General features: G+C 66.0%; 442 protein-coding genes, 3 tRNA genes, 1 other RNA gene and 5 pseudogenes (2 of these 451 running past the window's edge). 249 read left to right on the forward strand and 202 right to left on the reverse strand.

Annotated features, from left to right (window positions below; translation table 11 throughout):
- The 14 genes from KF730_RS13300 to KF730_RS13365 form a co-directional block, all read left to right on the forward strand.
- A protein-coding gene (locus KF730_RS13300) for an MFS transporter (protein ID WP_294097939.1) crosses the window boundary here: on the forward strand, positions 1-937 show its 3' portion. It extends 350 nt beyond the left edge of the window; only the last 937 of its 1,287 coding nucleotides appear in the window; the start codon falls outside the window, past its left edge; it ends in the stop codon at positions 935-937.
- Positions 934-2,562: a carboxylesterase family protein gene (locus KF730_RS13305; RefSeq protein ID WP_294097940.1), complete on the forward strand. Its 1,629-nt coding sequence runs from the start codon at positions 934-936 to the stop codon at positions 2,560-2,562. The genes KF730_RS13300 and KF730_RS13305 overlap by 4 nt, the downstream gene beginning before the upstream one ends.
- Positions 2,559-4,148 (forward strand): AMP-binding protein, encoded by a 1,590-nt coding sequence (locus tag KF730_RS13310; RefSeq protein ID WP_294097942.1) that lies wholly within the window; start codon positions 2,559-2,561, stop codon positions 4,146-4,148. Before KF730_RS13305 ends, KF730_RS13310 begins: the two co-directional genes overlap by 4 nt.
- Positions 4,149-4,200: 52 nt before the next feature.
- Positions 4,201-4,881, forward strand: coding sequence for a TetR/AcrR family transcriptional regulator (locus KF730_RS13315; protein ID WP_294097943.1), 681 nt, complete (start codon positions 4,201-4,203; stop codon positions 4,879-4,881).
- A gap of 87 nt (positions 4,882-4,968) precedes the next feature.
- Positions 4,969-5,862, forward strand: a complete 894-nt coding sequence (locus tag KF730_RS13320) for an SDR family NAD(P)-dependent oxidoreductase (protein ID WP_294097944.1) — start codon at positions 4,969-4,971, stop codon at positions 5,860-5,862.
- A gap of 61 nt (positions 5,863-5,923) precedes the next feature.
- On the forward strand, positions 5,924-6,760 hold the full coding sequence (locus KF730_RS13325) for a transketolase (RefSeq protein WP_294097945.1): 837 nt from the start codon (positions 5,924-5,926) through the stop codon (positions 6,758-6,760).
- On the forward strand, positions 6,753-7,625 hold the full coding sequence (locus tag KF730_RS13330; protein ID WP_294097946.1) for a hypothetical protein: 873 nt from the start codon (positions 6,753-6,755) through the stop codon (positions 7,623-7,625). The genes KF730_RS13325 and KF730_RS13330 overlap by 8 nt, the downstream gene beginning before the upstream one ends.
- A 52-nt stretch (positions 7,626-7,677) precedes the next feature.
- Positions 7,678-8,454 (forward strand): glucose-1-phosphate cytidylyltransferase, encoded by a 777-nt coding sequence (gene rfbF, locus KF730_RS13335; protein WP_294097948.1) that lies wholly within the window; start codon positions 7,678-7,680, stop codon positions 8,452-8,454.
- Between the two features lie 3 nt (positions 8,455-8,457).
- Positions 8,458-9,510, forward strand: coding sequence for a CDP-glucose 4,6-dehydratase (gene rfbG / locus KF730_RS13340; protein WP_294097951.1), 1,053 nt, complete (start codon positions 8,458-8,460; stop codon positions 9,508-9,510).
- A 6-nt stretch (positions 9,511-9,516) separates the two neighbouring features.
- Positions 9,517-10,458: an NAD(P)-dependent oxidoreductase gene (locus KF730_RS13345; RefSeq protein ID WP_294097953.1), complete on the forward strand. Its 942-nt coding sequence runs from the start codon at positions 9,517-9,519 to the stop codon at positions 10,456-10,458.
- Positions 10,455-11,483, forward strand: a complete 1,029-nt coding sequence (locus KF730_RS13350; protein ID WP_294097955.1) for a glycosyltransferase family 2 protein — start codon at positions 10,455-10,457, stop codon at positions 11,481-11,483. The genes KF730_RS13345 and KF730_RS13350 overlap by 4 nt, the downstream gene beginning before the upstream one ends.
- The gene (gene rfbH, locus KF730_RS13355) at positions 11,480-12,835 is read left to right on the forward strand and encodes a lipopolysaccharide biosynthesis protein RfbH (RefSeq protein WP_294097957.1); all 1,356 of its coding nucleotides are present in this window, start codon (positions 11,480-11,482) and stop codon (positions 12,833-12,835) included. The genes KF730_RS13350 and rfbH overlap by 4 nt, the downstream gene beginning before the upstream one ends.
- Before the next feature lie 35 nt (positions 12,836-12,870).
- On the forward strand, positions 12,871-14,313 hold the full coding sequence (locus KF730_RS13360) for a hypothetical protein (protein ID WP_294097959.1): 1,443 nt from the start codon (positions 12,871-12,873) through the stop codon (positions 14,311-14,313).
- Entirely contained in the window at positions 14,295-15,758 is a 1,464-nt protein-coding gene (locus tag KF730_RS13365) for a glycosyltransferase family 39 protein (RefSeq protein ID WP_294097961.1), read from the forward strand. Before KF730_RS13360 ends, KF730_RS13365 begins: the two co-directional genes overlap by 19 nt.
- A gap of 96 nt (positions 15,759-15,854) precedes the next feature.
- Here KF730_RS13365 and KF730_RS13370 read toward each other — a convergent pair whose 3' ends face one another.
- From KF730_RS13370 to KF730_RS13390, 5 genes are read right to left on the reverse strand one after another with little or no spacing between them, the layout of a single operon-like run.
- Positions 15,855-17,177, reverse strand: a complete 1,323-nt coding sequence (locus KF730_RS13370) for an MFS transporter (RefSeq protein WP_294097963.1) — start codon at positions 17,175-17,177, stop codon at positions 15,855-15,857.
- On the reverse strand, positions 17,174-18,427 hold the full coding sequence (locus KF730_RS13375) for an acetyl-CoA hydrolase/transferase C-terminal domain-containing protein (protein WP_294097965.1): 1,254 nt from the start codon (positions 18,425-18,427) through the stop codon (positions 17,174-17,176). Before KF730_RS13375 ends, KF730_RS13370 begins: the two co-directional genes overlap by 4 nt.
- A complete protein-coding gene (locus tag KF730_RS13380; protein ID WP_294097967.1) occupies positions 18,424-19,254 on the reverse strand; it encodes an aldolase/citrate lyase family protein in 831 nt (276 codons plus the stop codon). Before KF730_RS13380 ends, KF730_RS13375 begins: the two co-directional genes overlap by 4 nt.
- A complete protein-coding gene (locus tag KF730_RS13385; RefSeq protein ID WP_294097970.1) occupies positions 19,251-19,706 on the reverse strand; it encodes a MaoC family dehydratase in 456 nt (151 codons plus the stop codon). Before KF730_RS13385 ends, KF730_RS13380 begins: the two co-directional genes overlap by 4 nt.
- Positions 19,703-21,208 carry an acyl-CoA dehydrogenase family protein gene (locus KF730_RS13390; RefSeq protein WP_294097972.1) on the reverse strand — a complete coding sequence of 502 codons (1,506 nt, stop codon included), beginning with the start codon at positions 21,206-21,208 and terminating at the stop codon, positions 19,703-19,705. The genes KF730_RS13385 and KF730_RS13390 overlap by 4 nt, the downstream gene beginning before the upstream one ends.
- A gap of 178 nt (positions 21,209-21,386) precedes the next feature.
- Here KF730_RS13390 and KF730_RS13395 point away from each other — a divergent pair, with 178 nt between their 5' ends.
- Genes KF730_RS13395 through KF730_RS13425 form a run of 7 tightly spaced genes read left to right on the forward strand, consistent with a single transcriptional unit; the run spans position 21,387 to position 27,875 of the window.
- Positions 21,387-22,355: a thiamine pyrophosphate-dependent dehydrogenase E1 component subunit alpha gene (locus KF730_RS13395; protein WP_294099878.1), complete on the forward strand. Its 969-nt coding sequence runs from the start codon at positions 21,387-21,389 to the stop codon at positions 22,353-22,355.
- Positions 22,352-23,344, forward strand: coding sequence for a transketolase C-terminal domain-containing protein (locus KF730_RS13400; protein WP_294097974.1), 993 nt, complete (start codon positions 22,352-22,354; stop codon positions 23,342-23,344). The genes KF730_RS13395 and KF730_RS13400 overlap by 4 nt, the downstream gene beginning before the upstream one ends.
- A gap of 11 nt (positions 23,345-23,355) precedes the next feature.
- On the forward strand, positions 23,356-23,595 hold the full coding sequence (locus tag KF730_RS13405; RefSeq protein WP_294097976.1) for a biotin/lipoyl-containing protein: 240 nt from the start codon (positions 23,356-23,358) through the stop codon (positions 23,593-23,595).
- Positions 23,592-24,254: a 2-oxo acid dehydrogenase subunit E2 gene (locus KF730_RS13410; RefSeq protein ID WP_294097978.1), complete on the forward strand. Its 663-nt coding sequence runs from the start codon at positions 23,592-23,594 to the stop codon at positions 24,252-24,254. The genes KF730_RS13405 and KF730_RS13410 overlap by 4 nt, the downstream gene beginning before the upstream one ends.
- Positions 24,251-25,141: an SDR family NAD(P)-dependent oxidoreductase gene (locus KF730_RS13415; protein ID WP_294097980.1), complete on the forward strand. Its 891-nt coding sequence runs from the start codon at positions 24,251-24,253 to the stop codon at positions 25,139-25,141. Before KF730_RS13410 ends, KF730_RS13415 begins: the two co-directional genes overlap by 4 nt.
- A 41-nt stretch (positions 25,142-25,182) precedes the next feature.
- On the forward strand, positions 25,183-26,349 hold the full coding sequence (locus KF730_RS13420) for an acyl-CoA dehydrogenase family protein (protein WP_294097983.1): 1,167 nt from the start codon (positions 25,183-25,185) through the stop codon (positions 26,347-26,349).
- A gap of 2 nt (positions 26,350-26,351) precedes the next feature.
- Positions 26,352-27,875 carry an AMP-binding protein gene (locus KF730_RS13425; protein WP_294099880.1) on the forward strand — a complete coding sequence of 508 codons (1,524 nt, stop codon included), beginning with the start codon at positions 26,352-26,354 and terminating at the stop codon, positions 27,873-27,875.
- On the opposite strand, the gene KF730_RS13430 is transcribed toward KF730_RS13425, so the two are convergent.
- Both KF730_RS13430 and KF730_RS13435 read right to left on the reverse strand, forming a co-directional pair.
- Complete coding sequence (locus KF730_RS13430; RefSeq protein WP_294097985.1) at positions 27,848-28,492, reverse strand: TetR/AcrR family transcriptional regulator; 645 nt, start codon at positions 28,490-28,492, stop codon at positions 27,848-27,850. The two genes, KF730_RS13425 and KF730_RS13430, sit on opposite strands and share 28 nt — an antisense overlap.
- 95 nt (positions 28,493-28,587) lie before the next feature.
- Positions 28,588-30,909, reverse strand: a complete 2,322-nt coding sequence (locus tag KF730_RS13435) for a TonB-dependent receptor (protein ID WP_294097987.1) — start codon at positions 30,907-30,909, stop codon at positions 28,588-28,590.
- A 161-nt stretch (positions 30,910-31,070) separates the two neighbouring features.
- Here KF730_RS13435 and KF730_RS13440 point away from each other — a divergent pair, with 161 nt between their 5' ends.
- Genes KF730_RS13440 through KF730_RS13465 form a run of 6 tightly spaced genes read left to right on the forward strand, consistent with a single transcriptional unit; the run spans position 31,071 to position 38,660 of the window.
- Positions 31,071-32,195, forward strand: a complete 1,125-nt coding sequence (locus tag KF730_RS13440; RefSeq protein WP_294097989.1) for a CoA transferase — start codon at positions 31,071-31,073, stop codon at positions 32,193-32,195.
- Entirely contained in the window at positions 32,192-33,736 is a 1,545-nt protein-coding gene (locus KF730_RS13445; RefSeq protein WP_294097991.1) for a long-chain-fatty-acid--CoA ligase, read from the forward strand. Before KF730_RS13440 ends, KF730_RS13445 begins: the two co-directional genes overlap by 4 nt.
- Positions 33,717-34,529: an SDR family oxidoreductase gene (locus KF730_RS13450; RefSeq protein ID WP_294097993.1), complete on the forward strand. Its 813-nt coding sequence runs from the start codon at positions 33,717-33,719 to the stop codon at positions 34,527-34,529. Before KF730_RS13445 ends, KF730_RS13450 begins: the two co-directional genes overlap by 20 nt.
- Entirely contained in the window at positions 34,526-35,353 is an 828-nt protein-coding gene (locus KF730_RS13455; protein WP_294097994.1) for a mycofactocin-coupled SDR family oxidoreductase, read from the forward strand. Before KF730_RS13450 ends, KF730_RS13455 begins: the two co-directional genes overlap by 4 nt.
- Positions 35,350-37,437 carry a 3-hydroxyacyl-CoA dehydrogenase NAD-binding domain-containing protein gene (locus KF730_RS13460; protein WP_294097998.1) on the forward strand — a complete coding sequence of 696 codons (2,088 nt, stop codon included), beginning with the start codon at positions 35,350-35,352 and terminating at the stop codon, positions 37,435-37,437. The genes KF730_RS13455 and KF730_RS13460 overlap by 4 nt, the downstream gene beginning before the upstream one ends.
- Before the next feature lie 26 nt (positions 37,438-37,463).
- On the forward strand, positions 37,464-38,660 hold the full coding sequence (locus tag KF730_RS13465; protein ID WP_294098000.1) for an acetyl-CoA C-acyltransferase: 1,197 nt from the start codon (positions 37,464-37,466) through the stop codon (positions 38,658-38,660).
- 234 nt (positions 38,661-38,894) lie between these two features.
- Here the strand turns inward: KF730_RS13465 and KF730_RS13470 are convergent, their stop codons facing one another.
- The 4 genes from KF730_RS13470 to KF730_RS13485 all read right to left on the reverse strand — a co-directional run bounded on the left by KF730_RS13470 (position 38,895) and on the right by KF730_RS13485 (position 44,349).
- Complete coding sequence (locus tag KF730_RS13470; protein ID WP_294098002.1) at positions 38,895-39,200, reverse strand: DDE-type integrase/transposase/recombinase; 306 nt, start codon at positions 39,198-39,200, stop codon at positions 38,895-38,897.
- 307 nt (positions 39,201-39,507) lie between these two features.
- Positions 39,508-41,307 (reverse strand): hypothetical protein, encoded by a 1,800-nt coding sequence (locus tag KF730_RS13475; protein WP_294098004.1) that lies wholly within the window; start codon positions 41,305-41,307, stop codon positions 39,508-39,510.
- Positions 41,308-41,389: 82 nt separating this feature from the next.
- Positions 41,390-42,709, reverse strand: a complete 1,320-nt coding sequence (locus KF730_RS13480; protein ID WP_294098006.1) for a hypothetical protein — start codon at positions 42,707-42,709, stop codon at positions 41,390-41,392.
- A complete protein-coding gene (locus KF730_RS13485; RefSeq protein WP_294098008.1) occupies positions 42,706-44,349 on the reverse strand; it encodes a hypothetical protein in 1,644 nt (547 codons plus the stop codon). The genes KF730_RS13480 and KF730_RS13485 overlap by 4 nt, the downstream gene beginning before the upstream one ends.
- A 171-nt stretch (positions 44,350-44,520) precedes the next feature.
- On the opposite strand from KF730_RS13485, the gene KF730_RS13490 reads away from it, so the two are divergent.
- The gene (locus tag KF730_RS13490) at positions 44,521-45,573 is read left to right on the forward strand and encodes a hypothetical protein (RefSeq protein WP_294098009.1); all 1,053 of its coding nucleotides are present in this window, start codon (positions 44,521-44,523) and stop codon (positions 45,571-45,573) included.
- Between the two features lie 652 nt (positions 45,574-46,225).
- Here KF730_RS13490 and KF730_RS13495 read toward each other — a convergent pair.
- From KF730_RS13495 to KF730_RS13510, 4 genes are all read right to left on the reverse strand, one after another.
- The gene (locus KF730_RS13495; RefSeq protein ID WP_294098010.1) at positions 46,226-47,854 is read right to left on the reverse strand and encodes a tannase/feruloyl esterase family alpha/beta hydrolase; all 1,629 of its coding nucleotides are present in this window, start codon (positions 47,852-47,854) and stop codon (positions 46,226-46,228) included.
- A gap of 26 nt (positions 47,855-47,880) precedes the next feature.
- A complete protein-coding gene (locus tag KF730_RS13500) occupies positions 47,881-49,152 on the reverse strand; it encodes an MFS transporter (protein WP_294098012.1) in 1,272 nt (423 codons plus the stop codon).
- A 5-nt stretch (positions 49,153-49,157) separates the two neighbouring features.
- A complete protein-coding gene (locus KF730_RS13505) occupies positions 49,158-51,191 on the reverse strand; it encodes an acetoacetate--CoA ligase (RefSeq protein WP_294098014.1) in 2,034 nt (677 codons plus the stop codon).
- 71 nt (positions 51,192-51,262) lie between these two features.
- Positions 51,263-53,842: a TonB-dependent receptor gene (locus KF730_RS13510; RefSeq protein WP_294098015.1), complete on the reverse strand. Its 2,580-nt coding sequence runs from the start codon at positions 53,840-53,842 to the stop codon at positions 51,263-51,265.
- A 220-nt stretch (positions 53,843-54,062) separates the two neighbouring features.
- On the opposite strand from KF730_RS13510, the gene KF730_RS13515 reads away from it, so the two are divergent.
- From KF730_RS13515 to KF730_RS13535, 5 genes are all read left to right on the forward strand, one after another.
- On the forward strand, positions 54,063-55,139 hold the full coding sequence (locus KF730_RS13515; RefSeq protein WP_294098018.1) for an AraC family transcriptional regulator: 1,077 nt from the start codon (positions 54,063-54,065) through the stop codon (positions 55,137-55,139).
- Between the two features lie 228 nt (positions 55,140-55,367).
- Complete coding sequence (locus tag KF730_RS13520) at positions 55,368-55,937, forward strand: RNA polymerase sigma factor (RefSeq protein WP_294098020.1); 570 nt, start codon at positions 55,368-55,370, stop codon at positions 55,935-55,937.
- Entirely contained in the window at positions 55,934-56,929 is a 996-nt protein-coding gene (locus KF730_RS13525; RefSeq protein ID WP_294098021.1) for a FecR domain-containing protein, read from the forward strand. Before KF730_RS13520 ends, KF730_RS13525 begins: the two co-directional genes overlap by 4 nt.
- 80 nt (positions 56,930-57,009) lie before the next feature.
- A complete protein-coding gene (locus KF730_RS13530) occupies positions 57,010-59,622 on the forward strand; it encodes a TonB-dependent receptor (protein WP_294098023.1) in 2,613 nt (870 codons plus the stop codon).
- Positions 59,623-59,651: 29 nt separating this feature from the next.
- Positions 59,652-61,745, forward strand: coding sequence for an Atxe2 family lasso peptide isopeptidase (locus tag KF730_RS13535; RefSeq protein ID WP_294098026.1), 2,094 nt, complete (start codon positions 59,652-59,654; stop codon positions 61,743-61,745).
- Positions 61,746-62,527: 782 nt separating this feature from the next.
- On the opposite strand, the gene KF730_RS13540 is transcribed toward KF730_RS13535, so the two are convergent.
- The 3 genes from KF730_RS13540 to KF730_RS13550 are packed head-to-tail and all read right to left on the reverse strand — an operon-like array spanning position 62,528 to position 64,676.
- Positions 62,528-63,076, reverse strand: coding sequence for a GNAT family N-acetyltransferase (locus KF730_RS13540; protein ID WP_294098028.1), 549 nt, complete (start codon positions 63,074-63,076; stop codon positions 62,528-62,530).
- Positions 63,073-63,381: a DUF1778 domain-containing protein gene (locus KF730_RS13545; protein WP_294098029.1), complete on the reverse strand. Its 309-nt coding sequence runs from the start codon at positions 63,379-63,381 to the stop codon at positions 63,073-63,075. Before KF730_RS13545 ends, KF730_RS13540 begins: the two co-directional genes overlap by 4 nt.
- Positions 63,382-63,428: 47 nt before the next feature.
- Positions 63,429-64,676, reverse strand: a complete 1,248-nt coding sequence (locus KF730_RS13550) for a site-specific integrase (RefSeq protein ID WP_294098030.1) — start codon at positions 64,674-64,676, stop codon at positions 63,429-63,431.
- A gap of 617 nt (positions 64,677-65,293) precedes the next feature.
- Between KF730_RS13550 and KF730_RS13555 the strand changes: the two genes are divergently transcribed.
- The 11 genes from KF730_RS13555 to KF730_RS13605 all read left to right on the forward strand — a co-directional run bounded on the left by KF730_RS13555 (position 65,294) and on the right by KF730_RS13605 (position 72,809).
- Positions 65,294-65,758 (forward strand): helix-turn-helix transcriptional regulator, encoded by a 465-nt coding sequence (locus tag KF730_RS13555; RefSeq protein ID WP_294098031.1) that lies wholly within the window; start codon positions 65,294-65,296, stop codon positions 65,756-65,758.
- A gap of 3 nt (positions 65,759-65,761) precedes the next feature.
- The gene (locus KF730_RS13560) at positions 65,762-66,451 is read left to right on the forward strand and encodes an RES family NAD+ phosphorylase (RefSeq protein WP_294098032.1); all 690 of its coding nucleotides are present in this window, start codon (positions 65,762-65,764) and stop codon (positions 66,449-66,451) included.
- Positions 66,451-67,380, forward strand: coding sequence for a hypothetical protein (locus KF730_RS13565; RefSeq protein WP_294098034.1), 930 nt, complete (start codon positions 66,451-66,453; stop codon positions 67,378-67,380). The genes KF730_RS13560 and KF730_RS13565 overlap by 1 nt, the downstream gene beginning before the upstream one ends.
- A 73-nt stretch (positions 67,381-67,453) precedes the next feature.
- Entirely contained in the window at positions 67,454-67,969 is a 516-nt protein-coding gene (locus KF730_RS13570; RefSeq protein WP_294098035.1) for a hypothetical protein, read from the forward strand.
- 56 nt (positions 67,970-68,025) lie between these two features.
- Complete coding sequence (locus KF730_RS13575; protein ID WP_294098036.1) at positions 68,026-68,574, forward strand: hypothetical protein; 549 nt, start codon at positions 68,026-68,028, stop codon at positions 68,572-68,574.
- The gene (locus tag KF730_RS13580) at positions 68,567-69,040 is read left to right on the forward strand and encodes a hypothetical protein (protein WP_294098037.1); all 474 of its coding nucleotides are present in this window, start codon (positions 68,567-68,569) and stop codon (positions 69,038-69,040) included. The genes KF730_RS13575 and KF730_RS13580 overlap by 8 nt, the downstream gene beginning before the upstream one ends.
- On the forward strand, positions 68,988-69,506 hold the full coding sequence (locus KF730_RS13585; RefSeq protein ID WP_294098038.1) for a hypothetical protein: 519 nt from the start codon (positions 68,988-68,990) through the stop codon (positions 69,504-69,506). The genes KF730_RS13580 and KF730_RS13585 overlap by 53 nt, the downstream gene beginning before the upstream one ends.
- Complete coding sequence (locus tag KF730_RS13590; protein ID WP_294098039.1) at positions 69,503-70,849, forward strand: hypothetical protein; 1,347 nt, start codon at positions 69,503-69,505, stop codon at positions 70,847-70,849. The genes KF730_RS13585 and KF730_RS13590 overlap by 4 nt, the downstream gene beginning before the upstream one ends.
- A 115-nt stretch (positions 70,850-70,964) precedes the next feature.
- Positions 70,965-71,303, forward strand: a complete 339-nt coding sequence (locus tag KF730_RS13595; protein ID WP_294098040.1) for a hypothetical protein — start codon at positions 70,965-70,967, stop codon at positions 71,301-71,303.
- 76 nt (positions 71,304-71,379) lie between these two features.
- Entirely contained in the window at positions 71,380-71,709 is a 330-nt protein-coding gene (locus tag KF730_RS13600) for a hypothetical protein (protein ID WP_294098041.1), read from the forward strand.
- Positions 71,710-71,798: 89 nt separating this feature from the next.
- On the forward strand, positions 71,799-72,809 hold the full coding sequence (locus KF730_RS13605; protein ID WP_294098043.1) for an ImmA/IrrE family metallo-endopeptidase: 1,011 nt from the start codon (positions 71,799-71,801) through the stop codon (positions 72,807-72,809).
- A 35-nt stretch (positions 72,810-72,844) separates the two neighbouring features.
- On the opposite strand, the gene KF730_RS13610 is transcribed toward KF730_RS13605, so the two are convergent.
- The 3 genes from KF730_RS13610 to KF730_RS13620 all read right to left on the reverse strand — a co-directional run bounded on the left by KF730_RS13610 (position 72,845) and on the right by KF730_RS13620 (position 75,437).
- On the reverse strand, positions 72,845-73,756 hold the full coding sequence (locus KF730_RS13610; RefSeq protein WP_294098047.1) for a hypothetical protein: 912 nt from the start codon (positions 73,754-73,756) through the stop codon (positions 72,845-72,847).
- Positions 73,743-74,762 carry a thymidylate synthase gene (locus KF730_RS13615; RefSeq protein ID WP_294098048.1) on the reverse strand — a complete coding sequence of 340 codons (1,020 nt, stop codon included), beginning with the start codon at positions 74,760-74,762 and terminating at the stop codon, positions 73,743-73,745. Before KF730_RS13615 ends, KF730_RS13610 begins: the two co-directional genes overlap by 14 nt.
- 584 nt (positions 74,763-75,346) lie before the next feature.
- A tRNA-Ser gene (locus KF730_RS13620) sits at positions 75,347-75,437 on the reverse strand.
- A gap of 77 nt (positions 75,438-75,514) precedes the next feature.
- Here KF730_RS13620 and KF730_RS13625 point away from each other — a divergent pair.
- Positions 75,515-76,369, forward strand: a complete 855-nt coding sequence (locus tag KF730_RS13625; protein WP_294098049.1) for a peptidylprolyl isomerase — start codon at positions 75,515-75,517, stop codon at positions 76,367-76,369.
- A gap of 11 nt (positions 76,370-76,380) precedes the next feature.
- Here the strand turns inward: KF730_RS13625 and KF730_RS13630 are convergent, their stop codons facing one another.
- From KF730_RS13630 to KF730_RS13645, 4 genes are read right to left on the reverse strand one after another with little or no spacing between them, the layout of a single operon-like run.
- On the reverse strand, positions 76,381-76,965 hold the full coding sequence (locus KF730_RS13630; protein ID WP_294098051.1) for an ABC-type transport auxiliary lipoprotein family protein: 585 nt from the start codon (positions 76,963-76,965) through the stop codon (positions 76,381-76,383).
- A 5-nt stretch (positions 76,966-76,970) separates the two neighbouring features.
- Positions 76,971-77,942, reverse strand: a complete 972-nt coding sequence (locus tag KF730_RS13635) for an MlaD family protein (protein ID WP_294098052.1) — start codon at positions 77,940-77,942, stop codon at positions 76,971-76,973.
- On the reverse strand, positions 77,942-78,778 hold the full coding sequence (locus KF730_RS13640; RefSeq protein WP_294098056.1) for an ABC transporter ATP-binding protein: 837 nt from the start codon (positions 78,776-78,778) through the stop codon (positions 77,942-77,944). The genes KF730_RS13635 and KF730_RS13640 overlap by 1 nt, the downstream gene beginning before the upstream one ends.
- Positions 78,775-79,884 carry an ABC transporter permease gene (locus KF730_RS13645; RefSeq protein ID WP_294098058.1) on the reverse strand — a complete coding sequence of 370 codons (1,110 nt, stop codon included), beginning with the start codon at positions 79,882-79,884 and terminating at the stop codon, positions 78,775-78,777. The genes KF730_RS13640 and KF730_RS13645 overlap by 4 nt, the downstream gene beginning before the upstream one ends.
- Positions 79,885-79,966: 82 nt before the next feature.
- Between KF730_RS13645 and KF730_RS13650 the strand changes: the two genes are divergently transcribed.
- The gene (locus tag KF730_RS13650; protein ID WP_294098059.1) at positions 79,967-80,638 is read left to right on the forward strand and encodes an HAD-IB family phosphatase; all 672 of its coding nucleotides are present in this window, start codon (positions 79,967-79,969) and stop codon (positions 80,636-80,638) included.
- A gap of 96 nt (positions 80,639-80,734) precedes the next feature.
- Here the strand turns inward: KF730_RS13650 and KF730_RS13655 are convergent, their stop codons facing one another.
- The 3 genes from KF730_RS13655 to KF730_RS13665 all read right to left on the reverse strand — a co-directional run bounded on the left by KF730_RS13655 (position 80,735) and on the right by KF730_RS13665 (position 86,381).
- Positions 80,735-81,940: a DUF445 domain-containing protein gene (locus KF730_RS13655; RefSeq protein WP_294099881.1), complete on the reverse strand. Its 1,206-nt coding sequence runs from the start codon at positions 81,938-81,940 to the stop codon at positions 80,735-80,737.
- A gap of 82 nt (positions 81,941-82,022) precedes the next feature.
- Entirely contained in the window at positions 82,023-85,175 is a 3,153-nt protein-coding gene (locus KF730_RS13660) for an efflux RND transporter permease subunit (protein WP_294098061.1), read from the reverse strand.
- Between the two features lie 12 nt (positions 85,176-85,187).
- A complete protein-coding gene (locus KF730_RS13665) occupies positions 85,188-86,381 on the reverse strand; it encodes an efflux RND transporter periplasmic adaptor subunit (RefSeq protein ID WP_294098063.1) in 1,194 nt (397 codons plus the stop codon).
- Positions 86,382-86,611: 230 nt separating this feature from the next.
- On the opposite strand from KF730_RS13665, the gene KF730_RS13670 reads away from it, so the two are divergent.
- On the forward strand, positions 86,612-86,872 hold the full coding sequence (locus KF730_RS13670) for a GlsB/YeaQ/YmgE family stress response membrane protein (RefSeq protein ID WP_294098065.1): 261 nt from the start codon (positions 86,612-86,614) through the stop codon (positions 86,870-86,872).
- 114 nt (positions 86,873-86,986) lie between these two features.
- Positions 86,987-87,703, forward strand: a complete 717-nt coding sequence (locus KF730_RS13675; protein ID WP_294098067.1) for an SIMPL domain-containing protein — start codon at positions 86,987-86,989, stop codon at positions 87,701-87,703.
- A gap of 73 nt (positions 87,704-87,776) precedes the next feature.
- Here the strand turns inward: KF730_RS13675 and KF730_RS13680 are convergent, their stop codons facing one another.
- The 3 genes from KF730_RS13680 to KF730_RS13690 all read right to left on the reverse strand — a co-directional run bounded on the left by KF730_RS13680 (position 87,777) and on the right by KF730_RS13690 (position 88,808).
- Positions 87,777-88,031, reverse strand: coding sequence for a GlsB/YeaQ/YmgE family stress response membrane protein (locus KF730_RS13680; RefSeq protein WP_294098069.1), 255 nt, complete (start codon positions 88,029-88,031; stop codon positions 87,777-87,779).
- Positions 88,032-88,214: 183 nt separating this feature from the next.
- Positions 88,215-88,514 (reverse strand): DUF1153 domain-containing protein, encoded by a 300-nt coding sequence (locus KF730_RS13685; RefSeq protein WP_294098072.1) that lies wholly within the window; start codon positions 88,512-88,514, stop codon positions 88,215-88,217.
- 99 nt (positions 88,515-88,613) lie between these two features.
- A complete protein-coding gene (locus tag KF730_RS13690) occupies positions 88,614-88,808 on the reverse strand; it encodes a hypothetical protein (protein ID WP_365973669.1) in 195 nt (64 codons plus the stop codon).
- A 148-nt stretch (positions 88,809-88,956) separates the two neighbouring features.
- Here KF730_RS13690 and mnmA point away from each other — a divergent pair, with 148 nt between their 5' ends.
- The gene (mnmA, locus tag KF730_RS13695; protein WP_294098075.1) at positions 88,957-90,066 is read left to right on the forward strand and encodes a tRNA 2-thiouridine(34) synthase MnmA; all 1,110 of its coding nucleotides are present in this window, start codon (positions 88,957-88,959) and stop codon (positions 90,064-90,066) included.
- Here mnmA and KF730_RS13700 read toward each other — a convergent pair.
- From KF730_RS13700 to pdxH, 3 genes are read right to left on the reverse strand one after another with little or no spacing between them, the layout of a single operon-like run.
- The gene (locus KF730_RS13700; RefSeq protein WP_294098077.1) at positions 90,056-90,844 is read right to left on the reverse strand and encodes a PhzF family phenazine biosynthesis protein; all 789 of its coding nucleotides are present in this window, start codon (positions 90,842-90,844) and stop codon (positions 90,056-90,058) included. The two genes, mnmA and KF730_RS13700, sit on opposite strands and share 11 nt — an antisense overlap.
- Positions 90,841-91,755, reverse strand: a complete 915-nt coding sequence (locus KF730_RS13705; RefSeq protein ID WP_294098081.1) for a cation diffusion facilitator family transporter — start codon at positions 91,753-91,755, stop codon at positions 90,841-90,843. Before KF730_RS13705 ends, KF730_RS13700 begins: the two co-directional genes overlap by 4 nt.
- Complete coding sequence (gene pdxH / locus KF730_RS13710) at positions 91,752-92,327, reverse strand: pyridoxamine 5'-phosphate oxidase (RefSeq protein WP_294098087.1); 576 nt, start codon at positions 92,325-92,327, stop codon at positions 91,752-91,754. The genes KF730_RS13705 and pdxH overlap by 4 nt, the downstream gene beginning before the upstream one ends.
- A gap of 75 nt (positions 92,328-92,402) precedes the next feature.
- Between pdxH and KF730_RS13715 the strand changes: the two genes are divergently transcribed.
- The 9 genes from KF730_RS13715 to aroC all read left to right on the forward strand — a co-directional run bounded on the left by KF730_RS13715 (position 92,403) and on the right by aroC (position 103,507).
- On the forward strand, positions 92,403-93,278 hold the full coding sequence (locus KF730_RS13715; RefSeq protein ID WP_294098090.1) for a Ku protein: 876 nt from the start codon (positions 92,403-92,405) through the stop codon (positions 93,276-93,278).
- Complete coding sequence (gene ligD, locus KF730_RS13720) at positions 93,271-95,745, forward strand: DNA ligase D (protein ID WP_294098096.1); 2,475 nt, start codon at positions 93,271-93,273, stop codon at positions 95,743-95,745. Before KF730_RS13715 ends, ligD begins: the two co-directional genes overlap by 8 nt.
- Positions 95,746-95,844: 99 nt before the next feature.
- Complete coding sequence (locus KF730_RS13725) at positions 95,845-98,328, forward strand: circularly permuted type 2 ATP-grasp protein (RefSeq protein WP_294098099.1); 2,484 nt, start codon at positions 95,845-95,847, stop codon at positions 98,326-98,328.
- Positions 98,328-99,215: a transglutaminase family protein gene (locus KF730_RS13730; protein WP_294099883.1), complete on the forward strand. Its 888-nt coding sequence runs from the start codon at positions 98,328-98,330 to the stop codon at positions 99,213-99,215. Before KF730_RS13725 ends, KF730_RS13730 begins: the two co-directional genes overlap by 1 nt.
- 54 nt (positions 99,216-99,269) lie before the next feature.
- Positions 99,270-100,184 (forward strand): DnaJ C-terminal domain-containing protein, encoded by a 915-nt coding sequence (locus tag KF730_RS13735; RefSeq protein ID WP_294098103.1) that lies wholly within the window; start codon positions 99,270-99,272, stop codon positions 100,182-100,184.
- Between the two features lie 6 nt (positions 100,185-100,190).
- On the forward strand, positions 100,191-101,165 hold the full coding sequence (locus tag KF730_RS13740) for a YihY/virulence factor BrkB family protein (protein WP_294098105.1): 975 nt from the start codon (positions 100,191-100,193) through the stop codon (positions 101,163-101,165).
- Positions 101,162-101,965, forward strand: coding sequence for an enoyl-ACP reductase FabI (fabI, locus tag KF730_RS13745; protein ID WP_294098107.1), 804 nt, complete (start codon positions 101,162-101,164; stop codon positions 101,963-101,965). The genes KF730_RS13740 and fabI overlap by 4 nt, the downstream gene beginning before the upstream one ends.
- Before the next feature lie 67 nt (positions 101,966-102,032).
- Positions 102,033-102,440, forward strand: coding sequence for a DUF559 domain-containing protein (locus KF730_RS13750; RefSeq protein ID WP_294098109.1), 408 nt, complete (start codon positions 102,033-102,035; stop codon positions 102,438-102,440).
- A complete protein-coding gene (gene aroC / locus KF730_RS13755; protein ID WP_294098112.1) occupies positions 102,437-103,507 on the forward strand; it encodes a chorismate synthase in 1,071 nt (356 codons plus the stop codon). Before KF730_RS13750 ends, aroC begins: the two co-directional genes overlap by 4 nt.
- A gap of 24 nt (positions 103,508-103,531) precedes the next feature.
- On the opposite strand, the gene KF730_RS13760 is transcribed toward aroC, so the two are convergent.
- Positions 103,532-104,821, reverse strand: a complete 1,290-nt coding sequence (locus KF730_RS13760; RefSeq protein WP_294098115.1) for an adenylosuccinate synthase — start codon at positions 104,819-104,821, stop codon at positions 103,532-103,534.
- A gap of 148 nt (positions 104,822-104,969) precedes the next feature.
- Here KF730_RS13760 and KF730_RS13765 point away from each other — a divergent pair, with 148 nt between their 5' ends.
- From KF730_RS13765 to KF730_RS13775, 3 genes are read left to right on the forward strand one after another with little or no spacing between them, the layout of a single operon-like run.
- On the forward strand, positions 104,970-105,974 hold the full coding sequence (locus tag KF730_RS13765; protein WP_294098117.1) for a fumarylacetoacetate hydrolase family protein: 1,005 nt from the start codon (positions 104,970-104,972) through the stop codon (positions 105,972-105,974).
- A gap of 1 nt (position 105,975) precedes the next feature.
- Positions 105,976-106,320, forward strand: coding sequence for a hypothetical protein (locus KF730_RS13770; RefSeq protein ID WP_294098119.1), 345 nt, complete (start codon positions 105,976-105,978; stop codon positions 106,318-106,320).
- 43 nt (positions 106,321-106,363) lie between these two features.
- Positions 106,364-106,936 (forward strand): methylated-DNA--[protein]-cysteine S-methyltransferase, encoded by a 573-nt coding sequence (locus KF730_RS13775; RefSeq protein ID WP_294098121.1) that lies wholly within the window; start codon positions 106,364-106,366, stop codon positions 106,934-106,936.
- Here the strand turns inward: KF730_RS13775 and KF730_RS13780 are convergent.
- The 4 genes from KF730_RS13780 to KF730_RS13795 are packed head-to-tail and all read right to left on the reverse strand — an operon-like array spanning position 106,933 to position 113,361.
- Positions 106,933-107,454: a 2'-5' RNA ligase family protein gene (locus tag KF730_RS13780; RefSeq protein WP_294098123.1), complete on the reverse strand. Its 522-nt coding sequence runs from the start codon at positions 107,452-107,454 to the stop codon at positions 106,933-106,935. The genes KF730_RS13775 and KF730_RS13780 overlap by 4 nt on opposite strands.
- 3 nt (positions 107,455-107,457) lie before the next feature.
- The gene (locus KF730_RS13785; protein WP_294098126.1) at positions 107,458-110,820 is read right to left on the reverse strand and encodes an error-prone DNA polymerase; all 3,363 of its coding nucleotides are present in this window, start codon (positions 110,818-110,820) and stop codon (positions 107,458-107,460) included.
- Positions 110,817-112,697 carry a DNA polymerase Y family protein gene (locus tag KF730_RS13790; protein ID WP_294098128.1) on the reverse strand — a complete coding sequence of 627 codons (1,881 nt, stop codon included), beginning with the start codon at positions 112,695-112,697 and terminating at the stop codon, positions 110,817-110,819. Before KF730_RS13790 ends, KF730_RS13785 begins: the two co-directional genes overlap by 4 nt.
- Positions 112,615-113,361, reverse strand: coding sequence for a protein ImuA (locus tag KF730_RS13795; RefSeq protein WP_294098130.1), 747 nt, complete (start codon positions 113,359-113,361; stop codon positions 112,615-112,617). The genes KF730_RS13790 and KF730_RS13795 overlap by 83 nt, the downstream gene beginning before the upstream one ends.
- 262 nt (positions 113,362-113,623) lie before the next feature.
- Here KF730_RS13795 and KF730_RS13800 point away from each other — a divergent pair, with 262 nt between their 5' ends.
- The 6 genes from KF730_RS13800 to KF730_RS13825 are packed head-to-tail and all read left to right on the forward strand — an operon-like array spanning position 113,624 to position 118,653.
- Complete coding sequence (locus KF730_RS13800; protein WP_294098132.1) at positions 113,624-114,910, forward strand: 3-methyl-2-oxobutanoate dehydrogenase (2-methylpropanoyl-transferring) subunit alpha; 1,287 nt, start codon at positions 113,624-113,626, stop codon at positions 114,908-114,910.
- Positions 114,911-114,960: 50 nt separating this feature from the next.
- Complete coding sequence (locus KF730_RS13805; RefSeq protein ID WP_294099885.1) at positions 114,961-115,965, forward strand: alpha-ketoacid dehydrogenase subunit beta; 1,005 nt, start codon at positions 114,961-114,963, stop codon at positions 115,963-115,965.
- A 2-nt stretch (positions 115,966-115,967) separates the two neighbouring features.
- The gene (locus tag KF730_RS13810; RefSeq protein WP_294098135.1) at positions 115,968-117,299 is read left to right on the forward strand and encodes a dihydrolipoamide acetyltransferase family protein; all 1,332 of its coding nucleotides are present in this window, start codon (positions 115,968-115,970) and stop codon (positions 117,297-117,299) included.
- 11 nt (positions 117,300-117,310) lie between these two features.
- Positions 117,311-117,487 carry a DUF4169 family protein gene (locus KF730_RS13815; protein ID WP_294098137.1) on the forward strand — a complete coding sequence of 59 codons (177 nt, stop codon included), beginning with the start codon at positions 117,311-117,313 and terminating at the stop codon, positions 117,485-117,487.
- A 31-nt stretch (positions 117,488-117,518) separates the two neighbouring features.
- Positions 117,519-118,337: a protein phosphatase 2C domain-containing protein gene (locus KF730_RS13820; RefSeq protein WP_294098139.1), complete on the forward strand. Its 819-nt coding sequence runs from the start codon at positions 117,519-117,521 to the stop codon at positions 118,335-118,337.
- A 1-nt stretch (position 118,338) separates the two neighbouring features.
- Positions 118,339-118,653 carry a YciI-like protein gene (locus KF730_RS13825; protein ID WP_294098140.1) on the forward strand — a complete coding sequence of 105 codons (315 nt, stop codon included), beginning with the start codon at positions 118,339-118,341 and terminating at the stop codon, positions 118,651-118,653.
- Here KF730_RS13825 and KF730_RS13830 read toward each other — a convergent pair.
- Positions 118,650-119,573, reverse strand: a complete 924-nt coding sequence (locus tag KF730_RS13830; RefSeq protein ID WP_294098142.1) for a hypothetical protein — start codon at positions 119,571-119,573, stop codon at positions 118,650-118,652. The genes KF730_RS13825 and KF730_RS13830 overlap by 4 nt on opposite strands.
- A gap of 118 nt (positions 119,574-119,691) precedes the next feature.
- Here KF730_RS13830 and rarD point away from each other — a divergent pair, with 118 nt between their 5' ends.
- The 5 genes from rarD to KF730_RS13855 are packed head-to-tail and all read left to right on the forward strand — an operon-like array spanning position 119,692 to position 122,300.
- Positions 119,692-120,600, forward strand: a complete 909-nt coding sequence (rarD, locus tag KF730_RS13835; protein WP_294098143.1) for an EamA family transporter RarD — start codon at positions 119,692-119,694, stop codon at positions 120,598-120,600.
- Between the two features lie 32 nt (positions 120,601-120,632).
- A complete protein-coding gene (locus KF730_RS13840) occupies positions 120,633-120,956 on the forward strand; it encodes a metalloregulator ArsR/SmtB family transcription factor (RefSeq protein WP_294098145.1) in 324 nt (107 codons plus the stop codon).
- Positions 120,953-121,348, forward strand: a complete 396-nt coding sequence (locus tag KF730_RS13845; RefSeq protein ID WP_294098146.1) for a VOC family protein — start codon at positions 120,953-120,955, stop codon at positions 121,346-121,348. The genes KF730_RS13840 and KF730_RS13845 overlap by 4 nt, the downstream gene beginning before the upstream one ends.
- Entirely contained in the window at positions 121,345-121,788 is a 444-nt protein-coding gene (locus tag KF730_RS13850; protein ID WP_294098148.1) for an SRPBCC domain-containing protein, read from the forward strand. The genes KF730_RS13845 and KF730_RS13850 overlap by 4 nt, the downstream gene beginning before the upstream one ends.
- On the forward strand, positions 121,785-122,300 hold the full coding sequence (locus tag KF730_RS13855; protein WP_294098150.1) for an SRPBCC family protein: 516 nt from the start codon (positions 121,785-121,787) through the stop codon (positions 122,298-122,300). The genes KF730_RS13850 and KF730_RS13855 overlap by 4 nt, the downstream gene beginning before the upstream one ends.
- A gap of 502 nt (positions 122,301-122,802) precedes the next feature.
- Here the strand turns inward: KF730_RS13855 and KF730_RS13860 are convergent.
- Positions 122,803-123,582, reverse strand: a complete 780-nt coding sequence (locus tag KF730_RS13860) for a crotonase/enoyl-CoA hydratase family protein (protein WP_294098153.1) — start codon at positions 123,580-123,582, stop codon at positions 122,803-122,805.
- 77 nt (positions 123,583-123,659) lie between these two features.
- On the opposite strand from KF730_RS13860, the gene KF730_RS13865 reads away from it, so the two are divergent.
- Genes KF730_RS13865 through KF730_RS13875 form a run of 3 tightly spaced genes read left to right on the forward strand, consistent with a single transcriptional unit; the run spans position 123,660 to position 125,044 of the window.
- On the forward strand, positions 123,660-124,205 hold the full coding sequence (locus KF730_RS13865) for a hypothetical protein (RefSeq protein ID WP_294098154.1): 546 nt from the start codon (positions 123,660-123,662) through the stop codon (positions 124,203-124,205).
- Positions 124,206-124,244: 39 nt separating this feature from the next.
- The gene (locus KF730_RS13870; protein WP_294098155.1) at positions 124,245-124,673 is read left to right on the forward strand and encodes a PaaI family thioesterase; all 429 of its coding nucleotides are present in this window, start codon (positions 124,245-124,247) and stop codon (positions 124,671-124,673) included.
- A complete protein-coding gene (locus KF730_RS13875) occupies positions 124,670-125,044 on the forward strand; it encodes a PaaI family thioesterase (protein WP_294098158.1) in 375 nt (124 codons plus the stop codon). Before KF730_RS13870 ends, KF730_RS13875 begins: the two co-directional genes overlap by 4 nt.
- 13 nt (positions 125,045-125,057) lie before the next feature.
- Here the strand turns inward: KF730_RS13875 and KF730_RS13880 are convergent, their stop codons facing one another.
- The 8 genes from KF730_RS13880 to KF730_RS13915 all read right to left on the reverse strand — a co-directional run bounded on the left by KF730_RS13880 (position 125,058) and on the right by KF730_RS13915 (position 134,139).
- On the reverse strand, positions 125,058-125,438 hold the full coding sequence (locus KF730_RS13880) for a DUF6491 family protein (RefSeq protein ID WP_294098159.1): 381 nt from the start codon (positions 125,436-125,438) through the stop codon (positions 125,058-125,060).
- A gap of 26 nt (positions 125,439-125,464) precedes the next feature.
- Positions 125,465-126,049 (reverse strand): thymidine kinase, encoded by a 585-nt coding sequence (locus KF730_RS13885; RefSeq protein WP_294099886.1) that lies wholly within the window; start codon positions 126,047-126,049, stop codon positions 125,465-125,467.
- A gap of 59 nt (positions 126,050-126,108) precedes the next feature.
- Positions 126,109-126,501, reverse strand: a complete 393-nt coding sequence (rbfA, locus tag KF730_RS13890) for a 30S ribosome-binding factor RbfA (protein ID WP_294098161.1) — start codon at positions 126,499-126,501, stop codon at positions 126,109-126,111.
- A gap of 151 nt (positions 126,502-126,652) precedes the next feature.
- The gene (infB, locus tag KF730_RS13895; protein WP_294098163.1) at positions 126,653-129,301 is read right to left on the reverse strand and encodes a translation initiation factor IF-2; all 2,649 of its coding nucleotides are present in this window, start codon (positions 129,299-129,301) and stop codon (positions 126,653-126,655) included.
- A gap of 18 nt (positions 129,302-129,319) precedes the next feature.
- Entirely contained in the window at positions 129,320-130,009 is a 690-nt protein-coding gene (locus tag KF730_RS13900) for a DUF448 domain-containing protein (RefSeq protein ID WP_294099887.1), read from the reverse strand.
- 28 nt (positions 130,010-130,037) lie between these two features.
- Positions 130,038-131,663, reverse strand: coding sequence for a transcription termination factor NusA (gene nusA, locus KF730_RS13905; RefSeq protein WP_294098165.1), 1,626 nt, complete (start codon positions 131,661-131,663; stop codon positions 130,038-130,040).
- Complete coding sequence (gene rimP / locus KF730_RS13910; RefSeq protein ID WP_294098166.1) at positions 131,663-132,220, reverse strand: ribosome maturation protein RimP; 558 nt, start codon at positions 132,218-132,220, stop codon at positions 131,663-131,665. The genes nusA and rimP overlap by 1 nt, the downstream gene beginning before the upstream one ends.
- A gap of 128 nt (positions 132,221-132,348) precedes the next feature.
- On the reverse strand, positions 132,349-134,139 hold the full coding sequence (locus tag KF730_RS13915) for a S9 family peptidase (protein WP_294098167.1): 1,791 nt from the start codon (positions 134,137-134,139) through the stop codon (positions 132,349-132,351).
- Between the two features lie 264 nt (positions 134,140-134,403).
- Between KF730_RS13915 and KF730_RS13920 the strand changes: the two genes are divergently transcribed.
- The 6 genes from KF730_RS13920 to KF730_RS13945 all read left to right on the forward strand — a co-directional run bounded on the left by KF730_RS13920 (position 134,404) and on the right by KF730_RS13945 (position 142,049).
- Positions 134,404-135,618: a PQQ-dependent sugar dehydrogenase gene (locus KF730_RS13920; protein ID WP_294098168.1), complete on the forward strand. Its 1,215-nt coding sequence runs from the start codon at positions 134,404-134,406 to the stop codon at positions 135,616-135,618.
- Between the two features lie 38 nt (positions 135,619-135,656).
- On the forward strand, positions 135,657-136,574 hold the full coding sequence (truB, locus tag KF730_RS13925; RefSeq protein WP_294098170.1) for a tRNA pseudouridine(55) synthase TruB: 918 nt from the start codon (positions 135,657-135,659) through the stop codon (positions 136,572-136,574).
- 20 nt (positions 136,575-136,594) lie between these two features.
- Complete coding sequence (rpsO, locus tag KF730_RS13930) at positions 136,595-136,864, forward strand: 30S ribosomal protein S15 (RefSeq protein WP_294098172.1); 270 nt, start codon at positions 136,595-136,597, stop codon at positions 136,862-136,864.
- A 213-nt stretch (positions 136,865-137,077) separates the two neighbouring features.
- Positions 137,078-139,414: a polyribonucleotide nucleotidyltransferase gene (pnp, locus tag KF730_RS13935; RefSeq protein ID WP_294098173.1), complete on the forward strand. Its 2,337-nt coding sequence runs from the start codon at positions 137,078-137,080 to the stop codon at positions 139,412-139,414.
- Between the two features lie 150 nt (positions 139,415-139,564).
- A complete protein-coding gene (locus KF730_RS13940; RefSeq protein ID WP_294098175.1) occupies positions 139,565-140,932 on the forward strand; it encodes an L-serine ammonia-lyase in 1,368 nt (455 codons plus the stop codon).
- Between the two features lie 13 nt (positions 140,933-140,945).
- Positions 140,946-142,049, forward strand: coding sequence for a membrane dipeptidase (locus tag KF730_RS13945; protein WP_294098177.1), 1,104 nt, complete (start codon positions 140,946-140,948; stop codon positions 142,047-142,049).
- A gap of 12 nt (positions 142,050-142,061) precedes the next feature.
- Here KF730_RS13945 and ssrA read toward each other — a convergent pair.
- Positions 142,062-142,446, reverse strand: a transfer-messenger RNA (tmRNA) gene (gene ssrA, locus KF730_RS13950).
- Between the two features lie 53 nt (positions 142,447-142,499).
- Here ssrA and KF730_RS13955 point away from each other — a divergent pair.
- The gene (locus tag KF730_RS13955) at positions 142,500-142,931 is read left to right on the forward strand and encodes an Rrf2 family transcriptional regulator (protein WP_294099888.1); all 432 of its coding nucleotides are present in this window, start codon (positions 142,500-142,502) and stop codon (positions 142,929-142,931) included.
- Positions 142,932-142,941: 10 nt separating this feature from the next.
- On the opposite strand, the gene KF730_RS13960 is transcribed toward KF730_RS13955, so the two are convergent.
- Positions 142,942-143,994: a hypothetical protein gene (locus KF730_RS13960; protein ID WP_294098178.1), complete on the reverse strand. Its 1,053-nt coding sequence runs from the start codon at positions 143,992-143,994 to the stop codon at positions 142,942-142,944.
- A gap of 71 nt (positions 143,995-144,065) precedes the next feature.
- Positions 144,066-144,500 carry a large conductance mechanosensitive channel protein MscL gene (gene mscL / locus KF730_RS13965; protein WP_294098179.1) on the reverse strand — a complete coding sequence of 145 codons (435 nt, stop codon included), beginning with the start codon at positions 144,498-144,500 and terminating at the stop codon, positions 144,066-144,068.
- A gap of 89 nt (positions 144,501-144,589) precedes the next feature.
- Between mscL and KF730_RS13970 the strand changes: the two genes are divergently transcribed.
- Genes KF730_RS13970 through KF730_RS13985 form a run of 4 tightly spaced genes read left to right on the forward strand, consistent with a single transcriptional unit; the run spans position 144,590 to position 147,219 of the window.
- Positions 144,590-145,171: a LemA family protein gene (locus tag KF730_RS13970; RefSeq protein WP_294098181.1), complete on the forward strand. Its 582-nt coding sequence runs from the start codon at positions 144,590-144,592 to the stop codon at positions 145,169-145,171.
- A 25-nt stretch (positions 145,172-145,196) separates the two neighbouring features.
- Positions 145,197-146,033, forward strand: a complete 837-nt coding sequence (locus tag KF730_RS13975) for a TPM domain-containing protein (protein ID WP_294098183.1) — start codon at positions 145,197-145,199, stop codon at positions 146,031-146,033.
- 2 nt (positions 146,034-146,035) lie between these two features.
- The gene (locus tag KF730_RS13980; protein WP_294098185.1) at positions 146,036-146,707 is read left to right on the forward strand and encodes a TPM domain-containing protein; all 672 of its coding nucleotides are present in this window, start codon (positions 146,036-146,038) and stop codon (positions 146,705-146,707) included.
- The gene (locus KF730_RS13985; RefSeq protein WP_294098187.1) at positions 146,704-147,219 is read left to right on the forward strand and encodes an NUDIX hydrolase; all 516 of its coding nucleotides are present in this window, start codon (positions 146,704-146,706) and stop codon (positions 147,217-147,219) included. The genes KF730_RS13980 and KF730_RS13985 overlap by 4 nt, the downstream gene beginning before the upstream one ends.
- Positions 147,220-147,247: 28 nt before the next feature.
- On the opposite strand, the gene KF730_RS13990 is transcribed toward KF730_RS13985, so the two are convergent.
- Both KF730_RS13990 and hrpB read right to left on the reverse strand, forming a co-directional pair.
- Positions 147,248-147,529: an ETC complex I subunit gene (locus KF730_RS13990; protein WP_294098188.1), complete on the reverse strand. Its 282-nt coding sequence runs from the start codon at positions 147,527-147,529 to the stop codon at positions 147,248-147,250.
- 9 nt (positions 147,530-147,538) lie between these two features.
- Positions 147,539-149,971 carry an ATP-dependent helicase HrpB gene (gene hrpB / locus KF730_RS13995; protein ID WP_294098189.1) on the reverse strand — a complete coding sequence of 811 codons (2,433 nt, stop codon included), beginning with the start codon at positions 149,969-149,971 and terminating at the stop codon, positions 147,539-147,541.
- 53 nt (positions 149,972-150,024) lie between these two features.
- Here hrpB and KF730_RS14000 point away from each other — a divergent pair, with 53 nt between their 5' ends.
- On the forward strand, positions 150,025-150,237 hold the full coding sequence (locus KF730_RS14000; protein WP_294098190.1) for a hypothetical protein: 213 nt from the start codon (positions 150,025-150,027) through the stop codon (positions 150,235-150,237).
- Here the strand turns inward: KF730_RS14000 and KF730_RS14005 are convergent.
- A complete protein-coding gene (locus KF730_RS14005; protein ID WP_294098191.1) occupies positions 150,234-151,262 on the reverse strand; it encodes a polyprenyl synthetase family protein in 1,029 nt (342 codons plus the stop codon). The genes KF730_RS14000 and KF730_RS14005 overlap by 4 nt on opposite strands.
- Before the next feature lie 72 nt (positions 151,263-151,334).
- Here KF730_RS14005 and KF730_RS14010 point away from each other — a divergent pair, with 72 nt between their 5' ends.
- From KF730_RS14010 to KF730_RS14025, 4 genes are read left to right on the forward strand one after another with little or no spacing between them, the layout of a single operon-like run.
- The gene (locus KF730_RS14010) at positions 151,335-151,643 is read left to right on the forward strand and encodes a chorismate mutase (RefSeq protein ID WP_294098193.1); all 309 of its coding nucleotides are present in this window, start codon (positions 151,335-151,337) and stop codon (positions 151,641-151,643) included.
- A 28-nt stretch (positions 151,644-151,671) separates the two neighbouring features.
- On the forward strand, positions 151,672-152,787 hold the full coding sequence (locus KF730_RS14015) for a glycosidase (protein WP_294098195.1): 1,116 nt from the start codon (positions 151,672-151,674) through the stop codon (positions 152,785-152,787).
- Positions 152,784-154,355, forward strand: a complete 1,572-nt coding sequence (locus KF730_RS14020) for an alpha-amylase family glycosyl hydrolase (RefSeq protein WP_294098200.1) — start codon at positions 152,784-152,786, stop codon at positions 154,353-154,355. Before KF730_RS14015 ends, KF730_RS14020 begins: the two co-directional genes overlap by 4 nt.
- Positions 154,352-155,359 (forward strand): glycosyltransferase family 4 protein, encoded by a 1,008-nt coding sequence (locus KF730_RS14025; protein WP_294098203.1) that lies wholly within the window; start codon positions 154,352-154,354, stop codon positions 155,357-155,359. Before KF730_RS14020 ends, KF730_RS14025 begins: the two co-directional genes overlap by 4 nt.
- Here the strand turns inward: KF730_RS14025 and KF730_RS14030 are convergent.
- The 4 genes from KF730_RS14030 to KF730_RS14045 form a co-directional block, all read right to left on the reverse strand.
- Complete coding sequence (locus KF730_RS14030; protein WP_294098205.1) at positions 155,356-156,357, reverse strand: D-cysteine desulfhydrase family protein; 1,002 nt, start codon at positions 156,355-156,357, stop codon at positions 155,356-155,358. The genes KF730_RS14025 and KF730_RS14030 overlap by 4 nt on opposite strands.
- 151 nt (positions 156,358-156,508) lie before the next feature.
- A complete protein-coding gene (locus KF730_RS14035) occupies positions 156,509-159,916 on the reverse strand; it encodes an AAA family ATPase (protein WP_294098207.1) in 3,408 nt (1,135 codons plus the stop codon).
- Positions 159,917-159,938: 22 nt separating this feature from the next.
- On the reverse strand, positions 159,939-160,688 hold the full coding sequence (locus KF730_RS14040; protein ID WP_294098209.1) for a thioredoxin domain-containing protein: 750 nt from the start codon (positions 160,686-160,688) through the stop codon (positions 159,939-159,941).
- Positions 160,689-160,718: 30 nt separating this feature from the next.
- Entirely contained in the window at positions 160,719-161,258 is a 540-nt protein-coding gene (locus KF730_RS14045) for a DciA family protein (RefSeq protein ID WP_294098212.1), read from the reverse strand.
- A gap of 28 nt (positions 161,259-161,286) precedes the next feature.
- Here KF730_RS14045 and KF730_RS14050 point away from each other — a divergent pair, with 28 nt between their 5' ends.
- From KF730_RS14050 to nudC, 3 genes are read left to right on the forward strand one after another with little or no spacing between them, the layout of a single operon-like run.
- A complete protein-coding gene (locus tag KF730_RS14050) occupies positions 161,287-162,324 on the forward strand; it encodes an A/G-specific adenine glycosylase (protein ID WP_294098219.1) in 1,038 nt (345 codons plus the stop codon).
- Entirely contained in the window at positions 162,324-163,571 is a 1,248-nt protein-coding gene (locus tag KF730_RS14055; RefSeq protein ID WP_294098221.1) for a serine hydrolase domain-containing protein, read from the forward strand. Before KF730_RS14050 ends, KF730_RS14055 begins: the two co-directional genes overlap by 1 nt.
- A complete protein-coding gene (nudC, locus tag KF730_RS14060) occupies positions 163,568-164,437 on the forward strand; it encodes an NAD(+) diphosphatase (RefSeq protein WP_294098223.1) in 870 nt (289 codons plus the stop codon). The genes KF730_RS14055 and nudC overlap by 4 nt, the downstream gene beginning before the upstream one ends.
- A 1-nt stretch (position 164,438) precedes the next feature.
- Here the strand turns inward: nudC and KF730_RS14065 are convergent, their stop codons facing one another.
- The 3 genes from KF730_RS14065 to KF730_RS14075 all read right to left on the reverse strand — a co-directional run bounded on the left by KF730_RS14065 (position 164,439) and on the right by KF730_RS14075 (position 166,269).
- On the reverse strand, positions 164,439-164,909 hold the full coding sequence (locus tag KF730_RS14065; protein ID WP_294098224.1) for a hypothetical protein: 471 nt from the start codon (positions 164,907-164,909) through the stop codon (positions 164,439-164,441).
- A 17-nt stretch (positions 164,910-164,926) separates the two neighbouring features.
- Positions 164,927-165,175 (reverse strand): helix-turn-helix transcriptional regulator, encoded by a 249-nt coding sequence (locus KF730_RS14070; protein WP_294098226.1) that lies wholly within the window; start codon positions 165,173-165,175, stop codon positions 164,927-164,929.
- Between the two features lie 203 nt (positions 165,176-165,378).
- Positions 165,379-166,269, reverse strand: coding sequence for a prephenate dehydratase (locus tag KF730_RS14075; RefSeq protein WP_294098230.1), 891 nt, complete (start codon positions 166,267-166,269; stop codon positions 165,379-165,381).
- A 113-nt stretch (positions 166,270-166,382) separates the two neighbouring features.
- Here KF730_RS14075 and KF730_RS14080 point away from each other — a divergent pair, with 113 nt between their 5' ends.
- Positions 166,383-167,054, forward strand: coding sequence for a c-type cytochrome (locus KF730_RS14080; protein ID WP_294098234.1), 672 nt, complete (start codon positions 166,383-166,385; stop codon positions 167,052-167,054).
- Between the two features lie 74 nt (positions 167,055-167,128).
- Here KF730_RS14080 and KF730_RS14085 read toward each other — a convergent pair whose 3' ends face one another.
- Complete coding sequence (locus tag KF730_RS14085; protein WP_294098236.1) at positions 167,129-168,028, reverse strand: LOG family protein; 900 nt, start codon at positions 168,026-168,028, stop codon at positions 167,129-167,131.
- A gap of 37 nt (positions 168,029-168,065) precedes the next feature.
- Positions 168,066-168,755, reverse strand: a complete 690-nt coding sequence (locus KF730_RS14090; RefSeq protein WP_294098238.1) for an extensin family protein — start codon at positions 168,753-168,755, stop codon at positions 168,066-168,068.
- A gap of 171 nt (positions 168,756-168,926) precedes the next feature.
- On the opposite strand from KF730_RS14090, the gene KF730_RS14095 reads away from it, so the two are divergent.
- From KF730_RS14095 to KF730_RS14105, 3 genes are all read left to right on the forward strand, one after another.
- Complete coding sequence (locus KF730_RS14095) at positions 168,927-170,057, forward strand: phosphoserine transaminase (protein WP_294098240.1); 1,131 nt, start codon at positions 168,927-168,929, stop codon at positions 170,055-170,057.
- A 108-nt stretch (positions 170,058-170,165) separates the two neighbouring features.
- Entirely contained in the window at positions 170,166-171,743 is a 1,578-nt protein-coding gene (serA, locus tag KF730_RS14100; protein ID WP_294098242.1) for a phosphoglycerate dehydrogenase, read from the forward strand.
- A gap of 59 nt (positions 171,744-171,802) precedes the next feature.
- The gene (locus KF730_RS14105) at positions 171,803-172,888 is read left to right on the forward strand and encodes an ATP phosphoribosyltransferase regulatory subunit (protein ID WP_294098244.1); all 1,086 of its coding nucleotides are present in this window, start codon (positions 171,803-171,805) and stop codon (positions 172,886-172,888) included.
- Here the strand turns inward: KF730_RS14105 and KF730_RS14110 are convergent.
- The 4 genes from KF730_RS14110 to KF730_RS14125 all read right to left on the reverse strand — a co-directional run bounded on the left by KF730_RS14110 (position 172,885) and on the right by KF730_RS14125 (position 178,184).
- The gene (locus KF730_RS14110) at positions 172,885-173,190 is read right to left on the reverse strand and encodes a hypothetical protein (RefSeq protein ID WP_294098246.1); all 306 of its coding nucleotides are present in this window, start codon (positions 173,188-173,190) and stop codon (positions 172,885-172,887) included. The genes KF730_RS14105 and KF730_RS14110 overlap by 4 nt on opposite strands.
- Before the next feature lies 1 nt (position 173,191).
- The gene (locus tag KF730_RS14115; RefSeq protein WP_294098248.1) at positions 173,192-174,625 is read right to left on the reverse strand and encodes a mannitol dehydrogenase family protein; all 1,434 of its coding nucleotides are present in this window, start codon (positions 174,623-174,625) and stop codon (positions 173,192-173,194) included.
- A 56-nt stretch (positions 174,626-174,681) separates the two neighbouring features.
- On the reverse strand, positions 174,682-175,701 hold the full coding sequence (locus tag KF730_RS14120) for an aspartyl protease family protein (protein ID WP_294098250.1): 1,020 nt from the start codon (positions 175,699-175,701) through the stop codon (positions 174,682-174,684).
- Between the two features lie 65 nt (positions 175,702-175,766).
- Positions 175,767-178,184 (reverse strand): ligase-associated DNA damage response DEXH box helicase, encoded by a 2,418-nt coding sequence (locus tag KF730_RS14125; protein WP_294098253.1) that lies wholly within the window; start codon positions 178,182-178,184, stop codon positions 175,767-175,769.
- Between the two features lie 18 nt (positions 178,185-178,202).
- On the opposite strand from KF730_RS14125, the gene KF730_RS14130 reads away from it, so the two are divergent.
- Both KF730_RS14130 and KF730_RS14135 read left to right on the forward strand, forming a co-directional pair.
- Positions 178,203-179,201 (forward strand): ligase-associated DNA damage response exonuclease, encoded by a 999-nt coding sequence (locus tag KF730_RS14130; protein ID WP_294099889.1) that lies wholly within the window; start codon positions 178,203-178,205, stop codon positions 179,199-179,201.
- Positions 179,202-179,273: 72 nt separating this feature from the next.
- Complete coding sequence (locus KF730_RS14135) at positions 179,274-179,699, forward strand: hypothetical protein (RefSeq protein WP_294098255.1); 426 nt, start codon at positions 179,274-179,276, stop codon at positions 179,697-179,699.
- Between the two features lie 5 nt (positions 179,700-179,704).
- Here the strand turns inward: KF730_RS14135 and KF730_RS14140 are convergent, their stop codons facing one another.
- Positions 179,705-180,088, reverse strand: a complete 384-nt coding sequence (locus KF730_RS14140) for an STAS/SEC14 domain-containing protein (RefSeq protein WP_294098257.1) — start codon at positions 180,086-180,088, stop codon at positions 179,705-179,707.
- Between the two features lie 108 nt (positions 180,089-180,196).
- Between KF730_RS14140 and KF730_RS14145 the strand changes: the two genes are divergently transcribed.
- Positions 180,197-180,676, forward strand: coding sequence for a hypothetical protein (locus KF730_RS14145; RefSeq protein WP_294098260.1), 480 nt, complete (start codon positions 180,197-180,199; stop codon positions 180,674-180,676).
- Positions 180,677-180,678: 2 nt separating this feature from the next.
- Here KF730_RS14145 and rpoN read toward each other — a convergent pair whose 3' ends face one another.
- From rpoN to KF730_RS14175, 6 genes are all read right to left on the reverse strand, one after another.
- Positions 180,679-182,190: an RNA polymerase factor sigma-54 gene (gene rpoN, locus KF730_RS14150; protein WP_294098263.1), complete on the reverse strand. Its 1,512-nt coding sequence runs from the start codon at positions 182,188-182,190 to the stop codon at positions 180,679-180,681.
- A 122-nt stretch (positions 182,191-182,312) separates the two neighbouring features.
- Positions 182,313-183,089 (reverse strand): LPS export ABC transporter ATP-binding protein, encoded by a 777-nt coding sequence (gene lptB / locus KF730_RS14155; RefSeq protein WP_294098267.1) that lies wholly within the window; start codon positions 183,087-183,089, stop codon positions 182,313-182,315.
- 114 nt (positions 183,090-183,203) lie between these two features.
- The gene (locus KF730_RS14160; RefSeq protein WP_294098269.1) at positions 183,204-183,773 is read right to left on the reverse strand and encodes an LptA/OstA family protein; all 570 of its coding nucleotides are present in this window, start codon (positions 183,771-183,773) and stop codon (positions 183,204-183,206) included.
- Positions 183,773-184,417 (reverse strand): LPS export ABC transporter periplasmic protein LptC, encoded by a 645-nt coding sequence (lptC, locus tag KF730_RS14165; RefSeq protein WP_294098271.1) that lies wholly within the window; start codon positions 184,415-184,417, stop codon positions 183,773-183,775. Before lptC ends, KF730_RS14160 begins: the two co-directional genes overlap by 1 nt.
- A gap of 35 nt (positions 184,418-184,452) precedes the next feature.
- Positions 184,453-185,073: a ribonuclease D gene (locus KF730_RS14170; protein WP_294098272.1), complete on the reverse strand. Its 621-nt coding sequence runs from the start codon at positions 185,071-185,073 to the stop codon at positions 184,453-184,455.
- Positions 185,074-185,104: 31 nt separating this feature from the next.
- Positions 185,105-185,908, reverse strand: coding sequence for a TerC family protein (locus tag KF730_RS14175; RefSeq protein ID WP_294098274.1), 804 nt, complete (start codon positions 185,906-185,908; stop codon positions 185,105-185,107).
- Between the two features lie 211 nt (positions 185,909-186,119).
- Between KF730_RS14175 and KF730_RS14180 the strand changes: the two genes are divergently transcribed.
- Entirely contained in the window at positions 186,120-186,920 is an 801-nt protein-coding gene (locus KF730_RS14180; RefSeq protein WP_294098276.1) for a cold-shock protein, read from the forward strand.
- 166 nt (positions 186,921-187,086) lie between these two features.
- Here the strand turns inward: KF730_RS14180 and KF730_RS14185 are convergent, their stop codons facing one another.
- The 3 genes from KF730_RS14185 to KF730_RS14195 form a co-directional block, all read right to left on the reverse strand.
- Complete coding sequence (locus KF730_RS14185; protein ID WP_294098279.1) at positions 187,087-187,920, reverse strand: DMT family transporter; 834 nt, start codon at positions 187,918-187,920, stop codon at positions 187,087-187,089.
- A gap of 18 nt (positions 187,921-187,938) precedes the next feature.
- Positions 187,939-189,033: a M28 family metallopeptidase gene (locus KF730_RS14190; protein ID WP_294098281.1), complete on the reverse strand. Its 1,095-nt coding sequence runs from the start codon at positions 189,031-189,033 to the stop codon at positions 187,939-187,941.
- An 88-nt stretch (positions 189,034-189,121) separates the two neighbouring features.
- The gene (locus KF730_RS14195) at positions 189,122-190,699 is read right to left on the reverse strand and encodes a cisplatin damage response ATP-dependent DNA ligase (protein WP_294098283.1); all 1,578 of its coding nucleotides are present in this window, start codon (positions 190,697-190,699) and stop codon (positions 189,122-189,124) included.
- A gap of 65 nt (positions 190,700-190,764) precedes the next feature.
- Between KF730_RS14195 and KF730_RS14200 the strand changes: the two genes are divergently transcribed.
- Both KF730_RS14200 and KF730_RS14205 read left to right on the forward strand, forming a co-directional pair.
- On the forward strand, positions 190,765-191,592 hold the full coding sequence (locus tag KF730_RS14200; protein ID WP_294098286.1) for a metallophosphoesterase: 828 nt from the start codon (positions 190,765-190,767) through the stop codon (positions 191,590-191,592).
- Between the two features lie 64 nt (positions 191,593-191,656).
- Positions 191,657-191,965 carry a hypothetical protein gene (locus KF730_RS14205; RefSeq protein ID WP_294098289.1) on the forward strand — a complete coding sequence of 103 codons (309 nt, stop codon included), beginning with the start codon at positions 191,657-191,659 and terminating at the stop codon, positions 191,963-191,965.
- A gap of 39 nt (positions 191,966-192,004) precedes the next feature.
- Here the strand turns inward: KF730_RS14205 and KF730_RS14210 are convergent, their stop codons facing one another.
- The gene (locus KF730_RS14210; RefSeq protein ID WP_294098290.1) at positions 192,005-192,499 is read right to left on the reverse strand and encodes a DNA starvation/stationary phase protection protein; all 495 of its coding nucleotides are present in this window, start codon (positions 192,497-192,499) and stop codon (positions 192,005-192,007) included.
- A 72-nt stretch (positions 192,500-192,571) separates the two neighbouring features.
- Positions 192,572-193,135: a TMEM165/GDT1 family protein gene (locus KF730_RS14215; protein ID WP_294098292.1), complete on the reverse strand. Its 564-nt coding sequence runs from the start codon at positions 193,133-193,135 to the stop codon at positions 192,572-192,574.
- A 187-nt stretch (positions 193,136-193,322) separates the two neighbouring features.
- Here KF730_RS14215 and rpmG point away from each other — a divergent pair, with 187 nt between their 5' ends.
- On the forward strand, positions 193,323-193,490 hold the full coding sequence (gene rpmG, locus KF730_RS14220) for a 50S ribosomal protein L33 (RefSeq protein WP_066799250.1): 168 nt from the start codon (positions 193,323-193,325) through the stop codon (positions 193,488-193,490).
- Between the two features lie 49 nt (positions 193,491-193,539).
- Here rpmG and KF730_RS14225 read toward each other — a convergent pair whose 3' ends face one another.
- Positions 193,540-193,932 carry a response regulator gene (locus KF730_RS14225; RefSeq protein ID WP_294098299.1) on the reverse strand — a complete coding sequence of 131 codons (393 nt, stop codon included), beginning with the start codon at positions 193,930-193,932 and terminating at the stop codon, positions 193,540-193,542.
- A gap of 36 nt (positions 193,933-193,968) precedes the next feature.
- Here KF730_RS14225 and KF730_RS14230 point away from each other — a divergent pair, with 36 nt between their 5' ends.
- From KF730_RS14230 to KF730_RS14245, 4 genes are all read left to right on the forward strand, one after another.
- Positions 193,969-194,235, forward strand: a complete 267-nt coding sequence (locus tag KF730_RS14230; protein ID WP_294098301.1) for a DUF3572 domain-containing protein — start codon at positions 193,969-193,971, stop codon at positions 194,233-194,235.
- Positions 194,232-194,879, forward strand: a complete 648-nt coding sequence (locus KF730_RS14235) for an HAD family hydrolase (protein ID WP_294098303.1) — start codon at positions 194,232-194,234, stop codon at positions 194,877-194,879. The genes KF730_RS14230 and KF730_RS14235 overlap by 4 nt, the downstream gene beginning before the upstream one ends.
- Positions 194,876-195,340, forward strand: coding sequence for a RidA family protein (locus tag KF730_RS14240; protein ID WP_294098305.1), 465 nt, complete (start codon positions 194,876-194,878; stop codon positions 195,338-195,340). Before KF730_RS14235 ends, KF730_RS14240 begins: the two co-directional genes overlap by 4 nt.
- A 195-nt stretch (positions 195,341-195,535) precedes the next feature.
- Positions 195,536-196,264 carry a TorF family putative porin gene (locus KF730_RS14245; RefSeq protein ID WP_294098308.1) on the forward strand — a complete coding sequence of 243 codons (729 nt, stop codon included), beginning with the start codon at positions 195,536-195,538 and terminating at the stop codon, positions 196,262-196,264.
- Between the two features lie 75 nt (positions 196,265-196,339).
- Here KF730_RS14245 and KF730_RS14250 read toward each other — a convergent pair whose 3' ends face one another.
- From KF730_RS14250 to KF730_RS14295, 10 genes are all read right to left on the reverse strand, one after another.
- Positions 196,340-196,753, reverse strand: a complete 414-nt coding sequence (locus KF730_RS14250; protein WP_294098311.1) for a DUF3035 domain-containing protein — start codon at positions 196,751-196,753, stop codon at positions 196,340-196,342.
- Positions 196,746-197,288 carry a signal peptidase II gene (lspA, locus tag KF730_RS14255; RefSeq protein WP_294098314.1) on the reverse strand — a complete coding sequence of 181 codons (543 nt, stop codon included), beginning with the start codon at positions 197,286-197,288 and terminating at the stop codon, positions 196,746-196,748. Before lspA ends, KF730_RS14250 begins: the two co-directional genes overlap by 8 nt.
- Entirely contained in the window at positions 197,285-200,170 is a 2,886-nt protein-coding gene (ileS, locus tag KF730_RS14260) for an isoleucine--tRNA ligase (RefSeq protein ID WP_294098317.1), read from the reverse strand. The genes lspA and ileS overlap by 4 nt, the downstream gene beginning before the upstream one ends.
- A 230-nt stretch (positions 200,171-200,400) precedes the next feature.
- Positions 200,401-201,327 carry a bifunctional riboflavin kinase/FAD synthetase gene (locus KF730_RS14265; RefSeq protein ID WP_294098320.1) on the reverse strand — a complete coding sequence of 309 codons (927 nt, stop codon included), beginning with the start codon at positions 201,325-201,327 and terminating at the stop codon, positions 200,401-200,403.
- 49 nt (positions 201,328-201,376) lie between these two features.
- A complete protein-coding gene (locus KF730_RS14270) occupies positions 201,377-202,258 on the reverse strand; it encodes a hypothetical protein (RefSeq protein ID WP_294098323.1) in 882 nt (293 codons plus the stop codon).
- Positions 202,259-202,319: 61 nt separating this feature from the next.
- Positions 202,320-203,489 carry a dipeptidase gene (locus KF730_RS14275; protein WP_294098326.1) on the reverse strand — a complete coding sequence of 390 codons (1,170 nt, stop codon included), beginning with the start codon at positions 203,487-203,489 and terminating at the stop codon, positions 202,320-202,322.
- Complete coding sequence (locus tag KF730_RS14280) at positions 203,486-203,962, reverse strand: dihydrofolate reductase (protein WP_294098331.1); 477 nt, start codon at positions 203,960-203,962, stop codon at positions 203,486-203,488. Before KF730_RS14280 ends, KF730_RS14275 begins: the two co-directional genes overlap by 4 nt.
- Before the next feature lie 22 nt (positions 203,963-203,984).
- The gene (locus KF730_RS14285; RefSeq protein ID WP_294098334.1) at positions 203,985-204,875 is read right to left on the reverse strand and encodes an aspartyl protease family protein; all 891 of its coding nucleotides are present in this window, start codon (positions 204,873-204,875) and stop codon (positions 203,985-203,987) included.
- Between the two features lie 375 nt (positions 204,876-205,250).
- Positions 205,251-206,060 (reverse strand): glutaminyl-peptide cyclotransferase, encoded by an 810-nt coding sequence (locus KF730_RS14290; protein ID WP_294098336.1) that lies wholly within the window; start codon positions 206,058-206,060, stop codon positions 205,251-205,253.
- Positions 206,057-206,851 (reverse strand): thymidylate synthase, encoded by a 795-nt coding sequence (locus tag KF730_RS14295; RefSeq protein ID WP_294098337.1) that lies wholly within the window; start codon positions 206,849-206,851, stop codon positions 206,057-206,059. The genes KF730_RS14290 and KF730_RS14295 overlap by 4 nt, the downstream gene beginning before the upstream one ends.
- Before the next feature lie 120 nt (positions 206,852-206,971).
- Between KF730_RS14295 and KF730_RS14300 the strand changes: the two genes are divergently transcribed.
- Entirely contained in the window at positions 206,972-207,370 is a 399-nt protein-coding gene (locus KF730_RS14300; protein ID WP_294098338.1) for a JAB domain-containing protein, read from the forward strand.
- 24 nt (positions 207,371-207,394) lie between these two features.
- Here the strand turns inward: KF730_RS14300 and KF730_RS14305 are convergent, their stop codons facing one another.
- From KF730_RS14305 to KF730_RS14320, 4 genes are all read right to left on the reverse strand, one after another.
- Complete coding sequence (locus KF730_RS14305; RefSeq protein WP_294098340.1) at positions 207,395-208,177, reverse strand: methyltransferase domain-containing protein; 783 nt, start codon at positions 208,175-208,177, stop codon at positions 207,395-207,397.
- On the reverse strand, positions 208,174-209,301 hold the full coding sequence (gene prfB / locus KF730_RS14310; RefSeq protein WP_294098344.1) for a peptide chain release factor 2: 1,128 nt from the start codon (positions 209,299-209,301) through the stop codon (positions 208,174-208,176). Before prfB ends, KF730_RS14305 begins: the two co-directional genes overlap by 4 nt.
- 121 nt (positions 209,302-209,422) lie before the next feature.
- Positions 209,423-211,951, reverse strand: a complete 2,529-nt coding sequence (locus tag KF730_RS14315; protein WP_294098346.1) for a transglycosylase domain-containing protein — start codon at positions 211,949-211,951, stop codon at positions 209,423-209,425.
- A 247-nt stretch (positions 211,952-212,198) separates the two neighbouring features.
- The gene (locus KF730_RS14320) at positions 212,199-213,398 is read right to left on the reverse strand and encodes an N-acetylmuramoyl-L-alanine amidase (RefSeq protein ID WP_294098348.1); all 1,200 of its coding nucleotides are present in this window, start codon (positions 213,396-213,398) and stop codon (positions 212,199-212,201) included.
- Between the two features lie 560 nt (positions 213,399-213,958).
- Here KF730_RS14320 and KF730_RS14325 point away from each other — a divergent pair.
- The 5 genes from KF730_RS14325 (at position 213,959) to KF730_RS14345 (ending at position 220,701) form a co-directional block, all read left to right on the forward strand.
- Positions 213,959-216,553, forward strand: coding sequence for a ribonuclease E/G (locus KF730_RS14325; RefSeq protein WP_294098350.1), 2,595 nt, complete (start codon positions 213,959-213,961; stop codon positions 216,551-216,553).
- Between the two features lie 99 nt (positions 216,554-216,652).
- Positions 216,653-218,029 carry a M48 family metalloprotease gene (locus tag KF730_RS14330; protein WP_294099890.1) on the forward strand — a complete coding sequence of 459 codons (1,377 nt, stop codon included), beginning with the start codon at positions 216,653-216,655 and terminating at the stop codon, positions 218,027-218,029.
- Positions 218,030-218,031: 2 nt separating this feature from the next.
- Positions 218,032-218,784 (forward strand): DsbA family protein, encoded by a 753-nt coding sequence (locus KF730_RS14335; RefSeq protein WP_294098353.1) that lies wholly within the window; start codon positions 218,032-218,034, stop codon positions 218,782-218,784.
- Positions 218,785-218,983: 199 nt separating this feature from the next.
- Positions 218,984-219,934 (forward strand): ABC transporter ATP-binding protein, encoded by a 951-nt coding sequence (locus KF730_RS14340; protein WP_294098355.1) that lies wholly within the window; start codon positions 218,984-218,986, stop codon positions 219,932-219,934.
- Complete coding sequence (locus KF730_RS14345; protein ID WP_294098357.1) at positions 219,931-220,701, forward strand: ABC transporter permease; 771 nt, start codon at positions 219,931-219,933, stop codon at positions 220,699-220,701. The genes KF730_RS14340 and KF730_RS14345 overlap by 4 nt, the downstream gene beginning before the upstream one ends.
- Positions 220,702-221,191: 490 nt before the next feature.
- On the opposite strand, the gene KF730_RS14350 is transcribed toward KF730_RS14345, so the two are convergent.
- Positions 221,192-221,584, reverse strand: a complete 393-nt coding sequence (locus KF730_RS14350) for an acyl-CoA thioesterase (protein WP_294098359.1) — start codon at positions 221,582-221,584, stop codon at positions 221,192-221,194.
- A 121-nt stretch (positions 221,585-221,705) separates the two neighbouring features.
- Here KF730_RS14350 and KF730_RS14355 point away from each other — a divergent pair, with 121 nt between their 5' ends.
- A complete protein-coding gene (locus tag KF730_RS14355) occupies positions 221,706-221,849 on the forward strand; it encodes a hypothetical protein (protein WP_294098360.1) in 144 nt (47 codons plus the stop codon).
- Here KF730_RS14355 and KF730_RS14360 read toward each other — a convergent pair.
- Positions 221,836-222,675, reverse strand: coding sequence for an MliC family protein (locus tag KF730_RS14360; protein ID WP_294098363.1), 840 nt, complete (start codon positions 222,673-222,675; stop codon positions 221,836-221,838). The genes KF730_RS14355 and KF730_RS14360 overlap by 14 nt on opposite strands.
- Before the next feature lie 44 nt (positions 222,676-222,719).
- Positions 222,720-223,493, reverse strand: coding sequence for an ATP-binding cassette domain-containing protein (locus tag KF730_RS14365; RefSeq protein WP_294098366.1), 774 nt, complete (start codon positions 223,491-223,493; stop codon positions 222,720-222,722).
- Positions 223,494-223,547: 54 nt separating this feature from the next.
- Between KF730_RS14365 and KF730_RS14370 the strand changes: the two genes are divergently transcribed.
- Complete coding sequence (locus KF730_RS14370) at positions 223,548-224,336, forward strand: SDR family oxidoreductase (protein ID WP_294098368.1); 789 nt, start codon at positions 223,548-223,550, stop codon at positions 224,334-224,336.
- On the opposite strand, the gene KF730_RS14375 is transcribed toward KF730_RS14370, so the two are convergent.
- The gene (locus KF730_RS14375; protein ID WP_294098370.1) at positions 224,329-224,616 is read right to left on the reverse strand and encodes a 4a-hydroxytetrahydrobiopterin dehydratase; all 288 of its coding nucleotides are present in this window, start codon (positions 224,614-224,616) and stop codon (positions 224,329-224,331) included. The two genes, KF730_RS14370 and KF730_RS14375, sit on opposite strands and share 8 nt — an antisense overlap.
- Positions 224,617-224,665: 49 nt before the next feature.
- On the opposite strand from KF730_RS14375, the gene KF730_RS14380 reads away from it, so the two are divergent.
- Genes KF730_RS14380 through KF730_RS14390 form a run of 3 tightly spaced genes read left to right on the forward strand, consistent with a single transcriptional unit; the run spans position 224,666 to position 226,256 of the window.
- Positions 224,666-225,058 (forward strand): metallopeptidase family protein, encoded by a 393-nt coding sequence (locus KF730_RS14380; RefSeq protein ID WP_294098372.1) that lies wholly within the window; start codon positions 224,666-224,668, stop codon positions 225,056-225,058.
- Positions 225,055-225,621: a heme ABC exporter ATP-binding protein CcmA gene (ccmA, locus tag KF730_RS14385; RefSeq protein ID WP_294098374.1), complete on the forward strand. Its 567-nt coding sequence runs from the start codon at positions 225,055-225,057 to the stop codon at positions 225,619-225,621. The genes KF730_RS14380 and ccmA overlap by 4 nt, the downstream gene beginning before the upstream one ends.
- Complete coding sequence (locus KF730_RS14390) at positions 225,618-226,256, forward strand: heme exporter protein CcmB (protein ID WP_294098376.1); 639 nt, start codon at positions 225,618-225,620, stop codon at positions 226,254-226,256. The genes ccmA and KF730_RS14390 overlap by 4 nt, the downstream gene beginning before the upstream one ends.
- On the opposite strand, the gene KF730_RS14395 is transcribed toward KF730_RS14390, so the two are convergent.
- The 10 genes from KF730_RS14395 to coxB all read right to left on the reverse strand — a co-directional run bounded on the left by KF730_RS14395 (position 226,253) and on the right by coxB (position 235,699).
- Positions 226,253-227,122, reverse strand: a complete 870-nt coding sequence (locus KF730_RS14395; protein ID WP_294098378.1) for a class I SAM-dependent methyltransferase — start codon at positions 227,120-227,122, stop codon at positions 226,253-226,255. The genes KF730_RS14390 and KF730_RS14395 overlap by 4 nt on opposite strands.
- Positions 227,119-228,519 carry a threonine synthase gene (gene thrC, locus KF730_RS14400; RefSeq protein ID WP_294099891.1) on the reverse strand — a complete coding sequence of 467 codons (1,401 nt, stop codon included), beginning with the start codon at positions 228,517-228,519 and terminating at the stop codon, positions 227,119-227,121. The genes KF730_RS14395 and thrC overlap by 4 nt, the downstream gene beginning before the upstream one ends.
- A gap of 345 nt (positions 228,520-228,864) precedes the next feature.
- Complete coding sequence (locus KF730_RS14405) at positions 228,865-229,482, reverse strand: SURF1 family cytochrome oxidase biogenesis protein (protein ID WP_294098380.1); 618 nt, start codon at positions 229,480-229,482, stop codon at positions 228,865-228,867.
- Complete coding sequence (locus KF730_RS14410) at positions 229,482-229,841, reverse strand: DUF983 domain-containing protein (protein ID WP_294098381.1); 360 nt, start codon at positions 229,839-229,841, stop codon at positions 229,482-229,484. The genes KF730_RS14405 and KF730_RS14410 overlap by 1 nt, the downstream gene beginning before the upstream one ends.
- Positions 229,842-229,886: 45 nt before the next feature.
- Positions 229,887-230,771 carry a cytochrome c oxidase subunit 3 gene (locus KF730_RS14415; protein WP_294098383.1) on the reverse strand — a complete coding sequence of 295 codons (885 nt, stop codon included), beginning with the start codon at positions 230,769-230,771 and terminating at the stop codon, positions 229,887-229,889.
- Between the two features lie 196 nt (positions 230,772-230,967).
- Complete coding sequence (locus tag KF730_RS14420) at positions 230,968-231,504, reverse strand: cytochrome c oxidase assembly protein (protein ID WP_294098385.1); 537 nt, start codon at positions 231,502-231,504, stop codon at positions 230,968-230,970.
- Entirely contained in the window at positions 231,501-231,668 is a 168-nt protein-coding gene (locus KF730_RS14425; RefSeq protein ID WP_294098387.1) for a hypothetical protein, read from the reverse strand. Before KF730_RS14425 ends, KF730_RS14420 begins: the two co-directional genes overlap by 4 nt.
- Positions 231,665-232,570 (reverse strand): heme o synthase, encoded by a 906-nt coding sequence (locus KF730_RS14430; RefSeq protein WP_294098389.1) that lies wholly within the window; start codon positions 232,568-232,570, stop codon positions 231,665-231,667. The genes KF730_RS14425 and KF730_RS14430 overlap by 4 nt, the downstream gene beginning before the upstream one ends.
- 299 nt (positions 232,571-232,869) lie before the next feature.
- Positions 232,870-234,537 (reverse strand): cytochrome c oxidase subunit I, encoded by a 1,668-nt coding sequence (gene ctaD / locus KF730_RS14435; RefSeq protein WP_294098392.1) that lies wholly within the window; start codon positions 234,535-234,537, stop codon positions 232,870-232,872.
- A 1-nt stretch (position 234,538) separates the two neighbouring features.
- Positions 234,539-235,699 carry a cytochrome c oxidase subunit II gene (coxB, locus tag KF730_RS14440; protein ID WP_294098394.1) on the reverse strand — a complete coding sequence of 387 codons (1,161 nt, stop codon included), beginning with the start codon at positions 235,697-235,699 and terminating at the stop codon, positions 234,539-234,541.
- A 173-nt stretch (positions 235,700-235,872) separates the two neighbouring features.
- On the opposite strand from coxB, the gene pyrE reads away from it, so the two are divergent.
- From pyrE to KF730_RS14475, 7 genes are all read left to right on the forward strand, one after another.
- Positions 235,873-236,454, forward strand: a complete 582-nt coding sequence (gene pyrE / locus KF730_RS14445) for an orotate phosphoribosyltransferase (protein WP_294098395.1) — start codon at positions 235,873-235,875, stop codon at positions 236,452-236,454.
- A complete protein-coding gene (locus tag KF730_RS14450; RefSeq protein ID WP_294098396.1) occupies positions 236,451-237,179 on the forward strand; it encodes a pyridoxine 5'-phosphate synthase in 729 nt (242 codons plus the stop codon). The genes pyrE and KF730_RS14450 overlap by 4 nt, the downstream gene beginning before the upstream one ends.
- Before the next feature lie 145 nt (positions 237,180-237,324).
- The gene (gene acpS, locus KF730_RS14455; protein WP_294098397.1) at positions 237,325-237,729 is read left to right on the forward strand and encodes a holo-ACP synthase; all 405 of its coding nucleotides are present in this window, start codon (positions 237,325-237,327) and stop codon (positions 237,727-237,729) included.
- A 17-nt stretch (positions 237,730-237,746) separates the two neighbouring features.
- Positions 237,747-238,628 carry a signal peptidase I gene (gene lepB, locus KF730_RS14460; RefSeq protein WP_294099892.1) on the forward strand — a complete coding sequence of 294 codons (882 nt, stop codon included), beginning with the start codon at positions 237,747-237,749 and terminating at the stop codon, positions 238,626-238,628.
- Positions 238,625-239,749, forward strand: coding sequence for an AI-2E family transporter (locus KF730_RS14465; protein WP_294098398.1), 1,125 nt, complete (start codon positions 238,625-238,627; stop codon positions 239,747-239,749). The genes lepB and KF730_RS14465 overlap by 4 nt, the downstream gene beginning before the upstream one ends.
- Positions 239,749-240,369, forward strand: coding sequence for a maleylacetoacetate isomerase (maiA, locus tag KF730_RS14470; protein WP_294098400.1), 621 nt, complete (start codon positions 239,749-239,751; stop codon positions 240,367-240,369). Before KF730_RS14465 ends, maiA begins: the two co-directional genes overlap by 1 nt.
- Entirely contained in the window at positions 240,366-242,375 is a 2,010-nt protein-coding gene (locus tag KF730_RS14475) for a TonB-dependent receptor (protein ID WP_294098401.1), read from the forward strand. Before maiA ends, KF730_RS14475 begins: the two co-directional genes overlap by 4 nt.
- Here KF730_RS14475 and KF730_RS14480 read toward each other — a convergent pair.
- Both KF730_RS14480 and KF730_RS14485 read right to left on the reverse strand, forming a co-directional pair.
- Positions 242,372-242,773 (reverse strand): hypothetical protein, encoded by a 402-nt coding sequence (locus KF730_RS14480; protein WP_294098403.1) that lies wholly within the window; start codon positions 242,771-242,773, stop codon positions 242,372-242,374. The genes KF730_RS14475 and KF730_RS14480 overlap by 4 nt on opposite strands.
- A gap of 5 nt (positions 242,774-242,778) precedes the next feature.
- Complete coding sequence (locus tag KF730_RS14485; protein WP_294098405.1) at positions 242,779-243,837, reverse strand: glycosyltransferase; 1,059 nt, start codon at positions 243,835-243,837, stop codon at positions 242,779-242,781.
- A gap of 222 nt (positions 243,838-244,059) precedes the next feature.
- Here KF730_RS14485 and KF730_RS14490 point away from each other — a divergent pair, with 222 nt between their 5' ends.
- The 3 genes from KF730_RS14490 to KF730_RS14500 are packed head-to-tail and all read left to right on the forward strand — an operon-like array spanning position 244,060 to position 246,711.
- The gene (locus KF730_RS14490; protein WP_294098407.1) at positions 244,060-244,986 is read left to right on the forward strand and encodes a hypothetical protein; all 927 of its coding nucleotides are present in this window, start codon (positions 244,060-244,062) and stop codon (positions 244,984-244,986) included.
- Positions 244,983-245,498 (forward strand): DUF2141 domain-containing protein, encoded by a 516-nt coding sequence (locus KF730_RS14495; protein ID WP_294098409.1) that lies wholly within the window; start codon positions 244,983-244,985, stop codon positions 245,496-245,498. The genes KF730_RS14490 and KF730_RS14495 overlap by 4 nt, the downstream gene beginning before the upstream one ends.
- Before the next feature lie 4 nt (positions 245,499-245,502).
- Complete coding sequence (locus KF730_RS14500; protein WP_294098410.1) at positions 245,503-246,711, forward strand: glycosyltransferase; 1,209 nt, start codon at positions 245,503-245,505, stop codon at positions 246,709-246,711.
- On the opposite strand, the gene KF730_RS14505 is transcribed toward KF730_RS14500, so the two are convergent.
- Positions 246,639-248,189: a hypothetical protein gene (locus KF730_RS14505; RefSeq protein ID WP_294098411.1), complete on the reverse strand. Its 1,551-nt coding sequence runs from the start codon at positions 248,187-248,189 to the stop codon at positions 246,639-246,641. The two genes, KF730_RS14500 and KF730_RS14505, sit on opposite strands and share 73 nt — an antisense overlap.
- Before the next feature lie 135 nt (positions 248,190-248,324).
- Between KF730_RS14505 and KF730_RS14510 the strand changes: the two genes are divergently transcribed.
- Together KF730_RS14510 and KF730_RS14515 are read left to right on the forward strand one after the other, a co-directional pair.
- A complete protein-coding gene (locus tag KF730_RS14510; RefSeq protein WP_294098413.1) occupies positions 248,325-249,947 on the forward strand; it encodes an alkaline phosphatase D family protein in 1,623 nt (540 codons plus the stop codon).
- 384 nt (positions 249,948-250,331) lie between these two features.
- A complete protein-coding gene (locus tag KF730_RS14515; protein ID WP_294098415.1) occupies positions 250,332-250,526 on the forward strand; it encodes a hypothetical protein in 195 nt (64 codons plus the stop codon).
- On the opposite strand, the gene pepN is transcribed toward KF730_RS14515, so the two are convergent.
- The gene (gene pepN / locus KF730_RS14520; protein ID WP_294098417.1) at positions 250,523-253,108 is read right to left on the reverse strand and encodes an aminopeptidase N; all 2,586 of its coding nucleotides are present in this window, start codon (positions 253,106-253,108) and stop codon (positions 250,523-250,525) included. The genes KF730_RS14515 and pepN overlap by 4 nt on opposite strands.
- Before the next feature lie 125 nt (positions 253,109-253,233).
- On the opposite strand from pepN, the gene KF730_RS14525 reads away from it, so the two are divergent.
- The 4 genes from KF730_RS14525 to KF730_RS14540 all read left to right on the forward strand — a co-directional run bounded on the left by KF730_RS14525 (position 253,234) and on the right by KF730_RS14540 (position 259,127).
- Entirely contained in the window at positions 253,234-254,931 is a 1,698-nt protein-coding gene (locus KF730_RS14525) for a M28 family metallopeptidase (protein WP_294098419.1), read from the forward strand.
- The gene (locus KF730_RS14530) at positions 254,928-256,517 is read left to right on the forward strand and encodes a M28 family peptidase (protein WP_294098421.1); all 1,590 of its coding nucleotides are present in this window, start codon (positions 254,928-254,930) and stop codon (positions 256,515-256,517) included. Before KF730_RS14525 ends, KF730_RS14530 begins: the two co-directional genes overlap by 4 nt.
- The gene (locus tag KF730_RS14535) at positions 256,514-258,124 is read left to right on the forward strand and encodes a M28 family peptidase (protein WP_294098423.1); all 1,611 of its coding nucleotides are present in this window, start codon (positions 256,514-256,516) and stop codon (positions 258,122-258,124) included. Before KF730_RS14530 ends, KF730_RS14535 begins: the two co-directional genes overlap by 4 nt.
- Positions 258,125-258,320: 196 nt before the next feature.
- On the forward strand, positions 258,321-259,127 hold the full coding sequence (locus KF730_RS14540) for an NAD(P)-dependent oxidoreductase (RefSeq protein ID WP_294098426.1): 807 nt from the start codon (positions 258,321-258,323) through the stop codon (positions 259,125-259,127).
- Here KF730_RS14540 and KF730_RS14545 read toward each other — a convergent pair.
- The 4 genes from KF730_RS14545 to KF730_RS14560 all read right to left on the reverse strand — a co-directional run bounded on the left by KF730_RS14545 (position 259,037) and on the right by KF730_RS14560 (position 263,960).
- Positions 259,037-259,945 (reverse strand): EamA family transporter, encoded by a 909-nt coding sequence (locus KF730_RS14545; protein ID WP_294098428.1) that lies wholly within the window; start codon positions 259,943-259,945, stop codon positions 259,037-259,039. The genes KF730_RS14540 and KF730_RS14545 overlap by 91 nt on opposite strands.
- A gap of 37 nt (positions 259,946-259,982) precedes the next feature.
- Complete coding sequence (locus tag KF730_RS14550; RefSeq protein WP_294098430.1) at positions 259,983-260,984, reverse strand: beta-eliminating lyase-related protein; 1,002 nt, start codon at positions 260,982-260,984, stop codon at positions 259,983-259,985.
- Positions 260,985-261,015: 31 nt separating this feature from the next.
- Entirely contained in the window at positions 261,016-263,313 is a 2,298-nt protein-coding gene (locus KF730_RS14555; RefSeq protein WP_294098433.1) for a PBP1A family penicillin-binding protein, read from the reverse strand.
- Positions 263,314-263,393: 80 nt separating this feature from the next.
- Complete coding sequence (locus tag KF730_RS14560) at positions 263,394-263,960, reverse strand: HNH endonuclease (RefSeq protein WP_294098434.1); 567 nt, start codon at positions 263,958-263,960, stop codon at positions 263,394-263,396.
- A gap of 118 nt (positions 263,961-264,078) precedes the next feature.
- On the opposite strand from KF730_RS14560, the gene gluQRS reads away from it, so the two are divergent.
- Positions 264,079-265,005 carry a tRNA glutamyl-Q(34) synthetase GluQRS gene (gene gluQRS, locus KF730_RS14565; protein ID WP_294098435.1) on the forward strand — a complete coding sequence of 309 codons (927 nt, stop codon included), beginning with the start codon at positions 264,079-264,081 and terminating at the stop codon, positions 265,003-265,005.
- 9 nt (positions 265,006-265,014) lie between these two features.
- Complete coding sequence (locus KF730_RS14570; RefSeq protein WP_294098436.1) at positions 265,015-265,236, forward strand: HIG1 domain-containing protein; 222 nt, start codon at positions 265,015-265,017, stop codon at positions 265,234-265,236.
- 7 nt (positions 265,237-265,243) lie between these two features.
- On the opposite strand, the gene KF730_RS14575 is transcribed toward KF730_RS14570, so the two are convergent.
- A complete protein-coding gene (locus KF730_RS14575; RefSeq protein WP_294098437.1) occupies positions 265,244-265,897 on the reverse strand; it encodes a glutathione S-transferase family protein in 654 nt (217 codons plus the stop codon).
- 48 nt (positions 265,898-265,945) lie between these two features.
- Between KF730_RS14575 and KF730_RS14580 the strand changes: the two genes are divergently transcribed.
- The 3 genes from KF730_RS14580 to egtD all read left to right on the forward strand — a co-directional run bounded on the left by KF730_RS14580 (position 265,946) and on the right by egtD (position 268,899).
- Entirely contained in the window at positions 265,946-266,491 is a 546-nt protein-coding gene (locus KF730_RS14580; protein ID WP_294098438.1) for a cob(I)yrinic acid a,c-diamide adenosyltransferase, read from the forward strand.
- A 52-nt stretch (positions 266,492-266,543) separates the two neighbouring features.
- The gene (gene egtB / locus KF730_RS14585) at positions 266,544-267,812 is read left to right on the forward strand and encodes an ergothioneine biosynthesis protein EgtB (protein ID WP_294098441.1); all 1,269 of its coding nucleotides are present in this window, start codon (positions 266,544-266,546) and stop codon (positions 267,810-267,812) included.
- A 109-nt stretch (positions 267,813-267,921) separates the two neighbouring features.
- A complete protein-coding gene (gene egtD, locus KF730_RS14590) occupies positions 267,922-268,899 on the forward strand; it encodes an L-histidine N(alpha)-methyltransferase (RefSeq protein WP_294098444.1) in 978 nt (325 codons plus the stop codon).
- A gap of 143 nt (positions 268,900-269,042) precedes the next feature.
- Here egtD and KF730_RS14595 read toward each other — a convergent pair whose 3' ends face one another.
- A complete protein-coding gene (locus KF730_RS14595) occupies positions 269,043-269,975 on the reverse strand; it encodes a DUF1176 domain-containing protein (protein ID WP_294098446.1) in 933 nt (310 codons plus the stop codon).
- A gap of 65 nt (positions 269,976-270,040) precedes the next feature.
- On the opposite strand from KF730_RS14595, the gene KF730_RS14600 reads away from it, so the two are divergent.
- Genes KF730_RS14600 through KF730_RS14610 form a run of 3 tightly spaced genes read left to right on the forward strand, consistent with a single transcriptional unit; the run spans position 270,041 to position 271,913 of the window.
- A complete protein-coding gene (locus KF730_RS14600; protein ID WP_294098448.1) occupies positions 270,041-270,910 on the forward strand; it encodes a 3-hydroxyacyl-CoA dehydrogenase NAD-binding domain-containing protein in 870 nt (289 codons plus the stop codon).
- Between the two features lie 9 nt (positions 270,911-270,919).
- Positions 270,920-271,408 (forward strand): hypothetical protein, encoded by a 489-nt coding sequence (locus tag KF730_RS14605; RefSeq protein WP_294098449.1) that lies wholly within the window; start codon positions 270,920-270,922, stop codon positions 271,406-271,408.
- 13 nt (positions 271,409-271,421) lie between these two features.
- Positions 271,422-271,913, forward strand: coding sequence for a heme-binding protein (locus KF730_RS14610; RefSeq protein WP_294098451.1), 492 nt, complete (start codon positions 271,422-271,424; stop codon positions 271,911-271,913).
- Here the strand turns inward: KF730_RS14610 and KF730_RS14615 are convergent.
- The 3 genes from KF730_RS14615 to KF730_RS14625 all read right to left on the reverse strand — a co-directional run bounded on the left by KF730_RS14615 (position 271,906) and on the right by KF730_RS14625 (position 274,555).
- The gene (locus KF730_RS14615) at positions 271,906-272,649 is read right to left on the reverse strand and encodes a PilZ domain-containing protein (RefSeq protein ID WP_294098453.1); all 744 of its coding nucleotides are present in this window, start codon (positions 272,647-272,649) and stop codon (positions 271,906-271,908) included. The two genes, KF730_RS14610 and KF730_RS14615, sit on opposite strands and share 8 nt — an antisense overlap.
- A 116-nt stretch (positions 272,650-272,765) precedes the next feature.
- Positions 272,766-274,085 carry a nucleoside transporter C-terminal domain-containing protein gene (locus tag KF730_RS14620; RefSeq protein WP_294098455.1) on the reverse strand — a complete coding sequence of 440 codons (1,320 nt, stop codon included), beginning with the start codon at positions 274,083-274,085 and terminating at the stop codon, positions 272,766-272,768.
- Positions 274,085-274,555, reverse strand: a complete 471-nt coding sequence (locus tag KF730_RS14625) for a surface-adhesin E family protein (RefSeq protein WP_294098460.1) — start codon at positions 274,553-274,555, stop codon at positions 274,085-274,087. The genes KF730_RS14620 and KF730_RS14625 overlap by 1 nt, the downstream gene beginning before the upstream one ends.
- A gap of 120 nt (positions 274,556-274,675) precedes the next feature.
- Between KF730_RS14625 and KF730_RS14630 the strand changes: the two genes are divergently transcribed.
- The 7 genes from KF730_RS14630 to KF730_RS14660 all read left to right on the forward strand — a co-directional run bounded on the left by KF730_RS14630 (position 274,676) and on the right by KF730_RS14660 (position 279,036).
- Entirely contained in the window at positions 274,676-275,362 is a 687-nt protein-coding gene (locus KF730_RS14630; protein ID WP_294099894.1) for a queuosine precursor transporter, read from the forward strand.
- Positions 275,363-275,372: 10 nt separating this feature from the next.
- On the forward strand, positions 275,373-276,269 hold the full coding sequence (argB, locus tag KF730_RS14635; RefSeq protein ID WP_294098465.1) for an acetylglutamate kinase: 897 nt from the start codon (positions 275,373-275,375) through the stop codon (positions 276,267-276,269).
- Positions 276,270-276,339: 70 nt separating this feature from the next.
- Positions 276,340-276,645, forward strand: coding sequence for a YggT family protein (locus KF730_RS14640; protein WP_294099895.1), 306 nt, complete (start codon positions 276,340-276,342; stop codon positions 276,643-276,645).
- Positions 276,632-276,949, forward strand: a complete 318-nt coding sequence (locus tag KF730_RS14645; protein WP_294098468.1) for a DUF167 family protein — start codon at positions 276,632-276,634, stop codon at positions 276,947-276,949. Before KF730_RS14640 ends, KF730_RS14645 begins: the two co-directional genes overlap by 14 nt.
- Positions 276,939-277,814 (forward strand): bifunctional methylenetetrahydrofolate dehydrogenase/methenyltetrahydrofolate cyclohydrolase FolD, encoded by an 876-nt coding sequence (gene folD / locus KF730_RS14650; protein WP_294098470.1) that lies wholly within the window; start codon positions 276,939-276,941, stop codon positions 277,812-277,814. Before KF730_RS14645 ends, folD begins: the two co-directional genes overlap by 11 nt.
- Positions 277,814-278,398 (forward strand): hypothetical protein, encoded by a 585-nt coding sequence (locus tag KF730_RS14655; RefSeq protein WP_294098472.1) that lies wholly within the window; start codon positions 277,814-277,816, stop codon positions 278,396-278,398. Before folD ends, KF730_RS14655 begins: the two co-directional genes overlap by 1 nt.
- On the forward strand, positions 278,395-279,036 hold the full coding sequence (locus KF730_RS14660; protein WP_294098475.1) for a MarC family protein: 642 nt from the start codon (positions 278,395-278,397) through the stop codon (positions 279,034-279,036). The genes KF730_RS14655 and KF730_RS14660 overlap by 4 nt, the downstream gene beginning before the upstream one ends.
- Here the strand turns inward: KF730_RS14660 and KF730_RS14665 are convergent.
- On the reverse strand, positions 279,033-280,817 hold the full coding sequence (locus KF730_RS14665; protein ID WP_294099897.1) for an AcrB/AcrD/AcrF family protein: 1,785 nt from the start codon (positions 280,815-280,817) through the stop codon (positions 279,033-279,035). The two genes, KF730_RS14660 and KF730_RS14665, sit on opposite strands and share 4 nt — an antisense overlap.
- 128 nt (positions 280,818-280,945) lie before the next feature.
- Between KF730_RS14665 and KF730_RS14670 the strand changes: the two genes are divergently transcribed.
- On the forward strand, positions 280,946-281,368 hold the full coding sequence (locus KF730_RS14670; protein ID WP_294098477.1) for a GtrA family protein: 423 nt from the start codon (positions 280,946-280,948) through the stop codon (positions 281,366-281,368).
- 1 nt (position 281,369) lies between these two features.
- A complete protein-coding gene (locus KF730_RS14675; RefSeq protein WP_294098479.1) occupies positions 281,370-282,098 on the forward strand; it encodes a class I SAM-dependent methyltransferase in 729 nt (242 codons plus the stop codon).
- A gap of 192 nt (positions 282,099-282,290) precedes the next feature.
- Here the strand turns inward: KF730_RS14675 and KF730_RS14680 are convergent, their stop codons facing one another.
- The gene (locus tag KF730_RS14680) at positions 282,291-283,340 is read right to left on the reverse strand and encodes a glycosyltransferase family 2 protein (RefSeq protein WP_294098483.1); all 1,050 of its coding nucleotides are present in this window, start codon (positions 283,338-283,340) and stop codon (positions 282,291-282,293) included.
- A gap of 249 nt (positions 283,341-283,589) precedes the next feature.
- Here KF730_RS14680 and KF730_RS14685 point away from each other — a divergent pair, with 249 nt between their 5' ends.
- Both KF730_RS14685 and KF730_RS14690 read left to right on the forward strand, forming a co-directional pair.
- Positions 283,590-285,794: a TonB-dependent hemoglobin/transferrin/lactoferrin family receptor gene (locus KF730_RS14685; protein ID WP_294098486.1), complete on the forward strand. Its 2,205-nt coding sequence runs from the start codon at positions 283,590-283,592 to the stop codon at positions 285,792-285,794.
- 23 nt (positions 285,795-285,817) lie between these two features.
- Positions 285,818-286,807 carry a DUF6607 family protein gene (locus tag KF730_RS14690; RefSeq protein WP_294098490.1) on the forward strand — a complete coding sequence of 330 codons (990 nt, stop codon included), beginning with the start codon at positions 285,818-285,820 and terminating at the stop codon, positions 286,805-286,807.
- 45 nt (positions 286,808-286,852) lie between these two features.
- Here KF730_RS14690 and KF730_RS14695 read toward each other — a convergent pair whose 3' ends face one another.
- The 5 genes from KF730_RS14695 to folK all read right to left on the reverse strand — a co-directional run bounded on the left by KF730_RS14695 (position 286,853) and on the right by folK (position 290,619).
- A complete protein-coding gene (locus KF730_RS14695) occupies positions 286,853-288,964 on the reverse strand; it encodes a TonB-dependent receptor (RefSeq protein WP_294098493.1) in 2,112 nt (703 codons plus the stop codon).
- Positions 288,965-289,056: 92 nt separating this feature from the next.
- Positions 289,057-289,500, reverse strand: a complete 444-nt coding sequence (locus KF730_RS14700) for a hypothetical protein (protein WP_294098500.1) — start codon at positions 289,498-289,500, stop codon at positions 289,057-289,059.
- Positions 289,501-289,621: 121 nt separating this feature from the next.
- A tRNA-Lys gene (locus KF730_RS14705) sits at positions 289,622-289,697 on the reverse strand.
- A gap of 38 nt (positions 289,698-289,735) precedes the next feature.
- Positions 289,736-290,155 carry a nuclear transport factor 2 family protein gene (locus tag KF730_RS14710; RefSeq protein ID WP_294098502.1) on the reverse strand — a complete coding sequence of 140 codons (420 nt, stop codon included), beginning with the start codon at positions 290,153-290,155 and terminating at the stop codon, positions 289,736-289,738.
- Positions 290,152-290,619 carry a 2-amino-4-hydroxy-6-hydroxymethyldihydropteridine diphosphokinase gene (folK, locus tag KF730_RS14715; protein WP_294098505.1) on the reverse strand — a complete coding sequence of 156 codons (468 nt, stop codon included), beginning with the start codon at positions 290,617-290,619 and terminating at the stop codon, positions 290,152-290,154. The genes KF730_RS14710 and folK overlap by 4 nt, the downstream gene beginning before the upstream one ends.
- Positions 290,620-290,642: 23 nt before the next feature.
- Here folK and KF730_RS14720 point away from each other — a divergent pair, with 23 nt between their 5' ends.
- The gene (locus KF730_RS14720; protein ID WP_294098508.1) at positions 290,643-291,266 is read left to right on the forward strand and encodes a uracil-DNA glycosylase; all 624 of its coding nucleotides are present in this window, start codon (positions 290,643-290,645) and stop codon (positions 291,264-291,266) included.
- Positions 291,267-291,276: 10 nt separating this feature from the next.
- On the forward strand, positions 291,277-291,522 hold the full coding sequence (locus KF730_RS14725) for a hypothetical protein (RefSeq protein ID WP_294098510.1): 246 nt from the start codon (positions 291,277-291,279) through the stop codon (positions 291,520-291,522).
- 3 nt (positions 291,523-291,525) lie between these two features.
- Here the strand turns inward: KF730_RS14725 and aguB are convergent, their stop codons facing one another.
- Positions 291,526-292,377 carry an N-carbamoylputrescine amidase gene (gene aguB, locus KF730_RS14730; protein ID WP_294098513.1) on the reverse strand — a complete coding sequence of 284 codons (852 nt, stop codon included), beginning with the start codon at positions 292,375-292,377 and terminating at the stop codon, positions 291,526-291,528.
- 57 nt (positions 292,378-292,434) lie between these two features.
- On the opposite strand from aguB, the gene KF730_RS14735 reads away from it, so the two are divergent.
- Positions 292,435-292,983: a hypothetical protein gene (locus KF730_RS14735; protein ID WP_294098517.1), complete on the forward strand. Its 549-nt coding sequence runs from the start codon at positions 292,435-292,437 to the stop codon at positions 292,981-292,983.
- Here KF730_RS14735 and KF730_RS14740 read toward each other — a convergent pair.
- Together KF730_RS14740 and KF730_RS14745 are read right to left on the reverse strand one after the other, a co-directional pair.
- Positions 292,975-293,946, reverse strand: a complete 972-nt coding sequence (locus KF730_RS14740) for an agmatine deiminase family protein (RefSeq protein ID WP_294098519.1) — start codon at positions 293,944-293,946, stop codon at positions 292,975-292,977. The two genes, KF730_RS14735 and KF730_RS14740, sit on opposite strands and share 9 nt — an antisense overlap.
- Before the next feature lie 5 nt (positions 293,947-293,951).
- On the reverse strand, positions 293,952-295,574 hold the full coding sequence (locus tag KF730_RS14745) for a M28 family metallopeptidase (protein WP_294098521.1): 1,623 nt from the start codon (positions 295,572-295,574) through the stop codon (positions 293,952-293,954).
- Positions 295,575-295,832: 258 nt separating this feature from the next.
- Here KF730_RS14745 and KF730_RS14750 point away from each other — a divergent pair, with 258 nt between their 5' ends.
- Positions 295,833-297,821 (forward strand): S9 family peptidase, encoded by a 1,989-nt coding sequence (locus KF730_RS14750; RefSeq protein WP_294098524.1) that lies wholly within the window; start codon positions 295,833-295,835, stop codon positions 297,819-297,821.
- 179 nt (positions 297,822-298,000) lie between these two features.
- On the opposite strand, the gene rpsD is transcribed toward KF730_RS14750, so the two are convergent.
- From rpsD to rpiB, 6 genes are all read right to left on the reverse strand, one after another.
- On the reverse strand, positions 298,001-298,615 hold the full coding sequence (gene rpsD, locus KF730_RS14755; RefSeq protein WP_294098530.1) for a 30S ribosomal protein S4: 615 nt from the start codon (positions 298,613-298,615) through the stop codon (positions 298,001-298,003).
- Positions 298,616-298,810: 195 nt separating this feature from the next.
- Positions 298,811-299,071, reverse strand: coding sequence for a hypothetical protein (locus KF730_RS14760; RefSeq protein WP_294098531.1), 261 nt, complete (start codon positions 299,069-299,071; stop codon positions 298,811-298,813).
- An 80-nt stretch (positions 299,072-299,151) separates the two neighbouring features.
- A complete protein-coding gene (locus KF730_RS14765; RefSeq protein ID WP_294098534.1) occupies positions 299,152-299,880 on the reverse strand; it encodes an RNA methyltransferase in 729 nt (242 codons plus the stop codon).
- The gene (nrdR, locus tag KF730_RS14770) at positions 299,877-300,338 is read right to left on the reverse strand and encodes a transcriptional regulator NrdR (RefSeq protein ID WP_294098537.1); all 462 of its coding nucleotides are present in this window, start codon (positions 300,336-300,338) and stop codon (positions 299,877-299,879) included. The genes KF730_RS14765 and nrdR overlap by 4 nt, the downstream gene beginning before the upstream one ends.
- A 107-nt stretch (positions 300,339-300,445) precedes the next feature.
- A complete protein-coding gene (gene glyA / locus KF730_RS14775) occupies positions 300,446-301,756 on the reverse strand; it encodes a serine hydroxymethyltransferase (protein ID WP_294098539.1) in 1,311 nt (436 codons plus the stop codon).
- A 2-nt stretch (positions 301,757-301,758) separates the two neighbouring features.
- Positions 301,759-302,199, reverse strand: coding sequence for a ribose 5-phosphate isomerase B (rpiB, locus tag KF730_RS14780; RefSeq protein WP_294098543.1), 441 nt, complete (start codon positions 302,197-302,199; stop codon positions 301,759-301,761).
- Positions 302,200-302,262: 63 nt separating this feature from the next.
- On the opposite strand from rpiB, the gene KF730_RS14785 reads away from it, so the two are divergent.
- Both KF730_RS14785 and KF730_RS14790 read left to right on the forward strand, forming a co-directional pair.
- Positions 302,263-302,739, forward strand: coding sequence for a hypothetical protein (locus KF730_RS14785; RefSeq protein ID WP_294098545.1), 477 nt, complete (start codon positions 302,263-302,265; stop codon positions 302,737-302,739).
- A gap of 31 nt (positions 302,740-302,770) precedes the next feature.
- Complete coding sequence (locus KF730_RS14790) at positions 302,771-303,019, forward strand: hypothetical protein (protein ID WP_294098548.1); 249 nt, start codon at positions 302,771-302,773, stop codon at positions 303,017-303,019.
- Positions 303,020-303,071: 52 nt separating this feature from the next.
- On the opposite strand, the gene KF730_RS14795 is transcribed toward KF730_RS14790, so the two are convergent.
- Positions 303,072-303,914 (reverse strand): LytTR family DNA-binding domain-containing protein, encoded by an 843-nt coding sequence (locus tag KF730_RS14795; protein ID WP_294098553.1) that lies wholly within the window; start codon positions 303,912-303,914, stop codon positions 303,072-303,074.
- A 49-nt stretch (positions 303,915-303,963) separates the two neighbouring features.
- Here KF730_RS14795 and KF730_RS14800 point away from each other — a divergent pair, with 49 nt between their 5' ends.
- Complete coding sequence (locus KF730_RS14800) at positions 303,964-304,536, forward strand: DUF1579 domain-containing protein (RefSeq protein WP_294098557.1); 573 nt, start codon at positions 303,964-303,966, stop codon at positions 304,534-304,536.
- Between the two features lie 190 nt (positions 304,537-304,726).
- On the opposite strand, the gene KF730_RS14805 is transcribed toward KF730_RS14800, so the two are convergent.
- Together KF730_RS14805 and hemA are read right to left on the reverse strand one after the other, a co-directional pair.
- A complete protein-coding gene (locus KF730_RS14805) occupies positions 304,727-305,068 on the reverse strand; it encodes a hypothetical protein (RefSeq protein WP_294098560.1) in 342 nt (113 codons plus the stop codon).
- Positions 305,065-306,309, reverse strand: a complete 1,245-nt coding sequence (gene hemA / locus KF730_RS14810) for a 5-aminolevulinate synthase (protein WP_294098562.1) — start codon at positions 306,307-306,309, stop codon at positions 305,065-305,067. The genes KF730_RS14805 and hemA overlap by 4 nt, the downstream gene beginning before the upstream one ends.
- A 256-nt stretch (positions 306,310-306,565) precedes the next feature.
- On the opposite strand from hemA, the gene KF730_RS14815 reads away from it, so the two are divergent.
- On the forward strand, positions 306,566-306,736 hold the full coding sequence (locus tag KF730_RS14815; protein ID WP_294098564.1) for a hypothetical protein: 171 nt from the start codon (positions 306,566-306,568) through the stop codon (positions 306,734-306,736).
- Here the strand turns inward: KF730_RS14815 and murI are convergent.
- Entirely contained in the window at positions 306,733-307,530 is a 798-nt protein-coding gene (gene murI, locus KF730_RS14820) for a glutamate racemase (protein ID WP_294098566.1), read from the reverse strand. The two genes, KF730_RS14815 and murI, sit on opposite strands and share 4 nt — an antisense overlap.
- A 46-nt stretch (positions 307,531-307,576) precedes the next feature.
- Entirely contained in the window at positions 307,577-308,239 is a 663-nt protein-coding gene (locus KF730_RS14825) for an EF-hand domain-containing protein (protein ID WP_294098568.1), read from the reverse strand.
- 122 nt (positions 308,240-308,361) lie between these two features.
- Here KF730_RS14825 and plsY point away from each other — a divergent pair, with 122 nt between their 5' ends.
- Positions 308,362-308,973 (forward strand): glycerol-3-phosphate 1-O-acyltransferase PlsY, encoded by a 612-nt coding sequence (gene plsY, locus KF730_RS14830; protein WP_294098571.1) that lies wholly within the window; start codon positions 308,362-308,364, stop codon positions 308,971-308,973.
- A pseudogene (gene dprA, locus KF730_RS14835) lies at positions 308,966-310,044 on the forward strand (DNA-processing protein DprA). The gene plsY and the pseudogene dprA overlap by 8 nt, the downstream one beginning before the upstream one ends.
- On the opposite strand, the gene KF730_RS14840 reads toward dprA, so the two are convergent.
- Positions 310,041-311,552, reverse strand: a complete 1,512-nt coding sequence (locus KF730_RS14840; RefSeq protein WP_294098576.1) for a DUF4403 family protein — start codon at positions 311,550-311,552, stop codon at positions 310,041-310,043. The pseudogene dprA and the gene KF730_RS14840 overlap by 4 nt on opposite strands.
- Positions 311,553-311,703: 151 nt before the next feature.
- Here KF730_RS14840 and topA point away from each other — a divergent pair, with 151 nt between their 5' ends.
- Together topA and KF730_RS14850 are read left to right on the forward strand one after the other, a co-directional pair.
- The gene (topA, locus tag KF730_RS14845; protein ID WP_294098578.1) at positions 311,704-314,238 is read left to right on the forward strand and encodes a type I DNA topoisomerase; all 2,535 of its coding nucleotides are present in this window, start codon (positions 311,704-311,706) and stop codon (positions 314,236-314,238) included.
- Positions 314,235-314,639, forward strand: coding sequence for a hypothetical protein (locus KF730_RS14850; RefSeq protein ID WP_294098579.1), 405 nt, complete (start codon positions 314,235-314,237; stop codon positions 314,637-314,639). The genes topA and KF730_RS14850 overlap by 4 nt, the downstream gene beginning before the upstream one ends.
- Before the next feature lie 39 nt (positions 314,640-314,678).
- On the opposite strand, the gene KF730_RS14855 is transcribed toward KF730_RS14850, so the two are convergent.
- The 3 genes from KF730_RS14855 to panC all read right to left on the reverse strand — a co-directional run bounded on the left by KF730_RS14855 (position 314,679) and on the right by panC (position 316,646).
- Complete coding sequence (locus tag KF730_RS14855; protein ID WP_294098581.1) at positions 314,679-315,071, reverse strand: MAPEG family protein; 393 nt, start codon at positions 315,069-315,071, stop codon at positions 314,679-314,681.
- 83 nt (positions 315,072-315,154) lie between these two features.
- Positions 315,155-315,451, reverse strand: a complete 297-nt coding sequence (locus tag KF730_RS14860; protein ID WP_294098583.1) for an SEL1-like repeat protein — start codon at positions 315,449-315,451, stop codon at positions 315,155-315,157.
- Positions 315,452-315,806: 355 nt separating this feature from the next.
- Positions 315,807-316,646, reverse strand: a complete 840-nt coding sequence (gene panC / locus KF730_RS14865) for a pantoate--beta-alanine ligase (protein ID WP_294098586.1) — start codon at positions 316,644-316,646, stop codon at positions 315,807-315,809.
- 81 nt (positions 316,647-316,727) lie between these two features.
- Here panC and KF730_RS14870 point away from each other — a divergent pair, with 81 nt between their 5' ends.
- The 3 genes from KF730_RS14870 (at position 316,728) to pgmG (ending at position 319,271) form a co-directional block, all read left to right on the forward strand.
- The gene (locus KF730_RS14870; protein ID WP_294098587.1) at positions 316,728-317,522 is read left to right on the forward strand and encodes a division plane positioning ATPase MipZ; all 795 of its coding nucleotides are present in this window, start codon (positions 316,728-316,730) and stop codon (positions 317,520-317,522) included.
- A gap of 13 nt (positions 317,523-317,535) precedes the next feature.
- A complete protein-coding gene (locus KF730_RS14875; protein ID WP_294098589.1) occupies positions 317,536-317,799 on the forward strand; it encodes a J domain-containing protein in 264 nt (87 codons plus the stop codon).
- A gap of 83 nt (positions 317,800-317,882) precedes the next feature.
- A complete protein-coding gene (gene pgmG / locus KF730_RS14880; RefSeq protein WP_294098591.1) occupies positions 317,883-319,271 on the forward strand; it encodes a phosphoglucomutase/phosphomannomutase PgmG in 1,389 nt (462 codons plus the stop codon).
- On the opposite strand, the gene KF730_RS14885 is transcribed toward pgmG, so the two are convergent.
- Together KF730_RS14885 and KF730_RS14890 are read right to left on the reverse strand one after the other, a co-directional pair.
- On the reverse strand, positions 319,268-319,927 hold the full coding sequence (locus tag KF730_RS14885; protein WP_294098592.1) for a UTRA domain-containing protein: 660 nt from the start codon (positions 319,925-319,927) through the stop codon (positions 319,268-319,270). The genes pgmG and KF730_RS14885 overlap by 4 nt on opposite strands.
- Positions 319,924-321,261 (reverse strand): formimidoylglutamate deiminase, encoded by a 1,338-nt coding sequence (locus KF730_RS14890; protein WP_294098594.1) that lies wholly within the window; start codon positions 321,259-321,261, stop codon positions 319,924-319,926. Before KF730_RS14890 ends, KF730_RS14885 begins: the two co-directional genes overlap by 4 nt.
- Positions 321,262-321,321: 60 nt before the next feature.
- On the opposite strand from KF730_RS14890, the gene hutI reads away from it, so the two are divergent.
- The 4 genes from hutI to hutU are packed head-to-tail and all read left to right on the forward strand — an operon-like array spanning position 321,322 to position 326,451.
- Positions 321,322-322,509, forward strand: a complete 1,188-nt coding sequence (hutI, locus tag KF730_RS14895; protein ID WP_294099900.1) for an imidazolonepropionase — start codon at positions 321,322-321,324, stop codon at positions 322,507-322,509.
- Entirely contained in the window at positions 322,500-324,008 is a 1,509-nt protein-coding gene (gene hutH / locus KF730_RS14900) for a histidine ammonia-lyase (protein ID WP_294098596.1), read from the forward strand. Before hutI ends, hutH begins: the two co-directional genes overlap by 10 nt.
- On the forward strand, positions 324,008-324,799 hold the full coding sequence (gene hutG, locus KF730_RS14905; protein ID WP_294098598.1) for an N-formylglutamate deformylase: 792 nt from the start codon (positions 324,008-324,010) through the stop codon (positions 324,797-324,799). Before hutH ends, hutG begins: the two co-directional genes overlap by 1 nt.
- Complete coding sequence (hutU, locus tag KF730_RS14910; RefSeq protein ID WP_294098600.1) at positions 324,796-326,451, forward strand: urocanate hydratase; 1,656 nt, start codon at positions 324,796-324,798, stop codon at positions 326,449-326,451. The genes hutG and hutU overlap by 4 nt, the downstream gene beginning before the upstream one ends.
- Here the strand turns inward: hutU and KF730_RS14915 are convergent.
- Positions 326,448-327,203, reverse strand: coding sequence for a winged helix-turn-helix domain-containing protein (locus KF730_RS14915; RefSeq protein ID WP_294098603.1), 756 nt, complete (start codon positions 327,201-327,203; stop codon positions 326,448-326,450). The genes hutU and KF730_RS14915 overlap by 4 nt on opposite strands.
- 162 nt (positions 327,204-327,365) lie before the next feature.
- Between KF730_RS14915 and KF730_RS14920 the strand changes: the two genes are divergently transcribed.
- From KF730_RS14920 to KF730_RS14950, 7 genes are all read left to right on the forward strand, one after another.
- Entirely contained in the window at positions 327,366-328,151 is a 786-nt protein-coding gene (locus tag KF730_RS14920) for a methyltransferase (RefSeq protein WP_294098605.1), read from the forward strand.
- Between the two features lie 66 nt (positions 328,152-328,217).
- Positions 328,218-329,330: an S-(hydroxymethyl)glutathione dehydrogenase/class III alcohol dehydrogenase gene (locus KF730_RS14925; protein ID WP_294098607.1), complete on the forward strand. Its 1,113-nt coding sequence runs from the start codon at positions 328,218-328,220 to the stop codon at positions 329,328-329,330.
- Between the two features lie 13 nt (positions 329,331-329,343).
- Positions 329,344-329,721: a VOC family protein gene (locus KF730_RS14930; protein WP_294098610.1), complete on the forward strand. Its 378-nt coding sequence runs from the start codon at positions 329,344-329,346 to the stop codon at positions 329,719-329,721.
- On the forward strand, positions 329,718-330,554 hold the full coding sequence (fghA, locus tag KF730_RS14935) for an S-formylglutathione hydrolase (RefSeq protein ID WP_294099901.1): 837 nt from the start codon (positions 329,718-329,720) through the stop codon (positions 330,552-330,554). The genes KF730_RS14930 and fghA overlap by 4 nt, the downstream gene beginning before the upstream one ends.
- Entirely contained in the window at positions 330,551-331,774 is a 1,224-nt protein-coding gene (locus tag KF730_RS14940; RefSeq protein ID WP_294098611.1) for an FAD-dependent oxidoreductase, read from the forward strand. The genes fghA and KF730_RS14940 overlap by 4 nt, the downstream gene beginning before the upstream one ends.
- Before the next feature lie 90 nt (positions 331,775-331,864).
- The gene (locus KF730_RS14945) at positions 331,865-332,749 is read left to right on the forward strand and encodes a TraB/GumN family protein (RefSeq protein WP_294098613.1); all 885 of its coding nucleotides are present in this window, start codon (positions 331,865-331,867) and stop codon (positions 332,747-332,749) included.
- Positions 332,749-333,234, forward strand: coding sequence for a DUF1440 domain-containing protein (locus tag KF730_RS14950; RefSeq protein WP_294098615.1), 486 nt, complete (start codon positions 332,749-332,751; stop codon positions 333,232-333,234). Before KF730_RS14945 ends, KF730_RS14950 begins: the two co-directional genes overlap by 1 nt.
- A gap of 274 nt (positions 333,235-333,508) precedes the next feature.
- On the opposite strand, the gene KF730_RS14955 is transcribed toward KF730_RS14950, so the two are convergent.
- Positions 333,509-334,276, reverse strand: a complete 768-nt coding sequence (locus KF730_RS14955) for an exonuclease domain-containing protein (RefSeq protein ID WP_294098617.1) — start codon at positions 334,274-334,276, stop codon at positions 333,509-333,511.
- Between the two features lie 304 nt (positions 334,277-334,580).
- Here KF730_RS14955 and KF730_RS14960 point away from each other — a divergent pair, with 304 nt between their 5' ends.
- The 7 genes and pseudogenes from KF730_RS14960 (at position 334,581) to arsH (ending at position 339,937) form a co-directional block, all read left to right on the forward strand.
- On the forward strand, positions 334,581-336,095 hold the full coding sequence (locus KF730_RS14960) for a tyrosine-type recombinase/integrase (RefSeq protein WP_294098619.1): 1,515 nt from the start codon (positions 334,581-334,583) through the stop codon (positions 336,093-336,095).
- 163 nt (positions 336,096-336,258) lie between these two features.
- Positions 336,259-336,573 carry a hypothetical protein gene (locus tag KF730_RS14965; RefSeq protein WP_294098621.1) on the forward strand — a complete coding sequence of 105 codons (315 nt, stop codon included), beginning with the start codon at positions 336,259-336,261 and terminating at the stop codon, positions 336,571-336,573.
- Between the two features lie 145 nt (positions 336,574-336,718).
- A pseudogene (locus KF730_RS14970) lies at positions 336,719-337,207 on the forward strand (arsenate reductase ArsC); the annotation flags it as partial.
- A gap of 30 nt (positions 337,208-337,237) precedes the next feature.
- Positions 337,238-337,669, forward strand: a complete 432-nt coding sequence (arsC, locus tag KF730_RS14975) for an arsenate reductase (glutaredoxin) (protein WP_294099903.1) — start codon at positions 337,238-337,240, stop codon at positions 337,667-337,669.
- On the forward strand, positions 337,666-338,751 hold the full coding sequence (gene arsB / locus KF730_RS14980; protein WP_294098623.1) for an ACR3 family arsenite efflux transporter: 1,086 nt from the start codon (positions 337,666-337,668) through the stop codon (positions 338,749-338,751). Before arsC ends, arsB begins: the two co-directional genes overlap by 4 nt.
- Entirely contained in the window at positions 338,748-339,194 is a 447-nt protein-coding gene (arsN2, locus tag KF730_RS14985; protein WP_294098626.1) for an arsenic resistance N-acetyltransferase ArsN2, read from the forward strand. The genes arsB and arsN2 overlap by 4 nt, the downstream gene beginning before the upstream one ends.
- Entirely contained in the window at positions 339,194-339,937 is a 744-nt protein-coding gene (gene arsH / locus KF730_RS14990) for an arsenical resistance protein ArsH (protein ID WP_294098628.1), read from the forward strand. Before arsN2 ends, arsH begins: the two co-directional genes overlap by 1 nt.
- A gap of 3 nt (positions 339,938-339,940) precedes the next feature.
- On the opposite strand, the gene KF730_RS14995 is transcribed toward arsH, so the two are convergent.
- Positions 339,941-340,570 (reverse strand): hypothetical protein, encoded by a 630-nt coding sequence (locus tag KF730_RS14995; protein WP_294098629.1) that lies wholly within the window; start codon positions 340,568-340,570, stop codon positions 339,941-339,943.
- Between the two features lie 137 nt (positions 340,571-340,707).
- Here KF730_RS14995 and KF730_RS15000 point away from each other — a divergent pair, with 137 nt between their 5' ends.
- Positions 340,708-341,061, forward strand: coding sequence for a helix-turn-helix transcriptional regulator (locus KF730_RS15000; protein ID WP_294098632.1), 354 nt, complete (start codon positions 340,708-340,710; stop codon positions 341,059-341,061).
- Between the two features lie 139 nt (positions 341,062-341,200).
- Here the strand turns inward: KF730_RS15000 and KF730_RS15005 are convergent, their stop codons facing one another.
- The 8 genes from KF730_RS15005 to KF730_RS15040 all read right to left on the reverse strand — a co-directional run bounded on the left by KF730_RS15005 (position 341,201) and on the right by KF730_RS15040 (position 347,642).
- Positions 341,201-341,935 (reverse strand): PepSY domain-containing protein, encoded by a 735-nt coding sequence (locus KF730_RS15005; RefSeq protein ID WP_294098634.1) that lies wholly within the window; start codon positions 341,933-341,935, stop codon positions 341,201-341,203.
- A 40-nt stretch (positions 341,936-341,975) separates the two neighbouring features.
- Positions 341,976-342,422: a DUF305 domain-containing protein gene (locus KF730_RS15010; protein WP_294099905.1), complete on the reverse strand. Its 447-nt coding sequence runs from the start codon at positions 342,420-342,422 to the stop codon at positions 341,976-341,978.
- A gap of 43 nt (positions 342,423-342,465) precedes the next feature.
- Positions 342,466-343,059: a cytochrome c gene (locus tag KF730_RS15015; RefSeq protein ID WP_294098636.1), complete on the reverse strand. Its 594-nt coding sequence runs from the start codon at positions 343,057-343,059 to the stop codon at positions 342,466-342,468.
- Positions 343,060-343,117: 58 nt separating this feature from the next.
- Positions 343,118-344,311 carry a copper resistance protein B gene (locus tag KF730_RS15020; RefSeq protein WP_294098640.1) on the reverse strand — a complete coding sequence of 398 codons (1,194 nt, stop codon included), beginning with the start codon at positions 344,309-344,311 and terminating at the stop codon, positions 343,118-343,120.
- On the reverse strand, positions 344,308-346,233 hold the full coding sequence (locus KF730_RS15025) for a copper resistance system multicopper oxidase (RefSeq protein ID WP_294098642.1): 1,926 nt from the start codon (positions 346,231-346,233) through the stop codon (positions 344,308-344,310). The genes KF730_RS15020 and KF730_RS15025 overlap by 4 nt, the downstream gene beginning before the upstream one ends.
- Positions 346,234-346,360: 127 nt before the next feature.
- The gene (locus KF730_RS15030) at positions 346,361-346,930 is read right to left on the reverse strand and encodes an RNA polymerase sigma factor (RefSeq protein ID WP_294098647.1); all 570 of its coding nucleotides are present in this window, start codon (positions 346,928-346,930) and stop codon (positions 346,361-346,363) included.
- Positions 346,927-347,367 carry a periplasmic heavy metal sensor gene (locus KF730_RS15035; RefSeq protein ID WP_294098650.1) on the reverse strand — a complete coding sequence of 147 codons (441 nt, stop codon included), beginning with the start codon at positions 347,365-347,367 and terminating at the stop codon, positions 346,927-346,929. Before KF730_RS15035 ends, KF730_RS15030 begins: the two co-directional genes overlap by 4 nt.
- Positions 347,364-347,642, reverse strand: coding sequence for a hypothetical protein (locus KF730_RS15040; RefSeq protein ID WP_294098652.1), 279 nt, complete (start codon positions 347,640-347,642; stop codon positions 347,364-347,366). The genes KF730_RS15035 and KF730_RS15040 overlap by 4 nt, the downstream gene beginning before the upstream one ends.
- A gap of 171 nt (positions 347,643-347,813) precedes the next feature.
- Here KF730_RS15040 and copC point away from each other — a divergent pair, with 171 nt between their 5' ends.
- The 12 genes and pseudogenes from copC to KF730_RS15100 all read left to right on the forward strand — a co-directional run bounded on the left by copC (position 347,814) and on the right by KF730_RS15100 (position 359,990).
- Complete coding sequence (gene copC / locus KF730_RS15045) at positions 347,814-348,185, forward strand: copper homeostasis periplasmic binding protein CopC (RefSeq protein WP_294098654.1); 372 nt, start codon at positions 347,814-347,816, stop codon at positions 348,183-348,185.
- Complete coding sequence (copD, locus tag KF730_RS15050) at positions 348,185-349,120, forward strand: copper homeostasis membrane protein CopD (protein ID WP_294098656.1); 936 nt, start codon at positions 348,185-348,187, stop codon at positions 349,118-349,120. Before copC ends, copD begins: the two co-directional genes overlap by 1 nt.
- 25 nt (positions 349,121-349,145) lie before the next feature.
- A complete protein-coding gene (locus KF730_RS15055) occupies positions 349,146-349,817 on the forward strand; it encodes a class I SAM-dependent methyltransferase (RefSeq protein WP_294098658.1) in 672 nt (223 codons plus the stop codon).
- 181 nt (positions 349,818-349,998) lie between these two features.
- Complete coding sequence (locus tag KF730_RS15060) at positions 349,999-352,257, forward strand: heavy metal translocating P-type ATPase (RefSeq protein ID WP_294099907.1); 2,259 nt, start codon at positions 349,999-350,001, stop codon at positions 352,255-352,257.
- Positions 352,254-352,646 (forward strand): Cu(I)-responsive transcriptional regulator, encoded by a 393-nt coding sequence (gene cueR / locus KF730_RS15065; protein ID WP_294098660.1) that lies wholly within the window; start codon positions 352,254-352,256, stop codon positions 352,644-352,646. Before KF730_RS15060 ends, cueR begins: the two co-directional genes overlap by 4 nt.
- Positions 352,647-352,718: 72 nt before the next feature.
- On the forward strand, positions 352,719-353,096 hold the full coding sequence (locus KF730_RS15070) for a hypothetical protein (RefSeq protein WP_294098662.1): 378 nt from the start codon (positions 352,719-352,721) through the stop codon (positions 353,094-353,096).
- Between the two features lie 96 nt (positions 353,097-353,192).
- The gene (locus KF730_RS15075) at positions 353,193-353,471 is read left to right on the forward strand and encodes a hypothetical protein (RefSeq protein ID WP_294098664.1); all 279 of its coding nucleotides are present in this window, start codon (positions 353,193-353,195) and stop codon (positions 353,469-353,471) included.
- Positions 353,472-353,581: 110 nt separating this feature from the next.
- The gene (locus KF730_RS15080; protein ID WP_294098666.1) at positions 353,582-354,847 is read left to right on the forward strand and encodes a TolC family protein; all 1,266 of its coding nucleotides are present in this window, start codon (positions 353,582-353,584) and stop codon (positions 354,845-354,847) included.
- A pseudogene (locus KF730_RS15085) lies at positions 354,844-356,073 on the forward strand (efflux RND transporter periplasmic adaptor subunit); the annotation flags it as partial. The gene KF730_RS15080 and the pseudogene KF730_RS15085, both read left to right, overlap by 4 nt.
- The gene (locus KF730_RS15090) at positions 356,073-359,216 is read left to right on the forward strand and encodes an efflux RND transporter permease subunit (protein WP_294098670.1); all 3,144 of its coding nucleotides are present in this window, start codon (positions 356,073-356,075) and stop codon (positions 359,214-359,216) included. The pseudogene KF730_RS15085 and the gene KF730_RS15090, both read left to right, overlap by 1 nt.
- A gap of 14 nt (positions 359,217-359,230) precedes the next feature.
- Positions 359,231-359,617: a copper-binding protein gene (locus KF730_RS15095; protein ID WP_294098672.1), complete on the forward strand. Its 387-nt coding sequence runs from the start codon at positions 359,231-359,233 to the stop codon at positions 359,615-359,617.
- A 136-nt stretch (positions 359,618-359,753) separates the two neighbouring features.
- Positions 359,754-359,990 carry a hypothetical protein gene (locus KF730_RS15100; protein ID WP_294098674.1) on the forward strand — a complete coding sequence of 79 codons (237 nt, stop codon included), beginning with the start codon at positions 359,754-359,756 and terminating at the stop codon, positions 359,988-359,990.
- Between the two features lie 28 nt (positions 359,991-360,018).
- On the opposite strand, the gene KF730_RS15105 is transcribed toward KF730_RS15100, so the two are convergent.
- Both KF730_RS15105 and KF730_RS15110 read right to left on the reverse strand, forming a co-directional pair.
- Positions 360,019-360,603: a hypothetical protein gene (locus KF730_RS15105; protein WP_294098675.1), complete on the reverse strand. Its 585-nt coding sequence runs from the start codon at positions 360,601-360,603 to the stop codon at positions 360,019-360,021.
- Positions 360,600-361,367, reverse strand: coding sequence for a hypothetical protein (locus tag KF730_RS15110; protein ID WP_294098676.1), 768 nt, complete (start codon positions 361,365-361,367; stop codon positions 360,600-360,602). Before KF730_RS15110 ends, KF730_RS15105 begins: the two co-directional genes overlap by 4 nt.
- Positions 361,368-361,416: 49 nt before the next feature.
- On the opposite strand from KF730_RS15110, the gene KF730_RS15115 reads away from it, so the two are divergent.
- Positions 361,417-362,097 carry a hypothetical protein gene (locus tag KF730_RS15115; protein ID WP_294098677.1) on the forward strand — a complete coding sequence of 227 codons (681 nt, stop codon included), beginning with the start codon at positions 361,417-361,419 and terminating at the stop codon, positions 362,095-362,097.
- A gap of 7 nt (positions 362,098-362,104) precedes the next feature.
- Positions 362,105-362,917 carry a hypothetical protein gene (locus tag KF730_RS15120; protein WP_294098678.1) on the forward strand — a complete coding sequence of 271 codons (813 nt, stop codon included), beginning with the start codon at positions 362,105-362,107 and terminating at the stop codon, positions 362,915-362,917.
- Positions 362,918-363,107: 190 nt separating this feature from the next.
- Here KF730_RS15120 and KF730_RS15125 read toward each other — a convergent pair whose 3' ends face one another.
- From KF730_RS15125 to KF730_RS15135, 3 genes are all read right to left on the reverse strand, one after another.
- Complete coding sequence (locus tag KF730_RS15125; RefSeq protein WP_066661381.1) at positions 363,108-363,917, reverse strand: hypothetical protein; 810 nt, start codon at positions 363,915-363,917, stop codon at positions 363,108-363,110.
- 176 nt (positions 363,918-364,093) lie between these two features.
- Positions 364,094-364,456 carry a hypothetical protein gene (locus tag KF730_RS15130; protein ID WP_294098680.1) on the reverse strand — a complete coding sequence of 121 codons (363 nt, stop codon included), beginning with the start codon at positions 364,454-364,456 and terminating at the stop codon, positions 364,094-364,096.
- Positions 364,457-364,509: 53 nt separating this feature from the next.
- Positions 364,510-365,037, reverse strand: coding sequence for an SOS response-associated peptidase family protein (locus tag KF730_RS15135; RefSeq protein WP_294098682.1), 528 nt, complete (start codon positions 365,035-365,037; stop codon positions 364,510-364,512).
- Positions 365,038-365,086: 49 nt separating this feature from the next.
- On the opposite strand from KF730_RS15135, the gene KF730_RS15140 reads away from it, so the two are divergent.
- The 11 genes from KF730_RS15140 to KF730_RS15190 all read left to right on the forward strand — a co-directional run bounded on the left by KF730_RS15140 (position 365,087) and on the right by KF730_RS15190 (position 378,182).
- Positions 365,087-365,704: an SOS response-associated peptidase gene (locus KF730_RS15140; protein ID WP_066661405.1), complete on the forward strand. Its 618-nt coding sequence runs from the start codon at positions 365,087-365,089 to the stop codon at positions 365,702-365,704.
- The gene (locus tag KF730_RS15145; protein WP_082738008.1) at positions 365,701-366,186 is read left to right on the forward strand and encodes a DUF1810 domain-containing protein; all 486 of its coding nucleotides are present in this window, start codon (positions 365,701-365,703) and stop codon (positions 366,184-366,186) included. The genes KF730_RS15140 and KF730_RS15145 overlap by 4 nt, the downstream gene beginning before the upstream one ends.
- Before the next feature lie 80 nt (positions 366,187-366,266).
- Positions 366,267-367,277: a hypothetical protein gene (locus tag KF730_RS15150; RefSeq protein WP_294098685.1), complete on the forward strand. Its 1,011-nt coding sequence runs from the start codon at positions 366,267-366,269 to the stop codon at positions 367,275-367,277.
- A gap of 156 nt (positions 367,278-367,433) precedes the next feature.
- Complete coding sequence (locus KF730_RS15155; protein WP_294098687.1) at positions 367,434-368,099, forward strand: hypothetical protein; 666 nt, start codon at positions 367,434-367,436, stop codon at positions 368,097-368,099.
- Positions 368,100-368,244: 145 nt separating this feature from the next.
- Positions 368,245-370,113, forward strand: coding sequence for an SIR2 family protein (locus KF730_RS15160; protein WP_294098689.1), 1,869 nt, complete (start codon positions 368,245-368,247; stop codon positions 370,111-370,113).
- 134 nt (positions 370,114-370,247) lie between these two features.
- On the forward strand, positions 370,248-371,561 hold the full coding sequence (locus KF730_RS15165) for a hypothetical protein (RefSeq protein WP_294098691.1): 1,314 nt from the start codon (positions 370,248-370,250) through the stop codon (positions 371,559-371,561).
- Positions 371,562-371,682: 121 nt separating this feature from the next.
- Positions 371,683-372,459 carry a protein ImuA gene (locus tag KF730_RS15170; RefSeq protein WP_294098692.1) on the forward strand — a complete coding sequence of 259 codons (777 nt, stop codon included), beginning with the start codon at positions 371,683-371,685 and terminating at the stop codon, positions 372,457-372,459.
- Entirely contained in the window at positions 372,377-373,438 is a 1,062-nt protein-coding gene (locus KF730_RS15175; protein ID WP_294098695.1) for a hypothetical protein, read from the forward strand. Before KF730_RS15170 ends, KF730_RS15175 begins: the two co-directional genes overlap by 83 nt.
- Positions 373,435-373,782: a DUF6504 family protein gene (locus KF730_RS15180; protein ID WP_294098697.1), complete on the forward strand. Its 348-nt coding sequence runs from the start codon at positions 373,435-373,437 to the stop codon at positions 373,780-373,782. Before KF730_RS15175 ends, KF730_RS15180 begins: the two co-directional genes overlap by 4 nt.
- Positions 373,782-377,045 (forward strand): error-prone DNA polymerase, encoded by a 3,264-nt coding sequence (locus KF730_RS15185; RefSeq protein WP_294098699.1) that lies wholly within the window; start codon positions 373,782-373,784, stop codon positions 377,043-377,045. Before KF730_RS15180 ends, KF730_RS15185 begins: the two co-directional genes overlap by 1 nt.
- A 414-nt stretch (positions 377,046-377,459) precedes the next feature.
- The gene (locus tag KF730_RS15190) at positions 377,460-378,182 is read left to right on the forward strand and encodes a hypothetical protein (RefSeq protein ID WP_294098701.1); all 723 of its coding nucleotides are present in this window, start codon (positions 377,460-377,462) and stop codon (positions 378,180-378,182) included.
- Between the two features lie 275 nt (positions 378,183-378,457).
- Here KF730_RS15190 and KF730_RS15195 read toward each other — a convergent pair whose 3' ends face one another.
- Positions 378,458-379,312, reverse strand: a complete 855-nt coding sequence (locus KF730_RS15195; protein ID WP_294098704.1) for a hypothetical protein — start codon at positions 379,310-379,312, stop codon at positions 378,458-378,460.
- An 84-nt stretch (positions 379,313-379,396) separates the two neighbouring features.
- Between KF730_RS15195 and KF730_RS15200 the strand changes: the two genes are divergently transcribed.
- The 7 genes from KF730_RS15200 to KF730_RS15230 all read left to right on the forward strand — a co-directional run bounded on the left by KF730_RS15200 (position 379,397) and on the right by KF730_RS15230 (position 386,671).
- Positions 379,397-380,686, forward strand: a complete 1,290-nt coding sequence (locus tag KF730_RS15200) for a hypothetical protein (protein WP_294098706.1) — start codon at positions 379,397-379,399, stop codon at positions 380,684-380,686.
- 189 nt (positions 380,687-380,875) lie between these two features.
- A complete protein-coding gene (locus tag KF730_RS15205) occupies positions 380,876-382,075 on the forward strand; it encodes a DUF932 domain-containing protein (RefSeq protein WP_294098709.1) in 1,200 nt (399 codons plus the stop codon).
- A gap of 119 nt (positions 382,076-382,194) precedes the next feature.
- On the forward strand, positions 382,195-383,127 hold the full coding sequence (locus KF730_RS17800; protein ID WP_365973764.1) for a ParB/Srx family N-terminal domain-containing protein: 933 nt from the start codon (positions 382,195-382,197) through the stop codon (positions 383,125-383,127).
- Positions 383,120-384,043 (forward strand): DUF2493 domain-containing protein, encoded by a 924-nt coding sequence (locus KF730_RS15215; protein ID WP_294098711.1) that lies wholly within the window; start codon positions 383,120-383,122, stop codon positions 384,041-384,043. Before KF730_RS17800 ends, KF730_RS15215 begins: the two co-directional genes overlap by 8 nt.
- 180 nt (positions 384,044-384,223) lie before the next feature.
- A complete protein-coding gene (locus KF730_RS15220) occupies positions 384,224-384,415 on the forward strand; it encodes a sigma factor-like helix-turn-helix DNA-binding protein (RefSeq protein ID WP_294098719.1) in 192 nt (63 codons plus the stop codon).
- Between the two features lie 46 nt (positions 384,416-384,461).
- Positions 384,462-385,367: a HEPN domain-containing protein gene (locus KF730_RS15225; RefSeq protein WP_294098722.1), complete on the forward strand. Its 906-nt coding sequence runs from the start codon at positions 384,462-384,464 to the stop codon at positions 385,365-385,367.
- Positions 385,368-385,369: 2 nt separating this feature from the next.
- Complete coding sequence (locus tag KF730_RS15230; RefSeq protein WP_294098724.1) at positions 385,370-386,671, forward strand: DUF4238 domain-containing protein; 1,302 nt, start codon at positions 385,370-385,372, stop codon at positions 386,669-386,671.
- A 30-nt stretch (positions 386,672-386,701) separates the two neighbouring features.
- Here the strand turns inward: KF730_RS15230 and KF730_RS15235 are convergent, their stop codons facing one another.
- On the reverse strand, positions 386,702-387,220 hold the full coding sequence (locus KF730_RS15235; protein WP_294098730.1) for a hypothetical protein: 519 nt from the start codon (positions 387,218-387,220) through the stop codon (positions 386,702-386,704).
- 161 nt (positions 387,221-387,381) lie between these two features.
- Here KF730_RS15235 and KF730_RS15240 point away from each other — a divergent pair, with 161 nt between their 5' ends.
- The 3 genes from KF730_RS15240 to KF730_RS15250 all read left to right on the forward strand — a co-directional run bounded on the left by KF730_RS15240 (position 387,382) and on the right by KF730_RS15250 (position 389,143).
- The gene (locus tag KF730_RS15240) at positions 387,382-387,876 is read left to right on the forward strand and encodes a MucR family transcriptional regulator (protein WP_294098732.1); all 495 of its coding nucleotides are present in this window, start codon (positions 387,382-387,384) and stop codon (positions 387,874-387,876) included.
- A gap of 61 nt (positions 387,877-387,937) precedes the next feature.
- Positions 387,938-388,687 carry an HAD-IIB family hydrolase gene (locus KF730_RS15245; RefSeq protein WP_294098734.1) on the forward strand — a complete coding sequence of 250 codons (750 nt, stop codon included), beginning with the start codon at positions 387,938-387,940 and terminating at the stop codon, positions 388,685-388,687.
- A gap of 288 nt (positions 388,688-388,975) precedes the next feature.
- Positions 388,976-389,143 (forward strand): hypothetical protein, encoded by a 168-nt coding sequence (locus KF730_RS15250; RefSeq protein WP_294098737.1) that lies wholly within the window; start codon positions 388,976-388,978, stop codon positions 389,141-389,143.
- A 19-nt stretch (positions 389,144-389,162) separates the two neighbouring features.
- On the opposite strand, the gene KF730_RS15255 is transcribed toward KF730_RS15250, so the two are convergent.
- A complete protein-coding gene (locus tag KF730_RS15255; RefSeq protein ID WP_294098739.1) occupies positions 389,163-389,510 on the reverse strand; it encodes a hypothetical protein in 348 nt (115 codons plus the stop codon).
- Between the two features lie 666 nt (positions 389,511-390,176).
- Here KF730_RS15255 and KF730_RS15260 point away from each other — a divergent pair.
- From KF730_RS15260 to KF730_RS15305, 10 genes are all read left to right on the forward strand, one after another.
- Positions 390,177-390,500 (forward strand): DUF736 domain-containing protein, encoded by a 324-nt coding sequence (locus KF730_RS15260; protein WP_294098742.1) that lies wholly within the window; start codon positions 390,177-390,179, stop codon positions 390,498-390,500.
- Positions 390,501-390,695: 195 nt separating this feature from the next.
- Complete coding sequence (locus KF730_RS15265) at positions 390,696-391,427, forward strand: DUF2285 domain-containing protein (protein WP_286713366.1); 732 nt, start codon at positions 390,696-390,698, stop codon at positions 391,425-391,427.
- A 121-nt stretch (positions 391,428-391,548) separates the two neighbouring features.
- Positions 391,549-391,824, forward strand: a complete 276-nt coding sequence (locus tag KF730_RS15270; protein ID WP_286713367.1) for a helix-turn-helix domain-containing protein — start codon at positions 391,549-391,551, stop codon at positions 391,822-391,824.
- Between the two features lie 86 nt (positions 391,825-391,910).
- Positions 391,911-392,351, forward strand: coding sequence for a DUF2840 domain-containing protein (locus KF730_RS15275; RefSeq protein WP_294098760.1), 441 nt, complete (start codon positions 391,911-391,913; stop codon positions 392,349-392,351).
- Entirely contained in the window at positions 392,348-392,944 is a 597-nt protein-coding gene (locus tag KF730_RS15280; protein WP_286713371.1) for a S26 family signal peptidase, read from the forward strand. Before KF730_RS15275 ends, KF730_RS15280 begins: the two co-directional genes overlap by 4 nt.
- Positions 392,928-393,272, forward strand: a complete 345-nt coding sequence (locus tag KF730_RS15285) for a DUF736 domain-containing protein (protein ID WP_286713372.1) — start codon at positions 392,928-392,930, stop codon at positions 393,270-393,272. Before KF730_RS15280 ends, KF730_RS15285 begins: the two co-directional genes overlap by 17 nt.
- On the forward strand, positions 393,272-393,979 hold the full coding sequence (locus KF730_RS15290; RefSeq protein ID WP_286713374.1) for a lytic transglycosylase domain-containing protein: 708 nt from the start codon (positions 393,272-393,274) through the stop codon (positions 393,977-393,979). Before KF730_RS15285 ends, KF730_RS15290 begins: the two co-directional genes overlap by 1 nt.
- 247 nt (positions 393,980-394,226) lie before the next feature.
- On the forward strand, positions 394,227-395,969 hold the full coding sequence (locus KF730_RS15295) for a VirD2 family relaxase/mobilization nuclease (protein WP_294098767.1): 1,743 nt from the start codon (positions 394,227-394,229) through the stop codon (positions 395,967-395,969).
- Between the two features lie 12 nt (positions 395,970-395,981).
- Entirely contained in the window at positions 395,982-397,955 is a 1,974-nt protein-coding gene (locus tag KF730_RS15300; protein WP_294098770.1) for a conjugal transfer protein TraG, read from the forward strand.
- Complete coding sequence (locus KF730_RS15305) at positions 397,952-398,407, forward strand: CopG family transcriptional regulator (RefSeq protein WP_294098771.1); 456 nt, start codon at positions 397,952-397,954, stop codon at positions 398,405-398,407. The genes KF730_RS15300 and KF730_RS15305 overlap by 4 nt, the downstream gene beginning before the upstream one ends.
- 372 nt (positions 398,408-398,779) lie before the next feature.
- On the opposite strand, the gene KF730_RS15310 is transcribed toward KF730_RS15305, so the two are convergent.
- From KF730_RS15310 to KF730_RS15350, 9 genes are all read right to left on the reverse strand, one after another.
- Positions 398,780-399,259, reverse strand: a complete 480-nt coding sequence (locus tag KF730_RS15310; protein ID WP_286713380.1) for an SRPBCC family protein — start codon at positions 399,257-399,259, stop codon at positions 398,780-398,782.
- The gene (locus tag KF730_RS15315; RefSeq protein ID WP_294098772.1) at positions 399,256-401,790 is read right to left on the reverse strand and encodes a heavy metal translocating P-type ATPase; all 2,535 of its coding nucleotides are present in this window, start codon (positions 401,788-401,790) and stop codon (positions 399,256-399,258) included. The genes KF730_RS15310 and KF730_RS15315 overlap by 4 nt, the downstream gene beginning before the upstream one ends.
- Positions 401,791-401,833: 43 nt before the next feature.
- The gene (locus KF730_RS15320; RefSeq protein WP_294098773.1) at positions 401,834-402,520 is read right to left on the reverse strand and encodes a transporter; all 687 of its coding nucleotides are present in this window, start codon (positions 402,518-402,520) and stop codon (positions 401,834-401,836) included.
- A 103-nt stretch (positions 402,521-402,623) separates the two neighbouring features.
- The gene (locus KF730_RS15325; RefSeq protein ID WP_294098774.1) at positions 402,624-402,971 is read right to left on the reverse strand and encodes a DUF190 domain-containing protein; all 348 of its coding nucleotides are present in this window, start codon (positions 402,969-402,971) and stop codon (positions 402,624-402,626) included.
- Positions 402,968-406,228, reverse strand: coding sequence for a CusA/CzcA family heavy metal efflux RND transporter (locus KF730_RS15330; RefSeq protein ID WP_294098776.1), 3,261 nt, complete (start codon positions 406,226-406,228; stop codon positions 402,968-402,970). Before KF730_RS15330 ends, KF730_RS15325 begins: the two co-directional genes overlap by 4 nt.
- Before the next feature lie 139 nt (positions 406,229-406,367).
- A complete protein-coding gene (locus KF730_RS15335) occupies positions 406,368-407,534 on the reverse strand; it encodes an efflux RND transporter periplasmic adaptor subunit (protein ID WP_286713386.1) in 1,167 nt (388 codons plus the stop codon).
- Positions 407,531-408,793: a TolC family protein gene (locus KF730_RS15340; RefSeq protein WP_294098780.1), complete on the reverse strand. Its 1,263-nt coding sequence runs from the start codon at positions 408,791-408,793 to the stop codon at positions 407,531-407,533. Before KF730_RS15340 ends, KF730_RS15335 begins: the two co-directional genes overlap by 4 nt.
- Positions 408,794-408,858: 65 nt before the next feature.
- The gene (locus KF730_RS15345) at positions 408,859-409,203 is read right to left on the reverse strand and encodes a hypothetical protein (RefSeq protein ID WP_286713398.1); all 345 of its coding nucleotides are present in this window, start codon (positions 409,201-409,203) and stop codon (positions 408,859-408,861) included.
- Between the two features lie 134 nt (positions 409,204-409,337).
- A complete protein-coding gene (locus tag KF730_RS15350; protein WP_286713434.1) occupies positions 409,338-409,988 on the reverse strand; it encodes a cation transporter in 651 nt (216 codons plus the stop codon).
- A gap of 76 nt (positions 409,989-410,064) precedes the next feature.
- Between KF730_RS15350 and KF730_RS15355 the strand changes: the two genes are divergently transcribed.
- Positions 410,065-410,466, forward strand: coding sequence for a helix-turn-helix domain-containing protein (locus KF730_RS15355; protein WP_286713399.1), 402 nt, complete (start codon positions 410,065-410,067; stop codon positions 410,464-410,466).
- 17 nt (positions 410,467-410,483) lie between these two features.
- Here KF730_RS15355 and KF730_RS15360 read toward each other — a convergent pair whose 3' ends face one another.
- Positions 410,484-412,397 carry a cytochrome c/FTR1 family iron permease gene (locus tag KF730_RS15360; protein WP_294099909.1) on the reverse strand — a complete coding sequence of 638 codons (1,914 nt, stop codon included), beginning with the start codon at positions 412,395-412,397 and terminating at the stop codon, positions 410,484-410,486.
- A 463-nt stretch (positions 412,398-412,860) separates the two neighbouring features.
- Between KF730_RS15360 and trbB the strand changes: the two genes are divergently transcribed.
- The 4 genes and pseudogenes from trbB to KF730_RS15380 form a co-directional block, all read left to right on the forward strand.
- The gene (gene trbB, locus KF730_RS15365) at positions 412,861-413,787 is read left to right on the forward strand and encodes a P-type conjugative transfer ATPase TrbB (protein WP_294099911.1); all 927 of its coding nucleotides are present in this window, start codon (positions 412,861-412,863) and stop codon (positions 413,785-413,787) included.
- On the forward strand, positions 413,784-414,113 hold the full coding sequence (locus KF730_RS15370; protein ID WP_294098786.1) for a TrbC/VirB2 family protein: 330 nt from the start codon (positions 413,784-413,786) through the stop codon (positions 414,111-414,113). Before trbB ends, KF730_RS15370 begins: the two co-directional genes overlap by 4 nt.
- Entirely contained in the window at positions 414,113-414,391 is a 279-nt protein-coding gene (locus KF730_RS15375; RefSeq protein ID WP_066798538.1) for a VirB3 family type IV secretion system protein, read from the forward strand. The genes KF730_RS15370 and KF730_RS15375 overlap by 1 nt, the downstream gene beginning before the upstream one ends.
- Before the next feature lie 7 nt (positions 414,392-414,398).
- Positions 414,399-415,373 (forward strand): annotated as a pseudogene (locus KF730_RS15380) (conjugal transfer protein TrbE); the annotation flags it as partial.
- Positions 415,374-415,387: 14 nt separating this feature from the next.
- Here KF730_RS15380 and KF730_RS15385 read toward each other — a convergent pair.
- The 6 genes and pseudogenes from KF730_RS15385 to KF730_RS15410 all read right to left on the reverse strand — a co-directional run.
- A pseudogene (locus KF730_RS15385) lies at positions 415,388-416,092 on the reverse strand (phytanoyl-CoA dioxygenase family protein); the annotation flags it as partial.
- A gap of 66 nt (positions 416,093-416,158) precedes the next feature.
- Positions 416,159-416,785: an acyl-homoserine-lactone synthase gene (locus KF730_RS15390; protein ID WP_066656243.1), complete on the reverse strand. Its 627-nt coding sequence runs from the start codon at positions 416,783-416,785 to the stop codon at positions 416,159-416,161.
- Between the two features lie 82 nt (positions 416,786-416,867).
- Positions 416,868-417,617: a LuxR family transcriptional regulator gene (locus tag KF730_RS15395; RefSeq protein WP_082737795.1), complete on the reverse strand. Its 750-nt coding sequence runs from the start codon at positions 417,615-417,617 to the stop codon at positions 416,868-416,870.
- A 681-nt stretch (positions 417,618-418,298) separates the two neighbouring features.
- Positions 418,299-418,373: transfer RNA gene (locus KF730_RS15400), tRNA-Thr, on the reverse strand.
- Positions 418,374-418,563: 190 nt separating this feature from the next.
- Complete coding sequence (locus tag KF730_RS15405; RefSeq protein WP_294098798.1) at positions 418,564-418,713, reverse strand: hypothetical protein; 150 nt, start codon at positions 418,711-418,713, stop codon at positions 418,564-418,566.
- Positions 418,680-420,476: an aminopeptidase P family protein gene (locus tag KF730_RS15410; RefSeq protein ID WP_294098802.1), complete on the reverse strand. Its 1,797-nt coding sequence runs from the start codon at positions 420,474-420,476 to the stop codon at positions 418,680-418,682. Before KF730_RS15410 ends, KF730_RS15405 begins: the two co-directional genes overlap by 34 nt.
- A gap of 132 nt (positions 420,477-420,608) precedes the next feature.
- Here KF730_RS15410 and KF730_RS15415 point away from each other — a divergent pair, with 132 nt between their 5' ends.
- Positions 420,609-421,682, forward strand: coding sequence for a DSD1 family PLP-dependent enzyme (locus tag KF730_RS15415; protein ID WP_294098804.1), 1,074 nt, complete (start codon positions 420,609-420,611; stop codon positions 421,680-421,682).
- On the opposite strand, the gene KF730_RS15420 is transcribed toward KF730_RS15415, so the two are convergent.
- Positions 421,679-422,014: a hypothetical protein gene (locus KF730_RS15420; RefSeq protein ID WP_294098807.1), complete on the reverse strand. Its 336-nt coding sequence runs from the start codon at positions 422,012-422,014 to the stop codon at positions 421,679-421,681. The genes KF730_RS15415 and KF730_RS15420 overlap by 4 nt on opposite strands.
- Before the next feature lie 123 nt (positions 422,015-422,137).
- Here KF730_RS15420 and KF730_RS15425 point away from each other — a divergent pair, with 123 nt between their 5' ends.
- The 3 genes from KF730_RS15425 to KF730_RS15435 all read left to right on the forward strand — a co-directional run bounded on the left by KF730_RS15425 (position 422,138) and on the right by KF730_RS15435 (position 425,520).
- A complete protein-coding gene (locus KF730_RS15425; protein ID WP_294098809.1) occupies positions 422,138-422,893 on the forward strand; it encodes an energy transducer TonB in 756 nt (251 codons plus the stop codon).
- Between the two features lie 126 nt (positions 422,894-423,019).
- Positions 423,020-425,083, forward strand: a complete 2,064-nt coding sequence (locus KF730_RS15430; RefSeq protein ID WP_294098810.1) for a S9 family peptidase — start codon at positions 423,020-423,022, stop codon at positions 425,081-425,083.
- Positions 425,080-425,520 carry a DUF2059 domain-containing protein gene (locus KF730_RS15435; RefSeq protein ID WP_294098811.1) on the forward strand — a complete coding sequence of 147 codons (441 nt, stop codon included), beginning with the start codon at positions 425,080-425,082 and terminating at the stop codon, positions 425,518-425,520. Before KF730_RS15430 ends, KF730_RS15435 begins: the two co-directional genes overlap by 4 nt.
- A 27-nt stretch (positions 425,521-425,547) precedes the next feature.
- Here KF730_RS15435 and KF730_RS15440 read toward each other — a convergent pair whose 3' ends face one another.
- A complete protein-coding gene (locus tag KF730_RS15440; protein WP_294098814.1) occupies positions 425,548-425,736 on the reverse strand; it encodes a hypothetical protein in 189 nt (62 codons plus the stop codon).
- Between the two features lie 125 nt (positions 425,737-425,861).
- Between KF730_RS15440 and KF730_RS15445 the strand changes: the two genes are divergently transcribed.
- Both KF730_RS15445 and KF730_RS15450 read left to right on the forward strand, forming a co-directional pair.
- On the forward strand, positions 425,862-426,350 hold the full coding sequence (locus KF730_RS15445) for a cytochrome c (protein ID WP_294098816.1): 489 nt from the start codon (positions 425,862-425,864) through the stop codon (positions 426,348-426,350).
- A 91-nt stretch (positions 426,351-426,441) separates the two neighbouring features.
- The gene (locus KF730_RS15450) at positions 426,442-426,906 is read left to right on the forward strand and encodes a thermonuclease family protein (RefSeq protein WP_294098818.1); all 465 of its coding nucleotides are present in this window, start codon (positions 426,442-426,444) and stop codon (positions 426,904-426,906) included.
- Positions 426,907-426,910: 4 nt separating this feature from the next.
- Here KF730_RS15450 and KF730_RS15455 read toward each other — a convergent pair whose 3' ends face one another.
- Positions 426,911-427,591, reverse strand: coding sequence for a tRNA (guanine(46)-N(7))-methyltransferase TrmB (locus tag KF730_RS15455; protein WP_294098820.1), 681 nt, complete (start codon positions 427,589-427,591; stop codon positions 426,911-426,913).
- Positions 427,592-427,763: 172 nt separating this feature from the next.
- Between KF730_RS15455 and gdhA the strand changes: the two genes are divergently transcribed.
- Positions 427,764-429,107, forward strand: coding sequence for an NADP-specific glutamate dehydrogenase (gene gdhA / locus KF730_RS15460; RefSeq protein ID WP_294098823.1), 1,344 nt, complete (start codon positions 427,764-427,766; stop codon positions 429,105-429,107).
- Positions 429,108-429,283: 176 nt separating this feature from the next.
- On the opposite strand, the gene metK is transcribed toward gdhA, so the two are convergent.
- From metK to KF730_RS15475, 3 genes are all read right to left on the reverse strand, one after another.
- Positions 429,284-430,495 (reverse strand): methionine adenosyltransferase, encoded by a 1,212-nt coding sequence (gene metK / locus KF730_RS15465; protein WP_294098825.1) that lies wholly within the window; start codon positions 430,493-430,495, stop codon positions 429,284-429,286.
- A gap of 72 nt (positions 430,496-430,567) precedes the next feature.
- Positions 430,568-432,115 (reverse strand): apolipoprotein N-acyltransferase, encoded by a 1,548-nt coding sequence (lnt, locus tag KF730_RS15470; RefSeq protein ID WP_294098827.1) that lies wholly within the window; start codon positions 432,113-432,115, stop codon positions 430,568-430,570.
- On the reverse strand, positions 432,112-432,573 hold the full coding sequence (locus KF730_RS15475; RefSeq protein WP_294098829.1) for a hypothetical protein: 462 nt from the start codon (positions 432,571-432,573) through the stop codon (positions 432,112-432,114). The genes lnt and KF730_RS15475 overlap by 4 nt, the downstream gene beginning before the upstream one ends.
- Before the next feature lie 80 nt (positions 432,574-432,653).
- Here KF730_RS15475 and KF730_RS15480 point away from each other — a divergent pair, with 80 nt between their 5' ends.
- Positions 432,654-433,073 (forward strand): VOC family protein, encoded by a 420-nt coding sequence (locus tag KF730_RS15480; RefSeq protein WP_294098831.1) that lies wholly within the window; start codon positions 432,654-432,656, stop codon positions 433,071-433,073.
- Positions 433,073-433,375: a polyhydroxyalkanoic acid system family protein gene (locus tag KF730_RS15485; RefSeq protein WP_294098832.1), complete on the forward strand. Its 303-nt coding sequence runs from the start codon at positions 433,073-433,075 to the stop codon at positions 433,373-433,375. Before KF730_RS15480 ends, KF730_RS15485 begins: the two co-directional genes overlap by 1 nt.
- 3 nt (positions 433,376-433,378) lie before the next feature.
- Here KF730_RS15485 and KF730_RS15490 read toward each other — a convergent pair whose 3' ends face one another.
- The 7 genes from KF730_RS15490 to miaB all read right to left on the reverse strand — a co-directional run bounded on the left by KF730_RS15490 (position 433,379) and on the right by miaB (position 440,016).
- The gene (locus tag KF730_RS15490) at positions 433,379-433,879 is read right to left on the reverse strand and encodes a hypothetical protein (RefSeq protein ID WP_294098834.1); all 501 of its coding nucleotides are present in this window, start codon (positions 433,877-433,879) and stop codon (positions 433,379-433,381) included.
- A gap of 23 nt (positions 433,880-433,902) precedes the next feature.
- Positions 433,903-435,318, reverse strand: a complete 1,416-nt coding sequence (locus KF730_RS15495; protein WP_294098836.1) for a sorbosone dehydrogenase family protein — start codon at positions 435,316-435,318, stop codon at positions 433,903-433,905.
- A complete protein-coding gene (locus tag KF730_RS15500) occupies positions 435,315-436,238 on the reverse strand; it encodes a hemolysin family protein (protein WP_294098838.1) in 924 nt (307 codons plus the stop codon). The genes KF730_RS15495 and KF730_RS15500 overlap by 4 nt, the downstream gene beginning before the upstream one ends.
- 8 nt (positions 436,239-436,246) lie before the next feature.
- Positions 436,247-436,756: an rRNA maturation RNase YbeY gene (gene ybeY / locus KF730_RS15505; RefSeq protein WP_294098841.1), complete on the reverse strand. Its 510-nt coding sequence runs from the start codon at positions 436,754-436,756 to the stop codon at positions 436,247-436,249.
- 133 nt (positions 436,757-436,889) lie between these two features.
- Complete coding sequence (locus KF730_RS15510; RefSeq protein ID WP_294098843.1) at positions 436,890-437,897, reverse strand: PhoH family protein; 1,008 nt, start codon at positions 437,895-437,897, stop codon at positions 436,890-436,892.
- 203 nt (positions 437,898-438,100) lie between these two features.
- Entirely contained in the window at positions 438,101-438,640 is a 540-nt protein-coding gene (locus tag KF730_RS15515; RefSeq protein ID WP_294098844.1) for a hypothetical protein, read from the reverse strand.
- Positions 438,641-438,690: 50 nt separating this feature from the next.
- A complete protein-coding gene (miaB, locus tag KF730_RS15520) occupies positions 438,691-440,016 on the reverse strand; it encodes a tRNA (N6-isopentenyl adenosine(37)-C2)-methylthiotransferase MiaB (RefSeq protein ID WP_294098845.1) in 1,326 nt (441 codons plus the stop codon).
- A 53-nt stretch (positions 440,017-440,069) separates the two neighbouring features.
- On the opposite strand from miaB, the gene KF730_RS15525 reads away from it, so the two are divergent.
- A complete protein-coding gene (locus KF730_RS15525; protein ID WP_294098847.1) occupies positions 440,070-440,486 on the forward strand; it encodes a hypothetical protein in 417 nt (138 codons plus the stop codon).
- Here KF730_RS15525 and KF730_RS15530 read toward each other — a convergent pair.
- From KF730_RS15530 to tsaB, 5 genes are all read right to left on the reverse strand, one after another.
- Entirely contained in the window at positions 440,459-441,307 is an 849-nt protein-coding gene (locus tag KF730_RS15530) for a lysophospholipid acyltransferase family protein (protein ID WP_294098848.1), read from the reverse strand. The genes KF730_RS15525 and KF730_RS15530 overlap by 28 nt on opposite strands.
- Before the next feature lie 23 nt (positions 441,308-441,330).
- Positions 441,331-441,753, reverse strand: coding sequence for a Fur family transcriptional regulator (locus tag KF730_RS15535; RefSeq protein WP_294098850.1), 423 nt, complete (start codon positions 441,751-441,753; stop codon positions 441,331-441,333).
- A 116-nt stretch (positions 441,754-441,869) separates the two neighbouring features.
- A complete protein-coding gene (locus tag KF730_RS15540) occupies positions 441,870-442,283 on the reverse strand; it encodes a MucR family transcriptional regulator (RefSeq protein WP_294098854.1) in 414 nt (137 codons plus the stop codon).
- A gap of 125 nt (positions 442,284-442,408) precedes the next feature.
- Positions 442,409-442,885: a GNAT family N-acetyltransferase gene (locus tag KF730_RS15545; protein WP_294098856.1), complete on the reverse strand. Its 477-nt coding sequence runs from the start codon at positions 442,883-442,885 to the stop codon at positions 442,409-442,411.
- A protein-coding gene (tsaB, locus tag KF730_RS15550; protein ID WP_294099912.1) for a tRNA (adenosine(37)-N6)-threonylcarbamoyltransferase complex dimerization subunit type 1 TsaB crosses the window boundary here: on the reverse strand, positions 442,882-443,496 show its 3' portion. It continues 21 nt past the right edge of the window; the window shows 615 of its 636 coding nt (coding positions 22-636); its start codon lies off the right edge, out of view; it ends in the stop codon at positions 442,882-442,884. Before tsaB ends, KF730_RS15545 begins: the two co-directional genes overlap by 4 nt.

A 443,496-nucleotide genomic window follows, 5' to 3' on the forward strand; every position in this document is an offset into this window, starting at 1 on the left:
AGCCGGGGGTGTGCCCCCCAGCTATGCGATCATCACCGACACCTTCCCGCCGGGCAAGCGCGGCTTCGCCTTCGGCATCTATAATTTCGGCCCGCCTCTGGGTGCGGCGCTCGGCATCGCCTTTGGCGGCTGGATCGCGATCGCCTATGGCTGGCGCGAGGCGTTCATCACCATCGGCGTGATCGGCATCATCGCCGCGATCCTGGTCCGCGTGGTGCTGCGCGATCCGCCGCGCGGCGCGCTCGATCTCGACGCCGCGGGGGCCGCGACGGTCTACGAGAAGGCGCCGTTCTGGGCGACGACCAGAACCTTCTTCACCAATCCGGTGCTGCTGCTCGCCTCGCTCGGCAGCGGCGCCACCCAGTTCGTCACCTATGGCCTCGGCAATTTCGCGGTGCTGTTCCTGATGGAAAGCAAGGGCATGAAGCTCGCCGAGGTTTCGGTGTGGTACGCGCTGGCGGTGCTGATCGGCATGGGCGGCAGCATGATCATCTCGGGCCGCATCCTCGATCTGCTCACCAGGCGCTCGCGCACCGGCTATGCGCTGGCGCCGGCGATCTCACTGGTGATCGCGATGCCCTTCTACGTCGCGTTCGTATGGGCGCCGGGCTGGCCGGTGGCACTGGCGCTGCTCACCGTCGTGATGCTGTTCAACTATGTCTATCTCTCGGCGTCGGTGGCGCTGGTCCAGGACGAGGTCGCGCCCAACAAGCGCGTGCTCTCCGGCGCTTTGCTGCTGCTGGTGATGAACTTCATCGGGCTCGGGCTGGGCCCCACCTATGTGGGTGCCGCCAGCGACTGGCTGAAGGCGCATGACTATCAGAACACGCTGCAGCTCGCGCTCTATTCGATCACGCCCTTCTATCTGATCGCGATCGGGCTGTTCCTCTGGCTCGCCCGCATCCTCCGCCGCGAGACGCGCAAGGCACAGGCATGAAATCTTTCCTCGCAGCCGCGCTGGCGGCCAGTCTTTTCGCCGGTCCGGCACTTGCTCAGGTGCCGGTCGTGCAGGCGCCGGCCGGAACCGTGCAGGGCACAGGGCAGGGCGATATCCGCATCTTCAAGGGCATTCCCTTCGCCCAGCCGCCGGTCGGCGCGATGCGCTGGAAGCCGCCGGTCGAGCTGCCGGCTTGGGAAGGCGTGCGCAATGCCGCCAGCTTCGGGCCGGCCTGCGTCCAGCCGCACGCCAGAGCCGCCGGCATCTACACCAACCCGCCCGAAAGGATGAGCGAGGATTGCCTGACGCTCAACATCTGGGCGCCGAAGAATGCCGCCAAGCTGCCGGTGTTCGTGTGGATCCACGGCGGCGCCCTGGTCGGTGGATACAGCCATGAGCGGATGTACGACGGCGCGCGGATGGCGCAGCGCGGCGGGGCGATCGTGGTTTCGATCAACTACCGGCTCGGCATCCTCGGCTATCTCGCCCATCCCGAGCTGAGCAGGGAATCGGCGGAGGGCATATCGGGCAATTACGGCCTGCTCGATCAGATCGCGGCGCTGCGCTGGGTCCAGCGCAACATCGCGGCGTTCGGCGGCGATCCCGGCAACGTCACCATCGCGGGAGAATCGGCAGGCGCGCTCAGCGTCATGTACCTGCTGGCGAGCCCGCAGGCGCGGGGCCTGTTTCACAAGGCGATCGCGCAGAGCGCCTATATGATCACCACCCCGGAGCTCAAGCAGGGCCGCTTCGGCCTGCCCGCGGCCGAGGCTTCGGGAACGCTCGCAATGGCTGCGCTCGGCGCGCCGGATCTGGCCGGGTTGCGCGCGATGGACGCCGAGAAGCTCACCGACATGGCGGCGGCCAAGGGCTTCGGCCCCTGGGCGGCGATCGACGGCAAGACGCTGACCCGCCAATTGGTCGAGACCTGGGACCGCGGCGAGCAGGCGAAGGTGCCGGTGCTGGCCGGATTCAATTCGGGCGAGATCCGCTCGCTGCGCGTGCTGCTGCCGCCGGCTCCGGCGAATGCCTCGGCGTATGAGGAACTGATCCGCGCCCGCTATGGCGATCTCGCCGATCACTTCCTGCGCCTGTACCCTTCCAGCAATGTCGGCGAGTCGATGCTGGCCACGACGCGCGACGCATTATATGGCTGGACCTCGGAACGGCTCGCGATCGGCCAGACGGCGATCGGCCAGCCCGGCTACCTCTATTTGTTCGATCATGGCTATCCGGCGGCGGACGATAACGGGCTGCACGCCTTTCACGCCTCCGAAATCCCCTATGTCTTCGGCACCGCCAGCGATACGCCGCCTTATTGGCCGAAGATGCCGGCGACCGCGAACGACCGGCAGCTTTCCACGGCAATGATGGATTACTGGACCTCCTTCGCCCGCACCGGAACCCCGGTCGCGAAGGGGCAGCCGGCATGGCCGGCCTATGGCAAGGCATCCAACTACATGGCGTTCGGGCGGGTGCCCAAGCCCGGGAAGGATCTGTTCCCCGGCATGTTCGCGCTGCACGAGGCAGCGGTCTGCCGCCGCCGCGCGGCGGGCGATCAACCCTGGAACTGGAACACCGGGGTGATTTCTCCCGTGCTAAAAAAGGCGGCGAACTGCAGATGATCGACGGAAGCATTCAGGATTTTCCGCTGACTCTCGACAAGTTCCTCGATCACGCGGCCAAATGGCATCCCGAGGCGCAGGTGGTGAGCGCGCGCGAGGGCGGCGCGACCGAGCGGATCGGCTATGCGGGCCTGCGCGAGCGGAGCCTGAAGGCATCGCGGGTGCTGGCGGACATGGGGGTGGTCAAGGGTGACCGCGTCGCGACGTTGGCATGGAACAGCCAGGCGCATGTCGAGGCCTGGTATGCGGTGATGGGGATGGGCGCGGTGTGCCACACGCTCAATCCGCGACTGACCCGCGCCCAGCTCGCGTCGATGGTAAAGCAGTCGGAGGCGCGCATCGTGATCGCGAGCGGCGATCTGGCGCCGCTCGCGCTCGATATCGCGCGCGAGGCCGCGGGCGTCGAACGCGTGCTGCTGATCGATGTGGCGGCGGATCTGGTAAGCGGAGAGCCCGGCGCGGACGTCGCCGCGCTCGCGCCGCTGATCGATGCTGCGGAGGCCGATTTCGTCTGGGGCGATTTCGAGGAAACCGCGCCTTCTGGACTATGCTTTACATCGGGCACCACCGGCGCCCCCAAGGGCGTCACCTACACCCACCGTTCGAGCTTTCTCCACACGCTGCGCGCGCTTCAGGCTGACGTGATGGCGTTCACCGCGCGCGACAGCGTGCTTGCCGCAGTCCCGATGTTCCATGCCAATGCCTGGGGGCTGCCATTCGCGCTGCCCGCCGTGGGCGGCAAACTGGTGCTGCCCGGCCGGGTCACCGATGGCGCGAGCCTGGCGCGGCTGATCAATGCTGAGGGCGTCACCGTCGGCGTCGGTGTGCCGACGGTTTGGCTCGGGCTGGTCGAGCATCTCGATGCGGCGGGCGGCGAAGTGCCGACGCTCGAGCGCGTGATCATGGGCGGTGCGCCGCTGCCACCGGCGCTGATGAAGCGCGTCGAGAAACGGCTGGGCGTGACGGTCCAGACCAGCTGGGGCATGACCGAGCTGTCGCCTTCGGGGACGGTCTCGCGGCCCAACGATCCGGCGCGGAAGGCGGCGCTATCGGGGCGGCCGGCGGTGGGCGTCGACCTTCTGCTGACCGATGCCGACGGGCGCGCCCTCCCCGAGCAGCGTGGCGTCGAAGGCCATTTGCGGGTGCGCGGCGCGGCGGTGGTCGATCGCTATTTCGGGCATTCCGAAAAGGCGACCGATGCGGATGGCTGGTTCACCACCGGCGATCTCGCCCGGATCGAGCCCGACGGCAGCCTGATGATCACCGGGCGCGCCAAGGATCTGATCAAGTCGGGCGGCGAATGGATCAATCCCGCCGAGATCGAGGCGGTGGTCGGCAGCATCCCGCAAGTCAGTCTGGCCGCGGTCATCGGCCGCAGCGACCCTAAATGGGGCGAGCGACCGATCCTGCTGGTCGAGATGCGCGAGCGCGAGGATCTGAGCGACGAGGCCTTGCTGGCGCCCCTCAAGGATCGGGTCGCGCCATGGTGGATTCCCGACGCGGTGGTGCGCGTCGATACGATGCCGCTCGCGCCGACCGGCAAGATCGACAAGATGCGGCTGCGGGGCGAATATGGCGACGCTTGAGACCGCCCGCCGCGTCTTGACGCCAACCCCGGCAGGACCGAAGGACGGTGGCGTGCCTGAGACCGTAAAAGCCCCGCGCCGCACGAAGAAGGCCGAGCAACGCGCCGAGACGATGGAGCAGATTCTCGACGCGGCCGAATATCTCTTTTCCAAGCATGGCCTGTACGGAGTCACGCTCAAGGATGTCGCCAAGCGCGTTGGCGTCCATCACACGCTGCTCAATTATTATTTCGCCGACAAGAACCGCCTGTTCGACGCGGTGTTTGCCCGCCGCGCGGTGGTTACCAGTGAGCGACGGATCAAGGCACTCGACGAATATGCCGCCGAGTGCGCTGGCAAGCCGACCGTGGAGGGAGCACTGCGCGCCTTCCTCGATACCGATCTCGATCTCTATATCGAGGGCGGCGAAGGCTGGAAGAATTACGCGGCGCTCGGCGCGCAGGTGGCGAACACCCCCGAATGGGGCGCCGAACTGATGGACGAGCATTTCGATCCCGTCGTGCTGCGGCTGATCGCCCTGCTCAAGCAGGCGCTGCCCGATTGCGCCGAGGAAGACATCTTCTGGGGCTATCACTTCGTCACCGGCGCGCTGATGCTGACGCTGGCGCGCACCGGCCGCATCGACAAGCTGTCGGGCGGGCGCTGCAAATCCGAGGATTTCGTAGCGGTCAAGGAACGGATGGCGTCGTTCATGGCCGCGGGCTTTCTCGAAATCTGTCACAAAAAGCGCTGAATCACGCTGTCGGAAGTCACTCGCTATCTTGTGAGTGAATAAACCGTGCGCTACCCCTCTCGGGCAAGCAAGCGAGGGAGTTTGGCGATGGAATTGTCGGGTCGGGTTGCTATCGTCACGGGTGCCGGCGGAGGACTTGGCCGGGCACATGCGCTGTATCTCGCGCGCCATGGCGCGCGGCTGGTCATCAACGATGTCGCGCAGGAAAGTGCCGATCGCGTTGCCGCCGAGATCGCGGCGGCGGGCGGTGAGGCGATCGCGATCGCCGCGTCGGTGACCGACGAAGCCGCTGTTGCCGCGATGGTCGAGGCGGTGCTGGCCAAATGGGGCCGGATCGACGTGCTGATCAACAATGCCGGTATCCTGCGCGACAAGAGCTTCGCCAAGATGAGCATGGACGATTTCCGGCTGGTGATGGACGTCCATGTGATGGGCGCGGCGATCTGCACCAAGGCGGTGTGGGAGACGATGCGCGCGCAGAATTACGGCCGCGTCGTCATGACCACTTCGTCCTCGGGCCTGTACGGCAATTTCGGCCAGGCCAATTACGGCGCCGCCAAGATGGCGCTGGTCGGTCTGATGCAGACCCTGGCGATCGAAGGCGAGAAATACGGCATCCGCGTCAACGCGCTGGCCCCGACCGCGGCGACGCAGATGACCAATGGTGTGCTGTCGGACGACAGCATGAAGAATCTCGATCCCGCATTGGTCAGCCCGGCGCTGCTGCCTCTGGTCGGCGAGAATGCGCCGACCCGGGCGATCGTCTGCGCCGGCGCGGGGCATTTCGCCCGGGCCAATGTCACGCTCACCCAGGGCAGCCTCATCGGCGGCGCGGCGGATGCCGGCGAGCAACTCATGGCGGCATGGGACGCGGTGTCGGATCGCGCCGGCGAGCTGGTGCCCGACTATGGCTTCACCCAGGCCGAGCGCGAACTGGCCAGCGCGGGCGCCGGCGGCGACGTGATGGCGGTGCAGCACTGAGCGCGATCTTAGGCGAAGGTTAACCATGCGCGGGCGATGACCGTCCGCGATGAACATGCCCGTGCCCGTGCGACAGGATCCGGCTTTGGGCTGCCCGCTCAAGGCGCGTGCCGTTCGTATCCGGCGGCTGGCGCTGGAGATGGTGACGCGGGCCAGGGCCTCGCATATCGGCAGCGCGCTCTCGATCGCCGATATCGTCGCGGCGCTCTACGGCGAAGTGCTGCGCGTCGATCCCGCCGATCCGCAATGGCAAGAGCGCGACCGGCTGTTGCTGAGCAAGGGCCATGCCTGCGTCATCCTCTACGCGGCGCTCGCCGATGCCGGGTTCTTTCCGCTCAATCGGCTGGAAACCTATGCGCAGGACGGCTCCGAGCTGATGAGCCATATCAGTCACAAGGTACCCGGCGTGGAGTTCTCGACCGGCTCGCTGGGGCACGGCCTGCCCTTTGGCACCGGCAAGGCGCTGGCGGCGAAGAAGCGGGACAAGGACTGGCGGACTTTCGTCATTCTCGGCGACGGCGAGATCGCCGAAGGCAGCAACTGGGAAGCGATGCTGTTTGCCGCCCATAACCGCCTCGACAACCTGGTCGGCATCATCGACTATAACAAGCTGCAGAGCCTGACGACGGTCGAGCAGACGCTGCGCATCGAGCCGCTGGCGGACAAGATCGCCGCGTTCGGCTGGGCAGTGCGCGAAGTGGACGGGCACGATATTCGCGCCGTCGCCGATGCGCTGTCGTGCGCGCCGTGGCAGGCGGGCAAGCCTTCGATGCTGATCGCGCATACCGTGAAGGGCAGAGGCGTCAGCTTCATGGAAGACCAGGTCGCCTGGCACTATCGCAACCCCAGCGAAGAACAGCTGGCGCAGGCGATCGCGGAGCTCGAAGGCGATGCGTAACGCCTTTATCGAGGAGCTGGTGTCGCTGGCCGAAACACACGACCATATCGCGCTGATCGTCGGCGATCTCGGCTATGGCGTGATCGAGCCCTTCGCCGATCGCTTCCCGGACCGCTTCGTCAATGCCGGCATCGCCGAGCAGAATATGGCGGGGCTGGCGGCCGGCATGGCCTCCGAAGGCTATCATGTCTTCACCTATTCGATCGCCAATTTCCCGACCTTCCGCTGCGCCGAGCAGATCCGCAACGATATCGGCTATCACGGCATGGCAGTAACCACCGTCGCGGTCGGCGGCGGGCTCGCTTATGGCGCGCTCGGCTACTCGCACCATGCGGTGCAGGATTATGCGCTGATGCGCTGCATGCCCGGCATGATCATCGCCGCGCCGGGCGACGCGATGGAGGTCCGCGCCTGCATGCGCTGGCTGGTGGCCAATCCGGGGCCGTCCTATCTTCGCATCGGCAAGGCCGGCGAGCCGGTCTATCACCATGCCGTGCCTGAGATTTCGCCCGGCCGCTGGGTGCCGGTCCGCAAGGGCGAGCATTGGGACGAGCGGGCGTTGCTCGCGACCGGCGCGGCGCTCGGCGCCGCGCTGGAGCGGGCCGATGGCGCGCCGGTCTATTCGATGCCGCTGTGGGGCATGGCGAGCAAGGCCGTGCAGCCCGAAATGGTCGCGCGCCACGCTCGTGTGGAGACGCTCGAGGATCATCTGATCGACGGCGGCTTTGGCGCGTGGATGATGGAGGCGATGATCGGCCATGGCGATCTTGCCGGGCGGATCGCGCCGATCGCGCTCGATCCTTCTGTCTGCGGCATGGTCGCGAGCCAGGCGGTTCTTAACAAGGCTGGCGGGTTAACTCTCTAAAACGCCCGCGCTTTCACCGCTTGTTTACCATCTTCGTTGAAACCCGCTTTCCATGAAAGCCATCATCCTCGCCGGCGGCCTCGGCACGCGCCTCTCCGAGGAAACCTCGCTCCGGCCCAAGCCGATGGTCGAGATCGGCGGCATGCCGATCCTGTGGCACATCATGAAGATCTATTCGCATTACGGCGTGAACGACTTCATCATCTGCCTCGGCTACAAGGGCTATATGGTGAAGGAGTATTTCGCCAATTACGCGCTGCACATGTCCGACGTCACCTTCGACATGCGCAAGGGTTCGATGGAGGTCCATCGCAACGACGCCGAAGAATGGAAGATCAGCCTGATCAACACCGGCGAGACGACGATGACCGGCGGTCGGCTGCGCAAGGCGTTGCCGCATATCGGCAATGACGACAGTTTCTGCCTGACCTATGGCGACGGCGTAAGCGACGTAGATATCGCCGCGACGCTGGCGTTCCACAAATCGCACGGCAAGCGGGCGACGGTGACCGCGGTGCGGCCGAGCAGCCGCTTCGGCCAGCTCGATCTCGACGGCGACGATGTCCGTGCCTTCGCCGAAAAGCCGGTCGATGAGGGCGGCTGGATCAATGGCGGCTTCTTCGTGCTGTCGCGCGACATCGGCGACTATCTCGGCCCGGACGATGAATGCGTCTGGGAGCGCGAGCCCCTCGAAGCGCTGGCGCGTGAAGGCGAGCTTAAATCCTATTTCCACGATGGCTTCTGGCAGCCGATGGATACGCTGCGCGACCGGCAGATGCTCGAAGGCATGTGGGAGTGTAAGCAGGCGCCCTGGAAAGTCTGGCACTAGGCCGTGATCGACCGCGCATTCTGGCGTGACCGGCGGGTCTTCCTGACCGGGCATACCGGGTTCAAGGGCAGCTGGCTGACGCTGATGCTGGAGATGCTCGGCGCGCGGACCAATGGCTATAGCCTCGCGCCGCCGACCGATCCTTCGATGTTCGATCTGCTTGGCCTGGCGTCGGCGCTGGATCAAAGGATCGGTGACATCCGCGACCTGGCCGCGATGGAAGCGGCGATGCGGGCGGCGCAACCGGAAATGGTGTTCCACCTCGCCGCGCAGCCGCTGGTGCGGGCGTCCTATGACAGCCCGGTCGAGACCTACGCCACCAATGTGATGGGTACGGTGAACCTGCTCGACGCCTGCCGCAGGGTGGGTTCGGTCAAGACCATCGTCGTGATCACCACCGACAAATGCTATGAAAATACCGGCACCGCGCGCGGCTATGTCGAGGGCGATGCGATGGGCGGGCACGATCCCTATTCGAGCAGCAAGGGCTGCGCCGAGCTGGCAGTGTCGGCGTATCGCGACAGTTTCCTGCGTGCGGTAGGGATTGGTGTGGCATCGGCGCGAGCGGGCAACGTCATCGGCGGCGGCGATTTCGCCGCGGACCGGCTGGTGCCCGATGCGGTGTGCGCCTTTGCCGCGGGCGTGCCGCTGGAAATCCGCAACCCGCTGGCGATCCGCCCCTGGCAGCACGTGCTGGAACCGCTCGCTGGCTATCTGATGCTCGCCGAGCGGCTCCATGCCGATACCAGGTTTGCCGAGGGCTGGAATTTCGGCCCGGCGGTGGGCGATGCCGCGCCGGTCTCGCAGGTTGCCGATATCTTCGTTCGCCATTGGGGCGAGGGCGCGCGCTGGACCCAGGACGCGGGTTCGCATCCGCACGAAGCCGCTACCCTGATGCTCGATTGCGCCAAGGCTAACAACCGTCTTGGCTGGCATCCGAAGCTATCGCTGGACGATGCGCTGGCGCTGAGCGCCAAATGGTATCGCCGCTGGCTTGGTAAAGGCGATTTGCGCGCCATTTCTAAAGACCAAATTAACCAATATCTTTCACTTTGATCCCCGATGAGCGGGGATAATTCCTTAAAGCCGACCGTCTTGGTCACCGGCGCTGGCGGTTTCGTGGGTGCGGAAGTCGTGCGCGCGGCGCGGGCTGCTGGCCTGGCCGTCCATGCCACCGGCCGCTGCGCTGCGCTGGACCGCCTGAGCGGCTGCGACGTGCGCTACACCCGGATCGATCTGTTCGACCCGCATGCCGTCCATGCGCTGTTCGCGGTCGTCCGCCCCGATATCGTCATTCACACCGCCTGGGCCGGTGTCTCCGGTGACGCGCGTGCCAGCGACATACAGTTCGCCAATATCGCCGCCACCTGCAACCTCGCCGATTCCGCCGCCCGCTATGGCGCGCGCAAGTTCGTCGGGGTCGGCAGTCAGGCCGAATATGGCCCGATCCATGGCTCGGTCGCCGAAACCCGTCTGCCGGCGCCGTCGACGCTCTATGGCGCGGCCAAGCTGTCCGCTTCGCATCTCGCCCGCCAGTGCTGCGAAGCCGCTGGCGTGGAGTTCGCCTGGCTCCGCCTGTTCGCCACCTATGGCCCCGGCGATAACAGCAATTGGCTGATCCCAAGCCTGATCGCCAAGATGATCAAAGGCAAAAGCCCGAAGATGACGCCGGGCACCCAGAAATGGGATTATCTCTACAACGAAGACACTGCCGCTGGCGTCCTCGCCGCGGCGCTGAGCGATGCGCGCGGCACCTTCAACCTCTCCTCGGGCAGCGCCGTGCCGGTGCGCGACATCGCGACGATGATCCGCGATCGCGTCGCCCCGGGTCTCGAACTACGCTTCGGCGAAGTCGAGTTCGGCCCCATGCAGATCATGCACATGGAGGGCGACATCGCCGCGCTCCGCACCGCGACCGGCTGGTCGCCCCAGGTCAGCCTCGCCGAAGGCCTCGACCGCACCATCGCCGCGATGCGGCCGCTTGCTCACAAGGCCGCCGCATGACCCGCAAGACCATCTCGATCGTCTCGCCCTGCTTCAACGAGGCCGATAATGTCGAGCGCTGCCACGCCACCGTACGCGCATTGTTCGACGGGCCGCTCGCTGACTACGATCTCGAGCATATCTTCGCCGACAACGCTTCGACCGACGGCACGCCGGATATCCTCCGCGAGATCGCCGCCGCCGATCCTTCGGTGAAGGTCATCCTCAACGCCCGCAATTTCGGGCCCTTCCGCTCGATGTTCAACGCGCTGCGCGCCGCGACCGGCGATGCGGTGGTGGTGTTTCTAGCGGTCGATCTGCAGGACCCGCCCGAGAAGATCGTCGAGTTCGTGCGGCTGTGGGAAACCGGCGTCGAGGTCGTCGCCGGTGCCCGCGTCAACCGCCAGGAAAGCCTGATGCTGCGCATCTGCCGCGGCATTTTCTACCGGATCGTCAACGGACTGTCGGACATCGACATTCCCGTGAACGTCGGCGAATTCCAGCTGATCGACCGCAAGGTTTGGGCTGCGGTGGTCGAGCATGACGACCATTATCCCTATGTCCGCGGCATCATCGCCTCGGTCGGGTTCCGCCGCGTGATCGTCCCCTACACCTGGGAAGCGCGCAAGAGCGGCCTCTCCAAGAACAATATCCCGCGTCTCGTCGATCAGGCGCTCAACGGCATCTTCTCGTTCACCAATGCCCCCATGCGCGTCTGCACCTTTGCCGGTTTCGGGCTGGCGGCGCTGTGCATTCTCTACGCGCTCGGCTCGGTGATCGCCTATCTGTTCGATCCCGGCATGGCCCCGCGCGGCACGATGACGATGATCGTGTCGCTGTTCTTCCTCTCGGGCATCCAGCTGACCTTCATCGGCATCCTCGGCGAGTACGTCACCTCGATCCACTCGCAGGTCCGTCGCGGGCCGATGGTGGTCGAGCGCGAGCGGATCAATTTCGAGACCCAGACTCTTTCAAAGAATCTGGCGCTGCCGAGAAACAGCGAGAACCCGGTGCACAAGCTTCAGAAGAAAGTCGCCAAGCTGTGAGTCACGATCCCGAACGCGACGCCATCGTCGCCGCCGCCCGCGCTTATTTCGAATCGCGGCCCAAGCCGGCGTTCGTGCCCGGCGAGACCTATATCCCGCCCTCGGGCAAGGTCATGGACGGCGATGATTGCGCCTCGCTGGTCGATGCTTCGCTCGATATGTGGCTGACCGCCGGACGCTATGCCGAGCAGTTCGAGCGCGAGCTCGCCAAGCGCTGCGGGCGCCGCTATTCGAAGCTTACCGTCTCCGGCTCCGCCGCCAATCTGCTGGCCTTCGCGACCCTGACCAGCTGGAAGCGCGGGCCGAAAGCGATCAAACCCGGCGACGAGGTCATCACCGTCGCCGCCGGCTTCCCAACCACGATCACCCCGATCGTGCAATATGGCTGCATCCCCGTCTTCGTCGATGTCGATATCGAGACGCATAATGTCGATTGCGATCTGATCGAAGCCGCGATCACCGAAAAGACCCGCGCGGTGATGATCGCGCATTCGCTGGGCAACCCGTTCGACGTGGTTCGCGTCCGCGAGATCTGCCGCAAGCACGATCTGCTGCTTGTCGAGGATTGCTGCGACGCGTTCGGTGCCACCGCCAACGGCCAGCTCGTCGGCACGTTCGGCGATGTCGCCACGCTGAGCTTCTACCCCGCGCACCACATCACCATGGGCGAGGGCGGGGCGGTGCTGATGGACAGTCCGCTGCTCGCCAAGGTCTGCGAGAGTTTCCGTGACTGGGGCCGTGACTGCTATTGCGCGCCGGGCAAGGACAATAGCTGCAACAAGCGCTTCGGCTGGCGGCTGGGCGATCTGCCCAAGGGCTATGATCACAAATATACCTACAGCCATATCGGCTACAACATGAAGGTCAGCGACATGCAGGCGGCGCTCGGCGTCAGCCAGCTGACCAAGCTCGATCATTTCATCGCGCGACGCCGCGAGAATTTCGCCGAGCTGGAACAGCGCCTGCGCGCCGCCGGGCTCGACCGCTATTATCATCTGCCCGAGGCGACCCCGGGCACCGATCCGAGCTGGTTCGGCTATCTGATGACGGTGCGCGACGGCGCCGGCTTCGCGCGCAACGACGTGACTCAGGCGCTGGAAGCCCGCAAGGTCGGCACGCGCTTGTTGTTCGCCGGCAACATCATCCGCCAGCCGGCGTTCAAGGATGTGGCCTACCGCGTCCATGGCGGCCTCACCAACACCGACAAATTGATGGAAGACGCCTTCTGGATGGGCATCTGGCCGGGCATCGATGCGCCGCGGATGGACTATATGGTCGAGACGCTTTCGGACATCACCCATGCCCTGCTCGCCGGGCGCGATCCGCTGGCGCTGGTGCGCTCGGCGGCGTGACGGCAAGCCCGCCCTCGGGCGGCGTTTCCAGCCGCATGCTCCTGCTGGCATTGTTCGGGCTGTTCGCGCTCGACAATGTGCTGGTGCCGGTGTTTCTCGGGAAGGTCGCGGTAGCCGCCGCTTCGGCGGTGATCGCGTGCGGATTTCTGGCATTGTCGTGGCGGCACGAGCGGGCTGCCGAGACGCGCGTCGCGTGGCGCACGCTTGGCATCTGCCTCGCCATCGCCTGCACCCTGTTGCTGCTCGGCGGCGAGGGGCGGCTGTTCTACGCCAATGAGGATTGGCAGGTCCGCGATGCTGTGCTTGCCGACATGGCGCGCAATCCGTGGCCATTTGCGTATCTGACCGATCGCGGCGAACAGGTGCTGCGCGCGCCGCTTGGCATGTATCTGTTGCCGGCTCTGTTCGGCCGTGCGGCGGAGTTCGCGCTGCTCGCCTGCAACACGCTGGTGCTTGGCGTGATGCTCAGCCTGGCCTCGATGTTGTTCCGGGGTGCGCGCGCGCGGCGGATCGCGCTGGCGGTGTTGCTGGCGTTCAGTGGCCTCGACATTGTCGGCACCTTGCTCGCCAATGCGAGTGGCATCGCGTCGTTCGACCATCTCGAACGCTGGGCGCCGCCGCTGCAATATTCCTCGGTGATCACCCTGATCTTCTGGGTGCCGCAGCACGCATTCGCCGGCTGGTTCTGCGCGTTGCTGTACCTGCTCCACCGTCGCGGCTTGGTCTCGCTTGGCACGCTCGCCGCGTCGATCCCCATCGCCGCGATCTGGTCGCCGCTCGCCGTGATCGGTGCGCTGCCGCTAGCCGGCTGGGCAGGGGTGGGTGCTTTGCGGAGCCGCGCCTTGCGCTGGAGCGACATCGGCGTCGCGCTGGCCGCGCTTGCGGCGACTTTACCCGCGCTTGCCTATATCGCTTCCGACGCGCAAAAATTGCCCTCGGGGCTGCAAGCCGTCGCGCCGGTGTCGCTGATCCTGTTCCTGCTGCTCGAAGTCGCGCCGTTCGTGTGGATCGCGTGCCGCCTGCGCGCGACGGGCCGTTTCGGCGTGGATAGCCTCATACTGGTCGCGGTAACTCTGGCGCTGATCCCCTTCTTCCATATCGGCGAAGGCGGCGACTTCGTGATGCGCGCATCGATCGCACCGCTCGCGGTGCTGGCCGCGATCGTCGCCGCGAGCCTGATCGATACCGACTGGCGGGGCAACCGCCGCACCGCTGCGGTGATCGTGATCCTGTTATCGCTGGGGGCGGTGACGGGCGTCGCCGAAATCGCCCGCGCGTTGCGCTATGCGCCCGCGCCATCCCCGGATTGTACCTTGCCCGAAGTCTGGACGCGTCAGACCGGCTGGGTCGCCCACATCTCCACCTATCTCGCCCGCAGCGAGGCGATACCGGCCTTCCTGCATCCGCAATCGCCGGTCGTGATCGTGCCGCGCATCGACCCAATCTGCTGGTCGCGCCCGTGGAAGACGACGCGCTGATGGCGCCGAGGACCGTCACCCGCATCGAATATGCGGCGGTCGCGCTGGCGCTGGTCGCGGGTATCGCGCACCGCGCCATTTTCGGCTGGTATTCGCCCTTCTGGCTCGACGAAGCCTATACCGGCGTCATCGCCTCGCAACCGGATATCGCCAGCCTGATCGACTGGTGCCGCCATGAACTGAGCGGGCCGTTCTTCTACGCGACGATATGGCTGTGGGAGAAGATCGCGGGCGATGGGGATCTGGCGTTGCGCCTGCCGAGCCTCGTCGCCTCATTGGGTGCGGTCGCGCTGATCGCGATCTGGGGCGGTGCGGACCGCCGCGAGCGCCGGGTGTGGGCGGCGCTGACCATGGTGTGGTTGCCGGGCCTCGTCTTCGTGGCGCAGGCGCGCCCGCAGGCGTTGCTGTTCCTGCTGGCGACCGCGCAGACCATCGCCTTTCTGCGCTGTGTCGAGGCGCGGTCGTCGCGCTGGCTGACGCTCTGGTCGGCGATCGGCGCGCTGATGCTGCTGACGCATATCTACGCCGCGGCGATCATCGGGCTACAGGGGCTGTGCCTGCTCTGGACCTTCGGGGATCGCCCGCGCGCGCTCTGGCCTTCGATCGTGATCTTCGCGGTCGTCGCGGCGTGGCTGCCGTTCCAGCTCGCCTTCCTGCTCGATTTCCTCAAGCCCGGAATGGCTTGGTATCCCGTCTCCGGCCCGGCCGAAGCGTTCAAGCTGCCTTACCATCTGTTCGGAGTGAATGTGATGGCATTCGCCGTGGTGGCGATCGTGGCGGTGGTCCTCGCCAGGCAAATTGCCGATCGCCGATCCGCCGGCACCCGGCTGCCCTATTCGCGCGGCGAAGCGATGGTGATGCTGTCCGGGCTGATCGCGGCGGTGGCGGTGTTCGGCTTCGGGTTCCTCCGCCCCTCATTCACCCCGCGCTACCTGATCCCGTACATGCCCGCCTTGCTGTTCGGGCTGACACTCATCCTCTGCCGGACGCGGTTTCTCGCCGGGTTGCTGCCCAGCATCCTGCTCGTCGCCTGGGCGGGTGCGGCAGCGCAGAACGCGATCAGCTATGCCGGCGTCGAGGAACAGCAGACCCTCTATCCGCTTGAGTTCCAGCGCGGCTCCGACTGGCTGATGGCGCATGATGCCCGGCGCGTGATGTTCGTGTGGGACAATCCCGCCAGCGCGCTCAGCGGCGAGCGCTACCAGACGCAGGTTGGCGCCTTTTTCTTTCGCCGCGCCGGCTATGCGGCGGAGGTCCGGGCCGTGCATCTCGATCATGCCGGGCAGAGCCCTGCCCGGCTCGCGCAACTGGCGCGGGCGCGGCGCGCGGCGATCCTGTGGGTCGGCGGCAGCGATTATCCCGCCGGGCTGCGCGGCATCGCCGATCTCGTCTGCCGCGATTTCGGCGCCGGGCCGAGCAAATCGATCGCCTGCGTTCGCCGGTAAACGCCCGCGCCAATTTGCCGGCAAGGTGGCGGAGCGATGCCAGACGTAGAGCACCCTCGCCTCTTCCATCGGGCCTCGTCCATCCAGGGGGGCAATTCAGGGGGTTCCACTATGGATGCGCTCGGCGAGCATCTCATGTGGCCGCGCGGCTCGGTAAAAGAGCAAGGCTGCAATGGGAGCGCAGGTCATTGCCACTGCCGCCAGCGACCAACGAAGGCCGACCGCGCCGAACACATGGTCTGTTAGCAATGCCACCGAGAGCGGACCCAGCGTCATGCCGAGCAGGCCGATGAGCAGATAGTAAAGCGCCGCGGCCATGCCGCGATGCTGCGTCGGTACCGCCGACTGCATGGCCGCGATCGCAAGGCCGCTCGGCACGGTATAAGTCAACAGCCCCGGCGCGAACCATGCAAGGGCCAGGCCCTGCGTAGGCGCAGCAAAAGCGAGCGCCATCAGCGGTCCGGTCAACGCCGCGGCACCGGCGCAGACGACCAGTTCCGCGGATCCCAGGCGGCGGCCGATGCGCGCCGCCACCGCGGCGCCGGCTAGGCCACCACCGCCGCCAAAAACCAGTAGCACGGCCCCATATTGGAATCCGACTTCGGACGCGCTCATGCCATAGGTGCGGATGAAGAATGCGGGCACCCAGCCAAGCAGGCCATAAGCCAGGATCGCGTAGAGAACCATCGCAGTGACCAGCGGGGCGAACACCGCGCTGTGCACTTGCAGATGCCGCCACAGACTGGTGCCCTGATCATCCCGCGCTGCCGCTGCCCGCCACTCGCGGCGCGGTTCGGCGATGGTCAACGCGAGTGCCGTCACCGTCAGCCCCCCCACGCCGACGATCAGGAATACCGCCTGCCACGACGCCACCTGCCCGACGACCGGCAGGGCGTAATGCGGAGATTGCGCCACGATCGCGATCACCGTGCCGCCGAGCAGCAGCGCCGCCCCGGCCCCGATGCTCGAAGCCGCGGTATAGACGCTCATCGCCAGCGTCCTGCGGTGCGGTGGGAAACTGTCCGAGATCAACGACACCGCCGAGGGCGGCAGCGCCGCCTCTCCCGCGCCGACGCCCAGGCGCGCCAGCAGCAGATGGGTGAACGAGTTCGCCAACCCGCATGCCGCGGTGGCGACACACCATACCGCGCTGCCGATCGTCACCAGCCAGCGCCGCGGATAGCGATCGGCCATCCAGCCAAAGGGTAGCCCCAATACCGTGTAGAGGATTGCGAAGGCCATGCCCTGAAGCAGCGCGAATTCGGTATCTGTAAGGCTCAGGTCGGCCTTGATCGGCTCGACCAGCAAGCCGATGACGACGCGATCGACGAATGAAACCATATAGGCCGCGAACAGCACGGCGACCGTCCACCATGCCGCGAGCGGACTGGGCAACGCGTCACTCGATCGTGTCGTCATGGCTGCCTGCTTTCTTCCTCGAGCGTTTCACGAAACTGCGGAGCGGCAATCGCGATCAGGCGGCGGCGGCGCTCGGTATCACCGATGCCGGTCAGCTCGGCCGCGCCGAACTCGGTCACCACCACATCGACGTCCACCCGCGGCGTCGTGACATGGCTGACCGGCCTCGCGGTGATATTGCTGGCCTTGCCGTCCGGTGTCACGGCAGACACGGCGATGATGCTGCGCCCGTGCGGCGCGCGGGCGGCGGCGCGCGAGAATTCGGCCTGCCCGCCGATCGCGCCGATCTGGCGTCGGCCGATGCGCTCGGAATTGACTTGGCCCGACAAATCGACTTGCAACGCTCCGTTGACCGAGACGAGATTGCCGATCTCCGCGGCACGGCCATGCGTCGTCTCGATCTCTGTCAGATGCAGCGCCGGATCGTCGCGCACCAGGCGATAGAGCGCGGCATCGCCCATCACAGATCCGATCACTGCCTTGCCCGGAAACAAGGGATGATATGCGCCGGTCGCCACGCCGTCGCGGATCAGCCGCATCAGGCCGGGGCCAAGCAACCCGCTATGGATGCCGAGGTCGCGGCGATCGGCGAGCTCCGCGCACAGTGCCTCCGGCACGCCACCGACTCCCAATTGCAGCGTCGCGCCGTCGCCGACATAATCGGCAATCGTCCGGGCGATGGTCCGCGTGGTGTTGCTGACCGGAGCGGAAGCAAGCGCGGGCGGCGGCGAATTGGTTTCGACCAGCACGTCAATTTCGTCAGCGCCAATAGTGATCCCGGGGATGGGGGGCAAAGCGTGATTGACCTCGGCCACAACCAGCCGTGCCGATCGGATCGCCGCGGGCAGATGCATCGCCGTCAGGCCGAGCGAATAGCGCCCATCCGCGCCGGGCGGCGGCACCGCGATGACGACGATGTCGAAGCGCAACGCACGACGCGCGATCAATCCCGGAAACTGGCCCAGCGCGACCGGCAACACCTCCAGCACGCCCGCATCGGCCAGCGCGCGGGTCGTGCCCAGCGCCCCATAGCTGGCGAAACTTAAGGCATCGGCATGTTCGGGGCGGAAGCGCGTGGAGAGCATCATGCCGAGAAATATGCGGACCCGCTCCAGCCGGTGACGTTGCGCAATCAGCACGTCCGCGAGCGCGCCCGCCTCACCCGCGCCCTCGCCGAACAAGACCGTTTCACCGGACCGGACCAATGCCGAAAAGTCGATCGCGTCGATCCCGGCTAGGCGCTGAGTCATCTCGCTGACCGCACGGTCGCTTCGGCCTGACGGGCGAGTGGCTCGTCGATCATCCTGCCCTCGAAGGCGATGGCGCCAAGGCCGCGCGCTTTCGCTTCGGCATAAGCCTGAATCAGGCGCTGCGCGGCAGCAACCGCATCAGGGTGCGGCCGGAACACCGCATTCGCCCGCGCAACCTGCGCCGGGGTCACGCACATCTTGCCGGTATAGCCGAGCGCCCGGCCCAGTTGCGCATCGGCATCGAAACGTACCTCGTCGCGAATATCGACAGTGACCAGGTCCAGCGCCGGCACCCGGGCACGGCGCGCCGCGATCGCCACCCGCGAACGCGGATAGAGTACTTCCTCACCGCCCGGGGTTCGCGCCCCGCCCAGATCGGCGACATAGTCCTCGGCACCGAAGAACACGCCAAGCTCCGCCGCGCCGGCAATGGCATCGGCGGCATGGACGCCCTCGACAGACTCGATCCCTCCCAATACCGGCAGGCCGGTGGCATGAGCGGTGTGCATCACCTCGTCAGCGGATTCGGCCTTGGACAAAATCGCACCGTCGCATCCGCAGCCGGCTATCGCCGCGCAATCAGCGGCGTAGTCTTCGGTGCCTGCGGCGTTGAGCCGCACCCATATCCGCGCGTTCGGGTTAGCCGCTTCGCGTGCCGCCCGGACGATCTCCGCCAAGGCAGCCCGCGCCGCCGGACGCGCCGCCGGCGCCAGCCCATCTTCGAGATCGATGGCAAAGGCATCCGCCGCCACTCGCCCGAACTTGGCAACGAAGTCCGCCCGGTTCGCGGGCGCAAAAAGCAGCGAGCGGACCGGGCCGGCGATCATGCCGCGGGACGCCCCTTCATCAGCGCCGCGCGCTCGCAAATCGCGACGAGTTCATCGGCCTGATTATAGGCATTGTGCACGAAGGTCACGATGCCCTGCCCCGGCCGCGAACTGCTCGTCCGCTTGTCCTTGACGAGGGTGGTGACGCGGATCGTGTCGCCGTGAAATACCGGCTTGGGAAAGCGCACATCCGACATGCCGAGATTGGCGACCGTGGTGCCAAAAGTGGTGTCGTTGACCGTCATGCCGATCATCAATCCCAGCGTGAACAGCGAATTGACCAGCGGCTTGCCGAACTCGGTCGTCTTGGCGAACTCGAAATCGATGTGCAGCGGCTGGACGTTCATCGTCAGGTTGGAGAAGAGCATATTGTCATATTCGGTGACGGTGCGCCGCCACGCATGCTCGAAAACCTGACCGACCTCGAACTCCTCGAACCACAAGCCGCTCATCGGGCGAACAGCCCGTCGGCGATCGCCATGGCGAGCGCATCTTCGGAAGCGCCGCTGGCCCGAACCGCCGCTGCGAGCGCGTCGAGATCAGCGCCGCCGCCGGTGCGCTGGACGTCGCCGATGATCGTCCGCGCAGCCGCGAGCGCGAGGAACCGCCCCGCGTCGCTGCCCTGGCCGACGGTCTCGGCGGCTTCGAGCGCCATCGCGCTTTCGGCGAGGCGGACATGGAAGGCGGCATTCTGTGCCCGTTCATCCGCATGCGCAGCCGCAAGCCATGCTTCATAGGTGCGGCGTGCAGCCGTCAGCAAATCGCCGCTGCCGACACCGCGCGCTTCGCCGGTTGCGGCGCGCTTGGCTTCGGCCCTGCCGATAATCGAGCGCTGCACTTCGGAGGCGCCCTCATAAATCGTTGTCGGGCGGACGGCGCGTGAGAGCATCTCGATTTCCTGCCCGACGATCACGCCGCGGCCGCCATGGATCTGCTGCGCTTCATAGATGATCTCGACCGCCGCCTCGGTCGAGAAGGCCTTGGCCATCGCGCCTTCAAGCACTGTGCGCTGGCCACTGTCGCGCAAGGTTGCAGCGCGCTCGATCAGCGCAGTGCCACCGGCGATCAATGCCGCCATGCGCCCGGCTTTCAGACGAATGCCGGGAAGCGTTGCGAGATTGCTGCCAAAGGCCTCGCGCCCATTGGCAAAGTCGACCGCCAGATCGAGCGCGCGCCGCGCCATGCCGATGGTCGCCGCGCCCACCGAGGGCCGGAAAATCTCGAGCGTGCCGAGGCAGGCGCGCAGCCCATCGCCCGGATCGCCCAACCGCTGCGCATCGGACAGGCGGCAATTGTCGAAATCGAGATAGCCGATGGCGTGCGGCGCCTGAAGATGGATGCCGCCCCGCGCGGTAAAGCCGGGCGTGCCCGCCTCGACCAGAAACGCCGTCACCGCGCGCTTGTCTTCCTCGCCGCCGGTGCGGGCGAAGGTGATATAGACATCGGCATCGGGCGCGCCGGAGATGAACATCTTCGATCCGTTGAGCACCCAATCGTCGCCGTCGCGGTGCGCGCGGGTCTTCATCCCGAGCACGTCCGAACCGCTGTGCGGCTCGGTCAGCGCGAAGGAGAAGAGCGTCTTGCCCGCGATCAGGCCGGGCAGATAGCGCTGATGCTGGTCCTCGGTCCCCATCCGCACAATCGCGCTGGTGCCCAGCCCCTGGATCGCGAAGTGCGTGTCGATCAGCGCGTCGTGATATCCGAACCGCTCGCGCAGCAGGCACAGGATCGCCGAATAGCGGTCCACCTGCCCCTGTCCGCCCACTTCGGTCGGCAGGGTCAGCCCGAACAGATGCTCGCCCGCAATCGCCTCGATCAGCGGGCGGCACGTCGCGCCGTGATCGGCCCAGCCATGGACGATGGGCAGCAGCACATTGGTACACAGCCGGTCGACTCGCGCGGTCAGCTCGGCGTCGGTTTCGGCGGTCTGCACCGGATTGAGTATGGTCTGCATGGCGGTCTTCTCCCCAAGTTACCGGCACTGGCCGCAAGCGGCGCCGGGCCTTCTTGACAGCCATCTTAGGTACATACTACTCGGTAGGTCAACTACGCCAACGGGTGTTGTTGCAATATTCCGGCGGTATCCGCATCCCCGCCGGAGACGAGATGAGGAGTCGCCCGCCTTGCCAGTGATGACCGACGCGCAATTGCTGCACGCGTATCGAATCATGGAGCGTTCGATCCTGCTGGATCAGGCCGTGCTGCGGCTGATCGAGGAGGGCAGCGCGCGGCTATTGCTCCATTCGGGACGCGGCCAGGAGGCGATCGGCACCGGCGTGTGTGCCGCGCTGCGTGACGACGACATGCTGTTCTACAGCCATCGCGGGCTGATCCAGTTGCTTGCCAAGGGGATGCAGGCCGGGCCGTTGCTCGGCGATTTCCTCGGTCGCGTCGATGGCGCGACCAAGGGGCTGGGCGCGGGTATCGTCCATGCGGTCGATCCGGCGCTGGGACTGATGGGATCGAGCGGCACGCTGGGCGGCGGTTTCGTGCTGTCGGCGGGCGCGGCGCTCGGCGCGCGCAAGCTCGGCGACGACCGCGTCTCGGTCCATATCTTCGGCGAAGGCTCGGCCAATCGCGGCACCTTTCATGAGGCGGCCAATGCCGCGGCTTTGTGGAAACTGCCGATGGTGTGGTTGTGCGAGAATAACGGTCTGTCGGTCTCGGTCGCGCACCGCGAGGCGACCTCCATTGAAGACGTCGCCGACCGCGCCGCGGCCTATGGCATGCCCTCGCGCATCGTCGATGGGCAGGATGTCGAAGCGGTCTATGACGCGATGGCCGACGCCGTGGCGCGCGCCCGCGCGGGCGATGGCCCGACCCTGATCGAAGCCAAGACCTTGCGCTTCCGCGGCCATTATGAGGGTGACCCCCAGACCTATCGCAGCAAGGAGGATATCGCCGCCGCGCACCAGCGCGATCCGCTGCGCATCACTGCCGAGAAGCTGGCGGCGCGCGGGATCGGGGAAGCGCAGCTGGCCGCGCTCCGCGACGAAGAGGCGAGGGCGATGGAGGTGGCGGTCCAGGCGGCGCTGGCCAGTGCCAAGCCGGGGCCCGACCGCATCTATCAGGGTCTTCTGGCCGAGAGTGCGGCGGCATGAGCGGCTTCAAGACCCTCAGCTATCGCGCCGCGCTGCGCGAGGCCCTGATCGAAGAGCTGGAGCGCGATCCGTCGGTGTTCGTGATGGGGCAGGATGCGGGGCCGTTCGGCGGCGTGTTCGGGGTGACCAAGGGGCTGACCGAGATGTTCGGGGTGGAGCGCGTGTTCGACACGCCGATCTCCGAGGCGCTGATCGTCGGTGGTGGCGTCGGCGCGGCGCTTGCCGGGGCGCGGCCGGTGGTCGAGCTTCAGTACGCCGACTTCGCGCTGATCGCGATGGACGAGATCGTCAATAAAGCGGCGAAGTGGCGCTTCATGCACGGCGGCGGGCAATCGGTGCCGCTGGTGATCCGCGCGCCGGAGGGCGTGGTCGGCGGGCTCGGGCCCGAGCACTCGCAGTCGCTCGCGCAGTATTTCTGGAGCAGCTTCGGCTTGAAGGTCGCGATGCCCGCGACTCCGGCTGATGCAAAGGGGATGCTGAAGTCGGCGATCCGCGATGACGATCCCGTGCTCTTTCTCGAGAACAAATCGCTCTATAACCGGCGGGGGCCGGTGCCCGAGGGTGAGCATCTGGTGCCGCTCGGCGTCGCCTCGACCTGGCGCGCGGGCAGCGACGTCACCGTGGTCGCCTGGTCGCGCATGGCGACCGTCGCGGCCAAGGCGGCGGAAGTGCTGGCCGGGCAGGGCGTTGAGTGCGAGATCATCGATCCGCGCGGTATATCGCCCTTCGATCTCGACGCTATTCTCGCCTCGGTCGAGCGCACCGGGCGACTGGCGGTGGTGCATGAAGGGCCGGTAACGGGCGGGCTGGGTGGTGAGCTTATCACGCAAGTGGTCGAGCGGCGCTTCTCGGCACTCAAGGCCGCGCCGATCCGCATCGCGGGCGCCGACACCTATGTGCCGCAGAATCAGGATCTGGAAGGGCTGCTGACCCCCGATGCCGATGCCGTCACTGCGGCGCTCGCCACTCTCGTCCAGTCGAGCCGATAACAGGAGTTCCCATGTTCGATATCAAGCTCACCAAACTCGGCCAGACGATGGAAGAAGGCACCGTCACCGGCTGGCTGAAGCAGATCGGCGAGCGGTTCGAGGTCGGCGATCCGCTCTATGAGTGCGAGACCGAGAAGGCCACCGCCGAGGTCGAGGCGACTCGCGCGGGAATCCTGCGCGAGATCCTCGTCGGCGAGGACGATGTCGTCGAGGTCGGTACCGTGATCGCCCGCGCCGACGACGTCGAATGAAGCTCGAAAAGCTCGCCGGCGTCCGCAAGGCGATGGCCGGAGCGATGGCGAAGAGCTGGGCGGAAATCCCCCACTTCGCCGAGATCGTCCAGATCGACGCCAAGCCCCTGCTCGACCGGCTCGCGGCGCTGCGCGCGGAGGGCCAGCGGGTGTCGGTCAACGATTTGATCGTCCATGCCGCGATCCGGACTCTCGCCATCGTGCCGGCGTTCAACGGCGTATTCGTCGATGGCGCAATCGAGCGGCCCGAGGGCGCGACGGTCGCTTTCGCGGTCGCGACCGATCATGGGCTGATGACTCCAGTGATCCGCGAGGCCGACACACTGTCGCTCGCCGACCTGAGCACCCGCATCCGGGATCTTAGCGAACGCGCCCGCACCCGTCGCCTCGCGCCGGACGAGTTCGAGGGCGCGGTGATGACCGTGTCGAACCTCGGCACGCTTGGCATCGACACCGGCTTCCCGGTCATCAACCAGCGTCAGACCGCCTTGCTCTTTGCAGGCGCCATCGCCGAGCGGCCCTGGGTGATCGACAGCCAGGTCGTCGCGCGGCTGACCCTATACCTCACCCTCGCCGCCGACCATCGCATCATCGATGGCGTCACTTCGGCGCGCTACCTTGGCGCTCTGCGCGCCATTCTCGAAGAGGGCGAAGCATGAGCGTTCAGGGCCGCGTCGCGATCGTCACCGGCGCAGGGCAGGGGTTGGGCCGTAGCTACGCGTTGGCCCTGGCGGCAGCGGGCGCAAAGGTCGTGGTCAACGACATCGGCACCGCCGATGGCGTCCCGACCGCCGAGCGGGTCGCCGGTGAGATTCGCGACGCCGGCGGCGAGGCCGTCGCCAATACCGATAGCGTCGCAACGGCCGCGGGCGGCCAGGCGATGGTCGAGGCCGCGCTCACCAGGTTTGGCGGCATCGATATCCTCGTCAGCAATGCCGGGATCGAGAGAAACCAATCCTATGCGAAATCGAGCGCGACGCAGTGGAGTGAGGTCATCGACGTGCACCTCAACGGCACGCATCACCTTTGCCACGCCGCATGGCCGCAAATGCTCGCGCAACGCCGCGGGCGCTTGATCCTCGTCACTTCGCCATCGGGACTGTGGGGCAATTTCTCGCAGGCGTCCTATGCCGCCGCCAAGCTCGGCATCATCGGCCTAGCCAATGTTCTCGCAATCGAGGGCAAGGCCAAGAACGTGCTGGTCAATTGCCTGGCGCCGATCGCGACCACGCCGATGTCGCAACATCTGCTGTCTCCGGCGCTGGCGGAGAAGCTCGATCCCGATCTGGTTGCGCCAGCCGTGCTCCAGCTGGCATCGGACGCGCTTGATACCACGGGCGCGATCCTGATCGCCGGCGGCGGCTGGTTCACCACCGCCCATATCGCCATCGCGCCAGGTGTGCATCTCGCCCCCGGGGAGCCGCTCGCGCCGCATTGGCCGGCGATCCTTAGCGGCGACACGATCCGCCCGGGCGCGCCGCTCGATCCCGATACGCTTGATAAAATCTTCGTCGAGAGCGATCCGGGATTGCAACCTACCGCGTAGTATGTTTTCTGCTGATGCGAAATAGCTCGGCAGGAATCGTCATGGATTTTGAACTCAACGAAACCCAACTCGAGGTGCAGCGCACCGTCCGCGCGCTCGCCGGAACCTTCGACGACGCCTATTGGCGCGAGCGCGATACGAAGCATGAATTCCCCTGGGACTTCTACAATGCTTTTGCCGAAGCCGGCTGGCTCGGCATCGCCATCCCCGAGCAATACGGCGGCAGCGGTCTGGGCATCAGCGAAGCCGCGATCCTGCTTCAGGAAGTGGCGGCTTCCGGCGCGGCGATGAACGGGTGCAGCCCGATGCACCTAAGCATCTTCGGCGTGAACGTCGTCGCCAAACATGGTTCCGAAGAACTGCGCAGCACCCTGCTGCCCAAGGTGGCGTCGGGCGAATGCCATGTCTGCTTCGCGGTGACCGAGGCCGATTCCGGCACCGACACCACCCGCATCCGCACTTTCGCGAAGCGGACCGCAGGCGGTTATGTTATCAACGGCCGCAAGATCTGGATCACCAAGGCGCTCGATTCGCAAAAGATGATCCTAGTCACGCGCACCACCCCGCGTGAGGAATGCGACAAGCCCACCGACGGTATCACGCTGTTCCTGATCGATATCGACCGTTCGAAAATCTCGATCCGCCCAATCGACAAGATGGGCCGCAATGCCGTCGCCTCCACCGAAGTCTTCATCGACGATCTCCACGTCCCAGAAAGCGCGCGGATCGGCGAGGAGGGCAAGGGCTTCCGTTATCTGCTCGACGGGCTCAATCCCGAGCGCATCCTGCTGGCCCATGAATCGCTCGGCATTGGCCAGGCGGCGCTGCGCAAGGCGGTCCGCTATGCCAATGAGCGCGTCGTGTTCGGCCGCCCGATCGGCGCCAACCAGGCGATCCAGCACCCGCTGGCGCAGGCGCATGCCAATATCCAGGCCGCCGAACTTCTGGCGCGCAAGGCGGCGTGGCTGTACGATCGCGGCGAGCCGTGTGGCGCAGAATCCAATATGGCGAAACTGCTCTGCGCCGATGCCGCCTTCTTCGCAGCGGACCGCGCGGTGCAAACGCTGGGCGGATTGGGCTATGCGAGCGAATATGACGTCGAACGCTATTTCCGCGAAGCGCGCCTGATGCGCATCGCGCCGATCAGCCAGGAAATGGCGCTCAACTATATCGCCCAGCAGGTGGTCGGCCTGCCCCGCTCCTATTGACGGTGACCGCGCCGCTGCGCCTCGCTGCGCGGATCGGCGCGCATCCGCCTGACGCAATCGCGCTGATCGTCGCCCATGCCGATGGCGACGAACGGATCGACTACCGGACGCTGCTCGAAGGTGCGGACGGCTGGGCGGCCCGGCTGGCTGGACATGGCTTGGTACCCGGCGACACGATCGCGCTATGGCTTCCCAACATCGCCGCCTGGCCGATGCTCGAGCTCGCCGCCGCGCGGCTCGGCCTGATCGTGGTGCCGATCAATACGCGTTGGAAAGCTACCGAATTACGTCACGCGCTGGCTATTTCCGGGGCCAGGCTGATCGTGATGCCAGAGGCGTTTTGCGACATTCCTTTCGAGACCATGCTCGCAGAAGCGCTGGCGGGTCTGACGCCGATAACCGCAATCCGCATCCCGTTGCGTGCGGTCCGGCACGATAGCGTTTCGATGCCACCCGCCGCGAAGGGCGACCTGCCGCTCAACCTGCTGGCCACCAGCGGATCGACGGGCGCGCCGAAATTCGCGGTCCATCGCCAATCGGCGCTGGTCATTCGCTTCGCGGCGGCAGCCGAGCGCTTCACGGTGCGGGCGGGGGACTCACTGCTGTGCGTCCTGCCGCTATGCGGGGTGTGGGGACTGGGCATTACGCTTGCCGGGCTGTTGCGTGGCGCGACCTGCGTCCTGATGCCGGTGTTCGCGCCCGATCAAGCCGCGGCGGTAATGGGCCGCCTGGCGATCACCCATCTCCATGGTGGCGACAATCTCATCCTGTCGCTGCTCGCTTCTCCCGAACTGGCCAGCGAGCTGCCGGCATGGCGCACCTGTTATTTCGGCGCCTTTACCGGCCGGACAGGCGCCGAGACCATTGCCATGATCGAAAGCAAGGGCAGCGCAAACCTCCGTGCCGCACAGGCCTATGGTTCATCGGAAGGCCTGGCTTTCGTGACCGGCAGCGCGCCGTCCGCGCCGCTCGCCGAACGGGCGATGGCGGGCGGCCCGCTGGTGGATGACGCCACCGCATTGCGCATCGTCGATGGCGAGTTGCAATTGCGCGGCCCCACCGTCACGCTCGGCTATTTCCGCGACGATGCGGCAAGCGATCGCGCTTTCACCTCCGATGGCTGGTATCGCACCGGCGACCTCGGCCATGCGGTGCCCGGCGGCGGTGTGTTCCTGTCGCGCATGGGCGATGCGCTGCGACTACGCGGCAACCTCGTCGATGCCAGCGAGATCGAGCACCATCTCTGCGCCCATCCCGACATCGTCGAAGCCCATGTCGTCGGCGCCAGTGCCGATAGCCGCGGTGATGTCGCCTTTGCCTTCGTGAAACTGTGCGCCGGCAGCCGCGTGACCGAGCCAGAACTGCTCGCCTTCGCCCGCTTGCGCATGGCGAACTACAAGCTGCCGGAGCGGATACTCACCGATGTCGAGATCCCGGTCACCATCGGCGCCAACGGCGCGAAGGTGAAGAAAAGCGAACTGCGCGCGATCGCCCAGGGCTATTTACGAACGCCGCTCACTACGTAATCGACAACGATCTCGGCGATCTGCTCGCGTGTCTGTTGGTTGCTGCCTTCACGATCGACATACCACATCGTCGTCCAGTTGAGCGAGCCCAACAGCGGCTTTGCCAGCAATCTGGCGTTGGTCTCACGAAACTCACCGGACTTCATCCCGCGCTCCAGCACGCCCACGAACATCGCTTCATAGGCTCCGCGCACTTCGCCGATTTCGTTGATGAAGCCGTGCTGCTTCTCGTTGACGAACAAGTCGGTCGTGCTGAGCAGCGCGACCCGCGTGAACGCCAGATTCTCCATGACGATCATTACATGGCGAAACGCCATGTCGTGAAGCGCCTGTGCCGCGGTTCGCGCTTCGGACATCGGCGCGACCTGATCGTACATCATGTCGAGCACGTGGCGATGAATATCCATCAGGATATCCGCCTTGCTGCGATAATAATGGTAGACGCGCCCCTTGGTCGCGCCAAGCAGATCGGCGATCTCGTCGATCGAGGCCCGGGCATAGCCCAATTGCATGAATGCAGTGGTCGCCGCGGTCAGTATCTCGAGCCGCCCCTCTTCGTTGCGTCCGGGACGAACGCGGGTAGCGGGTGCGTTGGCGGCTGCTTGCGACTTGTTCATGCTACTTGGTAGTCTCCCCCAGCCTACCTTATCCGCATAAGTCGCGCCGGGCAAAGCGGGATTAAGGGCAGGGCAATCGCCCCGCCCTCCCCGTTTTAGAATTTGAACGAGAGTTCACCGCCATAGGTGCGCGGTGCGGCGAAGCGCGAGACTTCGTCATTGAGCGCGTAATTGACGTTCACGCGATACGCGGTGTCGGTCAGATTGCGGCCCCAGACCGCGAACGACCATTTGCCGTCACCCGGTGTGATCGCGATGCGTGCATCGAGCAGTCCATACGGCTTTTCGAACTGCGCGTTGGTCGGGAACCAATAGGAGCGCCCCTTCCGCGTATAGTTGACGCGCAGGCTCAGACCGTCCTGCCAATCGCCCAGCGCCGTGTCGTACTGGAAGCCGACATTGAACTGCGACTTCGGTGTCCGCTGGAGGAACTTGCCCGAATTATTGTTGCCGAGCTGGTCGCGGAAATCGAGATATTTGGTGTCGAGGAGCGACAGGCTGCCGAACAGCTGGAGCCCGCGCACCGGGAGCAGCTGCGCTTCGATCTCGACGCCCCGAATGCGGGCGTTGGCGGCATTATCGGTGACACTGCACAGGCAGTTGCTGTCGGTCTGGGTGACTTGCAGATCGCGATAATCCATCTGGAACGCCGCGATATTCAGCCGGGCACGGCGATCGAGGAACTGCAGCTTGGCGCCCGCCTCATAGTTTTTCACCGTCTCGGGATCGTAGCTTATCCGCGCCGCGATGGCATTGGCGGGCGTATCCTCGAAACCACCGCCCTTATACCCGGTCGAGTAAGTCGCGTAGAACAGCATCGACCGGTTTGGCGTGAACTCGATCGTCGCCTGCGGCGTCACCTTCGACCAGCTGTCGGAATAAGCTGTCGAGAATGACTGGCCAGTAGCGAGTCCGGCGCCGAGTGGCGCCAGCGGAACGGTCCCGCCCGGATTGAAGCGATCGCCGTTCGCGATCGCCGTAGCGGTGACGAAGCCCTTCTTGCTGTCATGCGAATAGCGCACGCCGCCAACGACGCGGAACTGGTCGCTGAACCGATAGCCGATTTGGCCGAATACCGCATAGGATTCGTTGACCGCACGATTGTGCCAACGCGCCTCGCCCGAAAGCTGGTCGAGGGCGACGAGCGGCACTTCACCCCAGAAGTGATCGATCTTGGTCGCCACGTCGCGCTGGTGATAGGCGCCGGCGATCCAGTCGAACCCGCTATCGCTCGGCGTCGAAACGACGCGAAGCTCCTGCGAGAATTGCGCCGCGTTTTCGTTTTCGCCGACGGGCGTGGTGAACAGCGTTGGCGTAAGCACCCCATAGCCGTTGATCGGACCCAGGCCGGTCTGATCATATTGGCTGTTGGCCTTGCCATGGCGATAGCCGATCACGGCCTCGACCGTGGCAAGATCGCCAAGACCCTTGCTTGCCTGGAAGTTGATGCTGACCGCATCACGGGTCAGGCCCTGCGGCGTTTCGAAAGGGTCGCCGGCGAAGTGCGGGAATTGCGGCAGGGCTTCGCGGATGGTCAGGGGCTTGCCGCGCAGCACACCGATCGCCGCGCGCGCCGCGCTCCACGGACCGTTGCCGGGATTGGGACCATCGATGGCGATCTGCGAGATGCCGTTCGACTCGTCATGCGTGTAGTCGACGATCAATCGCGCCTGGAAATCCGAATCCTTGGGCGCGTAGAGCAACTGCGCGCGCCCCTGATAGGAGCGGATATCATCGATGCCGATATTGTGGAGGATGTCGCGCGCATAGCCGTCGTTGCGGCGCGTCTGGAACGAGAAGCGGCCGGCCAGCGAGTCGGTAAGTCCACCGGTCACATAGCCGCGCGCCAGCACGTCATTGTAATTGCCATACGAAAAGGTCGCGGCCGCCGAAGGCGTGAAGCTCGGCTTTGCCGTCACGATATTGATCGCACCGCCGACCACGTTACGGCCAAGCAGCACGCCCTGCGGCCCGCGCACCACTTCGACGCGCTCGACATCGTACATATCGAAATTGAACAGGCCCGGACGGCCAGCGTAGAGATCGTCGGAGAAGATGCCGATCGATTGATCGGCCGAAGGCGAATCGAGGCGGGTGTTGGTGATCCCGCGGATGTTGAATTCCTGGTCGAGGCCGGAAATGGCCGTGAACGACAGCGAGGTAATGCGCTTGGCGATATCCTCGAAGCTGAGGATGCGGTCTTGCGCGAGTTCCTCGCCGCCGATCGCGCTCACCGCAATCGCAGCGCGCTGAAGACCGACTTCGCGGCGCTGCGCGGTAACGACGATCTCTTCCAGCTGGTCATGGTTCGACGCCGCCTCGGATTCTGTCGGAGCGGAAGCATCCTGCGCCATCGCCGGCGAGGCCGCTGCGCACAGGACGAGCGCCAAGATCGAGCTGGTTGTATAAAATCGCATCATATCCTCCCCATAGTTCCAAGGAATCCGCGACACGGTCCTTTCTTAGACTCTATGCCGTTAGAACCTACTGGGTAGTATGTTACCTGAATGCCGTCAAGTCGCTTGATTTACGCTACTGGTCTTGACGCTGTCCGCATCAACATACTACTCAGTAGGTTATGAATCCACGCGCTGCCTCGCACCTCCCCCTGGAGGGAATTCGTGTCATCGATCTGGGCATGTTGCTGCCCGGTCCGGTCTGCGGGCTGCACCTCGCCTGGCTCGGCGCCGATGTCATCAAGATCGAGCCGCCGCGCGGCGATCCCGGACGAACATTGTATGACGGTGCGTTTTTCGACACCTACAACCGCGGCAAGCGCTCGGCGGCGCTCGACCTCAAGAGCGACGCGGGACGCACTACCTTCCTGGCGCTCGCCGACGACGCGGACATTGTCATCGAGAATTTCCGGCCCGGCGTCGCTGAGCGGCTCGGCATCGGGCCCGACATATTGCGCGCTCGCAATCCGCGCCTGATTCACTGCGCGATCACCGGTTTCGGGCCTGGCAGTCGCGCTGCCGCACCGGCGCACGATCTGAACTTTCTGGCGCGCTCCGGTGCGCTCGGCCTGCCGACGACCTGGTCGGGGCAGGGGCGGATCTCCACGCGTCCGGCCATGCCCGTTGCCGATTTGGGCGGGGCGGCAATGGCGGTCCAGGCGATCCTCGCCGCATTGTTCCAGCGCACGCGCACTGGCATTGGTTCGCGGATAGAAATCGCGATGCAGGAGGTAATGCTGCACTGGCTGGCATGGCGAACCTCTGCCGCCGAGCGGGGCGACGAAGCCGCCTGGACGATGCATCTCGAACCCGCGAACGACCTCTACGCCGCGGCCGACGGACTCAGCATCGCCATCGGCGCGATCGAAAGTCATTTGTGGCAGGGGTTGGTCAGGGCCCTTCGCGATGCGGGCGCAACGCTTCCCGCCGGCGCCATCGACTGGGACTGGACCGACCGGCGGGCCAATGCCCCCGAACTGGCCGCAGCCCTGACGCGGGCATTTGCGATGCGGCCGCGCGACGAGTGGATGTCGTTGCTCGAGGCGGCGGGCATACCCGCTGATCCCGTCAACACGCCACCAGAGGCATTCGAGGATCCATGGCTCGCCGAGCGCAAGCTGGTACAAGCGGATGGCTGGGTCCGTCCGCCGCTGCCCGGCGCCGGAACCCTTGCTCCCGCCCCGGCGCTCGATGCGGACGGGGCGGGAGTACGCGATGGCACGGCATGGGGCACAGGCGCGGCATGAACACGATCGACGACATTCTGCGTCACTATGCGGCCACGACTCCTGATGCTCCGGCACTGAGCTTCAATGGCGTCACGCGAAACTATGCCGCGCTCGATCGCGTTACCAACGCGCTTGCCGACAGCCTCGCTTGCGCCGGGATTCGTCCCGGCGATCGCATCGCCTTTGTCGGCCGCAACCGCATCGAGCATTTCGAGCTGATTTTCGCCGCGGCCAAACTCGGCACCATCTCGGTAGGCATGAACTGGCGCCTCAGCGCACGCGAGCTCGCCGCACAGCTTGAGGATTGTGCCCCGGCCCTCGTCTTCGCGGCGCGCGAGAATAGGAAGCTGGTCGAGGGCGCATTTGCCTTTCTCGCTACACGGCCGATGCTCGCCATGTTCGATGGCACCAGCTCGAGCGACTATGCGACGCTGGTCAGGAACGGAGACACCGCGGCGCGGAGCAAGGTCGCCAAGGCCGAAGACCTATGCATGATCTGCTACACCTCGGGCACCACCGGCGCCGCCAAGGGCGTGACCTTCACGCATGGCAGCCTGTGGTCGATCTTCCCGGGGGCCGCCAAGGCCTGGGGTTTCGATGCCTCCAGCGTCAGCCTTGTGTGCATGCCGACCTTTCACACCGCAGGCGCATGCTGGGGACTGCTGGCGCTGTCGCAGGGCGGCCATGACATCATCGTCGCCGATTTCGACCCCGATGCGCTGGTCACGCTGATGGCCGATCAGGGCGTGACCAACAGCATGTTCGCCCCGATCATGCTCGAGCAGATCATTACCGCGATCGAGAATCGTCCGGGCACCGAGCTGCCTGCGCTCCGCAAGATCCTGTATGGCGCCGCACCGATCACCGAACCGGTCCTTGCCCGCGCTCTCGCCACGCTCGGCTGCGGGCTGGTGCAGGGCTATGGGCTGACCGAGATCAACGGCACCATCACGATCCTTGGCCCGGAGGATCATGTTCCCGGCGGCCCCCGCCTGCGATCGGCCGGTACCGCCGTGCCGTGGGGCAAGGTCCGTGTCGTGGATCCAGAAACCGGGCGGGACCGTCCACCGGGCGAGGTCGGCGAGGTCTGGGGCCGCAGTCCCGGGATGATGCAGGGCTATTGGCATCGTCCGGAGGAGACCCGCGCGGCGATCACGCCCGATGGCTGGCTGCGCACCGGCGACGCGGGCTATCTCGACAATGCCGGCTATCTGTTCCTCACCGACCGCATCAAGGACATGATCGTCACCGGCGGCGAGAATGTCTATCCGATCGAGGTCGAGCATGTCCTCGCCGCCCATCCTGCGGTTGATGCCGTCGCGGTGATCGGCGTGCCCGATCCGAAATGGGGCGAGACCGTCAAGGCCATCGTCCAGCCGCGCGGCGATGCACCCCCGCCCGAAGAATTGCTCGGCTGGGCGCGCGAGCGCCTCGCCCGTTACAAATGCCCGACCTCGATCGATTTCGTCGCCGCGATGCCGCGCAATGCGTCGGGCAAGATCCTCAAGCGCGTCCTGCGCGATCAATATTGGAGCGGCCATGACCGACGCATCGGCTGATACGGTATTTCGCGCCGGCCTGCTTGCCGGCAAGGTCGCGGTGGTCACCGGCGCGGGCAGCGGCATCGGCCGCGCCATCGCGCTTCGGCTCACCGGACTCGGCGCGCATGTCACCGGCATCGGCCGCCGTGCCGAGCCGCTGGCAGAGACCGCGGAACTGGCCGCGCCGCTTGCCGGCAGCTTCGAGGCGGCACCCTGTGACATTCGCGATATCGAAACCACCGCCGCGACCATCGACCGCGTCGGCGCGAAGGCTGGTATCGACCTCCTCGTCAACAATGCCGGCGGGCAATTCTATGCCCCCGCCACCGCGATCTCGCGGCGCGGCTGGGATGCGGTGATCGATCTCAATCTCTCGGCGGCGTTCAGCATCACCCTTGCTGCCCGCCCTTATCTCGCCCGCGTCAAAGGGAGCGTCGTCAGCATTTCGCTGACCGGCATCGATCGCGGGATCATGGGCGCGGCGCATTCGGTCGCGGCCCGCGCCGGCATGCTTGGCCTCACCCGCACCTTGGCGCTGGAATGGGCGCAGGATGGCATCCGCCTCAACTGCCTGGGCCCCGGCATGGTGTTCACCGAGAATCTCGATCCCGCCGCCCGCGCCCGCGCCGAGGCGCGGATGGACGCGATCCCCCTGGGGCGCCCAACCCTGCCGGACGAAGTCGCCGGCATGGTCGCCTTCCTCGCCAGCCCGGCGGCGCAGATGATTACCGGCCAGATGCTCCAGATCGACGGCGGCGCGCATATCGGTGCCGGCATCCACGGTTGGGAACCCGAGGGCCAGGCGGCATGAGCGGGCGCTTTGCAAACAAGGTGGCTTTCGTCACCGGCGCGGCGCGCGGCCAGGGCCGCGCCATTGCCCAGGCCTTCGCCCGCGAACGCGCCGATATCATCGCCGTCGATATCTGTGGTGGCATTGCCCAGGATTCGCCGGCGTCGACACCGGGCGATTTCAACGAGACCGTCGCGGCTATCGAGGCGATGGGTGGCCGCATCCTCGCCCGCCACGCCGATATCCGCGATCTGCCGGCTCTCGAAGCGGTGCTCGCCGAAGGAGTCGAGACCTTTGGCCATCTCGACTTTGTCTGCGCCAATGCCGGGATCGCCGGAATGGGCGCGGCCGACGCGCTGAGCGAAGGTCAGTGGGACACGATGATCGACGTCAACCTGTCGGGCGCGTGGCGCACCTGCCGGGCCGCGATCCCGCATCTCAAGCGCCAGGGAGCCGGCGCGATCGTCTTCACCGCGTCTGCCACCGGCCTCAAGGCGCTGCCGGGCGTCGCCCATTATTCGGCCGCCAAGCATGGTGTGATCGGACTGATGCACGCGCTCGCCGCCGAACTGGGCCCGCACTGGATCCGCGTCAACGCGGTTTGTTCGACCACGGTGCGTACCCCGTTGATCGCGCATGAGGAGCATTACAAGCTGTTCCGCCCCGATCTCGAACACCCTACCGAAGCCGATATCGCCAAGGCGGCCTCGCGCATCAACGCCCTGCCGATCCCGTGGATCGAAGCCGAGGACGTCGCCAACGCGATCCTATGGCTATGCTCCGACGAAGCTCGCTATGTTACCGGCGCGGCGCTTCCCGTGGATGCGGGCTTCTGTATCAAATGAAGGACATCACGATGGACGCGGTTTCGGTCGCCAACCGCGACGGCGTCGCTACGCTGTGCGTCGCATATCCGCCGGTAAACGCCCTGAGCGTCGCGGTGCGCAGGGGTCTCGCCGCCGGTATCGAGGCGGCCAATGCCGATCCCGACATTCACGGCATCGTCATCCGCGCATCGGGCAGCACCTTCATTGCCGGCGCCGACATCAAGGAACTTGCCGAGAAGCGCCATCTCGAAAGCCCGACACTGCGCGACATCCAGCGGATGCTGGAGGCCGGCAAGCCCAGCGTCGCCGCGATCCACGGCACGGCGCTCGGCGGCGGACTGGAAACGGCACTGACCTGCACCTATCGCGTCGCGCTTGCCGATACGCGGGTGGGATTGCCCGAGGTCAAGCTCGGCCTGCTGCCCGGCGCCGGCGGCACCCAGCGGCTAACCCGCCTGTGCGGCCCCGCCGTCGCGCTCGACATCTGCCTGAGCGGCCGTCAGCTTGGCGCGCGCGAAGCCCTGGCGCTCGGCATCATCGACGCGATCGTTCCCGAACTCGACTCCGCGCCCATCGATTTCCTGCGCGCCACCGGGCCGGCTCCGCCGATCATCGACCGCACCGACAAGACCGCAAACATCGATCCCGCGTTGTTCGCGGACGCCCGAAAAAGCTGGGCTCGCAAAGCGCGCGGCCGCGACGCCCCCGGCGAAATCATCGGCTGCATCGAAGCGGCATGCCGCCTGTCGGGTGAAGACGGCCTTGTCCACGAGCGCGCGGCATTCGATCGCTTGTTTGCCGGCGAGCAATATCCGGCCCTGACCCACGCTTTCTTTGCCGAACGCCAAGCCGCCAAGCTTCCCGGCGAAACGCCGGGCGACATTGCCGATATCGCCAATGCCGCGGTGATCGGCGCCGGCCTGATGGGCGCAGGCATCGCCACGGTGCTCGCCAATGCCGGCATTCAGGTCACGATCCTCGATGTCGATTCCGTGGCGCTCGACAAGGGGCGCGAGCGTGTTGCCGCGATCCATGCCAGCGCGGTCACCCGCGGTGTCGCCACGGCCGATGCCGCTGCGGCCGCGCAGGCACGCACAGCCTATTCCACCGATTACGCCGTCCTCGCCAATATCGATCTCGCGATCGAGGCGGCGCCCGAAGTGATGGCGCTCAAACAGGAAATTTTCCGCGCGCTCGATGCCGCAACCCCGCCGCATGCGATTCTCGCCACCAACACCAGCTCGCTCGATGTCGATCAGATCGCCGGTGCGACCGCCCGGCCCGGCCAGGTGATCGGCCTGCACTTCTTTTCCCCCGCCAACATCATGAAACTGGTCGAAGTGATTCGCGGCAGCGCCAGCGATGCGCGTTCGCTCGCCACCGGCATGAAGCTGGTCAAGCGGCTCGGCAAGGTCGGTGTGCTCGTCGGCAATTATGATGGCTTCCTCGCCAATCGCACGCTGCAATTCTATACGGGTCAGGCCGAGTTCCTGATGGAACAGGGTGCAGCGCCTGAACAGATCGACCGCGTCGCCGAAGCGTTCGGCATGCCGATGGGTCCGGTGGCGATGCGCGACATGGCCGGGCTCGACGTCTCCGCGCTGGTCCGCAAGGTCCGCGCGCTCAGCCTGCCGCCCGAAGAACGCCTGTCGCCGCTGATCGAGAAAATGGTCGAGGCCGGACGCTTGGGGCAAAAGACCAATGCCGGCTTCTATCGCTATGAGGGCCGCACCCGCCTGCCCGATCCCGAGGCGCAGGCGATCATCGACGCCGCCGCCCGCGAACTCGGCGTCGAGCGCCGCAGCTTCACCGACGACGAGATTCGCGACCGCCTGTTCCTGCCGATCGTCAACGAAGGTGTCCGGGCGCTGGAGGATAGCACGGCGCTGCGGGCAAGCGACGTCGATGTCGCATGGATCAACGGCTATGGCTTCCCCGCCCATCGCGGCGGCCCGATGTATTGGGCAATGCGCCACGGGCTGTCGCGTGTCGTCGCCATGGCCACCGCTTTGGGCGCGGAACTGGGACCGCGCTGGCAGCCGACGCCTCTGCTCCGTCGCATGGCCGAAACCGGCGACAGCTGGCGCGACGTCGGATATTGATCCCCAAAAGCCTGCAAGGAACCATCATGCGCGAAGCCGTCATCGTCTCGACCGCCCGCACCGGCATCGGCAAGGCCGCGCGCGGCTATTTCAACGCCACCGAAGCGCCGGTGCTCGGCGGCCATGTGATGAACGCCGCGATCGAACGCGCCGGCATCGATCCCTCACGGATCGAAGATGTCTTCTTCGGCGCTGGCAACCAGTTCGGTACCCAGGGATCGAATCTGGCGCGGATGTGCGTCTTCGCCGCCGGGCTGCCGGTCAGTGTCCCCGCCTTCAGCCTCGATCGCAAATGCGGCTCGGGCCTGACGGCAGTGGCGCTCGCGGCACGGAGCATCATCGCCGGCGATATGGATGTGGCGCTTGCCGGTGGCATGGAATCGATCTCGATGACCAGCCAGCAGGCGCCGAAGCCGTATCAGAACGCCTCGGTGCTGGGGCGGCAGCCGCTCGCCTATATGAGCATGATCGAGACCGCCGAGGTCGTCGCCGAACGCTATGGCATCTCGCGCGAGGCGCAGGATGCGTTCTCGGCGATGAGCCAGCAACGCGCCGCCGCCGGTCTTGCCGCAGGCGCCTTTGACGAGGAAATCGTGCCGATCACGGTCGAGAAGGCGCTGTTCGACAAGGAAGGCAATCGCACGGGCAGCGAGACCGTCACCATAACCCGCGACGAGGGTATCCGCGCCGGCACCACCACCGAAGTGCTCGGCGGGCTGCGCACTGTGTTCAAGGATGGGCTGGTCATCGGGGAGGGCCGCAATATCACCGCGGGCAATGCCAGCCAGCTTTCCGATGGTGCGTCCGCGCAGATCCTGATGGACCGCGCTACCGCCGAGGCAGAGGGCAAGCAAATCCTCGGCATCTATCGTGGCTTTCAGGTGGCGGGCTGCGATCCCGACGAGATGGGCATCGGCCCGGTTTTCGCGATCCCCAAGCTGCTCCAGCGTGCGGGCCTAACGATCGCCGATATCGGCTTGTGGGAAATCAACGAGGCCTTTGCCTCGCAATGCCTGTATTGCCGCGACACGCTCGGCATCGATCCCGAAAAGCTCAACGTCAACGGCGGCGGCATCGCGATCGGACACCCGTTCGGAATGACCGGCAGCCGCCAGATCGGACACGCCCTGATCGAGGGCCGCAAGCGCGGCGTCCGCTATGTCGTCGTCTCGATGTGCACTGCCGGTGGCATGGGCGCGGCCGGACTGTTCGAGATCGGTTGAACGCTTGATCCTGCCCGTGAACGCAGATCATGGGTTCACGGGCAACTCCGCCAGGCGCTCTGCCGGCGCGTTGCTCCGATTGGCCGGCGGTCACAGACCTGTCGTTCGCATAATCTGGCCGAGCGGCCGAGGCGCCGCGCAAGGTCGAACCGCGGTTCCCCGCGCAAGCGAGGCGTGGCATCCGCCATATCGGCCTCGCCTTGGCGTGCACACTGGCGAACTGCTGCAGGGACTTCATCCTTCGAAATCGAAGCATGGCGCGCTCCTGTCGTCGGAACGAGAGGTGGCGGTTTTCAACCCGATTGTTGGCCCAGCGTCCAACCTCCTGCTTCTCGACATTCTAAGTTCGGTCATCGCAGCGCGGTACGATCGTAGACCATCGGTGGTGATATTTTCAGGTGCGCCGTGACGCTTCAGCGCCTTGCGCATGAAGCGCATCGCAGCGTCCTTGTCCCGGGTCCTGGTAGCGAAACGCTCGAGGATCCCGCCCTCATGATCGGCCGCCCGCAAGATATAAACCATCTCGCCATTGAGCTTCACGTGCCTCTCGTCGAGGTGCCAGCGCCAATGCCGGAATCCCGCAAGTGCTGCTTTCCGCGCGTGACCCGTCCAAAGCCTTGCGCTATCCCGTCCACACAGGGGCCGCTCCAATCCGCCCTCGATGGGCTCGTCCACGCGTTCGGGCCTCCCGGCTTCGACTTCAGCTCCGGAACCTCGTGGCATTTGAGGCCAGCAGGTGCGGGCGCCGCGCCGGTCTGGGCATGCGCCGGTGCAGCCACGAGGATCGTCAGGCCGATCACGCCGCCGGCGAGCCTGGCTCGGATCATCGGCATTTGCGCGCGCCCCTTTACTGCTTCGGCTGCGTTGCAGGATCGGCGGGAGCGGGGGCGGGCGGGTTCAGCTGCGCCCGAACCTTAGCCGCCTGCGCCGCCGCCTGGGGGTGGCCCAGCGCCTGCGCCGCTTCGAATAATTTCAAAGCCTCGGGCAGATCAATCGGCCCACCCCAGCCATAGGCCTTGGCCAGGCCCATATTATACGTCGTGTGTTCGGTCTTCCGCGCGGCATAGGCCATCGCGATATATTTGCCTGCCGCCGCATAGTCGCGCGTGACCCCCTCGGCACCGCTCGAATAAAGGTAGGAGAGCTGGAGCATCGATTCGAAATCGCCCAGCCTCGCGGCCTCTTCATAGCCCATGGTGATCGACAGCGAGTAGTCGGCGCCCGAGGCAGCAATCTTGCGCGTAGCGTCGGCAGACATGCGATACGCCTCAGGCTGCTTCTGCTGCATCGCTTCATTAAGAAGCTGCTGGGCCCGGTTATAGTCCTTCTTGCCGATTGGGCCACTCAGGCCGCTCCTGATAATCGGTTCCAGCTTGGCCCAGGGCAGGCGGCCACCCAGCTGGTTGGCGATCATCTTTATGTTCGTATAGTCACCGCTCCCCCAGAGTTGCGCGACAACGCCGCGCATGGTAAAATCATACAGCACATCCTTGCTGTAACGCTTGACTTCGCCGACATCCGAAGTGACGAGTGCCGCTATCCGGATTTTGGGATCGACCACCAGCGCCACCCAATGATCCTTGAACATCGGCACGCAAAGATCCACATTCTTGGCCGTGTCGCAAAACGGCATTTTCTCGAACTGGCTCGGGCTGAGCAGCCCGCCATCGAAGCTCCAGTCGATCACGATCGCATAGTCCGCCTGGCCGCTGGTCAGCACGCCCAGATCATCGGCCGCGACGATCTTGGCATCCGCGCCTAGCGTCGGTTGCAGCGCCGCGATCACGCCGGGGATGAAGCCCGCCGGATCGGTCGAGGCGATGATCCCGGTCAATGTGTTGTCGTAACGCTGGCCGTTCATATCATAGCCCGCGCTGCCGAACGTCTTGCCATAGCCCCTCGATTTGACGAACGCGTCGCGCTGCTTTCCCCATCGTGCCAGTTCGGTGACGGTGCGGCTGGACAGCACCAGTGCGATCCGCTTGCCGGTCAGGTCGATCGGCTTGCTCATATCGCTCAGGCTGGTGGCTGCCCCTCCTGGCAGAAGCCCGTCCAGCAAGCTGGTCGCAAAGGGGAAATCGGGAAAGGTGTTGCGATCCTTCGCGAGCTTCGTAACCACCATGTCCATCGTGCCTGCAGACACGTTCAGCGGCGCATTCAGCCCGGCCTGGCCGATCTGGATCGCGCTCCAGCTGCCGTCCGGATTGTGCCGCCAGCCGAATTGATGCGCATAGCCGGCGGAATAAGCGAGGGTGCAGGGCCGTGGCTTATCCGAATGGATCTTCATATATTTGCCGGCGATGGTGGATTCATCGTCGCTGACACTCGAGATATTGCACCACATTCCCGTCATCTGGCCGCGGGCCATCATGCCCTCATCCACGTTGGTCATGTGATTGGTGCTATATTGCGTGGTCATCTCCGACAGCATGGTGAACCGCCCGAATCCATCCGCCATCCCATCGAGGCATGCGCCATTCCAGTCGATCACCGTCTTGCTCCGGTACCAGGCCGCCACGCCCGGCTTTGACTGGTTTTCGGTGATGTCGTGGCATTTGCGCCCTGGAGTTTCGGGCGGGTTCTGCGTCGGCGTCTCTGTGCTCGCCGGCGCGCTCGTCTGGGCGTGAAGCGGTACAGCAGCCAACATGGCAAGCATCCCGCCGGCAATCTTGAACGCAGCTCGGGTCATCAATGTCGCTCGCTTTCCACAGATTTGGCTTCAACCCGGCTCATTGCAGGCGGCCGCCCAGCTGACTGACGATCCGGGCCATGTTTGAATCGCCGGTCTGGCGCCACAGGTGCCAGGAGATGTCGCGCACGAAGGAACTGTACGCCGTGTCCTGGGCATACTTTTTGACGCCGCCGATATTCGCGGTGACGAATGCGGCGACCCTGATCTTCGGATCGACCACCAGCGCCACCCAATGATCCTCGAACAGCGGTGTGCACGCAGCCGGACCCCTCACAAGATCACAAACCGGCGTCTTCTCGATCTGGGTTGGGCTCGGCAGCCCGCCCTCGAAGCTCCAATCGACCACGATCGCATAATCCGCCTGGCCGCCGGTCAGCACGCCCAGGTCATCGGCCGCGACGATACTCGTCTTGTCGCCAAGCTCCTTTCGCAGCACCGCGATCACGCTGGGCACGAACCCGGCCGGATCGGTCGCCGCGATATGGCCGGCGAGCGATTCGTCATAGCGCTGGCCGACCATGTCGAAGCCCGCGCTTCCGAACTTCTTGCCATAGCCCTTTGACTTGACGAACGCGTCACGCTGCTGGCCCCAGCGCGCCAGCTCGGTCACGGTGCGGCTCGACAGAACCAGTGCGATGCGCTTGCCGGCCAGATCGATCGGCTTGCTCATATCGCCGAGACTGGTCGCCGCGCCTCCCGGCAGGAGCCCGTCCAGCAGGCCGGTCGTGAAGCCGAAATCGGGAAAGGCCTTGGGATCCTGCACGACCCGCGCCACCATTTTATCCATCGTGTCCGCGGACACGGTCAGCGGCGTGCGCAATCCGACACTGGCGATCTCGATCACGCTCCAGCTTCCGTCCGGATTGTGCCGCCAGCCGAATTTGTGCTGGCGGCCGGCGGGATAGATGATGGTGCAGGGCCGCGGCATGTCGAGGCGGGACTTCACACTCTTGCCGTCGATCACGTTTTCATTGTCGCTGATCAGGGTGAGATTGCACCACATTCCCACCGGCGCGCCGCTCGCGATCGTGCCTTCCATTACAGCCGTAGTGTGACTGGTACCGATTGCGCCGCTGCTATCGACCGCCCGGCTAAGCCGCCCGAACCCCCGCGCCATCCCATCGACACAGGCGCCGCTCCAATCCTCCTTTGTCGTCGTCTTGAACCAGTTGGCGTCACCCGTTGGCGATTGGTTCACCGAGACGCTGTGGCATTTGATTCCGGCGGGTTTGGCCGACGCCCGGGTGCCAGCGGGCGCGCTGGTCTGGGCGTGAAGCGGTGTCGCCACCAGCGCGGCGAGCACGGCAGCGGCCGCAAGCGGCAGGCGTGCACAACGCTTCTTCGAACTGCGGATCATTCGTCGGACCATTTGAGGCAGGCCACGCGCGGCCCGTCTGTGGCGTTCTCGTCCATGCCGCCCCTGCCGGGAATCACCTTGCAAGCGGCATAGGAGGCCGGCGGCACATCCGTTTTGGGATTGTAGAATGAGCCCTTGGTGCCGCCGACAATGAAACTTGTCCGATCGCCGGCAGCAATGAAAGTCATATGCGTGAAGCGTGTGCAGGGATTGTAGCAATACCAGAGTTTGATTTCGAAGGCGCACCCATTGGTAAAATACTTCCTATAATAGACACCTTCCTGCCCGTCCGAGATGCGGATGCAATTTGTCGCGACATTTTCCGGAGCGAGGATTTTGCGACGCTGTCCGGGCGCGGCCCCCAGCGAAGAAGGCGCAGCGGGCGCCTGATACGTGGGTGCCCGATATGCCGGCGGCGTATAGGCCGGCGGACGATATGCGTCCCGCGCCTGCTGCTCTGCCTGCTTCACCCCGACATAGGCTTGCGCCACGCCGAGCAGCAGCCCGCCCCAATCGAAGCCGCCTCCATTCTGTGCGCGCTGGCGGTTACGTTCTTCCTTCGCCGCACGCTTCGCTTCCCATTCGGCATATTGCCGGTTCGCCTCGTTGAGCTTGCGCTGCATCTCGGCGCGTTCAACCCTCTCGCGTGCCTCGCGCGGGCCGCGATCGGCTTCCCAGGCAGCCTGCCGCTGGATGCCGCTCTCGATCAGAGCCTTGCCGCTGGCCGGCCCGCTACGGGTCAACACCATGGGCATCGGCGCGGTTTCCGTCACCCCTTGCGGGGGCGGATCGGCGGGTGCGGTGCCGGCGGGCGCCGGGTTGCCGCGATAGGCGATGTGCTGGCGCTCCCACAGATCGCGGCGGCTGCTGCCATCCTCCAGGGTAACTGTCGTGATTCCGTCGGGCGCGTCCGCCACATAGGTTCCGGTCGTGAGCTGCAGCCGGCCATCGACGCGGTCCATCTCGAACCCCTCGCCGTCCAGCTTCCCGGCCTTATAATCGCCGCCGCGATAACCGCCCTCGCCGCTGATTTCCTGGCCTGCGCCCGTCAGTCGGCCCTGCTCGAAATGCCCCCGCGCCAAGCCCTCCTCGTCAATCAGATAGCCGTCGCCAGTGCCCCGCTGCGCGTTGGCGGTCTCGTTCTTGAAGACCATGATGAAGCCGCCCTGCGGCGCCGGCGCGACATCCAGAGGCACGCCCTTGATCCGTGCCTCCTCGATCCGCCGGTTCAATTCGGTGGCCGCTTCGTTCGCCGGGTTGGCCCTCAGATATTCGTCGCGCGCTCTCTCTTCGCGATCCTTGAGATGTTGCTCCGCCTTCTTCTCGATCCGCTTCAGTTCCAGGCTGGTCAGTGCCGGAGGCCCACTCGGCTTGGCTTCCTCGAAGACGTCATCGATCTCCAGCTTGTTGGCATTGGGCGATACCAATTTGCGGACGAGCTCGACCTTGGGACAGGCCCAGCGCGCCATCGTCTGCCCGGCCCGGCAAAACACATTCCATGGCTGGCAGGCCTCCTTGAAGACCTCGTCATCGGCGGCGATGCGCTTGCAATTCGGGTCATAGGCCGGCGCGGTCTGCGCCATTGCCGGCGCGGACGATAGCGCCGCCACCATCAGCGCAAACCCATAGCGCAACGCCATATTCGTCCCTCCCCGCGGCGCGTCATTTATAGTGCCCGCCCGCGCGGGAAACATTCCCCCAAAGGGGAGGCAAATGCCTTGCCTGCACGTTCCTGAATGCTAGCCTTTGCGCGGGGGGAATGTGTGGAGCGTCAATCAGCGCGGGCTTCGGCCATCCGGAAACGGCGTATCATGGAACGGATCCGCCTGCTCTGCCATTGCGGCGCGGGTGTGGAGGCGATCGCTTCGTCGCTGACCGGGGCGGTGCGCGACCTGATCGGCGCCGACTCAGCCGCCCTTTTCTGGCTCGACGAAAGCGGCAATCCGCTCGGCTTCTTCCATGATTGCGCCCCGGCGGAGGTGAAGGACCTTTTCATAACGCGCTTCGAGGAGCTGTTCAGTGGACCCGGTGAGGTCAATATGGTGACGCTCGCCGAGATCGAGGGACCAGCGATCGGGCGAATGTTCGATGCGGACTTCGCGGCAAGGTTCTGGAGCGGCGAAGTCTATCGCCGGCTGTGCACACCGCTCGGCCATCATTTCATGCTCGACATGCGGATCGAATGGCAGGGGCGCGGGCGCGTGGTGTTCTGCGCCTGGAACGGTCCCGACCGGCCCTTCACCCTTACCGATGCCGCGGCGCTGGAGCCGGTGCGCACGCTGATAAGCCATGCGGTGGCGACCCAGCGCGCCGAAGCCGGGTGGCGCTCCTCAGCTTCGGACAATGCGCATCTGATCACCGATGCCGGGGGGACGCGACTCGTCGCGATCAATCCCGAGGCAGAAGCGATATTGATGGCGAGCCATTTGCTCCGGCAACATGTGTCGATGACACACCAGCCCGAGACCGCACCCGGCTTCGCCATCTTGCTCGCCCGCGCGATGACCAAGGGCGATCCGGGGCCCAGCGCATACGTTCCCGTTGCCGATGGTCGGATCGTCGCGCGCGCCTCGCGCACCAGAGCGGTCAATAGCGGGCTCGGTGCGCTGATGTATGTCGCGCTCGATCTCCAGACGCCCATCGACGTGCTGATGATCGATACGGTAATGCAGCTGCCGCTGACCCCGCTGCAGCGAGAGATCGCATTGTTTGGTATGCGCGGCGGTGCGCGTGGTGATTGCTCGGCACTATTCGGTGTGAGCCCCGAAGCGTTGAAGAAGCATCTGCGCGCGATTTATGACGCGACCAATACAGCGCGCTGGTCGGAGCTCGCAGGCAGGTTCGCGGATCGGTCTAACGCTTAGTTCGACTAAGCGACCGGTCGAGACTGCGTTTTCGGCATGCGTTGCCAGCGGGAAAACAGCGCATGATCGCTGCGCTCAAAAGGTGAATGTCCGAGCTTGGGCCAAGCGATGGCTGCATTCTTGTCAAGCGGCCCATTAGTTGCCAGTCAGCTACCGACCCATAATCAACCGTTCCCCAGCGCGTTCCTATCGCAAGAAGCGTTGGCAAATTGTTCGCGAACCAACCGTTGGCTTTCGCACCCCACGCTCCCAACCGGAGAACGGACCTTCGTCGATCTCCAGTAGCGCCACCGCCCGCTTGATAGATGCGCCTCTTCGTGGGCGTTCGGCTCGTAACCGCTCACTTAGCGTTGTCGCTTCCCGCAATGGCTCGTACCCAAGAAACGCAATTACCACGCTCTATCCGGCACCGCCGAAGCTTCGCTCCCAGTGTATTGCCTTCGAGCCCCTTAGCGTCAGGACGAGTGCCACATGCCCGCAGTGGTACGCCCGGCATCAAGAAGGCAACACGAGCACATCGTTGAAGCTGGGCGACAAACTGGACGTTTATCCGACCTTGGCGTCCGCTTTGCGCCCCAATTTCGGTCGTTCCGCCCTCTAGCCTGTGACCCCAAAAGTCGCCGACACGCAGCGACGATCCGATCGCTTCGCCTCAACGATTGCCAGGCGCTTCGCAGCGGAAATTTGCAGCTGAGGCAGTCGATCCGAACCCGCGATAGACCGCGCGTTGCGGATAGGGGCAGAGCGGCCGCTGCATATCGATTTTGCCCAGATCGTCGCTCGCGAATTTCGTGGCGATGATGCGATCGGGTGCCGCGCCTTTTTCGCTCCAGGCGATCAGCGAGGAGAACAGGTCATGGCTGGCATCGTCCGACGGCGGGCGAGGCGGTATGCCCAGCGTGGCGTTGAACGAATCCGGGCCGGTGCCGCCGCCGCAATGCATCATGCCCGGTGCCAGGAACAGGCGCGCGCTGTCCGCCAGCTTGCCGGCGCCACCCATCTGCGCCGAGTGACGGTCGAAGAATGCGACCGACTGGCCCGGGGCGACCAGCGTGTCGGCAAGGCCGTGAAAGACAATCAGCTTGCCGCCACGCGCGGCGAAATCCGCCAGGCTGCCGCGCGTCGCATCGTTGACGACCGGATCGAGCTGCGCATCGACGACCGGCATGTCGCGGTCGAAATCGAACCCCTTCCAGTCCCAGCCGGTGCCGAATACCCATTTGAACAGCGCGCCGAACGGCGGCTGATCGTTGATCGGCTTTTGCAGGAAGGACCAGCCGAAGGTGTCGGGCATCTCGCTGCCCGGCAGCCAGCCGAAATAGGTTTGCTTGCCATCGCGGTCGGTCGGGCCGGAATAGAAAGCGCGGGCGGTGGCGATCTCGGGATCGGTCAGGCAGCTGTCCGACGCGGCGCCCTTGCACTGGAGGATTGCGGGGTCGAACTTGCAGCGCATCGGATCGGAAATGAAGCGGTCGCCGGCGAACGCGTGGCCCTGGCGCCAGCAGCTGGCGATCGCCGTCTTGTTGAGCAGCTTCAGCTTGGCATCGGACAACAGGCTGGCGGGGGTGCGATGGGCCGCGGCGTAATCCCATAGCACCGCGGCATGGCCCCAGGTCCGGTTCATCACCGGTGCGCCGACAAGGATGCCGTCATAGTCGGCGGGATAATGGAGCGCCTCGATCAGTCCCTGTTGCCCGCCGGTCGAGCAGCCGGTGTAATAGGATCGCTTGGCGCCCTGGCCGTAAAAGGCCTTGGTGATGGCCTTGCCGGCCTGCGTCATGACATGCGTCGCCAGCCGGCCCCAGTCGCGCCATTTGCGCGGCTGGCCGATCAGCGCATCGCCTTCGAGCGGCGTGGCGGGAGCGGTGCCGGCATCGGTGGTCGCGGTGGCAAAGCCGCGCCGCAGCCCATCGGCCATGCCGGCATAGCCGAGCGCGAAGACGCCAGCGAAGCCGCCGCTGCCATTGCCATGGAACACGCCGGTCCAGCCCTCGACCGGCAACCAGATTTCGACGCCGATGTCCGAATCGGGTGCGGCGCGGACACGGGCGACGACGCGGCAGAAGCTGCGATAGCCCGGCACCTCGCCCGCGATCGTTGACTCGGCGGGCTTGGCCGGCACCACGGCGGCGCTGGAGATTGTCGTGTCGGGCAGCTTCAGGGCGGCAAGGGTGGCGCATTTCGCTTCCGCCGGCGTCTGGCCGGATGCCATCGCTTCGCTCGGAACCACGCACCCGATCGCGAGCGCGGCAAGGATGGCGGCGTTCTGACTGCGCTTCATTGTCTTCTCCAGCAGGCCGGGTTGGGTCATTGGGCGCTTCGCTTGATCGACTTGGCGAGCCACAGGAACAGCAGCGCGGCGATCAGATACATCGGCGCCAGTGCGTAAAAGGCCATCCTGAGCGAATGTGCGCCATATTCCGGGCGGAAGAAATCGCTCGCCATGCCGACAAAGGTCGGTCCAAGCCCGAGCCCGACCAGGTTCATCACCAGCAGCAGCAGGGCGCCTGATATCACGCGGGCGCCGGGATCGACCTCGCATTGGACGAAGGTGACGGTGGCGGGGAGGAAGAAGGAATTGAGGAACAGCGGCACGAACAGCAAAGCGAGCGCGACCTCCCAGCGGTCTGCCGCCGCGAAGCCGAGGAAGAACGGCAAGGCGAGTACCAACGATGCTGCCGGGATCGTCGCATATGCCGCCTTGTTGCGGGTGGCGAAGCGATCGATGAGCTTGCCCGAGACGAAGATTCCGGTCCCCATTCCCAGCCCGACCGCCAGAGCATACCAGATCGCGACCTGATCGAGCGTCATGCCCTTTTCGCGCATCAGTAACAGCGTGGCGAAGTTGCTGAGCCCATAGGTGATGAAATTGGCGGCGCCGCTGGCCAGCGCGGCGAGGGCGAGCAGGCGATTGCCGAAGAAGCCGGCGATCGCCTGGCCGAAGCTCGGTCCGGGCGCTGCTGTGGAGACCGGCGCGGGATCGAAACGGCCGCGCACGGGCTCGGGGACGAGGAAATAGACGAGGATGGCGGTGACGATCCCGACCGCGCCGACAAGGTAGAAGGGCACGCGCCAGTCATAGGCGGCTGCGAGCGACGCCCCGAAGGCGACGCCGAGCGCCGAGCCGAACGGCGGCCCGAGGTTGAAGATGCCCATCGCGGTGCCGCGCTTCTCGCGGGGGAAGGTATCGGAAATGATCGCGTAGGAAGGCGGAACGCCGCCCGCCTCACCGATGCCGACTGCCATGCGAGCGGCGATGAGCTGGCCGTAACTCCCGGCCAATCCGCAGGCGACGGTCGCGCCGCTCCACAGGCCGCAGGCGAACGACAGGATCTTCACCCGGTTGCTGCGATCGGCGAGCCAGCCGACGGGGATGGCGATGAAGCAATAGAAGAGAGCGAAATAGAATCCGGTGACGTAGCCGAGCTGGCTGTCGGTGATCTTCAGCCCGTCCTGGATCGGCTTGGCCAGGATCGACACCAGCTGGCGATCGAGGAAATTCAGGACGTAGACGAAGCACAGCATGCCGAGCACGAACCCGCGCTTGCCGCCGCTGGCGTTCCCTTGATGTGTCGCCATCGGCCTCATCCCTTCCTGTGCGTTCCGCTCTGCCAGCGCTGGGCCTGCTCGATATACCAGGGCAGGAGTTCGGGCGTGGCGGTGGCATCGGCGCTGACGACCTTGGCGACGGGCCAGCCGGCGAACAGCCGCTTGACCGGCAGTTCCTGCTTCTTGCCCGACAGCGTGCGTGGAATGCCAGGCGCGGCGATCAGCACATCGGGCACGAAGCGCGGCGACAGGCTGGTGCGGATCGCCGTCGCCACCGCTGTCTCCATCGCCGCGTCGACGGGCACACCCTCGGCGGGCACGACGAACAGGATCAGCCTGCTGTCGCCCGCTTCGCCTTCCAGATCGATGAGCATGGTGTCGGCGACTTGTTCCAGATGCTCGACGGCGGCGTAGATTTCGGCGGTGCCCATGCGGACGCCATGCCGGTTGATCGTCGCGTCGCTGCGGCCCGAAATAGTGCAGCTGCCATCGCTGCCGATCGTCAGCCAATCGCCATGCCGCCAGACGCCGGGCCAGCTCTCGAAATAGGATTGCCGATAACGGCTGTCATCGTCATCGCCCCAGAAATAGAGCGGCATGCTGGGGAAGGGGCGAGTGCAGACCAATTCGCCCACCTCGCCGATCACCGGCGTGCGCTGCTCGTCCCACGCCTCGATCGCGGCGCCGAGATGTCGGCATTGCAGCCGGCCGGGCGTGTCGGGCAATTCGGGATTGCCGGCCATGAAGGCGGCGGCGATCTCGGTGCCGCCACTGACGTTGCACCACCAGATATCCGGTCGGCCAAGCGTGGCGAATTGCGCCGATCCCCAGCGCTGGACGTCCGGCGGGAGTGGCGATCCGGTGCTGCCAAGGGCGCGAATGCGATCGATCCCGTCGATTGCGGCAATGTCGATGCCGGCCTTGCGGCAGCTGGCGAAAAAGGCGGCGCCGGCGCCGAACCAGGTGACGCCGCTGCGCGCTGCGAAGGTCCAGAGCCGGGTCCAGTCGGGTTTTGCCTTGGTGCCGCTGGGCGAGCCTTCGAACAGGCAGATGGTGGTGCCGCTGAGCAGACCGCCGACCTGTATGTTCCACATCACCCAGCCGCTGGCGCTGAACCAGTGGAAGCGATCACCGAGATTGTTAGCCGAATAGCTGGGACCAAGGTCGAAATGCAGCCGTCCGCCCGCGGTTGCGAGCAATACGCCGCCATGGCCATGGACGATCGGCTTGGGCAGGCCGGTGGTGCCGCTCGAATAGAGGATCCATAGCGGGTGGTCGAAGGGCAGCCATTCGGGCTCGAAGACCGCGACGGTATCGTCGTCGCGCGCAATCGCTTGTTCGAAAGCGATCGCGCCGGGCACCGCGCTCTCGCCAAAGCCGCTGGCGACGATGACGATCGTCTCGATGCTGGGGAGTTGCCTGGCGAGTTCGGCGACGGTGGCGCTGCGGTCCATCGCCTTGCCGGCATAGAAGACGCCATCGATTGCGATCAGCGCCTTGGGCTGGGTCTGGCGCCACCGGTCGAGCACCGCGTTGATGCCCATGTCGGGCGAGCACAGGGTCCAGATCGCTCCGAGGCTCGCACAGGCCAGAAGGCCGATCACGGCGGCGGGGATATTGGGCAGATATGCGGCGACACGGTCTCCCCGGCCAATGCCACGCGACCGGAGTTCGAGCGCCAGCGATGCCGATTGACGACGCAGTTCGGCCCAGCTCAGCGTGATGGTATTGCCGCGTTCGTCCATGGCGACGATCGCGGGCTGGCCCGCTTCGTCCGCCGCCGCGACATGGCGGAACACATGGCGGGCATAGTTGACCTGGGCACCGTCAAACCAGCGCGCGCCCGGCATGGCGTCGTCGCTCAGTACCGCCGTGAACGCGGTCGGCGATTCGATCCGGTCATAGTCCCAGATGCTGCGCCAGAAGCCATCGAGATCCTCCACCGACCAGCGATGCAGGTCCTCGTAGGTCGCAAAATCGCGTTGATGCGTATGCTTCAGCCAGTCGCGATACAGGCGGATCTGCGCGACGGGCGCCGCTGCTTGTACGCTGGCACTGGCAAGGGTCATTACAGGGTAAAACCTCGGTTCAATTCGGTGTTTGCGGGCGGCGCCGGTCCGAGGCGCCGCCCGCCAATCGCTTAGAAGGCCGTCCGCAGGCTGACCGCGGCGTAGCGGCCGATCGGGTTATAGGCGCCGCCGATGCCGTCGGTGCCCGGGAAGAAGGGCGGCTTGGCGTCGAACAGGTCGTTCACCTGCAGTCCCAGATCGATGCCCTTGGCAAAGCCGATATCGGGCAGGCGCACCGACAGGCGCAGATCCACCGTCGTGTAGCCCTTGGACGCGTACAGGCTCGATCCGGTCGGCGTCGCATAGGACGCCTTCACGCCGCTGCGATGATTGACGAAGTTGACGAAGGTGACCGGCCCTGCGGTGAAGCCGAGCGTGGTGCGCAGGGTCGTACGCGGAATGCCGGCTTCCAGCGAATTGCTCTCCGCCGATGTCGGCGACAGGCGGTTGCTATAGTTCAGGATATAGTTGCCGGCGATCCCGCCGAAGATCGACCCGAAGCCGACGGCCTTATGGTAGCGCACATCGAAATCGATCCCGTTGGTCTTCCGTACCCCGAAATTGCCCTGGCGCAGATCAAGGATGTTGCCGATCGCCGGCACTGCGGCGAAGGTAAAGAAGAACGGGACGGTGTTGGCGATCGCGCCGCTCACCTGCGACGCCGATGGATTGCGGATTACCCGCGAGGCGAAGGTCGGATCGCTGAACAGCAATGCGCCGAGCCCTGACGGTGTGCCGATCACATCGTCATATTTGATGTCGTAGAAGGTGACGCTCGCGGTCAGGTTCGGCGCGAATGCCGGCCGCAGATCGACACCGGCCGACCAGGTGCGCGCCGTCTCGGGCTTGAGCGACTGGTTGCCCCCGTACAGCAGGATCGTGTTGACCTGTGCCGCCCCGCGCGAAGGGTCGCGCGCGCCGAACGCATCGACCAGCGCGGCCGCGGAATAATAGGAGCCGACGGTCGAGCCGAGGTCGCGCAGACCCGGTGCCCGGAACGAGCGGCCATAGCTGCCCCGCAAGTTCACGCCCGCGACCGGCTCCCAGGTGAGGCCGATCTTCGGATTGGTCGTGGAGCCGAAGTCGCTATAATGATCGTAGCGGCCCGATAGCGACAGAGTGAGGCTCCGCGCCATCGGTCCGGCATTGCCTTCGCCGACCAGCGGCACGAACAGTTCGCCATAGAGCGACTGGACATCGCGATCGAGATTTTCGGGGAAGCCGACCCCGCCGCTCTGGCCGCGCTGCATATAGGTTTCGCGGCGATATTCGGCGCCAATCGCCACCTTCACATCGCCGCCCGGGAGGCTTGCCAGCGGTCCGTCGATCTTCAGCGCGCCGATGCGGGTGCGCTGGCGGTTGGTGAACGTGGTGGGATTATCGAGGATGGCGGCGACCACGGCGGGGCTGGTGCGGGTGCCGAACGGGTCTAGCGCCGTCGCTGCCGTGGTGCCGGCGGCGGCGGCGGTCAGCGCCGTAGTATTGATGCCCGGCTGGAACGTGTCGTTGCGCGACCAATTATAGGAGCCGTAGATGCTTGCCTTGAAATCGCCCGGCAGCGCGATGTCGACGCCGCCGGTGGCATTGCCGCTGCGTACCGCGAAGGTCTGGTCGAAATGATCGGCGCCGGCCAGCCGGTCGGGGCGGAAGTCGAAATAGCCGAACAGCGACCCGGTGCCTGGCGGTGCGCGGAAGAACGGGTTGGCGGCGGTGATCAGGACGAAGGTCTGGCCAGGCAACGCTGCCTGGACCGTATCCTTGCGGTCCGAATAGAGGACGTCGGCCCATAGGGTGACCGCGCTGGAGAGCTGCTGCCGCAGCGAACCGAAGACGCTGTGGGTGCGATTCTCCGGCAGCAGATCGACCGGGCCGCGCGGATCGCAGGTGTTGGTGCCGGGCGCCAGGCCGGGCGCGGCGTAGATCGTCCCGGCAAACAGATTGACATTGGCATCGGGGCAGACGGTGGCGCGGGTATCGACGCCGCCGACCCCGCGGAAATCGAGCGAACGATAGCTGCGATCCGCGCCGGTGATGTTGCTGTTCTCAAGATATTGATAGGCGACCACGAGCGAGCCGCCGTTCCAGTTCTGGCCGAAGATCGCACCGGCGTTGAAGGCGTGATAATCGTCCGCCATGCCGTAGCGGACATTGGCTTCCAGCCCGGAGACGCGCTTGCGGGTGATGAAGTTGACCACGCCGGCAACAGCGTCCGATCCATAGATTGCCGAGGCGCCATCGGCGACGATTTCGATCCGCTCGATCGCGAGTTCGGGCAGGAACGGATAGTCGGGGTTGGTCTGCTGGGTGCTGCCGGAGATGAGGCGATGCCCGTTCATCAGCGGTAGAGTGGCGGCGGCCGGCAGGCCGCGCAGGCCCGGCGCGAACGAGCCGAGACCGGCATTACTGGTGCGGGGAGCGGTGTTGAAGCTGTTGAGCTGGGGCACGGTCGCCAGCAATTCGGGGGTGCTGGCGGCGCCGATCAGTTTGGCGTCTTCGCGCGATACGCTGATCAGGCCGGAACCCGTTGGCGGAATGCCGCGGATGCTGGTGCCGGTGACGACGATTTCGGTATCGGCTTCGGCGGTGCTCTCTTTGGCTTGATCGCCTGCGTCGGCTGTCTGCGCCTGAACCACGGCCGGTGCGGCCAGCATCGCCAGGGCAATCGCGGACCGGCACAACAGACGTGCCCGGTTGCGCGTGAGAATGACTCCGATCGGCATGATGCTCCTCTCCCCTTTTTTGATATTCTCGTTCGCGGCGTTCGCCGCGTCGGACTTTGCCGGCTTGATGTCTTGCTTATGGTCTGACAGACCCGCGTGTAAGCGCATCAGCGGACATCGACAGGTCTTTAGCGGACAGTGAGCGGAAATCATGACGGCGACCGGTGACGAGCAGATCGGAGCGGCGATCCGTAATGGTCGAGTCGGTTTCCCGTCGCTCAACCAGCGGATCTTCGCGCCGTTCAAGCTGGCGACGGTGATCGATGCGGTCGCCGGCCGCGGCATTTCCCCGGAAACGGCGCTCGACCGCACGGGGCTGACGCTCGCCGAGGTTCGCGATCCGCACACGCTGACCTCGATCGGCCAATATCTGATCGCCTGCGAGAACATCGTCGCGGCCGGTGCTGAGTTCGCCGACGCCTTCGCGATCGGCTCGCGCCTGCATCTGTCCGCCTATGGGATGTACGGCTATGCGCTGATGTGCTCACCGACCATGCGGGATTTCTTCGATTTCGCCGTGCGCTACCAGCCGCTGGCCACGCCCACCGTGCGGCTGGCATGGCGCGCGGAAGGCGATGTCGCGATTTGGCATTTCCAGGAAATCTACCGCGACGTGATGAGCCGCGACGTCCGCACCTTTCTCGTCCGGCAGCAGATGAAGATGACCTACACGCATATTCGCGACACCGCCGGAACCGATAATCTCCCGGTCCGCGCCCTGTTCGCGCTGGACGAAGATGCGCACAGCGCAGCGGACGAGCGCGAACTTTCCTGTCCATGTCTGTACGGGCAGGAGGCGAATGAACTCCATTTTCCGATCGGCATCCTCGACCAGACCCCTGAGCTGGGCAACCGGCTGACCCGGGCGATGCTGGAGGAAACATGCGAGCGGCTCATCGGCCAGTCGAGGATATCGTCAGGCCTGTCGGGTGAAGTTTACCAGTTGCTGCTGAATGCCCCCAGCCATTTCCCGTCGATGACCGCGATCGCCGAGCAACTGGGGTTGCAGGAGCGGACCTTGCGCCGCCGCCTGGCGGCTGAGGATTCGAGCTATGGCGAGATCGTCGACGATGTCCGCCGCAAGCTGGCGATCGAATATCTGCAGACGACCCGGATGAGCGTGGACGACGTCGCCTGGAAGGTGGGATTCAGCGACAGCGCGAACCTACGCCGGGCGATGCGGCGGTGGACCGGGCAAACGATCAGCGAGGTCCGCGCAGGCAAATAATGGCGCGGGCATGGACCGGGCGAGATAATCGCAATCGTGGCGATCGATACCGGCTATGATGATCGAGCAGGCGCCGGCGGACGACTATGCGCGCGTCAGCTACCGCGCGCAGGAGCTTGCACGACTGCGCTGCTGCCGGAACGACGGCCCGTTGAGTTACACCAATTCGTCGCTTGCTTGTCTAAAGAGAGATAGGATTGAGCGCGCGAGGAATGTCCGTTCCGAAATATGATCGAACAGGACAAGCTGGATGAGTGGTTTCGGCGAGAGGTGTTGCCTCTCGAACGGTCGCTCACGCACTTCGTCCGGCGGAACTGGAGGGTGGATGACGACGTGATGGATCTCACGCACGACATCTATGAACTCGCATATTCCGGAGCGAGGACCGGCCTGCCCGCGAACACGCGCAACTATGTGTTCACCGTTGCGCGCAACCACCTGATCAACCGCGCCAAGCGCGCGCGGATCGTCTCGTTTGAACTGGTTGCCGACCTCGAGACCCTGGACCGTGGCGCGGACCTGTTCGACACCGAGCGGCACCTGATGGCGCGCGACGCGATCCGCCACGTCCAAGCTGGTTTCGAGAAGCTGACGCCACGCGTGCGCGAGATTCTCTGGCTGCGCAAGGTCGAAGGCCTCAACGTGCGAGAGACCGCAGACCGCCTCGGAATCGGTAGGGACGCGGTCAACCACCAGGTCATGATGGGAATGAAGGCGCTGGCCGATCACATGCTGGGCGGCGCCGGTCAAATCGTTCGCCGCCGATACGCTGCGCGGCGCAATCGGAGCGAGTCATGAGCCGGGCAAGCGAGGCGCGGGATCGAGCGGCGCAATGGATCGTCGCACGGGAGGAAGCGGGCTGGAGCGATGCGGACCAAGCCGGGCTCGACGCGTGGCTCGCCGAAGCGGACATGAACCGTGTCGCGTTCCTCCGGCTCGAGCATAGCTGGCGCGAAGCCGATCGCATCCGCTCGATCGGACCGGTCATGATGCCGGCGACGCTACGCCAGGATCGCGACGAACCTTCGCGCTACCGCGGGCGTCCCCGGTGGCTTCCTCTCGCCGTTGCCGCTTCGCTGGTCTGCGCGATCGGCATCGGGTGGTCCGTGTCTCCCTGGTCGACCAATGGCAATGCCGTCCGAACCGCGAGCACCCGATATGACACGGATATCGGCGGCCACAGGATCGTCGCATTGTCCGACGGCAGTCGGGTCGAGCTCAATACAGCTTCGGTCGTTCGAACCGCGTTCCGTGATGCCGAGCGGGAGGTCTGGCTGGACCGGGGTGAGGCCTATTTCGAAGTCGCGCACGATCGGAACCGGCCGTTTGTCGTTCACGCCGGCAATCGCCAGGTAACCGTGCTCGGTACCAAATTCTCGGTGAGACGGGATGGCGACAAGGTCACCGTGTTTGTTCGGGAAGGCAGGGTCCGGGTCGACGACGTCGAGGGCGCGCGCGCGCTTCGTTCGACTACAATCACCGCCGGCGACATTGCGCTGGCGCGGGGACCGGCCACGCTGGTGACCGCCAAGTCCGAAGAACGGGTCGAAGACGCGCTGGCGTGGCGCGGAGGAATGCTCAGCTTCGAGCAGGAACGGCTGTCCGATATTGCGGCGGAGTTCAACCGCTACAATCGCCAGAAATTGATCGTCGCCGACCAGGCGGCGGGCGGCATCCGCATCGGCGGGATGTTTCCAGCCTCCAAGCCGGGCGACTTCGTGCGGCTGCTGCGCGACGCCTATGGTCTCAGGATCGAGGAAACCCCGGAGGCCATTCGAATTTCGAGCTGAGTTACAGTGCCGGCCACGCCGATTGTCTACTCCCCCAACGGACGGCTGTGGGAGCGTCCGAAGGGAGTGAAGGGGCCATCATGGGGAAATTTAGCCTTGGCGCGATGCTCGCGGCCGGCACATGCATCGTTGCAGTCGCCGCACCAGCTCAAGCGCAAGTCGTGTCGTTCAACATTCCGGCGGGAAGCCTCAAGGCCGCGCTCGACGCCTATGGCCGCCAGTCGGGCCGCCCGCTCGTCTACAAGGCCGACGAGATCCGAGGCGTCCGTTCTTCGGGGTTTCGCGGCAGCGCGTCGCCCGAGCAGGCACTCGCGGCGATCCTCTCCAACACCGGCTTTGCAGCCCGCTCCGGCGCGTCGGGGTCCGTTGCCATCGTTCGCTCGGGAAACGCTGGAGGCACAAGCGATGAGTCGGCGTCCGTGGAAGGCGTTCCAGGCGAATTCGCCGGGTCTCCGCCCTCCGATTCCGAAGTGGAGATCCTGGTCACCGGCAGCCGTATCGGGGGCGAGGCGTCCACGTCGCCGGTCATTGTGGTCAACCAGTCCGACATGCGCCGGGCAGGGCAGAGCGATGTCGGCGAGATGCTGCGCCTCTTGCCGCAGGGCTTTGGCGGCGGACAGAATCCCACCGTCTCGCCGGGCGCTTCCGGGAACGCGAATCAGAATCTCACGGGCGGCTCGAGCGCAAATCTGCGCGGCCTGGGCGGCGACGCCACGCTGTCGCTGCTGAACGGCCATCGCCTGGCCTATGGCTCCGTCTTCCAGGCCGTAGACCTTGCCTCGATTCCATTGGCCGCGGTCGACCGCGTCGAAATCCTGACCGACGGATCCTCGGCGATCTACGGCTCCGACGCGGTTGCGGGTGTGGTGAACGTCATCCTCAAGCCGGACTATTCGGGGCTATCGACCGGCGTCCGGTTCGGCTCCTCGACCGGCGGCGGCGGCGGCGAGCAGCAATACACGGGCCTCGGCGGGGTTCGCTGGAGCAGCGGCGGCTTCCTTGTCTCGTATGACTATCTCAAGGCAGACGCGATCTATGCTGCCGACCGTGACTACACGGCGGGCATGCCGCGCAACGCCACGATCCGTGCGCCGAGGGAACAGCACGGAGCCGTCTTCGCCGGACACCAGACGATTGCCGAAGGGCTGGAGTTCACTGTCGACGGCCTGTTCAGCCGACGTCACCTGAAGTCCAACCTGTCGACCACCTCGACGCAGACGGGATATTTCACGACCACGGTCGACAAGGCGTTCGCCGTATCTCCGTCACTGGCTCTTTCCGCGTTGCCCGGCTGGCGGATCGAGCTCGGCGGCACCTATGGCCGGGACGAAGGCGTATATGACCAGCGAACGCTCACCAACGGTGCCCAGACCGCGCGAGCCTATGGCTGCTATTGCAACAGCGTCAGGTCCGTCGAGCTGTCGGGAGCCGGCGGCATTTTTCGCCTCAACGGGGAGGATGTGAAGCTTGCGGTGGGGGGCGGGTATCGATCCACGAGCTTCGACTACGCATCCTATTCAACCGGCAAGTCCTCGGCGAAAGGCTCGACCGACAGCAGCTATCTCTTCGGCGAGCTGGGCGTGCCTCTGATTTCCCCGAAGCAGGGCCTTTCGTGGGCCCATCGCATGACGTTCAACGCGGCCGTCCGGTATGAGCGCTACTCTGCCGCGATCGACGTCGTGACGCCCAAGTTCGGCATCCTCTACTCGCCGGTGGCCGGACTCGACCTGAAGGGGAGCTGGGGCAAATCATTCAAGATGCCGACCCAGTATCAGCTGTTCCAGGGGCGGAACCTGTTTCTGCGAAACGCCAGCACCTATGGCGGCAGCCGCTTCCCCGCCGGATCGACCGTGCTGTACAGGTCCGGCGGCAACCCCAATCTCCAGCCCGAGCGCGCAACCACATGGACCGTGTCGGTCGCCGCGAAGCCCCGCTTCATCCCCGGCCTCTCGCTGGAGCTGAGCTATTTCGACGTCAACTACGACGAGCGGATCGTGCAGGCGCTGTCCGGTGCGAATTCGCTGATCGCGCTGTCCAATCCGATGTTCTCCGACTATGTCAGCTACGCCCCGACCGCGCAGGAGCAGGCGGCGCTGATCGCCATGCCGGGCGTCCCGTTCAGCAACTCCACCGGCTCGCCCTACGACCCCGCCAAGGTCGTCGCAGTTCTCGACAATCAATGGATCAACGCGTCGGTCCAGAAGATTCACGGCATTGATCTGACCGCCCGCTACCGCCTCGAACTCGGCAGCGCAGGCAACCTTCTTATCCACGGCAACGCCTCCTTCCTGCGCTCGCGGCAACAGCTGAACCCTGCCGCGCCCCTCTTCGATTTGTCGGGCACGATCTTCAATCCTCCCCGATTCAAGGGGCAGACGGGTGCGTCCTGGTCGGTGGACGGCTTCGCCCTGTCCGGGTTCGTCAACATCACGGGGACTCTGCGAGACATTCGCCCGACCACCCCCATCCGGGTTCCAGGGCAAGCTACTGTCGACTTGACGGCTAGCTACGAGCTTCCGCCAACGTCGCTTGTCGGCGCGCTCGAGATTCGGGCCAGCGTCAGAAACGCATTCGACGTGCGGCCTCCTTATGTGCAGTCGAGCGGCGGACTCGCCTACTACGTCAGCTATGACTCGACGAACTACTCACCCATGGGGCGCTTCGTCTCGCTGAGCCTGACAAAGACATGGTGAAGTCGGACAGGCGCCTCGCCAACCTGTCGATGGCCAATATCCTCAAGACCGTATCGTTCGGCGCCGCCCTTCTCGCGGCGCCGAACGCAGCGGCTACCCCGTCAATCGATAGGATGGGAGAGGCCGACACGCCGGTCCGGTGTTCGCTGCCGTCCGCGCAGGAGACGGCGGGTCCGAAGCGCGCCATACGCTCGCTCGATCTCGTCAGGCTTCGCGACTTCGGCTCGACTCTGCTGTCGGGGCAGCCCGCCATCCTATCCCCGGACAAGCGGACGGTCGCCCTTCAGCTGCGCCAGGCCTCGCCGGAGACCAACAGTTATTGCACCGCGATTGTCCTGGTTTCCTCCAGTGGAAATACGCCACCGGTCGTCCTTGACGATGCCGGCGTCATCGAAGGCACGACATTCTACAAGTACGGAATTTCGGGACTTCCGCTCGGGAGCCCCAAGATCTCCCTGATCCGCTGGAACGAAGAGAGCAGCGCCCTTGCATATACGAAATCCCGTGGAGGAATGACCGAGGTCTGGATTGCTCATCTTTCCGGGGGCAAGCCGCGCCGCGTCTTCACTTCGGATACCGACGTGACGGCATTGTCGTGGGTGAATGGTGGACGATCCCTTGCTCTTTCCCGTGAAGCCGGCAGGTCGCAGGCCCGGGAGGAACTGAAGCAAGAGGGACTCGCGGGCTTCCATTACGACGAGCGTATCTGGCCGCTGGTCAGCGCCATCCCCTATCCCCGCCATGACGGCGAGAAGGAGGCCCTCTCGATAGATCTCGAGACGGGAGAAAACCGTCCATCAAGTTCGGCGGAAGCTCTGCAACTCGACGCCCCTGCCAGGAACGGCATCCGTGGCGCCCGAGCCTTCGCGCGGTCGAGCGACGGACGGCTGGCATGGGCCATTGCGGCCCAGCCCAAGGCAAGGCGACAGCCGAGCTTGCTCCACGCCGAAACAAGCAAGGGTGAGACTACCTGCCCGCTCAGCTTATGCGGAAATGTCACGGACCTCTGGTGGTTCGGAACGTCGATTGTCTTCGCGAGGCGCGAGGGGCCGGCAGATGCGCGAACGGCCTTTTATATATGGAAACCCGGCGATGCCCGGTTGAGACTGATCCTGACCACCGACGACGCGATGTTCGGGTGCCAGCAGCTGGAAGCGGACCTCCTTTGCGCTCGCGAGACCGCGACGCGTCCCCGCCACCTGGTGCGGCTCGCCATTCCCTCTGGCAAGCTGGGCGTCGTCTTCGACCCAAATCCCGAAGTCGCCGGCATTCGCCTTGGCGCAGTCCGGCGCGTCACCGTCAAGAACGCGTTTGGCCTCGATGCTTATGCCGATGTGGTTCTTCCACCCGGACATGTGACGGGCGAGCGGCTTCCCCTGGTGATCGTGCAATATGAATCCCGCGGGTTTCTGCGAGGCGGGACCGCGGATGAATATCCCATCCAGATGCTGGCCGCGCAGGGCATGGCTGTGCTCAGCTTCAACCGGCCCCCGCGTGTGGCCGAGGCTGATCCCACCACCGATGAGTTCGAATATCTTCGCCTCAATTTCGGTGACTGGATCGACTATAAGAACATGCTGTCTTCGCTCGACGGTCTGATCGACAGGCTCATCGCCGAAGGCATCGTCGATCCAAAGCGTATCGGAATTACGGGCCAGAGCGACGGTGCCACGCTCGCCAGCTACGCCTTGATCAATTCCCGGCACCGATTTGCAGCCGCGGCGCTCAGCACCTGCTGCCGGGATCCCAGCATCATGACCAACCTGGGTCCGGCGTTCCAGGCCTGGTATCGCAAGATCGGCTTTCCGTCTCCGGCTGGCCCAGAAGACGATTTCTGGAAGCAGGGATCGCTCGGCCTCAATCCCGGTCTCCCGTCGACGCCGATGCTCATTCAGAGCGCGGAGTTCGAGTTCCGAATGGCACTTCCCACGATCGAAACGTTGCGCAGTCGGGGATGGCCGGTCGAGATGTACATCTTCCCGAACGAGGGTCATGTTAAGATCCAACCTGCCCATCGGCTCGCCGTTTATGAGCGTTCGGTCGATTGGTTCGTCAAATGGTTCGATCATGCGAGCAGCCGCCCAGCCTCGCGTCTGGCCCAGCAGCCGGCAAGCGAACCCTAGCTGAGTAGGGGCTCTGTCAGACTAACGTGGCATCGCTCGCTATAGGTCGTTAGCGGCGGCGGATGAGCCGCAAATCTCGAGCGCTTCCACTCAGTCCGTTTCGCCGTTTCGGCAGTCCGAATCGGGTCGGTGGTGATGTTGGGTGGTCCGACACACCAAGTGGATCGTGATATCGACGGCGCTGCATATGGGCCTCCTGTGGGCACCATATTTTCACCGCGGCCCCTCGCATCGGAATTGCACTGCTTTCTGTGGAAAAATTCGTGCATGAATCACGCAGTTCGGCGCCGCTCTCCCCGACAGCGACAAGGCGAATACCCTAGGAATGTGCCATGCGGACCGAACAAATTCCCTGCAGGATCCCTGCCAAGCACGGAATAATCAACTAAAGACGGTCGAAAGCCGCCTCTAGTCCGAAACCGTACTTGGCGGGAGGTGAGGAGAGAAACGTCGGCCGAACGCGACGTCAAATTCGGCTACGCCGCTCTCTGCAGTACGGATCGAAGCTGAAACAGCGCGAATTTGCGTCAAAAAGCGCCTAATCTCACGAGTGGGAAATTAGCTAGACTGCGTGGCGGAGCGGGAGTCCGAATTTTAAAGTTGATAACACTACATTTCCTCTCCAAAAAATTTATATTCTAAAATATGTTCCCAATTTAAGCGGCGGTTTACAGCGAACTTAAATGAACCATCACGGACAGATATCATGCGTGTATAATTTTATGAGATATTGATCTATGATATCAAGATCTCAATTATAATTCTCTTGAAATGACCATCGCTCATTCACCAGCGATCAGCGTGCGAACCGTCGCCATGGGGATAAACAGGCGCAACGGGTTGGAAGGCAGAGGCGTGAACCCGTAGTTTTGATAGAGCCGCTTCCGTCGCTCAACCTTTTGGGCATCTCCGCAGTCGAGAACGTCGAGCATAACCACCGCGATGCCGAGCGCCTCTGCTGCCTGCGCGATGCGGGTCAGGCCATCGACCAGCAGATCAGCGCCATAGCCGTGGCCCTGGTGGCGCTCATCGACTCCGATCATCGAAATATAGGCTGCGGGGATCTGCCCATGACCGGGACGGTTGCGCGCATATCGAGGCGGGAGCTCGCCATAAGCGACCGAATGGGCATTGAGCGCGTGAAAGCCGAGCACGTTGCCTTCGGGATCGCTCAGAACGAACACCCGCAGGTTGTCGGCCTTGGTCAGCTTGTTCGCTGTCTTCCTGAAGAAATTGTCGACCTGCTCGACCCCGCACGAAAATCCCGCCCGATCATGCCGGGCGGGATCAAGTGGCTCGATGGTGAGACGCCGAGCGCCAATGTCGCTCACTTGCTGGCGATCGTCTCGGCATGCCGGGCAAAGGCGGCGCGCAGCTTGGCCGTCGGCGCAGGCGGATTGTCGAGCGCCGCAAAGAAGGTTTCATGATCCACCGGCTGGAGCAACGTGCGCTCGTGCGCAGCGATCGTTTCAATGGCCGACCGATAGGCGGCATTGATCGTGAACGCGGAATCGTCGACGCCCGACAGTGCCGCGGCGCGCTGAATCGCCTGCTTGATGCGCGGCTTCGTCCGGAAGTTCATCCGTTCGCTGTTGCGCTCCTCGATGTCATCGATCTTGTCCTGGAAACCCAGCATCAGATTGCTCCTTGCGGGCAAATGTGTACGTCAGATGGACGTACATGTCAACCAGCATTGGCCTGTGCCTGGCTGCCCACGGCATTATGCGCAGGGTGGGCATGCGACCTCCCAAGCCATCCGCAATAGTCAGCCCACGCTGCCATGAGCTCGACGCGTTTGCGCAAAGCCCGTCCGCGGCGATAGGCGCGCTCCGCCTTCGAGCGGACGCTGTGTGCCAGCGCCATCTCAACCGTCTCGTGCTCGAAATCGGTTTCCTCGCCGGCCCAGTCGCGGAAAGCCGAGCGGAATCCATGCACGGTGATGTCGTCATAGCCCATCCGCCGCAACAGCATGGCCATCGCCATGTTTGACATTTCCCCGCCCCTGGCGCCGGGGAACACGAGGGCTTTCGGATCATGTCGCTCCGGGCGCAGCGCCTCCAGGATTTCGCAGGCCCAGTCACTCAGCGGTACCTTGTGCTCCGCGCCTGCCTTCATTCTTGAGGTCGGCACGATCCAGAGCCGTTGCTCCAAATCCACCTCGCGCCATGTCATCCCGATTGTCTCGCCTGATCTCGCTGCGGTCAGGATCGTGAACTCGAGCGCCCTCGCCGCCGTGGCCGGCCTCTCACCCAGATCGCGCATGAAGTCGGCGATCAAATTGAAGGGAAGTGCTGCGAGATGCTGGGGCATGGATTTGCGCCGCCGTGGCAGAATGAGTTCCAAATGCCCCTTCCATCGCGCCGGGTTTTCTCCAGATCGGTGTCCTGCCACCCTGGCAGCGTCCAGCACCCGTTCGATCCGGCCGCGCACGCGCGAGGCGGTTTCAGGTATCTTGGTCCAGATCGGCCTCAGCACGGCAACCACGTCATTAGTATCGATCCGATCCAGCGGCTTTTCTCTGAGCGCCTTCGCATGGGTGGCAAGCGTGGAGCGCCATTGAATGCGATGCTTCTCGTTTCGAAATCCCACCTCGATTTCGTCGATCAGTTTATCCGCATATTTGCCGAACGAGGGCTTGGGCGGTTTGGGGCGGCGCGCTTCACGCTCTGCCTTGCGTTCGGCGATGGGATCGCGCCCCTCGGCAAAGGCGCGACGCGCGATCGAAGCGCGTTCACGTGCTTCCGCGAGCGAAACATCGTCCACACAGCCCAGCCCCATCTCCCTGCGATGTCCGCAGGTGATGTTGATCAGCACCCATGAACGTGTGCCAGTGGGTTTGACCATCACATAAAGGCCGGCCCCATCGGAATGTCGCCCTGGTGGCAGGCTGTTGATCTGCTTGACGCTCAGTTTGTTACGATACCGACGCATGAGTCACCTCCGGTCCCGGAGTTGGGGCCGGAAACGGGGATGGTCGAGACGCGCATTGATGAACGGAAACGAACGACGGCAATCGGCGGCATAAGGGACAGGTTCTTGGAACTTGTCCGGTGAAATTCACACTGACTGGAGATCACTTGCCGATTGTCGTTATAGCTCTGGTTGATCGGTAGTGGATTGCCTTCAGAGGACTTTCCTCTCCTCCGGACCCATCGTCATGGGTGAAATGTACCCGAAATTTCAGCCATAGTTAGCGGCGATCCTCGTTAACGCAGTACCGCATGGCTCTTTTGCGCCCCATCTCGGCCATCCACGCCCCGGTCGGGTGATCCCAATTCCTGCCGTTCGTTCACCTGGCTGACTCAGATCGGCGCAACCACCAACCTAGGGACGATCCAGTTATTCTCCTTTGACAGCCAAATCCGTCCAAGCTGTCCTTTGTTCACGGCCGAAATCTTGGACGATGCGTGCTCGAAGTGCAGGACACTTGCTCTGTCAGGAATCCGTTGCCGCATCGCGATTAGCGGTGTGACTGGATGGAGAATCCACGCCTTGCGCCAACCCATACGCACCAAATGACGGTTGAAATATCGTCAAATGGTGCGTATATGGCGATCGATCAGGAGGCGACCATGGCGGACATCATCAAGCTGGGAGCGCAGGCTCCACTTACTCCAATAGACGTCCAGACCTTCTCGAAGAGCGAGGATCGCAGCCGGCTATCCGGGGTTGCGCTCAAGGCGTTTCGGGCGTTGATCGAGCAATGGGGGCTCTCCAACGCGGAAGCCGCGGCGCTGCTCGGCGTGAGTGACAGCACTTGGGATCGGATCAAGCGCGGCACTTGGGATCAGCCCTTGTCGCAGGATCAACTGACCCGGGCGTCAGCGGCGATCGGCGTCTACAAGGGGCTTCATCTGCTGTTCGCGGATGAGATGGCGGATCGTTGGCCCAAGCTTCCCAACCGCGGGTCGATCTTCCAGCGCGCGACGCCCGTCCGGGCGATGATCGAGGGCGGCATCCCGGTGATGCTCGAGACCCGGCGCTACATCGACGCCGTACGAGGTGGGCTCTAAGAGATGCTGGAAGGGCTGACCATAACGCGCGATGCCCTTCCGAGGACCACGCGGCTCGTCACGACCGCGCGACTGCGGGCACCCGTGTTGAGCCGCCTGGTCGATGCCGACGACCTTGCCGCGCTTGCCGAGATCGAAGGCGCGACCAGCAACCGGCTGCTGGCGCAAAACCGCGGAACGGCTGACGTCCAGGCCTATGAGCTGGTTTACGGCGTCCCGCACGCCGCGTTCATCAATGCCTCGTTCGCTTATGCCAAGCCGCGCGAGGTGAACCGCTTCAACGGGGCCGAGCGCGGCGCTTGGTACGCCGCCCTCGACTTGGAGACTTGCCTCGCCGAGGTGCGTCATCACCTGACGGAGGCGCTGGCGCAGACGGGCGTCTTCGAGGCGACGGTCGATTATGCCGAGTTGCACGCGAGCTTCGCGGGCGAGTTCGTCGACCTGCGTGGCCATGCCGATCACGTCTGCCTGCACCCGGACAAAAATGTCGGCTATCCCGCCGGCAATGCGCTGGCCGACGCGGCGCGCGCACGTGGCCTCAACGGGATCATCTATCCTTCGGTCCGGCACGTCGGAGGAGTTTGCATCGCCGCGCTCTTCCCGCACGCGGTACAATCGGTGGCGCAGGGTGACGTATATCGTATGACCTGGCGAGGCACGCCCGAGCCTGTCGTCGAAAAGGTCACCGGTTGATGGCGACCTCTCCTTATCTCGACACTTGCACGCTTGAACTGCCCGACGGCTGGGTCAATGCGTGGAAATTCGAAAACGCGCTCATGAACTGCGGCGATGCGCTCGGCGCCTCTTACATCACGATCGTCATCAAGGTGCCCGCCGGCTGCAAGCTGATGATCGACGTGATTGTAAGGCTCTTGAGCTTCTGCAATCAGGCGGTCGCCTGCACCAAGCGCGTCCGGCTTGAGTTCGAAACGGCCGCGGGCGCGGCGAGCTATCTGAACCGCGTCGGCTTCTTCGATCATCTTGCAGCGCCCGTCGAGGTAACACCGGCGCGTCCCACCTATTCGGGTGCGGCGATTCACCGCGGCGGCAATCGCGGACTCGTTGAAATTGAACGATTCAGCCGTGCTAGCTCGGTCGACCAAAATCTCGTGCCACGTCTCGTCGCAGCGGTCGAACGCGGTTGTGCAGCGCGGCCTGAGGTCAAACAGATCGGCGACGCAATGTTCAGCATCTTCGGGGAGCTGATCAAGAATGTGTTCGATCACAGCCAAACCAGCCTCGATGCCTATGCCGCGCTCCAGACCTATCCGCAGGGAAACAAGCTCACGGTCGCAGTGTCGGATAGCGGCATCGGCATCATGAAAAGCCTGCGCCCGGCGCTAACCGGGAGCAAATGGCACAATCTCAGCGATGTCGATTTGGTCGTCGAGATTTTCCGCGAGGGTATCTCCAGCAAGCCCGAGGACAAACGTGGCCTAGGGCTGAAGTCGAGCGCCCGGCATGCAATCGGCTTCAGGGCCGATCTCGACGTGCGGCTGCTCAACCAGCGCGTGCTGCTCAAACCGTCGAACAACGAATATCAGCCCAACATGGCATACTCGCAGGAGCGGCTGCCGCTGCTGTGGGGAACGCATATCGCCTTCTCATTCAAGCTCGATTGACAAGTTGGGACTCATCTGCTTAAATACGTCTAGTTAACGAGAATCGGAGCGATGTATTCGGCTGCTCGACCTCATGAACGGGGCGACATCGGGATGGGGCCGCGAGCAGGCGGTTCCTGTCGCGGCGCAACTTGTCTCGCGTCTGGAGTCGCTGCCGGATCAGCGCGCGGTCAAGATTTCGATGATGGGCGTGGAGCGGATGGACGCATCCTTCGCTTCGGAAGCGATCGTCGAGGTGCTGAACCGATATCGCAAGTCGAAGGGCATTTGTCTGATCGACCTGAGCAACAGCGCGATACGGCTTAATATCGATCTGGCCGCCGAGCGCATCGGTGTGCCGATCACGGTGTGGAACGGGACGCAGGTTGAGGTGATCGGTCTGAAGCCCAGTGCAGGCAATCGGGAGGCGCTCGACTATGCCTTATCGCGGGCGGAAGTGCGCACCGCCGCTTTTGCGGAGGCGACCGGCATATCGATCGCGAATGCGAGTACCAAGTTCAAGCAATTGTGGGAGCAAGGATTTCTGATGAGGACTGAAGGAGCAGCCGACAGCGGCGGCGTCGAATTTTTGTACCGACGCATCGGCTGATATTTTTTTGATTGCCGTTCAACAGTTTCAATGAACGAGATTATGGAGCGATTAAAATGACTGATCTGACGTTGCAGGACGACACCGACGGGCTGAAGATGGAGCGCAGCGCCGAACCTCCGGGCGGCCTCCGGATTCCGGCTCGCTTCGAGGCGCGTGACTTCTACATCGAAGTGACCCCGGATCAGACGATCGAGCACATGCTGACGATCATCGCGACCGAGCACGGTCTGCGGATCGAAGACATCTACATCGTGCGCGAGAACGAGGACGCGCCGCTCATCTGCGAGGAGCCGGTCCATCATGGGCATCAGCGCCGGCACCATGTGCATCACCGCCAGCCGGTGGCTGTGACGGTGCACTATCAGACCGGGTCGCACCACCGCGAGTTCCGTCGTCATGCCTCGCTCGAGCAGGTGCTCGACTGGGCCATCCGCGCCTTCGGCATCGATGCGTCGATGGCGGGCGAATTCGAGCTGACCCGGACGGGCAGCACGGACGAGCTCTCCTTGAGCGACCATGTCGGCCACCTCGCCGGCAAGCACAACGCGCTCGCGCTCGATCTGGTTCGTGGCGACATCGCTAATGGAGCGGACCATGCTTGACCCCGCCGAAGCCCGGGTCCGGACAAACCTCGACGACCCCGGCTTCATTGCCGGGGTCATGGCCGGTCGCTGGCGCATTCACGCGTTTGCCTTCCCGCGCCTCGATTTCTACGTCGCGGCGACCGAACCCGACGGCAAGGCCGCCGCTTATGGTTTTCGTGGCGACCTCACCAACTTCCCGGCGACGAACCCGATGGTTCGGATCTGGGATCTCGCGCGCGATACGCGGCTGCCGGCCAATCTCAGGCCCAAAGGCAACCAGCGCATCGCGATCACCTTCCAACAATGGGGTGACGACACCGTCTACCGGCCTTGGGATCGCATGACTGGCCCGCACAACAACAATGCAGCCAACATGCCGCACCTCGCCTGGCGACCCGATCGCCGCCTCCTGTTCATCTTCGAGGACCTTCATGGCATCCTTAATCTCAACGCTCGCGCGTATCGCCTTCGGGCGGCCGCCTGAGCTCGTCTGCCGACGCGACGTCTGGCAGGCGGGTGTCGCTGAGCTGCACCGCCGCACCCACGGCCGGCGCGAGGCCGGCGCCTTCCTGCTCGGCCGACACGGCAAGCGGCGTGTCATCGAGGAATTCGTCTTCTATGACGACGTCGATCCAGCGTCGCTGTCGACTGGCATCGTCGTCATCGACGGCCGTCGCCTCGGTGCCTTGTGGGCGCATTGCCGGGCGACGGGCTTGAAGGTCGTCGCCGACGTCCATGTGCATCCCGGCGGCTATGGACAGAGCGAATCGGACCAGGCGAACCCGGTCATCGCCGAGATCGGCCATATCGCGGTGATCCTGCCGAACTTTGCTGGCGGCGCCACAGACCCCGGCGCGATCGGGGTTCATCAATACCTGGGCAACAAGCAGTGGCGCAACCGCAGCCGCGAGCGGCCCAACCCCTTTCACGTTGGATGGTGGCCCCGATGACTCTGACCCGCCAGCTCAGTCGCATCGCCAAGCTGCTGGTCGATGCCGAGGGCATTGGCTTTCCGGAGGCCGAAGCGCGCCTCCGGGCCATGACGCTCGACATCGTGGTCGGCCCTGATGCAGCCAATCCGGCCGGGCACGCCGCCGCGCTCACCGCGCTCGCGGTCAGCCGGCGGACCTTTCTTGGCGGCGTGCGCGTCATTGGCGGGCTCGGCCAGCCGCTGCAATCCTCGCTTTCGACGCGCGCTACCCTTGACGAAGCATTGGCAGAGATCGGCGTGAACGGCTTCCCCGGACCGGCGGCTGCGACCATCGGCATCGGCAAGGCCGCTGCGCGCGACCATATCTGTGCCTGTTGGGACGGTTGGCGGGCCGGTGTCCGATCCGGTGCGCGGGTCGCCCTCGGCACCTCAAACAACCCGCTCGCCGGGATCGCGGCGGGCGCTCACGCGGTCGGCGCCGCATTTCAGGGGCTGCGTGGCCGCACCGATCTTCCTGCCGATATCGATCTCTGGCCAGGGGACGGCGACATCCCCGATTTCGGGCAAGTCTTCCTGCCGTCGGCGGTGTGGCTGTTCGGCCTCGGCAATCTTGGCCAAGCCTTTTTGTGGAGCCTCGCCGCGCTCCCCTATGCCGATGGCGTCGACCGTGCGCTCGTGCTGCAGGATTATGATCGGGTGAGGGAAGAGAATTGGGGTACATCGATCCTGGTACCCGATGATCGCTTCGGCGACCTTAAGACCAAGATGGCGGAGGCCTGGGCCGAGGCGCGAGGTTTCCGGGTAGCTCGGATCGATCGCGCCCTGCGCACCGATCTTCGCCGCGCTAATGATGAGCCCCACCTCGTTTTGTCTGGCCTCGACAAGATCGCGCCGCGGCGATTGCTTGCCGATGTCGGCTTCGATACCATCATCGACGTCGGGCTCGGTCGAACCGCTCGTGACTTCGACCGCTACCGGGTCAACGTGTTCGATAAGACCCGCACGATCGATGCGCATTTCGACGGCGTCGTCGACCCGGCGCCCCGGCCGGCCGCGCCCGATCTGCCCGCTTATGCCAAGCTCGAAGCCGAGATCGGGCGGTGTGGAGCTGCGGAGATCGGTAATGCCAGTGTCGCCGTACCCTATGTGAGCGCGATCGCCGCGGCGGTGGCGACCGCCCGCGCTATCGCGATCTGCTCGGGCCAGCCCTGTAGCCCTGGCGAGGTGCAGAAGGTGTCGGCGAGCGAACGGCGAGCGGCGGCGGCATCCTGCCCTATTGAGGCGCCAGGCGTCGGACATGCCGGTCGAGCTGGGGTACCGCACATTGCGACCGCGCCAGCGTTACCAGCAGCTGTACGCTGAGCAAGGCTGCTTTCGGTCCGCCGTTGGGCGCTGTATGCTAGCCGGCCCGGAAGAGGCTTGCCGGGATCGTGGCGGGGCTTTCGTGACATCCGAATTAAATTCTTATCAGCGCCGCGTGGAGGAATGGCTGGAGGCCTGCTTTCCGCCGGAGGTTCGGTCGAACCGCGCAGAGCGTAACCACCGCTTCCTCGAGGAGGCGCTGGAACTCGCGCAGGCGAATGGTTGCTCGCGCGCGGATGCGCTCACATTGGTCGATTACGTTTTCGGCCGGCCGCAGGGCGATCCCGCGCAGGAGGTCGGAGGCGTGATGGTGACGCTGGCAAGCCTCTGCAGCGCAATCGATCTAAACGTGGACGAGGCGGGCGACGCCGAGCTCGCGCGCAATTGGGACCGGATCGAAGCCATCCGGGCCAAGCAGCGTTCGAAACCGCACGGCTCGCCGCTGCCCCAATGATCGCAAGCCGGGCCAGACGGGGTTTTTCTACTCGCGCGGTGCCCGTGCCTTCCGCTTTTCGGCGGAGCGTCGCTTCTTGATAAACATCACGTTCGAGGGGCAGCCTCTACACGACATATGCGCGGATCTCGGTCTGGCGGAGCAGGCGTATGGGAGCGTTGCCGCAGCAGCCCTCGTGACCTTCCTCTCTGACGCGCGCTCGCTGGAGACCGTGGACGAGTTGCTCGACCTCTTCGGCGACGACATAAAAATTGCCGGGGACGATTCACTTTCGGTTGCGATTGGTGCAGACTATAGCGCGGACTTGGTCGTGGTCGGGACACGTCATTCGCGGGACGCCGGGGGGCGAATCGTCTGGGCGAGCGTTACTAGGTTGAAGATTATGGCGATATCGAGGGTGCCTTGACGGACGGACAGGAGTTCACGCCTGACTGGTTCTCAAAGCCTGGTGATTCTCTCCGCGCGCTCATGGTACGCAAGGGAGTGCCGGCGCAGATGGTTGCCGACCGCCTCGACGGCGGAATGGAGACGCTTCGGGGTCTTCTTGATGGCTCGCTTGATCTCGACGAACACCATGCTTCCACGCTTTCGGCTTCGCTGGGCGGCACGACCGCGTTCTGGCTAAAGCGGCAGGCGGACTATCGCGAGATGCTCGAGCGCGCGCTGTACCGCGCGATGGCGGATCATGACGAGAGCGCCGCTTGGCTGACGCTGCACGTGCCGGGGCCAAAGCCCAGGGGTCGGCTAAACGAAGAGCGGCGGCGCGACGAGGTTCGTCGGCGCCTCGCTTTCTACAATGTCGGCACGATGTCGGCCTGGCAGGCGCGCTATGGCCGCATCTGCTCGGAGACGCTCTTCCGCACGACGGATGCGTTCACCTCCGACGACGGTGCTGTGCTCATGTGGCTTCGAAATGGCGAACTCGGGGCCGATGTCGTGGACACGCGACCTTGGAGTCCCGGAAATCTGCACGACCGGTTGAAGGCCATTCGCGCCTTGTCGAAGATCAGGCATCCGGAATTGTTCCTGCCCAAGCTGCGTGCGCTGTGCGCCGAGGCGGGCGTGGCCGTCGTGACGAAGCGGGCGCCGGACGGCTGTCGAGCTTCTGGCGCGAGCCGGATGGTTGCGCCGGACAAGGCGATGGTACTACTGAGTTTCCGCGGCCTGTCCGATGACAAGTTCTGGTTCACGCTATTCCATGAGCTTGCGCACCTTATCCTCCACGGCGCGAGAACTTTCCTCGACGTCGACATGGGGGACGACAACGACAGCGAGCGCGAAGCCAACGAATTTGCAGCGCGCCTCATCGTTCCGGAGCACCGTGAGGGCGATTTCGCCCGCCTTTCGCCTACGAAGGACGACGTGATCCGCTTCAGCGTTGCCGGCGACGTGGCGCCGGGCCTGACCGTCGGGCAGATGCAGCACCGCCGAATGATCCACCACAAGCAGCTCGACTTTCTGAAGCGGCGCTGGAAATGGGAACAGCTCCGGCCATTCGTGGAATAGGCCATCCCGCCGCTGAACAGCGGGTAGGATAAGGCTTATCCGACGTAGTGGACGAAGCGCCGAGGCGACTTCTGCCAGTTGCAGAGCGCGTCCTCCATGACGGCCATGCCAACGGCGAGGCCCGCGTCGACTTCGTCAAGGCGGGCTTGGATGGCGGCATTCCCGGTCCCGCTCGTAGGGTTGCCGTCGATCAGGAGGCGCGCGCCGCGGCCCGGTCCGGTGGCGCCGTCCAGATATGCCGAGCCCGCCTCGATCGGGGCGAGACGGTAGCGGGAGACGAGCGAGAGATAGTCGAATTTCGCTAGCCTGCCGAAGGAGCGGACCTTCAAGCTGCGATAGAGGTGGTCGAAGATAATATGGGGATCGTTGCCGGCGGCGTGGACCGCGTTCGCGAAGAACGCGGCGTGTCCTGCCGGTCCGATCCATGCGAGATAGTCGGCCACCGCCCGCCTCATTGGTCGGTTCTTGGCCGGGTCTAGGCTTTCATACTTGCGGTGGTTGCCGAAGCTGCCCCCCACGTCCTGCCAATTGGCCGCGACCCAGTCATAGAAGGCGTTGGGATCGGCGACGACCGTCGCCCAATCCCATGTGCCCGCGCCGAGGCGGCCATAGACATCCTTCAAACGCCGCCAGCCGCCGACAGGGCGCGCGAAGTGGGTCATCAGGAAAATTAGCCAACCAGCTTCGTCGACACGCCCCTGTTGCATGTGGTGTGCAACCGCGCGTTCAGGGTCGAATGACAGACTGTTCGGATTTGCGCGATCCGCGCCGACGGGCTTCGCCTGGACAAGGCGGTAATACTCCTCGCGCCGAAGGCTCGCGATGAACTGCATCGATAGCGCCTCGACCGTGGCGTTGTCGGGAAGGCCCTGCAGACCGAGTGCGCCCCTTGCGGCGACGAGCGCCGTGACAATGCGCCTCCGTTCACCCTCCTTAGATGACCACATTGGTGCCTCCCTCATTGGCATTCGCAGCTCTCGCCTTTTCGGCGGCGCGGCGCGCGAGAAAGAGGCGCCCATCGACGTAGGGCTTGTAGAAGGATGTCGCCAGCTCCGCCCGAAGCACCTCCAACCGTCCGGGTTGGCGCTCGACCTGTTCCTTCGCCCAGAAGACTTGGAGGAGCCGCACGAGGTCGGCCCAATACGAATCGTTCATCACCGCCGAGGCGTCCAGCTCCTCGCCGGCGCGCAGTCTCGTTTCGATCGCGATGAGCTGTTCGACCAGAAGAAAGGGATCGCCCGACGGCATTGGCGGCATCTCGCTGGTCTGCTGGAAGCCTTCCGCGATGTAGGCGTCGACCCCACCAAGATAATCTTTGTACACGTGCATGCTGCCGACATACTGATGGTATTCGCCGAGAAGGACACTGAGCCGCTGCGCCATCATCTCCTGCAGCATCGTGAAGCAAAACACGTCATGAGGCAGGCCCCAGTACGCATCGTTGGATCGCATTGTCACAGACATGTGCAGTACCCCTTCCCGAAGGTGGAACTGCAGCGTTGTTGTGCAGGGGATCTCCGCGTGGTCGGTAGCGATGTCCTCGGCATTGAAAAGCTGAATAACGGCCCGGCGCGACCCCGGCTTCTTCGTCAACAACGCATGGATGCTGTCCAGTTGATTGATCTGCCCACGCATCGCCATCAGACGCGGACCGTAGGCGCCCTCGAGGATGCCGTTGACGGCGTCTTCTTCATAGGCGGGCACATAGTCCCGTATGAAGGCCAGGCTCTCCGAACCGGAAAGATACCACAGCAGTTCGCCCAGGGCGCTGAAAGGCTTGCCCCTGTTCTCCGAAAGACTCAGCCGCGCCCGTGGTTTCTTGATTTTGAGCGAGACGCCCAGCAGTTCCTTGGACTCCCCACGCGTCCCGCCGCCGTGCCAGTGGCCGTCGGCCTTGATTGCCGAATAGAGCTGATAAAGCACTCCATCCAGACTATCGCACTCAATCAACATGCCCCCGCTCACCGCCGCTGGCGGCGCCCCCAGTCCTTGTTTTCCCCGTAATCACGATCAATCTGAAAAGTCTGCGGGTCAACAAGGCCGTGCTAGCTTTCCTTCCGAAGCGGGAGATATCAGGCGGTTGCCATGGCCCAACGCTAAGCGCGAGGTCGACAATCCGCTGACGAGGCCAGCCTCTCGTTCTGTTTTTCCAACGCCGCAGGCTGTAGCCGGCCCGATCCAGTCTTAGCGGGCACATAACAAGCGGCTGGCTTCGTGGAACAAGACGGCAGCCCGAATGTCGCTTGTGAGTTTTGTTTGGGAATTATGAGCTGAATGAACGTCCCCTTTGGCGCACCTGTTTGCCAAAAGCTGCCTGTCCGCAAGCGGCCAAATTAGGACCTTGCTTAGCGGGCACAGGCTAAACGGCGTCAAAGTATATCAATGTCCTACTTTCAGTCCTAATTTCATCTGATACGGTAAAGCGATCAGTATCGTCGGATTTCCAGTTATATCATTGAATCCATATGATATTTTCCGGCGGCTGGGCGGAGACGAGAGATTCTATAACCCATTGATTTTACTTGATTTTTTAGAAGTGGCGGAGCGGGAGGGATTCGAACCCTCGATACGGTTTTGCCGTATACTCACTTTCCAGGCGAGCGCCTTCGACCACTCGGCCACCGCTCCGCATGCACTGGAAGGCGCTGCCGATAGAGCGTGCGAGGGAGCTAGGCAAGCGCGGCGCGGCGTGTCAGTTTCGGCGCATGCTCAAACCCCTCCTCGCGCTGCTCGCGCTCTCCGCCGCCTATCCCGCCACCGCCCAGACCGCGGCGCCGCTGCCGAGCGACGCGATTCCCGAGGATTGGCACGACATTCCCGACGACGAGATCATGGTGATCACCTTCAAGGACGGGCGCCAGGTGTTCATCCGGCTCGCCGCGAAGCTGGCGCCGGGCCATGTCTCGAATATCCGCAAGATCGCGATGGCGCGTTGGTGGGACAATACCAGCGTCTATCGCGTCCAGGAGAATTGGGTGACCCAGTGGGGCGGCAACGAGAAGACCGCGCCGCCCGAGATCATCGCCCGTCCGCCCGCCGAGTTCGAGATCGGACCGGTGGCGTTCGCGCAGAAGCTGTCCAAGGCCGATGGCTATTCTGCCGCTTCGGGGGTTACCGCCGATGGCTGGCCGATCGCGAGCGATGGAAAGACCGCATGGCTCACGCATTGCTACGGCATGGTCGGCGTCGCCCGCGACCAGTTGCCAGACACAGGTGCCGGCACCGAGCTGTTCACGCCGATCGGCCAGTCGGCGCGCCGGCTCGACCGCAACTACACCGTGGTCGGGCGGATCGTCGAAGGCATGCAGTTCATGTCGGCGATGCCGCGTAGCAGCGCCGCGATGGGCGTCTACGCGACCGAGGCCGAGCGCACGGCAATCGCGTCGGTGCGGCTGGCGAGCCAGTTGCCCGGCGACGAGCGCCCGGTCTTCCAGTACCGCGCGACCGACAATGAACGCTATGCGGCGCTGATCGCCTCGCGCGAAAAGCCTGCCGCGCCGACGGTGGCGACGGGGCTCGAAGTCTGTGACCTCGCCCCTGGAGTCCGCCGCAAGCAATAAACGTTGGGACTTTAGCGCCCGATCCAGTCGGCGATCTCGCCCGCTACCTGGTTCGCTGCCTGGTTGAGCGCCGCGCCCACCGCAGCCGTTTCGATCTTGGCAACCGGCACGCGCGCTTCGAAACGGCGCTTCTCGAACACCGAGGCGGTGCCGCGCATCAACGAGGCGTCGAAAGTGACGACGGCCTCGCTGCCGGCCTCGTCGATCCCGAAGCGGCGCAGCTCGCCGGTCAGCTGCGCGCCCGGATCGAGCTGCGACTGGCGGCTGCTGAGCACGACGCGGCCGGTGCGTGAGGTTATCGTATCGGCGAGCAGGCGGGCGAACAGCCGCGACGGCTGCTCGACCCACATCGCGTCCTTCACATAGGCGACCGCCTGACCGCCGGCATGGACCGGCACGCGCTGCGTTGCCAGCTCCTGCGGCACGGCGGGCACGGCGATGGTGATCGTCGGCGCATTGGCCGAGCTCTGCGCCTCGCCGACCGCGACCGGCGCCGCCGGATCGAGCGTCAGGTACGAAGCCGGCGGCTTGGCTCCGAACGAGATGCATCCCGCCAGCGGAAGTAGAACGAGGAGGAAAACGGGTTTCTTCGGCATGACGCTCACTTCCTGTTGCCGGGTTTGTAGTCGGGCAGCTTGGGCGCGCCGAGGATGTTGCCGGCGCCGCCCTGATCGATCTTCTCGGCGACCGAGGACAGCGATTGCGACATCACGCGCAGATCCTGGACGAGCTGGCCGACCTCGGGGATCGTCTTCTTCGAAAAGGCCTGGATGCCCGGACGGGCGTCGCCGATCGTCGCGTCGAGCGTCTCCATGCTCTTCTGCGCCGCCGCGATGGTCTTGTTGAGATTGGCGATCGTCGGCTTGATATTGTCCGCGAGCACACCGTTGGTGGTGTCGGCAAGGTTGCCGATCTGCTCGGCGGCGATTCCCGCTTTCTGGATCGCGATCCGCGTCTCGGCGAGCGTCGCCGCGATCTCGGGCCCGCGATCGGCGAGGGCGTCGGTCAGGCGGTTGGTGTTGGCGAGAATGCCGGCGATCGAATTCTGGTTCTTGTCGCCGAGCAGCTCGGTCAGCCGCTCGGTCAGCGTCGAGAGCCGCTCGAGCAGCTTCGGCGCCGAACTGAGCAACGCACCGAGACCACCGGCCTTGGTCGGGATCACCGGCACGCCGAGCGGGCACGCCGCTTGCGGATTCTGTGCCGGGCAGACGATCGGGGGGGCACCTTTTACCGCGCCGTCGAGCTGGATCGACGACGGGCCGGTGAAGCTGCCCTGGATCGTCGCGGTGGTCCCTTCGAGGATCGGCACACCGGGCTTCACCGCGATGCGCACGCGCACCAGGCTGGGGTCGGGGCGCCAGAACGAGATTTCCTTCACCTGCCCCGAAGGGACGCCGGAGAAGGTCACCTGCGAGCCCGCGCTGAGCCCATCGACCGCCTGCTTGAAGAAGATGTCATATTCGCGGTCGTCGCCGCCGCTCAGCCGGGCGAGCCAGACGGCGAAAAGCGCCAGCACGGCGAGCAGGATCAGCACGACGCTGCCGACGAGCACATGGTTCGATCGCGTTTCCATCAGGCTTTATCCTCATGCGCGGGCCGGGCATCGGGCGTCTGCGCCTCATGCCTGGCCTTGCCGGCGACCGCGGCTCTCCCGCGCGGCCCATTGAAATATTCCTGGATCCAGGGGTGGTCCAGCGCGAGCAGTTCCGGGATCGTGCCGACCGCGATCACCTTCTTGTCGGCGAGCACGGCGACACGGTCGCAAATCGCATAGAGCGTGTCGAGATCGTGGGTGATCAGGAACACGGTGAGCCCCAGCGTCTTCTGGAGCGATGCGGTCAGCGCGTCGAAGGCGGCAGCACCGATCGGATCGAGGCCGGCGGTCGGCTCGTCGAGGAACAGCAGCTCGGGATCCAGCGCCAGCGCCCGGGCGAGACCGGCGCGCTTCTTCATCCCACCCGAAAGCTCGGACGGATATTTGGGCCCGGCCTCGGCGGGCAGGCCGCTCATCAGCACCTTGTAGCCGGCGATCTCGTCCAGCAGCGCCTGACCGAGGCCGGGGTAGAATTCCTTGAGCGGCACCTGGACGTTCTCGGCGACGGTCAGCGTCGAAAACAGGGCGCCGCCCTGAAAGAGGATGCCCCAGCGCTTGCGGACCTCGGTCGCCTCGGTCTCGTCGCGGCCGACGGTGGACTCGCCGAACACCTCGACTTCGCCCGACAGTGGCGTCTGCAAGCCGATGATCGAACGCATCAGCACCGATTTGCCGGTGCCCGATCCTCCGACCACGCCAAGTATCTCGCCGCGGCGCACGTCGAGGTCGAGCCCGTCATGTACCAGTTGGTCGCCAAAGCCATTGGTGAGGCCTCGGACCCGAATGACGGTCTCGGAGCGCGGCGGGCGTTTCATATCCACTTTATCTGGCTGAAGAAGACCGCGAAGAACGCGTCGAGCACGATCACCAGGAAGATTGCCTGGACGACGGCGGTCGTCGTGCGGTGGCCGACCTGCTCGGCATCGCCCTCCACCTGCATGCCCTGGAAACAGCCGGCGATGGCGATGATCGCGCCAAACACCGGCGCCTTGATCAGCCCGACCCACAGATCGGTCATCGGCACGACTTCGCGAATCTTCATGATGAAGGTGACCGGCGGGATGCCGAGCTGGGCCCAGCACAGCAGTCCGCCGCCGATGATCCCGATCAGCGCCGAATAGAAAGCGAGCAGCGGCATCATCAGCACGACCGCGAAGAAGCGCGGCAGGACCAGCGCCTCCATCGGCGAGACGCCGATCGTGCGCATCGCATCGATTTCCTCAGTCAGCTTCATCGTGCCGATCTGCGCGGCGAAGGCCGAGCCCGAACGGCCGGCGACCATGATCGCGGTCATCAGCACGCCGAGCTCGCGCAGGGTGATGCGGCCGACCAGGTTGATCGTGTAGATCTCGGCGCCGAACTGGCGCAGCTGGACCGCGCCCTGCTGGGCGATGACGATGCCGATCAGGAAGCTCATCAGCCCGATGATGCCGAGCGCCGAGACGCCGACGACCTCGAAGCGCTGGACCGTGGCGTTGACGCGGAAGCGGCTCGGGTGCCGCGCCACGTTCCAGAACGCGATGAGCGTCGCGCCGAGGAAGCCGAGCAGGCCGTAAAGCGTCTTGCCCGAAGTCACGACGGCATCGCCGATCTCGCCCAGCACGCGCGGGATCAGCCCGGGCTCCCTGCGCGCGGGCTCCATCGGGCATTCCGAAGCTGCGACCTGTTCGAGCAGATATTTCTCGTCGGGTTGCATGCCGACGATCTCGGAGCGGTGCTCGCGCGCGAAACGGTGGATCAGCCAGGCGCCGACTGTGTCGAGCCGCTCGATATTGTTGAGGTCGAGCGTCGCGACCGGCCCTTGCACCGTGCTCAGCCGTTCGGGGAGGTCGCCAATGCACGCCAGCGACAGATTGCCGGTGAAGCGAAGCGCGACGCTTCCTCCCGAATCCACACGCTCGAAGTCGGCAGGCCCCTTCATGACCGCCACCTTTCGGCGATTCGCCCTTCTGCGGCAAGGATTTGCTCTGGTCTGCGCACAATGCGTCGTTTTACATGTCCCAATGCGGCACCTGGCGATTTACGACATGGACAAGACGATCACGCGCGAAGCGACGTGGACGCGGTTCCTGATCGCCTCGGCCAGGCGGCGCGCGCCATGGCGGCTGGCGCTCTATCCGATCGCCGGCGTCGCGGCCCTGGGCTATCTGCTCAAGCTCACCGATCGTGCCGGGCTCAAGCGGTTCACGCAGCGGCTGATGCTCGGGCGCGCGCTGACGCCCGCCGAGATGGAGGCGATCGCGGAGGGCTTCGCCGATGCCGAGCTCGAGCATGGCGTGCTCCACGGCGCGCGCGAGCGGATCGCGGCGGACCGCGCGGCGGGGTATACGCTGGTGATGGCGACCGCCTCGCACGGCTATTACGCCGCCGCGATCGCGCGCCGTCTGGGGTTCGATGCTGTCGTCGCCACACAGGCGAAGCGCGATGGCCAAGGGCGTATTCTCTCCGATCTTGAAGGGGATAACTGTTACGGCCCCGCAAAGCTCCGCATGACCCTCGACTGGATGCGCGGGGCGGGGATCGCGCGCGGAGACACGCATATCCGCGCCTATTCGGACCATGTCTCCGACGCGCCGTTGCTCGACTGGGCGGATGAGGGCTTCGCAGTCAACGCGCACGGGCCGCTCAAGGCGCTGGCGGGCGAGAAGGGCTGGCCGGAACTGGACTGGCGGTAGCGGATGCAGTTGCGCTCCTGCGAAGGAGGAGCGCAGGATCACAAGCGGTGCGGCTCGAACTCCCGACCCCGCTTTCGCAGGAGAACGGGAAATCGATCAAAGCAAAGCGTCCACGGCGTGAATCGCCACCCCGACCAGGCCGCCGACCAGCGTGCCGTTGATGCGGATATATTGCAGATCCCGGCCGACCGCGTTTTCCAGCCGACCGGTCACCGTCTCGGCGTCCCAGCCGCGAATCGTGTCCGAGACCAGCCGGACGATGCCGTCGCCATAATCGGATGCCGCGCCCACTGCGGCGCGGCGCACGAAGCGGTTTATGGTATCGGCGAGCCGGGCATCGCTCTGCAGCGTCTCGCCCAGTTGCCGCAGCGCGTCACCGAGCTCGCCGGACAGCATCCGGTCGGGATCGCGCGCGGCCCGCAGCAGCGCGGCGCGCCCTGATTCCCATACGCCAAGCCACCAGTCCGCCAAGGCGGGATTGTCGAGCAGTTCGTTCTTGAAGCCCTCGACCTGCGCACGCCTGGCGGGGTCGTGCTGAAGGTCGTGCGCCAGCTGCGCCAGCCCTTCCTCGGCCTTGGCGCGCAGCGGATGGTTGGGATCCTCGGCCATGTCGCCGAGCAGCTTGGCGAGCCCGGCGATGATCTTGTTGGCGAGCGTTTCGTCGAGCCCGGTCCAGCGCAGCACCGATCCGGCGCGCTCATGGACCATCGTCCGGATCATATGTTCATTGGCGTCGAGCACCCGTGCCGCCCAATGGACGATGCCGTCGAGAAGCGGCCGGTGGCGATTCTCGGCCATCGCGGTGGCGAGGGCGCGGCCAAGCAACGGCGCGATCTCCAGCGCGCGGAGCCGGTCGGCCAGCGCGCGCTTGGCCATGCCGCCCAGCCGCTCCTGATCGAGCGCTTCGAGCATGTCGGCGGCGAGCCGCCCGACCCCGGCGCGCAGCCGCCCGCGGCTGGCGCCGGGGTCGGCCAGCCAGCGGCCGGCGGCGCGCGCCATATCGACGCGCTGCATCCGCCGCGCCACCACCGCCGGCGTCAGGAAATTATCGCGCAGGAACTGGGCAAGCGTGCTGGCGATCCGGTCCTTGTTGCGCGGGATGATCGCGGTGTGCGGGATCGGCAGTCCGAGCGGGTGACGGAACAGAGCGGTGACCGCGAACCAGTCGGCCAGCCCGCCGACCATCGCCGCCTCGGCAAAGGCCCGGACATAGCCGATCGCCGGGTGGGCATGATCAAAGGCGCGCGTCGCGAGGAACAGCCCGGCCATCGCCACCAGCAGCCCGGTCGCGACCAACCGCATCCGCCGCAGCTCGGGCGGAGATACGAGAAGGGGAGCGCGCGACCTCGTCACACGCTCCCCAATCCCTGAGACGGCAGGAGGTTCACTCCGCCGGCTGCGGCGCATCGTCCCCGGGCTGGTGGTCGATCAGGCCGCCCTTGCCGTCGCTGCCGATCACCCGGCTGCCATCGTCGCCGGGACGATAGGTCAGCAGCCGCTTCGAAAGCCGCGGCCCGAGCCACTGTTCGACGCCCACCGCGAGGCTGAAGCTCGCCGGCACGATCACCAGAGTCAGGATCGTCGACAGGATCAGCCCGCCGATCACGACGATGCCCATCGGCGCGCGCCACGAGCTGTCGCCCGAAAGCGACATCGCCGTCGGCACCATGCCTGCGACCATCGCCACCGTGGTCATCACGATCGGCTGGGCGCGCTTGTGCCCGGCGTCGAGGATCGCGGTGAACTTGTCGACGCCCTTGTTCATCTCCTCGATCGCGAAGTCGATCAGCAGGATCGAGTTCTTGGCGACGATGCCGAACAGCATCAGGATGCCGATGAACACCGGCAGCGACAGCGGGTTGCCCGTCGCCAGCAGCGCCAGCAGCCCGCCCAAAGGCGCCAGCAATAGCGAGCCCATGTTGACCAGCGGCGACATGAAGCGGCGATAGAGCAGCACCAGCACCGCGAAGACCAGGAAGATGCCCGCGGCCAGCGCGATGAAGAAGTTCTTGAGCATCTCCGCCTGCCATTTGGCCTGGCCGACCGACATCTCGCCCACGCCCACCGGCAGATTCTTCATCGACGGCAGCGCGTGGATCGCCTTCATCACGTCGCTGGAGACATAGTTCTTGCCGGTCTTCGGATCGATCGCGAGATCGGCGCCGACGACGATGCGGCGCTGCTGGTTGAGGCGCTGGATGCGGGTCGGGCCGGCACCGAAGCTGATATCGGCGATGACGCTGAGCGGCACCGATCCGCCCGATTGGGTCTGCACCGGCATGTTCTGGATCGTCGAAAGCCGCTCGCGCGCATTCTCGTCGATCGCGACGCGGATCGGAATCTGGCGGTCGCTGAGCGAGAATTTCGCGGCGTTCTGGTCGATCTCGCCGAGCGTCGCGATACGGATCGCCTGGCTCAGCGCGGCGGTGGTGACGCCGAGGTTCGCGGCCAGATCGAGGCGCGGCTTGACGATGATTTCGGGGCGCTGCAGGTCGCCGGCGACGCGCGGGGCGACCAGCGAGGGCAGCCCGGCCATTTCGGTGACGAGTCGGTTGGCGACGTCGTTGAGCACGATCGGATCCTCGCCGCCCAGCGTGACCGAGATGTCGCGACCGCTGCCGCCCCATCCGAACTGGGAACGGAACGAGACGCGCGCATCGGGTATGGCGGTCAGCTTTGGCGCGAGACGCTTCTCGAACTCGTTGCTGGTTTCCTTGCGGTGTTCCTGCAAATCGGCGCCGACCCGGCCGCTGCCGACGAAGCTGCGCTCGTAGACGTCGGTGACCAGCGGGTCGGCCTTGAGGATCGCGGCGACCTGCTTGACGATGGCATCGGTCTTATCGAGCGGCGTTCCCGGGACCATTTCGACCGTCGCCTGGACGCTGTCGCGATCCTGGGTCGGCTGGAAGGTCATCGGCAGCATCGCGAAGCACAGCACCGTCAGCGCGAACGATACGAACCCGGCCAGCACCGCGCTCCAGCGGTGCCGCAGCGTCCAGCGCAGCAGGTTGACGTACCAGTTCATCACCCGGCTCTCGCCGTGCGACTCCTCGCCATGGGCCTTGAGGAAATAGGCCGCGATCATCGGCGTCAGCAGCCGCGCGACCGCCAGCGACATCAGCACCGCGGCAACCACGGTCAGGCCGAAATTCTTGAAGAACTGGCCCGATACGCCCGGCATCAGGCCGACCGGCAGGAACACCGCGACGATCGACATGGTCGTGGCGAGCACCGCCACCCCGATCTCGTCGGCGGCGTCGATCGATGCCTGATAGGCGGATTTGCCCATGCGCATATGCCTGACGATATTCTCGATCTCGACGATCGCGTCGTCGACGAGCACGCCGGCGACCAGCGACAGCGCCAGCAACGTCATCTGGTTGAGTGTGAAGCCCAGCATGTCCATGAAGAAGAAGGCCGGGATCGCCGAGAGCGGGATCGCCAGCGCCGAGATGAAGGTCGCGCGCCAGTCCCGCAGGAACAGGAACACGACGACAACCGCGAGCACCGCGCCTTCGACCATCGCCTCCATCGCCGAATGATATTGCTGCTTGGCGTATTTGGAGCTGTTGTCGAGCAGCTCGAACTTGACCTTGGGATTGGTCTCTTCAAGCTTCTCGAGCTTCTTCTCGGTCTCCTCGAACACGGTGACGTCGGATGCGCCCTTGGCGCGCTGGATGTCGAACGAGACGACCTGGCGGCCATTATATCTGGCAAGGCTGCGCTGTTCGGCAAAGCTGTCCTCGACGCGGGCGATGTCGGCGAGACGGACCGTCCGTCCGCCGCCGGTCGAGATCAGGCTCTGGCCGAGCGTATAGGCGTCCTTGGCGTTGCCGATCACGCGAACCGATTGCTCGAACCCCGAGATTTCGGCGCGCCCGCCCGCGGCGTTCATGTTGACCGCGCGGAGCTGCTGGTTGACCTGGCTGGCGGTCAGCCCGACGCCCTGGAGCTTGGCGGGATCGAGAATCACCCGGATCTCGCGATCGACGCCGCCGTTGCGGTTGACCGCCGACATGCCGGGAACCGAGAGCAGCTCCTTCGACACGGTATTATCGATATACCAGCTCAGCTGCTCGACGGTCATGTCGGTGGCGACCGCGGTGAAGCTGGCGATGTCCTTGTCGGTGGTGTTGGCGCGGCCCACCTGGGGTTCGAGGATGCCGTCGGGCAGCGAGCCGCGGATCTGCTGGATCGCGCTGCGCACATCCTCCACCGCACGATCGATCGGCGTGCCGATGTTGAGCTGGACGATGGTCTGCGAATTGCCTTCGGAGACAGTGGAATCGATCTGGTCGATGCCTTGCAGCGAGCGCACCGCCGATTCGACCTTCTGGGTGATCTGGGTCTCAAGCTCGCTCGGCGCCGCGCCGGGCTGGCTGACCGAGACCCACACCACCGGGAAGTCGATGTCCGGATCGTTGTTCACATCCATGTTCGCGAAGCTGAACAGCCCCGCGACGGTCAGGAACACGAAGAGGACGATCGGCGGGACCGGGTTGCGGATCGCCCAGGCCGAGATGTTCCGGAAGCTCATCGCGTGTCGCCCTTACTTCTTCTGCACCGCAGGAATGACCTTCTGGCCCGGATTGAGGAACGCGCCTGCGGTGAGCACGATCCGTTCGCTGCCGGTCAGGCCCGAGGTGATCGCGACGCCCGCTTCGGTCACTTCGCCGGTGGTGACCGGGGTGCGGACCGCTTCGTTCTTGTCGTTGATCGTATAGACATAGTTGCTCGTCGCGTCGCTCTGCACCGCCGATTGCGGCAGCATCACCGCGGTGATGCCGCCGGCGACGATGCGCGCGCTGGCGAAGCCGCCGGGGCGCAGCGCCGGATCGTAGCTGAGCGCGATACGGGCGATACCCTGGCGCGACTGCGGATCGATCACCGGCGAAACCTGCCAGACTTCGCCCTTGAAGACCTTGGTCGAGCCGGTCGGCGTTACTTCGGCCTGCACGCCGGCGCGAAGCTTCTGGAGATCGGTTTCGGCGAGCTGCGCGCGCAGCTCCATCTGCCCGCCCATCGCGAGGCGGAACAGCACGCCCGAGCCCGAGCTGACGATCTGGCCGGGCTCGACACCGCGGGTCAGCACCAGCCCGGCGGCGGGCGCACGAATGTCGAGGCGGCGATTGCGCGCCGAGGTTTCGGCAAGCTGCGCGCGTGCCACGCGGACACGGGCATTGGCCTGGTCGCGGGTCGCGGTCTTGCGGTCGATATCGGCCTTGGAGATGAAGCCGCCGCCGACCAGCTTCTGGGCGCGATCGAGTTCGGACTGGGCAAGGCGGGCATCGGCCTCCGCGACGCGAACCTGCGCGGCGAGCGATTCGGCGGTCTGCGACTGGACCGAGCGATCGACGGTGGCGAGCACCTGGCCGGCGCCGACCCAGCTGCCCGGCTCGACGAGGACACGCGTGACCATGCCGCCTTCGCCGGCGACCCCGACCGGCATCTCGCGGCGCGCCGCCAGCGTGCCGGTGCCCGAGACGATGGTCTCGACGGTGGCGCGGCCGGGGCTGGCGACGGTGACGGTCGGCAGCTGCGACTGGTTCTGCTTCGCGGCGGCGCCCTTGTCCGCCGCGCCCTTGTCGGCGCCCGAATGGCGGCCCATCAGGAAGAAGGCGGCCACGCCCGCGATCACGATCACGGCCAGCGTGATCCAGATCCAGCGGCGGCTGCGCCGCGGCTCTTCTCCGGTGAATTCCAGCCGCTCTTGCCGTCCGAACATCTTGGCCTCGTAATTCATGTGCGTGTCCCGTTCCGGCGCGATTGCCGATCCCCCGATATCCGCACTGTATTATATGAATAAGGCACCAGCGGCAAGAGCCGTTGGTACCCGGGGCGGCGGAATGCGCTTTTCAGCGCTTTTTCGCAAGTGTCCGGATCGTTTCCTGCAAGAAACCGGTTGCAATGGACCAATCATCTGGCAACCCTTCGCCCAGGCTCGCCGCGACGGGCCGCAAACAGGAGGAAAATATGCCTGAGGGTATCATCCAATGGCTGCTGATCGGTCTGGTCGCAGGCGCGCTCGGCAAGCTGATCATGCCGGGTAAGGATCCCGGCGGGATTATCGTCACCATCCTGATCGGCATCGCCGGCGCATTGCTCGCATTCTATCTGACACCGATGCTGGGCATCAATGTCAGCGACGCCAGCTGGAAAGCCTATGCCGCCGCTACGGCCGGCTCGGTCGTTCTTCTGGCGCTCTATCGTCTGGTGATGGTCCGCCGCGTCTGATGTTTCGGCCACGATGCCGTAACCTGACAAAAAGCCGACGGTTTCGTTCAGCTTTTATTTGTCCCGCGTCCGGCAGTGCCGGGCGCGGGATAAATATTTTGGGAAATTGATCGCATGATTCGTACCGCGCTTGCCGCCACCGCGGCGCTGTTCACCGTTTCGGCACTGCCGGCAGCCGCGCAGGAAATGCGCCCGGTGCCCGCCGACGGCACGCTGCTCGAAGTCTCGGCCGAGGGTGTCAGCACCCGCGTTCCCGATGTCGCCCTGATCCAGGCCGGCGTGATCACCCAGGCGCCGACCGCGGCGGTCGCGATGGCGCAGAACAGCAAGCGCATGGCGGCGGTGCTCGCGGCGTTGCGCGGCGCCGGCATCGCCGAGCGCGATCTGCAGACCGCCTCGATCTCGCTCAGCCCGCAATATCGCTACGAGAATAATCAGCCGCCGATCCTCACCGGCTATCAGGCATCGAACCAGGTCACGGTGCGCTTCCGCGACGTGGCCCAGAGCGGCACGATCCTCGACACGCTGGTCAAGCAGGGCGCCAACAATATTTCGGGCCCGAACCTGACCGTCGACAAGCCCGAGGCCGCGCTCGACGAAGCCCGTACCAATGCCATCGCCAAGGCGCGGGCGCGTGCCACGCTCTATGCCAACGCCGCCGGGCTCAAGGTCGATCGCATCCTGACGATTTCGGAAAGCGGCGCGATGCCGGCGCCGGTGCCGGTGATGGCGTTCCGCGCCGACAAGGCGATGGCACAGGCCAGTACCGAGGTGGTGGCCGGCGAGCAGCAACTGAGTGTCACCGTCTCGGTCCGCTTCCTGCTTAAATAAGCGATCTTCCGTGGACAAATAAAATGGCCGCCCCGGGAACATCCCGGAGCGGCCTCTTTTCTGTGTCGCGTCGTTAGCGGACCGCGCCGCGGCGGACGAGGTTCACGATCGCGAGCAGGATGATCGCACCCACCAGCGACACCAGGAACGTCGTCGGCGTGATCACGCCGCTATTGATGTTCGCGCCGAACAACAGGCCGCCGATGAAGGCGCCGACGATGCCGACGACGATGTTCAGGAAGATGCCCTGCTGACCATCCGTGCGCATCACGATACTTGCGAGCCAGCCGACCACGCCGCCGACCACGAGCCAAACGATAAGTCCCATACGTCCCTCCGTTAACAGAAGCCCGGCGGGCCGGGCGGACGGAGCAACTACTCGCAAGCGCTCATATTGGTTCCGTATCGAAATTTGGCGGATCGGCGGGAACCTTGCCGCCGCGATACGAAACGGCCCGCCTTCCGAAGTGGAAGACGGGCCGTTTTGCTCCTTGGGAGAAGCGGATCCGGATCAATATTTCTGCTGGCGCTCGTAGAGCGAGCGGTAATGCTGGATGCGCGTCACGCGCAGCCCCGGCATCCCCGAGCGGTCGATCGCGCGCTGCCAGCCGGCGAATTCCTCGACCGTGAGGCCATAGCGCTCGCAGACTTCGTCCACGCTCAACAGGCCGCCATTGACCGCGGCCACGACCTCGGCCTTGCGGCGCACCACCCAGCGCGTCGTCTCCGGCGGCGGCAGCGTGTCGATCGTCAGCGGTTCGCCGAGCGGGCCGATGACTTTCGCGGGACGGATCTTCTGGTTCTCAATCATTGGACCTCATTTGGGGCGGGGGCCCCTTACTCAAACTATCTAACGACCAATATCCCGCGGGCTTGAACATCGATTGAAGCGGCAGGGTAAACATCGCCTTCATTTGCGTTGCCAACGGGTTAGCGCGAGCGCGGCGGCACGGTGGAATGCGCCATGGACCGGGGCGAGCAACGCATCGACCGGCAGCGCCACCGCGATCCGCGCCTGGGCGCGGGCGGTGGGGCTCGCCGCCTGACGGGCGGCGACACCAACCAGCAGGATGGCAAGCTCGATCGGCATGGCGGTCACCGCCACATCCCGATCCGCCCGTGCAAAACTCAAATCCACAAATACGCATCCGCTACTTCTTGTCGGATGGCCGGTTGTAGCGCCGAGCAGTGAAGGGGCCGTAAAGGCGGGGAAAACTAGCGCTTAACCTCCAGTCCCGTTATGGGGCGCGGCGATGACCCCAGCCGATTTCCAGCTCGAAGCGCCGCTCAAGGCGCGGCGGATCGTCGTCGCCATGTCGGGCGGCGTCGATTCGTCGGTGGTGGCGGCGCTCGCCGCGCAGACGGGCGCCGAGACGATCGGGGTGACGCTCCAGCTCTACGATCATGGCGAAGCGGTCGGCCGCGCCGGCTCGTGCTGCGCCGGCCGCGACATCCACGACGCCCGCGCGGTTTGCGACAAGCTCGGCATCGCTCATTATGTCTTCGATCACGAAAGCAGCTTCCGCGAGACCGTGATCGATGATTTCGCCGACGAATATCTCGCCGGGCGCACGCCGATCCCGTGCGTGAAGTGCAATATGGGGCCGAAATTCACCGATCTGTTCAAGCTCGCCCGCGATCTCGGCGCCGATTGTCTTGCCACCGGCCATTATGTGCGGCGGGTGATGGGCGCGCAGGGCGCCGAGCTGCACCGCGCCGTCGATCCGGCCCGCGATCAGAGCTATTTCCTGTTCGCCACCACCCGCGCCCAGCTCGATTTCCTGCGTTTCCCGTTGGGCGGCATGCCCAAGGCGCAGGTCCGCGAACTGGCCGCGCAGTTCGGCCTCGGCGTCTCTAACAAGCCCGACAGCCAGGATATCTGCTTCGTACCCGACGGCGACTATGCGTCGCTGGTCAAGAAGCTGCGCCCCGAAGCCGATGCCGGCGGCGACATCGTCGACGAGAGCGGCCGGGTGCTGGGACGGCACAAGGGGTTGATCCACTTCACCGTCGGCCAGCGCCGCGGCATCGAGATCGGCGGCACCCCCGAGCCGCTCTATGTGCTGCGCCTCGAGCCGTCGACGCGCGCGCTGGTCGTCGGGCCGAAATCGGCGCTCGCGGTCCGCACCGCGCGGATCGACGGCGTCAACTGGATCGGCGAGGGATTCGCAGGCGACGTCACTGCCAAGGTCCGCAGCCTCGCCAGGCCGGTGCCGGTGCGGCTGGAGGGCGACCGCGTCGTCTTCGAGGCGCCCGAATATGGTGTCGCTCCCGGCCAGGCGGCGGTGCTCTACGCCGGCGACCGCGTCCTCGGCGGCGGCTGGATCGCCGAGACCGAGCGCGCCGAGCTGGCTACAGCGTAAAGCTGCCTTCGATCACCGTCACGCAGCCGCCGCCGAGGATCACCCGGTCGCCATCATGCTCGCATTCGATGCGGCCGCCACGCTTGCTGGCCTGGAACGCGGTGAAGCGGTCGCGCCCGAGCCGCTTCGCCCAATAGGGCGTCAGCACCGAATGCGCCGAGCCGGTCACCGAATCCTCGTCGATCCCCGCCGCGGGCGCGAAGACCCGGCTGATCACGTCGGTCTCCCTGCCGGGCGCGGTGACGATGTTGAGCGTGTCGCCGATCCTCGCGAGCGCGCGGAAATCGGGTGCCACCGCCAGTACCGCGTCGGCACTGTCGAGCACGGTCAGATCATAGCCGCCGGGATGACGGAGCACATCGCCCTGCACGCCGAGCGCTTCGAGCAGCCCCGGCACTTCGGCGGGTTCGGGCGCATAGGCGGGCAGCGCCATGCGGTAACCGGCGCCGTCGCGCGCGACGCTCAGCACGCCGGCCTTGCGCGTCCGGAACGAAACCCGGTCGCGCGCGGGCTCGGCGGTCAGCACGATATGCCCGCTCGCCAGCGTCGCATGCCCGCACAGCGCGACCTCGACCGCCGGGGTGAACCAGCGCAGCTCATAATCGGCCTCGCCGCTGGCATCGGGGATGATGAACGCGGTCTCGGCGACGTTGTTCTCCTCGGCGATCGCCTGCAGCACCTCGTCGGCAAGCCAGGCATCGAGCGGCATCACCGCCGCCTGGTTGCCCTGAAAGGCGCGGGCGGCGAAGGCGTCGACCTGGGCGAACGGGATCTTCATTTGAGCTCCTTGAGCAAGTCGGCTTCGGTCAGCCGGTTGCCGGGATCGTCGATCTGGCCCTCGGGATCGATATGGATCAGGATCTCGGTGCCGGGGAATTCCGCGCCCAGTGCCGCCTCGAGCCGCTCGGTCACGTCGTGCGCGGCCTGAACGGTCATCATCGCGTCCATCGTGACATGGAACTGGACGAAATCGCGCGCGCCGCTGGTCCGGGTGCGCAGGTCGTGCAGGCTCTTGAGCTCGGGATGGCGCGCCGCGACCTCGACAAAGGCGCGGCGCTTGGCCTCGGGCCACTCCTTGTCCATCAGCTGGTCGATCGCCGCTTCGCTCGCCCGCCATGCGCCGAGCAGCAGCCACAAGGCGATGCCGACGCCGAACACCGCGTCCGTGCCGCGCAGCCCCAGATAGGCATCGAGCGCCAGCGCCACGATCACCGCGCCATTGAGGAACAGGTCGGACTGGTAGTGGAGCCGGTCGGTGCCGATCGCGATCGATCCGGTCGCGGCGATCACGCGCTGCTGATAGGCGGTCAGCAGCAGCGTCACCGCCATCGCCACCAGCGACACCGCGATGCCGGCCTCGGGCGCGGCGGGCGGCCCGGCATGGGTGAAGCTCTGGATCGCGCGGACCAGGATCGCCAGCGCCGAGATGGTGATGACGACGACCTGAAACAGCGCCGCCAGCGCTTCGGCCTTGCCGTGCCCGAAGCGGTGGCCCTCATCGGCCGGCTGCGCCGCCCAATGCACCCCGCCCAAAGTCACCAGCGACGCGACCAGATCGAGCACGGAATCGGCGAGGCTCGCAAGCACCGCCACCGAACCCGTCCGCCATGCCGCATAGGCCTTGAGGCTGCCGAGCAGGATCGCCGCGGTGACGCTCGCCAGCGCGGCGCGGCGCGCGAGATTGGTCACGGGTAGAGCAGCCCCTCGGACCAGCCTTCGCCGGTACGGGTGAACACGCGGCGTTCGTGCAGCCGGTGCGCGCGGTCCTGCCAGAACTCGATCCGGCGCGGCGTCACCCGATATCCGCCCCAGTGCGGCGGCCGCGGCACCGCGCCGCCCTCGAACTGCGCCTGCATTTCCGCGAACCGCGCCTCGAACACCTCGCGGGCGTCGAGCGAGCGCGACTGGTGTGAGGCCCATGCCCCAAGTTGCGAATCGCGGCCGCGGCTGGCGAAATAGGCATCGCTCTCGGCATCGGAAGCTAGGCTGACCTCACCCTCGATCCGGATCTGCCGCCGCAGCGATTTCCAGTGGAACAGCAAGGCCGCCTTCGATCCCGCCCCCAGCTCGCCAGCCTTGCGGCTCTCGCGGTTGGTGTAGAACACGAAGCCGTCACGGCCATGCCCCTTGAGTAGCACCATCCGCGCCGAAGGCTGTCCATCCGCACCGACCGTCGCCAGCGCCATCGCGTTGGAGTCGTTGATTTCGGTCTCGCGCGCCTCGGCGAACCAGGCATCGAACAGGTCGAACGGATCGGTCATTCGTGCCCCTTAGCCGAGGATCGGAACGACTCCCAGCCTCAGGATTTGAATCGGCTTCGCAACGAAGGAACTCGCATGGCCGCGCGCGCATATTGGCAGGGACAGATACGGCTGGCGCTCGTCTCGATCCCGGTCGAAATCTACACCGCGACCAAATCAGGCGCAACGATCAGCTTCCACCAGATCCACGAGCCCTCGGGCAAGCGCATCAAATATGAGAAGGTCGCCCCCGGCGTCGGCCCGGTCGATGTCGACGAGATCGTCAAGGGATTCGAAGTCGAAAAGGGCGAATATGTCCTGCTCGAACAGGACGAGATCGACGCGGTGAAGCTCGAATCGAAAAGGACGCTCGAACTCACCCAGTTCGTCGATGCCGACGAGATCGACGTGCTCTATTACGAGAAGCCCTATTTCGTCGTCCCCGCCGACGATCTCGCCGAGGAAGCCTTCATCGTCCTGCGCGAAGCGCTCCGCCGCACCCGAAAGGTCGGGCTCGGACAGCTGGCGATGCGCGGCCGCGAATATGTGGTGAGCCTCAAGCCGTGCGGGCGCGGCATGGTGCTCGAGACGCTGCGCTACGCCGACGAGGTCAACAAGGCGCAGGGCTATTTCCGCGACATTCCCGACAGCGCCCCCGACGCCGAGCTGCTCGGGCTGGCCGAGAGCCTGATCGAGAAAAAGGTCGCCAAATTCGATCCCAGGGAATTCCACGACCGCTATGTCGATGCGCTCAAGGACCTGATCGAGCGCAAGAAGAAGGCCAAGGGCCGCAAGATCATCGAGGACAAGGAAGCGGGCACGGACAGCCGTGGCTCGAACGTCGTCGATCTGATGGCGGCGCTCAAGAAATCGCTGGAGAAGCCGAGTGCGAAAACCAGTGCGGGCGTGAAGACCAAGCCGGCCGCCAAGGCCGCGCCCGCGAGGAAAGCCCCGGCGAAGAAGCGTGCCTAAGGCCGATCCTCTCGCCAAGTACAACGCCAAGCGCGACTTCGCGCAAACCGCGGAGCCGGCGGGCAAGCTGGCCAGGACCGGCGGAAACCGCTTCATGGTCCAGAAGCACGACGCGACGCGGCTGCACTGGGATTTCCGCCTCGAAGTCGACGGCGTGCTCAAAAGCTGGGCGGTGACGCGCGGGCCGAGCATCGATCCGAATGAAAAGCGCCTTGCGGTGCGCACCGAGGATCATCCGCTAAGCTATGCCGATTTCGAAGGCATCATTCCCAAGGGCCAATATGGCGGCGGCACGGTGATGCTGTGGGACGACGGCGTCTGGGAGCCTGTCGAGGGCAAGAGCGCCAGGGATCTGGAGAAGGGCCATCTCCATTTCCGCCTCGATGGCGTGCGGATGAAGGGCGAATGGTTGCTGATTCGCTTGAAGCCGCGCGGCAAGGAAAAGGCCGAGAACTGGCTGCTGCGCAAGATCGACGATGCCGAAGCCGGCGCGACCGATTTTCTGGTCGAGACCGGGCTGACCAGCGTCAAGACCGGGCGGACGATGCTGGAGATCGAGGAGGGGAAACCTGCGCATTCGTCATCCCGGCACACACCGGGATCCAGAGCCAAGGGCGTTACGGGCGTAACCCCGGGCCCCGGCGTGCGCCGGAGTGACGAAAAGGGCAAAGCCCCCGCTTTCCACCGGCCTCAGCTCGCCACCCTTGTCGACAGCGTCCCCACCGGCAACGCCTGGCTCCACGAAGTCAAATATGACGGCTATCGCGCGCTGATCGCGATCGGCGCGGACGTCAAAATCTACACCCGCTCCGGCCTCGACTGGACCGATAAATTCCCCGGAATCGCCGAAGCCGCGAAGTCCATCCCAGGCCCGGCGCTGCTCGATGGCGAGATCGTCGCCTACAAGAACGGCAAGCCCGATTTCTCGACGCTGCAGGACGCGATCTCGGCCGGCGGCGAGGGCCTCACCTATTTCGCTTTCGACCTGCTTGGCGAGGGCGACGAGGATCTGACCAAACAGCAGCAGCTCGCCCGCAAGGAGCGGCTGCGCATCCTTCTCGAAGCCGCCGACACGCGCATCCAGTTCTCCGAACATATCGTCGGCGCCGGCGAGAAGCTGTTCGCGGCGATGTGCCGCGAAGGCTATGAGGGCATCGTCTCGAAGCGCGCCGACGCGCCTTATCGCGGCGCCCGCACCAAGGCTTGGCTCAAGATCAAATGCACGCGGCGGCAGGAATTCGTGATCATCGGCTGGACACCGTCGAGCGCCAGGGGCCGCGGCTTCCGCTCGCTGCTCCTCGCCGTCAATGAGGGCGGCACGCTGCGCTACGCCGGCAAGGTCGGCACCGGATTCAACATGGATGCGCTCCACGATCTGCGCGCGCGCTTCGCGAAGATCGAAGCCGCCAAGCCCGCCGCCGAAGTGCCGAGGCCCGAGGCGCGCGGCGCGCATTGGGTCAAGCCGAGCCTCGTCGCCGAGATCGCCTTCGCCGAATTCACTGCCGAGAATGTTGTCCGCCATGCCAGTTTCCTCGGCCTGCGCGGCGACAAGAAGGCGAGCGAAGTGGTCGCCGAAAAGCCCGCGCCTTTGCCTGAAGCTCCCGAGACCAGCATCAGGATCAGCAATCCCGATCGCGTGATCTATCCGGAAAGCGGCCTCACCAAGGGCGATCTCGCCGATTATTACGCCGCGGTCGCGCCCAATATCCTGCGCTGGCTGGCGAACCGTCCGATCAGCCTGGTCCGCTGCCCGCAGGGCCGCGCCAAATATTGCTTCTTCCAGAAGCATGATGCTGGCTCGTTCGGCGACCATGTCCACCATGTCGATGTCCGCGAGAAGGACGGTTCGGTCGAACCCTATCTCTATATCGACGATGCCGACGGGATGCTTGCATGTGTCCAGATGGGCACGATCGAATTCCATGGGTGGGGCTCGGGCGTGGCCGATATCGAAAAGCCCGATCGGCTGGTCTTCGATCTCGATCCCGACGAGGGGCTGGGGTTCGAAGCGGTCAAGAAGGCCGCCTTCGATATCAAGGGCCACCTCGCCGATATCGGGCTGACCAGCTGGCCGTTGCTGTCGGGCGGCAAGGGCGTCCATGTCGTCGTCCCGCTGATTCCGCGCGCGGAATGGCCTGAAGTGAAGAGCTTCGCCGAGCGTTTCGCCCGCGCGCTGGCGCAGGCCGAGCCCGAGCGTTTCACCGCCAACCTCAAGAAAGCTAACCGCAAGGGCAGGACCTTCCTCGATTATCTCCGCAACCAGCGTGGCAGCACCGCGGTTCTTCCCTATGTCGCCCGCGCCCGCGAGGATGCACCGGTCGCCGCACCGGTCACCTGGACCGAGCTGCGCGACCTCGACAGCCCCAAGCGCTGGACGATCCGCGACGCCGCCGAACTCAATGAACGCGCCGCCAGCCGCGCGCTGCGGGGGTGGGGCGAAGCGGGGCAGGAATTGCCCGACCTATAGCTTTCCAAGCCGTCATCCCCGCGAATGACGAAGTGAGAACCTAATCTGTGTTGCGAAGCAGCATCGATTCGCCCAGAGTCTTGCGAAAGGGAGCTCGGGGTGGCCAGCAGCGCCGCAAATCTGTTCGACGCAGGCGTGGTCGCCGATCGCTGGATCGCCGACTATTGCGCCGCGTCGAAGAGCGGCGACGCCTTGTGCGCCGATGGCGGCGACCGAGCGGCATGGGCGGCCTTGTTTGAAGAGCTGGCCGGCCTTGGCGACGATCTCGAACATGCCCGCGAACGCGCCCAGCGCCACGCCGCCGATATCGGCACCGGCTTCCGCATCGCCGGCCAGGGCGAGGATGATGAGCGCCCCTGGCCGCTTTCGCCGGTGCCGCTTCTCATCCCCGAGGCCGAATGGCGGGGGATCGAAGCCGGGGTCGTCCAGCGCGCCGAGCTGATCGAGCGGCTGCTCGCCGATCTCTATGGCGAGCAGGGTCTGGTCGCCGATGGCCATGTCCCCGCCGCGCTGGTTACCGGCAGCCCCTATTTCCTCCGCCCGCTGAGCCGGCTCGATCCGCCCGGCGGCCATCATCTCCACTTCGCCGCCTTCGATCTGTGCCGCGGGCCCGAGGGCGGCTGGCGGGTGCTGGCCGATCATCTCCGCGCGCCCGCCGGCGCGGGCTATGCGCTCGAAAACCGGCTGGCGATGGCGCGTACGCTCGGCGGCCTGCAGAACCGCCTCAACATCGCCCGCCACGCGCCGTTCTTCGCCGCCTTTCGCGAGGGGCTGGCGGCGTCCTGCCGGCGCGTCGATCCGCGCATGGCGCTGCTCACCCCGGGCCGGCTCAATCCCAGCTATGCCGAACAGGCGCATCTCGCCCGCTATCTCGGCTTCCTGCTGGTCGAGGGCCCCGATCTCGCGGTGCTCGACGACAAGCTCTATGTCCGCACCATCGCCGGGCTCAAGCGTATCGATGCGTTGTGGCACCGGCTCGATCCGCGCCTGCTCGATCCGCTCGCGCTCGATTCGCATTCGTCGATCGGCGTGCCCGGGGTGATCGATGCGATGGCGGCGGGCAATGTCGTCATCGCCAACGCGCCAGGCGCCGGCCTGCTCGAAGCGCCCGCCTTCGCCGCCTTCCTGCCCAGGCTCGGCAAGATCCTCGGCGAGCCGCTGAAGCTGCCCAACATCGCCACCTGGTGGTGCGGCCAGGATGCGGCACGCGCGCATGTCGAAGCCCATCTCGACACGCTCGTCATCGCCCCGGCCTTCGGCGCCACGCCGCTTGGCCTGCCCAATGGCAAGCCGGTGCTGGGCGCCAGCCTCACTGGCGATGCCCGCGCCGCCCTGCTCGCCGATCTCGCCCGCCGTCCGCAGGATTATGTCGGGCAGGAAGTCGTCCGCCTCTCGACGATGCCGGTGGTCGCCGAAGGCGCGCTCGCCCCGCGCCCCTTCACCCTGCGCGTCTTCGTGGCACGCGGCGGCGACGGCAATTGGAGCGTGATGCCCGGCGGCTTCGCCCGCATCGGCGAGCATGCCGATGCCCGCGCCGCGGTGATGGGCGAGGGCCTGTGGTCCGCCGATGTCGCGATCCATGGCGATGAGGAAGTGGCGCCCGTCTCGCTGCTGCCTTCGGGGGATTCGACGGCGCTGCGCCGCAATCCCGGCACGCTTCCCAGCCGGGTCGCCGACAATCTCTTCTGGCTCGGCCGCTATCTGGAGCGTGGCGAGGCGCTGCTCGGCGTGCTGCGCGTTCTGCTCGGCCACTCGATCAGCGCCGACACCGGCGCGGCGCTCTCCGCCGACACGGTCCGCCGCCTCGTCGGGCTGGTCGTCGCCGCCGGCGCCGCGCCCGAGCCCAAGGCCTATAAGCGCGCCGATTTGACCGCGCTGATCCGCATCGCCCTGGAGGGCGAGGACGGCTGGTACAGCGTCCGCTACACCAACGCCCAGGCCAGGCGCATCGCCGAAGTCTCGCGCGAGCGGCTCTCGGCCGATATGGTCCGGCTGCTCGACGCGCCGTTCCCGACCCGGGGCAGCGTCCTCGACCGCACCGGCAGCCTTCAGCGCCGCTATTCCGCGCTCGCCGGCCTCGCCGCCGAGCATATGGGCCGCACCGACGCGTGGCGCTTCCACGATATCGGCCGCCGTATCGAGCGCGCCAGTAACGCGGTCCGCGCGATCCGCGCGTTCGGCAGCGTACAGGCGACCAGCGACGATCTTTCGACCCTGCTCGATCTCGCCGACAGCCAGATCAGCTATCGCCAACGCTATCTGACCGGGATGGCGCGCGTCCCTGTCCTCGATCTCGTCACGCTCGATCCGGGCAATCCGCGCGGCATCGCCTTCCAGGTCGCGGCGATCTCGGGGCATCTCAACAAATTGCCCGTGCTGTCCGATTCCGGTCTTGCCGAAGCGCAGCAGGAACAGGCGCGCGAGCTCGCCGCGATCCTCGTCACCGCCAATGCCACCCGCATCGATGACTGGATGCTCGGCGATATCGGCGTGCGCCTCACCAACCTCTCCGACGCGATCGCTCGCCGCTATTTCCTGCAGGGCGCCGAGCCCTTGCGTGCCGCAGGGATGGTGCTGGCGTGATGCTCTACGATATCCGTCACGTGACGCGCTTCGATTATGCGCGCGCGGTCGGCTTCGCGCGCAACAATCTGCGGCTCAAGCCGATCCTGTGGTCGGGCCAGGAAATGCTCGACTACAGCCTGACCGTCGAGCCGCATGGCCGCATCCAGCCGGCGCGCGCCGAGGCGGGGCTGGCCAATGTCATGCGGCTGGTGGTCGAGGCGCCGGCCAGGACGCTGACCATCACCAGCACCGCGCGGGTGCGGGTCAATCGCCCGATCCCGTTCCCCCGGCCGGATGACCCGACGATCGCCGAGATCGCCGCGCTCGCCCGGACCAGCCGCGACGCCTCGCCCGCCAGTCCCGCCAGCTATATCTTTCCCTCGCCGCTGATCCCGGTCGATGCCGATATCGCCGCCTGGTGCGCCGGGGACCTCGATCCCGCGCGCGGGATTCTCGACGCCGCTTATGCGCTCGCCTGCCGCATCCAGCGCGAATTCGATTTCGATACCGGGGCGACGATGGTCGATACCCCGCCACACGAGGCGTTCCGCAAGCGCGGGGGCGTTTGTCAGGATTTCGCGCAGATCATGATTTCCGGGCTGCGCGCCGCCGGTCTGCCCGCCGCCTATGTCTCGGGCTATCTGCGCACCTTGCCGCCACCCGGCCAGCCGCGCCTGGTCGGCGCCGATGCGACGCATGCCTGGGTATTGGTCTGGGCCGGAGCGGAGCTGGGCTGGGTCGGGGTCGATCCCACCAACGGCATCTGGATGGCCGAGGATCATATCGTTGTCGCCATCGGCCGCGATTATTCGGATATCGCGCCGGTCGACGGCGTCGTTCTTGGGTCGGGCGCACAGCAGATGCACGTTTCGGTCGATGTCGAGCCGCTGGAGACCGGCGCCTAGCTCTTGCGTTGATGCCCGGTCGCGCCGAAATAGCGCGCGAACAAAGGGACAAGAATGGCCGATCCGTACGCAACTTTGGGAGTAGCCCGTGGCGCCGACGAGGCGACGATCAAGAAAGCCTATCGCAAGCTCGCCAAGGAGCTGCACCCCGATCGCAACAAGGACGATCCGAAGAAGGCCGAGCGCTTCGCCAAGGTGACGCAGGCCTATGACCTGCTCACCGACAAGGACAAGCGCGCGCGCTTCGATCGCGGCGAGATCGACGGTGACGGCAATCCCACCGCGCCGTTCGGCTTCGGCGGCGGGCCCGGCGGACCGCAGGGCGGCTTCAGCGCGCGCGATTTCGGCGGCGGCGATGCCGGCGGGTTCAGCGATATCTTCGAGGGCCTGTTTGGCGGGCGCGGCGGCGGTGGCGGTTTCTCCAGCGGCTTCGGGCGGCGCCCGGCCGCCAAGGGCGCCAACGTCGCCTATCGCCTCGCCGTGTCGTTCGAGGATGCCGCCCGGCTCAGCCCGCAGCGCATCACGCTGCGCGACGGCAAGACCATCGACCTGAAACTGCCGGCGGGTGTCGAGACCGGCACCCAGATGCGGCTGACCGGCAAGGGCGACGAGGGGCCGGGCGGGATGGGCGACGCGATCGTCACCATCGAGATCGGCAAGCACGCTTTCTATTCGCGCAGCGGCGACGATATCCGTCTCGACCTGCCGGTGACGCTCCGGGAAGCGGTGCTCGGCGGCCCGGTCCGCGTGCCGACCCCCGATGGCCCGGTGATGCTCACGGTCCCCAAGGGTTCGACCTCGGGCAAGGTGCTGCGCCTCGGCGGCCGCGGCTTTCACAAGAAGGGCGGGACGCGCGGCAATCTGCTCGTCACCCTGATCGTCGATCTCCCAAGCGACGATGCCGCGCTGACCAGCTTCGCCGAGGGCTGGCAGGATATGCGGAACCCGCGCGCGAAGATGGGCGTCTAGGTCTTAGTGACCGAGACCCCGCCCGTAGCCGAACCCCGCCCGGCACCGCCCGGCATCTCCCCCGAATCGCCCGAGGCGCGGCGGCGGGGTTTCGGCAAGCGGCTCGAGGATCTCGGCTTCAGCCAGCGCGCGCTCGAAATCCTCAAGCGCGTTGGCGTCGGCACCTATACCGATGGCTTCACCCATGCCGGCAACCTCGCCTATCTGTCGCTGGTCACGCTGTTTCCGTTCTTCATCGTCACCGCCGCGATCGCCCGGGTGTTCGGCCGCCGCGAAGATACCATCGCGGCGTTGAATGCCTTCCTCAACACCGTGCCCCCCGACGTCGCCAACCTCCTTGCCCAGCCGATCCGCGATGTGCTGGAGGCGCGCTCGGGCAACCTTCTCTGGTTCGGCGCCATCGTCGGCCTGTGGACCACCGCCGGCTTCATCGAGACGCTCCGCGCGATCCTCCGCCAGGCATATGGCACGCAAAGCTCGACCCCCTTCTGGCGCTACCGGTTGGGCGCGATCGGGATGATCGTCGGCGCGGTGATCCTCGCCATGGCGGCGTTCAGCTTCCAGGTGATCCTGACCGGCGTCGAGCAATTGCTCTACCGGGTTTTCCCTTTCGCGGTGGAGGCGCAGCAGGCGGTGTCGATCGGCCGCCTCGCCCCCGGCCTCGCGCTGTTCGGCGCGCTCTACATCCTGTTCTATTCGCTGACCCCGGCGAAGTATCGCAAGACCACATGTCTCAAATGGCCCGGCGCGGCACTGGTCACGGGCTGGTGGCTGGGGACGACGGCATTGCTCCCCAGGGTGCTGTCGCTGCTCGGCGGCTATGACCTGACCTATGGCAGTCTCGCCGGCGTGATGATCGCCTTGATCTTCTTCTTCATCATTGGCTTGGGCGTGGTGATCGGCGCGGAATTGAACGCGGCTCTGGCGGAAGTCCCTCAGGAAGGTCTAGAGAGCGCCGAAAGCAAGGAGGTTGCTGCATGACCGGATTGATGCAGGGGAAGCGCGGGCTGATCATGGGCCTCGCCAACGATCGTTCGCTCGCATGGGGCATCGCCCAGAAATTGCGCGAGCAGGGCGCCGAGCTGGCGTTCAGCTATCAGGGCGAAGCGCTGGAAAAGCGGGTCCGCCCGCTCGCCGAGCAGCTCGGCAGCGATTTCCTGATCGATTGCGATGTTTCCGACATGGCCGCGCTCGATGTCGCGTTCGATGCCTTGCGGGCACGCTGGGCGACGATCGACTTCGTCGTCCACGCCATCGGTTTCTCCGACAAGAACGAGCTGCGCGGCGGCTATGTCGATACCAGCCTCGATAATTTCCTGATGACGATGAACATCAGCGTCTATTCGTTCGTCGCGGTGGCGCAGCGCGCCTCGAAGATGATGCCGAACGGCGGCAGCCTGCTGACGCTCAGCTATTACGGCGCCGAAAAGGTGATCCCGCATTACAACGTCATGGGCGTCGCCAAGGCCGCGCTCGAGACCAGCGTCCAATACCTCGCCGTCGATCTCGGCCGCGACAATATCCGCGTCAACGCGATCTCGGCCGGCCCGATCAAGACGCTCGCCGCCTCGGGTATCGGCGATTTCCGCCTGATCCTGAAGTGGAACGAGCTCAACAGCCCGCTCAAGCGCAATGTCACGATCGAGGATGTCGGCGGCGCCGGGCTATATTTCTGCAGCGATCTCTCGGCCGGCGTCACCGGCGAGACCCACCATGTCGATGCCGGCTATCACGTCATCGGCATGAAGGCGGAGGACGCCCCGGATATCGCTTTGGCATAGCTTAAACCCCTCTCCCTGAAGGGGAGAGGGAAGGGGCCCGCGCCGAAGGCGTGGGAAGGGTGAGGGCATGAAGCGACCAAAGGGCGACGATGCGCTGAGCTTTCAACGCCAGGCACGTCGTAACCGCACCGAACCCGAGAACCACTTGTGGCAAGCGATCCGCAATCGCCAGCTATCGGGAGCGAAATTTCGCCATCAAGTCTGGCTTGGCCCGTACCTCGCCGATTTTTATTGTTCCGAGGCGAAGCTCGTGGTCGAGATTGATGGCGACACGCACGCATTCCAGCAGAGCTATGATGCGCAGCGTACCGCACAGCTCGAACAAGAAGGCTTCCGATTGATCCGCTTTTCGAACGATGAGGTGATGCGGAACCTGGACGGCGTCGCGGAAACGATCCGCGAGGCGCTCATGCCCTCACCCTCCCATGCTTCGCATGGGCCCCTCCCTCTCCCCTTCAGGGAGAGGGGATTATGAGCTACAACACCTTCGGACGCGTCTTTCGCTTCACCACCTGGGGGGAATCGCACGGGCCCGCGCTCGGCGCGGTGGTCGATGGCTGCCCGCCGGGACTGGCTTTGTCCGAAGCCGATATCCAGCCGTTCCTCGACAAGCGCCGCCCGGGCACCTCGCGTTTCACCACCCAGCGGCAGGAACCCGATCAGGTCCGCATCCTCTCGGGCGTGTTCGAGGGCAGGACCACCGGCACGCCGATCGCGCTGCATATCGACAATGTCGATCAACGTTCGAAGGATTATTCGGAAGTCGCCCAGGCCTATCGCCCCGGGCACGCCGATTACGCTTATGACGCCAAATATGGTTTTCGCGACTATCGCGGCGGCGGGCGCAGCTCGGCGCGCGAGACCGCGGCGCGGGTGGCGGCGGGCGCGGTCGCGCGGCTGGTGATTCCCGAGGTCAAGATCGCCGCCTGGGTAGAGGCGATCGGCGGCGACGCCATATTCTATTCGCGTTTCGACGAGGAGGAGATCGCCCGCAATCCCTTCTTCTGCCCCGATGCCCAGGCCGCGTCGCGCTGGGAGCGGAAGGTCGATGAAGCGCGCAAGGCGGGGTCGTCGCTCGGGGCGACGGTCACCTGCCAAGCAAGCGGGGTGCCGGCTGGCTGGGGCGCGCCGCTCTACGCCAAGCTCGACAGCGAACTGGCCGCGGCGATGATGTCGATCAACGCCGTGAAGGGAGTCGAGATCGGCGATGGCTTCGCGGCCGCGCTGGCGACCGGCGAGGGCAATGCCGATCCGATGCGCCCCGGCGCAGACGGTCCGCAATTCCTCGCCAATCATGCCGGCGGGATCGCGGGCGGCATCTCGACCGGTCAGCCCATCTGGGTGCGCACCGCCTTCAAGCCGACCAGCTCGATCCTCACGCCCGTGGAGACGATCACGCGGGAAGGCGAGGCGACCGAGATCCGCACCAAGGGCCGCCATGATCCTTGCGTCGGCATCCGCGGCGCGCCGGTGGTCGAAGCGATGATGGCGCTGGTGCTGGCCGACCAGAAGCTGCTCCACCGGGCGCAGACGGGGCGCTAGCCCGCAAGCGCGCCCGACGGCGCCTCAATCGGCGAACGGATCGCGCACCAGGATCGTGTCGTCGCGCTGCGGACTGGTCGAAACCAGCGCGACCGGGCACTGGATCAGCTCCTCGATGCGGCGGATATATTTGATCGCCTGCGCCGGCAGATCGGCCCAGCTGCGCGCGCCCGCGGTCGATTCCGCCCAGCCCGGCATCGTTTCATAGACCGCCTCGACCGCCGCCTGGTCCGCGGCATTGGCCGGATAATAATCCAGCGTCTCACCGCGCAGCTTGTAGCCGGCGCAGATCGATACTTCCTCCAGCCCGTCGAGCACGTCGATCTTGGTCAGCGCGATGCCGGTGATTCCCGATACCGCCGCCGACTGGCGCAGCAGCACCGCATCGAGCCAGCCGCAGCGCCGCTTGCGCCCGGTGACCGTGCCGAACTCATGCCCGCGCGTGCCCAGCCGCTCGCCGATGTCATTGTCCTGCTCGGTCGGGAACGGCCCCGAGCCGACCCGCGTGGTATAGGCTTTGGCGATTCCCAGCACGAAGCCGACCGCGCTTGGCCCCATGCCGCTGCCCGCCGCCGCGGTGCCCGCCACCGTGTTCGACGAGGTCACGAACGGATAGGTGCCGTGATCGATATCGAGCAGCACGCCCTGCGCGCCCTCGAACAGGATCCGCCGCCCGCGCGACCGCGCCTCGGCGAGCGTCCGCCACACCGGCTCGGCGAAGGGCAGCACGAAGCCGGCGATGTCCTTGAGCTCGGCGACCAGAGCCGCGCGATCGACCGGCGCTTCGCCGAATCCGGCCCGCAATGCGTCATGATGCGCGCACAGCCGGTCGAGCTGCGGGCCGAGATCGTCGAGATGCGCGAGATCGCATACCCGGATCGCGCGCCGGCCGACCTTGTCCTCATAGGCCGGGCCGATCCCGCGCCGGGTCGTGCCGATCTTGCCGGCGCCGCTGGCATCTTCGCGCAGCGCGTCGAGATCGCGGTGGAACGGCAGGATCAGCGGGCAGGTATCGGCGACCTTGAGCGTCGCCGGGGTGACGTTGACACCCTGCCCGCGCAATTTCTCGACCTCGGATTTGAGGTGCCACGGATCGAGCACCACGCCATTGCCGATCACGCTCGGCGTGCCACGCACGATCCCCGAGGGCAGCAGCGACAATTTGTAGACATTCTCGCCGACCACCAAAGTGTGTCCGGCATTGTGCCCGCCCTGGAAACGCACGACCATGTCGGCGCGTTCGGCGAGCCAGTCGACGATCTTTCCCTTGCCCTCATCGCCCCATTGGGCGCCGATCACTGCGACATTGGCCATGGATACAGGTCTCCGCCTGCCGGCGAGGCCCGACGCCGCCCTTCGACAGGGCTCGGCGGCGCGGGTGTTCCTGAAATGCGTGGCGCGAATGGCCTTGGCCGGGCCCCGCGTCAAGGTCTAAGACAATGGCGACAACAAAGGAGAGATCATGAAACTGGCGAGCCTCAAGCACGGTCGCGACGGTAAACTCGTCGTCGTCTCGAACGACCTCGCCTGGTATGCGAGCGCCAGCATGATCGCGCCGACGCTGCAGGCGGCGCTCGACGATTGGGACCGGGTCGAGGCCGATCTGCGCAACCTCCAGACCGACCTCGATCACGAAGTCATCCCGCGCGAGCGTTTCCATGAGCGCCTCGCCGCCGCACCGCTGCCGCGCGCCTATCAATGGGCCGATGGCTCGGCCTATGTGAACCATGTCGCGCTGGTGCGGCAGGCGCGCGCGGCGGAGATGCCCGACAGTTTCTGGCACGATCCCTTGATGTATCAGGGCGGATCGGACGGTTTCCTGGGCCCGCGCGATCCGATTCCGCTCGCGGATGAAGCTTGGGGTTGCGATCTCGAAGCCGAAGTGGTGGTCGTCACCGGTGACGTTCCGCTCGGCGCCTCGCGCGAGGAGGCGCTGGCGGCGGTGCGGCTGGTCGGCCTCACCAACGATGTATCGCTGCGCAACCTCATCCCCGGTGAGCTCGCCAAGGGTTTCGGCTTCTTCCAGTCCAAGCCGGCCAGCGCCTTCTCGCCGGTGTTCGTGACGCCCGACGCGCTTGGCGACTGGTGGCAGGACGGCAAGCTTCATCGCAAGCTGATGGTCGATCTCAACGGCAAGCCGTTCGGCCGCGCCGAAGCCGGCGAGGATATGACCTTCGATTTCGGCACGCTGATCGCCCATGCCGCCAAGACGCGGAAATTGGGCGCCGGCACGATCATCGGCTCGGGCACCGTCTCGAATCGCGGCGAGGATGGCGGCCCTGGCAAGCCGATCGCCGAGGGCGGCGTCGGCTATTCGTGCCTCGCCGAAGTCCGCACCGTCGAGACGATCCTGCGTGGGAGCGCGGAAACGCCGTTCCTGAAAGCCGGCGATACCGTCCGTATCTGGGCCGAGGACGACAGGCATCACCCGATCTTCGGGGTGATCGAGCAGACCGTCGGCGGCTGAGTTGGTCGAGACGGTCACGCTCTGGCGCCCGGTCGGCCCGGCGGAGCTGGCGCTGGTCGAGGCCAGCGGCATGCGCGGCTTTCCGCCGCGCCTTCCCGATCAGCCGATCTTCTATCCGGTCACGACCGAGGACTATGCGATCAAGATCGCGCGCGATTGGAATGTGCGGGATAGCGGCAGCGGTTTCGTTACCCGCTTTGCGGTGCGTCGTGACTATCTCGATGGCTATGCGATCCAGGATGCCGGCGGGCAGGCACACCGCGAATATTGGATTCCAGCCGGAGACCTGCCGGCGTTCAACGCGGCGATCGTCGGCCCGATCGAAGTGACGCACCGCTTCGAATGAATGGGTTGTTGCGCATGTCGGGTCGCGTCCCGATCTCAGCGTCATGACGGACGCGTGCTTCTATGGCTTGTTCGAAACCGAAGGCGGCTTCGCCGCGATCGGTTGGAACGTGAACGGCGTCACCGCCCTGCGCCTGCCGGCAAGCAATCCGCACGAAGCCGAATGGGCGCTGCTCCGCCGCCTGCCCGATGCGCAGCTGGTGTCGCCACCGCCACAGGTGCGGGCAGTGATCGAGGACGCCCGGCGCTATTTCGCCGGCGAACGCGTCGATTTCGGACAGGTGCCGGTCGATCTCGGCACGCAGCGGCCCTTCTTCGAGCGCGTCTACGCCGCCGTCCGCCAGCTCGGCTGGGGCGAGACCGCCACCTATGGCGCCATCGCCAGGCTGCTCGATGCCGGCCCCGAATCCGCTCGCGCCGTTGGCCAGGCGATGGCTAGCAACCCGGTGCCGCTGATCATCCCCTGCCACCGCGTCACCGCCGCCAACGGCCAGATCGGCGGCTTCTCCGCCCCCGGTGGTTCCTCGTCCAAGGCGCATATGCTCGGCCTCGAAGGCGTCGAGGTCCGCGATGGGATCGTCACCCGCAATGTCGCGCAACTGGCTATGGGCTTCTAGAAAGCGAAAGACGTCTGCCGGCCGATCAGCGGCCAGCGCCCAAGCTCCTCATGGCGGCCCTGCCCGTAAATGCTGCGGACCAGCTGGAACTCCTCGGCGATCCAGCTGATCGGCGCGATCGCCTTTCGCCGCTCCGGCGCATTGCCATAGGCGACGGAGAGGTGCGGTTCGGCATCATAGCCGGGCACCGGCATGCCCACATTCGCCAGCCCCTGCTTGAACAGCGTGCGAAGCGTGCGCACGCCGCGCGCCTTGCCGATCAGCGCGTTGCGGCGGAGCGTGTGCAGCGAGATGCGGAAGGGGTCGAGCGACAGCGCGGCGGCGATGGCGATCAGCCGGTCGAGCCGCGCGGCCGAGATATCCCGGGCATCGCCCAGGGGCAGTACCGTGCAATGAAACCGCGCCGGCCCATAGCTGCTGGCGATATCGAGCAGCCGCCGGCAGCAATCGATCTCCCGCGCCACGGCCGGCGGCGGTTTGATCATCACATAGAGGGGCTGGGCACCGGTCATCGGCATGGCTCAGTGGAAATCGTGCGACTTGATCGGGATGCCGCCATCGTCGCGGCCGCTGCGCCGCGGCGCCCAGGCATCGAGCGCGCGTTGCCGGGCGAGGTGCAGCGCCTCGGGCTTGCGGTCGCGCGGATCGATCGTCCCGCCATGCGTCGCGCCGTCGCCGGGCACGGACATGCGCGGAAGATCGAGATCGCCGACGTCGCGCAGCCAGAGGGTGAGGTCGATCAGGCTCTCGGCGACGAGATGGATGACGATGCCCTCCTTCTGAACCTTGCCGCGGATCGCCAGCATCGTCGCCGACATCACCGTGCGGCGATTGGCCTCGAAGCGGTCGGCCCACAGCACCGCATTGGCGATGCCGGTCTCGTCCTCCAGCGTCACGAACACCACGCCCTTGGCGCTGCCCGGCCGCTGGCGGACCAGGATCAGCCCCGCCACTTCGACGCGCGCGCCATCCTTCAGATCCGCGAGACGCGCGCATGGCGCGATCCGCCGCGCCGCCAGCCGCTCGCGCAGGAACGAGACCGGATGCGCGCGCAGCGACATCTGCGTGGCGCGATAATCCTCGACGACTTCTCGCCCTGCGGTAAGCGGCGTCAATGCCACCGGCACTTCGCTGGTCTCGGGCAATATCCGGCCCGCGCGGGCATCGGCCAAGGCCAATAGTGGCAGCGGTGCCTGCGCCAGTCCCTTGATCGTCCATAGCGCCTGCCGCCGGTTCAGTCCCAGCGACTGGAACGCGTCGGCCCGCGCCAGCCGCTCGAGCGCGGCCGGCTTCACCCCCGAGCGGCGCCATGCGTCCTCGATCGAGGTAAAGGGGCTGGCGCCACGCGCCGTGACAAGGCGCTCCGCATCCTTGCTGTCGAGCCCCTGCACGACATGCATCCCCAACCGCAGCGGCCGCAGTGCGCGCCAGTCCGCCTCGCTTCCACGGAACCGCGCGTCGACCGGACGGTCATTGCCCGCGCCCGCCACCATCTGCGTGTCCCACACGCTGGCGTTGATGCACACCGGCAGCGCCTCGACGCCATGCTCGCGCGCATCGCGGACCAGCTGCGCCGGCGCGTAAAATCCCATCGGCTGCGAATTGAGCAACGCCGCGCAGAAGATGTCGGGATGGCGGCACTTCATCCACGACGAGGCGACGGCGATCTTGGCGAAGCTGGCGGCATGGCTTTCCGGGAAGCCGTAATTGCTGAACCCCTCGATCTGCGCGATCAGCCGTTCGGCGAATTCCTCGCTGATCCCGTTGGCGCGCATGCCGGAAAGCAGCTTGGGCCGGAACTCGCCGATCGTGCCGTCGGCCTTGAAGCTCGCCATCGCCCGGCGCAGCCGGTCGGCCTCGCTGGGGGCGAAGCCGGCGCCGAGGATCGCCACCTGCATCGCCTGTTCCTGGAACAGCGGCACACCCAATGTCTTCTTGAGCACCTCCTTCAGTTTGGGCGATGGATAATCGACCAGTTTCGGGTTCTCGCGCCGCTTGAGATAGGGATGGACCATATTGCCCTGGATCGGGCCGGGCCGGACGATCGCGACCTGGATCGCGACATCGTAGAAATTGACCGGCTTCATCCGCGGCAGCATCGACATCTGCGCCCGGCTCTCGATCTGGAATACGCCCAGCGTATCGGCCTGACGGATCATCTTGAAGGTCAGATCGTCATCGTCCTGAAGAACAGGCGAGGCGAGGTTGAGCGCGATCCCTTTATGCTCGGCCAGCAGATCGAACGAGCGCCGCATGCACCCCAGCATGCCGAGCCCGAGGATATCGACCTTCATGAAGCCGAGCTCCTCGATATCGAGCTTCTCCCATTCGACGACGCGGCGATCCACCATCGCCGCCGGCTCGACCGGGATCAGATCGTGGAGCTTGTCGCGGGTCAGCACGAAGCCGCCGGGATGCTGCGACAGATGTCGTGGCGTGCCGATCAGCTGCCTCGACAACTCCAGCGTCAGCGCCAGCCGCGGATCGCCGCGGTCTAGGTTGAGCGCCTCGACATGCTTGTCGGGCACGCCGTCGTTCGACCATCCCCAGATTTGGCTCGCCAGCGCGGCGGTGACATCCTCGGGCAGGCCCAGCGCCTTGCCGACCTCGCGCACGGCGCCACGCGAACGGAAGCGGCTGACCACCGCGGTCAGCGCGGCATGGTCATGGCCATAGGTCTCGTAGATCCACTGGATCACTTCCTCGCGCCGCTCATGCTCGAAATCGACATCGATATCGGGCGGCTCGTGGCGCTCGGTCGAGATGAAGCGCTCGAACAGCAATTGGTGCTTGATCGGGTCGATCGACGTGATCCCCAGCACATAGCAGATCACCGAATTCGCCGCGGAGCCCCGCCCCTGGCACAGGATCTTCTGGCTGAGCGCGAACTGGACGATCGAATTGACGGTCAGGAAATAGGGCGCATAGCCCATCTGCTCGACGAGATTGAGCTCATAGGTCAGCAGGTCGCAATAAGCTTGCTCCGGCTTGCCGGCGAATTTGTATTTCAGTCCGCTCCACGCCAGCTTGTGCAGCGCCTCCTGCGCCGATCGGCCGTGCAGGACATGCTCGTCGGGATATTGGTGCTTCAGCTCGCGAAGCGAGAAGGTGCAGCGCTCGGCGATTGCCTGCGATGCCGCCAGCGCCTCTGGATATCGCCGGAACCGTCGCGCCATCTCCTCGGGTGATTTGAGGTGACGATCGGCATTGCGCTCGCGGCGGAAGCCGAGTTCGTCGAGCGTGCATTTCTCGCGGATCGCCGTGACCACATCCTGGAGCATCTGCTGCTCGGGCAAGTCATACAGCACATCCCCGGTCGCCAGCGGCGTCAGCCCGAAATGCCGGGCGGCTTGATCAAGGTGATGCAGCCGCATCGCCTCGCCGGGCCGGCGGTGCTGGGTCAGGCAGACATGGCCGCGGTCGCGCCCGAAAATGTCCGCCATCCATTGCAGCGACAGCGGATCGCCGGGATCGGCGAGCCCCGGCACCAGCGCGCCGACCAGCCCTTCGCCATGCCCCGCCACATCCTCCCAATGCAGGAAGCATCGGCCCTTCTCGCCATGCTGGGCATCGGCGCGCGACTTGCCGAGCGTCAGCAGCCGGGTGAGCCGCGACCAGGCGGCGATATCCTCGGGCCAGACCAGCAGCGAACTGCCATCGACCAGATCGAGCCGGCACCCGGCGATCATCCGGATCGGCAATCCGAGCTCGGATATCTTCTCGGCCGCGACCAGCGCGCGCACCACGCCGCCCAGCGAATTGCGGTCGACGATTCCCAGCGCCGGCAATCCCAGCAAAGCGGCCTGCCTGAACAACTCCTCGGGCGCCGAAGCGCCCCGCAGGAACGAATAATGCGTCGTCACCTGGAGTTCGGCATAACTCACCCGAACACCCCGTGCAGATACCAGCTGAGATCGCCCGTCGCGGGGCGCTCGCCATCGCCCTTGCGGAACAGCCAGTAGCGGCAGCCCATATCGTCCTCGACGCGGAAATAATCGCGCACGCTGTCCCGCTCGCCGGCGCGCTTCCACCACTCGCCATGGACGCGCTCGGGTCCGTCGGCGCGGACCACGCGGTGCGACGTGCCGCGCCAGGTGAAGCGGCGCGGGGCATGATCGGGCAATTCGGCCATGACGTGATCGATCCGCTCGGGGCGCCGCAGCAGCCGCGCCGGCTTGGGCCATTCGGGATGCCAGGGGTGGAGCGCGGGATTTCGATCGAGCTGACGGATGTCTCCGGCCTTGAGGGATTGGCCGCTGCGCCCGGGCGAATCGAGCACGCCCATCGGCGCCACCGATCGCTCGGGGACATCGCTCTCCACCGGAGTGCTGCGCCACATCGCCGCCATGCCGATCCGCGTCGCCAGCGTGTCGATCAGGATGGCGAGATCGGGCGCGGCTTCCTCGTCGAGCCGCTCGACCACCGGCTGCGGCCCTTGGCGGTCGGCGCGGCGGACATGCAGCGCCATCGCGTCGATGCCATAGCCCGGCTCCACTTCCTCGATCCGCCGTGTCAGCAGCCGCAGGATATGCGCGGCGTCGCGGCTCGGGCGGGCCAGCCCCATGCGGATGCGTTGCGGCACGCCGTCGATGCGGTCGGCGATCAGCTCGATCCGGGTTGCGCCAAGACCCTCGGCTTCGAGAGCGGCCGCCAGCCGCGTGACGATTTGCCCGAGCCAATGCGCGATCGCCTCGGGTGTCGCGATCGGTTCGGCGAAACGCTGTGACGCGACGATCGCCTCACGCGGGATCACCGGATCCAGCGGCTCGGGCAGGCGGCCCAGCGCGCGTTCGAGATTGCGCACCAGCGCCTTGCCGAATCGCTTGGCCAGCGGCCCGCGCGGCATCGCCGCCAGCTGCTCGACGCGGGTGACGCCCAGCCGGTGAAGCAATTCGATAGCCTTGCCTTCTATCCGCAAGGCATCGACCGGAAGCGAAGCCATAGCCTCGGCCTGCATGCAGGGTTTGCACAGGATGCCGTCATCCCGGCGAAAGCCGGGACCCAGGGTCGCAAACGACACCGCCTTTGATTCTGGATCCCGGCTTTCGCCGGGATGACGGTAATGATGCGCCAGCCCCCATGCCGCGCCCGGCGTATCGGCAATCGCGATCCGCGCCGCGAAGCCCAGCCGCGTCAGCAGACGCACCAGCCGCGCCGCCATCCGCGCCTCGCCGCCATGCAGATGCGCCACCCCGGTCAGGTCGAGGAACAGCGTGTCCTCGCCTTCGATCGCCACCGTTGGTGTCCAGCGCCGCGCCAGCGCCAGCGCCAGCCGCCTCAGCTCGGCGCGGTCGCCCTCCGGATCGGCGGGGCGGATATCGAGTCCGCGCACCTGCGCCCGCGCCTGGGTGACCGCCATGCCGGGGCGCAGTCCCAGCGCGAGGGCGTGCGGGCAGGCGGCGGCGATCTCGATCCGGCTGCCCTCGCGGATCGCGGTGATCAGCGGGATGATTAGATCCTCCCCGGCACGGGGAGGGGGACCATGCGCAGCATGGTGGAGGGGGGGCGCCGCGAGCGAACCGTTTGCGGCAGCCCCCCCTCCACCACGCCCTTCGGGCGCGGTCCCCCTCCCCGTGCCGGGGAGGATCATCAGCCGGGGCGCATCCTCGCGGGCCCAGCGCGCGCCGGGGCGCCAGCCGCCGTTGCGCGGTGCCGGCGTGAGGGTGGGGGCGACGGGCTCAGGCGGCCCGGCGCGCCGCTCCGCCCGCCGCAGCCGGTCGATCGGCCAGCTTGGCAGGAAGAGCGCAGCGACCCGTTGCATCGCATGCCTCCAATATCTGGGTGAATCCCTCGCCGCCCTTTTGCCGCGCCAGCTCGACTCGCCAGCGGTGCCGGCCGACGCCCTCCACCGGCAGCGGCGTCGAGGGCGCGCAGCCGATCCGCCAGCGCGTCACGGCGGCGGAGGGCATGCCGATCGGATCCTGGCCCTCGCGGACGTTGCGTTTCATCAGCAAGGCGATCGTCCGTCCGCCCTCGGCCGCCAGCTGCAGGCGCCGCGTCGCGGTCATGTCCGCACGCTTCACTTCGCCGATCACCGCGCCGAGACCGCGATGCCGCAGCGCTTCCTCCATCACCGCCAGCAGCTCGGCATCGTCGCGCGCCTCGGCATAGATCAGGCGCTTGTGATCGAGGCCGACCTGGCTCAGCCCCGGCGCGAACAGGTCGCGGCGCTGGACGGCCCACAAGACCGGTCCCCAGGCCCGCGCCGCGATCCCGCCCATGAACAGGCTCGCCGCGCAATCCTCGGCCATGTCCGGTCCCGCCGGCGCCACTTCGTGCAGCGCGTCGAGCCTGAGACCGGCCCCTACCAGCCGCGAATCGACCGCCTCCACCCCGAACGGCAAAACCGGCCGGCGGCGGAAACCCCGGTCCTCCAGACCGTTCAGCGTCTCGCGCAATTGTTTCAGGACAGCGGGGTCAGCCACTTGGATTACTCGGTGCTCACGACTCGGTCATGCGGAATGTTCTTATTCTGTTCCACAAGAACAAAGAGTCAACCCCGAGGCCGGGCGAGGCGCCGTTTTGCCATTCGCGGCGTCGCGCCAAAGATTGCGTTGCCTGGCGTGCCGCCCGGCATTTCAGGTCAGTAGCACTGACCTTGTTGCGCCGGCCTTTGAAATTTTATAACAAGGCTCCAAACACGAGTCCCGCGCGTTCATCCATGCGGGGACAATGTCCGGAGAGCCCATGGGAACCGAGCGCGACCGCTCCAATCTGCCGCCCCCCAATCTGCCAGGATTGTCGCTGCACGTGCCGGAGCCCAAATTCCGTCCGGGCGACGAGGTCGATTTCAGCGATATCGATGTGCCCGCCGCCGGCTCGGCGCGGCGGCCCGACACCGCCGATCCCGCGAACAGCTTTCATGAACTGGCGTTCGGCCTCGTCCGCGTTCTCGACGACGAGGGCAATGCCGTCGGCCCGTGGAACCCGAAGCTCGACGCCGACACGCTGCGCAAGATGTTGCGCTCGATGGCGCTGGTCCGTGCTTTCGACGAGCGCATGTTCCGCGCCCAGCGCCAGGGCAAGACCAGCTTCTACATGAAATGCACCGGCGAGGAGGCGACTTCGGTCGGCGCCGCGGCGGCGCTCGCGACCGACGACATGTGCTTTCCCTCCTATCGCCAGCAAGGCGTGCTGATCACGCGCGGCTGCCCGCTGGTCGATATGATGAACCAGATCTATTCGAACAGCGGCGACAAGTTGCAGGGCCGCCAGCTGCCGATCATGTATTCGGAGAAGCGTTTCAGCTTCTTCTCGATCTCCGGCAATCTGACGACGCAATATCCGCAGGCGGTTGGCTGGGCGATGGCATCGGCTGCCAAGGGCGACACCCGCATCGCCGCGACATGGTGTGGCGACGGCTCGACGGCGGAGGGCGACTTCCACTCGGCGCTGACCTTCGCGACGGTCTACCGCGCTCCGGTGATCTTCAACGTCGTCAACAATCAATGGGCGATTTCGAGCTTTTCGGGCTTCGCCGGCGCCGAGGCGACCACCTTCGCGGCGCGCGCCATCGGCTATGGCATTGCCGGGCTCCGCGTCGACGGCAACGATATCCTCGCCGTCTATGCCGCGACGCTGTGGGCCGCCGAGCGGGCGCGGACCAATCAGGGCCCGACCCTGATCGAGCATTTCACCTATCGCGCCGAAGGCCATTCGACCTCCGACGATCCCACCCAATATCGCTCGGCGGGCGAGCCGACGAGCTGGCCGCTCGGCGACCCGATCCAGCGCCTCAAGCAGCATCTGATCGCGATCGGCGAATGGGACGAGGAGCGCCATGCCGCGCAGGATCTGGAGCTCGCCGAGGAAGTGAAGGCCGCGCAGAAGCAGGCCGAAAAGAACGGCGTGCTCGGCCACGGCATGCATCAGAAATTCGACACGATGTTCGAAGGGGTGTTCGAGGAAATGCCCTGGCACCTGAGGGAGCAATGCCAGCAGATGCTCGACGAGCAGAAGGCGGCGGGCCTGTGAACGCCGATACGATGCACAACGCCATGGAAGCGCAGGGCGCGGCGACGCGCATGAACATGATCCAGGCGATCAATTCCGCCATGGACGTGATGATGGCGCGCGATCCCGATGTCGTCGTGATGGGCGAGGATGTCGGCTATTTCGGCGGCGTCTTCCGTGCCACCGCCGGGCTTCAGTCGAAATATGGCAAGACCCGGGTGTTCGACACGCCGATCAGCGAATGCGGCATCATCGGCGTCGCGGTCGGCATGGGCGCCTATGGCCTCCGGCCGGTGCCCGAGATCCAGTTCGCCGATTATATCTATCCCGGGCTCGATCAGCTCGTCTCCGAAGCGGCGCGGCTGCGCTATCGCTCGGCGGGCGAATTCATCTCGCCGATCACGGTGCGCTCGCCGTTCGGCGGCGGCATCTTCGGCGGCCAGACCCACAGCCAGTCGCCGGAGGCGATCTTCGCGCACATCTCGGGCGTGAAGACGGTGATCCCCTCGACGCCCTATGACGCCAAGGGGCTGCTGATCGCCGCGATCGAGGACAACGACCCGGTCGTCTTCTTCGAGCCGAAGCGCATCTATAACGGCCCGTTCCACGGTCATTATGACCGCCCGGCCAAGACCTGGGCCGCCCATCCCGGCGGCGAAGTGCCCGAAGGCTATTACCGGATTCCGCTCGGCAAGGCGGCGATCCCGCGCGCCGGCAACGACGTGACGATCATCACCTATGGCACGATGGTCCATGTCGCCCAGACCACGATCGAGGAAATGGGCATCGACGCCGAGATCATCGATATCCGCTCGATCGTGCCGCTCGACATCGAGACGATCGAAGCCTCGGTCAAAAAGACCGGGCGCTGCCTGATCGTCCATGAAGCGACGCGCACCGCCGGCTTTGGCGCCGAGCTTATGGCGCTGGTGCAGGAGCGCTGCTTCTACCATCTCGAAGCCCCGATCGAGCGCGTCACCGGCTTCGACACCCCCTATCCGCACAGCCTCGAATGGGCCTATTTCCCCGGCCCCGTCCGCATCGGCACCGCGCTCAAGAAACTCCTGAAGGACTGACCATGGCACGCTTCACGTTTCGCTTGCCCGATATCGGCGAAGGCATTTCCGAGGCCGAGATCGTCGCGTGGCACGTCAAGGTCGGCGACCGTGTCGAGGAGGACCAGCAGGTCGCCGACATGATGACCGACAAGGCGACCGTCGAGATGGAATCGCCCGTCGCGGGAATCGTCGTCGAAGTCGCCGGCGAAGTCGGCGACCAGATCGCGATCGGATCGGCGCTGATCATCGTCGAGACCGATGGCGACGCGCCCGCCGAAGCGGAGACCGCGCCGCCGAGCGAGGACGTGCTCGAAGCGGAGAATCCCGGCGTCGAGGAAGTGGCGGCTCCTGCGCCCGCACCCACGCCCGCTCCGGCACCGGCCAGTGCTCAAGCGGAAGCGGGAGCCCAGGGTTCCAGGGACGGCGCTGGCGACTCTGGACCCCTGCTTTCGCAGGGGAACAAGGAAGAAGAGCGCCACCAAATCCTCGCCTCGCCCGCGGTCCGCGCCCGCGCCCGGGATCTCGGCGTCGATCTCGCTTCGGTGAAGGCCGACGGCAACCATATCCGCCACGCCGATCTCGACGCGTTCCTGCGCTACGGCAGCGGCCAGGGCTATCAGGCCCCGCACGCCAGCCGTGCCCGCGACGACGAACCGGTCAAGGTCATCGGCATGCGCCGCCGCATCGCCGAGAATATGCAGGCGGCTAAGCGCCACATCCCGCACTTCACCTATGTCGATGAAGTGGACGTGACCGCGCTCGAGGAGATGCGCGCCGATCTCAACGCCAATCGCGGCAATCGCCCCAAGCTGACGATGCTGCCCTTCCTGATCGTCGCGATCTGCCGTACCATCCCTGCCTTCCCGATGATCAACGCCCGCTATGACGACGAGGCCGGCGTGGTCACCCGCCATGGCCGCGTCCATCTCGGCATGGCCGCGCAGACCGATGCCGGGCTGATGGTACCGGTGATCCGCGACGCGCAGGACATGAACGTCTGGCAGCTCGCCGCCGAGGTCAGCCGCCTCGCCGAGGCCGCGCGCACCGGCAAGGCCAAGTCGGACGAACTCAGCGGCTCGACCCTGACGATCACCTCGCTCGGACCGCTCGGCGGCATCGTCACCACGCCCGTCATCAACCGCCCCGAAGTGGCGATCATCGGCCCCAACAAGATCGTCGAGCGCCCGGTCTTCGCAAAAAACAGTCATGGGACCGACGAGATCGTCCGCGCCAAGCTGATGAACGTCTCGATCAGCTGCGATCACCGCGTCGTCGATGGCCATGATGCGGCGAGCTTCGTCGCAGCCCTCAAGAAGCTGCTCGAAACCCCGGTTCTCCTGTTCGCGGATTGATTGGCCCAAAAATGGGAGAGCTCGTCAATCTGCGGCAGGCGCGAAAGGCGCGCGACCGCAAGGTCCGCGCCGCCACGGCTGACGCCAATCGCGTGGCGTTCGGTCGCACCAAGGCCGAGCGTGCCGCCGACGCAGCGGCCAAAACGCGCCTCGACAAAACCCTCGACGGCGCCCGCCGCGAGGACTGACAAGCGCCGCGCCGGGGATTAGGCTGGCGGCATGCATTTCGATGTCCTGCAATCGATCAGCCTGTCGGGCGATCCGCTCGTCGCCAATGACGACCGCGCCGGCAGCGGCGCCCGCCTCGCCTGGATGATCGATGGCGGCACCGATCTCGGCCCGCCCGGGCTGCTCGGGTCTCAGGGCGGCGCGGCGTGGCTGGCCAGCGAAGCCCAGGCCGGTTTCTCCGCCGCCGCCGACGCCCCGATCGCGACGATCTTCGGGGAAGTCGGCGAGCGCCTGATCGCCGCTTTCGCCAAGGCAAGCACCTGCGTGCCCGAAGGCCGCTGGGAGCTCCCTGTCGCCTCGGCCATTGCCGTCCGGCTCACGGGCGACGCGCTCGAATGCGGCTGGCTCGGCGATTGCGCCGCGCTCCACGTCAGCAACGGCAAGGTCGCCCGGCTCGGCCCCGCCGCCGACCGCGACGGCGAGACCGAGCGCGCCCGCTCGCTCGCCCATCACGGTCTCGGTACGGTCAAGAAAACCGCCCCGATCCTCGCGGAATTGCGCAGGTCCCGCGGCCGTCCGGAGATGCGCGTGCTCAGCGTCAATCCCGAGCATATGCGAGTCGCGACCAGCGTGGCGGCCTGCGCCCCCGGCGACGAATTGCTGCTGATGACCGACGGCTTCGCGGCCCTGGTCGATTCATACGGCGCCTATGACGCCGCATCGCTGATGGAGGCGGTGTGGGCGCACGGGCTCGCCGCGCTCGCCGCCGAATTGCGCGGCATCGAACAGGCCGACAGCGCCTGTACGCGATATCCCCGCTTCAAGGTTTCGGACGACGCCACGGCATTGTGGCTGCGCATCGGAGGATAAGGTGGCCCATTTCCTGCTCCGCTACGAGCTCGCGTCCGACTATCTCGCCCGCCGCGGCGACTATCGCGACGCGCATCTGGCGCTGGCCTGGCGGGCCGCGAATGCCGGCACCTTGCTGCTCGGTGGCGCGGTCGGCGACCCTGTCGAAAGCGCGCTGCTGCTCTTCAACGATTCCGGCGCCGCCCGCGCCTTTGCCGAGGCCGATCCGTATGTCACCGCCGGTCTCGTCACCGCCTGGCGGGTGCTGCCCTGGGCCACCGTGACCGGCGAAACCTGCGCGACGCCGGTGCGCCCGGCCCAGGGGCCCGGACCCTAGCTCAGCGCCGCGCGCACCTGTTCCTGCGCGGCCTTGATCCGCGCCATCGCGTCCTTGTCGATCTTTTCGCTGGCCCCGGCCGCTTCGGCGCGTTTGGCCTGCAGCGCCTTGTAGCGCGCGGCATCGCCGCCCGAATTGAAGCCGAAATAGGCATTGGCGTTATACCAGCTGCGCTTGGCCAGCAGCGCGCAAAGCTCGGCGGTGCCGTCGAGGAACGCCAGCTGACTGGCCAGCCGCCCGTCCGCCCCGCCCGGCGCCGCGATCGTCCGGATCGCTTCCTTCATCGGCGCATCGAACGCCGCCGCGTCGATCGCCTTGCCGATCGCCTCCGCCCGCTCGGCGCGCTTGCCGGCCTGCTCCTGCGCCAGCGTCCTGATCCCCGCCAGATCGCCGCATCTGGCGATCGTCTGCGGGTTCTGCGCCAGCAGATAGGGGCTGCTCAGATTGCCGACCCCGAACTTCGCCAGCGCCGCGTCATAATCGCGCCGCTCGCTCGCGTCCGCCGCCACCGCTTCCGCATACAGCCGCGACACCGCGCCGCGCCCCGCCGCATCGCGCGGCAGGATCGGATTGCCCTGCGGCCCGAACGCGATCTCTGCAAAGCTGCTCGGGTCCTCGCGCCCGCCGGCCTCATATTGGCGGTGGGTCAGATAGCCGGCCAGCGCTCCCACCGCGAGCAGGAACGCGAGCGATCCCGCCTTCCAGCCCAGGCTCGACAGCCGCGTCGTCACCACGAAGCCGATCAGCCATAACGCGAACCCCGCCGCCACGCCGGTGCCGACCAGCGTCATCTGCGGTTGCGCCGGCAGGAAATGCGGTACCAGCACGGTCGCCGCGACCAGTACCACGCATCCCGCCAAGGCCGCGATCACCGGATGGTCGTGCGGGCCGCCAAGCTCCGCGTCATACTCGTCGGACATCATCTCTCCCCCATTCTGGTGCGATCTTAGCGGCCGCGCCCGCCCGCGCAATTCGGCTTTCGCGGCGCAAACGCGGCTTTGCTTGCCCTTTGCCGCTTGCCAAGCGATGGCGCCTGCGATGACTGCCCCATCCACTCTCGATCGCCGCGGCCTCGCATTCTCGATTGGCGCCTATGCGATCTGGGGCGTGCTGCCGCTCTATTTCCATATCCTCACCGGCGTGCCGGCGCTGCAGGTACTCGCGCACCGCGTCGTCTGGTCGGTGCTGCTGCTCATCCTGTTGGTGCTGGCACTGAAACGGGGCGGGGCGGTGCTCGCCGCGGCGCGCGGCAAGACGTTGCTGCTGCTCGTCGCCAGCGCCGGGCTGATCGCGGTCAACTGGCTGGTCTATATCTGGGCCGTTCAGCACGGCCACGTCCTCGAAGCGAGTCTGGGCTATTTCATCAATCCGCTGGTCAATGTCGCCTTGGGCATGGCCGTGCTCGGCGAACGTCTGCGCAAATGGCAGGGCGTGGCGATCGCCATCGCCGGGCTCGGCGTCGCGGCGATGGCGCTCAGCGGCGGCGGCTCGGTGTGGATATCGCTGGTGCTCGCGATCAGCTTCGGGCTCTATGGCCTGCTCCGCAAGATCGCCGCGATCGATGCATTGGGCGGTCTGACGGTCGAGACGGTCCTGCTTGCCCCGATCTGCATCTCCTGGTTGCTCTATTGCGCCCAAAGCGACGCCACCGGCTTCGGCCAGTCGCTCGCCCTCGATCTGCTGATCCTCTCGGCCGGCGTGCTCACTTCGGTGCCGCTGCTGATGTTCGCCGCCGCCGCCCGCCGCCTCCCGCTCTCGACGCTGGGGCTGATGCAATATCTCTCGCCCAGCATGCAGTTCGGCATCGCCCTGCTGCTCGGCGAGCCGCTGCGGCCGGTGCACTTCATTGCCTTCCCGCTGATCTGGGCCGGCTGCGCGCTGTATGCGTGGGACAGCGTTCGCGCCACCCGCGCGACGCTGCCCGAGGATATTAAACCAATCGGTTGACAATAAAGTCGGCGAGGTCAATATTCAACCACATGGTTGAACAACGACTCGATGCCACCTTCCGCGCGCTCGCCGACCCCACCCGTCGTGGCATGCTCGCCCATCTCGCGCGCGGCGAGCAAAGCATCGGCGCGCTCGCCGAGCCGTTCGCGATGAGCTTTGCCGGCGCCTCCAAGCATCTCAAGGTGCTCGAAGACGCCGGGCTGGTCACCCGCCGCAAGGCCGGACGCGCCTATATGTGCAGCCTCCGGGCTGGCCCGCTGGGCGAGGCCGACAAATGGCTGCGCCAATGGGAGCGGTTCTGGAATGTCCGGCTCGACGCGCTGGAGGCGCTGCTCAGGGAGAAGCCCGAATGACCGGCATGACGCCCTTTCTGATGTTCCAGGGTGGCAAGGGCAAAGCCGCGCTCGATTTCTATGTCGAGCATGTTCCCGGCAGCCGCATCGTCTCGATGGAATTGTTCGGCGCCGATGGCCCCGGCCCCGAAGGCACTATTCTCCGCGCCTATGCCGAGATCGCCGGCCAGACGGTGATGGCGCATGACAGCCATATCGCCCACGGCTTCGATTTCACGCCCAGCTTCTCCTTCTTCGTCACCTGCGCCGACGAGCCCGAGTTCGACCGGCTGTTCGCGATCCTGTCATGGGAGGGCGCGGTGCTGATGCCGCCCGGCAATTATGGCTGGAGCCGCAAGTTCGGCTGGCTGAGCGACCATTTCGGCGTGTCGTGGCAGTTGAATCTGGAATGAACGCGCCGATCATCCTCACCGTCACGCGCGATTTCCATGCCTCGCCGGAGCGCGTGTTCGATGCCTGGCTGAGCCCCGAACAGGCCCGCCGCTTCCTTTTCGCCACCCCCGATGGCGAGATGATGCGCTGCGAGATCGATGCCCGTGTCGGCGGCCGCGCCCTGATCGTCGAGCGCCGCCCATCGGGCGACGCGCATCACCGCCTGCAATTCGAAGTCATCGATCGCCCGCATCGTCTGGTGTTCCTGTTCGCTGCCGATCCCGCCGGGGAAGGTGAATGGACGCGCGTCTCGATCGACATCGCCCAAACCGCCGCCGGCTGCACGCTCCGCCTCACCCACGAGATGGCCCCCGAATGGGCCGCTTATGAAGAACAGACGCGCAAGGGCTGGGGCATGATCCTCGCCGGCCTCGATCGCGTCATGGAGACTGGAAAATGACCGATACGCTGACCGCCGGGACCCTCGTCTTCAAGCGCGAGCTCGACGCCCCGCGCGAGACCGTCTGGCAATATCTGATCGACCCCGATCTGCGCGCCCGATGGTTCATGGGCGGCCCGACCGAACCACGCGTCGGCGGCGCGCTCGGCATGACCATGGCGCACGGCAATCTCTCCGACGAGGACGTGCCTTTCCCCGACGAATACGCTCCCTATCGGGGCAAGGCGTGGCACGAGACGATCACGCAGATCGATCCCCCGCGCCTGCTCGCCTTCACCTGGGACGAGGGCAAGAACGGCAATGTGGTGATCGAACTGGAAGAGCTTGGCGAGCGCACCCGCCTGACCCTCACCCATTCCGGCATTCCCACCCGCGACGGCGCGATCAATTTCGGCGGTGGCTGGGGCGCGCATCTCGATGTTTTCGAAAGGCGCCTGCGCGGCGAGCGCATCGCCAATTTCTGGGACCTGCATGCGGCGGCGGAGAAGCGGGCCAAGGCGGCGATCGGTTGACCAAAACTATATTGTCACTCCTGACCTGTTCGGTGCTTATCCCGCTCGAACATGTGCGGTTCCCCGGCGAAGGCCGGGGCCCAGTTGGCGGACAGATATTGACGGGCGCAGCGCTTCGTTACGGCGACCTCTCCATCTGGGCCCCGACCTTCGCCGGGGAACCACAGGAGACACAAGCTCGAATGGGATAGGCACCGAACAAGTCCGGGGTGACAAAGGGTGGAGGGAATCCTTGCAATGTAGGATTTCGCCTGCTTGGCTCGACCGGTCGGAACTCCCGGCCGCTCTTTGAACCCTTGAATACCCTCGCGTTCCTGACCGTCAGTGTCGTGCACCTGTCGCGCCAGCGTCGCGCGCGCGTCGCCCCGGTGTCGCGTAGCTGTCGGAAAGTGTCGCGCAGCTGTCCTGTAGGTGTCGCCTGCCTGTAGCTTCTCGGGTCCCGCCTCAGAGAGCGAATGTTGAATCCCCCGAAAACACTAAACTTCCTCAACATTCGCGCCACTCAATCGGCGAAATTCGGTGCGCGCTTCTGCATATTGGCCATCACCGCCTCGATCTGGTTCGGCGTGCGCAGCAGCGCGACCTGCTCGGTGGTTTCCGCCAGCAACGTCGCCGCCGCATCGCCTTCGAGTCCCGCCAGCCGCTTGGCGGCACGGACCGCGTGCGGATTGCGCCCGGCGATCGCCCGGGCCAGCGCCATCGCCTCGACATGCGGGTCGTCGGCGATGCGGCTGACAAAGCCCATCGCCAGCCCCTCCTCGGCATCGAATTCGCGCGCGGTATAGCTCAGTTCGCGCAGATGATCGTCGCGGACATTGCCCTTCCACAGCGCGTAGCCGGCCATGTCGGGCACGATCCCCCATTTGATCTCCATCACCGACAGCCGCGTTCCCGGCGCCGCGATGCGGACATCGGCGCCGCTGGCGATCTGCAGTCCGCCGCCAAACGCCACCCCGTGGATCGCCGCGATCACCGGCGCGCCCAGCGTCCGCCAGCCCCAGGCGACCTGCTGGAAATCATTGGCCAGGCCATGGTCGCGCGATTTCTCGTCGAGTCCCGATCCCACGCTCATCATGCTCGCCATGTCGAGCCCGGCGCAAAAGGCGCGGCCCTCGCCCGACAGCACCACCGCGCGCAGTCCCGCCATCGCCTCCAGCTTGCGGATCGCGTCGATGATCGCGGCGAACATCGCCGGATCGAGCGCGTTCATCTTGTCGCCCCGGGTCAGCCGCACATCGGCGATATGGTCCTGAAAATCGATTGCGACCCGCTCTTCGCTCATTCGCTTTCGCCTCTTGCTAGCGCTAACATTTAGGAAGAGGATAGGGCAAATCCCGGGACAGGGACAGGAGAGGTCGAATGAAGTTTCTGATTGCCGCCATCGCATTGCTCGCCGCCCCGGCCGCCTATGCGCAACAGGATGCCGGTGATGTCGCCGCCAAGCCCAAGCCGGCCGCCACCGTCGCGGCGCCGGCCGCCGATCCGGCGATCACCACTATCTATGACAAGAAACTGGGCGAAGGCTGGCAGAATTGGAGCTTCGCCACCGTCGAGCTTTCTACCGACATCAGTGCGCGCATGCCGATCAAGGTCAGCGCCGAGGGCTACAAGGCGCTCTATCTCCACCATGCCGCCTTCAGCACCGCGCCCTATCGCGGCCTCACCTTCCTGATCCAGGGCACCGGCGCCGGCGGCAAGGTCCGCGTCATCGCCACTTCGGGCGGCAAGCCGATCGAGGGCAAGATGAAGCTGGTCGAGGTCAAGGCCGGCGGCTGGACCAAAGTCACCGCCTCGCTCGCCGAGCTGGGCGCCGAGAATGTCGAGATCGACGGCTTCTGGATCCAGAACGACAGTGGCGAGCCGATGCCCAATTTCTACGTCGCCGATATCGCGCTGACGGTGTGAGGTTTACGTGGCGCGCCCGTGCAGGCTAGGGCGCGGGCGATGAGTGGTACTTTCGATCCCCGGCGCTTCTTCGAGCATCGTTTCGGCGGGCATGGCGACACCCTCGGTATCGATTATCGGGCACACGGCGCCGATTGGGCCGAGCTGATGCTGCCCTATGATGCCCGCCTGATCGGTGATCCCGCTTCGGGCGTGCTCGCCTCCGGGCCGATCCTGGCCCTGATGGATATGGCGACCAGCGTTGGCGTCTGGCTCAGGCTGGGTGCATTCAAGCCGCACGCCACGCTCGATCTGCGCATCGATTATCTCCGCCCCGCTACCCCGGGCAAAACCGTGATCGGCCGCGGCGAATGCTACCGGATCACCCGCTCGATCGCCTTTGTGCGCGGCCAGGCGCATGACGGCGATCCCAGCGATCCGCTCGCCAATGTCGCGGGCACCTTCATGGCTGTGGAGGGCTATTTTTGACCGCTCCCTATTCCGAGCTGCTCGGTCTCAGCGAAGAGCCCGGCGAAACCGCGCCGACGCTGGTGATGGAATTCGGCAGCCATGTCCTCGGCCGTCCCGGCTTCCTCCATGGCGGCGCGATCGGCGGGCTGCTGGAGATGGCGGCGGTCGCCGCGCTCAAGCAGGCGCTGGCGGGTGAGGGCGACGCCCGGATCAAGCCGATCAACCTGACCGTCGATTATATGCGCGGCGGCCGCGACAAGCCGACCCGGGCGCGCGGTGTCGTCACCCGCCTCGGCAACCGCGTCGCCAATGTCGAGGCGACCGCATGGCAGGACGATCCCGAGCGCCCGATCGCCGCAGCGCGGATGAACTATCTGATCGCGCGCTGAGCCTGGCCGCGCCTCAATGGCGGCGGCGCGGCTTCTTCGCCTTCTTGGGCGGCGGGCCGCTGCGGACGATGCTGGAAATCCGGCACCGCTCATGCTCGGCGATGACGGTGTCGCCGCGCTCCAATGTACCGCCGCCGCCGAAGCTCTTGAAGCCGACCCGGATCGCGAAGGGCAGCGCGTTGCAGCGCGAATAGAAGCGCGCGAAATACCAGTCGTGCCGTTGGTTCTGGATGTAGACGCCGTCGCCGCTCCGCGTCGATTCGAAGGTGCGGACATTGCCGTGGCTGATGAACGGGATCGAGACTTCCTTGCCGCCCGGCGGCGGCGCGTCCTGGGCCATGGCGGCACCTGCGCCAAGCAACAGGACGGCGGGCAGAAGCATGTGCCTGATCATGATCGGGTCCCTCGCAAAAGCCCCTGCTAGGCCCCAACGCCTGTACGCTGCATGAAGTGCCGACGGCACATCGCGACATAGCGCTCGTTGCCGCCGATCTCGCGCTGTTCCCCCTCGCGCACGGCATTGCCTTCGGCATCGACGCGCATGTTCATCGTCGCCTTGCGCCCGCATTCGCACACCGATTTGATCTCGATGAGCGCGTCGGCCAGCGCCAGCAGCTCGGCCGATCCCGGAAAGAGCTTGGCCTGGAAATCGCTGCGCAGGCCGTAGCAGAGCACCGGAATACCCACCTCGTCGGCCAGATGCGCGAGCTGGCGGACCTGGGCCGGCTGCAGGAACTGCGACTCGTCGACCAGGATACAGGAGAGCGGCGCCTTGAAATGCTCTTCCTCGGCGATCAACCGCAGGTCGGTTTCCTCGTCGAAGGGATAGGCGTTTGCCTTCAGCCCGATCCGCGAATCGATCACGCCCTTGCCGCCGCGATCATGGATTCCGGCGGTGAACAGCAGGGTGCGCATCCCGCGCTCGCGATAGTTGAAATCCGCTTGCAGCAGCGTGGTCGATTTGCCGGCGTTCATGCTGGCATAGTAGAAATAGAGCTTGGCCATCCGCACATAGTCCGCAACTGCGCGGACGAATCCAGTCATCGCCGCGGATTAGCTGTGGATCAATCCTCGCCAAGATCCTGCGCCACCTTGGGGTCGCGCAGCAGCTTGTCGATATGCGTGCCCTCGTCGAAGCTCTCATCGGCGATGAACTTCAGCTTCGCGGCATATTTCATCTTCACCCGATGCGCGACCTCGCGCTGGAGATAGGCGGTGTTGGTGCGCAGCGCCTTGAGCACCTTGTCCTCATCCTTGCCGAGCAGCGGCTTCACGAACACGGTGGCGTGGCGCAGATCGGGCGACATCCGCACTTCGGTGACCGACACCAGATGCGTCGCCAGCACCTCGTCATGAACATCGCCGCGGGCGAGTATCTCGCTCAGCACATGGCGCACCTGCTCGCCCACCTTGAGCAGGCGGACGGAGCGGTTCTCGGAGGTTTCGGCGTGCTTCATGTCATCAACAACCAGAACGGCGGGAGGAGCAGGACGAGGAACGCCGGGAGTGCGAAGATGCAGCCCTCAAGCAGGCAGCACCCGCCATGGCTGACAACGACATCGAGCTTGTTCTCGAGCCGCCGCTGTTGTTCGTCCTGCTCCTCCGGTGTCAGAGCGTCCGCTCGCGCAGTTCGACTTCGAAGGTTTCGAGGAAGTCGCCCGGCTTGATGTCGGTGAAGTTCTGGCTGAACGTTACGCCGCACTCAAGACCCGCACGCACTTCGGCGACATCGTCCTTGAAGCGGCGCAGCGACGCGATTTCACCCTGATAGATGATGACATCATCACGGGTGATGCGCGCCTTGAGCGCCTTGCGGATCGCGCCTTCGGTGACCAGCAGACCGGCGGCCTTGCCGGTCTTGCCCGCCGAGAAGACTTCGCGGATCTCGGCGCGGCCGACGACGGTTTCGAACGCTTCCGGCCCGAGCTGCCCGGCCATGCCGGCGCGGATCTCGTCGGTCAGGTCGTAGATCACGTCATAATATTTGAGCGCGACCTTGTTGCGCTCGGCGATCTCGCGCGCCTTGGCGTTGGGACGAACGTTGAAGCCGATGATCGGCGCGCCCGAAGCCGCGGCGACGTTGACGTCGCTCTCGGTGATGCCGCCGACGCCGGAATGCAGGATACGCACGCGGATATCGTCGGTCGAGATCTTGTTGAGCGATCCGATGATCGCCTCGACGGTGCCCTGGGTATCGGCCTTGACGACGAGCGGATACTCCATCGCCTGCTTTTCCTTGAGCGCCGAGAACATGCTCTCGAGGCTGGCGGGCGCATTGGTCGTGCGCTTGTTCTGGATGACGCCGGCGCGATACGCCGCGACTTCGCGGGCGCGCGCTTCGTTCTCGACGACCTGCAGCGAATCGCCCGCCATCGGCACGCCCGACAGGCCGAGCACCTCCACGGGCATCGATGGGCCGGCTTCCTTGAGCTGCGCGCCCTTGTCGTTGACCAGCGCGCGAACCTTGCCGCTCTCGGCGCCGATGACGAAGACGTCGCCGACCTTGAGCGTGCCGCGGGTGACGAGCACGGTCGCTACGGGGCCGCGACCCTTGTCGAGCTTGGCTTCGATCACGGTGCCTTCGGCGGTGCGGTCGGGATTGGCCTTGAGCTCGAGCAGTTCGGCCTGGAGCTGGATCTTCTCGATCAGCTCGTTGAGACCAGTCTTCTTGAGCGCCGAGACCTCGACGTCCTGGGTGTCGCCGCCCATCGCCTCGACCTGCACGTCATGCTCGAGCAGACGCTCGCGCACGCGCTGAGCATTGGCTTCGTGTTTGTCGACCTTGTTGATCGCCACGATCATCGGCACGCCGGCCGCCTTGGTGTGGTTGATCGCCTCGATCGTCTGCGGCATCAGCCCGTCATCGGCCGCCACCACCAGAATGACGATGTCGGTGACGTTGGCGCCGCGGGCGCGCATTTCGCTGAACGCTTCGTGGCCCGGCGTGTCGAGGAAGGTGATCTTCGACTTGTCCTTCAGCGTGACCTGATAGGCGCCGATATGCTGGGTGATGCCGCCGGCTTCGCCCTTGACCACGTCGGTACCGCGCAGCGCGTCAAGCAGCGAGGTCTTGCCGTGATCGACATGGCCCATGATCGTAACCACCGGCGGACGCGCCTTGAGCGTCTCGGGAGCATCCTCGACCGTATCGGTGGCGAGATCGACGTCCGAGTCGGACACCCGGACGATGTTGTGACCGAATTCGGTAACGAGCAGCTCCGCCGTGTCCTGATCGATGGTCTGCGTCATCGTGACGGGCATGCCCATCTTGAACAGCGTCTTGACCAGGTCGGCACCCTTCTCGGCCATGCGGTTGGCGAGTTCCTGTACGGTGATCGCCTCGGGTACCTGCACGTCGCGAATCTGCTTGGCCTGGGGCTCGCGTGGGCCGCCCAGACGGCGATGTTCCTTCTCGCGGGCACGCTTCAGTGCCGCCAGCGAACGGGCGCGCGCGCCGTCATTGTCGCCGAGCGCACGATTGACGGTGAGCTTGCCCGATTGGCGGCGGTCGTCGCCGGGGCGGCCGGCGCCACGGCTCGGCCGCGCGGGTGGCTCGGGGCGCTTGGGCACACCGGTGCCCGAAGGCAGCGGCCGCGCCGATTGCGGCTGTGATGCGGCCGGCGCTTCCTCGCGGTCCTGCACGGGCGCGGGCTTGGGCTGCGGCTTGGGGATTTCGGGACGCGCGACCGGCGTGAAACGGCGCGGCGCGGGCCGGTTCGGATCGAGCGCGATGCCGACCGGCTCAGGAGCCGGTTCGGGCGCGGGCGCGGGCGCAGGGGCGGGTTCGGGCGCCGGAGCGGGTTCCGCAGCCTTGGCCTTCGCCTTGGCAGGGTTCGCCGCTGCTTCGGCTTCGGCCTGCGCGCGCTCCTCGGCGCGGCGTGCTTCGGCCTCGATCGCTTCAGCGCGCTCACGTTCCTCGCGGCGGCGCGCTTCCTCAAGCGCCTGCATGCGTTGCTCTTCGGCTTCGCGCAGCATACGGGTTTGGCGCTCCTGCGCGGTCTCGCCAGCGGCGGCGGAAGGACGCGGAGCAGGCGCGGGCGCGGGAGCAGGCGCGGCAACGGGCTCGGGAGCCGGCGTCGCCTCTTCCGGAGGAGTGCCCTGCGGACCCAGCACACGGCGGCGCTTCACTTCCACGACCACGGTGTTCGAACGGCCATGGCTGAAGCTCTGCTTCACCTTGCCCGTCTCGACGGTGCGCTTGAGGCCCAGCGGCGCGCGCATGCCCAGTTTCGGCTTTTCGTTCTCGGTGTCGCTCATGCGGCTGCCTAAAGTCCTTCAGTCTGTCTTGTCGTCGTCGTGCGACGCTTCCAACGGAAGCGCCGATGCGCCCTGCGAGACGTTTTCGCAAGGCACGGGCAAGGGATCGGGTCCGATAAAGTGCAGCCAGCGGTCGAGCGCTTCGCTCGCCCGCTTCGCTGCGCGCGGGTCGGTAAGGCCTGCATGTACCACGTTTTCGCGGCCCAGTGCCATTGACAATATGGTGCGCGGCAGGGGCAATGTAACCCCTTTGAGCCCGCTTCCTTCGCGATCGCTGCCAACGCGCCAGGCTTGCGCGAGCTTGGCCATGCCATCGGCACCGGCGTCGCTGGCGTGGAGCAGCAGGTACAGCTTGCCCGACCGGGCCGCCTTGTCGAGCTTCTCGCCGCCGGTGACGACGAAGCCGGCCTTGGCCTCCAGCCCGAGCCGATCGAGAAAAGCGCGCTGCAGTTGCGCCGCGATCCGCTCGCCGAGATCGTCGGGAATGATGAGCTTCTGCGTCTTGAACGCGCGCGCCAGCGCACCGTGCAATTTCTTGTCCGATTTCGCCAGCTCGGCCTTGGTCACGCCGATCCACGCTCCGCGGCCCGGCGCCTTGGCGCGGACATCGGGGAGCACGTCGCCGTCCGGCGAGACCGCGAGGCGCACGAGATGGTCGCGCGCCTGCTTGTCACCGGAGAGTATGCACTTCCGGATCGGGCCTTCGATGGCGTCGGCGGGGGTTAGCCCAGGCGTATCATTGTTCGGATTCCGCAACTGCGTCCTCCGAACCTGCGGCCGCAGCGGACTCCTCATCGGCGAACCAGTGCGCGCGGGCGGCCATGATGATCTCGTTGCCCTGCTCGTCGCTCAGGCCGTATTCGGCGAGCACGCCGCCCTTGTCCTCGGCGCGCTTGGGCGCGTCCTCGTTGCGGCGGCGCGGTTCGACGCGCTTCTTCTGGACCAGCTCGTCGGTGGCGAGATCCGCGAGATCGTCGAGCGTCTTGATCCCGGCCTTGCCGAGCGTGACCAGCATCGCCTCGGTCATGTACGGCATGGTCGCGAGATCGTCCTCGACGCCGAGTTCGCGGCGCAGGTTGCGGTTGGCTTCCTCGCGACGTTCCAGCGCCTCGGCTGCACGGCTCTGCAGCTCGGCACCGAGATCCTCGTCGAACCCTTCGATCTCGGCGATTTCCGCCAGCTCGACATAGGCGACCTCTTCGAGGCTCGAGAAGCCTTCGGCGACCAGCAGCTGTGCCAGCGTCTCATCGACGTCGAGCTCGTTCTGGAACATCTCGGAATTGGCGACGAATTCCTGCTGACGCTTCTCGCTGGCGTCGGTCTCGGTGAGAATGTCGATCGCCTTGGCGGTCAGCTGCGAGGCGAGGCGGACATTCTGGCCGCGGCGGCCGATGGCGAGGCTGAGCTGATCGTCGGGCACCACCACTTCAATACGGTCATCCTCCTCGTCGATGACGACGCGGCTGACATTGGCGGGCTGGAGCGCGTTGACGACGAAGGTCGCGGTGTCTTCGCTCCACGGGATGATGTCGATCTTCTCGCCCTGCATTTCCTGCACGACCGCCTGGACGCGCGAGCCCTTCATGCCGACGCAGGCGCCGACCGGGTCGATGCTGCTGTCGTGGCTGATCACGCCGATCTTGGCGCGCGAGCCCGGGTCGCGGGCGGCCGCCTTGATCTCGATGATGCCATCGTAAATCTCGGGCACTTCCTGTGCGAACAGCTTCTTCATGAAGTCGGGATGCGCGCGGCTAAGGAAAATCTGCGGCCCGCGATTCTCGCGGCGGACGTTGAGGATGATCGAGCGGACGCGGTCGCCGACGCGAACCACCTCGCGCGGAATCTGCTGGTCGCGGCGGATCACGCCCTCGGCGCGGCCGAGATCGACGACGACATGACCGAACTCGACGCGCTTGACGACGCCGGTGATGATCTCACCCATCCGGTCCTTGAACTCTTCATGCTGGCGCTCGCGCTCGGCGTCGCGGACCTTCTGGAAGATGGTCTGCTTAGAAGCCTGGGCCTGGATGCGGCCGAACTCGATCGGGGGCAGCGGATCGACGATGAAGTCGCCGATCGCGGCGTCCTTCTGGAGCTTCTGCGCGCCCTTCAGATCGACCTGCTTGAAATAGTCGTCGACCGCCTCGACCACTTCGACGACGCGCCACAGGCGCAGGTCGCCGGTCTGCGGGTCGAGCTTGGCGCGGATGTCGTTCTCGCTGCCATAGCGGTTCTTGGCGGCGCGCTGGATCGCGTCCTCCATCGCCTCGATGACGATGGCGCGGTCGATCAGCTTTTCCTTCGCCACCGAATCGGCGATTGCGATCAGCTCGGCCTTGTTTGCGGAAATGGCAGTGGCCATCAGTATTCTTCCTCTGCTTCGATTTCGTCGAATTCTTCTGCGCCTTCGCTCGAAAGCGGCGCGGTTGCGTCGATCAGGCGGTCGGTCATCAGCAGCTTGGCGTCCGCGACCTGCGCCCAAAGAATGGAAACTTCTCGGTGCTTGCGCACATCGATGGTGATCGTCTCGCCTTCAATGCCGACCAGATCCCCGGTCAATTGCTTGCGATTGTCGGCGGTCGGCTCGGTCAGGTTGATCCGTGCCTCGTGCCCGGCCCAATCGGCAAAGTCCTGAAGTCGGGTCAGCGGGCGGTCGATCCCCGGCGAGCTGACTTCGAGGCGATAGGCGTGATCGATCGGATCCTTGCCCTCGGCCTCAAGCCGGTCGAGCACATCCGAGATGCGGCGCGACAGATCGGCGCAATCGTCGATCGTCAGCTGGCGCGTATCGGGGCGCTCGGCCATCACCTGCAGCGTCGGATCGCTGACCCCGCCGAACATCTTGACGCGCACCAGGTCGAGCCCGAGCGCCTTGGCTTCGGGTTCGATCAGGCTGGTCAGTGCGGCGATGTCCGCCAAGTGCGTGCTCCGGCAATCAGATGTGCGCCTTCTGCGACCGCACCCGGTGGGCGCGGCCTCAACATGTTTGACGATGTCGAGAAAGCACGGGCGATATACGCGCATGCTCGGCCGGGAGCAAGGGCCTGTCAGCTCGGATTGTAGCGATCGAGAAACTGGCCGACGCGCCGCAGGAAATCGGCGCTGTTTGCCGGATCGTCCATATTATGCCCCTCGCCGGGATAGACCGCATATTCGTGGGTCCGTCCCAGCCGCGACAGCGCCTGATGCAGCATCACCGATTGCTCGGGCGGGACAATATCGTCCTCCGATCCATGCGCGATCAGCATCGGCGTGACAATGCGATCGGCGTAGCTGAGTGGCGACAGCGACTCGAGCGACGGCGCCGAACCCTGGATGCGCCGCCGCCACGCGCGGAAATCGACCGCAGCGAAGGTCTGACGGTCGTAATCGAGCTGGGCGCGAACGTCGGAGATGCCGGCGAAGCTGATCGCGCAGCGATATTTGTCGGGATCGCGCGCCGCTGCCCACATCGCCGCGTAACCGCCATAGGAGGCGCCCATCACGCAGACGCGGCGCGCGTCGATCGTTCCTGCCTTGGCCAGCCAGGCGACGCCGTCGTCCATATCGTCCTGCATGCCGCGGCCCCATTCGCCATCGCCCTTCGCCATATAGGCGATGCCGTAACCGACCGAACCGCGGAAATTGGGCTGGAACACCGCATAGCCCTTGGCCGCGAGATACTGGACCCAGGGATCGTACCCCCAATCGTCGCGCGCGAACGGACCGCCATGCGGTATCACCACCAGCGGCAGCCCGGCGCTGCCGCGTCCGGCGGGAAGCGTCAGGAAGCCATGCAGCGTCATCCCGTCGCGGGCGCGGTAGGAGACCGCGCGCATCTCGGTGGCGGGGCGGGCGGTAAGCTCAGGATTGACCGCGCCGAACAGGGCAGCGCGGCCGCCGGAATAGACATAATAGATGCCACGGTCCGATGCCGAACTGCTCAGCACCAGCAGGCGCTGCTTGTCGTCGCTGGCGGAGACCACGCGGTTGACCCGCCCAGGCAGCGCCGCATCGATCGCCTCTTGCTCGCCAGCGGCGGCGGCATCGAACCACAGGGTCTCGTCACGGTCGCCGCTGAAGCGCACGCCGAGCAATCGGCCGTCGGGCCCGGTCTCGAAACCGTCGAGATCGACCTGGTCATTTTCGTAGATCAGCCGGCCCAGCTTTCCGCGGCGGAAGTCATAGGCATAGAGCCCGGTACGTCCGCTGGGTGCCTCGGCCATCGCATAGCCAGTGTCGCTGCCGCGCACCGCCGCCAGCTGTTCGACCGCGTCGCCGTCCGATGCGCGGCTGAAGCGGTCACCTTCCTGCCGCCGATAGAGCATCCAGGCGCGTTGGCCCTTTGCGGCGATGCCGGCGCGGATGACGCCGTCGGCATCGACCATCCAGTCGCGGACATGCGGCTGCGGCGCAACCGCGAGCGCCGCGGCGCCGGTGCGCAAGTCGATGCGGTAGACCGAAGGCGGGGTGCGCTCATCGGCCTGCGACTTGAGCAGCATGAAGGTGCCGGCGCGGTCGATATGGAGGATCGCGTCATTGGCGCCGGCCGGGCGGGGGGCGCCGAGTTGTCGGAGCGCGCCGCTGGTCAGATCGACCGCGACCAACCGCGATGTTGGTGCCGAACCCTGAAGGAGCAGGCTGACCAGCAAGCTATGGCCATCGATCCAGCGATACCATTGCAACTGCTCGGTGCGCGGGAGCGCGACCGGCTGTGGATCGGCCATGCCCTTGTCGGCCTGAAATACCGCGAGGCGAGCCTCGCCGCCGACCATGGCGCGCGCCGCGATGCGGCCACCGTCAGGAGACAGCAATGGCTCCGAAAGCACCGGCTCGGAGAAATAAAGTGCAGGATCCACGGTCACGGGATCAGCCGAGGCGGCAGTCGCAAACGCAAATACGCAGGCGCACGCGGCGCAGCGCAGAATCGACCAGAACATCGCTTGCCCCCAAGCCCGGTATGCGAGGCAGGATGTCTCGACTTGGAAAGTTGCGCAATAGCGGAAATGTACGCAATTTCGTTACGTTAGCGAGATTATTGCGTGTGTGCACCGGCAAATGACGGGAGCGTAGCGATGCGCTAGAGCGTTGCGCATCCGAAACCCGATCGGAGTGCCCTGAATATGCCCCATGCCCGGATATTCCTTCCTGCGTTCGCCCTGCTCGCGGCGTGCAATCCACAATCCTCCGCAGTCGCGCAGGATGCTGCGGACAGGCCGTTCACGCTGACCGAGGTCGCCAGTTTCGACACGCCCTGGGCGATGACCTTTCTCCCAGACGGGCGGATGCTGGTGACACAAAAGGCCGGGCAGATCGTGCTGGTTTCCGCCGATGGCAAGACGCGCAGCAAAGTGGCGGATGTCGAAGTCGCGTTCCAGGGGCAGGGTGGCCTGCTAGACGTCGCGCTCGATCCGCAATTCGCCGCCAACAAGCGTGTCTGGTACAGCTATGCCGAGCCGCGCTCGGGCGGCTCCAGCCTGGCGCTGGCGCACGGCATATTGCGCGACGGCGCCACCCCGGTGCTGGCCAACCCCCAGATTGTCTGGCGCGCGGGATCGGACGGCAAGGGGGGGCAGTTCGGCGCGATCATCGCCTTTGCGCCCGATGGTCAGTCGCTGTTCCTGAGTTTGGGCGAGCGCCAGCGCTTCACCCCTGCGCAGGATCCCGATCAGGCGCTCGGCAAGATCATCCATCTGACGCTCGACGGTCAGCCGGCACCCGACAATCCCTGGGCGGGCAAGACCGGAGCGGCCAGCGTCAAGGTCACCGATCCGCCCAAGAATACCGAGATCGCCAAGACCGCGACCGCGCGCACCCTGGCGGTCGATGGGACTAATATGGTTCCGGCTGAGATCTGGAGCCTCGGTCATCGCAATCCCTATGGCCTGACCTTCGACGACAAGGGTCGGCTCTGGGAAAGCGAGATGGGGCCGAAGGGCGGCGACGAGATCAACCTGATCCAGCGCGGCAGGAATTACGGTTGGCCCAATGTCTCGAACGGCGACAATTACGATGGCACGCCGATCCCCGATCACGCGGCCGGTGATAGCTATGAGCCGCCCAAGATCTTCTGGAATCCGTCGATCTCGCCAGGAGGCTTGCTCTTCTACAACGGCGACAAATTCCCGGCCTGGAAGGGCTCGCTGCTGCAGGGGGCTTTGTCGGGCCAGGCGCTGATCCGCATCAAGATCGACGGCGACAAGGCCAGCAAGGCCGAACAATGGAATCTCGGCATGCGCGTCCGCGATGTGGCGCAAGGCCCCGACGGCAGTGTCTGGCTGCTCGAAGATGGCGAAAAGGGTGCGGGCGGCCGATTGTTCAGGCTCAGCCCGCGCTGAGGCTGGCCGCGCCGCCGCGCCTCGGCTAGGGCGCGGGCGTGCATGGCTGGATCATCCTCGACAAGCCCCTGGGGCTCGGCTCGACGCAGGGCGTGAGCGCGGTCAAGCGCGCGCTGCGCGAGGGTGGCTATGGCAAGTACAAGGTCGGCCATGGCGGTACCCTCGATCCACTGGCGACCGGCGTGCTGCCGATCGCGGTGGGCGAGGCGACCAAGCTGGCGGGGCGGATGCTCGACAGCGACAAGGTGTACGAGTTCACGATCACCTTCGGCGCGGAAACTGACACGCTCGACGCCGAGGGCAAGGTGGTTCGCGAGGCTCTGTTGCCAAGCCGAGGCCACGTCTGGGACGCCATCCGACATTTCACCGGGCCCATCACCCAGGTGCCGCCGGCCTATTCCGCTCTCAAGGTTGACGGCCAACGCGCATATGATCTGGCGCGCGCGGGTGAGGTCCCTACGCTCGCCACCCGCGATGTGGTGATCCATAATCTCCAATCGACCAATCGGCTGATCAACGGGATCGGCAAGACTGGGACGGACATGAGCGAAGTGCTGACCCATGCGGATCTGCGCGCCCATGTGTCGAAAGGTACCTATATCCGCAGCTTGGCGCGCGACATCGCGAACCATGCTGGCAGCGCCGGCTATGTCACCACGCTGCGCCGGATCAAGGCCGGTCCGTTCGACACGCTCTCCGCGATTTCGCTGGACAAACTGGCCGAACTGGCTAAGGCGCGCACGCTTGAACAACACCTCCTGCCATTGAGGGCGGGGCTGGACGACATCCCGGCTCTATCTCTCACCCCCGACCAGGCAGGGCTGCTCCGACAGGGGCGGGTTCTGGCCGGGACGCACGCAGATGGCCAATATTTCGCGCTGCTCGGGGAAGTGCCCGTAGCGCTGGTGGAGGCTCAATCCGGGGAAATCCGGGTCGTCCGCGGGTTCAATCTGTAGAAGATGCCGAAGGAAAAGACATGACGATCACTGCGGAGCGCAAGAACGCGCTCGTCAAGGAACATGCCCGCGCCGAAGGCGACACCGGCAGCCCGGAAGTCCAGATTGCGATCCTCACCGAGCGCATCGTCAACCTGACCGAGCACTTCAAGGGGCACGCCAAGGACAATCATTCGCGCCGCGGTCTTCTGATGATGGTCAACAAGCGCCGTTCGCTGCTCGACTATCTGAAGAAGAAGGACGCAACCCGCTACACCGACCTGATCGGCAAGCTGGGTCTCCGCAAGTGACGCAATCGTTCGGCCCGCTTCGGCGGGCCGTTTACGTATTGCGTCATCCCCGCGAAAGCGGGGATCCAGGGTCTCGGGCGTAACGCCATTGGCCCTAGGCTCCTGCTTCCGCAGGAGCACACAAGGGAAGGCAATCAGGCCATCCCCTGAGCCAAGAACGGCTCAATCAATAGGCCCCCCGCGTGATCGGCACCGGGGAGTGAAGGAAACCAAATGTTCGATACCAAGAAAGTAGCAATCCAGTGGGGCGGTCAGACCCTCACGCTGGAAACGGGCAAGGTCGCCCGCCAGGCCGACGGCGCCGTGATGGCGACCCTCGGCGAAACCGTAGTGCTCTGCGCCGTCACGGCTGCGAAGAGCGTCAAGGAAGGCCAGGACTTCTTCCCGCTGACCGTGCACTATCAGGAGAAATATTCGGCCGCCGGGCGCATCCCGGGCGGCTTCTTCAAGCGCGAACGCGGCGCCACCGAGAAGGAGACCCTGGTCTCGCGCCTCATTGACCGCCCGATCCGCCCGCTGTTCCCCGAGGGCTTCTACAACGAGATCAACGCGATCGCGCAGGTCCTGTCGTATGACGGCCATAACGAGCCCGACATCCTCGCGATGGTCGCCGCTTCAGCCGCGCTGACCATCTCGGGCGTGCCCTTCATGGGTCCGATCGGCGCCGCGCGCGTCGGTTACGTCAACGGCGAATATATCCTCAACCCGACCGACAAGCAGGTCGCCGAGGGCGATCTCGACCTCGTCGTCGCTGCCACTCGCGACGCGGTGATGATGGTCGAATCCGAAGCCAATGAGCTTTCGGAAGAAGTCATGCTCGGCGCCGTCCTGTTCGCGCACGACGCTTGCCGCACCGTGGTCGACGCGATCATCGATCTCGCCGAACAGGCCGCCAAGGATCCGTGGGAAATCGCCTCGGGCGACGACAATGCCGCGCTCAAGGACCGCCTCAAGAAGCTGATCGGCAAGGACATCGCCGCCGCCTACAAGCTGACCGACAAGTCGGCCCGCTCGAACGCGCTGAACGAGGCCCGGGCCAAGGCCAAGGCGCAGTTCGTCGAGGACGGTCTGACCCCGCAGCAGGTGATGGCCGGCATCAAGCTGATCAAGAAGCTCGAAGCCGAGATCGTCCGCACCGCCATCCTCAAGGACGGCAAGCGCATCGACGGCCGCACCACCACGCAGATCCGCCCGATCGTCGCCGAGACGCACTTCCTGCCGCGCGCGCACGGCTCGGCGCTGTTCACCCGCGGCGAGACCCAGACCATCGCCACCTGCACCCTCGGCACCAAGGACGCCGAGCAGATGATCGATGGGCTGAACGGGCTCAGCTACCAGCACTTCATGCTGCACTATAACTTCCCGCCCTATTCGGTCGGCGAAGTCGGCCGCTTCGGCGCGCCGGGGCGTCGTGAAGTCGGTCATGGCAAGCTGGCCTGGCGTGCGCTGCATCCGGTGCTGCCGACCAAGGACGAGTTCCCCTATACCGTGCGTCTGACCAGCGACATCACCGAGTCGAACGGCTCGTCGTCGATGGCATCGGTGTGCGGCGGCAGCCTCGCGATGATGGATGCCGGCGTGCCGATCAAGCGCCCGGTCTCGGGCATCGCGATGGGCCTGATCCTTGAGGGCAAGGATTTTGCAATCCTGTCGGACATCCTCGGTGACGAGGATCATCTTGGCGACATGGACTTCAAGGTTGCCGGCACGTCCGAAGGCATCACCACGATGCAGATGGACATCAAGATCGCCGGCATCACCCGCGAAATCTTCGAGAAGGCGCTCAACCAGGCCAAGGAAGGTCGCGCGCATATCCTTGGCGAAATGAACAAGGCGTTGGGCGAGACCCGCTCGGAGCTGTCGGCGCACGCGCCGCGCATCGAGACGCTGACCATCGACAAGTCGAAGATCCGTGACGTCATCGGCACTGGCGGCAAGGTCATCCGCGAGATCGTCGCCACCACCGGCGCCAAGGTCGACATCGACGACGAGGGCGTGATCAAGGTCTCGTCGAGCGATCACGCGCAGATCGAAGCCGCGATCAACTGGATCAAGGGCATCGTCGAAGAGGCCGAAGTCGGCAAGATCTACACCGGCAAGGTCGTCAACCTCGTCGATTTCGGCGCGTTCGTGAATTTCATGGGCGGCAAGGACGGCCTCGTCCACGTCTCGGAAATCCGCAACGAGCGCACCGAGAAGGTCTCGGACGTCCTCAGCGAAGGCCAGGAAGTCAAGGTCAAGGTCCTCGAGATCGACCAGCGCGGTAAGGTCCGCCTGTCGATGCGCGTCGTTGACCAGGAAACCGGCGCCGAGCTCGAAGACACCCGTCCGCCCCGCGAGGAGCGTCCGCGTGGTGACCGTCCGCAGCGCGACGGTGACCGCCGTCGTGACGGCGGCCGCGGCGGCGACCGTGACCGTGGCCCGCGCCGTGACGACCGTGGTCCGCGCGGTGACCGTGGTGATCGCGGCCCGCGCCGTGAACGTTCGGACGAGGGCGACAAGGGCGGCGAGGATATCGGCCTGCCCGCGTTCCTGACCGGCGACGACTAGGGTCGGGCGAGCCTGAAATGAATGAGGGGTCCGGCGGCAACGCCGGGCCCCTTTTCTTTGGCAAAGCGCCTGTCCGGACTATCGTAACAATGGTTACCAGCGTACCGGTCGCATCCTATGCGGGCCGCCGCCGGGCGGGCGGGAGAGGTTATGGTCGCCAGCACCTTTGAATTGTTCAAGATCGGCGTCGGGCCGTCGAGTTCGCACACGATGGGGCCGATGACTGCCGCCGCACGCTTCGCCGCCGATGCTCCGGCGGAGACTGCGCGCGTTGAGGTATTGCTCTATGGCTCGCTGGCGCTGACCGGGAAGGGTCATGCCACCGATAGCGCGACGTTGCTCGGGCTTGCCGGGCATCTGCCCGCCGCGATCGATCCCGACGCGGCGGAGGCCGAAGTCGCGGCGATCCGCGCCTCGGGCCGCCTCAAGCTCGCCGGTACCCGCGACATCGCTTTCGACGAGACCGAAGACCTGCGCTTCCTCCAGCGCGAACGCCTGTCTTTCCATTCCAACGCGATGACGCTGGTGGCGTTCAACGCCGATGGCGTCGCACTTTTGCGCCAGACCTATTATTCGGTCGGCGGCGGCGCGGTGTTGCGCGACGACGAGACCGGGCGCAACTCGCTCGACGCCAGCGGCTGGGATGTGCCGCACAATTTCAGCTCGGGCGACACGCTGGTCGCGCTCGCAGAACGCGAAGGCAAGTCGATCGCGCAATTGATGCGCGAGAATGAGGAAACCGCGCGCACCCCCGAACAGGTCTCGGCCGGGCTCGCCGCGATTCGCCAGGCGATGTCGGCCTGTGTCGAGCGCGGCATCGCTTCGCGCCATACCGAGCTTCCTGGCGGCCTTCGCGTCAAGCGCCGCGCCCCCGAGATTCACGGCAAATTGCTACAGCGCCAGGAGCGGGCGCTTTCCGATCCCCTGTCGGTGATCGACTGGATCAATCTCTGGGCGCTGGCGGTGAACGAGGAGAATGCCGCCGGCGGCAAGGTCGTCACCGCGCCGACCAATGGCGCGGCGGGAATCGTGCCGGCGGTGCTGCGCTATTACGAGCGTTTCGCGCCGATGGCGTGCGAGAAGGGCATCGAGGATTTTCTGCTGACCGCGGCGGCGATCGGCTCGTTGTTCAAGGAGAATGCCTCGATCTCGGGCGCGGAGGTCGGCTGCCAGGGCGAGGTCGGCGTCGCCTGCTCGATGGCCGCGGCGGGGTTGGCGGCGGCGCTCGGCGGAACCCCGGCGCAGATCGAGAACGCGGCCGAGATCGGCATGGAGCATAATCTTGGCCTGACCTGCGATCCGGTCGGCGGGTTGGTCCAGGTGCCGTGCATCGAGCGCAACGCCGTCGGCGCGGTCAAGGCGATCGAGGCGGCGCGGCTCGCCCTGCTTGGCGACGGCACCCACCGCGTCTCGCTCGATCAGGTGATCGAGACGATGCGCAAGACCGGGATCGACATGAGCGAACGTTACAAGGAAACTTCGCTGGGCGGATTGGCGGTCAACGTCGTCGAGTGTTGAGGGAGAGATAGGGATGCGCGGGAAGCGAATCGATCGGCGCGGATTGCTGGCCGGAGCGGGCGCGATGCTGGTGGCCGGGCAGGCTATGGCCCGGCCCGCGCGCAAGCTCTGGATCGACGGCATGAGCTTCCTGCCCGAGGATATGGACGAGATCCGCGCGTCCGGGCTCGACGCGATGATCTGCGACGTCTCGGCGATCCAGACAGTCAAGGCGGCGGACGGTTCGCCCAAATATCTGCGCGGGTTCGAGGCCAATGATCCGGCGATCGACGCCGCCGTCGCGCGGCTGGCGGCGAGCCAGACCGCCTATCTCGCATTGAGGGGTAGCGATATCGGCAGGAAGCCGGGCTGCGCGGCCTTCCTGCAGATGCAGTCGACCGAGATGATGGGCGACGATCCCGGCCGCCTCGCCTATTTCCATGGCAAGGGCCTGCGGATCGTCCAGTTCACGCATCACAATGATACGCCCTATGCCGGCGGCGCGATCGAGCCGGTGCAGCACGGGCTAACCCCGCTGGGGATTGCGGGTCTTGCCGAGATGAACCGGCTGCGGCTTGTGCCCGATGTCTCGCACGGCGCCGAGGCAACGATGCTCGATGCGGCGCGGCTCAGCAAAACCCCGATCATCCTGTCGCACGGCGCCGCCAGGGCGCTGGTCGATCATCCCCGCTGCGCCTCCGACGCGGTGATCCGCGCCATCGCCGCCAAGGGCGGGATGATGGGGCTGTTCATGATGAGCTTCTGGCTGACCCGCGACCGGGTGCCGACGCCTGACCACTATGTCGCCCAGCTCCGCCACATCATCAGGATCGGCGGAATCGACGCGGTCGGCATCTCCAACGATTTCCCGATGACTGGCGAGGCCAATCTGGTGAAGCTCGGCAATAACAACGCCGAAGGGGTGAAGGGCTATCTCGACTGGTGGCATGCGATGGACAAGCGCGGTGTGCCGGGTTTCGCCTGGGTGCCCGAACATGTCGTCATCCCCGAATTCAACAATATCCACCGCATGGAGCGTATCGCCGCCACGCTCGAGCGAGCGCGTTTCAAGGGACGTGAGATCGACAAGGTCATGGGCGGCAACTGGCGCCGCGTGCTCACCGAGGTGCTGGGATAGTCTGTGAGGTAGAGTGGGGGACTTCTGTTGCCCGGTGTCCCCCGTACCGCTGGAATCCGCTTCTGTTGCCCGGTGCGGTCCAACCGCGCATTTTAGAATAACCTTAGGCCGTTAAGCCTTGGGGTTACGCCGCAATAGCGAGTGCTTCGTTATCGTTGGCACTTGTGTAATGGACCGTCACAGTGGCCCACGCTGAGAGATAGTCGGCGCTTTTCAACACACGTCGATCCTGGTTCGGCCCCGTCAGAAACGGTGTCCAGATACACCACCATTTATGGTGGAGCCGCCGGGTACTGCCCCCGGGTCCGCTGCGTCTATTGCACGCCGTCGTTTATCCCCATAGCCGCCCGAAAGACGGCAGTGCCAATATAGGCACATCGCGCGCAAATAAAAGAGCCATGGGATTCCAGCCTCTTCACAATCGCGCAGGGGATTGGCATGGGCGTGGCCATGTTGACCCAGCGGTCCCGTTATGCGTTGCGCGCGATGCTCTTCCTTGCCGGGGAACCTGTGGCCGGCAATCCGATTCCGATGCACCGTATCGCCACGCAAGCGAATGTGCCGCGCAAATTCCTCGAGCTGATCCTCGCCGATCTGCGTGAGGCCGGCTTCCTCGTCTCGACCCGCGGCAAGATGGGCGGATACCGGCTGGCCCGCGCGTCGCGGCTTATCTCGCTGGGCGAGATCATCCGCGTCATCGAAGGGCCGTTGGCGCTGGTGTCGTGCGTCAGCCGTACCGCCTACAAGCCCTGCCACGATTGCAAGGACGAAGCCGCCTGCGCGATCCGGCAGGCGATGGCCCGGGTCCGCGACGAGACCGCGCGCATCCTCGACGGCACCAGCCTTGCCGATGCCACCGCCGAGAACCTTGCCGCCGCCTGACGATCGCGCGTCAGCGCGGACGCAGCACGAACTGCTCGTTGATGTTGCTGCCGCAATAGCCCCAGCTGAGCTGATTGTCGTCGAGGCGCCACGGCATCAGGCATAATTCCTGCCGGATACGATACGCGCCGCCGTCGGCCGGGGCGATCTCGAACCAGTATGCGGCGTCCGATCCGCAGAATGTCGCCCTGGCCCGCGCGCCTTCGCCTTCGCCGGCAGGGCGCATCAGGCACAGCGAGGTGCCCTCCAGCCCGATCTCGAACCGGTCCTTGCCCGCGTCGGTCTTGCCGCGCCAGCGCACATTGAACTGGGTGCCGGTCGCGCAATCTGCGGTGAAGCGGAGCGGGGCGTTGCCGCGATCGTCCTGCAACCCCGTGGAGAGGCACACGTCGCTGCGGAAGCGCCCGGCGATGCGATAGACGCCGTCGGAGGGCTGGCGCGCGGCGGCCGGCGGAAGGATGACCAGCGGCAGTGGACCGATCGTCTTCGGCACGGCCGGCGTGACCGGCATCGGGCCGACCGGTCGCGCCACGGATAGCATGCGATTAAGGTCGTACAGACGGAACGTGCCGCGCAACCCCTGGCAGCGCTCGAGAACCATGTCGCTGGACGGCAGGTCCTGGCTGGCGCGCAAATACCAGCAGGTCCCTTCGCTGGTGCGGATATGATAGCGGTCGCCATCCGGCGCCAAGCGGAACTCCTGGTCGAGCGCCGAGCGGTCGCACGGCAGGATGTCGACCCGGGCGGGGCCGGCCACCACGCCGCGCGCGACCGTGGCGCAGTTGTTGGTATTGCCGATCCGCAATCGCGCGCGAGACTGGCCCAGCCATTCGGCGTTGATCGGGATCGCGTCGCGACAGGGGCCACCGCGCAGATACGGAGTAACCAGCGCGCGCGTCGTGATCTGGGCGACCACGCAGACGCCGGAGAAAATCTCGACCCGGAGCGTCGCCGTACCGCCCTCCGGGATTTGCGTGACCGGTGCCGGCTCGGTCTGGGCGAGCGCCGGCGGCGCGGCGATCAGCGCCAGACCGAGCGCGGCGCGGCGGATAAGCGTGAGCATGGCGTTCCCCCCGAACTTGCTTTCGGAGGGAACCTAACACCTGCACCGAAGTGCAACAACAAGCGGGTTTCTCAGCCCTTCTTGCGCAATTCGTCGCGGATCTCGCGGAGCAGCGCGATGTCGGCCGGCTCGACCGGTGCTGCCGCGGGCGCTTCCTCGGGCTTGGGCATCACTCTGTTCACCGAGCGGATGATCAGGAAGATGATGAAGGCGACGATCAGGAAATTGACCGCGACGGTGATGAACTCGCCATAGCCGAGCAGCGGCACGCCGGCCTTTTTGAGCGCCTGATAATCGGTCGACCCGACGAGCGCTGCCGGGACATCGCCGAGCACGATGAAATAGCTCGAAAAATCGAGCCCGCCGAAGACCTTGCCGATCAGCGGCATCAATATGTCGTCGGTCAGCGAGGTGACGATCTTGCCGAACGCCGCGCCGATGATCACCGCCACGGCGAGATCGAGCACGTTCCCACGGGCGATGAAGGTCCGGAATTCCTTTAGCATCGGGACACACCCCTCTTGTTTGCCGATTTCCTTTCTCCATCTTGCGCCTGTGCCGTATGATAGCAAGGCACTTTGGTGGAGGGATTGCGATGAAGATGCGTGCTGTTCTGGTGCTGGCGATGGCCACACTGCTTTCGGCCTGCGGGCTCAATAGCGTTCCAACCGCGCAGGAAGCGGCCAAGGCGAAATGGGCCGACGTCCAGACCAACTATCAGCGTCGCGCCGATCTGATCCCCAATCTCGTCGCGACCGCCAAGGGCGCCGCCGGTTCGGAAGCCAAGATCCTCACCGACATCACCAATGCCCGCGCCAGCGCCAGCCAGATCAAGCTGAGCGGCGACGATCTCACCGATCCGGCCAAGGTTTCAGCGTTCAATCAGGCGCAGAACGGGGTGAGCCTGACGCTGCAGCGTCTGCAGGAGGCGTATCCGGACCTCAAGAGCCAGGCCAATTTCGCCACGCTGATGAGCCAGCTCGAAGGCACGGAAAACCGCATCGCGATCTCGATCCGCGACTATAACGCCGCCGTGCAGGACTATAACACGCTGATCCGCACCTTCCCCTCGGCGATCGGCGCCAAGATCTTCCACGGCGCCAAGCCGATGGTGCCGTTCGAGGCCAAGGCGGGCGCGGACGTCGCGCCGACTGTGAATTTCGGGAACGGCAGCTAGTCACCTCGCAAAGCGGAGCAACGGCATGAAAACCCTCCGCCTGTTGCTATGCGTGATGGCGGCGCTGTTCGGCGCCGCCATCGCACAGGCGCAGAATTTTCCGGAGCGCGGCAGGGAGCCGGTGGTCGATGCCGCCAAGCTGCTGTCGCCCGAGCAGGTCGCGGAGCTCACCCGGCTTTCAGAAGGGATCAACAAGGATACGACGCGCCAGTTCGTCGTCGCCACCATTCCCGATCTCGAAGGCTATGACATCGCCGATTATGGCTATCAGCTCGGCCGCAAATGGGGGTTGGGCGAGAAGGACGCCAATAACGGCATCATCCTGATCGTCGCGCCCAATGATCGCAAGGTGCGGATCGAGGTCGGCTATGGGCTCGAGCCGATCATGACCGATGCGCTGTCGAGCCAGATCATCAACCAGATAATAATCCCCAAATTCAAGGCGGGCGACATGCCCGGCGGCATCGTCGCGGGCGCGCAGGCGATCGGCGAGCAGATGACGCTCCCGCTCGAGGCCGCCGAGGCCAAGGCCAAGGAGGCCGTGGACAAGGCCGGCGCCACGCGCAGCCGCAACGGCGGCGACAGCTTCCCGTTCGGCTTGCTGTTCATCGGCATAGTAGTGGCGTTCGTGGTGCTGCCGATGATGTTCGGCGGGCGGCGCGGGCGGCGCTATCGTGGCGGCGGTGATAACTGGCCGATCATCCTGTGGAGCATCGCCAACGAGATTGGCCGTAACTCGGGCGGCAGCGGCGGCTCAGGCTGGGGAGGCGGAGGCGGTAGCGACTGGGGCGGCGGCGGTGGTGGCGGCTTCTCGGGCGGCGGCGGATCGTTCGGCGGCGGCGGCGCTTCGGGGAGTTGGTGACGATGTTGCTCAGCGAAGCCGATCATGCGGCCGTGACCGCGGCGGTCGCACAGGCCGAACTGACGACCGATGGCGAGATCGTCACGGTCGTGGCGAAGCAGTCGGACGCCTATCATGACGTCGCGCTGCATTGGGCGGTGCTGGCGATGTTTCTCGCGCTGGCGTTTCTCGCCTGGCAGCCCGGGCTGCTCGCCTGGATGCACGCTCGCTTGGTCGATAATTGGGCCGAGAGCGTGCCGCCGAGCTGGTATCTGACAGCGGCGATGATCATCGCCGCGCTCAAGTTCTTGGGCGTCCGCCTGCTGCTCGCGATCGACGGCCTCAGGATGCTGCTCACCCCCGGCAGCACCAAAGCGCGCCGCGTCCGGCGCAAGGCGGTGCAATTGTTCCGCACCGGCGCCGAGAAGCGCACCAAGGCCGCGACCGGCGTATTGCTCTATCTCAGCCTCGACGAACGTCGCGCCGAGATCATCGCCGACGAGGCGATCCATTCGAAGGTCACCCCCGATGTATGGGGGGCGGCGATGGCGGCGCTGCTGCCCAAGGTGAAGAGCGGCAAGCCCGGCGAAGGCATGGCCGATGCCGTCGCTCAGATCGGGCTGGTCCTTGCCGAGCATTTTCCGCGCAGCGAAGGCGACACCAACGAACTACCCGATCGCCTGATCGAGCTGTGAGCACGCGCGAAATCGCCTGGGCGGGCAAGTGGATCACCGCGATCCGCGACGGCAAATGGGAATATGTCGCGCGGGCGCGCGGGATCGGCGCCGTCGTCATCATCGCGATTGATGACGGCCATGTCCTGCTCGTCGAGCAATATCGCGTGCCGATCGGGATGCGCTGCATCGAATTGCCCGCCGGGCTGGTCGGCGACGACCATGAAGGCGAGGACGCGCTAACCTCAGCGAAGCGCGAGCTTGAGGAAGAGACCGGCTACACCTGTGAGCGGGTCGAGCATCTCGGCGTCTTCCACGCCTCGCCCGGTCTGGTCAGCGAAGGCTTCACCTTGGTTCGCGCATATGGCTTGAAGCGCATCGGCGAAGGCGGCGGACTGCCCGGCGAGGACATCGTCGTCCACCGCGTGGCGCTCGACAGCCTCGCCGATTTCGTCGCGGCCAAACGCGCCGAGGGCGTCGCGGTCGATGTCAAATTGCTGACGCTGTTGGGGCCGACCCTATTGGCGGTTTAGTTCTCCTGCGAAAGCAGGAGTGCAACGATCAGCGGAAATTGTCCGCGTACGCCTGCAACTTCAGCTTCCGCTCCGGTGCGGGCACGACATGATAGGCCAGCCCCTCGCGCTCGGCATAGGCCGTGGCTTCCTCCAGCGAGGCGAAGCCCAGCCGCAACTGGCTGGTGGTGTCACCGCCGCCAGCCCAGCCGGTCAGCGGATCAGGCGTCTGCGCACTCACCGGTTCGATCTCGAGCTGCCAGCGGTCGGTGCGGGCGCGGCCGGACTGCATGGCGTTCTTGGGCTTCTGATAGATGCGAGCGGTCTTCATGAGGTTCCTTTAGCGCTCCGCGTTCCTTCTTGCATCCGCATTTTTGGTGCGCAGCGTCGCATTGGCCGATGCCGGATCGTCGGGCCAGGGATGGCGCGGATAACGGCCGCGCATCTCCTTGGCGACCGCTGCCCAACTGCCTTTCCAGAACCCCGGCAGATCGCGCGTCGTCTGGATCGGACGGCCGGCGGGCGACGTCAGGCTGAGGACGAGCGGCGTGTTGCCGATCATCGGATGGACCGCCAGCCCGAACAGCGCCTGCGGGCGCAACTCCACGGTCGGCCCGGCCTCGGCGGCGTAATCGATCGCGTGGCTGGATCCCGCGGGCGATTCGAAGCGCGCGGGCGCGGCCTTGTCGATCGTGCGCATCGCATCCCAGCCAGCCAGGTTCTGCAAAGCCTCGGTCAGCGCGCCCGGCTCCATCGCGTCAAGCCGGCGTTTGCCCGCCAGCACTGCGGGCAGCCAGTCTTCGATCGTCGCGAGCAACGCTTCGTCGCTCAGCACCTCGACTCCCGCATAAGCCGCGCGTGTCCGCAGCGTATCCGCGCCGCCGGACCAGGGCAGCAGGCCCAGCCCATGCGTCCGCACGCCTTCGAGCAAGGCTTTCTCGATCTCGTCGCTGCTCGCACTCGAATCAGGGCCGGAGGAAAGCCGGATCGCGCCCAGCAGCCGCTCGCGCAGCGTCTCGATACGCCCGCTCGCGGGATCGAAACGGACACTGCGCCTGGTCTCGATCCGGTCGGCGAACAGCGCCTCCACCGTCGCAGGATCGATCTGCGCCGCCGAAAGGATGCGTGCGCCCGATGCCATGCCTTGCGTCTCCGCCACCGCCAGCCATTCGGCCCGCGCCAGCGGCGACGTTGGATCGAGCTTGAACCCGCGTCCGCCCGCTGATGCCCAGGTCTCGCCAGATGCGTCGCGCCGCCTGGCGATGCGATCCGGGAATGCAAGCGCGACGCAGGTGGCGACATCGCCATCTCCGGCACCGGAAACCAGTTTTGACCAGCGCTCGGCCAAGCGCCGCGACCCCTCGGCGCGCGGCCCGCGCTCATTCCGCCACCGCCGCAGCCGCAGCTCCAGATCCTGATCGTTCCCGCCCAGCCCGCGCTCGCCGAGCAAAACCGCGATCTGCGCGGCGGTGTGGCCCAGCCCCATTTCGCCCGCGCGCACCAGCATATGCCCCAGCCGCGGCGGCAGCGGCAGGCGCGCGATCGCCTTGCCGTGCGCGGTCGGGCGGCCATCCGCATCGATTGCCTCCAGCGCCGTCAACCGCGCCCGCGCTTCCGAAATCGCCGCATCAGGCGGCGGATCGAGCCAGGCTAGCTGGCGCGGATCGCTGACACCCCACAGGGCACAATCGAGCGTCAGCGCCGAGAGATCGGCTTCCAGAATCTCGGGTGGATCGAAGCGCGGCAGTCCCGCCGTCGCCGCTTCCTCCCACAGCCGATACGCCACGCCTGGCCCCTGTCGTGCCGCGCGGCCCGCGCGCTGGGTCGCCGAAGCCTGGCTCGCCCGCTCGGTGACCAGCCGCGTCATCCCCGCCGCCCGGTCGTAGCGCGGGCGCCGCGCCAGCCCCGAATCGACCACCACCCGGATGCCGTCGAGCGTCAGCGAGGTTTCGGCGATCGATGTCGCCAGCACCAGCTTGCGCCGCCCTTGGGGGTCGGGCGCGATCGCCGCGCGCTGGGCGGCGGGGTCCATGCTGCCGTGCAGCCGGTGCAGCATCACGCCGGGCATGCCCTCCAGCCGTTCCGCCGTCCGCTCGATCTCCGCCACCCCGGGCAGAAACGCCAGAACGCCGCCTTCGGCCTCGCGCAGCGCGACCCGCACCGCCGCCGCCATGGAGTCCTCAAGTCTGCTTTCCGCCGCGCGCCCGATATGTCGCAATTTCAGCGGGTAGCTCCGCCCCTCACTCTCGATCACCGGGGCATCCCCCATCAGCCCCGAGAAGCGCGATCCGTCCAAGGTCGCCGACATCGCCACCAGCCGCAGATCGGGCCGCAGCGCGCCTTGCGCATCGAGCGCCAGCGCCAGCCCGAAATCCGAATCCAGGCTGCGCTCATGCACTTCGTCGAACAGCACCGCCGAAACGCCGGCCAGCTCGGGGTCAGCCTGAATGCGATTGACGAAAATTCCCTCGGTAACCACCGTCACCCGCGTCGCCGCCGAGCGCTTCGAATCGAGACGTGTCGCATAGCCAAAGGTCTTGCCGACGCTCTCACCCGCCAGCGCCGCCATCCGCTCGCCCGCCGCACGCGCCGCCAGCCGGCGAGGCGACAGCAGCAATATCTCCCCCGTGCACCAGGTCTCTCCGAGGAGCGCCGGTGCCACCGCCGTGGTCTTGCCCGCCCCCGGCGGCGCGACCAGCACGGCGTTGCTCCCCGCCCGCAAGGCAGCGAGCAATTCGGGTAACACGGCGTGGATCGGCAGCTTCTCTAGCATCGGCTGCAACCAATTCAGGAAAGCCGGGTTTGGCGCAAGCGAAGGAGAGAGACATGGCGCGCACGCTTTCCCAATTCACGATCACGCCCGATGGGCAGGGCGACTATATCCTGAGCCTTGAGGATGATGACGGCGAGACCCTCGACTTCACCGCCAGCTATGAGCAGCTCGACCTGATCACCGAGGCGATCGAGGAGATTCTCGACACCGACGAGGAAGACGCGCTCGGTGTCGATGCGGATGAGGATAGCGAGGAGGAAGTCTAAAAGGCGCGGGCCACCGCGAACTCGACCGCCTCGACCATCGCGTCCTTGGCCGCGCCGCTCGCAAAGCCGCCCAGGGCGTCGATCGCGCGCTGGCCGTAATGGCGCGCGCGGGCGAGCGTGTCATCGACTGCGCGGCTTGACTGGACCAGCCGGATCGCTTCGGCGAAATCCTCGTCCGTCACGCGCCGGCCCGCGATCGCGTCCTTCCAGAACGCCCGCGCCGCTTCGTCGCCGCGCGCATAGGCGAGGATCACCGGCAGGGTCATCTTGCCCTCGCGGAAATCGTCGCCGGCGTCCTTGCCCATCGTGTTCGCGTCGGAGACATAATCGATCGCGTCGTCGACGAGCTGAAAGGCGATGCCGAGATTGCGGCCATAGGCGTCGAGCGCGGCTTCATCCCCTTCGCCGCGTTCTGCGACCACTGCGGCGATCCGGCACGCGGCGGCGAACAGCGCCGCGGTCTTGGCGCCGATAATGTCGAGATAGCGCTCTTCGGAGATGTCGAGCCGGCGCACGGCGGTCAGCTGGTTGACCTCGCCCTCCGCGATCACCGCCGATGCGTTCGACAGGATCTTGAGCACCTTCAGACTGCCATCCTCGACCATCAGCTCAAAGCTGCGCGAGAACAGGAAGTCGCCGACCAGCACGCTCGCCGGATTGCCCCAGATGATGTTGGCGGTGCGGCGGCCGCGGCGCAGATCGGAGGAATCGACGACGTCGTCGTGGAGCAGCGTCGCGGTATGGATGAACTCGACGCATGCCGCGAGCCGGTGATGCCGCGTGCCTGAATAGCCGAGCAGTTGCGCGCTCGCGAGTGTCAGCATCGGCCGCATGCGCTTGCCGCCGCCAGCGATCAGATGGCCAGCCAGCTCGGGGATCAGCGGGATATCCGACTGCATCCGATCGAGGATGACCGCGTTGACCAGATTGAGATCGTGCGCGACCAGCGCCAGCATCGGATCGAGCGAAGGCTGGGTCTTGCCGCCCGGGCGGTGGCCCCCAAGCTGATGGACAGTCGCGCTCATGGGGGCGCTCTGGCCCCAGACGGCGGCAAAGGCAAGGCTTGCGTGCCCCGATTGGCTGCGCAAAGAGAGCATATGTCTGACGACACGCTCACTCGCTTCCGCCAGAGCATCGACAATATCGATGCGGCGCTGATCCATATGCTGGCCGAGCGCTTCAAGGTCACCCAGGCGGTCGGCGCCTATAAGGCCACGCACGGCCTGCCGCCCGCCGATCCGGGGCGCGAGGAAGCGCAGATCGCGCGGCTGCGCGCGCTGGCCAAACAGGCCGATCTCGATCCCGAATTCTCCGAAAAATTCCTGCGCTTCATTATCGATGAAGTGATCCGCCATCACGAGCAGGCCCGGAGGTCGGACAAGGCGCGCGGAACCGCCGCCGCCTGATCCCGTTCGGACGAGCGAGGGGAATAGCTTGGCCGACGACTATCTGATTTTCCGTCCCGATGACGTCGATCTGACGCGCTCGCCGCTGCGGCGCGGGATAGCGGCGCCGACCTTTGTGCTGGGTGCGTTCAATCCTGGGCTCACCCGCCTGTCCAACGGCAATCTGCTGCTGATGGTTCGCGTCGCCGAGGCATTGCGCGAGCCGGTCGATGGCGATTGCGTGCGTGCGATCCGTTGGACGGCGCAAGGCTATGTCCTCGACCGGCATCCGCTGCCTGGGGTGGAGATGGGCGATCCGCGCCAGTTCGCGCTGCGTGACCGCAATCCGCGTCTGCTCGGGTTGACCTCGCTGTCATGGTTGCTGCCGGTCGAGATCAGCGCCGATGCGCGGGCGATCGTGAAGATCCATTACGACAAGGCGATCGAGCCCTCGGCCAGCTATATGGACTACGGCGTCGAGGACGCCCGCATCAGCCTGGTCGGCGGCAGCTGGTGGATGACCGTCTGCGGCGTCTCGGCCGAGCGCCACTGCACCGCCATGTACCATTCGGTGAACGGCATGGATTACAATCTGCTCGGTATCGTCCTCGATCACCAGAACAAGGACATGCTGCTGTTCGAAGGCAAGGTGGCCGGCAAGTTCATGGCGCTGACCCGCCCGCTGGGTAAAGTCTATTTCGCCTACCCGCAAGACAGCGAGTGGTTCGGCGGTCCCGCGATCAACATGGCGCAGTCGCCCGACGGGTTGCACTGGAAGCCGCTCGATACCCCCGGCATCCGCGCGCGCAAGGGCACGACGAGTACCCAGCGCATCGGCGGCGGCAGCCAGCCGGTGCTGACGCCAGAGGGCTGGCTGATGATCTATCACGGCGTCGAGAAACAGGGCGCGGTCGGCGTCTATCGCAGCTTCTGGGCGCTGCTCGACAAGGACGATCCGTCGAAGATCCTGCGGCTGGAGGATGGCGAGCCTTTGCTCGAAGCCAATCCGGTGCTGACAGCCGATATCGCCCACCAGATGTATCTGCCCACTCCCGTGGTCTTTACCACCGGCCTGGCCGACGGCGGAGATCATTATATCGTCGCCAGCGGCGAGGCCGACTTGGCCTGCCGCATCACCCATATCCCCAAGGAGCGGTTCGCGTGACCCACGCCGAATGGTGGAAATCCGCCACGATCTACCAGATCTATCCGCGCTCGTTCCAGGATTCCAACGGCGATGGGATCGGTGACCTCCCCGGCATCGAACGTCGCCTCGACGATCTCAAATCGCTCGGCGTCGACGCGATCTGGATTTCGCCGATCTTCCCTTCGCCGATGGCCGATTTCGGCTACGACGTCGCCGATTACACCGACATCGATCCGCGTTTCGGCACGCTCGACGATTTCGATTCGCTGCTCAAGGCCGCGCACGATCGCGGCCTCAAGCTGCTCCTCGATCTCGTCCCCAATCACACCTCCAGCGAACATCCCTGGTTCCAGAAAAGCCGCTCGTCCCGCGACAATCCCAAGCGCGACTGGTATCTCTGGCGCGACGCCAAGCCGGACGGTTCGCCCCCGAACAACTGGATCAGCGATTTCGGCGGCCCGGCCTGGGAATGGGACGAGCACACCGGCCAATATTATTATCACGCGTTTCTGAAGGAACAGCCCGACCTCAACTGGCGCAACCCCCAGGTGCGCGCCGCGATGATAGATGTGCTGCGCTTCTGGTTCGAGCGCGGCGTCGATGGCTTCCGCATCGATGTGCTGTGGCACATGATCAAGCACCAGGATTTCCCCGATAATCCGAAGAACGAGGAATGGCGCGAGGGCTGGCCCGAATTCGCCACCGTCCATCAGGAGCATTCGACCGACCAGCCCGAAGTCCATGACATCGCCGCAGGAATGCGGAAGGTCGCCGACGAATATGGCGCCCGCGTCCTGATCGGCGAGATCTATCTGCCGGTGCCCAAATTGGTCACTTATTACGGCACGCCCGAAGCCCCCGGGGTCCATCTCCCCTTCAATTTCCAGCTGATCGCCGCCGATTGGCACGCCCGCAAGATCGCCCACCGCATCGCCAAATATGAAGCCGCGCTGCCCGCAGGCGGCTGGCCCAATTGGGTGCTCGGCAACCATGATCGCCCCCGCATCGCCACCAAGGCCGGCCCCGAACAGGCGCGTGTGGCGATGATGCTTCTCCTCACGCTCCGCGGCACCCCGACGCTTTATTATGGCGACGAGCTCGGCATGGAGGATGTGCCGATCCCGGCGCATCTTGTGCAGGATCCGCGCGAGCTGAACGAGCCCGGCATCGGCATGGGCCGCGATCCGGTGCGCACCCCGATGGCATGGGATGCGAGCGCCAATGCCGGCTTTTCCCCCGCCGATCCCTGGCTGCCGCTCCATAAGGATTGGGCCCGGCGCAACATGGCCGCCCAGCGCGAGGATCCCGCCTCGATGTGGCGATTCACCCAGAAACTGCTCGCGCTGCGCCACCAGCATCCCGCGCTCGCCATCGGCGATTATGCGGGCGTGGACGCGACCGGCGATGTCCTCGCCTACGAACGCCGCCATGGCGGCGAACGGCTGCTGATCGTCCTCAATCTCGGCGGCACCGCGCAGAGCTTCGCCATTCCCGAATGGGCCGAAGGGCTGTCGGTGATCGCCAGCGCGCGGGGTGGCAGCGATCCGGCGATCCTCGGGCCAAACGAAGGCTATGTTCTCGCATGAAGATCGCGATGATCGCCCCGATCGCGTGGCGCACGCCGCCACGCCATTACGGCCCATGGGAGCTGGTGACGAGCCTGCTGACCGAGGCTCTCGTCGCGCGGGGCATCGACGTCACGCTGTTCGCGACGCAGGATTCGCTTACCGCCGCGACTCTCGCCGGCGTGGTTCCCGCGCCCTATGAGGAAGACCCGCGCGTGGATGCCAAGGTCTGGGAATATGCCCATCTCGCCCATGTCTTCGAGCGCGCTGGCGAATTCGACCTGATCCATAATCAGGCCGATTTCCCTGCGCACGCCTTTGCCGGCCTGGTCGAAACGCCGATGGTCACCACCATCCACGGCTTCGGCTCCGAGCGCATCCTGCCGATGTACAAGCCCTATGAGGACCGCGTCCATTTTGTCGCGATCAGCGATGCGGACCGCCATCGGAGCCTCAAATACGCCGCGACCATCCACCACGGCATCCGCCCGAACGAATTTCCCTTCGTTTCAGACGGCGGCGAGGATCTGCTCTTCTTCGGCCGCATGCACCCGGACAAGGGGGCGGCGGAAGCGATCCAGGTCGCCCACGCCACCGGCCGCCGTCTCAATCTCTACGGCATCGTCCAGGATCAGGGCTATTTCGACCGCGAAGTGGCCCCGCATCTCAGCGATCGCATCGTCTATCACGGCGCCGTCGGCGGCGAGCTGCGGTTGAAGGCGCTCGGCAACGCGCAGGCGCTGCTCCACCTCATCAATTTCGACGAGCCCTTTGGCCTGTCGGTAATCGAAGCCATGGCCTGTGGAACTCCGGCCATCGCTATTAACCGCGGCAGCATGCCCGAACTGATCGACGATGGCGTAACCGGCGTACTGGTCGATTCGGTCGGGGAAGCGATCACCGCGCTGGGCACGATCCACACCATCGATCGCGCCGCCGCGCGCCGTGCGGTCGTCGAGCGCTTCTCGGTCGAGGCGATGGCCGATAAATATATCGCGCTCTACCGCCGAATCCTCGGACCCTAGGTGGCGAAAGCGGGCTGGTACGCGTACAGCCCCGGCGTCCCCCCGGTCATCACGAACAGCACATCGCCCGTGAACCGTCCGCCGGCGAGCCCTGCCAGCACCCCCGCAAACGCCTTGCCGCTATAGACCGGATCGATCAGCAGGCCCTCCTGCCGCGCCATCAGCCGCACCGCCGCGAGCATCGCCTCGGTCGGGATGCCGTACTCCGCGCCGCGCTGGCTTGCGTCGATCCGGATCGACGCCGCGTCCAGCACACCGCCGCCCAGCAGCGCCAGTGTTTCATTGGCCAGCGCGAGGGTACCGCGCTCCGCCTCGTCCAAAGCCGCGAGCACCGTGAACGACGACACCCGGCGCGGATCGTCTCCCGCCGCCGCCATCCCCGCCGCCAGCCCGGCATGCGTGCCATGGCTGCCATTGGCGACGATGACGTTCGCGAACTTCAGGCCCATTTCGGCCTCCTGCGCCCGTATCTCGTTGGCGCAATCCACATAGCCGAGCGCACCGACCGGCGAGGACCCGCCGGCGCCGACCATATAGGGCTTGCGCCCTTCCGCCCGCAGCGCCTCGGCTCGTATGCGCGCCGCCGCCAGCGCATCCGCTCCGCGCGGCAAATGGTGCACCGTCGCGCCGAACAGTCCGTCGAGCAGCTGGTTGCCGTTGTCGCGATAGGCCGGATCGTCACGCGGCACCGTGTCGGTCAGCATCAGCTCGGCCGCCAGGCCCATCCGCGCCGCCGCCGCCGCGCTCAGCCGCGCATGGTTCGATTGCCGCGCGCCCGTCGTGATGAACGTGTCGCAGCCTTGTGCGAGCGCTTCGCCGAGCAGGAATTCGAGCTTGCGCAATTTATTGCCGCCGCCGCCCAGCCCCATCAGGTCGTCGCGCTTCACGAACAGCCGCGCGCCTTCGAGCGCCAGTGCGGCCTCGATCCGCGTCAGTTGCTGGATCGGTGTCGGCGCGTCGAACAGGCGCACGCGAGGGAAGCGGTTCAGACGGCTCATCGAATGCAAATGTCCCTCTCCCGGCGGTAGAGGGAAGGGGCCCGCCGCGAAGCGGTGGGAAGGGTGGGGATCGAAATCAGCAACTCCGGTCTACCCTCACCCTTCCGCCGGCTTCGCCAGCTCCCTCCCTCTCCCAAAGGGGAGAGGGAATTTATTCCGCCGCCAGCAGCGTCTCGGCCCCGCCCAGATCGACCGACACCAGCCGGCTCACGCCCTGCTCGACCATCGTCACCCCGAACAGCCGGTGCATCCGGCTCATCGTCGCGGCATTGTGGGTGACGATCAGATAGCGGGTCGCGGTCTCGCGGGTCATCGCCTCCAGCAGGTCGCAGAAGCGCTCGATATTGGCGTCGTCCAGCGGCGCATCGACTTCGTCGAGCACGCAGATCGGCGCGGGATTGGTGAGGAACAGCGCGAAGATCAGCGCCACCGCCGTCAGTGCCTGCTCGCCGCCCGAAAGCAACGTCAGCGATTGCAGTTTCTTGCCCGGCGGCTGCGCCATGATCTCGAGGCCCGCCTCCAGTGGGTCGTCCGAATCGACCAACTCGAGATGCGCCGCGCCGCCGTTGAACAAGGTCGTGAACAGCCGCCGGAAATGCATATCGACCGCTTCGAATGCCGCCAGTAGCCGTTGCCGTCCCTCGCGGTTGAGCGTGCCGATCGAACCGCGCAGCCGGTTGACCGCCTGCGCCAGTTCGTCGCGCTCCTGCGCGTTGGTGGTGAAGGCGGCTTCGAGCTCGGCGAGCTCGCTCTCGGCGACGAGATTGACCGGCCCGATCCGCTCGCGCTCGGCGCTCAGTTTTTCATGGGACGCGGATTCGTCCTGCGGGCCGCGCACCGTATCCGCCTCGAACCCGGCCTTGCCTGGCAGCAACGGCGGCGGGCATTCGAAGCGCTCGCCCGAAAGCCGCCCCATCTCGATCCGCCGCGCTTCCTGATTCTCCGCGCGCGCCAATGCTCCGGCGCGCTCCTCGCGGGCCTGGGCCAGCGTCTCGTTGGCGGCGCGCACTGCGCCTTCGGTTTCGCGCAGCGCCTCCTCGGCGGCCTGTTCGGCGGCTTGCGCGGCGGAGGATTGGCTGCGCGCCGCTTCGCTCTCGGCTTCGGCGGCGCTCACCTTGGCGTCGAGTTCGGCGGGCCGCGACGACAGCAGCTCGCTTTCTTCGGCCAGTTCCAGCGCGCGTTTATCCATTTCGGCGGAGCGCCGCGCCGCTTCGCCCGCGCGCGACTTCCAGCTCTTCGCCTCCGCGCCCGCCGCCGCGAACCGCTCCCGCGCCGCCGCGATTTCGCGCTCCAGCGTCCCGCGTTCGGCGCGTGCGCCGGCCGATGCGGCGCGCTTGGTCTCGGCATCGGCGGAAAGCGCCGCCACCTTGTCGCGGGTCGCGCTGCCATCGGGAAGCGCGCTTTTGGCGGCCTCGGCGCGGGCCAGTTCACTGGCCGCCTCGTCCTGTTCGGCGGAGACTCGCGCGCGGCGCGCGTCGAGATCGGCGCGCTGCGAATCGAGCCGTTCGAGCTGCGCGGTGGCGCGATCCTCGGCGCGTCCCGCCTCACGTCCCGCATTCTCGGCATGATCGAGCACGCGGCGGCAATCGCTGGCTGCGCGCCGCGCCTCGGCGATGGTCTCTTCGATCCGGCCCAGTTCGGCATCCGCCGATTCGACAGCGCGCACCGCGGCCGGCCGCGCTTTCTCGATCGCCGCCAGCCGGTTGATGTTCTGTAAGCGTTGCGCTGCGGCAGCACCGCCCGATTTGGCGACATAGCCGTCCCAGCGCCTGAGCGTGCCCGCCAGCGTCACCAGCCTTTGCCCAACCGCGAGCGGCTGACCGCTATCGCTTTCGGCGACCAGCACCTGCGCCAGCCGCCGCGCGAGGCCTGCAGGCGCAGCCACATGTCGCCCCAATGGCGTCGCCCCCTGCGGCGCGCCGGGATCGCCCGGCTGTGGCTCGGCGCCGGCCCAATAGCGTTCGGAACTCTGGTCCAGGCCGGCTTCCAGATCGTCGCCCAGCGCCCCCGCCAGCGCGCGCTCATAGCCGGCATCGACCTTCAATTTGTCGAGCAGCCGGTCCTTGTCCGAAGGCCGCGTCGCCTTGGCCAGCGCCTGGGCTTCGCTGTCGAGCTGCGCCAGCTCGGCATGGGCGGAGGCCCGCGCCGATTGCGCCCGGTTACGCGCCTCCACGCCCGAGCGTTCCTCGGCATCCGCCCGCGCCAGCCCGGTCCGCGCGCTCTCGGCCTGGCGCAGCGCCTGCGCCCGCGCATCGGCTGCCCGCGCCTTCTCCGCCTTTAGCGGCTCGGCATCGGGCAGCGACCGCGCTTCGGCATCGATCCGCTCGCGGTCCCGCGTCGATCGCTCGACCCGCGTCCGCGCCGCCGCCAGCGCCGCCTCCGCCACCCGCTGCTCGGCGGCTTCGCTGGCCTGCGCCGCCAGCGCTTGCGCCAGCGCCACCTCGGCATCGCGCGCCGCCCGCTCGGCCTCGGCCAGTGCCGCATCCAGGGTCGGCATTTTGGTGGTGGCGAAGGTGATGCGCGCGTCGAGCGCTTTCTCTTCCTTGGCCAGCCGCGCCAGCGCTTCGGCCGCGTCGCGGGCCAGCGCGCCTTCGCGGCTCCGGTCGTCGGCCAGCCGGATCCCGGTGTCCTTCAGGTCATTGATCCGTCGCTCGACCGTCGCGCGCTCGCTGCGCAGGGCCGCCAGCGCGTGCATCGCTTCAGTCGCCCGGTCCCGTACCGCCAGGGCATCCGCGCGCGCCGTCGCCAGCGCGGTCGCGGCTGCCTGCTGCACACCGACGGCGTCTTCATGCGCCTGCGTCCGCGCCGCGACCAAGGCCTGCGCGCCCTCGGCCTCCTTCTTGGCCGCATCCGCCGCCGCCGCCGCATCGCGCCAGCGCGCGAAGATCATCCGCGCCTCGGCCACCCGGATCCGGTCGGAAAGCTCGCGATACCGCTCCGCCTGCCGCGCCTGGCGCTTCAAGGCCGCCGCGCGCGATTCCTGATCGCCGATCACTTCATCGAGGCGCGTCAGATTGGCCTCGGTCGCGCGCAATTTCTGCTCGGCATCCCTGCGGCGCACATGCAGCCCGGCGATCCCCGCCGCTTCTTCCAGCATCGCCCGCCGCTCGGCCGGCTTGGCCGAGATGATTGATCCGATCCGCCCCTGGCTCACCAAAGCCGGCGAATGCGCGCCGGTTGCGGCATCGGCGAACGCCAGTCCGACATCTTTGGCCCGCACGTCGCGGCCATTGATCCGGTATGCCGATCCCGCGCCGCGCTCGATCCGGCGGACGACTTCGAACTCATCCTCGCCGCCCACTTGCTCGGCCAGGATCGATACTTCGGCGAAATCGCGCGCCGGCCGCGTCGCGGTGCCGGCGAAGATCACGTCCTCCATCCCCGCGCCGCGCATCGATTTGGCGCTGTTCTCGCCCATCGCCCAGCGCAGCGCTTCGAGGAGGTTGGATTTGCCGCAGCCATTGGGGCCGACGATTCCCGTCAGCCCCGGCTCGATTCGCAGATCGGCCGGGTCGACGAAGCTCTTGAAGCCTGTCAGCCGCAGCCGCTTGATCTGCATGGTCGGGCTCTAGGGTTCCGGCTTAGCGCGCGCCGGCGGCCTGCAGCGCCGGCTCCAGCGCACCCCAGGAAGCGGTGTTGGGCACGACCTTGCCGTTGATCAGGAAGGTCGGGGTGCCTGGCAGGTTCTGATTGACGGCATCGGCATTGACCTTGGCGATGCTCTCGATCGCCTTCTGGTCGGCAAGGCAGGTGCGCGCCTTCGCCTCCGGCACGCCGCGCTGTTTCATGAACTCGACATAGCCCATCAGATCGGCAAAGCCCGCCGCCTGCTGCGCCGGGGCCAACTGCTGGAGCTGCGTCAGCACCTGCGGATTGGTGCGCTGGGTGTTCATCAGCCGCTCTTCGAACTCGGCCTGGCCGGCGAAGAGCTGGTCGAGCACATTGAAGAAGCTCTCGGCCGGCACGCACTGGTTGAGAAGCGCCGCCGCGAGATCAGGCGCGCCATGGACCATGAAGTCGCGGAATTCGTAGCTGACCTTGCCGGTCGAGATATATTTGGAGCGCAGCGGCTCGATCCCTTCGGCGGCGAAGCGGCCGCAGACCGGGCAGTTGCGCGAGCCATATTCGACCAGCTTGATCGCGGCGTTGGGATTGCCCTGCACGTATCCGCCCTCGGGCGTCTTGGCGACGACATCGGTCCAGGCCTGGCCGGTCGGCGCGGGCGCCGGGGCGACGGCAGTGCTTGAGACCGTCGGGGCTGAATTATTGGCATTGTCGCCGCCGCATGCGGCAAGCGCGAGCAGCGAGGTCAGGGCAAGGGCGAAACGCATATTCTCTCTCCAGGCGAATTCTTGGGGCATTTAGTCGATTTTGGCGATCTTGGGCTTGTCGTCGCTCGCCAGCACGCCGGCGGCAAGGGCTTCGAGCACGGTCTTGAGCTCGGGGTCGACGATTCCGCGCAGGCTGTCGCTCATTTCCTCGCTCAGCGGCTTGAGGTTCGGGGGCGGCACCGGCTTGTCGAGCTTCTTGACCTCACCATGGCGAATCGAGAGTCGCGCGACGGCGGTGTAGCCGAAGAAGCGGTTGACCCGCTCGACGATCTCGGGGGCGATATGCTGCATCATCGGCGCATGCGCCCCGCCGACGACGAGGCTCAGCACCCCCTCGGCCCGCTTGCCCTGCGGAAAGCGGATCGATTCGGGGGTCGAGACGCGCGCATAACGCTCGCCGACGATCTCCGCCCAGCGGCTGACGATCGAATGCTGGACGAAGCCGAACTTGCGGAAGGCGGCGCGGCCGACATCGGGCAGCAGCTCGGATACCGCGCGTGCGCGCATCGCCCGCTGCGGCGCGGCCGCGGGCCTGGGTTGCCGGATCGTGGTGCGCGGGGGCTTCGTCATTCGGGTCCGTCCATGCCATAGGCGGGGCGTGCCCGACAACAAGCCTCGCGAAATCGCTGTGGACCTTCTCGCCTGGTACGATTCGCACGCCCGCGCGCTGCCATGGCGCGCCCCGCCCGGCGCCAACGCCGCCGATCCCTATCGCGTCTGGCTGAGCGAGATCATGCTCCAGCAGACGCAGGTCGCCAGCGCCAAACCCTATTTCGACAAATTCACCACGCGCTGGCCGAGTTTCGAGGCGCTCGCGGCGGCCGACGATGCCGAGCTGATGGCCGCCTGGGCCGGGCTCGGTTACTATGCCCGCGCCCGCAACTTGCTGGCCTGCGCCCGCGAAGTCGCCGCGCGTGGCGAATTGCCGGACACCGAGGCCGAACTTCGCAAACTCCCCGGCATCGGTGGCTACACCGCCGCCGCCATCGCCGCGATCGCTTTCGGCCGGCGCGCGGTGGTGGTCGATGCGAATGTCGAGCGTGTCGTCTCGCGGCTGTTCGCGGTCGAAGAGCCGCTGCCCGGCGCGAAGAAGCGTATTCACGCGCTCACCGATACGATCACTCCGGAGACGCGCGCCGGCGACTTCGCGCAGGCGATGATGGATCTCGGCAGCGGCATCTGCACCGCGCGGAGCCCGCGCTGCCTGCTTTGCCCCTTGCGTGAAGGTTGTGACGGCTTCGCCAGCGGTGCCCCCGAGCGTTTCCCGGTCAAGGCCGCCAAGGCCGCCAAGCCCCAGCGCCATGGCACGATCTTCTGGCTGACGCGCGGTGACACGGTGCTGCTGGTCCGCCGCCCGGACAAGGGGCTGCTGGGCGGCATGCGCGCGCTGCCCACCGGCCCATGGGCCGATACCGCGCCCGGCCTCGCCGGTGCGCCCGCCGCCGCCGGTTGGCACCTGCTGGACGAGACCGCCGCGCACGGATTTACGCATTTCAATCTGCAACTCGCTCTTGCGACGGCCGAAGCCGGGGCGCATGAAACGGCGGCAGGCGAATGGTGGCCGATCGCCGATATCGGATCGGCGGGGCTGCCGACGGTGTTCGCCAAGGCGGCACGGATTTTCGGGAGGGAATGATGCGGGCATTCGGGTTTGGAATTATCGCGGTGCTGGCGCTCGCCGCGCCCGTATCGGCGCAGGAGACCAAGACGGTCGCCGAGCGCTACGTGTCGCAGGGAACCGTGCCCGGTATCGTCATCGCGGTGGGTGAGGGCGACAAGGCGCCCGTCATCACCGCCGCCGGCCGCATCGGCCTGGCGGCCGATTCCGCCAAGGCCGATGCCGACAGCCTGTGGCGCGTCTATTCGATGACCAAGCCGATCGCCGGCATTGCCGCGATGATCCTGATCGAGGAGGGCAAGCTCGGCCTCGACGATCCGATCAGCAAGTACATTCCGGCCTTCAAGGACATGAAGGTCCTGGTCGATCCGGCCAAGGGGCTGGATAGCCGCCCCGCCAAATCGCCGATCACCGTCCGCAACCTGCTCACCCACACCGCCGGCCTCGGCTATATCCTGCCCGGTCAGACCGGCCCCCTGATCGACGAATATACCCGGCTCGGCATCAATCCCGCGCAGATCAACAACGCGTTCGAGGCGCAAACCCGTCCGGGGCGCCCCGCCAGCCTCGAAGCGTTCGCCAACAAGGTCGCGTCCCTGCCCCTTCTCTTCGATCCCGGCAGCAAATGGAGCTATTCGATCGGGCTCGATGTTCTCGGCCGCGTCATCGAAGTCGCCAGCGGCATGCCGTTCGACAGCTTCATCAACACCCGCATCTTCGCACCGCTCAAGATGCGGTCCAGCTACTGGACCGTGCCGGCTGGCGAAATCGGCCGCTTTGCCGATAATTTCGCTTCGGTCGGCGGCACGCTCGTGGCGATGGATCCGGCCAGGACCTCGGTCTACCTCAATCCGCCCAGCTTTCCCTATGGCGGCGCCAGCCTGGTGATGTCGGCGCGCGATTATGATCGCTTCCTCCATATGCTGCTAGACGAAGGCACGCTCGACGGCGTTCGCGTCCTCAAGCCCGAGACGGTGCGTTTGGCGATGTCGAACCTGCTGCCCGCCGGTGCCGACACTTCGCTGCTCAACGCGAACCGCGCCGGTGCCGCGCCGCTCGGCTTCGGCGCAGCCGGTTCGGTCACGCTCGCGGATACGCCGGGCGGGACCGGCAAGGGTACCTATGGCTGGGGCGGCGCCGCCGGTACGATCGCCTGGGTCGATCCGGTCCACAAGTTGCGCGTGACGGTGATGATCAATCTGTTCGGCGACACCACGCTCCGCGCCGACACCACCAAGGCGGTCTTCGACGATCTGAAGCAGTGAACCCGCCCGGCTTCACCGGCGGCACGCTCGACCGCGCCGATCGCGTCCGCCACGAACCCGCCTTGCTGGCGGCGGCGGTGGCGGACTCCAAGGCGCGGCTGCTGGTGCTGAACGGGCTCGATCCGGCTCTGGATGACCATGACCGGCTGGTCTGGACCAATCTCGCCGCCGCCGAGGGCGACCTGTTGTTTCTCGGCGTCGACGAAGGCGCGCCGCGGTTCGCCTCGGCCTTGCCCGAAGGGGTGCGCCCGCCCGCGACCCGGTCGCTGGCCTTGTTCGGGATGCTCGACCGCTTCACCCGCGAGGATGCCGCGCTCTATGCCGCCGCGCGCAGCCTCGTCGATTGGCACGCCCGTCACGGCTTTTGCGCGGTCTGCGCGACGCCCAGCGATATCTTCCGCGCCGGCTGGGGCCGCAAATGCCCCAATTGCCGCGCGGAGCATTTCCCCCGCGTCGATCCGGTGGTGATCATGCTCGCCGAACTGGGCGACCGCGTCCTGCTCGGCCGCCAGCCGCCTTGGCCGGCGGGCCGCTATTCGGCGCTGGCCGGGTTCCTGGAGGTCGGCGAATCAGTGGAAGACGCCGTCGCCCGCGAGATCGAGGAGGAAGCCGGCGTGAAGGTCCGCGACGTCCGTTACGTCGCCAGCCAGCCCTGGCCCTTCCCGTCCTCGCTGATGATCGCATGCATCGGCGTCGCCGACAGCGACGCGATCACCATCGATGTCCATGAACTGGAGGACGCGCGCTGGTTCACCCGCGACCAGGTTCGGCGGGCGCTGGCCGGGGATCCGGACGCCGGCTTCCTCCCGCCCCCGCCCTACGCCATCGCCCATACGCTGCTGACGGCGTGGGTGGAGGGCAGCTGAACTATTCGTCGTCGAGCGGCGCGGCCGACCAGCTCGCATGGAGTGTCGGCATCGCCAGCCACAACAGCGGCAGCAACATGGCCAGCCCGATGAGTACGGTGATCAGCAATTCGCGCGGCCAATGATAAAGCAGCGCCAGCGCCGCCACCAGCATGATCCCGATTTGCGCCGTGAAGGCGATGCTGGCGAAAGCGGCGAGATAGGCGCGCGCGTGAAGCGCGCGGGCGAATTCGTCGATGATGGCGCCATCGATCCCCATTCGGAGCGGGCCGGCCGACTGCAGCCAGACACCGCAGGCCCCGCTGACCGTCATGATGACGAAGCCCATGGATGCGTGGCCGGGCGACAGCATCACCTGCGCGAAGCCGGCCACGCCCATCGCCACCGCCACGATCGGCATCCATCGGAACAGCGGGCGGTGCAGCCGCGCGCTGTCCGAACCATGGCTGGGGTTGCGGCGGGTTCGATTCATGGCGGGGTCCGATGCGGTCATTCGGCGGGGCCCGCGCGCATCATCGTGCGCGAGACCGGCTCGAAACGGGTGAAGGAGAAGAGCAATTCGACCGGCACGTCGAAATAGCCGGCGATCTTCAACGCCAGCTCCAGGCTGGGGCTGTAGTCGCCCCGCTCGAGATAGCCGATCGTCTGCGGATTGACGCCAACCGCTTCCGCCAGCGCGCGGCGGCTGATGCCACGTTCGGCGCGAAACAGCGGAATGCGATTGTGTATAGCGGGCATGTGGCGACTCAGGGAAACGACTTGTTGTGCTTACACAACAGGTCGTCGCGAGAGTCAATAAGGCCCCGCCTTGCCCGCCTGGCATAGGTCGGTCGGATCTCGCCGCCCCTTGAAACCGCCGCTTCGGAAATCCCCTTGGTCAGCGCGAACATTCGCGCTGCGCGAACGTGCACTGGCCTAAAACCTCGCCTAGCCTTCAGCCGTCACGGCCGCGCGCGTGCCTGCGGATAGGTCCCCAGCACCCGCATCCATTTGGTGTGGAAGCGCAGTTCCTCCAGCGCCCGGCCCACCGTCGCATCCGCCGGGCTGCCGACGACGTCGGCATAGAATTCGGTCGCCGCGAACGTGCCGCCGCGCTGGTAGCTCTCCAGCTTGGTCATGTTGACGCCGTTGGTCGCGAAGCCGCCCAGCGCCTTATAGAGCGCGGCGGGGACGTTCTTCACCTCGAAGATGAAGGTGGTCATGAACGGCCCCGGTCCCGCCTGCGCCGGCGCGGCGCGGGCGAGGACGACGAAGCGCGTCATGTTGTGCTCGGCATCGGCGATATCGCCTTCGAGCGTGTTGAGCCCGTAGAGTTCGGCGGCGCGCGGCGGCGCCAGCGCGGCGACTTCCACGTCCGCCATCTCGGCGACCACCGCCGCGGCCCCCGCAGTATCGGGATAGGAAAGCGGCGCGATGCCCCTGGCCTTCAGCCATTGGCGGCACTGGCCGAGCGCCTGCGGGTGGCTCATCGCCTGGCGGACCTGATCGAGGCTGCCCGTGCCCATCAATGCGTAGCGGATTGGCAGGAAATGCTCGCCGGTGATCACCAGTCCCGATTCGGGGAGCAGGAAATGGATGTCGGCGACGCGCCCGTGGAGCGAGTTCTCGATCGGGATCATCGCGCAATCGGCGCGGCCTTCCTTCACCGCGTCGATCGCATCCTCGAACGAGAAGCAGGGCAGCGGCAGCCCGTCGGGAAAGGCTTCGAGGACGGCGATGTGCGAATTGGCGCCTGGCGCGCCCTGAAACGCGACGGCGCGTTCGGGCGCGTGAGCGGCTGCTTCGATCATCGCCGCGACGATCGGGCGTGCGGGCGCGGCGAAATTCTCCATGACGCCGCGCGATTAACCGGCGTTGCGCGGCCCGGCAAGCAGCTTGCGATGCGGAAAGTCGCGGACTAGAGGGGTCTCGAATTTCGAGACTATATTTTCCGCAGGGGCCGCAGATGGAAGACCGCACGAACACGATCGCAGGATGGGCACTGGCCGGCGGCATTGTCGCGCTCGGCCTCTCGATCGTCAGCGGGATGATCTTCCACAGCGAGCGTCCGGAAAAGATGGGCTATCCGATCGAGGGCGTCGAGGAAGCCGGCGCGGGTGGCGGCGCCGCCGCCGTCGAACCGATCGCGGTGCGCCTCGCCAAGGCCGATCTCGCCAAGGGCGAAGCGTCGTTCAAGAAGTGCATGGCATGCCACACCATCGCTCAGGGCGGCGCGACCGGCATCGGCCCGAACCTCTATGCGACGATGGGTGAACCGATCGGCCAGGGCAAGGGCGGCTTCGCTTTCTCCGACGCGCTCAAGGCGGTTGGCGGCACCTGGGACTTCGAAAAGATGGATGCGTGGCTCGCCTCCCCGCGCAAGTTCGCCGCCGGCACCAAGATGACCTTTGCCGGTCTTGCCGACGGGCAGGAGCGCGCGAACGTGATCGCCTATCTCAACGCGCAGGGCTCGAACCTGCCGCTCCCGGCGGCGCCCGCCGCCGGCGCGGCGCCAGTTGAGAGCAACGTCACCGCCGCCGACGACACCGGCAACCTCTCGAACCAGGCGACGCCCGCCAGCGGCGCGCCGTCGGTCGATCCGCAGGCAGCGGTGCAGGCGGAGCGCAAGGGCCACTAAGGCTCACGGGCACCGGCCAACAAAAAAGGCCCGCTCTCTGGTCTGGAGAGCGGGCCTTTTTTGTTCGATCGGGCTCAGGCTTCTGCCTTGGTCGTCTTGACCTGCTCCTGTTCGCGATCCTGCCAGAATTGCTGGACGATCTCCCAGCCTTCCTCGGCCGTCTCGCAATAGTTGAACAGCTTGAGGTCCCTGGCGGCGATCACGCCCTCTTCTACCAGCGCCTCGAAATTGACGACGCGGTCCCAGAAGGCGCGGCCATAGAGCAGAACCGGGATCGGTTTGATCTTGCCGGTCTGGATCAGCGTCAGCAGCTCGAACAGTTCGTCGAACGTGCCGAACCCGCCCGGGAACGCCGCGAGCGCGCGGGCATGGAGCAGGAAGTGCATCTTGCGCAGCGCGAAATAGTGGAACTGCATCGACAATGCCGGCGTCACATAGGGATTGGGCGCCTGCTCATGCGGCAGCACGATATTGAGCGCGACCGACTCGGCGCCGACATCGAAGGCACCGCGATTGGCGGCTTCCATGATCGAGGGTCCGCCGCCCGAGCACACCACGAAGTGCCGCTTACCGGCAGCGTCGCGCGGGAAGGTGCTGACCTTGGCGGCGAGTTCGCGCGCCACGTCATAATATTTGCTCTTCTCGATCAGCCGCTCGGCGACGATTTTCTCTTCGTCGGTCTTGGCGTTGTCGCGCAGCAGCAGCGCCTTTTCGGGTTCGGGTATGCGCGCCGATCCGTAAAAGACGAAGGTCGAAGCGATATTGGCCTCGTCGAGAATCAACTGCGGCTTCAGCAGCTCAAGCTGGAAGCGCACCGGGCGGAGATCCTCGCGTAGCAGGAAGTCCATGTCCTGAAAGGCGAGGCGATAGGCCGGATGCTCGGTCTGGGGTGTGCCGCTATTGGTGTTGGCGCTGGCGGCTTCTTCGCGAGCGGGCTGGAAAACCCGGCTCGGCACTCTTGTTTCGTTGCTCATTTGGACCCGCTTAAGGCCAATATGTGACCGCTGCAAATCAGGCGCAGAACGGACCCCGCCCCATGTCGAGGTGAAGATGGTTGTAATGCGCCGCGTTATAGTCGGGGCTGAGCACCGTCTTGAAGCGCCGGCACGCCGATTTGTGAAGCGTCAGGAGGAATTCGCGAGTGTCGGGATCGTCCGAACGCCAGCCGCGCTCGATCGTGATCCGCCGCCCGTCCTTGAGCACAAATCCGGAAACATCGACGGCGTTGGCGAGGCCATGCTCGGACATCTTGCCGACCGTCGCGGGCCCGCCGCCGATGATCGCGCGGCACGAATAGGTGCCATACGTCTCGACCCGGACCAGCTCGCTGCCGAGGATCTGCATCGCCGCCGGCGCCACCGCGTAGCGCACCCAGGCGGCGAAAGTCCGCGCCAGTTCGCATTTCATCGATTTCAGCCCGGTCACCGGCACGCCGATATCGAGCAATTGCACCGCGCCGGTCACCACGCAGCCGCCGCCGAAATCGCGGTCGGGCAATCCCGAATAGCGGATATCGGCGCGTGCCAGATCGGTGAAGCATTGCTGGGTCGATCGCGGCGTCGGCCCGTTGAGCGTGACCGGTCCGGCGGGCCGTTCGCGGATCGGTGCCGGCACCGGGCGCGGTGCGGGAGCATAACCGTCATCGCCGCCGAACACGCAGGCGCCAAGCAGAAGGGGCAGCAGGAACAGGGCGGAACGCATGGGGCCAACCCTAGCCGCGATAGGGTTAACGACCGCTAACCAAAGCGGTCACGCACATAAATTGCGCGTCGCTGCGCCGCAGCGCAATTGACTTTCGCCGGCGCGGCTGTAGGGCCATCGACGGGCCACGCGGTCCCAACGCCGCGCGTGCTCTCTGCAAGGAGAGATACATTGACTGACTTGATTGCCCGCCCGGCGCATAAGCCGGCGCGTCCTTACTTTTCCTCCGGTCCCTGCGCCAAGCCGCCGGGATGGAGCCCCGAAAAGCTCGATACCCAGGTTCTCGGCCGTTCGCATCGCTCGAAGATCGGCAAGACGCGTCTGCAATATGCGATCGATCTGATGCGCGAGATGCTGAAGCTTCCCGATACGCACCGAATCGGCATCGTGCCGGGCTCGGACACCGGCGCCTTCGAAATGGCGATGTGGACGATGCTGGGCGCGCGTCCGGTCACCGCGCTCGCCTGGGAGAGCTTCGGCGAGGGCTGGGTTACTGACGCGGTCAAGCAATTGAAGATCGATCCCACCATTCTGCGCGCCGATTATGGCCAGTTGCCCGATCTCGGCGCGGTCGATTGGTCGAACGATGTGCTGTTCACCTGGAACGGCACCACCTCGGGCGTGCGCGTGCCGAACGGCGACTGGATCGCCGACGACCGAGAGGGCCTGAGCTTCGCCGATGCCACCAGCGCGGTGTTCGCCTATGATCTGCCATGGGACAAGATCGATGTCGCCACCTTCTCGTGGCAGAAGGTGCTCGGCGGCGAAGGCGGCCATGGCGTGCTGATCCTCGGCCCGCGCGCCGTCGAGCGGCTGGAGAATTACACCCCCGCTTGGCCGTTGCCCAAGGTCTTCCGACTCGTTTCGAAGGGCAAGCTCGCCGAGGGTGTGTTCAGGGGCGAGACGATCAACACGCCGTCGATGCTCGCGGTCGAGGATGCGATTTTTGCGCTCGAATGGGCCAAATCAGTGGGCGGTGCCGACGGACTGGTCGCCCGCTCGAACGCCAATGCGGCGGCGCTGGAGAAGATCGTCGCGGCGCGCGACTGGCTCGGCAATCTCGCGGCGGACGAAACGATTCGTTCGAAGACCAGCGTCTGCCTGACCGTCGAAGGCGCCGACGAAGCGTTCATCAAGAAGATGGCGTCGCTTCTTGAGGCTGAAGGCGCCGCGCTCGACGTCGCCGGCTATCGCGACGCTCCGCCGGGGCTGCGCATCTGGTGCGGCGCGACCGTCGATACCGCTGATGTGGAAGCGCTCGGCCCCTGGCTCGACTGGGCCTATTCGTCCGCCCGAGCCTGAACCCTGCCGCGCTCCTGCGAAAGCAGGAGCCCAGGATCACAAGCGATGCCTTTTAAAACTCTGGGTTCCTGCTTCCGCAGGAGCACTGCTTCCGAACTGGAAACCAAAATGCCAAAAGTACTCATCAGCGACAAAATGGACCCCAAGGCCGCCGAGATTTTCCGCGAGCGCGGAGTCGAGGTCGACGAGATCACCGGCAAGACGCCCGAAGAGCTCGCCGCGATCATCGGCGAATATGACGGTCTCGCCATCCGCAGCTCGACCAAGGCGACCAAGGCGATCCTCGACGCCGCGACCAACCTCAAGGTCATCGGCCGTGCCGGGATCGGCGTCGACAATGTCGATATCCCCTATGCCTCGTCCAAGGGGGTGGTCGTCATGAACACCCCGTTCGGCAACAGCATCACTACCGCCGAACACGCCATCGCATTGATGTTCGCGCTCGCCCGTCAGCTGCCCGAGGCCGATGCCTCGACCCAGGCCGGCAAGTGGGAGAAGAACCGTTTCATGGGGGTCGAGCTGACCGCCAAGACGCTCGGCCTGATCGGCGCCGGCAATATCGGCTCGATCGTCGCGGACCGCGCGCTCGGTCTGCGGATGAAGGTGATCGCCTATGATCCGTTCCTCACGCCCGAGCGCGCGGTGGAGATGGGTGTTGAGAAGGTCGATCTCGACGGGCTGCTGGCGCGCGCCGATTTCATCACCCTGCATACGCCGCTGACCGATCAGACCCGCAACATCCTCTCGGCGGAAAATCTCGCCAAGACCAGGAAGGGCGTGCGGATCATCAATTGCGCGCGCGGCGGGCTGATCGACGAAGCCGCGCTCAAGGCGGGCCTCGAAAGCGGCCATATCGGCGGCGCCGCGCTCGATGTGTTCGTGACCGAGCCGGCCAGGGAATCGCCGCTGTTCGGCACCCCCAACTTCATCTCGACGCCGCATCTCGGCGCCTCGACCAACGAAGCGCAGGTCAATGTCGCCATCCAGGTCGCCGAGCAGATGGCCGATTTCCTCGTCTCGGGCGGCGTCACCAACGCGCTCAACATGCCGAGCCTGTCGGCCGAGGAGGCGCCGCGCCTGAAGCCCTATATGGCGCTGGCCGAGCGGCTCGGCTCGCTGATCGGCCAGCTCGCGCATGGCGACCTGTCGAACATCGCCATCGAAGTCGAAGGCGCCGCCGCCGAATTGAACCAGAAGCCGATCACCGGCGCGGTGCTCGCGGGCCTGATGCGCGTCCATTCGGACACGGTGAACATGGTCAACGCGCCCTACCTCGCCAAGGAGCGCGGGCTCGACGTTCGCGAGATCCGCCACGAGCGTGAAGGCGATTACCACACGCTGCTGCGCGTCACGGTCGGCACCCAGGCGGGCGACCGCTCGGTGGCGGGCACGCTGTTCGGCAATCAGGCGCCGCGCCTCGTCGAGCTGTTCGGCATCAAGGTCGAGGCTGACCTAGCCGGTGACATGCTCTATATCGTCAACGAGGACGCGCCCGGTTTCATCGGGCGGCTCGGCTCGACGCTGGGCGAAGCGGGCGTCAACATCGGCACCTTCCACCTCGGCCGCCGCGATGCCGGCGGCGAGGCGGTGCTGCTGCTTTCCGTCGACGAGCCGGTGACGGCGGACCTGATCGCCAAGGTCCGCGCGCTCCCGGGTGTGAAGACCGCGATGGCGCTCAAGTTCTGATGCGCGCAGCGCGTCATCCCGGCTTTCGCCGGGATGACGGATTGCTCTAAAGGATCGCCATGACCGGTCTCCTTCCCGAAGGCTTTCACGATCGCCTCCCCCCCGCCGCCGACGCCGCGTCGCGGCTGGAGGGGCGCGTGCTTGGGGTGGCGCGCGGCTATGGCTATGAGCAGGTCGATCCCCCACTCGCCGAATTCGCCGATGCGCTCGGCGCCCGGCTGAAGGCGGGGGGGCTGCGGGACGCGGTCCGCTTCGTCGATCCGGTGTCGCAGCGCACGCTGGCGATTCGCCCCGACATCACCGCGCAGGTCGGGCGGATCGCGGCGACGCGGATGGGGCATCATCCGCGTCCGGTGCGGCTCAGCTATGCGGGGCAGGTGATCAAGCTCTCGGCTTCCGAACTCGATCCGTTGCGCTCTGCCCGCCAGATCGGCTGCGAGCTGATCGGGCTCGATACGGTCGCCGCGGCGACCGAAATTGTGCAGGTCGCGATCGAAGCGTTGCGGGCGGCGGGGGTGAAGGGCATCAGCCTCGATTTCACGCTGCCCGATCTCCTCGATACGCTTGCGGCCGACACGCCCGATCTCGAGCAGCTCCGCGAACGTCTCGACGCCAAGGACGCCGGTGGCGTCGCGGCGATCGATTCGCGCTATCTGCCGCTGATCGAGGCGGCCGGTCCGTTCGATGCGGCGATGGCGCGGTTGCGCGCGACCGATTCGGGCAAGCTCGGCTCGCGGCTCGACGGGCTCGCGCGGATCGCCGCGGCGATCGAAGGACAGGCGGCGCTGACCCTCGACCCGACCGAGCGCCACGGCTTCGAATATCAGAGCTGGCTGGGTTTCTCTCTATTCGCCAAGGGCGTGCGCGGCGAGATCGGGCGCGGCGGCAGCTACACGATCATCCATGGTGACGGGCGCGAGGAAGCGGCGGTCGGCTTCTCGCTGTTCACCGATCCGATCCTTGGGGCCGGGCTGGGCGATGGCGAGCGGCGGCGGCTGTTCCTGCCCTTCGGTACGCCGCCGGGGCTTGGCGCCAAGCTGCGTGCCGAAGGCTGGGTGACGGTCGCGGCGCTCGAAGGCGGTGATACGCCCGAAGCCCAGCTGTGCAGCCATGTGCTTCGTGATGGAGCGCCGCAGCCGGTTTAATTTCCCGCCCGTGTCAGCGTGCTGCGATTGCGCAGCAGGCCGGCATCGCGGCGGGTGGTTTCGGTGAATCTCCTCCACTCGCTCGGCGTCATGCGGAAGCGCTTCCCCATCGGCGTGCCGACGGTGCGGACGCCCTTACGGACCTTTTTCCCGGACTGTGGTGCGGTCCTGGACGGCTGCGCGTCCTGACACGGCGGCGCGCCTGCGGCGAGCAACAGGATAGCGGCGCTGCCGGCAGCAACCCAACGCTGTGCACCGAAACTCCCGCGCCGAGGATGCTGCGCGGTGTCGGCCTTAGTCAAGTCAGCGGCTCAGCAGCGATTCGGGATCCCCGTCCAGGAAAGGCAACAGCGCCTCGGTCAACGCGTGGCGGAAGCGCGGGTCGGTCGCGAGCCGTTCGGGGAAGACCTGGCGCAGGGCCAGCATCGCGGTCGCGACATCGCTGCCCGTTGCCGCCTTGGCCAGCACCTCGGCGAGCGGATCGGTGATCGTCTCGCCCGCCTCCGCCTTGCGGCGCACGAACCCGATCCACGCCGCCACCGGCACTGCGAGGCGATCGATACCGCGCCCGGTATCGAGCTGGTCCTGGATCGTGTCGAGCAGGCGGTAGGGTAGCTTCTGCGACCCGTCCCATGCGATCTGGCTGAGCAGGTGACGGATCTCGGGATTGCGAAAACGGTCGAGCACCGCATCGGCATAGGCGGAGATATCGAGCCCCTCGACCGGCTTTAGGCTCAGCGCGATATCCGAATGGACCAGGCGGCTGATGAACCCTTCCAGCGCGGGATCGGACATCGCCTCGAACACCGTTTCCAGCCCCAGCGCGAGGCCGATATAGGCGAGCGCGGAATGCGCGCCGTTGAGGATGCGCAGCTTGGCCTGCTCATAGCCGCGGACATCGCTGGTCAGCGTCACGCCCACCAAGGCGAGATCAGGACCGTCGGCGACGTCGAAGCGCTCGACCACCCATTGCGCGAAGCCTTCGCGCTGGACTGCGGCGGCATCGGTGACGCCGATATCGTGCGCGACATGCCCGAGGAACGCCGCATCACTCGCAGGGGTGATCGAATCGACCATCGAATCGGGGAAGGCGACCGCCGCTTCGATCCAGTCGGCGAGGCCCGCATCATATTCGCGCGCCAAAGCGACGCACGCGGCGCGAAGCTTGCCGCCATTGCCGGTCATATTGTCGCAGCACAGCACCGCGAACGACGCCACGCCCGCGTCGCGGCGGTCCGAAAGCCCGGAGACGATCCAGCCGATCACGCTCGCCGGTTCCACCGGGCGGACGAGATCGTGGACGATGTCGGGATGCGCCAGATCGAGGCTGCCATCGCCCCCCAGGCAATAGCCCTTCTCGGTCACCGTGCTGGTCACGATCCTCACTTGCGGATCGGCCAGCAACGCCCGCAGCTTCGCGCCTTCGCCGGGGCCGATCGCGTCGGAATGCGCGGCGATCACCCGCTTGCTCCTGGCGCGGTCGATCACCGCCAGCGTATAGAGCCCGTCCTGCGCCTTGAGCGCATCGACGGTGCCGGCGCTGCGCAGGGAGACCGCGGCGATGCCCCAGCGCGGGTCGCGATCGAGCAGCCGGTCGATATAGGCGGCCTGGTGCGCGCGGTGGAACGCGCCGGGGCCGAAATGGACGATCCCGGTGGAAACCGCGTTCAGGTCATGGCCGGGTCGGGCGATCGCTTGCGGAAGCGAGGCCAGGGTTGCGCGCGACAGGCTGGTCATGCCCCAGCCCCAAGCGCACCTGCCCGCGCAAAGTCAATCCGCGGTTGCCATTCCGCTCAATATCCCCGCCCGGGCGATGCGCCTTCTACGCCGGGGATCAGCGATCCCGTCGTGCGTTCGTGCCGCACATCCTTGGGCATGGTGAAGCGTACCTGGCGATTGGGGAAATCGATATCGACCTTGGCGAAGCTGCGCAGCGCGTCCATGCCGAGCAGCAGGGCCGGGCGCTTGGTGAGGCCAAAACGCTCGAACGGCGCGACGTCGGCGAAGGCGACCGGCATGATCCCGAAGGCGAGGCGGCCGACGCGGATATCGGGCACCACCGTATAATCGGCCTGTGCCTTTTCGCCGGTCACGCTGGTCAGCGAGATCGGCACGGCTTCCTTCATCCGGTTGCGACTGATCAGCTTGCGCAGCGGCGAATTGCCCATCGTCACCTGCGAACCGGTATCTAGCACCACCTGGATGCGCGAGTTGCCATAATAGGCATCGGTGACGATCAACTGACCGAACAGGCTCTTGGCGGTGACCACGATCTCGTCGCGCTTATAGGGACGGTTGCGGTCGCGCTTGCTGCTCGGGCGCACCGTCATGTGGCCGGTGGTGAAATCGATCGAGACCTGGTGCTTGCTCAGCGTGTCGATCCCGAGCAATCCCACCGCACCAAGGTCGCGCGCGCCCAGCGCCGGGGCGATGACGGTGTGGAGCTGTCCGATCGACTCGATTGAGAGATCGGGGACGATCACGGTGTTGACCGTGCTGACTCCGGTCATCGAGGTCAGCAGCACCGGGTTGCCCGCGTTCAGCCGCAGCGATCCGGCCAGCTCGCGCGAAACGACGGTGCGCTCGGCGCCGGTGTCGATGATGAAATTATACGGGCCCTTCTTGCCCACCACGACCGGCACCGTCAGGCGCTTGTCGAGCTGGCCGAGGGCAAGCAGCGTACCCTCCACCATATTCTCGGTCTCGATCATGTCGGGGTCCTGGGACGGATGACGGCCCAGGTCATGGCCACCGGCGGCCGCGCCGAGAGGCAGCAGCAGCGGGAGGAGGAGGAGCGCGCGGAGCTTGGTCATGGGACGAAGCTATACCCGTGTTTGCTGCGCAGCAATCGCAATGTTTCGGGAAGATGTCCCGTACTTCAATCGAGCCGCATCGCCTCCGCCGCAATGTCCTCGGCCTCCATCAGCAGCACGTCCTCGGCGGCGCCCTGGGGTACCGATTCGCGGCCGATCATGATCAGTACCGGCACCGCCATCGGGCTGACGCGCGGCAGGTCGATGTGCAGCATGCGGGCAGCTGCGGTGTCGAGCAGATTGGCAAGGCGGCCGACATCGGTCATCCGCGCACGGGCATCGGCCCAGGCGGCACGCAGCAGCAGGTGATCCGGCTCATATTTGCGCAGCACGTCGTAGATCAGATCGGTCGAGAAAGTGACCTGCCGCCCGCTCTTTTTCTTGCCCGGAATCTGCCGCTCGACCAGCCCGCCGATGATCGCGACTTCGCGAAAGGCGCGCTTGAGCAGGGCCGATTGCTGCACCCAATCGACGAACTCATGCTCGAGGATATCGGGCGAGAACAATGCGGCGGGATCGGTGATCTTCTCCAGCCCATAGACCGCGAGCGCATAATCGTTGGCGACGAAGCCCAGCGGCTTCAGGCCCATCGCCTCCATCCGCCGCGTGATCAGCATGCCGAGAGACTGATGCGCGTTCCACCCTTCGAAGCTGTAGGCGACCATATGGTGCCGCCCTTCGTGCGGAAAGGTCTCGACCAGCAATTGCCCGGGCTGCGGCAGCGCCGAGCGATGGGCCTGCACCTCCAGCCACTCGCGGACATCGTCGGGAAAGCGCGCCCATTGGCTGCGATCGGCGAGGAACTCGCGGACCCGCGCCGCCAGCGTCGCGGTGATCGCCAGCCGCGCGCCCATATATGAGACGATCCGCGCCGGCTTGGTCGTCGCGCGCACGACGATGTCGGTCAGTTCGACCCGCTCGACCTCGACTGCGATGCCGGCGAAGAAGAAGCTGTCGCCCGGCGACAGCGACGCGCCGAACGCTTCCTCGATCTTGCCCAGCCGCCGCCCGTTCCGGAAGCGTACCTCCAGCATCGGCGCCTCGACGATGATCCCTGCATTCAGCCGATGCTGCGCAACAAAGGCCGGCTTGGTGACCCGCCAGAGCCCGTCCTTGCCGCGCGTCAGCCGCTTGAACTTGTCGTAGGCGCGCAGCGAATAGCCGCCGTCGGCGATGAACTGCAGCACGCGCTCGAAAGTCTCTTCCTCCAGCGCCGAATAGGGCAATGCTGCACGAATTTCCCGCAGCATTTCGCCCGCTTCGAACGGCACGGCGCAGGCGACGCCCATGATGTGCTGCGCCAGCACGTCGAGCGCGCCGGGACGGAAGATGTCGGGATCGAGCTCGCCTTGCTCGACCGCGTCGAGCGCCGCCCGCGCCTCCAGATATTCGAAGCGGTTGCCGGGGACGAGCACCGCTTCGGAGGATTCGTCGAGCCGGTGATTGGCGCGGCCGATCCGCTGCAGCATCCGCGACGAACCCTTGGGTGCGCCCATCTGGATCACGCAATCGACATCGCCCCAATCGACGCCGAGGTCGAGGCTGGCGGTCGCGACCAGCGCCCGCAATTTGCCATCGGCCATCGCCTGCTCGGCCCGGCGCCGCGCCTCCAGCGACAGGCTGCCGTGATGCACCGCGATCGGCAGCTGCAGCTCGTTGACCTTCCACAGATTCTGGAAAATCAGCTCGCACAGCCCGCGGGTGTTGCAGAAGATAATCGTCGTCCGGTGCGTCTCGATCTCGGCCATCACTTGCGGAATTGCATAGAGGCCCGAATGCCCCGCCCAAGGCACGCGTCCTTCGGGAAGCAGGATCGCGATATCGGGATCGGCGCCCCTCTCGCCCCGCACCAGGGACACCGAATCGATATCGCCATAGGGCGCGAGCCAGGCGCGATAGCCATCGGGATCGGCGACGGTCGCCGACAGGGCCACCCGCCGCAGGTCCGGCGCGAGCGTGCCCAGCCGCGCCAGCGCCAGCGCCAGTAAATCGCCGCGCTTGCCGGTGGCGAAGGCATGGACCTCGTCGATGACGATGGTCTTGAGTCCCGCGAACATCGTCAGACTGTCTTCGTAGGACAGCAACAGACTGAGCGACTCCGGCGTGGTCAGCAATATTTGCGGCGGCCGCGCGCGCTGGCGGACCTTCTTCTCGTGCGGCGTGTCGCCGGTACGCGTCTCGACCCGGATCGGCAGTCCCATCTCTTCGATGGGGGTGATCAGATTGCGCTGCACATCGACCGCCAGCGCCTTGAGCGGCGAGATGTAGAGCGTGTGCAGCCCGTCGCTTGGGTTCTCGATCAGCTCGGTCAGCGTCGGCAGGAAACCGGCCAGCGTCTTGCCCGCGCCCGTCGCGGCGACGAGCAGCGCATGGTCTCCGCGGCGCGCGGCGGCGAGCATATCGAGCTGATGCCGCCGGGGCGTCCAGCCGCGCGACGCGAACCAGTCGGTCAATATGGCGGGAAGCTGGGAACCGGCGAGCATCCCAACCATATAGGCATGATGGCGAAGCTCGGCGACTGGATCGATCCGCGACCCACGGGAATCTATATCCCGTCCGCCGACGCATGGGTCGATCCCGCCCAGCCGGTGCCGCGCGCCCTGGTGACCCATGGCCATGCCGATCACGCGCGCGGCGGCCATGGCGAGGTCTGGGCGACGCCCGAGACGCTGGCGATCATGGAAACCCGTTACGGCCCGCAGACCGGACACCCGATGGCCTATGGCGAGACGATCGGGCTCGGCGATGTCGAGATCAGCTTCGTGCCCGCCGGCCATGTTCTTGGCTCGGCCCAGATCATCCTCGATCACCGCGGCGAGCGCATCGTCGTCTCGGGCGATTACAAACGCCGCACCGACCCGACCTGCGCGCCGTTCGAAATAACGCCCTGTGATATCTTCATCACCGAGGCGACTTTCGGACTGCCGGTCTTCCGCCACCCCGAGACGCGGGACGAGATCGACAAGCTGCTTTCGGCCCTGCGCGCCAACCCCACCCGCTGCGTGCTGGTCGGTGCCTATGCGCTGGGCAAGGCGCAGCGGGTGATTGCCGAACTTCGCCAGATGGGCTTTGACGATCCCATCTATCTCCACGGCGCGATGCAGCGGCTATGCGACCTCTATGTCGATCTCGGCATCGATCTGGGAGAGCTGCGCATGGCGACCGGCATCGCCAAGGCCGAGTTGCAGGGGCGGATCATCCTGTGCCCGCCCGGCGCGCTCAACGATCGCTGGTCGCGGCGCCTGCCCGATCCGATCACCGCGATGGCCTCGGGCTGGATGCGCGTCCGCCAGCGCGCGGTGCAACGCAATGTCGAACTGCCGCTGATCATGTCCGATCATGCCGATTGGGACGAGCTGACCCGCACCATCCGCGAAGTCGCGCCCAAAGAGGTCTGGGTGACCCATGGCCGCGAGGACGCGCTGGTCCATTGGTGCGCGCTCCATCAGATCAAAGCACGCGCGCTCGATCTGGTCGGCTTCGAGGATGAGGACGATTGATGACGGTCCTTCGCCGAGTTGCAACTGCGATGTGGTAGCGTTACCAAGGGCCAAATCCATCAGGAGAGACCCATGCGCATAGTCAAGCTGGCAGCGGTTGCGTTCACCCTCGCGCTCGGGGTGGGAAGCGCACACGCGCAGATCCTGGTCGGCGAGGAATCGCGCGATTTCAGCGGCGCCGACAAGACCAAGATCGCCGAACGCGAGCGCGACGCGGCGATGGCCGAAGCGAAGAAGCCCAAGCCGCTTAAGAGCAACCGTGCCGTTCCCGCGACACCCGACGACGTCACCGTCGGCAGCGACATTCGTGACAATAAGGGCGTCGTGCTCGGCAGGGTCGATGCGGTGAGCATGTCCGCGGCGGTAGTTGTGGCGGAGGGCGGCAAGGTCGAAGTGCCGCTCGAATCGTTCGGCAAGAACAGCAAGGGCCTGTTGCTGTCGCTCACCAAGGCCGAGTTCGACGCGGCGGTCGCCGCGGCCAACAAGCCCGCGAACTAGGCGGGTTAGGCGGCTTCCGCCGCGTCAAGCCGCAGCCAGGCTTCGGCGGCCCAGACATCCTCGAAGCAGCGGGCGTTGCGCGCATCGAGCGCGCGCTGCAATTGCGTGCGCGCCAGCGTCGGGCCGATCACGAAGGCGAGCCGCCGCGAGCGGTAAAGCGGATCGGCGAGTACCGCGCGAAACGCGTCGACCATTTCCTGCGACTGGATTTTCATGTCGCGCACGTCGTTGAGCGTGAGATGCTGGTTGGCGCCGCAGTGCAACCTGGCATGCGCGTCGCGGCGGGCGGCGAGGAACGCCAATATGTCGGCCTGCGTGAAAAACCCCGCCATCCTGATGCGGATCAGGTCACGCGAAGGGTCTGCCTCTACTGAAAATTCGGCGCTCATTTGTCCGGGTTTATATGACACCGGTTGCTGAATCCTGAATCGCGGGCACTTTCGTGGATTGCGGCGTTCTGTCCCCGGTTCTACCGTGCCCGCAACGGGGAGATATGCATGCTGAAGCATTTGCTCACGGCCATCCTGGCATCGGCTGTAGTTGCACCAGCGGCTTCGGCCAGCGTCTATACCGACGAACTTGCCAAGTGCCTGGTCGAAAAGACGACCAAGGAAGATCACGCGCTGCTGGTGAAATGGATATTCGCCGCCGTCTCGGTCGGGCCGGAGGTCAAGCCGCTCTCCAGGGTCACGCCGGAGCAACGCGCGGATTACACCCATGCCGCGGGCAATCTGATGATGCGCCTGCTCACGGTCGATTGCCGCGAGCAGACGGTCAAGGCGGTCAAATATGACGGGCCGAACTCGATCGAGGTGGCGTTCGAACTGCTCGGCAAGGTGGCGATGCAGGCGCTGATGGCCGATCCCGCCGTTGAAGCGGAGTTCGCCGGCTTGACCGAAGGCCTGGATGTCAGCGCGCTCGCATCGGTGTTCGTGGAGGCGGGGCTCAAGCCGGCGGGCCGTCCGCCGATAAAATAAGGCTAGCCGACGCCCTCCAGCGCCTTTTGCCGGCGCCGCTGGACCGAGCTGCCGATTCCCATCGCCTCGCGATATTTCGCCACCGTCCGCCGGGCGATGTCGAAGCCCTTTTCGCGCAGCATATCGACCAGCGTGTCGTCGGAGAGGATCGCCTTGGCGTCCTCGGCCTGGATCAGGGCGCGGATCGCCGATTTGACCGCCTCTGCCGAGACCGCGTCGCCGCCATCCGCCGACTGGATCGCCGAGGTGAAGAAATATTTGAGCTCGAACAGCCCGCGCGCGCAGCTCAGATATTTGTTGCTGGTGACGCGGCTGACGGTCGATTCGTGCATCTCGATCGCCTCGGCGACCTGGCGCAGCGTCATCGGCCGCAGATGGGCGACGCCCTTCAGGAAAAACGCTTCCTGCTGCTTCACGATTTCGCTGGCGACCTTGATGATCGTCCGCTGGCGCTGATCGAGCGCCTTGACCAGCCAGTTGGCGCTGGCCAGCATGTCCGACATCCATGCCTTGCTGGTCTTGTCCTGCGGGCCCGAGGAAATCTCGGCATAGTAGGCGCGGTTGACCAGCAGCTTGGGCAGGGTCGCGGCGTTGATCTCGACTGCCCAGCCCATGCCGCGCTTGGCCACGAAGATGTCGGGAGTCACCGCCAGCGTCGGCTCGCCGCCATAGCGCGCGCCGGGCTTGGGATCATAGTTGCGCAACTCGCGGATCATGTCCGCCAGATCCTCGTCATCGACGTCGCAGATGCGCTTGAGGCGGGCCATGTCGCCGCGCGCGACCAGTTCGAGATTGTCGATCAGCCGCGCCATGCACGGATCGTAGCGATCGGCTTCCTTGGCCTGCAGTGCGAGGCATTCGGAAAGATTGCGCGCGCCGACGCCAGTGGGGTCGAACGTCTGTACCGTCGCGAGAACGGCCTCGACCCGCGCCAGCGCGACGTTCAGCCGGTTGGCGATGTCGAGCAATGGCACGGTCAGATATCCGGCCTCGTCGATCTGGTCGATCAGATGCGCGGCGATGAACAGGTCGGCACCCGCGACGCTCGCCCCGGCCTGCGCCATCAGATGGTCGCAGAGGCTGAGATCGGCATTCGTCATATTGTCGAAGTCGGGCCCGTCTTCGCCCATGCCGCCACCGCTGCCGGCTCCGGTCATTCCCAGCCCGCCGTCGAGGCCGCCGATGCTGTCCGAAGGGCTGTCGTGATGGAAGGTCTCGGCCGAGAAATCGACGTCGAGCGCCGCCTCGCCATTGGCGTCGCCACCGCTGTTCAGCAGTTCGGCGGCATCCGCCGGCCCGTCGCGCTCCTCATATTCCGGCGTCGGCTCGGGCTCGCGCGCCTCGCCATCGTCACCGGGCTGCGCTTCGAGCAGCGGATTCTTCTCCAGCTCCTCGGCGATGAAGGTCTCGATCTCCAGGTTCGACAGCGCCAGCAGCTTGATCGCCTGCTGCAGCTGCGGCGTCATCACCAGCGATTGCGACTGCCGCAGATCGAGGCGCGGGGCGAGTGACATCAGTGCACCCCTTCGTCACCCCGGCGAAAGCCGGGCCCCAGGGTTACAGGCGATACGCTCCCGGCTCTGGATCCCGGCGTTCGCCGGGAAGACGGTGGAAGGAGCAAGGGCCTCATGACGCTTTACAGCTCGAAGCTCTCGCCCAAATACAGCCGCCGCACATTCTCGTCCTTGACGAGATCCCCGGGCGAGCCCGCGAACAGCACGCGGCCGTCATAGATGATGTAGCCGCGATCGACGATGTCGAGCGTCTCGCGGACGTTGTGATCGGTGATCAGCACGCCGATGCCGCGCGACTTCAGTTCGACGATCAGGTCGCGAATGTCGCTGATCGACAAGGGATCGATGCCCGCGAACGGTTCGTCGAGCAGCATGATAGTCGGATTTGCGGCCAGCGCCCGCGCGATCTCGGCGCGGCGCCGCTCGCCGCCCGACAGCGCCATCGACGGCGCATCGCGCAGCCGGGTCAGGCCGAATTCCTCAAGCAGCTGATCGAGCCGGCGCTGGCGCGCGGCCTTGTCGGGCTCGGAGAGTTCGAGCACGGCGAGGATGTTCTTTTCGACGGTCAGCCCGCGAAAGATCGAGGTTTCCTGCGGCAGATAGCCGAGCCCCAGGATCGCGCGGCGGTACATCGGCAGCTTGGTGATGTCCTCGCCGTCCAGCATGATCCGGCCGCTGTCGGGTTTCACCAGCCCCATCACCGAATAGAAGCTGGTGGTCTTGCCGGCGCCATTGGGACCGAGCAGGCCGACCACTTCGCCGCGCGCCACCGACATCGAAACATCGGTCAGCACCACGCGCTTGTCGTACGACTTGGCGATCGACACCACCGCCAGCCCCTTGTCGGGCACCGGCGCCGGGTCGGCGACATGCACTTCGCTGGTGTCTAGATCACTCATATCGGTCCCTGCATGGACGGTCCTGATTACCCGATCCTTACCGGACGGGCGGTTGGCAAGATTCCTGCATGAACTTCGCGGCCAAGGGAAGGCTCGCTGCGGCGTGCGGTGAAATTACTGCTTCGGAGCGGGCGTGCCGGCAGGCGCTGTATCGCGCTTGGGCACCGAGAATCGTCCGGTGACGCGTCCGCCCGAGCTTTGCATGCCGCCGGGGCCGCTGGTGCCGCCGCCGCTCACGCCCGAGCCGTCGATCGTCGCGCGGCCGGTGTCGAGGTTGATCGACAGCCGCCCGCCCGAGACATTGTTGGCGCCCTGGCGCAGCGTCACGCCACCAACCATCGTGATCACCCGGCGGTTGAGGTCGTAGACCGCATAGTTGGAGCGCGCGGTCTGGTCGGGCCGCGAAACGGTGACCCCGCCGGCGGCGTCGAGCCGCGATACCTGTGGCGAGCCTTTTTCGATCTGGCCGGTATAGGTGACCGTCATCCGCGCCGCGGTCAGCGTCATTTCGGCCTGGGTGATCCGGACGCTGCCGGTCAGCAGCACGCGATTGGCGCGGTCCTGCAGCTCGATATGGTCCGAGGAGAAATCGATCGGGGCCGAGCTGTCATGGCGCGTCTGCGCCGCCGCCGGAGCGGCGACAAGGACGAGCGCCGTCGAGGCGAGGAAGAAACCGCGAGTCATCAGCGCCTATTTGCTCTTCTCGGGAATATCCGCAAGCGCGCATTGCCGTCGAGCGAGACAGTCCGCTTGTCGAGATCGGCGGTCAGCTTGTTGCCGCTGAAAACCCCCATCGGAGTCGCGCCCGATACCGCGCCGCCGCTCTGCATCCGCCGCGTCTTCAGGTCGACGGTCGCGTCATGGGTGTCGAGCGTATAGCCGTCGCTGGTCTGGAACTTGATCGGCCCCTGCACCGATACCTGCTCCTTCTCCATATTGTAACGGCCCTGATCGGCCTTCAGCGAGGCCGGGCCCTCGGGCAATTTGATCTCGGCGGAAAGGTTGTGGAGCTGCACCACCGGTTCCGCCGAGCTTTGCTGCACGGCTTCGCCGGCATGGAGGCGGAACGGCTGGCCTTTGGCGTCCTGGCCGCGATATTCGGCGGCGTCGATGCGCAGCCGCTCATTGGCCATCGCCACCTTGTTCTTGTCGAGGACGAAGCTCATCTCACCGCCGGCGAACAGCGGCGCGAGGACCAGGAACGCGCCGAGCACGATGATCCCGGCGGGGAGAATCCACAAGGCGGTGCGCACCAGCCGGTCATGGCTGCTGCCCGGATGCGCCCAGGCGCGTTTGGCTGAGAGGACTCGAACGGCCACTTCAGACATGATGCGCCACCGGCGGTTGCGGGACCGTAAAGGCGCTACGCATGGGCAAAGATATCGACCTCCGGCCAGCCGGCGAGATCGAGCTCCGCGCGCCACGGCAGGAAATCGAAGCAGGATTGGGCGAGTTGCATGCGTCCTTCACGCGCGAGACGCTTGTCTAGTTCCACTTTCATCGCGTGGAGAAAGCGAACATCGGAGGCCGCATAGTCCTTTTGCGCGTCCGAAAGGTCCGGCCCGCCCCAATCGGACGATTGCTGCTGCTTGGAGACTTCCTGCCCGCACAGCTCGCGGACCAGGTCCTTCAGGCCATGGCGGTCGGTATAGGTGCGCACCAGCCGGCTGGCGATCTTGGTGCAATAGACCGGCGCGGCGGTGACGCCGAGATACTGCTTGATCGCGGCAAGATCGAAGCGCGCGAAATGATAGAGCTTGAGCCGCGCCGGATCGGCGAGCACCGCGCGCAAATTCGGCGCGGCATAATCGCTGCCCGGGCCGAAGCGCACCAGATGCTCGTCGCCCGATCCGTCGGACAATTGCACGACGCACAATCGGTCGCGCGGCGTGATCAGCCCCATCGTCTCGGTATCGACGGCGATCGAGGCGCCGGGGGCGAACACGCCCTCGGGCAGATCTTCTTCATGGAAATAGACGGTCATCGCGCCCGCCTAGACCCGTTGCGCGCGCGCCTCAATGGCTGTCGCCGCCCGCCGCCTTCTTCGCCTTTGCCTGGCGCGACCAGATGTTGAGGCATTCGACCGCCGCCGAGAAGCCCATCGCGGTGTAGATATAGCCCTTGGGAACATGCGCGCCGAACGCTTCGGCGATCAGCACCATGCCGATCATCAGCAGGAAGCCGAGCGCGAGCATCACCACCGTCGGGTTGCGGTTGATGAAGTTGGCGAGCGGGTCGGCGGCGAGCAGCATCACGCCGACCGCGACCACCACCGCGACGTACATGATCTCGACATGCTCGGTCATGCCGACCGCGGTCAGGATCGAATCGATCGAGAAGACGATGTCGAGCAGCAGGATCTGGACGATCGCCGAGGTGAAGGTGAGCTGGAGCACCTTTTTCTTGTCGAGCATGTCGTCGGTGTCGTGCGCGTCGGTATCGACCGAATGGTGGATCTCGGTCGTCGCCTTCCACATCAGGAACAGGCCACCCGCCAGCAGAATCAGGTCGCGCCACGAGAATGCGGTCTCGAACGCCGGTTGCCCATGCGAATCGAGCGGGCCAACGATCCCCAGGTCGAATACCGGGTGCACTAGCCCGACGATCCAGGCGATCATCGTCAGCAACGCGAGGCGCATGACCAGCGCCAGCGAAATGCCGATACGGCGCGCCTTTTGCCGGGTCTCTTCGGGCAATTTGTTTGAGAGAATCGAGATGAAGATCAGATTGTCGATGCCCAGCACCACCTCCATCACGATCAGCGTGACGAGCGCGGCCCAGGCGGCCGGGCTGGCGAGTAATTCCATGATCGAATCCATGGGATGAAGCTCTGCCGTGCGACGAGACGTGGCGCAAGCGCCGCGGTTAACGCTAGTTCGGCGAATCAAGGCGAATTTCGTTCGCGCGCTGTCCGGTTTTGGGCTATGGCCGATTCTCGGCATGGTCTGTGTGCCTGAATATCTGTGCGCTTTTTCGTCCGGCGTACGGGTTTGATTATGAATTTGGGCGAACCGGGAAGACGAACAGGGCATGAGTTTCGATAAAGGGCGTCGCGGGGATCGCGGCGGGCGCGGCCGCGACAAGCGCGATGGTTTTGGCGGCGACGATTTCGGTGGCGGCAGCAGCTATGGCGGCGGTGATCGCTTCGGCGGTGGCGGCGGCTTTGGCGGTGGTGACCGCTTCGGCGGCGGCGGCGGCGGCGGCTATGGCGGCGGTGGCGGTGGTTATCGCGGCGGCGGCGGTGGTGGCGGCTTCGGCGGCGGTGGCGGCGGTGGTCGCGGCATGCCCCCCCAGGTCGTTGGCGAAGCGACCGGCGTCGTAAAGTTCTTCAACGCGCAAAAGGGCTTCGGCTTCGTCGTTCGCGATGATGGCGGCGAAGACGTGTTCGTGCACATCTCGGCAGTCGAGCAGGCGGGTCTTTCCGGCCTGGCCGAAGGTCAGCCGATGGGCTTCACCCTTGTCGATCGCGGCGGCCGCATCTCGGCTACCGAGCTGAAGATCGACGGCGAGCCGATGCCGGTCGAAGAGCGCGCTCCGCGCGAAGACCGTGGCGGTGATCGCGGCGGCTTTGGCGGTGATCGTGGCGGCGCCGGCGGCCCGCAGCGTCAGCTGACGGGCGAAAAGGCCAGCGGCACGGTCAAGTTCTTCAACGCGATGAAGGGCTTCGGCTTCATCCAGCGCGACGACGGACAGCCCGATGCGTTCGTGCACATCTCGGCGGTCGAGCGCGCGGGCATGCCCACGCTCAACGAAGGCGACCGGCTCGAATTCGAGCTCGAAGTCGATCGTCGTGGCAAATACGCCGCGGTGAACCTGCAGCCGGGCAGCTAAGCTTTTAGCGGTTACGATAAACGAAAGGGCCGGGGGAAACCTCCGGCCCTTTTTGGTTTAGCCAGCTATCCGTCGTCCTCGCGAAAGCCGGGATACAGAGTCACGCAGGGCACGGTCGAATAGCGTCAGGGTTCCCGCCTTCGCGGAAGAGGGAAACCGTGTGGCGCTACCGCGTCAGGATCAGCGCCGCGCCCGCCAATATCCCCGCCACGCTCGCCCCGCGCTGCCAGGTCACCCGTTCGCGCAGGAACAGCACCGAAATCGCCAGTGCGGTGATCATCCCCGTCTCGCGCAGTGCCGCCAGCGGCGCGGTCGGTCCCATCGCCAAGGCGCTGAGCGCTAGCCCATAGGTGACGATCGACAGTGCGCCGGCGATCAGCCCCGGCTTCCATTGCGCGCGGGCGCCCGCCAGCAACCGACCACGCGACAGGAGCCCGAACATCGTCACGATCGCCACGCCCGAGAACATGAACGACCAGACGATATAGCTGGCCGGCTGCGGCACGGCGCGCACCCCTTGCGCGTCGGTGACGGTGTAGCAGCCGATCATCGCCGCAGTGAGCAACGCCCAGCCGAGCCCGGCGCGGCCGATATGCCGACCCATCACCAGCACGCACACCGCGCCGCCGAGCAGCGCGATCCCTGCCAGCTCGCGAACGCTCGCATCTTCGCCGGTCAGCCCGATCGCCAGCGCCGCGGTGATCAGTGGCGCAGTGCCGCGCATGATCGGATAGGCGGCGGAAAAGTCGCTGCTCTCGAACGCGCGCACCACCGCGTAGAGATAGACGCAGTGGATCGCGGCGCTGATCGTCAGCCATATCCACGCGCCGTCGGGCAGCGGCACCAGCAAGGTCGCGGGGAGCAGAAGGACCGCGCTCGATCCGTCGATCATCGCGCGGCCGGCCATCTTGTCCTTGCCGCCCTTGAGAATCGCGTTGACGATCGCGTGGATCGAGCCGGACGCGATCATCATCGCGGGCGGCAGCCAGGCTGCGGTCATGCGCCCGCCGCCCCGCGCTTAGGGCTTGGGCGCCCTAGGCGCGTTCTTGGCGTAGCGGTCGCCGTAGACATTGCCCTCGTACCACATCGGCGCCTTGTCGGCGTCGGCGATTTCGCGCGCGATCAGGTAATTGATCTTGGCGAAGCGGGCGGCCGCGCGCCAATCGAACGGCAGGTCGATCTGGTCCGACGGCTGGTGGTAATGCTTCTTGAGGAAGTCCTTGAACGCCTTTTCGCCGCCATTCTGGAAGCCGGTGACGAGGAAGATCGAGGGAATGCCCTGCTTGACGAAGCTGTAATGGTCGGAGCGGACGAACAGGTTCTCGGCCGGCACCGGATCGGGCGACAATGCAACTTTCATCTTCGCCGCTGCCGCTGCGACGATCAGCCCCAGCGTCGAATGCTCGGCGCCGAACGCTACCACGTCCTGGAAATCATAGAGCAGGATCGGCATGTCGAGATTGACGTTGGCGACGAACTTGCCGTCGCCGATTAGCGGGTGCCGCGCCAGGAAGTTCGAGCCGACCAGCCCCTGCTCTTCCGCTGCCAGCGCCACGAACAGGATTGAGCGGCGCGGCGGCTTGCCGCTGGTGGTGAATGCGCGCGCGGCCTCCAGCATCGTCGCCACGCCCGAGGCATTGTCCATCGCGCCGTTGAAGATCATGTCGCCGCCGCCCGGGCGGCCCATGCCGAGATGGTCGAGATGCGCGCTGATCACGACATATTCGTTCTTCAGCGCCGGATCCGAGCCCGGGATGATGCCGAGCACATTGGGGGGGCGGAAGGTGCGCTCGGACTTGCCGTCCTTCAGCCGGATCGGAACCAGCTGGAACCATTTTTCGAAGTCTCCGCCCGGCTGCATGCCGAGCTGGGCGAAGCGATCGGCGACGAATGCTGCTGCCTGGAAATAGCCGGTGGCGACGGTGTAGCGCCCTTCCAGCTTGTCGGAGGCGAGATAGGTGATGTCCTCACGGATGCGGTCGCCATTGAATTCGATCTTGCCGGTCGGGACAATGGCCGCGGGGGCGGCACCGGCGGGAGCGGTCTGGGCAAGTGACGCGGTGGAAAGGCTGAGCGCAATCGGAAGCAGCGCGAAAAGAGCGGATAAGCGCATGATAAGTCCCTGAACGGATAGGAAAGGAGTCACGCTATAATAATGCGCCGCCCGCGCAAGGGCCGTGTGACATGCCCCGCGTCTCCGCTCAGCTCACCAGCCGTCGCAGCGCCGCGATCGTGTCCGCCTCGCTCGCCGGCTTGTCGGTGCGGATGCGGCTGATCCGGGGAAAGCGCATCGCCAGCCCCGATTTGTGGCGCTTTGATTCATGAATCGAATCGAAAGCCACCTCCAGCACCAGCGACTTGTCGGTCTCGCGCACCGGGCCAAAGCGCGCAATGGTGTGGTTGCGGACATGGCGGTCGAGCCATTTCAGCTCCTCATCGGTGAAGCCGAAATAGGCCTTGCCGACCGGCAGCAGCTCCCCGGTCTCGGTCCAGGCGCCAAAGGTATAGTCGGAATAGAAGGACGAGCGTTTGCCGCTGCCGCGCTGGGCATACATCAGCACGCAATCGGCGTTGAGCGGATCGCGCTTCCATTTGTACCACAACCCTACGCGGCGCCCGGTAACGTAAGGCGAATCGCGGCGCTTGAGCATCACGCCCTCGATCGCCGCGTCGCGCGCGCCGGCGCGGATTTCCTGCAGTTCCTCGAAATCCTTGGCTTCGATCACTGCCGAGACATCGAAGCGTTCGGCATCGAGATCGGCAGCGAACGCCTCCAGTCGCGCCCGGCGCTCGCTCCAGCCCATAGCGCGCAAGTCTTCGAGGTCGTCGAAGAGAATGTCGTAGAGTCGCACGAACGCCGGATATTCGTTCAGCGTCTTGGCGCTGACTACCTTGCGCCCGAGCCGCTGCTGGAGCGCGTTGAAGCTGCCCGCCTCTCCCCCTTGAGCCTTCCCCTTCACCAGCAATTCGCCGTCGAGCACGCCGGCGGTTTGGAAGCTCGCCGCGATTTCGGGGAAGCTGTGGGTGATGTCGTCGCCCGCCCGGCTGTAGAGCCGGGTCTCGCCCGCGACGTGGACGAGCTGGACGCGGATGCCGTCCCATTTCCACTCGGCGGCGTAATCGTCGAGGCTGACCTCGGTCTCCTCCAGCGGGTGCGCGAGCATGAACGGGCGGAAGACGGGCACGCTCTCGGTGGTCGGCTGGGCGCTGCGCCCCTCGGCCCAGCCGAACAGGCTGGCATAGGGCGGAGTCAGCCCGTGCCACACTTCCTCGACCGCCTCGACATCGAGATCGAACGCCTGCGCCAGCGCCGTCTTGGCCAGCCGGGCGGAGACGCCCGCGCGCAACGCTCCCATCGCCAGCTTGAGCAGCGCGAAGCGCTCGTCGGCCTCCAGCCGGTCGAGCATTCCCGTGAGCACCGCCGGCGCATCGGATTTGCTGATGCTGCCAAGCGTATCGACGACCTGTGCCAGCGTCAGCGGTTCGCTGGCATCGGGCGGCACTGCCGGCTCGGGCCACAGCAATGCGATCGTCTCGGCCGAATCGCCCACGAAATCGCGGCTCATCCGATAGAGCACCGGATCGACACGCGCCTCGATCAGCGCACGGACCAGAGCGGGTTTTACCGCGGGGAGATCGAGCGTGCCGGTCAGCGCCGCCATCGCCCAGCCCCGGTCGGGATCGGGCGTGGCTTTCAGATAGTCGCCGATCAGCCGCAGCTTGGCGTTGCGCGAGCGCGTATAGATCAGGGCGTCGAGCAGGTCGGCGAAAGCGCGCATGATGGGGCAACATGGAACGAGGGCGCGGGTTCCGCCAGACGCCGCCGCGCGCTAGGCTTGTCCTTATGAAGCGCTTCCTCCTTCTCGTCCTCGGCCTGGCCGTCGCCGCTGCCGCCGCGCTGGCCGGCTATGCGTATCTGGAGGCGAGGCGCGATCCGGTGGTGCGCGAAGCGAGCATCTCGCTGCCCGGCTGGCCGGCCGGTGCCGCGCCGATGCGCGTGGTGCTGATCAGCGATATCCATATCGGCACTGCGGCAATGGGGCCGGAACGGCTCACCCGCATCGTCACCCAAATCAACGCGCTCGAGCCCGATCTGGTGCTGATCGCGGGGGATTTCATCTTCGGGCACGGGGCTGGCAGTGCTGCACGGATCGGCCCGCCACTGGTCGCGCCGCTGGCGGGGCTGAAGGCGCGCTATGGTGTCGTCGCCGCGCTTGGCAATCACGATCACTGGACCGGCGCCGCCGAGGTCCGGGCATTGCTCCAGCGCGCCAACGTCACGGTGGTCGAGAATGGCGCTGTCCAGCGCGGGCCGCTGGCGCTCGGGGTCGCCGGTGATGATTTCTCGCATCACACCGATCTGCTCGCCACCGTCTCGGCGATGCGGCCGCTCAGCGGCGCCCGGATCATGCTCACCCATTCGCCTGATATCGCCCCGAACCTCCCTGCCGATGTGGCATTGCTGCTCGCCGGGCATACGCATTGCGGGCAGGTGGTGCTGCCCTTCTACGGCCCGATCTCCGACGTTAGCCGGTTCGGCGAGCGCTATCGCTGCGGCGTTCGCCGCGAACCGGGACGAACCGTGGTGACCACCGCCGGGCTCGGCACCAGCGGCGGTCCCTTCCGGCTCGGGGCCCCGCCCGATCTCTGGCTGCTCACGCTCGGCAAATAATGGGCGCTGGCGCGTGGTTCCGCGCGCCGCTAGATTGGCACCTCCATCACCGGAGACCTTTTCCATGAAGTTCGTGATTCTCGCGGCCGCCGCGTTCGCCGCCCTGTCGCCCGCCGCCGCGTCGGCGCAGACCGCTCCCGCCCAGACCGCGCCCGCCGCCAAGTTCAATCTCGACACGCCGATCGAGACGCTGGTCGCCGATGCCAAGGCGAACGCCGTGCTCACCGCCAATCTCGGCGGGGACGTCACCACCAATCCCAGTTACGATTCGTTCAAGGGCATGAGCCTCAGCGCGGTCGCGCCCTATGCGCCCGACAAGCTTCCCGCCGACTTGCTCAAGAAGATCGAGACCGAACTGGCCGCGATCCAGTAAAGGCGACAGGGCCGGGGATGATCCCCGGCCCTTTTCGCATCAGCTCTTGCGGCTGGCTTCGAACAGGAACCAGGCGCGCTCCTCGGCCTGATCGGTCCATTCATCGACAATGCCCGAAGTGGCGTTGTCGCCCGCCGCCTCGGCCGCTTCCTTCACCGCGCGGAAGCTCTCGACCAGCTTGAGATTATCGTCGCGCAGTTCGGCGAGCATGTCCGCGGCGCTGACGAAATCGGCGTCATTATCCTTCACCGTCTGCCGCCGGGCGATATCGCCGATCGAGCGCAGCGTGGTGTTGCCGGTCTTGCGCACGCGCTCGGCCACCGCGTCGGTGATCGCGAAGATCTGCGCCGCCTGGTCGTCGAGCAGCAGGTGATAGTCGCGGAAATGCGGCCCGCTCACGTGCCAGTGGAAATTCTTGGTCTTGAGATACAGCGCGAAGCTGTCCGCCAGCGCGCTGTTGAGCGCCTCGGCGACGCTCTTGGTCTCGTTGCGGTTGAGATCGGTCGGCGTCTGCAGCGCCTTGGAATCGGCCATGTCTTCCTCCGGGACGGGATTGCCCCGGCGATATAGGTACGGTCCGGCGCCTCGCCAGTAGCAGATTTTCGATCAGAGTAAGCGAAGCGCTCCCAGCGCGATCCACGCGCCGGCGGCAAGGAACAGCAGCCCGATGATCACGCGCAGTTTGCCGAACGGGATGTTGCGCCATTGCAGTTCGCCGAGCACCGCCGCGACAAAGCAGACCGCGAAGCCGCCAAGCCCCGCGCCCGCCGCCGCGAACCACGGCTCGCCGCGAGTCGCCAGCGCCAGCGTGAAGAATTGGGTGCGGTCGCCCAGGGCCAGCACGAAGACGCCGAGCAACGGTGTAAACAGGGACCCCAGATGCCAGGCCTCGAGCCGGCTCGGCAATTTGACCCGCCACAGCCCGCCGAACCCCGCCATGAGCAATGCCAGCGCCAGCAGCAGGGACTGGGCGTTGGGCGTGAGCATCGGCGCCATCGTCAGCCCCGCGAACGCGGCGATCGCATTGCCGCCGGCATGGGCAAGCCCGGCCATCACCGCCACGGTCAGCGGGCGGCCATAACGGTCGGCGAGAATCGCGGTAAGCAATGCGGGCCGGTCGCCCAATTGCGTGAGAACGGCCAACAGAAAGGCCGGAACGAGAGCTTCCATGGCGCCTTTCCTCCGCCTGCCTTGTCCTTCAGGCGCAGTTAAGGCCGCGTGAAGCACAAGCGTGCGGCCCTCGGCTTGACTTTTCTGCGAGAATCGCACATCCGCGCCGCCTGACAGCGGTGCGCCCGGCGTGCCGCTCTTTCTTTTTAACGAGATTCGCGTTTGCGAAGTATTGGGGTTCTGGGCCATGGCCAAGCCGACTACTGTCAAGATCAAGCTCGTCAGCTCGGCGGACACGGGTTTCTTCTACGTCACCAAGAAGAATCCGCGCAACCAGACCGAGAAGATGTCCTTCCGCAAATATGATCCCGTCGTGCGCAAGCATGTCGAGTTCAAGGAAGCGAAGATCAAGTAAGCCGCTCCCTGCGCAAGCGGAGCATAGCTTTTCAAGAGCCCCGCGCCCTTTAGGGCTGCGGGGCTTCTTGCGTTTCGGAAGGTACCAGCGCGCGCACTTCCTCCATGAACCGCACCAGGCTGATCGGCTTGGAGACATAGGCGTTGGCGCCGGCGGCGCGGATCCGCCCCTCGTCGTCATGGCCGGCATAGGCCGTCACCGCCATGATCGGGATCGCGCGCAATTGCGGATCGAGCTTCATCTCGCGGATGATCGCGTCGCCGGTGACGTGCGGCATCTGGATATCCATCACCACCAGATCGGGCATGAAGGCGCGCGCCCGCGCCTCCGCCTCGCGCCCATCCTTCACCGGCTCGACGTCGAACCCGTGCGCGCGCAGCAGATCGCAGAACAGCTTCAGATTGAGTTCGTTGTCCTCGACAACGAGCACCCTTTTTGCCACGCCCAAACCCCAATGATGACAGTGACTATCTAAGCGATGGTAACGCCGGAAACAAATGCCGAGGCGCTGGCCTTGCAGGCGCTCGTCTGGGTTTTGGGTGAGCCTGCCCGCGCCGCGCGGCTGCTCGACCTGACCGGGCTCGATCCGTCGGAACTGCGCGCCCGCGCCGGCGATCCTTCGCTGCTGGCCGCCACGCTCGGCTTTCTCGAAGCCTACGAGCCCGATCTCCTCGCCTGTGCCGATGCGCTCGGCGTCAAACCCGCCGCGCTGGTTTCCGCCCGCGCCCGATTGGAAGCCGCATGAAGCCCCTGCTGATCACCGATTGCGACGAAGTCCTGCTCCATATGGTCCGCCATTTCGGGGCGTGGCTCGATGAGCATCACGATATCGATTTTGCGCTCAATGGCGGCGATTTCGCCACCTCGATGACGCGCCGCGCGGATCGCAGCGCGGTCCAGCGCGAGGAGATGTGGGCGCTGCTCGGCGGCTTCTTTCCGGATGAGATGGCCCGCCAGACCCTGGTTCCGCATGCCCGCGAGGCGCTCGCCGCCTTGTCGGAGGTCGCCGATATCGTCGTGCTCACCAATCTCGGCGATCATTGCCGCGATCATCGCATCGCCCAGCTCGCCGAGCATGGTATCCACCACCGGGTCGAATGCAACCAGGGCGGCAAGGGCGATCCGGTCGCGCGGCTGGTCGCCGAGTTCGGCAATCCGGTCACGGTCTTTGTCGACGATCTGCCGGTCCATCACGAATCGGTCGCGAAGCACGCGCCCGAAGTGTTCCGCCTCCACATGGTCGCCGAGCCCGATCTGGCTTCCAGCGTCCCCAGGGCGCCGTTCGCCCATGCCCGGATCGACGACTGGCGCGAGGCGCAGGCGTGGATCGCCGAGCGGTTCGCCCAAGGGTTGACCGCCGAGGTCTTGAGTGGTGAAGCCGCATCATGACCACCGCCATCGATCGCAAGCTCGAAGAGCTTGGCCTCGCCCTTCCCGAAGCCGCCGCGCCCGTCGCCGCCTATGTGCCCGTCGTCGAGGCTGGCGGGCTGCTCCACGTCTCGGGCCAGCTCCCCTTCAAGGACGGCGCGGTGATGACCGGGCGCGCCGGCGAGGACCGCGACCTGGCCTATGTCCAGGAAGCCGCGCAGCGCTGCGGGCTGATGCTGGTCGCGCAGATCAAGAAGCATCTCGGCGGCGATCTGTCGCGGGTCGAGCGGGTCGTGAAGCTGGGCGTGTTCGTCAATTCGGCGGCGGACTTCACCGATCAGCCCGAGGCCGCCAATGGCGCCTCCGAGCTGATGCAGGCGCTGTTCGGCGAGGCTGGCCGCCACGCCCGTGCCGCGGTCGGCGTGCCGACCCTGCCGCGCGGCGCGGTGGTCGAGGTCGACGCGATCTTCGCGGTCCGCTGACACCCACGGCTGCTGTTGCCGCTTCGCAACAGGTCGTCGCGTTCCCGAAACGGCCCTGCCAAATTTTGTTGTGCGTCGCAGCGTATTCCTGCACTATTCATGTGCTGATGCCAGCCGCGCAGGCCCTCCGGGTTAAATGACGCGGTACCATCGGCAGCAGGCGGGGCCCTTCGCTATTCATTTGAAAGGGATTCCATGCGCAACCTTCTGACCGGCCTGAGCGCGCTTGCGCTGGCCACCGCCGCCACTCCGGCCTTCGCCCAGAGCGAGACCGATCCGCCCAGCCCGATCACGATCAGCGGCAGCGCCACGGTCGTCAGCGACTATCGCTTTCGCGGCTTCAGCCAGAGCAACGAGAAGGCCGCGATTCAGGGCGGCTTCGCCGTCACGCATGACAGCGGCCTCTATATCGGCACCTGGGGGTCGAGCATCGGCTTCAACAACGGCACCGAGATCGACGTCTATGGCGGTTTCTCGAAGGAGCTCACCCCGGGGCTGACCGGCGATATCGGCGCGACGCTGTATCTTTACCCGGGTTCGTCGAACACCAGCGTTATCGAGCCCTATGCCTCGCTGACCGGCACGCTCGGCCCCGCCAGCCTCAAGGGCGGCGTGGCCTGGGCGCCCTCCGGCCAGGTATCGCTCGGCAAGGACAGCGGCATCTATGTCTATGGCGATCTCGCCGTGGGCGTGCCGACCACGCCGATCAAGCTCAAGGCGCATCTCGGCTATGCCGAGAGCGACAGCTTTCTCGGCGGCGCCGACGGCAAGGTGATCGATTATTCGCTCGGGGCGGAGCTGAACTGGAAGGCGCTGACCCTCGGCATCGCCTATATCAACACCGACGAGCCGACGGCGCTGGGCTACAAGAAGTCGATCGGCGCGGACGGCGCGGTGGTCTTTTCGATCGGCGCGGCCTTCTAGGGCGCGGTTTCAGACAAGAAAAACGCCGGTCCCCTCGCGGGGCCGGCGTTTTTCTTTGGCCGAATCGCAGCCGGCTTATTGCGGCGTGCTGGTGCTCGCATCCTTGCCGTTGCCCTCGGGCGCGGCGACGATGTCGCGCGTGGTCGTGCCCTTGTCGACGACATTGGTGCCGGGGCTGCCGGCGGTGGTGCGGGCGGCGCCGTCGGCGCTGGTGCGGCCGGCGGCGTCGAGCGTGGCCTGCTCGCCGGCGCTGCGCGCGGCCGATCCGCCGAACATCGCTTCGCTCGCCTGGCTCGACGGGCTCACATCCTGCGGGCGCGGCGCGCCGGGGGCGGGGGGAACCAGCGAGAAATCGGGCGGGATCACCAGCGGCGCCTGGCGCGCGACGGCGAACTCGTCGGGACGCTCGCGGTTCATGCCGCCCTTGCTGCAGGCGGAGAGCGATGCCGTGAGCGCAATGCCCGACACGATAAGCAGGATTCTACGCATTGACTTCATTCTCCACAGGGGCGGGCGCGTCAGCCGACGGCGCCGTCTTATCACGCACGAACAGCGCGCGGAACAACAGGATGAGGACGCCGAACGTAATCGCGGCATCGGCGACATTGAATACCAGAAACGGGCGCCACGCGCCAAAATGCAGATCGGCGAAATCGACGACATAGCCAAGCCGCGCGCGATCGAGGATGTTGCCGATCGCCCCGCCCAGCACCATGCCGAGCGCGACGACGTCGGGCAGCTTCCTCTCGCGCGCCATCCACCAGGCGACGCCGATGGCGATGCCGCCGGTCAGCACCACCAGCGCCCAGCGCATGAACTCGCTGCTCGCCGGCATCAGCCCCAGCGACACGCCGACATTCTTGACGAAGCGCAGGTCGAAGATCGGCAGCACGGTCAGGCTGTCGTTCTGGACGGTGAGGCCGAGCGGGCCGGTCACATACCATTTCATGCCCTGATCGAACAGGAACACCAGAGCCGCGACGAGCAGCCCGATCCAGCGCGTAACGGTCATCTGAGCATTCATGCGTTCACCACCCCGTCGCAGCGGTCGCATAGCGCGCCGTCCACTGCAACCTCGGGAAGATGCCGCCAGCAACGGCCGCATTTATGGCGATCGGTGGGCGTCACCGTGACGCTATCGCCGGAAGCGACTGACGAGACGATGAACAATTCGGCGAGATCGACGCCGCCGGGCAGGTTCGGCGCGGTGACTTCGGCCTCCAGGCTCGATCGCACCTGCTTGTCGCGGCGATAGGGTTCGATCGCTTCGGTGACTGTCTGGCGCAGCGCCCGGATCGCCGCCCAGTCGGCGCTGGTCGCGGCGCCCTCGGGCAGCACCGGCCATTCGAGCATATGCACCGATTCGTTTTCGCTTGGGAAGCGCGCCTGCCACACTTCCTCGGCGGTGAAGGCAAGGATCGGCGCGGCGTAGCGGACCAGTGCGTGGAACAGCGTATCGAGCACCGTCCGATAGGCCCGGCGCTTCGGGTCCGAAGGCGCGTCGCAATAGAGCGAATCCTTGCGGATATCGAAGAAGAACGCCGACAGATCCTCATTGGCGAAGTCGGTCAGCGCGCGGCTGTAGCGGTTGAACTCGAACGCTTCCGCCGCCGAGCGCAATTCCGCGTCCAGCTCAGCCAGCTTGGCCAGCACATAGCGCTCCAGCTCGGGCATCTCGGCTACGGCCAACTTCTCGCTGTCGTCGAAACCGTCCAATGCCCCCAGCAGATAGCGGAAGGTGTTGCGCAGCTTGCGATAGGTGTCGCCGGTGCCGGCCAGCACCTCCTTGCCGATGCGGACGTCCTCGAAATAATCGGTCTGCGCGACCCACAGCCGCAGGATATCCGCGCCGCTCTCGCCGATGATCTTCAAGGGATCGACGACGTTGCCGAGCGACTTCGACATTTTCCGCCCATTGCCGTCGAGCGCGAAGCCGTGGGTCAGCACCGCGCCATAGGGCGCGCGCCCGCGCGTCCCGCACGATTCGAGCAGCGACGACTGGAACCAGCCGCGATGCTGGTCCGATCCTTCGAGATACAGGTCGGCGCGGGCATCCGCCCCGTAGCGCGCCTCGATCACGAAAGCGTGCGTAGAACCCGAATCGAACCACACGTCGAGAATGTCGGTGACCACCTCATACTCGTCGAGCTTGTAGCCCGGCCCGAGCAAAGCCTGATGATCCGCCTGGAACCAGGCATCGGCACCGCCGGCGCGGAAAGCGTCGAGGATGCGGGCATTCACCGCCGGATCGCGCAGATATTCGCCCGACTGGCGATGGACATACAGCGCGATCGGCACGCCCCAGGCGCGCTGGCGGCTGATCACCCAGTCGGGGCGCCCTTCGACCATCGAGCGGATGCGATTGATTGAGCGCTCGGGCACCCAGCGCGTGCGCTCGATGGCGTCGATGGCGAGTTCGCGCAGCGTCGGCCCATTGCCGCGGGCATGCCCCGCCACCGGTTCGTCGCCCTGCTCGATCACCGGCAGCGCGCTGTCATCGGTCTTGGCCCGATCCATCGGGATGAACCATTGCGGCGTGCAGCGGAAGATGATCTTGGCCTTGGACCGCCAGCTATGCGGATAGCTGTGCGGGAAATCCTCGGACGCGGCGAGCAATGCGCCCGCGTCACGCAGATCGCTGCAGATCGGCCCATCGGGCGCGACGAACTTCTTGTTGATGACCGAGCCCTGACCGCCCAGCCACAGCCAGTCGGGGCGATACATGCCGCTGCCATCGACCGCGAACACCGGATCGATGCCGTGTGCCTTGCAGAGCAGGAAATCGTCCTCTCCATGATCGGGTGCCATATGGACCAGGCCAGTGCCGGCGTCAGTGGTGACGAAATCGCCCGGCAGGAACGGACGCGGCTTGGCGAAGAAGCCGCCGAGATGGTGCATCGGATGGCGGGCGATGGCTCCGGAGAGCTGCGAGCCTTTGAAACTAACCTCTTCGCATTCGACCAAGGAAATGCCGTCTGGCGCCCACCGATTGCGGAACGAGGTGAGAAGCTCCTTCGCGATCAGGACGCTCATCCTGCTTTCGCGCAGACCGCTTTGCACATCGACCCAGCTTTTATCATCGCCGCGGCTACCTTGCGTGCCGGACTTCCCGATCGAGCAAAGGACGTACTCAACCTCCGGCCCATAAGCCAAAGCCTGGTTCACCGGGATCGTCCATGGCGTCGTCGTCCAGATCACCGCATGCGCGCCGACCAGTTCGGGCGCGTTCGGCGCCTCAACGATCTCGAACGCCACATCGATCTGGGTCGAGACCACGTCCTCATATTCGACTTCTGCCTCGGCCAGCGCGGTCTTCTCGACCGGCGACCACATCACCGGCTTGGCGCCGCGATAGAGCTGGCCGCTCTCGGCGAACTTCAAAAGCTCCCCCGCGATCGTCGCCTCGGCGTCGAACTTCATGGTCAGATAGGGATCGTCCCAATCGCCCATGATCCCCAGCCGCTCGAATTGCCCGCGCTGGACCGCCACCCATTTCTCGGCATAGGCACGGCATTCGGCGCGGAAGGCGACCGGATCGACTTCATCCTTGTTGAGCTTCTTGGCGCGATAGGCTTCCTCGACCTTCCACTCGATCGGCAGGCCATGGCAGTCCCAGCCGGGCACATAGGGCGCATCCTTGCCCATCAGCGACTGCGAGCGCACGACGATGTCCTTGAGGATCTTGTTCATCGCATGGCCCATGTGAATGTCGCCATTCGCATAAGGGGGGCCGTCATGGAGCAGGAAGCGCTCGCGCCCGGCGCGCTGCTCACGCAATTTCTGGTAGAGCCCGATCTTCGCCCAGCGCTCGAGGATCGCCGGCTCCTTGGCGGCGAGCCCGGCCTTCATGGGGAAATCGGTCTTCGGCAGGAAGACGGTGTCGCGATAGTCGATTGCGTCGGTCATGGGTGCGCGGGGATTAGCTTGTGCAAGGGGCTGAGTCATCCCTTTGCGGAGGGAGGGGGATTCAGAAGAGAATTTGTTCACGCAAAGGCGCGAGGACGCAAAGAGATTGGCATGCGCGGCGATGGTTTCGCACCGGCGAGGCCCTTCGGATCGCAACGATCGAGGAGGAAGGCCGCTGGCGCGGCGGGCGATCCTTTTCGCGACTTCGCGTTCGTGCGTGAACCACTTCTTTACCCGGCCAGCAATGTGCGGGCCTTTGCCGCATCCTTGTCCATCTGGGTCTTCAATGTCGCGAGATCGTCGAACTTGGCCTCGGGGCGGATATAGTCGATCAGCTGCACTTCGATGGTCTGGCCGTACAGGTCTTCGGCGAAGTCGAAGAAGAAGCTCTCCAGCAGTTCCTCGGGCGGCTCGAAGCTCGGCCGGATACCGAGATTCGCCACCCCGTCCAGCACCCGCCCGTCGCTCAGCCGCCCGCGCACGGCATAGATGCCGTATGCCGGCCGCAGATAATTGGCGAGGCGCATATTGGCGGTCGGATAGCCGAGCGTCCGCCCGAGCTGCGCGCCCTTCTCGACCATGCCGGCGATCGCGAACGGGCGCGTGAGCAGCGCCGCCGCCTCGCGCGGCTGGCCTGCGCGGAGATGCTCGCGGATGCGGCTGGACGAGACCACCCAGCCATCCTGCATCACCGGCGGCACCGTCTGCGCGGCGAAGCCCAGTTCGTCGCCGAGCCGTGCCAGCGTCGCGACATCGCCCGATCGCCCCTTGCCGAACGTGAAGTCGCCCCCGGTCACCACCCCCGCCGCGCCGATCCAGTCGGCCAGCCGCTCGGCGGCGAAGTCGCGGGCGCTGAGCGCGGCGAGCGCGGCGTCGAACGGGAAGATGATCGTCGCATCGGCCCCGGCCTCGGCGAACAGCGCCACGCGCTGGTCCATCGAGGTCAGGCGAAACCATTCGGTCTGCGGCTGGAAATAGCGCTTCGGATGCGGATCGAAGGTCCCGACCAAAGCCGGCCGGCCTTCTGCCCGCGCCCGCGCCACGGCATGGCCGACCACCGCCTGGTGCCCCAGGTGAAATCCATCGAAATTACCCAGCGCGACGATCCCGCCGCGAAAGGCGTCCGGGATCGCCGAGCCGCCGTTCAGCCGCTCCATGCGCGGGGCTATAGGGCGGGCGGCACCGCCTCGCTAGCCCGCCAACCGCTCAGCTGCCGCACACGCCCGGCGGCCCCGGCTCGCCGGGATCGCCCTTGTCCCCTTTATCGCCCTTGTCGCCCTTCGTGGCAGCAGGGCATTGTCGGCTGGCGTTGATGATCGTTGTAATCCGCTTGCGCAGGTCGTTGATCACCGTCGTGTTGCCTTCGCGAATGGCCTTTTCGAGCGCCTCGACCAGCCGGTCGATATCGGGAGAGGTCAGCGGATCCTTGGTTGTATCGCGAGGTGCCTCTTTGGGCGGATCCACGGGTGTAGTTCGCTGGGGCTCGTCAGGTTGTTTGGGCACCGGCGTCGATTCGTCGCCCCCGCTACCCGGACCCAGGATACTGTCGCGGGCTTCCTTTGCACTATTCCGTCCCCAGCCGGTAATCGGATGGAGCGCGCCAAGGGCGAAAGCGCCCAGCGACACCAGGCACGCCGCAGCGAAGGCGGATCGCTTAAAGGAAGGCCATAACGCTTCCTCCCGCCACGCCAGCGCGATGCAGATGGTGGCGGCCATGGCGGCAGCAATCCACCACCAGCCGATGGGCGCGATCAGCGCGATCAGCGCCGCAATCAATCCGCCGGTCAGGGACAGGATGACGAGAAGACTGAAATGCTCGGGCCACGGTTCGCGGCGAACCGGCGGATGCTCAAAAACACTATCGCGCTCCTTTCTCCAGAGCTCGCGCACGTCATGCAAGACGGCCAGTTCCAGTAACAGTGCGAGCAATGCGGCAAGCGCAGCTGCGGAAAACAAAAGGATCGCGGGATTGAGGTCGAGCTTGGAAAGCTGCGCCTGCTTGGCAGCAAATGCCAAGGTCAAACCCGCCGCGGCAAGTCCCAGCAACTTGGGCGATACGCTCGGCGTGTACCCCGGTTCTTCCGTCATCTTCCCGTCCCCCTTGCGCTACATCAAGCGCCGCCGGGCGGGACAGTCAAGCGCGGACGGCTCAGCCCAGCGGCACCATCCCCGCGCGGATCACGCGCAGGATGTTGCCGCCCATCACCTTGGCGGTCTCGTCCGGCGTGAACCCCGCATCGACCAGCGCCTGGGTGATCACCGCCAACTGCGATGCATCGAAGCTGGTCTCGACCGCGCCGTCGAAGTCCGATCCCAGCCCGACAAAATCGATCCCGACCAGGTCGCGGACATGCGCGATCGCCTTGACGACATCGGCAGGCGACGAGCCGCAGATCGCCGCGTCCCAATAGCCGATCCCGATCACCCCGCCGGTCTTCGCCACGCCCTTGATCTCGTCATCGGTCAGATTGCGGTTGACCTTGCAGGTCGCCTGCACCCCGCCATGGCTGGAGACCACCGGGCGCTTGGCCACCGCCAATATCTGCGCGACCGAAGCATGGCTCGAATGGGCGATGTCGACGATCATGCCCTTCTGCTCCATCCGCCGCAGCACCTGCAGCCCGAGCGGCGTCAGCCCGCCCTTGTTGACGCCGTGCATCGATCCGGCGACGTCGTTGTCGAAGAAATGGGCGAGCCCCGCCATGCGGAAGCCGGCATCGTAGAGCTTGTCGAGATTGCCAATCTGCCCCTCGATATCCTGCAAGCCCTCGATCGACAGCATGCCGCCGACGATCTTCTTGCCCTTGGCCCGCTCGGCAAGCAGCGCGTCCATATCGGCCGGCGTGCGGATCACCCGCAGCTTGCCGTCCGATCCCGCAGCGGCGCGGTCGAGCTTGCGGGCATGGAACAGCGAGCGTTCGAGCAGGGAGCTCCACGTCTTGGGCGGCTGCATCTGGGCGATGGTCAGCAGCGTGATGTTGTCGGTGTCGGCGGTGTTGGAATCGTAATTCTGGCCCTTGGGCGTCTTGGTCACCGACGAGAAGATCTGGAGCGTGGCATTGCCTTCGATCAGGCGGGGCAGATCGACCTGTCCGGTGTTCGATCGCTCCAGCAGCGAGCGCCGCCACATCAAAGTGTCGGCATGCATGTCCGCGACGAGCAGGCTGTCGTGCAGCTTCTTCGTCTCCGCGGTGACCACCGGCAGCTTGCCAGGCGTCACCTTGTTCATGCTGCCTTCGATGATCCCCGGCGCGAAACCGAAAAAGCCGATGGCGGCGAGCACGAGGAGCACGCCCAGTCCCCACAGGATTCTCTTCATGCCGCTCTCTCCAAAGTGACGAAGCTAAAAGCGGGGCGCCCCGCTTCCTCTGCGAAATCCTCGCGCGCCGTCTCGCGCCACGCAAGCCCGAACGGCGGCATCAATGTGTCGCCCTCGGCCTGCGCATGGACCTCGGTCAGCTCGATCCGGTCGGCTTGCGCCAAGAAGGTCGCGAAGATCTCCGCGCCGCCGATCACCGCGACTTCGCCCGTTCCCGCCAGCGCCAGCGCTTCCTCCGGCGTATGCGCCACTTCCGCACCCTCCGCCCGCCAGCCGCGGTCTCGCGTCAGCACGATGTGGCGGCGGCCGGGCAGGGGGCTCGGGAAGCTCTCGAAGGTCTTGCGCCCCATCACCATCGGCTTGCCCATCGTGCCGCTTTTGAAGCGCTTGAGATCGGTGGGCAGATGCCACGGCAGCTTGCCGTCGCGGCCGATCACGCCATTGTCGGCACGGGCGAGGTGGAAGACGATCATGCCCGCTTATGCGGCGCTCCGGTCAGGCCGGGCAAGTGGGCGCGGCACCCGATGCGCGGATGTCGCCCAATTTTGCGGCGGTATCGATCGTCACCGCCATGCCCTTCAGCCCCTTGGACCCGAGATTGCCGCCTGGGCGCGGGCTCGGCCAGCCGACCGCTTGCATCTGTAATTTGGCACTCCCCGCCATGATCGGCACGCTGAGCGGCGCTTCCATGATGTCGAACTCGCCAAAGCTGGTCCGCCCCTTGCCGCGCGACACCGGCTCGCCCGACAGCGGCAGCGCCTGGGCATCGGCTTCGGACAGGAACAATGCGCCCGCGCCGTTGCCGGTATCGAGATGCGCGGCGAAGGTCTTGCCGCCGATCGTCAGCGGGAACACCGGGATCGAACGGTCGAACTCCAGCGCCAGCCCTTCCTTGAGACCCGGACCGCCGAAGCGGACCTTGGCGTTGCCATAATCGAGCGTCAGCGCGAGCCGCTGGAACAAGGCGATGCCGAGGATCCCGTCCCACGGCACATTCGGTCCGCGCACGGTGGAAAGCGCAACCAGGCCGACATCCTTGAAGGTGACGCCGCCCACGGCCAGTTCGGGCGCGCCGAACACCTCGCGCGTATCGACCGCGCCGCCCGGCGCGGGGGTGCGGACCTGACCGATCACTTCGAAGCCCAGTTCCGCGGCAAGCTCGGGCTTGATCCGGCCATGCCCGCCCGCACCGGTGTCGATCGCGAAGCGGTACGGTCCCTTGCCGCCCAGCATCACCTCGACGACCGGGATGTCGGTGCCCGGCAGCATCGGCAGGACGGCGCAGGTGCCGGTGATCACCGGCGGCGCATCGGCGCGGCGCGGCGCATCCTGTGCGACGGCGGCGGTTGCGGCCAGCAGCCCGGCGATGATCGAGATCATGCGCATCGTTTCCCTCCCCGGATTTTCGCGACTACGAATGTAATCGCCAAACTGAACCGTGGATGAACCTTGTTGCCCCAGGCTGTCACCCCGGACTTGTTCCGGGGTCCAAAGTGCCGCGAGCGATGCGGCTGGAGCCTCTTGCACACAGCGCGCCGAGAGTTGGACCCCGAAACAGGTCGGTACTTATGCCATTTGAGCTTGTGTCTCCTGTGGTTCCCCGGCGAAGGCCGGGGCCCAGGTGGAGAGGTCGCCGTAACGAAGCGCTGCGCCCGTCAATATCTGCCCAACTAGGCTCCGGCCTTCGCCGGGGAGCCGCACATGTTCGAGCGGGATAAGCACCGAACAGGTCAGGAGTGACAATAAGGTCGCGACGCGACCTCAGCAGCGCATGAGCGCCGCCGCGGCGTCATTGGCCGCGCCCGCCGGCGGTGCGTCGCTCAATTTCACCTGATACAGTTGCGGCCACATCTTGCCGGTGACGAAGATGCGTTTGCTGGCCGCATCATAGGCGATGCCGTTGGGCACTTCATCGGTATCGGGCGTCGGCGGGCCGAGCGCGGTCACATCGACAAAGCCCTTCACCTTGCCCGAGCCGGGATCGATCCGCGCGATCAAATCGGTCTGCCAGATGTTGGCCCAGATCTCCCCGTCGATCCATTCCAGCTCGTTCAATTGCTTGACCGGGCAGCCATTGGCGGTGACCGCCAACGTCGATTGCTGGGCGAGCGTATCGGGATCGAGGAAGCGCAATGTCGCGGTGCCGTCGCTCATGATCACCGACTTGCCGTTATGCGTCAGCCCCCAGCCTTCGCCCTTATAGGCGAACTCGCCGGCGGGGGTGAAATCCTTGGCGTTGTAGATGAAGCCCTTCTGGTCCTTCCAGGTCAGCTGGTAGATCCTGTCCTTCCAGCCGACGATCCCTTCGCCGAAATATTGCGAAGGAAGCTGGACCTGCTGGACGATCTCGCCGGTCTCGGGCGTCACCTTGCGGAAACCCGAAGTGCCCTCTTCGCCGGTGCTTTCGAACAATGCGCCGTCCTGGAAGAACAGCCCTTCGGTGAAGGCCTGCGAGTCATGATTGAAGGTCTGGACCACCTCCACCGGCTGGACCTTGGGCGGGCCTTGCTCGCCGCCGCCGCAACCGGCGAGCGGGAGGAGGATCAGGGCGGGCAGGGCAAAGCGCATCATACCGCCACCGGCGCCTTGATATGGGCCTGCGCTTCGTATCCGGTCAAAGCGAAATCCTCATATTCGTAGGAGTCGATGCCGGGTGCCTTGCGCAGGATCTCCAGCTTCGGAAGCGGTCCCGGCTCGCGGCCAAGCTGCTCGCGGGCCTGCTCCAGATGGTTCGAATAAAGGTGGCAATCGCCGCCGGTCCAGATGAACTCGCCCGGCTCCAGACCCGCCTGCTGGGCGAGCAGCATCGTCAGCAGCGCATAGCTGGCGATGTTGAACGGTACGCCGAGGAAGATGTCGGCCGAACGCTGATATAGTTGCAGCGAGAGCCTGCCGTTCGCGACATGCGTCTGGAACAGGCAGTGGCACGGTGCCAGCGCCATCGCGTGCAGCTCGCCGGGGTTCCACGCGCTGACGATCTGGCGTCGCGAGCCCGGGTTGTTCCTGATCGTGTCGAGCAGCTCGGCGATCTGGTCGATATGGCGGCCGTCCGCCGTTTCCCAGTCGCGCCACTGCTTGCCGTAAACCGGGCCGAGATCGCCATTCTCATCGGCCCATTCATCCCAGATCGAGCATTTGCGCTCCTGCAGCCAGCGGACATTGGTGTCACCGCGCAGGAACCACAGCAGCTCGACGATGATCGCCCGCGTGAACAGTTTCTTGGTCGTGAGCAGCGGGAAACCACGGGCGAGATCGAAGCGCATCTGGTGGCCGAACACGCTCAGCGTCCCGGTCCCGGTGCGGTCCATCGTCTCCACGCCCTGGGTCAGCGCGCGTTCCATCAGGTCGAGATATTGACGCATGCGGCGAGCCTAGCCGCAGGCCCGAACCAGGCCAAGCGGAAGGATTAGCTCCATTGTGGACAACCAAAACCGATCCAGTAGCGCTTCGGCGCGCGGCTTCCGGCTGGCAGGTCCGGTGCGATGCCGCCTGCGCCTCCCCGTCCGGATCAACGGCTTACCGGTCCGGCGGCGGCCGAGGCATTGTTCGCGGCATTGGTCGACGAAGCCAAGGAGACCGCCGCCTTCGCCTATCTCGATGCCGAGCAACGCGTGCTGGGGATGCGGCATATGCATTCGGATTCGCACGACCGCCTCGACCTTCCGATCCGCGCCATCGCCGCCGACGCGCTGGCGTTCGATGCGGTCGCGGTAGTGATCGCGCACAACCATCCGAGCGGCGATTCGACTCCCAGCGCCGCCGATCGCGAAGCCACGCGCCGCCTCGCCCGCGCGCTCGACGGGCTGGGCATCCGCCTGCTCGATCATCTGGTGATTTCGCGGAACGGCTTTTCGAGCTTTCGCGCGCTCGGGTTGCTCTAGCGGGTAGGCAGCGCGAAACGCGCTTCAGCGCGTTTCCAAATTGCTCTTGTCTTCGCCCGGCTTGGGCAGGGCCGCCGGAGTCGCGGTCTTGCCGCTGCGGCAGGCCTTGATCGTGCCCGGCTCGGGCCGCTCGCCGTTGCGGGCGAAGATCGCGATATAGCCGCCGGCCGAGGGCATCGATCGCATCGACACCATCCCGTATCCGACCGCGGCGAACTCGCATTTGAGCAGGTCGGGCGGGGTTCCATGCAGCTCGGTCGGGCGGTCGGCATCGACGACGATCACCTGCCCGTCGGGCGTCAGCGACGGCCGCAGCCGCCACAGGAATTCGTAGGGGCTTTCGATCTCATGATACATGTGCACCATCAGCACACGATGGAAGCTCGCCTCGGGCAGCCGTGGATCGGCGGGCAGCCCCAGCCGCACGCTGACATTGTCGAGCTTTTCGCGCACCACGCGGATGGCAAGCTGGTCGCGGACCTCGGGGACGATATCCTCGGCGACGACACGGCCTTCCTTGCCGACCCGCTGCGCCAGGCGGATCGTGTAATAGCCCTCGCCCGCGCCGATATCGGCGACGGTCATGCCGGGCTTGACGCTCGCCAGATCCATCACCTGCGCCGCTTCGTTGAGCCGGTCGCGGGACTCCTCGTCGGACCAGCGCGCCGAGACGATGGTCGCGACCGGGCGGTCGGCGGCGGGAAAGCCGGTATTGGCTTCGGCCTTTTCCTTGATCACGCGCGGCGCGCCGTCGCATGCCGCCAGCGCGAGCAACAGCGATAGGGTCAGGCCGGCAGCAAGCCTCAATCGACATCCTCCACTTCGACCGTCTCGCCGGTCACGCGCTGCGACAGCGCCGCCGCCATGAACGGATCGAGTGCTCCATCCAGCACATCCGAAGGCGCGGTGGAAGTGACGCCGGTGCGCAGATCCTTGACCAGCTGATAGGGCTGGAGGACGTAGCTGCGGATCTGGTGGCCCCAGCCGATATCGGTCTTGGTCGCGTTCTCGGCATTGGCGGCCTGCTCGCGGATCGCCAGCTCGCGCTCATAGAGGCGGGCGCGGAGCTGGTTATAGGCCTCGGCCTTGTTCTTATGCTGCGAGCGCTGGTTCTGGCACTGCACGACGATGCCGGTCGGGATGTGGGTGATGCGCACCGCCGAATCGGTGGTGTTGATGTGCTGCCCGCCGGCACCCGATGCCCGATAGGTGTCGATGCGCAGGTCACTTTCATTATACTCGACCTGGATATCGTCATCGATGACCGGATAGACCCATACGCTCGAGAAGCTGGTGTGGCGCCGCGCCGCGCTGTCATAGGGCGAGATGCGGACGAGGCGGTGCACGCCGCTCTCGGTCTTGGCGTAGCCATAGGCGTTCTCGCCCTTGATCAGCAAAGTCGCCGATTTGATCCCGGCCTGCTCGCCCGAATGATAGTCGATCAGCTCGACCTTGTAGCCATGGCGCTCGGCCCAGCGGGTATACATGCGCTGGAGCATCCCGGCCCAGTCCTGGCTCTCGGTGCCGCCCGCGCCCGAATTGATCTCGACATAGGTGTCGTTGGCATCGGCCTCGCCCGAGAGCAGGGCCATCACCTTGTCCTTGTCGGCGCGTTCGGCGAGCGCGGCGAGCGCGGCGGTGCCTTCGCTGGCCATCTCCTCGTCGCCCTCGGCCTCGGCCATCTCGATCAGCTCGGCGGTGTCGTTCAATTCGCTCTCGATCGCCCGCGTCGCCGTGATCGCCTCGTCGAGGCGGCGGCGCTCGCGCATCACTTCCTGCGCCTGCTTGGCGTCGTCCCACAGCGTCGGGTCCTCGACGCGCGCATTGAGCTCGTCGAGCCGGCGCAGCGCACGGTCCCAGTCGAGGAACCGGCGCAGCAGCGCCAGCGCATCGTTGATCTTGTCGACATGTGCCTGCGCTTCGGCGCGCATAATTCACTCCAGAAAAATCAAACCTGCCGTCATTCCCGCGGAGGCGGGAATCCATATTCGCCGGCGCCGGTGCTTATGGGTCCCCGCCTCCGCGGGGATGACGGCTATATAGGAACGCGCGCTAGTAGATTCCGCCCTCGCGTTGCAAGAAGTCGCTGTCGCCCTCTTCCTTCTTGGGCTCGGCTTTCTTCGGCGCGGCCTTGGTCTCGGTGGTCTCGTCGATCTTGCGGCGGTCGCGCTGGTCGCTCTCGGGCTTGAACGCTTCCCAGATCACCGGCGACATCGGATCGTTGCCCGGCCAGGCGCCGAACACGCGCTTGCCGCTGGCCCGGTCGATCCGCGCCATGCGGATGCCGGCGGGCGCGGTGAACGGCACCACTTCCATCCCCTCGAACGCGGGCTTGGCGAATTCCTTGAAGATCGGCGCCGCGATCGATCCGCCCTGGGCATAGCCGCCCAGATTCACCGGCGTATCATAGCCGAGATAGAGCCCGCCGATCATCTGCGGCGTGCCGCCGACGAACCACACATCGGTCGGGCCCGAGGTGGTGCCGGTCTTGCCCATGATCGGGCGGCCGAGATCGCGCAGCACCGTGGCGGTGCCGCGCTGGATCACGCCCTCGGCGATATGGACCATCTGGAACGCCGACATCGCGTCGATCACCTGGCGCGCCCGGTTGGCCGGGCGCGGCATCGGACCGCCCTTGTAATCGGGCGCGTTGCAGCCCTCGCAAGGCCGCCAGTTCTCGGGCCAGACGACCTCGCCGCGGCGGTTCTGGACGAAATCGATCAGCGTCGGGTTGAGCGCGCGGCCATGGTTCACCAGGATCGAATAGGCGTTGACCATCCGCATCACCGTCGTCTCGCCCGCGCCGAGCGCATAAGAGAGATAGGGCGGGAATTTCTGCTTCGAGATGCCGATCCGCTGCATCAGATCGACGACATGGTCCATGCCGGTGGTGTTGGCGATCTGCACCGTCATCAGGTTGCGCGACTGCTCAAGGCCCCAGCGCATCGTATGCGGGCCAGCGCCCGCCGCGCCGCCGAAGTTCCTGAAGCATTTCTGGCCGAGATTGGCGCCCTGCCACACGCAGAACGGACCATCGACGACGATCGACGCCGGGGTCATCCCCTGCTCCAGCGCGGCGGCATAGACGATCGGCTTGATCGTCGATCCCGGCTGGCGCTGCGCCTGCGTCGCGCGGTTGAAGGCTTGCAGCCGGTAATCGAAGCCGCCCTGCATCGCGAGGATGCGGCCGGTGCGCGGATCCTCGACGACGAAGCCGCCCGAGACCTTGGGGACGCTGCGCAACGACCAGTTGCCGCCGGCTTCGGGGGCCACCGCGACGACGTCGCCGGCTTCGAACGCGTTGAAGGCCTGTCCGCCCTGGCCCCGCACCGGCATCGTCGCGCCCCATTTGGGCAGCGTGCCGGTGGTGCCGTCCTCGAAGCCGATCTGCCAGCTATCGCCGCTTCGCGCGATCAGGATGCCCGCGCGCCAATCCTCGTAATCGAGGCCGATATTGGTGTTGAGAAATGGCTGGAGCCAGCCCTTCGACACGTCGATCCGCTTGCCGTCGGACTTGTCATTGAGCGTGCCCGACCAGCCGCGCCCGCGATCGTAGCGGAGCAAGCCGTCACGCAGCGCCTTCTGGGCATATTCCTGCAGCCTGGGATCGATCGAGGTGCGCACCCACAGGCCGCCCGAATAGACGCTATACGGCCCCGTCGCGTCGGTCTCGCCGAACTTGTCGATCAGCTGGCGGCGGACTTCCTCGACGAAATAGCCGCCGACGCGTTCTTCCTTGGGGGTCTGGCGCGGAATCGTGCCAAGTGGCGCGGCGCGTGCCGCGTCGCGTTCGGCTTGGGTGATGAAGCCGTTGCTCGCCATCTGCCCCAGCACCCAGTTGCGCCGTTCCAGTGCGCGCGCGGTTCGCCGGTCGGGATCATAATTGGCCGGACCCTTGGGCAGGATCGCCAGATAGGCCATTTGCGGAAGCGTCAGGTCCTTGAGCTCCTTGCCGAAATAGGCCTGGCTCGCCGCGGCGACGCCACCGGCATTGCGGCCGAGCTCGATCGAGTTGAGATAAAGCTCGAGGATCTGCTCCTTCGAAAGCGTGTCCTCGATCCGCCAGGCGAGCACGCCTTCCTTGGCCTTGCGCAGATAGCTCTGCTCGTTGCCGACGACGAGATTCTTGGCGACCTGCTGGGTGATCGTCGAGGTGCCGCGCGGCGTCGAACCGGTCAGCAGCCCTTCGAACGCGGCGCGCACCAGCCCGGGAAAGTCGACGCCGTGATGGCTGAAGAAGGTCTTGTCCTCGGCCGAGAGATAGGCGTTGACCAGCTGCTTGGGATATTCGGCATAGCTGAGCTGGACGCGGCGCTCGCGGGCATAGCTGTGGATCGGCTGGCCGTCATAGGCGCGGACGCTCGTCGGCAGCGGCGGCTCATAGGCGCGCAGCGTCTCGACCGAGGGCAGGTTGCGCGCGATCAGCAGCCAGAGCAGGAAAACGAAGACGCCGCTCAGCAGCGCGAGGATCGCGAGGATGCGGAACCACCAGCGGTCATGGACGCGTCCGTACCAGCCGCGAAGACCCCCGATCTCGCGCTTGAGCCTCAACTTGACGCTGGAAATCGTGCCTTCGGTCATGCGCAGGCGGGTTTAGCAGGATTGGGAGCGGAGGGAAGCGGGAGGTTTTGTTTTGCCGCAAGCGCTGGCGTGCGCAACTCGCGCACTTGGCTAGCGCGCCGATAAGGCGCGGCGGCCGTTCGGCTCGTACCCGGCTTCGATCGATAGCTTGGTCGGGCCGAAGGCCCGCAAGCGCGAACGCGCGCCCAAGCTTATGCGAGGATAGCCAAGCGGACGGATGTCCGCGCCGGCGCCTGAGGCAAACAAACTACCGCGATGCCATCCGCGTCGCGAAGTGAATCTCCACCGCCTTGCGCACCGTCTGGGCGATCTTCTTCTGGCCATCGTTCGAAGCGAGGAACGCCGCGTCGCTGGCGTTCGAGATATAGCCGGTCTCGAACAGCACCGAAGGCATGTCCGGGGCCTTGAGGACCATCAGCGAAGCCATGCGGTGATAGTTCGGCTTGATCGGGATCAGCGGCTGCGCCTCGCGGCCGAGCAGGCGGGCGAAGCTGGCGCTGGCATTCATCGTCTCGCGCTGGGTGAGGTCGATCAGGATCGACGAGATATCGGGATTCTGCGTGCCGAGATCGACGCCGGCGATGATGTCGGCCTTGTTCTCGCGCGCCGCCAGCCGCGCCGCTTCCTTGTCGGATGCGACTTCGGAGAGCGTATAGACGGTGGCGCCGGTCGCGCCCGGATTGCCGGCGCTGTCGCAATGGACCGAGATGAACAGGTCGGCCTTCAGCTTGCGGGCAAGGCCGTAGCGTTCCTGCAGCACCAGGAAGCGGTCGTCCTCGCGGGTCATCGCCACCCGGACCCGGCCCGAAGCGAGCAACGCGTCGCGGATCGCCAGCGCGTTCTTGAGCGTTAGATCCTTTTCGCGCAGGCCGTTGGCGCCGATCGCGCCCGGATCGTGCCCGCCATGGCCGGCGTCGATCACCACCAGCGGCCGGCTGGGATCGCCATAGATTCGCGGCAGCGCCGCCGCGGGCGCGCGCTTCGGCAGCGCCATGGATTCGCTATACGGGTGCCGGCTCGACGGCTGGAGATAGGTGAAGGGCGGCAGGAAGCTCATCCGCCGCTCGGCGGCGGCGCGGGCGAATTGCGCGTCGTCGACGGTGCGCAGCTGCAGCGTGAGGGTGCGGCCGTCCCTGCCGAACACGCCTTCGGTGACGATCGCCGGGCGGGCGAGGTCGAACACCACCCGGGCGCCCTCGGCGCCTTGCGATCCCTGGCGGATATTGGCGACCACGCCGCCGGCTTGCGCGTAGCGGCCCGGCTCGGCGCCCTGGATGTCGAGCGCGATCCGCGTCGGTCCGGCGAGCACGAAGGCGCTGGCCTGGGTGACCGGCGCGTCGAACTTCACGACGACACGGTCGCCCTGCACGCGCACTTCCTGCACGACGCCTGCCCAACTAGGCGCGCCGGTCAGCCAACCGGCGAGGAGAGCGAGCAGGAAAAACACGCGCCAGATATGCCGCGATGACTGGCGGGGGGTCCAGTTCAAAAGCATGGAATTGGATACTCGGCTAAAACACGCCCTGACCTGCTCTGGCTACCCGTCGCCCCGTTCCCGCCGGCTGAAGCGATGCGGTTAAAATCCGATTCGGCATATTTTTGCCGGCAAGCCTGCAAGTTATTGCCGTTTCTTACGCGAAACGTTCCTTGTGGCGCACGATGGTTGCCGCATGGCGCGGGGGGTGCTAGGCACCCGATTGTTCCGGTTTCGCGCCGGAAAAAGCCACGCGGCGACAGATGCCGCGGCAATTCAGGTTGACGCTCGCATGAGGCAATTTCCCCACCGTCTGATCGCCAGGGCCGTTCCGGCCGGGCGCGCGACGGTTGCGGAGCTCGCGGACCGCCGGTCCGCGCGTGCCATTGCGGCAGCAGCATTTTTCGAAACCTGCGGGACCGCAGCCGGATCGTCCGGCTCAGGCCGCATCTTGCATCGCGCGCACGCGCTGAGCCCCTTTGGCGAATCCATTCCCTTCAGGGGTCCAGGCGGGCGCGCCCGGAGACCATATAATGACCATGCGTATGCTGATCGACGCACGCCACCGGGAGGAAACCCGCGTGGCTGTCGTCAAAGGAAGCCGGATCGAGGAGTTTGACTTCGAATCCGCCGAGCGCAAGCAGCTCAAGGGCAACATCTATCTAGCCAAGGTTACCCGCGTCGAACCGTCGCTCCAGGCGGCGTTCATCGATTATGGCGGCAATCGCCACGGCTTCCTCGCCTTCAGCGAAATCCACCCGGACTATTATCAGATCCCCAAGGAGGATCGCGAGGCGCTGCTGCGCGAGGAGGCCGAGCACGCCGCCGAGGAAGCCGCGCTGCGCGCCGAGGAAGAGGGCGACGACTACGCTCTCGAAGGCGATGACGGCGTCGAGGTGCTCGAGCGTCCGCACGACGACGAGGACGAAGATCACGAAGACCACGACCATGACGACGCCGAAGCGCCGGAGGATGCCGACGCGTCGGAAGGCGAGGGCGAGGCCGAGCGTGGCCGCGGTCGCGGTCGCGGGCGTGGCAAGGGCCGTGGCGGCCGCCGCGACAGCGAGAGCGCGGCCGATGCGCTCCGCGACAAGCGGATGAATCTCCGCCGCCGCTACAAGATCCAGGACGTGATCCGCAGGCGGCAGGTGCTGCTGGTCCAGGTCGTCAAGGAAGAGCGCGGCAACAAGGGCGCGGCGCTCACCACCTATCTCAGCCTCGCCGGCCGCTACTGCGTGCTGATGCCCAACACCGCGCATGGTGGCGGCATCTCGCGCAAGATCTCCTCGGCCGCTGACCGCAAGCGCCTCAAGGGCATCATGTCGGACCTCAAGCTGCCGCCGACGATGGGCTGCATCGTCCGAACCGCGGGTCTCCAGCGCACCAAGGTCGAGATCAAGCGTGACTTCGATTATCTGGCGAGGCTGTGGGACGGGATCCGCGAGGAGACGCTCAAATCCTCCGCGCCGGCGCTGGTCTATGGCGACAGCGACCTGATGAAGCGCGCGATCCGCGACATCTACAACAAGGATATCGACGAGGTCATCGTCGAGGGCGAGGACGGCTATCGTCAGGCCAAGGAGTTCATGAAGCTCCTGATGCCGAGCCACGCCAAGAAGGTGAAGCAATATGCCGACGCGGTGCCGCTGTTCCAGCGCGCCGGGGTCGAGGAGCAGCTCTCGGCGATGTACCACCCGGTCGTCCAGCTGAAGAGCGGCGGCTATCTGGTCATCAACCCGACCGAGGCGCTGGTGTCGATCGACATCAACTCGGGGCGCTCGACCCGCGAGCATTCGATCGAGCAGACCGCGACCGCGACCAATCTGGAAGCCGCGCACGAGATCGCCCGCCAGCTCCGCCTGCGCGACATGGCCGGGCTGGTCGTGATCGACTTCATCGACATGGATCATGGCTCGAACGTCCGTAAGGTCGAAAAGGCGATGAAGGAGGCGCTGAAGAACGACCGCGCGCGCATCCAGGTCGGGCGCATCTCGGCATTCGGCCTGATGGAGATGAGCCGCCAGCGCCTGCGCACCGGCGTGCTCGAAGCCTCGACCCGCCAGTGCCCGCATTGCGAAGGTACCGGCCTCGTCCGCACCGCGTCTTCGGCGGGCCTGTCGGCGCTGCGCCTGATCGAGGACGAGGCCGCCCGCGGCCGCGGTTCGCAGATCACGCTGCGCGCCAGCCAGGAAGCCGCCTTCTACCTGCTCAACCGCAAGCGCGCCGAACTGGCCGAGATCGAGGACCGCTACGGCGTCCTCGTCGAAGTCATCTCGGACGGCGAGGTCGAGGGCGCCCGCATGACCGTCGAGGCATCGGGCCCGCCCCCGGCGCACGCCCCGCGCTTCGAGAAGCTGATCGAGGAGCCCGAGGACGATTACGTCGAGGACGAGATCGACGAAGAGGAGGAAGAGGCCGAGGAGGCGCCGCGCGGACGCCGTGACGGCCGCGAGCGTGGCGACGATGAGGGTGAGGGCCGTGGCAAGCGCCGCCGCCGCCGCCGGGGCCGTGGCCGCCGCGACCATGAGGAGGGCGGCTCTGACGAGCCGCGCGCCGAGGGCGAGGAAACCGCTGGCGATTCGCAGGACGGCGAGGAAGGCCGCCACGAAGGCGAGACGGGCGAGACCGCCGAGGGCGCCCGCAAGCGCCGCCGCCGTGGCCGCCGGGGCGGTCGCCGTGGTGACCGTGTCGAGGGTGGTGAGGCATTGGCGGAAGCCGCTGAGGAAGCGCCCGTCGTCGAGGCCGTCGCCGAGCCGGTCGCCGAGGAAGCGCCCGCGCCCAAGCGTTCGCGCCGCAAAAAGGCCGATGCTCCGGTAGCCGAGGCCGCCGACGCGCCCGCCGCTGTCGAGGCCGCGCCCGAGCCGGTCGCCGAAAAGCCCAAGCGCACCCGCAGGAAGAAGGCCGACGAGGCGGTCGAGGCTCCGGCGGCCGAAGCGCCTGCCGCTGTCGAGGCCGCGCCCGAGCCGGTCGCCGAAAAGCCCAAGCGCACCCGCCGCAAGGCCGCGGCGCCCGCCGAGCCGGTCGAGGCCGAGCCTGCCCCGGTGCTCGAAACCGAGGCCGCCGGCGATGCGGCCGAGGAAGCCGCCCCGCGCCGTGGCGGCTGGTGGAACCGCACGTTCGGCGGCTGATTTTGAACGGGTCCGCGGGCTAGCCTCGCGGGCCCGCTTCACCCGGCGTTCATGGCCAAAACGCGAGAGCATTGGACCTACGGGGAGTTTCAGACGATGATGCCGCGCATGAAGCGCTTCGCTTGCTTTCTGGCCCTGCTCTGCCTGTCGTGCTTCGCCGCGACTCCGGTGCTGGCGCAGGGCATTCTCCGTGACGCCGAGACCGAATCGCTGCTCAACGATATGGCGCGGCCCCTGTTCGAGGCCGCCGGGCTCCGCCCCGCCGATGCCAAGGTCGTGCTGATCGGCGATCCTTCGGTCAACGCCTTCGTCGCCGGCGGCCAGATCGTCTATGTCCATACCGGCCTGATCGACGCCGCCGATAGCGCCAACGAGGTCCAGGGCGTGATCGCGCACGAGATCGGCCACATCACCGGCGGCCACGCCGTGTTCAATCGTGATGGCGGCTATGGCGGCATCTCGATCCTCAGCCTGTTGCTCGGCGCCGCGGCGATGGCGGCGGGCTCGCCCGAGGCGGGCACCGGCATCCTGATGATGGGCCAGCGCGCCGCGATCGGCAAATATCTCGCCTTCAGCCGCGTCCAGGAAAGCTCGGCCGACGCCGCCGGTGCCGGCTATCTCGACAAGGCGGGAATCAGCGGCAAGGGCTTTCTCGACTTCTTCAACAAGCTGACGATCGACATGCATCGCTACGGCTATTACGCGACGAAGAACCAGCCCGAGATCGATCCGTTCAGCCAGACCCACCCGATGTCCGCCGAACGCGTCGAGAATCTCAAAAAGGACGTCCAGAGCTCGGCCGCGTGGAACAAGCCGCTCGATCCGGTGATGGAGGCCCGCTTCCAGCGCGTCCAGGCCAAGCTGCGCGGCTATGTCAAGGAGCCCAAGGTGACGCTCCAGCGCTATCCGCTCAGCGATCAGTCGGTCGCGGCGCATTATGCGCGCGCCTATGCCTATCACAAATCGGGCTATCCCGAGCAGGCCGCGGCGGAGACGACCGCGCTGGTCAAGATCGCGCCGAACGATCCCTATTTCCTCGAGCTCGAAGGGCAGATCCTGCTCGAATCGGGCAAGCCGCGCGAGGCGCTGGCGCCGCTGCGCGAGGCAACCGAGCTCTCCCACAATCAGCCGCTGATCGCCGCCACCTTCGGCCATGCGCTGCTCGCCACCGAGGATCAGGCCAATCTCGACGAGGCCGAGCGCGTGCTCAAGCAGGCGGTGGCGCGCGACAATGACAATCCCTTCGCCTGGATGAACCTCGGCACCGTCTATGACCGCAAGGGCGATGAGCCGCGTACCGCGCTCGCCACCGCCGAACGCTCCAATCTGATGGGCGACGCGCGCACCGCGTTGATGTCCGCCCGGCGGGCCATGGGCGGGCTGCCGGCGGGTTCGCCCGATTGGGTCCGCGCCCAGGATATCATGATGGTGTCGCAGACCGCGCTCGACGAGGAAAAGCGCAAGAAGCGCAATTGATCATGGCCGATAAACCGCTCTTCAATCGCGCAACGCTGCAACTGCTCGCGATCGCGCAGATTCCGATGGTCATTCTGCTCGGCTTCCTGCTGATCCCCGGCTCGCCGCTCGCTGGCCATCTCGTCCGCGGCTATATCCTCGCCCATCCCGAAATCCTGCCCGAGGCGATCGACAAGCTCCGCGCCGGCGATGCCGCCAGGGCCGAACAGGCCGAGCTGGACGCGCAAAAGGCGCTGCCCGCGAACCTTGCCGCGGTGCGCAAGCCCTATGCCGGCGCCTGGGCGGGTAACCCGCAAGGTGACGTCACCGTGGTCGCGTTCATGGATTATGCCTGTGGCTATTGCCGCGCCAGCCTGCCGGGGATCGAGGAGCTGATCGCCAAGGATCCGAACGTCCGCATCGTCTACCGCGAATATCCGGTGCTCGGCCCCGACAGCATCGTCGCCGCGCGCTGGGCGCTGGCCGCCGCCGAACAGAACAAGTTCCGCCCCTTCCACGACGCGCTCTATGCCGAAGGCCCGCCGAACGGCGAGGCGATCGCCGCCGCCGCCGCCAAGGCCGGGCTCGATCTGGGCGCGGCGAAGAAGTCGATCGGCTCTCAGGCGGTGAAGGCCGAGATCGACGCCAATCACGCGCTGGGCCAGAAGCTGGCGATGACCGGAACGCCGAGCTGGGTCATAGGCGGCAAGCTTTATTACGGCGCCCGCGATTATGAGGGCCTGGCGGAAGCGGTGGCGGAAGCGCGCAAGCAATAAATCCTCCCCGGCACGGGGAGGGGGACCAGCGAAGGTGGTGGAGGGGGCGTGCCGCAAACGCTGCGCTTTGTGGAGCGCCCCCTCCGTCAGCGCTTCGCGCTGCCACCTCCCCGTGCCGGGGAGGATTTAATCCCGCCGCCTTGCTCCGCATCATACCACACCCTACGTAACGGGGCCGTTCCGTTCCCTCGGGGTTTCCATGTCATCCATCCTGTCGGTCACTCAGGTCAGCAAGACCTATGCCTCGGGCCACAAGGCGCTCGATCATGTCGATCTCGATATCCAGCGCGGCGAGATCTTCGCGCTGCTGGGGCCGAACGGCGCCGGCAAGACGACGTTGATCTCGATCATCTGCGGCATCGTCACGCCGAGTTCGGGGACGATCCTGGTCGATGGCCATGACGCGATCCGATCCCCCCGCGAAGCGCGCTCGAAGATCGGGCTGGTCCCGCAGGAGATCGCGGTCGACATGTTCTCGACGGTCGGCTCGACCCTGCGTTTCTCACGCGGCCTGTTCGGCAAGGCGCCCGACCAGGCGCATTGCGATCAGGTGCTCAAGGATCTGTCGCTGTGGGACAAGCGCGACAACAAGATCATGGAATTGTCGGGCGGCATGAAGCGCCGCGTGATGATCGCCAAGGCGCTCAGCCACGAGCCCGATATCCTGTTCCTCGACGAGCCCACCGCCGGCGTCGATGTGTCGCTCAGGCGCGATATGTGGAAGCTGATCGGCAAGCTGCGCGAGCGCGGCACCACGATCATCCTCACCACCCACTATATCGAAGAGGCCGAGGAGATGGCCGATCGCGTCGGCGTCATCAACAAGGGGCAATTGCTCCTCGTCGAGAACAAGACCGAGCTGATGAAGAAGCTCGGTAAGCGCGAGATGGACATCACCCTGGTCGAGCCGATGACCGTTGTTCCCGCCGATCTCGCCGATTGGCATCTGACGATCGAGGATGAAGGCCATCGCCTGCGCTATGTGTTCGATGCCCAGGCAGAGCGCACCGGCATCCCGTCGTTGCTCCGCAAGCTCGGCGATCTCGGCATCGGCTTCAAGGATCTCGATACCTCCAAGTCGAGCCTCGAGGACATCTTCGTCGATCTGGTCGAGCACAAGGAAGCGTCCAACGAAGGAGCCGCGGCATGACCGGCGTCAACATCCACGGCATCTGGGCGATCTACAGGTTCGAGATGGCGCGCACCCTGCGCACCCTCTGGCAATCGATCGCCACCCCGGTGATCACCACCTCGCTCTATTTCATCGTCTTCGGCGGCGCGATCGGCAGCCGCATCGATTCGATCGGCGACGTCAATTATGGCAGCTTCCTGGTGCCCGGGCTGATCATGCTCTCGCTGCTGACGCAGAGCATCGCCAATGCCTCGATCGGCATCTACTTCCCCAAATTCACCGGCACGGTGTTCGAATTGCTGTCGGCGCCGATCTCGGCGGTGGAGATGGTGATCGGCTTCGTCGGCGCGGCGGCGACCAAATCGATCGTGATCGGGCTGATCATCCTCTTCACCTCGGCCTTTTTCGTGCCGCTGCGCATCGATCATCCGCTGGCGATGCTCGCCTTCCTGCTGCTGACCTCGGTCACCTTCTCGATGTTCGGCTTCATCATCGGCATCTGGGCCAATGGCTTCGAACAGCTCAACATCGTCCCCGCGCTGCTGGTGACGCCGCTCACCTTTCTCGGCGGCGCCTTTTATTCGATCGATATGCTGCCCCAGCCATGGCGCACCGTCAGCCTGTTCAATCCGGTGGTCTATCTGGTCAGCGGCTTCCGCTGGAGCTTCTTCGGCAAGGGCGATGTCGATATCGCCTGGAGCCTCGGCTTCACCGGCGCCTTCCTCGCGCTGTGCCTCGGCCTGATCGTGACGATCTTCCGCACCGGCTACCGGCTCAAGAACTAGCCTGCTTGCAATGTAGGGTGCTTATCCCATTCGAGCATTGTCTCCTGTGGTTCCCCGGCGAAGGCCGGGCCCCAGGTGGAGAGGTCGCTGTAACGAAGCGCTGCGCCCGTCAATATCTGTCCCCCAACTGGACCCTGACTTCGCCGGGGAGCCGCACATGTCCGAGCGGGATAAGCACCGAACAAGTCCGGGGTGACAAAGGGTGAAGAACACCGTTGCAATGTAGGATTTCGCCTGCTTGGCTCGACCGGCCGATAACCTCGGTCGCTCTTTGAAACCTTGAATAATCCAGCTTGCCGGATCGCCAATGTCGCGTCGGCGTCGTGGGGGTGTCGGGCCAGTGTCGCGGAGTGTCGCGCCGGTGTAGCGTGGGTGTCGCGCCGGTGTCGCCTCGCCGTCGCGGGAACGTGCCGTCCCCAGAGGCGCGAATGTTGCGTACCCCGAAAACACTAAACTTCCTCAACATTCGCGCGGTTCGTCGCCCCGTCGCTCAGTCGAGGAACAGCTCCGCCAGATGTTTGGGAACGCGCGCCAGCCTGCCCGTGGCGCGTTCCATGATCGCCCAGGTCGAAACCGCCTCGAGCTTGATCTTGCCGTCGGCGCCGGTGAATTTCATGTGGCGGTTGAACCGCGCTCCGCGCGGCGGATCCTGCACCCAGGTCTCGCCGGTGACCGTCTCGCCTTCGAGGACGCTGCTGCGATAATCGATCTCGTGGCGGGTGATCACCCAGAAATAGGCGGCGTGATCCTCGGGCGGCGCCAGCGCCATCCAATGCGCCACCGCCACATCCTGAATCCACTTCACCCACACCGCATTGTTGACATGGCCGAGCTCGTCGATGTCGTCAGCCTGAGCGGTGATCGTCTGGCGAAAAGGCGTCATCGGTAACCAGCTTTCGAAGCGGGGTGTTCACTCGATCCGTGCCATAGCTGCGGTCATGTTTCCGAGAAACCCATCACGGATCTTCCGTAGTCGCTGGTCGGCTTTGCTATGGGCGGCGGGTGTGCTGTTCTTCGCGGTCACCAGCATCGGCCTTGGCGACAAGGAGACGGCGGCAGTGGAGAATGCCACCGGCCTCACCGATGTCACCGGCGCCGCGGTCAGCAACGCCGATATGGCGGTGATCGCCAATCTTATCGGCGGATAGGGCTGCACGGCAAAGGCGGCAGCCCTTGCTGGGTAAAGGTCATGCTCTCGCCCTTGCCGGCGAAGCTGGTCCCGCCCGCCGCATAGCGGACGCCCGACGCGACGCGCTCCTGCTTGAGCACGAGGGTCTTGCCGGCCCGGGTGATCGTCACCTTGCCGTTATCGGGGTCGAACGCCGCGGTCATCCGTGATCCGTCGATGCATTTGTACCGCGCGGTCGAGCGGTTATCGAGCGGTGGCGGCGGCGTCGTTGCGCCGGAATCGGGGCGCGGCTTGATGTCGGCGGTGCGGATGCGCCAGCTCTTCTGCTCCGCGCTCGCACCATCGACGATCGTGCGGTGGAGCGTCACCGATCCGGTCATGCTGACCAGCGCGCCGGTCTTGAGCTTGCCGCCCACCTGCACCGGCACCGTCACGAAGCGCTGCCCCGCGCCGGCATCCACCGCGCCCGGTGCACCGACCTGCGCGGTGTAGGTGGCATATTTGTCGAAGCTCGCCGCAAACGCCTGCGCGCTCATCCCCGATGCCTTGCCGACATCCTCCCACAGCGCCCAGGCCTCGGCATATTTCTTCTCGCTGATCAGCGCATAATAACGCTGCACGACATCGGCAGCGCCCTGCGCGGTCTCGTCGATCGCCGGCGTAACCGTCATCGTATCCGCGCCGTTGGCGGCATTGTCCGGGACCGGTTGCAGCGGCGGCGGATTGGGCACCGTCTCGGCGACGACATTGTCGGCCACCACGGTGTCATTGACCGTCTGGTTCTGGTCGGCGGGCTGGATCGTGCACGCGCCGAGCGCGCAGGCGGCAAGCAGGATAGGACGCATCGATAGACCCCTGATATTCTTCTGTCAGCGTAACGAACGCCGGATCAGGAGGCTCGTTCCAATTCCGCCAGCCGCTCGGCCTGTTCGCGCGGCACGGCCAGCAAGGCATTGGCCGCCGCGCCGCCCGTGCCCGCCAGCAGGTTTGCGGGCGTGGCATCGGCGACGATCCGCCCCGACTGCATCACCAGCACCCGGTCGGCGAGCAGCAGCGCCTCGGCCATGTCGTGCGTCACCAGGATCGTCGTCAGCCCGAGCCGGTCGTGGAGCGCGCGAATCGCCTTGCCGAGCCCCGCCCGGGTGACCGGATCGAGCGCCCCGAACGGCTCGTCCATCAGCAGTATGCCCGGCGCCGTCGCCAGTGCTCGCGCCACGCCGACGCGCTGGCGCTGCCCGCCCGAAAGCGCATCGGGCATACGCACCGCCATCTCAGCGGGCAGCTCGACCAGCGCCAGCAATTCGGCCACGCGCGCCGCCGTGTCGCGCTCGCCCGCCAGCCTGAGCGGGATCGCGATATTCTCCGCCACGCTCATATGCGGGAACAGTCCGACATTCTGGAAGACATAGCCGATCCGCCGCCGCAGCAGGTGCACCGGCTGGGTGGAGACCGGGTCGCTACCGATGCAAACCTCGCCGCCGCTGGGATCGATCAGCCGGTTGACCATCTTGAGCAAAGTCGATTTGCCCGAACCGGAACTGCCGACCAATGCCACGAAGCTGCCGCCAGCGATCTCCAGCGTCACCTGATCGACAGCGGTCACCCCGCCGGCAAATGCCTTGCTGACATTTTTGTAGATAACGCTGCGCGTTTGCTCTGGCATCGCGCCGATTTGTGCGGGATGATCGCGCAAAGGTCAAAAAGGGGAGAGGGGCCGATGGCCACCAAGGCGGCATTCATCACCGGCGGCGCGTCGGGAATCGGTCAGGCGGTCGCCAAGGATCTGGCTGCACGCAGCTGGCGCATCGGGCTTGCGGACATCAACGCCGCCGGGCTGGAAGCGACCAGGAAGATGCTTCCCGATGGCATGGCGACCACCCATGTCATGGACGTGCGCGATCGCGGCCAATGGGCGCAGGCGCTCGCCGAGTTTGCCGAGGCCAGCGGCGGCCGCCTCGATTTCCTGTTCAACAATGCTGGCATCGCCGTCGCCGGCCAGCTCGAAGGCATGTCCGACACCGACATCGACCGGGGCCTCGATATCAATATCAACGGCATGATTTACGGTGCCAAGGCCGCACACGCGCTTCTCGCCGCCACACCCGGATCGGCGATGATCCTGACCAGCTCGGCGGCGGGCATCGCCGGCAATGCCGGCATGTCGATCTATTGCGCCGGCAAGTTCGCGATGCGGGGATTCGCCGAGTCGCTCAATGCCGAATGGGCGCCCGAGGGTATCTATGTCGGATCGCTGATGCCGAGCTTCATCGAGACACCGTTGCTCAACCATGTTGGCCAGGACACCAACCGCACCGTGCGCGAATCGGTGCGCGGCGCGGGACTGGAGATCACGCCGGTCGATGAGGTCGCCAAGACCGTCTGGAACATCCTCGAGAGCCGCAAGGCGGTCCACACCCGCGTCGGCAAGACCGCGCACCGCTTGTGGTTCATGGCGCGCTGGTTCCCCGGCTCGCTCCGCAGGATGACCGGCAAGGCGTTCAAATAAGCGCGTCGATCGCCTGCGCCATCTGGATATCGCGGATCGAAAGCCCGTCGGCGTCGTGGGTGGTCAGCAGGATCGTGACCCGGTTCCACACGTTCGACCATTCGGGATGGTGATCGGCCTTGTCGGCGAGCAGGGCGACACGGGTCATGAAGCCGAACGCTTCGTTGAAGTCCCTGAAGGTGAAGGTCCGCACGATCGCGTCGCGCTCGGCCTCGTGCGCCCATTCGGGCAGCGCCGCCAGCGATTCGGCTCGCAATCCCTCGGTCAGCCGCGTCACCATGCCTAGCTCTCCTTGCCGTAGCGCTTGCTGACCGCCTATGCCGCTCAGGATGACCCGGCAAGCCCCAGATGCAGCCATGATCGAGGCAATGGCCCGCGAGGCGCTCGCGCGCATTCCGGAGCCGTTCGCGAGCTATCTCGGCGATGTCGTGCTGATCGTTGACGAGTTCGCCGACGACGAAACGCTGGACGCTCTCGGCATCGAGGATCCGTTCGGCCTGACCGGCCTTTATCACGGCCGCCCGGTCGGCGAGAAATCCACCTTCGAAAGCGGCGCGCTGCCCGATCGCATCCACCTCTATCGCCAGCCTCTGCTCGCCGAATGGTGCGAAACCGGCGTCGATCTTGGCGACCTGATCACCCATGTCGTGATCCATGAGGTCGGGCATCATTTTGGTCTGTCCGATGACGATATGCATGCGCTGGAAGACGCTGCCGGGTGAACGGCCTCGCTTTCCGCGATGCGACTTGCGCGAGAGGCGGGCGGCTGCTGTTCGAGGCGCTGAGCTTTGCGCTGGCACCAGGGCAGGCGGCGCTGGTGACCGGGCCGAACGGGGCAGGCAAATCGAGCCTGATCCGAATCGCCGCCGGGCTGCTCGCTCCGACATCGGGCTCGGTACAAGGCGAAGGGGCGCGGGCTTTGCTCAGCGAGGCGGCGGCGCTCGATCCGGAGCTAAGCCTTAACGCCGCCTTGCGATTCTGGGCGCGGATCGACGGGCGCCCGGACGCGGTGGCCGCGGCGCTGGAAGCGGCCGGTCTCGCCGAACTGGCGCAAGTGCCGGTGCGATTGCTCTCTACCGGCCAGCGCCGCCGCGCGGCGCTGGCGCGAGTGGTGGCGAGCGGCGCGCCGGTCTGGCTGCTCGATGAGCCCGCCAATGGTCTGGACGACAGCTCGGTTCGATCGCTCGAAGCGCTCATCGCCAGCCACCGGGCTGGCGGCGGCATCGCGCTGGTCGCGACCCATTTGCCCATCGCGCTGCCGGATGCGATCGAGGTAACGCTTTGAACGCGCTCGCTTCGATCACCTGGCGTGAAGTGCGCCGCGCCTGGTCGAGCGGCGGGCTGGTGCTGCCGGTGGCGTTCTTCCTGCTCGTCGCCATCCTGTTTCCTTTCGCGATCGGGCCCGACGGCAAGCTGCTTGCCCGGGTCGGCGGCGGGGTGATCTGGAGCGCGGCGCTGCTCGCGGCGTTGCTCCCCGTCGAGCGGCTGATCACGCCCGACGCAGAGAGCGGCGTGCTCGACCAGTTCGCGGCGCGAGGCCTGTCCGATTCGGCGGTCGCCGCCGCCAAGATGGCCGGGCATTGGCTGGGTTTCGCGCCGGCCTTGCTTGCCGCGACGGTGATCGCAGCCGCCCTGCTCCGTCTGCCCAACGAAACCCTCCTTCCGATCCTGACCGCCCTCGCCATCGGCACACCCGGTCTCGCGGCGCTCGGCACTGCCACCGCCGCTCTGGTCGCGGGGCTGCGCGGTGCCGGCGCATTGGCCGGGCTGGTGATGCTGCCCTTCGCGGTTCCCCTCCTCATCTTCGGCGCCACCGCCGATCAGGCCGGCGCGCTCAAGCTGCTCGGGGCCTTCAGCCTTCTGCTTGTCGCCGGCTGCCCGTTCGTCGCCGGCGCCGCCATTCGCATGGGCCGCTCCTAGCGGCTCCACCGCGCGAAGATCGCCGTCGGCAATTCCAGCCCGCGCGCTTCCTCGCGGACGGTGAGTTCGCCGGCTTCGACCGTCCCTCCGAGATCGGCGAAATGCTGGCGGACCAGCTCGCCGATCGCCAGCGCCGACATCCGTACCGCGTAGACGGTGAGGAACAGGAAGCGCGAATCCGCATCGAGCAAAGCGCGGCAATCGGCGATCAGGCCGGGCAGGCCCTCTTCGAGCTTCCAGACCTCGCCATTGGGGCCGCGACCCCATTTGGGCGGATCGAGGATGATACCGTCATAGCGGCGGCCGCGGCGAACCTCGCGGGCGGTGAACTTGCCGGCGTCGTCGATCATCCAGCGAACGGGCAAGTCGGCCATGCCCGACAGTTCGGCATTGGCCTTGCCCTCGGCGACCGATTTCTTCGAGGCGTCGACATGGGTCATCCGCGCGCCCTTGGCGGCCATCGCCAGCGTGCCGACGCCGGTATAGCCGAACAGGTTCATGACTTCCGGCTCTGGCTTGTCGGAAACCTGTTCGCGCATCCAGCTCCACACCGGCGCCATATCGGGGAAGAAGCCCAAATGGCGGAACGGCGTGGTCTGAGCGGTGAAGGCCACTTCCTCCCAGCGAAGCGGCCAGCCCTCGCGCGGGGTCGGCTTCGCATAGTGCCACCGCCCGCCGCCCTCATCGTCGGGGGCGGGGAGGAACTCGCCATGCGCGTCCCAGTCCGCGGAGGCCGGTGCCCACATCGCCTGCGGTTCGGGACGGATGAAACGATAGTCGCCATAGCGTTCGAGCTTGCGGCCATGGCCGCTGTCGATCAGCCCGTAATCCGCCCAGGGCTCGCCGGTGAGCGTGACGAGCTTCACGCGGCGGCGCCCTTCGGCGTCGCGCGTTCGGCGATATAGGCGCTGACGGCTTCGAAGGTCGCGGGCAGCACCTCATAGCGCTCCTGCCGTTCGAACAGATCGCCGGCGCGGGCGGGCACCGAGGGGCGCCGCCCGGTCGCGCGTTCGACCGCGTCGGCGAACTTGGCGGGGTGCGCGGTCGCCAGCGTCACCACCGGCACATCGGCGGGCAGATCGGCGCGGCGCGCGGCGGCGAGGCCGATCGCGGTGTGCGGATCGATCACCTGCCCGGCTTCCGAAGACGCCCAGCGCATCGCTTCGTTCATCTCACCCGGCTCGATACGGTCGCTGGCGAGCAGTGACGCGGCGCCCTCGCGCTGCGCATTGCTCAGCCGCATTGCCTTGCTTGATTCGAACCCGGCCATCTGCTCGGCGACCGAGCCGCCGGCGAGGTCGAACAGCAGCCGCTCGAAGTTCGAGCTGACCTGGATGTCCATCGAAGGCGCCGCGGTCGGCGTCACCGTCCCCGCCGAATAGTCGCCCGCCGAGAGCGCGCGGTGGAGGATGTCGTTGACGTTGGTGGCGACGATCAGCTTCGCCACGGGCAGGCCCATCCGCGACGCGACATAGCCCGCGAACACGTCGCCGAAATTGCCCGTCGGCACCGAGAAGGCGACCGGCCGCTCGGGCGCACCGAGTCGGACGGCGGCGTAGAAATAATAGACGATTTGCGCCATCAGCCGCGCCCAGTTGATCGAATTGACCGCGGTGACCTGGAAGCGCCCGGCGAAATCACTGTCGTTGAACATCGCCTTCACCAGCGCCTGGGCATCGTCGAAGCTGCCCTCGATGGCGATATTGTGGACGTTGGGGGCGAGCACCGTCGTCATCTGGCGGCGCTGGACATCCGAGACGCGACCCCTGGGGTGGAGCATGAAGATCTGGATGCCGTGCCGCCCGGCGACCGCGTCGATCGCCGCCGAGCCGGTATCGCCCGACGTCGCGCCGACGATGGTGAGGTTCTCGCCGGTCCCGCCCAGGAACCTCTCGAACAACAGCCCCAGCAATTGCAGCGCCACGTCCTTGAAGGCGAGCGTCGGCCCGTGGAACAGTTCGAGCAGGAAGTGGCGCTCGTCGAGCTGCGCCAAGGGCGTCACCGCGGCATGGCTGAAGCGGCCATAGGCCTGGGTGCAGAGCGCGCGCAGCTCGTCTTCGCCGATGTCGCCTTCGACGAAGGGCAGCATCACACGGACGGCGGTCTCGACATAGGAGAGGCCCTTCAGCCCGGCGATCTGCTCGCGAGTGAAGCTGGGCCAGCTCTCGGGCACGTAGAGCCCGCCATCGCTGGCGAGGCCGGCCAAGGTGACGTCGCGAAAGCCAAGGGTCGGCGCGGTGCCGCGGGTGCTGATGTAGCGCATGATCTCCAGCGCGTAGCGGCGGGCGGGGACGGGGGCAAGAAAGCCGAACTTTAGCGGCATTCGGAGGCGCGACGCGCGCGAATGTTGAGGAAGTTTAGTGTTTTCGAGGGGCGAAGGTTGCGCCGCTCTGGGGCGCCGCCGGCGACGCGACAGCTTGGCGACGCCGGGAGGACAGCGCGGCGACACCTGCGCGACGGCGGCGCGACAGGTTGAGACGGTGAAGCGACACGGACGCGACACTTGCGCGACAAGTACGCTGGGTGGCGAAAGGGCGATCGGCCGTGGCTGCATCGATCAGGATAGAGCAGGCGAAATCCTACATTGGAAGGGTTTTGGGGATGCAGTTTACGATTTGGGGGCCGCCCGCTCCCGCCACGCCAGCGCCAGCACATAGATCACCGCCGCGACCAGCGCGAACAGGAACCATTGCACGCCATAGGCGAGATGGTTGTTGGGCACGCTGGAAATGTCCGGCGTGCCGTTGGCGGTCAGGCCCGGGGCGGGGGTGTCGGCGATCAGCATCAGGCGCTTGGGGGTGCGATCGAACAGCGTGGCGAGCAGCGAGCGGCTGTCTGGCGCGTGGCTGATCCGGCCGCTGACCGCGCCGCCTTTCCATTCCGGCTTCGCGTTGGGATCGCGAGTCGTGCCCAACTGGACCAGCATGCCCGGCCCTTCGAGCCCGCCGGTGCGGCACTCGACGATGAAGCGGAACCCGGCATTGCCCGCGCCGGTCAACTGGCTCGATACCGGCTGGAGGCAGAAACCGCTGGCCTTGCGGAACAGCAGCGAATCGTCGGGGAATCTGGGAAAGGCGATCTCGGGCTTGGCGGGATTGGCGGCGAGCTGGGCGAGCTGCGCCTCCTTTTGCGGCAGGCGGATCGCCAGCTGCCAGACGCCGAGCGCGATCATCACGGCGACGCACAGACCGACAATCGCCGTCGGGATCAAGGGCAGGCGCGGCATCATTCGGGCTCCTTGAGCCGCGCTTCCCGCGCGCGGTTGCGATATTCGAGCGCGAGCAGCAGCCCCTTGGCGAAACGCAGGCTGACCATCACCAGCGCCAGCGTCAGCGGAACCCACAGCAGGACGTGGATCAGCACCCCGGGTTCGAAAGTGAATTCCACCCACAATGCCAGCATCACGACCAGCGCGCCGATGCCGAGCGTCATGAACACCACCGGCCCGTCGCCGACGTTGAACTTCGAATAATCGAGGCCGCAGGCGCCGCATTTGTCGGCGAAGCCGGCGAAGTTCCTGAACAGCGTCCTCGCGCCGCAGCGCGGACAGCTGCCCCTCAGCCCGGAATCAACAGGGGGAGGCAAGCTCGCGCCGCCTCCCCCCGAGAGCTGATCGGTGTCGCTGGACACTTATCCGCCGTGGACCGCAGCGCCCCAGCCGCCCCAGACATAGATCGACGCGAACAGGAACAGCCACACCACGTCGACGAAGTGCCAGTACCAGGCCGCCGCTTCGAAGCCGAAATGCTGGCGCGGGGTGAAGTGGCCCTTATAGGCGCGCACCAGGTTGACGATCAGGAAGATCGTGCCGACCAGCACGTGGAAGCCGTGAAAGCCGGTCGCCATGAAGAAGGCGCCGCCATAGCTCGAACCGCCCTCGCTCGCCGCCTTGAAGGGGAAGGGGGCGTGGACATATTCATACGCCTGGATGCAGCTGAACAGCACGCCCAGGACGATGGTCAGCCACAGGCCCTTCTTGACGCCGTCATCCTCGCCGACGCCGATCAGGCCCCACAGGCCCTTCATCGCGCCGCCGCGCTGGTTGTGGATCAGCGCATGGTGCGCCCAGGTCACGGTGCAGCCCGAGCAGAGCAGGATCAGGGTGTTGAGCAGCGGGAATTGCCACGCGTCGAGCACTTCCATGCCCTTGGGCGGCCAGACGCCGCCGACCGCTTCGACGCTCGACGGGAACAGCGAGAAATCGAACCAGGCCCAGAACCAGCCGACGAAGAACATCACTTCGGAAGCGATGAACAGGATCATTCCGTAGCGCAGATGGAGCTGCACGACCGGGGTGTGATCGCCCTGCTGCGCTTCCTGGATGACCTGCGCCCACCAGCCGAAGAAGGTGATCGCGACGGCGGCCACGCCCGCGAAGAAGACCAGCGTGGCGGCGGGCATCGAGTGCATCCACATGATGCCGCCGGCCGCGAGCACAAGCGCGGACATCGCGCCGAACAGCGGCCAGGCGCTGGGCGGCAGGATATGATAGTCGTGGTTCTTGGCACCGGCCATGAGGACGTTCCCTGTTCGTCTGGTTTGCAGTCGCTTTAAGAGGCGAATCCGCTTCCCGCAACGGTCGTGATCGCCGCAAGGCGGCCGCCGGCGAGAAAGGTCACGCAGGCGCGCGGCGGCGCCCATGCGTGAGCCCGTGCCGCTGCCCGGCAGCCGCGTTGCGGCGACCGCGAAGCGGCGGGCCCGATTCGCCTCTTCAGCTCGGCGTTTTCGCGGAATCCGCCGGATAAAAAGTATAGGAGAGCGTGATTTCCTGAACGTCCTTCGTGTCGGGATCGTCCAGGATCTTCGGATCGACGTAGAAGATCACCGGCATCCGCACCGTCTGGCCGGGATCGAGCGTCTGCTGGGTGAAGCAGAAGCACTGGATCTTGGTGAAATATTTGCCCGCCACGTTGGGCGTGACGTTGAAGGTGGCGGTGCCGGTTACGGCCTTGTCGCTGCTGTTGGTGGCGGTGAAGAACGCCATGTCGCGGCCGCCGATATCGATCGTGTCGGAGCGGCGCTCTGGCGCGAATTTCCAGGGCAGGCCCTTGTCGACATTGCTGTCGAACGCGACCGTGATCTTCTGGCCCGTCGTGCCGGGCGCGCGCAGCCCGCGCTGGGTGGTGCCGTTGAGCCCGGTCGCCTCGCAGAACATTCGGTACAGCGGCACGGCGGCGAAGCCCAATCCGCCCATCGTGCAGACGCCGATCCCGGCGAGGATCGCGGTGCGAAGGTTGCGGCTGATCATCCCGGATGGCCGAGCTTTATCTTCACGATCGAGATCGCGAACACCAGGATCACGAACGCGCCGAGCAGCACCGCCATCAGCCGGGCGCGGCTGCGCTGGCGCGTGCGGATCAGGTCGGTCTCGCTCGGGGCGGGCTTGGGCGCGCGGATCAGATCGTCGGTCATGCAAACCACCTGTCGGCGACCAGTGCGCCGAAAATGAGGAAGAGATAGAGGATCGAATATTTGAACAGCCGCTTCTCGGGCGCCATCGCGTCGTCCGGCGTGGTGGCGCGGAAGGTGACCTGCGCGGCGAACAATGCGAACAGCGCGGTGCCGAGCAGGGCGGTCCAGCCATAGATCGGCCCGAGCAGCCCCAGCGGCCAGGGCGCGATCACCGCCGCCGCCATCGGGATGGTGTAGAGCCCGATCTGAATGCGCGTGCTGCGCTCGCCCGCCACCACCGGCAGCATCGGCACGCCCGCCTGCTCGTAATCGCTCTTCACGAACAGCGCGAGCGCCCAGAAATGCGGCGGCGTCCACAGGAAGATGATCAGGAACAGCAGGATCGGCAGCAGCGTCACGTCGCCGGTCGCGGCGGCCCAGCCGATCATCGGCGGGAAGGCGCCGGCGGCGCCGCCGATGACGATGTTCTGCGGCGTCCGGCGCTTGAGCCAGATCGTGTAGATGAAGACGTAGAACAGGATCGAGGCGGCGAGGATCAGCGTCGCGGCGAGGTTGATCGCGAAATACATCAGCGCGAGGCTGAAGCCCGACAGGCCGACGCCGAAATGCAGCGCCGATTGCCGGTCCATGCGGCCGGCGGGCAGCGGGCGACCGGCGGTGCGCTTCATCCTGGCGTCGATATCGCTCTCATACCATTGGTTGAGCGCCCCCGCCGCGCCCGCGCCGAGCGCGATGCACAGAATGGCGGTGAACCCCAGCACGGGGTGGATCGGCACCGGCGCCGCCAGCATCCCGCACAGGCCGGTGAATACCACCAGGCTCATCACCCTGGGTTTGGTCAGCGCGAGGAAATCCCGCCAGTCGGCGGGAAGGGTGGCGGCGGAGGCGGTGGTCGTGGTCATGGCGTTGCGGGCGCTATAGGAGCCGCGGCGCGAAGGGGAAAGGGCCCGCGTGCGCGCACCGTCCGCGCGTAGGCCAGATCGTCCGCGCGTAGGCCGGAGCGCCGCCGATGGGATCAACCAGCGCCCCGGCCGAGGCTCAAGCGGGGTGCCGCGTGCCTCTGCGCGAGAGCCATCGCATCCGCGGCGGGCGGAGGCAACCGGCGCCATGACGTCAACCGACCCAAAATGAACGCAAACGGAAAACGCCCCGGAGTTTCCCCCGGGGCGTCTTCTGTCTGCGAAGGCCTTTCGGCCGAACGTTAGTGGTGCGAATCGCTGTCGATGACCGGCAGCGTCTCGAACTGGTGGAACGGCGGCGGGCTCGACAGCGTCCATTCGAGCGTCGTCGCGCCCTCGCCCCACGGATTGCCCTCGGCCTTCTTGCCGGCGAGCAGCGACTGGATCACGTTCCAGAAGAAGATCGCCATCGAAGCGGCCATGATCATGTAGCCATAGGTCGCGATCTGGTTCCAGTGCGCATAGCCGTCCGGATAGTCCGGGTAGCGGCGCGGCATGCCCTGCAGGCCCAGGAAGTGCATCGGGAAGAACATCACGTTCACGCCGATGAAGAACACCCAGAAGTGCAGCTGGCCGAGCAGCTCGTTATACATCCGGCCCGACATTTTCGGGAACCAGTAGTAGAAGCCGGCGAACAGCGAGAACACCGCGCCGAGGCTGAGCACATAGTGGAAGTGCGCGACGACGTAATAGGTGTCCTGCATGTAATCGTCGACGCCGCCATTGGCGAGCACGACGCCGGTGACGCCGCCGACGGTGAACATGAAGATGAAGCCGAGCGACCAGACCATCGGGGTCTTGAAGCTCATCGAGCCGCCCCACATCGTCGCGATCCACGAGAAGATCTTCACGCCGGTCGGCACCGCGATCACCATCGTCGCCGCGGTGAAGTACATCTTGATCGTCACCGACATGCCGGTGGTGAACATGTGGTGCGCCCAGACGACGAAGCCGACCAGGCCGATCGCGACCATGGCATAGGCCATGCCGAGATAGCCGAACACCGGCTTGCGGCTGAAGGTCGCGACGATCTGGCTGATCATGCCGAAGCCCGGCAGGATCATGATGTACACCTCGGGATGGCCGAAGAACCAGAACAGGTGCTGATAGAGGATCGGATCGCCGCCATATTGCGGATCGTAGAAGGCGGTGCCGAAGTTGCGGTCGGTCAGCAGCATGGTGATCGCGGCGGCGAGCACCGGCAGCGCCAGCAGCAGCAGGAACGCGGTGATCAGCACCGACCACACGAACAGCGGCATCTTGTGCAGAGTCATGCCCGGCGCGCGCATGTTGAAGATGGTGGTGATGAAGTTGATCGCGCCGAGGATCGAGCTGGCGCCCGCCAGGTGAAGCGACAGGATCGCCATGTCGACCGAGGGCCCGGGCTCGCCATAGGTGGAAAGCGGCGCATAGACCGTCCAGCCGGTGCCCGCGCCGATGCCGACGAACGGCGAGGCGAGCAGCAGCAGGAAGGCCGGGATCAGCAGCCAGAACGAGATGTTGTTCATGCGCGGGAACGCCATGTCCGGCGCACCGATCATGATCGGCACGAACCAGTTGCCGAAGCCGCCGATCATCGCCGGCATGACCATGAAGAACACCATGATCAGGCCGTGCGCGGTGATCAGCACGTTCCAGAAGTGCAGCGCGTCGTCGAGGCTGTGCTGGCCGCCGTGGAGCATGCCCAGCCAGTGCGGCAGATACTGGATGCCCGGATGCATCAGCTCGGCGCGCATCAGACCCGAGATGCCGCCGCCGATGATGCCGGCGACGATCGCGAAGATCAGATAGAGGGTGCCGATGTCCTTGTGGTTCGTCGACATGAACCAGCGGGCGAAGAAGCCCGGCTTGTGATCGGCATCGTGATGATCGTGATGATCATGGCCGTGTGCGATTGCGGTCTCGGTCATCTTAATTGCCCGTATTGCCGGCGCCGGCCGGATTGGCGGTCGCAGGCGCGTTGGTCACTGCTGGAGCAGCGGTTGCGTTGGTGATGGCGACGTTGGCGCCGGCGGCGCCGTTGGTCGTGTCGTCGGCTTCGTTGCCGGCGGGAGCGGCGGCGGTGGTCGTCGCGGCTTCGGGGGCGGGCATCTTGCCGCCCTTGGCCGCCACCCACTGCGCGAACACTTCGGGCGACACCGCTTCGACGGCGATCGGCATATAGCCGTGGCGCGCGCCGCACAGTTCGGAGCATTGCCCGAAATAAACGCCCGGCTTCTCGATGATGAAGCTGGTCTCGTTGATCCGGCCCGGCACCGCGTCGAGCTTGATCCAGAAGGCGGGGACCGCCCAGGCATGGATCACGTCCTGCGCGGTGGTGAGCAGGCGGATCGGCACGCCAACCGGCAGCACGACGCGCTGATCGGTCGCGAGCAAGCGCGGGCCGTCCTGATCGGTGCGGTAGCGATCGCCGGCCTTGAGCGCCGGATCGTCCTTCTCCCGGAGCATGTTCGCGGTCAGCTGGATGCCGCCATGATCGGGATATTCGTAGCTCCAGAACCACTGGTTGCCGATCGCCTTGAGCGTGACGGCTTCCTTGGGCGCGGGCTTGAACTGGGCGGCGAGCAGCTTGATCGACGGGATCGCGATCGCGACGAGGATCAGCACCGGGACGAGGGTCCACAGGATCTCGATCGTCACATTGTGACTGGTTTTCGACGGCACCGGGTTCCTGCGGCGATTATAGCGGAAGATCACCCAGGCCAGCAGGATCAGCACGAAGACCGAGATGGCCGCGATCAGCGAGAACAGGATGTTGTCGTGGAACCAGTGCGCGGTGCGCCCATTCGGCGTCACCTGCTGCTGAAGCCCGTACTTGCCATCGGTGGGCTGGCCGACGCCCGCCACCGGCGCCGTCTTCGGCAGTCCCGACGCGTCGAGCGTGGGATCGGCGACCTTGGGGGTCTCCGCCGCCGCCGGAGCCGCGGCGCTGCTGGTCGCCGCCGGAGCCGCGGCGTTTCCGGTTGCCGCTGGAACCGCGGCGGGCGCCGCAGCAGGCTCCTGCGCGGTGGCGGGAACGGCGAACGCCATCCCGGCCGCGAGGATAATCGAAGTCAACCCAAGCATGCGCATCGTCTATATTCACCCTGTTCGCGAGCAGCGCCGAGGAGGGGCCGCGAAACAGCCCCCTGCAACATGGGCCTATACGCCGCGCCGCCCCATTCTCAACCCTTTTTGCGCGCGGTTGCGGTGCGCGGGCCCCGGTCCTAAAGGTCTGCGCCTTCTCCATGGACGAGGAAGCGACTTTGCACGGCGACGCCATCTTGGACGAGTTCCGCGACGCGGGCGCGCTGCTCGAAGGGCATTTCATCCTCTCATCGGGGCTGCGCTCGCCGGTGTTTCTGCAAAAGATGCGGATCTTCGAGGATCCGGTGCGCAGCGAGCGGGTCTGCTCGGCGCTGGGCAAGCTGATCCGCGAATCGTTCGGTGCCGTCGATCTGGTGGTGTCGCCCGCGATCGGCGGCATCATCCCCGGCTATGAGACGGCGCGGGCATTGGGCTGCAAGGCGCTGTTCGTCGAGCGTGAGAATGGCGCGTTCCAGCTCCGCCGTGGCTTCGAGATTCCCGAGGGCGCGCGAATCGTGATGGTCGAGGATATCGTCACCACCGGGCTCTCGTCGCGCGAATGCATCGCCGCGATCCGCCAGCATCCGGGCGAGTTGCTGGGCGCCGCCTGCATCGTCGATCGTTCGAATGGCGCGGCGGAGGTCGGCGTGCCGTTGGTCTCCTTGCTCAAGCTCGACGTGCCCGCCTATCCCGCCGACCAGCTCCCCCCGGAACTCGCCGCGATTCCCGCGATCAAGCCCGGGAGCCGGGTGACCGCGTGACCGGCAAGCTCCGCCTCGGCGTCAACATCGATCACGTCGCGACCGTCCGCAACGCGCGCGGTTCGGGCTATCCCGATCCGGTCCGCGCCGCCTTGCACGCGGTCGAAGCGGGCGCCGACGGCATCACCGCGCACCTTCGCGAAGACCGCCGCCACATCACCGACGGGGATATCGCCCGCCTCGTCGCCGAGCTGACCGTGCCGCTCAATCTGGAGATGGCGGCGACCGAGGAGATGCTCGGCATCGCGTTGCGCCATCGCCCGCACGCGGTGTGCATCGTTCCCGAAAAGCGCGAGGAGCGCACCACCGAGGGCGGATTGGACGCGGCGGGGCAGCACAACCATCTCGCGCCGATGGTCGCCAAATTGCTCGATGCCGGCTGCCGTGTCTCCTTGTTCATCGAGCCCGACGCCCGCCAGATCGACGCCGCGCTGCGCCTGCGCGCGCCGGTCGTCGAGCTTCATACCGGCCGCTATTGCGAGCTGGACGAGGGCGAGCGCGAAGCCGAACTCAAGCGCATCGCCGATGCCGCCGCGCTCGCCGCCAAGGCGGGGCTCGAACCGCATGCCGGCCATGGCCTGACCTTCGACAATGTCGTCCCGATCGCCGCGATCCCGCAGGTGATGGAGCTCAATATCGGCCATTTCCTGATCGGCGAGGCGATCTTCGACGGGCTCGCTCCGGTGGTGCGGCGGATGCGCGAACTGATGGACGGGGCGCGGTGAGATCCCTTCTTAGATCCTCCCCGGAACGGGGAGGGGGACCAGCCTCAGGCTGGTGGAGGGGGCTCCCCACCAGCGATACGCCCGTTGCATGCCCCCTCCACCACCGCTTCGCGGCGGTCCCCCTCCCCGTGCCGGGGAGGATCAAATGATCATCGGCACCGGCTCGGACCTCTGCAATATCGAACGCATCCAATCCTCGCTGGACCGTTTCGGGACACGATTCGAGCAGCGAGTCTTCACCGAGGCGGAACGTGCCAGGGCCGCGCGGCGCCCGCATACCCGGGCCGGAACGCTGGCAAAACGCTTCGCCGCCAAGGAGGCGTTCTCGAAAGCGGTGGGCACCGGCTTCAAGGCCGGGGTGTTCATGAAGGATATTGGCGTGGTCAATTCGCCCTCGGGCGCGCCGACGCTGGCGCTGACCGGCGGGGCCAGAGCGAGGCTTGACGCGCTAACCCCCGAAGGCCACGTCGCTAAGGTGCATTTAACGCTAACCGACGATCATCCCTGGGCTTTCGCCATGGTGATCATCGAAGCGGTGAAGGACGAGTAGTGGCGGAAAGGATTGCGTTGGGCCGGAGCGATTTCGACGAGACCGTCGACCATGTCGATGAGGATGCGCGGCCGCGCACCGATTGGTGGGCGGAGCTTCGCGGCGTCTTCTGGCTGGTGCTGGCGGTGCTCGGCTTCCACAGCCTGATCGCCAAGCCCTTCTACATTCCCAGCGAATCGATGATGCCGGGGCTGCTGGTCGGCGACCGGCTGGTCGTGACCAAATATCCCTATGGCTATTCGTTCGTCACCCCGACCTTCCATCTGCTGCCGTTCATACACGGACGGTTCCTCGGCAAATTGCCCGAGCGCGGCGATGTCGTGATCGTCACGCCGCCGGGCACCAATACCGACTATATCAAGCGGGTGATCGGCCTGCCGGGAGACCGCGTCGCGGTGCGCGGCGGGGTCGTCTATCTCAACGGCGTCGCGGTGCCCCGCCAGGCGATGGGCAACCGCGACATTCCGGTCGATGCCAACACCCAGTGCGACCGCGATCACTATGGCAACAGCAAGGTCCGCGTGGGCGGCCAGCTTTTCTGCCGCGTCGCGATCTACCGTGAGACGCTGCCAGGCGGGCGCTCCTACGACACGATCGATATCGGTGTCGGCGCCAGCCGCGGCGACAATTATCCCGAGGTCCGCGTGCCCGCCAACCGCGTCTTCCTGATGGGCGACAATCGCGACAATTCGGCCGACAGCCGCTATCCGCTGCTCAGCCCCGACGGCAAGCCCGAGGGATTGGGCGGCCCGGTGCCGTGGGAGAATATCGGCGGGCGCGCCGAATTCATCACCTTCAGCCTCGACGGCAGCGCGACCTGGAACCCGCTGACCTGGGGCAATTCGTTCCGCGCGGGCCGCGCCGGCACCTCGCTCCATCCCCAGCGCGACGACAAATGAGCGACCCCCTCGCCTCCGATCACGTCGATATCGTCCAGGAGCCCGGGCCCAACGAGATGCGCGACCCGCTGGTCCGCGCCGAGCTCAAGCGGGCATCGGTGTGGTTCGGCCTCGCGATCGCGGTCGCGCTGGTCGTGCTGCTGATCCAGCCGTTGCTGATCATCTTCGGCGGGCTGGTGTTCGCCTCGATGCTCGACGGCGGCGCGCGGCTGCTCGGGCGGATCCTGCCGATCCCGCGCACGCTGCGGATCGTCATCACCATCCTGCTCGCGATCGCGTTCGTCGCCGGCGTCTTCTACCTGACCGGCGTCCAGATCGCCCAGCAGGCCGAGCAGCTCCGCACCACGCTGGAGGTCCAGGCCAATCGCGTCGCCGCCTGGGCGAGCGAGATGGGGCTGATGCCCGGCCGCTCGGACCTGACCGGCCTTGTCCAGCAGGCGATCGGATCGGTCGGGCGGCTGACCTCGGCGGTGGGATCGGTGATCGGCGCGGCGACCAGCATGCTGATGATCGCCATCCTCGGCCTGTTCCTCGCGCTGGAGCCGCGCACCTATGAGCGCGGGCTGCAATGGATGGTGCCGATCGAGCATCGCGACGAATTCGCGATCACGCTGGCGCGGATGGCGACGACGATGCGGCGCCTGCTTGCCGGCCGCCTGTTCGGCATGCTGTTCGAAGGGGTGATCACCTGGCTGGCGCTGTGGGCGGCGGGGGTGCCGATGGCGCTGCTGCTGGGGATCATCACCGGCGTGCTCGCCTTCATCCCCAATATCGGCGCGTTCATCTCGGGCGTGCTGATGATCGCGGTCGGCTTCAGCGCCGGGCCGGAGACGGGCGTGTGGGCGATCATCGTCTATTTCGCGGTCCAGAATTTCGACGGCTATGTCGTGCTGCCGCTGGTCGCGCGGCATACCGTCGATATGCCGCCGGCGCTGACCATCGCCTCGCAGATCCTCGCCAGCGCCCTGTTCGGCGTGCTCGGGCTGGCGCTCGCGGATCCGATGGTGGCGATGATCAAGGTCGCGCTGGAGAGCGAGGCCGAACGTGCCGAGCGGGCCAGCAGCGGCAAGCGCCCGCGGTGGCGCCGCGCGCCGCAGGATGCCGCGCCCGAGGAACCGTGATGATCCTCTACGATTATTTCCGCTCGTCCGCCGCCTATCGCGTCCGCATCGCCCTCAATCTCAAGGGCGTGGCCTATGAACGCCGCGAGATCATGCTGCTCGAGGACCAGCAGCGCTCACCGGAGCATCTCGCCCGCAACCCCCAGGGACTGGTGCCGGCGCTCGAGGCCGATGGCGTGGTGCTGACCCAGAGCCTCGCGATCATCGACTGGCTCGATGCGCGTTTTCCCGAGCCGCGCCTGATCCCCGCCGACGGGCAGGCGCGCGCGGCGGCGCTGGCGCAGGCGATGGTGATCGGCATGGACGTCCATCCGCTCAATAACCTCCGCGTGATGCGGCGGCTGAAGGCGATGGGGGTCGAGGAGGATGCCCGCAACGACTGGACGCGGCACTGGATCGCGCAAGGGTTCGCCGCGCTGGAAGCGATGGCGGGAGAGGGCCGGTTCCTCGGCGGCGATGCGCCGGGGATCGCCGATCTGTTCCTGATCCCGCAGATGTTCAACGCCCGGCGCTTCGATACCCCGCTCGACGCGTTTCCCAGGCTGGTGGCGATCGACGCCGCGGCCTCAGCGCTCCCCGCCTTCGCCGCAGCGCATCCGGATGCGGTAGCGCCGAAGTGAAATGCGCCGGGCTGGCGGCGGGCTTGCTGTTCGCCGCGCCGGCGCTGGCGCAGCAGGCGCCACCCGATCCCGATAGCATCGTCGTCACCGGCCATGGGCTGGCCCCGCCGCCGGGCGATGCCGCCTATGGCATCGTCACGATCGAGCGCGAGCGCCTGACCGGCACCGCCAGCGGCCGCCTCGAAGATGCGCTCCGCGACGCCGCCGGGCTCGCCCAGTTCCGCCGCTCCGATTCCCGCTCGGCGCATCCGACCAGCCAGGGCGTCACCCTGCGCGGGCTTGGCGGCAACGCGTCGAGCCGCGCATTGCTGCTGCTCGACGGCGTGCCCCAGGCCGATCCGTTCGGCGGCTGGGTGGCGTTTCCCGCCTATCTGCCCGAGCGCCTGGCCTCGGCGCGAATCATCCGTGGCGGTGGCAGCGGCTATGCCGGGCCGGGCGCGCTGGCGGGGACGGTAGAACTGGCCAGCGGCTCGCCCGCCGAGCTTGGCACGCTCAATGCCAGCGCCGCTTATGGTAGCCGGGGCAGCCTCGACGCGCGGGCCATCGGCGCGGCCGAACTCGGCGGCGGCTTCGTCACTTTCGCCGGGCAAGTCGCGCGCGGTGACGGTTTCGTGCCCGTCGTCGCCGAGGACCGCGGCCCCGCCGATCGCGCCGCGCCGTACAAACAGGCCAGCCTCGCTTTGCGCGCCGTCACCGATCTTGGCGGCGCCGAGCTGCAAGCCAATCTCTCGGGCTTCACCGATCGCCGCGATCGTGGCGTGGCCTTCACCCGGGTGAAGAGCGACGGCGCCGATGCCAGCATCCGGCTGGTCGGGCGGCACTGGTCGGCGCTCGCCTATCTCCAGACCCGCAGCTTCGCGAGCGGCTTCGCCAGCATCAACGACGCCCGCGACACCGTCGCCGCGACGCTCGACCAATATAATGTCCCCGCCACCGGGATTGGCGGACGGGTCGAAGCCGAGCCGCAGATCGGCGGCGGCATCACCTTGCGCCTGGGCGGCGATGTCCGCCGGGTATCGGGGCGCACCCAGGAGCTTTTCACCTATGTCGCGGGCGTGCCGACGCGCAGCCGCGTCGCCGGGGGCGAGAGCATGACGCTCGGCGGGTTCGCCGACGCCAGCTACGAAGCGGGCGGGTTGACGCTGAGCGCCGGCGGCCGGCTCGATCATTGGACCATTGCAAACGGCTCGCTGGTCGAGCGGCCCCTCGCCGGCGGCGCGGCGATCACCGACACCCGCTTCGCCGACCGCCACGGCTGGGAAGCCACCGGCCGCATCGGCGCGGCCTATGCGCTCGGCGCGGTGACCTTGCGCGCCGCCGCCTATCGCGGCTGGCGGCTGCCGACGCTCAACGAGCTCTACCGCCCGTTCCGCGCCGGCGCCGACGCCACCGCCGCCAATGCCGCGCTAAACCCCGAGCGGCTGACCGGCATCGAGGCCGGGATCGACTGGCGGCCCGCGCCGCAATTGACGCTGCGCACGACGATCTATTGGAATCGCCTGACCGATGGCATCGCCAATGCCTTTGTCGCCAATGGCCCGGGCGCCTTCCCCGGCGTCGGCTTCGTCTCGGCGGCAGGCGTTTATCGCCAGCGCCGCAACCTGCCCGAACTGGTGGGCAAAGGCATCGAACTCGACGCGCGCTATCAGGCCGGCAGGTTCAGCTCCTCAGCATCCTATGCCTATGTCGATGCGAGGATCGGCGCGCTCCAGCCCGCCCAGACCGCTCGCCACCATGCCAGCGCCACGCTTGCCTGGGCCGGCGTGTTGGTCACCGCGCGGTACGACGGCCCGCAGTTCGAGGATGACCAGAATCTCCGCCGCCTGAAGGGCGCCTTAACCCTCGACGCCGCCGCCGCGCTGCCGCTGACTCCGGCGCTCACCCTCGAAGCCCGCGCCGAGAATCTTTTCGACGCCCGCATCGAAGCCGGGATCAGCGGCCCCGGCGTCATCGAGCGCGCCTCTCCGCGGACTTTATGGCTGGGGCTGCGCCTGCGGCTCGATTAGCCGGTACAGACCGCGTCGACGATCTTCTGCGACATTCCCGGCCGCGCGGCATAGCGCCACTCGCCGTTCAGGCGAGTGATCGGCGCTTCGCTAATCAGCTTGCCCGCGCGGTCGACCCGATAGTCGCGAATCGTCTTATATTGCGGCATCGCGCAATCGACGACGTACTCGGTCACGGCATCGACCGCCCCATCCTCGCGAGGCTTGCTGAAAACATAATGCTGGGTGACGGCAACGCCCTCGGCCACCTTCTTGCGCGAGGCGCGGTCGATCGAGGCGACATAGGTTCCGCCGCCATAGGCTTCGCCGCTGTCGACCTCGACAAGGTCGCGCCGTTCCTGGGCGTCGCCTGAAACAAGCGTGGTGGCGAGCAATGCCATCAAGTTCATGAGCATCATCAGGATCAGGTCTCCCGCTTTGTCAGCGAATCGAACAAGGCCAGATACTCGGTGATCGGATCGCCTCCCACAACCACTGCTTCAGGCCGCGCGCGCCCCGGCGCCAGCCAGTGATTCAGCGCCGCGACCAGCCCATCGACATCGTCGCGCGCCACCACGCTTCCGAGTGCATCCGAGGTCACGATCTCGCGCACCGCGACGCTCGATTCGGTCGTCACCACCGGCGTTCCCACCGAAAGCGCCTCGCGCAGCACCCCGGGCACGCCTTCATAGTCCGATGTCAGCACCGCCAGCGCCGCGCCCCGCAACGCCGGCAGCGGGTCGCCGGCATGCCCCGGCATCGACACCCGGTCGCCCAGCCCCAGGGCCGCGACCTGCGCCTCCAGCGCCGCCCGCGCGCCGCCTTCGCCGAGCAGCAGCAGCTTGATCTCGCGGTCCGCCAGCCGGGGCAGCGCCGCGAGCAGCCGATCCCAGCGTTTCTGCGGCTCCAGCCGTCCCACGCCGATCATGTAGCGCCCTTGCGGGAGCGCCACCGGCGCGGCATCGGCGCGCGTGGCCGCAGGCGGATTGGCGATCACATGGACGCGTTCCGGCGCCATCCCCATCTCGGCGACCGCTTCCGCCGCCATCGCCGGGGTCATCGCCACCACCGCGTCGAGGAAGCGCGGATGCAGCCGCAGCCAGCGCCGATAGGCCCATGCTGCACCTGCGCTCAATTCGCGCCGGACCAGCGCGTTGGAGACCTTCGCCACGATCGGCGGACAGGCCGAACCGAGCCGCAGCCGCGCCACCGCCGCGACCGCGCTATAGTGATTCCCCGGGCAGAAAATCACGTCAGGCCGCACCGCGCGGACATGATCGGCCAAGGAAAACAGCGCCGCATATCTGGCGGTGCCCAGCTCGATCAGCGCGATCCCCTCCGGGATTTCGGCGGCCAGCGGTCCCTCACGGCTGCCCAGCACCAGGGTCACCCGCCGCCCGGCCTTCAGCCAGCCATCGGCCATGCGCAGCATCGCCCGCTCCACTCCACCGCCTTGCAGGCGTTGGGCGCAGGTCAGGATCATCTGTGCATTTTTGGAATAGGTGCGGTGCAACATAAACCCTTGCGAAACGTCTCGGGAGCGCCCAAATCGCCTCCGTAATAATCCGTATTCGTCTGTCACTCCGGCGCTTTGTCGCATTTTGAGAGCAACTTGTTTGCGACGCGGTGGAAACAAAACGAAATTCGTTCGTCGTCCCGATATCGGAACACATAATCCGTGAATGAAGCAAGTTTGGAGGCTTCGGTGAACACAGGCGTTGTCGAAGCCCCGCTCGGTGCGGTGCCAGACCTTGCCGGGCTTGAGCCCGTCGAAAAGATCAAGCGCCGCTGGCCGATGATCCTGGGCGGCGGATTGACGCTGCTCATGATCCTGAGCCTGGGCCGCGAATTGTTCGGCTCCGGGCTGGCGGGGCTGACCCGCAACCTGCCCGGCAACCCGCTCTTCTATCTGACCTTCCTGGTCTATTATCTCGGCCCGCCGACCTTCGACTATGTGATCTTCCGCCGCCTGTGGCGCATCCCGCTCGACGGCATGGCCGCGCTGCACAAGAAGCGCATCTCGAACGAGGTTCTGCTCGGCTATTCGGGTGAGGCCTATTTCTACGCCTGGGCGCGCCAGCGCACCCGGATGGTCGCGGCGCCGTTCGGCGCGGTCAAGGACGTGATGATCCTGTCGGCGATCGCCGGAAACGCGGTGACGCTGGCGGTGATGGCGATCGCGCTGCCGCTGTGCATCGAGTTGCTGACCCCGACCTATCAGAACTATGCCTATGGCTCGGTCGCGATCATCATCGCGATGTCGCTGCCGTTCCTGATCTTCTCGAAGCGGGTCTTCTCGCTGCCGGCGCGGATGCTCGGCTGGGTGTTCGGCATCCACTGCGTGCGCATCGTCGCCGGCTCGATCCTGATCGCTCTGGCCTGGCACTTCGCGATGCCGGCGGTGCCGATCGGTGTGTGGTTGCTGATGGCGGCCGGCCGCCTGCTCGTCTGGCGCCTGCCGCTGGTGCCGAACAAGGAGCTGGCCTTCTCGTTCATCGCCGGCATCGTCATCGGCGAAGGTCAGGCGCTGTCCGAGCTGATGGCGCTGATCGCGGGTCTCACCCTGCTGTGCCACATCGCCCTGATCGGCGGGTTCAGCATACAGGCGTTGCTGGCCAAGATCCGGGGATGATCGGCCGCGCCGCTCTGACCGCGATCGCCTGCGCGAACGGCGCCACCCCGGCGCTTGCCCAGGTCGATCCGGTGGAGGGCGGCTGCGCGCTGGTCTCGGGGCCGATGCTGCGCGTCAATGTCGAAGGGCTGATGGACCGCACCGGCCGCCTCAAGGTCGAGATCTATCCGAACAACGAAGACGATTTCCTGCGTGACGATACCGGGCTCAAGGGCGACCGGCGCCCGTTCCGCCGCGTCTGGTCGGGCATTCCCGCGCAAGGGCCCGTCGCGGTCTGCATCCGCGCGCCTTATGCCGGGCAATGGGCGGTGCTGCTGACCCACGACCGTGACGGCAAGAACAAGTTCAATTTCTGGGAAGACGGCGCCGGGTTCCCGAGCAACCAGCGCCTCGGCCGCACCCGGCCCAAGCTGCGGCAGGCGCTCGTCAATATTCCGCAGCAGGGCGGGCAGATCACGATCCGCCTGCAATATCTGCGCGGGCTGGGCGGCTTCGGCCCGATGGACGATTGAGCGCATGCGTATCGTCGACGTCAACGAATTCTATTCGCCCACCGGTGGCGGGGTCCGCACCTATCTCGATCGCAAGATGGGGATCATGGCCGATATGGGCCATGAGCTGATCGTCATCGCCCCCGCGCTCGAGAATTCGATCGAGGAGCGCCCGGGCGGCGGCAAGATCTACTGGCTGAAATGCCCGCCGCTGATCTTCGACAGGAATTACGGCATCTTCGTCCATGACGAGCCGGTCTGGGCATTGCTTGATGAGCTCAAGCCCGATGTCGTCGAATGCTCCTCGACCTGGCTGCCGGCCTGGACCGTCGCCAAGTGGAAGGGCGACGCGGTCAAGATATTCTTCGCGCATGGCGACCAGATCGGCGCCTATCCGCAGCGCTGGCTCGATGCCGTGGCGACGCCGCGCCAGGTCGAGCGCGCGTTCGATTTCTACACCCAGTATATGAACCGCTTCCTCAAGCATTACGACGCGTTCGTGACCAACGGCCCGGCGCTGGCCAAGCGTTTCCGCCGCCGGGGCCAGACCGTCCATGCCTCGATGCCCTTGGGGATCGAGCGGCAATGGTTCTCGCCCGATCAGCGCGACGAGCAGCTCCGTGTCGATATGCTGGCGCAGCTCGGCCTGCCACCCGAGGGGCATCTGCTGCTCGGGCTCGGCCGCCATCACAAGGAAAAGCGCTGGCCGCTGGTGATCGACGCGGTCGAGGCCGCCGGCGCCGATCTGCCGGTCGGCCTGGCCCTGATCGGCGATGGGCCGCAGCGTGGAAGCCTCGAGCAGCGTATCGCCGGTTCGCCGCACATCAAGATCTTCCGCCCGGTCTATGACCGCGCCCGCTTCACCCGCATCATGGCCAGCTGCGACGCGCTGATCCACGGTTCGGACGCCGAGCCGTTCGGGCTGGTCGCTTCCGAGGCGCTGGCGTCGGGCCTGCCGCTGATCGGGCCCGACGAGGGCGGGTTCGCCGAGATCGCCGATCCGCTGTTCGCCGAGACCTATGAGGCGCGCAACGCGCAGTCGGCGGCGGAAGCGGTGCGGCGCTTGTTCCGCCGCGACCAGCCGATCCTCAAGGCCGCGGCCCGGGTCGCCGCCGGCAAGGTCCGCAGCGACGTCGATCACGCCGCCCAGTTGATGGACTATTATGCCGGGCTGGTCGCGGCCAAGCGCGGCGGTGGCGGCGCGCCATTGCTCCGCGCCGTCGGCAATTCATAGACGCTGATCATCAGGTCGCCGAGCGGCCAGCGTCCCTTCAGCCGATATCCCATCGCCGCCATATGCGCCTCGGCGCGGCGGCGCACGACCAGCCGCTCGCCATAATATTCGGGGCGCATCACCACGATCTCGGGCTTCCTGGCGAAGATGCGGTCGACCTCTTCCAGCTGATCTACGCCCAATGCGCCATTCTCGCGCTCGCGCGACAAATGGCTGGGGAAGATCCACGCCGTGACTGCGCAGCGCCCGGTATAGCTGTAGAGAATCGAATTGCCCGAATGGACGTACATGCAGCCCGGGCCCTTGCCGATTCCCGCCGCCAGCGCTTCGAGCTGCGGGGCGTTGCCGCGGTGCCAGCGCGCGCTCCATGTCGTGTAGGTGCCGCCGATCAGGCCCGCGACCAGCATCGCCGGGGCGAGATAGCGGCGGCCGATTTCGGTCGCGCCCAGATAGCCCGCGCAGCAAAGCGCCGCGGTGACCATCACCGGCAGCGCATAATGGTTGAACCACGAACCGAACAGGATCAGCCCGGTCACCGATGCGATCAGCCAGCCGAACAGCAGATGCCGCACATGCGGCTGATTTTCGTCGGCAGCCGGAATGTGCCGTGACAGCCCGCTGACGATCAGCGGGAGTCCCAGGATCAGGGCGATCTTGAGGAAGGCGCGGACCAGCACCCAGAAGGGATCGCTCTGCCGTTCGAGGATCGATCCGAAATTGGCGTAGAACCACGCATCGCCATGCCCGAGCGCGATATAGAACCCCCAGGCCGCCAGCGTCGGCGCCCAGGCGAGCAGGCCGTAGACGGCGCTCCGCAGCACGATCTTCGGCCAGGGCGTCTTCAGCCGCCATTCGTGCCAGATCAGCCACACGCCAAGGAAGCCGCCTTCGAACAGCACCGAATATTTGATCTGGAGCGCGATCCCGATCAGCAGCATCGACAGACATGCGCGCAGCACGCGGGCGGAATCGTCGCTGCGCTCGCCCGTCCGTGGCGCGACCAGCGACACCGCCGCGATCACCAGCAGATTGTAGAAGACCGGCGCCTGCCCGCCATGGCCGTCGCCGAAGCCGAGCAGGACGATGTAGAGGATCGCCGATGTCAGCGCGCCCTTGCCCCAGCCGGCGCGCTCCGCCAGCCGCGCGATCAGCAAAGCGGTGCCGACCACGCAGGCCAGCGCCATCAGCTGATAGGCCCAGATTCCCGCCGGCACGCCCAGCGCTGCGGCGGGAGTATAGAGCAGGAACAGCCCGATCGGCTTGCGGTCCCAGATATCGACGAACGGCAGCGCGCCGTGCAGCATCCCCTGCGCGGTGACGAAATAGAATTCCTCGTCGACATGGGTGACCGGATTGCCGAACGCCGCCAGGCGCGTGATGACCGCGACGATCAGCAGCACCGCCCAGCGCGGCATCGCCTCGAGCCGGTCGAGCGGCGAGGGGCGCGCGCCCGGCGAAACGGGTGCGAACAAGTTCATGGGGTGATGGAAACCTGCAGGCGGAAACGGTTCAGGGGAAAAGGCCTTGTTGCCGGTGACAGGGCAACGGCTTAGCGATGCGAAACGGCGCTGTCACGAAATGTGGGCAGCGTAGAATTACCTAGGGGAGCCCGTATGACGCTTCGCATCGATCGCCGCTCGCTGATCCTCACCGGCACATTGGGCCTCGCGGCATTCGCGATTCCCGGCTTCGCCTGGGGCGCGGGGTTTGGCCAGGGCTTCACCCATTCGGTGGCGAGCGGCGAGCCGGGACCGGATACGATGCTGTTATGGACGCGCTATGTGCCCGAAGGCGCCGGTGCCACCAAGCTGCGCGCGGAAGTCTCGCTCACCCAGGATTTCGCCCGCATTGTCAGCGGTGGCGAAGTCTTTACCGGCCCATGGCGCGATCACACCGCCAAGGTCACCGTACAGGGCCTGAACCCCGGCACGCGCTATTTCTACCGCTTCATCGCCCCCGACGGTGCCATCTCGCCGGTGGGCCACACCAAAACGCTGCCGGTCGGCAATCCCAAGCGCTTCGGCATCGCCGTCTTCTCGTGCTGCAACATGCCGTTCGGCTATTTCAACGCCTATGCTCATGCCGCGATGCGCGACGATATCGATCTCGCGGTCCATCTCGGCGACTATTTCTACGAATATGCCAAGGGCGCCTATTCGCCGGCGCGCGGCGCGATCGACGGCCGCGTGCCATTGCCCGAAGGCGAGGCGATCGCGCTCGCCGATTACCGCCTGCGCTACGCCAGCTATCGCGCCGATCCCGATCTCCAGGCGCTGCACCGGCTGAAGCCGATGCTGGTCTCGATGGACGATCACGAGCTCGCCAATAATAGCTGGGAGGGCGGCGCGCAGAACCACCAGCCGGAGGAAGGCGACTACAGCACCCGGCGCGGCGCCGCGTTCCAGGCGTGGCGCGAATGGATGCCGGTGTCGGAGACGCCCTGGAGCAGCTACGATATCGGCGGCCTCGCCACGCTGTTCCGCACCGACACGCGGCTCACCGCGCGCAGCGAGGGCACCGATACCGGCACGGTGATGAAGCGCGATCCCGATCCGGTGAAGGCGCTGACTGCGTTCCGCGACGGTCGCTGGCGCGACAAGGCCGCGACGATGCTCGGCAGCGAGCAGGAGGCATGGCTGGCGCACGCCATGGCCAGATCGGTGCGCGCGGGCACTAAATGGCAGGTGGTCGGCTTCGGCACGATCATCGGCCGCAACCGCGTCCCCGAGCAGGCGGTCGAATGGCTCAAGCCCGATGCCCCGCAGCGGGTGAAGGATTATACCGCCGCCAGCGTGACGGCGAGCAAGCTGGGGCTCCCCGCCGATCTCGACAATTGGGGCGGCTATCCCGAAGCCCGTGCCCGCTTCCTCCGCTCGGCGCAGGGCATGGGCGCGAACCTGATCGTGCTGTGCGGCGACAGCCATAATGCCTGGGCGTTCGATCTCGGCGAGGGCGGCAAGCCGGCCGGGGTCGAGTTCGCCGGCACCAGCGTCACGTCGCCCGGCAATGAGGCCTATACCAGCGTCGATCCCAAAGTGATCGAACGCGCCCTGATCGCCACCAATCCCGAGGTCAAATGGTGCGAGATGAGTAAGCGCGGCTATATGGCGGTGACACTGACGCCCGAGCGGGTCAGCAACGACTATGTGTTCATGGACACGATCCTTGAGCGCTCGCTGAAGGCGAGCGTGGGCCACACCGCCGTGGTCCAGCGCGGACGCAATGTGATGGTGTAGAGATCCTCTCCGGAACGGGGAGGGGGACCAGCCGCAGGCTGGTGGACGGGGCCATCCGCGCGCGAACCGTTTGTTGCCCGCCCCCTCCGTCACGCTTCGCGTGCCACTTCCGTGCCGGGGAGGATCAGTCCGGCGGCTTGCCGCCAATCGGGCCATCGGCTAGGAAACGCAGGCCCGCGGAGACGCGGGTGGGGCATGGAAACCTCAAAACCAAAAGGACTCGGTTTGCAGCATTGCTGTGGCCGGGTGGCATGCGCGCATGTCCAAGGCTTCGGCCTAAAGGCGCATGCGCCTGTTCTTTTGGTCAGGTTTCCAACACCCGGTTTTTCGAAGCGACGACGCGCCCCCGCGGGCGTGTCGCCGGCTTCGCGTTGGAGACGCGGGATGACCAGACCGGTGGCGATCGCAGTGACGTTGATGCGGATGGCGCTCGCTTTGCTCGATCGCGACGGAGAGGATATCGCCGCCACCCGCCTCCAATACGCCATCGATGCCGCGACCCACGCGCCGGTGCCTCCGTGCGACGAGGGCATCTATCTGGGCGCAAGCCCCTCGCCGCCAAGCCCGGACAATGATTAATCCAGCGATTTGGTCGCCTGTTCGAACATGTCCTTGCTCAGCCCCGGCGTCGCGACGATGCGTTCGAGTTCGGCGCGCATCTTGGCCGCCCGCGCCGCGTCGAAGCGCTTCCAGCGGCCGAGCGGCGGGATCAGCTTGGCGGCGGTCTGCGGGTTGAGCTTGTCGAGTGCGATGAGCTGGTCGGCGACGAAGCGGTAGCCACGCCCCGAGGGATCGTGGAACGCGCGCTGGTTGACGCTGAACGCGCCGATCAGCGCCCGCGCGCGATTGGGATTGGCGAGGGTGAAGTCGCGGTGCCGGGCAAGCGCCTCGACCGCCGCCAGGGCGTCGTCGCGCGATGACAGCGCCTGGGTCTGGAACCATTTGTCGAGGACCAGGGCATTGCCGGCATAGCGGCGGTAGAAATCGGTCAGCGCCGCCTCGCGCTTGTCCGAATCGCCATTGACCAGGGTGGTCAGCGCGCCCTGCCGGTCGGTCATGTTGTCGGCGCTTTCGAACTGCGCGAAGGCTAGATCGGCCGCATCCTTCGCGCCGCTCGCCGCGATATAGCCGAGCGCGACATTCTTCAGGCGCCGCGCGCCCTTGGCGGCCGGCGAATATTCGAAGCGGTTGGCGCGCGCGCCCTCATAGGCGGCGCGCCATTCCTTCTCGAGCGTCTTGCCGAGATCGGCGCGCAGCGCCTCGCGCGCCTCGAAGATCGCCTGCGGATCGACCATCGCCATCTGGTCGCCGATGAAGCTGTCCGACGGCAGCAGCACCGCTTCGGCGATGAATGCGCTGTCGAGCGCGGCATCGGTCAGCGTGTTCCTGACCGCGTCGATCACCGGCTTGTGATCGGCCTTGCCGGTCGCCACCGCGCCGACCAGCGTATCGAGCATCAATTGCTGCATCGCCTCGTAGCGCGCGAACGGATCGTCATCGTGCGCCGAGAGGAAGGCGAGGTCGGCGGCGGTGCGGTTGGTCTCGACCACCACCGGCGCCGAGAAGCCGCGGTTGATCGACAGCACCGGTGCCTCGGGCAGATTCTCGAACACCATTTCCTGTTCGGGCGCGCTCAGCAGCACGAGCTGCTCGTCGCACAAGGCGCGGCCGGTGATCGCGCCGAACAGCTTGATCCTGAGCGGCAGCACCATCGGTTCCTTGTCGGGCTGGCCGGGCGTCGGCGGCACCGCCTGCGACAGCTTCAGCCGCGCCCGGCCGCCCTCGCGGATCAGGCTGGCGGTGACGCGCGGCGTGCCCGCCTGGGTGTACCAGCGGCGGAACTGGTTGAGATCGACTCCGCCGCCTTCTTCCATGCACGAGACGAAATCCTCGCAGGTCGCGGCGGTGCCGTCGAACCTGTCGAAATAGAGATCGGTCGCCGCGCGGAATTTCTGCGGACCCAGGATCGTCGCCATCATCCGGATGACTTCGGCGCCCTTGTTGTAGATCGTCGCGGTATAGAAGTTCGAGATCTCGATATATTCGTCGGGGCGCACCGGGTGCGCGAGCGGGCCGGCATCCTCGGGGAACTGGCTGGCGCGAAGCGCGCGGACATCCTCGATCCGCTTGACCGATGCCGAGCCCTGATCGGCCGAGAAGCTCTGGTCGCGGAAGACGGTGAAGCCTTCCTTGAGCGAGAGCTGGAACCAGTCGCGGCAGGTGACGCGGTTGCCCGACCAGTTGTGAAAATATTCGTGCGCGACCACCGCGGCGATCGCGTCATAGTCATAATCGGTGGCGGTATCGGGGTCGGCCAGGATGTAGCGGCTGTTGAAGATGTTCAGCCCCTTATTCTCCATCGCCCCGAAATTGAAATCGTCGACCGCGACGATGTTGAACACGTCGAGATCATATTCGCGGCCATAGACCTTCTCGTCCCAGGCCATGCTGAGCTTCAAGGCCGCCAGCGCGTGATCGGTCTTGGCGAGATCGGGCTCGCGCACCCAGATGCCGAGCCGCACCTCGCGGCCCGACATGGTGGTGAAGCTGCCCGTATTGGCGACGAGATCGCCCGCGACCAGCGCGAACAGATAGCAGGGCTTGTAAAACGGATCGTGCCACTCGGCCCAATGCCTGCCGCCCTCCAGTTCGCCCGACGCGACCGGATCGCCATTGGCCAGCAGCACCGGGAAGCGCGCCTTGTCGGCGGTCATCCTGACCTTGTAGCGGCTGAGCACGTCGGGCCGGTCTGGGAAGAAGGTGATGCGGCGAAAGCCCTGCGCCTCGCACTGGGTGCAGAGATTGCCGCCCGATGCGTAGAGCCCCATCAGCTGGGTGTTGCGTTCGGGCGCGATCACCACCTCGGTTTCGATCGCATGCGCGTCGCCGGGCAGGTCGATGACGAGATCGGGACCCTCCATCCGCCATGCGATGTCCGCGCCATCGACGCGCACCGCCACCGGCTCCAGCCCGTCGCCGTTCAGCACCAGCGGCCGGTTATGCCGGACGCTGCGCTCGACCCGCAGCGTCGCGCGGACCCGGGTGCTCGCCGGATCGAGATCGAAATCCAGCGCGATCTCGGGCACGCGCCAATCGGGCATGCGATAATCCGCGCGGCGGATGGCGGTCGGGGTCTGGGGTGCGGTGCGTGCGTCGGCCATGGCTATCAGATAAGGATCAACCGCCCGCACCGCCATGCAAAAAACCGGAAACGCTTGCGGCCTTGCGCCTGCGACGAACCGTGCTACCGATGCGGCACACCGATATTCGCCGGAGAGGTCTCACCATGTTTCGATACACCGTTCCGCTGGCGCTGGCCGCACTCCTCGCGCTGCCCGCCGCGGCCCAGGATCACGCCGCCGTTCCGCCGCTCGCCGCGCCGCTGCCCGCGCCCGAGAAGAACGCGATCATCAACGCCGAGCTTCCCGCCGATCAGGCGGCGATGAAGGCGCATGTCATGTTCCTCGCCTCGGATCCGATGAAGGGCCGCGAAGCCGGCACCAACGAGTTCGATATCGCCGCGCAATATGTCGCGTCGCAATTCTACGCCGCCGGCCTGCGCCCGGCGGGCGACGAGGGCTCGTTCCTCCAGAAAGTGCCGCTGATCAGCATCAAGCCGGCGGGCAAGGGCAGCATGGCGCTCACCCGCAGGAAGGGGGCGCCCGCCATCGATCTCGTCTTCGGCGAGGATTATTATCCCGGCGCCAACGCCGCCCAGCTCGATTATTCGGTCACCGCGCCGGTGGTGTTCGTCGGATACGGCATCGTCGGCCTTGGCCGCGACGATTACAAAGGCGTCGATGTGAAGGGCAAGATCGTCGCCTTCTTCCCCGGCGCTCCCGGCGATTATCCGCCCGAGGAACGCGCGCATCTGTCGGGCGGCCCCGCCAAGGCGGCGATCGCGATGCAGCGCGGCGCGGTCGGCTATATCACGCTCGAATCACCGCGCACCGGGCGTGGCATCTATCCGTTCGCCGCGCTCGCCGGGCTCTGGGATCGTCCGCGTGTCGGCTGGGCCAATGCCGATGGCACCGGCCATGTCGCCAGCGCCGCGACGCCTGCGCTCGGCATGCTGAGCAAGGCGGGCGCCGCCAAGCTGTTCGCCGGCTCCAAGGCCAAATGGGACCAGGTCCTCAAGATGGCCGAGGACGACAAGGCCGTGTTCAAGGCCGTCCAGCTGCCGGGCACGCTCACCGTCGGCCTCAAGACCGCGTTCACGCCGCTTCCCAGCTACAATGTCGCGGGGCTGCTGAAGGGCAGCGATCCCGTGCTCTCAAAGGAGATCGTCGTTCTCTCCGCGCATCTCGATCATATCGGCATCGGCAAGGCCAATGCCTTTGGCGATACGATCAACAATGGCGCGATGGACAATGCCGTCGGCATCGCCTCGCTGATCGAGGAGGCCAAGCGCTTCAAGGCATCGGGCAAGGCGCCGCGCCGCTCGATCCTGTTCCTCGCCGTCACCGCCGAGGAAAAGGGCCTGGTCGGCGCCGATTACTACGCCAACAATCCGACGCTGCCGAAGGGCGATCTGGTCGCCAACGTCAATCTCGACATGCCGATCATCAACTACAAGTTCGAAGACATTGTGCCCTTCGGCGCGGCGCATTCGACGATCGGCGATATCGCGACCAAGGCCGCGGCCGAGATCGGCGTGACCGTATCGCCCGATTCGCGCCCGGACGAGGCGTTCTTCGTCCGCTCCGATCATTACCGCTTCGTCCAACAGGGCGTGCCCTCGATCTTCCTGTGGCCGGGTGAGAAGGGCCCAGGCAAGGCCGCGGTCGATGCGTTCCTCGCCAACAATTACCACAAGCCGTCGGACGAGCTGGTCCAGACCCCGGCGATCGACTGGGAATCGGGGGTGCGCTTCGTCGATGTGAATTATCGCATCGCCCGCGCGATCGCCGATGGCGACGAGAAGCCGATGTGGAAGAAGGGCGATTTCTTCGGCACCGTCTTCGGCGGAGCGATGGTCAAGTGATCCGCGCGCTGCTCCTCGCAACCACGCTTCTCGTCGCGGCTCCGGCCGCTGCGCAGGAGCTCGCTCCCGACGCCGCGGCGCTCAAGGCGCACGTCCAGTTCCTTTCGGCGGACGCGATGCGCGGCCGCGATGTCGGCTCGCCCGAAATCGCCATCGCCGAGCAATATGTCGCGGCGCAGATGCTCGCCGCCGGGCTCAAGCCCGGGGGGCCGAACGGCAGCTGGCTCCAGCCGGTGCCGCTCGTCAGCTACAAGAGCGCCGATCATGGCAGCTTCACCGTCAGGCGCGGCGCTACCGTGGTGCCGTTGGAATGGGGCACGGATTATTTCGCGCGCGCCAACCCGCATATCGCCAGGGTCGCGGTGTCCGCTCCCGTCGTCTTCGTCGGCTATGGCGTCGTCGACAAGATCAGCGGCTATGACGATTACAAGGGTCTCGACGTCAAGGGGAAGATCGTCGCGATGCTCCGCGATGCGCCCCAGAGCCTGAGCGGCGACGCCCGCGCGCATCTCAGCCAGCCCGACGTCCAGGCGCGCACCGCCGCCGAGCGTGGCGCCGCCGGCGTGATCCTGATCGAGGGCAATGCCCGCCACGCGCTGTTCCCGTTCGCGGCGACCAAACCCTATTGGAACAGCCCGGCGATGACCTGGTCCGACGATGCCAACACCGCCGCCACCGCGCCCGCCTTCGCCTATCTGGGCTTCGACGGTGCCGCCAAGCTGTTCGAGGGCAGCAAGTATAAATGGGCGGACATCCTCGCCGCCGACAAGGCCGGCAAGAAGCTTCCCCATGGCGCGCTCGGCGTCACTGTCGAGGCGACCGCCAACACCGAGATCCAGAAGGTCGCCGGCAACAATGTCGTCGGCGTGCTCGAAGGCACCGACCTCAAGGATCAATATGTCGTCCTCTCGGCGCATCTCGATCATGTCGGTGTCGGCAAGCCCGATGCGACGGGTGACACCATCTATAATGGCGCGATGGACAATGCCGTCGGCACCGCCTCGATGCTCGAAGTCGCCAGACGCTTCCAGGGCGGTGCCAGGCCGCGCCGCTCGATCCTGTTCGTCGCGGTGACCGCCGAGGAAAAGGGGCTGGTCGGCTCCGAATATTTCGCGGCGCGCCCCACGGTTTCGGCGGACAAGATCGTCGCCGACGTCAATCTCGACATGCCGATCCTCACCTTCGCGTTCGAGGATGTCGTCGCGATCGGCGCCGATCACAGCTCGGTCGGCACCATCGTCGCCCAGGCCGCCGCCGCCGAAGGCGTCAAGGTCGTTCCCGATCCGCTGCCGGAGGAGAATTTCTTCGTCCGCTCGGATCACTACAGCTTCGTGAAAGCCGGCATCCCGGCCGTCTCGCTCGATGTCGGGCCCGGCGGGCCGGGTGGTGCGGCGATCAAGGAATTCCTCGACAAGCATTATCATCGGCCCTCGGACGAGATCGGCCTGATCGACTGGACACAGGGGTTGCGCTTCGTGAAGCTCAACCATGCGATCGCCAGCGCGCTCGCCAATGCCGATGCGCGCCCGACCTGGAACAAGGGCGATTTCTTCGGCCTGACCTTCAAGGGGCCGATGGCGAAGTGAGAAAATCCTTCCGGATCCTCCTGCCGTTCCTGCTTCTCGCCGCGCCCGCCGCGGCGCAGGAGATGCCGGCGGATCAGGCCGCGCTCAAGTCGCACGTCCAATTCCTCGCGTCCGATGCCCTGCGCGGACGCGAGGCTGGCACGCCCGATTTCGATGTCGCCGCCGAATATATGGCGGCGCAGATGATGGCGCGGGGCCTCAAGCCCGGCGCCGAAGGCGGCTGGTTCCAGCCGGTCAAGCTCACCACCTACAAGCCCTCCGAAAAGGCGAAGTGGACGCTGACGCGCGGCGGCACCGCGATTCCGCTCCAGTTCGGCATCGATTTCATCAACACCACCGCCAGTGCCGCGCCCAGCTTCACGGTGGAGGGCGGCATCGTCTTCGCCGGCTATGGCGTGGTCTACTCGCAGGGCGGGATCGACGACTACAAGGGCCTCGACGTTCGCGGCAAGATCGTCGCCCTGTTCCCTGGCACGCCGCGGGGCCTGCCGAGCGAAGTCGCCGCTCATTTCGGCGACGACGACCAGAAGGCGCGGCTGGCGCAAGCGCGCGGCGCCAAGGCGGTGCTGATCGTCGAATCCCCCAGCCGGCGCGCGCAATTCCCGTTCGAGGCGGTGGTGCCCTATTGGGATTATGAGCGCAGCGGCTGGGCGGGCCCCGACGGCAAGCCCAACACGCCTGCGCCCGGCGCGCCGATCGTCGGCTATATCGGCCCGGCCGGCGCCGAGAAATTGTTCGCCGGCAGCCGCGTCAAGTGGAACGACCTCGCCGCCGCCGAGCGCAAGGGCGGCAAGCTGCCGACCGGCCCGTTGATCGGCACGCTAGCGGCTTCGACCAAGGTGTCGCTGCGCACCGCCGCCAGCAGGAATGTCGTCGGCCTGCTCGAAGGCTCGGATCCGGTTCTCAGACACGAATATATCGTCCTCTCCGCGCATCTCGATCATGTCGGCGTCGGCGACGCGGTTCATGGCGACCGCATCTATAATGGCGCGATGGACAATGCCGTCGGCAATTCGATCATGCTCGAAGTCGCCCGCGCCTTCGAACGCTCGGGCAAGCGCCCGCGCCGCTCGATCCTGTTCGTGTCGCTGACCGCCGAGGAAAGCGGCCTGATCGGCTCGGACTATTTCACGCATTTCCCGGTGGTGCCCAAGGGCAGGATCGTCGCCGACATCAACATGGACATGCCGATCCTGACCTATCCGCTCGAGGATATCGTCGTGCTCGGCGGCGAGCGCTCGAGCCTCGGCCCGGTGATCGCGAAGGCGGCGGCGGACGAGGGGCTCAAGGTCGTCCCCGATCCGAGCCCCGAGGAAATGTTCTTCGTCCGCTCGGACCATTACAGCTTCGTCAAGGCCGGCATCCCCGCCGTCTCGATCGACACCGGCCCCGGCGGCGCGGGCGCGGAGGCGCAGAAGAAGTTCCTCGCCGAGAATTACCACAAGCCCTCGGACCAGATCGACTTGCCGTTCGACTGGGCCTCGGTCGCCAAATTCGCGCGCCTCAACTACGCCGTCGCCCGCGCGCTCGCCGACGCCGATCAGCGCCCGCGCTGGAACAAGGGCGATTTCTTCGGTGTCACGTTCGACGGATATGGGGCGAAGTGACTGAACGATCCTCCCCGGCACGGGGAGGGGAACCAGCCGCAGGCTGGTGGAGGGGGCGTGCCGCAGGTGTCGCGTTGCGTGAAGCCCCCCTTCCGTCACGCTTCGCCTGCGTGCGGGGTCGGATCGTCCTCCGGGCGATTCTCGAACATGCGGGGCATGTTCGACCTCGCGCGCTCCCCGTGCCGGGGAGGATCTAGTGCGCCTCCTGATCTTCGGCCCCGGCTACACCGCCTCGCGCCTGATCGCGCGGCTGGCCGGCGCCCGTATCGCCACCGTCACCCGCGAGACCCTCGCCGACACGGCGCGCACCGCGTTCGAGATCGCCCACGCCACCCACATCCTCTCCTCGGTTCCGCCCGGGGAGGCCGATCCTGTCCTCGCCGCCTACGCCCCCCGGCTCGCCGAAGCCGATGCCTGGCTCGGTTACCTATCCTCGACCGGCGTCTATGGCGACACGCAAGGCGCCTGGGTCGATGAGTCCGCGCCCACCGGAACCGGCCGCCGCTCCGCCCGCGCCGAGGCCGATGCCGCATGGCTCGCGCTCGGCGCCCACGTCTTCCGCCTGCCCGGCATTTACGGCCCCGGCCGTTCGGCGCTCGACAAGATCTCCGCCGTCCGCGTCCATGCGCCCGGGCAGGTGTTCAGCCGCATCCATGTCGATGACATCGTCTCGGGCGTGATCCATGGTTTCGATGCTCCGGCCGGTGCGTATAACCTCGCCGACGACATGCCGGCTCCGCAAAGCGAGGTGATCGCCTATGCCTGCGCCCTGCGCGGCATCGCGCCGCCGCCGCTGGTGCCGTTGGAAGATGCCAGCCTCGGCCCGCAGGCGCGCGCTTTCTATTCGGAGAATCGCCGCGTCGCCAACGGCAAGGCCAAACGCATTCTCGGCTGGCGCCCGCGCTATGCGAACTACCGGTTGGGCCTGCGCGCCCTCAGCGCGATCACCAGCCCCGCCATCACCAGCCCCGCGCCGCCGCCTGCCAGCCACGACCAGCGATAGCCCTCGAACAGCGTCGACAGCAGCATCGCGATCACCGGGATCAATACGCTGGTATAGGCCGCCTTGGCCGGCCCGATCGTCTGGATCAGCCGGAAATAGAGGCTGAACGCGAACGCCGATCCGAGCACGCCGAGATAGAGCAGGCCGGCCAGATAGCTCGGCCGCATGTCCATCACCGGGCCACCGACCGTCGCCAGCGCGAACCCTGCATTGACCAGCGCGCCGGTCAGCATCGCCCAGCCGATGATGTTCGCCATCGGATAGGATTTCGAAGTCTCGGTCGCCTGCATCACATTGGCGAGGGACGCGCACAGCACCGCGGTCAGCGACAAGCCGATCCCGATCAGTGTTTCGCTGGCGCCCGCCGGGCTCAGCCGCGCCTCATGGACGAACAGCAGCGCCACGCCGGCCACCGCGACCGCCGATCCGGCCAGCAATTGCCCGCCCATCTTCTGGCCGAGAAAGATGCGCGCGAGGATCGCGTTGGGCACCAGCAGCAGCGCGAACACCACCGCCACCACGCCCGAGGTGATGTGCTGCTCGGCGCGGTAGACGAGGTTGAAGTTGAGCACGAACTGCATGAAGCCAAGCAGCGCGGCGAAGCCCATGCCGCGCGCATCGAGCCACAGCCGCTCCTTGCGCATCGCCGCCCAGACCAGCATCGCCACCCCGCCGATCGCGAAGCGGTACGCGACCGACCAGCTCGGCGGCACGCTCGCCAGCTGATCCTTGATCACCAGCCAGGTCGAGCCCCAGATCAGCGTGACGACCGCGAACGGGATCAGCACCGCGAGGCGGGTGGATTGGGGCTGTTCCATCAAACCCTCCGCCGGAGGGGGATTGAAGTTACGCCCCTCACAACGCGGCAATCGCATCGGCCAGCGGCCGGATCGCGTCCTCGGCCTGATCCCAGCTCACCACCAGCCGCGCTTCGCCCACGCCCCAGTCGTAGAAATCGAACCCGAGCGCGCGCAGGCGCGCGGCCTCCTCCGCCGACACCCGCAAGAACACCTCATTCGCCTCGACCGGATGGACCAGCCGATGCCCCGCCGCCTCGGCCAGCATCCGCGCCCCGGCATTGGCGGCGCGGGCATTGGCCAGCCACAGGTCGTTGTCGAGCATCGCCAGGATCTGCGCCGCCGAATAGCGTCCCTTCGACGAAAGCAGCCCGGCGCGCTTGCGCCGGTACAGCGTCGCATCGGCGAGTTCGGGCTTGAAGAAGATCAGCGCCTCGGCGCTCATCCCGCCATTCTTGACGAAGCCGAAGCTCAGCACATCGACGCCCGCCTTCCACGTCACATCGGCGGGCGCGCAGCCGAGATGCGCCACCGCATTGGCGAAGCGGGCGCCATCCATGTGCAGCCCCAGCCCGCGCTCCCGGGCCAGTGCGCCGATCGCGGCGACTTCCCGCGGCGAATAGGCCAGCCCGTATTCGGTGGCGTTGGTGATCGAGATGCAGTGCGGCTGGACCTGATGGACATCGTCGCGGATGCCGCCGACCGCGCGCAGGATCGCCTCGGGCGTCAGCTTCGCGCCCGGCCCATCGACCGCCAGCAGCTTGGCGCCATGGGTATAGAATTCGGGGGCGCCGCATTCATCGACATTGATATGCGCTTCCTTGTGGCAGACCACGCCGCCATGCGGCGGGCAGAGCGCGGCGAGCGCGAGGCTGTTCGCCGCCGTCCCCGTCGCCACCCACAATGCCTTCACCCGCGTGCCGAACAGGTCCGAGAAGCGCCCGTCGAGCTGCTGCGACCAGCGGTCGCCGTCATAGGCGGTGTCGAGGACATTGACCTCGCTCAGCGCGGCAAGGACCTGCGGGCAGACCGCGGCGGCATTGTCGGAGAAGAAGCGCATGGCAAGCCCTTGCGAGCGCTTTGGCGTCAGGTCAACGCCGCTCGCCTCGCGGCTCGAATTGCGGCGCGCGGTCGCGGTCGGGGAAGCGGTCGCGGTCGGGCCCTCGCTGGCGGTCCGGGAAGCGTTCGGGGGGCAGGCGCGGGTCGTCGGGGCCGAGCGGCTCCTCGCCGTCGGGCCCGATGACGTCGGTGCGGATGCCGCCGCCCTCGATGAACTGGCCGACGCCGTTGACGACATCCTCCAGGTTGATCGTGAAATTCTCGGGTTCGGTGGTCGGCTCGGGCGTCGGGATGCGCAGGTCGAGCGCGCGGGTCATGAAGTCGCGCCAGATCCGCGCCGGCAGCCCGCTTCCCGACAGGCCGGGATTGGGCGAATTATCGTCATTGCCGAGCCACACGCCGGTGACGATGTCGCCGGCATAGCCGATGAACAGCGCGTCGCGATTGTCCTGCGTCGTGCCGGTCTTGCCAAAGGTCGGGATCGGCAGCGCCGCGCCGCGTCCGGTGCCGCTTTCGACCACCGTCGCCAGCAGTTCGCGGAGTTGATCGAGCTGGCGGTTCGAGAATTTCTGCGGCGCGCCCAGCCGCCGCGCCAGCCAGTCGCTCGCCGCCTCGTCGTCGGACAGCCCCTGCGGCGGCACCGGGTAGGAGCCATTGGCCACCGCCGCATAGGCCGCGGTCAGCTCGAGCAGCGATACCGTCGAGGTGCCGAGGCCGACCGAAGCGTCATTGCCGATCGGCGTCGAGATGCCGAGATCGCGCGCCGCCTGCGTCACCGCGCCGATGCCGAGCTGATGGGTCAGCCGCGCCGCGACGACGTTGCTCGACTTGGCGAATGCCTGCCTGAGCGAAATCCGTCCGGCATAGCGGCGGTCGCTATTCTCGGGCTTCCAGTCGCCGATCTGCACCGGCGAATCGTCGACGACGCTGTCGGGCGTCATCCCCGCGCGCAGGGCGGCGAGATAGACGAAAAGCTTGAAGGTCGATCCCGGCTGGCGCCGCGCCTGGGTGGCGCGGTTGAACGGGCTGGCGGCGTAGTTCTTGCCGCCGACCATCGCGATCACCCGCCCGTCGCGGTGCATCGAGACGATCGCGATCTGCGCCTTGCTGAGCCCCGCATTGCGCACCGCGCGCTCGGCCGCCTGTTGTGCCGACACCTCCAGCGTGGTCCGCACCGTCTGTTCGGTCGCGACTTCGCCGGCGCGGTCGCGCGCCTGGGGCAGCACCCAATCGGCGAAATAGGTGCCGTTCGGCAGGTCGCGGGTCTTGCCGACCTTGAGCACCGCCGGGCGCACCGCCGCGCCCTCTTCCTTGCTCAGCAATCCCGCCGCGACCATCGCCCCGATCACCAGCTTCTGGCGATCGCGCGCGCCCTTGAGATTGCCGGTCGGCGCCAGCCGGCTCGGCGCCTGTACCAGCCCGGCCAGCATCGTCGCCTGGCTGACCGTCAACTCCTCGGCGTCGCAGCTGAAATAATGCTGCGCGGCGGCATTCAACCCATAGACGTTGTCGCCGAAATAGACGTTGGAGAGGTAGCGCGACAGGATCTCGTCCTTGCTCAGCCATCCCTCCAGCCAGAACGCGATCAGCACTTCCTGGAACTTGCGCGCCGCGGTCCGGTCCGAGCTCAGGAACGCGTTCTTGGCCAGCTGCTGGGTGATTGTGCTGCCGCCCTGCGAGCGGTCGTCGCTGGTGATGTTGTGGACGAACGCCCGCATGATTCCGCGCGGATCGACGCCCATATGGCTGTAGAAGCGCCGGTCCTCGATGGCGATGAAGGCGTCGCGGACATGCTTGGGCAGCTTCGCCGCATCGACCGGATCGGAGATCACCGCGCCGCGTCGGGCGATCTCCTTGCCCTCGGCCGACAGCAGGGTGATCGACGGCGGCACCGGCGGCTGCAGCGATTTGGAAAGCGGCGCGGTCAGCGCAAGCCATGCCACCGCGGCGATGAACAGCACCACCAGCGCGGCGATGCCGCGCGTCAGCCATTTCCACGAGCGCTTCTTGTACGCGACCGGCAGATTGGTCGAATAGCCGCCGGCCAGCGCCGCCTCGCCATAATTGGGGGGGGGCGGCGGCGGTGGGGCGGGGGGGCGCGCGGGCGGCAATATCGTCCGGCGCGCCCGCTCGAAGATCGTCTCGCCTGCCGGATTGCCGGCGTCAGGCGGCGGCATCCCCCCGCTCAGCTCGAGCGGCTCGGGCCTGGACGCGCGCGGCCTCCACGATTTCACCTCGGGCTTCGGCGCGGGCGCAACCGGTTCGGGCTCGGCGTCGGCCTGACGCCTGAGCGGGAAGCGCACTTCGTTGGGGCTCGGTTCGCGCGCCATTCAGAGCGTCTTACCGGTCAGGGTCCCAAGAGCAAAGCGCGACGCCATTCGTGTATTATTAGAATAATACAGCCCGCAACTCAAGCCTCGAGCTCGACATCCCAATACAGCCAGTCGCGCCATGTCTCGTGGAGGTGGTTGGGCGGGAAGCGCCGGCCATGTTCCTGGAGCTGCCAGCTGGTCGGCCGGATCGGCTCGATATGCAGCGGCATCCCGGCCTGTTTGGGGGTGCGCCCGCCCTTCTTCAAATTGCACGGCGCACAGGCGGTGGCGATGTTTTCCCAGGTGGTGCGCCCGCCCTGCGCGCGCGGCAAGACATGATCGAAGGTCAGGTCGCGCGAAGCGCCGCAATATTGGCAGGCGAACTTGTCGCGCAGGAACAGGTTGAACCGGGTGAATGCGGGAAATTGCGAGGGGCGGACATATTGCTTGAGCGCGATCACCGAAGGCAGCTTCAGCGTCGCGCTGGGACTTCGGATCTCGCGGTCATGGAAGCTGACGACATCGACCCGGTCGAGGAACAGCGCCTTCACTGCCGTCTGCCACGGCCATACCGAGAGCGGATAATAGCTTAAGGGGGTATAATCGGCGTTGAGGACGAGCGCAGGGTAACCATCGGGATGGCGGATCAGATCGGGATGATACATGCGTCCCCCTTCGCTCAGTCGCCGCGGCTCTGACCCGGAAGCGTGACGCGGTCATGACAGCACACGCCGCGACTCGTGGTCAAGAGTCGCGGCGCGAGTTATCCACAGGCCTGTACACATGACTGTCCACACCCGATTCGCCCCCAGCCCCACCGGCAAGCTCCATCTCGGCCATGCCTGGTCGGCGATCCAGGCGCATGATTTCGCGCGCGCGCATGGGGGCCGTTTCTCGCTGCGCATCGAGGATATCGATGGCACGCGCAGCCGCCCCGAACATGTCGCGTCGATCCTCGCCGATCTCGAATGGCTGGGGCTGGGATGGGACGGCGAAGTCACCTTCCAGTCCGAACGCCTGCCGCGCTATCAGGACGCGCTCGACCGGCTGAAGGCGTGGGGCCTGCTCTATCCCTGTTTCTGCACCCGCGCCGATATCGCCGCGAGCCTGACCGCCCCGCACGGACCCGAAGGCGCGGTCTATCCCGGCACCTGCCGCAGGCTGGCGGCTCCGGACCTGTCCAGGCCACATTGCTGGCGGCTGGATGTGGCGGCAGCGCTTCACCAAGCTCGTCACCCCGGCGAAAGCCGGGGCCCAGAGTCACAAGCAGCGCCCATCGTTACCCTGGGTCCCGGCTTTCGCCGGGATGACAAAGAGGGCTCGCTCGTCTTCCACGACCACGGCACGCCCATCGCCGCCAACCCGGCCGCCCAAGGCGACATCGTCCTCGCCCGCAAGGACGCTCCCGCCTCGTACCACCTCGCCGTCACCATCGACGATGCCGCGCAAGCCATCACCCATGTCATCCGCGGCGTGGACCTGTTCGAAGCCACCCATATCCACCGGCTGCTGCAGGCGCTGCTCGATCTCCCCACCCCCGAATACCGCCACCACCCGCTGCTCACCGGCCCCGACGGCACCCGACTCGCCAAGCGCCACAATGCCCCGACGCTGGAGGCGATGCGCCGCGCCGGCGCCGATGGCCGCGCGCTCGCCGATGGGCTCCGCAACGGTCAGCTCCCGGTTGGAATCGCCACGGCAAAGGCGTAAGCAGCTTCCATGAAGCTCTTCCTCGCCTTCGTGCTGCTCGCATTGGTCATCTCGGTCGGGGTCGTGCTGATCCGCGGCCTCGTCAACATGGCCGGGACCACCACCGCCGACCTCGAGGGCGAAGGCCCCAGCCAGCGCGCGCTCAAGTCGAACAAGCTGATGATGCAGCGCATCCTGCTGCAGGGCCTGGCGATCCTCGTGATCTTCATCCTGCTTAAATCGGCGGGCTGAGCCGCGCTCAACCGGTCGCCTGCCCCGCCTCGAATGCCGCCTTCTGCGCCGCATAGGCGCGCTGGAACGCCGGCCGTGCCTCGGCCCGCGCCACATAGGCGGCGAGCGCCGGAAACTCGTCGATCACGCCCGAGCTGACCAGCCGCCGCAGCACATCGGCCATCATCAGATCGCCGGCGCTGAACGCGCCATCGAGCCAGTCATTCTCGCCAAGCTGGTCCGACAGCATCTTCAGCCGTCGGCGAATCCGGTCATAGACCGTCGCCAGCCGCTCGGCCTGCCACGCTTTGTCCTTTTCGAAGAACACCGCGACATCGCGATCGGTGATCAGCGGCTCGATGTCGCTCGCCGCCGCGAACATCCACGCGATCGCCCGCGCCCGCGCACTGCTGTCTTCGGGAAACAGTCCCGGGTGGTTCTCGGCGATATGCAACACGATCGCCCCGGTCTCGAACAGAGTCAGATCGCCTTCCGTATAGGTCGGGATCTGCCCGAACGGCTGCCGCGCCAGATGCGCCGGCTCCTTCATCTCGGCAAAGCTCAGCCCATGGACCTGATAGTCCAGCCCGGCCTCTTCGAGCGCCCAGCGCACCCGCATGTCGCGCGCCAGCCCCTTGCCCTTGTCGGGCGAGTTCGCAAATCCGGTGATGGTGATCGTCATATGCCAAGGCTCCTTCCGAATGCCTGCCGCGCACGGTAGAACCCGCGCATGGTCAAGCTCAACAAGATCTACACCCGCACCGGCGACGACGGCACCACCGGGCTGGTGGACGGCTCGCGCATCGCCAAGTCCGATCCGCTGATGGCCGCGATCGGCGATGTCGATGAGGCCAACAGCGCCATCGGCGTCGCCCGCACGCATTTCGCCGGCGACGAGTTCGATCGCATCCTCGCCCGTATCCAGAACGATCTGTTCGATCTCGGCGCCGATCTCGCTACCCCGGCCAGCATCGAAGGCGGCCTGCGCATCGTGCCCAGCCAGGTCGCGTGGCTGGAGGAGCGTATCGATCATATGAACGCCGCGCTCGCCCCGCTGACCAGCTTCATTCTCCCTGCCGGAGAGGCCGGGGCCGCCGCGCTCCATCTCGCCCGCGCCATCACCCGCCGCGCCGAACGCGCCGCGGTCGCGGCGCAAGCCGCCGCCCAGCCGCTCGCCTATCTCAACCGCCTGTCCGATTTCCTGTTCGTCGCCGCCCGTGCGGTGAACCAACAGGGGGGCGGAGACGTTCTCTGGGTCCCGGGGGCTTCGCGCTAAATCGTTTCGCGTGTGGCTTGATCTGCGCGGCGCATGCCGTTAGGAGAACATAATGCGAACAAAGCGTGAGGCCCACAGCGCATCGGCATTGGCCGAAAGCTTCTCGCGCACCCGCTCGCTGAGCATGGCTCTCGCCGCGCCGCTGTCCGATGCCGATGCCACGATCCAGTCGATGGACGATGCCTCGCCGGCGAAATGGCATCTCGCCCACACCAGCTGGTTTTTCGAGACCTTCATCCTGCGCGATCATGTGCCCGGCTATGCGCTCCATGACGAACGTTTCCCGTTTCTGTTCAACAGCTATTACGAAGCCGAGGGCGCGCGCCATGCCCGTCCCTCGCGCGGGATGCTGTCGCGTCCGTCGCTCGACGAGATCCGCGCCTATCGCCACGCGGTCGATGCCGCCGTGCTCGGCGCGCTGCCCGGCCTCGCCCCCCAGGTCGCGGAACTGGTCACGCTCGGAATCCATCACGAGCAGCAGCATCAGGAATTGCTGCTGACCGACATCCTCCACCATTTCTCGGTGAACCCGCTCGAGCCGGCGCTGTGGGAAGGCGCGCCCAAGGTTCCCGTCGCCATGCCCGGTCCGATCGGCTGGATCGAAGGGCAGGCGGGCGTGGTCGAGATCGGCCATGCCGGCCCAAGTTCCGGCATCGCCTTCGCCTTCGATTGCGAAGGCCCCCGCCATCCGGTGCTGCTCACCCCCCACGCCATTGCCGACCGCACCGTCACCAATGGCGAATGGGCCGCCTTCATCGCCGATGGCGGGTACGCCGATCCGCGCCACTGGCTGTCCGATGGCTGGTCCTGGGTCCAGGCCAATGCCATCGAAGCGCCGCTTTACTGGAAGCGGGAACGCGGCGCCTGGACCCGCTTCGGCCTTGATGGCCGGCGCGGCGTCGATCCCGCCGCGCCGGTGACGCATATCAGCTTCTACGAGGCCGATGCCTATGCCAGCTGGGCCGGCGCGCGCCTGCCCACCGAATTCGAATGGGAGGCCGCTGCCGCTGCTCACGATTCCGATGGCGGCAACCAGCTGGATGCCGCCGGGGCCGTCGAGCCGCGCCCGGCGGCGGAAGGCCCGGCCTTTTTCGGTGACGTCTGGGAATGGACCGGCAGCGCCTATCGCCCCTATCCCGGCTTCCGCGCGGCCGAGGGTGCGGTCGGCGAATATAATGGCAAGTTCATGAGCGGGCAGTCGATCCTGCGCGGCGGCTCCTGCGCCACGCCGCGCGGCCATTGCCGTGCCAGCTACCGCAACTTCTTCTACCCCCACCAGCGCTGGCAATTCACCGGCGTCCGGCTGGCGAGGGATTTGTGATGCCGCTCCTGCTCCGTCATCCCGGCGAACGCCGGGACCCAGAGCCAAGAACGGTGTCGCCTGTAACCCTGGGTCCCGGCGTTCGCCGGGATGACGAACGAGATTTATCATGCTGAAACAAGAGCCCGAAGATGGCCAGGCCACCCTCGCCGATCCCCATTTCCGCGCCGATGTCCTGACCGGCCTCGCCGCGACGCCGCGCGCGATCCCCGCGCGCTGGTTCTACGATCGCCGCGGCTCGGAGCTGTTCGAGCGGATCACCGATCTCCCCGAATATTATCCGACCCGCACCGAAACCGCGTTGCTGGAGAGGATCGGTCCCGAGCTTGGCGGTCTCGCCGCGCCCGATGCCGCGGTCGTCGAGTTCGGATCGGGCTCCTCGACCAAGACGCCGATCCTGCTCCGTGCGGTCCAGCCCGCCGCCTATGTGCCGATCGACATTTCCGGGGATTTCCTCCGCCAGTCGGCACGCGCGCTTTCCGCCGATTTCCCCGGCCTGCCGGTCTATCCGGTCGAGGCCGATTTCCTGCGTCCGGTGCCGCTGCCTCGGGAGGTCGCGGACCTGCCCAAGCTCGGCTTCTTCCCCGGCTCGACCATCGGCAACATGCAGGCCTTCCACGCCGTCGATCTGCTCCGCGCGATGCGGGATTGGCTGGGCGAGGGCGCCCGGTTGCTGATCGGCATGGATCGGATCAAGCCGCCCGAAATCCTGATTCCCGCCTATGACGATGCGCAGGGCACCACCGCCGCGTTCAACATGAACCTGCTCGAGCGGATCAACCGGGAGCTGGGCGGCGACATCCCTCTCGACGCCTTTCGCCACCGCGCCGTGTGGAACGCCGATGCCGCCCGCATCGAGATGCATCTGGAAGCCCGGCGCGCGGTGAACTTCGCTATCGGTGACCGCATGTTCCACATTCCCCAGGGCGAAACGATCCACACCGAGAACAGCCACAAATACGGCCCCAACGGCGCCCGCATGCTGCTCCGCGCCGGCGGCTGGACCCCGATCGCCGAATGGACCGATCCGCAGGACTGGTTCGCGCTGATGCTCTGCGAAGCGCAGCCGCTGCGGCGCGCGCCCTGACCGCCTTGCAATGTAGGATTTGGCCTGCTTGTCCAAGCCGGCCCGCGGTGCCGCCCGCGCTTTGAGATACCGGCCCGAAACATGCCCATGGTCAGTGCGACCATTGGGACCATTCGCGCCCGCTTCGCTCTAGGCTTCCCGGCTCAGCGCCACTGCGGTGTGGCGCGGAACACGGTAAGCCAGTTGACCGAGCCACGGCATTCGCCAAGCGAGCGCGCCTCGATCATCCGGAAGCGGCTGCCGTCCCACACCCAGCTTTGCGAGCTGCCGCAATCGCCCAGGCCCCGGCCCTTTTGCGAGCTGGTCAGCACCGCGCCGTCGATAGTCGCGAACGAAGCATTGGTCAGCACGCCCGGCCCGTCGCCGTCCATCCAATCGGGCATCACGTCGAATTCGGCCGGCGCGCCCTTGCCGCCGCGCAGCACGAACGCGGCGCTGTTGTAATTATAGGCGCCGCTCCCGCACGGGATCAGCACCAGCGTCGTCGTCGCGTCGAGCCGATAGCGCTCGACCGGCAGATCCTTCGCCACCGCCGAAAGGTCGCAGTCGCCGAGCTTGGCCATCTCGCCCAGCACCGCCTTGCTGGGGCTGTCGGCGGCTCCCGAGGCGGCCCGCAACGCCGGCACCACCGGAAGCGCCGATGCCCCGCCGCGCTGCTCGGCCACGATGTAATCGAGTGCCGCGGAAAAACCGTCGAGCGAAATCTTCGCCATCGCCCGGGCGCCGTTCCGAAGCTCGAGCCATTTGCCGGCCGCCATCGATTTGGCGAGCGCGTCCGCCGCCGGTCCGCTGACGCGGTAATTCTCGCCGATCGTGCCGGTCGCGACCTGCTTGCCGTCGACCAGCAGCGTCACCGGCCCCTTGACCAGCGTGGCCGGATCGATCGCGATGCTCAGCGTGCCATCGGCCTCGCGAGTCATCAGGACCTGGCTTGGATCGTCGCCGAACTGCTCGGGCGCCTGCAACGCGGTCGCCTCGCAGCGCTTCACATTGTCGCAGGCCGCGGCCCAGTCATCGAACACCTCGGCCTGGGGAGCGTCGGCGAAGGCGGCAAACAGAAGGAGCAGGTTCAGCATGAAGCGCAGTCTAGCCCAAGCGCGCGCCCGGGGGTAGGGGCGAGGCAATGAACGGGAGAAGCGTGATGAAAACGGTTGGCGTGATCGGTGCGGGGCAGATGGGCGCGGGCATCGCGCAGGTGTCGGCGCAGGCCGGTTACCGCGTGCTCCTGTCCGACATGGACGTCGCCCGCGCCGAAGCCGGCAAGGCGGGCATCGTCAAGCAGCTCGCCCGCGCGGTCGAGAAGGAAAAGATCGCCCAGGCCGATATGGACGCCGCGCTCGCCAATATCGAATGCGTCGGCGGCACCCAAGCCTTCGCCCCCTGCGACCTGGTCATCGAAGCCGCGACCGAGCGGGAAAGCGTGAAGCGCCAGATTTTCGAGAGCGTCGGCAAGGTGCTGGGTGATACCGCGATCCTCGCCAGCAACACCTCGTCGATCCCGATCACGCGCCTGGCGCAGGCTTCGCCCGATCCAGCCCGCTTCATGGGCGTCCACTTCTTCAATCCGGTGCCGGTGATGGGCCTAATCGAGCTGATCCGCGGCCTCGCCACTTCCGACGCCACTGTCGCCGCGGTCGAGACGTTCGGCCAGTCGCTGAACAAGCGCATCGTCCACGCCAATGACGCGCCCGGCTTCATCGTCAATCGCGTGCTGATGCCGATGCTCAACGAGGCCTGTTTCGCGCTCGGCGAGGGCGTCGCGACGATCCCCGATATCGATGCCGCCTGCCAGCTCGGTCTCAATCACCCGATGGGCCCATTCACGCTGGCGGATTTCATCGGCCTCGACACCTGCCTGGAAATCACCCGCGTGCTGTTCGAAGGCACCGGTGACCCCAAATTCCGCCCTGCGCCCTTGCTGGTGAAGTATGTCGAAGCCGGCTGGTACGGCCGCAAGACCAAGCGCGGCTTTTATGACTATAATGGCGCGGAGCCGGTGCCGACTCGATAGGGGGGAATCATGATCCGTTCGCTGACGCTGCTTGCTTTGCTGACCATCGCTTCGCCGGCGCTGGCGCAGGGGCGGCCGCTGGAGGGCGGCGACGTCCCCGCATTCTCGCTGCGGCTCGGCGAAATGGGCTTCAAGCCCGGGGTGATGCAGCCGCTCGGAAATGGCTCGCTGGGCACGACGATCATGGTCGATGGCGACCCGATGCAAATCGTCTTTTCCGAATGCGAGGGCTTCGAGACTTGCGATTACCTCACACTCAGCGCCACGTTCAGCGAAATCGTAAACCCGCCCGCGGCCTTTGTCGCCCGAGAGAATGTCCGGATCGATCCGATCAAGGTGTGGGTCGATCAGCAGCAGCATCTAGGTTTCAGCGCAACCGCGGTCGTTCAGGGATGGAGCGAGATCAATTTCATCACTTGGACGCGGCTGATCAGCGCATCCAGGCGGCAGCTGATGCGCGACGTGATCGAGGCCGGCCTGCACAAGCCCGGCAAATAGGGGAATGAGGCCAATGAAGCGGATGGCCCTCGCGGCACTTCTGGCGGCGTCGCCGCTGCCGGCCTTTGCGCAAACTGCTCCCACGCCAGCGCCGGCCCCTGCGCCACCTTATGGCACGCCCATCACGCTCGACGCAGCACAAGCGTTGATCGCCAAGGCCATCGCTGGTGCCAAGACGAAGGGCTTCCGCATGGCGGTCGCCATCGTCGAGCCCTCGGGGCAATTGGTCGCCTTCGCCAGGATGGACGACACCCAATATGGCTCGATCTACGTCGCCCAGAAAAAGGCCGAGACCGCCGCGCGCTATCGCCTCGCGACCAGCGTGATGGAGGCACGCACGCTTGCGGGCCGCACCGTTACGCTCGCCAATAACGACTCGCTGCCGATCGCCGGCGGCATCCCGATCCTGAAGGACGGCAAGGTCATCGGCGCGATCGGAGTATCGGGTGCGGCAGCGGCGAGGACGATGAGATCGCCAGGGCGGCGCCGCGATAAAGCTAGTTGAGCGGCCGCTCGACCGCCCAGCGGGCCAACGCCTCGAACGGCAACGGATTGTAGAATGCGATGCCGACATGCCCATCGTGCGCCCAGCGGACGTCTCCGCGACGCATATCGAGTCCCGGCACCGCCAGCGTGACGACATCGCCCTCGCGCAGATCAGCCGCCTCGATCTTGGCGCCGCCTTGCGAAACGTCGAGCAGGGTCACTTCCTGCTGTCCGTCATCGGTGGTCAGCCGCGCCGCGCAGCCCGCCGCCAGGCGCGGCATGCGCTGAACCAGACCGTGGCTCGGCGTGCGCGGATTGAGCAGGCTGGCAACATCGACAGCGTGATCGAACTGGACGCCGAACTGCCCATCCTTGGCCCACATCACCGAACCGGTGACGACATCGCCCGATCGCATTTCGACTTCGACGCGGTCGCCTTTGGCTGGTTTGGCCAGCGAGCGGCACATCATGCCGCCGGTCGAGAGGTTGCGGATCAGGCACAGCCCTTCGCGGCCCTTCCAGCGCAGCCGCGCCGAGCGATAGACCGACATCTTGGCGCGCTGGTCGCCGCGGCGGTCGTAGACGACTTCCCGCTGTCCGGACTCGGCCTGCGGTTGCGGCGGTGCCGGCGGGACATCGTTCCAGACCAGCGGCGGCCGTTCGACCCCGTCATCGGAATAGGCACGGCGCAGGGATTCGCGCAGCCGCTCGAACGGCCCGCTTTCAGGGGTCGGCAGCGGCAGCTGATGATCCATCGGCACAAATTCCCTGTTCGCACTGTGCGGACGGCACGCCCGCACTGACCCCTCCTGCGAACAGGGCTATTCATATCAAATTGAGTATCCGTTAAGGCCCCGGCGAAATGCGGCCACTATGGCAGCAACAACCCCGCCAGCGCCGCCGACATCAGGTTCGCCAGGCTGCCCGCGATCAGCGCGCGGATACCCAGCTTGGCGATCATCGGCCGCTGATTGGGCGCCAGGCTGCCTGTCGCGGCCATCTGGATCGCGATCGACGAGAAGTTGGCGAAGCCGCACAGCGCGAACGTGATGATCGCTACCGTGCGCGGCGCCAGATCCTTCATCGCGCCGAGATCGATGAAGGCGACGAACTCGTTGAGCACCAGCTTGGTGCCGAACAGCCCGCCCGCCGATACCGCCTCGTGCCACGAGATGCCGAGCAGGTACATGACGGGGGCGAACACCGCGCCGATGATCTTCTGGAAGCTGAGATCGGTCAGATAGGTTTGCGCCCAGCTCTGGAATCCCGGGCCGAGATTGCCCGACCAGGCGACGACCCAGTTGCCGAGCCCGCCGAGCAGGCCGTTGGCGAGCGCGACCAGTGCCACGAACGCCAGCACCATCGCGCCGACCGCGACCGCGATCTTGACGCCGGTCGATGCGCCCGATGCGGCGGCCATGATCAGATTGGCCGCGCGCTCTTCCTCCTCGACTTCGGCCTCGACCGCCTTGATCACCTCTTCCTCCGGGGGATCCTCGAGCGGCAGTTCGCCGTTCTTGGGCGCGATCTCGTCCGGCATGATGATCTTGGCCATCAGCAGGCCGCCCGGCGCCGCCATGAACGATGCCGCCAGCAGATAGGGCAGCGATTGCGGCCCGAGCAGGCTGGCATAGGCCGCCAGGATCGTCCCCGCGACGCCGGCCATGCCGACGGTCATCACCGCGAACAGCTGCGAGGGCGTCAGGCGCGCCAGATAGGGGCGGATCACCAGTGGCGATTCGCTCTGCCCGACGAAGATGTTGGCCGCGGCGCACAGCGATTCGACCTTGGTGGTTCCGACGACCTTCTCGATCGCTCCGCCGATCCAGCGGATGATGAACTGCATCACGCCGAGATGGTAGAGAATCGAAACCAGCGCCGCGAAGAAGATGATCACCGGCAGCGCCGCGATCGCGAAGCTGTTGCCGCCCAGCTCGGGCTTGGCGAGCGGACCGAACAGGAAGGCAGTGCCGGCGCCGGCATAGCCGAGCAGCGCGGTCACGCCGTTCGAAAGCCCGTGGATCGCCGCCACGCCCCAGCTGGTGCGCAGGACGATGAAGGCGATCCCCGCCTGCAGCAGGAACGCGGCCCCGACGACGCGGATGCGAATCCCCCGCTTGTTGTTGGAAAGCAGGAAGGCGATGGCGAGGATCGCCAGTACCCCGAAGATGCCGATCGGAAACTGGTTCATCACGATCCCTTCTTCGCAGCGCGCTCGGCAAGGATCGCGCGGCCCTTGGCGAGCGGAAACGCAGCGCCCAGCGATTTGCTGTCGGGAGCGGACGCGCCCTTCGAGCAGACGAACTTCAGGATGGTCTCGCCCTGCGTGCCGGGATCAGTGCCTTCCCACTCCACGCCCATGTCGCTGGGCCCGTCGGACTTGAGCGCGCTGTCGAACATCTCGCCGGTCATCAGGTGCGAGCGGTTGGCGGGGCAATCGAACTCGACGATGAAGCGATAGGCGGAGACGCCCTCCTCATCCTGGGCGAGCACCGAGAACATCGCCGCTTCGGTGAAGCCGCCGGCATTGGTGCGGATGCTGCCCTTGTCGATGAAGGTGATGTTGCTGCCCTTGGAATCGGCATCGACATAATACCAGTCGCTGTCCGCCGCGGCGGCATTGGTCAGCGACAAGGCAATGGCGGCAAAATATGAAAGCATGCGTTCCCCCGTCCCACAACGCGCGGGAATCTCAGGAGCTTGGCGCGGCGGCGGGCCGAACGCAAGGGCCGCACCATCGCGGGGCTTGCGGCGCGCGATATTGGCGTTAGCGTCTGGAGCATGGCAACGAACCCTCCCGCGCTTCAGCGCTCGCTCTTCGTCTTCGCGCTCTTCTACGGCGGCATGGTGTGCATAGCGGGTGTGCTCGGCAACAAGCTCGTCGGCCTGGGGCCGGTATCTGCCATCGGGCCGCTGATCGGCCTCGAACCCCTGTCGGTCGAAGCCGGCATATTCGCCTTCCTGCTGCTGGTCGCTCTTTCAAGCGCTGTCGCCGAATTGCACGGCACGCAGATGGCGAACCGATTGGTGCGGATCGGCTTCCTGCCGTTGCTGATCTCGATGGCGTTGATCGAGCTTGTCCTGCACCTCCCCGCCGGCGGCGGCATGGATCCCGGGCGTCTCACCGCCTTTGAGACCATCCTGGGCCAAAGCTTCCGAATGATGCTTGCTGGGCTGATCGCCTACGGCACCTCGCAGACGCTCAATGTCACGATTTTCAGCGCGCTAAAGGGCAAGGAGGGCTCGCGGTTGCTGTGGCTGCGCGCCGCAATTGCCAGCGTTCTTTCGCAAATCGTCGATACGGTGTTGTTCATCAGCATCTCTTTCTACGGCGTATTCCCGATCGGTGGGTTGCTGGTGGGCCAGATGGCAACCAAGGTGGTGCTGTCGATCGTGCTGGTGCCGGCGCTGATCTACCTGTTCGTCGGGATCGGCCGCCGTCTGGACGGAACGTCCGCCGAAGCCTAAGCGCCCCGGCATGACCAACGCACCCGATCCGGCGCTGCTCGCCAAGGCGGAAACGCTCACCGAGGCGCTGCCCTATCTGCAGCGCTACGCCGGCAAGACCTTCGTCGTGAAATATGGCGGCCACGCGATGGGCGATCCCGAGCTGGCGCGCGATTTCGCCGAGGATGTGGTGCTGCTCAAGGCGGTTGGCATCAATCCGATCGTCGTCCATGGCGGCGGGCCGCAGATCGGGGCGATGCTCAAGCGGCTCGGCGTCGAATCGAGCTTTGTCGGCGGCCTGCGCGTCACCGATGCCGCCACCGCCGAGGTCGCCGAGATGGTTCTCGCCGGCAAGATCAACAAGGAGATCGTCGCCTGGATCGCCGAGGCCGGCGGCCGTGCGGTCGGCATCTCGGGCAAGGATGCCGGGCTGGTGGTGGCCGAGAAGATCCGGCGCACCGAGCCCGATCCGAACTCCGGCATAGAGCGCCATGTCGATCTCGGTTTCGTCGGGGATCCGGTCTCGGTCGATCCGACGATCCTCTATGCGCTGGCGAAGGAGAATTTCATTCCCGTCGTCGCTCCGGTCGCGCTCGGCGCGGATGGCCAGACCTATAATATCAACGCCGACACCATGGCCGGCGCGATCGCCGCGGCGTGCGGCGCGGCGCGCTTCTTCCTGCTCACCGATGTCGCCGGCGTGCTCGACAAGTCGGGCACGCTCCAGACCGATCTCGATCCGGCGCGGATCGAGGCATTGAAGGCCGACGGCACCATCTCCGGCGGCATGATTCCCAAGGTCGAGACCTGCGTCAGCGCGGTCCAGGCCGGGGTCGATGCCGCGGTCATTCTCGACGGGCGCGTGCCGCACGCGATGCTGCTGGAGATATTCACGCGGCAGGGCGCCGGCACGCTGGTGCACGCTTGATCCTTGTTAGCTGCGCCGGAGTTCCTATACTCCGTCCAAAACCGGTGTCGCGGAGACCGTCTTGATCCCCATGTTCAAAATGACGCTCGAAATCCTCGATTTCGCGCTCATGATCCTCACCTGGATCATCATCGTCCAGGCCATCCTGTCATGGCTGGTCGGGTTCAACGTCATCAGCCGCTATAACGAGTTCGTCGCCACCTTGTGGACCGCGCTCGACCGGATCACGCGGCCGATCTACGATCCGATCCGCCGGATCATGCCCGATACCGGCCCGCTCGATCTCACGCCGCTGGCGGTGCTGCTGATCCTGTTCGTGCTGCGCAATATCGTCATCAGCGGCCTGCTCCAGCAACTCGCCAATGCCAGCCTCTGAGGCTTGGCGCAGCACTCCCGACGGAATCGAGATCGCCGTTCGCGTGACGCCGCGCGCGCCGCGCGATGCGTTCGCGGCGGGCACGCCCGAGCATTTCGCCGCCCGTCTCGCCGCGCCGCCGCGCGACGGTGCGGCCAATGCCGCGCTGATCGTGCTCACCGCCCGGACCTTTGCCGTGGGCAAGCGGGCGGTCACCTTGATTTCGGGTGACACTGCACGCCTGAAGCGGGTGCGCATCGCCGGCGATCCCATGAAGCTGGCAGAGATCGCCCGCAGCCTCTATGGCTCCGGCCATGACGGCTGAAATCATCGACGGAAAGGCCTTCGCGGCCGGGTTGCGCGCCCGCGTCGGCGCGCTGGCAGCGGAATTCGCCCCCAGGGCGGGCCGGGCCCCCGGGCTGGCGGTGGTGCTGGTCGGCGAGGATCCCGCCTCCGCGGTCTATGTCCGTTCGAAGGGCAAGGCGACCCGCGAGGCCGGAATGGAAAGCTTCGAGCATCGCCTGCCCGCCGATACGCCGCAGGACGATCTGATCGCGCTGGTCGACAGGCTCAACGCCGATCCTGCGGTCGATGGCATCCTCGTCCAGCTCCCGCTGCCCAGGCACATCAATGAGCAGGCCGTGCTCACCCGCATCAGCCCCGACAAGGATGTCGATGGCTTTCACCCGGTCAATGCTGGCCGCCTCGCCACCGGGCTCCATGGCTTCGTGCCCTGCACCCCACTCGGCTGCCTGATGCTGCTCGAAGACCGGCTCGGCGATCTGTCCGGTCTCGATGCGGTGGTAGTCGGCCGCTCGAACATCGTCGGCAAGCCGATGGCGGCGTTGCTGACCAAGGCCAACGCCACCGTCACCATCGCCCATTCGCGCACCCGCGATCTGCCGCGCCACCTGCGCCACGCCGACATCGTCGTGGCGGCGGTCGGCATCCCCCATTTCATCAAGGGCGAATGGCTCAAGCCGGGCGCGGTCGTGATCGATGTCGGCATCAACCGAACTGAACAGGGTCTGGTCGGCGATGTCGATTTCGAAGGCGCGATGTCGGTCGCCGGCGCCGTCACGCCGGTGCCGGGCGGCGTCGGCCCGATGACCATCGCCGTCCTGCTCCGCAACACGCTGGTCGCCGCGCATCGCAATGCCGCTGTCCCGCTTGAGAAGGGGGTGATCTGATGCTGTTCTCTCTGCTTCTCGCGTTGCAGGATGTTCCGGCAACGGCGGTCGAAGCCGAGCAGGCGATGGAGCGCGCCGCGCAGACGGAGGGGCAATGGACGGCGGTGCGCCGCTTCGCCGCGCCCGACGCGGTCGTGCTCAGCCCTCAGGCAGTTCCGGTTGCGGAAGCGTATGGCGAGCCCGATCCGCCGCGCGCTTATCATTGGTGGATCAGCGACAGCTATGTCTCGTGCGATGGCAGGGTCGCGATCAATACCGGGCCGTGGGAGCGGGAAGGCGAATATGGTTGGTTCACCACCGTCTGGAAGCGCCAGCCGGACGGCTCGTGGGCATGGATCGTCGATTTGGGCGGATCGACCGAGACGCTGCTTGTCGCCCCGATGCAGCCGGTCACGCATAAGGCGTCGTGCGAAGGCAAGGCGCCGTCACTGGCCTTTGCTGGCCGCGGTGGACTGGGCGGTTCCGCGGACAATAGCTTGCTGTGGCAATGGACCGTGACCGCAGAGGGCAGAGGCAGTTTCCATGCGCTGCTTTGGACCGGCACGACGTTTGAAACCGTCGCCAAATCTGGCCTCCGGCAATGACCGAGCTCTTCATCTCCAGCTTCATCACCTTCTTCGTGGTGATCGATCCCCCCGGCTGCGCGCCGATCTTCGCCGGGCTGACCGCGGGCACCACGTCCGCGCATCGCCGGATCATGGCGATCCGCGCGGTGATCGTCGCCTCGCTGATCCTGTTCGGCTTCGCGCTGTTCGGCGAGGCACTGCTCCGCGCGCTCGGCATCAGCCTCAACGCCTTCAAGATCGCCGGGGGGATCATGCTGTTCCTGATCGCGCTGGAGATGGTGTTCGAGAAGCGCACCGAGCGCCGCGAGGGCCGCGCCGAGAAGGTCAAGGAATCGCAGGCGCCCGATATCTCGATCTTCCCGATGGCGATGCCGATGATCGCCGGGCCGGGCTCGATCGCCTCGGTGATGCTGCTGATGAGCCAGAATAGCGGTTTCGAGCGCAATATCGCCGTGCTCGGCGCGATGGCCGCGATCCTGCTGCTGACGCTCGTCGCCCTGCTCGCCGCCGGGCCGATCATGCGGCTGGTCGGCGCCAAGATCGAAGCGGTGATCTCGCGGCTACTCGGCGTGCTGCTCGCGGCGCTGGCCACGCAGTTCGTGATCGACGGGATCAGGGCTTCGCTGGTGGCCGGGGCGGCACTGTCGGGGCACTAGCTTGATGGCTGGTGCGGGGCGCCCGGTACCGCCGAACCCGAAGGCGCCGGGGCACTGATCTTCCATAGTTTGAACGGCGAATTCTTCGGCAGCGGCACGGGCGTCAGCCAGGCCGGGATCTTCCCCTCCATCAACTGCGCGTAAAAGCCATTCGGCGCGCGCGAACGGTACAAGGTCGTCTCGGACATATCCGGGCAGACCAGCAGATAATCGGCCTTGTGCGCGGCCATGATCTCCCGCGCCGCCTCGGGCGTGCCGGTGAAGGCGTGATGGACGTCGAGGATCGCGCGGCCGTTGCGGTGATAGGGGCCGGCGACGCCATTCTGGTTGGTGACGGTGATCAGCCGCGGCCCCATATCGACATGGCTGAACAGGATCGAGCGCGGAAAGGCGTTGAGCGCGCGCAGCGCCGTCATCCGCGCGCAGGCCGAATTCGCCTGCGCCACCTTGTCGGGCCCGCCGCCGGCGCCGGGCTTGGAGCCGCTCGGCAGATATGGCAGCACCAATCCGGCGAAGAGCCCCGAGACGATCAGGAACGCCGCGACGGAACCGAATACGCGCAGGAAGATCGAGCCGCGCCGCAGGAACCACGGCACCACCACCCAGGCCAGCGCGCATGCGCCGGGCACGCTCAGCATCTGCGCCGCCGGTCCGGCGCGGACCTGCCACAGCAGCATCGCCCCGGCGAAGGTGGTGAACAGGGCGATCGCCGCCCAGCCGACCACCGCCTCGCTGCCGCGCGCGCGCCACGTCGCGACCGTCGCGCCGATGATCCCGATCACCGGCAGCACCGCGATCGGGAAGGCGGTCTTGAGCGGGTGGCGGTAGATCGGCCGCGCCTCGCGGACATTGTTGAGCCAGGTGTTGGCGAGTTCGTCGGAGACCTGTTCGGGCCGGCCCAGGCATTGCGGGAAGAACCAGGCGAAGCCCGCGACGATCGCCGCCCCGGCAATCGCGCCGAGCGCCAGCCGGGCCAGCCGGTTGGCGGGGCTCAGCCGCCCGATCAGGAACAGCAATGTGCCGCCCGCGACCATCACCGAAAGCCATACCGGCGTCAGCGCGTCGCAGCGCATCACCTGGTTGGCGTTCGACGCGAACAAGGCGAAGCCGAGCGCCGATCCTCCGGCAAGCGTCACGCCATAGACCATCATCCGCCGCGCCTCGGCGGCTTCCCAGATCCAGCGCAGGGTGATGATCGCCCCCGCCATCGCGCAATAGGGCAGCATCTCGAGCCCGATGGTCAGCGAAAAGGCGCTGGAGATGCCGACGGTCGCGCCGCCCCGCGCGCGGCGCGGATCGGCGAGGCCGGCGACAGTCATCGCCAGCGCCGCGAGCTGCCAGCCATGATGGTCGATACGCAGCGGCGCGTACATCGTCATCGTCGAGGTGCAGCCGAGCAGGATCACCATCGCCAGCGGCCAGCTATAGGGCGCGATCAGCCGCCGCACGGTCAGCGACAGCCCGGTCATGGTGATCGCCAGCGGCAGCAACGGGGCGATCCCGCATGCCCAGTTCTCGGCACGCATGCCGAGGAACGGCTTGAGGATCAGGATCAGCGCCGCGATCGGCAGATCGGGCAGCCGCGACCAATGAATGTCGAACCCGCCATTGGCTGGATCGAGCCGGTAGTTGCGCAAATCGTACCAGCCCTGTCCGCCCATCCAGGCGCGGACCTGCATCAGCCGCATATTGTCGTCGGTGTCGCCGAGCATCAGCCAATAGATGTTGGCCTGGCGATTGATCAGGAACCACGCAGCGACGCAGGCCCAGAAGACCAGCATCCAGCGCAGCCAATGCTGGCTCAGTTCATCGTCGATGCGGAAATCGCGTAGTGCCCCGAGCTTCAAAATCGCTTCCCTAGTACTCCCGTCCGCATTAGGGCGGCCCGCACTTCCGGGGCAAGCGACTAGTGACGGCACTTCTTCGACAAATCGAGACGATGCGGGCGAGCGGGATGCTCGGCCAGCTTATCCGCTTCGGTATCGCCGGCGGTATCGCCACCGCGCTGTACACCGCCGTCTATTCCCCGCTCGCCGGTTTCCGGATCACCTCGGAGCAGGTCGCCAATCTTGCCGGCTATTTCGTCGCGATGGGCGCCGGCTACGTCATGCACAGCAAATGGAGCTTCAAGGGCCACGGCGCGCAGGCGTCGCAGACCACCTGGCGCTTCTTCGTCGTCTCGCTGGTCAGCCTGGCGGTGAACACCTTCTGGGTATGGCTGCTGACCGACGACGCGGTGCTCAATGGGCCATGGTGGTGGCCGCTGATTCCGATATTGTTCGTGACGCCGCTCGTTACGTTCGCACTCAATCGCATCTGGGTTTTCGGCTGATATGGACCGCGTTGTTTATGATCGCATGGCCGCGCACGACACCACCCATTGGTGGTACCGCGCGCGCCGTGAAATCCTTTCCGATTATCTCAAGCGCTGGGGCGCTGTGCCCGGGGATGCGCGCATCCTCGAGATCGGCTGCGGCACCGGCCACAATCTGCCGATGCTGGCGCAGTTCGGCGATGTCGATGCGATCGAGATCGACGAGGCCGCCGCCGCCAAGGCCAGTGAGCGGCTCGGCAAGAAGATCGGCTCGTCGCCCTTGCCCGAACTGGAGGGTGTGAAGCCCGGCAGCTATGATCTGGTCGCGGTGCTCGACGTGGTCGAGCATGTCGAGGACGATGTCGCCGCGCTCAAGGCGATCGCCACAGCGCTCAAGCCCGGCGGCCAGATCCTGATCACGGTTCCCGCGCACCAATGGATGTGGAGCGCGCATGACGTCGTCAACCATCACAAGCGGCGCTATTCGAAGACGACGCTGATCGCCGCGCTCGATGCTGCCGGTCTCCAGTACCGCAAGCTCGGCTGGTTCAATTCTTTGCTGTTCCCGGTCGCGGTCGCGGCGCGCTTCGCGGGCAAATTGATGGGCAAGGACGACAGCGATGATTCGCCGCCGCCCAGGCTGCTCAACACCGCCTTTGAGAAGATCTTCGGGCTGGAACGTCACCTCGTCGGGCGCGTGCCTTTGCCGCCCGGCCTGTCGATCATCGTGCTGGCCTCGCCCAGATAATTTGCGCCAAATAATTGCGGTTCCGGCTGTCCTACAGTCGCCGCTTTGTGCGATGCAGGACCGATGTGCCGGGCAACTACCCCTGCCATTTTCGCGGTGCGGGTAATTAAACTGCGCGGCGGCGCAACGAAATTGCGCAACCGCCGTGAAAAGCGTGAAGTTGGACCGGTCGAATCCCCCGCCGTTCGCGAATCAGCGCTTGGGCGTCTTGGCGGGCGGCGCGGCTTCCCCGCGCGCCGCATCCTCGGCGAACTCGCGCGCCTCGGCGCTGTCCTCGAAACGATAGCCAAGCCGGGCACGGCCCATCACCGGCCCGGTCACGTCGGCGACCAGATAGATCGGGCGCTTCTTCGATTCGACATAGAGCCGCCCGAGATATTCGCCGATCATCCCCAGTACGAACATCTGCACCGCGCCGAGCACGACCACCACCAGCATCAGCGAGGTCCAGCCCTGGATCGCATGGCCGAACATCCAGCCGCCGAGGATGTAGAGGATCAGCAGCGCCGATGCGCCGGTCAGCACCATTCCGGCATGGCTGGCGAAGCGCAAGGGCGCGGTCGAAAAGCCGGTGATCGCGTCGAAGGCGAGCCGCAGCATCTTCGACAGCGGATATTTTGTGTCGCCCGCGTGCCGCTCGTGGCGGTCATAGGGAAAGGGAACCTGCTTGAAGCCGACCCAGGCGACCATCCCGCGGATGAAGCGGGCCTGTTCGGGAAGGGACAGGAACGCGTCGAGCGCGCGCCGGCTCATCAGGCGGAAATCACCGGTGTCGAGCGGGATCGGCGTATCGGTGATCCGGTCGAGCATCCGGTAGAACACCGCGGCGGTGACCTTCTTGAAGATGCTCTCGCCATCGCGCTTGCGGCGGACGGCATAGACGACATCGGCGCCCTGCGACTTCATCGCCGCGCGCATGTCGGTCAGCAATTCGGGAGGGTCCTGCAGATCGGCGTCGATCACGAGGATCTGATCGCCCGCGCAGAGATCGAGTCCGGCGGTCAGCGCCAGCTGGTGACCATGGTTGCGCGACAGGTTGATCGCGACGAGGTGTGGATCGGTCAGTGAGAGGCGCTGCATGATCTGCCAGCTCGCGTCGCGCGATCCGTCGTTGATCAGCACGATCTCATAATCGTCTCCCACCGCCGCCTGCGCCGCCGCCGAGACGCGCCCGTGCAGCATCTCGAGGCACGCCTCCTCATTGTAGCAGGGGATGACGACGGACAGCGCGGGCCTCTTCATGGGCGAAGCCTTAGCGATGTTGCTGGCGTGCGTCGATATGGGCCCGCTTGGCGTCCCGCCGGCGATCGATTGCAGGAGGGCAGGTGTAGCGAGAATGTCGCCCGCCACGCGTCCGATGAGCGCGAAATCAGCGCCGGAAGCGCTTCCCCCGGCTGCTACTTTACCGCGTCGTTACCAGGTTGACCGTTCGCAGGCGCACAATTAGGGAAAAAATAATGCGAGTCAGTCGCAGTAGCGAAAGGGTTTGAAATGAAGTGGCAGTTGGTGGCGGGGATCAGCCTGATGGCATGTATGGCGACAACGCCGGCATTCGCGCAGGATGTTGTGCAAGGCGCCGATACCCAGGCGGAGGCTGAGGCCAAGACCGGCGACCAGACCATCACCGTCACCGCGACGCGCCAGCCGGTCGCGGTCGCCGATGCCCCCGCCACCGTTACCGTGATCGACGAAAAGCGCATCGCCGACGAGCTCGCGACTGATATCAAGGATCTCGTCCGCTACGAACCCGGCGTCAGCGTTCCGCGCGCGCCGACCCGCTTCGGCGCCGCATTGGGTGTCACCGGCCGCGCTGGCAACGAAGGCTTCATCGTTCGCGGCATTGGCGGCAATCGCGTCCTGATCCAGGTCGATGGCGTCCGCGTGCCCGATGGCTTCACTTTCGGTGCGCAAGCGGCGGGCCGCGGCGACTATGTCGATCTCGGCCTGGTCAAGTCGGTCGAGATCCTGCGCGGCCCGGCCTCGGCGCTGTACGGCAGCGACGGCCTGTCGGGCGCGATCAGCTTCGTGACCAGCGATCCCGGCGACTTTCTCGCCGGCGGCAAGAGCATCGGCGGCCTCGCCCGGGCCGCCTATAGCTCGTCGGACAATGAGTTCAGCGAAACCGCGATCGTCGCCGGCCGCACCGGCACCCTCTCGGGCATGGTCGCGTACACCCGCCGTGACTTTAACGAGCTCGAAAACAAGGGCGTGGTCGGAGGTACCGGTGCGACCCGCACCATCGCCAACCCGCAGGACGGCCGTTCGGACGCGGTCCTGGGGCGCCTTGTCTGGGAGCCGGGCGGCGGCCACAAGCTGCGCCTGACCGGCGAATATCTCAATACGCACCTTTTCACGGATGTTTTGACCGGGCGCAGCGCCACGGTCGATCTGGTCCAGGGGACCGACACCGGCAAGCGCATCCGCGTCGCCGCCGACTATACGTGGCAGGGCGAGGGTACGATCGACTACGCCCGCCTCAGTGCCTATTGGCAGGACGCCGAGGACCATCAGTTCACGCGTGAGGACCGCACCCCCGCGGCTGACCGCACGCGGCTCAACACTTTCGACAACAGCGTTTACGGCGCCTCGGCCGAACTCCGCGCGGGCTTTGAGACCGGCGCGCTGGGCCACCGCCTCGTAATCGGCGGCGATGTCAGCCGCACCCGCCAGGAAGGCATCCGCGGCGGCACCGTGCCGACTCCTCCCGATGTCTTCCCGACCCGCGCCTTCCCGATCACTGACTATACGCTCGCCGGCGCCTTCATCGCCGACGAGATCGCGATCGGTCCGCTAACCCTCTATCCGGCGCTTCGCTTCGACACCTACGATCTCTCGCCCAAGCGCGACGCGCTGCTTCCGGCGAGCATGGTTGTCGCTGGCAGCAACGGATCAAAAGTCTCGCCGAAGTTCGGCGCGGTCGTGAGGCTCGGCGGCAATTTCCGCCTGTTCGGCAACTATGCTCACGGCTTCAAGGCGCCGGAGCCGAGCCAGGTGAACCAGTATTTCGAGAATCTCGCCTTTGGCTACACCTCGCGTCCCAATCCCAATCTCCGTCCCGAAAGCAGCGAAAGCTTCGAAGGCGGCATCCGCTTCACCAGCGACATCGTGAGCGCCAGCGTCACCGCGTTCAAGGCGGATTATGACGATTTCATCTCGCAGGAAGTCGTCGCCGGCACCGGCGCGCCCGGCAATCCGCTGGTCTATCAGTTCGTCAACATCAATCGTGTCGAGGTCGCGGGCGCCGAGGCCAAGATCGAAGCGCGCACGGCGAGCGGCTTCAACGCGCAGGCGGCGCTTTCCTACGCCACCGGCAACGGCTTTAACGGCGCCGGCGTGAAGAGCCCGCTGTCGACGATAGAGCCGACCAAGCTGGTGTTCGGCGGCGGCTATCGCGATCCGGCAGGAACCTTCGGCGGCCAACTGATCGCGACCTACAGCGCTCAGAAGGAAGTAAACCGCACCACCGGCGTGTGCGCGGCCACCTGCTTCACGCCCGGCGAGTTCGTGATCCTCGACGCCACCGCCTTTGTCCGCCTGACCGACGGGCTTACGGTGCGCGCCGGCGTCTTCAACATCTTCGACCGCAAATATGCCTGGTGGAACGACGTCCGCGGCGTCGCCAGCACTTCGACGATCAAGGATGCCTATACGCAGCCCGGCCGCAATGGCAGTGTGTCGATAAGCTATCGCTTCTGATTCGCATTAAGGGACGAAAAATAATGACCTTCAAGCTATGGGGAGCGGTGCCTGCGGCGCTGCTCCTGATTTCCGCGCCGGCAGCTTTAGTAGCGCCCGCCCAAGCCCAGACTGCCGCGAAATCGGCATTCGAAGCCGACCGCGCCGACATTCTCGCGATGGCGGGCAATTACAAGGTCAAGTTCGACATGCAGGAATCGACGCCGTGGCGCGCGGGCTACACGCCGATCCCGGCCAAGATTTCGGGCGGCAATGAAGTCGTCCGCGTGATCGAGGATTCGGGCAAGACCATCCGGCTCCAGCATTTGCTCGTCATCGATATGGGCGAAGGCAAGAAGATGATCGTCAAGCACTGGCGGCAGGATTGGGAATATGAGCCTGCCAAGGTGCTGACCTATGCCGGCCCCGATGCCTGGGAATGGACCAAGGTGCCAGAGGCCGAGCGCAAAGGCGCCTGGTCACAGACCGTCTATCAGGTCGATGATAGCCCGCGTTATGGCGGCTGGGGTAAGTGGCAGACCGTTGGCGGGCTTCGCCGCTGGGTCTCGAACGACACGTGGCGCCCGCTCGCCCGCCGCGACGCGGTGCGCGGCCCCGATTATGACCGCTATCTGAGCGTCAACCGCCACCAGAGCGGCCCGGCCGGCTGGGTGCAGTGGCAGGACAATATCAAGATCGGCCCGGCCGCTACCGGCGGCGACAAGCTCGAACCGATCGTCCAGGAATATGTCCTCAACACCTACACCAAATTCGACGGCTTCGACGTAAAGTTCGCCGACGATTACTGGGCCGCGACCAAGGGTTATTGGGCGGCGATCCGTGCGGAATGGGATCGAATCGCGGCGACCAAGAACGGCATCCGCATCACCGAGGAAGCCGATCACGGCACCGTTATCAGTGGCCGCGTGCTCGAGATCGCCGACGAGATCCAGTCGGGCAAGACCAGCGAGGCTGACGGCATCAGGACTGCCAAGGCGCTGATGGATCAGGCGACCAGGGCGGCTGGCGGCTAGAGCCCACGCGTGAATGCGGGAGGGCTTGGCGCCCTCCCGCGATCCCTAGATCTGCACCCTTGCGGTCACGCGAATGTCGCGACCGGGCAGTGGCGCGTAATCCTTGAGCACGCTCGAATGGCGGCGGGCCTCGACATCGAAGATGTTGTTCGCCGACAGCGATATGCTGGTGCCCTCCGGACCCCAGGGTTTCCATGCGATCGACGCGTTGACGAGCGTGTGGCTCTTGGTCGGCGTCTCGAACGCGGCGAGGCGGTTCTGCGCGAAGCTGTGCTCGGCCTCGACGCGGAAGTTCAGATGATCCGACTGCGCTTCCAGCCCGGCCAGCACCCGCATCGGCGGGATGCGCGGAACGGGACCGGCGCCGATGATGTTGGCGTGGACATAATCGGCCAGCGCATCGGCATTGATCGTGAAGTTCTTGATCGTGCCGAGCCGCGCCGAGCCTTCGGCTTCGATCCCGTAGTAATCGGCATCGGCCTGATAATATCGGAAGACCGGCAGATCGTCCTGCACCGTGCCGGTGGGGGCGTCGTAGATGTAGTTGCTGAAGCGGTTGTAATAGGCTGAGGCGCCGAGGCTCCAGCCGTCTCCCGAGCCCTTGAGCGTGGCTTCCACGCCCCACGCCTTTTCGGCGGTGAAGTCGGGGTTGCCGATCTCATAGGCCTGGGTGCCGGCATGGGGGCCATTGGCGAACAATTCCTCCGGCGTCGGCGCGCGCGAGCTGCGCGAGACGTTGACTCCGAAGCGCAGCCGGTCGGCGATCGCATAGCTGGCGCCGAGCGACCCGGAGACATTGTCGTAGCGGCGATTATAGGCCGGATTGCCGATATCGGCGTCGGCCATCGCGCTAAGATCGTTATGCTCGTAGCGCAATGCCGCTTCGGCCTTTACTGCGCCAAAGTCGAACGATTGCAGCGTGAAAAGGCCATATTGGGTGGCAATATTCTTGGGCAGGAACTTCTCGTCGCCTATGACGTGCATATCGCGCGCCGAATATTGAAGGCCGCTGACACCTTCCCAGGCGCCATGACTTTCCTGGACGAATTCGAGCCGGCCTTCCTGCCCCTTGCTGTAGAAAGTGGTGCCGACCGCGCCGGTGTCGTCGATTTCCGAGTGCTGGTAGTCGGCGGCGGCGAGACGGAGGCGGATGGCGTGGATGCCGGCGGTCTCGGTGGTGACTTCGCCGCGTACATCGAAGCGGGTTTGCCTGGCATGGAGGCGTACCCGTTCGGCTTCGACCGTGGGATCGAGCGAGTAGCGGACCGGCACGCCATAGATGCTGTCATAATGACTGACCGAGAAGCCAAGATTGCCGCGCGAATCGATGATCGCGGCACCGCCGGCGACGTCCCAGGTGCGGGCGGCGGTATTGGGCACCACGCCCTTCAGATCGGCGAGCTCGCGGATCTCGGGGTCGGCGCTGGCCAGCGCCTGGCTGCGCAGATCGCGCGACAGGACATAGCCCCCTGTGCGCTGGTCGCCGGTCTTGGTGTAGCTGCCATCGGCGTGGAAGACGATATTGCCGCTGACCGGTACATCGGTGGTGGCGGATATGGCACGCTCCTTCGACGCGGTACCATAGGTGCCGATGCCGTCGAAATGCACCGCTTCGGCGGGCATGCGGCGCGGAATGCGGCTGTCGATGACATTGACCACCCCGCCGATTGCCGAGGGGCCGAACAGGAGGGCGGTGGGCCCGCGCAGCACTTCGATGCGGTCGGCGGTCAGCGGATTGATGATCGCGGCGTGGTCAGCCGAAGTGTTCGACACGTCGATGCTGCCGATACCATCGATTAGGAGCGGCGCACGCGCTCCGACAAAGCCGCGCAGCACCGGGCGCGATGCGTTGGGACCGAACGCGGTAGAGGAGACGCCCGGCTGCTTGGCCAGGGTCTCGCCGATCGTCGGGCGCAATTCGCGCTTGAGCTCTTCGGTGGCGAGCACCGCGGTGCCGCCCAGCACGTCCGCCGCATTGCGCGCGCGGCTGCCGGTGACGACGATTTCCTGATTGGGCTGGCTGTGATCCTGCGTGTCGTCGGCTGCAGCCGCGGGGATAGCCTTAGCGGCGGGTGCCGGGTCGGGATCGGCGGCGCGAGCGGCGACGGGAATAGCAAGCGCGGCAGTGGCCGCGCCGAGGAACAGGGCAAAACGCATGGGAATAAACTCCGGAAAACCTGGTCAGGGGGCTGATCGGCAATCACGGGACGCAAGCGGGCGCAGTGCGCCGGCAATGCTGTCAGGATTGCTCAGGCTTGGAGTGGTTGCGGCGGCGCGCGGCTCTGCCAGCCGTGCGATACCGGTTGGACCTGGGTCCAAAGGGCGCGAGGCGTTTCGGGCGCCGGCACAGCCGGCATGACCGGCGGAGAGATTTCCGCCGGGGTTGGCAGCAGCACGCTGCCGGCATGGGCGAGTTCGCGGCAGATCGGGCAGGAATCGGGCAGTTTGAGCGGAGTCTTGCGGTCCGCACCGGCTGCGACATCGACAATTACAGTGGTGGTGCCAGCGAAGGGCGATCCGTTCTCGGGATGGCGATGTGTCTGTGCGACGAATCCCTGCCAGCTGACCGCCAGCATCATCGCGAGGAGCACGGCCCGCCATGCGGAGGCGAAGTGGTCGCCCAGGATGCGCGTCATCACCGCACGGCCAGTGCCACGCTGGATGCGCTTGTCCGGGAAACGCCGTGCCTTCATCGTATCCGAAAATGCTTTCTGCTGCGATCGCCCAAAGCCGATATGTTGCATCGTATCATAACGCAAGGCGCTTCGGCGACCTAGGTGCGTCGTAGGGGGGACGAAGATGAACCGGGGACAATGGTGGGCTCGCCGGGATTCGAACCCGGGACCTACAGATTAAAAGTCCGTTGCTCTACCGACTGAGCTACGAGCCCTACCAAGGCGGTGCACCTAGGGGCGGGGCCGGTGCCGGTCAACCGCCAGACTTGGGCGGAATGCGGGTTACCTGGATGAGCACCGCGCGCCAGACGTCACCCACACGGCGGAACACGTCTGAATAGCGGAAGCGGCTTGCGAAGCGCTTGCCGCCCGATTCGCCGGTCAGTTCGGTCTCGGCGCTGACCACCGCGGCATCGGGACCGAGCAGGGTAATGGTGCGATCGACCAGAACAAGTGGATCGTATTTGTCGCCCTGGTTCATCCACCCCTCGATGAAATCCGTCTTGCCCTGGCGCTTGCCCGAACCGTCGATGAAGATCAGGCCGTCATCGACCAGCTTGTCCATCGCGGCGCGATCCTGCGTAAGCTGCGCGGCGTCGAACGCGTCGGCAGCGCGGAGAATCTCGGCATTGGGATCATCGGCGATCAAGGCGAGCGCGAGCAGCGGGGTCATTGCGGTCTCCGGAGACGGGCGGCGAGATGGCGGACGCTAAGCCCCGAAATCGGATCGCGCCAGCCGGGGGTGATGGCGAGCAGCGGAGTGAGCACGAAATCGCGGGTGCGAAAATGGGGATGGGGAACGGTGAGTTGCGGCCCGCTCCACGCGCCGCCCGACCACAGGATGATGTCGAGGTCGATCACCCGCGCCGCCCAGGATTGCCCGCGCCGGCGGCCGAAGGCGCGCTCAATCGCTTTCAGCCGGACGAGCAGTGTCGGAGGATCGTCGCCGGTTTCGATAATCGCGGCGGCGTTGGCGAAACGGCGTCTGGAAGGACCGAGCGGGCGAGTGGCGAGGATAGGTGAGACGGCGACGGGCTTGAGCAGCGCCAATGCCGCCCGGATTTCGCGCTCGGGATTGCCGTGGCGGCCGCGGCGATTCGATCCCAGCGCGATCACGTAACTTGTTGTCGTCGTCACGGTTGCCGGCCTATCGCGGGCGGATGCCCGAGCCAAGCCACGACTGCCCGCTCTGTCCTCGCCTTGTCGGCCTGCGCGAGGAATTGCGGGCGGCGCAGCCGGCGTGGTGGAACGCGCCGGTGCCCGCTCTGGGTGATGCGGATGCGCAAATTGCCATTGTCGGCCTCGCGCCAGGGATGAAGGGTGCCAACCGCACCGGGCGGGCGTTCACCGGCGATGCTTCGGGCGATATGCTGTTCGCGACGCTGGAGAAGTTCGGGCTGGCCGAGGGTGGTGAGCCGAAGGGCGTGCTGATCGTCAACGCGGTCCGCTGCCTGCCGCCGGGCAACAAGCCAAGCCCCGAGGAAATCCGGACCTGCCGCCAGTTTCTGCAAACGCAGTTCCGCGCGCCGGTGACTATCGCCTTAGGGCAGATCGCGCATCAGTCGGCGGTTAAGGCAATGGGCGGGCGTCTGCCCAAGGCGCCCTTCGGTCACCTCCATGAGCACCGGATGCCCGACGGTCGCGTGCTGATCGATAGCTATCACTGCTCGCGCTACAACCAGAACACCAACCGGCTGACGGCGGAAATGTTCGAGGCGGTATTCGCGCGGGCGCTGGAGGTGCGTGATGCGCTGGCACCTGCTAGGATAGCCGTCGCTGAATAGGAGAGTCCCGATGCGTATAATCTCGCTTGCTCTGCTTCTGCTGCCCGCCGCCGCGCTCGCCGCCGACCGCGATCCGCCGGCACCGGCCAAGGTGTGCCAGACCCAGCCGCAAATCGCGATCCAGCCGGCCGCGCCGAACCGCCCGCAAAAGCTGAACGAGATGCCGAAAGCCGAAGCATTCTACGCCGTGCTGCGGATCGAGGATGGCTGCGAGAAGCTCGTCAGGGTTCGCGAATACAAGCGCGAGCGGCGCTGAGGCTCAGATATCCTCGACCAGCCGGCCGTACAATTCGGGCCGGCGATCGCGAAAGAAGCCGAAAGCGGCGCGGTGGCGCTTCACGCGATCGAGATCGAGCGTGGCGGTGATCACCCCGGTCTCGGTCCGATCGAGCTCGGCGAGGATGTCGCCACGCTCGTCGGTGATGAAGCTAGTGCCGTAAAAGGTCTGGCCATGTTCGGTGCCGACGCGGTTGGCGGCGACCACCGGCACGACGTTCGAGACCGCATGCCCGACCATCGCGCGGCGCCATAGCCGCGCGGTATCGAGGCTGTCGTCGTGCGGCTCGCTGCCGATAGCGGTCGGGTAGAACAGGATTTCGGCGCCCATCAGCATCATCGCCCGGGCGGTCTCCGGATACCATTGATCCCAACACACACCGACGCCGAGTGTGGTGGCATCCGGGCCGCTCCACACCTTGAAGCCGGTATTGCCAGGCCGGAAATAGAATTTCTCTTCATAGCCCGGACCATCGGGGATGTGGCTCTTGCGATAGATGCCGGCGACCTTGCCGTCGGGCCCGATCATCGCGAGGCTGTTATAATGATGCGGGCCATCGGCTTCGAAGAAGCTGGTCGGGATATGGATGTGCAGCTCGGCGGCGAGCTTCTGCATCGCCAGCACCGCCTTGTGACTTCCGGCCGGCTTTGCATTGGAGAACAGCCCCTCATCCTCGACGCGGCAAAAATACTCGCCCTCGAACAGTTCGGGCGGCAGCACGACCTGTGCGCCGCGCGAGGCCGCCTCGCGGACCATCTCGGTCACGTTCGCGATGTTCGCGTCGATGTCATCGGTGAAGGCGAGCTGGAGCGCTCCGACAGTGATCTCAGTCATGGCCGCGCATGTAATGTGGATTGCCTTGTTTCGCACCCCCTGCCTTAACTGCCTTGCATGACCAGCTTCGAATTCGCCTTTTCGCTCTTCGGCCTATTGCTAGGGTTGTCCGTCGCCGAAGTGATGAGCGGCTTTGCGCGGGTGTTGCGGGCGCGGACCACGATCCGGCTGGGCTGGCTGACGCCGATGCTCGGCGTGCTGCTGATGGTCGATCTCGTCACCTTCTGGTCGAACGCATGGGATATGCGCGACGCGATCCCGCCAAGCTTCGCTGCTTTGCTCTTCGGCACCGTCATCGCCTGCGTCTATTTCCTGTCGGCCTCGCTCGTTTTCCCCACTGCGGTTACCGAATGGCCCGATCTCGACGCCTATTTCATGCGCCACAAGGGGCAGGTGATGATCGGGGTGATGACCGCCAATCTGCTGGTGATGGTCGCGCGCATTCTGCTCTACGGCAACATATTCACCAGTTGGCAATCGGTGACCGTGCCGGTGCTGTTCACCGGATTGGGACTCGGGCTGGTCCTGTCGAAGAACAAGTGGATGTGCGGTGGCATCCTCGCGGTGCTGCTCAGCCTCTACGGACTGTTCCGCTTCCTATTCTGACGGGATTTGCTGGCTGATGCAGTGGAAGCTGCCGCCGCCGGTCAGGATATGGTCGGCGCGCTGGCCGACGATCTGGCGATCCGGGAAGATCTTGCCAAGCGCCTCGACCGCGGCATCGTCATTGTCCTGCCCGTAGAGCGGCACGACCACGGCGGCGTTGCCGATATAGAAGTTCATATAGCTGGCGGGCACGATCTCCTCCTCATGTCCCAGCACGCGGCCGGGCGAGGGAAAGGGGACGACCTCGACGCCGTGCCGCTCGGCGCGCATCTTGGCGTCCTGATAGATTCGCCAATTGGGATCATTGTCCGTCGCGACCGGGATCAACAGGCGGTTAGGCCCTACGAAGCGCGCGAGATTGTCGACATGGCCGTCGGTATGATCGTTGACGAGGCCGTTGCTGAGCCAGAGCACCTCGGAATAGCCGAGATCGGACTTGAGCAATGCCTCGATCTCGGCCTTCGACAGGCCTGGATTGCGGTTGGGGTTGAGCAGGCATTGCTCGGTGGTGACGACCAAGCCGGTGCCGTCGCCGTCGATCGCGCCGCCTTCGAGAATCCAATTGTGGCTCTCGACATGGAAATGCTGCCGGCGGGCGAGCCGGAGCCCGATAGTGTCGTCGCCTTCGAGATCGTATTTACCGCCCCAGCCGTTGAATTCGAAATCGCGCGCGCTGCGGTCTCCACCGATGATCGCGGCGGTGTCGCGCAGCCAGATGTCGCCGAACGGCTCGACGACGATGCGCGCGTCATGGCCGACCAGCTTCTTGGCTGCGGCGGCGGCTTCGTTATCGGCACAGACCAGGATCACCTTCTCGCCGCGCCCCTCGGCATGGACGGCGCGCGCGAACACCGCGACTTCGGCGCGGGCGGGTTCGAGATCTTCGACCCACAGCTCGGGATGGCTGGGGAAGCCGATCCAGACGGCGTCGTGCGGTGCCCATTCGGGCTTTGGAGGAAGCATGCGGGTTACTTTGCCTTTGCGCGCGATTTATCGCGGATGCCGCGGAATTCGGCGTCCGGATACCAGTTCGGCCAGGCATCGCCATCGGCGAGTGCGCGGCCCAACGCATAATAGATGTTGAGATCGCTCATCGCGCCGCTCCAGTCCCAATTGGCGTCATATTCGTCCTGGGGCTTGTGATAGCGCTTCATCGTATAGCTCTCGATCGCCATGCCACCGGCGGTCTTGCCGCCACGCAAGAGATCGTCGCCGCTTTCGCCATAGAGCATCGGCACGCCCAGCTTGGCGAAGCTGAAATGGTCCGAGCGGTAATAGCCGCCGCCTTCGGGACGCGGTTCGGGAACAATGACCCGGCCTTCCGCCGCCACGAAGGGCTTGACGATGTCCTCGAGCTCGGACTTGCCCGCGCCGACCAGCACGAAGTCCCGGGTCTTGCCGATGGTGTTGAGCGAATCCATGTTCACCCCGCCCACCGTCTTGGCGAGCGGATAGACCGGGTTTTCGGCGTAGAATTTGGAGCCGAGCAGTCCCGATTCCTCGGCGGTTACCGCGAGGAACACGAGGCTGCGCTTGGTGGTGCCCTCCTTATGGTGCGCCTCAGCCAGTGCGACCAGCCCGCCTATGCCCGAAGCATTGTCGACCGCGCCGTTGCAGATATCGTCGCCATCGACCGCGTCGCAGCGGCCGAGATGGTCCCAATGCGCCGAATAGAGCACGACCTCGTCGGGCCGCGCCGTGCCGGGCAGGATGCCGACGACATTCTTCGATGCCTGGCGCTTGATCGCATTGTCCCAGTTGACCGAGGCCTTGAGGCCCAGCGGAACCGCCTTGAAGCCCTTCTGCATCGCCGCGCCTTCCATCAGCGAAAGGTCCTTGCCGGCGCTGGCGAACAGCGCCTTGGCGGCATCGTTGGTGATCCAGCCGATGGCGAGGCTCTGGTCCATATGGTCGCCGGGCGTGTCCTGCTCGAGCTGCGGCCCGGTCCAGGAGGACTGGACGACACCCCAGGGATAGGATGCCGGGAAAGTATCGTGGACGATGATCGCCGCCGCCGCGCCCTGCCGCGCGGCTTCCTCATATTTGTAGGTCCAGCGGCCATAATAGGTCATCGCCCGGCCATTGAACGGTCCCTCGGCCTTGTCGGACATCCAGTCGGGATCGTTGACGAGGATGACGACGGTCTTCCCCTTCACATCCAGGCCGGCATAATCGTTCCAGCCGCGCTCGGGGGCGTTGATGCCATAGCCGACGAAGACCACGTCGCTGTCCTTGACCTCGATCTTGGGCACGACGCGGTAGGTCGCGATGACCATGTCCTTGCGATAGGCGAGGCTGACCGGCGTCTTGCCGCCGGTGAATTCCAGGTTCGAGACGTTCTGCGCGGTCAGCTCGACCAGCGGCACGTTCTGGAACCAGCCGCCCTTGTTGCCGGGTTTCAGTCCCGCGGCCTCGAAGCGCTTTACGATATAAGCGAGCGTCTTGTCCTCGGCTGGAGTGGTCGGTGCGCGCCCCTCATATTCGTCGGAAGACAGCGTCTTGGTCACATCCTTGATCGTGTCGAGCGAGATGCTCTGGGCGGAAGCTGTGCCGCTGGCGAGCAGCAGCAGGGCAGTGAGGGTCAGGCGCATCGGGGAGCTCCGGCAAATATAGCGGGACAGTGGCGAAGGTTGTGCGGAAGGGCAACGTGCGGCGAGAATGGCAGCGATAATATTGAGGGGCGGGCCGATCGCTTCCGCCAGCACCGTGGCCATGATTATCGCGCCAACTTGCCAAGCTTTGTAGGTTTCGCAATGGCCCGCTTGGAGACCGGATCGGGCGGAAAGGGCGATTGATCGCCTAGCGAAACAAGCTAGGCTCCGGTTATCCATTGTATATCGGGGGCTTAGATGATCAGGAATTTGACCGCCGCGCTGCTGGCGGGGCTCTGCGTGCCAGCAATCGCCCAGGCGCAGAGCGCCGATGCGCTGAAGTTCGGTGCGCGCGAAGGCGTGATTCAGGCCAGCATTTCGCCCGACGGCACCAAGATCGCGATGATAACCCCGGTGGATGGCGCGGGTGCGGCGGTGCTGGTGGCATCGCTCGATGGTAGCAGCGAACCCAAACCGATCCTCAGCTCGAGCGGTAAGCCGGATCGGCTCACTTATTGCCGCTGGTCGACCTCGTCGCGACTGATCTGCTCGGTATTCATGATCGAGTTCAGCGGTGCGATGATGCTCCCCTATTCGCGCCTCGTCGCGCTCAATGCCGATGGTTCGGACCTCAAGCAGCTGACTGCGCTCGCGCGTTCGGGCGAGGTGGGTACCTCGCTTTCGGGCGGCGACATCGTCGACTGGCTGCCTGACGATGCGAGCAGCGCGATCCTGATGGAGCGCAACTTCATCGCGGAGGAGACCACCGGCCGCCTCGCCGCGCGCCAGAGCGGCGGACTCGGTGTCGAGCGCGTCGATACGGTCAGCCTCAAGCGCTCGACGGTCGAGCCGCCCAAGGGCAGCGTCTTCACCTATTTCAGCGACGGGCATGGCAATGTCCGTGTGACGGGCATCCAGGCAACTGGTGGTACCGGATACAGTGTCAGCCGGTTGACCTATCAGTATCGCAAAACCGGCACCCGCGACTGGGTTCCGCTCAGCGAAGTGCAAATCACGCCGCAGGGGCTGGTGGGCTTTGTGCCGGTCGCGGTCGATAAGGCGACGGACGCGGTCTATGGCTTCGATGTGCAAAACGGCCGCACAGCCTTGTTCAAGATCGCGCTCGACGGCAGCCTGAAGCGCGAATTGGTCTTCGCGCACGATCTGGTCGATGTCGATGACCTGATCCAGATCGGTCGCCAGCGCCGCGTGGTCGGCGTTTCCTACGCCACCGACAAGCGCCGGGCGGTGTTCTTCGATCCGGCGCTCGAGGCCCTGGCGGCATCGCTGTCCAAGGCGCTGCCCGGCCACCCGATCGTTACCGTCGTCGATGCCAGTGCCGACGAGAACAAGCTGCTGCTGTTCGCGGGAAGCGATAACAATGCCGGCGCTTACTATCTGCTCGATCGCAAGACCAAGCAGCTGGCCGAAGTGAACCCGGTGCGCCCGCAACTTGCCAATGTCACGCTCGCCAACGTCAAGCCGATCTCCTTCCCCGCCGCCGATGGCACGATGATCCCGGGCTATCTGACGTTGCCGGCGGGAAGCGACGGCAAGGGGTTGCCCGCGATCGTTATGCCGCATGGCGGGCCAGGCGCGCGCGACGAATGGGGTTTCGATTGGCTCGCCCAATTCTATGCAGCGCGCGGCTATGCGGTGCTCCAGCCCAATTTCCGCGGATCGGCGGGATACGGAAACAGCTGGTTCAAAAAGAACGGCTTCCAATCATGGCGGACCGCGGTCGGCGACGTCAACGACGGCGGGCGCTGGCTGCAGAAGGAAGGCATCGCCGCGCCGGGCAAGCTGGCGATTCTGGGCTGGTCCTATGGCGGCTATGCGGCGCTGCAGTCGGCAGCGCTCGATCCCGACCTGTTCAAGGCGATCGTCGCGGTCGCGCCGGTCACCGATCTGGAGGAATTGCGCAGGGAAGCGCAGGGATACTCCAATTTCAAGCAGGTCGACGAATTCATCGGCCGCGGACCGCACGTCCGCGAAGGGTCGCCGGCGCAGAATGCCGCCAAGATCAAGGCGCCGGTCCTGCTGTTCCATGGCGACAAGGATCTGAACGTCGGCGTGGGCGAATCGCGGCTTATGGAATCGCGGCTCAAGGCGGCGGGCGGCAAGGTCGAATATGTCGAATTTGCCGGGCTCGATCACCAGCTCGATGATAATCGCGCACGCACAACCTTGCTCGACAAGAGCGACAAGTTCCTGCGCACGGCGCTGGGGCTGCCCGCCAAGCCCTGAGTTTGGCCGGCAAATGCCGTTGCAACGAAAAGGGCGGCCCCCGCGAAGGACCGCCCATTTTATTTCGCGATCTGCCCCGCGGCAAAGCCGCAGCGTCGGACGGCGCTTTTGGCGCCGTCGGCCGTTCGCGCTGAAGATTGGCTGGATTTAGCTACGCTAAACCCCCGCCTCAGCGCGAACTAGCGCGAGTAGAACTCGACGACTAGGTTCGGCTCCATCTTCACCGGATACGGAACCTCGTCGAGGGTCGGCACGCGGGTGAAGGTGATCTTCGAGGCGCCGTCCGGAGCTACGTAGTCGGGGATGTCGCGCTCGCTGAGGCTCTGCGCTTCCATCACCAGCGCCATTTCCTGCGCCTTGCCCGACAGCGAGACTTCCTCGCCCGGCTTGATGCGGCGCGAGCCGATGTTGCACTTCTCGCCATTGACGCGAACGTGGCCGTGGTTGACCAGCTGGCGGGCGGCGAAGATCGTCGGCGCGAACTTGGCGCGATAGACGATCATGTCGAGGCGCATTTCAAGCAGGCCGATCAGGTTCTGACCGGTATCGCCCTTCATCCGCGACGCATCTTCGTACGAGCGCTTGAACTGCTTCTCGGTGATGTCGCCATAATAGCCCTTGAGCTTCTGCTTGGCGCGCAGCTGGATGCCAAAGTCCGACATCTTGCCCTTGCGGCGCTGGCCGTGCTGACCGGGGCCGTATTCACGCTTGTTGACCGGGCTCTTCGGGCGACCCCAGATATTCTCGCCCATCCGGCGGTCGAGCTTGTGCTTGGCGCTGTTGCGCTTCGACATTTCGTAATCCTTGCAATTGCTTTTGACGTTATTCCCGGTCCTCGCCCGCCGCACTTGCGCACGACAGGGCCACCGCTTCACCGGGGTGCGGGGCCATTGCGAAGGTGGGCGCCTAGACGGGCTCGCTGCGTGAGTCAAGACAAAGGCTCCGGGCCGCTTACGGGCCGGGAGCCTTTGCAGAGCGTAGCGAGCGGCCTATTCGCGGCTGGCGCCGAGTCCGCCGTTGCGCCCGCGCATATTGCGGTCATTCCGGTCGAGATCGTTGCGCGCGGCCTCCGAGATCTTGGCCCATTCGGCCTTGGTGTGGCACTCGCGCTTACCGCCCAGGATAGAGCCGGTCTGCGCGGTTGCGCGGCAGATTTTCTTCTCTTCCTTGTTCTGCGGCACCGCCGAACTGTTTTGAGCAAGAGCGGGCGAGGCAAGCGCGATGAGTGCGAAAAACGGAACGAAACGCATGTGGGGGGAGCTCCAACTAAACACCTGTTATAAGCTATATATCACAAATTCGCGTTTGGGAGAAGTCTGCGACGAAAGCGTCAATTGCGGCGACGAAGCTTCCGACCATCCAGCGCCGAAAGCACGCCGCGCACCGTACGCAATTCCTGCGTCGACCAGCCGGGTTTGGTTAGCAAGTTGCGCAACGTCCGCTTAGTAGCCGGCACCCGGTCGGGCGGAAAATAAAAACCCGAAGCCTCGAGCATCGTGTCGAGTTGGGTATACATGCCTTCGAACGCTTCCTGTGGCGCTGGGGGATCGAGATCGACCGTGGTCGGGCTGACCAGCGCGACACCCTTCGACCATTCATACGCGACGAGGATCACCGCCTGTGCGAGGTTGAGCGAGCCGAATTCCGGATTGATCGGCACGGTAATGATTGTGCGGGCGAGCGCGACTTCCTCGACATCGAGGCCGGAACGCTCGCGGCCGAACAGGATCGCCGATCGGCCCGGTTCGACATGGATATCGCGCGCCGCCGCTTCCGGAGTGACCACCGGCTTGGTGATGCCGCGCTTGCGCACGGTGGTGGCGTAGACATGTGTGCAATCCGCCACGGCTTCGGGGACGGTTTCGTAAACCCGGGCGCGCTCGAGGACCAGATCGGCGCCGCTTGCGGCGGGCCCCGCCGACGGGTTGGGCCAGCCATCGCGCGGGGCGACGAGGCGCAGATCGGTCAGCCCGAAATTGAGCATGGCGCGTGCCGCCTTGCCGATATTCTCGCCGAGCTGCGGCTGGACGAGGACGATCGCGGGCTGCGTGTTGCTCACGCCTTCCCGGCCTCGCTGACATTGCCGGCGAATTCCTCGAAATCGCGGGCTTCGCGGAAATCCTTATAGACGCTGGCGAAGCGGATATAGGCAACGGGATCGAGGGCCTTGAGGCCGTCCATCACCAGTTCGCCGATCTTCTGCGACGGGATCTCGCTGTCGCCGAGCGTTTCGAGCTGGCGCTGGATGCCGGAGACGAGGCGCTCGATCTGCGCGGCGGTGACCGGCCGCTTGCGCGCGGCGATCGAAACCGAGCGGACCAGCTTGTCGCGCTCGAACGGCTCGCGCTTATCCTCGGACTTGAGCACGGTCAGCTCACGCAACTGGATGCGTTCGAAGGTGGTGAAGCGCGCGGCACACGCCTCGCACTGGCGCCGCCGCCGGATCGCCGCCCCGTCTTCGGTGGGGCGGCTGTCTTTGACCTGCGAGTCCTCGTTACCGCAAAAAGGGCAGCGCATTCAGCCCTCTTCCCTCTGGGTAGAGGGTTGGGAGAGGGGCAGAGAGGATAGAGCCTGGATCAGGCCCCTCTCGGCCCTCCCCCCGGAGGGGAGAGGGGGACTATGCATTACAGCTCCGGATAAATGGGGAAGCGCTCGCACAGCGCGCGGACGCGCTCGCGGACATTGGCTTCGATCTGGCCGTCGCCCTGCTCGCCATTCTTGGCGAGCCCATCGAGCACATCGGCGACCATGTTGCCGATCTCGCGGAACTCGGCGGGGCCGAAGCCGCGGGTGGTGCCGGCCGGCGAACCGACGCGGATGCCGCTGGTCTTGACCGGGGGTAGCGGATCGTTGGGGATGCCATTCTTGTTGCAGGTGATCGCGGCGCGCTCGAGCGCTTCGTCGGCGTCCTTGCCGGTGACGCCGAGCGGGGTCAGGTCGATCAGCGCCAGATGCGTGTCGGTGCCGCCCGAGACGACGGCGGCGCCGCGCTCCTTGAGCGTCGCCGCCAATATCTTGGCGTTCTCGACGATCGCCGCGGCATAGCTCTTGAACTCGGGCTGGAGCGCTTCGCCGAACGCCACCGCCTTGGCGGCGATGACGTGCATCAGCGGCCCGCCCTGCAGGCCCGGGAACACCGCCGAGTTGATCTTCTTGGCGATGGCTTCGTCATTGGTGAACACCGCGCCGCCGCGGGGCCCGCGCAGCGTCTTGTGGGTGGTGGTGGTGACGACATGGGCGTGGCCGAACGGAGTGGGGTGGACGCCGCCGGCGACGAGGCCGGCGAAATGGGCCATGTCGACCATGAAGATCGCGCCGACCTCGTCGGCAATCGCGCGGAATTTGGCGAAGTCGATATGGCGCGGATAGGCCGAGCCGCCGGTGATGATCAACTTGGGCTGACTCTCACGGGCGAGCCGCGCGACTTCGTCATAGTCGATCAGATGGGTGTCGGGGGTGACGCCATATTGGACCGCGTTGAACCATTTGCCCGACATCGCCGCCTTGGCGCCATGCGTCAGGTGTCCGCCCGAATCGAGGCTGAGGCCCATGATCGTGTCGCCGGGCCTGGTCAGCGCGAGCATCACCGCGCCATTGGCTTGCGCGCCCGAATGCGGCTGGACGTTGGCGAAATCGCAGCCGAACAATTGCCTGGCGCGGTCAATCGCCAGCTGCTCGACCTCGTCCGAGGGGTGACAGCCCTGATAATAACGCTTGCCGGGGTATCCCTCGGCATATTTGTTGGTGAACACCGAACCCTGTGCTTCGAGCACCGCCTTCGAGACGATGTTCTCGCTGGCGATCAGCTCGATCTGGTGCTGCTCGCGCTTCAGCTCGTGCTGGACACCGGCGAACACTGCCGGATCGGCCTGGGCGAGGCTCCTGGTGAAGAAGCCTTCGGGTTGGAGCCCGGCCATTTGCGGGTTGGTGCTCATGGTCAGGCTCCCTTGCTTAGTTTATCGACGCGGCGCTGGTGGCGGTCGCCGAGGAAATCGGTTTCGAGGAAAGTGGTGATGCACGCCTTGGCCATTTCGTTACCGATCAGGCGCGCGCCCAACGCGATGACATTGGCGTCGTTATGCTGTCGCGCGAGGCTGGCGGAAAGCGGCTCGGAGACGAGCGCACAACGCGCGGCGGTGACGCGGTTGACCGCGATGGAGATGCCGATGCCTGATCCGCAAAGCGCAACGCCGACCTCGGCGCTGCCCTCCTCGATCGCCTTGCCCAATGCGTAGCCATAGTCCGGATAATCGACGCTTTCGGGGCCGTTCGTCCCGAGATCCGTCACTTCATGGCCATTGTCACGCAACCAATTGACGAGTTCTGCCTTCATGACGAAGGCGGCATGATCCGAAGCGATGGCGATGCGGCGCGACATGCCGCGCTCCCTAAGCCCTCGGACCCGTGCTGGCTAGAGACAAGCATGTCATTGGAGAGCGAAATGCGAGCATTGATCCCGACCCTGACCCTTGCGCTGGCGCTCGGCGCGTGCAGCACCGCCGACAAGGCCGCCGACCAGATCGGCAACACCGCCGAAGCCACCGGCGACGCGCTCGCCAATGCGGGCGACGACGCGATCCTGGCGACCGGCAACGCGATCGAGGAAACCGGCAACGCCATTAGCGACGCGACCAAGGGGCATGATGCCTGGGTCGGGCGCTGGACCGGCGTGGAGGGCACCTATCTCGTCATCTCGAAGGCGGGACTGCCCGATCATTACAAGCTCGAGATGCAATATACGCTCGACGACAAGGGCAGCTTCGACGGCACCGGCACCAAGGACGGGATCACCTTCACCCGCCCCGATGGCAAGCAATTGCTGAGCGCCTCCGATGGCGACGCCACCGGCCTCAAATATCTCGCGGACAAGAAGGACTGCCTCAAGGTCAAGGATGGCGAAGGCTATTGCCGCGATTAAGCTGGTAAGCTGGAATTTTTGGGAGACGGAAATGAAGAAGAAACTGATTCTTGCCGGCGTGGTCGCGCTCGGCCTCGCCGCCTGTACCGATAGCGCGCAAAGCAACCTCAGCAACTCGCTCGAGCGCGCGGGCGATTCGATCGGCAACGTCGCCGACGATGCCGGCGACTCGATCGAGAACGGACTCGACCGCACCGGCCAGGTGCTCGAGAATACAGCGAAGGATGTCGGCAACCGCGCCGAGAGCGTCGGTAATGCGATCGAGAACGCCACCCGCTGATTGGGACGATATTGATGGCCCGACGGGCGATCGATAGCGCCGTTGAGTCAGTTCACCGTGCCGGCCCGGCGCATGGCTCCCGTCTGACGTGGAGCCAGCCGCGAGCGCGGGCTTGCGGCAGATAGGTGGCGCTGACCGGCACGCGCTGACCGCCGGCAAGCACCAGTTCCCACCGCCGCCCGTCGCGCGCGGCGCCCTCGACCGCGTCCGCCGCGACCCAGGCGCCGCGATGCACCTGCGCGCCTTCCAGCCCGGCGACTTCCTCGATCGCGTCGCCGAAGCGGTAATGGATCAGCGCGCTGGTGCCGCCGCGGTGATGGACGCGGCAATAATGATCCTCTGCTTCGATGGCGATGAGTTGGACCGGTTCGATCCGCGCACGGGCGAGCAGGCCGTTATCGGCGACCGGGCGGGGCGTGGCGCGGCGCCACAACATCCAGCCAACCAGCGCGCAAACCAGGAAGATGCCGAGGCTGATCACAGCGGCGCGCCCCCAGATCGCGGGTGCCGGGGCGGTCATCGCGGTGCCGGCCAGCCTGCCGGCTAGCGCGATCTCGATCGGCAAGACCAGATTGAGCGGCACCCCGCCGATCAGCGACACACGCCACCAGTCGCTATCCTTGCGCACGAACAGCGCGAACAGCAGTTGCCATTTGAGCGCGTTCCAACCCATCAGCACGACCCAGAACAGGGCACGCCGGCCCAGCGGCAGCTCGCTGGTCTGGAAGCCGCCGGTGACGATCATCAATCCGGCGGCGGCGCAGCAGGCGATCCACAGATAGGGAAAGCCGGGCAAGGCGGCTGCGCGTTTCGCGAAGCGCCGGGCGGCTTTCGCGAAACCGCGCTTGTCGCCCGGCGAGACGAAACGAAACAGAGCGAGGCGAACGGCGGGCACGGAGCAAGGCTGCCACGCGCCGGGCGCAACGACAAATGGAGATTATGCGATGCTGAAGATGATGACCTGCTCTCTGGCGGCGCTGGGCGCGATGCTGCTCGTGCCGACCGCGCAGGCCCAGCCGACCGACACCGCCGCGATCGCGGCGCAGAAGGAGGCGATGAAGAAGCTCGACTGGATGCACGGCGTGTGGCGCGGCCCCGCGGTCAGCCAGAGCCCGCAGGGAGAGCACAAGGTGACGCAGACCGAGCGGATCGGCGGCTTTCTCGGCGGCACGCTGACGGTGATGGAAGGCAAGGGATATAATGCCGATGGCAGCGTCGGCTTCAACGCGCTGGGCGTGGTTTCGTACGACGCGCAGGCCAAAGCCTATTGGCTGACCAGCTGGGCACTGGGGCGCGGCGGCAAGTTCCCGATGACCGTCACCGACACCGGCTATATCTGGGAAATCCCCGCCGGGCCGATGACGATCCGCTACACCGCGACCGTGGCGAACGGCACCTGGACCGAAGTCGGCGACTATATCGCGCCCGGCAAGCCGGCGCAGCGCTTCTTCGAGATGAATCTCAAGCGTGTCGGCGACAGCGACTGGCCGGCGGCCGGAGGCATCACCAGGGAGTGAGGCTGGCTTGCCGCCCGCGCCCTGGTTAGGTTCGGGCGATGTGGAAGCGGGCGCGCCTGTATGGAGTGTTGCTGGGAGCGGGCACGCTCTTGCTGCAATGGCTCGCCCGCAGCCATTCGGCTTTCTGATCGCCGCGGCGTTTCTGGTTCTGGGCGTGATCCTCGGCATCCGGTTCACTGCCCCGCGCAAGCTAGATAGACGATATTTCGGGGAGCGGCTCGGTCCGCTCCCAATACCAGGCCCAGCACAACCCCAGCGCGCTCAAAACCAGCCAGAACGCCACAGCTACGAAGCTCGAGCCAATGCCAAGCAGCAATATTGCAACACCGCCCGAGCCCAGCGCGGCTATCAGATAGCTACGCCGGGGGCGCTTCACGCGAGTGGCAACATACATACAGATGGCCATCGCGCCGAGCAGCCACGCCACGCTCAGCCAGGCGGCGATATCGAAGCCGATGCGAAACACAAAGACGGCAAGGACGCCAAGCCCGGAGAGCCACAAAAGCCAGCGCTTGGGCTTGCTCTCGTTCACGCTGCCAGCCGTAGCTCGAGCCTTCCCCAGATTTCGGTGAGAGCGTTGACGAGATCGCGCATCATGGGTTCGTCATGCGCGGGTCCGGGCGTGAAGCGCAGCCGCTCGGTGCCGCGGGGCACGGTGGGGTAGTTGATCGGCTGGACGTAGACGCCATATTCGGCGAGCAGCACATCGCTGATCTTCTTGGCCTTGACCGGATCGCCGACCATCAGCGGGACGATGTGCGTGGTCGAGGCGAGGACGGGGAGACCGGCCTCCGCCATCATCGCCTTGAGCTTGGCGGCGGCGGCGTGCTGGCCGTCGCGCTCGGCGGTCGAGCCCTTGAGGTGCTTGACCGACGCCAGCGCGCCGGCGACCAGCACCGGCGACAGGCTGGTGGTGAAGATGAAGCCCGGCGCGTAAGAGCGGATCACGTCGATGATCATCTGGTCGGCGGCGATATAGCCGCCCATCACTCCGAACGCCTTGCCGAGCGTGCCTTCGAGGATGGTGATGCGGTGGGCGACTTCGTCGCGCTCGGTGATGCCGCCGCCGCGCGGGCCGTACATGCCGACGGCATGGACCTCGTCGCAATAGGTCAGCGCGTTGTACTTGTCGGCGAGGTCGCAGATCCCGGCGATCGGGGCGATGTCGGCATCCATCGAATAGACGCTCTCGAACGCGATCAGCTTGGGCAGCGCGGGGTCGTCGGCGGCCAGCAGCTCCTCGAGATGGGCGAGATCGTTGTGGCGGAACACGCGCTTCTCGCAGCCCGAATTGCGGATGCCGGCGATCATCGAGGCGTGGTTCAGCTCGTCCGAATAGACGATGCAGCCGGGCAGGATTTTGGCCAGCGTCGCCAGCGTCGCTTCGTTCGAGACATAGCCCGAGGTGAACAACAGCGCGTTTTCCTTGCCGTGGAGATCGGCCAGCTCGCGCTCCAGCTCGATATGGTAATGGGTGTTGCCGCCGATGTTGCGCGTGCCGCCAGAGCCGGCGCCGACGTCGTGCAGCGCCTCCTCCATCGCCGCGATCACCTTGGGATGCTGGCCCATCGCCAGATAGTCGTTCGAGCACCACACCGTGATCGGCTTCGGTCCGTTATGCCCCGCGAAACACCGCGCATTGGGAAACATCCCCTTGTTACGCAATATGTCGATGAACACACGGTACCGTCCCTCCGCATGCAACCGGTCAATAGCCGATGAGAAGACCCGCGAATAATCGACGGCGGGCGCGGGGCTGGTTTGGTCACGCATGATGTCTTCGCCCCTAAACCGAAATTCCCGGGATTTCCAGCATGCGGGGTGGGACAAATCGTCCAGGTTGCGACGGAAATGATCGTCTCCGCGCGCAATTTCCGGCGAAAGGGGCGGTTCGCCGCATTGGCTAATCTGGATCAGCCGCGATTGCTGGGGGATCGTGCTATAGCCATGGCACTGCGGACGACTCGCTTTCAGGCATGTCCGTAGCCGAGAGACAAATGGAGCTCCCGCTTGTGAACGGAGCAGTGCCATGTCCAGTCGCGACCATGAATATTTGACGAGACGCGCGCGGCAGGAGCGCGCCAGCGCCGAGCGCACCCAGGACCAGATCGCCAGGCGCGTCCATTCGGAAATGGCCGACCGCTACGATGCGCGGCTGGCCGAGATCGCGCCGCAGCCGGTCGTCCAGGCCGGCTCCTAGAGCGCCTCGATTTCAGTGAGACCGTAGAGCGCGAGTGCGGGTGCGAGGTTGCGCTCGGCATCGCCGAGTCGCGTGAAAACGGCGCGGCCGGCGGGCCGGTGGGCGGGCCATTGCTGGCCATCGGTCAGGTGCGCGACTCGCCGGGCGATGCCAGGCCCGCCATCGACGAAGCGCACCGGGCGCGGCGTGGCAGCGGCGAGTTCGGCCTTCAATAGCGGGAAATGGGTGCAGGCGTTGACGATCACGTCGAGCCGGTCGCCTTCGGGCTGATCGAACAGACCCGCGAGCACCGCGCGGAGGCGCTCGACGGACGGAGCTTCGCCCGCCAGCGCGCGTTCGGCCAGTTCGACTAGTTCTGCCGAGCCGTGGCGCAATACCGTGCAATCCGCGGCGAAGCGTGCGGTGAGATCGTCGACATAAGGCTGGCGGACCGTCGCCTCGGTGCCAAGGACGCCGATCACCCGCGTTTCGCTCAAACTCGCAGCGGGTTTGATCGCGGGCACGGTGCCGACGATCGGCACGTCGAGTGCGGCGCGAACATGCTGGAGCGCGATCGTCGAAGCGGTGTTGCAGGCGATGACGATCAGGCGCGGATCGTAGCGCTCCGCGAGCCGCCCGAGCAGCGCCGGCACGCGCGCGGCGATCTCCGCCTCGCTGCGGGTGCCATAGGGGAACCCTGCCGAATCCGCGACATAGACGATCGGGGCCTGCGGCAGCAGCGCGGCAGTGGGCGCAAGCACCGACAGCCCGCCGACGCCGGAATCGAAGAATAATAGCGGTCGCGGATCGGCCATGGCGCGGGGCATGGCTCCGCGCCCGGTGGCCGTCAACCGCGCGGGATCATCGCGATCCGGACGGCGGCGTCGGGATGCCGCGCTCCATGATACCCGGACGCAGCTTGGCGATATATTCGGCGCGGCTGACCTTACCGTCACCGTCCGCGTCAAGCTTGCTGATCCAGAACGAGGCGGGGAGGGTGTCGCCCACCGCGCGCGGCTCGGTATCTTCCGGCGCCTTCACGGCGATCCTGGGTGTGTCGGCGGCGTCGAGGAACCCCGATTTGTCGCGGTCGGCGCGGTCGAAGCTGGCCTCGAGATAGGCGGTGGCATCTTCGAAACTGACCTTGGGACTGTCCTGGGCGGGTGCGAGAAGGATCATGGCTGCGGCGATAAGGCTCATCAGTGCGATTCCCGTGATGATTAGGAGGAGGCGCATTCGTGAGCCGGTAGCAGCGCCCGGCGCGAGGCCCGATTTTTCGGGTACCGGCCGTTCGTACTCGCCTTCCACCACCGCCAGCATCCGCGCCACCTCCAGCGACGAGCCCAAGCCCAATTTCGTTCGCGCCATCTTCAACCGCTTCTCGATGGCGTGCGGGCTGACGCCAAGGTCGATCGCCATCTCCTTGGCGGTCTGCGGCAGCAGCCGGCGGCGCAGGCATTCCTTTTCGTTCGCGGTCAGCCGGGCGAGGGCGGCTCGGGTCCGTTCGTCGAGAGTCACTTCCATGGGGTGTTTCCTAGACGCTCGGCGACGGTACCCCAAGCTCGCGCGGTTGGTACCCAACGCTTGATGCAGCTTGTTGCACGGCGCTGTGCGAGGCCCTAGCTTGGGCACAGGAAGGGGGCAGGGTGCAAAGCGAAATCCTTTGGGCGGCTCCGGCCTCCGCGATCATTCTCGGATATCTGCTCGGCTCGATCCCGTTCGGCGTGTTGCTGACGCGGATGGGCGGCGCCGGTGATCTGCGCGCGATCGGATCGGGCAATATCGGCGCGACCAACGTGTTGCGCACCGGCCGCAAGGGACTGGCGGCGGCGACCTTGCTGCTCGATCTCGGCAAGGGCGCGGCGGCGGTCCTGCTCGCCGAACGGCTGTTTCCCGGCACGGCGATGCTCGGCGGCATGGCCGCGTTCCTCGGACATTGTTATCCGGTCTGGCTCAGGTTCAAGGGCGGCAAGGGCGTCGCGACACTGATGGGGATCGTGCTGGCGCTGCATTGGCCCTCGGGCCCTGTCTACGCTGCGGTCTGGCTTGGGCTGCTCGCGGTGACGCGGATCTCGTCGCTGGCGGGAATGACGGCGGCGGTCAGCGCTCCGGTCAGCGCCGCCTATTTCGGGCGGATCGACATCGTCCTGCTGCTGCTGGCGCTGGCGCTGATCGTGATGTGGAAGCATCGTGACAATATCGACCGCTTGCTGAGCGGGACCGAGCCGAAGATCGGCGGCGGCAAAAAGGATGGCTGATCCTCGCGAGGCGCGGCTGCGATTGCTGCGCTCGGCGAATATCGGCCCCATCACCTACCGGCAATTGATCGCCCGTTTCGGCACCGCCGAGGCGGCGCTGGATGCCTTGCCGGCGCTGGCGGCGCGGGGCGGCGGACGCGCACCGGTGATCGCCGATGCCGGCGCGGTACGGCGCGAGATCGAGCGCGTCGAGAAACTGGCGCGCGGTACCTGTTCATCGGCGAGGCGGCGTATCCGGCATTGCTCGCCGAGACCGACAGCGCGCCGCCGGCATTGATCGTGCGGGGGCGAGGCGAATTGCTGGCGCGGAGCTGCGTGGCGATGGTCGGCGCGCGCAATGCTTCCGCCGCAGCGTGCCGGTTCGCGCGGCAATTGGCGCTGGGCCTGGCCGATGCCGGCGCGACAGTGGTGTCGGGGCTGGCGCGGGGCATCGACACCGCGGCGCATATCGGATCGATCGACGGGGGCACTGTCGGCGTCATCGCCAGCGGGATCGATATCGGCTTCCCGCCCGAGAACCGCGAGCTGCAGGAGCGGGTGGCGAACGAAGGACTCCTTGTCGCCGAGCAGCCGCCGGGAATCGAGCCGCTCGCGCGCTTCTTTCCCTCGCGCAACCGGATCATCGCCGGGCTGTCGCTGGGCACGGTGGTGGTCGAGGCCGCGCCCAAATCGGGCTCGCTGATCACCGCGCGGCTGGCTGCCGAAGCGGGCCGCGAAGTGATGGCCGTGCCCGGTTCGCCGCTCGATCCGCGCGCGCAGGGCTGCAACCTGCTGATCCGCGAAGGCGCGACCCTGGTGCAGAGCGTGGATGATATCCTGGAGGCGATCCGCCCGATCGATGCCCGCGCGGTGCGTGCACCGGTGAGCGGCTGGGACGGTCCTCCGCCCGAGGATGCCAGCGATGGCGACCGGCGCACGGTGGAGGGGTTGCTCGGGCCGGTGCCGGTTGCGGTCGATGAACTGATCCGCCAGTCGAGCCTCGCGCCGGCGGTGATACAGACCGTGTTACTGGAGCTGGAGCTGGCCGGCCGGTTGGATCGGCATGCGGGGGGCAAAGCGAGCCTGCGTTAACGCCGGTGCGGCACATATTCCACCCGCGCCGACCCCTCCGCCCAGACCGGCAGATACAGCCCCTGGCCCGCGGCCCTCAACGCGCCCGTCGTCACTGCGCCGATTTCAGCGCGGATCACGAAATCGCCTTCGCGCTTTTCGACGATCGCGCGCTGGATCTTGCCGAGCAATTTCTGAAAGTCGTTGGTGAAATTCTGGGTCAACGCCTCGGCGATGCTCCCAGCCAGCGCCGGGCTGTTGGCGAGCTGGACGAGGATATCTCCGCCGATGCCATCGGTATTCCCGCGCACCTCAAGGTCGGTGAAGCCGACCTGCTGCGAGTTTGGCTGGTTGACCGGCCGGGCGGATACCCACACCACGCCTTTGGTCTTGGCGGCGCCGCCGGCAGACTTTGCCGCCAGCGTGATACCCATCGCGACGCGTCCGCCGTTCGTGCCATAGGCGGTGATATGTTCGAACCGCGCCATGACCGGCCCGATGCCGGGCAGGTCGAACGGCCGTTGCGCACGCTTGGTCAGCGCCTTGAGCACGACCGGCTCGAGCTGCGCATAATCGGCGATCACCGGCAGGAAGAATTTGAGTTGCGCGCCGCTGGTTTCGCGCTTGAGCGGCGGCAGCGGGGCCGGCTTGGGATCCTGCGGACGCGGGCCGACAAAGGTCTCGGTCGTGGCCTCCATGCCGAGCTTGAGGCGCAGCTTGCCGCCCGCCAGGCTATACCCACCATAGCTGAGCGTCTGCGGGGTGATCCGCATCCATACCGGCGGATTTTCGCCGTTGAGCTGGAGTGAGGTGAAGCTTTGCCGCCACGCATCGGCGACCTTGGCGCGAATGTTGAGCTTGGCGATCTCGCCCGGCAGGCTGCGCTCCAGATCGCGGACGATCGGCTGGAGCTTCTCATCGGCCTTCTCGGTAAAGCCGACCCGCTGGCCGAGGAAGTCGATCCCCGGCGGCGTCGTCCAGTCATAGCTCAGCCGCACCGTTGCCGCCGGTGTCCAGTCCTCGCGCAGGTTGAGGCGAACGCGGGCATGCGCCATCGCCGCGCCGGTCGCGGTCTCGCCCTTCAGCACGCCGCCGACGTTGCGCGCGCTGATGTTCGCGACGATCGGGATATCGGCGATGATCTCCTCACCTTGCCCGCGCAGGCGGATCGCGCCACGCGTCACCGTGCCGATCACGCTGCAGCCGATATCGGGGGTGACCCTCAGGCGCTTGCTGAACAGCTTCACCCGGCGGGCGGCGATGCACTTGTCGAAATGCTTGTCGATCGTCCACAGCGTGCGCGGGATCGCGCGCTCGATGGCCTGCGACAAAGTGGCGATACCGGTCTCGATCGGGACGGCGATGAGCGATGCCTGATTGGGCACTTCGATGGGATCGTCAACACGCGGCGGGGGTTGTACCCTGGTGTCGCGCGACCACCAGATGATCGCCGCGACGGCCGCCGCGATCACCGCCAGCCCAATCGCGATGATCGCGGCGCGGCGTCGCCCGAAGGACCTGGCCGGCATTGGTGCTGGTGTCGACAGTGCGAATACCCCTTGGCGTGGCCGAGATTACGCTTCGTCACCGAAACGGTTCCGGCGGATGTTCGACCCGGCTTGACGGCCCCCGAATTCACCCCCCACCTTACGCGTACACGTAAGGACTACCAAAAACCCCATGCAGCTTGTCATCGTCGAATCGCCCGCAAAGGCGAAGACCATCGAGAAATATCTGGGCAAGGATTATCGCGTCCTCGCTTCCTACGGCCATGTCCGCGATCTGCCGGCCAAGGACGGCTCGGTCGATCCCGATGACGGCTTCGCGATGGAATGGGAAGCCTATGCCGACAAGGGCAAGCAGCTCAAGGCGATCACCGACGAGGCCAAAAAGGCCGATCGCCTGATCCTCGCCACCGACCCCGACCGCGAAGGAGAGGCGATCTCGTGGCATGTCCAGGAAGTGCTGCGGCAGAAGAAGGCGTTGCCGCAGGAAGTTGAGCGGGTAACCTTTAACGCCATCACCAAGCCCGCGATTCTAACCGCAATGGAACATCCGCGCGAGCTCGATACCGATCTGATTGATGCCTATCGCGCCCGCCGCGCGCTTGATTATCTGGTGGGATTTACACTGTCTCCGGTGTTGTGGCGGAAACTGCCGGGAGCGAAGTCGGCGGGGCGCGTGCAATCGGTGGCGCTGCGGCTGATCGTCGAGCGTGAGCGCGAGATCGAGGGGTTCAAGCCGCAGGAATATTGGTCGGTCACAGCGGACATGGAGCAGGACGGCACAGCGTTCGTCAGCCGCCTGGTCAAATACAAGGGCGACAAGCTCGATCGGCTGTCGATCGGCGACGGCAAGACTGCCGAAGCCGCCAAGCTCGCTGTCGAGCAGGGGCGTTTCAGCGTCGTCTCGGTCGAAACCAAGCCGGCGATGCGCAACCCGCCGCCCCCCTTCACCACCTCGACGCTGCAGCAGGAAGCGGCGCGCAAGCTCGGCTTCTCGGCCAGCCACACGATGCGCATCGCGCAAGGGCTCTACGAGGACGGCGCGATCACCTATATGCGCACCGACGGCGTGCAGATGGACGGCGACGCGATCCAGTCGGCGCGCAAGGCGGTGGTGAACCGCTATGACGGCCATTACGTGCCGGAGAAGCCGCGCCACTACACCGCCAAGGCCAAGAACGCCCAGGAGGCGCATGAGGCGATCCGCCCGACCGATTTCGGCAAGGACCATTATGGCGGCGGCGATCATGCCCGGCTCTACGACCTGATCTGGAAGCGCGCGCTGGCCAGCCAGATGGCGAGCGCGCGGATGGAACGCACCACCATCGACATGGAGGATGCGACCGGTCAGCACGGCCTGCGCGCTACCGGCCAGGTCGTGCTGTTCCCCGGTTATCTCGCGCTCTATGAGGAAGGCCGCGACGATGAGGCGGACGAAGATTCGCGCCGCCTGCCCAAGCTCAGCGAAGGCGCTACCCCGGCCAAGAAGGATGTGAAGGCCGAGCAGCACTTCACCCAGCCGCCGCCGCGCTTCTCCGAAGCGTCGCTGGTCAAAAGGCTGGAGGAACTCGGCATCGGCCGCCCTTCGACCTATGCCTCGATCATCCAGGTGCTGAAGGACCGGACCTATGTCCGCGTCGAGAAGAACCGCTTCTTCGCCGAGGAGAGCGGCCGTCTGCTGACCGCGTTCCTCGAGCGCTTCTTCGAGAAATACGTCAATTACGACTTCACCGCGGGTCTGGAGGAAGAGCTCGATGAAGTCTCGGCAGGCCATGCCCAGTGGCAGGCGGTGCTCGATGCGTTCTGGAAGGATTTCAAGCCGCGCACTTCGGAAGTGATGGAGCAGAAGCCGTCGGAGATCACCGCCGCGCTCGACCAGTTCCTCGCGCCCTATCTGTTCCCGCCCAATGCCGATGGCAGCGATCCGCGGCTTTGCCCGAATTGCGGCGAGGGCCAGCTGGCACTGCGCGGCGGCCGCTTCGGCGCGTTCGTGGCGTGCTCCAATTATCCGGAGTGCAAATATACCCGCCGCTTCGCCCAGCCGGGCGGCGATGCCGGTGCCGATAGCGGACCGGAGACGCTCGGTGTCGATCCCGAGACGAATTTGCCGGTCGAGCGGAAGTCGGGACGGTTCGGGCCATACATCCAGTTGGGCGAGGGCGCGGATGCCAAGCGCGCCTCGATCCCCAAGGATGTCGAGATGGATCTGGAGATGGCGCTCAAGCTGCTGCGCCTTCCGCGCACCATCGGCGCGCACCCGGAGACGGGCGAGCCGATCACCGCCTCGATCGGCCGCTACGGGCCGTATCTGGCGCACGCCGGCAAATATGCCCGCCTGCAATCGACGATGGAAGTGTTCGAGACCGGCATGAACGCGGCGGTGGTCAAGCTCGCCGAAGCCGCGGCCGGCGGCGGACGCCCCCAGCGCGGCGCGGCGCGCGAGCCGCTCAAGGTGCTCGGCAAGCATCCGCGCACCGAGGCCGAGATCAAGCTGATGGCCGGCCGCTACGGCGAATATGTGACCGATGGCGAGACCAATGCGACCCTGCCCAAATCGATCGACAAGGACCAGCTGACGCTGGAGGAAGCCGCGCAGCTGATCGACGCCCGCGCGGCGGCGGGTCCGGCCAAGGGCAAGGGCAAGAAGAAGGCGGCGAAGAAAGCACCGGCGAAAAGAGCTCCGGCCAAGAAGGCGGCGGCGAAGAAGTGAGCGCGGGGCCCGGCACTGGTCTGCGCGTACCGCGCTGGGCGCTCTTCGGCGTGATGGCGGTGATTGTCACCGCGATCGCGGTGGGTTGGGTCAACAGCGAGCGGCGGCTCGCCGAGGAAGCGGCGCGCTACATGCTGGTCGAGGAGTTTCGCACCTCCGTCGCCAGCGAGCCGCTGCGCGCCTGTCTCGATGAAATCGGAGCAAATGCACTTGCTCTGCAGGAGCGCTGGGGATCGCCCAAGGGGCTTCCCCAGACCCAGCGCAAGCGCAACCCCGAGCGCTCGATCCAGATCGATGTGGTCGATCGCGGCAACTACCGGCTGGTGCGCTTCTCGGCTCAGAATGCGCGGCCGCTATACCCATCCGAACAGGCCGTACTGGATCGGTGCATCGCTGCCTGACCGAACCGCGCCCTTAGCCGTGCGCAACATGCGCGACGGCTAGAGCAGACGCAGGATCAGCCAGCCGGCCAGTCCGAGCTGGATCAGCAGGGTCGCCGTCACGCCGAGCGCTCGCGGCAGCGGCGGCGGGCCTTTCGAGGGAATGTAAAGACCGATCGCGTGAAGCAGCCGCGCGGTAACGAAGGCGACCGCGAAATACATCAGGATCCGGGGATCGGCGCCGCCATATTCGAGCAGGCCGATCAGGATCAGCGCGATCGGCGCGTTTTCGGCGAGATTGCCATGTGCCCGGCTGGCCGAGGTGAGGCCGGGATCGTCGCCCAGGCCGAACGCGGTGCGCGTCCGGAAGCGGTTGCGGATCGTGTCGAGCGCGAGAAGCACGAGCAGGATCGCCAGCGCGGCGGCGGTGAAGCCGGTAATCGGCAGGTGCATGGTCGTCTCCCCCAAAAAATCGGGAGGAGGCTAGTCGCCGGTGACGGCTAAGTCGATCAGGCGGCGCGAGGCGTTGTCTTCGCTCAGGCGGCGCGGGCCTGGGTCATGACCAGCCACGCGCGCGCGGCCTTCTGCGCTTCGATGATCTCGCGCGCGGTCATGTCTTCGCTGATCTCCGCGCGGCAATCCTTGGCGCGCTCGTCGCCGGACATCGCCGCGAGGTTGAACCACTTATGCGCTTCGATCAGATCGATATCCATGCCCTCGGCGCCGCTCGAATAGACGACGCCCAGATCATAGCATGCATTCGAATCCCCGCGCGCCGCATCGCGGAGCCGGCTTTCCATCAGAAACTGTGCGCTCTTGAGGCTGTTGCCCATGTCGCTTCCCCTTATCCACCCACCCTCGGGTAGATGCAGGGTTTCGCAGCCAATCTGACAACAAATGGTTAACAGCGTTAACCGTGATTGGCCTGACCTTCGCCACCGATGACGGCCGTGATCGCCCGGAGACGGGCGCTGGCAAGAAAGCTCACGCAGCGCGGGCTGGTGGCCCGCGCAAGGGGGCTGACGCAGTCCAGCGTTCGTCTCCGGGCGACCGCGAAGCGGCGGGCGCATTTTGGCGTTGGGCGGCGTCATTCGTCGGTCCTGACGGCACCACGTCACTCCCTCCTCATTTCTTGCCAACGCCAAAATGCGCTCCGCCCCGACCGCCATCGGTGGCGAAGGTCAGGCCCTATTCATAGGTGACGGCGATGTTGTCGATCAGGCGGACGCCGCCGATCCGGGCGGCGGCGAGCAGGCGCATCGGCTGACCTTCTTGCGGGCTGTCCAGCGTCGCGGCATCACGCAATTCGACATAATCGACATCGAAGCCGGCGGCGCTCAGCGTATCGATCGCCTGCGCCAGCGCTGCCGCCGGATCGCCGCCGGTGGCGATGGCGCGCTCGGCGGCGCCCAGTGCCCGGGGGAGCGCCACCGCCCTGGCGCGGTCCTCGGGCAGCAGATAGACATTGCGCGAGGAGAGCGCGAGGCCGTCATCCTCGCGCTGGGTCGGTACGCTCTGGATCGTGAGCGGCAGCTTGAGATCGTCGACCATGCGGCGGATGACCGCCAGTTGCTGCCAGTCCTTCTCGCCGAACAGCGCGACATCGGGCCGCACCTGATCGAACAGCCGCGCGACCACCGTGGTCACGCCATCGAAATGGCCAGGGCGGTGCGCGCCATCGAGCATGTCGCCGATCGCGCTCGCCTTCACATCGATCTCGGGTCCGTTGGGGTACATTTCCTCGACGGCCGGCATCCACAGCAGATCGACGCCGGCGCCCGACAGCATCCGCGAGTCGGCCTGCTCCTTGCGCGGATATTGGGCGAAATCCTCATTGGGTCCGAACTGGGTGGGATTGACGAAGATCGAGACGACCACGCGGTCGGCGGCCAATTTCGCCTCCTCGACCAATGCCATATGCCCCGCGTGCAGCGCGCCCATGGTCGGCACCAGCGCCACGCGTAGCCCTTCCGCCCGGTAGGCGGAAATCGTCTCGCGCAGCGCTTCGAGGCGACGGATGGTTTGCACGCGTTAACACTTTCGATAAGACAGGGAGCGCGGCCTTCTATGGGGGAGGGGCGGCACGATCAATAACGGAAGTTGAGTAGCTTGAGCGACGATCCGAAGCGGCTGCACGTCCTGGTTTTCGCCAATGAGAAGGGCGGCACCGGCAAGTCCACGACCGCGGTGCATGCGGCGATCGCCCTCGCCTTCAAGGGCGCCCGGGTCGCCTGCTTCGATCTCGATCATCGCCAGCGCACGATGGGCCGCTACCTCGACAATCGCCGGGAGACGATCCGGCGCACCGGGCGCGAGTTGCCGATGCCGGTCTACGAGACCCATGACGGCGAGAGCATGGACTTCTTCTCGTCGACGCTTGAGCGGCTGGGCGAAGATGCCGATTTCCTCGTGATCGACACGCCGGGCCGCGACGATCGCTTCGCGCGGATCGCGGTCACCAATGCCGACACGCTGGTGACGCCGATGAACGACAGCTTCGTCGATTTCGACCTGATCGGGCAGGTCGATCCCGAGACCTTCCGCGTCTCGCGCCCGAGCTTCTATTCCGAGATGATCTGGGATTCGCGCAAGCGCCGCGCCAAGGCCGATGGCGAGAGCATCGACTGGGTCGTGCTGCGCAACCGCATGCAGCATATCGAGGCGCGCAACATGAAGCGCGTCTCCGAAGCGATCGACCAGCTTTCCAAGCGGGTCGGCTTCCGGGTGATCTCCGGCCTGTCGGAACGCGTCATCTATCGCGAGCTGTTTCCGCAGGGGCTGACCATGCTCGATTCGGGCGAATTCGGCGCGATGGGGCTCAGTCATGTCGCCGCGCGGCAGGAACTGCGCGAGATGATGGCGGGGCTGGCGCTGCCCGAAGTCGCGCTGCCACTGTTCGCATGACGGCGCGCGCCTGATGGCCAAGATGCTCCTGGCCGCGGCGATCGTCGCGGCGATCTATTATATGTTCATCAGGCCGCGCCCGAAGCCGGCGATGAAGCCGCAGCGCTCGCTCGGCGAGGAAGAGGCGCGCGCGATCCTGGGCGTGGCGCCGGATGCCGATGCCGAAGCGATCCGCGCGGCGCACCGCCGTCTGGTGACCGCGCTCCATCCCGACAAGGGGGGCTCGGCCGAGCTTACCCGGCGGATCAACACGGCGCGCGATACCTTGCTTGGATAAATCCTCCCCGCGCCCCGGGGAGGATCATGTTGCAACTTCCTGCTCGCTGGCGGATTAGCCCCGTACCAATCCCCGGAGGCACCATGACCCATCGTTTCGATCCCACTTCGCTGCGCGAGTACGACATTCGCGGAATCGTTGGCGAGGCGCTCGGGCCCGATGACGCGCGGGCGATCGGGCGGGGTTTCGCGACGCTGCTGCGCCGGGCCGGCGGGCGGCGGGTCGCGGTGGGGATGGATGGGCGCGTCTCCTCGCCGATGCTGCGCGATGCGCTGGTCGCGGGGCTGACCGCTTCCGGCTGCGACGTGGTGCGCACCGGCATGGGGCCGACGCCGATGCTCTATTATGCCGAGGCGACGCTAGAGGTGGACGGCGCCATCCAGATAACCGGCAGCCATAATCCCGGCAATTACAATGGCTTCAAGATGGTGTTCCAGCATCTTCCGTTTTTCGGCGAGGACATCCAGACGATCGGCAAGCTGGCGGCGGAAGGCGATTGGGAGGAAGGCGACGGCAGCGAGACGGTCACCGACGCCGATGTCGAGGATCTGTATGTCAGCCGGTTGTTCGCGGGCTATGCCGGCGGTGCGTACCGGATCGGCTGGGACTGCGGCAATGGCGCCGCCGGCAACGTCATCGAGAAGCTCGTCAAGCTGCTGCCGGGTGAGCATCACACGCTGTTCACCGAAGTGGACGGCAATTTCCCCAATCATCATCCCGATCCTACCGAGGAAAAGAATCTCGCCGATCTCAAGAAGCTTGTCGCCGACAAGCGGCTCGATTTCGGACTGGCCTTCGACGGCGATGGCGACCGGGTCGGTGCGATCGATGGCTCGGGCCGGGTGATCTGGGGCGATCAGCTTCTCTCCATTCTGGCGGTGCCGGTGCTGCGCAAGGATCCCGGCGCGACGATCATCGCCGATGTGAAGGCCAGCCAGATGCTCTACGACCGCGTCGCCGAGCTCGGCGGGCAGCCGCTGATGTGGAAGACCGGGCACAGCCTGATCAAGACCAAGATGAAGGAAACCGGCGCGCCGCTGGCGGGCGAGATGAGCGGGCATATCTTCTTCGCGCAGGATTATTACGGCTTTGACGACGCGCAATATGCCGCGGTCCAGCTGATCAACGCCGTCCACATCATCGGCAAATCCATGACCGAGATCCGCAGCGACATGCCCGAATTCATCAACACCCCGGAGATGCGCTTCCAGGTCGATGAGAGCCGCAAGTTCGCGGTGGTCGAGGAAGTGCTGGCCCGGCTCGAAGCCGAAGACGCGGACGTCAACCGCACCGATGGCGCGCGGGTCAACACCCCCGATGGCTGGTGGCTGCTGCGCGCGTCGAACACGCAGGACGTGCTGGTCGCGCGGGCCGAGGCGAGGTCGCAGGAGGGCCTCGACCGGCTGATGGCGCAGATCGACGCCCAGCTGGCGGCAAGCGGGCTGGCGCGCGGGCCGCAGGCAGCGCACTAGGCTGCGCCGGGCTTGAACTCCGCGGTGAGGTCGTAGCGGTCGCCGGGGAAGAGCTGTTCGACGCGGGTGACCGGCATATCGATGCGCCACGTCTGGCGCTCGATCAGCAGGCAGGCCTTGCCGGCGGGCATTTTGAGCAGTCCGGCCTGTTCGGTATTGGCCTCGACCGCGCGGATCTGGTGGCGGGCGCGGGTCCAGGGGACATGGCTAAGCAGCCAGCCGCCGGGGGAGATTTCCGCGAACGCCTCGGTTTCCGCCTGCGGGACGGCGGCGAGGAAGATCGTGCGAGCCTCAAGGCAGAGCGGGCGATCCGCGGCGTAATGGACGCCGGTGACGATGAGTTCGCCGCCATCCGTCTGGCGATCGAGCAATTCCCAGCGATAGGCTTCGCCGCGCGCGGCGATCATCGCGGCGAGATCGGGGACTTCGAGCACTGCGGAATGGACCTGCGGATCGGCGACGAACGACCCCGCCTTGCGGCGGCGCTCGATCAGGCCGGCACGGGCGAGACGGGTGAGCGCCTTGTTGACCGTCGCGCGCGAGCAGCCATAGGAGGCGACCAGCTCATGCTCGAACGGAATGCGCATCCCCGGGCGCCATTCGCCCGAATGGACGCGGGCCTCGATATCGGAGCGGATGCGCTCCTCGACGGTCATGCGAGCAGCGACGCGACTGTCTGGCGATAGCGCGCGGCGACCGCAGCGGCGGCGATGTGGCGGCCTTCGGTCACGATCTTGCGCCCGCCGCGCCACACCGCATCGATCGCGCCGTGGCGGGCGGCGAAGATCCACGCGTCGAGCAAAGTGTCGTCGGCCATGCCAGCGAGCGCGGGATGATTGGCGTCGAGCGCGACGATGTCGGCGGGGTGGCCGATGGCGATGCCGCCGGTGACGCCGAGCGCCTGCGCGCCGCCAGCCTGCGCGGCGTCGAACAGGGTGCGGCCGACCGAGGCGCCTTCGCGGGCCAGCAAGGCGCGGCGGCGATGGGCGAGGCGCTGCGAATATTCGATCCCGCGCAATTCGCCAGCCGCATCGACGAGGATGTTGGAATCGGTGCCGACGCCGATACGCCCACCAGCCTCCAGATAGCGAATCGCCGGAAAGATGCCGTCGCCGAGATTGGCCTCGGTGACCGGGCACAGGCCAGCGACCGCTTTGCTTGCTGCGAGGCGGTCGCATTCGCCGTTGGTCAGGTGCGTCGAATGGATCAGGCACCAGCGGGCATCCACCGCCGCATTGTCCAGTAGCCACTCGACCGGACGCGCGCCGCTCCATGCGATGCACGCCTCGACTTCCTTGGTCTGCTCGGCGGCGTGAATGTGGATCGGGCCGTTGACGAGCGGGATGATCGCCGCCAGCTCTTCGGGCGTGACGGCGCGAAGCGAATGCGGGGCGATGCCGAGCACCGCGTCCGCAGGCAGCCTGGCGCGGCTGGCCTCGACCAGGCGCGCAAAGCCATCGACGTCGCTGAGGAACCGGCGCTGGCCGGGGGCGGGGGGGGCGCCGCCGAAATCGCCATGCGCGTAGAAAACCGGCAGCAGGGTCAGGCCGATGCCGCTCTCCTCCGCCGCGGCGGCGATCGCACCCGCGGTCTCGGCGGGATCGGCGTAACGCCTGCCGTCCACGTCATTGTGGAGATAGTGGAACTCGCCGACGTGGGTGAAGCCGGTCTCGAGCATCTCGACATAGGCCTGGGCGGTGATCGCGGCGATATCCTCGGGGGTGAGCCGGTCGAGGAAGCGGTACATCACTTCGCGCCAGCTCCAGAAATCGTCGTCGGGCCGTCCGCGCCGTTCCGACAGGCCAGCCATGCCGCGCTGGAAGCCGTGGCTGTGGACGTTGCTGAGGCCGGGGAGCGCGATGCCTTGACGTTCGCCGCTGGGCTGGGCGCCGGTTTCGATCGAAGTAATGCGGCCATCGGCCACGCCGATCCGCACGCTTTTGGCCCAGCCTGTGCCCAGCAACACGCTTTCGAACCACAATGTCTGCATCGCCGGCCTCCTGCATATTATGTCTAGACATAATCGGGCGGCGTGCGCAACATCAGCGGCATGGACCGGCTCTGGACCAATGCCCGACTCGCGACGATGACCGGCGACGGCCTCGGCGTGATCGAGGACGGCGCGGTTGCCTGTCGTAATGGCCGGATCACGTATGCCGGGCCGCGCGGCGGTGCGCCCGACGCCGCCGAGACGACCGATTGCGGCGGCCGCTGGATCACGCCGGGCCTGATCGATTGCCACACCCATCTGGTCCACGCCGGCGACCGTGCGGGCGAATGGGCGAAGCGATTGGAAGGTGTCTCCTATGAGGAGATCGCCCGCGCCGGCGGCGGCATCCTCTCGACGATGCGCGCCACCCGCGCCGCCAGCGAAGCCGAGCTGGTCTCGCTCGCGCTCCCCCGGCTCGATGCGCTGCTGGCGGAAGGCGTCACCACCATCGAGATAAAATCGGGCTATGGCCTGACGGTCGAGGACGAGCTCAAGATGCTTCGCGCAGCCCGCGCTCTGGGTGATGTTCGCAAAGTTCGCGTCTCGCCGACCTTGCTGGGTGCGCATGCATTGCCGCCCGAATATGCCGGCCGTGCGGACGAATATGTCGATCTGGTGTGCGAGGCGATGATCCCCGCCGCGATCGGATTGGCGGACGCGGTGGACGCGTTTTGCGAAGGCATCGGGTTTACGCCCGAGCAATCCGGTCATGTGCTCGCGGCAGCGCGCAGGGCCGGCCTCGCGGTCAAGCTCCATGCCGAGCAATTGTCGGCGCTCAATGGCGCCAGCCTTGCCGCGCGGCACGGCGCGCTCTCGGCCGATCATCTCGAACATGCCGATGAAGCCGACGCCAAGGCGATGGCGGCTGCGGGCACGGTCGCGGTGCTGCTGCCGGGCGCTTATTATTTCATGCGCGAGACGCATCTGCCGCCGGTCGATCTGTTCCGCACGCATAATGTGCCCATCGCCATCGCCACCGATTGCAACCCGGGCACCTCGCCGACGACCTCGCTGCTGCTGATGCTCAACATGGGCGCGACGCTGTTTCGCCTGACCGTCAGCGAAGTGTTGCGCGGCGTCACAGTGAACGCCGCGCGGGCGCTGGGCCTGTCGAGCGAGATCGGCACGCTGGAGGCGGGCAAGGCCTGCGACCTCGCGATCTGGGACATCTCCGACCCCGCCGAGCTGGTCTACCGGATCGGCTTCAACCCCCTGCACGCGCGAGTGAAAGACGGAATATGCTGCTGACCCCCGGTGCGGTTCCCTATGCGGACTGGCGCGCAATCTATCTTGGGGGATCGGTCGAGCTCGACCCTGCCTGCCGCCCGCTTGTCGCGGAGAGCGCCGCGGCGGTGCAGCGCATCCTGGCGCGCGGCGAGCCGGTCTATGGGATCAACACCGGCTTCGGGAAACTCGCCAGCGTGCGGATCGAAAGCGAGGATCTCGCCACGCTCCAGCGCAATATCGTGCTGAGCCATGCGGCGGGGGTCGGCGAGCCGATGCCGGTGTCGGTGGCGCGGCTGATGATGGCCTTGAAGCTCGCCAGCCTGGCGCGGGGCAATTCGGGCGTGGCGATGGCGACAGTCGACCTGCTCGAAGCGATGCTTGCCAAGGGGCTGGTGCCGGTGGTGCCGGCGCAGGGGTCGGTCGGCGCCTCGGGCGATCTCGCCCCGCTCGCGCACATGACCGCGGCGATGATCGGGGTCGGCGAGATTTTCGTCGATGGCGCGCACCGCCCCGCTGCGGACGCGCTGAGGCTGGCCGGGCTGTCGCCGCTCGAGCTTGGGCCGAAGGAAGGGCTGGCGCTGCTCAACGGCACGCAATTCTCTTGTGCCTATGCGCTGGCGGCGTTGTTCGAAGCCGAGCGGCTGTATCGCGCGGCGCTCGTCACCGGGGTGCTCTCGACCGAGGCCGCCAAGGGTTCGGACACGCCGTTCGATCATCGCATCCATGCGTTGCGCGGCCATGGCGGACAGATCGAGACTGCCGATGCGCTGCGCGGGCTGATGGCGGGATCGGCGATCCGCGCCTCGCATGCTGTCGATGATGTCCGCGTGCAGGACCCGTACTGCCTGCGCTGCCAGCCGCAGGTGATGGGCGCGGTGCTGACCGTTTTGCGCCAGGCTGGCGATACGCTCGTCACCGAAGCCAATGGCGTTTCGGACAATCCGCTGATCTTCGCCGATACCGACGAAGCGCTGTCGGGCGGCAATTTCCACGCCGAGCCGGTGGCGTTCGCGGCGGACATGATCGCGCTGGCTTTGTGTGAGATTGGCAGCCTTTCCGAGCGGCGGATCGCGATGCTGGTCGATCCGGCGCTGTCCGGCCTGCCCGCGTTCCTGACCCCGCAGCCGGGACTCAATTCGGGATTCATGATCCCGCAGGTGACCGCCGCCGCGCTCGTCTCGGAGAACAAGCAGCGGGCGACGCCGGCGAGCGTCGATTCGATCCCGACCTCGGCCAATCAGGAGGACCATGTCTCGATGGCCGGGCATGGCGCGCGGCGGCTGATGGCGATGGCCGAGAATGTCGACCATGTGCTTGCAATCGAATTGCTGGCGGGGGCGCAGGGGTGCGACTTCCATGCGCCGCTGAAGTCCAGCGTGGCGGTGGAAGCGGTGCGCGACAGGCTTCGCGCGGTGGTGCCGACGCTCGATCATGACCGTCATATGGCGCCCGACATGGCGGCGGCGGCGGGGCTGATCCGCGCGCCGGAGCTGGTAAGCGGCTTGCCGGGGATCGCGTGATGAACTGGCTGCATATCGAGCGCAGCGACACGCCGCTGATCCTGGCGTTTCCGCATGGCGGCACGGGGCTAGCGGGCTTTGACGATAGCTTCCGCTCGCGCTGGTGGGCGATCCGCGATGCCGACTGGCATATCCGCGCGCTCTATGAGGGCCTGGCCGACGCGACCTTCATCTGGACCGACATCTCGCGCAGCGTGATCGATTGCAACCGCGATCCTTCGGGACAGTCGCTCTATCCGGGGCAGACGACTACCGGTCTGTGCCCGACCGAGACCTTCGACGGCGAGCCGCTGTACCGCGACGGCTATGAGCCCGATCCCGCCGACCGGATGGCTTGGTTCACGCCCTATCATGCGGCGATTCGTGCCGAGATCGCGCGGCTGCGCGAAAAGCATGGCCGCGTCGTGCTGTATGACTGTCATTCGATCCGCAGCCATGTCCCGCGCCTGTTCGACGGCGAATTGCCCGAGCTCAATATCGGCACCGATATGGGCAAGACCTGCGATATCGCGCTCAGCGATGCGGTGGTCGCGGCCAGCGCGGGGCGCAGCCATGTTCTCAACGGCCGCTTCCGGGGTGGCTGGACGACGCGGCATTATGGCCAGCCGGACAGGGGCGTGCACGCGATCCAGATGGAGATCGCGATGCGCGCCTATCTCGACGAGCCCTCCGGGGAGCCGCACGAGCAAAACTGGCCTCCAGAGTGGAACCCCGATCGCACTGCCGGCCTTCGTGCCGATCTCGCTCAAATCCTCGCCGCAGCCATGGCCTTTGCGAAAGACCCCGCATGACCCGTCTCGACAATAGCCGCCACATCCAGGCCGCGACCGGCACCGACCTCACCGCCAAGAGCTGGCTGACCGAAGCGCCCTTGCGGATGCTGATGAACAATCTCGACCCACGCGTTGCCGAGAACCCCAATGAGCTGGTCGTCTATGGCGGGATCGGGCGGGCGGCGCGCGACTGGGAGAGCTATGACCGCATCGTCGAGACGCTGCGGCGGCTGGAAGCGGATGAGACGCTGCTGATCCAGTCGGGCAAGCCGGTCGGCGTGTTCCGCACCCACGAGAATGCGCCGCGCGTGCTGCTCGCCAATTCCAACCTGGTGCCGAAATGGGCGACCTGGGAGCATTTCCACGAATTGGATCGCAAGGGTCTGGCGATGTACGGCCAGATGACCGCGGGCAGCTGGATCTATATCGGCAGTCAGGGGATCGTGCAGGGCACCTATGAGACGTTCGTCGAAGCCGGGCGCCAGCATTATGGCGGCGATCTGAGCGGACGCTGGATCCTGACCGCCGGGCTCGGCGGGATGGGCGGCGCCCAGCCGCTGGCGGCGACGATGGCCGGCGCCTCGTGCCTTGCGGTCGAATGCCAGCCGAGCCGGATCGAGATGCGGCTCCAGACCGGCTATGTCGATCGCGCCACCGACAGCCTCGACGAGGCATTGGAGATCGTCACTACCGCCAAGTCGCCGGTTCCGGTCGGGCTGCTCGGCAATGCCGCCGACATCTATCCCGAGCTGGTGCGGCGCGGGGTGCGGCCCGATCTGGTGACCGACCAGACTTCGGCGCACGATCCGGTCAATGGCTACCTGCCGCAGGGCTGGACGCTGGAGCGCTGGTTCGCCGAGCGTGAGAGCGATCCGGCCGCAGTTGCGAAAGCCGCCAAGGCATCGATGGCCACGCATGTCCGCGCGATGCTCGATTTCCACGCCGCCGGCATCCCTACGGTCGATTACGGCAACAACATCCGCCAGGTCGCCTTCGACGAAGGCGTCGCGGACGCGTTCGATTTCCCCGGTTTCGTGCCCGCTTATATCCGCCCGCTCTTCTGCCGTGGCGTCGGGCCGTTCCGCTGGGCCGCGCTCTCCGGTGATCCCGAAGACATCTACAAGACCGATGCCAAGGTGAAGGAGTTGCTGCCCGACGACGCGCACCTCCACCGCTGGCTCGACATGGCGCGCGAGCGGATCCAGTTCCAAGGCCTGCCGGCGCGGATCTGCTGGGTGGGTCTGGGCGACCGGCACCGGCTTGGCCTGGCGTTCAACGAGATGGTCGCCAACGGCGAGCTCAAGGCGCCGGTGGTGATTGGCCGCGATCACCTCGATTCAGGCTCGGTCGCCAGCCCCAATCGCGAGACCGAGGCGATGATGGACGGCACCGATGCGGTATCCGACTGGCCGTTGCTCAACGCCTTGCTCAACACCGCGAGCGGCGCGACCTGGGTGTCGCTGCACCATGGCGGCGGGGTCGGCATGGGCTATTCGCAGCATTCGGGAATGGTGATCGTCGCCGACGGCACGGCGCAAGCGGCGGCGCGGCTCGAACGGGTGCTGTGGAACGACCCCGCGACCGGCGTGATGCGCCACGCCGATGCCGGCTATGACATCGCGATCGATTGCGCGCGCGAGAAGGGGCTCGATTTGCCGAGTATCGGCTAACGCTTGATGATCCGCTTGCGCAGGTCGCGCATCCCGAGCGTGACGGCGGCGGGGATGACATCCTCGCCGCCGGCGCTCATCGCGCTCCACACGACCTTGCCGGCATTGTCGGTGGCGGACATCGAGAGCGTTGGCTTGCCGCTCCACATGATCAGCGTTGCCTTGACGGTCAGGTCGGCGGGACCGCCCGGCTCGATCACCGTCGCGCCGCTTTCGCGCTCGGCGGCGCGGAGCAGGACCGCGCTCGATGCCTTGGCGAGTGGCGCGTACCGCGCGTCGCCGGTCTCATCGACGACCTGGGTGATGGCGATGCGATAGGGCGCGGGTGCGGCCAGCCGCGAGGCCAGCAGCCCGGCGACGAGGACGAGCAGCGCAGCGATTCCGGCAAGGATCAGCGCGCGTGGTTTGCGGGCCGGTGCCGACGCCTCCGCCGCATCGGCGCGCAGGCGATATCCGCGCTTGGCGACCGTCTCGATATATTCGGGGCTGCGCGCGGTATCGCCGAGCGCCTCGCGGAGATCGCTGACGACGATCGCGACGCTGTTCGCACTTACCGCCCGCCCCTGCCACACCGCCTCCAGGATCATCTCGCGCGAGACGACCGAGCCGCGATGGCGGCACAGCAGCTCCAGCGTCCGCGCCGCACGATGCTCGAGCTTGTGGCGTTTGCCGGGCATACGCAGCTCGTCTTCGGCGGGCGCGAACCGCCAGCCGCCGATCGCGATCTCGCCAGTCTTTTCGACAATCGCCACGCACAATCCTCCGCCGCTCGCTTGTCGTCCAATCGATGGGTCCCGGCAACCAGCCGATGTGCCCCTGTAAGACACCTAGGAAAATTTTATGATTTCCTGACTGGACCATTGGCGCCGGCGCGCCGCAGCCCATTCGCCTCAAACGAGCTCAGGGAGACGGATATGCGGGTGAACAGCGGATGGCTTGCGGCGGCACTGACGGTGAGCGTGATCGGCGGCGGATGGGGTTATGCGGAGTTCGGGCAGCGTGGCTCAGGCTTTTCGAAGGCGGCCATCGAAGCGGCGATCGCCGATCCCTCGCGCCCGGCCGAGGACCGCGCGCTCGACGCCGATCGGCACCCGTTGGAATTGCTGGCGCTGAGCGGGATCAAGCGCGGCGACAAGATGCTCGAGCTGATCCCGGGCACGGGATATTTCACGCGGTTGTTCAGCAGCATCGTCGGGCCAGAGGGTCGGGTCTATGGCGTGTGGCCGCAGCAATATGCGCAATATTCGGTGGCCAAGGTTGACGGCTTGAAAGCGCTGGCGGCCACACCGGCTTTCGCCAATCTTCGCGTCGAGGTGCAGCCGACGCCCGAGATCGGCGCGCCCGAGCCGCTCGACCTCGTCTTCACTTCGCAGAATTACCACGACTATCCGGATGAGTTCATGGGGAAGATGGACCCGATGGTGCTCAACCGCGCGGCGTTCAACATGCTCAAGCCGGGCGGCGTCTATATCGTCATCGACCATATGGCCGCGCCGGGATCGGGGATGCGCGACACCGAGAAGCTGCACCGTATCGATCCGGCGATCATGCGCGCCCAGGTCGAATCGGCGGGCTTCAGGTTCGATCGCGAAAGCAAGGCGCTCAACAATCCAGCCGACCAGCTGGGCGTGAAGGTGTTCGACCCTGCGGTGCGTGGCAAGACCAGCAAGTTCGCCTACCGCTTCGTCAAGCCGAAATGAACTGAGTCGCCCGCTTGCGCAGGCGCGCGTCTTCCCCGATTAGCTCGCCCAAGCGAGGAGATTTGGATGAAGACGCGTGCCGCTGTCGCTTTCGAGGCGAAGAAACCGCTGGAGATCGTCGAGCTTGATTTGGAGGGGCCGAAGGCCGGCGAAGTGCTGGTCGAGATCATGGCGACGGGCATCTGCCATACCGACGCGTACACGCTGGACGGCTTCGACAGCGAAGGCATCTTCCCGAGCGTGCTGGGGCATGAAGGCGCGGGCGTGGTTCGCGAGGTCGGTGCGGGCGTGACCAGCGTCAAGCCCGGCGACCATGTCATCCCGCTCTACACGCCCGAATGCCGCCAGTGTAAATCGTGCCTCAGCGGCAAGACCAACCTCTGCACCGCGATCCGCGCGACGCAGGGCAAGGGGCTGATGCCCGACGGCACGACCCGGTTCAGCCACAAGGGCCAGCCGATCTTCCATTATATGGGCTGCTCGACCTTCTCGAACTTCACGGTGCTTCCCGAGATCGCGGTGGCGAAGATCCGCGAGGACGCGCCGTTCCAGACCAGCTGCTATATCGGCTGCGGCGTCACCACCGGGGTCGGCGCGGTAGTCAACACCGCCAAGGTCCAGGCCGGCGAGAATGTCGTGGTGTTCGGGCTCGGCGGCATCGGGCTCAACGTCATCCAGGGTGCCAAGATGGTTGGCGCGGGCCGTATCGTCGGCGTCGATATCAACCCTGACCGCGAGGAATGGGGCCGCAAGTTCGGGATGACCGACTTCATAAACGGCGCCGGCAAGTCGCGCGACGAAGTGATCGCCGAAGTGCTGGCGCTGACCGATGGCGGCGCGGATTACAGCTTCGACGCGACCGGCAATACCGAAGTGATGCGCACCGCGCTCGAATGCTGCCATCGCGGCTGGGGCACGAGCATCGTCATCGGTGTCGCCGAGGCGGGCAGGGAGATCTCGACGCGACCCTTCCAGCTCGTCACCGGGCGCAACTGGCGGGGCACGGCGTTCGGCGGTGCCAAGGGGCGCACCGATGTGCCCAAGATCGTCGACTGGTACATGAACGGCAGGATCGAGATCGATCCGATGATCACGCACATTCTGTCGCTGGAAGAGATCAACAAGGGATTCGATCTGATGCATGCGGGCGAGAGCATCCGCAGCGTCGTCGTCTATTGAGAGGAGAAGGCCCATGTTCACGCATCTGATGCTGGGATCGAACGACGTTCAGAAATCCAAGGCTTTCTATGACGCGGCGCTCGGCGCGCTCGGGATAGACCCCGGGTTCGACATGGGCCACCGCGTTTTCTATCGCTCGCCCGGCGGTGCGCTCGGCGTCGGTAAGCCCGCCAATGGCGAGCCCGCGACCTTCGGCAATGGCGGCACTACCGGCTTCGCCGCGGCGGACATGGCGGCGGTCGATGCCTTCCACGCTGCGGGCATCGCCAATGGCGGCAGCGATGAAGGCGCGCCGGGCCACCGTCCGAACGCGCCCGGCAAGGCCTATGGCGCCTATCTGCGCGATCCCGACGGCAACAAGATCTGCGCCTTCTGCCAGATGCCCGACTGACCGTGGAGACGCTCTCGACCAACCGGGCGCATGGCGGCGTGCAGGGCGTCTACCGCCACGCTTCGTCGGCGACGGGCACCGACATGACTTTTTCGGTGTTCGTGCCGGAGCATGCCGAGGGCGTGACGCTGCCGGTGCTATGGTATCTGTCGGGACTGACCTGCACGCATGCCAACGTCACCGACAAGGGCGAGTATCGGAAGGCATGCACCGAGCATGGCATCATCTTCGTGGCGCCCGATACGTCGCCGCGCGGCGAAGGCGTGCCCGACGATCCGGCCTATGATTTCGGCCAAGGCGCGGGCTTCTATCTCGACGCGACCGAGGCGCCATGGGCAACGCATTTCCGGATGCGCTCCTATATCGAGGACGAGCTTCCGGCATTGATCGGACAGCATTTCCCCGCCGATATGCGCAGGCAGGGCATCACCGGCCATTCGATGGGCGGGCATGGCGCGCTGACCATCGGCTTGCGCAATCCCGCGCGGTTCCGGTCGGTCTCGGCCTTCGCGCCGATCGCGGCGCCGGGGCGGGTGCCGTGGGGAGAGAAGGCGCTGGCGGGCTATCTGGGCGAGGATCGCCCGGCGTGGCGCGCCTATGACGCGGTGGCGCTGATCGAGGATGGCGCACGGGTTCGCGAACTGCTGGTCGATACCGGATCGGCTGATCCGTTCCTGGACGAGCAGCTTCGCCCGGAATTGCTGGCGGCGGCGTGCGAGGATGCGGGGATCGAGCTCACCCAGCGCATCCAGCCGGGATATGATCACAGCTATTGCTTCGTTTCGACTTTCCTGGCCGAGCATGTCGCCTGGCATGCGGAACGGCTGAAATGAACCGCTATGATGTCCTGATCGTCGGCGCCGGCCATGGCGGGGCGCAGGCGGCGATCGCGCTGCGGCAGAACAGGTTCGAAGGGTCGATCGTGCTGATCGGCGACGAGCCCGAACTGCCCTATGAGCGTCCGCCGCTCTCGAAGGAATATCTTGCCGGGGACAAGGTCTTCGAGCGGCTGCTGATCCGCCCGGCGGCGTTCTGGGAAGAGCGCAGCGTGACGATGCTGACGGGGCGAACCGTGGTGGCGGTCGATCCGGCGGCCAGGAGCGTCACCACCGCCGATGGCGCGCGCATCGGATACGCTGCGCTGATCTGGGCGGCGGGAGGCAAGGCACGGCGGATCGCGTGCGACGGGCATGACCTGACGGGCGTGCACACCGTGCGGACGCGCGCCGATGTCGATGCGATGATCGCCGAGCTGCCTGAAGTGCGCGACGTCGCGGTGATCGGCGGTGGCTATATCGGGCTCGAGGCGGCGGCGGTGCTGGCCAAGCTGGACCGCAAGGTCACGGTGCTGGAGGCGCAGGACCGGGTGCTGGCGCGGGTCGCCGGCGAGCCGTTGTCGCGTTTCTTCGAGGCCGAGCATCGCGCGCACGGCGTGACAATTCGCACCGGCGTGCAGGTATCGGGGATAGAGGGGGATGACCGCGTCAGCGGCGTGCGGCTGGCTGACGGCGAAGTCGTGCCCGCGCAGATGGCGATCGTCGGCATCGGCATCGAACCGGCGGTCGCGCCTTTGCTTGCCGCGGGCGCGAGCGGCGGCAATGGCGTGCTGGTCGATGGGCAATGCCGGACATCGCTGCCCGACATCTATGCGATCGGCGACTGCGCGCTGCACGCCAACGCCCATGCCGGCGATCGGATGATCCGGCTCGAATCGGTGCAGAACGCCAACGATCAGGCGACCGTCGCGGCCAAGACGATCTGCGGACTGGAGGCGGGATACGACGCGGTGCCATGGTTCTGGTCGAACCAGTATGACCTCAAGCTCCAGACCGTCGGCATTTCGGCGGGGTATGATACCGCAGTGGTACGCGGCGACCCGGCCACGCGCAGTTTCTCGGTGATCTATCTGGCTGCGGGACGGGTGATCGCGCTCGACTGCGTCAATGCGGTCAAGGACTATGTCCAGGGCCGCAAGCTGGTCGCGGAGGGCCGTGCGATCGATCCTGCCGCGCTGGCCGATGCGAGCGTGCCTCTCAAGGACTTGTCAGCCTGACCATATGGCAAGCGCGATCGCGGGGATTTTGTTCATCATCAGGCTGATAGTGTGTCGAGCCTGAGCCGGGCGAGTGGAGTATCTTGTACGATGTTGAAGAAGCTGTTCGGACTTGCCGCGGCGCTCGCCGCGCTGGTGGCGGCACCGGGCTGGGCGCAGGAGGCCAAGGATGCCGATCCGGCGCTGTGGGTGGTCAAGGACGCCGACACGACGATCTATCTGTTCGGTACCGTCCACGTCCTCAAGCCGGGCCTGAGCTGGTTCGACGAAGCGGTGAAGGCGGCATTCGACAAGAGCGACGAAGTGGTGCTCGAGATGATCGAGCCGGCGCCGGCGGAGATGCAGGCGCTGGTCATGAAGACCGCGATCAGCACCACGGGACCGAACCTCAGCGACAAGCTGCCCGAGGCCAGCCGGGCGGCTCTGGGCAAGGTCGCGGCCGATCTCGGCACGGCACCCGCCGCGCTGGAGCGGTTCGAGCCGTGGTTCGTGGCGCTGACCGCGAGTATGGCGCCGCTGCCCAAGCTTGGCTACGATCCCGAAAGCGGTGCCGAGCGGACGATCAGCGCCGCGGCGAAGGCGGCCAACAAGCCGCTGATCGGGCTTGAGACCGCCGAGCAGCAACTGGGATTTCTCGACACCATGCCCGAGGATCTGCAGGTCAAGTTCCTCGTTTCGACGCTAGACAGCTATGACAAGAGCGGAGCGATGCTCGACAAGATGGTCTCTAACTGGTCGGCCGGCGACGCGGTTGCCCTGGGCGAGACGATGAACGAGGCGCTGCGCGAGACGCCGGAGGTCGGCAAGCTGCTGCTCGCCGACCGCAATGTCCGCTGGGCCGACTGGATCGCGGCGCGGATGGAAAAGCCGGGCACGGTGTTCGTCGCGGTCGGCGCGGGGCATCTTGCCGGAAGCGACAGCGTCCAGGCCCAGCTCGCCAAGCACAAGCTGACCGCCGTGCGCGTCGAGTATTGATGGCCAGGCCGCGCCCCTTGCTCGGCCTGTTCGCGGGCGTCGCCGCCGGGCTGATCGCCTCGGCGGCAATGGCCGCATTCCAGAACCAGGCGCGGAAATTGCTGCCCGATGAAGGCGGCGAGGACGATCCGGCGACAGTGAAGGCGGCCGACAAGGTCAGCGAAACGGTGACCGGTCAGCCGGTGCCAGCGCCGTACCGCGAGGCCGGAGGTCAGGCGGTGCATTACATCACCGGCGCGGTGCTGGGCGGCATCTATGGCGTGCTCACCGAATATCGCGCCGAGGCGAGCGCGGGGTTCGGCAGCGCCTATGGCATCGCCACCGCGGCGCTGCTCGACGAGGGCGTGGTGCCGGCGGCTGGTCTCGGGCCGGGGCCGGAAGCTACGCCGCTCGCCACCCATGCCTATGGCGCGGCGTCGCATCTGGTTTACGGCTGGGTATTGGAGGGCGTGCGCTGGCTGATCGCGGGGCGGCGCGGAGGCTGACCGGCGCGAATGGTCCCAATGGTCGCACTGACCATGGGGATTTTCGGAGCGACAATTTCAAAGAGCGTGCGGCGATGCCGGTCGGCTGAGCCAAGCAGGCGAAATCCTACATTGCAAGCATGGCGCACTTGCGCGGTGGTTGGCCCGTTATCCGGGCGCGCAAGTATACCGCCATCCTCGCGAAAGCGGGGAGCCAGGGTAAGTATGCGATACTCCGCTTGGCTCCGGGTCCCCGCTTTCGCGGGATGACGAATATAATTGGCGTGGATGGAGCCTAGAGCAGCAAATCCTGCGGCGGAATGGCGGTTCGTTTGACCGCGCCGCCGCCATGCCGGCGGGCGAGTTCGGTCGCGGCGCTGAAGCGGATGTCGGGATCGCGGTCCTGCGTGAAGGCGATCAGCACATCCTCGTCGAGCTCGGCATATTCCTTGCCGCGCTCGGGGCCGTAGCGGACGCGCGGCTCGAGTGCCGGTTCCTTCGACCAGGCGATCAATTGCTCGACGCTGGCCTCGCCCAGCATGTCGCGCAGGTGGAAGGCGGTGACATAGGCATCGGGAAAAGCACGGTGCGCGGGCAGGCCGCGCTCGTGATCCATCCCCTCGGGCTTGCGCCAATAGCGCAGGAACTGGTTCGAGAAGCGCGGCGTGCCCGGCCAGAGGCGGAGCGCGCATTTATAGGTGCAGATCCAGTCGGCGCCGCGGGTCAGCGACGGCGTGCAGAACTGCTCCTCGAAACTGGCGCGGTGCGCCGCCAGCGCGACGCGGCGCGGCCAGGGGTCGAGCACCGGGCGGGCGACATCGTGCCACCACGGCGCGTCGGCGACATCCTCGTCGCGGATATGGTGGATCGCCATGGTCAGCGGCGGGATCGGGCGGCCGGGATTGACCATGCGGTGGCCGCCCTCGCCATGCAGCTCCCAGCGGCCATCGGCGCCCAATGCGACATCCTGCCAGCCGATCTCGACCACGCCGTGCGCGGGCGGCTTGTCGCCGGTGGTCTCGAGATCGATGACGCGGATGATGGACGGGGCGGGCGGGGCCATGGGGGGCATTTGGGGGTTTGGCGGGGAAAAGCCAATCGATTCCAGGATCCCCGATGGGGAATCTCTCAGACGGAATCGGAGAAAATGGTGCTGCCGGTGAGGATTGAACTCACGACCTCAGCCTTACCAAGACGCTTTTTTACTTGCGCCAATCTATCCAAACCTACGATTTCAGCCATTTTTTCTTGACTCAGCTAGCCGATAACGCGACACTTTAGCCCACGATATTCTACCTCTTGCTTCCAATCTGCTTCCAAATTTCGGATGCTCCCGGAAGGCTGAGGTCGGGTTGGAGTAGTATAGCATGTCCACCGAGCGCGTTCGAATCACCAAGCGCATCGTCGATGGCCTCTCGGCCGATGGCACTGACCGCTTCCTTTGGGATAGCGATGTCATTGGTTTCGGGCTGAGAATATCTCCCGCTGGCAAGCTGGTTTATGTGCTTCAGTACCGCATCGAGGGTCGCCAGCGCCGGTTCAAGATCGGGCCGCACGGCTCGCCCTGGACGCCTGAAGCCGCGCGCGCCGAGGCGCAGAGCCTTTTAGGAAGGATTGTAGATGGCGTCGACCCGCAGCAAGAAAAGATAGCGGATCGCATAGAACTTACGCTCGCCGATCTTAGCGAGATCTATCTGAACGAGACTCTCTTTACCGCGAAGGAGAGTTCCGTCCGGCAGGCGCGTAACAATATCGAGAACCATATCCTGCCGCTGCTCGGCAAGCGTCGGGTGTCTAAGATCGAGCGGAGCGATATCGAGCAGATGCTGCGGGACATCGCGGCTGGCAAGACCGCCCGAACCCTCAAAAAGGGGCATCGGCGACTGTCGCGCGTGCGCGGCGGCAAGGGCGCCGCGAACCAGTGCGTGACGACGATAAGTGCGATGCTTGGCGTGGCAATGGAACGCAAGCTGCGGTCGGACAATCCGGCCATCGGCGTCCGGAAATTTCCCGGCAAGAAGATGGAGCGGTTCCTCTCGCCCGCCGAGCTGGCGCGGCTGGGTGAGGCGCTGGCCGCTGCCGCATCGCTCGGCGTGGAAAGCCAGTACGCGATCGCGGCGCTGCGGCTGTTGGTCCTTACCGGCTGCCGGAAGAACGAGATCCTAAAGCTGAAGCACAGCTATATCGATCGCTATCATCGCTGCCTGCGTCTGCCGGACTCGAAGACGGGCGCCAAGGTCGTCCATCTGGGCGGACCCGCGATGCGGATCATCGCCATGGTGCCGAGGGTGGAAGGCAACCCTTATCTGCTGCCGGGCAAGAAGGACGGCACCCATGTCACCGACCTGCAGGCAGTATGGGTCCGGATCCGTAAAACCGCCGGCCTGGAGGACGTGCGCATCCACGACCTGCGCCACAGCTTCGCCTCGATCGGCGCGGCCACGGGCGACAGCATGCTGATCATCGGTGCGCTGCTCGGACACCGCAGCGCCAAGACCACCGAACGCTATACGCATCTCTCCGATCATCCGCTTAAGAGTGCCGCGGAGCGCATTTCCGACGAGATCGCCCGATGCCTTGGCGAAGGGCTAGATGAGCAAACGGCCAACGAAGCGCTCGAAGAACCGTTCGCCAGGTTCTGGGCAAGAGATGGCGAAGCCGAAACGCAGCATTCCGACCCGGTGCTCGGAGCGATCATCCGGACCCAGTGGCTCGATACCCGTGCCGCTGCTGCATTGCTCGGGTTTACCGTTGGGACGATGCAAACCTATCGCTGGATGGGGACGGGTCCGGCCTTCCGTAAAATCGGACGCCGAATAGTCTATTCAGCCGAAGCGCTCAGCGCATGGCGCGATGCTCAGCGCGGGCTGCTGGCAGCCTAAACCCCGCCGCTGCAACCGCCGGCCCACCCGATTGCGCATTGAAGATTCCATAATTCCACGTTAGTGGAAGTATGGAGTCGTTGGACTCGCAGCTGGGAGGATCGCCATGAGACCGCTAATTGCGCTACGTGCAGGTACCGCTCACCGGCTCCAACAGATACAGATGATCCCCGCGGCCGCGTGCCTCTTTGGTCTGGGTCTTGCCCTTGCGATCTACAAATTCGCAGCGGACGACCCAAGCGCCCTTGCCGCTGATGCGGACCTGCAGGACTTCGTCTGGCGGCTCCCATTGACCGTTTGCCGGGGCGGCGGCGAGCAATATCAGTGCAGGTATCAGGCAGCGCCCGACCAGCCACTGGCGTTACGATTCAAAAGCCCCCTCTACCGTTGCACGTTGCCAGCACCGGAGCAGAAGATGTGCCGGCAAACGTTCGTCGCCGGCTCGTCGGGACAGATCGTGATCAAAAAGCGGGATTAAATGGATGGCGGCGACGGCGCAGGGAACCTTAGACTTGTTCGTTTCGATAGTTCCGCTACTGGCGAAGAATGGAATTGAACAACGCCGTCGCCACCCCATCCGCGCCTAGATGCGCGAGCATCCGGCGCGATCGGGAGAGACTGACGTGAGCGACCGTATCTACACCATATTGTTCCTGTGCACCGGCAATTCGGCGCGGTCGATCCTCGCCGAAGCCGCGATGAACAAGCTAGGCGCGGGGCGTTTTCGCGCTTATTCGGCGGGCAGCTTCCCGAAGGGGGAAGTCCACCCGATGGCGCTCGAACTGTTGTCCTCGATGCAGTTTCCGACCGAGGGACTGCGCTCGAAAAGCTGGGACGAATTCGCGCAGCCAGGCGCTCCCGCGATCGATTTTATATTTACCGTCTGCGACAACGCAGCGGGCGAAATGTGTCCCGCCTGGCCCGGCCGGCCTGTGACCGCGCATTGGGGGATCGACGATCCTGCGGCGGTCGAAGGTGACGGGCAGGAAGAAGCGTTCAGGCAGGCGCTGCGCCATCTGACCAACCGCATTTCACTGTTCCTGGCGCTCCCGCACGAGAGCCATGATCAAATGGCGCTCGCGGGCAAGCTTCGCGAGATCGGGCGCAGCGAAGGCGCCACCACCACACCAAAGCGAGCCACAATGCGGACTGACATCATCATCTACCACAACCCTGAGTGCGGAACGTCACGCAATGTACTTGCGATGATCCGCAATGCCGGCATCGAACCACATGTCATCGAGTATCTGAAGACGCCACCGACGCGCGCGCTCCTGGTTCAGCTCATTGAGCGCGCCGGCCTCACGCCTCGCGAAGTGCTACGCGAAAAAGGTACACCATTTGTGGAGCTGGGCCTTGGCGATACCGCTCTGTCCAACGACGCGCTGGTCGATGCAATGATGGCGCACCCGGTCCTGATCAACCGCCCGCTGGTGGTAAGCCTGCTTGGCGTGCGTTTGTGTCGACCCTCGGAAGTCGTGCTCGATATCTTGCCGGCGGCGCAGCGCGGCGCCTTCGCCAAGGAGGACGGCGAGCAGGTGGTCGATGCTCAGGGCCGGCGGGTGTCGGCATGAGCGAGGGAATCGCGGCTACGGCGCCGGCTGGAGCTCCGGTCCGTCCCGGCATCGGCTTCTTCGAACGCTACCTGACGCTATGGGTCGCACTTTGCATCGTCGTCGGGATAGCGCTTGGCTACTGGCTTCCAGGGGTATTCGCGGCGATCGCCACCGCCGAGGTGGCGCGGGTCAACCTGGTCGTCGCCGTGCTCATCTGGCTGATGATCGTGCCGATGCTGCTCAAGATCGATTTCGGGGCATTGGGGTCGGTCAGGCAGCATTGGAAAGGCGTCGGAGTCACACTGTTCATCAACTGGGCGGTGAAGCCCTTTTCGATGGCACTTCTAGGTACCGTTTTCATTGGCTGGCTGTTTGCGCCGCTGCTTCCCGCGGGCCAGATATCGTCGTACATCGCCGGTCTGATCCTGCTGGCCGCCGCGCCCTGTACCGCGATGGTGTTCGTATGGTCGAACCTCTGCGATGGCGAGCCCAACTACACGCTCAGCCAAGTTGCGCTCAACGATGTGATCATGGTGTTCGCATTCGCGCCGCTCGTCGGGCTGCTGCTCGGCGTCGCGTCGATCACAGTGCCATGGGACACGCTGCTGATCTCGGTCGTGCTGTACATCGTGCTACCGGTTATCGCCGCGCAGATCCTTCGCAGCGCCTTGCTGTCGGCCGGCGGGCAATCCGCCCTCGACGCCTTCCTCAAGGTCGTGCAGCCCGTATCGCTGCTGGCACTGCTCGCCACCCTCATCCTGCTGTTCGGCTTCCAAGGTCAACAGATCCTCGCGCAGCCGCTGGTCATCGCGCTGCTCGCGGTGCCAATCCTGATCCAGGTCTATTTCAATGCGGGCCTTGCCTATTGGCTGAGCAAGCGGTTCGGCGTGGCGTGGTGCGTCGCCGCACCCGCGGCCCTGATCGGCGCCTCCAACTTCTTCGAACTGGCGGTTGCCGCGGCGATCTCGCTATTCGGGCTAAACTCGGGCGCGGCGCTGGCCACCGTCGTCGGCGTGCTGGTCGAAGTTCCTGTCATGCTTTCGGTTGTGGCGATCGTGAAGCGCACCCGACCCTGGTATGAGGGAAGCGCGTCGCGGTGACCGAGCTGGTGTTCTTCGAAGTACCTCGCGGTGCCTATGATATCCTGCGCGCTGCACTCGAACAGGCCGATCTCCCGACTGGAGACCTGGATCAGCCCGGCCGACTATTCTTCGGCCTGTCCGACGACAAGAGCCTGATAGGCTTTATCGGCTTGGAGGGAGAGGGGCCCGACCGGCTGGTCCGTTCTCTTGTGGTGCTTCCCAGCCGCCGCGGAAGCGGGCTTGGTTCTACGCTTGTCGGGCGACTCGAAGCGATGCTGCCAAGGGACGTGGAACGCCTTCATCTGCTGACGCGCACGGCGGCGCCGCTTTTTCGGCAGCTCGGCTATGTCGATGCGGAACGCAGCACCGCGCCGACGAACATTGCTTCCACCGAACAATTCGTCTCGCTCTGCCCGGCGAATGCTGCCTATCTTGTCAAGACACTGGATCGATTTGCCTGATGCCCCTCCGTTCCCTCACCGACCCCGATCATCTGCCCGCCCTCGATCCAGACTTTGCGCTTCGGCAACCTGCCGTGGGCCTCGGCGCCGATCAGCCGCCGCCGCGGATCCTGCTGCTCTATGGATCGCTGCGCGAACGCTCCTTCTCGCGCTTCGCGACCGAGGAGGCGGCGCGGCTGCTGCAATATTTCGGCGCCGAGACGCGCATTTTCGACCCCGCCACCCTACCGCTTCCCGACCAGATCAAGGGCGACGACCATCCAGCGGTCCATGAACTGCGCGAGCTGTCGCTTTGGTCCGAAGGTCACGTCTGGTGCAGTCCGGAACGCCATGGCCAGGTGTCGGGGATCATGAAGGCCCAGATCGACCACCTCCCTTTGTCCATCGGCGGCATGCGCCCTACCCAGGGCCGCACACTCGCCGTCATGCAGGTGTCGGGCGGCTCGCAGTCCTTCAACGCGGTCAACACGCTACGCTTGCTCGGGCGCTGGATGCGCATGGTCACGATCCCCAATCAGTCGAGCGTCGCCAAGGCATTCCAAGAGTTCGATGAGCACGGCCGCATGAAGCCATCGAACTACTACGATCGCATCGTCGATGTGATGGAGGAGCTAGTGCGCTTCACCGTGCTGCTGCGGCCCCATACCGACCAGCTCGTTGACCGCTACTCCGAGCGCAAGGCGGCGGATCGTCGGATCGATCCCGACACCGACCTGTCGACGATCGCGATTGGCGGCAGTTAAGGCCTAGGCGGCAATCCGCTCAAGAGTAGCGGCAACGCGGTCGAGGCCGTCGGCCATGCCTTTCAAGTGCGCATAGACTTCGCGACGCGCGATGAATTCCCGCGCATCGGAGGAGGCCTCGAACAGCGTACGCAACCCAGTATCGTGCAAGTCGTCAAAAAGCGTGCCCTCCTCGCGAAGCGTCGTCCCCGCACCGATCAGCCGTTCACGATATCGGCTGGCGGAGCGCAGCAGCGGGATCGCCATGCCGGCGGTGTCGATCGCATCAACCAAGACGTGGGACAGCGCCTGCATCCCCGGGTCGGGGTCCGAAATACCGTAACGACGGATGGCAAGCGCGGCTTGCTTCATATCGCCAAAAACTCCCTCAAGCGCGGCGAACAGGCCGGCCACGACGCTTCGGTCTTGGGGATCGATACAAGCCAATCCAGCTTCGCACCAAAAGTCTCGGCTGAGCGCTCCCGCTTCCTTTTCGTGACGCACGATCGCCACGAGGTGCAAATCCCGAGCGCCGCGCCCCATGAACAGGCCAGCGAGTGCGCCGCCCGCTTCGGCAAGCAACAAGGCCTGCTTGTCATAGATCGCGATTAAGCTAGCCTGTTCCGCGCCCTGCGCGACACCGGTATCCGGCATTACCCTGTCTCCCTGAGACTGTACCATATTTCAACAACTCTGGAAGTATAGCATTTTGTGCATTAGAAGCAGCGAGCGACGCTCGATTGCCAAGCGAGACGCGTTGCTCCGACGCACAATTCCGTTAGAGTGGAACAATGGAACCGAAGAACGCAGTCGCCAGCTTATCGGCTCTCGCACATGATGGACGTCTGGCCGCCTTTCGCATGCTCATCCAGGCTGGCCATGACGGCCTCGCCGCAGGGGAGATCGCGCGTCGGATGGGGACGCCACCCAACACGCTGTCCGCGAACCTCAACATCCTGTCGAACGCGAATCTTATCGAGAGCCGCCGCGAGGGGCGCTCGATCATTTACACCGCGAGCTACGCGAATATGAGCGACCTGCTCGAGTTTTTGATGGAAGATTGCTGCGGCGGATCGCCCGAAATTTGCGAACGCCTTACCGCCGTCCTTGTCCGCAGCCATTGCGAGGCAGTCGGCGCCTCCTGAGCGCCAAAGGCCAATTCGAGTATTGGTGAAAGGGGGCATTGGAGCGTAGCTGAGATTCGGTATCGGGCGGCGACGGTCCAGTCGGGTGCGTAATCCGTTTCGCGCCCGATCGCTCATGCCCCTTCGGCCGAACTCCAATTCAGCCAATGGGATTGGACTCTCCGCGATCGACGCCGGCTCGGCGACGCCTGCGCCGAGGCCACCGCAAATAGAGCAGGATCGTGCCGGCGATTGCCAAGGCCAAGCCACCAAAGGCGAACGCCTTCAGCCAGAGCGTGTTGAAGTTCTCATGCTCGCTCCAGTCCATGATGTGGAGGCCCCAGAAGAAATCGTAGAGCCGCCAGGTGCCGGTGCGGACCGCGGCGATCGTGCCGGTGTCGGTCACATAAACGCGTGTGCTGTCGGCGTCGGCCAGCACCACGCGCCACGCCGGCACACGCCCTTTATATTCCGTGCTCGCGGCGGTGACGCGCTCAACGGCCGCCTTGGGCCGCGGCGTGCCGCGATAGGCGGCGATCGCGATTGCCTCGGCTTGGCGCGCATCGACCGGCGGGAGGCGGGCGCCTGTCGCGCCGTCGTACAACAGGGTACCGGAGCCGGTCTCGACCTCGACGACCGGGCGGCCGAGCAGCATCTTGTGGCGCAGCGCGCGGACCGGCGCCGCGCTGGCCACGATGATCGCCTGGGGCGAGACATAGCTTGCGTTTGCAGGCAGCAGGGCAGCGGCCTCGCGATCCACCAGATGTTCGCCGCGCACCCGGTCGATCGGCAACAGGCTCATCACCAGTCCGCTTGAAAACCACAGGAGCAATTGCAGCCCAATGACGAGCGCCAGCCAACGGTGCAGGCGACTAGCGCCGATGTGCAGACGCAACCTTGTGCTTCTCATGCTTCCCCCGCTTCAGCTCGTGCGCCTATTTGCGCGCGAGGATGGCCTTCATCTGGTCGATTTCCTGAGCCTGCGACTGTTTGATCCGCTCGCAAAGCGCGAGGATCTCCGGATCGGTCAGCCGGGCTTCCCGGCACATCAGGATCGCCCCCGAATGGTGCGGGATCATCGAGCGCAGAAACTCGGCATCGCCGATCGTCGCCTGGGTCCGGATCAGCGCAAAGCTCCCCAGGAACGCGACCACCGATGCCGCGAGCAACGCGGTGTTGACGGCCCTGGAAGGGAACATGTGCCTCATCGCCAGGATCATCAGCACCACCATCGGAGCGACCATCATCAGCGTCATGTAGAACATATTGAGATTGTTGTAGAAGCTTCCGAGGCCGTCGATCATCACGAACATCACCAGGTACATGACGATGCCGCTGATAATGGTCTGCACCGCGAGGCTGACATAGGGGTTCTTCATCATCATCCGTTCTCTCCCTTGCACTTCTCCGCGCCCGGTCGTCCGTTCACTTCTTCTCCGGCGTGCCCATGCCTGGCATGCGCTCCATCCCCGGCATGTCCTTCATCATCTCGTCATGATCGGCGGGAGCACTGGCGACGAGGCGCCGGTATTCATCAGGCGTCATGCCCGGCAGCTTGCGAACGAAGGCGACCATGTCCCAGATCAGCGGATCGGGATGGGTTTTGCCCCATGATGGCATCGCACTCATCTTGATGCCGTGCTTGATGATCCAGAATTGCTCGGAGGCGCTCAGGTCCTGCGCCTCGGCCAGCTCGGGCGCCTGGGGATAGAGGCCCTGGCTCAGCTCGGATCGCTCGACACCCGGACCCAAATGGCAACCCGAGCACATCTCGGCATAAAGGCCTGCCCCGGTTGCGATCCGCACCGGCGCGTTGATGTCGGCGGGCGGCGTGATGCCGCGTGCATGGACCTGGATCGAGCGGTCGCGCAGGCTTTTGAGGAGTGCGTAGACCGGCGTCGTGTGCGGTGCGTCGGCGGCGATGTTGTAGATGCCGAAATAGACGAACATGGCGGCGAAGAGCAGCAGCAGCCCCGTCAGCGCGCCGACGAACGGCCAGCTCGGCAAGTGGCGCCGCATCGTTTCCCTGTCCATTCCTTTCTCCCCTCTTTGCAAGCATTCTCGCCGGACAGCCGATTCAGAACTGGAGCCGCACGCCCGCGACGAAGCTCGTCGTTGTCGGATACTTGCCGTCGGCGCGCGCATAGTCGGCGGTGCGCCCAGTTTTCGCCTCGTAGGAGACGCCGATATAGGGCGCGAACCGGCGGGTGATCTCGTAGCGCAGGCGGATGCCCACCTCCGCGTCGGTCAGCCCCGATCCGAGCCGGATCTGGGGCACGTCCTGCGCCGACAGATTGAACTCGATACGCGGCTGCAGGACCAGGCGCTGCGTGATCCGCTGGTCGTAATAGCCCTCGAGCCGGCCGAACAACTCGCCCCTGTTGCTGAGGAACGCCGCGCCTCCGACCTCGAACATATACGGTGCGAGGCCCTCGAACCCGAGGGTTGCATAGGTGCGGTTTGGCCCAGGCCCGAAATCCTGACGGACGCCGCCTTGAAGGTTGAAATAGGGGCCTATCGCGCGGCTGTAGAGCCCCTGGATCTCGGCGGAGTCGATGCCCTCGCGAAACACGCCTTCGCCCTCGGACTTGACCCAAAACCGGTTGATGTCGCCACCAACGAACGCCTGGCCGTCCCAGCGATAGCCGTCGCCGCCACGGCGTACCTGAACTTCGGCGAGGTTGAACATCACCTGATAGAGCGTCTGGCCGCCTTGCTCACGCATCATCGCCATGCGCGCGCGGTTCATCTCCGGGGCGGGAAAAGCCCGGTCGGCGTAATGATCCATCGGCGGCCTGGGTGCTGGCGCGTCGCCGGCGGGTAGCGCGGTGCCGGTATGCTCCATGCCCGGCATGGTCATGCCAGGCATGGCGCCCATGTCGTGATCCTTGTGGTCACCTGACATATCCATCCCGGGCATCGCGGCCGTGGCGTTTGGCGTTCCGCTCGGCGCAGGCGCCGCCATGCCGGGCATCGCAGGCATGGGGTCCCCGCCTGGCTTGGCCGGTGGCATCGCCATGCCCGGCATCGATCCGTTCATGACCGGCGCAGATGCCGCGGGCGACGCGGGCTTGGCGCGGGGCGCGGGCTTGCGCCGCGCGACCGGCCTGTTCGTCGCGGGCTTTCTGGCGGCGGGGCGCTTCGCGGCTGGCTTTCTGGGCGCCGGCATCTTCATGCCGGGCATATCCATCCCCGGCATGGTCTGCGCGGCGGCGGGAGCGGCGAGCGCGAGGGCGGTCGTTGCCGCGAGCGCGGCGAGCAGCCGGCTCATGCCGCCTCTCCCTTCGGACGGACGCTCACGACGCGCATCATCCCGGCTGCCATGTGGTAGAGGAGATGGCAGTGGAACGCCCAGTCGCCGACCGCGTCGGCGGTGAAATCCCAGGTCACCTTGCCCCCCGGCTGGACGAGCACCGTGTGCTTGCGCGGGCCGTGATCGCCATGTCCCGTGACCAACTCGAAGAAATGGCCGTGGATGTGGATCGGATGGCTCATCATCGTGTCGTTGATGAGATTGATGCGCACGCGCTCGCCTTCGATAAACGGGATCGGTTCGTGCACGTCCGACATTTTCTCGCCGTCGAACGACCACATGAAGCGTTCCATGTTGCCGGTCAGGTGGATGTCGAGGCTGCGGCTGGGCGCGCGCACGTCGGGATTGCGCTCCAGCGCCATCAGATCCTTGTAGACGAGCACCTTGTGCCCGGCGTCCTCGAGCCCCTGGCCCGGCTCGCCGGTGCGGTCGATCGGCATCGGCGCAATCGTCTGGACGCCCGGGCCTTTCCTGACCTGGGGGGCGTTCGAGAAATCGCGCATCTTCATCGAGCCCATGTCCATCGAGCCCATGTCCATGCCCGGCATGGCACCGTCCTGGCCCGACATGCCCGTCATCTTGCTGTGATCCATCCCGGCCATGTCGCCGGAGGCCATTCCAGGCATCGCGCCCGAACCCTGAGGCATCGCACCGCCCGGGGTGGCGAGCCTTGCCGACCGGTTCTGCTCGGCTGACGGATCGAGGCCGCGCGGCGGCGTCATGCCGGCCGACATGTCCATGCCCTCCATCCCGGGCATGCTCGACATGTCCATGCCCATGTCCTTCATCGTCGCGACCGGACGCTTGCGGAGCGGCGGCACTTCGCCGGCCATGCCGGGACGCGGCGCCAGCGTGGCGCGCGCCATGCCCGAACGATCGACTGCCTCGGCGATGATCGAATAGGCTTTGTCCTCGGCAGGCGTGACGATCGCATCATAGGTCTCGGCCACGCCGATCTGGAACTCGTCGACCATTACCGGATGAACATTCTGGCCGTCTGCCTGGACAATCGATGGCGACAGGCCCGGAATGCGCACATTGAAGTTCGTCATCGCCGAAGCATTGATGATGCGCAGCCGCACGCGTTCACCGGGTTTGAACAGCGCGGTCCAATTGTCCCGCGGACCGAGGCCGTTGACGATATAGGTGTAGGTGCTGCCGCTCACGTCAAGCACGTCGGTCGGGTCCATGCGCATGCGGCCCCAATCGAGCCGGTCTTTGAGCGGCTGGTCGCGCCCGGCGAGCAGCCCGGAAAGCGTCTGGCGCTGGAAGTTGAAATGACCCGGATCGACCTTGACGCGGCGAAAGATCTCATCCGGCGACAAGGGGCTGTGATCGGCGAGCACGATGACTTGCTCGCGGTCGGACTGGACGGGATCGGGGCCGGCAGGATCGATCACGATCGGGCCGTAGTGACCGAGTTGCTCCTGCAGTCCCGAATGGCTGTGGTACCAATAGGTCCCGCTCTGCCGGATCGGGAACTCATAGAGATAGCTGGACCTGGGCTTGATCCCCGGAAAGGAGACGCCGGGCACGCCATCGAACTGGGGTGGCACGAGCAGGCCATGCCAGTGAATCGAGCTGTCCACGTCGAGGTCGTTGACGACGTTGAGGCGGACCTTTTGCCCTTCGCGAAGCCGGAGCAGCGGCGCGGGGACCGTGCCGTTGACGCCGATCGCGCGCATCTTTCGGCCATCGATCGTCATCGTCTGCCGCGCGATCCTGAGCGTGATGTCCACGCCCGAAAGCGTCGGGAGCGGCCGGACAATTCCCGCCGAGTTGGTCTGTGCCCAGGCGGGCATCCATGCGGCAAGCGCAAGGCCGCCTCCGGCGAAGGCGGCGCCACGTAGCAATTGGCGGCGGTCGATGGTGTCGGTCATGCTATTCCCTGAATCCCGTCTTCAACCCGGACGTCTGAGAGGGCATACGCGCGGCGCACGCGGGCCCCTCATTTTCGGTGAAAACAAAATGGGGTTTGACACCGTGTCAGGGTCAAGGGGCGTCGCTTCAGGTTCTGCCAAGACGCTCCGTCAGCCTGGCCCGCGCCCGGCGGATGCGCGTCTCGACTGCCTTTTCGCTGATCGACAATGTCACCGCAGTCTCGGCCTGGCTCAAATCCTGGAGTGTGTGGAGCACCAATGGCTCACGCAGCGCCGCCGGCAGCTCGGCGATCGCGCGGGCGACGCGCGCCATTTCCTCGCGACCGGCGACTTCTTCGTCGGGAAGCACCCGGTCTTCGGCAACCTGGATGCTGGCATCGTCGAGCGGTAGCGCGAAGGCGAACAGGCGCCGAACCGCGCGCCGGCGCCGCCAGTCGCGGCATTTGTTGAGCGCAATGGTGGCGAGCCAGCGCCGCATCGGCCGGTCCGCCTCGTAACGGCCCAATGCGCGATGCGCCGAAACGAAGGTCTCCTGGACAAGATCGAGCGCCTCATCGGGATTGCCGATATTGCCGACAATGATGCGGTAGACCGGTTCGCGGTGGCGGCGCATGATCTCGGCGAAGGCGGAATCGCGCCCGGCAATGCTGAGCGCCGCGAGTTCGCCGTCATTCAGGCTGGCAAGATCGAGGCTCACCGTGCGTCGACGGTCAGCGCCTTAACCACTGCCTGGTCGAATTTTCGCGCCTGATCGGGCCTGAGGATCTGCCGCATCGCGAAGATGTGCGCGAGCGTCTCCTTCTGGAGCTCGCCCATCGCGGCATGCGACGCATCGACTGCGGCGGCGACCTGCGGCCCGTTGCCATGCTCGGCCTGGATAGCGCCCGCGAGCCTTGCATTTGCGGCGCGCAACTCGAGTTCGAGCGCGCGGCGCCGGATCGCGAACTGCTGTTCGAGCGCATCGAGGCGGGCTTCCTGGCCGGCATCAAGCTGCAACTGATGATGCAGCACCTCGTGCAGTTCGGTCCCCTGCGTCTGCGCGGCAGGTATCAGCGCCCGGCCCACGAACACGCCGGCAATGCCGGCGAGGAACGCCACCACAGCAATGACGATCGTCCAACGAAGCGGATTCATCGGCTTGCCGTCAACAGGGTAGACGGCGCCAGCGGACTCGATGGCCCGAACGGCGACAAGGTGTTGGGCGTGGCGGATGCCTGAGGACTCCCGGTGGCAATTCCCAGCATCAGCGCGGCGAGCGCGGCTGTCGCACCGACGCCGAGGCCCTGGAACGACACGCTCTCGCTTCGTTCATGCAGGCGCCCGAGCACCGTTCCCTCGATCATCTCGAGTCCTGGATGCGGTGGCGCGCCGGAAAGCCGCCGGAGCGCCGCGTCCAAATCCTGTACCATCGTCTTTGCTCCGCTCACCCTGTGTCACTCTTACGCGAGCGATCGCGCAAGCCCTCAAATAATCTCTCGGAGTTCGGGATCTCAAAAAATTTGGCGGCGTTGATGAGGGTTGCGTTCGGGACACGCGTATTCCCCGATGCCGGCGCAGTGCCGGCTTTCGGAGAATTTCACATGCGTTTCGCACCGATCGTCGCCGCCGCGCTGCTTCTCGTGCCGGCAGCGGCCTATGCCCATCCCAAGCTCGTATCCGCCACCCCTGCGGCCAACAGCGTCGCCGCCCCAACCGCGCAGATCAAGCTGGTCTTCTCGGAATCGCTCGTCGCCCAATTCTCAGGCGCCGATCTTGTCATGACCGAAATGCCGGGCATGAAGATGAACGCCCCGATGAAGATGCCGGCCAAGGCCACGCTCGGCGCCGACGGCAAGACCCTGGTGGTCACGCTGCCCAAGGCGCTGCCGAGGGGGAGCTACAAGCTCAGCTACCATGTCGTGTCGACCGACACACACCGCGTCGAGGGCAATTACACCTTCAAGATCAATTAATGACCGACATGGGCGCGGTCGCGATCAGGCTCGGCCTTTATCTGGACCTGATGGCGCTGTTCGGACTCGCCGCGTTCGCGCTCTATGCGCTGCGCGGTAAGGAACGGCGCTTCGACGGCGCGATTGCGCTGGGCCCATGGCTGTGGGGCAGCGCCGCGCTTGGCGCGGTGCTGTCGCTCGGCGGCCTGGCGATGCTCGCCGCCGGCATGGCGGGCGTGCCGCTCGCCTCGGTGGACTTAACCTCCATCGAAATGATCGTGAACGGCACGGCTGCCGGCACCGCCTGGCTTTTCCGAATGGCGGCGCTCCTCGTCGCGCTGATCGCAACGCTTGCGCTGCGGCGTCGGCCGGTGACCACTCTTTCGCTCGTTACGATCGCCGGTGCGGTAGCGCTGGCGAGCCTCGCCTGGTCCGGGCACGGCGCGATGGACGAGGGCGCGGTCGGCTGGCTTCATCTTGTCGCCGATATCGTCCACCTCTGGGCGGCGGGCATCTGGGTCGGCGCGCTGGTCGCGCTGCTGCTGCTCGTGTTCCGGCGGCGCGAACTGGTCGACCGCGATCACCTCGTCCTTTCGCACCGCGCGCTCGACGGCTTCTCGCTGGTGGGGACGATCACGGTCGGCTCGATCATCGTCTCCGGCTTCGTCAACTCTTGGCTGCTGGTCGGCCCCGCGAACCTCCCCACGCTGCCGGACAGCCTGTACGGACAGCTGCTGATCGCCAAGCTGGCCCTGTTCGGCGCGATGGCGGCGCTTGCCGCGGCAAACCGGTTTCGGCTGGTGCCGGCGTTCGAGCGCTCGCTCGCCGCCGCCGACCATGCGAGCGCCTTGCGCGCGCTGCGCCGCAGCCTGACGATCGAGACCGGCTGCGCGATCGCCGTGCTGGCGCTGGTCGCCTGGCTGGGTACCCTCGAGCCACCCATCTCCGCGATGTGACCGTCCAGCCAACAGGGAGTTGATCATGACGCAGCCCGAACGCGACGCAGAGGCGCAAGGCTCACCAACCTTCACTCCCCCGCTCGGAACCGGCGACACCGCCGACTATGACCGCGCGATCCGGACCTGGACGCGCGAGCTGCGCTGGCGCGGCGCGATGCTGGATCTGCTAGCGCCCAATCCCGGCGAAACCATTGCCGATGTCGGATGCGGCACCGGCAGCTTCGCCGTGCTGCTCAAGCAGCGCTATCCGCTGGTAGCGGTCACCGGCATAGATCCCGATACCCAGGCGCTGGACATCGCCCGCGACAAGGCGGTGCGCGCAAGCGTCACGATCGACTGGCGTCAGGGTTTCGCCGACGCGCTTCCGGAGGCCAGTGCCGATGCGGTGACGTCGAGCCTGGTATTCCACCAGGTCCCGCTTGCCGGCAAGCGGAGCGGGATGGCGGCGATGAATCGCGCGCTGAAGCCGGGCGGCCGGCTCATATTCTGCGACTATAGCCGGCAGGCAGGGTTGATGCGGCTCCTATTCCGGCTGACCGTGCAGCGGCTCGACGGGGTCGAGGACACGCAGCCGAACGCAGATGGCGTCCTTCCCGGCCTGATCGCCGAGGCCGGTTTCACCGACGTGGCCGAACGCGAGCGCATCCATACGCTGACTGGCACCATCGCAATCTTCACGGCACGCAAGCGCTGAACCGCGCGACGGTTGCCGGGACGAAAATGGGGCCTTGACCCTGACATGATGTCAAACCCCACATGGGGTCGCATCGGAGGACTACCAGATGAGCCATGTCGATCCCCATGCGCATGCCGGAAGCGCTTGCTGCGCCCCCCACACCGGGACCGCAGATGCGGTGAAAGACCCGGTCTGTGGCATGACCGTGGACCCCAATAGCACGCCGCATCACGCGTCGCATGGCGGCGAGGACTATCATTTCTGCAGCGCGGGGTGCCAGGCCAAGTTCGTCGCCGACCCGCAAGCCTATCTGGGCGACCGGGGCCCCGAGCCCGTGGCCAGCCTGGGTGCGATCTGGACCTGTCCGATGCACCCGCAAATTCGCCGCGACGGGCCGGGGACGTGCCCGATCTGCGGCATGGCGCTCGAGCCTGAGGAACCCTCGCTCGATGACGCGCCCAATCCCGAACTCGTCGATTTCACGCGGCGCCTATGGGTGTCCGGCGTGCTGACACTGCCGCTGCTCGCCGTCTCGATGGGCGCCGAGATGCTCGGCATCCACCTTGTCGATCCGATGCTGTCGCCCTGGATCCAGCTGCTGCTGACGGCGCCGATCGTCCTATGGGGCGGGCTGCCCTTTTTCGAGCGCGGCTGGATGTCGCTCAGGACCCACCACTATAACATGTTCACGCTGATCGCGATCGGCGTCGGGGCGGCGTTCCTCTACAGCCTGGTGGCGACGATCGCGCCGGGCCTGCTTCCGCCGAGCTTTCGCGAACATGGCGCGATGGTGCCGGTCTATTACGAAGCGGCCGGGGTCGTCGTGACCTTGGTTCTGCTCGGGCAAGTGCTCGAGCTCCGCGCCCGCGCGGCGACCGGACGGGCGATCCGCGCGCTCCTGAACCTCTCACCGAAGACCGCGCACCGGCTCGACGGCGATGGCGTCGAACGCGAAATCCAGCTGGCCGACATCGTCGTCGGCGACCGGCTGCGTGTGCGGCCGGGCGAAGCCATTCCGGTCGATGGCGTGGTGACCGAAGGCCGCTCCGCGGTCGACGAATCGATGCTCACCGGCGAGCCCGCCCCAGTGGTCAAGGAAGTGGCGGCCTCAGTTACCGGCGGGACGGTTAACGGCACCGGCAGCCTGGTGATCGAAGCGCGGGCGATCGGGTCGGACACCGTGCTTGCGCGGATCGTCAAGATGGTCGGCCAGGCCCAGCGCAGCCGGGCACCGATTCAGGCGGTGGCGGATCGCATCTCGGGCTGGTTCGTGCCGCTGGTCGTGCTGATCGCGGTCGCGGCTTTCGTCATCTGGAATCTGGTCGGCCCCGAGCCGCGCTTCGGGCATGCGCTTTTGAATGCGATCGCAGTGCTGATCATTGCCTGCCCGTGCGCGCTTGGCCTCGCCACGCCGATGTCGATCATGGTCGGCACCGGACGCGGCGCGCATGCTGGCGTGCTGGTCAAGAATGCCGAAGCGCTGCAGGCGCTGGACAAGGTCGATACGCTGGTTATCGACAAGACCGGCACGCTGACCGAGGGCAAGCCCAGGCTCATCGCCGTCGAACCAGGCGAAGGCTTCAGCAAGGATGATCTGCTTTCTGCTGCAGCCGCGGTCGAGAGCCGTTCGGAGCACCCGCTTGCGCATGCCATCGTGACCGCGGCCGAGACCGCCGGCCTCGATCTCTCGCCGGTCGAGGATTTCGAATCCCAGACCGGCCTCGGAATCAGCGGCCGGGTCGCAGGGCGCGCGATCGTCGTCGGCAATGCCGCGCAGATGCGGCGGGTCGGCGTCGATTCCGGCTCGCTCGACGCGGCCGCCGAGCGTCACCGCAGCGATGGTGCCGGCGTCATGCTGGTGGCGATCGACGGGCGTCTGGCCGGGCTGCTCGCCGTCGCCGACCCGCTCAAGCAATCGGCGCGCGACGCGATCGCGCGGCTGCGCGAAAACGGGCTGCGCATCGTCATGCTGACAGGCGACAGCCGCGGGACGGCGGAAGCGATCGCGCGCCAGATCGGTGGAATCGATGAAGTGCACGCCGATCTCAAGCCCGAGGACAAGGCGCGTATTGTCGGCGAGCTCAAGGCGAAGGGCGCGATCGTCGCAATGGCCGGTGACGGGATTAACGACGCGCCGGCGCTCGCCGCGGCAGATGTCGGGGTGGCGATGGGAACCGGCACCGATGTGGCGATCGAAAGTGCGGGCATGACCCTGACCAAGGGCGACCTTGCGGCGATGGTCAGGGCACGTCGGCTCGCGCGCGCGACAATGGCCAACATCCGCCAGAACCTGTTCTTCTCGTTCCTGTTCAACGGTATCGGCGTGCCGGTAGCGGCCGGCGTGCTCTATCCGGTTGCCGGCATCCTGATGTCGCCGATGTTCGCGGGCGCGGCGATGGCGCTGTCGAGCTTCACGGTGGTATTGAATGCGCTCAGGCTCAACACGGTAAAGCTGTGAACATCGGCCAGGCTTCGGAGGCGAGCGGCGTCTCGCAGCGGATGATCCGTCACTATGAGAAGATAGGGCTGATCCCGCACGCGCCACGCCGTGACAGCGGGTATCGGGATTATTCCCCGGCCGATCTCCATCGGCTCCGCTTCATCGCCAATGCGCGCGACCTAGGCTTCCCGATCGAGGAGATTCGCTTGCTGCTTGGCCTCTGGACCGACCGCAGCCGGGCGAGCGCCGAAGTGAAGGCGCTGGCGATGGCCCGCGCGGAAGACCTCCAGCGGAAGGCCGAGGCGCTCGAGGCGATGCGGCGCTCGCTGGTCGATCTCGCCGAGCGCTGCCACGGCGATGCGCGCCCCGATTGCCCGATCATCGAACGACTGGCGCGTGATGGCTAGTTCCGCATTGGGCACCGTCCCTGGCATCCGCTTCGAATTGACTCCCGCCGGAGCGAGGAGCATTCCACTCTCGTGCTGAAGCTGCTGCGCCATCTCCTGTGCATTGGCATCCTGTTCGGCCTCGCCGGAAACGGGGTTGCGGTGGCTGCGCCCTGCCTGCTGATGAAGCAGGAGCAGACCGCACCGAGCGCCGCGATGCCCGATTGCAAAATGGCGACGAGCTGCGCGGATTGCGCCTCCAAAGCCGGCAAGACCGACAACACCGACAAGGGCGCGAAGCCCGGCTGCATGGCGATGGCCGCCTGCAGCGCGGTGCTTGGGGTCAAGGAGCCGTCAGGGCCGGCGACCGTATCGCTGCCGTGCATTGCTGGAGCCTTCTGGTCGACTCAGGTCATCCTTACGGGCCACGATACCGGTCCGGAATTGGAACCACCCACCTTCCTTGCCTGACTCTCGCGCGCGGGTTCGCGCTTCCTGAGCCTGTGAACGGCTGACGGAAGCCTGACCGGCCCGCGCAAGACGCATTCAGAACCAAGGAATCCTGTCATGAAGACGATCAACCTATCGGCCGCGGCGCTCGCGGCCATGCTTTCCACATTCGCTGTCGCAGTGCCCGCCCTCGCGAAGGACGGGCCCTCGGCCACCGGCCGAGGCCATTATGAATGGCGAGCGGTCCCGCAATTCGGTCCTCGGGCGATCGGTCCGACGCGCGTTCGCGTCTGGGTGCCCGCTGCCGCCGCGGCAATTGCGAGCTGCGACTGCGCGATGATGAAGGCGAGCCCTGCGGACTGCGGGATGCGCGTGGACAAGCCGAAGCACGGCTGACGCGCATATCGGCGACTAGCCGGAGCGCCGGCCGGGCTGAGGTCCGGTCGGCGCATTCCGGGGCGGCGCGCCTCCACAGGCGCGCTGCTCCAATTCCAAAGGGAATATCTATGACCATCCTGCCAGGGCGCGCCCGATGCCGCCTGCTTGCCATGATCGGCACCGCGATGCTCGCTGTCAGCGCAGCGCAATCGGCCTGGGCCGATCCCTTGACCTATGACGACGCACTGGTGCGCGCCGCCGCCAATGCCCCTAGTCTCAAGGCGCGCGCGGCGACCACCGAAGGCGCGCGATCCTCGGCGGTGGCTGCTGGGCGTCTTCCGGATCCCACGCTCGATCTCGGCTTTCAGAATTTCCCGGTGACCGGTCCCAATGCCGGCAGCTTTACCCGCGACGATTTCACCACCACCACCATCGGGTTCAGCCAGCTGTTCCCGAACCTCGCCAAGCGGCACGCTCAAACAGCGCGCGCGACCGCCGACATCGGTGTCGCCGAGGCGGGCGAACTCGCTGAAGCGCGCACGGTCCGGCTCGAGACCGCGCTCGCCTGGATCGATCTCTATTATGGCGAACGCCGCCTCAGGCAGCTCGATCTCCTGATTGCGAGCCTCGACGACCTTCAGAAGACGGTGGCGGCGCGGCTCGCTTCGGGCAGCGCGCGGCCGAGCCAGGCGCTCGAGCCCGAGCAGCTTCGCGCCGCGATCGCCGACCGGCGCGCGGAAATGATCGCGGTGATCGCGCAGGCCCGCGCGCGGCTTGCGCGCTACACCGGGGATCCCGATCCCGAGGTCTCGGGCGAACCGCCGGTTCTGGACGTTGATCCGGTGCGCCTTCGCGCCGGGATCGACTCGCTTCCAGCGCTCCGGGTACAGGATGCGCGGATCGCGGTCGCCGACGCCGATGTGCGGCTGGCGCGCGCCGACAAGCGTCCCGACTGGAAGGTCGGCGTCTCCTATGGCCGCCGCGATCCGCGGTTCGGCGACATGGCGTCGATCGGTGTTTCGGTCGACCTGCCGCTGTTCGCGGGCAGGCGCCAGAATCCGAGGATAGATGCAAGTTCGAGTCAGGCCAGGGGTGCTCGCTACGATCGCGACGCGCTCCGGGCCGAACTGCTGGCTTCGCTCGAATCCGACCTGGCCGATCATGCGATGCACCATGAGCGGCTGCGCAACGCGCGCGAGGTGCTCGTACCGCTCGCCAAGCGCCGGGCCGAGCTCGACCGCGACAGCTATGCTGCAGGGAAGCTGGATCTCGGGACCGCACTTCTGTCGACGTTGGCGCTCGCCGAAGCCGAGGTGGAGGCGCTCAACCGCGAAGCCGATGTCGCCCGCGACGCGATCCGCATCAACATCATCTATGGGGAGGAGCGGTCGTGACGCTCAATTCGAACGCGGCACGCTGGGGTGCGTCGATCCTGGCCGTTGCACTTGCTGCAGGAGGCGCGGGCTATTGGGCGGGGCAGCGCGGCGCTGATGGCCAGCCCCAGGCAGCCGCAGCGGCCGGACCGGGCAAGGTGCTCTATTATTACGACCCGATGTTCCCGAACCAGAAGTTCGACAAGCCCGGCAAGTCGCCCTTCATGGATATGCAGCTGGTGCCCAAATATGCCGACGGCGCGGGTGGGGATGCGGCGCCCGGCGTGACGGTCGATCCGGCGGCGCGGCAGAGCCTCGGCCTGCGGGTGGTGGAAGCGAAAATGGGCAGGCTCGCGAGCACGCTCGACGTGACCGGCACGATCGACTTCAACCAGCGCGACGTCGCGATCATCCAGGCGCGTTCGGGCGGCTTTGTTCAGCGCGTCTATGCGCGTGCGCCGGGCGATGTCGTGCGCGCCGGGGCACCGATCGCTGACCTGCTGCTTCCCGAATGGGGTGGCGCTCAGACCGAGTATCTGAGCGTCCGGCGGCTCGGCAAACCCGAGCTGACATCCGCGGCCCGGCAGCGGCTCAAGCTGCTGGGCATGTCCGATGGCCTGATCGCCAGTGTCGAGCGGACCGGCCGGCCCAACGGTGTGGTCACGATCACCACGCCGATCTCGGGCGTGATCCAGACGCTCGATGCGCGCGCTGGGGTGACGCTGAGCATGGGCCAGACGCTGGCTCAGGTGAACGGGCTCGGCACCGTCTGGCTCAACGCCGCCGTGCCTGAGGCGCGTGCGGCGGATGTCCGGATCGGGCAAGCCGCCAGCGCCACGCTGACCAGCTTTCCCGGCGAGACCTTCGCCGGCCGCGTGATCGCGATCCTGCCGACCGCGCAGGCGGACAGCCGGACGCTCACGGTCCGCATCGAACTCGCGAACCGCGGCGGGCGGCTACGCCCCGGCATGTTCGCGAGCGTCGCGTTGGAAGGCGATGCGAAGCAGGTTCTGTTGGTGCCGAGCGAGGCAGTGATCCGGACCGGCACGCGCGCGATCGTCATGCTGGCAGCGGGTGATGGGCGCTATCATCCCGCCGAGGTCCGGATCGGCCGCGATGCGGGCGGGCAAACCGAAATTATTGCGGGACTCGCGCCTGGCGAGAAGGTCGTGGCATCGGGCCAGTTTCTGCTCGATTCCGAAGCAAGCCTGACCGGCATCGCGGTGCGTCCGATCGGCGGTGGCCAATGATCGAGCGCATCATTAGCGCTTCGGTCAGGGCGCGCGTCTTCGTGGCACTGGCGGCGCTGGCGCTGGTGGCGGTCGGGATCGGCGCGGTTAGGACAACGCCCGTCGATGCGCTCCCCGATCTGTCGGACGTGCAGGTCATCATCCGCACTTCCTATCCTGGCCAGGCGCCGCAGATCGTCGAGAACCAGGTGACCTATCCGCTGGCGACGACGATGCTCTCGGTGCCGGGCGCACGCGTCGTGCGCGGCTATTCGTTCGTCGGCGACAGCTTCGTCTATGTGCTGTTCGACGACGGCACCGATCTCTACTGGGCGCGCAGCCGGGTGCTCGAATATCTGAGCCAGGTGCAAGGCCGGCTGCCGCCGGGAGCGACCGCGTCGATCGGCCCCGACGCGACCGGGGTCGGCTGGATCTACGAATATGCGCTGGTCGACAAGACCGGCCGCCACGACCTCCAGCAGCTGCGGTCCATCCAGGACTGGTTCCTGCGCTACGAGCTGAAATCCGTGCCCGGCGTCGCCGAGGTCGCGAGCATCGGCGGCATGGTCAAGCAATATCAAGTGCTGCTCGATCCGCAGAAGCTGGTCTCCTACGGCGTGACGCAGGCCGAGGTGACCGAGGCGCTCAAGCGCGCCAATTCGGAAACCGGCGGGTCGGTCGTCGAGATGGCTGAGGCCGAATATGTCGTCCGCGCCACCGGCTACCTGTCGTCGCTCGACGACTTCCGCAGTGTGCCGATCCGCACCGCTGCCGGCGGCGTGCCGGTGCTGCTGAGCGATGTCGCAACGATCCAGATCGGTCCCGACATGCGGCGCGGCGTCGCCGAGCTGAACGGCGAGGGCGAGGTCGCAGGCGGTGTCATCGTCATGCGCCAGGGCAAGAATGCGCGCGAGGTGATCGACGGCGTCAAGGCCAAGCTCGCCGAGCTACGCGCCAGCCTGCCGCCTGGCGTCGAGGTCGTCACCACTTATGACCGGTCGGGACTGATCGACCGCGCGGTCGATAACCTCACCGGCAAGCTGTTCGAGGAATTCCTCGTCGTCGCGCTCGTCTGTGCGCTGTTCCTGTGGCACGTCCGCTCGGCGCTGGTCGCGATCCTGACCCTGCCGCTCGGCATCCTCGCCGCCTTCGTCGTGATGCGTGTGCAGGGGGTCAACGCCAACATCATGTCCCTGGGTGGGATCGCGATCGCGATCGGCGCGATGGTCGATGCCGCGGTCGTGATGATCGAGAACGCCCACAAGCATCTCGAACGCTGGGCGCACGATCATCCGGACGAGGAATTGGAGGGCGGCGAGCGCTGGCGGGTGATCACTCAAGCCGCGGCCGAGGTCGGGCCGGCGCTGTTCCTCAGCCTGCTCATCATCACCTTTTCGTTCGTCCCCATCTTCTCGCTCCAGGGGCAGGAGGGCCGGCTGTTCGCGCCGCTCGCCTTCACCAAGACCTATGCGATGGCGGCAGCGGCGATCCTGTCGATCACGCTGGTGCCGGTGCTGATGGGCTGGCTGATCCGCGGCCGCATCCCCGGCGAGGATGCCAATCCGGTCAACCGCTGGCTGGCGCGCGGCTATCGCTCGGCGCTCGACTGGGTGCTTGCACGACCGAAGACGACGCTTGTCATCGCTGGCCTGGTGTTCGCGTCAAGTATCATCCCGATCGCACGGACCGGCGGCGAGTTCATGCCGGCGATGAACGAAGGCGACCTGCTCTACATGCCCTCGGCACTGCCCGGCATCTCGACCGCCAAGGCCGCGCAATTGCTCCAGCAGACCGACCGGCTGATCAAGACCGTGCCCGAGGTCGAAAGCGTGTTCGGCAAGGCCGGGCGCGCCGAGACCGCGACCGACCCCGCGCCGCTCGAGATGTTCGAGACGACGATCCGGTTCAAGCCCAGGGATCAGTGGCGCCCGGGAATGACTCAGGAGAAGCTGGTCGAGGAACTTGATGCCCGGGTGAAGGTGCCGGGGCTCGCCAATTTCTGGATTCCGCCGATCCGCAACCGCATCGACATGCTCGCGACTGGCATCAAGAGCCCGATCGGGATCAAGGTGTCGGGGTCCGATCTCGGGCAGATCGACCAGGTCGCGCGGCGGATCGAGGCTGTCGCCAAAACGGTGCCGGGGGTCAGCTCGGCGCTCGCCGAACGGCTGACAGGCGGGCGCTATATCGACATCCAGGTCAATCGCGCGGCGGCGGCGCGCTACGGGATGAATGTCGCCGATGTCCAGGATGTGGTGTCGGGTGCGATCGGCGGCGCGGCGCTCGGCGAGACCGTCGAGGGGCTCGCACGCTATCCGATCAGCGTGCGCTACCCGCGCGAGCTGCGCGACAGTCCGGAGAGGCTCGTCAATCTGCCGATCCTGACGCCGTCGCGCCAGCAGATCACGCTGGGCACCGTCGCGGATATTCGCGTCGTGTCGGGACCGCCGATGCTCCGCAGCGAGAATGGGCGACCGGCGACCTGGATCTATGTCGACGCGCGCGGCCGGGCGATGACGGATATCGTCGGCGACCTTCAGCATGCCATTGCGGCCCAGGTGAAGCTGCCGCCCGGGGTCAGTATCGCCTTTACCGGCCAGTTCGAGTTCCTCCAGCGGGCGATGGAGCGGCTCAAGATCGTCGTGCCGGCGACGCTCGTGATCATCTTCCTGCTGCTCTATCTGACCTTCCGCCGCCTCGACGAAGCCGCGCTGATCATGGCGACGTTGCCGTTCGCGCTGACCGGCGGCGTCTGGCTCCTTTGGCTGATGGGATACAACCAGTCGGTCGCGACCGGCGTCGGCTTCATCGCGCTGGCCGGAGTCGCGGCTGAGTTCGGCGTGGTGATGCTGATCTATCTCAAACACGCGTTAGCGGAGCGCGGCGAGGCGCCAGGAGAAGAGCAGGTCGCAGGGGCGGTGCGCGAGGGCGCGCTGCTCCGCGTCCGGCCCAAGGCGATGACGGTCGCGGTGATTCTTGCCGGCCTGCTGCCGATCCTGCTCGGGACCGGCACCGGCTCGGAGGTGATGAGCCGGATCGCGGCGCCGATGGTCGGCGGGATGCTGACCGCTCCCCTGCTCTCGATGTTCGTCATCCCCGCTGCGTATCTGCTGATGCGGCGGCGGAATGCGAAAACCGATCCTCAACCCAATCAACCCTGAAGGAGACGACGAAGATGAAACCCCTCTACCTTGCCGCGCTCGGCCTGACCGCTTTGCTCGCCGCATGCGGCGAGAAGGCCGCGACCAACGCGACCGAAACCAGTGCTCCCGTCAACGCCACGGAAGGAAACGCCAGCATGTCCGGCGAGATGGGCAACATGGCGATGCCCGCGGACGCGAAAATGGGGAAGGGCACGGGCACCGTGACGGCGATCGACAAGGCGGCCGGCAAGATCACGCTCGATCACGGTCCCATTGCCGAGGTCGGCTGGCCGGCGATGACGATGACGTTCGACGCCAAGCCCGCCGTGATCGCCGGGCTCGCGGTCGGCGACAAGGTCGCGTTCGACGTCACCGTCAAGGGCAATGCGGGCGAAGTGACGGCGGCGACCAAGCAATAGGCTACACCGCTACCGGGGCCGGCATGGGCCAATGACGCCGTGCCGGCCCTTGGCCTTTTGCCCGATCCGGCCTCGCCCAAGCCGCTGGACAAGATGCGCCGTCGGCCCGAAACAGGAGCTCGAAGGGGATCTGGCGTTGGCGTTTATCGATGAGCTCGTTGAGGGCGGCGGGAATTTCATCTTCACGCGAAGCGAAGGCGGCGGGTCGCTCAAACCTGCCAGCGGCAGCGATGCCGACCTCGCATCATTTCAGAATCTGGTTCGCCGGGTAAAGGCCAATGAGGGCGATGGTTTTTCCATCCACCTCGATCATGTCTGCTCAGATCGGCCCGGGAATCTGGTCGACCTGCTCGTCCTCCGGATCGACGACTGAGCAGCAGACGCCCGTTCAACCGGCGGCTTCAGGCCAGCCGGTCGAGCGCGGCCGCTTCGGCGATGAAGCCACGATATGCGTAGTTGATAAGGTCGCGCACCAGCTCGAGCAATCCGCCCGTCGGAAGCCCGTCGAACGGATCGCCATGCGCGAGCAGGTTGCGCCGGTCGGCCAGCGTCGGTTTGGTTTCGCCGGTCAGCTGGCCGATCGCCTTGCCGCCGCACCTGACCGACATCGGGATCTGGGCATCGGTCAGCCCGTCCACCTCGACCATGTGCTGGAGCAGCGTCTTGAAGCTGCGCTTGCGCTTGGAGATCGCAGCGCCGTACCGGTCCATCAGCGCCAGTTCGAGGGCGATCAGCGCCGCCAGCTCGCCGGCCTTGATCAGGTTGAAGTCGATCCAGCCGAACAGATAGAGCCGCTGCGCGCGATCGAACTTGGCGCGCACGACGGTGGGAATGCGCGGGTCGATGCCGAGCCCGGCGACAAAGTCCCACCACTGGGCTCCAGTATCGAATTGCAGGAAGGCGCCGGGATTACCATCCGCCGGCCAGGGGAGCAGCAGCGGCTCGCGCTCGAACTGCGCGACGATATCGGTAAGGTCCGTCATCATGGATAGCGGGCCTGGATGAACGCGCCGATGCCGTCGAGCATCTCGTCGATCTTGGTCAGCGTGTGGCGGATCAGCACGTCGCTCATATAGATGATCCAGGTCTCGCCATTGGTCGTCGAGCGATCGAACCAATTGGGCGGCCATCCCTCCCGCACGATCGTCGCCTCGAACTTGGCGCGCTCGGCCGCAGGCCATTCGAACCCGTGATGGAGCATCTTGTTGCGGTAGCCGAAGATCGCGCCGAGCATCTGGACATAGTCGGCGGGCATCTGGGACGCGAGGCCGGTGGCCTCGACCAGCTGCACGATGCCGCGGAGCACGTCCTTGTCCTTTCTGCCGGTCGCGCTGAACACATAATGCGGATCCCAGAATTTCTTGTCCGAGATCGCACCCGCGCGCGGGCCGGTAGGCGTCACTGGCCGCACCGGTGCCTCGATATCGCGGATGCCGCCGAAGATCCCGACGAACAGGGATTCGAGGAGCGGTGCGAGCATTCCGATCGCCGACGCAGAATGCGCGGCGTCCTGGAACACAGAGCCGTGCATCTCGTCGACCCAGCTATTCTCCAGGTGCATGCCATATTCGCCCGAGGCCTTGCTCGCGCGCTCGGCCAAATCCTTGATGTCGTCCTGAAGCGCCGCGTCCGCTTGGGCGTGCTGGTGCAACTGGCCGCGAATGGCGCGAAGTTGCGCTTCGAGATCGGCGTCGCCGAGCAGCAGCACCGCATAGTCGCGGTCGGTCAGGCCGAAGGTGTTGCCGCCCATCTGTTCAGTCTCCTCCCTTGGCCTTATTGCCGTCAGTCTAGGAGATGCGATGACGACCTGCAGCCAGACTGGCCACTGCATTCTTAGCAGCATCGGATGCTTCATCTATGATTTCCAGACGCTGCTCGTGGGGATCGCCGCGATCGTGGTCGCGGTCTTTGCCGGGATACCGGTCTGGCGGCAGCTCAAGGACAGCAACCTTCAAGCGCGCATCTCCCACCGGGAAACGCTGGCCACGTTGCTGCGCGCCGCGCTCCGTCGCTATGCCGAGGTCGAGAAGGCTGTCCGCGAGCCCATGTCGTTCGCGAGCCGCGTCACCAGCGATCCGATCGGCGAGCCGGTCGATATCGAAGCCGAAGACGCGCATCATCTCGAGAATATGCTGCACAGCGTGCTCGACTGGTATCTCGTCACACTGCGCGATACCGAGCATGCCGATATCGAAGCCGCCAAGACGACGTTGAAAGCAGCGCTCGACCGGCTGGTCGCGACGCTCGGCGAGGCCCATTGGGCCGATCACAACGAACAGCACGATGAGGATCACGACTTCTCGGACGAGGCCTGGGCGGAGATCGAGGCGCGTTGCGACGCTGCCAAAGTCGAGGCGACCGAACGCGTCGGCGAGGTCGAACAGGCGCTTCGCGTGCTGAGGGGCGCGCAGCAGCAATGGGTCCAATCGCTGCGCTCGCAGATCGCGCGGCTCGACCTGCAGATCGCCGCGCCGCGGTGACCGGCGCGTGCCGCATATGCCCGGCCGGGAACTGAGGCCCGCCGTGCCAGATGCGCCGCTGTTGATCGATCTGCGCAGCTTCGTCGAAGCCCATGGCGAGGATCCGCGCTACAAGCTCCTCGGCAAGCTGGTGCGCAACGCACATTCAATGGTGTCGATCCGCTTCGACCTGCACCGTGCGCTCACCACCATGCATCTCCTGTCGGACCAGCAGACGACGCTGGCCGCGCAGCGCGAGCGCGGCAAGCCGGCGACCGAGTCCCAGGGGCTCTTGTGTTCGTCGCTCTTCGTGACCGCGCTGTTTCTTTACGCTCGCGCGGTTCACAGCCAGGGGCGCGACCGCAGCACGCTCGACCTGCGCGGCGGGCTGCCGGCCGAATTGCGCGGCGAGCATGAGCGCATCCTCGCGCTGCGCGACCAGCATTTCGCGCACTATGTGTCGGGTGGCGCTTGGGAGGATTATCGCGTCGTCCTGGTGCTGGGCGACGACACGATGGGGATCAGCTATCCGAACGAGCGCCGCCTGTTGCGGGCCGAGGACGCCTATGCGCTCCACCGTCTGCTTGAACATGCTCAGGCGCTGACCGAGCGGGCCTATATCAAGGCATCCAATCGACTGAACGCGGAATTGAACCGGCTGTTCGACGATGATGACTTTGCGGATGCCGCTGGTGGGTTCCGGTTCGAGCCGGAGCAGTTCTTCACCTCAGGAGAGGTGCCGGGGTTCATGGATTCGCTCAATGCCCAGAACTGGTCGTTCGACGCCGAGATGAAGACCGACTTCAGCTACCGGCCACCACCCGATCCGAGCAAGGACTGAGCCTTCGTGACCTGCATCGTTCCGGAAAGGGGAAGGCCTTCCCCTGACGGCGAGCCTCGCGTCTCGCCATACCCCTTCTGCGGGGGCCGGCCCCCGCAACGCCCCCCGGATTTTCCGGGAAGAGGAGTGGTGGTGGTGCGTGGGGTGGCCGCCCCGCTTGCCTGCGTGGCGCAGAAGCGCGAGGCACCGCTCAGGCGGCCGCGCGCTTGCGTTCACGCTGGCGCAGCCGTTTCACATAGGGGCCATCGACCAGATCCTCGGCCGCAAGGTCGAGCGCGCAGTTCGCGAAGGAGGCATAGCTGTTGTCGGTCAGCTTGACCCCGCTCGGGATGAAGCCCCCGTCGTCGGTGCCATTCTCCGCCATCGCCTCGAACCAGGCCTTGAAGAAGTCGGCGAGCGATGCCCGGCTGCCTTCGGTCGCGGCAGCGGTAACGGGATCCGTCGGCTCGAGTTCTGCACGCTCGGCATCATGGCCGATCGCTGCGACACAGGCGCTCGGCGATGGCCAGTATTTGAGGTCGAACTGCCCTTTCAGGCGACGCAATTCCTTGCGCACGTAGCTGCCATATAGCGGATTTCCCGTTCCGGCGGCGTCGATTGCCTGGACAATGTGGTAGAAGCTGTCGTCCGCAAACCCCGAACGGGTGCGAAGGTCGCTGCGCTCGTCGAGCAGCGCCGCCAACTCGGCGGCCCTCGACGCGATAAGCTGGTTCACTTTGCCCAGGCGCTCGCGGCCTTGGCGCGCCTTCTCGATCTCTTCGGGGTTCCAGAACGCAGCGGTCTCGGCCAGCGTCCGTGCGAAGATCGTCAGCGCATGCGGATATTTCCCGATTTTGGCGTACAGGTCGCGATAGGCGTCGGTGAGCTCAAGCTTCCGCAGGAGCAGTCGGTCGAACACCGCATTCTCGCTCGCATAGATATGGTGCTCGACATTGTAGGCGCGCTCGGCACGTATCGCGTCTTCACAGGCAGTGATCGGGTCGGTCAATTCGGTTTCCATTCGCGCGGTCCGTATGGGTGATCCTCCGAAGCTATGCGGAAACCCGCATGCTGTCGGCACCCGGGCGCAGAAAGTTTGCGGGCAGCTCGGATACCTTACCTTGATGCACGCGCCTTGGCCGTCGAGCATCCCGCCGAAACGCTCGATCGCCAGCCGCCCATTCGGGCGGCGGGGGGTCAGAATGGCAAGTCGTCGATGAAGAGGATCATCTCCTGGAAGGCGCTGGCCTCGAACCCGATTCCGGTTTCGGTGTCACTGAGCGGAAAGCGCGAGGCGGCTTCGAGAACCGAGCGCACGTCGGACTGACGCTCGGGGTCGTGCGCCGCGGTCCATTTGGCCAGCGCGGTGACGCGGGCATGGAGCGCGGCCGAGGCCGCCTCCTCCTCGAATCCGGCTTCGCGCGCATAGGCCTGCAGCGCCAGTGCCTGGGCGTGCGGGCGGGCGCGAAGATGCGCCGGCAGCGCGGCAAGGACCTCCAGCGCCGCCTCGAGCTGGGCGGCGCTGATGGGGACCGCGTTGAGCAGGTCGGTTGCGCTCATGGGGGCGTCGCTGGGGCTGACGGCGGATGCCATGGAAAGCATGTTCTTGATCCTTAGAGTGCCAGTTCGGTCTGGCGCAGTTCGGGCGCGCGCGGCGCGATCTCGGTGACGGTGAAGCTGCGGGCGGGACGCGGCTGGAGCAGTGCCTCCTGCGGCACGGTCAGGTCGAGCCATTCCATTCTCTGGCGGCGGAGCAGCACCGCGCCCTGACGCTCCTGGTAGAAGAAGACGTCCGGGTTGGCCTCGATCGTCACCACGGCATAGCTGAGTGGCCAGTCCGGGTTGGCCGGTCGCCAGACGCCCGCGAGGTAGAACCAGTTCCCGTCCTCGAGCGTCACCCGGAAGCGCCGGTCGCCATTCTTGATGTGGAATTCGCTGGCCGGGATCAGGCAGCGATGGGTCGGAAACGTCTTGCCTTCCGAGCGGATGAACTTGAACGGCTTGGTTCCCTGGCCCTCCCAGGGCTGGAGGCCCCAGCCGGCCTCGACCATCTCGACCTCTTGCGCATCGTCGGGATTCCGCCGGATGATGGGGCGGCGGGTGCCGAGCGTGGCTTCCGACTCGAAGGGACTCGCTTTCATGGTGAGAACATAATGCGAACAGGCGTGCGGCGCAAATCGGAGAGTGTCGATGTGCAATGACTACCGGCTCGAGGTCGACATCGCCTCGATCATGGAGGATTTCGACGATCTCAAGATCAAGATCGATCTGCCCGAAGGTACGCCGAACGTCGCGGCGCGCGAGGACATCAAGATCACCGACGTGGCGCCGATCGTGCGCAGCGCCGCGGGCGGTGGCGGCGAGCTCGTCAACCGGCGCTGGAGCTGGCCGGGCCATGGGCCGAAGAGCAAGCCGGTCTATAATTACCGCGCCGAGGGCCGGTCGTTCGGGGACCAGCGCTGCCTGATTCTCGCCGACGGCTTCTACGAGTTCACCGACCCCGAGGACCCGAAGCAGAAGCGCCTCGACAAATGGCTCTTCACCATGGCGGATCATCGCTGGTTCTGCATCGCCGGCATCTGGCGCGAAAGCCCGGTCGGCGAGGCCTTCACGATGCTGACGCTCGACGCCGGCGAGGACGTCGCACCCTATCATCACCGCCAGATCATCCCGTTGCCGCGCAACCGTTGGGCGGCCTGGCTCGATCCGGCGGTGCCGGCCGATGATGTGCTCGGAATCCTGCCCAAGGGCAGCCTCCTGCCCGAGCGGGTTTATCCGCCCGCGGCTGCGCAAGGCGCGTTGCTGTGAGCGCGGGCGCGGACTCGTTGGATCGGTTCGCGGAGGCCCAGGCACCGGTCTATGCAACCGCGCTCGGCGAAATTCGGCGCGGCGCCAAGCGGACCCACTGGATGTGGTTCATCTTCCCGCAGCTCGCAGGGCTTGGGCGCAGCGAGACCGCCCGCTTCTTCGGCATTTGCTCGCTGGACGAGGCGCGGGCCTATCTGGCCCATCCGGTCCTTGGTGCGCGGTTGAGGGAATGCGTCGCCGCACTACAGGACATCGCGGATCGGAGCGCCAGTGCCGAGGCAGTGTTCGGCGAAGTCGATGCGATGAAGCTGCGATCGTCGCTGACCCTGTTCGCCGAGGCCGGCGCCGGGCCGTTGTTCCACGCCGCGCTGGAGCGCTGGTTCGGCGGAAGCCGGGATCCGGGATCCGGACACGCTGGAGTTATTGGCGCGCTGAGCCTTTGGGCCAAGCCAGGAACGAACCCGCTGTCGGTGTCATGGTAGCGATCGGCGTTCGCTGATAGCATTGCGCCGCGTATCGCGCCAAAGCGCTACGAGACCCTTAGAACAGAAAATGCGAACCGATGCAGCGGCTGGTCATCGACACCAATTACCTCGCTGACGAGGGGCTGCAGAACTACCTCGCCGCGTCGCGCCACAACTTCGGGCTCATCAACCAGATCACGATGGTCGAGGTGCATAAGGAATATGCGGCGACCAATGCCCGGCGCCTCATGCAGATCGCTTGCCGCTTTCCTGGCCAGATCATCATCCTCCGCGATCTTGTGGATCTCACCAATATGGACGGGACGACGGCCCGGCTCAGCCGGCGCATGATCGATGCCGACCAGACGGCCAAGTTCGGCGCCTATTGCGAGACGATCATCCATGCGCCGCTGGACACCGCGATCGAACGACAATTCGCCTTCTTCGAGGAGCAATCCCGTGACTATCTGGCTGAGGTCGCCCAAACCGCGCCCCGGCTCTTCAATCTTTTCCGGATGGCGGAGCGCGCCTTCGATGCGAGCGACGTCCGGCACCTGTGCAAGCGGCAATCCTATCCAGCCGACTTGCAGAAGAAGCTCGTTCACCTTGCCTTCGCGATCCGGGAGGTCCTGATCAGTGCGCAGCAAGACCGCTTCCCCAAGGAAACGGGGCTCGCCATCAACACCTATCTCTTTCGATACAGCCTGGTCGTGGCGATGTTCTTCGCGCGCTGGGTGAAGACCGGCCGCAACGACATCAGCAATCCGAAGCGCCTCCTCAACCAGATTTTCGACATGAAGATCACGGCCATGGCCACGTTCTTCGACGGCCTGCTCACCCGGGAACCGGATATGGCCGAGATGTACGAGGAAGCGTCATTCGTGAGCGCGGCGCTGGGCGGCTACACCAATTGCGGCAAGGGAAACGGTCACGAACGGCGGGAGGCTCCAGCCAGCCTCGACCCTTTCGAGTCTCGAACGCCAGTTGGGATGCCGGCTGATGAAGGGGCGGTGGGCGTCCGGGGTGAAAACGAGTCGGACGCTATCGCGGGCGCACCGGCTCGCGGTCGTGACCGACGCAGGCGGGGAGCGGGAGAAACGCCTGCATAGGACCCCGACCTTGCCATCCGGGCTCCTCGGCAAAGCCAAAGAAATCGTCATTCAATCAACCAATCGCGCGCAAATTCAAATTACTGCGCGTGATATTGCGATTTCGTGCGCAGTGCGGTATCGGAGTGCTTCGACAGGAATTTTCGAGGGGTTCAGGTGGCATTTCGCGCGGATGAAGCGGCCGAGGCCGGCCTGGAGCGGGTTAGGAGCTATCTCATTCCGCGCAGCCTGACGGCGGACGAGCGGCAACAGGCGGAACATGCGTTGGCGGAAATCGTCGCCAGATGCGGGCCGGCGGTGGGAGGCTATCCGAGCTGGCATCCCCTCGTGGCGAAATCGCTGAAAGCGAGTGATCAGGTCACGACTCCCAGCGAGCGCTGCGGATACCGCGGCCTCGATCACACGGTGTATTTCGCGCATGGCTTCGTCACCTGTCCCTATGGGGACGGCGAAGACGTGATGCGCTCGGCGAACGACATTGTCGGACCCAAGGACATTTACGTCAGCGCCGAGGCGATTGACGCACCCTTCTATTCGACCGGGACGACCCCGATCCTCGTAAAGTGCGAGTGGATGGCCGACCTCGAGCAAGGCTTCACCATACCGAAGTCCCTCGCCGTGCCGCTGATGCTCGAGAAGGAAGTACCGGCCTGGCGTTGGTCTGAGGTCGGGGAGACATGGGAGAATATGCGCTCGTACCTTTTGGGCTCGCCGCATGGCTCGCGATCGTCGCTGTTCGTCACCCAGGACACAGCGCTGGCCATGAAGAAGATCTACGAGGCGATGGTCAATTCGGGCATGTACGGGCCGATTTACCGCTGATCTCGCCCGCAATTGATAGACTATGGAATTTAAGGCCCGGGATGGGCGCTGTCCGCACGATATACTTTGATTGAATTTGGAAGCCCTGAACTATCCTGTAATCCGAGCATCGTCGAAGGAGGGCCCCATCAGTTCCGTCCGAACCATGTCCGCCGCTCAGTTTGCGACAGCCTTCGCCCTCCGGCCAAATCTGGTGGCATGGTTTCTCGGCGCGGGCGCGTCGGCGGCGTCCGGGATTCCGACCGGCTATGCGATGATCCGCGACTTCAAGGCGCAAATCTTCTGCCGGGAGACGAACCTCTCGAAGCGGGAAATCGATACCGCTGACCCCATCTGGATCGACCGGATCGACGACTTCTTTCGCCGGACTTCGCTGCTGCCGTCGGAGGGAGATCCGACGGAATATGCCGCCGCTTTTGAGGCGGTCTATCCCGAGCCCCGCCACCGTCGCCAGTATATTGCGGATGCGATCGCGAAGGGCACGCCCTGCTTCGGGCACAAGGTGCTGGGAAGCCTCATGGCTGCGGGCAAGGTCGACTGCGTCTTCACGACCAATTTCGACCCGCTCGCAGAAGACGCCGCGGTTTCCGCAAACGCAATCCTGCCCGCCGCCGACCAGAAACGGCCGACTGTGGCTGCGATCGATTCCGCCGATCGGGCCATGCGGTGCCTCGATGAATCCGACTGGCCGTTAATCGCAAAGCTCCATGGCGATTATCAGTCGATCGCGATCAAGAATAGCGGATCGGAGTTGGAGCAGCAGGACGCCCGCATGCGGCACGTGCTGGTCGAGGCCGGCAAGCGGTTCGGGATGCTGTTCGTCGGCTATAGCGGGCGCGATGCCTCGATCCTGGAGGCTCTGAATGAAGTTCTGGCTGCGCCATCGCCGTTCCCAAACGGACTCTATTGGGTTGCCGCATCAACGAGCCGCCTGCTCCCGGCGGTCACCGAATTTCTGGATCGCGCGCAGGCTGCGGGAGTCGATGTCGCGGTTGTCGAATGCACGACGTTCGACGAGCTGGTTGCTGAGATCATAAAGACAACGGACCTGCCGCAGACGCTTTACGAACGCGTGATGGAAGGGCGGCCTACCCCGCGCCTCGTACCCGTTCAAATTCCGAGTGCCAAAGCCCGGGCATTTCCGGTGCTGCGCTACTCGGCGATTCTGCTTCAATCGATGCCGACAGCGGCGCGGCGCATCCGGCTGTGCCAGTCGACGACCTCGGCAGAGGTACGTGAGATCTTGAAGGCGAAGGGTTGCCGGGCGACGGCAGCCGCGCTGGGGCGGGAGCTGGCGGTGTTCGGTCGAGACCAGGAAATCCTGGACGCCTTGGGTCCGCTCGGCCCATCGCTCGCTGGAACGATCGACCTCGACCCGGCCGCCGACAGCTGGGCCATGGGCTTGCTATACGATACGCTCGTTCGATCCCTGGCCCGGCAGCGCCCGCTCATTCCGCGCTACCGGCGATCGGGTCATTCGCTAGTCGTCGCCGCACCGCGCGATGGCGATGATCCTGAGCGAACTCGGCGCCAGCAGCAGACCTTGTCACGATTGCGCGATGCCTACGGGACCAATCTCTTCGGCGCGGTGCCCAAACTTGGCTTCCCCTTTCAGGAGGGCGTCCACCTCAAGCTCGAACTGGTCGACGGCAGATGGTGGTGCGGCTTCGAGCCCTACACCTTCGTCCAGCTGCCGCGGCAGGAGTCCGCCCCACCACAAGGTGCCGAGGATCCGGTCGCCGACCAAGCCCCGGCTGAAATGGGCATGCAGGCCGAGCGTCGAGGTGACCCTGCCGGTGATTGGCGCCGCGAACGCTGGGCTCCGCGCTATAATAAGAATTGGGCCAGCATTATCGGAGCCTGGGCCCAGCTTCTGACCGAAGCTGGAGGCTCGACGCGCAGCGCTTTCGGCCTTGAGGAAGGTGCCGGCCTCGATGCCGTGTTCAAGGTGTCACCCGTCACCGGATATAGCCGCCCGTCGCATCACCATGCCTATTTCGACAGGAGCAAATGATGGCGAACCCGGCCTTTAGCGAGCTGCCGCCATTCACGCTCCTGGACGAGCCGGACCTTTCCTTCTCGCCATCCGACGCGACCCAAGTCGATGTCCACCCGCTCCGGGGGCTCGTGAATCACGGGCCATATTCGATGGGCTCCTTCAGCGGCTATACCGCGCGTGTGCGCATCGCGACGGTCGGCCCGGAGAGCGCATTCCATCGACGCGGCGACCTGATGAAGCTGCTGCGCAACGTGCATCGGCCTTCCGACCGATCGGAATATGTGCCGGAGTATCCCGGCTTCGAGCGCTTGTTCCGCGTGGCGCTCGAGGCCGCGCCCGCAAGTGCGCACATCAAATGGCCCGACCGCCTCGACCAGCTACCGGGCGATGGCGACGCGCAGAACCGCCTTTACTTCGCCATGGATGCCGCGCTTCGGCGCCTCGACGCGGTGCGCAATGAATTCGATGTGGTGCTCGTCCATTTTCCCGACAATTGGGATACCGCGACACGCGGAAAATTCTTCGACGCCCATGACGTGCTGAAAGCTCTTGGCGCCAAATATAATATCCCGACCCAGGTCCTGAACGACCGTGTCTTCACCTTCAGCTACAAGGCGTCGCTTGCGTGGCGCCTGTCGACGGCATTGTATGTGAAAGCTGCAGGGACGCCATGGAAGCTGGCACCGCTGAAGGGTGTGCCGACCGACACCGCCTATATCGGGTTGGCCTATGCGCTGCGCGGCGATCAGCAGGACGCGCATTACGTCACCTGTTGCTCGCAGGTTTTCGACATGGACGGCGGCGGCATGCAGTTCGTTGCGTTCGAGGCGCGGGACCCGGTGGCCGATGTCGCCGAAGCCCGCAGGAATCCCTTTCTCAGCCGCGACGACATGCGCGCGGTGCTCGCGCGCAGTCTGGAGCTCTATCAGGGGCGAAACGGCGGCAACCTGCCGAAGCGCATGGTCATTCACAAGACGACGGCTTTCAAGGAGAGCGAAATTGAGGGCGCGTTCGACGCGCTCTCCGGCGTTCCGGAAATAGAGTGCGTCGAGGTGAGTTCGGCATCGTGCTGGCGGGGCGTCTGGCTGATCAAGTCAGGCGTGGAAAAGCCGCCGTCGCGGCCGTCGGGCTTCCCCGTCCCGCGCGGTACGATGGTGGTCCGCACAGGCAACTCCGCCTTGGTGTGGGTGGCGGGCAATGCTCCCGAGGTTTCGACCAAGGGCGATTACTATCAGGGCAAGAAGAGCATCCCCAGGCCGCTGCAGCTGATCCGCCACGCCGGTAGCGGGCCGCTTGAGCTGACCGCCCATGAAGCGTTGGCGCTCACTAAGATGGATTGGAACAACGACGCGCTTTACGACCCGGTACCGGTCAGCATCCGCTATTCGCAAAAGCTGGCGCGTACGATTGCGAACGTCTCCGACCTGCCGCGAAACGTCTATCCGTATCGCCTGTTCATGTAACTGCTCCGGTACCTCAGGCCGAGGGCAAGCAGCCTGCGCAAAAGCGCAAGCGATGATTGGCGCTTGACGGATCGGCCGACTCACCGGAACATAATGGGAACGAACGAGTCGTTATTCCCTTATGCTGACCGATGCCGCCTTTGCCGAGACTGAACGCGCACGCCTGCTCGCCGAGCTGAAGGCGCGTATCGCCCTGCCGGTGGCGAGCGGTGCGCCGCTGCTGCCGTTCGGGATCGAGACGATCGACACACGGCTGGGTGGCGGCGGCCTTGACGGCGGCGGCCTGCACGAGATCAGCGCAGCCTCGCCGACGCTGGGTGATGATGCCGCCGCGACTCTGTTCACCGCCGGGGCCGCAGCGCGCTTCGCGGCCGAGCCCAATGCGAGTGTCGCCTGGGCGCTGACCCGGTTCGATCTCTATGCGCCCGGGCTCGAACAGGCCGGGCTGCCGCCGGGAAAATTGCTCTACTGCGAAGGCCGGGACGAGGTCATGGCGCTCGCGCTTGCCGAGGACTGTCTGCGCGACGGCAGCTTCGCGGCGGTGGTGGCGGAAGTGAAGGCCGCCGATCAGACCGCCACAAGGCGGCTCCAGCTGGCCGCCGCCGACGGACGCACGCCGATGCTGTTGCTGCGGCGCTGGGCGCGGGCCGCACGCGATCCGCTCGAAATTCCGTCGGCTGCCTGCACGCGGTGGCGGATCGGCTGCGCACCGTCGGTGCCATTGCCGCATGCCGGCGTCGGGCGCTCCTGCTGGTCGGTCGATCTTGTCCGTCAGCGTGGCGGCAATCCCTTTTCTCTCATAGTCGAGGCCTGCGATGGCAAGGGTCGCCTCGCTCTACCTGCCCCAGCTCGCGATCGAGCGGCTGCGGCGGCTGGAGCGGACCGCCGCGCCGCCTGAGCGGCCCTGGTCGCCCGCGCCGATCCTGCCGCCGAGCATCGACGACGATCCGGGCGCCTGCTCGGTCCCGCGCGGCGGGGGCTGGCGCCCCGGCGCGCGCTGGGCGCAGGGCGGGCTTGGCCGGGAAGCGGAAGTGGAGCGGATCGCGGCACTGCCCGCGCACCAGCAGCCGCCCATGCGGCTGCTCGGGCGGCGATCCGAGCCGGTCGAGCACCCGTTCCGGGCGATGCCGTCCGATGAAGGCGAGCGGGGTCAGGCGCGCCCGCCGATGCCGGCGGCCGCGCCTGGCGCTTTGCCCTGGGGGCGCCCGACCGTGCTGATCGAGCGCATCGGCCAGCGCGAGGTGGTGACTGCCGCTTGTCCCGCTGCACTTGCGCTCGACCTCGTGCCCGGCATGGCGGCGGCGCATGCCCGCGCGCTGGTCGGCGATCTCGATATGCGCGACGCCGATGCCGCCGGCGACCAGGCCTGGCTCGACCGGCTGGCCTTGCACGCCGTCGCGCACTGGACGCCGGTCGCCGCTCCCTCGGGCATCGACGGGATCTGGCTAGACCTGACCGGCACGAGTCATCTGCACGGCGGCGAAGCGCGCTTCTGTGTCCGCGTGCTGCGCTTTCTCGCGCGGATCGGCTTTACCGGACGCCTGGGGGTCGCCGGCACGCCGGGTGCTGCGCACGCGCTGGCCCGCTTTGGCGGGGAAGCTGTCACCCGCTTGCCGCCGGGCGGCGAGGCGGCGGCGCTCGCCGCGGCGCCGATCGCCGCGCTTCGCCTCGATCCCCCGGCGCTGGCCGCCGCCGCGCGGTTCGGGCTCGAGCGCGTCGGTGATCTCTATCCGATGCCGCGGGGGCCGCTCGCCAAGCGGCTGGCGATGCGCCGCCGGACCTCGCGCCCGCGATCGACCAGCTCGCCGGGCGCGCCGGGGAGGAAGCGGTTTTTCGGATCGGGCTCGAGCAGAGCGACGTGCCCGAGCGCGCGGTGAGGCGGCTGGGCGCCTTGGCCGAGCCGGAGGGCTGGCCTGCCTGGAAGCGGCCGGTGCGGATGCTGCCGCGTCCCGAGCTGCTGTCGCATGTGGTCGCGCTTCTGCCCGACCACGCGCCGCGCCGCTTCAACTGGCGCGGCAAGTCCTATCGGGTGATTGCCGGCGACGGGCCCGAGCGCATCCATGGCGAATGGTGGCGAACCGACCGCGAACTCTGGGCGGTGCGCGACTATTTTCGGGTCGAGGTGGAAGGCGGACAGCGCTTCTGGCTGTTCCGCCGCGGCGACGGCGTCGTGCCGGAGACCGGGGATCTCAGCTGGTATCTCCACGGCTTTTTCGGCTGATGGCGACCTACGTCGAGCTCCAGGTGACCAGCCACTTCTCGTTCCTGCGCGGGTCGAGCGCGCCCGAGGAGTTGTTCGCTGCGGCGCAGCTGCTGGGCCACACCGCGCTCGGCCTGGCCGACTGGAGCACGGTCGCGGGCGTGGTCCGCGGTTGGGACGGGCAGAAGGCGACCGGCGTGCGGATGATAGCCGGCAGCCGGGTCGATCTGACCGATGGCCGGGCGCTGCTCCTCTACCCGACGGACCGGCCGGCCTGGTCGCGGCTGACCCGCCTGCTCTCGATCGGCAAGGCGCGCGGCGGCAAGGGCCGCTGCATCCTCGGCTGGAGCGATGTCGCACACCATGCCGAGGGGATCGTCGCGATCCTCGTGCCCGATCTGCCCGATGCGGTGACCGCCGCGCATCTCGCCGAGCTTGCGCAGGTTTTCGGGCCCCGCGCTTATCTGGCGCTCTCGTACCGGCGGCGGCCCGACGATGTCGAACGCCTCCATGTGCTGGATGCACAGGCGCGAGCCGTGCGCGTCCGCGCGGTCGCGACCGGGGACATCCTCTATCATTCGCCCGAAGCGCGGCCGCTCCAGGACGTGGTGACTGCGATCCGCGAGAAGACCACCGTCGATGCGCTCGGTTACCGGCGCGAGCGGTTTATGGACCGGCACCTCAAATCGCCGGAGGAGATGGAGCGCCGCTTCGCTTCGTTTCCGGATGCGATCGCGGCGAGCGCGGACATTGCGCGAGCCTGCACTTTCGATCTCGGCGAGATCCGCTACCAATATCCTTATGAGCAGGTGATGGAGGGCAAGACCGCGCAGGAAGCGCTGGCCTGCCTGACCGAAGAAGCGGCGGCCGCCAAGTTCCCGGACGGCGTGCCCAAACCCTATGCCGAACAGATCGCGCACGAGCTGCGGCTGATCGACCAGCTCGGCTATGCGCCATATTTCCTGACGGTTCGCTCCATTGTGGAGGAAAGCCGGCGGCGCGGCATTCTCTGCCAGGGGCGCGGATCGGCCGCGAACAGCTGCGTCTGCTATCTGCTCGGCATCACCTCGATCGATCCGATCCAGCACGAACTGCTGTTCGAGCGCTTCGTCTCGGGCGAGCGCAAGGAGCCGCCCGACATCGATGTCGATTTCGAGCATGAGCGGCGCGAAGAGATTATCCAGTGGATCTATGAGACCTATGGCCGGACCCGCAGCGCGCTGACCGCGGTGGTGACGCGCTACCGCACCCGCGGCGCGGTCGCCGAGGTCGGCAAGGCGCTGGGGCTGCCGCGCGATCTCACCAAGATGCTGACCGGCCTGGTCTGGGGCTGGTCGATGGACGGCATCTCGGATGAGCAGATCGAGAGCCTCAATCTCAACGCGAAGGATCACCGTCTCAAGCTCACGCTTCGGCTCGCCCGCCAGCTGATCGGCACGCCGCGGCATCTGTCGCAGCACCCAGGGGGCTTCGTGCTGACCCAGGACCGGCTGGACGATCTCGTGCCGATCGAACCGGCGCGCATGGAGGACCGCCAGATCATCGAATGGGACAAGGACGATATCGACGCGCTTCGTTTCATGAAGGTCGATGTGCTGGGACTCGGCATGCTCGGCTGCATGAACCGCGCCTTCAACATGCTCGAGGCGGACAAGGGCATCCGCATCGGCATGGCCGATCTCCAGGACGACGATCCCGACGTCTACATGATGATCCAGAAGGCCGACACGCTCGGCGTCTTCCAGATCGAGAGCCGGGCGCAGATGTCGATGCTGCCGCGGATGAAGCCCACCAAATTCTACGATCTCGTGATTGAGGTCGCGATCGTGCGGCCCGGCCCGATTCAGGGCGACATGGTCCATCCCTATCTCAGGCGGCGCGAGGGCAAGGAGAAGCCCGAATATCCCAAGCCCGAGCTTCGCGCCGTGCTCGAGAAGACCTTGGGCGTGCCGCTGTTCCAGGAGCAGGCGATGAAGGTCGCGATCGTCGGCGCCGGCTTCACCCCCGCCGAGGCCGACCAGCTGCGCCGCGCCATGGCGACCTTCAAGCTGACCGGCGGTGTCAGCCATTTTTACGACAAGCTGGTCGGGGGGATGGTCGCGCGCGGCTATCCGCAGGATTTCGCCGAGCGCACCTTCAAGCAGATCGAGGGCTTCGGAAGCTATGGCTTCCCCGAGAGCCATGCCGCGAGCTTCGCCAAGATCGCCTACGCGTCCTGCTGGGTAAAGCACCATCATCCCGATGTCTTCTGCGCAGCGTTGCTCAACGCCCAGCCGATGGGTTTCTACGCGCCGGCGCAGATCGTCCAGGACGCGCGGCGGCACGGGGTCGAAGTGCGGCCCGTCTCGATCAATGACAGCCATTGGGACTGCACGCTGGAAAAGACCGGCGGGCGGTACTTGGCAGTCCGGCTCGGCTTCCGGCAGGTGCGCTCCCTCGCCAATGTCCATGGCGCGGCGATCGCGGTCGCGCGTGGGGTCTCGCCTTATGAGAGCGTCGAGGAGGTGTGGCGCCGCGCCGGCGTGCCGCGCGCCGCGATCGAGCGCCTCGCCGAGGCGGACGCGTTCCACTGTATCGCCGAGGATCGCCGGCAGGGTCTATGGAAGGTGAAGGGGCTCGGCGAGGCGCCCTTGCCGTTGTTCGCCGCGGCCGATGCGCGCGAGGGCGGCTTCTCACCCGAAGGCGTTGAGCCGCGGGTCACCTTGCAGCCGCTGACCGATGGCCGCGAGGTGGTCGAAGATTATCGCACGCTGCAGCTGTCGCTGCGCGCGCATCCGCTTCAATTCCTGCGCGGGCAGCTCGCCGCCGAGAAGGTGGTGCGCTGTGCTGATCTCGCGAGTATCCGCGACGGCCGGCATGTCGAGGTCGCGGGCGTCATCCTGGTCCGCCAGCGGCCGGGCTCGGCACGCGGTGTGCTGTTCATCACGATCGAGGACGAAACCGGCGTCGCCAACGGCATCCTCTGGCCCGACCGTTTCGAGAAGCAGCGCCGCGTGGTGATGTCCGCGTCGATGGTGTCGTTGCGCGGGCGTCTCCAGAAGGAGGGTGCGGTGATCCATGTCATCGTCGATCGCGTGGTCCCGCGGGACGAGATGCTGCGCTCGGTCGGAAGAATGAAGATGCCTGTGACCTTCGGGCGCGGTGACGGTGCCACCCATGCCGGTGCGCCGGATCGCGGCGAGCCCGGCTGGCGTCCAGGGCCTCGCGATCTCTATTCGCCGCCCTTTCCCAATGGTGTTGATCCGGAAGACCTCATCAAGGTGCGCAGCCATGATTTCCATTAGCGGCGGTCTTGAAGTCGGGCGTCACCGTGTCCGAAATCTGTATGCATATTTCGGACAGGCCGATCTCCTCCTCTCCGAAATCAGTCGGCGGCAATTTCAGCGCAGCCGAGCCGAATCGCCACCAAGCGTTTGAATGTAACCTGTCAGATATGACATGTTATGCGCGATAAGAATTCAGATATGAACACTTAGCGCTCCGTGTCAGCCTTGCGTCGTCACGTTCGCAGACTCGTTCGAGGTCGCGCGCCTGCGCGCTACTGCGCCTTTTCTTGCGCAAAGCCTCCGGCCAAGCCTCGTAATGTTGGCGGCTGGCTTGCGAACGGTCGTTCAAAGCCACACATTGCCGGCACGGATAGTCCTGCGGCCGCTTGCCCCTAACGCCCATGGATAGCCAGGGAGAGGTTTGAGGCCGGCGTGGGAATCGACGTATCGGCGGCGAAGGTCGTCACTATCAACGATCATCATGAGAATGCGGTCGACACCTCGGTCGATCGCAACCCCACGCGCAGCGGCTTCAAGGGCATTCCGCTGCTGCACGTATTCAGTCGCAACCAGATGGGACCGCGCCGCGATGACGGAAATCCGCTGGTCCACGCGCTCAAGGGCCGGCGCGGCTTCACGATCATGCCCTATTGGAAGAACCAGCTGCTGGGCCGTGCAAAGGCGATCCTGGCCAAGGTCGAGGGCGAGCTGAAAGAATTCGACTTCATCCTTCCCATTCCGTCCTCCTCGCCCTTTTGCGGTGAATTCGCGGACCTGATTTCGGAGGTTTCTGGCGTTCCCGTGCTCCCCTCCAATTTCCTGAGAAAGCGGCTGGTTGGCGAGTTGCTGGCAGAGAATCAGGCTACCCCGCCCAAGATGCGCGCGGGTCTGAAGCAGCCATTCGCGGCGCAGATGTACGCCTGGGGAGAGATGGACCCGGCTGCGACCTATCAGGCCAAGGATATCGACCTGCGCTTGAGGCTGCTCTTTCGCGCCTTCGATCTTGAGGGGGATGTGCCGGACATCGCGGGCAAGCGAATCCTGGTGGTCGATGACATTTTTGCCAGCGGATCGTCGCTTTCCTCGGTCCGCGATATCCTGCAGGGTCAATTGGGCGCGACGGCGGCAGGCATCTGTTTCCTCAGTGGCTCGTGAGGGGTTTCGAGGCGCTGACCTTGACTTCTCGGGGCTTTTTGCCTACCTAGACGTTGTTGAATCGGAGCAATCCGCGACCTTGTATCAACCTCAGGGTCGTTAAATATGAGGCAGGGCGTCAAAACTCTGCAGGTCCGCGCTAGCACCTTTCCCGAGGTCAAGCCCGTAAGGGGAAAGTTTCGGGAAGACCATGAAGCGGATGGTCGGAATTCGAAAGGGAGGCTTCACGGCCTCCCTTTTTTTGCTTTTTCGCCGGGAAGGGACCGTTGCCCGACTCAATATTCCGTTTTCGAATGAGCCGGAATAACGAACTCCTGCACATAGGGCACTGACCGCGACCGGTTCATGGCGTCCCAGTACATCGCATGTACGATCGGCTCCTGAATCGCGGCCGGGACATTATAGCCATACATCGGAAACAGCTCGCTCCACCCTTCCGACCGGTGCCAAGAGCGACGGAATTCGGGCTGGAGGTAGCGATAGATCGCCCAGCGGATATTGTTGAGCAACTCGGCGATATGGCTCGCATGATAGATGAAGATATTGTCGGCGAACCACTCGTTGAACGACGGGATCGCCAGATAGGCCTGGCTCTCGCTGATCGGGCTGCCGGCTGCCGCCAGCAGGTCGCGCAATCGCTTGGTGTTCGCCTCAAGCCGGGCGAGGTTGTGCTTGGCGATATCGCCGCAGATGCGGATATATTGAAGTCGTGAGACCTTGAGGTCCGTCACGACATCGATCCCGTGGAGGTTCACCCCTTCGGTGACGAATTCGCGCTCGAGCCATGCCGTAAATCCCTCGACCGCAGCCAAAAGCTCCGAGGCGTCGTGATTGAACACGGGGTTGGCGCAGACCTGCCGGAGGTGGAACAGGAAGGTGAGGTTGGATGGTGCGGTGCCGCTGGGCGGCTCCTGCAAACCGAGCGGGATCGGCCTGCCGCTATAGCCTCGCGTCTGGGACAGGAAGTCGGCGAGCAGGATGAGGAACAGCTGGCGGTGCTGACTGCTCGGGAACCAGAGGTTGGAAATCTCGACGCGATCGGTCTTCTCGAAGATGGCCCAATTGACCATCCCGTCGATCATATCCCACGCGCTGTTGAGGATGATCGCCTCGCGCTCGGTGTCGTTCAACTTGTCTCCCCCGACCGCCATCCCAAGCCGAATGCTTTGACGATCTAGCCTGACCCACAATCGGCGTGCGACACTGGATGCGCAATGACCACAGATCGTCTCGACCAGACCAGGGCTGCCCTGGCGCCCCTATGGGCATTAAAGCCGCCAGGGCCTGCGGACCTTTATCGTCATCCTGCCTTCACGGCATTCAAGGCATTTTGCGCGGATACGTTTCCCGCCGCGGATACCGGGCTCGGCTTCTCGTTCGGTCTAAGTGATGCGCTGCGCAGTGCGGGCCTTCCCTGTCTGATGAAGGGACCGGCGCTACCCCTTTCGCTCGATGAGGGTGCCGGTGCATTCGTGCGCGCCTTCGAGACGCCGACCGTGCGGCGAACCTATCTGTGCCCGCTGGACCTGGCGGGCGATCTTCCCGAAATGCGCTTCGGCGACGCATCCGTACGCCACTATACCGCCTCGGAGCTCGACGACCTTTTCGACGCTCCCCGGCTGGCGAGACACTATCCGCAGCTCCCGCTCGATAGCCGGCGCCTGGCGCAATTCCGCTGGTTGGTGGTCGAGGAGCAGGCTCTCGCCGTCCCGCGCGCTGGGCAGCGTGCCATGCCGTTCCTCTACGAGACGCTCAATCGTGACTATGGTGCGATCGAGCCGCATGCGGGCAGCCATCCGGCAGCCGTCGGCGACGCCTTGTTCGGCCTGCTGCTCGCGCCATGGGAGGATTGGCATTCGCTCGAATATGATTGGCGCGCATTCTCGATCCCGTGGATCCACACCGCCTCGGACGATCTTTTCGTTCGACCGCGCTCGGTTCCTTCGGCGGACACGCTGACTTGGGAGGACGCCTCCCACCAGGAATATGATGGCGAAATCATCGAATATCAGCGTCCTGTTCATATCTATCTCGACGACGAAGCGGAGGTGGTGCTCGCCGGGTTCGATCCTGGCTGGTGGGTCCGGATCGAAGCGGCGGGGAAGACCCCATTGTTCGAAACACCGGTCAGGCATATTCTGCTCCGCGCCGCATTCAGCGACGGGATGGACCAGATCATGGCGCATATGACGATGATCGAAGCGGCGCTGGGCTTGCGGTCTGATTTCGGGAATTCAAGCAAGCCGAGAATGACCGCGAAGGGTCGGGTGGCAAAGCGGGTCGAGCTGCTGCTTGCGGACCCCAAGGCCGGCGTGGACTATGAAGCCATGTTCGAGACGCGCAGCGCCTTCGTTCACGGCCGCGCCTTTCAGGGGACGGTGTCGAGCAAGGACCGCAACCTCGCCCGCAGTCTCGCGCGACGCGTGGCGGTCGCGCTGATCGATGTCGCCAATGGCCCGGCCGGGCAGACAACACGCGAAGATTATTTGAACAGCCTTGCCTGACGCCTTAGTGTTCCGATGGTGGAGGTCCGGAAGGCGAAGGCTTTCCTGGAGGCCCCTCGGCTGCCGGTCGCATGCCTTTCGCGGGTGCTTCGCCCCACGTCGATCGGCTGAGAGGAAGAGGGCGGCCGTTCGGCCGTGACGGGTCAGGGCCGGGAGAGAGTCTTTCGGCGCCCGTCGCGGAGAATTTCCATGGCGACTGTCCTCAACTACGCTTCCGCGCCGCCACCGCGCACCGCGTCCTACAAGGTCGATATATCGAGGGGCCGGCGCATCGGGCGGGTCTCGTCCGAATGGTTCTCGCGGCCCGACGACGAGCGATATCTTTCCCTGCGCGAGCTTCACGCCGCGACCCTGGCGCGGGCCAGGCGCGCCACGACCCGGACCATCGAGACCCGCGAGGTGCGGGTGGAGGCGAGCCGCGACAATGCCGAGCGCCTGGCGCTCATCGTGCCCGGCCGTGCCGAGCCGGTCGCGCCCACCCACTGGTCGTTCGGCCAGCTCGCCAGCCTGGTCGGGGCGCCTTCGGGCTATCTGCGACAGTTGCCTGCGCCACTTGCCGGGATCAATCTCCAGCATGGCCTGCTCAGCCATCGCGGCGAGCTGATGAAGACGCTCGAAACCGAGAACGGGCGGACCGAGCTGCGCGCCGTGACCGGACCCGATTATGGCCGGATCTGGGACCACGAGCTGGTCGAGGCGGTGATGAAGATCGCCGGCAACGGTACCGGCGACACCCGCTGGAAGGTGCCCGGGTTGCTCGACTGGTCGACCATGATGCACAACCCGGATGTCGAGGTGACCAGGGACACGACCACTCTCTACGCCAGCGACCGCGACGTCTTCCTGTTCCTGGTCGACGATGCCCATCCGATCGAAGCCGGGCGGCTGCCCAACGGCGACCCGGACCTGTTCTTCCGCGGCTTCTACTGCTGGAACAGCGAGGTCGGCGCGAAGACGCTCGGCATGGCCAGCTTCTACCTCCGCGCGGTTTGCATGAACCGCAACATCTGGGGCGCCGAGGGCTTCGAGGAGATTAGCATTCGCCATTCGAAGTTCGCGGCGAACCGCTTCGCGCACGAGGCGGCGCCCGCGCTGGAGAATTTCGCGACCTCCTCGCCACAGCCGTTCATGACGGGCATCCTTGCGGCGCGACAGCGGATCGTCGCCCGCACCGATGAGGACCGGCAGGACTTCCTGCGCAAGCGCGGCTTCTCCAAGGCCGAGACCGGCAAGATCATCGCCACCGTACTCGACGAGGAGGGGCATCCGCCCGCCTCGATCTTCGACTTCGTCCAGGGGATCACCGCGCTGGCGCGGGACAAACCCCATCAGGATGCGCGGCTCGATCTCGAGGGCAAGGCCTCGAAGCTCCTCTCCGCGGTCCACTGACCCACGCCTTTCGTCTCCTGCGGCGCGGCCCTCCTCCTAGAGGAAGAGGGCTGCGCCGCTCCCATGGCGGAGTGAGGGCCGGGAGAGAGTCTTCCGGCGCTCCGCCATGGAGAACCGACATGGCGAAAGCCCAACCCAAGCTCGTCCTTGCGCCCGCGCAGGGGATTCCCTTCAACCTGCTGGTCCTGTCCCAGGCCAATGTCCGCCGCGTCAAGAACGGCGTCACCATCGAGCAACTGGCGGCGGACATCGAGCGTCGCGGCCTGCTCCAGGGTCTCAGCGTCCGGCCGCTGCTCGATGCCGATGGCCAGGACACCGGCACCTTCCATGTGCCGGCGGGCGGCCGGCGCTTCCGCGCACTGGAAATCCTGGTCAAGCGCAAGCGGCTCGCGGCCGACGCGATCGTTCCCTGCGTCGTCAAGCCGGCCGACGCTGACGTCTCCGCCGAAGAGGACAGCCTTGCGGAGAATGTCCAGCGCGAGGCGCTCCACCCGCTCGACGAATTCCGCGGCATGAAGAATCTCGTCGACCAGGGCGGCGAGATCGAGGACGTCGCGGCCCGCTTCCACGTCACGCCTGCGGTGGTACGCCAGCGGCTCAAGCTCGCCTGCGTGTCGCCGGCGCTGCATGAAGTCTACGCCGCCGACGGCATGACCTCAATGCGGATCTCCGCGCGATCGGTCTCGACCGGCTCAGGGATCAGATCCTCGCGCAACTTCATGGCGACGACCGCACCTAAACCTGTCGCCGGCATCGCTTCTGCGTCCCGGCTGCTGGAGTCCGCGTCACGCGCCTTCCCAGAGGGCGACCGGTCGGCAGCGCCCGCGCCAGTGCAACCCGTTCGCGCGGCTATTTTCCGCCGCGGGCTTGTCGCCCGCTTTGCATCGCGAACCAAAATAGCCGCGCTTCCGGGTCCTCCGCTGCGCTTCGGCGGCCGCCGGCCTTGCCGTCCGCTGCGCTCGGCCGTGCACGACCGCCTGCGCCACCGCCTTTTGTCGCCAGGAAGGCCGCAAGCGACGCGGCCACAGCCCGGGAGAATTCGAAGTGGATGACGTTCACGACATTGGCGAAGGCGGCGGATCGCAGTTTTCGCACTTGCTGCAGGAGCTAGAACTCTTCGGGCGCAGGCCGTTCGAGGACGAACTCGATCCAAGGCCATTGCCCGAGGGTAGGCTGGTCGAGGCGGCCGCAGCCGACACGTTCGATGCCATGGGTGCCAGCCTCGCGGACACGCGCCTTGAGCCCGAACTGGAGGAACTGCTCTGGGGCTTCACCAACGTCTTCCACCGTGCGGTCGAACGGGCCGATCACCAGCTGGACGCCAACGAGCTGGCGCAGAAGCGGTCGCAGCGCGAGCAGGACGGATCGGAGGTGGCTTCGGTCGAACTTGAGACGCTCATCGCTGTGGGCCGCACCATGATCGAGCGCCGCGATGCGATGGAAGCCTTTCGCGAAGCGTTCGCAGAGCAGTTTCGGCATCATCTGCGCAAGCCCTGGCTACCCAAGACCGGGTCGATGCTCAACCGGCGGGCGATGACCGCCGCGGTGATCGAGAGCCGCGAATTCGTCAACGACCGGCGATATGCCGATGCAAAGCTGCTCGTGCCTCCCGGGGAGCGCATCTATGTCAGCGGCGGCGCTGATTATTCGGACCATCGCACGATCTGGCAGGTGCTCGATCAGGTGCACGGTCGCCATCCAGGCATGGTGCTTCTCCATGGCGCTTCGCGCACGGGCGCCGAGCATATCGCAGCCCTTTGGGCTCGCGAGCGCAAGGTGCAGCAAGTTCCGATCGCCCCCGACTTCGCCAAGCACAGCCGTGGATCCGCACCGTTCAAGCGCAACGACCAGGTGATCGGCCTGATGCCGCGCGGCATCATCATCTTCCCCGGCGGCGGCATCCAGAACAATCTGTTCGACAAGGCGCGCAGCGCCGGGATCGCGATCATCGATCACCGGCGGCGATGATCGCCGCCGACACTGCCAAAGCCGGGCGAGCCTGTCCTGGGCCCGCGCCGGCGCGCCGCAACATGGACCTGCGGCCCATGTCCTCCACGTCGTTCCGGCCCTTCGGGTGCGCCCCACCTCCTGTCGCGGGCCCGCACCGCCTCTCCCCCGGCTTCGGCCGATATGTCATGGAGAATGATCATGAACCGCGAGCTTCGCAGACTGAAACGCGCAATCGAAGCCATGCCCGAACCCGAGTGGCAGGTGTTCCAGCGCGCACGCTACCGCGACCTCGATTATTTCGAGATCGCTGCCGAGCTCGACACCACCGTTGCCGAGGTCGAGCGCCTCCTCGGCTCCGCCATGACCCACCTCATGCAATTTCCCGGATGACCGCAGGAACATTGAGGAAACGGCAAGCCGCAGCTAGGAAATGAACATGCGCGTCGATCTCGATCACTTGCCAGATGTCCAGCAGGCCGAGCTGGCACGCGTGCGCGACACGCTGATGGCGGAATTCGCGCAGGCAATCTCGACCTCGACCCAGCCGTGGAAGAAGAACGGCAAGATCCTCAAGATCATCCTGTTCGGCAGCTACGCGCGCGACGACTGGGTCGATGAGCCCGACAACGGCTACCAGTCCGATTTCGATCTGCTGGTCATCGTCAGCCACGAGGATCTGACCGATGTCGCGGCATATTGGTACATCGCGGAGGACAAGATTCTCCACGATCCCGCCGTGCAGCGCCCGGTCAACATCATCGTCCACACCCTTAATGAGGTGAACCAGGCCCTTCAGCGCGGCGAGTATTTCTGGGTCGATATCGTTCGCGATGGGGTCGTGCTCTACGAGCTGCCTCAGCACGCGCTTGCCGCGCCACAGCCCCTTACGCCGGCCGATGCTTATCGGATGGCTCAGGAGTATTTTGAACACTGGCTGCCGTTAGCTGATCACGCCCGTTCACTTGCGGGTACCAGCGTGGACAATGGTGTGCTCCGAGACGCCGCATTCATGCTGCACCAAGCAGCCGAACGACTGTTCATCTGCTTTCTGCTTGTGCGTACGCTCTATTTTCCTCGATCGCACAACATCAAGTTTCTGCGTTCAATCGCTGAAGACAAGGAGCCTCGGCTTGTCGATGCATGGCCGCGCGCAACTCGCCTCGATCGCCGCCGCTTCGAATTGCTGAAGCGCGCCTATGTCGAGGCACGCTATTCGCCGAGCTACGAGATCGGCGCGGAAAATTTAGACGCGCTCGCCATGTCCGTGACGCGGCTGCGCGATATCGTCGAGCAGGTCTGCCTCGAGCGGCTTGCCGAGCTTCGGGCCGCTGCCGGGCTCTAGCGATGGCGCGCACGCCCGCCGTCGGCGGCACGCCTTCGGCACCGCCCCCTGTCGCTGAGCCGCTTCCCTTCAAATCGATCCGACCGGCTATGTCGCGTAGCGCCGTATCGAAGGTGCTGACTGGCGCCCCCGACGAACTCATCGATGCCCTTGCCTTGATCTACGATGAAGTCGTGCACCGCATCATCGTCCAGATGTTCGAACTCGGGCGTCCTGACGAGACACCCCTGGATATCGACCTTCGCGAGGAGATGGCGCTGGAGATCGCCAAGCTCTCGCTCTGGCTTGGCGAGCGCGTAGTCGAGAAACGTCTGCCCGATCGGGAGCCGGGGGATATCGATTTGGTCGCGGAGCGCGAGGCTGTGCTCGGTTCAGCCGGCGCTGAGACGATCACGAACACGGCTCGCATGGCCTTCGATCATATCTGGGGCCGGTTGATCGAGGAGCGCTATAAGCCCAAGACCATCGCCGCAGCGAAGCGCAAGGCCAATCCTCGCAAGCAGGTCCTCGCGGTAAAGCCGGTGGGCAAGAACCACTTCATCCCCCGCTGGTTCATCCGCGATCTCTGGGCGGTCGATGGCAAGGTGCTCCGTTGGCGCCGCGACGGGGATGGCTGGATTTCTGCCCGGCGCGGGTTCGGAGAATGGGGATATCGCCACAATCTCTACAGTGATCGGCTCGAAGCGTATTTCAGCCTGCTCGAGGGCGATGCGAAGAAGCCCATCGAGATGCTGCTGGATACCAGGCCTCTCAACGGGCCTCAGCGCGAGGCGTTCGTCGGCTTTCTGATTATCCAGCTGCTGCGCAATCCAACCTTTATCGAGCGGCACAACGACCATCTCGCACCCGTTATCGATGCGCTCGATCCCAGCGAGGGAGAATGGACGCTCGAACGCTCCTACGAGGCGATGTTCCAGAATAACGATCTGTATCGCCTGCTGGCTACCCCAGTGATGGAAAGCCGCTGGGCGGTAGTGAAGTCTGCCGAGCCGGTTTTCGTATTGCCCGATACGTTCGGTGTGCGGGCACCGGGTGATGACGGGCTGCGTCTGATCGCTCCGCTTTCGCCCAAAGCATGCTTCGTGACATTGCCGGATCGCGAGGCGGTGAAGCGGATCGTGCCCCGGCATCTTCCTGCAGATCAGGCACTCGCCCGGCGCATCTCCGCGGCGCTGGCGAACGCCGCCGACCGGGAATTCCTGACGCATCCTTCCTTCGTTGTGGCAGATCTCCCTGCGCCCGAAGCGCCGTCCGCCTTGCTCACGGACATCGCCGCGGCGATCGCGGCGCGAGGTGAGGACTGAACGGGTTGCTCGGATCGCGTCCCGATCCGATCACCTGATCTCGCGTCGCACCTGCCCAAGGGCAGCGCAGACGCGGCGACGCTCGTCCACAATCTGTTCGAGCAGCGGGCGGGCCTCGCATTCCTGCAGAGTCAGCTTCGTGGTCGTGGTGCCCCCGCCCTTGAAGCTGGTGACGGTCATGAGCGCGAGCCACTCGCCTGCGCGATCGATCGCCATCTTCGTCACCCCGTGGCACAGCATCGTGCGCAGGGAATCGTGAGCCCGGAACCGCTCGATCGCGCTCAGCGCGGCTTTACGGTGGCCGGTCTGACTGGCGCCCGATGACAGGATCGCCGCCAAGCGCTCATACCGCTGCCCGACGAGATGCGGGAACTTCGTCCCTTTGATTTCGATATCGGTCGCGTTGAGCGCCGCGAGCGTCTCGGTAACGGCCTGCTCGGATCGAGCGAAATTCTCGGTCATATGCCCGCGCCACTGGTTCAGCCGCGAGCATGCCACGTCAAAATCCAGCAGCGGCACGCCTTCGAGCGTCTGCGTTTGCGCGTTCATCTCTCCGGGTTAGCCAAAGCTCGTTGAGAATAGGTGAGGACAGGAAAGGAAATGAGTTCTGATCGGTCCGGTAGAACATTTCTTCCGAGACTCTTCATTGTCGTGGACGCAAAGGAGCGGCAACGTGGCGTGCGTCGCCCTATAATACTGGAGAATATCCTATGTCGGACGAGATTAGCTTGAATACGGTCGAACTAGCGGCCGAACTCACCATCGCCTGGCTCGGAAACCAGAATAATCGCTGCACGGCCGAAGAAGTCCCGACCTTTTTGCGGACCATGCACGCGACGATCACTGAACTTTCCGGCACGCCTGCTGCGCCCGCAGCTGCCTCCGACGAAGCGCCCGCCGAACAGGAATTCGCGCCAGCGGTTACGGTTCGCAAGTCGCTCGCTTCCAAGGATCACATCATCTCGCTGATCGACGGCAAGCCTTACCGGACGCTCCGCCGTCACTTGTCGACGCACGGCCTGACGCCCGAGGAATATCGCCGGCGCTACAATCTCAAGGACGACTACCCAATGGTCGCGCCGAACTATTCGGAGCAGCGCCGCGCCATGGCAAAGAAGATTGGCCTGGGCTCCAAGGGTCGCGGCGCGCGGGCCGGTGCCGCGGCAGCGGACGCGCCGAAGCCCGTAACCAAGCGCGCGAAGTAGGGCTGATTCACCGCGCCGTGCGTTCGGGAACGACTATGCCCGAACCTGGACGCCGGCGCCGATGAAACAGCTGATCGCATTCGACCTCGACGGCACCCTCGCCGAGAGCAAGCAGCCCTTGTCGGATGAAGTTGCCGCGCTGCTTGCGCGGCTTCTGGCGGTCGCCGACGCCGCGATCATCTCGGGCGGTGACTGGCCGCAGTTCGAGAAGCAGATCGCATCGCGGCTGCCCGCGGGCGCCGCGCGCGAGCGGCTCTGGCTCATGCCGACCACCGGCACCAAGCTGTACCGGTTTGCCGACGGGGCTTGGCGGCGCGCCTATGCCGACCTGTTCGACGCTGATGAGCGCGCGGAGATTCTGGCGGCGTTCGACCGGGCCCTTGCTGATGCCGGCCTTGCGGACGAGTGCATATGGGGCGAGCGGATCGAAGATCGCGGCAGCCAGATTACCTTTTCGGGCCTAGGGCAGCAGGCCCCTCTGGACGCGAAGGAGGCCTGGGATCCCGATCGGGCCAAGCGCACCGCGCTGCAGGCTACGCTTCCTGCCGCCTTGCCCGACCTGTCGATCAACCTGGGCGGGACCACCTCGATCGACGTCACGCGCAAGGGGATCGACAAGGCCTATGGCCTGCGACGCTTGAGTGAGGAGAGCGGTGTCGCGCTGGCGCAGATGCTTTTCCTCGGGGATGCGATCTATCCTGGCGGCAACGATTATCCGGCATTTACGCTCGGGCTCGACACGGTGAAGGTGCGCGACGTCGCCGAGACGATCGCGGTCGTGACCGGGGTTATCGCCTGCCTCGGCAGCTAGCATGTCGGCAACGGGCCGAGGACTCTGATCAGCGCTGCTGGTCGCGGATGGTCGTCCTTATGAGGAAGAGCGGCATCGTCCTTTGAACCCGGCGCGGGAACCGCCCCCGCTCTTTGAGGCACTTCCTTGGCCCGGCCCACGGCCTGACGCCATCAACCCGTAAAGGGTCCGCTATGCTGTGCATGCGGCCGCTTCGCCTGCGGCTGCACGGTGATTGCGGCCGTGCGCCGGACACTTCGGGCGCCTGTCGAGCGGGGGCGGTCCCCGCTCCCGGACAGGAGCATCGAGATGCCGCTCATCCTCGCACAAAAGAACGCCTGGAACCTGGCGCGGACCCTGATGACCATCGTCGTCGTGTTCCGCATCGAAGGCAGCAATTTCGGCGTCGCCGAAGAGCGTGAGTTCGACGGAGATCCGTCGCTGATCGTTCGCGAATACGACCCGTTCGCGCGCTGACGGCGCGCGACAGGGCCGCCTAGTTCATCGCGCCTTCGCGAGTGACCTGCATCGCCGGTGTCCATGCGCATTCGGGATTGTCGATGAAGTCCTTGAGCAGTTTCGCGTAACGCGAGCCGATATACTCGCCGGTCTTGCGGCGCTCGCTCGGCACGCGGCCGAGGCCGCAATTGAAGTCGACCGCCACCATCACATCGGTCAGCGCGATCCGCACGATATCGGGGCTGACATAGCCGCCTTCCGTTCCCGGCACGGCATTGAGGTTGATCACCGCATCGAGCACGGCATCGAACAGTCGCTTCGAGTAATCCGCTTCGCTTTCGGTGAGGGCGCGATCCCCCTCGTTCGCCTTGTTACCGCCAGCCACCATCAAATATCCTGCTTCGATTCGGTGGAACGAATATAGAACATCTGGCGCGCAATTCCAACCGAGGGCGCTTGCGCATTGTCTCCCGCGATCGGCGCCCGCCTGGCCGCGGGGCGCCTTGGCCCCGAAAGGTTGCATCTGGCGCCAGGCGAACGATGGCTGGGCGGGGCTCCCGCCTTTTCGTCCCGGGGCGCGAAAGGCGGCGGCGAGAGGGCTCTGCTGACCTTCGAACCGGTGCTTCACGGCTGCCTTGCCCAACGCGGCTGAGCGCGCAACCGGCCTTGTCCGCTGGAAGGGGCAGGTCGCTCTGCTCGCCAATTTGGGGAGGTCCGTAACCCGGCCAGGATATGGGGCTGGGATCGAGACCTGCCCCGCCGATTCTGCCCGAAGCGTCGGGTTCGCCACCATCATCCCCGGTGTTCCAAGCCGCCCCTGAGGCCTCGTTGATGGCCGTATGGACGGATACCGGCTGCGCCTCGCCTGACTAGCCGCAACTGCGTCGCGGACTTTCTTCCCCTGGGCTGCGCCCATTCCTCGCGAGGCAAGAAAGCCCGCTTTGGCAGTCCTCCGCTCCGCTTCGGGCAAAGCTGCGGCGTCATTCGCACCCGTCCTTTTGACGCCATCGAGGCCGCATGGGGCGGCCTTGAGGAATTGAGGATTAAGACAATGGCGAACATCGGCAGCTTCAAGAAAGTCGGCGAGGAATATCAGGGCTCGATCGTGACCCTCAGCGTCCAGGCCAAGGGCGTCCGGATCGTCCCCGAACCCGCCAGCGCGAACGACAACGCGCCCACCCATCGGGTCTTTGTCGGCCGCGCGGAAATCGGCGCCGCCTGGGCCAAGACCTCGGCCGAACAGCGTCCCTATCTCTCGGTCAAGCTCGACGACCCCAGCTTCTCCCAGCCCATCTTCGCGAACCTCTTCGACGATGATGGCGGCGAAAGCTCGAGCCTGATCTGGTCGCGCCCGCGGCGCTCCAGCAACGACTGACACGACGCCAAGGCGCCCCGCCGGACACGGCGGGGCGCCTTTCGCATGTCCGGATCACGCGGACTTGCCAGCGTTATCCCTTCTGGCGCGGAGCGCTACCGCGCCTCGGGGACTTCGAAGCGGGATGGCGGGATGGCGATTTGGCGGCGGGAATAATCCCGAGCCGGAGCCCGTGCCGTCGCCATTCGCTCGCCATTGCCGGCCCATGCCGCGCCCGGCTTCGCGAAGCACGATCGCGCCGATTTCGCGCAGGAATTCCTGCGGCGAAGCCCGGCCTATCGCGCGGCCTGGGCGACGGCCCAAGGCGCGCTTGAAGCGGCTGCATCGCTAACCCAGGCGAGGCGCTGGGGCCTGGAACGCCTGTTCGATCCCGATCGATCGGTGCGCACCGCGCCGGCGATCTGGCGCGCGGAGTGCGCATCGCAGATCGTATCGCTGGTCGCCGCGCCGAGCGGCTTCGGCGGCGCCGCGGCGCTTCCCGACTTCGCGCCGTTGGTGGATTTCAGCGTGGCCGGGACGCGCAACCTCGTCTTCGACATCGCCGGCGCGCGGCATCGCTTTCGGCTCGCTGACGGCGATCGCGAGGGGCTGGCGATCCTGCTGCCGCCGCTCGGCAATGCGCTCAGCGCCGCCGCCTGCGATGCGGTGCGGCGCATGTTCGCGGGGCTCAGCACCGCCGAACCGGTGCGCATCCTGCACCCCAGCGCCTTACAGCGGCAGCGCCTGGCGCTGCTGCTGCGCGTGCTCGACGCATCGCTGGGCGGTGCCAGCAATCGCGAGATAGGCACGCGCATCGTCTATCCTTGGCTCGCCGGAACCGACGCCGTCGCATGGAAGGCGACGAGCGAGCGGCGGCGCGTCCAGCGCCTCCTCGACGAGGCTCACGGCCTCAGCGCCTCGGCATATCGCGACCTGCTGACCAGCTAGGGGCGACATTTGTCGGGGTGCGATTTCAGCCGCTCCCTCGCAGGCGCCAACTGCCGCCATTGGATGCCCGTGATTGGAACGGGCCCGCCGCGCTTGCCGGGCCAACGCCCGGAGAGACTGAATGTCAGGTGAGACGACACAGCGGCTGCTCAGAACCCCCGATGCCGCGCTGCTGCTGGGTCTCTCGGCGCGCACGCTGGAGAAGCATCGCTGCTATGGCACCGGGCCAGTCTACCGGAAGCTCGGCGGCCGCATCGTCTATGCCGTGGACGACCTGGTCAGCTGGGCCGACCAGGGGGTTCGGCGCTCGACCTCCGACACCGGCACTGGCACCGTCCATCCTGCCAAGCGCATCGATCCGAGCATTCTCGATCGCAAGGGGCCGGTGCGGCGATGAGTGCGATCATCGCCTCGACTGTGCCCGGTCCGGCTGTCCCCGCCCGGGCAGAAGCCTCTCCCCAAAAGGGGATAAGCACGGTCGAATTGACCTGGGTCGAGCAGGCAACCGAGCGCTGGATTCGCTTCGGCGCGCCGCTTCTCGACCAGATTCTCGACCGACGGCGCCGCCTGCTTTCGTTCGCTGCGAACAGCGTGTTCGCCTTCGTTCGCTGGGCATCGAACGACTATGGCACGATCCTCTCCCGGCTCGATATCGTCCGCGCCGTCGCCCCCGGCGACGCCTATACGACGCTTCCCTGCGTCGCACCCGGCGGCGAGCTGCTGCTTCATCTCCACGGCTGGCCGAAGGTCCGCGCCGGTCTCGCGCTGATCGATCGCGTCGAGGATCTGGGCGTCGATCCTTGCGCGGTTGCACCCGACTATTGGCGCCATGCCCATAACCGGCTGATCGCCGGCTATGCTCCGCGCGCCTATTCGCTGGCGCGTCATCGCGCGTGGCTGTTGCGCCGCGAGATTGGCGCATGAGGCGCTTCGGTATCCTGCTCACCGGCTATTGCGCGATCGGCGCGCTGGTCATCCCGGCGTTCCTCAAGCCCATCCCGCGCCTGGTCTGGAATGCCAGCGCCAGCGTGCCGGTCGGCCTCTATGCGGCGCGACCCGCCGGCAGCGTGAAGCGCGGCGATCTGGTTGCGGCGCAAGCGCCTGCTCCGATCGCCCAGCTCATGGCGGCGCGGGGCTATCTGCCGCTCCGCGTGCCGATGCTCAAGCACGTCCTGGGCGTCGCCGGGCAGACCGTATGCCGTACCGGCCTTGTTGTCACAATCGACGGCACGCGCGTCTCGGAGGCCCGAACGCACGATCGGATGGGGCGACTGCTCCCATCCTGGAGCGGGTGCCGGACGCTCCGCTCCGGCGAAGTTTTCCTGCTCAATCCCGCGTCTCCCGACAGCTTTGACGGGCGATATTTCGGCCCGGTTCCCGCGCGCGGAATCGTCGCGGTGCTCGCACCCCTTTGGCTTCCGGACGGCGGCGCCGTCGCCCCGGCAAGCGCGCCCTCCGGGCGCGAACCTTCCCCCGAACCAAAGGCCCAAGGAGTTTCCCATGATCAACATCGGTGAATTCAACGAGCGTGGCGACGGCTTTGCCGGGCGCCTCGAAACTTTCGCGATCGGAGCTGCCCTGACCATCGTTCCCGCGCAGCGGAGCGATGCGCGCAATGCGCCCGATTACCGCGTCCATGTCGGCGAAAATGGCGATGGGCCGGAGGTCGGCGCTGGCTGGAAACGGACCGGCGAGAAGGCCGGAGCCTATATCGCGATCGTCATCGACGATCCCGTTTTCCCCCGCCCGATCCGCGCCAACCTCTTCCGACCGGCGGTCGAGGGCCAGCCGCACCTGCTCTTCTGGCAGCGCAACCAGCGCCGCCGCGAGACCGAGCAGCAGTGATGAACCACGCGATCGGCCATCGAATTGTCGGCCTGGCGCTCGTGGTGGCGGGTCTTTGCGCGCCGCTGGCGAGCGCGCACGCCGCCATCATCGCGGTGCCGTGCAAACCAGCCATGGTGCTCGATGAGCCGATCGCACGCGCCGCCCAGCGCTTCGCCATTCCGGACACGCTCATCCGTGCCGTGATCGTCGTGGAGAGCGGTGGGGTGGTCTACGCAGTATCGCCGAAAGGGGCGATGGGGCTGATGCAGCTGATGCCCGGAACATGGGCTGATCTGCGACGACGGTACGATTTGGGCGGCGATCCTTTCGATCCCTGCGACAACATCTTTGCCGGTACCGCATACCTTCGCGAGCTGCTCGACCGGTATGGCGATCCAGGGTTTCTGGCCGCCTATAATGCGGGGCCGGGGCGGTACAAAGCCTATCTTGCGGGCCGTCCTTTGCCCGCCGAAACCGTCGCCTATGTCGCCCGTTTGTCGGGCCGGTTGATGGACGGCGGTGCCTCTGCAAAGCGCCGTACCTTGCCCGATCCCGAGGCCTGGCGTGGCGGCGAACTGTTCGTTCGCTCACCTTTAACAGAGGTCGACGAACCCGCGCGTTCGGGCGGATCTTCGTCTTCCGAACCTCAGACCAAGCCCGACTCTCGCCCGTCAGAGGCCGCTCGAGACACCGTGTTCGTGCGTCGGACGGGCGTTCCCAAATGATGGGTCTGGCGGTCCCAGAATGGCCCATTCGCTTCAGGAAGGACGGAAGCGAAAGCAGGCTGTGGGAGCTGCAGGGGGGAGGGTGTGGGGGATGGCGAGATAAAAGCGCCGCCGTCGGTGCGGGCGCATGTGGTTGTTCCGATTGCGGAATTTGCGCCGTCTGTCCCCACACCCTGCCGTCGCCTGACCGATTTTATCTTGGAAATTCAATACCTCGGGCGCTGGCAGCGTCGCCGGAAGCACGCCAATGACCGCTGGCGACGATGATCTTCGGGTGCGACCCGGAAAGGGGCGAAGCCGGGGGTCGGGGAGCGTCAAGCCGCTGAGCCTGGCCGCGCAGGTCAAGCGCGCTGCGGCCCGCGCCGGGTTCGCCCGACGACCAGGCCGGCGCGCTGGTGGAACCGGGCGGCTGGGGCGTGGCCGTGGCGCCGCGCTTTCGGGCCGGCGCTCGGCGACGTCGCGGCGGGTGATCGTCAAGGCCAGGATCGTCCGGCATTCGGGGCCGAAATTTCGAGCGGCGCCGCTTGCCCGGCACATCGCCTATCTCGAACGTGACGGCGTGACCCGTGATGGGCGCGACGCATCGTTGTTCGATGCCAGATCCGACCGGGCGAGCGGTGACGCGTTCGCTGGCCGCTGCGCAGACGACCGGCATCATTTCCGCTTCATCGTGTCGCCCGAGGATGCCGGCGAACTCGCGGACCTGAAGACCTTCACCCGCGAGCTGATGGGCGACATGTCGAAAGATCTCGGCACGCGGCTCGACTGGGTCGCGGTCGATCACTGGAATACCGACAATCCGCACGTCCATATCCTGGTCCGCGGCGTCGCTGAGGACGGCGCCGACCTCGTCATCGATCGCGGCTATATATCGCATGGCCTGCGCGACCGCGCGGAGGCGCGCGTCACCTTGGAGCTGGGGCCTCGTACCGAGCAGGAGATCCAGCGCGCGCTCGACCGCGAAGTCGAAGCCGACCGATGGACGAGCCTCGACAATGGCCTGCAATCGCGCGTGGGCGAGGACGGCATCGTCGATCTCCGGCCCTTACCGGCCGGCGCGCCCGACCGCCGCACGCTGTTGTTCGCCGGTCGCGCGCAGAAGCTCGAGCGGCTTGGTCTAGCGACACCGGCAGGACCGGCTCGCTGGACCCTCAGGCCCGATATCGAGTCTCGGCTTCGCGAACTTGGCGACCGCGGCGACATCATCAAGTCGATGCACCGCGCGATGCGGGATGCAGGGCACGCGATCCACGAAGGGCGCCTGGCCATCCATCCTCCCGGTACGCCGCAAGCCGTGACCGGGCGCCTGGTCGCCCGAGGCCTGCAGGATGAGTTGACCGGCACCGCCTATGCGATCGTCGATGGGGTCGATGGCCGCCACCACCACTTGCGGTTCGGGGATCTCGAGCTGACCGGCGACGCTCCCGTCGGAGCGATCGTCGAGCTGCGGGGCTGGCAGGACCGTAACGGCGTCCAGCGCAGCGCGCTCGCGGTGCGCAGCGATCTTCCGATCGAGAGCCAGGTGACCGCGCGGGGTGCGACCTGGCTCGACCGGCAGCTATTGGCGCGCGACACCGCGCAAGCCAGCGTCGGGTTCGGGGCTGAGGTTCGCGAGGCGATGGCGGCCCGCGAGGATCACCTCGTTGCCGAGGGGCTGGCGACCCGCACGGGCAAACGTGTCACGCTCGCCCCGAACCTGATCGACACACTGCGCTCGGCCGACTTGCGCGAGGCGTCCGCACGGATCGCCGCGCGGACCGGGCTCACACCCTATCAAAATACGCCCGGCTCGACGATCGCCGGCACCTATCGTGAGCGGGTCACGCTCGCCTCGGGCCGCTTTGCGATGATCGACGACGGGCTCGGCTTTCAGCTCGTTCCCTGGCGCCCGGCGCTCGATCGGCAGCTTGGGGCCACCATCACCGGCACGATGGCTCCCGGTGGCGGCATCGACTGGACCTTCGGCCGCAGCCGCGGCCTCGGCATCTAGAAAGGCATTCCCATGCAATCCTCGAAGATCCTCTGGGGGCAGGTCATCATCGTGTTGTTGATCGTGCTCGGCGCGGTCTGGGGTGCGACACAATGGACCGCCCAGGCGCTCGGCTATCAGAGCGAGCTTGGACCGCCCTGGTTCTGGGTTGCGGGCTACCCCGTCTATCCGCCGCCCGCCTTCTTCTGGTGGTGGTTCAGCTTCGACGCCTATGCGCCCGAAATCTTCGTGAAAGGTGCGTACGTCGCAGCCTCCGGCGGGATCGCCGCGGTCGTGGTCGCGGTCGGCATGTCGGTCTGGCGCGCACGCGAACGAAAACATGCCGAGACCTATGGCTCTGCACGCTGGGCCACGCGCCGCGAGGTCGAGGCTGGCGGGCTGCTCGGCGACGACGGGGTGGTGCTCGGCCGGCTCGATGACGCCTATCTTCGCCATGATGGCCCTGAGCATGTGCTGTGCTTCGCACCGACGCGGTCGGGCAAGGGTGTCGGTCTCGTCATCCCCTCGCTGCTGACCTGGGCTGGTTCGGCGATCGTCCACGACATCAAGGGCGAGAACTGGACGCTGACCGCGGGCTTCCGCGCGCGGATCGGACGAGTGCTGCTGTTCGACCCGACCAATGCGGCCTCTGCCGGCTACAATCCGCTGCTCGAGGTGCGCAAGGGCGAATGGGAGGTTCGCGACGTCCAGAATGTCGCCGACGTGCTGGTCGATCCCGAGGGCTCGCTCGAGCGGCGCAACCATTGGGAAAAGACCAGCCACGCGCTGCTGGTCGGCGCGATCCTCCACGTTCTCTATGCCGAGCCCGACAAGACGCTCGCCGGTGTCGCCGCTTTCCTCTCCGATCCGAGGCGGCCGATCGAAGCAACGCTCGCTGCGATGATGTCGACCCGTCATTTGGGCGAAGCCGGTGTCCATCCCGTGGTCGCCTCTGCCGCGCGCGAACTGCTCAACAAATCCGAGAATGAGCGCTCGGGCGTGCTGTCGACCGCCATGTCGTTCCTGGGCCTCTATCGCGATCCGGTCATCGCCCAGGTCACCAGCCGTTCCGAATGGCGGATCGCCGACCTCGTCGAGGGCGAACGGCCGGCGACGCTTTACCTCGTCGTTCCCCCTTCCGACATCAGCCGGACCAAGCCGCTGATCCGGCTCCTGCTCAACCAGATCGGCCGGCGGCTGACCGAGGAGCTCAAGCCCAGCGCCGAACGCCACAAGGTACTGCTGATGCTCGACGAGTTCCCGGCGCTCGGCCGGCTCGACTTCTTCGAGTCCGCGCTGGCGTTCATGGCCGGCTATGGATTGAAGGCGTTCTTGATCGCCCAGTCGCTCAACCAGATCGAGAAGGCTTACGGCCCCAACAATGCGATCCTCGACAACTGCCATGTCCGGGTGAGCTTCGCGGCCAATGACGAGCGCACCGCCAAGCGAATCTCGGATGCGCTCGGCACCGCGACCGAGATGCGGGCGATGAAGAATTATGCGGGCCATCGGCTTTCGCCCTGGCTCGGTCATCTCATGGTCTCGCGCACCGAAACTGCGCGCGCGTTGCTGACGCCGGGCGAGGTCATGCAGCTGCCGCCCGACGACGAGATCGTGATGGTGGCGGGCGTCCACCCGATCCGGGCGATGAAGGCGCGCTATTTCACCGACCGGCGGCTGACGAGCCGGGTGATCGACCCGCCTGCGCCAGGACCGGCGCGGACACCCCGGGCAAACGACTGGTCGGCGCTCCCAATCCCGGATCGCGCGCAGCCCATCGACACAGCGGTGCAAGGCGATGATGATTCCGCGAATGGCGGCATCCGCCGTGAGCCCGAGCTGCCCGAAGAACAGGATATCGTGCCCCGTCCGGCACCGCCGCCCGGCGAGTTCGAGTTCGATGACAGTGCCACCGAGGATGCGACCGTCACGCGACGTCTGACCGACCGGATGCGCGGAACCGCGCGGCAGGCATCGCTCGATCCCAAGGACGGGATCGACCTATGAGTGCGCTTCGGATCAAGCACACCTTCCGGCTTCCGCCCGACCTGTCGGCGCAACTCGCCGACTATGCGGCGCGCAAGCGCGTGCCCCAGGCGCTGGTGGTCGAGACGGCGCTCTCCTCCTTCCTTTCGGGAGACAGCAGCGAGCATCTCGAGGGCGTACTGAGCCGGCGCCTCGACCGTCTATCCCGGCAGGCGGATCGGCTGACCTGGCATGTCGAGCTCGGCAACGAGACGCTGGCCCTGTTCGTGCGGTTCTGGCTGATCAACAATCCGCCGCTTCCGGACACCGCGCTTGCCGCGGCCCAGGCCATGGGCAGGGAACGCTGGGAGCGGTTCGTCGAAACCCTCAACCGGCGCATGGAGTTCGGGCCGCGGCTGAGGAACGAGATTTCGGAGGATGTCGATGGGACCGGTGAACGAGGCTCGGCCGATGCCGGCGAGCCGTCCGGCTGATGTGGTCCCGGATGCGACAGCGTGGCGCTTCTGCTGGCGGGTATGCTGTCGCCGGCGGCTCGGTCGCCGTCTGCCGAGGCCGGGTCCCCGGATCTCTAATCTGCTTGTCGATTTCACGATCAAGCTCTTCGCGCAGCGCCCGGCCCCAATGCCTGCGCCAGGGCCGTAGTGGTGAGGGTACCGCGAGACCGAGCTGGCCGGCTCTCCCGCGAATGGCATCCTGCGTCCGCTGCATCCGCCGGGCGATCGCGGCCGGGGGTTCGCGTGCGGCGATGAGCGCGCGCAATTGCGCATCCTCGTCTTCGGACCACTGCCGGCCGCCGTTCGCGCGCGCACGCGGGGGCGTGGGCCGATCTTCTCCGCCATCGCCGGTCATCGGCGCTGCTTCCTGCCGTTACGGGCTGGTGGTTTGGCGGGCGATGGCTTCTTGCCCGCAAGCAGAGTGCGAAGCGCATCGTCGGCCTCACACATGCGGGCGTGGCTCGCTCGGCTCGGGCGGCCCCGAAACAGGAAGCCGACCATCCCCCGAAACTCGACGCGATGGTGCAGCCTGGTGCCGAGCGGATGCGGCGCCAGCTCGTAGCGTTCTACCTGCTCAAAGAAATGGCGGATCCCCATGGCCCACTCGAATGCGACATTGCGTTCAAGACGGGTGATCTTGCCCGGCGAATGCCGCTTGCGGCGGGTGCGCAGGTCGCTGGTGTACTCATAATCGATCTCCGCCCCGGCCTTGGCCTCGCCCGTCAGGCGGATGAACGGATGCCAAGTCTTGTAGCCGGGAAAGTCCGTCAGGATCCGCCAGACCTTAGCCGGCGGCGCGGCGACGGCGATCTCGTTCTCGACCGCGATCACGCGCCGCGGTCCCGATATGCCAGCAGCCGAAGCGCGTTGAACACCACCACCAGCGTGGAACCTTCGTGCGCTGCCACCGCCGGGCCGATGCCGAGGCCCAAGATCGTCGCCGGGACGAGCAGGGCCACGACGCCGAGACTGACGAACACATTCTGGCGGATGATTGCGCGCGTGCTGCGGCTGAGGCCGACCGCGAACGGCAGGTGGGCGAGATCGTCTGCCATCAACGCCACGTCCGCGGTCTCGAGAGCCACGTCCGAGCCCGCGGCTCCCATCGCAATACCGACCGTGGCGTTGGCCATGGCGGGCGCGTCATTGACCCCGTCGCCGACCATCGCGACCTTGCCCTTGTCGCGCAGCTTGCGGATCGCATCGACCTTGTCCTCGGGCATCAGGTCGCCGATCGCTTCGTCGATCCCGACTTCGGCGGCGATGGCCTCGGCGACCTTCTGATTGTCTCCTGAGATCATGATCATCCGCGTGATGCCGAGCTTGCGGAGGCGAGCGAGGGTATCCTTGGCGGACTTGCGCGGCGTATCCATCAGGCCGATGGCGCCCAAATCCTTGTCGTCGCGTCGCACGATCATCGTGGTGCGCCCGCCCGAGCGCAGCTTCGCGATCGCGTCCGACATCTCGGCCGAGAGCGGGGCAACACCGTCGCTGCCGAACATCTCGGCCTTGCCGATCAGGATCGTCGCGCCGTCCAGTTTCGCGCGGACGCCGCGACCGGTCAGGCTCTCCAGATCGCTCGCGGTCGGAATGGCCAGATCGCCAACGCGGTCGAGCCCGTCCTCGGCGATCGCGCGCGCCAGCGGGTGATGACTCAGCCGTTCGACTGCGACGGCGATGGACAGCAGGTCCGACTGGGATACGCCGTCGACCGGGATGACGTCGGTGATGCGCGGCCGACCTTCGGTCAGCGTCCCGGTCTTGTCGAACGCGATGGCGTTCAGCGAGCCGAGATTCTCCAGCGGTCCGCCACCCTTGACCAGCACGCCGCCGCGCGCGGCGCGCGCAACGCCCGACAGGACGGCGCTCGGCGTGGCGATCGCCAGCGCGCAGGGGCTGGCGGCGACCAGCACCGCCATCGCGCGGTAGAAGCTGTCGCGGAAAGGCTCGTCGACGACGACCCAGGCGAACAGCAACGCGACGGTGAGCGCCAGCACCGAGGGCACGAAAATCCGCTCGAACCGATCAGTGAAGCGCTGGGTCGGAGACCGCTGCGTTTCCGCCTCGCTCACCATCTTGACCACCTTGGCGAGTGCGCTGTCGCTCGACTTCCTTGTGACCTCGATCTCGATCAGGCCGCTGCCGTTTACCGTGCCAGCGAAGACCCGATAAGCGGACTCGAGGGTTTCAGGGGCAGCGGTCGCGGCAGCATGATCGACGACCGGCCGCTTGTCGACCGGCATGCTCTCGCCGGTGACGGGTGCCTGGTTGACGCTGCTGGTGCCCTTGATGAGGAAGCCGTCGGCCGCGATCCGCTCGTCGGGCTTGACGATCACGGTGTCGCCGATCTCCAGTTCCTCGACCGGGATCTCGGTCTCCTTGCCATCCCGGCGGACCAGGGCGGTCTGCGGGGCAAGCTCGGCCAATGCCTCGATCGCCCGCTTGGCGCGGCCCATCGCGTAATGTTCGAGCGCATGGCCAAGGCTGAACAGGAACAGGAGCAGCGCGCCTTCGGCCCAGGCCCCGAGTGCCGCAGCTCCGGCTGCGGCGACGAGCATCAGCGTGTCGATTTCGAAGCGCCTGAGCTTCAGATTATCGATCGCCTCGCGCAGCGTGAAGAATCCGCCGAACGCGTAAGCGCCGATGAAGAAGGCGAGCGGTACCCATGCCGGTGTGGCCACCAGCTTCTCGATCGCGAAGCCGATACCGAGCAAGGCGCCGCAGAGCAGCGCGAAGATCAGCTCGCTGTTCGGGCCGAAGATGCCACCATGTGCGTGTTCGTGCCCGCCTTCACCGTCGCCATGATCGTGATCGCCGTGATCGTGCTTCTCGCCGGGCTTGTGGTTGTGCTCCATGTCGTGCTTGGCCTCCCCTTGGCCCGGGGTAACGGGACGGGCTTTGGTGCCGTGGGGCTTGCGCTCATGGACGCCGATCTGGCCGAGGAAGCTGCGCAGTGCCTCTTCGGTGACTGCATCGCGGTCGTATTCGATCCGGATCATGCCGGCGGCGCTGGCTTCCGCTTCCAGCACGCCCTTCACTCGAAGCAATTGGTCCGAAACGCTGCGCGCCTTGCGCTGGTGTCCGATACCATCGACGTTCCAGGCGAGATGCCCGAACCGCTCGGTGAGCTCGGCCCCGGTGCCAACGACGATTTCGTTGATCCGGGCGAGCGATAACGTGTCCGGGTCGTAATGGACGCAGAGTTGGGCGGGCGCATTGGCCGCATCGCCCTTAACGACATGGACCTGCTCGATACCCGGCCTGCCGGTGAGCTCGCCCAACAGCCGGCCGACGCACGCATCGGCGGCATTCGGAATCTCTGGCAGGATGACGGGGATATCCAGGCGGAGCTTGGCGCTCATAGGTTCGATCCTTCACTGTGAATTTCGAGATTGCGGGGCGCGCTCATCCGAGCGTCTCTTCGATCAGCAGCAGGGCGAGGAAGCCGACGAAGAACATCGCGGTGACGAGCGGCGTGTCCTTCTTGGCATGGGCTTCGGCGAGCAGCTCCTCGGCGACGAGGTAGAGCAGCGCCATCAGGCCGAAGCTCAGGAAGCCGACGATGACCGGGGCGGGCAGCTCGGCAACCGACAAGCCGAGTGCGGCACCGCCGGGCAGGAGGAGCGCGATTGCGCCGACGATCCAGATGATCTTGGCCTTGGAGCGGATTGTCTCGCCCAGCTCGGTGGTCAGCATGAGGCCGAGGAAGAGCACTTCAAGAGTGAGGGCGATGGTGAGGAGCAGGCCGGCCTTGGTGCCGACGACGAAGGCGAGCCCCAGCACAAGACCGTCGATCGCGATATCGATTGCGATGGCACCGAGCAGCGCGGCCGGCCCTCGGAACTGCCCTTCGAAGGCCTTCAGCCCCAGCATGGTCACCACGCCGAGCGTGCCACCGATGAGTGTCGCCGTCGTATAGGCGCCGTGCATGACCTGGGGGACGATCTCGGTCGCAGCGGCCGCGAACACCACACCCGCGGCGAGATGCTGCATCGCGCTCACCAACCGGGGACCCGGTGGACGGATGACCGCGAAGATCGACCCGAGCAGGATCGCGAGGAGTGGGATGATGGTGTAGCTCAGAACGGGCATCGAGCCCTCCTTGGCTGGTTGGATGCGCCGATGGCGGGCAAGGGTGCGACACCCGCCGATCGCGGCTCGTCCGAGCCGCGCGACCAGATGCCGCACCCCTTCATCAGGCCGCGTCCGTGCCGGTCAGAAGTGCGGTGTTGCCACCCAGCACCTCGACCGCTTCGAGCGTGATCAGCCCGATACCCTGCACGTCGGAGAGCGTCGCCGCGAAGCTGCGCAGCTTTTCCTCCGCGTCGATGATCTCGATGACGACCGAGCGATCGCTTTCGAGAACATGGCGGCGGTGCTGGTGTGCCGAATGGCCGAAGCCGATCAGCGCTTCCAGGATCGTCGCTCCCGCGAGATGTGCGTCGCGCGCACGACTGGCGACCACTTGGAGGACCTTGCGGTCCCCGAAATAGGCGGCTTCATCGGTATAGATGCGAAGGAGCCTGTGGTTCTGCATCGTCATTCTCCTTGCTCTACGGGTTGGGTGTTGCCCTGCGCCGCCACGCGCTCCTCACGGCGCGCCGCCAAGCGTTCGCCCCAACCGAGGACGACCTTGGAAATCGCAGGGAGGACGAGCAGCGTCAGGATGGTCGCCGCGATGAGGCCGCCGATGACCACCGTCGCCAGTGGCTTCTGCACCTCGGCACCGGTGCCGTGGGCCAGCGCCATCGGCACGAAGCCGATTGCCGGCACGAACCCGGTCATCACCACCGCGCGCATCTTCTCGGTGGTGCCCTCGATGATCGCCCGGCTGAGCTCCACGCCGGCATCGAGCCGCTCGCGGATCGCCGTCATGACGACGAGACCGTTGAGCACCGCGACGCCCGCAAGGCAGATGAACCCGACCGCGGCGGATACCGAGAAGGCGATCCCGGTCATTGCGAGGGTGAACACGCCACCGGCGAGGCCTAACGGCACCGCGAGGAACACCGCGGCCGCCCGCGAGAGTCCGCCAAGCGCCATGTAGAGCAGGCCGAAGATCACCGCGAAGCAGAGCGGCACGACGATCGACAGGCGCTGCGACGCCGCCTGCAGGTTCTGGAACTGCCCACCCCATTCGAGATAGGAGCCCGCCGGAAGCGCCACCTTGTCGACCGCGGCCTGGGCCTCGGCGACGAACGAACCCACGTCGCGACCACGCACATTGGCCTGGATGACCACGCGGCGCTTCCCGTTCTCGCGGCTGATCTGGTTCAGGCCTTCGCTGAACCGGAACTGCGCCACGCGCGACAGCGGCACGGACTCGCGCTTGCCGCTCACTTCGTTGGGAAGCAGGACCGGCAGGTTGGCGAGCGCGTCCAGGCTCTGGCGCGTCGTATCGGGCACCCGGACGGTGATCTCGAAGCGACGGTCGCCCTCGAACACCAGTCCAGCTTCACGCCCGCCCATCGCGGCGGCGACGGTATCGGCGACCTCCTCGACGGTGAGCCCGAACCGGGCAATCGCCGCGCGGTCGAAATTGACCTCCAGCGTCGGCGAGCCGCTGGTCTGCTCGGCCTTGACGTCGGCCGCTCCCGGGATGGTCTGGAGCGCCGCGACGATCCGTGTCGCGGTAGCGCCCATCTTGTCGAGATCGTCGCCGTAGAGCTTGATCGCGACGTCGCCGCGGACGCCGGCGATCAGTTCGTTGAAGCGCAGCTGGATCGGCTGGCTGACTTCATAGACCTGACCCAGCTTGGCGCCCGAGACCTTCTCGATGCGCGCCAGGACATCGGCCTTGGTCTTGACGCCGGCAGGCCATTCCTCCTGTGGCTTCAGGATGACGAAGCCGTCCGAAATGTTGGGCGGCATCGGGTCGGTCGCGACTTCGGCTGTACCCGTTTTCGAGAACATCAGCTCGACTTCGGGCAGGCTCGATACCGCCTGCTCGACACCCCGCTGCATCATCAGCGATTGTTCGAGGGCGACCGAGGGAACGCGGGTCGAGGCCAGCGCCACGTTCTTCTCGTCGAGCTGCGGAATGAACTCCTGCCCGAGGAAGCCGAACACGAAGATCGATGCAGCGAAGAACGCGAAGCCCGCGCCAATGAAGGGCCAGGGCTTGGCTACCGCTCGCTCGAGAAGCGGGATGTAGCGCGTCTTCGACTTGGCGATCAGCCAGACTTCCTTCTCCGCGACCCTGCCGCGGATCAGCAGCGCGACGAGCGCCGGGACTAATGTGAGCGCGAGGATGAAGGCCGCGACGAGCGCCAGCATGATGGTGATCGCCATAGGCGAGAAGGTCTTGCCCTCGACGCCGGTGAACATCAGCAGCGGTGCGAAGGCGAGGAGGATGATCGCCTGACCGAACACTGTCGGCCTGATCATCTCGCGGCTCGCCCGCATCGTCTCCTCGAGCCGCTCGCGGACCGTGAGCAGGCGCCCTTCATGCTGCTGACGATGCGCCAGCCGGAACAGGCAATTCTCGATGATGATGACCGCGCCATCGACGATCAGCCCGAAGTCCAGCGCGCCGAGGCTCATCAAATTGCCGGGCACTCGGAAGGCGTTCATGCCCATCGCCATCATCAGGAACGAGAAGGGGATGACGAGCACCGCGATAAGCGCGGCCCGCCAGTTGCCGAGGAGGAGGAACAGCGCCGCCGCCACAAGGACGGCGCCTTCGGCAAGATTGCGCTGGACCGTCGAGACGGTGGCGTTGACCAGCATCGAACGGTCGAGGACCGGCGTGACCTTGATGCCAGGAGGGAGCGATTTGGCGATGCTGTCGAGCCGGTCGCGAACCGCACCGGCGACGGTGCGGCTGTTCTCGCCGATCAGCATCAGCGCGGTGCCGATTACGGCCTCATGACCGTTCATGCTGGCGGCACCGGTGCGAAGTTCGCCGCCGACGCGCACGGTCGCGACGTCCTTGATGGCGACCGGAATGCCGCCGCGTGTCGCGACGATCGCATCGGTGATCTCGTCGAGGTCGCGGATGCGGGCATCGGCGCGCACGAGGAACGCCTCGCCGCCGCGGTTGAAATAATTGGCGCCGACCGCGAGGTTCGCGGACTCGAGCGCTTTCGCCAGCTCGGAGAAGGAGATGCCGTAGTTGGCGAGCTTCACCGGATCAGGCTCGACGATATACTGCTTGGCGTAGCCGCCGATCGAATCGATGCCGGCGACGCCTTGGACGGTGCGGAGCTGGGGCCGGATGATCCAGTCCTGCACGGTGCGCAGATAGGCGGCGCGTGAGACGTCGTCGGCAAGCCGGTCCCCTTCGGGTGTCAGGAAGCTGCCGTCGCGCTGCCAGCCGGGCTGGCCGTCCTTGATGGTCGCGCCCTTGCCGCCAGGATTGGCGAAATCGACTGAATACATCAGCACTTCGCCAAGTCCGGTGGTGACCGGCCCGATCTGTGGCTGCACGCCGTCCGGGAGTGAATCCCGGGCCTGGGTCAAGCGCTCGCTCACCTGCTGGCGCGCGAAGTAGAGGTCAGTCTGATCGGTGAAGATCGCGGTGACCTGGCTGAATCCGTTGCGTGAGAGCGACCGTGTCGTCTCTAGGCCCGGAATGCCCGCAAGTGCGGTCTCGATGGGGAAAGTAACGCGCTTCTCGATTTCGATCGGCGAGAGGCCGCGTTCGACGGTATTGATCTGGACTTGTCGATTGGTGATGTCGGGGACGGCATCGATCGGCAGCTTGGTGAGCTGCCAGACACCGATGCCGGCGACGGCCAGGAAGAGCAGAAGCACTGCCCAGCGCGCGCGGACGGATAGTCCGATTAGACTTGCGATCATGGGTTCGTTCCCAAAGGCGGGTCGACCGCGTCGGCAAAGGCGACGCGGGACGCGATGATGTACGGAGCGGCGTGGTCGAGGCCGGCAGCCGGCCGGGCGCTAGGCCCGGCTGCTGTCGCTCGTGGCGCTGGCGCCAGCGTCATTCCTCTTCACCGGCGCCCTTTCCGAGCTCGGCCTTGAGCAGGAACGCCTGGCGCGTCGCGATCGTCTGGCCGTTCGACAGGCCGCTCAGGATCTCGACCCGGCCCGCGCTGCGGCGGCCGAGCGATACCGGAACCGCCTTGAAGCCGGCGGCGGTCCGGACGAACACGACGTCGCGGCCCTCGACCGACTGAACGGCTTCCTCGGGCACGACGATTGCCGTCGAGCTTTCGCCGCGGCTCGGCTTCAGACGGACGCGAACCGCCAGACCGGGCTGCAGCTCCCCGCCATCGACGTCGAGCACCGCAGTCGCGGCACGCGTCTCGCCGTTGAGAGTCGGGGTCACCGCGCGGACCCGCGCATTGACGGTGCGGCCGTTGGGCATCTCGACCACGGCGGTGTCGCCCGGTGCGATACGGGCCGCATCGACCGAGCCCACAGACGCTTCGACCTGGACCAGGCGCGGATCGGCGACACGGAACAGTTCCGCCTCGGGCTGGACGAAGGCACCCAGCGTCACGGTGGCAACCGTGACCCGGCCGGAGATCGGACTCGTGACGATCACGCCGCGACCATCGCTGGTGACACGGGCTGCGCCAGCGGACACCTGGGCTCGACGCACCTCGGCCTGTGCCGCAGCATAGTCCGCCTCGGCACGCTCGAGATCGACCCGCGCCGAAACACGCTGCCGGACTAGATACCGTTCGCGTTCGAGATTCTTGCGGGCCAGCTCGGCCCGGGCATTGGCAACCGTCCGCTCGGAGGCGAGCTGGGCCGCGTCCCGGCTTTCAACGATCGCGAGCGGTTCGCCCGCACGGACGCTGTCGCCAAGGCGCTTGAAGACGCGGATGACCGCGCCTCCCGCTCTGGCGGTGACCACCGCTTCGCCGTTTGGCGATGCGGTGACCGTGCCTTGCGCGACTACCTCGGCACCGAGGCCGCCAGCATTGACGGTTTCGGTCTCGATGCCTGCCGACTTGATCGCCTCGGCGGTCATGGCGACGCTGTCAGGCGTCGCTTCTGCCTTGGCCGGTTCCGCCTTGGCGGCTTCCTGAGCCACCGGTGCCGATGGCGCCGTCATGCGAGCGACGGAGAAGCCCCCCACCGCGGCGACGAGCACGGCCGCGCTGACGCCGCCAAGGAGGCGCTTGTCATTGAAGTTCATTGCATGTCTCCGGAAAGCGAAGGGGCCGGCGTCGTCAGGCGCGCCAGGCGGGCTTCGGCATCATGATAGGCAGCGAGTGCATCGATCTGGGCGATGCGGGTCTCGAGCAGGGTCCGTTCGGCGTCGATCAGGATGAGCTGGTCGAACTTGCCCTGGCCGTAGCCGACGCGGGCGATCCGCGCCGATTCGATGGCGGCTTCGAGCGCAGGCCCGGAGGCGCGTACCGCTGCGGCCGCATTGTCGCGGTCCGCGGTCGCATCCGCGATCGCGGCGTCGACATCGAGGCGGACACCCCGGCGCCTCGCATCGGCTTGCGTCCGTTCGGCATTGGCCTGCGCCACGCTCGCCGTGCCTCGGTTGAAGAGCGGAAGCGGGACCGAGACGCCGAACACCATCGCCTGGCTGTTGCTGCTCTCGATCCGACGCGTGCCGGCACTGAGCGTCAAGTCGGGAATGCGCTGGCTACGGGCGACCCGGACATTGGCGTCGGCGATCGAATAGTCGGCGGACGCCACGGCATAGGACAGCGTGCCTTCGATATTGATCGGGGCCGTGGGGCCGAAGACGCCGGTCCGGTCGAACCATGCCTGGTCGAGATCCCCGGCGATCGGCTGACCGATCAAGCGTTCCAGATTGCTCCGTGTGACCCCAACCGTCCGCTCGGCACGCTCGACGTCGGTGCGGGCATTGACCAACTGCACCTGCGCACGCTGCTCGTCGATCGGGGAGGTGGCGCCGACCATGACCCGGTCGGACGCAACGCGCAGCGCCTCCTCGGCGATGCGAAGCTGCTCGCGCGCCACGATCAGCCGCCGCTCTGCCGCGACCGCGACGATGTAGGCTTGCGTGACCCGCAGCCTCAGGTCCGCAATCGTGACGGCGGATTCGAGGCGCGCCCGGTCGAGGCGGGCATTCGCTACGCCGACTCGCGCGTTGCGCTTGCCACCGAGTTCGAGTGGCAGTGCGAAGCCTACAGTGGTCTCGGACTCTCCGATCCCGCGATATGGACCGGTTCCGGCGACATTTTCCAACTCGACCGAGACGCTCGGATTGGGCCGCAGGCCGGCGACGGTTCGGCCTTGCTCGGCGGCACTGACGCCGGCTTCGGCTGCTTCGACATTGGGGGACGACACGCCGGCGAGCGTGAGCGCTTGATTCAGTGTGGTGACGTCACGCGCCTCTATCGGCGGTGCGGTCTGCGCCTGCGCAATTCCTGCGCAGGACGCCGCGGCGAGAAGCGCCGCGATGAGACGAGACATAAGTGGGATTCTCCCTGACGTTCGCAAAAAACCCCGCGCGCTAGGCACGCGGAGGGACGGCGAAGTCAGGCGATCGGAGGCCGCAGGTCGCGGTTGGGCGTGAATTCGACCGGCGGCGCGCTCGGCGCTATTCCGGCCTTCATCGTTGCACGCACGAATGGCATGGCAATCGGCTGCGTAACCGGAACGCCAAGCTCGTGGCTGTGGTTGAAATTGTGGTGGTGCGGCGTCGCCTTGTCGCTGTCGCCGGGAACCTCGTCGCCATCGCCTGGCGCGTGGCCGATGGCATCGCCATCGACGGCAGTGATGCAGCCCGCGGTCTCCGAGGCATAGGCGGCCGATGCCTGGAAACCCGACCAAAGCGTCAGGACCAGCATCAGGCTTGCGATCGAGGCGAGCAGCTTCCGCATTGGGCAGCCCTGTAGCCGATGGCGAGGTGGCACGAAAGAGTTTTTCCGCACGCTATTCGCCTGCCGTAGTCATTTTATTATGCGCGAATAGTTGATCGCGTCCGAACCGGCGCATGTTATTTCATCACCAAGCGTCATGCAGAGACTGTGTGTGACTCAACTTCACCTTTTGCTGGTGCACGCAACTCATTACTTGCTTGTTGCAGAATTTGCGCACCGCCGACCAGGCCAAGTGTTGCCATGACTGCAGCGACGGCAAGATCAGGCCATTGCGAACCGGTGCCAAAGACCCCCGCGGCGGCTGCCAGCACCGCTAGATTGCCGATCGCGTCGTTGCGCGAGCAGATCCAGACCGACCGCATGTTCGCGTCTCCCGAGCGGTACCGGTACAGCATCAGCGCGACCCCGCCATTGGCGACCAGCGCGATCGCGCCGACAATCCCCATCGTCTCCGCGCGCGGCACGCCGTCCCCCAGAGCAGCCAGCACCGACGTCACCAGCACATAGGCGCCGAACGCGAAGATCGTCGCGCCCTTCACGACCGCGGCGCGCGAGCGCCAGCGCAGCGCCATGCCGGCGACGCCCAGGCTGATCGCGTAGTTCGCGCTGTCGCCGAGAAAGTCGAGCGCGTCGGCCTGAAGCGCTCGGGAGCCCGAGGCGATGCCAGCGACGATCTCGCCGAGGAACATCGTCAGATTGACGGCGAGCGCGATCCACAGGACCGTCCGCCATCTCTTGTCCGCTCGGGGGTCGGTCGTCTCAGAAGCGCAGCTGCTGCAAACCATGTCGTTCACCTCGACGGGAGCGGTACGACGGCCCATATGGACCTTGAAGTCACTACAGGGTCAAGGCGATAATTCGGTGAAGATCGGCGAACTCGCCCGCGCGACGGGCACCAAGGTCGAGACGATACGCTTCTACGAGAAGATCGGCCTGCTACCGGCACCCGAGCGGACCGACGGCAATTATCGCGACTATTCGCATCCTCACCTCGCGCGGCTGTCGTTCGTGCGTCGGGCCCGCGATCTCGGCTTCACGCTCGACCAGGTCCGCGCCCTGCTCACTTTGGCCGACGACCGGGATCAGCCGTGCAGCGCCGTCGATGTCGTCGCCCGCGAACATCTGTCGCAGATCGACCGCAAGATCGCCGACCTTCAGGCGCTGCGGCGCGAGCTCGATGGCATCATCAGTCAATGCGGCCACGGCGCCATTTCCGAGTGCCGCATCATCGAAGCGCTCGGTCCGTCTGCCGCGACGCACTGATCGTCACCCGGTATTGGCTACGCAGCAGATGTCCCGGCGTCGGCGACACCGGCGCGGTCACGGCCGTTCCACCAGAAGCCGATGACGAGGATCGCCAGGGCGACAGCCTGCGCCAGCACGGTCTGCAGCGTGGGAAACAGGCCGAGGACCTCGATGCGCGGTACCCAGGCCCAGGGCTGGACGCCGATGATGCCGGCTTCCTGAAGTCCGGCCACGCCCTTGCCGGCAAGCACAACCGTCAGCACCGCGATCAGGATAGAGCTCCAGGCGAAGAACTTGGTGATCGGCAGACTGGTGCTGAAGCGCAGCATGGCCCATGCGATCAGCGCGAGCAGGCCGACCGCGGCCAGCGCCCCGGCGAGCAAGGCGACGCCATTCCCCTCCGCCCAGAGCGCGGCGTAGAAGAGGATCGTCTCGAACACCTCGCGGTACACGACGACGAATGCGAGGATGAACAGGAACCAGCCCGAACGACGGGAGAGCGCGTTCGTCATCTTCTCCTTGATGTATCGCTGCCAGGACTCGGCATTGCTCTTTCCGTGCATCCAGATCCCGACGGTCAGCAGGATGACCGCCGCGAACAGCGATCCGAACCCTTCGGTGAGCTCGCGGGACGCACCGCTGATGGCGATCAGGTAGGTGGCGGCGAACCAGGTCAGCACGCCTGCGGCGAGTGCTGCTATCCAGCCGCCATTGACGAAACCGACCATCTCTGGGCGGTCGGTCTTGCGCAAGAACGCGATCATCGCAACGACGATTAGCAAGGCTTCCAGGCCTTCGCGGAGCAGAACGCCGAAGGCCCCGAAGAAGGTCGCGGCGGCGCTGGCGCGGTCCGGCGAGAGCGCCGCTTCAGCCTCGCCGAACAGGACGGCGAGTTGCTTGTTCGAGGCCTCGACCTCGGCCAGCGGCCGGCCGGCACTGATCGCCGCGCGTAGATCGCCCATCGCGCCTTCGATCCGGGCCATCAGCGCGGCGTCGCGCGCCCGCAGGATCGGCTCGACCGGTTCGAACCCGTCGAGATAGGCCGAGAGTGCAAGATCGGAAGCGGCTTTCCGGTCGCCGGCAGCATAGGCCTTGAGGCTGGCGGCAAGCCGCTCGCGGGTCAGGCTGAGCGACCCGGTGGGTGCCGCGGCGATCGCCTCGGGATGGCGGCGAAGATAGGCCGTGACGGCTTCGCCCTTGCCGGCCCCGAGATCGGCGGAGAGCGTTGCCGGGGTCGCGCCGATGAATGCCGCCAGGTTGGGGTAGCGCGCGCGGATCGCCGCATCGTCGCGCCAGACTGCCTCGCCCCTTGCGGCTTGCGACTGTGGAAATGCAAAGCCGCCGACATAGAAGGCCAGCGCCCAGCGATCCTCGCTCGGCAGGGATTCGAAGCTGACCATCGCGGTGCCGTCGAGGCCCTGGGTGATGACCTGATAGAGTCCGAACAGGCTGCGCTGGCGCGCGCGCGTCTGGTCGGTGAACGCGATCGGAGGCGGATTCAGCTTGGCGGCGTTCGGCCCGTGGCCGTCACCGGCCGCGCCATGGCATGACGAGCAGTTCTGCGCGTAGAGCGTCGCGCCGCGACCGAGGTCCGGCATCGATGTCGGAGCCAGAGGCACGGGATAGACGGCCAGCAAAGCCGCTGCGAGCGAACGCGCCTGAGACGCGACCGAGGCTGGATCGGCCTTCGCCGCGACCGAGGCCCGCAACTGATAGGCGCTTCGTAGCAATCCCGCCTTCGCCGGCTTGTCCGGCAGCTGGCCTAGCCGCGAGACGATTTGGCCCGCGAACTCGTTCATTTCGGCAAATTCGGATTGGCTGATGACGCGGCCGCCACCGACCGCGCCGCCGTAATCGACCGCGACATAGTCGAGCAGCCGCCAGGTGGTCTGCACCTCTGCGTCATTCGCCCAGGCCGGACCCGCACAAAGCAGGGCCAGCACCGCCATCAAGGCAAGCCAACTCTGCCTGGTGATTGCCGCGTAGGTGCGATGGGAAGGCGCGATCGATATCAGGGCCATGGAAACACTCTAGTTAAGAATGCTTCGCGTTATCGACCCTCTACCAGCTAGAGGGTCAAGTGGATAATCGTTGGCCAGCGCCCCGCACTGGTTCGTCGCTATGCCCGATCGGCGAATCTGCCGGACATGCAATCTGCCGCTTGCGAGTCGCGATCCCATCTTCCTCCGTCATTGTTGGTGGGCACAGAGCCGGTTGCGACCGGCGCGCGAGCCCGCCGAACCCTTCTAACCTTTCGCTAGGCTACGACGGCAGCAAGTTGCTGTTGCGCTGGCGGATTTTCGTCACCCCTTAGTCACCCCTGTCGCCGGAGCACTTCGCTTCGGTTCGAAGCCAGGGTGTCAATAAGTGACCGCAACAGCCAGATCCGAAGCCTCGCGCCGCGGCGCGCGCATGCTGCGGACGGCGCTGGGCACCGCGATCGCCGCCTGGCTCGACGACCCCGAGATCGTCGAGGTCATGCTCAATCCTGATGGGCGCCTTTGGGTTGATCGCCTCGGCACCGGGCTTGCCGATACCGGCGAAATGGTCTCGGCCGCCGACGGCGAACGGATTATCCGGCTGGTCGCGCACCATGTCGGTAGCGAAGTCCATGCCCGCTCCCCGCGTGTTTCGGCCGAACTTCCGGAAACGGGCGAGCGCTTCGAAGGTCTGCTCCCACCGGTGGTTACTGCGCCGGCCTTTGCCATCCGCAAGCCCGCAGTCGCCGTCTTCACACTCGATGACTATGTGGCCGCCGGCATCATCTCATCCGGGCAATGTGCGTCGCTTCGCGCCAGCGTCGTCGCCCGCGAGAATATCCTGGTCGCGGGCGGCACCGGCACCGGCAAGACCACACTCACCAACGCCCTCCTCGCCGAGATCGCCGGCACCAGCGACCGCATCGTTCTGATCGAGGATACGCGTGAGCTGCAATGCACTGCGCCAAATCTGGTCGCGATGCGGACCAAGGAAGGGGTCGCAACACTGTCCGACTTGGTGCGCTCGTCGTTGCGCTTGCGCCCGGACCGCATTCCGATCGGCGAGGTCCGCGGCGCGGAGGCGCTCGATCTCCTCAAGGCCTGGGGCACCGGCCATCCTGGCGGGTTCGGGACCATCCACGCCGGAACCGCCCTCGGTGCGCTTCGCCGCCTCGAGCAGCTGATCCAGGAAGCCGTCACCACCGTCCCGCGCCCGCTGATCGCCGAGACCATCGGCCTGATCGCGGTGCTGGTGCGCGACGGCGCCGGCCGCCGTCTCGCCGAGCTCGCCCGCGTCGAAGGTCTCGAACCCTCTGGCGAATACCGCCTCCATTTCCTTGACCACGGAGAAATCGAATGAACATCTCGCTTTCCGCCGCCCGCAATCGCGCGGCGGCCTTCACCACCTGCGCGCTGGTCGCGCTCGCAGCCGGCCCCGCCCATGCCTCGGGATCGTCGATGCCCTGGGAGAGCCCGCTCCAGTCGATCCTGGAGAGCATCGAAGGACCCGTCGCCAAGATCATCGCAGTGATCATCATCATCGTGACCGGGCTGACGCTGGCTTTTGGCGAGACGTCGGGCGGCTTCCGCCGCCTCATCCAGATCGTGTTCGGGCTGAGCATAGCGTTCGCGGCCAGCTCCTTCTTCCTCAGCTTCTTCAGCTTCGGCGGCGGGGCGTTGATCTGATGGAAACGCTCGATCCCGGCGCGGCCATTCCCGGCTATTTCGCGCCCGTCCACCGCGCGCTGACCGAGCAGATCCTGCTCGGCGGAGCGCCGCGCTCGGTTGCGATCGTCAACGGCACGCTGGCAGGTGCGGTCGGGCTGGGGCTGCGGCTGTGGCTGGTCGGACTGCTCATCTGGGCAGTCGGCCATGCGGCAGCCGTCTGGGCAGCGCGCCGGGATCCCCAGTTCCTCGAAGTCGGCCGGCGCCATATGCGCTACCCCGCCTTCCTGCGCGCGTGAGGCTGCGATGATGTTCCTCCGCGAATATCGTGCGCGCGGCACGACCCTTTCCGACTTCCTGCCCTGGGCGGCCCTGATCGCGCCGGGCGTCGTCCTCAACAAGGATGGCTCGTTCCAGCGGACAGCCGCGATCCGTGGGCCGGACCTGGATTCGGCGACGCCCGCTGAGCTGGTCGCGACCGCGGGGCGGCTCAACAGCGCGCTCCGGCGGCTTGGGTCGGGGTGGGCGATCTTCTTCGAAGCGCAGCGCGTTCCCGCGCTCGACTATCCGGACGACCGCTTCCCGGACCCTGCCTCGGCGCTGGTCGAGCGGGAACGCCGCGAGCAGTTCGCCGAGGAAGGTGCGCATTTCGAGAGCGCATATTTCCTGACGCTGCAATGGATGCCCCCGCCCGAGGACGCAGCGCGCGCGGAGGGCTGGCTCTATGAAGGCCGATCGCGCAGCGGTGTCGATCCCCATGAGTTGCTCGCCAGCTTCGTCGATCGGAGCACGCGGCTGCTCCAGCTGCTCGAAGGGTTCGTGCCCGAGGCCCGTTGGCTCGATGACGGCGAAACGCTGACCTATCTTCACTCGACCGTCTCGACCAAGCGCCAGCACGTCGGCGTGCCCGACATCCCAATGTATTTGGACTCGATCCTGGCGGACGAGACGCTGGTCGGCGGGCTCGAGCCAAGGCTCGGCAGCCAGCATCTCCGAACGCTAACGGTGACCGGCTTTCCGAGCGCGACCTTCCCCGGGCTGCTCGACGACCTCAATCGGCTCGCCTTCCCGTATCGCTGGGTCACCCGCGCGATCACGCTCGACAAGACCGACGCGACCAAGCTCCTGTCCCGCATCCGCCGCCAATGGTTCGCGAAGCGCAAGTCGATCGCCGCGATCCTCAAGGAGGTAATGACCAACGAGGCGTCCGTGTTGGTCGATAGCGACGCTTCCAACAAGGCGGCTGACGCCGATCTCGCCCTCCAGGAACTCGGCAGCGACGTGGTCGGCCATACGCCCTCGTAGTTGCCGAGGTTGGGGCGGTGCTGGCGGTAGCCGACCAGGGCGGCGAGCTCCGGCGAGAAGCCCCGAGCGATCGCTGGCGGATAGGCGAGCCACTGGTTTTCATAGGGCTTGAGCCATCCAAGGCAGTAGCTGACCACGACCGCCTTGCGGACCTCGCCGCTGCGGTTCGCGCCTGCGCCATGCAGCGTCGAGCCCAGGAACAGGAACGCGTCGCCCGGCCCGAATTCCGCGACGATCGAGCGCTCGGGCATTTCCTCTTTGAGCGCTTCATCCCCGTGGCTGCCCGGATAGATAATCGTCCCGCCATTCTCGACCGTGAAGCGGGTGAGCGGCCACATCACGTTGACGAGATACTCGACCTCGCCCTTCACGCCCTGCCACATATCCTGGTCGCGGTGCGGGAATTGCGCCGGGGCGCCCGGGTGCAGTGCGATCGCCTGCATCAGGTTCAGCTGGAGCGTGTCGCACCATGGCGAAAGCACCGCCTCGCTGACGGCGAGGATCAACGCGTCCATGGCCAGCGCGGCGGCATGCGGCGAACGCTTCAGCAGGCTCCCGAACCGCTTGGTCCGGCCGCCATAGAAATCGCCTTCGCAAAAGGGCGTCGCCTCGTAAATGGGCGCGAGATCGGCATCGAGGGCATCGATGGTCTCGCGAGGGAGCGCGTTCGGGATGACGCACCAGCCCTGGGTCATGAGCAGGTCCAGCGCGGCGTCGAAGCCGGCGGGTTTGGCGTTCGGATCTTGTGTCATGGCGATACCTCAGGCGTTGGCGGCGCGGCGCGCCCGCATGTCGTGGGCGGTAAGGGGCGACCAGACGCCGCCTGCGGCCAGTTCAGCCGGCGTGTCGGGCGTGATCGCGATCTCGAGCGCGCCGAGCAGGCAGCGGCCGTTGGGAAGGGGTTCGCCGAGCGCGCGGCATTGCCAGCCGAAGCTCAGGATCTGCTGCAGCCACGCCATCTCGGCGACGCCCGTATAGGTATCGATGCCGGTATCGAGCGCATGCATGGCCAGGGCGGAGACGAGCTGATTGCGCACCAGGCGCCGCTCGGCGGAGCGCAGCTGCCGTCCCAGGCAGAACCTCGTAATTTCCCAGACCCGTGGGCCTCGTGGGATTTCGCCGGCGCACAGCGCGGGGAAGAGACCGTCCAGGATGTGGGGCCGCGTCGTCGGCAGAAGCCTGGCCGACGCCAGATGCTCGTTCGCGCTGTCGGTGAGGATCAGGTAGCGCGCGTGCTGGTCGTCGAACTGGTCGATCTCATAGCGCCCGTCCAGGACCGGCAGGTCCCATTTGAGCAGATCGATAAAGACGCTTTTCCGCGCGGCGAACATCGACCGGAACGCGGTGTCGGCAACGGTGTCGACAGTGGAATCGACGAGAACAACCATGGCGCAAAACCCCTCGAAGTGACGAGGGGCCAAGCATCCCGATCAGTGCCGGTCGGCGGTATTCCAAGAAATGGGGATAGCGTCAGTGCTTCAGGATGTCGGAGAAGCTGATCAGTCCGTCGAACAGCGCCCGCACCGCGAGGAGGGCGCGTTTCTGGACGCCGTAGCGCTCGCGGGCATGCTTCAGATGCTGGATCACCGTTTCATGGCCAACGCCAAGGATCACCGAGATCTCCCAATCGGTCTTGCCGCGGGCCGCCCAGAGCACGCAGTCGCGCTGTCGGTCAGTGAGGATGGGAGACTGATCGGCCAGGACGTCGCGCGATCCGGAGATGCGCCTGGCCGCCTCGAATGCGAACGCGCCGATCAGCTGGCACACGAACTGGAACTCGTCGGGGAAGGCATGTCCGGCATCGACTGCGAAGGAGCAGGACCCCAAGGCTTCGCCGGGCACGCTGGCGGGAATGGTGAAGCCTTGACCGATCCCGATCTCATAGGCGCGCTCAAGCACGCACCTGTCGTCGGGCGTCAGCTTGATCATGTCGGGGACAGCGGACCAGGCGAAGCCTACGCTGGCAAGGTTGCAGGCCCTGTGGATGGGATCGGTGCGGCCGAGGCCGCGTTCGTCGAACCATTCCTCCCAGCTCGACGGATAATTGTGGAGCCGGACCGCCGGACCCGCCTCCCTGCCGAAGTCGATGTGGTGGGTTAGCGCGAAGTAGCGCACGCCCATGTCGGAACAGGATTGGATCAGCGCGTCGTGCAGCGCCTCTCGCGTCGGCGCGAAGCGCGCATTGTTCACGAAGACTTCGGCTACTTCGAAACGCGGCATGACCACCCTGGCCGCACGCGGGCGCGGACCTCAAGCCGCTTTCCCCCCGATACGCCCCATACTGGGCTCATGGCCGAACAACTTCTCAAGGGAGCCGGTCGAGCGATTGTGTGCGCTAGATTGCGCCAAACTGTTCCCTTGTAAACAAATAACTATAGTTGATGCGGTTTGAAGCAGACCAATTCACCAGTTGATCGGTCGGAAATCCGCGAAATTATCACAGGCGGAACGTGCTCATCCGGCAGAAGCGGGCGAGCGACTATCATGGAGATAGATGTTTGCCTTGCTCCAGTGGAGTTTAGTTTGGCGCCGGGCCTTGGAGGACTCCAAATCGTGGCCGACTATCATCTGCATATTTGGGAAACTTTCGCCCATGCCAAGTATCGCACCACCGTCGAGAGCCGCCCAACCCGCCCAAGTTCAATGACCCAAACTTCAGCCGCCGCAGCGAGCTGCTACTCACCCGAAATGCCTCGATGCGAATCACTGACGCGGGGGCTGCAGCGCGCGGTCTGGTCGAGCCGGGTTCGAGGCTGAATACGCCTTCCGGACCCCGATTTTCCTACGCTGGCGTATCCGGCGCCGCGAATCCTGCTGCTTCCGATATGCTTCCAGTTGGGGGATGGCCCGCCGCCGCCTCACTCGGAGGCGGCGGTAAGTCATTGATTTCGGTCGGGGAAATGGTGCTGCCGGTGAGGATTGAACTCACGACCTCAGCCTTACCAAGGATGCGCTCTACCACTGAGCTACGGCAGCACTCGCAACGGGCCGGGGCCCGGGCGGGAGGGGCCTATGTGCTTGGGGGCAGGCGATTGTCAACCCGAGCCGGACCGGTTTATCGCATCGGCATGACCGATAGTGAGAAGAAGGCGCGATTGGCCGAGGCGCTCAGGACCAATCTGCGCAAGCGGAAAGCACAGTCGCGCGAGCAGGCGCAGGGTGATTCTCAGCGCGTGCGGACCCACTCCGACGCCGAATGACCCATGTCATAGGCGCGGTCGAGGATCGCGTGCGGGCCGAGCAGATAGATCGCCATGCTCGCGGCGCCCGCCGCGAACCACATCAGCTTACCGGTGCGCACTTCGCTTCCAGCCATTGCAACTCATCCCCGCTCAGCAGCGGGCCGACAATCTGCAGCACCCGCGAATGGTAGTCATTCAGCCAAGCAAGTTCGTTTTGAGTCAAAAGCTTAGGTAAAATTAGCGTTCGCTCTATCGGCGCGAAGGTGAGCGTTTCGAAGCCGAGCATCGGCTGCTCGGCGCCGGGAACCGGCTTTTCGACGACCAGCACCAGATTCTCGATGCGAATACCATATTCGCCACCCTTGTAATAACCGGGCTCGTTCGAGAGGAACATGCCGGCCTTGAGCGGCTCGAGCGCCTGGCCGCCGGGATAGAAAGGCTGGGCGATGCGCTGCGGCCCCTCATGGACCGAGAGATAGCTGCCGACGCCGTGGCCGGTGCCATGGCCGTAATCGAGCCCGACTTCCCACAAAGGCGCGCGGGCGAAGCTGTCCAATTGCGCGCCGCAGGTGCCGACGGGGAAAATGGCGGTGGCGATGCCGATATGGCCCTTGAGGACGCGGGTGAAGCGGTCCTTCATTTCCTCCGAGGCGTGACCGACCGGCATGACGCGGGTGACGTCGGTGGTACCGTCGGCATATTGCCCGCCCGAATCGACCAGATAGAGCTCGCCCGGCTGGATCGGCAGGCTCGATTCGGCGGTGACCTTGTAGTGCGGGATCGCGCCATTGGGGCCGGTGGCGGAGATGGTGTCGAAGCTCAGATCCTTGAGCACGCCGGTCTCGTCGCGGAATGCGCGGAGCTTGTCGGCAGCGGACATTTCGGTGAGGCCGCCCGCTGGCGCGGTCTCCTCGAACCATTTGAGGAAGCGGCTGAGCGCGGCGCCGTCACGGGCCTGCGCCGCCTTGTGGCCCGAAATCTCGGCGGGGTTCTTGATCGCCTTGGCGAGGATCACCGGATCGCGCAAGGGGAGCACTTTGGCGCCGCCGGCATCGAGGGCGTCGAAGATCGCGGCGACGGCGCTGCCCGGATCGGCGGCGACCCGCTTGCCCTTGAAGCCGGCCAGCGCGGGGGCGAAGGCGTCGCGCGGATGGAGCCGGCAAGCGTTGCCGAGATGCTGCGCGACGGCGTCGGTCATCTTTTCGGGCGCGACGAACAGATCGGCGGTGCCGTCCGCATTGACGATGGCATAGGCGAGCGCGACGGGGGTGTGGCTGACGTCCTGCCCGCGGATGTTGAACGCCCAGGCGATCGAATCGAGCGCGGCGAGGACGACGGCGTCGGCCTTGCGCTCGTGCAGCCAGTCGGCGATCTCGGCGCGCTTGGCGGCGGAGGACTTGCCGGCGGCAGCGTCGTCCTGAACCGACAGGGTGGCGTCCGAGGGGGCGGGCTTGCCGGGCCAGACCTTGTCGATCGGATTGGTATCGACCGCGACCAGCTCGGCGCCCCTCTCGGCGAGCGCCTTCCTCGCTTCCTCGACCCAGGCGCGGGTGTGCAGCCACGGATCATAGCCGATCCGCCCGCCCTCGGGGGCGTGCTCGCCGAGCCAGGAAGCGATGCTGACCTGCGGGACGGGCACATATTCCCAATCGGCGGCCGAGACCTGCTGGCGGACCTGGAGCGTGTAGCGGCCGTCGGTGAAGATCGCGGCCTGGCTTGGCAGCACCACCGCCGAACCCGCCGAACCCTGGAAGCCGGTCAGCCAGGCGAGGCGCTGGGCATAGGCGCCGACATATTCGGACATATGCTCATCGGTGAGCGGGACGACGAAACCGTCGAGCCTGTCGGCCTTCAATTGCTCGCGGAGCGCGTGGAGGCGATCGGTATAGCTGGACATGGTGCACCCTTGGTTTTCGCGCGAATGTTGAGGAAGTTTAGTGTTTTCGAGGGACTCAACATTCGCGGCGAGGCGATTCCTTCATGGCCGCACTTCTGGCAGATCGAGGCGCTGTAGGACAGAGGCCGGTTGATGCGCTATCGCGCGACGATGTCCTTCCAGCCCTTTCCGCGCGGCGACCTGGCCACGCCCGCCCTTGTTCTCGATGCGGCGGCGATGGACCGCAACATCGCGGCGATGGCGGCCTTTGCGGTGGAGCGGGGGCTGAAGCTCCGGCCGCATGCCAAGACGCACAAGTCGGCGGAGATCGCGCGGCGGCAGATCGCGGCGGGGGCGGTGGGGATTTGCTGCGCGAAGCTGGGCGAAGCCGAAGCGCTGGCGGCGGAAGGCATCAGCGATATCCACCTGACTTCGCCGGTGGTGACCGCCGGCGGGATCGCGCGGCTGACCACGCTGGCGGCGAAGATCACGCTGTCGGTGGTGGTCGATCATCCCGACAATGTCCGGGCGCTGGCCGGGTGCGGCGCGGCGCTGTTCGTCGATGTCGATCCGGGCGCGCACCGGACGGGGGTGACTTCGCCGGAGGCGGCGGTGGCGGTGGCGCGGATAATCGGGGCGATCGGCGGGGTGCAATTCTATTGCGGTTCGGAGCAGCACATCACGCTTGCCGCCGATCGCCGGGCGGTGCTGGCGGAGAGGTCCGCCTATCTGCGGACGGTGCTGGATGCGCTGGATGAAGCGGGAATCGCCGTGCCGGTGGTGACCGGAGGCGGCACCGGCAGCTTCGCGATCGATGCCGAGCTGGGGGTGCTGAGCGAGCTGCAGGCCGGCAGCTATATCTTCCTCGACCGCGAATATCGCGATTGCGAGCTGGCCGGGCCGGCGTTCGAGCCGGCGCTGTTCGTCGATTCGACGGTGGTCAGCGCCAATACGCCGGGGCGGGTGACGATCGATGCGGGATTGAAAGCGTTCGCCGCCGATGCCGGCGTGCCGGTGGTGTGGCGGGGCGCCAAGGGGCGCTATGCGTTCATGGGCGATGAGCAGGGCGCGCTGATCGGCGATGAACTGCCGGGGCTGGCGGGACGCGTGACGCTGATCCCGCCGCACTGCGACCCCACCGTCAATCTCTATGATCACTATTGGATCGTGAGCGGCGATGCGGTCGCGGAGCGCTGGGCGGTTACCGCCCGGGGACGTTCGGCCTAGCGGCGGCGAATATAATAGCAGCGCTGCTTGGCGGTGATGGTGCGATCGATGGCGCGGCCGCCAAGGGCGCCGCCGACACCGCCGACGACCGTGCCGAGCAGACCGCCGCCGACGATCGCCGGACCTGCGACCGCACCGGCGACGCCGCCCGCGATCAGGCCCGCCGTACCCGGCGAGCGGCGGCACTTCTTGATGTAGCGCGCCTTCGAATAATTGGTGCCGGCATAATAGCGCGACGATCGCGACTGCGCCTGCGCGGAATCGGTCGGCAGGGATACACCGACGGGAACCGCGACGGCGAAGGCGGCGAGGCTGAGGATGGTCTTACGCATGACAGTCTTCCCTTGTTGTAAACTGATGTGGGTTAAAACCGGGTCGCGCCCGACAAGTTGCATGAACCTGAAACAACCTGCCGTTCATGGGATCGGATGGGCGCCCGCGCGCATTCAATGTCCATGTATGCGCGTATCGATTCCCGCAGCCGCTGGCTGAGCGCCGCCGGCGCCCTGACGATACAGGGCCTGTTGCTGGCGCTGTTGATCCAGGGCCTGGGCGTGCGGATCGTGCCGAAGGAGGCGCGCGCGCTGCCGGTGATGGATTTCACGGTCGAGCCGCCGCCGCCCGAGGTCGAGCCCGAGCGGCCCTCCGATCCCAAGCCGCGCGAGGAAGGCCAGGCCGCGCCGCCCAATCTCGAATCGCGCGCGACAGAAGTGGCGGCGCCACCGCCGGTGCTGCCCGCGCCGCCGGTGATGTCCGCCGCACCCACTCCTATGCAGGGGCCGGATGCGTCACAGGGCGCGGTGCCGGTGGCCGGGCCCGGAACGGGTGCCGGCGGCGCGGGCGACGGCACCGGCAGCGGCGGAGCGGGCAATGGGCCGGGCGGCGGCGGCGGCACGGTGCTGCGGCTGCTGAAAGGACGGATCGACAATCGCGACTATCCGCGCGCGGCGATCGATGCAGGGCAACAAGGCACGGTCGGGCTGCGCTTCACGGTCGGCGTCAATGGCCGCGTCAGCGATTGCCGGGTGACGCGCTCGAGCGGGAGCGCGGCTCTGGACGAGGTGACGTGCCGGCTGATCCAGCAGCGGTTCCGCTACGCGCCGAGCCGCGATGCCAGCGGCAAGCCCTATGCCGATACCGTGACCGGCGAGCAGGTGTGGGAGCTGTATGACGATCCCGAGAAGGAGCGGCGGTCGCGGCCGGAGGATTGATAGGTTCAGTTCTCCTGCGAAGGCAGCAGCCCAGGTTCGCAAGCGATGTGCTCGGTAATCCTGGGCTCCTGCTTTCGCAGGAGAACATTGTTTCGACAGCGCTGAGTCCTACGGTAAGGACGGCGCATGACCGATGCCCCCAAGCCGCCCGTCGCGGCGACCCGCCCGCACAGCTTTACCGCGCATAATGTGAAGATCGACGATCCCTGGGCGTGGCTCAAGGACCCGGGCTATCCCAATGTCACCGACAAGGACGTGCTGGCCTATCTCGACGAAGAGAATGCCTATTTCGAAGCGGTGATGGCCCCGCACAAGCCGCTTTCCGAGACGCTGTTCAAGGAGATGCGCGGGCGGATCAAGGAAGACGAATCGACCGTGCCGCAAAAGGACGGCGACTGGCTCTACTGGACCGACTACGAGACCGGCGGCGAATATCCGCGGCACTGGCGGCGGCATGTGAACGGCGGCGCGGACCAGCTTATCCTCGACGAGCCGGTGCTGGCCGAGGGCAAGGAATATTTCCGGCTGGGCGCGGCGGCGGTGAGCCCCGACGGGCGCTGGCTGGCCTATGCGGTGGACGATAATGGCTCGGAGCGGTTCGAGGTCCGTATCAAGGATCTGGAGAGCGGCGCGCTGCTGCCGGATACGATCCCGGGGATGCTTTCCGAGATCGTATGGACCGCGGACTCGAAGGGGTTTCTCTACGGCCTCGCCAACGAGCAGTGGCGGACCGACAATGCCCGCTGGCACAAGCTGGGCGAGCCGATCGAGGCCGATGTCGAGCTGTTCAGGGAAGCGGACGAGGGCTACCGCGTCGCGGTCGGCGAGACCCAGTCGCGCAAGTGGCTGCTGATCTCGACCGGGGACCATGTCACCAGCGAAGTCTATCTGCTGCCCGCCGACGATCCCGCCGCGCCGCTGAGGATGGTCGCGCCGCGCCAGACCGGGCGCGAATATGACGTCGATGAACATGACGGCACCCTCTTCATCCACACCAACGATGTCGACCCGATGTGGCGGCTGGTGACGGCGCCGGTCAACAATCCCGGCGAATGGCGCGAGCGGATCGCGCCCTCGAAGCATTTCTACATGACGGGAATCGAGTGCTTCGCCGATTTCTTCATCGTCGAGGGGCGTGAGGACGGGCTCGATCAGGTCGAACTGCACCGTTACGATCCGAGCATCGCCCCGGTGCGGCTGAAATTCCCCGAGGCGAGCTATGTCGCGGGGACCGGGGACAATCCCGAATATGCGATCGACAAGCTGCGGCTGGGGTATGAGTCGATGGTCACGCCGGGGACGGTGTATGACTATGATGTCGCGACCGGCGCGCTGGAAACGCTCAAGGTTCAGGAAATTCCGAGCGGCTATGACGGCTCGAAATACCGCACCGAGCGGTTGAAGATCGCGGCGCGTGACGGAACGCAAGTGCCGGTGTCGATCGTCTATCCCAGGGACTTTCCGAAGGACGGATCGGGCAAGCTCTATCTCTACGCCTATGGCGCCTATGGCTATGCGATCCCGCCGGGCTTTTCGACCAGCCGGATGTCGTTCCTCGACCGTGGCATGGCCTTCGCCATCGCCCATATCCGCGGCGGCGACGATCTGGGCCAGCAATGGTATCTCGACGGCAAGCTCGACAAGCGCGCCAACACCTTCAACGATTTCGTCGATGTCGCGAAGGGGCTGATCGCGCGCGGCTTCACCCACAAGGGCGGGATCGCCATCGCCGGCCGCTCGGCGGGAGGCGAGTTGATGGGGGCGGTGGTCAATAGCGATCCCGATCTGTGGGGGGCGGTGGTCGCCGACGTGCCGTTCGTCGATGTGCTCAACACGATGCTCGACGCGGAGCTGCCGCTGACCCCCGGCGAATGGCCCGAATGGGGCAATCCGATCGAGGACCCAGCCGCGTTCGCGCTGATCCGGGGATACTCGCCGTACGACAACGTCAAGGCGCAGGACTATCCGCCGATGTTCATCTCGGGCGGGCTGAACGATCCGCGCGTCACCTATTGGGAACCGGCCAAATGGGCCGCCAGGCTGCGCGCGACCAAGACCGACGACAATGTCCTGCTGCTCAAGACCAATATGGGCGCGGGGCATGGCGGCAAATCGGGGCGGTGGGAAAGCCTGAAGGAAGCCGCCGACGAGATGGCGTTCATCCTCTGGCAATTGGGAGTCGAGGAATGATCCTGCTCTACGCGCTGGCGCTGCTCGCGCCCGATCCGACGCCCGAGGCGCTGGCGCTCGGGACGCGGCTGGCCGAAAGCGGCACGCTGGCGGCGCTGCTGCCGATGAAGATCGCGCAGGAGACCGAGGAGCTGGTCGCCGAGCATCCCGACTGGAGCGACGCCGACAAGGCGGGACTGCGCGCCGCGGCGGCCGAGCAGGGCAAGGCGGGCGTCGAGCGGCTGATGACCGCGACCGGGCGGGCATATGCCGAGAAGCTCTCGATCGAGGATTTGCGTGTGCTCGTCGCCTTCAACGAGAGCGAGGCGGGCAAGCGCTGGCGGGCGGCGACGCCGGGGGTGATCGCGGCGGCGATGACCGAGGTCGGCGCGCTCGATTTCAAGGGCGACACGCGCAAGGCGTTTTGCGCCAGGGCCGGCAAGGGGTGCGCGCAATAAGGTAGCCGGGCGCTAGCTGGTACCGCGCTAGTTGGTGCCGCGTTCGACCAGCCGGGTCTCGCGGTGGCATTGGTGGCAAAAGGCGAAGTCGAACACTTCGCTGAGTGTCCAGACCTGGAGCGGCACATGCCATTCGGCCCAGGCGTCACGGGTGACGGCGACGCCGCCGCAGCGCTCGCAGGCATATTCGATTTTCGGCGGCGAACCTTCGGGCATCCGCCGAACATAGGCCCGGCAAGCTCCGTTTTGGCGGCAAGTGTCTCCGAAACGGAGACGATTGGATGCGATTGCCGCCCGTGCCGCGAAGGCGTAGCCTGCGCGCAAATCACAGGAGAGGGCGCATGCGTACGACGACTCTGGCTCTGGCGGGTGCGGCGGTGCTGCTCGGTTCGGCGGTGGCGACCGGCAGCGGGGCTTCGGCGCGCGGCGGCAACGCCGTTACGCTCGACGCCAGGGACGAGGTGATAGCCGGCCGCAAGGCGGCGTTCCTGCTCTCGGCGGGGGTATTCGGCGGGATGAAGGGCGCGATCGACCGCGGCGACGATGTGAAAAGCCAGGCCTTTGCCGCGCGCGGGCTGGCGCGCTGGGCGGCGGCGCTGCCGGGAATGTTCCCGGCGGGAAGCGTCTCCGAGGCGTCCGAAGCGCTGCCGGCGATCTGGAGCGACCGCGCCGGCTTCGAGGCGAAGGCCGCGGCCTATGCCGAAGCGGCGGGCAAGCTCGCCGATCTGGCCAAGGCCGGCGACAAGCCCGGCTTCGCCGCGCAATGGGCGGTGGTGGGTAAGACGTGCGGCGCCTGTCACGACGCCTATCGCAAGCCGAGCGCGAAATAGGGTCCGAAACCGGCGCATCTCGGCCCCGAAACCTCCACAGCGGAGGCGACCGCACACCTTTTGTTAGCCGTGCGGCGGCAGAGTCGCGGGCATGCGCTACGTGCTCGAAGGACTGCTCATCGCCGCTGCCGCCGCGGGCGGCTGGCTATTGGCCACGCCGCATGGCGAGATGCCGGTGATGGCTCCGCACGGCGCGGCGGAGACAGCCGCCGCGCGGACGTTCGGCTTTTGCCATAGCGGCGGCGGCATCGACTGCGTCGTCGATGGCGACACCTTCTGGATGGACGGCACCAAGATCCGCGTCGCCGATATTGACGCGCCCGAGACGCATCCGCCGCGCTGCGCCGAGGAAGAGCGGCTCGGCAATGCCGCGACGCAGCGGCTGCGGGCGTTGCTGAACGCGGGGCCGGTGACGCTGGTCACGGCCGATCGCGACACCGACCAATATGGCCGCGCGCTCAGGATCGTGACGCGTGATGGAAAGTCCCTGGGCGCGCAACTGGTCAGCGAAGGGCTGGCGCGGCGCTGGACGGGGCGGCGCCAGCCATGGTGCTAGGCGCTCAGACCCGCGTGTAGCGGAAATACCAGACCTCGCGGCCGGCCTTGCGGGCCTTGCGTTCGTAGCGGGTCTCTGGCCAGTCGGCGGGACGGGTGAGGAAATCGGCGGCGGTCCTGGCCTGCCATTCGAAGTCGCGGCGCTGGTTCATCACCATCATCGACCAGTGGCAGTAGGTCGGATCGTCGGTGCCGAGGCGGAACTCGGCGCCGGGCTTGAGCTTGGCGTGGATCATGTCGAGCGGGCCGTGATTGACCATGCGGCGCTTGGCATGGCGCGCCTTCCGCCACGGATCGGGATGGAGCAGATAGAGCCGGTCGAGGCTCTCGTCCGGCACCCGCTCCAATATTTCCAGCGCGTCGCCCATATGGAGGCGGACATTGTCGAGGTCCCGATCGCGGATGTGCATCAGCGCGCCGACGACGCCGTTGAGGAAGGGTTCGCAGCCGATAAAGCCGTGATCGGGGCGGGCGGCGGCCTGCCCGGCGAGATGCTCGCCGGCGCCGAAGCCGATCTCGAATTCGAGCGGGCGATCCTCGCCAAACAGCGTTCGCGCATCGACCGGGCCTTCCTCCGGCACGCTGACTCGCGGCAGCAGATCCTCGACCAGTCCGGCCTGGCCGATGCGGAGCTTGCGCCCGGTGCTGCGGCCGTAGAGGCGGCGGATGGTGGTGGGATCGTTCATCGTCGCGGTCCGTAGCGCTCGCCGCGCGAAGCGCAAGCGCGGGGCGAGGCCGGGCGATCTATCCCGAGCTTCGCAGTAGGAAAGTATCCTATACACGCTCGATAATGAAATTATCTGGCTTGATTACGTGCTCACATTCTAGGGCAATGCGAAAAGTACGAACGGAGTCGCGGTGCCCAATACCAATCTGAACGATCACCTTCAGTCGATCGCTGCCCGCAATCCGGGGCAGGCCGAATTCATGCAAGCCGTGACCGAAGTCCTCCACAGCATCTGGCCCTATGTGCGGCGCAATCCGCGCTATGCTGAGCATGCGCTGCTCGATCGGCTGGTGGAGCCCGAGCGCGTGATCATCTTCCGCGTCTCCTGGGTGGATGATCGCGGCGATACGCATGTCAATCGCGGCTACCGGATCCAGCACAGCTCGGCGATCGGGCCATATAAGGGCGGGATACGCTTCCACCCCACGGTCGATCTGTCGGTGCTCAAGTTCCTGGCCTTTGAGCAGACCTTCAAGAACGCGCTGACCACGCTGCCGATGGGCGGCGGCAAGGGTGGCAGCGATTTCGACCCCAAGGGCAAGAGCCCGGGCGAGGTGATGCGCTTCTGCCAGGCATTCGCCAGCGAACTGTTCCGCCATGTCGGATCGGATACCGATGTGCCGGCAGGCGACATTGGCGTGGGCGCGCGCGAAGTCGGCTTCATGGCAGGCATGATCAAGAAGCTGACCAATCGCTCGGACTGCGTGTTCACCGGCAAGGGGCTCAGCTTTGGCGGCTCGCTGATCCGACCGGAGGCGACCGGCTATGGCACCGTATATTTCGCGCAGGAGATGCTGCTGCATTCGGGCCGCTCGCTGGAAGGGCTGCGCGTCGCGGTCTCCGGTTCGGGCAACGTCGCGCAATATGCGATCGAAAAGGCGATGGAGCTGGGCGCAATCGTCGTCACCGCGTCCGATTCGAGCGGTACGATCATCGAGCCCGACGGCTTTACGCCCGACAAGCTGGCGGTGCTCCAGGATGTGAAGAATAATTTCTATGGTCGCGTGAGCGACTATGCCGAGCGCACTGGCGCGCGCTTCGAAGCGGGGATCAAGCCTTGGGTGGTGCCGTGCGACGTCGCCTTGCCCTGCGCGACTCAGAATGAACTGGATGGCGATGCGGCCAAGGCGATGATCGCAAACGGAGCCATCTGCGTGGCGGAAGGCGCCAACATGCCGTCGACCGCAGCGGCGGTGGATGCTTTCGAAGCTGCGGGCGTTTTGTTCGGACCGGGCAAGGCCAGCAACGCCGGCGGGGTCGCGACTTCGGGGCTGGAGATGAGCCAGAACGCGATGCGCCTGTCCTGGCCGCGTGAGGAAGTCGATGCGCGCCTGTTGGAGATCATGCGCGGCATTCATAATGCCTGCCTCAACTATGGCGCGCGGCCGGATGGCACGATCAGCTATGTCAACGGCGCAAACATTGCGGGCTTCGTTAAGGTTGCGGATGCGATGTTGGCGCAGGGCGTGATCTGAGCGCGTTCGCGGAATTCGGTCAGCCTCATGGTCTCCCGCGCAGGGCGAGTTGACCACGGAAGGCGATCGCCGCGGGGCTGTTTGTGGAAATGGCAAAGCGATGGCCCACGGCATCGCAAACAAAAACGGCCGGGAGCGCGATGCACTCCCGGCCGTTTTTGTTCGCTATCCGAAGATCAGGCTAGAGCGGCCTTCAGATCCTCGACCAGGTCGGTCTTCTCCCAGGGGAAGAAGTCACCCTCGGCCTTGCGGCCGAAGTGACCATATGCGGCGGTGCGCGCATAGATCGGCTTGTTGAGCCCCAGATGCGTGCGGATGCCGCGCGGGGTCATGCCGCCGAGCTTGCCGATGCTCTGGATCGCGGCTTCGATCCTGTCGTCGGCGACGGTGCCGGTGCCGTGGGTATCGACATACAGCGACAGCGGCTTCGACACCCCGATCGCATACGCCAGCTGGATCGTGCAGCGCTTGGCAAGGCCGGCGGCGACGATGTTCTTGGCGAGATAGCGGGTGATGTACGCCGCCGAACGGTCGACCTTGGTCGGGTCCTTGCCGCTGAACGCGCCGCCGCCGTGCGGGGCCGCACCGCCATAGGTATCGACGATGATCTTGCGGCCGGTGAGGCCGGCGTCGCCATCGGGTCCGCCGATCTCGAACGAGCCGGTCGGGTTGATGTGATAGACGGTCTCGTCGCTCAGCAGATCGGCCGGGATCACCTTGGCGATCACGCCCTTCACATAATCGTGAAGCTCGGCTTCCTTGTCGCCCTCGTCATAGCCCTTGCCGTGCTGGGTCGAGACGACGATCGCGGTGGCGGCGACCGGCTTGCCGTCTTCGAAGCGCAGCGTGACCTGGCTCTTGGTGTCGGGCTCGAGGAACGGGGCCGCGCCCGAATGGCGGTCGGCGGCCATCGCCTCGAGGATCTTGTGGCTGTAATCGAGCGTCGCCGGCATCAGGTCGGCGGTCTCGTCGCAGGCGAAGCCGAACATGATGCCCTGGTCGCCGGCGCCTTCGTCCTTGTTGCCCGAAGCGTCCACGCCCTGGGCGATATGCGCCGACTGCGGATGCAGGTTGTTCTCGAAGCGGAGCGTCTGCCAGTGGAAGCCGTCCTGCTCGTAGCCGATGCGCTTGACGGTATCGCGGACGGTCTTCTCGACCTCTTCCTTGACGCCCGGCGCCCAGTTGCCGGCTTCGTCCATGATGCCGCGCCCGCGGATTTCACCGGCGAGGACGACGAGCTGGGTGGTGGTGAGCGTCTCGCAGGCGATGCGCGCCTCGGGATCCTTGCTCAGGAACAGATCGACGATGGCGTCGGAAATCTGGTCGGAGACCTTGTCGGGATGGCCTTCCGAAACCGATTCGGACGTGAAGAGATAATTGGAACGCATGATTTTCCTCTACGGCGTGGAGGGAAAGCCGGCCGTTGCCATGCCATATAAAGCTTTCCTTATATGTGCCTCCTAGCGGGGGTTGCGGCGCAGCGCAATCGCCGAAGCGACGAACAGCAGCGCCACCGCGAGGGCGAGGAGATTGCCGAGCCGGGCGAACAGGGTCGGCGACAGCGGCGCGGGCAGCGGCACCTCGATCGCGCCTTCCTGTCCGGCGGGAACGGTGCCGAGCAGCCGCCCGTGCGCATCGATCACCGCCGAGATGCCGGTGGGGGTGGCGCGCAGGATCGGCAGCCCTTCCTCGATCGCGCGGAGACGCGCCTGGGCGAGATGCTGGGGTGGGCCCCATGTGCCGAACCAGGCATCGTTGGACGGGTTGAACAACAGGTCCGGGCGGTGATCGCGATCGACGATCGAGCCGGAGAAGATGATCTCGTAGCAGACCGCGACACCGATATTGCCGAAGCCGGGGACGGGAATCGCGGCGGGGCCGGGGCCGGCGATGAAATCGATATCGCCCATGACGAGTCGGGCGAGGCCGAGCGGCTCAAGCAGCGGGCGCATCGGCAGATATTCGCCAAAGGGTACCAAGTGCGCCTTGTCGTAGCGGCGCCCGAGCATGCCGGCCGGATCGACCGCCCACACCGAATTGCCCGCGCCGCCGAGCTTCGCATCCCGATCGAAGAACAGGGCGTTGCCGCCGATCAGCGCCATGTCCCTCGGGCCGAGGATCGCGGCGATGTTGCCGCGCACCCAGCGCGGATCGCCTTTGTAATAGAAGCGGCGGTCCGGATAGCCGTCCTCGACATAATAATCGACCATGCCCTCGGGCCAGACGACCAGGCGGGGGATCGCGCCGGGGGTGCCGCTGCCCGCGACCAGCCTGGCGAGTATCTTTTGCGCCGCGTCGGGATCGGCCCATTGCTCCTGGCCGACATTGGGCTGGACGACGCGGACATGGGGAGGCTCGACCCAATTGTTCGGCTTGGTTTGCTGAATGTCGAACGTGTTGAGCCAACCCACTGCCACGATGGGGACCGCAATGACCGCTATACTCAAAAGCGGGCGGTAATTCCTGCGTGCCGCCAGATACAAAGCTCCGGTCACGATAATGGTGACGCCGGACAAAGCATAGGTGCCGATCCAGGCGGCGAGCCCGGCGACATAGGTCGGCACCCAGATCACCCCGAGCGGGTTCCACGGATAGCCGGTGAACATCGTTCCGCGCAGATATTCGGTGGCGATCCACGCGGCGGCGGCGGCGAGGATGAAGGGCAGATCGGGCTTCACGCCACGGAAGCGCCATGCCAGGCCGGCCGCCATCGCCGGATAGATTGCGAGATAGAGCGCGAGCAGGACCACCGCGAAATAGCCGAGCGCGGGCGGCATCTTGTCCTGATAATCGAAGGCGTGCTGAATCCAGTTATTGCCGAGCGTGAAATGCCCTACGCCGAACAGCCAGCCGCGCAGCAGCGCCGATTTGAGGCTGGGCGCTTCGTGGACGAGCCAGAGCAGCACCGCGAAGCAGATCAGTGCGACCGGCCACAGCGACAGCGGCGCGAAGCCAGTGGCGGAAATCAGGCCGGCAACAAGCGCCGCGGCCCGCGGATAACGGATCAATTATCTTCTTCGTAATTGCAGGTCAGCACCAGTTCCTTGCGGGCATTCACCGCCAGCTCCACCTCGGTTTCGCCTGCCGAGAACGAGCAGGTCTGCCCGACGCTCTTCTCGCAGGCGCTGCGCCCGTGAAACGCCAGAAGCTTCTTGAGCACCGCCGGATACTGGCCGTTCAAAACCACCGAATAGGAATCGAGCGAGCCGTACTGGTTTTCATATTGGGTGAGGATCAAGCGCGGCTTGGTGGTGCCGAACGGGCGCAGCTTCGACACGTCATATATATATTCGTACCCGCCCGGGCTGCCGGAATGGCTGATCTCCTTGAGCGTCTTTCGCACCGTGTCCGCGCCTTCGCGGGTCTGGCGGCATTCGAGCAGCGCGTTGCCATCCGCGTTGGACGGCATGGGCGCGGCACCGAGCACGGCGGGCAGCAACAGGATCAACGGAAGGCGAAGAAGCATCGGAAATCCCCTGCGAGCAATCGCGCCAGCCCTCCCATGCCGGGTGGTGCCCGGTCAAGCGCCCGGCTAGGCTGGACGGCATGGCCATTCGTCCGTTCCACCTCGCATTCCCCGTCCACGATCTCGCCGCGGCGCGCGCCTTCTATGGCGGGGTGATGGGCTGTTCCGAGGGGCGCTCGTCGGATCACTGGATCGACTTCGATCTGTTCGGCCATCAGATCGTCGCGCATCTCGATGCCGACGCCAAGCTGGCGGCGGTGGCGAACGAGGTCGACGGGCATCACGTGCCGGTGCCGCATTTCGGGGTGGTGCTGACCATGGCCGATTGGGAGAAGCTGGCCGCGCGGGTCGAGGCGGCGGGCGTGACCTTCGGGATCGCGCCGCATATCCGCTTCAAGGGCCAGACCGGCGAGCAGGCGACGATGTTCTTTCGCGACCCCAGCGGCAACGCATTGGAGTTCAAGGCGTTTGCCGATGATGACATGTTGTTCGCGCGCTGATGACTGAGCCGGTCAAGGTCGATATCCCGCACAAGCTCGGGCGCGAGGCGGCGCGCGGCCGGATCGCGGGCGGGGTCGGCAAGCTCACCGAGATGTTTCCCGGCGGCGGGCATCTCGAACAGCGCTGGGACGGCGACACGCTGCATTTCACGCTGAGCGCGATGGGTCAGACGATCGCCAGCCGGCTGGAGGTGTTCGACGACCGGGTCCATGCCGAGGTCGATCTGCCGCCGATGCTGGCGCTGTTCGCCGGCAAGATCCGCGACAAGCTGGCGACCAAGGCCACCGCGCTGCTTAAGTAGCGGTCAGCCGCCGGTCTTGCGGCTATAGCGGCAGATCAGCTGGCTTTCCTGAAGGTTCACGCGGCGGATCGACAAGGACATGTCGAAACCTGAGGCGTCATCCCGCGGCAGATCGAAGAAGCAGGATTTGACGATGCCGGTGTTGTCGTGGTCGCACTCGCGGTCCATCCGCGCGATCAGCGCCGCGCGCGCCTGGGGATAGGGCATGTCCAGCGTGGCGATGAAACGATGTTCCTCCAGCCCCTTGTCGAGAATGTCGTTGACGCTGAATTTGGTCGGCGTGACGTCGAGCGCCAGCAGGCCGCTGGCGTCATAGTCGGTGACCTCGTCCTTCTCGGCCGTCATCAGGTCGCCGGGGCGGGTGCGAAACGCATCGAGCTTGGCGGCAGTGGCCGCCTGCTGCGCATAGCCGAGGATGCAGTCGGTGAGCGCGGCGGGATCGTCAGGCGGCTGCGTGTTGCCCAGCAGGGCCGTGGCGGCGAGCAGGAGTGCGCTGCGGATCATCTGTTTTCCCCCTTTTGATTGCGTTACCGGGCAGCGCTGACGCGCCAGATCGTGTTGCCGACATCGTCGGCGACGAGCAGCGCGCCGGTCGCGTCGGTGATCAGGCCGACCGGGCGGCCCATCGCGGTCTTGCCGTCCTTGCCGAGAAAGCCGGTGAGCAGGTCGATCGGCTTAGCGCCCGCGGCGGGATAGCCGTGATCGCCGAAGGGCACATAGACGAGCTTGTAACCGGTGACCGGCTCGCGGTTCCATGAGCCGTGGAGGCTGACGAACGCGCCATTGGCGAAGGTGCCGCCGAGCCTGGCCTCGCTGGCGAAGACCAGCCCGAGCGGGGCGGTGTGCGAGCCGAGCGCGAAATCGGGACGGCGGGTATATTGGCGCAGATCGGGACGGCGTGGCTCGACGCGGACATCCTCATATCCGCCCCAATAATTCCACGGCCAGCCATAGAAGGCGCCCATATCGACCTGCGTCAGATAATCGGGTGGCATGTCCGAGCCGAGCATGTCGCGCTCGTTGACCACGGTCCACAGGGCGCCCGATTTGGGCTCGAACGCCATCGCATTGGGATTGCGCAAGCCCCAGGCGTAGACGCGCCCGGTCTTCGTCTCGGGATTGATCTCGAGGATCGCGGCGCGGGCGCCGCGAGTGGCGCCGCCGAGCCTGGCCATTTGCGAGGGCAGGCCGTTGGTGGCGTAGAGCGCCTCGCCTTCGGCCTCGATGCCGTTCTCGGCGATGTTGGACGACGAGCCGACCGCGACGAACAGGTTCTTGCCATCGGTGGAGGCGAGCAGGTTGCGCGCCCAGTGATTGCCGCCGCCGGCCAAGGCGAAGATCTTCTCGGGCTTGGCGGTGATCCGGGTCTCGCCCGGCTTGAACGGGTAGCGGACCAGCGCGTCGGTATTGGCGACATAGAGCCAGTCGCCGACCAGCGCCATGCCGGTGGGCGAGTTGAGGCCATTCGCCGCGTCGAGCAGCACCGAGCGCTGATCGGCGACGCCGTCACCATTGGTGTCGCGCAGCAGGGTGATGCGATTGGCCGAGGGCACGCCGGCGCCGGCCTTTTTCATCATCATCCCCATCACCCAGCCGGTGATCCCACCACCCTCGCGCGGCGGCGAATTGGCTTCGGCGACCAGCACGTCGCCATTGGGCAGCCGGTATAGCGAGCGCGGATGATCGAGCTTGTCGGCAAACGCGGCGACTTGCAGCCCGGCGGCCGCAACCGGCTTGCCGCCATTCTCCCAGCCGGTCGCCTTGGCGATATTGATGGTCGGGAAGTTCTGGGTGCGCGTCTCGGTCATCTTCGGCGCGCGGCCGGTGGTGTCGAGCTCGGCGACGCGGGCGATATCGGGGCGCGTCATCCACCAGATCAGGCCGCCGCCGGCGACGACGATCACGGCCAGCGCCGACAGGGTGATCTTGAGCCAGGGTTTCATTCTTCGGCCTCCGCCATTTTCTCGGGTGGATGCAGCCGCAGCCGCGTCACCCGGCGCGCATCGGCATCGACGATCTCAAGCTTCCAGCCGCTATCATGTTCCAGGCATTCGCCGGCCTGCGGCACATGCCCGGCGAGGACGAAGGCGAGGCCGCCGATGGTCTCGACATCCTCCTCGACCTCGGCGAGACGCGGATCGACCGTCTCGCCGACATCTTCGAGCTCGGCGCGGGCATCGGCCTCCCAGCCGCCGCCGTCGATCGGGATCAGCAAGGCAGCGGGCGCCTCGTCATGCTCGTCCTCGATCTCGCCGACGATCTCCTCGATCAGATCCTCGATGGTGATCAGTCCGTCGGTGCCCGAATATTCGTCGAGGACGATGGCGAGGTGGGTGCGGGTCGAGCGCATCTGGGCGAGCAGATCGAGCGCACCCATCGATTGCGGCACATAGAGCGGCTGGCGGATCAGCCCGGCGAGCGTCTTGGGATGCTCGGCGCCGCTCGACAGGATCGCGAACACATCCTTGATGTGAATCATGCCGGTGACGGTATCGAGCGCGTTCTTGTAGACCGGCAGGCGGCTGTGGCCGGCCTCGGCGAAGAGCGCGACGAGATCGGCGAAGCTGGTGGTCTCGTCGACGGCGATGATATCCGCGCGCGGCACGCCGACATCGCCGGCATCGCGCTCGCCGAAATGGAGGAGGTTGCGCAGCATCTGGCGCTCGATCGGGGCGAGATCCCCCGCCGGAGCCCGGCCACCATCCTCCTCATGCTCGTCGATCGCGTCCTCGAGCTTGTCGCGCAGCGTCTCGCCCTGCTCGTCCCCGAACAGCAGGGCGCGCAGAGATCGCCATATCCCGCCGTTGCTACTGGAGCCTTCGCTGGTGTCGGCGTCGGCGGTGCTACTTTGGCCCTCGGGCATGGATCGGTTCAGTCCTCGCGTATCGAATAGGGGTCGTGCAGCCCGAGCGAGGCGAGCGCGGCGCGCTCCATTTCCTCCATCGCCTCGGCCTCCGCGTCGCCCTGATGATCATAGCCTAGCAAATGCAGCACGCCGTGGACAATCAGGTGTGTGGCATGGTCCTCGACGCCGATCTGGCGCTCGGCCGCCTCGGCCACGCAGACGCCATGGGCGAGGATGATGTCGCCGAGGATGACCTCGCCATCGTCGCTGTTTTGCGTGACGGTTTCGAGAAGGTCGGGCTGGACCATCGGGAAGGACAGGACGTTGGTCGGCTTGTCCTTGCCGCGATACTGCCGGTTGAGAATCTGGACCTCGGCATCGCCGGTCAGGCGGACGGCGATCTCGATTATGGCGTCGTGATCGATCCATTCGACATAAGGGGTCTGGCGCACCGCGGCTTCGGCAGCGCGGATGGCAAGGCCTTCCCAATCGCGCTCCGGCCAGGGGGGTTCGGGAAGTGCGGCGACGTCGAGCATGCCCTAAAATCCTCCCCCGGAGGGGGACCGCGAAGCGGTGGAGGGGGCAGGCCCCGAGCGGTATCGCTCGCGGCAGGCTCCCTCCGTCAGCCTCTGGCTGCCACCTCCCCCTCTGGGGGAGGATTTAAGCAGATCAAGCATCGGGCCCCTCATAGGCCATGACGATGCGGCCGACGATCGGATGGCGGACGACGTCCTGGGCCGAGAAGCGGACCATCGAGATGCCCTCGACGCCTTCCAGCCGGTTGACCGCGTCGTTGAGGCCGCTGGCATTTGTGCCACCCGGCAGATCGGTCTGGTTGGGATCGCCGCAGATCACCATCCGACTGTTCTGGCCGAAGCGGGTGAGGAACATCTTCATCTGCGCGGGCGTGGTGTTCTGGGCCTCGTCGAGGATCACGAAGGCATCCGCCAGCGTGCGGCCGCGCATGAAGGCGATCGGGGCGATCTCGATCTCGCCGCTGGCGATGCGCCGCTCGACCTGCTCGGCGGGCAGGCAATCGTAGAGGGCATCGTAGATCGGGCGGAGATAGGGATCGACCTTCTCCTTCATGTCGCCAGGCAGGAAGCCGAGCCGCTCGCCGGCCTCGACCGCCGGGCGCGACAGGATCAGCCGCTGGACGCTGCCGGTGATCAGCTGCGCCACGGCCTGCGCGACGGCGAGATAGGTCTTGCCGGTGCCCGCCGGCCCCAGCGCGAAGATCATGTCGTTCGAAACCAGCTCGCGCATATAATGCGTCTGGGTCAGCGAGCGCGGTACGATCGTCTTCTTGCGGGTGCGGATCATGATGCCGGGGGGCGAATTGCCGTTGGCGACCTCGGCCTTGACGATGCCGGTGAACATCGGCTCGCTCGACATGGCGATCACCGCCTCGATCAGCCCGGTATCGATATCCTCACCGCGGATGACGCGGCTGTGGAGTTCCTGGAGCACCTCGCGGGTATGGGCGACCGCTTCAGCCGATCCCTCGATCTGCACCTTCTGGCCGCGGGCGTGGATATAGACGCCGAGGCGCTCCTCGATCGCGAGCAGGTTACTATCGAACTCGCCGAATAGCTGCGGCAGGAGCTGGGGCTTGTCGAACGTCACCTCGGTGCGGGAACGATCCCCGGACTGGGCCTGGACAGGCTTGCGGCTCATGCGATCCTTTCGGGCTGTAGAGTGCGATAAAGCGAAGTGCGTGCGCGGTGGCCCGTATGGGCGTAACCGGAAGCGGAGCGGGTGGTTCCGTAGCGCATGTGCGACGCGCAGATTGGCAGAGCGAATCCCAACAGAACAGCGAATTCCGCCGCCTGATCACGAAAGCTGTGGAGTGCGCTATTTGGGCGACAGCGGCCGACGGGTCAGCCGGTAACCGCCTTGGCCAAAGCCCGCTCGACCTCGGTGACCGGTCTGCCCGCCGGCGGGTTCATCGACATGAAATAGATGTAGCGATTGCCGTTCCAGAAGACGTGGAGCTGGTGCATCTGCTCCACGCTGAACGCGGCGGTGCCGAGACCGGCGATATCGACCGGCTTGGCGCCGAGATTGTCGATCATGCCCTGTTTGGTGCGCTGGATCGCATCCGGCGTGTTGTCGTCGACGGGCGACTGGCGGGCGAAGAAATCGAGCGTGGCGCCGCCGGCAAAGGCATAGCTGCACTGCGAGAAAGCCGCGGTTCCGGCGGTGCCGGGCGTGACGCGGCTCAGCGTCGCGCTTTCGACCTTGGTGCCGGCGATTTCGGCGACCTTTTCTCTGGGCAAAGTCGCGCAGGCATCGAGCGCGTTGAAGCCGCCGCTGGCGGCTTGGGTCTCGGCGGGTGCGGCGGCGTTGCCCGTTGGTGCGCCGCTACCGCAGCTCGCGAGGGCCAGGCCGGCGCCGGCGGCTATCAAATGCTTCAGCATCGACGGAGTCTCCCTTTTCACTAGGAAACTACCACGTCTCTTTGTCTTTGTCAGGCGGCCGCGCGGACCTTTTCGACACCGGCCAGCGAATTGGGGTCGGCGCGGACGATCTCGACTTCGACGAGATCGCCGATCTGCGCATCGGTGGTCAGATGGACCGACTGCAGCCAGGGCGACTTGCCGAGCATCTGGCCGGGCAGCTTGCCCTTGCGCTCGATCAGAACGGTGCAGGTGCGGCCAAGCGTTGCGGCGTTGAAGGCGGCCTGATCGCGGTTGAGATGCGACTGGAGACGCTGGAGGCGGTCGTCCATCACTTCGGGCGCGATGAAGCCGTCGGTCAGCTCGGCCGCGGGAGTGCCGGGGCGGGGCGAATATTTGAAGCTGAAGCACTGGGCATAGCCGACCGCATCGACCAGGCTGAGCGTCTCGGCGAATTCGGCTTCGGTCTCGCCGGGGAAACCGACGATGAAATCGCCCGACAGCGCGATATCGGGGCGGGCGGCGCGGACGCGGTCGAGGATGCGCAGATAGGAATCGCGGCTATGGCTGCGGTTCATCGCCTTGAGGACGCGGTCGCTACCGGCCTGCACGGGCAAATGGAGGAACGGCATCAGCTTCTCGACCTCGGCATGGGCGCGGATCAGACCCTCGCGCATGTCATTGGGATGGCTGGTGGTGTAGCGGATGCGGGCGAGATCGGTGATCCTGTCGAGTTCGCGGATCAGGCCGTGCAGGCCGGTGCCCGCCTCGTCGTCCCAGGCGTTGACGTTCTGGCCGAGCAGGGTGATCTCGCGGGCGCCGGCATCGACCAATGCCCTGGCTTCGTCGACGATCGCCGCGAAGGGCCGGCTGACTTCGGCGCCGCGCGTATAGGGGACGACGCAATAGGTGCAGAACTTGTCGCAGCCTTCCTGCACGGTGAGGAACGCCGAGGGGCCGACCTTGCGGCGGGCGGGGAGCGCGCCGAACTTGCTGGCGAAGGGCATGTCGGTATCGAGCGCGGATTCGCCGGCCGCGGCCCTGGCGACGAGGTCCGGGAGGTTGTGATAGGCCTGCGGTCCGACCACGACATCGACCTTGGCGCGCCGCACGATCTCCTCGCCCTCGGCCTGGGCGACGCAGCCGGCGATGGCGATCATCGGCTCGCGCCCCTGATCGTTCCTGGCGTGCTTGCGGATACGGCCGATGTCCGAATAGACCTTTTCGGTGGCCTTTTCGCGGATATGGCAGGTGTTGAGCACGACGAGATCGGCGGCATTGGCGTCGTCGGTCGCGGTCATGCCCTGCGCGGCCATCAGCTCGGCCATGCGCTCGCCGTCATAGACGTTCATCTGGCAGCCGAACGACTTGACGTGGAAGGTCTTGGGAATAGTCATTTGCGGGCGCCCATAGCGGATCGGGCGCGATACGTCACGTTGGGGAGAAGGCGATGCTGCGGGTAGCGGGTTTTGCGATCACTTTGCTGACGATGGCGGTTCCGCTTGGCGCCCAGACCGTACCAGCCGCAGCGGATTCGCGTGACAAGATGGCGCCGCTGAAGATGTCGTATCGCGAGCAGATCGAGCCGTGGTGGGTGGTGCTGGCCGATTGCGCCGCCGTCCATCGCCAACCGGTCGAGGATCGCGCGAAGACGCAAGCCTTCGCGACTACCGCCATGGCGCGGGTGGCCAAGGATCGCGGCATCACGATTCGTGATGCGGGTGCGGTCGTCATGCCGCATGTCTTGCGTGGTCGTGGCAACGAGATCGCCGGGGTTCTGGTTGCCACCTATGGCGGCAAGGCCGAATTGGCCAAGGGCTGTGACGACGTGATGGCGGCCTACAAGTCGGCGGGCTTGCCCTCGTAGCGCACCGCTTCCACGGTATGGGCAAAGTCGCGCAGCGGTTTGCCGAGCGTTGCGATCAACGCACCCTCGATGACGCGGCGGCTCTCGGCGGCGATCGCCTTGCGGCCGGGGAAATCGCGGGGGTGGAAGGGCTCAAGGAAGTGGATGTCGAGCCGGAAGCGGCCTTTGCGCGCGAGAATGCGCTTGGCGTTGACGATCCCGCTCTCCTCGCCGATCCAGCCAATGTCCTCGGCGACCGCACCGTAATCGAGCAGCACCGGCTGGACCATCACGCCGGGCGGAGGCGGCTCGAGGACGCGCAGCATCGGCGTCTTGAAGGGCAGCAGCGACTGGCCATCGGTGGTGGTGCCTTCGGGGAAGATCGTCACCGCCCAATTCTCGTCGAGCGCGTCGCGCAGCTCGTTGATCTGCTCGGCGACGCCGAGCCGGTTCTCGCGCTTCACATAGACGGTGCGGTTGAGCCCGGCGAGCCAGCCGACCAGAGGCGCCTGCGCCAGTTCGGCCTTGGCGATGAACGCGGTGCCGCTCGCGCCGCCCAATGCGAGGATATCGATCCAGCTCAGATGGTTGGCGACGTAGAATACGTTCTTGCGCAGCGGCACGCCGATCTTGCGGACGCGGGCGCCGGCGATCCAGCCGACCCGGGCAAGGAACCAGCGCGGCCATGCCGAGGGCAGATGCAGCAGCTTCCAAAGATAGTGCATCGGCACATGGGTGAGGATCAGCAGCACCAGCAGGAACACGCGCCAGCTGACGCGCAGCGTCTCGATGGTTGTAAGCGGATATGGCGCGCCGCGCGCGGCGGCCTCTCTACGACTCATTTTTGAGTCTCCGCGTAAAAGCGCTACGACTTGCGGTCGAGAGCAACCCCGTAGAGCTCCATGCGGTGGTCGACGAGGCGGAAGCCCAGCCGCTCGGCGATCTGCTTTTGCAGCAGTTCGAGCTCGGGATCGACGAACTCGATGACGCGGCCGGTCTCGACATCGATGAGATGATCGTGATGCGCCTCGGGCGCGGGCTCGTAGCGGGCGCGGCCGTCGCCGAAATCATGGCGGTCGAGGATGCCCGCTTCCTCGAACAGCCGCACGGTGCGGTAGACCGTGGCGATCGAGATGCCGGGATCGATCGCGGACGCCCGCTCATAGACCTTTTCGACGTCGGGATGATCCTCGGCGTCGGAAAGCACGCGGGCGATCACCTTGCGCTGCTCGGTGATCCGCAGGCCCTTTTCGTGACAAAGGGCTTCGAGGTCGATCTTGCGTGCCATGGCGTAGATGTAGCGTCATCGTCGGCAGGGGGGAAGGGGAGGCGGACAGCAAAACGCCGGCCCGGACATTGTGCCCGGACCGGCGTTTTGCATTGTGGCGCCCGAAAGCGGAGAACTCAGCGCTTGCGGCGCTTGGTGCCGAGGCCGATCTTCTTGGCGAGCGTGCGGCGCTGCTCGGCATAGTTGGGCGCGACCATCGGATAGTCGGCCGGCAGATTCCACTTGGCGCGATACTGCTCGGGGGTCATCTGATAATGCGTCATCAGGTGGCGCTTGAGCATCTTGAGCTTCTTGCCGTCTTCGAGGCAGACGATGTAATCGGGCTTGATCGAGGCGCGCACCGACACCGCGGGCTCCTGCTTCACTTCCGGCTCGGCCGCGGGAGCGCCAAGACCGGCGAGCGCGCCATGTACATTGGCGATGAGGACGGGAAGATCGGAGACGGCGACGCTGTTGTTGCTGACATGCGCCGCAACAATATCCGCGGTCAGCGTGACCAGCGTTTCCTGAATATCCGACATCGTATCCATGATTATCCCTTTCGACCCGTTTTGAGCGACTATGTTCGCCGCTTCGCGATACCATATCGGTCCATTTCGGCCCTATGGCAAGCGGCAATCCCGAAAATATATGTAATCTTGTGAATAGATTCGATCTAATTCAAATCGCGGGCATAGGTATGCGCATCAAATAACTGCCCGGCCTTTCCGCGATAGTAGTCACGACGCTCGCCAACTTTGGCGAAACCTTCACGGCGGTAGAGCTCGACCGCATCGTTTCCCGAGCGTACCTCCAGGTGAATGCGTGTCGCGTGGCGGGCGCGGGCCTCTTCGATCACCGCGCGGAGCAGCGCCCCGCCCATGCCGCGGCGGCGCGCGGAAGGGCGGGTCGCGAGCAGCAGCAGCTCGGCTTCGTCGGCGGCGATCCGGGCCAGCGCGAAGCCCATATCCTGCTCGCCGAGGCTGGCGATCACCAGCCAGACGCCGGGCAGCGACAACATCCCCATGCACTGGGCGCTGGTCCACGCCTCGCCGAAGCGCGGATCGAACGCGTCCCGCATGATGCCGGCGACATGGGGCAGATCATGGACCCCGCCTTCGCGCAGCTCGCTCTGATTGAGGATCGTGCTCATGCCAGGCCGCGTTCGGCCAATGTCTTGGCGTCGGGGGCGCGGCCATAGATCGGGCTCGGCGCGAGCGCGGCGAAACCCGGCGGGAGCAGCACCGCATCCACGGCATTAGGCCAGGCTTCGCGCAGCGGGCGATCGGGCGCGATCCCGGCGAGACGGCGGACGCCGCTGCCGATCGCGGGCAGGCCGCCCAGCGCGGCCAGCGCCGCATCAGGCGCCAGCGACTGGAGCGCCGCGTCGGCGCCGAACGGGGAAGCGCGAAAAGCCTGCATGAAGACCTCACCGTGCCCGCCTTCGAGGACGACGGCAAGGTGGCCGCAGGCAGGATCGGCGGCGAACGCCGCAGCGGCGATCAGGGGGAGCGACGAATAGCCGCGAACCCGCGCGCCCCAGCCGATGCCGAGGCCGATCGCGGCCGCCAGCCCGACGCGCACGCCGGTGAAGCTGCCCGGGCCGACATCGACGAGGATGCTCTCCGCGCGCCCTTCGCCCGGCAGCGCTGCGATCATCGGCACCAGTCGCTCGGCATGGCCGCGCCCGACGACCTCATGGGTGTTGGCGATCACCGTGCCGCCCTCGATCAGGGCGACCGAGCAGGCGGCGGTGGCGGTTTC

Source organism: Sphingomonas sp. (assembly GCF_019635515.1).
GTDB lineage: Bacteria > Pseudomonadota > Alphaproteobacteria > Sphingomonadales > Sphingomonadaceae > Sphingomonas.

Excerpts from the sequence above, each read along its gene's own strand:
- miaB (WP_294098845.1), bottom strand. The coding sequence starts at position 440,016 with ATGACTATTCCCAAGACCTTCCACGTCAAGTCGTTCGGCTGCCAGATG.
- KF730_RS15250 (WP_294098737.1), top strand. The coding sequence starts at position 388,976 with ATGCCGCTCATCCTCGCACAAAAGAACGCCTGGAACCTGGCGCGGACC.
- KF730_RS15010 (WP_294099905.1), bottom strand. The coding sequence starts at position 342,422 with ATGATGAAGAACCCCTATGTCAGCCTCGCGGTGCAGACCATTATCAGC.
- KF730_RS15165 (WP_294098691.1), top strand. The coding sequence starts at position 370,248 with ATGGGCTCCTTCAGCGGCTATACCGCGCGTGTGCGCATCGCGACGGTC.
- KF730_RS14500 (WP_294098410.1), top strand. The coding sequence starts at position 245,503 with ATGCGTATCGTCGACGTCAACGAATTCTATTCGCCCACCGGTGGCGGG.
- KF730_RS15480 (WP_294098831.1), top strand. The coding sequence starts at position 432,654 with ATGGCCATTCGTCCGTTCCACCTCGCATTCCCCGTCCACGATCTCGCC.
- KF730_RS14040 (WP_294098209.1), bottom strand. The coding sequence starts at position 160,688 with ATGCGTTTCGCCCTTGCCCTGACCTCGCTGCTCGCGCTTGCCGCATGC.
- KF730_RS14925 (WP_294098607.1), top strand. The coding sequence starts at position 328,218 with ATGAAGACGCGTGCCGCTGTCGCTTTCGAGGCGAAGAAACCGCTGGAG.
- KF730_RS15450 (WP_294098818.1), top strand. The coding sequence starts at position 426,442 with ATGCGCTACGTGCTCGAAGGACTGCTCATCGCCGCTGCCGCCGCGGGC.
- KF730_RS14420 (WP_294098385.1), bottom strand. The coding sequence starts at position 231,504 with ATGATCAGCCGCAACCTTCGCACCGCGATCCTCGCCGGGATCGGCGTC.
- KF730_RS14630 (WP_294099894.1), top strand. The coding sequence starts at position 274,676 with ATGGCAACGAACCCTCCCGCGCTTCAGCGCTCGCTCTTCGTCTTCGCG.
- KF730_RS13730 (WP_294099883.1), top strand. The coding sequence starts at position 98,328 with ATGCTCTACGATATCCGTCACGTGACGCGCTTCGATTATGCGCGCGCG.
- KF730_RS13790 (WP_294098128.1), bottom strand. The coding sequence starts at position 112,697 with ATGCAACGGGTCGCTGCGCTCTTCCTGCCAAGCTGGCCGATCGACCGG.
- KF730_RS14180 (WP_294098276.1), top strand. The coding sequence starts at position 186,120 with ATGAGTTTCGATAAAGGGCGTCGCGGGGATCGCGGCGGGCGCGGCCGC.
- KF730_RS13580 (WP_294098037.1), top strand. The coding sequence starts at position 68,567 with ATGCTTGACCCCGCCGAAGCCCGGGTCCGGACAAACCTCGACGACCCC.
- KF730_RS13645 (WP_294098058.1), bottom strand. The coding sequence starts at position 79,884 with ATGAAGGGGCCTGCCGACTTCGAGCGTGTGGATTCGGGAGGAAGCGTC.
- KF730_RS14195 (WP_294098283.1), bottom strand. The coding sequence starts at position 190,699 with ATGCGCGCTTTCGCCGACCTGCTCGACGCCCTGATCTATACGCGCTCG.
- KF730_RS13880 (WP_294098159.1), bottom strand. The coding sequence starts at position 125,438 with ATGATCAGGCACATGCTTCTGCCCGCCGTCCTGTTGCTTGGCGCAGGT.
- KF730_RS13735 (WP_294098103.1), top strand. The coding sequence starts at position 99,270 with ATGGCCGATCCGTACGCAACTTTGGGAGTAGCCCGTGGCGCCGACGAG.
- KF730_RS14025 (WP_294098203.1), top strand. The coding sequence starts at position 154,352 with ATGAAGATCGCGATGATCGCCCCGATCGCGTGGCGCACGCCGCCACGC.
- KF730_RS14005 (WP_294098191.1), bottom strand. The coding sequence starts at position 151,262 with ATGAGCGCGACTGTCCATCAGCTTGGGGGCCACCGCCCGGGCGGCAAG.
- KF730_RS13960 (WP_294098178.1), bottom strand. The coding sequence starts at position 143,994 with ATGCTCACGCTTATCCGCCGCGCCGCGCTCGGTCTGGCGCTGATCGCC.
- KF730_RS14360 (WP_294098363.1), bottom strand. The coding sequence starts at position 222,675 with ATGCGTCCTATCCTGCTTGCCGCCTGCGCGCTCGGCGCGTGCACGATC.
- KF730_RS14160 (WP_294098269.1), bottom strand. The coding sequence starts at position 183,773 with ATGACTCGCGGTTTCTTCCTCGCCTCGACGGCGCTCGTCCTTGTCGCC.
- KF730_RS15200 (WP_294098706.1), top strand. The coding sequence starts at position 379,397 with ATGACCACAGATCGTCTCGACCAGACCAGGGCTGCCCTGGCGCCCCTA.
- rpsD (WP_294098530.1), bottom strand. The coding sequence starts at position 298,615 with ATGTCGAAGCGCAACAGCGCCAAGCACAAGCTCGACCGCCGGATGGGC.
- ileS (WP_294098317.1), bottom strand. The coding sequence starts at position 200,170 with ATGACCGACGCAATCGACTATCGCGACACCGTCTTCCTGCCGAAGACC.
- KF730_RS13855 (WP_294098150.1), top strand. The coding sequence starts at position 121,785 with ATGACCGATACGCTGACCGCCGGGACCCTCGTCTTCAAGCGCGAGCTC.
- KF730_RS15420 (WP_294098807.1), bottom strand. The coding sequence starts at position 422,014 with ATGCGTAAGACCATCCTCAGCCTCGCCGCCTTCGCCGTCGCGGTTCCC.
- KF730_RS13370 (WP_294097963.1), bottom strand. The coding sequence starts at position 17,177 with ATGACGACACGATCGAGTGACGCGTTGCCCAGTCCGCTCGCGGCATGG.
- prfB (WP_294098344.1), bottom strand. The coding sequence starts at position 209,301 with ATGCGCGCCGAAGCGCAGGCACATGTCGACAAGATCAACGATGCGCTG.
- KF730_RS13575 (WP_294098036.1), top strand. The coding sequence starts at position 68,026 with ATGACTGATCTGACGTTGCAGGACGACACCGACGGGCTGAAGATGGAG.
- KF730_RS14080 (WP_294098234.1), top strand. The coding sequence starts at position 166,383 with ATGGAAGACCGCACGAACACGATCGCAGGATGGGCACTGGCCGGCGGC.
- KF730_RS14580 (WP_294098438.1), top strand. The coding sequence starts at position 265,946 with ATGGTCAAGCTCAACAAGATCTACACCCGCACCGGCGACGACGGCACC.
- KF730_RS13495 (WP_294098010.1), bottom strand. The coding sequence starts at position 47,854 with ATGAAGCGCAGTCAGAACGCCGCCATCCTTGCCGCGCTCGCGATCGGG.
- KF730_RS14595 (WP_294098446.1), bottom strand. The coding sequence starts at position 269,975 with ATGCTGAACCTGCTCCTTCTGTTTGCCGCCTTCGCCGACGCTCCCCAG.
- KF730_RS14660 (WP_294098475.1), top strand. The coding sequence starts at position 278,395 with ATGACCGAGCTCTTCATCTCCAGCTTCATCACCTTCTTCGTGGTGATC.
- KF730_RS14640 (WP_294099895.1), top strand. The coding sequence starts at position 276,340 with ATGTTCAAAATGACGCTCGAAATCCTCGATTTCGCGCTCATGATCCTC.
- KF730_RS15325 (WP_294098774.1), bottom strand. The coding sequence starts at position 402,971 with ATGACGATGCAGAACCACAGGCTCCTTCGCATCTATACCGATGAAGCC.
- metK (WP_294098825.1), bottom strand. The coding sequence starts at position 430,495 with ATGCGTTCCAATTATCTCTTCACGTCCGAATCGGTTTCGGAAGGCCAT.
- KF730_RS13675 (WP_294098067.1), top strand. The coding sequence starts at position 86,987 with ATGATTCGTACCGCGCTTGCCGCCACCGCGGCGCTGTTCACCGTTTCG.
- KF730_RS14175 (WP_294098274.1), bottom strand. The coding sequence starts at position 185,908 with ATGGATTCGATCATGGAATTACTCGCCAGCCCGGCCGCCTGGGCCGCG.
- KF730_RS14280 (WP_294098331.1), bottom strand. The coding sequence starts at position 203,962 with ATGATCGTCTTCCACCTCGCCCGTGCCGACAATGGCGTGATCGGCCGC.
- KF730_RS15410 (WP_294098802.1), bottom strand. The coding sequence starts at position 420,476 with ATGTCCAGCTATACCGATCGCCTCCACGCGCTCCGCGAGCAATTGAAG.
- KF730_RS13820 (WP_294098139.1), top strand. The coding sequence starts at position 117,519 with ATGCATTTCGATGTCCTGCAATCGATCAGCCTGTCGGGCGATCCGCTC.
- KF730_RS13715 (WP_294098090.1), top strand. The coding sequence starts at position 92,403 with ATGGCCGCGCGCGCATATTGGCAGGGACAGATACGGCTGGCGCTCGTC.
- KF730_RS13345 (WP_294097953.1), top strand. The coding sequence starts at position 9,517 with ATGAGCGGGGATAATTCCTTAAAGCCGACCGTCTTGGTCACCGGCGCT.
- KF730_RS15535 (WP_294098850.1), bottom strand. The coding sequence starts at position 441,753 with ATGGCACGCAAGATCGACCTCGAAGCCCTTTGTCACGAAAAGGGCCTG.
- KF730_RS14070 (WP_294098226.1), bottom strand. The coding sequence starts at position 165,175 with ATGCCCGCTATACACAATCGCATTCCGCTGTTTCGCGCCGAACGTGGC.
- coxB (WP_294098394.1), bottom strand. The coding sequence starts at position 235,699 with ATGCGCATGCTTGGGTTGACTTCGATTATCCTCGCGGCCGGGATGGCG.
- KF730_RS14185 (WP_294098279.1), bottom strand. The coding sequence starts at position 187,920 with ATGACCGCAGCCTGGCTGCCGCCCGCGATGATGATCGCGTCCGGCTCG.
- KF730_RS14875 (WP_294098589.1), top strand. The coding sequence starts at position 317,536 with ATGGCCAAGATGCTCCTGGCCGCGGCGATCGTCGCGGCGATCTATTAT.
- KF730_RS14560 (WP_294098434.1), bottom strand. The coding sequence starts at position 263,960 with ATGTATCATCCCGATCTGATCCGCCATCCCGATGGTTACCCTGCGCTC.
- KF730_RS14700 (WP_294098500.1), bottom strand. The coding sequence starts at position 289,500 with ATGAAGGCACGGCGTTTCCCGGACAAGCGCATCCAGCGTGGCACTGGC.
- KF730_RS13485 (WP_294098008.1), bottom strand. The coding sequence starts at position 44,349 with ATGGCGTTGCGCTATGGGTTTGCGCTGATGGTGGCGGCGCTATCGTCC.
- KF730_RS14235 (WP_294098303.1), top strand. The coding sequence starts at position 194,232 with ATGAAGCCCCTGCTGATCACCGATTGCGACGAAGTCCTGCTCCATATG.
- KF730_RS13605 (WP_294098043.1), top strand. The coding sequence starts at position 71,799 with ATGGTTGCCGACCGCCTCGACGGCGGAATGGAGACGCTTCGGGGTCTT.
- KF730_RS15415 (WP_294098804.1), top strand. The coding sequence starts at position 420,609 with ATGCGCTATCGCGCGACGATGTCCTTCCAGCCCTTTCCGCGCGGCGAC.
- KF730_RS15545 (WP_294098856.1), bottom strand. The coding sequence starts at position 442,885 with ATGAGCACGATCCTCAATCAGAGCGAGCTGCGCGAAGGCGGGGTCCAT.
- KF730_RS13475 (WP_294098004.1), bottom strand. The coding sequence starts at position 41,307 with ATGTTGGCTGCTGTACCGCTTCACGCCCAGACGAGCGCGCCGGCGAGC.
- KF730_RS13385 (WP_294097970.1), bottom strand. The coding sequence starts at position 19,706 with ATGAGCGGCTTGTGGTTCGAGGAGTTCGAGGTCGGTCAGGTTTTCGAG.
- KF730_RS13610 (WP_294098047.1), bottom strand. The coding sequence starts at position 73,756 with ATGTGGTCATCTAAGGAGGGTGAACGGAGGCGCATTGTCACGGCGCTC.
- KF730_RS15220 (WP_294098719.1), top strand. The coding sequence starts at position 384,224 with ATGAACCGCGAGCTTCGCAGACTGAAACGCGCAATCGAAGCCATGCCC.
- KF730_RS14575 (WP_294098437.1), bottom strand. The coding sequence starts at position 265,897 with ATGACGATCACCATCACCGGATTTGCGAACTCGCCCGACAAGGGCAAG.
- KF730_RS14030 (WP_294098205.1), bottom strand. The coding sequence starts at position 156,357 with ATGAGCCGTCTGAACCGCTTCCCTCGCGTGCGCCTGTTCGACGCGCCG.
- KF730_RS15105 (WP_294098675.1), bottom strand. The coding sequence starts at position 360,603 with ATGATGACGGACCTTACCGATATCGTCGCGCAGTTCGAGCGCGAGCCG.
- KF730_RS14245 (WP_294098308.1), top strand. The coding sequence starts at position 195,536 with ATGCGCAACCTTCTGACCGGCCTGAGCGCGCTTGCGCTGGCCACCGCC.
- KF730_RS13305 (WP_294097940.1), top strand. The coding sequence starts at position 934 with ATGAAATCTTTCCTCGCAGCCGCGCTGGCGGCCAGTCTTTTCGCCGGT.
- KF730_RS14720 (WP_294098508.1), top strand. The coding sequence starts at position 290,643 with ATGCCCGAGCCAAGCCACGACTGCCCGCTCTGTCCTCGCCTTGTCGGC.
- KF730_RS15295 (WP_294098767.1), top strand. The coding sequence starts at position 394,227 with ATGACCGCTGGCGACGATGATCTTCGGGTGCGACCCGGAAAGGGGCGA.
- arsB (WP_294098623.1), top strand. The coding sequence starts at position 337,666 with ATGAGCGAGGGAATCGCGGCTACGGCGCCGGCTGGAGCTCCGGTCCGT.
- KF730_RS14600 (WP_294098448.1), top strand. The coding sequence starts at position 270,041 with ATGAAAACGGTTGGCGTGATCGGTGCGGGGCAGATGGGCGCGGGCATC.
- KF730_RS14680 (WP_294098483.1), bottom strand. The coding sequence starts at position 283,340 with ATGAAGAGGCCCGCGCTGTCCGTCGTCATCCCCTGCTACAATGAGGAG.
- KF730_RS13750 (WP_294098109.1), top strand. The coding sequence starts at position 102,033 with ATGAAGCGACCAAAGGGCGACGATGCGCTGAGCTTTCAACGCCAGGCA.
- KF730_RS13390 (WP_294097972.1), bottom strand. The coding sequence starts at position 21,208 with ATGCAGACCATACTCAATCCGGTGCAGACCGCCGAAACCGACGCCGAG.
- KF730_RS14120 (WP_294098250.1), bottom strand. The coding sequence starts at position 175,701 with ATGACCAAGCTCCGCGCGCTCCTCCTCCTCCCGCTGCTGCTGCCTCTC.
- KF730_RS13435 (WP_294097987.1), bottom strand. The coding sequence starts at position 30,909 with ATGCGATTTTATACAACCAGCTCGATCTTGGCGCTCGTCCTGTGCGCA.
- KF730_RS13400 (WP_294097974.1), top strand. The coding sequence starts at position 22,352 with ATGAGCGGCTTCAAGACCCTCAGCTATCGCGCCGCGCTGCGCGAGGCC.
- ctaD (WP_294098392.1), bottom strand. The coding sequence starts at position 234,537 with ATGACCGAGACCGCAATCGCACACGGCCATGATCATCACGATCATCAC.
- KF730_RS14950 (WP_294098615.1), top strand. The coding sequence starts at position 332,749 with ATGGCCAGGCCGCGCCCCTTGCTCGGCCTGTTCGCGGGCGTCGCCGCC.
- KF730_RS15110 (WP_294098676.1), bottom strand. The coding sequence starts at position 361,367 with ATGGGCGGCAACACCTTCGGCCTGACCGACCGCGACTATGCGGTGCTG.
- lptC (WP_294098271.1), bottom strand. The coding sequence starts at position 184,417 with ATGTCTGAAGTGGCCGTTCGAGTCCTCTCAGCCAAACGCGCCTGGGCG.
- KF730_RS15185 (WP_294098699.1), top strand. The coding sequence starts at position 373,782 with ATGGCGACCTACGTCGAGCTCCAGGTGACCAGCCACTTCTCGTTCCTG.
- KF730_RS14800 (WP_294098557.1), top strand. The coding sequence starts at position 303,964 with ATGCTGAAGATGATGACCTGCTCTCTGGCGGCGCTGGGCGCGATGCTG.
- hutG (WP_294098598.1), top strand. The coding sequence starts at position 324,008 with ATGAACTGGCTGCATATCGAGCGCAGCGACACGCCGCTGATCCTGGCG.
- KF730_RS15440 (WP_294098814.1), bottom strand. The coding sequence starts at position 425,736 with ATGCCCGAAGGTTCGCCGCCGAAAATCGAATATGCCTGCGAGCGCTGC.
- KF730_RS14655 (WP_294098472.1), top strand. The coding sequence starts at position 277,814 with ATGCTGTTCTCTCTGCTTCTCGCGTTGCAGGATGTTCCGGCAACGGCG.
- copD (WP_294098656.1), top strand. The coding sequence starts at position 348,185 with ATGACCGACATGGGCGCGGTCGCGATCAGGCTCGGCCTTTATCTGGAC.
- KF730_RS14345 (WP_294098357.1), top strand. The coding sequence starts at position 219,931 with ATGACCGGCGTCAACATCCACGGCATCTGGGCGATCTACAGGTTCGAG.
- KF730_RS13650 (WP_294098059.1), top strand. The coding sequence starts at position 79,967 with ATGCGGCACCTGGCGATTTACGACATGGACAAGACGATCACGCGCGAA.
- maiA (WP_294098400.1), top strand. The coding sequence starts at position 239,749 with ATGATCCTCTACGATTATTTCCGCTCGTCCGCCGCCTATCGCGTCCGC.
- KF730_RS13815 (WP_294098137.1), top strand. The coding sequence starts at position 117,311 with ATGGGAGAGCTCGTCAATCTGCGGCAGGCGCGAAAGGCGCGCGACCGC.
- KF730_RS15230 (WP_294098724.1), top strand. The coding sequence starts at position 385,370 with ATGGCGCGCACGCCCGCCGTCGGCGGCACGCCTTCGGCACCGCCCCCT.
- KF730_RS15290 (WP_286713374.1), top strand. The coding sequence starts at position 393,272 with ATGAACCACGCGATCGGCCATCGAATTGTCGGCCTGGCGCTCGTGGTG.
- rfbF (WP_294097948.1), top strand. The coding sequence starts at position 7,678 with ATGAAAGCCATCATCCTCGCCGGCGGCCTCGGCACGCGCCTCTCCGAG.
- ybeY (WP_294098841.1), bottom strand. The coding sequence starts at position 436,756 with ATGCTCGACGTCGCCGCACTTCCCGAACCCCCCTGGCCGGAGCGCGAT.
- KF730_RS14735 (WP_294098517.1), top strand. The coding sequence starts at position 292,435 with ATGACCAGCTTCGAATTCGCCTTTTCGCTCTTCGGCCTATTGCTAGGG.
- KF730_RS13765 (WP_294098117.1), top strand. The coding sequence starts at position 104,970 with ATGAAACTGGCGAGCCTCAAGCACGGTCGCGACGGTAAACTCGTCGTC.
- KF730_RS13395 (WP_294099878.1), top strand. The coding sequence starts at position 21,387 with ATGACCGACGCGCAATTGCTGCACGCGTATCGAATCATGGAGCGTTCG.
- KF730_RS14760 (WP_294098531.1), bottom strand. The coding sequence starts at position 299,071 with ATGCGTTTCGTTCCGTTTTTCGCACTCATCGCGCTTGCCTCGCCCGCT.
- gluQRS (WP_294098435.1), top strand. The coding sequence starts at position 264,079 with ATGACTGTCCACACCCGATTCGCCCCCAGCCCCACCGGCAAGCTCCAT.
- KF730_RS14960 (WP_294098619.1), top strand. The coding sequence starts at position 334,581 with ATGTCCACCGAGCGCGTTCGAATCACCAAGCGCATCGTCGATGGCCTC.
- KF730_RS13680 (WP_294098069.1), bottom strand. The coding sequence starts at position 88,031 with ATGGGACTTATCGTTTGGCTCGTGGTCGGCGGCGTGGTCGGCTGGCTC.
- KF730_RS13940 (WP_294098175.1), top strand. The coding sequence starts at position 139,565 with ATGGTCGCCAGCACCTTTGAATTGTTCAAGATCGGCGTCGGGCCGTCG.
- KF730_RS15360 (WP_294099909.1), bottom strand. The coding sequence starts at position 412,397 with ATGGCGGTGCTGGCCCTGCTTTGTGCGGGTCCGGCCTGGGCGAATGAC.
- KF730_RS14505 (WP_294098411.1), bottom strand. The coding sequence starts at position 248,189 with ATGAACTTGTTCGCACCCGTTTCGCCGGGCGCGCGCCCCTCGCCGCTC.
- KF730_RS13420 (WP_294097983.1), top strand. The coding sequence starts at position 25,183 with ATGGATTTTGAACTCAACGAAACCCAACTCGAGGTGCAGCGCACCGTC.
- KF730_RS15130 (WP_294098680.1), bottom strand. The coding sequence starts at position 364,456 with ATGAGCGCAACCGACCTGCTCAACGCGGTCCCCATCAGCGCCGCCCAG.
- KF730_RS13525 (WP_294098021.1), top strand. The coding sequence starts at position 55,934 with ATGAGCCGGGCAAGCGAGGCGCGGGATCGAGCGGCGCAATGGATCGTC.
- KF730_RS14210 (WP_294098290.1), bottom strand. The coding sequence starts at position 192,499 with ATGGCCGATTCCAAGGCGCTGCAGACGCCGACCGATCTCAACCGCAAC.
- KF730_RS13990 (WP_294098188.1), bottom strand. The coding sequence starts at position 147,529 with ATGAAGACCGCTCGCATCTATCAGAAGCCCAAGAACGCCATGCAGTCC.
- KF730_RS15000 (WP_294098632.1), top strand. The coding sequence starts at position 340,708 with ATGGAACCGAAGAACGCAGTCGCCAGCTTATCGGCTCTCGCACATGAT.
- KF730_RS14740 (WP_294098519.1), bottom strand. The coding sequence starts at position 293,946 with ATGCTTCCTCCAAAGCCCGAATGGGCACCGCACGACGCCGTCTGGATC.
- KF730_RS15025 (WP_294098642.1), bottom strand. The coding sequence starts at position 346,233 with ATGACCGACACCATCGACCGCCGCCAATTGCTACGTGGCGCCGCCTTC.
- KF730_RS13465 (WP_294098000.1), top strand. The coding sequence starts at position 37,464 with ATGCGCGAAGCCGTCATCGTCTCGACCGCCCGCACCGGCATCGGCAAG.
- KF730_RS14610 (WP_294098451.1), top strand. The coding sequence starts at position 271,422 with ATGAAGCGGATGGCCCTCGCGGCACTTCTGGCGGCGTCGCCGCTGCCG.
- KF730_RS13460 (WP_294097998.1), top strand. The coding sequence starts at position 35,350 with ATGAAGGACATCACGATGGACGCGGTTTCGGTCGCCAACCGCGACGGC.
- KF730_RS14995 (WP_294098629.1), bottom strand. The coding sequence starts at position 340,570 with ATGCCGGATACCGGTGTCGCGCAGGGCGCGGAACAGGCTAGCTTAATC.
- KF730_RS14785 (WP_294098545.1), top strand. The coding sequence starts at position 302,263 with ATGCGAGCATTGATCCCGACCCTGACCCTTGCGCTGGCGCTCGGCGCG.
- rpoN (WP_294098263.1), bottom strand. The coding sequence starts at position 182,190 with ATGTCACTCGCCCCGCGCCTCGATCTGCGGCAGTCGCAATCGCTGGTG.
- KF730_RS13970 (WP_294098181.1), top strand. The coding sequence starts at position 144,590 with ATGAAGATGCGTGCTGTTCTGGTGCTGGCGATGGCCACACTGCTTTCG.
- KF730_RS13310 (WP_294097942.1), top strand. The coding sequence starts at position 2,559 with ATGATCGACGGAAGCATTCAGGATTTTCCGCTGACTCTCGACAAGTTC.
- KF730_RS13455 (WP_294097994.1), top strand. The coding sequence starts at position 34,526 with ATGAGCGGGCGCTTTGCAAACAAGGTGGCTTTCGTCACCGGCGCGGCG.
- KF730_RS14890 (WP_294098594.1), bottom strand. The coding sequence starts at position 321,261 with ATGCAGACATTGTGGTTCGAAAGCGTGTTGCTGGGCACAGGCTGGGCC.
- hutI (WP_294099900.1), top strand. The coding sequence starts at position 321,322 with ATGGACCGGCTCTGGACCAATGCCCGACTCGCGACGATGACCGGCGAC.
- KF730_RS14135 (WP_294098255.1), top strand. The coding sequence starts at position 179,274 with ATGCGCATAGTCAAGCTGGCAGCGGTTGCGTTCACCCTCGCGCTCGGG.
- KF730_RS13625 (WP_294098049.1), top strand. The coding sequence starts at position 75,515 with ATGCTCAAACCCCTCCTCGCGCTGCTCGCGCTCTCCGCCGCCTATCCC.
- serA (WP_294098242.1), top strand. The coding sequence starts at position 170,166 with ATGCCAAAAGTACTCATCAGCGACAAAATGGACCCCAAGGCCGCCGAG.
- KF730_RS14240 (WP_294098305.1), top strand. The coding sequence starts at position 194,876 with ATGACCACCGCCATCGATCGCAAGCTCGAAGAGCTTGGCCTCGCCCTT.
- lptB (WP_294098267.1), bottom strand. The coding sequence starts at position 183,089 with ATGAGTGATCTAGACACCAGCGAAGTGCATGTCGCCGACCCGGCGCCG.
- KF730_RS14485 (WP_294098405.1), bottom strand. The coding sequence starts at position 243,837 with ATGATCCTGACCTGCGCCCAACGCCTGCAAGGCGGTGGAGTGGAGCGG.
- topA (WP_294098578.1), top strand. The coding sequence starts at position 311,704 with ATGCAGCTTGTCATCGTCGAATCGCCCGCAAAGGCGAAGACCATCGAG.
- KF730_RS13320 (WP_294097944.1), top strand. The coding sequence starts at position 4,969 with ATGGAATTGTCGGGTCGGGTTGCTATCGTCACGGGTGCCGGCGGAGGA.
- KF730_RS15270 (WP_286713367.1), top strand. The coding sequence starts at position 391,549 with ATGTCAGGTGAGACGACACAGCGGCTGCTCAGAACCCCCGATGCCGCG.
- KF730_RS13545 (WP_294098029.1), bottom strand. The coding sequence starts at position 63,381 with ATGCTGGGTTTCCAGGACAAGATCGATGACATCGAGGAGCGCAACAGC.
- infB (WP_294098163.1), bottom strand. The coding sequence starts at position 129,301 with ATGAGCGACACCGAGAACGAAAAGCCGAAACTGGGCATGCGCGCGCCG.
- pepN (WP_294098417.1), bottom strand. The coding sequence starts at position 253,108 with ATGGCCGACGCACGCACCGCACCCCAGACCCCGACCGCCATCCGCCGC.
- fabI (WP_294098107.1), top strand. The coding sequence starts at position 101,162 with ATGACCGGATTGATGCAGGGGAAGCGCGGGCTGATCATGGGCCTCGCC.
- KF730_RS14745 (WP_294098521.1), bottom strand. The coding sequence starts at position 295,574 with ATGCGCCTGACCCTCACTGCCCTGCTGCTGCTCGCCAGCGGCACAGCT.
- KF730_RS13565 (WP_294098034.1), top strand. The coding sequence starts at position 66,451 with ATGGCGACCTCTCCTTATCTCGACACTTGCACGCTTGAACTGCCCGAC.
- glyA (WP_294098539.1), bottom strand. The coding sequence starts at position 301,756 with ATGAGCACCAACCCGCAAATGGCCGGGCTCCAACCCGAAGGCTTCTTC.
- rbfA (WP_294098161.1), bottom strand. The coding sequence starts at position 126,501 with ATGAAGCACGCCGAAACCTCCGAGAACCGCTCCGTCCGCCTGCTCAAG.
- KF730_RS14525 (WP_294098419.1), top strand. The coding sequence starts at position 253,234 with ATGTTTCGATACACCGTTCCGCTGGCGCTGGCCGCACTCCTCGCGCTG.
- KF730_RS15170 (WP_294098692.1), top strand. The coding sequence starts at position 371,683 with ATGCTGACCGATGCCGCCTTTGCCGAGACTGAACGCGCACGCCTGCTC.
- mscL (WP_294098179.1), bottom strand. The coding sequence starts at position 144,500 with ATGCTAAAGGAATTCCGGACCTTCATCGCCCGTGGGAACGTGCTCGAT.
- KF730_RS14365 (WP_294098366.1), bottom strand. The coding sequence starts at position 223,493 with ATGCCAGAGCAAACGCGCAGCGTTATCTACAAAAATGTCAGCAAGGCA.
- KF730_RS14230 (WP_294098301.1), top strand. The coding sequence starts at position 193,969 with ATGGTAACGCCGGAAACAAATGCCGAGGCGCTGGCCTTGCAGGCGCTC.
- KF730_RS14115 (WP_294098248.1), bottom strand. The coding sequence starts at position 174,625 with ATGACCAGCCTGTCGCGCGCAACCCTGGCCTCGCTTCCGCAAGCGATC.
- KF730_RS15090 (WP_294098670.1), top strand. The coding sequence starts at position 356,073 with ATGATCGAGCGCATCATTAGCGCTTCGGTCAGGGCGCGCGTCTTCGTG.
- KF730_RS13655 (WP_294099881.1), bottom strand. The coding sequence starts at position 81,940 with ATGCGGTTGGTCGCGACCGGGCTGCTGGTGGCGATGGCCGGGCTGTTC.
- KF730_RS14480 (WP_294098403.1), bottom strand. The coding sequence starts at position 242,773 with ATGATGCTCATGAACTTGATGGCATTGCTCGCCACCACGCTTGTTTCA.
- KF730_RS14665 (WP_294099897.1), bottom strand. The coding sequence starts at position 280,817 with ATGCTGGTCTTCTGGGCCTGCGTCGCTGCGTGGTTCCTGATCAATCGC.
- KF730_RS15345 (WP_286713398.1), bottom strand. The coding sequence starts at position 409,203 with ATGCGGAAGCTGCTCGCCTCGATCGCAAGCCTGATGCTGGTCCTGACG.
- KF730_RS13630 (WP_294098051.1), bottom strand. The coding sequence starts at position 76,965 with ATGCCGAAGAAACCCGTTTTCCTCCTCGTTCTACTTCCGCTGGCGGGA.
- KF730_RS14955 (WP_294098617.1), bottom strand. The coding sequence starts at position 334,276 with ATGGCCCCGCCCGCCCCGTCCATCATCCGCGTCATCGATCTCGAGACC.
- KF730_RS15425 (WP_294098809.1), top strand. The coding sequence starts at position 422,138 with ATGTATGCGCGTATCGATTCCCGCAGCCGCTGGCTGAGCGCCGCCGGC.
- nrdR (WP_294098537.1), bottom strand. The coding sequence starts at position 300,338 with ATGCGCTGCCCTTTTTGCGGTAACGAGGACTCGCAGGTCAAAGACAGC.
- KF730_RS14370 (WP_294098368.1), top strand. The coding sequence starts at position 223,548 with ATGGCCACCAAGGCGGCATTCATCACCGGCGGCGCGTCGGGAATCGGT.
- KF730_RS15500 (WP_294098838.1), bottom strand. The coding sequence starts at position 436,238 with ATGCCCGAGGGCCAAAGTAGCACCGCCGACGCCGACACCAGCGAAGGC.
- KF730_RS13520 (WP_294098020.1), top strand. The coding sequence starts at position 55,368 with ATGATCGAACAGGACAAGCTGGATGAGTGGTTTCGGCGAGAGGTGTTG.
- hutH (WP_294098596.1), top strand. The coding sequence starts at position 322,500 with ATGCTGCTGACCCCCGGTGCGGTTCCCTATGCGGACTGGCGCGCAATC.
- KF730_RS15245 (WP_294098734.1), top strand. The coding sequence starts at position 387,938 with ATGAAACAGCTGATCGCATTCGACCTCGACGGCACCCTCGCCGAGAGC.
- KF730_RS14250 (WP_294098311.1), bottom strand. The coding sequence starts at position 196,753 with ATGCGTAGAATCCTGCTTATCGTGTCGGGCATTGCGCTCACGGCATCG.
- KF730_RS15095 (WP_294098672.1), top strand. The coding sequence starts at position 359,231 with ATGAAACCCCTCTACCTTGCCGCGCTCGGCCTGACCGCTTTGCTCGCC.
- KF730_RS15035 (WP_294098650.1), bottom strand. The coding sequence starts at position 347,367 with ATGAATCCGCTTCGTTGGACGATCGTCATTGCTGTGGTGGCGTTCCTC.
- KF730_RS14685 (WP_294098486.1), top strand. The coding sequence starts at position 283,590 with ATGAAGTGGCAGTTGGTGGCGGGGATCAGCCTGATGGCATGTATGGCG.
- rpmG (WP_066799250.1), top strand. The coding sequence starts at position 193,323 with ATGGCCAAGCCGACTACTGTCAAGATCAAGCTCGTCAGCTCGGCGGAC.
- KF730_RS14275 (WP_294098326.1), bottom strand. The coding sequence starts at position 203,489 with ATGAAGAGAATCCTGTGGGGACTGGGCGTGCTCCTCGTGCTCGCCGCC.
- KF730_RS13505 (WP_294098014.1), bottom strand. The coding sequence starts at position 51,191 with ATGACCCTTGCCAGTGCCAGCGTACAAGCAGCGGCGCCCGTCGCGCAG.
- KF730_RS13585 (WP_294098038.1), top strand. The coding sequence starts at position 68,988 with ATGGCATCCTTAATCTCAACGCTCGCGCGTATCGCCTTCGGGCGGCCG.
- KF730_RS14615 (WP_294098453.1), bottom strand. The coding sequence starts at position 272,649 with ATGGATCATCAGCTGCCGCTGCCGACCCCTGAAAGCGGGCCGTTCGAG.
- KF730_RS13840 (WP_294098145.1), top strand. The coding sequence starts at position 120,633 with ATGGTTGAACAACGACTCGATGCCACCTTCCGCGCGCTCGCCGACCCC.
- KF730_RS13360 (WP_294097959.1), top strand. The coding sequence starts at position 12,871 with ATGCTCCTGCTGGCATTGTTCGGGCTGTTCGCGCTCGACAATGTGCTG.
- hutU (WP_294098600.1), top strand. The coding sequence starts at position 324,796 with ATGACCCGTCTCGACAATAGCCGCCACATCCAGGCCGCGACCGGCACC.
- KF730_RS14335 (WP_294098353.1), top strand. The coding sequence starts at position 218,032 with ATGGCCGATAAACCGCTCTTCAATCGCGCAACGCTGCAACTGCTCGCG.
- KF730_RS14130 (WP_294099889.1), top strand. The coding sequence starts at position 178,203 with ATGGCGAAGCTCGGCGACTGGATCGATCCGCGACCCACGGGAATCTAT.
- KF730_RS13490 (WP_294098009.1), top strand. The coding sequence starts at position 44,521 with ATGGAACGGATCCGCCTGCTCTGCCATTGCGGCGCGGGTGTGGAGGCG.
- KF730_RS14860 (WP_294098583.1), bottom strand. The coding sequence starts at position 315,451 with ATGGGCAACAGCCTCAAGAGCGCACAGTTTCTGATGGAAAGCCGGCTC.
- KF730_RS13560 (WP_294098032.1), top strand. The coding sequence starts at position 65,762 with ATGCTGGAAGGGCTGACCATAACGCGCGATGCCCTTCCGAGGACCACG.
- KF730_RS14380 (WP_294098372.1), top strand. The coding sequence starts at position 224,666 with ATGACCCGGCAAGCCCCAGATGCAGCCATGATCGAGGCAATGGCCCGC.
- KF730_RS14330 (WP_294099890.1), top strand. The coding sequence starts at position 216,653 with ATGCCGCGCATGAAGCGCTTCGCTTGCTTTCTGGCCCTGCTCTGCCTG.
- KF730_RS14065 (WP_294098224.1), bottom strand. The coding sequence starts at position 164,909 with ATGAATCGAACCCGCCGCAACCCCAGCCATGGTTCGGACAGCGCGCGG.
- rpiB (WP_294098543.1), bottom strand. The coding sequence starts at position 302,199 with ATGTCGCGCCGCATCGCCATCGCTTCGGATCATGCCGCCTTCGTCATG.
- rpsO (WP_294098172.1), top strand. The coding sequence starts at position 136,595 with ATGACGATCACTGCGGAGCGCAAGAACGCGCTCGTCAAGGAACATGCC.
- pgmG (WP_294098591.1), top strand. The coding sequence starts at position 317,883 with ATGACCCATCGTTTCGATCCCACTTCGCTGCGCGAGTACGACATTCGC.
- KF730_RS14200 (WP_294098286.1), top strand. The coding sequence starts at position 190,765 with ATGAAGCGCTTCCTCCTTCTCGTCCTCGGCCTGGCCGTCGCCGCTGCC.
- hemA (WP_294098562.1), bottom strand. The coding sequence starts at position 306,309 with ATGCGTGACCAAACCAGCCCCGCGCCCGCCGTCGATTATTCGCGGGTC.
- KF730_RS13870 (WP_294098155.1), top strand. The coding sequence starts at position 124,245 with ATGAGTGGTACTTTCGATCCCCGGCGCTTCTTCGAGCATCGTTTCGGC.
- KF730_RS15080 (WP_294098666.1), top strand. The coding sequence starts at position 353,582 with ATGACCATCCTGCCAGGGCGCGCCCGATGCCGCCTGCTTGCCATGATC.
- KF730_RS13800 (WP_294098132.1), top strand. The coding sequence starts at position 113,624 with ATGGGAACCGAGCGCGACCGCTCCAATCTGCCGCCCCCCAATCTGCCA.
- KF730_RS15300 (WP_294098770.1), top strand. The coding sequence starts at position 395,982 with ATGCAATCCTCGAAGATCCTCTGGGGGCAGGTCATCATCGTGTTGTTG.
- KF730_RS13885 (WP_294099886.1), bottom strand. The coding sequence starts at position 126,049 with ATGGCCAAGCTCTATTTCTACTATGCCAGCATGAACGCCGGCAAATCG.
- KF730_RS15330 (WP_294098776.1), bottom strand. The coding sequence starts at position 406,228 with ATGATCGCAAGTCTAATCGGACTATCCGTCCGCGCGCGCTGGGCAGTG.
- KF730_RS13660 (WP_294098061.1), bottom strand. The coding sequence starts at position 85,175 with ATGAGCTTCCGGAACATCTCGGCCTGGGCGATCCGCAACCCGGTCCCG.
- KF730_RS13480 (WP_294098006.1), bottom strand. The coding sequence starts at position 42,709 with ATGATCCGCAGTTCGAAGAAGCGTTGTGCACGCCTGCCGCTTGCGGCC.
- KF730_RS13510 (WP_294098015.1), bottom strand. The coding sequence starts at position 53,842 with ATGCTGGCCGCACCGGCCGTGGTTCAGGCGCAGACAGCCGACGCAGGC.
- KF730_RS14290 (WP_294098336.1), bottom strand. The coding sequence starts at position 206,060 with ATGATGCGCTTTGCCCTGCCCGCCCTGATCCTCCTCCCGCTCGCCGGT.
- KF730_RS14675 (WP_294098479.1), top strand. The coding sequence starts at position 281,370 with ATGGACCGCGTTGTTTATGATCGCATGGCCGCGCACGACACCACCCAT.
- KF730_RS14645 (WP_294098468.1), top strand. The coding sequence starts at position 276,632 with ATGCCAGCCTCTGAGGCTTGGCGCAGCACTCCCGACGGAATCGAGATC.
- mnmA (WP_294098075.1), top strand. The coding sequence starts at position 88,957 with ATGACCCCAGCCGATTTCCAGCTCGAAGCGCCGCTCAAGGCGCGGCGG.
- copC (WP_294098654.1), top strand. The coding sequence starts at position 347,814 with ATGCGTTTCGCACCGATCGTCGCCGCCGCGCTGCTTCTCGTGCCGGCA.
- KF730_RS13810 (WP_294098135.1), top strand. The coding sequence starts at position 115,968 with ATGGCACGCTTCACGTTTCGCTTGCCCGATATCGGCGAAGGCATTTCC.
- KF730_RS13415 (WP_294097980.1), top strand. The coding sequence starts at position 24,251 with ATGAGCGTTCAGGGCCGCGTCGCGATCGTCACCGGCGCAGGGCAGGGG.
- KF730_RS14545 (WP_294098428.1), bottom strand. The coding sequence starts at position 259,945 with ATGGAACAGCCCCAATCCACCCGCCTCGCGGTGCTGATCCCGTTCGCG.
- KF730_RS13590 (WP_294098039.1), top strand. The coding sequence starts at position 69,503 with ATGACTCTGACCCGCCAGCTCAGTCGCATCGCCAAGCTGCTGGTCGAT.
- argB (WP_294098465.1), top strand. The coding sequence starts at position 275,373 with ATGACCAACGCACCCGATCCGGCGCTGCTCGCCAAGGCGGAAACGCTC.
- KF730_RS14605 (WP_294098449.1), top strand. The coding sequence starts at position 270,920 with ATGATCCGTTCGCTGACGCTGCTTGCTTTGCTGACCATCGCTTCGCCG.
- KF730_RS15390 (WP_066656243.1), bottom strand. The coding sequence starts at position 416,785 with ATGGTTGTTCTCGTCGATTCCACTGTCGACACCGTTGCCGACACCGCG.
- arsC (WP_294099903.1), top strand. The coding sequence starts at position 337,238 with ATGCGGACTGACATCATCATCTACCACAACCCTGAGTGCGGAACGTCA.
- thrC (WP_294099891.1), bottom strand. The coding sequence starts at position 228,519 with ATGCGCTACATCAGCACCCGCGGCACCGCGCCGACCCTTGGCTTTCGC.
- KF730_RS15115 (WP_294098677.1), top strand. The coding sequence starts at position 361,417 with ATGACGACCTGCAGCCAGACTGGCCACTGCATTCTTAGCAGCATCGGA.
- KF730_RS14790 (WP_294098548.1), top strand. The coding sequence starts at position 302,771 with ATGAAGAAGAAACTGATTCTTGCCGGCGTGGTCGCGCTCGGCCTCGCC.
- KF730_RS15125 (WP_066661381.1), bottom strand. The coding sequence starts at position 363,917 with ATGGAAACCGAATTGACCGACCCGATCACTGCCTGTGAAGACGCGATA.
- KF730_RS14815 (WP_294098564.1), top strand. The coding sequence starts at position 306,566 with ATGTCCAGTCGCGACCATGAATATTTGACGAGACGCGCGCGGCAGGAG.
- egtB (WP_294098441.1), top strand. The coding sequence starts at position 266,544 with ATGCGAACAAAGCGTGAGGCCCACAGCGCATCGGCATTGGCCGAAAGC.
- KF730_RS13975 (WP_294098183.1), top strand. The coding sequence starts at position 145,197 with ATGAAAACCCTCCGCCTGTTGCTATGCGTGATGGCGGCGCTGTTCGGC.
- KF730_RS14690 (WP_294098490.1), top strand. The coding sequence starts at position 285,818 with ATGACCTTCAAGCTATGGGGAGCGGTGCCTGCGGCGCTGCTCCTGATT.
- KF730_RS14170 (WP_294098272.1), bottom strand. The coding sequence starts at position 185,073 with ATGACCGTCTATTTCCATGAAGAAGATCTGCCCGAGGGCGTGTTCGCC.
- KF730_RS13640 (WP_294098056.1), bottom strand. The coding sequence starts at position 78,778 with ATGAAACGCCCGCCGCGCTCCGAGACCGTCATTCGGGTCCGAGGCCTC.
- KF730_RS14750 (WP_294098524.1), top strand. The coding sequence starts at position 295,833 with ATGATCAGGAATTTGACCGCCGCGCTGCTGGCGGGGCTCTGCGTGCCA.
- KF730_RS15485 (WP_294098832.1), top strand. The coding sequence starts at position 433,073 with ATGACTGAGCCGGTCAAGGTCGATATCCCGCACAAGCTCGGGCGCGAG.
- KF730_RS13350 (WP_294097955.1), top strand. The coding sequence starts at position 10,455 with ATGACCCGCAAGACCATCTCGATCGTCTCGCCCTGCTTCAACGAGGCC.
- KF730_RS14840 (WP_294098576.1), bottom strand. The coding sequence starts at position 311,552 with ATGCCGGCCAGGTCCTTCGGGCGACGCCGCGCCGCGATCATCGCGATT.
- KF730_RS14055 (WP_294098221.1), top strand. The coding sequence starts at position 162,324 with ATGCGGGCATTCGGGTTTGGAATTATCGCGGTGCTGGCGCTCGCCGCG.
- KF730_RS15350 (WP_286713434.1), bottom strand. The coding sequence starts at position 409,988 with ATGGTTTGCAGCAGCTGCGCTTCTGAGACGACCGACCCCCGAGCGGAC.
- KF730_RS15405 (WP_294098798.1), bottom strand. The coding sequence starts at position 418,713 with ATGGCTGGAAGCGAAGTGCGCACCGGTAAGCTGATGTGGTTCGCGGCG.
- KF730_RS13555 (WP_294098031.1), top strand. The coding sequence starts at position 65,294 with ATGGCGATCGATCAGGAGGCGACCATGGCGGACATCATCAAGCTGGGA.
- KF730_RS15525 (WP_294098847.1), top strand. The coding sequence starts at position 440,070 with ATGCTGCGGGTAGCGGGTTTTGCGATCACTTTGCTGACGATGGCGGTT.
- KF730_RS15140 (WP_066661405.1), top strand. The coding sequence starts at position 365,087 with ATGTGCAATGACTACCGGCTCGAGGTCGACATCGCCTCGATCATGGAG.
- KF730_RS13500 (WP_294098012.1), bottom strand. The coding sequence starts at position 49,152 with ATGGCGACACATCAAGGGAACGCCAGCGGCGGCAAGCGCGGGTTCGTG.
- KF730_RS15305 (WP_294098771.1), top strand. The coding sequence starts at position 397,952 with ATGAGTGCGCTTCGGATCAAGCACACCTTCCGGCTTCCGCCCGACCTG.
- KF730_RS15285 (WP_286713372.1), top strand. The coding sequence starts at position 392,928 with ATGATCAACATCGGTGAATTCAACGAGCGTGGCGACGGCTTTGCCGGG.
- KF730_RS15445 (WP_294098816.1), top strand. The coding sequence starts at position 425,862 with ATGCGTACGACGACTCTGGCTCTGGCGGGTGCGGCGGTGCTGCTCGGT.
- KF730_RS13685 (WP_294098072.1), bottom strand. The coding sequence starts at position 88,514 with ATGATTGAGAACCAGAAGATCCGTCCCGCGAAAGTCATCGGCCCGCTC.
- KF730_RS15055 (WP_294098658.1), top strand. The coding sequence starts at position 349,146 with ATGACGCAGCCCGAACGCGACGCAGAGGCGCAAGGCTCACCAACCTTC.
- KF730_RS14550 (WP_294098430.1), bottom strand. The coding sequence starts at position 260,984 with ATGCGCTTCTTCTCCGACAATGCCGCCGCGGTCTGCCCGCAGGTCCTT.
- KF730_RS14425 (WP_294098387.1), bottom strand. The coding sequence starts at position 231,668 with ATGACCGACGATCTGATCCGCGCGCCCAAGCCCGCCCCGAGCGAGACC.
- KF730_RS14215 (WP_294098292.1), bottom strand. The coding sequence starts at position 193,135 with ATGGAAGCTCTCGTTCCGGCCTTTCTGTTGGCCGTTCTCACGCAATTG.
- folD (WP_294098470.1), top strand. The coding sequence starts at position 276,939 with ATGACGGCTGAAATCATCGACGGAAAGGCCTTCGCGGCCGGGTTGCGC.
- KF730_RS13375 (WP_294097965.1), bottom strand. The coding sequence starts at position 18,427 with ATGACTCAGCGCCTAGCCGGGATCGACGCGATCGACTTTTCGGCATTG.
- KF730_RS13805 (WP_294099885.1), top strand. The coding sequence starts at position 114,961 with ATGAACATGATCCAGGCGATCAATTCCGCCATGGACGTGATGATGGCG.
- KF730_RS13700 (WP_294098077.1), bottom strand. The coding sequence starts at position 90,844 with ATGAAGATCCCGTTCGCCCAGGTCGACGCCTTCGCCGCCCGCGCCTTT.
- KF730_RS13440 (WP_294097989.1), top strand. The coding sequence starts at position 31,071 with ATGAATCCACGCGCTGCCTCGCACCTCCCCCTGGAGGGAATTCGTGTC.
- KF730_RS13665 (WP_294098063.1), bottom strand. The coding sequence starts at position 86,381 with ATGAATTACGAGGCCAAGATGTTCGGACGGCAAGAGCGGCTGGAATTC.
- KF730_RS15160 (WP_294098689.1), top strand. The coding sequence starts at position 368,245 with ATGTCCGCCGCTCAGTTTGCGACAGCCTTCGCCCTCCGGCCAAATCTG.
- KF730_RS14695 (WP_294098493.1), bottom strand. The coding sequence starts at position 288,964 with ATGCGTTTTGCCCTGTTCCTCGGCGCGGCCACTGCCGCGCTTGCTATT.
- KF730_RS13380 (WP_294097967.1), bottom strand. The coding sequence starts at position 19,254 with ATGATCGCCGGCCCGGTCCGCTCGCTGCTTTTTGCGCCCGCGAACCGG.
- KF730_RS13330 (WP_294097946.1), top strand. The coding sequence starts at position 6,753 with ATGCGTAACGCCTTTATCGAGGAGCTGGTGTCGCTGGCCGAAACACAC.
- KF730_RS15260 (WP_294098742.1), top strand. The coding sequence starts at position 390,177 with ATGGCGAACATCGGCAGCTTCAAGAAAGTCGGCGAGGAATATCAGGGC.
- KF730_RS15370 (WP_294098786.1), top strand. The coding sequence starts at position 413,784 with ATGAACATCTCGCTTTCCGCCGCCCGCAATCGCGCGGCGGCCTTCACC.
- aroC (WP_294098112.1), top strand. The coding sequence starts at position 102,437 with ATGAGCTACAACACCTTCGGACGCGTCTTTCGCTTCACCACCTGGGGG.
- KF730_RS14205 (WP_294098289.1), top strand. The coding sequence starts at position 191,657 with ATGAAGTTCGTGATTCTCGCGGCCGCCGCGTTCGCCGCCCTGTCGCCC.
- KF730_RS15495 (WP_294098836.1), bottom strand. The coding sequence starts at position 435,318 with ATGAAACCCTGGCTCAAGATCACCCTGTCGGCGCTGGCCGTGATCGTC.
- KF730_RS13780 (WP_294098123.1), bottom strand. The coding sequence starts at position 107,454 with ATGCCGATGACCGGTGCCCAGCCCCTCTATGTGATGATCAAACCGCCG.
- KF730_RS14620 (WP_294098455.1), bottom strand. The coding sequence starts at position 274,085 with ATGAACCAGTTTCCGATCGGCATCTTCGGGGTACTGGCGATCCTCGCC.
- KF730_RS13515 (WP_294098018.1), top strand. The coding sequence starts at position 54,063 with ATGACGGCGACCGGTGACGAGCAGATCGGAGCGGCGATCCGTAATGGT.
- KF730_RS15490 (WP_294098834.1), bottom strand. The coding sequence starts at position 433,879 with ATGATCCGCAGCGCACTCCTGCTCGCCGCCACGGCCCTGCTGGGCAAC.
- pdxH (WP_294098087.1), bottom strand. The coding sequence starts at position 92,327 with ATGACCGATCCGTTCGACCTGTTCGATGCCTGGTTCGCCGAGGCGCGC.
- lspA (WP_294098314.1), bottom strand. The coding sequence starts at position 197,288 with ATGAATGCTCAGATGACCGTTACGCGCTGGATCGGGCTGCTCGTCGCG.
- KF730_RS14295 (WP_294098337.1), bottom strand. The coding sequence starts at position 206,851 with ATGCGTCAATATCTCGACCTGATGGAACGCGCGCTGACCCAGGGCGTG.
- KF730_RS15375 (WP_066798538.1), top strand. The coding sequence starts at position 414,113 with ATGGAAACGCTCGATCCCGGCGCGGCCATTCCCGGCTATTTCGCGCCC.
- KF730_RS14270 (WP_294098323.1), bottom strand. The coding sequence starts at position 202,258 with ATGACGGAAGAACCGGGGTACACGCCGAGCGTATCGCCCAAGTTGCTG.
- KF730_RS15335 (WP_286713386.1), bottom strand. The coding sequence starts at position 407,534 with ATGAACTTCAATGACAAGCGCCTCCTTGGCGGCGTCAGCGCGGCCGTG.
- KF730_RS17800 (WP_365973764.1), top strand. The coding sequence starts at position 382,195 with ATGGCGAAAGCCCAACCCAAGCTCGTCCTTGCGCCCGCGCAGGGGATT.
- KF730_RS15435 (WP_294098811.1), top strand. The coding sequence starts at position 425,080 with ATGATCCTGCTCTACGCGCTGGCGCTGCTCGCGCCCGATCCGACGCCC.
- rarD (WP_294098143.1), top strand. The coding sequence starts at position 119,692 with ATGACTGCCCCATCCACTCTCGATCGCCGCGGCCTCGCATTCTCGATT.
- pnp (WP_294098173.1), top strand. The coding sequence starts at position 137,078 with ATGTTCGATACCAAGAAAGTAGCAATCCAGTGGGGCGGTCAGACCCTC.
- KF730_RS14465 (WP_294098398.1), top strand. The coding sequence starts at position 238,625 with ATGAGCGACCCCCTCGCCTCCGATCACGTCGATATCGTCCAGGAGCCC.
- KF730_RS15235 (WP_294098730.1), bottom strand. The coding sequence starts at position 387,220 with ATGAACGCGCAAACGCAGACGCTCGAAGGCGTGCCGCTGCTGGATTTT.
- KF730_RS13920 (WP_294098168.1), top strand. The coding sequence starts at position 134,404 with ATGCCCCATGCCCGGATATTCCTTCCTGCGTTCGCCCTGCTCGCGGCG.
- KF730_RS15020 (WP_294098640.1), bottom strand. The coding sequence starts at position 344,311 with ATGAGCCGGCTGCTCGCCGCGCTCGCGGCAACGACCGCCCTCGCGCTC.
- KF730_RS14045 (WP_294098212.1), bottom strand. The coding sequence starts at position 161,258 with ATGACGAAGCCCCCGCGCACCACGATCCGGCAACCCAGGCCCGCGGCC.
- KF730_RS14010 (WP_294098193.1), top strand. The coding sequence starts at position 151,335 with ATGTCTGACGACACGCTCACTCGCTTCCGCCAGAGCATCGACAATATC.
- KF730_RS14190 (WP_294098281.1), bottom strand. The coding sequence starts at position 189,033 with ATGCGCTTATCCGCTCTTTTCGCGCTGCTTCCGATTGCGCTCAGCCTT.
- KF730_RS13945 (WP_294098177.1), top strand. The coding sequence starts at position 140,946 with ATGCGCGGGAAGCGAATCGATCGGCGCGGATTGCTGGCCGGAGCGGGC.
- KF730_RS14340 (WP_294098355.1), top strand. The coding sequence starts at position 218,984 with ATGTCATCCATCCTGTCGGTCACTCAGGTCAGCAAGACCTATGCCTCG.
- KF730_RS14350 (WP_294098359.1), bottom strand. The coding sequence starts at position 221,584 with ATGACGCCTTTTCGCCAGACGATCACCGCTCAGGCTGACGACATCGAC.
- KF730_RS13775 (WP_294098121.1), top strand. The coding sequence starts at position 106,364 with ATGACGGACGCGTGCTTCTATGGCTTGTTCGAAACCGAAGGCGGCTTC.
- KF730_RS14510 (WP_294098413.1), top strand. The coding sequence starts at position 248,325 with ATGACGCTTCGCATCGATCGCCGCTCGCTGATCCTCACCGGCACATTG.
- KF730_RS15315 (WP_294098772.1), bottom strand. The coding sequence starts at position 401,790 with ATGAGCGCCAAGCTCCGCCTGGATATCCCCGTCATCCTGCCAGAGATT.
- KF730_RS14920 (WP_294098605.1), top strand. The coding sequence starts at position 327,366 with ATGCGGGTGAACAGCGGATGGCTTGCGGCGGCACTGACGGTGAGCGTG.
- KF730_RS14375 (WP_294098370.1), bottom strand. The coding sequence starts at position 224,616 with ATGGTGACGCGGCTGACCGAGGGATTGCGAGCCGAATCGCTGGCGGCG.
- KF730_RS15395 (WP_082737795.1), bottom strand. The coding sequence starts at position 417,617 with ATGCCGCGTTTCGAAGTAGCCGAAGTCTTCGTGAACAATGCGCGCTTC.
- KF730_RS15515 (WP_294098844.1), bottom strand. The coding sequence starts at position 438,640 with ATGCTGAAGCATTTGATAGCCGCCGGCGCCGGCCTGGCCCTCGCGAGC.
- KF730_RS14125 (WP_294098253.1), bottom strand. The coding sequence starts at position 178,184 with ATGCTCGCCGGTTCCCAGCTTCCCGCCATATTGACCGACTGGTTCGCG.
- acpS (WP_294098397.1), top strand. The coding sequence starts at position 237,325 with ATGATCATCGGCACCGGCTCGGACCTCTGCAATATCGAACGCATCCAA.
- KF730_RS15540 (WP_294098854.1), bottom strand. The coding sequence starts at position 442,283 with ATGGATACGATGTCGGATATTCAGGAAACGCTGGTCACGCTGACCGCG.
- KF730_RS14085 (WP_294098236.1), bottom strand. The coding sequence starts at position 168,028 with ATGAGCAACGAAACAAGAGTGCCGAGCCGGGTTTTCCAGCCCGCTCGC.
- KF730_RS15340 (WP_294098780.1), bottom strand. The coding sequence starts at position 408,793 with ATGTCTCGTCTCATCGCGGCGCTTCTCGCCGCGGCGTCCTGCGCAGGA.
- KF730_RS14300 (WP_294098338.1), top strand. The coding sequence starts at position 206,972 with ATGCCGCCTGCGCCTCCCCGTCCGGATCAACGGCTTACCGGTCCGGCG.
- KF730_RS14495 (WP_294098409.1), top strand. The coding sequence starts at position 244,983 with ATGATCGGCCGCGCCGCTCTGACCGCGATCGCCTGCGCGAACGGCGCC.
- aguB (WP_294098513.1), bottom strand. The coding sequence starts at position 292,377 with ATGACTGAGATCACTGTCGGAGCGCTCCAGCTCGCCTTCACCGATGAC.
- KF730_RS13955 (WP_294099888.1), top strand. The coding sequence starts at position 142,500 with ATGTTGACCCAGCGGTCCCGTTATGCGTTGCGCGCGATGCTCTTCCTT.
- KF730_RS14515 (WP_294098415.1), top strand. The coding sequence starts at position 250,332 with ATGACCAGACCGGTGGCGATCGCAGTGACGTTGATGCGGATGGCGCTC.
- KF730_RS15040 (WP_294098652.1), bottom strand. The coding sequence starts at position 347,642 with ATGGTACAGGATTTGGACGCGGCGCTCCGGCGGCTTTCCGGCGCGCCA.
- KF730_RS14285 (WP_294098334.1), bottom strand. The coding sequence starts at position 204,875 with ATGCGCATGATCTCGATCATCGCCGGGCTGCTGGCCGCAACCGCCGCC.
- KF730_RS15015 (WP_294098636.1), bottom strand. The coding sequence starts at position 343,059 with ATGCGGCGCCACTTGCCGAGCTGGCCGTTCGTCGGCGCGCTGACGGGG.
- KF730_RS13535 (WP_294098026.1), top strand. The coding sequence starts at position 59,652 with ATGGCCAATATCCTCAAGACCGTATCGTTCGGCGCCGCCCTTCTCGCG.
- KF730_RS13450 (WP_294097993.1), top strand. The coding sequence starts at position 33,717 with ATGACCGACGCATCGGCTGATACGGTATTTCGCGCCGGCCTGCTTGCC.
- KF730_RS14885 (WP_294098592.1), bottom strand. The coding sequence starts at position 319,927 with ATGACCGTCGAGGAGCGCATCCGCTCCGATATCGAGGCCCGCGTCCAT.
- KF730_RS14140 (WP_294098257.1), bottom strand. The coding sequence starts at position 180,088 with ATGAGCGCCGAATTTTCAGTAGAGGCAGACCCTTCGCGTGACCTGATC.
- KF730_RS13430 (WP_294097985.1), bottom strand. The coding sequence starts at position 28,492 with ATGAACAAGTCGCAAGCAGCCGCCAACGCACCCGCTACCCGCGTTCGT.
- arsH (WP_294098628.1), top strand. The coding sequence starts at position 339,194 with ATGCCCCTCCGTTCCCTCACCGACCCCGATCATCTGCCCGCCCTCGAT.
- KF730_RS13850 (WP_294098148.1), top strand. The coding sequence starts at position 121,345 with ATGAACGCGCCGATCATCCTCACCGTCACGCGCGATTTCCATGCCTCG.
- KF730_RS14145 (WP_294098260.1), top strand. The coding sequence starts at position 180,197 with ATGCTGAAGCATTTGCTCACGGCCATCCTGGCATCGGCTGTAGTTGCA.
- KF730_RS15455 (WP_294098820.1), bottom strand. The coding sequence starts at position 427,591 with ATGAACGATCCCACCACCATCCGCCGCCTCTACGGCCGCAGCACCGGG.
- KF730_RS13550 (WP_294098030.1), bottom strand. The coding sequence starts at position 64,676 with ATGCGTCGGTATCGTAACAAACTGAGCGTCAAGCAGATCAACAGCCTG.
- KF730_RS14105 (WP_294098244.1), top strand. The coding sequence starts at position 171,803 with ATGACCGGTCTCCTTCCCGAAGGCTTTCACGATCGCCTCCCCCCCGCC.
- KF730_RS14725 (WP_294098510.1), top strand. The coding sequence starts at position 291,277 with ATGCGTATAATCTCGCTTGCTCTGCTTCTGCTGCCCGCCGCCGCGCTC.
- KF730_RS15430 (WP_294098810.1), top strand. The coding sequence starts at position 423,020 with ATGACCGATGCCCCCAAGCCGCCCGTCGCGGCGACCCGCCCGCACAGC.
- hrpB (WP_294098189.1), bottom strand. The coding sequence starts at position 149,971 with ATGCTAGAGAAGCTGCCGATCCACGCCGTGTTACCCGAATTGCTCGCT.
- KF730_RS14265 (WP_294098320.1), bottom strand. The coding sequence starts at position 201,327 with ATGGAGCGGCTGAACGGCGGCTCGGCGATCCCGGACGCCTTTCGCGGC.
- KF730_RS13410 (WP_294097978.1), top strand. The coding sequence starts at position 23,592 with ATGAAGCTCGAAAAGCTCGCCGGCGTCCGCAAGGCGATGGCCGGAGCG.
- KF730_RS15280 (WP_286713371.1), top strand. The coding sequence starts at position 392,348 with ATGAGGCGCTTCGGTATCCTGCTCACCGGCTATTGCGCGATCGGCGCG.
- KF730_RS14945 (WP_294098613.1), top strand. The coding sequence starts at position 331,865 with ATGTTGAAGAAGCTGTTCGGACTTGCCGCGGCGCTCGCCGCGCTGGTG.
- KF730_RS15175 (WP_294098695.1), top strand. The coding sequence starts at position 372,377 with ATGGCAAGGGTCGCCTCGCTCTACCTGCCCCAGCTCGCGATCGAGCGG.
- KF730_RS14325 (WP_294098350.1), top strand. The coding sequence starts at position 213,959 with ATGACCATGCGTATGCTGATCGACGCACGCCACCGGGAGGAAACCCGC.
- KF730_RS13635 (WP_294098052.1), bottom strand. The coding sequence starts at position 77,942 with ATGGAAACGCGATCGAACCATGTGCTCGTCGGCAGCGTCGTGCTGATC.
- KF730_RS13830 (WP_294098142.1), bottom strand. The coding sequence starts at position 119,573 with ATGTCCGACGAGTATGACGCGGAGCTTGGCGGCCCGCACGACCATCCG.
- KF730_RS14090 (WP_294098238.1), bottom strand. The coding sequence starts at position 168,755 with ATGCGTTCCGCCCTGTTCCTGCTGCCCCTTCTGCTTGGCGCCTGCGTG.
- KF730_RS15135 (WP_294098682.1), bottom strand. The coding sequence starts at position 365,037 with ATGAAAGCGAGTCCCTTCGAGTCGGAAGCCACGCTCGGCACCCGCCGC.
- KF730_RS14405 (WP_294098380.1), bottom strand. The coding sequence starts at position 229,482 with ATGCCGCGCCTGCCCTTGATCCCGACGGCGATTGTCGGTCTGTGCGTC.
- KF730_RS13980 (WP_294098185.1), top strand. The coding sequence starts at position 146,036 with ATGTTGCTCAGCGAAGCCGATCATGCGGCCGTGACCGCGGCGGTCGCA.
- KF730_RS15530 (WP_294098848.1), bottom strand. The coding sequence starts at position 441,307 with ATGAGTCGTAGAGAGGCCGCCGCGCGCGGCGCGCCATATCCGCTTACA.
- KF730_RS14555 (WP_294098433.1), bottom strand. The coding sequence starts at position 263,313 with ATGGCGCGCGAACCGAGCCCCAACGAAGTGCGCTTCCCGCTCAGGCGT.
- KF730_RS13445 (WP_294097991.1), top strand. The coding sequence starts at position 32,192 with ATGAACACGATCGACGACATTCTGCGTCACTATGCGGCCACGACTCCT.
- nusA (WP_294098165.1), bottom strand. The coding sequence starts at position 131,663 with ATGGCCACTGCCATTTCCGCAAACAAGGCCGAGCTGATCGCAATCGCC.
- KF730_RS13405 (WP_294097976.1), top strand. The coding sequence starts at position 23,356 with ATGTTCGATATCAAGCTCACCAAACTCGGCCAGACGATGGAAGAAGGC.
- KF730_RS14570 (WP_294098436.1), top strand. The coding sequence starts at position 265,015 with ATGAAGCTCTTCCTCGCCTTCGTGCTGCTCGCATTGGTCATCTCGGTC.
- murI (WP_294098566.1), bottom strand. The coding sequence starts at position 307,530 with ATGGCCGATCCGCGACCGCTATTATTCTTCGATTCCGGCGTCGGCGGG.
- KF730_RS15320 (WP_294098773.1), bottom strand. The coding sequence starts at position 402,520 with ATGCCCGTTCTGAGCTACACCATCATCCCACTCCTCGCGATCCTGCTC.
- KF730_RS13760 (WP_294098115.1), bottom strand. The coding sequence starts at position 104,821 with ATGGCCAATGTCGCAGTGATCGGCGCCCAATGGGGCGATGAGGGCAAG.
- KF730_RS15060 (WP_294099907.1), top strand. The coding sequence starts at position 349,999 with ATGACCGTGGACCCCAATAGCACGCCGCATCACGCGTCGCATGGCGGC.
- KF730_RS14710 (WP_294098502.1), bottom strand. The coding sequence starts at position 290,155 with ATGACCCCGCTGCTCGCGCTCGCCTTGATCGCCGATGATCCCAATGCC.
- egtD (WP_294098444.1), top strand. The coding sequence starts at position 267,922 with ATGCTGAAACAAGAGCCCGAAGATGGCCAGGCCACCCTCGCCGATCCC.
- KF730_RS14825 (WP_294098568.1), bottom strand. The coding sequence starts at position 308,239 with ATGGAAGTGACTCTCGACGAACGGACCCGAGCCGCCCTCGCCCGGCTG.
- KF730_RS14965 (WP_294098621.1), top strand. The coding sequence starts at position 336,259 with ATGATCCCCGCGGCCGCGTGCCTCTTTGGTCTGGGTCTTGCCCTTGCG.
- KF730_RS14430 (WP_294098389.1), bottom strand. The coding sequence starts at position 232,570 with ATGACCACGACCACCGCCTCCGCCGCCACCCTTCCCGCCGACTGGCGG.
- KF730_RS15205 (WP_294098709.1), top strand. The coding sequence starts at position 380,876 with ATGGCGACTGTCCTCAACTACGCTTCCGCGCCGCCACCGCGCACCGCG.
- KF730_RS13860 (WP_294098153.1), bottom strand. The coding sequence starts at position 123,582 with ATGAGCGAAGAGCGGGTCGCAATCGATTTTCAGGACCATATCGCCGAT.
- KF730_RS15150 (WP_294098685.1), top strand. The coding sequence starts at position 366,267 with ATGCAGCGGCTGGTCATCGACACCAATTACCTCGCTGACGAGGGGCTG.
- KF730_RS13670 (WP_294098065.1), top strand. The coding sequence starts at position 86,612 with ATGCCTGAGGGTATCATCCAATGGCTGCTGATCGGTCTGGTCGCAGGC.
- KF730_RS14415 (WP_294098383.1), bottom strand. The coding sequence starts at position 230,771 with ATGGCCGGTGCCAAGAACCACGACTATCATATCCTGCCGCCCAGCGCC.
- KF730_RS14930 (WP_294098610.1), top strand. The coding sequence starts at position 329,344 with ATGTTCACGCATCTGATGCTGGGATCGAACGACGTTCAGAAATCCAAG.
- trbB (WP_294099911.1), top strand. The coding sequence starts at position 412,861 with ATGCTGCGGACGGCGCTGGGCACCGCGATCGCCGCCTGGCTCGACGAC.
- KF730_RS13615 (WP_294098048.1), bottom strand. The coding sequence starts at position 74,762 with ATGTTGATTGAGTGCGATAGTCTGGATGGAGTGCTTTATCAGCTCTAT.
- KF730_RS14625 (WP_294098460.1), bottom strand. The coding sequence starts at position 274,555 with ATGCTTTCATATTTTGCCGCCATTGCCTTGTCGCTGACCAATGCCGCC.
- KF730_RS15510 (WP_294098843.1), bottom strand. The coding sequence starts at position 437,897 with ATGAGCCGCAAGCCTGTCCAGGCCCAGTCCGGGGATCGTTCCCGCACC.
- KF730_RS14000 (WP_294098190.1), top strand. The coding sequence starts at position 150,025 with ATGGCGCGCACGCTTTCCCAATTCACGATCACGCCCGATGGGCAGGGC.
- KF730_RS15475 (WP_294098829.1), bottom strand. The coding sequence starts at position 432,573 with ATGCTTCTTCGCCTTCCGTTGATCCTGTTGCTGCCCGCCGTGCTCGGT.
- KF730_RS15240 (WP_294098732.1), top strand. The coding sequence starts at position 387,382 with ATGTCGGACGAGATTAGCTTGAATACGGTCGAACTAGCGGCCGAACTC.
- KF730_RS15225 (WP_294098722.1), top strand. The coding sequence starts at position 384,462 with ATGCGCGTCGATCTCGATCACTTGCCAGATGTCCAGCAGGCCGAGCTG.
- KF730_RS13845 (WP_294098146.1), top strand. The coding sequence starts at position 120,953 with ATGACCGGCATGACGCCCTTTCTGATGTTCCAGGGTGGCAAGGGCAAA.
- KF730_RS14035 (WP_294098207.1), bottom strand. The coding sequence starts at position 159,916 with ATGCAGATCAAGCGGCTGCGGCTGACAGGCTTCAAGAGCTTCGTCGAC.
- KF730_RS15075 (WP_294098664.1), top strand. The coding sequence starts at position 353,193 with ATGAAGACGATCAACCTATCGGCCGCGGCGCTCGCGGCCATGCTTTCC.
- KF730_RS13865 (WP_294098154.1), top strand. The coding sequence starts at position 123,660 with ATGAAGTTTCTGATTGCCGCCATCGCATTGCTCGCCGCCCCGGCCGCC.
- KF730_RS14075 (WP_294098230.1), bottom strand. The coding sequence starts at position 166,269 with ATGGAGAATTTCGCCGCGCCCGCACGCCCGATCGTCGCGGCGATGATC.
- KF730_RS14315 (WP_294098346.1), bottom strand. The coding sequence starts at position 211,951 with ATGACCGAAGGCACGATTTCCAGCGTCAAGTTGAGGCTCAAGCGCGAG.
- KF730_RS14940 (WP_294098611.1), top strand. The coding sequence starts at position 330,551 with ATGAACCGCTATGATGTCCTGATCGTCGGCGCCGGCCATGGCGGGGCG.
- KF730_RS13570 (WP_294098035.1), top strand. The coding sequence starts at position 67,454 with ATGAACGGGGCGACATCGGGATGGGGCCGCGAGCAGGCGGTTCCTGTC.
- KF730_RS14855 (WP_294098581.1), bottom strand. The coding sequence starts at position 315,071 with ATGCACCTGCCGATTACCGGCTTCACCGCCGCCGCGCTGGCGATCCTG.
- KF730_RS13530 (WP_294098023.1), top strand. The coding sequence starts at position 57,010 with ATGGGGAAATTTAGCCTTGGCGCGATGCTCGCGGCCGGCACATGCATC.